Source organism: Pseudomonas sp. IT-P218 (genome assembly GCF_949767605.1).
GTDB classification, from domain to species: Bacteria; Pseudomonadota; Gammaproteobacteria; order Pseudomonadales; family Pseudomonadaceae; genus Aquipseudomonas; species Aquipseudomonas putida_AE.
Window position 1 is genome coordinate 1 of sequence record NZ_CATKQQ010000066.1, and the last position, 360,954, is coordinate 360,954.

General features: G+C 60.7%; 327 protein-coding genes, 1 other RNA gene, 7 pseudogenes and 1 riboswitch. Of the genes and pseudogenes, 150 read left to right on the plus strand and 185 right to left on the minus strand.

The genetic code is table 11. The annotated features are described in order from the left end of the window. Positions 1-205: pseudogene (locus ACM6I6_RS24490) on the plus strand (pyrroloquinoline quinone biosynthesis protein PqqE); the annotation flags it as partial. Then, on the plus strand, positions 171-1,997 hold the full coding sequence (locus ACM6I6_RS24495) for a S9 family peptidase (protein ID WP_414920832.1): 1,827 nt from the start codon (positions 171-173) through the stop codon (positions 1,995-1,997). The pseudogene ACM6I6_RS24490 and the gene ACM6I6_RS24495, both read left to right, overlap by 35 nt. A 5-nt stretch (positions 1,998-2,002) precedes the next feature. Here ACM6I6_RS24495 and ACM6I6_RS24500 read toward each other — a convergent pair whose 3' ends face one another. Continuing rightward, positions 2,003-2,161: a YqaE/Pmp3 family membrane protein gene (locus tag ACM6I6_RS24500; RefSeq protein WP_003228885.1), complete on the minus strand. Its 159-nt coding sequence runs from the start codon at positions 2,159-2,161 to the stop codon at positions 2,003-2,005. A gap of 211 nt (positions 2,162-2,372) precedes the next feature. Beyond that, positions 2,373-3,656: an aspartate aminotransferase family protein gene (locus ACM6I6_RS24505; protein WP_323606561.1), complete on the minus strand. Its 1,284-nt coding sequence runs from the start codon at positions 3,654-3,656 to the stop codon at positions 2,373-2,375. A 169-nt stretch (positions 3,657-3,825) separates the two neighbouring features. Between ACM6I6_RS24505 and ACM6I6_RS24510 the strand changes: the two genes are divergently transcribed. After that, positions 3,826-4,755, plus strand: a complete 930-nt coding sequence (locus ACM6I6_RS24510) for a LysR family transcriptional regulator (protein ID WP_274075526.1) — start codon at positions 3,826-3,828, stop codon at positions 4,753-4,755. 227 nt (positions 4,756-4,982) lie between these two features. Here ACM6I6_RS24510 and ACM6I6_RS24515 read toward each other — a convergent pair whose 3' ends face one another. The 10 genes from ACM6I6_RS24515 to bioB form a co-directional block, all read right to left on the minus strand. Beyond that, a complete protein-coding gene (locus ACM6I6_RS24515; protein ID WP_414920833.1) occupies positions 4,983-6,761 on the minus strand; it encodes an acyl-CoA dehydrogenase C-terminal domain-containing protein in 1,779 nt (592 codons plus the stop codon). Between the two features lie 191 nt (positions 6,762-6,952). After that, a complete protein-coding gene (locus ACM6I6_RS24520) occupies positions 6,953-8,749 on the minus strand; it encodes an acyl-CoA dehydrogenase C-terminal domain-containing protein (RefSeq protein WP_414920834.1) in 1,797 nt (598 codons plus the stop codon). 87 nt (positions 8,750-8,836) lie between these two features. Continuing rightward, a complete protein-coding gene (locus ACM6I6_RS24525) occupies positions 8,837-10,129 on the minus strand; it encodes a GGDEF domain-containing protein (RefSeq protein ID WP_408599159.1) in 1,293 nt (430 codons plus the stop codon). A 173-nt stretch (positions 10,130-10,302) separates the two neighbouring features. Beyond that, positions 10,303-12,108 carry a phenylacyl-CoA dehydrogenase gene (locus tag ACM6I6_RS24530; RefSeq protein WP_323606565.1) on the minus strand — a complete coding sequence of 602 codons (1,806 nt, stop codon included), beginning with the start codon at positions 12,106-12,108 and terminating at the stop codon, positions 10,303-10,305. A gap of 253 nt (positions 12,109-12,361) precedes the next feature. Further along, the gene (locus ACM6I6_RS24535) at positions 12,362-12,658 is read right to left on the minus strand and encodes a pyrroloquinoline quinone biosynthesis protein PqqE (protein WP_414920835.1); all 297 of its coding nucleotides are present in this window, start codon (positions 12,656-12,658) and stop codon (positions 12,362-12,364) included. A 105-nt stretch (positions 12,659-12,763) separates the two neighbouring features. After that, complete coding sequence (gene bioD, locus ACM6I6_RS24540; RefSeq protein ID WP_323626429.1) at positions 12,764-13,444, minus strand: dethiobiotin synthase; 681 nt, start codon at positions 13,442-13,444, stop codon at positions 12,764-12,766. Then, positions 13,441-14,253, minus strand: coding sequence for a malonyl-ACP O-methyltransferase BioC (bioC, locus tag ACM6I6_RS24545; protein ID WP_274075533.1), 813 nt, complete (start codon positions 14,251-14,253; stop codon positions 13,441-13,443). Before bioC ends, bioD begins: the two co-directional genes overlap by 4 nt. Beyond that, entirely contained in the window at positions 14,246-14,977 is a 732-nt protein-coding gene (locus tag ACM6I6_RS24550; RefSeq protein WP_414920836.1) for an alpha/beta fold hydrolase, read from the minus strand. The genes bioC and ACM6I6_RS24550 overlap by 8 nt, the downstream gene beginning before the upstream one ends. Then, positions 14,970-16,148 carry an 8-amino-7-oxononanoate synthase gene (bioF, locus tag ACM6I6_RS24555; protein ID WP_274075535.1) on the minus strand — a complete coding sequence of 393 codons (1,179 nt, stop codon included), beginning with the start codon at positions 16,146-16,148 and terminating at the stop codon, positions 14,970-14,972. The genes ACM6I6_RS24550 and bioF overlap by 8 nt, the downstream gene beginning before the upstream one ends. A gap of 167 nt (positions 16,149-16,315) precedes the next feature. Then, on the minus strand, positions 16,316-17,371 hold the full coding sequence (bioB, locus tag ACM6I6_RS24560; RefSeq protein ID WP_414920837.1) for a biotin synthase BioB: 1,056 nt from the start codon (positions 17,369-17,371) through the stop codon (positions 16,316-16,318). A 94-nt stretch (positions 17,372-17,465) separates the two neighbouring features. Between bioB and ACM6I6_RS24565 the strand changes: the two genes are divergently transcribed. The 5 genes from ACM6I6_RS24565 (at position 17,466) to rarD (ending at position 23,247) form a co-directional block, all read left to right on the plus strand. Continuing rightward, a complete protein-coding gene (locus tag ACM6I6_RS24565; RefSeq protein ID WP_323626432.1) occupies positions 17,466-18,206 on the plus strand; it encodes a ComF family protein in 741 nt (246 codons plus the stop codon). Between the two features lie 63 nt (positions 18,207-18,269). Beyond that, positions 18,270-19,034: a TOBE domain-containing protein gene (locus ACM6I6_RS24570; protein WP_274075537.1), complete on the plus strand. Its 765-nt coding sequence runs from the start codon at positions 18,270-18,272 to the stop codon at positions 19,032-19,034. Positions 19,035-19,101: 67 nt separating this feature from the next. Continuing rightward, complete coding sequence (locus ACM6I6_RS24575) at positions 19,102-21,003, plus strand: PhoX family protein (protein WP_414920838.1); 1,902 nt, start codon at positions 19,102-19,104, stop codon at positions 21,001-21,003. 175 nt (positions 21,004-21,178) lie between these two features. Next, positions 21,179-22,153, plus strand: a complete 975-nt coding sequence (locus ACM6I6_RS24580; RefSeq protein WP_323626436.1) for a serine/threonine protein kinase — start codon at positions 21,179-21,181, stop codon at positions 22,151-22,153. Positions 22,154-22,359: 206 nt separating this feature from the next. Next, on the plus strand, positions 22,360-23,247 hold the full coding sequence (gene rarD, locus ACM6I6_RS24585) for an EamA family transporter RarD (RefSeq protein ID WP_323606569.1): 888 nt from the start codon (positions 22,360-22,362) through the stop codon (positions 23,245-23,247). Between the two features lie 215 nt (positions 23,248-23,462). Here the strand turns inward: rarD and ACM6I6_RS24590 are convergent, their stop codons facing one another. Beyond that, the gene (locus ACM6I6_RS24590; RefSeq protein WP_274075541.1) at positions 23,463-23,981 is read right to left on the minus strand and encodes a glycine cleavage system protein R; all 519 of its coding nucleotides are present in this window, start codon (positions 23,979-23,981) and stop codon (positions 23,463-23,465) included. Positions 23,982-24,481: 500 nt separating this feature from the next. Between ACM6I6_RS24590 and ACM6I6_RS24595 the strand changes: the two genes are divergently transcribed. Further along, the gene (locus tag ACM6I6_RS24595; protein WP_414920839.1) at positions 24,482-26,659 is read left to right on the plus strand and encodes a malate synthase G; all 2,178 of its coding nucleotides are present in this window, start codon (positions 24,482-24,484) and stop codon (positions 26,657-26,659) included. Between the two features lie 62 nt (positions 26,660-26,721). Here ACM6I6_RS24595 and ACM6I6_RS24600 read toward each other — a convergent pair whose 3' ends face one another. Further along, positions 26,722-27,630 carry an EamA family transporter gene (locus ACM6I6_RS24600; protein ID WP_274075543.1) on the minus strand — a complete coding sequence of 303 codons (909 nt, stop codon included), beginning with the start codon at positions 27,628-27,630 and terminating at the stop codon, positions 26,722-26,724. 373 nt (positions 27,631-28,003) lie between these two features. Beyond that, positions 28,004-28,447 carry a response regulator gene (locus ACM6I6_RS24605; protein ID WP_274075544.1) on the minus strand — a complete coding sequence of 148 codons (444 nt, stop codon included), beginning with the start codon at positions 28,445-28,447 and terminating at the stop codon, positions 28,004-28,006. 254 nt (positions 28,448-28,701) lie between these two features. On the opposite strand from ACM6I6_RS24605, the gene ACM6I6_RS24610 reads away from it, so the two are divergent. The 10 genes and pseudogenes from ACM6I6_RS24610 to ACM6I6_RS24655 all read left to right on the plus strand — a co-directional run. Next, the gene (locus tag ACM6I6_RS24610; protein WP_414920840.1) at positions 28,702-30,642 is read left to right on the plus strand and encodes a putative nucleotidyltransferase substrate binding domain-containing protein; all 1,941 of its coding nucleotides are present in this window, start codon (positions 28,702-28,704) and stop codon (positions 30,640-30,642) included. Beyond that, positions 30,639-31,346, plus strand: coding sequence for a PolC-type DNA polymerase III (locus ACM6I6_RS24615; protein WP_414920841.1), 708 nt, complete (start codon positions 30,639-30,641; stop codon positions 31,344-31,346). The genes ACM6I6_RS24610 and ACM6I6_RS24615 overlap by 4 nt, the downstream gene beginning before the upstream one ends. A 227-nt stretch (positions 31,347-31,573) precedes the next feature. Then, positions 31,574-32,092 carry an RNA polymerase sigma factor gene (locus ACM6I6_RS24620; protein WP_032831242.1) on the plus strand — a complete coding sequence of 173 codons (519 nt, stop codon included), beginning with the start codon at positions 31,574-31,576 and terminating at the stop codon, positions 32,090-32,092. After that, positions 32,089-33,051: a FecR domain-containing protein gene (locus tag ACM6I6_RS24625; protein ID WP_274075547.1), complete on the plus strand. Its 963-nt coding sequence runs from the start codon at positions 32,089-32,091 to the stop codon at positions 33,049-33,051. Before ACM6I6_RS24620 ends, ACM6I6_RS24625 begins: the two co-directional genes overlap by 4 nt. Positions 33,052-33,172: 121 nt before the next feature. Next, entirely contained in the window at positions 33,173-35,608 is a 2,436-nt protein-coding gene (locus ACM6I6_RS24630) for a TonB-dependent siderophore receptor (RefSeq protein WP_414920842.1), read from the plus strand. A 72-nt stretch (positions 35,609-35,680) separates the two neighbouring features. After that, entirely contained in the window at positions 35,681-36,811 is a 1,131-nt protein-coding gene (locus ACM6I6_RS24635; RefSeq protein WP_414920843.1) for a PepSY-associated TM helix domain-containing protein, read from the plus strand. Continuing rightward, positions 36,808-36,987 (plus strand): hypothetical protein, encoded by a 180-nt coding sequence (locus ACM6I6_RS24640; protein ID WP_274075550.1) that lies wholly within the window; start codon positions 36,808-36,810, stop codon positions 36,985-36,987. The genes ACM6I6_RS24635 and ACM6I6_RS24640 overlap by 4 nt, the downstream gene beginning before the upstream one ends. Before the next feature lie 276 nt (positions 36,988-37,263). Then, positions 37,264-38,565, plus strand: a complete 1,302-nt coding sequence (locus ACM6I6_RS24645) for an MFS transporter (RefSeq protein WP_323626440.1) — start codon at positions 37,264-37,266, stop codon at positions 38,563-38,565. 168 nt (positions 38,566-38,733) lie between these two features. Further along, on the plus strand, positions 38,734-39,363 hold the full coding sequence (locus ACM6I6_RS24650; RefSeq protein WP_414920844.1) for a glutathione S-transferase: 630 nt from the start codon (positions 38,734-38,736) through the stop codon (positions 39,361-39,363). 147 nt (positions 39,364-39,510) lie between these two features. After that, a pseudogene (locus tag ACM6I6_RS24655) lies at positions 39,511-39,835 on the plus strand (RHS repeat-associated core domain-containing protein); the annotation flags it as partial. Between the two features lie 638 nt (positions 39,836-40,473). Here ACM6I6_RS24655 and creD read toward each other — a convergent pair. The 4 genes from creD to ACM6I6_RS24675 form a co-directional block, all read right to left on the minus strand. Then, complete coding sequence (gene creD / locus ACM6I6_RS24660; RefSeq protein ID WP_414920845.1) at positions 40,474-41,844, minus strand: cell envelope integrity protein CreD; 1,371 nt, start codon at positions 41,842-41,844, stop codon at positions 40,474-40,476. Between the two features lie 72 nt (positions 41,845-41,916). Next, entirely contained in the window at positions 41,917-43,359 is a 1,443-nt protein-coding gene (gene creC / locus ACM6I6_RS24665; RefSeq protein WP_406591161.1) for a two-component system sensor histidine kinase CreC, read from the minus strand. Next, complete coding sequence (gene creB / locus ACM6I6_RS24670; RefSeq protein WP_323626444.1) at positions 43,359-44,039, minus strand: two-component system response regulator CreB; 681 nt, start codon at positions 44,037-44,039, stop codon at positions 43,359-43,361. Before creB ends, creC begins: the two co-directional genes overlap by 1 nt. 59 nt (positions 44,040-44,098) lie before the next feature. Continuing rightward, the gene (locus ACM6I6_RS24675; RefSeq protein WP_414920846.1) at positions 44,099-44,605 is read right to left on the minus strand and encodes an ATP-dependent zinc protease; all 507 of its coding nucleotides are present in this window, start codon (positions 44,603-44,605) and stop codon (positions 44,099-44,101) included. Positions 44,606-44,770: 165 nt separating this feature from the next. On the opposite strand from ACM6I6_RS24675, the gene ACM6I6_RS24680 reads away from it, so the two are divergent. Then, positions 44,771-45,658, plus strand: coding sequence for an acyltransferase (locus ACM6I6_RS24680; RefSeq protein ID WP_414920847.1), 888 nt, complete (start codon positions 44,771-44,773; stop codon positions 45,656-45,658). On the opposite strand, the gene ACM6I6_RS24685 is transcribed toward ACM6I6_RS24680, so the two are convergent. Further along, positions 45,659-46,231 carry a DUF2780 domain-containing protein gene (locus tag ACM6I6_RS24685; protein WP_414920848.1) on the minus strand — a complete coding sequence of 191 codons (573 nt, stop codon included), beginning with the start codon at positions 46,229-46,231 and terminating at the stop codon, positions 45,659-45,661. It abuts the gene before it with no gap. A gap of 252 nt (positions 46,232-46,483) precedes the next feature. On the opposite strand from ACM6I6_RS24685, the pseudogene ACM6I6_RS24690 reads away from it, so the two are divergent. Continuing rightward, positions 46,484-46,843, plus strand: a pseudogene (locus ACM6I6_RS24690) (RHS repeat-associated core domain-containing protein); the annotation flags it as partial. Positions 46,844-47,354: 511 nt separating this feature from the next. On the opposite strand, the gene fdhA reads toward ACM6I6_RS24690, so the two are convergent. From fdhA to ACM6I6_RS24730, 8 genes are all read right to left on the minus strand, one after another. Continuing rightward, complete coding sequence (gene fdhA, locus ACM6I6_RS24695; protein ID WP_046818240.1) at positions 47,355-48,554, minus strand: formaldehyde dehydrogenase, glutathione-independent; 1,200 nt, start codon at positions 48,552-48,554, stop codon at positions 47,355-47,357. A 145-nt stretch (positions 48,555-48,699) separates the two neighbouring features. After that, positions 48,700-49,557 (minus strand): formyltetrahydrofolate deformylase, encoded by an 858-nt coding sequence (gene purU, locus ACM6I6_RS24700; RefSeq protein ID WP_046818241.1) that lies wholly within the window; start codon positions 49,555-49,557, stop codon positions 48,700-48,702. Positions 49,558-49,704: 147 nt separating this feature from the next. Further along, the gene (locus ACM6I6_RS24705) at positions 49,705-50,337 is read right to left on the minus strand and encodes a sarcosine oxidase subunit gamma (protein ID WP_323606583.1); all 633 of its coding nucleotides are present in this window, start codon (positions 50,335-50,337) and stop codon (positions 49,705-49,707) included. A gap of 136 nt (positions 50,338-50,473) precedes the next feature. Further along, positions 50,474-53,491: a sarcosine oxidase subunit alpha gene (locus tag ACM6I6_RS24710; protein ID WP_274075561.1), complete on the minus strand. Its 3,018-nt coding sequence runs from the start codon at positions 53,489-53,491 to the stop codon at positions 50,474-50,476. Next, positions 53,488-53,817: a sarcosine oxidase subunit delta gene (locus ACM6I6_RS24715; RefSeq protein WP_274075562.1), complete on the minus strand. Its 330-nt coding sequence runs from the start codon at positions 53,815-53,817 to the stop codon at positions 53,488-53,490. Before ACM6I6_RS24715 ends, ACM6I6_RS24710 begins: the two co-directional genes overlap by 4 nt. Before the next feature lie 14 nt (positions 53,818-53,831). Next, positions 53,832-55,082, minus strand: coding sequence for a sarcosine oxidase subunit beta (locus ACM6I6_RS24720; protein ID WP_008057117.1), 1,251 nt, complete (start codon positions 55,080-55,082; stop codon positions 53,832-53,834). A 23-nt stretch (positions 55,083-55,105) separates the two neighbouring features. After that, on the minus strand, positions 55,106-56,359 hold the full coding sequence (gene glyA, locus ACM6I6_RS24725) for a serine hydroxymethyltransferase (protein WP_274075563.1): 1,254 nt from the start codon (positions 56,357-56,359) through the stop codon (positions 55,106-55,108). A gap of 285 nt (positions 56,360-56,644) precedes the next feature. Next, positions 56,645-57,373, minus strand: coding sequence for a TraX family protein (locus ACM6I6_RS24730; protein ID WP_274075694.1), 729 nt, complete (start codon positions 57,371-57,373; stop codon positions 56,645-56,647). A 131-nt stretch (positions 57,374-57,504) separates the two neighbouring features. On the opposite strand from ACM6I6_RS24730, the gene ACM6I6_RS24735 reads away from it, so the two are divergent. Then, entirely contained in the window at positions 57,505-58,545 is a 1,041-nt protein-coding gene (locus ACM6I6_RS24735; protein WP_274075564.1) for a low specificity L-threonine aldolase, read from the plus strand. Between the two features lie 199 nt (positions 58,546-58,744). Further along, the gene (locus ACM6I6_RS24740) at positions 58,745-59,569 is read left to right on the plus strand and encodes an SDR family oxidoreductase (protein ID WP_414920849.1); all 825 of its coding nucleotides are present in this window, start codon (positions 58,745-58,747) and stop codon (positions 59,567-59,569) included. 118 nt (positions 59,570-59,687) lie between these two features. Here the strand turns inward: ACM6I6_RS24740 and gbcB are convergent, their stop codons facing one another. After that, the gene (gene gbcB / locus ACM6I6_RS24745) at positions 59,688-60,788 is read right to left on the minus strand and encodes a glycine-betaine demethylase subunit GbcB (RefSeq protein ID WP_046818719.1); all 1,101 of its coding nucleotides are present in this window, start codon (positions 60,786-60,788) and stop codon (positions 59,688-59,690) included. 283 nt (positions 60,789-61,071) lie between these two features. Here gbcB and gbcA point away from each other — a divergent pair, with 283 nt between their 5' ends. Next, positions 61,072-62,367 (plus strand): glycine-betaine demethylase subunit GbcA, encoded by a 1,296-nt coding sequence (gene gbcA / locus ACM6I6_RS24750; RefSeq protein WP_274075566.1) that lies wholly within the window; start codon positions 61,072-61,074, stop codon positions 62,365-62,367. A 1,033-nt stretch (positions 62,368-63,400) separates the two neighbouring features. On the opposite strand, the gene ACM6I6_RS24755 is transcribed toward gbcA, so the two are convergent. From ACM6I6_RS24755 to ACM6I6_RS24785, 7 genes are all read right to left on the minus strand, one after another. Next, positions 63,401-63,967: a GNAT family N-acetyltransferase gene (locus ACM6I6_RS24755; RefSeq protein ID WP_323606585.1), complete on the minus strand. Its 567-nt coding sequence runs from the start codon at positions 63,965-63,967 to the stop codon at positions 63,401-63,403. 112 nt (positions 63,968-64,079) lie between these two features. Beyond that, positions 64,080-64,850: an electron transfer flavoprotein subunit beta gene (locus tag ACM6I6_RS24760; protein WP_274075568.1), complete on the minus strand. Its 771-nt coding sequence runs from the start codon at positions 64,848-64,850 to the stop codon at positions 64,080-64,082. A gap of 15 nt (positions 64,851-64,865) precedes the next feature. Continuing rightward, a complete protein-coding gene (locus ACM6I6_RS24765; protein WP_414920850.1) occupies positions 64,866-66,086 on the minus strand; it encodes an electron transfer flavoprotein subunit alpha/FixB family protein in 1,221 nt (406 codons plus the stop codon). Then, positions 66,086-68,035 carry a dimethylglycine demethylation protein DgcB gene (gene dgcB / locus ACM6I6_RS24770; protein ID WP_414920851.1) on the minus strand — a complete coding sequence of 650 codons (1,950 nt, stop codon included), beginning with the start codon at positions 68,033-68,035 and terminating at the stop codon, positions 66,086-66,088. The genes ACM6I6_RS24765 and dgcB overlap by 1 nt, the downstream gene beginning before the upstream one ends. Before the next feature lie 137 nt (positions 68,036-68,172). Then, positions 68,173-70,233, minus strand: a complete 2,061-nt coding sequence (gene dgcA / locus ACM6I6_RS24775; protein ID WP_274075571.1) for a dimethylglycine demethylation protein DgcA — start codon at positions 70,231-70,233, stop codon at positions 68,173-68,175. A gap of 15 nt (positions 70,234-70,248) precedes the next feature. Next, a complete protein-coding gene (locus tag ACM6I6_RS24780) occupies positions 70,249-70,779 on the minus strand; it encodes a 4-vinyl reductase (RefSeq protein ID WP_046818255.1) in 531 nt (176 codons plus the stop codon). A gap of 78 nt (positions 70,780-70,857) precedes the next feature. Continuing rightward, positions 70,858-71,835, minus strand: coding sequence for a dipeptidase (locus ACM6I6_RS24785; RefSeq protein ID WP_008033250.1), 978 nt, complete (start codon positions 71,833-71,835; stop codon positions 70,858-70,860). Between the two features lie 236 nt (positions 71,836-72,071). On the opposite strand from ACM6I6_RS24785, the gene ACM6I6_RS24790 reads away from it, so the two are divergent. The 3 genes and pseudogenes from ACM6I6_RS24790 (at position 72,072) to ACM6I6_RS24800 (ending at position 73,162) form a co-directional block, all read left to right on the plus strand. Next, the gene (locus ACM6I6_RS24790) at positions 72,072-72,473 is read left to right on the plus strand and encodes a lysozyme inhibitor LprI family protein (protein ID WP_274075572.1); all 402 of its coding nucleotides are present in this window, start codon (positions 72,072-72,074) and stop codon (positions 72,471-72,473) included. A gap of 17 nt (positions 72,474-72,490) precedes the next feature. Further along, a pseudogene (locus tag ACM6I6_RS24795) lies at positions 72,491-72,712 on the plus strand (helix-turn-helix domain-containing protein); the annotation flags it as partial. 33 nt (positions 72,713-72,745) lie between these two features. Beyond that, complete coding sequence (locus ACM6I6_RS24800) at positions 72,746-73,162, plus strand: DUF3010 family protein (protein WP_274075573.1); 417 nt, start codon at positions 72,746-72,748, stop codon at positions 73,160-73,162. A 119-nt stretch (positions 73,163-73,281) separates the two neighbouring features. On the opposite strand, the gene ACM6I6_RS24805 is transcribed toward ACM6I6_RS24800, so the two are convergent. Further along, positions 73,282-74,241 (minus strand): GlxA family transcriptional regulator, encoded by a 960-nt coding sequence (locus tag ACM6I6_RS24805; protein ID WP_274075574.1) that lies wholly within the window; start codon positions 74,239-74,241, stop codon positions 73,282-73,284. Positions 74,242-74,450: 209 nt separating this feature from the next. On the opposite strand from ACM6I6_RS24805, the gene choX reads away from it, so the two are divergent. From choX to ACM6I6_RS24835, 6 genes are all read left to right on the plus strand, one after another. Further along, positions 74,451-75,395: a choline ABC transporter substrate-binding protein gene (gene choX / locus ACM6I6_RS24810; RefSeq protein ID WP_274075575.1), complete on the plus strand. Its 945-nt coding sequence runs from the start codon at positions 74,451-74,453 to the stop codon at positions 75,393-75,395. 76 nt (positions 75,396-75,471) lie between these two features. Then, on the plus strand, positions 75,472-76,359 hold the full coding sequence (locus ACM6I6_RS24815) for a 3-keto-5-aminohexanoate cleavage protein (RefSeq protein ID WP_274075576.1): 888 nt from the start codon (positions 75,472-75,474) through the stop codon (positions 76,357-76,359). A 142-nt stretch (positions 76,360-76,501) separates the two neighbouring features. Beyond that, on the plus strand, positions 76,502-77,467 hold the full coding sequence (locus tag ACM6I6_RS24820; RefSeq protein ID WP_406591154.1) for an L-carnitine dehydrogenase: 966 nt from the start codon (positions 76,502-76,504) through the stop codon (positions 77,465-77,467). Between the two features lie 124 nt (positions 77,468-77,591). Then, positions 77,592-78,068, plus strand: coding sequence for a thioesterase family protein (locus ACM6I6_RS24825; RefSeq protein ID WP_406591153.1), 477 nt, complete (start codon positions 77,592-77,594; stop codon positions 78,066-78,068). A gap of 12 nt (positions 78,069-78,080) precedes the next feature. Then, entirely contained in the window at positions 78,081-79,244 is a 1,164-nt protein-coding gene (locus ACM6I6_RS24830; protein WP_274075579.1) for a gamma-butyrobetaine dioxygenase, read from the plus strand. A 333-nt stretch (positions 79,245-79,577) separates the two neighbouring features. Beyond that, on the plus strand, positions 79,578-79,844 hold the full coding sequence (locus tag ACM6I6_RS24835; protein WP_406591152.1) for a hypothetical protein: 267 nt from the start codon (positions 79,578-79,580) through the stop codon (positions 79,842-79,844). A 103-nt stretch (positions 79,845-79,947) separates the two neighbouring features. Here the strand turns inward: ACM6I6_RS24835 and ACM6I6_RS24840 are convergent, their stop codons facing one another. Continuing rightward, complete coding sequence (locus ACM6I6_RS24840; protein WP_007975492.1) at positions 79,948-81,051, minus strand: GlxA family transcriptional regulator; 1,104 nt, start codon at positions 81,049-81,051, stop codon at positions 79,948-79,950. Positions 81,052-81,573: 522 nt separating this feature from the next. After that, complete coding sequence (locus tag ACM6I6_RS24845; protein WP_060542351.1) at positions 81,574-82,950, minus strand: L-serine ammonia-lyase; 1,377 nt, start codon at positions 82,948-82,950, stop codon at positions 81,574-81,576. A gap of 438 nt (positions 82,951-83,388) precedes the next feature. On the opposite strand from ACM6I6_RS24845, the gene ACM6I6_RS24850 reads away from it, so the two are divergent. The 3 genes from ACM6I6_RS24850 to choV all read left to right on the plus strand — a co-directional run bounded on the left by ACM6I6_RS24850 (position 83,389) and on the right by choV (position 86,423). Next, the gene (locus ACM6I6_RS24850; RefSeq protein ID WP_274075581.1) at positions 83,389-84,336 is read left to right on the plus strand and encodes a choline ABC transporter substrate-binding protein; all 948 of its coding nucleotides are present in this window, start codon (positions 83,389-83,391) and stop codon (positions 84,334-84,336) included. 66 nt (positions 84,337-84,402) lie between these two features. Continuing rightward, positions 84,403-85,248, plus strand: a complete 846-nt coding sequence (choW, locus tag ACM6I6_RS24855) for a choline ABC transporter permease subunit (RefSeq protein ID WP_274075582.1) — start codon at positions 84,403-84,405, stop codon at positions 85,246-85,248. Further along, positions 85,245-86,423 (plus strand): choline ABC transporter ATP-binding protein, encoded by a 1,179-nt coding sequence (gene choV, locus ACM6I6_RS24860; protein WP_274075583.1) that lies wholly within the window; start codon positions 85,245-85,247, stop codon positions 86,421-86,423. Before choW ends, choV begins: the two co-directional genes overlap by 4 nt. A 198-nt stretch (positions 86,424-86,621) precedes the next feature. Here choV and ACM6I6_RS24865 read toward each other — a convergent pair whose 3' ends face one another. Continuing rightward, positions 86,622-88,562: a BCCT family transporter gene (locus ACM6I6_RS24865; RefSeq protein ID WP_414920904.1), complete on the minus strand. Its 1,941-nt coding sequence runs from the start codon at positions 88,560-88,562 to the stop codon at positions 86,622-86,624. A gap of 380 nt (positions 88,563-88,942) precedes the next feature. Between ACM6I6_RS24865 and betI the strand changes: the two genes are divergently transcribed. From betI to yccS, 9 genes are all read left to right on the plus strand, one after another. After that, complete coding sequence (betI, locus tag ACM6I6_RS24870) at positions 88,943-89,536, plus strand: transcriptional regulator BetI (protein ID WP_274075584.1); 594 nt, start codon at positions 88,943-88,945, stop codon at positions 89,534-89,536. Between the two features lie 62 nt (positions 89,537-89,598). Then, positions 89,599-91,071 (plus strand): betaine-aldehyde dehydrogenase, encoded by a 1,473-nt coding sequence (gene betB, locus ACM6I6_RS24875; protein WP_274075585.1) that lies wholly within the window; start codon positions 89,599-89,601, stop codon positions 91,069-91,071. 151 nt (positions 91,072-91,222) lie between these two features. Then, complete coding sequence (betA, locus tag ACM6I6_RS24880; RefSeq protein WP_274075586.1) at positions 91,223-92,923, plus strand: choline dehydrogenase; 1,701 nt, start codon at positions 91,223-91,225, stop codon at positions 92,921-92,923. A 275-nt stretch (positions 92,924-93,198) separates the two neighbouring features. Next, complete coding sequence (locus ACM6I6_RS24885; RefSeq protein ID WP_406591151.1) at positions 93,199-94,641, plus strand: TldD/PmbA family protein; 1,443 nt, start codon at positions 93,199-93,201, stop codon at positions 94,639-94,641. Beyond that, positions 94,641-95,978: a TldD/PmbA family protein gene (locus tag ACM6I6_RS24890; RefSeq protein ID WP_414920852.1), complete on the plus strand. Its 1,338-nt coding sequence runs from the start codon at positions 94,641-94,643 to the stop codon at positions 95,976-95,978. The genes ACM6I6_RS24885 and ACM6I6_RS24890 overlap by 1 nt, the downstream gene beginning before the upstream one ends. 135 nt (positions 95,979-96,113) lie before the next feature. Then, positions 96,114-97,541, plus strand: coding sequence for a multidrug transporter subunit MdtD (gene mdtD, locus ACM6I6_RS24895; RefSeq protein ID WP_274075591.1), 1,428 nt, complete (start codon positions 96,114-96,116; stop codon positions 97,539-97,541). 105 nt (positions 97,542-97,646) lie between these two features. Beyond that, complete coding sequence (gene dbpA / locus ACM6I6_RS24900) at positions 97,647-98,984, plus strand: ATP-dependent RNA helicase DbpA (RefSeq protein WP_406591176.1); 1,338 nt, start codon at positions 97,647-97,649, stop codon at positions 98,982-98,984. Positions 98,985-99,138: 154 nt separating this feature from the next. Continuing rightward, on the plus strand, positions 99,139-100,317 hold the full coding sequence (locus ACM6I6_RS24905; RefSeq protein ID WP_414920853.1) for an NAD(P)/FAD-dependent oxidoreductase: 1,179 nt from the start codon (positions 99,139-99,141) through the stop codon (positions 100,315-100,317). 243 nt (positions 100,318-100,560) lie between these two features. Continuing rightward, positions 100,561-102,744, plus strand: coding sequence for a YccS family putative transporter (gene yccS / locus ACM6I6_RS24910; RefSeq protein WP_414920854.1), 2,184 nt, complete (start codon positions 100,561-100,563; stop codon positions 102,742-102,744). Positions 102,745-102,759: 15 nt separating this feature from the next. Here the strand turns inward: yccS and ACM6I6_RS24915 are convergent, their stop codons facing one another. Next, positions 102,760-103,497: a substrate-binding periplasmic protein gene (locus ACM6I6_RS24915; protein ID WP_414920855.1), complete on the minus strand. Its 738-nt coding sequence runs from the start codon at positions 103,495-103,497 to the stop codon at positions 102,760-102,762. A 255-nt stretch (positions 103,498-103,752) separates the two neighbouring features. On the opposite strand from ACM6I6_RS24915, the gene ACM6I6_RS24920 reads away from it, so the two are divergent. Next, positions 103,753-104,205, plus strand: coding sequence for a GNAT family N-acetyltransferase (locus ACM6I6_RS24920; RefSeq protein WP_274075596.1), 453 nt, complete (start codon positions 103,753-103,755; stop codon positions 104,203-104,205). Positions 104,206-104,301: 96 nt separating this feature from the next. Here the strand turns inward: ACM6I6_RS24920 and ACM6I6_RS24925 are convergent, their stop codons facing one another. From ACM6I6_RS24925 to ACM6I6_RS24935, 3 genes are read right to left on the minus strand one after another with little or no spacing between them, the layout of a single operon-like run. Continuing rightward, on the minus strand, positions 104,302-104,598 hold the full coding sequence (locus tag ACM6I6_RS24925) for a winged helix-turn-helix domain-containing protein (protein ID WP_274075597.1): 297 nt from the start codon (positions 104,596-104,598) through the stop codon (positions 104,302-104,304). A 28-nt stretch (positions 104,599-104,626) separates the two neighbouring features. After that, positions 104,627-105,118 carry a M48 family metallopeptidase gene (locus ACM6I6_RS24930; protein ID WP_274075598.1) on the minus strand — a complete coding sequence of 164 codons (492 nt, stop codon included), beginning with the start codon at positions 105,116-105,118 and terminating at the stop codon, positions 104,627-104,629. Positions 105,119-105,163: 45 nt separating this feature from the next. Next, positions 105,164-107,287, minus strand: a complete 2,124-nt coding sequence (locus tag ACM6I6_RS24935) for a putative bifunctional diguanylate cyclase/phosphodiesterase (protein WP_274075599.1) — start codon at positions 107,285-107,287, stop codon at positions 105,164-105,166. Positions 107,288-107,608: 321 nt separating this feature from the next. On the opposite strand from ACM6I6_RS24935, the gene ACM6I6_RS24940 reads away from it, so the two are divergent. Together ACM6I6_RS24940 and ACM6I6_RS24945 are read left to right on the plus strand one after the other, a co-directional pair. Then, positions 107,609-108,277, plus strand: coding sequence for a polysaccharide lyase family 7 protein (locus ACM6I6_RS24940; RefSeq protein WP_274075600.1), 669 nt, complete (start codon positions 107,609-107,611; stop codon positions 108,275-108,277). Between the two features lie 214 nt (positions 108,278-108,491). Then, the gene (locus ACM6I6_RS24945) at positions 108,492-108,875 is read left to right on the plus strand and encodes a hypothetical protein (protein WP_274075601.1); all 384 of its coding nucleotides are present in this window, start codon (positions 108,492-108,494) and stop codon (positions 108,873-108,875) included. Positions 108,876-108,917: 42 nt separating this feature from the next. On the opposite strand, the gene fba is transcribed toward ACM6I6_RS24945, so the two are convergent. The 6 genes from fba to tkt form a co-directional block, all read right to left on the minus strand. Then, positions 108,918-109,982, minus strand: a complete 1,065-nt coding sequence (fba, locus tag ACM6I6_RS24950) for a class II fructose-bisphosphate aldolase (RefSeq protein WP_019694035.1) — start codon at positions 109,980-109,982, stop codon at positions 108,918-108,920. Between the two features lie 133 nt (positions 109,983-110,115). Next, the gene (locus ACM6I6_RS24955; protein ID WP_274075602.1) at positions 110,116-110,448 is read right to left on the minus strand and encodes an MliC family protein; all 333 of its coding nucleotides are present in this window, start codon (positions 110,446-110,448) and stop codon (positions 110,116-110,118) included. A gap of 56 nt (positions 110,449-110,504) precedes the next feature. Next, positions 110,505-110,726: a hypothetical protein gene (locus tag ACM6I6_RS24960; RefSeq protein WP_274075603.1), complete on the minus strand. Its 222-nt coding sequence runs from the start codon at positions 110,724-110,726 to the stop codon at positions 110,505-110,507. A 35-nt stretch (positions 110,727-110,761) separates the two neighbouring features. Continuing rightward, entirely contained in the window at positions 110,762-111,925 is a 1,164-nt protein-coding gene (locus ACM6I6_RS24965) for a phosphoglycerate kinase (protein WP_274075604.1), read from the minus strand. A gap of 26 nt (positions 111,926-111,951) precedes the next feature. Beyond that, on the minus strand, positions 111,952-113,007 hold the full coding sequence (gene epd, locus ACM6I6_RS24970) for an erythrose-4-phosphate dehydrogenase (protein WP_274075605.1): 1,056 nt from the start codon (positions 113,005-113,007) through the stop codon (positions 111,952-111,954). Between the two features lie 192 nt (positions 113,008-113,199). Further along, positions 113,200-115,197 (minus strand): transketolase, encoded by a 1,998-nt coding sequence (tkt, locus tag ACM6I6_RS24975; protein WP_274075606.1) that lies wholly within the window; start codon positions 115,195-115,197, stop codon positions 113,200-113,202. A gap of 258 nt (positions 115,198-115,455) precedes the next feature. Here tkt and ACM6I6_RS24980 point away from each other — a divergent pair, with 258 nt between their 5' ends. The 4 genes from ACM6I6_RS24980 to ACM6I6_RS24995 all read left to right on the plus strand — a co-directional run bounded on the left by ACM6I6_RS24980 (position 115,456) and on the right by ACM6I6_RS24995 (position 119,967). Then, the gene (locus ACM6I6_RS24980) at positions 115,456-116,451 is read left to right on the plus strand and encodes an ArsR/SmtB family transcription factor (protein WP_406591145.1); all 996 of its coding nucleotides are present in this window, start codon (positions 115,456-115,458) and stop codon (positions 116,449-116,451) included. A gap of 18 nt (positions 116,452-116,469) precedes the next feature. Continuing rightward, a complete protein-coding gene (metK, locus tag ACM6I6_RS24985) occupies positions 116,470-117,660 on the plus strand; it encodes a methionine adenosyltransferase (protein ID WP_274075608.1) in 1,191 nt (396 codons plus the stop codon). 134 nt (positions 117,661-117,794) lie between these two features. Beyond that, positions 117,795-119,468 (plus strand): NAD-dependent DNA ligase LigB, encoded by a 1,674-nt coding sequence (gene ligB, locus ACM6I6_RS24990; protein WP_414920856.1) that lies wholly within the window; start codon positions 117,795-117,797, stop codon positions 119,466-119,468. Between the two features lie 103 nt (positions 119,469-119,571). Then, complete coding sequence (locus tag ACM6I6_RS24995; protein ID WP_274075610.1) at positions 119,572-119,967, plus strand: DUF1090 domain-containing protein; 396 nt, start codon at positions 119,572-119,574, stop codon at positions 119,965-119,967. 49 nt (positions 119,968-120,016) lie between these two features. On the opposite strand, the gene ACM6I6_RS25000 is transcribed toward ACM6I6_RS24995, so the two are convergent. After that, positions 120,017-120,466, minus strand: coding sequence for a c-type cytochrome (locus tag ACM6I6_RS25000; RefSeq protein WP_274075611.1), 450 nt, complete (start codon positions 120,464-120,466; stop codon positions 120,017-120,019). Positions 120,467-120,594: 128 nt separating this feature from the next. On the opposite strand from ACM6I6_RS25000, the gene ACM6I6_RS25005 reads away from it, so the two are divergent. Continuing rightward, a complete protein-coding gene (locus tag ACM6I6_RS25005; protein ID WP_274075612.1) occupies positions 120,595-121,779 on the plus strand; it encodes a murein transglycosylase A in 1,185 nt (394 codons plus the stop codon). A gap of 141 nt (positions 121,780-121,920) precedes the next feature. On the opposite strand, the gene ACM6I6_RS25010 is transcribed toward ACM6I6_RS25005, so the two are convergent. Further along, positions 121,921-122,304: an MAPEG family protein gene (locus ACM6I6_RS25010; RefSeq protein WP_274075613.1), complete on the minus strand. Its 384-nt coding sequence runs from the start codon at positions 122,302-122,304 to the stop codon at positions 121,921-121,923. A gap of 31 nt (positions 122,305-122,335) precedes the next feature. Beyond that, positions 122,336-123,169, minus strand: a complete 834-nt coding sequence (locus ACM6I6_RS25015) for an EamA family transporter (RefSeq protein WP_274075614.1) — start codon at positions 123,167-123,169, stop codon at positions 122,336-122,338. A gap of 268 nt (positions 123,170-123,437) precedes the next feature. Here ACM6I6_RS25015 and ACM6I6_RS25020 point away from each other — a divergent pair, with 268 nt between their 5' ends. Next, positions 123,438-124,607 (plus strand): MFS transporter, encoded by a 1,170-nt coding sequence (locus tag ACM6I6_RS25020; RefSeq protein WP_414920857.1) that lies wholly within the window; start codon positions 123,438-123,440, stop codon positions 124,605-124,607. On the opposite strand, the gene ACM6I6_RS25025 is transcribed toward ACM6I6_RS25020, so the two are convergent. Together ACM6I6_RS25025 and ACM6I6_RS25030 are read right to left on the minus strand one after the other, a co-directional pair. Continuing rightward, positions 124,608-125,495, minus strand: coding sequence for a formate/nitrite transporter family protein (locus tag ACM6I6_RS25025; protein ID WP_274075616.1), 888 nt, complete (start codon positions 125,493-125,495; stop codon positions 124,608-124,610). It abuts the gene before it with no gap. Between the two features lie 71 nt (positions 125,496-125,566). Then, the gene (locus ACM6I6_RS25030) at positions 125,567-125,971 is read right to left on the minus strand and encodes an acyl-CoA thioesterase (protein WP_008057039.1); all 405 of its coding nucleotides are present in this window, start codon (positions 125,969-125,971) and stop codon (positions 125,567-125,569) included. 198 nt (positions 125,972-126,169) lie between these two features. Next, a riboswitch (S-adenosyl-L-homocysteine riboswitch) is annotated at positions 126,170-126,272 on the plus strand. A 23-nt stretch (positions 126,273-126,295) separates the two neighbouring features. Between ACM6I6_RS25030 and ahcY the strand changes: the two genes are divergently transcribed. The 4 genes from ahcY (at position 126,296) to ACM6I6_RS25050 (ending at position 131,819) form a co-directional block, all read left to right on the plus strand. Continuing rightward, positions 126,296-127,705, plus strand: coding sequence for an adenosylhomocysteinase (gene ahcY, locus ACM6I6_RS25035; protein ID WP_414920858.1), 1,410 nt, complete (start codon positions 126,296-126,298; stop codon positions 127,703-127,705). 162 nt (positions 127,706-127,867) lie between these two features. Beyond that, the gene (metF, locus tag ACM6I6_RS25040) at positions 127,868-128,713 is read left to right on the plus strand and encodes a methylenetetrahydrofolate reductase [NAD(P)H] (RefSeq protein WP_274075618.1); all 846 of its coding nucleotides are present in this window, start codon (positions 127,868-127,870) and stop codon (positions 128,711-128,713) included. Between the two features lie 190 nt (positions 128,714-128,903). Beyond that, positions 128,904-129,719 carry a substrate-binding periplasmic protein gene (locus ACM6I6_RS25045; protein WP_323626468.1) on the plus strand — a complete coding sequence of 272 codons (816 nt, stop codon included), beginning with the start codon at positions 128,904-128,906 and terminating at the stop codon, positions 129,717-129,719. Positions 129,720-129,944: 225 nt separating this feature from the next. Continuing rightward, positions 129,945-131,819 (plus strand): DEAD/DEAH box helicase, encoded by a 1,875-nt coding sequence (locus ACM6I6_RS25050; protein ID WP_274075620.1) that lies wholly within the window; start codon positions 129,945-129,947, stop codon positions 131,817-131,819. Between the two features lie 227 nt (positions 131,820-132,046). Here the strand turns inward: ACM6I6_RS25050 and ACM6I6_RS25055 are convergent, their stop codons facing one another. The 3 genes from ACM6I6_RS25055 to ACM6I6_RS25065 form a co-directional block, all read right to left on the minus strand. Beyond that, a complete protein-coding gene (locus ACM6I6_RS25055) occupies positions 132,047-132,634 on the minus strand; it encodes a YceI family protein (protein ID WP_154947410.1) in 588 nt (195 codons plus the stop codon). Between the two features lie 32 nt (positions 132,635-132,666). Beyond that, complete coding sequence (locus ACM6I6_RS25060; RefSeq protein WP_274075621.1) at positions 132,667-133,218, minus strand: cytochrome b; 552 nt, start codon at positions 133,216-133,218, stop codon at positions 132,667-132,669. A gap of 638 nt (positions 133,219-133,856) precedes the next feature. After that, positions 133,857-135,590 carry a flavin monoamine oxidase family protein gene (locus ACM6I6_RS25065; RefSeq protein WP_274075622.1) on the minus strand — a complete coding sequence of 578 codons (1,734 nt, stop codon included), beginning with the start codon at positions 135,588-135,590 and terminating at the stop codon, positions 133,857-133,859. Between the two features lie 221 nt (positions 135,591-135,811). On the opposite strand from ACM6I6_RS25065, the gene ACM6I6_RS25070 reads away from it, so the two are divergent. Together ACM6I6_RS25070 and ACM6I6_RS25075 are read left to right on the plus strand one after the other, a co-directional pair. Continuing rightward, entirely contained in the window at positions 135,812-137,218 is a 1,407-nt protein-coding gene (locus tag ACM6I6_RS25070) for an adenosylmethionine--8-amino-7-oxononanoate transaminase (protein ID WP_408599209.1), read from the plus strand. 179 nt (positions 137,219-137,397) lie between these two features. Next, complete coding sequence (locus tag ACM6I6_RS25075; protein WP_274075624.1) at positions 137,398-138,117, plus strand: 16S rRNA (uracil(1498)-N(3))-methyltransferase; 720 nt, start codon at positions 137,398-137,400, stop codon at positions 138,115-138,117. 112 nt (positions 138,118-138,229) lie between these two features. On the opposite strand, the gene trhA is transcribed toward ACM6I6_RS25075, so the two are convergent. Continuing rightward, entirely contained in the window at positions 138,230-138,847 is a 618-nt protein-coding gene (gene trhA, locus ACM6I6_RS25080; RefSeq protein WP_414920859.1) for a PAQR family membrane homeostasis protein TrhA, read from the minus strand. Between the two features lie 92 nt (positions 138,848-138,939). Here trhA and ACM6I6_RS25085 point away from each other — a divergent pair, with 92 nt between their 5' ends. Further along, a complete protein-coding gene (locus ACM6I6_RS25085) occupies positions 138,940-139,854 on the plus strand; it encodes a LysR substrate-binding domain-containing protein (protein ID WP_274075626.1) in 915 nt (304 codons plus the stop codon). A gap of 119 nt (positions 139,855-139,973) precedes the next feature. Here the strand turns inward: ACM6I6_RS25085 and madM are convergent, their stop codons facing one another. The 17 genes from madM to pilG all read right to left on the minus strand — a co-directional run bounded on the left by madM (position 139,974) and on the right by pilG (position 158,996). Next, a complete protein-coding gene (madM, locus tag ACM6I6_RS25090) occupies positions 139,974-140,738 on the minus strand; it encodes a malonate transporter subunit MadM (RefSeq protein ID WP_020797401.1) in 765 nt (254 codons plus the stop codon). A gap of 1 nt (position 140,739) precedes the next feature. Then, positions 140,740-141,156, minus strand: a complete 417-nt coding sequence (gene madL, locus ACM6I6_RS25095) for a malonate transporter subunit MadL (RefSeq protein ID WP_008063455.1) — start codon at positions 141,154-141,156, stop codon at positions 140,740-140,742. Between the two features lie 61 nt (positions 141,157-141,217). After that, the gene (gene mdcH / locus ACM6I6_RS25100; protein ID WP_414920860.1) at positions 141,218-142,129 is read right to left on the minus strand and encodes a malonate decarboxylase subunit epsilon; all 912 of its coding nucleotides are present in this window, start codon (positions 142,127-142,129) and stop codon (positions 141,218-141,220) included. Further along, a complete protein-coding gene (locus ACM6I6_RS25105; protein ID WP_323606604.1) occupies positions 142,126-142,746 on the minus strand; it encodes a malonate decarboxylase holo-ACP synthase in 621 nt (206 codons plus the stop codon). Before ACM6I6_RS25105 ends, mdcH begins: the two co-directional genes overlap by 4 nt. Next, positions 142,740-143,543, minus strand: a complete 804-nt coding sequence (mdcE, locus tag ACM6I6_RS25110) for a biotin-independent malonate decarboxylase subunit gamma (protein ID WP_323606605.1) — start codon at positions 143,541-143,543, stop codon at positions 142,740-142,742. The genes ACM6I6_RS25105 and mdcE overlap by 7 nt, the downstream gene beginning before the upstream one ends. Continuing rightward, entirely contained in the window at positions 143,540-144,391 is an 852-nt protein-coding gene (locus ACM6I6_RS25115; RefSeq protein ID WP_323606606.1) for a biotin-independent malonate decarboxylase subunit beta, read from the minus strand. Before ACM6I6_RS25115 ends, mdcE begins: the two co-directional genes overlap by 4 nt. Further along, entirely contained in the window at positions 144,384-144,683 is a 300-nt protein-coding gene (locus ACM6I6_RS25120) for a malonate decarboxylase subunit delta (RefSeq protein ID WP_323606607.1), read from the minus strand. Before ACM6I6_RS25120 ends, ACM6I6_RS25115 begins: the two co-directional genes overlap by 8 nt. Before the next feature lie 14 nt (positions 144,684-144,697). Further along, positions 144,698-145,573 carry a triphosphoribosyl-dephospho-CoA synthase gene (locus tag ACM6I6_RS25125; protein ID WP_323606608.1) on the minus strand — a complete coding sequence of 292 codons (876 nt, stop codon included), beginning with the start codon at positions 145,571-145,573 and terminating at the stop codon, positions 144,698-144,700. Next, on the minus strand, positions 145,573-147,243 hold the full coding sequence (gene mdcA, locus ACM6I6_RS25130; RefSeq protein ID WP_414920861.1) for a malonate decarboxylase subunit alpha: 1,671 nt from the start codon (positions 147,241-147,243) through the stop codon (positions 145,573-145,575). Before mdcA ends, ACM6I6_RS25125 begins: the two co-directional genes overlap by 1 nt. Before the next feature lie 274 nt (positions 147,244-147,517). After that, on the minus strand, positions 147,518-147,721 hold the full coding sequence (locus tag ACM6I6_RS25135) for a hypothetical protein (protein WP_414920906.1): 204 nt from the start codon (positions 147,719-147,721) through the stop codon (positions 147,518-147,520). Beyond that, on the minus strand, positions 147,684-148,313 hold the full coding sequence (locus ACM6I6_RS25140) for a transcriptional regulator (protein ID WP_323606611.1): 630 nt from the start codon (positions 148,311-148,313) through the stop codon (positions 147,684-147,686). The genes ACM6I6_RS25135 and ACM6I6_RS25140 overlap by 38 nt, the downstream gene beginning before the upstream one ends. A 582-nt stretch (positions 148,314-148,895) precedes the next feature. After that, entirely contained in the window at positions 148,896-149,363 is a 468-nt protein-coding gene (locus tag ACM6I6_RS25145) for a chemotaxis protein CheW (protein ID WP_414920862.1), read from the minus strand. Next, the gene (locus tag ACM6I6_RS25150; protein ID WP_414920863.1) at positions 149,356-155,361 is read right to left on the minus strand and encodes an Hpt domain-containing protein; all 6,006 of its coding nucleotides are present in this window, start codon (positions 155,359-155,361) and stop codon (positions 149,356-149,358) included. Before ACM6I6_RS25150 ends, ACM6I6_RS25145 begins: the two co-directional genes overlap by 8 nt. Before the next feature lie 49 nt (positions 155,362-155,410). Beyond that, a complete protein-coding gene (locus ACM6I6_RS25155) occupies positions 155,411-157,471 on the minus strand; it encodes a methyl-accepting chemotaxis protein (protein WP_406591758.1) in 2,061 nt (686 codons plus the stop codon). Positions 157,472-157,625: 154 nt separating this feature from the next. Further along, the gene (locus ACM6I6_RS25160; protein WP_274075639.1) at positions 157,626-158,159 is read right to left on the minus strand and encodes a chemotaxis protein CheW; all 534 of its coding nucleotides are present in this window, start codon (positions 158,157-158,159) and stop codon (positions 157,626-157,628) included. 9 nt (positions 158,160-158,168) lie between these two features. Continuing rightward, positions 158,169-158,534 (minus strand): twitching motility response regulator PilH, encoded by a 366-nt coding sequence (gene pilH, locus ACM6I6_RS25165; RefSeq protein WP_085716385.1) that lies wholly within the window; start codon positions 158,532-158,534, stop codon positions 158,169-158,171. Between the two features lie 57 nt (positions 158,535-158,591). After that, a complete protein-coding gene (gene pilG / locus ACM6I6_RS25170) occupies positions 158,592-158,996 on the minus strand; it encodes a twitching motility response regulator PilG (protein WP_046818327.1) in 405 nt (134 codons plus the stop codon). A 347-nt stretch (positions 158,997-159,343) separates the two neighbouring features. Between pilG and gshB the strand changes: the two genes are divergently transcribed. The 7 genes from gshB (at position 159,344) to ACM6I6_RS25205 (ending at position 165,296) form a co-directional block, all read left to right on the plus strand. Further along, the gene (gene gshB, locus ACM6I6_RS25175; protein WP_323606614.1) at positions 159,344-160,297 is read left to right on the plus strand and encodes a glutathione synthase; all 954 of its coding nucleotides are present in this window, start codon (positions 159,344-159,346) and stop codon (positions 160,295-160,297) included. A gap of 64 nt (positions 160,298-160,361) precedes the next feature. Further along, the gene (locus ACM6I6_RS25180) at positions 160,362-161,261 is read left to right on the plus strand and encodes an energy transducer TonB (protein WP_274075641.1); all 900 of its coding nucleotides are present in this window, start codon (positions 160,362-160,364) and stop codon (positions 161,259-161,261) included. Positions 161,262-161,396: 135 nt separating this feature from the next. Next, positions 161,397-161,969, plus strand: a complete 573-nt coding sequence (locus ACM6I6_RS25185) for a YqgE/AlgH family protein (RefSeq protein WP_274075642.1) — start codon at positions 161,397-161,399, stop codon at positions 161,967-161,969. Further along, positions 161,969-162,406: a Holliday junction resolvase RuvX gene (gene ruvX, locus ACM6I6_RS25190; protein ID WP_323606615.1), complete on the plus strand. Its 438-nt coding sequence runs from the start codon at positions 161,969-161,971 to the stop codon at positions 162,404-162,406. The genes ACM6I6_RS25185 and ruvX overlap by 1 nt, the downstream gene beginning before the upstream one ends. Positions 162,407-162,492: 86 nt before the next feature. Next, positions 162,493-162,996 carry a bifunctional pyr operon transcriptional regulator/uracil phosphoribosyltransferase PyrR gene (gene pyrR, locus ACM6I6_RS25195; protein ID WP_274075643.1) on the plus strand — a complete coding sequence of 168 codons (504 nt, stop codon included), beginning with the start codon at positions 162,493-162,495 and terminating at the stop codon, positions 162,994-162,996. A gap of 27 nt (positions 162,997-163,023) precedes the next feature. Further along, positions 163,024-164,028, plus strand: a complete 1,005-nt coding sequence (locus ACM6I6_RS25200) for an aspartate carbamoyltransferase catalytic subunit (RefSeq protein ID WP_046818333.1) — start codon at positions 163,024-163,026, stop codon at positions 164,026-164,028. After that, complete coding sequence (locus ACM6I6_RS25205) at positions 164,025-165,296, plus strand: dihydroorotase (protein ID WP_414920864.1); 1,272 nt, start codon at positions 164,025-164,027, stop codon at positions 165,294-165,296. The genes ACM6I6_RS25200 and ACM6I6_RS25205 overlap by 4 nt, the downstream gene beginning before the upstream one ends. Positions 165,297-165,388: 92 nt before the next feature. Here the strand turns inward: ACM6I6_RS25205 and ACM6I6_RS25210 are convergent, their stop codons facing one another. Further along, positions 165,389-165,820 (minus strand): NINE protein, encoded by a 432-nt coding sequence (locus tag ACM6I6_RS25210; RefSeq protein WP_274075645.1) that lies wholly within the window; start codon positions 165,818-165,820, stop codon positions 165,389-165,391. Between the two features lie 249 nt (positions 165,821-166,069). On the opposite strand from ACM6I6_RS25210, the gene ACM6I6_RS25215 reads away from it, so the two are divergent. Then, complete coding sequence (locus tag ACM6I6_RS25215; RefSeq protein ID WP_274075646.1) at positions 166,070-166,687, plus strand: C40 family peptidase; 618 nt, start codon at positions 166,070-166,072, stop codon at positions 166,685-166,687. A gap of 105 nt (positions 166,688-166,792) precedes the next feature. On the opposite strand, the gene ACM6I6_RS25220 is transcribed toward ACM6I6_RS25215, so the two are convergent. Beyond that, positions 166,793-167,827, minus strand: a complete 1,035-nt coding sequence (locus ACM6I6_RS25220) for a type IV pilus twitching motility protein PilT (RefSeq protein ID WP_414920865.1) — start codon at positions 167,825-167,827, stop codon at positions 166,793-166,795. A 56-nt stretch (positions 167,828-167,883) separates the two neighbouring features. On the opposite strand from ACM6I6_RS25220, the gene ACM6I6_RS25225 reads away from it, so the two are divergent. The 9 genes from ACM6I6_RS25225 to ACM6I6_RS25265 all read left to right on the plus strand — a co-directional run bounded on the left by ACM6I6_RS25225 (position 167,884) and on the right by ACM6I6_RS25265 (position 174,576). After that, positions 167,884-168,570 (plus strand): YggS family pyridoxal phosphate-dependent enzyme, encoded by a 687-nt coding sequence (locus ACM6I6_RS25225; RefSeq protein ID WP_274075649.1) that lies wholly within the window; start codon positions 167,884-167,886, stop codon positions 168,568-168,570. A gap of 22 nt (positions 168,571-168,592) precedes the next feature. Continuing rightward, a complete protein-coding gene (gene proC / locus ACM6I6_RS25230) occupies positions 168,593-169,411 on the plus strand; it encodes a pyrroline-5-carboxylate reductase (protein ID WP_323606619.1) in 819 nt (272 codons plus the stop codon). 24 nt (positions 169,412-169,435) lie between these two features. Next, positions 169,436-170,023: a YggT family protein gene (locus ACM6I6_RS25235; RefSeq protein WP_274075651.1), complete on the plus strand. Its 588-nt coding sequence runs from the start codon at positions 169,436-169,438 to the stop codon at positions 170,021-170,023. A 183-nt stretch (positions 170,024-170,206) separates the two neighbouring features. Beyond that, positions 170,207-171,346: a homoserine O-succinyltransferase MetX gene (gene metX, locus ACM6I6_RS25240; RefSeq protein WP_323606620.1), complete on the plus strand. Its 1,140-nt coding sequence runs from the start codon at positions 170,207-170,209 to the stop codon at positions 171,344-171,346. 7 nt (positions 171,347-171,353) lie between these two features. After that, on the plus strand, positions 171,354-171,974 hold the full coding sequence (gene metW / locus ACM6I6_RS25245) for a methionine biosynthesis protein MetW (protein ID WP_274075653.1): 621 nt from the start codon (positions 171,354-171,356) through the stop codon (positions 171,972-171,974). A 26-nt stretch (positions 171,975-172,000) separates the two neighbouring features. Then, entirely contained in the window at positions 172,001-172,435 is a 435-nt protein-coding gene (locus ACM6I6_RS25250) for a DUF4426 domain-containing protein (protein ID WP_274075654.1), read from the plus strand. Further along, positions 172,432-173,028 carry an RdgB/HAM1 family non-canonical purine NTP pyrophosphatase gene (gene rdgB, locus ACM6I6_RS25255; protein ID WP_414920866.1) on the plus strand — a complete coding sequence of 199 codons (597 nt, stop codon included), beginning with the start codon at positions 172,432-172,434 and terminating at the stop codon, positions 173,026-173,028. The genes ACM6I6_RS25250 and rdgB overlap by 4 nt, the downstream gene beginning before the upstream one ends. Continuing rightward, positions 173,025-174,230 carry a radical SAM family heme chaperone HemW gene (gene hemW, locus ACM6I6_RS25260; protein WP_274075656.1) on the plus strand — a complete coding sequence of 402 codons (1,206 nt, stop codon included), beginning with the start codon at positions 173,025-173,027 and terminating at the stop codon, positions 174,228-174,230. Before rdgB ends, hemW begins: the two co-directional genes overlap by 4 nt. A 22-nt stretch (positions 174,231-174,252) precedes the next feature. Then, complete coding sequence (locus tag ACM6I6_RS25265) at positions 174,253-174,576, plus strand: DUF3392 domain-containing protein (RefSeq protein ID WP_008063519.1); 324 nt, start codon at positions 174,253-174,255, stop codon at positions 174,574-174,576. Here ACM6I6_RS25265 and ACM6I6_RS25270 read toward each other — a convergent pair. Beyond that, positions 174,573-175,025, minus strand: coding sequence for an Lrp/AsnC family transcriptional regulator (locus ACM6I6_RS25270; protein ID WP_323606622.1), 453 nt, complete (start codon positions 175,023-175,025; stop codon positions 174,573-174,575). The two genes, ACM6I6_RS25265 and ACM6I6_RS25270, sit on opposite strands and share 4 nt — an antisense overlap. 269 nt (positions 175,026-175,294) lie before the next feature. On the opposite strand from ACM6I6_RS25270, the gene ACM6I6_RS25275 reads away from it, so the two are divergent. Continuing rightward, positions 175,295-175,678, plus strand: a complete 384-nt coding sequence (locus tag ACM6I6_RS25275; protein WP_323606623.1) for a hypothetical protein — start codon at positions 175,295-175,297, stop codon at positions 175,676-175,678. Positions 175,679-175,700: 22 nt separating this feature from the next. Further along, positions 175,701-176,300, plus strand: a complete 600-nt coding sequence (locus tag ACM6I6_RS25280) for a LysE family translocator (protein ID WP_323606624.1) — start codon at positions 175,701-175,703, stop codon at positions 176,298-176,300. Between the two features lie 40 nt (positions 176,301-176,340). Here ACM6I6_RS25280 and trmB read toward each other — a convergent pair whose 3' ends face one another. The 4 genes from trmB to ACM6I6_RS25300 form a co-directional block, all read right to left on the minus strand. Further along, positions 176,341-177,066, minus strand: a complete 726-nt coding sequence (trmB, locus tag ACM6I6_RS25285) for a tRNA (guanosine(46)-N7)-methyltransferase TrmB (protein WP_274075660.1) — start codon at positions 177,064-177,066, stop codon at positions 176,341-176,343. Between the two features lie 9 nt (positions 177,067-177,075). Further along, positions 177,076-177,870: a thiazole synthase gene (locus ACM6I6_RS25290; RefSeq protein WP_323606625.1), complete on the minus strand. Its 795-nt coding sequence runs from the start codon at positions 177,868-177,870 to the stop codon at positions 177,076-177,078. 60 nt (positions 177,871-177,930) lie between these two features. Beyond that, on the minus strand, positions 177,931-178,131 hold the full coding sequence (gene thiS, locus ACM6I6_RS25295) for a sulfur carrier protein ThiS (RefSeq protein WP_046818722.1): 201 nt from the start codon (positions 178,129-178,131) through the stop codon (positions 177,931-177,933). Positions 178,132-178,202: 71 nt separating this feature from the next. After that, positions 178,203-178,583, minus strand: coding sequence for a DUF423 domain-containing protein (locus ACM6I6_RS25300; protein ID WP_274075662.1), 381 nt, complete (start codon positions 178,581-178,583; stop codon positions 178,203-178,205). A gap of 74 nt (positions 178,584-178,657) precedes the next feature. Between ACM6I6_RS25300 and mtgA the strand changes: the two genes are divergently transcribed. Then, a complete protein-coding gene (mtgA, locus tag ACM6I6_RS25305; RefSeq protein WP_274075663.1) occupies positions 178,658-179,380 on the plus strand; it encodes a monofunctional biosynthetic peptidoglycan transglycosylase in 723 nt (240 codons plus the stop codon). A 192-nt stretch (positions 179,381-179,572) separates the two neighbouring features. Here the strand turns inward: mtgA and rpoH are convergent, their stop codons facing one another. From rpoH to ftsY, 4 genes are all read right to left on the minus strand, one after another. Continuing rightward, the gene (rpoH, locus tag ACM6I6_RS25310) at positions 179,573-180,427 is read right to left on the minus strand and encodes an RNA polymerase sigma factor RpoH (protein WP_008065085.1); all 855 of its coding nucleotides are present in this window, start codon (positions 180,425-180,427) and stop codon (positions 179,573-179,575) included. A 113-nt stretch (positions 180,428-180,540) separates the two neighbouring features. Then, positions 180,541-181,563 carry a permease-like cell division protein FtsX gene (gene ftsX / locus ACM6I6_RS25315; RefSeq protein ID WP_274075664.1) on the minus strand — a complete coding sequence of 341 codons (1,023 nt, stop codon included), beginning with the start codon at positions 181,561-181,563 and terminating at the stop codon, positions 180,541-180,543. Next, positions 181,560-182,231, minus strand: a complete 672-nt coding sequence (gene ftsE, locus ACM6I6_RS25320; RefSeq protein ID WP_008065082.1) for a cell division ATP-binding protein FtsE — start codon at positions 182,229-182,231, stop codon at positions 181,560-181,562. Before ftsE ends, ftsX begins: the two co-directional genes overlap by 4 nt. Further along, complete coding sequence (ftsY, locus tag ACM6I6_RS25325; protein WP_414920867.1) at positions 182,228-183,772, minus strand: signal recognition particle-docking protein FtsY; 1,545 nt, start codon at positions 183,770-183,772, stop codon at positions 182,228-182,230. Before ftsY ends, ftsE begins: the two co-directional genes overlap by 4 nt. Positions 183,773-184,116: 344 nt before the next feature. On the opposite strand from ftsY, the gene ACM6I6_RS25330 reads away from it, so the two are divergent. The 5 genes from ACM6I6_RS25330 (at position 184,117) to ACM6I6_RS25350 (ending at position 189,462) form a co-directional block, all read left to right on the plus strand. Continuing rightward, positions 184,117-185,472 carry a M16 family metallopeptidase gene (locus ACM6I6_RS25330; protein ID WP_274075666.1) on the plus strand — a complete coding sequence of 452 codons (1,356 nt, stop codon included), beginning with the start codon at positions 184,117-184,119 and terminating at the stop codon, positions 185,470-185,472. After that, a complete protein-coding gene (locus ACM6I6_RS25335) occupies positions 185,465-186,955 on the plus strand; it encodes a M16 family metallopeptidase (RefSeq protein WP_274075667.1) in 1,491 nt (496 codons plus the stop codon). Before ACM6I6_RS25330 ends, ACM6I6_RS25335 begins: the two co-directional genes overlap by 8 nt. Next, positions 186,955-187,569, plus strand: a complete 615-nt coding sequence (gene rsmD / locus ACM6I6_RS25340) for a 16S rRNA (guanine(966)-N(2))-methyltransferase RsmD (protein WP_274075668.1) — start codon at positions 186,955-186,957, stop codon at positions 187,567-187,569. The genes ACM6I6_RS25335 and rsmD overlap by 1 nt, the downstream gene beginning before the upstream one ends. Positions 187,570-187,632: 63 nt before the next feature. Then, entirely contained in the window at positions 187,633-188,631 is a 999-nt protein-coding gene (locus tag ACM6I6_RS25345; protein WP_323606630.1) for a hydrolase, read from the plus strand. A 3-nt stretch (positions 188,632-188,634) separates the two neighbouring features. After that, positions 188,635-189,462, plus strand: coding sequence for an AraC family ligand binding domain-containing protein (locus ACM6I6_RS25350; protein ID WP_414920868.1), 828 nt, complete (start codon positions 188,635-188,637; stop codon positions 189,460-189,462). 79 nt (positions 189,463-189,541) lie between these two features. Here ACM6I6_RS25350 and ACM6I6_RS25355 read toward each other — a convergent pair whose 3' ends face one another. After that, complete coding sequence (locus ACM6I6_RS25355; protein ID WP_323606632.1) at positions 189,542-190,396, minus strand: sulfurtransferase; 855 nt, start codon at positions 190,394-190,396, stop codon at positions 189,542-189,544. A 47-nt stretch (positions 190,397-190,443) separates the two neighbouring features. Next, positions 190,444-191,112 (minus strand): TetR/AcrR family transcriptional regulator, encoded by a 669-nt coding sequence (locus ACM6I6_RS25360; protein WP_274075672.1) that lies wholly within the window; start codon positions 191,110-191,112, stop codon positions 190,444-190,446. 147 nt (positions 191,113-191,259) lie between these two features. Between ACM6I6_RS25360 and ACM6I6_RS25365 the strand changes: the two genes are divergently transcribed. From ACM6I6_RS25365 to ACM6I6_RS25385, 5 genes are all read left to right on the plus strand, one after another. Beyond that, positions 191,260-192,690, plus strand: a complete 1,431-nt coding sequence (locus ACM6I6_RS25365) for a coniferyl aldehyde dehydrogenase (protein ID WP_323606633.1) — start codon at positions 191,260-191,262, stop codon at positions 192,688-192,690. A 28-nt stretch (positions 192,691-192,718) separates the two neighbouring features. After that, entirely contained in the window at positions 192,719-193,264 is a 546-nt protein-coding gene (locus ACM6I6_RS25370; protein ID WP_274075674.1) for a twin-arginine translocation pathway signal protein, read from the plus strand. An 88-nt stretch (positions 193,265-193,352) separates the two neighbouring features. Then, positions 193,353-194,948 (plus strand): GMC family oxidoreductase N-terminal domain-containing protein, encoded by a 1,596-nt coding sequence (locus tag ACM6I6_RS25375; protein ID WP_414920869.1) that lies wholly within the window; start codon positions 193,353-193,355, stop codon positions 194,946-194,948. A gap of 115 nt (positions 194,949-195,063) precedes the next feature. Continuing rightward, on the plus strand, positions 195,064-195,543 hold the full coding sequence (gene coaD / locus ACM6I6_RS25380; protein WP_274075676.1) for a pantetheine-phosphate adenylyltransferase: 480 nt from the start codon (positions 195,064-195,066) through the stop codon (positions 195,541-195,543). Positions 195,544-195,727: 184 nt separating this feature from the next. Continuing rightward, positions 195,728-195,979: a YfhL family 4Fe-4S dicluster ferredoxin gene (locus ACM6I6_RS25385; RefSeq protein ID WP_003195146.1), complete on the plus strand. Its 252-nt coding sequence runs from the start codon at positions 195,728-195,730 to the stop codon at positions 195,977-195,979. Positions 195,980-196,057: 78 nt separating this feature from the next. Here ACM6I6_RS25385 and mutM read toward each other — a convergent pair whose 3' ends face one another. Next, positions 196,058-196,870 carry a bifunctional DNA-formamidopyrimidine glycosylase/DNA-(apurinic or apyrimidinic site) lyase gene (gene mutM / locus ACM6I6_RS25390; RefSeq protein ID WP_274075677.1) on the minus strand — a complete coding sequence of 271 codons (813 nt, stop codon included), beginning with the start codon at positions 196,868-196,870 and terminating at the stop codon, positions 196,058-196,060. A 42-nt stretch (positions 196,871-196,912) separates the two neighbouring features. Then, a complete protein-coding gene (locus ACM6I6_RS25395) occupies positions 196,913-197,728 on the minus strand; it encodes an HDOD domain-containing protein (RefSeq protein WP_274075697.1) in 816 nt (271 codons plus the stop codon). 207 nt (positions 197,729-197,935) lie between these two features. Between ACM6I6_RS25395 and ACM6I6_RS25400 the strand changes: the two genes are divergently transcribed. The 4 genes from ACM6I6_RS25400 to ilvD all read left to right on the plus strand — a co-directional run bounded on the left by ACM6I6_RS25400 (position 197,936) and on the right by ilvD (position 203,263). Then, positions 197,936-198,475, plus strand: coding sequence for a type 1 glutamine amidotransferase domain-containing protein (locus tag ACM6I6_RS25400; RefSeq protein ID WP_274075678.1), 540 nt, complete (start codon positions 197,936-197,938; stop codon positions 198,473-198,475). 162 nt (positions 198,476-198,637) lie between these two features. Beyond that, positions 198,638-199,834, plus strand: a complete 1,197-nt coding sequence (locus ACM6I6_RS25405; RefSeq protein WP_046818366.1) for a class I SAM-dependent rRNA methyltransferase — start codon at positions 198,638-198,640, stop codon at positions 199,832-199,834. Between the two features lie 137 nt (positions 199,835-199,971). Further along, positions 199,972-201,180, plus strand: coding sequence for an MFS transporter (locus ACM6I6_RS25410; protein ID WP_414920870.1), 1,209 nt, complete (start codon positions 199,972-199,974; stop codon positions 201,178-201,180). 241 nt (positions 201,181-201,421) lie between these two features. Then, on the plus strand, positions 201,422-203,263 hold the full coding sequence (ilvD, locus tag ACM6I6_RS25415) for a dihydroxy-acid dehydratase (protein WP_046818369.1): 1,842 nt from the start codon (positions 201,422-201,424) through the stop codon (positions 203,261-203,263). 57 nt (positions 203,264-203,320) lie between these two features. Here ilvD and ACM6I6_RS25420 read toward each other — a convergent pair whose 3' ends face one another. Together ACM6I6_RS25420 and ACM6I6_RS25425 are read right to left on the minus strand one after the other, a co-directional pair. Further along, positions 203,321-203,608 (minus strand): DUF6124 family protein, encoded by a 288-nt coding sequence (locus ACM6I6_RS25420; RefSeq protein WP_323606636.1) that lies wholly within the window; start codon positions 203,606-203,608, stop codon positions 203,321-203,323. 535 nt (positions 203,609-204,143) lie between these two features. Further along, complete coding sequence (locus tag ACM6I6_RS25425) at positions 204,144-205,199, minus strand: haloacid dehalogenase-like hydrolase (protein WP_414920871.1); 1,056 nt, start codon at positions 205,197-205,199, stop codon at positions 204,144-204,146. A 241-nt stretch (positions 205,200-205,440) separates the two neighbouring features. On the opposite strand from ACM6I6_RS25425, the gene ACM6I6_RS25430 reads away from it, so the two are divergent. After that, complete coding sequence (locus ACM6I6_RS25430; RefSeq protein WP_274075682.1) at positions 205,441-206,832, plus strand: L-cystine transporter; 1,392 nt, start codon at positions 205,441-205,443, stop codon at positions 206,830-206,832. 122 nt (positions 206,833-206,954) lie between these two features. Here ACM6I6_RS25430 and ACM6I6_RS25435 read toward each other — a convergent pair whose 3' ends face one another. After that, positions 206,955-207,467 carry a dihydrofolate reductase gene (locus ACM6I6_RS25435; RefSeq protein ID WP_323606638.1) on the minus strand — a complete coding sequence of 171 codons (513 nt, stop codon included), beginning with the start codon at positions 207,465-207,467 and terminating at the stop codon, positions 206,955-206,957. A gap of 98 nt (positions 207,468-207,565) precedes the next feature. On the opposite strand from ACM6I6_RS25435, the gene ACM6I6_RS25440 reads away from it, so the two are divergent. After that, positions 207,566-208,936, plus strand: a complete 1,371-nt coding sequence (locus tag ACM6I6_RS25440) for a DUF2868 domain-containing protein (protein ID WP_414920872.1) — start codon at positions 207,566-207,568, stop codon at positions 208,934-208,936. Next, complete coding sequence (locus ACM6I6_RS25445; protein ID WP_323606640.1) at positions 208,929-210,305, plus strand: GTPase/DUF3482 domain-containing protein; 1,377 nt, start codon at positions 208,929-208,931, stop codon at positions 210,303-210,305. The genes ACM6I6_RS25440 and ACM6I6_RS25445 overlap by 8 nt, the downstream gene beginning before the upstream one ends. A 115-nt stretch (positions 210,306-210,420) precedes the next feature. Here ACM6I6_RS25445 and ACM6I6_RS25450 read toward each other — a convergent pair whose 3' ends face one another. The 7 genes from ACM6I6_RS25450 to ACM6I6_RS25480 form a co-directional block, all read right to left on the minus strand. After that, a complete protein-coding gene (locus tag ACM6I6_RS25450) occupies positions 210,421-210,978 on the minus strand; it encodes a phosphonate degradation HD-domain oxygenase (RefSeq protein WP_274075686.1) in 558 nt (185 codons plus the stop codon). Continuing rightward, positions 210,978-212,111, minus strand: coding sequence for a TIGR03364 family FAD-dependent oxidoreductase (locus ACM6I6_RS25455; protein ID WP_414920873.1), 1,134 nt, complete (start codon positions 212,109-212,111; stop codon positions 210,978-210,980). Before ACM6I6_RS25455 ends, ACM6I6_RS25450 begins: the two co-directional genes overlap by 1 nt. Before the next feature lie 117 nt (positions 212,112-212,228). After that, positions 212,229-213,254 carry a putative 2-aminoethylphosphonate ABC transporter substrate-binding protein gene (locus tag ACM6I6_RS25460; protein ID WP_274075688.1) on the minus strand — a complete coding sequence of 342 codons (1,026 nt, stop codon included), beginning with the start codon at positions 213,252-213,254 and terminating at the stop codon, positions 212,229-212,231. Between the two features lie 33 nt (positions 213,255-213,287). After that, entirely contained in the window at positions 213,288-215,012 is a 1,725-nt protein-coding gene (locus ACM6I6_RS25465) for a putative 2-aminoethylphosphonate ABC transporter permease subunit (protein WP_323606642.1), read from the minus strand. After that, entirely contained in the window at positions 215,012-216,088 is a 1,077-nt protein-coding gene (locus tag ACM6I6_RS25470) for a putative 2-aminoethylphosphonate ABC transporter ATP-binding protein (protein ID WP_323606643.1), read from the minus strand. Before ACM6I6_RS25470 ends, ACM6I6_RS25465 begins: the two co-directional genes overlap by 1 nt. A gap of 212 nt (positions 216,089-216,300) precedes the next feature. After that, a complete protein-coding gene (locus tag ACM6I6_RS25475; RefSeq protein WP_274075691.1) occupies positions 216,301-217,164 on the minus strand; it encodes a LysR family transcriptional regulator in 864 nt (287 codons plus the stop codon). 16 nt (positions 217,165-217,180) lie between these two features. Beyond that, positions 217,181-219,433, minus strand: coding sequence for a heavy metal translocating P-type ATPase (locus tag ACM6I6_RS25480; protein WP_414920874.1), 2,253 nt, complete (start codon positions 219,431-219,433; stop codon positions 217,181-217,183). Between the two features lie 85 nt (positions 219,434-219,518). Between ACM6I6_RS25480 and cadR the strand changes: the two genes are divergently transcribed. Continuing rightward, complete coding sequence (gene cadR / locus ACM6I6_RS25485; RefSeq protein WP_414920875.1) at positions 219,519-219,968, plus strand: Cd(II)/Pb(II)-responsive transcriptional regulator; 450 nt, start codon at positions 219,519-219,521, stop codon at positions 219,966-219,968. A gap of 89 nt (positions 219,969-220,057) precedes the next feature. Here cadR and ACM6I6_RS25490 read toward each other — a convergent pair whose 3' ends face one another. The 3 genes from ACM6I6_RS25490 to ACM6I6_RS25500 form a co-directional block, all read right to left on the minus strand. Beyond that, entirely contained in the window at positions 220,058-221,029 is a 972-nt protein-coding gene (locus ACM6I6_RS25490; protein WP_414920876.1) for a thymidylate synthase, read from the minus strand. Positions 221,030-221,078: 49 nt separating this feature from the next. Further along, positions 221,079-221,885, minus strand: a complete 807-nt coding sequence (gene lgt, locus ACM6I6_RS25495; RefSeq protein WP_274073600.1) for a prolipoprotein diacylglyceryl transferase — start codon at positions 221,883-221,885, stop codon at positions 221,079-221,081. A 90-nt stretch (positions 221,886-221,975) separates the two neighbouring features. Beyond that, positions 221,976-222,758 carry a sulfite exporter TauE/SafE family protein gene (locus ACM6I6_RS25500; RefSeq protein WP_414920877.1) on the minus strand — a complete coding sequence of 261 codons (783 nt, stop codon included), beginning with the start codon at positions 222,756-222,758 and terminating at the stop codon, positions 221,976-221,978. 132 nt (positions 222,759-222,890) lie between these two features. Here ACM6I6_RS25500 and ACM6I6_RS25505 point away from each other — a divergent pair, with 132 nt between their 5' ends. Beyond that, on the plus strand, positions 222,891-223,637 hold the full coding sequence (locus tag ACM6I6_RS25505; RefSeq protein ID WP_274073602.1) for an NRDE family protein: 747 nt from the start codon (positions 222,891-222,893) through the stop codon (positions 223,635-223,637). 112 nt (positions 223,638-223,749) lie between these two features. On the opposite strand, the gene ptsP is transcribed toward ACM6I6_RS25505, so the two are convergent. After that, positions 223,750-226,029, minus strand: a complete 2,280-nt coding sequence (gene ptsP, locus ACM6I6_RS25510) for a phosphoenolpyruvate--protein phosphotransferase (RefSeq protein WP_274073603.1) — start codon at positions 226,027-226,029, stop codon at positions 223,750-223,752. A gap of 22 nt (positions 226,030-226,051) precedes the next feature. Continuing rightward, positions 226,052-226,531 carry an RNA pyrophosphohydrolase gene (locus ACM6I6_RS25515; RefSeq protein ID WP_007897732.1) on the minus strand — a complete coding sequence of 160 codons (480 nt, stop codon included), beginning with the start codon at positions 226,529-226,531 and terminating at the stop codon, positions 226,052-226,054. Positions 226,532-226,674: 143 nt separating this feature from the next. On the opposite strand from ACM6I6_RS25515, the gene ACM6I6_RS25520 reads away from it, so the two are divergent. Beyond that, entirely contained in the window at positions 226,675-227,331 is a 657-nt protein-coding gene (locus ACM6I6_RS25520; protein WP_406592326.1) for an HAD family hydrolase, read from the plus strand. Positions 227,332-227,439: 108 nt separating this feature from the next. On the opposite strand, the gene ACM6I6_RS25525 is transcribed toward ACM6I6_RS25520, so the two are convergent. Further along, a complete protein-coding gene (locus tag ACM6I6_RS25525; protein ID WP_414920878.1) occupies positions 227,440-227,865 on the minus strand; it encodes a DUF2269 family protein in 426 nt (141 codons plus the stop codon). A 39-nt stretch (positions 227,866-227,904) separates the two neighbouring features. Beyond that, the gene (ilvA, locus tag ACM6I6_RS25530; RefSeq protein WP_274073606.1) at positions 227,905-229,419 is read right to left on the minus strand and encodes a threonine ammonia-lyase, biosynthetic; all 1,515 of its coding nucleotides are present in this window, start codon (positions 229,417-229,419) and stop codon (positions 227,905-227,907) included. 285 nt (positions 229,420-229,704) lie between these two features. On the opposite strand from ilvA, the gene rpiA reads away from it, so the two are divergent. Beyond that, a complete protein-coding gene (rpiA, locus tag ACM6I6_RS25535) occupies positions 229,705-230,379 on the plus strand; it encodes a ribose-5-phosphate isomerase RpiA (protein WP_046818391.1) in 675 nt (224 codons plus the stop codon). A gap of 123 nt (positions 230,380-230,502) precedes the next feature. On the opposite strand, the gene ACM6I6_RS25540 is transcribed toward rpiA, so the two are convergent. From ACM6I6_RS25540 to ACM6I6_RS25555, 4 genes are all read right to left on the minus strand, one after another. Further along, positions 230,503-231,420 (minus strand): SdiA-regulated domain-containing protein, encoded by a 918-nt coding sequence (locus tag ACM6I6_RS25540; protein ID WP_274073607.1) that lies wholly within the window; start codon positions 231,418-231,420, stop codon positions 230,503-230,505. Between the two features lie 119 nt (positions 231,421-231,539). Beyond that, the gene (locus ACM6I6_RS25545; RefSeq protein WP_274073608.1) at positions 231,540-232,466 is read right to left on the minus strand and encodes an SdiA-regulated domain-containing protein; all 927 of its coding nucleotides are present in this window, start codon (positions 232,464-232,466) and stop codon (positions 231,540-231,542) included. Positions 232,467-232,626: 160 nt separating this feature from the next. Continuing rightward, positions 232,627-233,292 (minus strand): fumarylacetoacetate hydrolase family protein, encoded by a 666-nt coding sequence (locus ACM6I6_RS25550; protein WP_160386172.1) that lies wholly within the window; start codon positions 233,290-233,292, stop codon positions 232,627-232,629. Between the two features lie 36 nt (positions 233,293-233,328). Beyond that, positions 233,329-234,723: an FAD-binding oxidoreductase gene (locus ACM6I6_RS25555; protein ID WP_060543975.1), complete on the minus strand. Its 1,395-nt coding sequence runs from the start codon at positions 234,721-234,723 to the stop codon at positions 233,329-233,331. A gap of 204 nt (positions 234,724-234,927) precedes the next feature. On the opposite strand from ACM6I6_RS25555, the gene serA reads away from it, so the two are divergent. Continuing rightward, complete coding sequence (serA, locus tag ACM6I6_RS25560) at positions 234,928-236,157, plus strand: phosphoglycerate dehydrogenase (protein ID WP_020797315.1); 1,230 nt, start codon at positions 234,928-234,930, stop codon at positions 236,155-236,157. A gap of 117 nt (positions 236,158-236,274) precedes the next feature. Here the strand turns inward: serA and ACM6I6_RS25565 are convergent, their stop codons facing one another. Then, positions 236,275-236,700, minus strand: coding sequence for a DUF4399 domain-containing protein (locus tag ACM6I6_RS25565; RefSeq protein ID WP_274073610.1), 426 nt, complete (start codon positions 236,698-236,700; stop codon positions 236,275-236,277). 135 nt (positions 236,701-236,835) lie between these two features. Here ACM6I6_RS25565 and ACM6I6_RS25570 point away from each other — a divergent pair, with 135 nt between their 5' ends. After that, positions 236,836-237,420, plus strand: a complete 585-nt coding sequence (locus tag ACM6I6_RS25570; protein WP_274073611.1) for a transporter substrate-binding domain-containing protein — start codon at positions 236,836-236,838, stop codon at positions 237,418-237,420. Between the two features lie 124 nt (positions 237,421-237,544). Here the strand turns inward: ACM6I6_RS25570 and ACM6I6_RS25575 are convergent, their stop codons facing one another. Further along, positions 237,545-238,030, minus strand: a complete 486-nt coding sequence (locus ACM6I6_RS25575) for a DUF523 domain-containing protein (protein ID WP_414920879.1) — start codon at positions 238,028-238,030, stop codon at positions 237,545-237,547. Between the two features lie 2 nt (positions 238,031-238,032). Next, positions 238,033-238,665 carry a 2OG-Fe(II) oxygenase gene (locus tag ACM6I6_RS25580; RefSeq protein ID WP_274073613.1) on the minus strand — a complete coding sequence of 211 codons (633 nt, stop codon included), beginning with the start codon at positions 238,663-238,665 and terminating at the stop codon, positions 238,033-238,035. 108 nt (positions 238,666-238,773) lie between these two features. Here ACM6I6_RS25580 and ACM6I6_RS25585 point away from each other — a divergent pair, with 108 nt between their 5' ends. Beyond that, a complete protein-coding gene (locus ACM6I6_RS25585) occupies positions 238,774-239,526 on the plus strand; it encodes a DUF2059 domain-containing protein (RefSeq protein ID WP_414920880.1) in 753 nt (250 codons plus the stop codon). Positions 239,527-239,636: 110 nt separating this feature from the next. Here ACM6I6_RS25585 and ACM6I6_RS25590 read toward each other — a convergent pair whose 3' ends face one another. Further along, positions 239,637-240,584, minus strand: coding sequence for an alpha/beta hydrolase (locus tag ACM6I6_RS25590; protein WP_414920881.1), 948 nt, complete (start codon positions 240,582-240,584; stop codon positions 239,637-239,639). A gap of 95 nt (positions 240,585-240,679) precedes the next feature. Here ACM6I6_RS25590 and ACM6I6_RS25595 point away from each other — a divergent pair, with 95 nt between their 5' ends. Together ACM6I6_RS25595 and ACM6I6_RS25600 are read left to right on the plus strand one after the other, a co-directional pair. Continuing rightward, positions 240,680-241,261, plus strand: coding sequence for a DUF6436 domain-containing protein (locus ACM6I6_RS25595; protein ID WP_323606653.1), 582 nt, complete (start codon positions 240,680-240,682; stop codon positions 241,259-241,261). Positions 241,262-241,372: 111 nt separating this feature from the next. After that, entirely contained in the window at positions 241,373-243,784 is a 2,412-nt protein-coding gene (locus tag ACM6I6_RS25600) for a penicillin acylase family protein (RefSeq protein WP_414920882.1), read from the plus strand. 119 nt (positions 243,785-243,903) lie between these two features. On the opposite strand, the gene ACM6I6_RS25605 is transcribed toward ACM6I6_RS25600, so the two are convergent. Continuing rightward, a complete protein-coding gene (locus ACM6I6_RS25605) occupies positions 243,904-244,869 on the minus strand; it encodes a GlxA family transcriptional regulator (protein WP_414920883.1) in 966 nt (321 codons plus the stop codon). A 196-nt stretch (positions 244,870-245,065) separates the two neighbouring features. Between ACM6I6_RS25605 and ACM6I6_RS25610 the strand changes: the two genes are divergently transcribed. Next, a complete protein-coding gene (locus ACM6I6_RS25610) occupies positions 245,066-245,707 on the plus strand; it encodes an HD domain-containing protein (protein WP_323607226.1) in 642 nt (213 codons plus the stop codon). Between the two features lie 136 nt (positions 245,708-245,843). On the opposite strand, the gene ACM6I6_RS25615 is transcribed toward ACM6I6_RS25610, so the two are convergent. From ACM6I6_RS25615 to ACM6I6_RS25650, 8 genes and pseudogenes are all read right to left on the minus strand, one after another. Further along, positions 245,844-246,731: an ABC transporter permease subunit gene (locus ACM6I6_RS25615; RefSeq protein WP_323607225.1), complete on the minus strand. Its 888-nt coding sequence runs from the start codon at positions 246,729-246,731 to the stop codon at positions 245,844-245,846. Continuing rightward, positions 246,728-247,609, minus strand: coding sequence for an ABC transporter permease subunit (locus tag ACM6I6_RS25620; protein ID WP_274073867.1), 882 nt, complete (start codon positions 247,607-247,609; stop codon positions 246,728-246,730). Before ACM6I6_RS25620 ends, ACM6I6_RS25615 begins: the two co-directional genes overlap by 4 nt. Before the next feature lie 35 nt (positions 247,610-247,644). After that, positions 247,645-248,787: an ABC transporter ATP-binding protein gene (locus tag ACM6I6_RS25625; RefSeq protein ID WP_274073621.1), complete on the minus strand. Its 1,143-nt coding sequence runs from the start codon at positions 248,785-248,787 to the stop codon at positions 247,645-247,647. A gap of 73 nt (positions 248,788-248,860) precedes the next feature. Then, positions 248,861-249,958: a polyamine ABC transporter substrate-binding protein gene (locus tag ACM6I6_RS25630; RefSeq protein ID WP_274073622.1), complete on the minus strand. Its 1,098-nt coding sequence runs from the start codon at positions 249,956-249,958 to the stop codon at positions 248,861-248,863. Between the two features lie 246 nt (positions 249,959-250,204). Beyond that, positions 250,205-251,317, minus strand: coding sequence for a polyamine ABC transporter substrate-binding protein (locus ACM6I6_RS25635; protein WP_274073623.1), 1,113 nt, complete (start codon positions 251,315-251,317; stop codon positions 250,205-250,207). Positions 251,318-251,486: 169 nt separating this feature from the next. Next, on the minus strand, positions 251,487-252,851 hold the full coding sequence (locus tag ACM6I6_RS25640; RefSeq protein ID WP_274073624.1) for an aspartate aminotransferase family protein: 1,365 nt from the start codon (positions 252,849-252,851) through the stop codon (positions 251,487-251,489). A 59-nt stretch (positions 252,852-252,910) separates the two neighbouring features. Next, complete coding sequence (locus tag ACM6I6_RS25645; RefSeq protein WP_274073625.1) at positions 252,911-254,269, minus strand: glutamine synthetase family protein; 1,359 nt, start codon at positions 254,267-254,269, stop codon at positions 252,911-252,913. Positions 254,270-254,394: 125 nt separating this feature from the next. Then, positions 254,395-254,667 (minus strand): annotated as a pseudogene (locus ACM6I6_RS25650) (gamma-glutamyl-gamma-aminobutyrate hydrolase family protein); the annotation flags it as partial. 278 nt (positions 254,668-254,945) lie between these two features. Between ACM6I6_RS25650 and ACM6I6_RS25655 the strand changes: the two are divergent. Together ACM6I6_RS25655 and ACM6I6_RS25660 are read left to right on the plus strand one after the other, a co-directional pair. Continuing rightward, positions 254,946-256,322: a glutamine synthetase family protein gene (locus ACM6I6_RS25655; RefSeq protein WP_274073626.1), complete on the plus strand. Its 1,377-nt coding sequence runs from the start codon at positions 254,946-254,948 to the stop codon at positions 256,320-256,322. A 229-nt stretch (positions 256,323-256,551) separates the two neighbouring features. Continuing rightward, positions 256,552-257,187: a TetR/AcrR family transcriptional regulator gene (locus ACM6I6_RS25660; RefSeq protein ID WP_414920884.1), complete on the plus strand. Its 636-nt coding sequence runs from the start codon at positions 256,552-256,554 to the stop codon at positions 257,185-257,187. Between the two features lie 94 nt (positions 257,188-257,281). Here the strand turns inward: ACM6I6_RS25660 and ACM6I6_RS25665 are convergent, their stop codons facing one another. The 9 genes from ACM6I6_RS25665 to ACM6I6_RS25705 all read right to left on the minus strand — a co-directional run bounded on the left by ACM6I6_RS25665 (position 257,282) and on the right by ACM6I6_RS25705 (position 266,337). Then, positions 257,282-257,497, minus strand: a complete 216-nt coding sequence (locus tag ACM6I6_RS25665; protein ID WP_007967989.1) for a TOBE domain-containing protein — start codon at positions 257,495-257,497, stop codon at positions 257,282-257,284. A 33-nt stretch (positions 257,498-257,530) separates the two neighbouring features. Further along, positions 257,531-258,337: an aliphatic sulfonates ABC transporter ATP-binding protein gene (gene ssuB, locus ACM6I6_RS25670; RefSeq protein WP_406592315.1), complete on the minus strand. Its 807-nt coding sequence runs from the start codon at positions 258,335-258,337 to the stop codon at positions 257,531-257,533. Next, on the minus strand, positions 258,334-259,116 hold the full coding sequence (ssuC, locus tag ACM6I6_RS25675) for an aliphatic sulfonate ABC transporter permease SsuC (protein ID WP_274073629.1): 783 nt from the start codon (positions 259,114-259,116) through the stop codon (positions 258,334-258,336). The genes ssuB and ssuC overlap by 4 nt, the downstream gene beginning before the upstream one ends. An 8-nt stretch (positions 259,117-259,124) precedes the next feature. Further along, entirely contained in the window at positions 259,125-260,273 is a 1,149-nt protein-coding gene (gene ssuD, locus ACM6I6_RS25680; protein WP_166618582.1) for an FMNH2-dependent alkanesulfonate monooxygenase, read from the minus strand. A 54-nt stretch (positions 260,274-260,327) separates the two neighbouring features. Further along, on the minus strand, positions 260,328-261,308 hold the full coding sequence (locus ACM6I6_RS25685) for a sulfonate ABC transporter substrate-binding protein (RefSeq protein ID WP_414920885.1): 981 nt from the start codon (positions 261,306-261,308) through the stop codon (positions 260,328-260,330). An 89-nt stretch (positions 261,309-261,397) separates the two neighbouring features. After that, positions 261,398-261,991, minus strand: a complete 594-nt coding sequence (ssuE, locus tag ACM6I6_RS25690; protein WP_323607221.1) for an NADPH-dependent FMN reductase — start codon at positions 261,989-261,991, stop codon at positions 261,398-261,400. 331 nt (positions 261,992-262,322) lie between these two features. Further along, entirely contained in the window at positions 262,323-262,961 is a 639-nt protein-coding gene (locus ACM6I6_RS25695) for a peroxiredoxin (protein ID WP_274073633.1), read from the minus strand. Between the two features lie 295 nt (positions 262,962-263,256). Beyond that, on the minus strand, positions 263,257-264,597 hold the full coding sequence (locus tag ACM6I6_RS25700) for an OprD family porin (protein WP_414920886.1): 1,341 nt from the start codon (positions 264,595-264,597) through the stop codon (positions 263,257-263,259). A gap of 402 nt (positions 264,598-264,999) precedes the next feature. Then, positions 265,000-266,337, minus strand: a complete 1,338-nt coding sequence (locus ACM6I6_RS25705; RefSeq protein ID WP_274073635.1) for an OprD family outer membrane porin — start codon at positions 266,335-266,337, stop codon at positions 265,000-265,002. Between the two features lie 363 nt (positions 266,338-266,700). On the opposite strand from ACM6I6_RS25705, the gene tauA reads away from it, so the two are divergent. After that, positions 266,701-267,690: a taurine ABC transporter substrate-binding protein gene (tauA, locus tag ACM6I6_RS25710; RefSeq protein WP_414920887.1), complete on the plus strand. Its 990-nt coding sequence runs from the start codon at positions 266,701-266,703 to the stop codon at positions 267,688-267,690. 113 nt (positions 267,691-267,803) lie between these two features. Here tauA and argA read toward each other — a convergent pair whose 3' ends face one another. Together argA and argE are read right to left on the minus strand one after the other, a co-directional pair. After that, positions 267,804-269,102 carry an amino-acid N-acetyltransferase gene (argA, locus tag ACM6I6_RS25715; protein ID WP_008064942.1) on the minus strand — a complete coding sequence of 433 codons (1,299 nt, stop codon included), beginning with the start codon at positions 269,100-269,102 and terminating at the stop codon, positions 267,804-267,806. A gap of 246 nt (positions 269,103-269,348) precedes the next feature. Next, positions 269,349-270,518, minus strand: a complete 1,170-nt coding sequence (gene argE, locus ACM6I6_RS25720) for an acetylornithine deacetylase (RefSeq protein ID WP_274073637.1) — start codon at positions 270,516-270,518, stop codon at positions 269,349-269,351. 156 nt (positions 270,519-270,674) lie between these two features. On the opposite strand from argE, the gene ACM6I6_RS25725 reads away from it, so the two are divergent. Next, entirely contained in the window at positions 270,675-272,042 is a 1,368-nt protein-coding gene (locus tag ACM6I6_RS25725; protein WP_274073638.1) for an inorganic triphosphatase, read from the plus strand. An 87-nt stretch (positions 272,043-272,129) separates the two neighbouring features. Here the strand turns inward: ACM6I6_RS25725 and ACM6I6_RS25730 are convergent, their stop codons facing one another. Then, positions 272,130-272,594, minus strand: a complete 465-nt coding sequence (locus ACM6I6_RS25730; RefSeq protein WP_274073639.1) for an Lrp/AsnC family transcriptional regulator — start codon at positions 272,592-272,594, stop codon at positions 272,130-272,132. Between the two features lie 125 nt (positions 272,595-272,719). Here ACM6I6_RS25730 and ACM6I6_RS25735 point away from each other — a divergent pair, with 125 nt between their 5' ends. From ACM6I6_RS25735 to ACM6I6_RS25745, 3 genes are all read left to right on the plus strand, one after another. Then, a complete protein-coding gene (locus ACM6I6_RS25735) occupies positions 272,720-273,058 on the plus strand; it encodes a hypothetical protein (protein WP_274073640.1) in 339 nt (112 codons plus the stop codon). An 89-nt stretch (positions 273,059-273,147) separates the two neighbouring features. Continuing rightward, positions 273,148-274,932 (plus strand): GspE/PulE family protein, encoded by a 1,785-nt coding sequence (locus tag ACM6I6_RS25740; RefSeq protein ID WP_414920888.1) that lies wholly within the window; start codon positions 273,148-273,150, stop codon positions 274,930-274,932. 67 nt (positions 274,933-274,999) lie between these two features. Further along, the gene (locus ACM6I6_RS25745; protein WP_169857239.1) at positions 275,000-275,320 is read left to right on the plus strand and encodes a DUF2388 domain-containing protein; all 321 of its coding nucleotides are present in this window, start codon (positions 275,000-275,002) and stop codon (positions 275,318-275,320) included. A gap of 164 nt (positions 275,321-275,484) precedes the next feature. On the opposite strand, the gene gcvP is transcribed toward ACM6I6_RS25745, so the two are convergent. The 10 genes from gcvP to ACM6I6_RS25795 form a co-directional block, all read right to left on the minus strand. Beyond that, entirely contained in the window at positions 275,485-278,358 is a 2,874-nt protein-coding gene (gcvP, locus tag ACM6I6_RS25750; protein ID WP_406592771.1) for an aminomethyl-transferring glycine dehydrogenase, read from the minus strand. A 201-nt stretch (positions 278,359-278,559) separates the two neighbouring features. Next, on the minus strand, positions 278,560-278,943 hold the full coding sequence (gene gcvH, locus ACM6I6_RS25755; RefSeq protein ID WP_274073643.1) for a glycine cleavage system protein GcvH: 384 nt from the start codon (positions 278,941-278,943) through the stop codon (positions 278,560-278,562). A 50-nt stretch (positions 278,944-278,993) separates the two neighbouring features. Further along, a complete protein-coding gene (gene gcvT, locus ACM6I6_RS25760) occupies positions 278,994-280,076 on the minus strand; it encodes a glycine cleavage system aminomethyltransferase GcvT (protein ID WP_323625691.1) in 1,083 nt (360 codons plus the stop codon). Between the two features lie 155 nt (positions 280,077-280,231). Continuing rightward, positions 280,232-281,848 carry an ABC transporter permease gene (locus ACM6I6_RS25765; RefSeq protein WP_406592769.1) on the minus strand — a complete coding sequence of 539 codons (1,617 nt, stop codon included), beginning with the start codon at positions 281,846-281,848 and terminating at the stop codon, positions 280,232-280,234. Between the two features lie 127 nt (positions 281,849-281,975). After that, complete coding sequence (locus ACM6I6_RS25770; RefSeq protein ID WP_274073646.1) at positions 281,976-282,980, minus strand: extracellular solute-binding protein; 1,005 nt, start codon at positions 282,978-282,980, stop codon at positions 281,976-281,978. 228 nt (positions 282,981-283,208) lie between these two features. Further along, the gene (locus tag ACM6I6_RS25775) at positions 283,209-284,426 is read right to left on the minus strand and encodes a 2-octaprenyl-3-methyl-6-methoxy-1,4-benzoquinol hydroxylase (RefSeq protein ID WP_414920905.1); all 1,218 of its coding nucleotides are present in this window, start codon (positions 284,424-284,426) and stop codon (positions 283,209-283,211) included. 9 nt (positions 284,427-284,435) lie between these two features. Next, positions 284,436-284,921 carry a DUF4442 domain-containing protein gene (locus ACM6I6_RS25780; protein ID WP_274073647.1) on the minus strand — a complete coding sequence of 162 codons (486 nt, stop codon included), beginning with the start codon at positions 284,919-284,921 and terminating at the stop codon, positions 284,436-284,438. Beyond that, positions 284,914-286,101, minus strand: a complete 1,188-nt coding sequence (gene ubiH, locus ACM6I6_RS25785; protein ID WP_414920889.1) for a 2-octaprenyl-6-methoxyphenyl hydroxylase — start codon at positions 286,099-286,101, stop codon at positions 284,914-284,916. The genes ACM6I6_RS25780 and ubiH overlap by 8 nt, the downstream gene beginning before the upstream one ends. Next, positions 286,098-287,432: a Xaa-Pro aminopeptidase gene (pepP, locus tag ACM6I6_RS25790; protein ID WP_274073649.1), complete on the minus strand. Its 1,335-nt coding sequence runs from the start codon at positions 287,430-287,432 to the stop codon at positions 286,098-286,100. Before pepP ends, ubiH begins: the two co-directional genes overlap by 4 nt. Before the next feature lie 28 nt (positions 287,433-287,460). Continuing rightward, positions 287,461-288,018 carry a YecA family protein gene (locus ACM6I6_RS25795; protein ID WP_274073650.1) on the minus strand — a complete coding sequence of 186 codons (558 nt, stop codon included), beginning with the start codon at positions 288,016-288,018 and terminating at the stop codon, positions 287,461-287,463. Between the two features lie 194 nt (positions 288,019-288,212). Between ACM6I6_RS25795 and ACM6I6_RS25800 the strand changes: the two genes are divergently transcribed. The 4 genes from ACM6I6_RS25800 to ACM6I6_RS25815 all read left to right on the plus strand — a co-directional run bounded on the left by ACM6I6_RS25800 (position 288,213) and on the right by ACM6I6_RS25815 (position 289,638). After that, complete coding sequence (locus ACM6I6_RS25800; protein ID WP_007982902.1) at positions 288,213-288,422, plus strand: TIGR02449 family protein; 210 nt, start codon at positions 288,213-288,215, stop codon at positions 288,420-288,422. After that, positions 288,419-288,736 (plus strand): cell division protein ZapA, encoded by a 318-nt coding sequence (locus ACM6I6_RS25805; RefSeq protein ID WP_008055229.1) that lies wholly within the window; start codon positions 288,419-288,421, stop codon positions 288,734-288,736. Before ACM6I6_RS25800 ends, ACM6I6_RS25805 begins: the two co-directional genes overlap by 4 nt. Before the next feature lie 30 nt (positions 288,737-288,766). Beyond that, positions 288,767-288,945: non-coding RNA, 6S RNA (gene ssrS / locus ACM6I6_RS25810), on the plus strand. 87 nt (positions 288,946-289,032) lie between these two features. Further along, positions 289,033-289,638, plus strand: a complete 606-nt coding sequence (locus ACM6I6_RS25815; RefSeq protein ID WP_274073651.1) for a 5-formyltetrahydrofolate cyclo-ligase — start codon at positions 289,033-289,035, stop codon at positions 289,636-289,638. 35 nt (positions 289,639-289,673) lie between these two features. On the opposite strand, the gene ACM6I6_RS25820 is transcribed toward ACM6I6_RS25815, so the two are convergent. Further along, positions 289,674-289,829: a hypothetical protein gene (locus tag ACM6I6_RS25820; protein ID WP_274073652.1), complete on the minus strand. Its 156-nt coding sequence runs from the start codon at positions 289,827-289,829 to the stop codon at positions 289,674-289,676. Positions 289,830-290,025: 196 nt separating this feature from the next. Between ACM6I6_RS25820 and ACM6I6_RS25825 the strand changes: the two genes are divergently transcribed. Then, the gene (locus ACM6I6_RS25825) at positions 290,026-290,478 is read left to right on the plus strand and encodes an EVE domain-containing protein (RefSeq protein ID WP_414920890.1); all 453 of its coding nucleotides are present in this window, start codon (positions 290,026-290,028) and stop codon (positions 290,476-290,478) included. A 140-nt stretch (positions 290,479-290,618) separates the two neighbouring features. On the opposite strand, the gene ACM6I6_RS25830 is transcribed toward ACM6I6_RS25825, so the two are convergent. Further along, positions 290,619-291,023, minus strand: coding sequence for a flagellar basal body-associated protein FliL (locus ACM6I6_RS25830; protein ID WP_274073654.1), 405 nt, complete (start codon positions 291,021-291,023; stop codon positions 290,619-290,621). Between the two features lie 150 nt (positions 291,024-291,173). On the opposite strand from ACM6I6_RS25830, the gene ACM6I6_RS25835 reads away from it, so the two are divergent. After that, positions 291,174-292,151, plus strand: a complete 978-nt coding sequence (locus ACM6I6_RS25835) for an NADPH:quinone oxidoreductase family protein (protein ID WP_274073655.1) — start codon at positions 291,174-291,176, stop codon at positions 292,149-292,151. 65 nt (positions 292,152-292,216) lie between these two features. Here ACM6I6_RS25835 and ACM6I6_RS25840 read toward each other — a convergent pair whose 3' ends face one another. After that, entirely contained in the window at positions 292,217-292,831 is a 615-nt protein-coding gene (locus ACM6I6_RS25840; protein ID WP_323607214.1) for an energy transducer TonB, read from the minus strand. Positions 292,832-293,159: 328 nt separating this feature from the next. On the opposite strand from ACM6I6_RS25840, the gene glpT reads away from it, so the two are divergent. Beyond that, positions 293,160-294,509: a glycerol-3-phosphate transporter gene (gene glpT, locus ACM6I6_RS25845; protein ID WP_274073660.1), complete on the plus strand. Its 1,350-nt coding sequence runs from the start codon at positions 293,160-293,162 to the stop codon at positions 294,507-294,509. Here the strand turns inward: glpT and ACM6I6_RS25850 are convergent. The 6 genes from ACM6I6_RS25850 to ACM6I6_RS25875 form a co-directional block, all read right to left on the minus strand. After that, positions 294,485-295,153, minus strand: a complete 669-nt coding sequence (locus ACM6I6_RS25850) for a gamma-glutamylcyclotransferase (protein ID WP_274073661.1) — start codon at positions 295,151-295,153, stop codon at positions 294,485-294,487. The two genes, glpT and ACM6I6_RS25850, sit on opposite strands and share 25 nt — an antisense overlap. Before the next feature lie 312 nt (positions 295,154-295,465). Further along, the gene (locus ACM6I6_RS25855) at positions 295,466-296,434 is read right to left on the minus strand and encodes a CDP-6-deoxy-delta-3,4-glucoseen reductase (protein ID WP_323607211.1); all 969 of its coding nucleotides are present in this window, start codon (positions 296,432-296,434) and stop codon (positions 295,466-295,468) included. Continuing rightward, positions 296,434-297,900, minus strand: coding sequence for a 4-hydroxy-3-polyprenylbenzoate decarboxylase (gene ubiD / locus ACM6I6_RS25860; RefSeq protein ID WP_274073663.1), 1,467 nt, complete (start codon positions 297,898-297,900; stop codon positions 296,434-296,436). The genes ACM6I6_RS25855 and ubiD overlap by 1 nt, the downstream gene beginning before the upstream one ends. Before the next feature lie 139 nt (positions 297,901-298,039). Then, positions 298,040-299,299 carry a transcription termination factor Rho gene (gene rho, locus ACM6I6_RS25865; RefSeq protein WP_003206716.1) on the minus strand — a complete coding sequence of 420 codons (1,260 nt, stop codon included), beginning with the start codon at positions 299,297-299,299 and terminating at the stop codon, positions 298,040-298,042. 248 nt (positions 299,300-299,547) lie between these two features. Then, positions 299,548-299,877: a thioredoxin TrxA gene (gene trxA / locus ACM6I6_RS25870; protein ID WP_003206727.1), complete on the minus strand. Its 330-nt coding sequence runs from the start codon at positions 299,875-299,877 to the stop codon at positions 299,548-299,550. A 121-nt stretch (positions 299,878-299,998) separates the two neighbouring features. Beyond that, positions 299,999-300,706 (minus strand): FadR/GntR family transcriptional regulator, encoded by a 708-nt coding sequence (locus ACM6I6_RS25875; protein WP_414920891.1) that lies wholly within the window; start codon positions 300,704-300,706, stop codon positions 299,999-300,001. Between the two features lie 256 nt (positions 300,707-300,962). Here ACM6I6_RS25875 and ACM6I6_RS25880 point away from each other — a divergent pair, with 256 nt between their 5' ends. The 5 genes from ACM6I6_RS25880 to ppx all read left to right on the plus strand — a co-directional run bounded on the left by ACM6I6_RS25880 (position 300,963) and on the right by ppx (position 305,521). After that, on the plus strand, positions 300,963-301,748 hold the full coding sequence (locus tag ACM6I6_RS25880; RefSeq protein ID WP_323607207.1) for a transporter substrate-binding domain-containing protein: 786 nt from the start codon (positions 300,963-300,965) through the stop codon (positions 301,746-301,748). Between the two features lie 22 nt (positions 301,749-301,770). Beyond that, the gene (locus ACM6I6_RS25885) at positions 301,771-302,439 is read left to right on the plus strand and encodes an amino acid ABC transporter permease (RefSeq protein ID WP_274073666.1); all 669 of its coding nucleotides are present in this window, start codon (positions 301,771-301,773) and stop codon (positions 302,437-302,439) included. Continuing rightward, positions 302,436-303,086, plus strand: a complete 651-nt coding sequence (locus ACM6I6_RS25890; protein WP_406592766.1) for an amino acid ABC transporter permease — start codon at positions 302,436-302,438, stop codon at positions 303,084-303,086. The genes ACM6I6_RS25885 and ACM6I6_RS25890 overlap by 4 nt, the downstream gene beginning before the upstream one ends. Beyond that, on the plus strand, positions 303,073-303,810 hold the full coding sequence (locus ACM6I6_RS25895; RefSeq protein WP_274073668.1) for an amino acid ABC transporter ATP-binding protein: 738 nt from the start codon (positions 303,073-303,075) through the stop codon (positions 303,808-303,810). The genes ACM6I6_RS25890 and ACM6I6_RS25895 overlap by 14 nt, the downstream gene beginning before the upstream one ends. 208 nt (positions 303,811-304,018) lie before the next feature. Then, positions 304,019-305,521, plus strand: coding sequence for an exopolyphosphatase (gene ppx / locus ACM6I6_RS25900; RefSeq protein ID WP_274073869.1), 1,503 nt, complete (start codon positions 304,019-304,021; stop codon positions 305,519-305,521). Positions 305,522-305,677: 156 nt separating this feature from the next. Here ppx and ppk1 read toward each other — a convergent pair whose 3' ends face one another. Then, positions 305,678-307,900 carry a polyphosphate kinase 1 gene (ppk1, locus tag ACM6I6_RS25905; protein ID WP_323625697.1) on the minus strand — a complete coding sequence of 741 codons (2,223 nt, stop codon included), beginning with the start codon at positions 307,898-307,900 and terminating at the stop codon, positions 305,678-305,680. Between the two features lie 18 nt (positions 307,901-307,918). Beyond that, positions 307,919-308,932, minus strand: a complete 1,014-nt coding sequence (gene hemB / locus ACM6I6_RS25910) for a porphobilinogen synthase (RefSeq protein ID WP_274073670.1) — start codon at positions 308,930-308,932, stop codon at positions 307,919-307,921. Positions 308,933-309,137: 205 nt separating this feature from the next. Between hemB and ACM6I6_RS25915 the strand changes: the two genes are divergently transcribed. Continuing rightward, on the plus strand, positions 309,138-309,770 hold the full coding sequence (locus ACM6I6_RS25915; RefSeq protein ID WP_414920892.1) for a DedA family protein: 633 nt from the start codon (positions 309,138-309,140) through the stop codon (positions 309,768-309,770). Here the strand turns inward: ACM6I6_RS25915 and ACM6I6_RS25920 are convergent. After that, the gene (locus tag ACM6I6_RS25920) at positions 309,751-310,986 is read right to left on the minus strand and encodes a sterol desaturase family protein (RefSeq protein WP_323607202.1); all 1,236 of its coding nucleotides are present in this window, start codon (positions 310,984-310,986) and stop codon (positions 309,751-309,753) included. The two genes, ACM6I6_RS25915 and ACM6I6_RS25920, sit on opposite strands and share 20 nt — an antisense overlap. Positions 310,987-311,101: 115 nt before the next feature. Between ACM6I6_RS25920 and elbB the strand changes: the two genes are divergently transcribed. Continuing rightward, complete coding sequence (gene elbB, locus ACM6I6_RS25925; protein WP_046818466.1) at positions 311,102-311,770, plus strand: isoprenoid biosynthesis glyoxalase ElbB; 669 nt, start codon at positions 311,102-311,104, stop codon at positions 311,768-311,770. A 116-nt stretch (positions 311,771-311,886) separates the two neighbouring features. On the opposite strand, the gene ACM6I6_RS25930 is transcribed toward elbB, so the two are convergent. The 5 genes from ACM6I6_RS25930 to ACM6I6_RS25950 form a co-directional block, all read right to left on the minus strand. After that, positions 311,887-312,342 carry a YaiI/YqxD family protein gene (locus ACM6I6_RS25930; RefSeq protein WP_323625701.1) on the minus strand — a complete coding sequence of 152 codons (456 nt, stop codon included), beginning with the start codon at positions 312,340-312,342 and terminating at the stop codon, positions 311,887-311,889. A 108-nt stretch (positions 312,343-312,450) separates the two neighbouring features. Next, positions 312,451-314,349, minus strand: a complete 1,899-nt coding sequence (locus ACM6I6_RS25935; protein ID WP_414920893.1) for an FTR1 family protein — start codon at positions 314,347-314,349, stop codon at positions 312,451-312,453. Positions 314,350-314,487: 138 nt separating this feature from the next. Continuing rightward, positions 314,488-315,120, minus strand: a complete 633-nt coding sequence (locus ACM6I6_RS25940; protein WP_323607199.1) for a LysE family transporter — start codon at positions 315,118-315,120, stop codon at positions 314,488-314,490. 173 nt (positions 315,121-315,293) lie between these two features. Next, positions 315,294-315,875 carry a mechanosensitive ion channel family protein gene (locus ACM6I6_RS25945; protein ID WP_274073676.1) on the minus strand — a complete coding sequence of 194 codons (582 nt, stop codon included), beginning with the start codon at positions 315,873-315,875 and terminating at the stop codon, positions 315,294-315,296. After that, positions 315,875-317,785, minus strand: coding sequence for an ATP-binding cassette domain-containing protein (locus ACM6I6_RS25950; RefSeq protein ID WP_274073677.1), 1,911 nt, complete (start codon positions 317,783-317,785; stop codon positions 315,875-315,877). Before ACM6I6_RS25950 ends, ACM6I6_RS25945 begins: the two co-directional genes overlap by 1 nt. A gap of 50 nt (positions 317,786-317,835) precedes the next feature. Here ACM6I6_RS25950 and ACM6I6_RS25955 point away from each other — a divergent pair, with 50 nt between their 5' ends. Next, positions 317,836-318,300 (plus strand): TIGR02444 family protein, encoded by a 465-nt coding sequence (locus ACM6I6_RS25955; protein WP_414920894.1) that lies wholly within the window; start codon positions 317,836-317,838, stop codon positions 318,298-318,300. On the opposite strand, the gene ACM6I6_RS25960 is transcribed toward ACM6I6_RS25955, so the two are convergent. Beyond that, positions 318,297-319,454, minus strand: coding sequence for an AlgP family protein (locus tag ACM6I6_RS25960; RefSeq protein ID WP_414920895.1), 1,158 nt, complete (start codon positions 319,452-319,454; stop codon positions 318,297-318,299). The two genes, ACM6I6_RS25955 and ACM6I6_RS25960, sit on opposite strands and share 4 nt — an antisense overlap. A gap of 192 nt (positions 319,455-319,646) precedes the next feature. Here ACM6I6_RS25960 and ACM6I6_RS25965 point away from each other — a divergent pair, with 192 nt between their 5' ends. Next, the gene (locus tag ACM6I6_RS25965; RefSeq protein ID WP_274073680.1) at positions 319,647-320,312 is read left to right on the plus strand and encodes an FKBP-type peptidyl-prolyl cis-trans isomerase; all 666 of its coding nucleotides are present in this window, start codon (positions 319,647-319,649) and stop codon (positions 320,310-320,312) included. 61 nt (positions 320,313-320,373) lie between these two features. Here ACM6I6_RS25965 and rsd read toward each other — a convergent pair whose 3' ends face one another. The 7 genes from rsd to ACM6I6_RS26000 form a co-directional block, all read right to left on the minus strand. Next, entirely contained in the window at positions 320,374-320,832 is a 459-nt protein-coding gene (gene rsd, locus ACM6I6_RS25970) for a sigma D regulator (protein WP_274073681.1), read from the minus strand. 177 nt (positions 320,833-321,009) lie between these two features. After that, positions 321,010-321,561, minus strand: a complete 552-nt coding sequence (locus tag ACM6I6_RS25975) for a disulfide bond formation protein B (RefSeq protein ID WP_414920896.1) — start codon at positions 321,559-321,561, stop codon at positions 321,010-321,012. Positions 321,562-321,791: 230 nt separating this feature from the next. Next, positions 321,792-323,030, minus strand: coding sequence for a heme biosynthesis protein HemY (locus ACM6I6_RS25980; RefSeq protein ID WP_274073683.1), 1,239 nt, complete (start codon positions 323,028-323,030; stop codon positions 321,792-321,794). Then, positions 323,027-324,187 carry a uroporphyrinogen-III C-methyltransferase gene (locus ACM6I6_RS25985; RefSeq protein WP_274073684.1) on the minus strand — a complete coding sequence of 387 codons (1,161 nt, stop codon included), beginning with the start codon at positions 324,185-324,187 and terminating at the stop codon, positions 323,027-323,029. The genes ACM6I6_RS25980 and ACM6I6_RS25985 overlap by 4 nt, the downstream gene beginning before the upstream one ends. 17 nt (positions 324,188-324,204) lie before the next feature. Next, on the minus strand, positions 324,205-324,972 hold the full coding sequence (locus ACM6I6_RS25990; RefSeq protein WP_414920897.1) for a uroporphyrinogen-III synthase: 768 nt from the start codon (positions 324,970-324,972) through the stop codon (positions 324,205-324,207). Next, entirely contained in the window at positions 324,969-325,910 is a 942-nt protein-coding gene (gene hemC, locus ACM6I6_RS25995) for a hydroxymethylbilane synthase (RefSeq protein ID WP_274073686.1), read from the minus strand. Before hemC ends, ACM6I6_RS25990 begins: the two co-directional genes overlap by 4 nt. A 138-nt stretch (positions 325,911-326,048) precedes the next feature. Beyond that, on the minus strand, positions 326,049-326,795 hold the full coding sequence (locus ACM6I6_RS26000; RefSeq protein WP_414920898.1) for a LytR/AlgR family response regulator transcription factor: 747 nt from the start codon (positions 326,793-326,795) through the stop codon (positions 326,049-326,051). A gap of 529 nt (positions 326,796-327,324) precedes the next feature. Between ACM6I6_RS26000 and argH the strand changes: the two genes are divergently transcribed. Beyond that, positions 327,325-328,719 carry an argininosuccinate lyase gene (gene argH, locus ACM6I6_RS26005; protein WP_274073687.1) on the plus strand — a complete coding sequence of 465 codons (1,395 nt, stop codon included), beginning with the start codon at positions 327,325-327,327 and terminating at the stop codon, positions 328,717-328,719. 118 nt (positions 328,720-328,837) lie between these two features. Here the strand turns inward: argH and ACM6I6_RS26010 are convergent, their stop codons facing one another. Beyond that, complete coding sequence (locus ACM6I6_RS26010; RefSeq protein WP_323607188.1) at positions 328,838-329,497, minus strand: glutathione S-transferase; 660 nt, start codon at positions 329,495-329,497, stop codon at positions 328,838-328,840. 124 nt (positions 329,498-329,621) lie between these two features. Here ACM6I6_RS26010 and ACM6I6_RS26015 point away from each other — a divergent pair, with 124 nt between their 5' ends. The 3 genes from ACM6I6_RS26015 (at position 329,622) to ACM6I6_RS26025 (ending at position 333,277) form a co-directional block, all read left to right on the plus strand. Further along, complete coding sequence (locus ACM6I6_RS26015) at positions 329,622-329,906, plus strand: hypothetical protein (RefSeq protein ID WP_414920899.1); 285 nt, start codon at positions 329,622-329,624, stop codon at positions 329,904-329,906. 84 nt (positions 329,907-329,990) lie between these two features. Next, positions 329,991-330,236 (plus strand): TIGR02647 family protein, encoded by a 246-nt coding sequence (locus ACM6I6_RS26020; RefSeq protein WP_274073690.1) that lies wholly within the window; start codon positions 329,991-329,993, stop codon positions 330,234-330,236. 194 nt (positions 330,237-330,430) lie between these two features. Beyond that, positions 330,431-333,277, plus strand: coding sequence for a class I adenylate cyclase (locus tag ACM6I6_RS26025; RefSeq protein ID WP_414920900.1), 2,847 nt, complete (start codon positions 330,431-330,433; stop codon positions 333,275-333,277). 7 nt (positions 333,278-333,284) lie between these two features. On the opposite strand, the gene rnk is transcribed toward ACM6I6_RS26025, so the two are convergent. The 3 genes from rnk to cyaY all read right to left on the minus strand — a co-directional run bounded on the left by rnk (position 333,285) and on the right by cyaY (position 334,413). Further along, positions 333,285-333,695 carry a nucleoside diphosphate kinase regulator gene (gene rnk / locus ACM6I6_RS26030; RefSeq protein ID WP_274073692.1) on the minus strand — a complete coding sequence of 137 codons (411 nt, stop codon included), beginning with the start codon at positions 333,693-333,695 and terminating at the stop codon, positions 333,285-333,287. A gap of 153 nt (positions 333,696-333,848) precedes the next feature. Further along, entirely contained in the window at positions 333,849-334,076 is a 228-nt protein-coding gene (locus ACM6I6_RS26035; protein WP_274073693.1) for a DUF1289 domain-containing protein, read from the minus strand. Between the two features lie 4 nt (positions 334,077-334,080). Then, positions 334,081-334,413 (minus strand): iron donor protein CyaY, encoded by a 333-nt coding sequence (cyaY, locus tag ACM6I6_RS26040; protein ID WP_274073694.1) that lies wholly within the window; start codon positions 334,411-334,413, stop codon positions 334,081-334,083. Positions 334,414-334,731: 318 nt separating this feature from the next. On the opposite strand from cyaY, the gene lptM reads away from it, so the two are divergent. From lptM to ACM6I6_RS26070, 6 genes are read left to right on the plus strand one after another with little or no spacing between them, the layout of a single operon-like run. After that, positions 334,732-334,905, plus strand: coding sequence for an LPS translocon maturation chaperone LptM (gene lptM / locus ACM6I6_RS26045; protein WP_137807209.1), 174 nt, complete (start codon positions 334,732-334,734; stop codon positions 334,903-334,905). Positions 334,906-334,917: 12 nt separating this feature from the next. Continuing rightward, on the plus strand, positions 334,918-336,165 hold the full coding sequence (gene lysA, locus ACM6I6_RS26050; protein ID WP_274073695.1) for a diaminopimelate decarboxylase: 1,248 nt from the start codon (positions 334,918-334,920) through the stop codon (positions 336,163-336,165). Positions 336,166-336,169: 4 nt separating this feature from the next. Then, the gene (dapF, locus tag ACM6I6_RS26055) at positions 336,170-337,000 is read left to right on the plus strand and encodes a diaminopimelate epimerase (protein WP_274073696.1); all 831 of its coding nucleotides are present in this window, start codon (positions 336,170-336,172) and stop codon (positions 336,998-337,000) included. A gap of 13 nt (positions 337,001-337,013) precedes the next feature. Beyond that, positions 337,014-337,739, plus strand: a complete 726-nt coding sequence (locus ACM6I6_RS26060; protein ID WP_406591634.1) for a DUF484 family protein — start codon at positions 337,014-337,016, stop codon at positions 337,737-337,739. A 1-nt stretch (position 337,740) separates the two neighbouring features. Further along, entirely contained in the window at positions 337,741-338,637 is an 897-nt protein-coding gene (gene xerC / locus ACM6I6_RS26065; protein ID WP_274073698.1) for a tyrosine recombinase XerC, read from the plus strand. Next, positions 338,637-339,344 (plus strand): HAD family hydrolase, encoded by a 708-nt coding sequence (locus ACM6I6_RS26070; protein ID WP_414920901.1) that lies wholly within the window; start codon positions 338,637-338,639, stop codon positions 339,342-339,344. Before xerC ends, ACM6I6_RS26070 begins: the two co-directional genes overlap by 1 nt. Before the next feature lie 171 nt (positions 339,345-339,515). Here the strand turns inward: ACM6I6_RS26070 and sutA are convergent, their stop codons facing one another. The 4 genes from sutA to glnK form a co-directional block, all read right to left on the minus strand. Next, a complete protein-coding gene (sutA, locus tag ACM6I6_RS26075) occupies positions 339,516-339,839 on the minus strand; it encodes a transcriptional regulator SutA (protein WP_007980816.1) in 324 nt (107 codons plus the stop codon). Between the two features lie 101 nt (positions 339,840-339,940). Continuing rightward, positions 339,941-340,366, minus strand: a complete 426-nt coding sequence (locus ACM6I6_RS26080; RefSeq protein WP_007989493.1) for a secondary thiamine-phosphate synthase enzyme YjbQ — start codon at positions 340,364-340,366, stop codon at positions 339,941-339,943. Positions 340,367-340,582: 216 nt separating this feature from the next. Beyond that, positions 340,583-341,920: an ammonium transporter gene (locus tag ACM6I6_RS26085; RefSeq protein ID WP_046818496.1), complete on the minus strand. Its 1,338-nt coding sequence runs from the start codon at positions 341,918-341,920 to the stop codon at positions 340,583-340,585. Positions 341,921-341,955: 35 nt separating this feature from the next. Then, on the minus strand, positions 341,956-342,294 hold the full coding sequence (gene glnK / locus ACM6I6_RS26090; RefSeq protein WP_002555808.1) for a P-II family nitrogen regulator: 339 nt from the start codon (positions 342,292-342,294) through the stop codon (positions 341,956-341,958). A gap of 421 nt (positions 342,295-342,715) precedes the next feature. Here glnK and ACM6I6_RS26095 point away from each other — a divergent pair, with 421 nt between their 5' ends. Both ACM6I6_RS26095 and ACM6I6_RS26100 read left to right on the plus strand, forming a co-directional pair. After that, positions 342,716-342,976, plus strand: coding sequence for an accessory factor UbiK family protein (locus ACM6I6_RS26095; RefSeq protein ID WP_274073700.1), 261 nt, complete (start codon positions 342,716-342,718; stop codon positions 342,974-342,976). A gap of 444 nt (positions 342,977-343,420) precedes the next feature. Beyond that, positions 343,421-344,914 (plus strand): YifB family Mg chelatase-like AAA ATPase, encoded by a 1,494-nt coding sequence (locus tag ACM6I6_RS26100; RefSeq protein WP_414920902.1) that lies wholly within the window; start codon positions 343,421-343,423, stop codon positions 344,912-344,914. Between the two features lie 4 nt (positions 344,915-344,918). On the opposite strand, the gene ACM6I6_RS26105 is transcribed toward ACM6I6_RS26100, so the two are convergent. Continuing rightward, positions 344,919-345,839, minus strand: coding sequence for a LysR substrate-binding domain-containing protein (locus ACM6I6_RS26105; RefSeq protein ID WP_274073702.1), 921 nt, complete (start codon positions 345,837-345,839; stop codon positions 344,919-344,921). A 157-nt stretch (positions 345,840-345,996) separates the two neighbouring features. Here ACM6I6_RS26105 and ACM6I6_RS26110 point away from each other — a divergent pair, with 157 nt between their 5' ends. Beyond that, the gene (locus ACM6I6_RS26110; protein WP_323625775.1) at positions 345,997-347,391 is read left to right on the plus strand and encodes a NorM family multidrug efflux MATE transporter; all 1,395 of its coding nucleotides are present in this window, start codon (positions 345,997-345,999) and stop codon (positions 347,389-347,391) included. Positions 347,392-347,502: 111 nt separating this feature from the next. Here ACM6I6_RS26110 and ACM6I6_RS26115 read toward each other — a convergent pair whose 3' ends face one another. After that, on the minus strand, positions 347,503-349,176 hold the full coding sequence (locus ACM6I6_RS26115; RefSeq protein WP_274073704.1) for a putative bifunctional diguanylate cyclase/phosphodiesterase: 1,674 nt from the start codon (positions 349,174-349,176) through the stop codon (positions 347,503-347,505). 264 nt (positions 349,177-349,440) lie between these two features. On the opposite strand from ACM6I6_RS26115, the gene rep reads away from it, so the two are divergent. Together rep and ACM6I6_RS26125 are read left to right on the plus strand one after the other, a co-directional pair. Further along, complete coding sequence (rep, locus tag ACM6I6_RS26120) at positions 349,441-351,450, plus strand: DNA helicase Rep (protein WP_046818511.1); 2,010 nt, start codon at positions 349,441-349,443, stop codon at positions 351,448-351,450. 57 nt (positions 351,451-351,507) lie between these two features. Then, complete coding sequence (locus ACM6I6_RS26125) at positions 351,508-352,080, plus strand: xanthine phosphoribosyltransferase (protein ID WP_007934646.1); 573 nt, start codon at positions 351,508-351,510, stop codon at positions 352,078-352,080. Between the two features lie 69 nt (positions 352,081-352,149). Here the strand turns inward: ACM6I6_RS26125 and ACM6I6_RS26130 are convergent, their stop codons facing one another. After that, entirely contained in the window at positions 352,150-354,072 is a 1,923-nt protein-coding gene (locus tag ACM6I6_RS26130) for an acetyl-CoA hydrolase/transferase C-terminal domain-containing protein (RefSeq protein WP_323607404.1), read from the minus strand. Between the two features lie 734 nt (positions 354,073-354,806). Between ACM6I6_RS26130 and lanM the strand changes: the two genes are divergently transcribed. The 4 genes from lanM (at position 354,807) to ACM6I6_RS26150 (ending at position 360,228) form a co-directional block, all read left to right on the plus strand. After that, complete coding sequence (gene lanM, locus ACM6I6_RS26135; protein WP_414920903.1) at positions 354,807-357,743, plus strand: type 2 lanthipeptide synthetase LanM; 2,937 nt, start codon at positions 354,807-354,809, stop codon at positions 357,741-357,743. Between the two features lie 212 nt (positions 357,744-357,955). Beyond that, complete coding sequence (locus tag ACM6I6_RS26140) at positions 357,956-358,606, plus strand: hypothetical protein (protein WP_323609474.1); 651 nt, start codon at positions 357,956-357,958, stop codon at positions 358,604-358,606. Positions 358,607-358,627: 21 nt separating this feature from the next. Then, on the plus strand, positions 358,628-359,494 hold the full coding sequence (locus ACM6I6_RS26145; protein ID WP_323609473.1) for a hypothetical protein: 867 nt from the start codon (positions 358,628-358,630) through the stop codon (positions 359,492-359,494). Next, a complete protein-coding gene (locus ACM6I6_RS26150; protein WP_323609472.1) occupies positions 359,494-360,228 on the plus strand; it encodes an AAA family ATPase in 735 nt (244 codons plus the stop codon). The genes ACM6I6_RS26145 and ACM6I6_RS26150 overlap by 1 nt, the downstream gene beginning before the upstream one ends. A gap of 82 nt (positions 360,229-360,310) precedes the next feature. Here the strand turns inward: ACM6I6_RS26150 and ACM6I6_RS26155 are convergent. Continuing rightward, positions 360,311-360,678: pseudogene (locus tag ACM6I6_RS26155) on the minus strand (cytochrome c5 family protein). 59 nt (positions 360,679-360,737) lie between these two features. Further along, positions 360,738-360,954: pseudogene (locus ACM6I6_RS26160) on the minus strand (acetyl-CoA hydrolase); the annotation flags it as partial.

A 360,954-nucleotide genomic window follows, 5' to 3' on the forward strand; every position in this document is an offset into this window, starting at 1 on the left:
GGAGAAGGAAAAGGACTTCGGCGGCTGTCGCTGCCAGGCGTTCATGCTCACGGGTGACGCGAGCAACGCCGACCCGGTGTGCAGCAAGTCGCCTCAACACGGCGTGATCCTCAAGGCCCGCGAAGAGGCGGAGCACGCGACCCAGACCATTGAACAACTGGCCTTTCGCAATGAACGAAACTCACGCCTCATCGCAAAAAGCTGAACCCTTCAGCGCCGCCAACGCCGTCGCGGCCGGTATCGACTTTGCCGAACTGCAGGTCGGCGCCCAGGGTTTGTTCTGGAACGAGTACCGCCCGGAGGATGCCGCGTGCCGGATCTGGCACTGGCGCGATGGCGTGGCCCACTGCCTGACGCCACCGCCGTTCAGCGTGCGCAGTCGGGTGTACGAATATGGCGGGGGCGCGTTTTGCCTGACCGGTGACGGCGTGGTGTTCGTCAATGAGGCCGATCAGCAACTGTATCGCCAATCGTTGCAAGGTGAGACGCCCCAGTTGCTGACGTCCGGCTTGTGTCGATACGGCGATCTGCAGTTCGCTAATGGCCAAGTGCTGGCAGTCGAGGAAAACCGCAATGAACACCGCCTGGTGGCGATCGACCTGGCGGATGGCACGCGGCATTTGCTGGCCGAAGGCGCGGACTTTTACGCCGCACCGACCTTGAGTCCCGAGGGGCAACGACTGGCCTGGATCGAGTGGAGTCGCCCGGACCAGCCGTGGACCGCGACCCGCTTGATGGTCGCCCATCGCCAGGCTGATGGCAGCTACGCCAGCCCCTGCTGCGTGGCTGGCGACCAATCCCAGGAGTCGCTGCAACAACCGCGCTTCGACAGTAACGGCCACTTGTACTGCCTGACCGATCGCGCTGGATACTGGCAGCCTTGGGTGGAGTCGGCCGATGGCCTGAAGCCGTTGCCCTGCGCCGCCGCCGACCACGGCCCGGCGCCCTGGCAACTGGGCGGCTGCACCTGGCTGCCACTGGGCAAAGGCAGCTACCTGGCCAGCTGGACAGAAGGCGGTTTCGGCCGACTGGGGCTTTGCGCTACCGGGTGCGACGACTTTACCGGCGACTACAGCCGCTTCCGCCATCTTGCCCTGGATGAGCGGTTCATCTACTGCATCGCGGCGTCCCCCGTCAGTTCCGCGGCGGTGATCGCCATCGATCGCCAAACCCGCCAGGTGAAGGTCCTCGCAGGCGGCATCGCACCGCTGCCCGCCGAGCAAATCAGTCGCCCACAAACCCTGCGCTACCCAAGCGGCTCGAGTGAAGCCCACGGCTTTTTCTACCCGGCCATGACCAGCGACGCCAAGCCGCCACTGGTGGTGTTCATCCATGGCGGCCCGACTTCGGCGTGTTATCCGATGCTCGATCCGCGCATCCAGTACTGGGCACAGCGCGGTTTCGCCGTGGCCGATCTCAACTATCGCGGCAGCAGCGGTTACGGCCGTGCCTATCGCCAGGCCTTGCATTTACGCTGGGGTGAAGTGGATGTCGAAGACGCTTGCGCGGTGGTCAGCCATCTCGCTGATCGTGGCATGATCGACGGCGACAAAGCCTTCATTCGCGGCGGTAGCGCCGGAGGCTACACCGCGCTTTGCGCGCTGGCGTTCCACCAGGTGTTTCGTGCCGGCGCCAGTCTTTATGGGGTCAGCGACCCTGTGGCGCTGGGCCGGGCCACGCACAAGTTCGAAGGCGATTACCTGGACTGGCTGATCGGTGATCCGCAACAGGATGCCGAACGCTACGCCGCCCGCACGCCGTTACTGCATGCCAGCAACATTCACGTGCCGGTGATCTTCTTTCAAGGCGAGCTGGATGCCGTGGTGGTGCCGCAGCAGACCCGCGACATGGTCGAGGCCTTGCAGCACAACGGCATTCTGGTCGAAGCCCATTACTACGCGGATGAGCGCCACGGCTTTCGCAAAGCCGCCAACCAGGCCCACGCGCTGGAGCAGGAATGGTTGTTCTATCGACGGGTTATTGCGTCAGCAAATTGAATGGCTCAGCGCTTGGCGATGATGTACACCGCATGCACGATCCCGGGAATGTAGCCGCACAGCGTCAGCAGAATGTTCAGCCAGAACGCTCCGCCGAAGCCCACTTGCAGAAACACGCCCAGGGGTGGCAACAGAATGGCGATGATGATGCGGATAAAGTCCATGCGAGCAGCTCCTGATTGAAGGGGGCTCACGCGAGCCCATAACCAATCGACCTGTACCGTTGGTCAGGGTTCAGCCCGATTTGCCCGGCCAGTGTATCCAGGCCATGTTTCTGAACGACGCAGCTGCCACAAAAAAACGCCCCACGCCAAAAGAATCAGGCGTGGGGCGTGCGTTATACCGCGAGACGGTTCGGGAATTCGTGGGGCCTGACTAGACGGCGATCCCTTTGCGACATTGCAACTGCGCGGTGCGCACGCGGGAGAAAGCGCGGGCCAGGCGCAGCAGCATTTCATCGATGTTGGCTTTGCTCACCGTCAGCGCCGGGGTGAAACGCAGGCAGTCGGCTTGCGGCGCATCGAGCAACAGCCCTTCGTACAGCGCGGCCTTGACCACGGCGTCGGCCGAGTCGTCGGACAGGGTCAGCCCCCAGAGCAGCCCTTGTCCGCGCAGTTCGCCATGTCCGTAGCGATGGGACAATCGCTGCAGGCCTTCGCGCAGGTGCTGGGCCATTTCCCCGACATGCTCGAGAAAACCCTTGTCCTGCACACTGTCGAGCACCGCCAGGCCGGCCGCGGTCAGCAGCGCATTGCCATGATGGGTGCCACTCATTTCGCCCGCCTCGATGCAGCAGGCCTTGCCCCGCGCCAACAGCGCCGCCACCGGCACACCACCGCCAAGCCCTTTGCCGAGCACGACGATATCTGCGCGCACGCCGTAGGACTGTTCAGCCAGCAGGCTGCCACAGCGACCGACACCGGTTTGCACTTCGTCGAAGATCAGCAGGATGCCCAGCTCGCGACACAGGCGCTCGACCCCTTTGAGGTAATGCGCAGTGGCCGCAATCACCCCGGCTTCGCTCTGGATCGGCTCGAGCATGATCGCCACGGTCCGTTCATCCACCGCCGCGTGAAGCGCCGCGAGATCATTGAAGGGAACGCGGCTGAAGCCCGGAAGCTGCGGCTCGAAACGGTTGATCAGGGTCGAGCTGTCCGACGCCGAAATCGTCCCCAGGCTACGACCATGGCAAGCCTGGTTGGCCACGATGATCCGCGAAGCGCCGCCGCGGTGCCGCTGCCCCCATTTGCGCGCCAGCTTGATCGCCGCTTCGCACGCCTCGCTGCCGCTGTTGAGCAGGTACGCCTGATCGCTTCCAGTGCTGTCACACAGGCGCTGGGCGAGATTGAGCATGCCGCGGTTATGCAGACCGAAACCGGGATTGATCAGCGCTTGCGCCTGCGCGGTAATGGCACTGACCAGTGCCTTGGGGCTGTGGCCGAGGCTGTTGGCGCCGCCGCCCTGGGAGAAATCCAGGTACGCACGGTCCTCGCTGTCCCACAACCAGGAACCCTGGCCACGGACAAAAACCTGTTTGGGCCGATCGACACTGGGCATCAGGTACTCGCTGCAAAGATTGTCGTCCCTGGACGGGGCGCAATGGTCCGCCAGCAAATCATCGAGACTGGGCGATTGCCGACGCAGGCTGAACAGATTCATGGGATCAACCCTCGCAGAAGGTTTTTTGCGTTACCTATGCAAATGCCATCGAAGCAAAGGATATTCATCGCGTTCCGGGGCCCTGTAAGCCTTGTGAATGCAGTTAGACTAGGCCCAGGCAAGGCGTTGAGCCATTTCGATTTAGCAGCATTTTTGATAAGCATTACTTATGGATTTCAAGCAACTGCGTTATTTCGTCGCTGTGTATGAAGAGGGCCATGTGGGCCGGGCTGCCGAGCGCCTGTCGATTTCACAGCCGGCGCTGTCCCAGCAGATCCGCCACCTCGAACAATCCCTGGATGTGAGCCTGTTCGAACGCAGCAGCAAACGCCTGTTGCCGACCTTGGCGGCCCATACGCTGTACAACCATGCCCTGCCCTTGCTCGATGGCTTGCAACGGGCACGGGAAGCACTGGGCAACTTCAAGGGGCATGCGCTGCGCACCCTGGCCATTGGTGTACTGCAAACCGTCCACACCAGCCTGGTGCCACAAATGCTCGAGCGGGTGCGCAAGGCTCAGCCCCATCTGGTGGTGCAGATCTATGAACTGACCGGGCTGGAAATCGAGCGACGACTGCTCAATGGCTCCCTGGACATCGGCATCGGCTACTTGCCGCCTCGCCAGCCGGGATTGCACGGGGTGATGTTGTACGAAGATGAACTGACGCTGGTCATCCCGGCCGACCATCCTTTGCGCGAATTCAAGAAAGTCTCCATGAGCCAGGCCGCCGAATTGCCGATGCTGCTGCTGGGCGAAGAATTTCAGATACGGCAGATCTGGCAGGCGCAACTGGCCAGCCTGGGACGACGCCCGCAGGTACAGGCCGAGCTGAACAACATGGCCGGCATTCTCGACAGCCTGCCGCACACACGGTTGGCGACGGTGCTGCCCGGACGCTCGCAGAAAACCCACGGCAACCGGCAATTGTTGTGGAAACCCCTGAGCGAGCCGCGGGTGCCGCTGAAAGTCGGGTTGGTCTGTCGCGATGTGCAACGGCAACAGGCCTCGCTGGCCTTGCTGCGCACGTTACTGGAGGAGGTGATCAATCGGCCGGATGAGCGTTTGAACAGCCCGTCGATACTGGATGACCTGGGCTAAACACTTTTCTCAAGGCCAAAGAAAACCCCGCCGAAGCGGGGCTTTGCAGACTGTTTCCCTGACATCCTTTTCACTCCGCCGTCCTGGCAGAATCCTACGTGTCCGTGTTGTTACTTTGCGCTTCCTGCGCTACGTCCATGAGAAGTAGATTAGCTGTGGATCCAATTTCCGACTATGGGAGAACAGCAGCACGTCATGTAAGAGAATGCTTACATTAGGTTACATCATCAGAATTGCCCGGCATCCAGCAGGAACAACGATTCGCTACCGGCCTTCACCGACGCGCTCAACGAGTGAATACGCGGCAGCAAGCGGGCGAAATAGAAGCGTGCGGTGCCCAGTTTGCTCGCGTAGAAATCGTCCTGGGTTTCTTTGCCCAGGGCGGCCTTGGCCATCAACGCCCACATGTAGGCGTAAGCGACGTAACCAAAGGTTTGCAGATACTCGACCGACGCCGCGCCGATTTCATTCGGGTTGTTTTTCGCCCGGTCCAGCAGCCATGAGGTCAATTCGTCGAGGGTGGTCACCGCATCGTTCAGTGGCTTGGTGAACTCCGCCAGGTCCGCACTGGCGGTGGCGGTGAAGTGACGAATCTCGTCGGCGAACAGGTTGTAGAACGCACCGCCCGTGCCGACGATCTTGCGCCCGACCAGGTCCAGCGCCTGGATGCCGTTGGTGCCTTCGTAGATCTGGGTGATGCGCACGTCGCGCACCAGTTGCTCCTGGCCCCACTCGCGGATGTAACCGTGGCCGCCGAACACCTGCTGGCCGTGAACCGTGGTCTCCAGACCGAGATCGGTGAGGAACGCCTTGGCCACCGGGGTCAGCAAGGCCACCAGGTCTTCCGCGCGTTTGCGGGTGGTGGCGTCTTCGCTGAACTTGGCGGTGTCCAGTTGCATGGCCACGTAAGTCGAGAAGGCGCGGCCGCCTTCGTTCGCGGCTTTCATGGTCAGCAACATGCGACGCACGTCCGGGTGGACGATGATCGGGTCGGCCACTTTGTCCTTGTTCTGCGCGCCGGTTGGCGAACGGCTCTGCAGACGATCACGGGCATACTCGACGGCGTTCTGGTACGAGCGCTCGCCAGTGGCCAGGCCCTGGATGCCGACGCCCAGACGCTCGTAGTTCATCATGGTGAACATCGCCGCCAGGCCCTTGTTCGGCTCGCCGACCAGATAGCCCACGGCTTCGTCAAAGTTCATCACGCAGGTCGCGGAGGCCTGGATGCCCATCTTGTGTTCGATCGAGCCGCAGTTGGCCGGATTGCGCGCGCCCAGGCTGCCGTCGGCATTGACCATGAACTTGGGCACCAGGAACAGCGAAATGCCTTTTGGCCCGGCCGGTGCGTCCGGCAGTTTGGCCAGCACCAGGTGGATGATGTTTTCGGTCAGGTCGTGTTCGCCGCCGGTGATGAAGATCTTGGTGCCGCTGACCTTGTAGGAACCGTCGGCCTGAGGCTCGGCCTTGGTGCGGATGATCCCAAGATCAGTGCCGGCGTGCGGCTCGGTCAGACACATGGAACCGGCCCAGACGCCGGCGTACATGTTCGGCAGGTAGGCGGCCTTCAGCTCTTCACTGGCGTGGGCGTTGATCGACAGGCATGCACCCGCAGTCAGCATCGGGTACAGACCGAACGACAGGCTGGCCGAGTTGACCATTTCTTCGACCTGGGCCGAAACGGCCTTGGGCATGCCCATGCCGCCGTAGGTCGGATCGCCACCGACACCGACCCACCCGCCTTCAGCGTAGGTCTGGTAAGCCTGTGGGAAACCCGCCGGCGTAGTGACAGCACCGTCGACCCAGTGGCAACCTTCTTCATCAGCGGCACGGCTCAGGGGTGCGATGCTTTTGCTGGTGACCTTGCCGGCTTCTTCGAGAATAGCTTCGACCGTTTCAGCATCAATGGTCTCGGCCAATGCTGGCAGCTCGGCCCAGAGTTTGGCGACCTCGAATACTTCATTGAGGACGAAGCGCATATCGCGCAGGGGCGCTTTGTAGTCAGCCATGGCAAACCTCGCAAGATCTAAACAGGTGAATCGTAGGAGTTGTTTTTTTCGTTGGTTCCGAGTGTAACCCAACAACTTTTGCGACACATAGGGTCGATCTATGACCGTTTTGTAATGTTTAGTCACCGACTATTGAGTCATAAAAAAGCCCGCAATTCAGCGGGCCTTCCTTTGTGATTCATTTTAAAAGATTAAAGCGCGAATATTTCCGCTGGCAGCTTCATCAGGCAATCACTGCCTGCCTCGATGGCTGCCCGATGAGCGGCAGTACGCGGCAGCAATCGCTTGAAGTAAAACTCGTTGGTGGCGAGCTTGCCCTGACAGTAATCGGCATCACCGCTGCCCGAATCCAGCTGCGCCTGAGCCACCAGCGCCATGCGCAGCCACAAGTAGCCGAGGATGATGTATCCGCTGTACATCAGGTAATCCACCGACGCGGCGCCGACTTCATCCGGGTTTTTCATCGCGGCCATGCCGACCTGGGTGGTCAGTTCGCCCCACTGCTGATTGAGCGCGTTGAGTTGCGCCACATAACCGGCCAACTGCTGATGCCCGGCGTTCGCCGCACAGAACTTGTGGACGATCTTGGTGAAGCCGCGCAGCAGCTTGCCCTGGCTGCCGAGGACTTTACGCCCGAGCAGGTCCAGCGCCTGGATGCCGTTGGTGCCTTCATAGATCGGCGCGATGCGGCAGTCACGAACCAGCTGTTCCATGCCCCATTCACGAATGAAACCGTGGCCACCGAACACCTGCATGCCATGGTTGGTCACCTCCAGCCCGGTCTCGGTCATGAAGGCTTTGCAGATCGGTGTCAGGAAGGCCAACAGGTCTTCGGCGTCCTGGCGCGCCGTTGCATCCGCGCTCAGGTGCGCCACGTCGAGCAATTGCGCAGTGAAGTAAGTCAGTGCCCGGTTGCCTTCGTTGAAGGCTTTCATGGTCAGCAACATCCGGCGCACGTCCGGATGCACGATGATCGGGTCAGCGGCTTTTTCCGGAGCCTTGGGGCCCGTCAGCGCGCGCATCTGCAAACGGTCGTTGGCGTATTTGATCGCGCCCTGGAAACTCGCTTCGCCCAGACACAAACCCTGCATGCCAGTGCCCAGCCGCGCGTGGTTCATCATGGTGAACATGCAGTTGAGGCCCTTGTTCGCTTCCCCGATCAAAAAGCCCTTGGCCCCGTCGAAGTTCAGCACGCAGGTGGCCGAGGCCTTGATCCCCATCTTGTGCTCGATGGAGCCGCAGGAAACGCCATTGCGTTCGCCCGCTTCACCCTCGGCATCGGGCAGGAACTTGGGCACGATGAACAGCGAGATGCCTTTGGTCCCGGCCGGCGCATCCGGCAGTTTCGCCAGGACCAGGTGAATGATGTTGGCGCTCATGTCGTGCTCGCCGGCGGAGATGAAGATCTTGCTGCCGGAGATCGCGTAGCTGCCGTCGGCTTGAGGCACGGCGCGGGTCTTGATGATGCCCAGGTCAGTGCCGCAATGGGCCTCGGTCAGGCACATGGTGCCGGTCCATTGGCCGGCGGTGAGTTTACTCAGGTAGGTGTGTTTCTGTTCGTCAGTGCCATGGGCGTGGATCGCCGACATGGCGCCGTGGGTCAGGCCGGGGTACATGCCCCAGGACGTGTTGCTGGAACCGACCATTTCGCTGATGACCAGCCCCAGTGAACTGGGCAGCCCCTGGCCGCCATACGCCGGATCAGCCGCCAGGCCATGCCAGCCACCCTCGACGTATTGGGCGAAAGCCTGCTTGAAACCTGCGGGCGTGGTGACCACGCCGTTGTCGAAATGGCAGCCCTCTTCGTCGCCGCTACGGTTGAGCGGCGCCAGCACGTTCTCACAGAACCGTGCGCCCTCTTCGAGGATCGCACTGATCATGTCCGGGCTGGCATCGGTGGCGCCGAGGGCGGCGTAGTTGCTGTGAAAATCGAAGACGTGGTCGATCAGAAAGCGCATATCGCGCAGGGGAGCCTTGTAGTCGGGCATGGTCATTTCTCCGGCAGCAGATGACTGCAACCTACTGCCGCCGACCCACCCTTCACAATCACAGTCCAGACGCTGAATGCGCCGTCATCACTCAACCGTAGCGGCGTCCATGCGCACGGCGCCACGGCGGCTCTGCCCGAATGCCATCACGCAGTTACGCCCGGCGCCCTTGGCGCTGTAGAGCGCCTCGTCCGCGGACTTGAGCACTTTCTCGGGGGTGCGTTGCTCCACGCGTTCGGCAACGCCGATACTCACCGTCACAGACACGCTCGAGGCACTGGCGCCCGCGCGACGCTGCCGGCCCTGATTGTCATCCTGTGGACGGCTGTCCTGATTGCGCAGATGAATGTTGTAGGTGGCGATGGACTCGCGAATGACCTCCAGGTGCGGCATGCACTCTTCGAGGGTCTTGCCTGCAAACACCAAGGCGAATTCTTCACCGCCATAGCGATAGGCCTTACCACCCCCGCCGATTTTCGACAACTTGCTGGCGACCAGTCTCAACACCTGGTCCCCCACGTCGTGCCCGTGGGTGTCGTTGAATTTCTTGAAGTGGTCGACGTCACTCATGGCCAGCACATAGTTGCGCCCCAGGCGCTGCATGCGCTCATTCAACGCCCGGCGCCCCGGCAGCCCGGTGAGTTCGTCACGGAAGGCCATCTGATAGGCCTCATGGGCCACGGCGGCGGCGATCATCAGCATCACCTGGCTGCACATGATGTTCAGCGTAAAGGGCAGGATGAAGGTTTTCGGCAACATCCAGAATAGCCCGAGCAACCCCACCAGCTGGGCGGCATGCAGGGGCCTTGGGTGACGCCAGTACTGCCAGGCCAGCAGCAGGAACACGGCGATGAACACAGGATAGGACAGCTGGATCAGGCTCATCCAGGCGCCGTGCAAGACAGGCCAGCGAATCTCCGCCAGCCACACCAGCAGCGTCTGCGGATAACTTTGCTCAAGGGCCAGGGCCACGCTACCCACGGCCAGCAACACGGCGAAACGGGCGACCATGTCCTGGAACAGATGAGTACGCTCCTGCCACGCGGCGAACACGCCGAACAGCAACGGCAACAGCAGGCAACACAAATGAAACACCACCGCGGCGTCCTCACGCACCTTGCCGTGGTCGCGGTAGTAATCGGTCTGGGTGTCGAGCAGGAAGTAGGCGATGTACACCGTGACCATCAGGAACAGTTCACGCTGGCGTCGATAGACTGCGCAGTAGGCACCGCCAAGCAACAGCACCAGGGTGGGAAGCACCTGGAACAGCGACGTGAAGAAGACGTTCAGGTCCTTGATATAGGCAGCCGCGAGCCCCGCCAGCAACAGCAGCAATGAAGGCAAAAAGTGACTTACACGCATAGGGGAAGAACGCGGCAAAGGTATGGCTCCGACCCGTCATATCAGTGATGGCAATGTGCCCATAACTGTAACGGCAGGAACCCGGACTTGCTTAGCCCATTACCGAGGTATTTTCATGACAGTGCCTGCGCAGGCACAAAAAAGCCGCTGCTCCGGAAGGAACAGCGGCTTTTCAAGAAGCGCGTTAGGACTTAGTAGCCCAGCGCGAAATCTTCTTCTTTCATGTCCATCAGGTTGTTGGCGCCCGACAGCATGGTTGCAACGTGAGAGCGGGTACGTGGCAGGATGCGCTGGAAGTAGAAGCGCGCGGTCTGCAGCTTGGCGGTGTAGAACGCCTCTTCGGATGTGCCGGCAGCCAGTTTCTCGGCAGCCAGGCGCGCCATGTCAGCCCAGAAGTAGGCCAGGCAGGCGTAACCGGAGTACATCAGGTAGTCCACGGAGGCCGCGCCGACTTCTTCGCGATCTTTCATGGCGGCCATGCCGACCTTCATGGTCAGCTCGCCCCATTCCTTGTTCAGTGCAGCCAGCGGTGCAACGAACTCTTTGACAGCGTCGTTGCCTTCGTTGGTCTGGCAGAACTTGTGGACGATCTTGGTGAAGCCTTTGAGGGCTTCGCCTTGGGTCATCAGCACTTTACGGCCCAGCAGGTCGAGTGCCTGGATACCGGTGGTGCCTTCGTACAGCATCGAAATACGGCTGTCGCGAACGTTCTGTTCCATGCCCCACTCGGCGATGAAGCCGTGGCCGCCGTAGATCTGCACGCCGTGGTTGGCGGATTCGAAACCGACTTCGGTCATGAAGGCCTTGGCAATTGGCGTCATGAACGCCAGCAGTGCGTCGGCTTTTTTCTTCTCTTCCTCGTCCACGCCGTACTTGACGATGTCGACTTGCTTGGCGGTGAAGTAGACCATCGCGCGGTTGCCTTCGGCGAACGCTTTCATGGTCAGCAGCATGCGACGCACATCCGGGTGCACGATGATCGGGTCAGCGGCTTTGTCCGGCGCTTTCGGGCCAGTCAGCGAACGCATTTGCAGGCGATCACGAGCGTATTTCAGGCCGCCCTGGAAGCCGATTTCGGCATGGGCCAGGCCTTGCAGCGCAGTACCCAGGCGTGCGGTGTTCATGAAGGTGAACATGCAGTTCAGGCCTTTGTTCGCCGGGCCGATCAGGTAACCGGTGGCCGCGTCGAAGTTCATCACGCAGGTGGCGTTGCCGTGGATGCCCATCTTGTGTTCCAGGGAACCACAGGACACGGCGTTACGCGCGCCAACCGAACCATCGGCGTTCGGCATGAACTTCGGCACGATGAACAGCGAGATGCCTTTGGTGCCAGCCGGTGCATCCGGCAGGCGGGCCAGCACGATGTGGACGATGTTGTCGGCCATGTCGTGTTCACCGGCCGAGATGAAGATCTTGGTACCGGAGACTTTGTAGGAACCGTCGGCCTGAGGCTCGGCCTTGGTGCGCAGCATGCCCAGGTCGGTGCCGCAGTGCGGTTCGGTCAGGCACATGGTGCCGGTCCATTCGCCGGACACCAGTTTGGTCAGGTAAGCCTCTTGTTGCTCAGGCGTGCCGTGCTCGGAAATGGTGTTCATCGCGCCATGGGAGAGGCCCGGGTACATGCCCCACGACCAGTTGGCTTCGCCGACCATTTCGCTGACCGCCAGACCCAGGGACTCCGGCAGGCCCTGGCCGCCGTGCTCCACGTCGTGGGCCAGGCTTGGCCAGCCGCCTTCGACGAATTGCTTGTAGGCCTCTTTGAAGCCAGTCGGGGTCTTAACACCGGACTCGCTCCAGGTGCAGCCTTCGATGTCGCCCACACGGTTCAGCGGAGCCAGCACCTGCTCACAAAACTTGGCGCCTTCTTCAAGAATGGCGCTAACCATGTCTGGAGTTGCGTCTGCACAAGCCGGAAGGCTCTGATAGTGCGCCTCGTAGCCGAGCAGTTCGTCACGAACGAAGCGAATATCACGCAAGGGGGCCTTGTAGTCAGGCATAGCGATAAACCTCTGCTGATGTAACCGGGAATGAGCGACCGTTGTCGAAACGATCAAACAGTTGTTTGAAACATACGTTTACGCCCAAATCTTGTCAAGCACCGATCTTTTGCCATTCGTCATCCGACGACCAATTAGCGCGCACGCGGGCCTGACGCTGTTGGCCTGAGCAACGCGCAGCGTGAGAAAGATAGTGGATAGCAGGACTCACGCTGAAAGCGTACCCGTCAGACGGTGCGCTTTCAGCGTGAGTTCAGGCGTAGGTGTCGATCAGGGTGCCAAGCATTTCGTCGGAAGCCTTGGCGACTTTGGCGCCCAGCTCCACCTGAAACCTGCCTTCGGCCATGGCGATAATGCTGCTCACGAGGTCAGACTGCTGACTGCGGTCGACTGAACGCAGGCGCTCGGCCTGAGCTTCGGAAGATTGGCTGGTCACCGAACGCTCGATCGTTGTATTGGCGATTTGTCCGGCGGCTTGATCGACACGGTTCTGCCCCGCCTGGACAGTGCTCAGGCCAGCATAAAAAGCGGTATTACCCGAAATTTCCATGGAAGAACTCGTCCTTGCAAAGAGTCGTCAATACCATTGAAGCAGACATACCGGGAAATGGCCCGTCAAAAACACTAATAGCACAGTGCCTCCATCGCCAATACCTTAGTCCAGCAGGTCCAGTTGCAGGTGCTCCGCCACCGCTTCGGCCGTGACCATCTTGAGTTTCGGCACCCGTCCCAGGCACGGCGCCGGGAGGCGTTCGGCGAGGGTTGCGAGGTTTTCTTCCAGGCGTGCGGTCTTCGGATCAATGATGTTCGCCACCCATCCCGCCAGCTGCAGGCCATCCCGGGCAATCGCCTCGGCCGTCAGCAACGCGTGGTTGATGCAGCCCAGGCGTATACCGACCACGAGGATAACCGGCAGGTTGAGCGCCATTGCCAGGTCCGACAGGTTGTCCTGGTCCGCCAATGGCACGCGCCAGCCGCCAGCGCCCTCGATCAGGGTGAAATCGGCCTGCATGTCGAGAATCTCGCGCATCGGCGTCAACAGCGATTGCACGGTCAACGCGATGCCGGCCTCGCGCGCGGCCAGGTGCGGCGCAATCGCCGGCTCCAGCGCCAGCGGATTGACCTGGGCGTAGGTCAGGGGCAGCGAACATTCCGCCAGCAGCGCCAGCGCGTCGGCATTGCGCAGGCCCTTGGGCGTCACCGAACAACCAGAGGCCACCGGCTTGCCCGCGGCCGTGCTTAACCCGGCTGATCGCGCGGCATACAGCAGGCCGGCGGCAATCGTGGTCTTGCCGACATCAGTGTCGGTACCGGTGACGAAATACGCGGAGCTCATAAGGGTTTCTCCAAAACGGCATACACCACTTGATAAGTCGCCGGCAGGCCCTGGGCCTGACGAAACTGCTCATAAGCCTCGACCAGGCCGAGAATCCGCGCCCGACCGGTCAAGCCCCCCGGTCGCCCGGGGTTCAGGTTGTGCGCCCCCAAGGCCTTGAGCTCATGGGTCAGGCTGCGCACGTCCGGGTAATGCAGCACATGCGCCTGGTTTTCCAGGCTGATCGCCCGCAAACCGCTGGCCGCGCACAGCTGCTGATAAACGCCAAACTCGCGGAAGCGGTTGACGTGCACCATGCCATCCACCTGACGCCAACTGTCACGCAGTTCGAACAACGTGCCCACACATAGACTAGCAAATGCGAAAACGCCCCCGGGTTTCAGTACTCGATGGGCCTCGCTGAGTACCGAAGTGAAGTCCGCGCACCACTGCACCGCCAGGCTGGAGAAAATCAGGTCGCACGTTGCATCGCGCAACGGCATGCGCTCGGCGTCGCCGGCGATGAAGTGCGTGGCGCCGCCCAAGGGCCGGGCGTGGTTGAGCATGCCTTCGGCGATGTCCAGCGCCACACCTTGGCTGACGGGAAACCGCTCACCCAGCGCACGACTGAAATGGCCGGTGCCGCACCCAAGGTCGAGCCAGCGCTGCGGCACGAACGCCTGGGGCAAACGGTTGAGCAACTGGCTGCCGACATCACGTTGCAACTCAGCCACGCTGTCGTAGCTCGACGCCGCACGGGAAAACGACGCGGCTACCTGGCGCTTGTCGGGCAAAGCGCCGGGCAATTGGGGAAAAGATAAATCAGTCATCGCCGCACTCATGCAAAAAGGCCTGGATTGCCCCCGCCACACCGTGGGGATTTTCCAGGAGGAACGCGTGGCCGGCCTGTTCGATCAGACCGATTTCAACATCCGGCAGCAGCGCCAGTAACGCCTCGGCGGCTTCGGCCGGCACCAGCCCGTCGAGGCCGGCATACAGATGCAATTGCGGACCGCGGAACGTCTGCAGGGCCTGGCGGGTATCCAGTTGCGCAAGCAACTCCAGGCCACTCATCAGCACCGCCGGCGAGGAGTGTGGCGCGCCCCCGAGCAACAACCTCGACAAGCCGCGCGGGTCTTCGGCACCTTGGGCACAGAGCAGTGAAAAGCGCTTCAACGTCGTGCGCGGATCGGTAGCGCAACCCGCCAGGAAGGCATCGAAGGTTTCCCCGGGCATTGCGGTTGGCCATTGTTCATGGCTGACAAAACAAGGGTTGCTCGCCAGGGTCAGCAGGCCACAGCAACGGTCGCCACGACGCGCCGCCAACTCGGACGCAAGCATGCCACCCAGCGACCATCCACCTAGCCAGGCGTCCTGTGGCACGCTGGCGTCGAGTTCATCGAGCCAATGTTCGAGATGGCTCGAGTCGAGCTCGGGCAGCGGCTCGATTTCCACGCGCAGATGTTCGTCCAGCCCCTGCAAGGCAGCGGCCAATGGCTCCAGCGGCGAAATCCCGAGACCCCAGCCGGGCAGCAGAATCAGTCGATCACGCATGGCCAGGCTCCGGTCCCAGTCGTTCATGACAATCGGCCAGTCCCTCTAACAATAGCTGCACTTGCGCCTCGCTATGGGAAGCGGTCAGGGTCACGCGCAGTCGGGCGCTGCCAGCCGGCACGGTTGGCGGGCGGATGGCGCTTACCATCAATCCGCGTTCGCGCAGCATCTGCGACAAACGCACCGCGCGCCCGGCGTCACCGATCATGATCGGCTGGATCGGCGTGAAGCTGTCCATCAGCTCCAGGCCGATCTGCTCGGCGCCTTGGCGGAACTGGCGAATCAGCGCCTGCAAATGCTCGCGACGCCAATGCTCGCTGCGCAGCAGTTCCAGGCTTTTGAGGGTCGCGCAGGCCAGGGCCGGGGGTTGGCTGGTGGTGTAGATGTAGGGGCGGGCGAACTGGATCAGGCTCTCGATCAACTCTTCGCTGCCGGCGACAAAAGCACCCGCCGTTCCGAACGCCTTGCCGAGCGTGCCGACCAATACCGGCACGTCTTCCTGGCTCAGGCCGAAATGCTCGACGCTGCCGCCACCCTGGGCCCCCAGGGGACCGAAACCGTGCGCGTCATCGACCATCAGCCATGCACCCTTGGCCCTGGTTTCCCGGGCCAGCGCTGGCAGATCGGCAATGTCGCCGTCCATGCTGAACACCCCGTCGGTGACGACCAGCGTATTGCCGGTGGCTTTTTCCAGGCGCTTGGCCAGGCTCGTGGAGTCGTTGTGCAGATAGCGATTGAAACGTGCGCCAGACAACAGCCCCGCATCCAGCAACGAAGCGTGATTGAGCCGGTCTTCGAGCACCGTATCGCCCTGCCCCACCAGCGCCGTGACCGCACCGAGGTTGGCCATGTAGCCGGTGGTGAACAGCAGGGCACGCGGGCGACCGGTGAGGTCGGCCAAGGCTTCTTCCAGGGCGTGATGCGGGGTGCTGTGGCCGATGACCAGATGCGAAGCCCCGCCACCCACGCCCCACTTCGCAGCCCCGGCGCGCCAGGCTTCGATCACTTGCGGGTGATTGGCCAGGCCCAGGTAATCGTTGTTACAGAACGCCAGCAATGGCTGGCCGTCGACCACTACTTGCGGGCCCTGCGGGCTTTGCAGCAATGGACGTTGGCGGTAGAGGTTTTCAGCACGACGGGCAGCCAGGCGTGCGGCGAGATCGAAAGACATGCAGGCCTCGGTGTCAGATCGCAGAGTGCAAAAGTTGCACGATCCCCTTTGGGAGCCAGCCTGCTGGCGATGACGGACGGTCACTCAACATTGACGTCGATTGACCTGACACCATCGCCAGCAGGCTGGCTCCCACAGGTTTTGCATTTCTTCAGAAGGATCGGAGGTCAAACAGCCGCGTTATAGAACTGCTCGCTGCTCTTCTGCTCCACCAGCGCCTGTTCGATGGCGGCCTGAGGCACTTCGTCGGCGTGTTCTTCGCGGGCTTCCGGCAGGATCCCCAAACGCCCGAACAGTTGCATGTCCTTGTCGGCCTGTGGGTTGGCAGTGGTCAGCAGTTTTTCGCCGTAGAAAATCGAGTTGGCGCCGGCAAAGAACGCCAGGGCCTGCATCTGCTCGTTCATGGCTTCGCGGCCAGCGGACAGGCGCACGTGGGATTTTGGCATCAGGATCCGCGCGACCGCGAGCATGCGGATGAAGTCGAACGGATCGACGTCGTCGGCATTTTCCAGCGGCGTACCGGCGACTTTCACCAGCATGTTGATCGGCACAGACTCCGGATGCTCCGGCAGGTTGGCCAGCTGGATCAGCAGGTTGGCGCGGTCATCGAGGGACTCGCCCATGCCGAGGATGCCGCCGGAGCAGATCTTCATCCCCGACTCACGTACGTAGGCCAGGGTTTGCAGGCGCTCGCTGTAGGTGCGGGTGGTGATGATGCTGCCGTAGAACTCAGGCGAGGTGTCGAGGTTGTGGTTGTAGTAATCGAGGCCGGCCTTGGCCAGCGCTTCGGTCTGGTCCTGATCGAGGCGACCGAGGGTCATGCAGGTTTCCAGGCCAAGGGCTTTGACGCCTTCGACCATTTTCAGCACGTAAGGCATGTCTTTGGCCGATGGATGTTTCCACGCCGCGCCCATGCAGAAACGGGTCGAACCGATGGCCTTGGCACGCGCAGCCTCTTCGAGGACCTTCTGCACTTCCATCAGCTTTTCTTTTTCCAGGCCGGTGTTGTAGTGACCGGACTGCGGACAATATTTGCAATCTTCCGGGCAGGCACCGGTCTTGATCGACAGCAGGGTCGATACCTGGACGCGGTTGGCGTCGAAATGCGCGCGGTGCACCGTCTGCGCCTGGAACAACAGGTCATTGAATGGCTGAACGAAGAGTGCTTTGACTTCGGCCAAAGACCAGTCATGACGCAAAGTTGCAGAGGTGCTGGCGCTCATGGGCGTTTCCTTTGTTTTATGCTTTGGCAGGCGACCGGGAAAGGGAATTTCCACCGGCGCATCACAGGTGTTTCGGCATATTTAAGGAAGAGCCATGCGCTGTCAACCACGATACGACAAGCAGGTTTACATCTGGTTAAAAAACAAACAGCACTGTTTGCTGTGTGATGAAGCGGCTGATGGCTCCACGCCCATTTGCATGGCTTGCGAAACCGAACTGCCCTGGCTCGGCGAGCACTGCCAGACCTGCGCCCTGCCCTTGCCCGCTGCCGGCCTGACGTGCGGCCAGTGCCTCAAGCAGCCTCCGGCGTTTGAACGAGTGGTTGCGCCCTGGACTTACAACTTCCCGATCGACAGCCTGATCACCCGCTTCAAGCACAGTGCGCAATGGCCGTTGGGCCACCTGCTCGGCGAACTTCTCGCTCAATCCCTGCAACATCGCTTCGACGATGACTTGCCGCGACCCGATGCGCTGGTCCCCGTGCCGATGGCTGCCCGGCGCCTGCGCCAACGAGGCTTCAATCAGGCTGCAATGCTGGCGCGTTGGCTCAGCGAACGCCTCGATGTGCCTTCCGATGAACGGTTGCTATCGAGAACCCAAGACACCAACGCCCAACAAGACCTCAACGCCGCGGCCCGCAAAAAGAACCTGCAACACGCCTTCGCCCTGGCACCCGACGTATCGGTGAAGAGTCGCCATCTGGCGCTGGTGGACGACGTACTGACCACGGGTGCCACCGCGCAAGCACTGGCTTGCCTGCTGATGGACGCAGGCGCCACACGGGTCGACGTCTATTGCCTGGCACGTACACCCAAACCTGGCGAGTCGCCGTGACTTGACTCCCGGGCCCCGAGCCGCCAACGTCCTCTCTATCGTCATTGCCCAAAGCGTCTTGCCATGTCCTTGCCTACGCTGTTGTCCCAGCACATTGTGCGCCGCCCGCAACGCATTGCCCTGCTGCAACACATCGCCGAGCAGGGCTCGATCACCCGCGCGGCGAAAAGCGCGGGCCTGAGCTACAAGGCCGCCTGGGATGCCATCGATGAACTCAACAACCTTGCGCAAAAACCGTTGGTGGAGCGCAGTGTCGGCGGCAAAGGCGGTGGCGGCGCGAAACTGTCCACCGAGGGCGAGCGTGTGCTACGCCTCTATCAAAAGCTGCAGGTGCTGCAAGCCCAGGTCCTGGAGGCCGCTGAAGACGCCAGCGACCTCGATCTGCTCGGTCGCCTGATGCTCAGGACCAGCGCACGCAACCAGTTGCACGGCAAGGTGGTGGCCATTGAAACCCAGGGCCACAACGACCGGGTCCGCCTTGAACTGGCCGAAGGCTTGAGCATCGCTGCGCAGATCACCCACGACAGCACCGTGCGCCTGGACCTGCAAACCGGCACCGAAGTGGTCGCCCTGATCAAGGCCGGTTGGCTCGATGTGCTGGGCAGCGGCGACGAGGCAACACCCGGACACAATTGCCTCGAAGGCGTCATCGAGGAAATCCTCGACGCCGAAGACGGCCCCTGCGAAGTGCGTATCGGCCTGCCCAACGGCCAGACGCTCTGCGCCCTGGCCGAGCCCTGGCATTTGCAATCGCGCAAGCTGACCAGCGGCAAACCGGTGCGCGCGCAGTTCTCCCCGTCCAACGTATTGCTCGGCACGCCGCTTTAAATACACCTGCAACAAAAGCGTCATCGTCCGCCATTAAGGTGACTGCAAAAATCGCAGGGAGCCTGATGTGAGCCTATTAGAAGACAACCAACCCACCGACCTCGAACAGATGGTCGGCCTCAGCCGCCGTGGCTTTATCAGCGCAGGCGCCTTGTGCGGTGCCGCCATGTTCCTCGGCGGCAACCTGCTGAGCCGCAGCGCACTGGCCGCCAGTGTCAGCGCCGGCACCAGCCGGTTGCTGGGTTTCGAGAGCATCCCCGCCGCGACCAGCGACGCGATCAGCCTGCCACCCGGCTACAAGTCTTCGGTACTGATCAGCTGGGGTCAGCCCCTGCAGAACAACGGCCCGGCCTTCGACGCGAGTGGCAACGGCAGCGCCGAGCATCAGGAAGTCCAGTTCGGCGACAACAACGACGGCATGAGCCTGTTCGCCTTCCCCGATGACAACAACCGGGCGCTGATGGCGATCAACAACGAATACACCAACTACCGCTACCTCTACCCCCACGCGGGCATGCCGCAATCAGCGCAGGAAGTGCACAAGGCCCTGGCCTGCGAAGGCGTGTCGGTGATCGAAGTGCAGCGCAAGGAGGGTCATTGGCAGTTCGTCCAGGGCTCGCCCTACAACCGCCGCATCCACGGCAATTCGCCGATCAACCTGAGCGGCCCGGCTGCCGGTCACGCACTGCTGAAAACCAATGCCGATGCGCAAGGCAAGACCGTCCTCGGCACGTTCCAGAACTGCGCCAACGGCAAGACGCCTTGGGGCACCTACCTGACCTGTGAAGAGAACTTCACCGATTGCTTTGGCAGTACCAATGCCGAGCAGAAATTCGACGCCGCGCAGAAACGCTACGGCGTGGTGGCGACCAGCAAAGACATCAACTGGCATCAACACGATTCGCGCTTCGACCTGGCGAACAATCCCAACGAACTCAACCGCCACGGCTGGGTGGTCGAGATCGACCCGTTCGACCCGAAATCGACCCCGGTCAAGCGCACCGCACTGGGCCGTTTCAAACACGAAAACGCCGCCCTGGCTGAAACCAAAGACGGCCACGCCGTGGTGTACATGGGCGACGACGAGCGCGGCGAGTTCATCTACAAGTTCGTCAGCCGCGACAAGATCAACCACAAGAACCCCAAGGCCAACCGCGACCTGCTGGACCACGGCACCCTGTACGTGGCCCGTTTCGATGCAGGCGACGGCAATGCCGATCACCCCAAAGGCCAGGGTGAATGGATCGAACTGACCCACGGCAAAAACGGCATCGACGCCAGCAGCGGTTTTGCCGACCAAGGCGAGGTGTTGATTCATGCCCGTCTGGCGGCCAGCGTGGTGAAAGCCACGCGCATGGACCGTCCGGAATGGATCGTCGTCAGCCCCACGGACGGTCAGGTTTACTGCACCCTGACCAACAACGCCAAACGCGGCGAAGAGGGGCAACCGGTGGGCGGGCCGAACCCGCGCGAAAAGAATGTCTACGGGCAGATCCTGCGCTGGCGCACCGACCGCGATGACCACGCCTCGAACACCTTTGCCTGGGATCTGTTCGTGGTCGCCGGCAACCCGCAAGTGCATGCCGGCACGCCGAAGGGCGGTTCGTCGAACATCACCCCGCAGAACATGTTCAACAGCCCGGATGGGTTGGCGTTCGATAAGGCCGGTCGGCTGTGGATACAAACCGATGGCGATTCGAGCAATGCCGGTGATTTCGCCGGCATGGGCAACAACCAGATGCTCTGCGCCGACCCTGCGACCGGGGAAATTCGTCGGTTCATGGTCGGGCCGATTGGCTGCGAAGTGACGGGCATCAGTTTTTCGCCGGACCAGAAGACGTTGTTTGTCGGGATCCAGCATCCGGGGGAGAACGGTGGTTCGACCTTCCCTGAGCACCTGCCGAACGGCAAGCCGCGGTCTTCGGTGATGGTGATTACCCGGGAAGATGGCGGGGTCGTCGGCGCCTGACAGGGCCTCTTCGCTGGCAAGCCAGCTACAAAGTCATGCGCGATTTCAAAAATGGCGCATGACCTGTAGGAGCTGGCTTGCCAGCGAAGGCGTCAGCACAGTCACAACCTATCCATGTCTGTCTGCGCTACCATGCCTGGCCGGACGCAGCAGCCTGCTGCGCGCAGGAGTCAGCATGGCCCACCCGTTTGAAACGCTCACCCCAGACCTCGTGCTCGATGCCGTCGAAAGCATCGGTTTTCTCAGCGATGCCCGCATTCTGGCGCTCAACAGCTACGAAAACCGTGTCTACCAGGTCGGCATCGAAGACGCCGAGCCGCTGATCGCCAAGTTCTACCGCCCACAGCGCTGGACCAACGAAGCGATCCTTGAAGAACACCAGTTCACCTTCGAACTCGCCGGGGTCGAGGTGCCGGTCGTCGCGCCGATGATCCACAACGGTGAAACCCTGCACGAACACAATGGCTTCCGTTTCACCCTGTTCCCCCGCCGCGGCGGCCGCGCGCCGGAACCCGGCAACCTCGATCAGCTGTATCGCCTGGGACAACTGCTCGGCCGCCTGCATGCGGTGGGCTCGACCAAGCCGTTCGAGCACCGTGAGGCGCTGGCGGTGAAAAACTTCGGCCATGACTCGCTGACGACCTTGCTCGAAGGCAATTTCATCCCCCGCAGCCTGCTGCCGGCCTACGAGTCCGTGGCCCGCGATCTGCTCAAGCGTGTGGAAGATGCCTACAGTAATACGCCGCACCAGAACATCCGCATGCACGGCGACTGCCACCCCGGCAACATGATGTGCCGCGACGAGATGTTCCACATCGTCGACCTGGACGACTGCCGCATGGGACCGGCGGTGCAGGACATCTGGATGATGCTGGCCGGCGATCGTCAGGACTGCCTGGGTCAGTTGTCAGAACTGATGGACGGCTACAACGAATTCCACGACTTCAATCCCCGGGAACTGGCGCTGATCGAACCTCTGCGCGCATTGCGCCTCATGCACTACAGCGCCTGGCTCGCACGGCGTTGGGACGACCCGGCGTTTCCGCGCAGTTTTCCGTGGTTTGGCACGGAGCGGTATTGGGGAGATCAGGTGTTGGCGTTGCGCGAGCAGCTGGCGGCGCTCAATGAAGAGCCACTGAAACTCTTCTGAGAAACACAAATTCACTGTGGGAGCGGGCTTGCTCGCGAATGCGGTGTGTCAGTCGACATCAAGTTTGCTGACACTGTGCATTCGCGAGCAAGCCCGCTCCCACATTTGTTCTGTGTTCACAATTGCCCAACCTATTCAGGCAGGACATTCGTAGACAAATCTCCTTACAATCCCCTCTTTGTTAGCTGCCTAAGCAAGGATTCTGCATGCAAGCCGCCAACCCGCGTCGCGGGTACATCCTGGGCCTGAGTGCCTACATCATCTGGGGACTTTTCCCGCTCTATTTCAAAGCCATCGCCAGCGTGCCCGCCGTGGAAATCATCATCCATCGCGTGCTCTGGTCGGCGCTGTTCGGTGCCTTGCTGCTGATGGTCTGGAAACACCCGGGCTGGTGGCGCGAGCTGCGGGAGAATCCGCGCCGGCTGGCGATCCTGGCCCTGAGCGGCACGCTGATCGCCGCCAACTGGCTCACCTATGTGTGGTCGGTGAACAACGGGCGCATGCTGGAGGCCAGCCTCGGCTACTACATCAATCCCTTGGTGAACGTGCTGTTGGGGATGCTGATCCTCGGCGAACGGCTGCGCCGCATGCAATGGATTGCTGTGGGGCTGGCGGCGGTTGGCGTGGCGCAACAGGTCTGGCAAGTCGGCAGCCTGCCCTGGGTGTCGCTGGTACTGGCATTGACCTTCGGTTTCTACGGGCTGATTCGCAAGCAGGCGCCGGTCAAGGCGCTCCCGGGGTTGGTGGTCGAAACCTGGATGCTGGTGCCGATCGCGCTGGCCTGGTTGCTGCTCAATCCAACCGCCAGCAGCGCCCAGGCTGAATTCTGGACCACCTCCGAAGCCTGGTGGCTGGTGGCTGCCGGCCCGGTGACGCTGGTGCCGTTGGTCTGTTTCAACGCCGCCGCGCGGCATCTGCCCTACACGACACTTGGATTCCTCCAATACCTGGCGCCGACCCTGGTGCTGCTGCAAGCCGTCCTGCTGTTTGGCGAGCACTTGTCGTCCAGTACGCTGGTGGCGTTCATCTTCATCTGGGCCGGCCTGGCGGTTTACAGCATCGATGCCTGGTTCAGCCTGCGTCGGCGCAGCTGATCAAAAAACGCACAAACCTCTGCAGGCCACGTTCTCCGTGGCCTGCACCGATCCTTCCCAAGGTTATCCACAGCGTGATCCCCGCCGTTTGTGCGCAAGTCACTGAAACTGCTGGTTTTTTGATCAATCTTTGATAAGCCACGTCCGGCGTGGCCTGGCGGGCTGTCTCTACAGGTTATCCACAGGCAGGTGCACGTTTAATCTGGATAACCCGATCAAGGTTCACTGCGCAGGACCAATTCCACCATCAGATCGTCCGCCAGGGTTTCCAGGCGCGATTGCAGTACGTCCAGGGACAGCGTCAACGGCACCGCCAGTATCGCTTCGGCGTGGAATAGCGGCTCGCTGCTCATGGGCGCCGGACGTACTTCGGTCACCAGTCGTTCCAGGTTGACCCCCTGTTCACTGAGCAAGCGCGTGATGTCGCGCACGATCCCCGGCCGGTCATTGCCCACCAGTTCCATGGCGATCGGTTTCCAGGTGCACGACTGTTCGATGCCGCTTTCGGCGATCAATACGCGAATGCCGTGGGCCGACAGCCCTTGCAAGGCATCGACCAGTGAATCGTAGGCTTCCGCAGGCACCCCGACCCGAAGAATCCCGGCGAATTGCCCAGCCATGCGTGACATGCGGCTTTCCAGCCAGTTGCCGCCCTGCTCGGCGATGCATTGGGCAATGCGCTCGACCTGCCCAGGCTTGTCCGGTGCAAAAACAGTGAGTACGAGGTGGTCCATGGCGCAGCCCTCTTTTGTTATTGAAAGAGAAGTATAGGCAAGGGTGGTTGATGTGCTGAATCGACTGACGCCATCGCCTGCAGGAGCTGGCTTGCCAGCGAAGCGATGCACCACCGATCTGAGCGAACAATAAATCGTGTACAACTTTTTATATTTAACTGGAACAATCTCATGGTTTTTTGAGAACATCCCGATCCGCGACGTGACTGCAATGCGTCATGGGGTCGCAGAACGACGTAATTAGTCTAATTTTCACAACCGCAACTCATCATGTAGTATGCCGCTGCGCGCACTACATAACGTTGGATCGATGTCCGCCACAGGCGCAGTCGCATCCCTGAAAGCCCTGTCAGCAAGGCCCTAAAGCCGTTGATTGGTCCCCACCCAGCCGTCAGAAATGGCATGTACTGGTCGCAGGGTTTGTGGTTTAAATGGCCAGAGGCTTCATTGTTAAATTGAAGAGCTGAAAAGCGAAATAGCTGAGCAGAGTGAGGCAAGCAATGACTGAACACGTTCAAGTCGGTGGCCTGCAGGTCGCCAAAGTCCTGTTCGACTTCGTGAACAACGAAGCCATTCCCGGTACCGGCCTCACCGCCGATAAGTTCTGGGCCGGTGCCGACAAGGTCATTCATGACCTGGCGCCGAAGAACAAAGCCCTACTCGCCAAACGCGATGATTTCCAGGCTCGTATCGATTCCTGGCACCAGGAACGCGCCGGCCAGGCGCACGATGCCGTGGCTTATAAAGCCTTCCTGCAAGACATCGGTTATCTGCTGCCAGAAGCGGCCGATTTCCAGGTAACGACGCAAAACGTCGATGAAGAAATCGCCCGCATGGCCGGTCCACAACTCGTGGTGCCGGTGATGAATGCCCGCTTCGCGCTCAACGCCTCGAACGCCCGCTGGGGTTCGCTGTATGACGCGCTCTACGGCACCGACGCCATCAGCGAAGGTGACGGCGCGGAGAAAGGCAAAGGCTACAACAAGGTTCGCGGCGACAAGGTCATCGCCTTCGCCCGCGCCTTCCTCGACGAAGCGGCGCCCTTGGCAGCCGGCTCCCACGTCGATTCCACGCACTACAACATCGTTGACGGCAAACTGGTGGTCGCCCTCAAAGGCGGCAGCAACAGCGGCCTGCGCAACGATGCCCAGCTGATCGGTTTCCAGGGCGATGCCTCGGCACCCACCGCGATCCTGCTGAAAAACAACGGCCTGCACTTCGAAATCCAGGTTGATGCCAGTACCCCGGTCGGCCAGACCGACGCAGCGGGTGTCAAAGACATCCTGATGGAAGCCGCGCTGACCACCATCATGGACTGCGAAGACTCGGTCGCCGCCGTCGACGCCGATGACAAGGTGGTGATCTACCGCAACTGGCTCGGCCTGATGAAGGGCGACCTGTCGGAAGAAGTCGCCAAGGGCGGCAAGACGTTTACCCGCACCATGAACGCCGACCGCGCCTACACCGGTGTCGACGGTAACGCGGTGAACCTGCACGGTCGTTCGTTGTTGTTCGTGCGCAACGTCGGTCACCTGATGACCATCGACGCGATCCTCGATAAAGACGGCAACGAAGTGCCTGAGGGCATCCTCGATGGCCTGGTGACTTGCCTGGCGGCGATGCACAACCTCAACGGAAACACTTCGCGCAAAAACACCCGCACCGGCTCCATCTACATTGTGAAGCCGAAGATGCACGGTCCTGAAGAAGCGGCGTTCACCAACGAGCTGTTCGGGCGCATCGAAGACGTGCTGGGCTTGGCGCGCAACACCCTGAAAGTCGGCATCATGGATGAGGAACGCCGTACCACGGTCAACCTCAAGGCCTGCATCAAGGCCGCCAGCGAGCGCGTGGTGTTCATCAATACCGGTTTCCTTGACCGCACGGGCGATGAAATCCACACCTCCATGGAAGCCGGCCCGATGGTGCGCAAGGCTGACATGAAGGCGGAAAAATGGATCGGCGCCTACGAGAACTCCAACGTCGATATCGGCTTGAGCACCGGCCTGCAAGGTCGCGCGCAGATCGGTAAAGGCATGTGGGCCATGCCGGACCTGATGGCAGCGATGCTGGAACAGAAAATCGCTCACCCATTGGCCGGTGCCAACACCGCGTGGGTACCTTCGCCGACCGCCGCTGCGTTGCACGCGCTGCACTACCACAAGGTCGACGTGTTCGCCCGTCAGGCCGAACTGGCCAAGCGTGCCCATGCGTCGGTGGACGACATCCTGACCATCCCGCTGGCCGTGAACCCGCAGTGGACCGCCGAACAGATCCAGAACGAACTGGACAACAATAGCCAGGGCATCCTGGGTTATGTGGTGCGCTGGATCGACCAGGGTGTTGGTTGCTCGAAGGTGCCGGACATCAATGACGTCGGCCTGATGGAAGACCGTGCCACGCTGCGTATTTCCAGCCAGCACATCGCCAACTGGCTGCGCCATGGCATCGTCACCGAAGAGCAAGTGATGGAAAGCCTCAAGCGCATGGCGCCGGTGGTGGATCGTCAGAACGCCGGTGATGCGCTGTACCGTCCGCTGGCACCGAACTTCGACAGCAACATCGCCTTCCAGGCGGCGGTCGAACTGGTGGTGGAAGGTACCAAGCAGCCGAACGGCTATACCGAGCCGGTTCTGCACCGTCGTCGTCGCGAGTTCAAGGCCAGGAACGCGCTGTAAAATATAGTTGCTCGACAACAATCCCCCGGCCTTACGACCGGGGGATTATTGTTTTTGCCCCGTTATTTCCTGAGCCGTAAGGCGCTTTCAGCGATGTAGTTCGCAATTCTTGGTGCAAACATGAATATGGCAATACCCAGGACCGTAAGCACGAGGGCAAATAGTTTCACGCCTTCAATGGGTTCATCGAGCACATACCATGAAGTCAGGATACCGGATACCGGAACGATGACAGACAACGGGGCAACCTGGCTCGCCGGATACTTCCTGATCAAGCGGTTCCACGCCCAATAACCGAAAATGGTCGCCACGTACGCCTGGAACAGGATGGACAACAACACCGACGTATTCAAGTCCGTCAACAACGCCTCAAAGGGCTCAGCCCCCTTCACCCAATAAGTCATCAGGTACAGCGGCGCAATTGCATACAGACTCGACCAGACGACGAAGGAAAAGATGTCGACGACCTTGCTTTTCTTGATCAGTACATTGCAAAGACTCCAGCAAAAGGCTGCCAGTAGTATCAGGAACAGACCTTGGCTCTGGTCATGCGATTCGGTCATATGAATGATGAACATCAGCCCGACCAATGCCAGGAGAATACCTGCTACCTGAATGGCCGACATTTTTTCGCCGAATAACATCACTCCCCATATGACCGTAAAAAAGGCACTGAATTGCAGGAGCAAAGAAGTCACACCAGCACTGACCCCGAGAAACATTCCGTAGTTCATCAACCAACACATTCCGACCCCGAACAACAAACCGTATAGCGCGAGGGTTGAAGCACTGATGTTTTTCGGCTTAGGAACGAAAAACACCAACGGAAATGCACAAAAAGTGAAACGCAAGGCAGTCAGCATAAACGGGTCTATTCCATCGAGGCTGATATCAATGACCGAATAGTTGCTACCCCACATGACTGTTACTACGAGAATCAAAAGCAAGTCGCGCCAATCCATTTTTATCATGTTGTTCCCTTATAACCATTCACACGCACACACCTGAAAACTCTAACTTCCAGGTCAAAAATGGAATCACTCAGCAAAATGAGAACACGCTTGTTCAATAGCGCCACTCAATGAGTCGCTTCCGGGCTAAGAAATCGGCATGTAATGATTAGTTATTATTTTTCTGAGTTGATTGAAAAACGGATACAACAAAAGTCATCCGAACTTCAATCTTTGGGAAGATATCTGAAAACTTGAGCAACAACCGCCAGCTATTTATGAGCAGACTTGTCTCAACTCAAGGAGAAAAATTTAATTACACACAGGAGAACGCAAACTCCACTAAACACGGTTGAAAGGAGATACGAGGCAACTATCACTTACAAATGTTTGGTTACTGAATTCCTAGTTCTTGCTTGACCAGCGCTAACAATTTTTCGGCATCGATCGGCTTGAGCAGGAAGTCCACTACGCTCAGGTGCATCGCGGCAATCGCGTCTTTTACGTCGGCGTCGCCGGAGACGATGATGATCGGCATCGCCGCCCGCACAGACTCCCGCACCTGGCGAATCAGGTCCAGGCCATCGATATGGCCCATGCGCAGGTCGGTGATCACCAGGCCAATCGAGGGTTTCTCTTCCAACATCTTGAGTGCGGTTTCGCCACTGGCTGCCGTCATGCAACGAATGCCGTCCAATGCCAGGATCTCCGACAACAACTCTCGGGCGTCCTTGTCGTCGTCGACGATCAGCACCCGTTGCGGCGGCAGGTCGGGTTCCAGCATGACGTCACTGAGCGCCTGGCGCTCGGCGTCACTCAAAATATCGTGGTCGGACATGGCATTCTCTACATGTTCAATTCAATTCCCTAGCACAGTGGTGAGACATCGCTGAGCACACCATCAATGTGCACTCCGTCGGAAAATTTTCCAATAGGGCAAAGGTGAGGTTTTTCTCACGTTTGGGTAGGTTCTTTCCGAATCTGCATCACGTTTGCGGCCTACCTAGACTTACGTCCAATGGGCACCCCGACCGTAGGGGTCGACCATGGGTGAGTCATCCGACAACAACAATTCAAAAAAAGACTGCGGTAATGGTTATGAGTAAAGCGGACGCCTTCACACAGGCAGGGAAAACCGCGGTGTTGCAGAACATCCAGGGCACTTTGCAATTCCTTCAGCGCTTCCCGCCCTTCAACCAGATGGAACACGCGCACCTGGCGTACCTGGTCGAGCAATGTCAGCTGCGTTTTTATGCCCCCGGCGAGAGCATCATCAAGCCCGCGGACGGCCCGGTTGAGCACTTTTACATCGTCAAGCAGGGTCGGGTCGTCGGCGAACGGCCGCACACGGCCAAGGGCGGCACCGAAACCACTTTCGAAATCACCACCGGCGAGTGTTTCCCCCTCGCTGCGTTGCTGGGGGAGCGTGCGACCCGTACCGAACATCTCGCCGCCGAAGACACCTTTTGCCTGCAGCTGAACAAACTTGCATTCATCAAGTTGTTCGCCATTTCCGGCACCTTCCGCGATTTTGCCCTGCGTGGTGTGAGCAGCCTGCTGGACCAGGTCAATCAGCAGGTCCAGCAAAAAGCCGTGGAAACCCTGGGCACCCAATATTCTCTCAACACCCGCCTGGGTGAATTGGCCATGCGCCATCCAGTGATGTGCAGCCCAATCACACCCCTGCGTGAGGCCGTGACCCAGATGCACGAGCAGCAGGTCGGCAGCATTGTGATCGTCAATGAACATAAGGCGCCGCTGGGGATTTTCACCCTGCGTGATCTGCGTCATGTGGTGGCCAACGGCACCGGCGACTTCAGCGAGGCGATCGAGCGGCATATGACCCGGTCGCCGTTTTTTCTGTCTCCGGACCACAGCGCCTTCGATGCCGCGATTGCAATGACCGAGCGGCATATCGCCCACGTCTGCCTGGTCAAGGATCAGCGCCTGTGCGGCGTGGTCTCCGAACGCGATCTGTTTTCCCTGCAACGGGTCGACCTGGTTCACCTGGCGCGCACCATTCGCAGCGCCCAGCGTGTGGAAAACCTGGTGCTGCTGCGGGGCGAGATCGGTCAACTGGTGGAGCGCATGCTGGCCCACGGCGCGTCTTCGACCCAGATCACCCACATCATTACTCTGCTCAACGACCACACCGTATGCCGGGTGATCGAGCTGACCCTGGCCGAGAAAGGCGACCCGGGTATCCCGTTCAGCTGGCTGTGTTTCGGCAGCGAAGGTCGCCGCGAACAGACGCTGCACACCGACCAGGACAACGGCATTCTGTTCGAAGCACAGGACGCCGCCCACGCCGCCGAGATTCGCGGAAAACTGCTGCCCATCGCCCATCAGATCAACCAGAGCCTGGCGCTCTGCGGTTTCACCCTGTGCAAAGGCAACATCATGGCCGGCAATCCCGAGCTGTGCCTGTCCCGGGCCGAATGGGCGCGACGCTTTGCGGCGTTTATCCGAGAGGCCACGCCAGAGAACCTGTTGGGTTCAAGTATTTACTTCGATTTGCGCGTGGTCTGGGGCAGCGAGCAAGGCTGCGAACAGTTGCGTCGGGGGATTCTCGACCAGGTGGCCGACAACCGCCTGTTCCAGCGCATGATGGCGGAAAACGCACTGCGCAATCGTCCTCCCGTAGGACGTTTCCGTGAGTTCGTGCTGGCGCGCAAAAATGGTGAGAAGGCCACTCTGGACCTGAAGATCCAGGGCCTGACTCCCTTCGTCGACGGCGCGCGGTTACTTGCCCTGGCCCACGGCATCGAAGCGAACAACACATTAGAGCGCTTCCGCCAGCTGGTGGCCAAGGAGGTCATCGAGCCACTGGACGGCGCGGCGTACGAAGAGGCTTATCACTTCATCCAGCAAACCCGCATGCAACAACATCAGCTGCAGACCCGGGAAAATTTGCCCTACTCCAACCGGGTCGATCCCGACAGCCTCAATCATCTGGATCGACGCATCCTGCGTGAATCCTTGCGCCAGGCTCAACGCCTGCAAAGCAGCCTGAACCTGCGGTACCAACTATGAGCCTGTTTTCATGGCTGCGCCCCGCAGGCCCAAGCTTGTCCGTAGAGCTGCAGCAGCGCCTTCAATGCCTGCCAACGGTGGGCGGATTGAGTGAATGCAGCCTGCGCGAGCAGCGCTGGGTCGTGCTCGACCTGGAAACCACCGGGCTGAACATGAACAAGGACCGAGTACTGTCCATCGGCGCCGTGGTCATCGAGGATGGCGCAATCGACTTCAGTCGCCAGTTCGAGCGCACGTTGCAATGCGACGAACTCAAACTCGGCCCCAGTGTGCTGATTCACGGCCTGGGACCCAGCGCCATTGCCGCCGGCAGCGATCCGGCCGAAGCGTTACTGGAGTTCATGGAGTTTGTCGGCGACAGCCCGGTGCTGGCCTTTCATGCGCCGTTCGACCAGCACATGCTGGGACGCGCATTGAAAGATCACCTGGGCTACAAGTTGCAGCATGCTTTCCTGGATGTGGCGGATATCGCCCCTTTGCTGTGTCCCCAGGCCAACATCCGCGAAGCCGGTCTGGACGAGTGGATCGACTGGTTCAAGCTGGAAGTCTTCGAGCGTCACAACGCCAGCGCCGACGCCCTGGCGACCGCCGAAATGGCGCTGATCCTGTTCAGCCGCGCGCGTCAGCAGCATATCCATAGCCCGTTGAACTTGCAGCAGCGGTTGAATCAGTGGAAGCGGCGGCAGCAAACCCATTCTTTTTGACACCCCCCCCCTGTAGGAGCGAGCTTGCTCGCGAAAAAACATCAGGCGCATCGGTCCTACCGGCAAAACGCGTCATCGTTGACGTTTTTCGCGAGCAAGCTCGCTCCTACAAGGTCTTACGACAAACCCTACCCCTACCCGACCGGTGTCAATTGCTTACCTTCCTCGCCTCTGACAGAATCGCGAACAATTCTCGTTAGTTAACACTTCCCAATCGGTGATGCTGCGTGTCGTCAGTCCCAAGCCCGCAAAGTGAGCTCGTTGGTGCGCTATATCGCGACCACCGCGGTTGGCTATTGGCCTGGCTACGGCGCAATGTCGCCTGCCCGCAACGGGCCGAGGACCTGAGCCAGGACACCTTCGTGCGCCTGCTCGGACGTGAGGAACTCAAAGAGCCGCGCGAGCCGCGGGCGTTCCTGGTGGCGATTGCCAAGGGCCTGCTGTTCGACTACTTCCGCCGCGCCGCGCTGGAACAGGCTTACCTCACCGAGCTGATGCTGATTCCAGAAGCCGAACAACCGTCGGTGGAAGAACAGCAAATGATCCTCGAAGACCTGAAAAACATCGATCGTCTGCTGGGCAAGCTGTCGAGCAAGGCCCGTGCGGCGTTTCTCTACAATCGTCTCGATGGCCTGGGCCACGCGGAAATTGCCGAGCGCCTCGGGGTGTCGGTGCCGCGGGTGCGCCAATACCTGGCCCAGGGCATCCGTCAGTGCTACATCGCCTTGTACGGTGAGCCAACATGAGCCCGGTCAACTCCAAGCCGGTGTCGGCGCAGGTGCTCGATGCCGCTATCGCCTGGCAACTGTCCCTGGACTCCGGCAACCCGGTGGAACGCGAAGAGTTCGCCAAATGGCACGCCGCCCACGAAGAACACGCCCGCGCCTGGCGTCAACTGGGCATGCTCGACCAGCGTTTCAGCGTCGCCAGCGGCCCGGCCCGCACCGCCCTGCTGCAATCGCGCGAAGGCATTCGCCGGCGGGTGCGCAAGCTTGGCAGCGGCCTGGCCAGCGTCGTTGCAGTGCTGGGGTTGGCGCTGTTTGCCGGTGAGCGTTACCTGCCAATCGACTATTGGCTGGCCGACCAGCGCACCGCCACCGGGGAGCAACGCACCATTCGCCTGGATGATGGCACCCTGATCAACCTCAACACCCACAGTGCGGTGGACGTGCGTTTCGATGAGAAGCAGCGACTGGTCGTCCTGCAGGAAGGCGAAATCCTGATCGAAACCGCTCACGGCGATGCCCGGCCGTTTATCGTTGAAACCCGCGAAGGCAGCATGCGCGCCCTGGGAACGCGGTTCCTGGTCAAGCGTGAAGAGCAAGGCACGCGTCTGAGCGTGCTGCAATCGGCGGTGGCCGCCCATCCGCAATCCAGTCCCGAAGAGCAGATTCTGCGCGAAGGCCAGCAAATGCTGATTCGCAACGACGGCCTGGGCCCGATTGCCGCGCTCAACCTCGGCGCCGATGCCTGGACCCGCGGCATGCTGGTGGTGGACAACGCGCGGCTGGAGGATCTGGTGCGTGAAATCGGTCGCTATCGCCCGGGTCACCTGGGTGTGGCGCCGGAAGTGGCTGATCTGCGGATCACCGGTAGCTTCCCACTCAAGGATACCAACCTGGCCCTGAACGCGTTGTTGCCGACCCTGCCGGTGCAGATCGAACAGCACACGCCATGGTGGGTGACGGTGGCGGCCAAGCCCTGACAGGTGGTGCAGGACGCCGTGCAAATGATGAATCGAAATTATTTTCATCCAGCCCTATCACTTTTTGATTTTCGTCCGGCACCTAGGCAATTGAGAAGTATTCACTTTCAGGAGCCGCTGTATGTCCCGTTCGCTAGACACCTTGTTGCGCCCCGGTTTGCTGGCGCTTGCCATTGCCCTTTGCACCCCTTTGGCCAGCAGCCAACTGATCGCCGCTGAACAGGCGTCCAGCGTTCGCGCCTACAACCTGCCGGCCGCGCCATTGGCCAGCACCCTGAACCAGATCGCCAGCCAGGCGGGTCTGGCGCTGTCGTTGAACCCGTCGCTGGCCGCCGGCAAGACGTCGGCCCCGGTCCAGGGCCAGTTCGACGCTGCCGGCGCCCTGCGCGAAGCCCTGCGCGGCACCGGTCTGCAACTGGAACAAAGCGGCGGCACCTACACCCTGGTGGCGGTGCCCGAGGGCGTGATGGCGCTGCCGGCGACCAGCGTCATCGGCGTGGAAGCAGATACTGAAAACGCCTGGGGCCCGGTGCAAGGGTATCTGGCCAAGCGCACGGCCGCCGGGACCAAGACGGATACGGCACTGGCCGAAGTACCGCGCTCGATCTCTGTCGCCACCCGCGAGCAGATGCAGGACCGTGCCGTACAGAACCTGGATGACGCCGTACGTTACATGCCCGGGGTCATTGCCAGCAGCTACGGCAGCGATAGCCGTGCCGAGTGGCTGAAGGTTCGTGGATTTGAGCCCACCCAGTTCCTCGATGGCTTGCCGCTGCCAAAGGGCACTTACACCATGCCGAAGATGGAGACCTGGGACCTTGAGCGCGTAGCCCTGCTGCGTGGCCCTGCGTCCTCGCTTTACGGCCAGACACCACCTGGCGGCATGCTCGACATGGTCAGTCGTCGTCCCGATGCATTGGCCAGCAACGAAGTGCAATTGCAGGTCGGCAGCTACGAGCGCAAGCAGATCAGCTTCGACAGCACCGGTCCGGTCGATGACGAAGGGCGCTTTTTGTACCGCGTCAGCGGCGTCGTGCGCGATAGCAACACCACCATCGAGCACATTGACGACAAGCGTTACAACATCGCTCCCAGCCTGACCTGGAACATTGATCCCGACACCACGCTGACTTTCCTCAGCCAGTACAACTGTGACGATACCGGCACCACCAGCCAGTTCCTGCCGCTACAAGGCACCAAACTGTCCACGCCCGCCGGAGAAGTGAAATTCCACAAGAATCTCGGTGATCCAGAATGGGAGTTCTACGACAAGACCTATTACGCGCTGGGTTATGCCTTTGAACACCGGATGAACGACGTCTGGCAGTTCCGCCAGAACCTTCGCTACACCAAGAGCGATCTGTCCTTCCAGAGCATCACCTCGGGTGGCTTCTACGGTTCGGTCGCTGACGACGGCACCCTGTCCCGGGGTGCCAACGTGGTTGACGAAGACCTTAGCCAGTTCGCTGTGGACAACAATTTCCAGGCCGATTTCGACACCGCTGCCATCAAGCACACCCTGTTGCTGGGGCTGGATCACCAACGCGTCAACACCAACTACAAATGGCTGTTCGGCAGCGCGCCCACCAGCAATATCACCAACCCGATTTACGGCCAGGACTTCAGTAACGTCCAATACACCGCGTTCAATGATTACAACCAGAAGACCCATGACACAGGCCTTTACGTCCAGGACCAGTTGGCCCTCGACAACTGGCGCCTGACCCTGGGCGGTCGTCAGGACTGGCTGCATACCGATTCGACGTTCTACAACATGAACAACGCCAAGGACAGCCGCGACGACACCCAATTCAGCGGCAACGCGGCCATCAGCTATGTGTTCGACTCCGGCTTTACGCCTTACGTCTCCTACGCCGAATCCTTCCAGGCGGAAGCGGGTGGCGCCAACGGCGAGGCATTCCGCCCGGGAACCGGCAAGCAATATGAAGTGGGCCTCAAGTACCAGCCTCCGGGTACCGACATGCTGTTCACAGCAGCGGCCTATGACCTGACCCGCAAGGACATCGTACTCAGCGACACCCTGGGCGTATCTCGCCCGCTGGGTGAAGCGAAAGTACGGGGCTTCGAGCTGGAAGCGACGGGTAACGTCAACGAAAACCTGAACCTGACCGCTTCGTACACCTACGCCAACAGCAAGATGACCAAAGTCACCGATCCGCTGGACAAAAACCGCCCGCTGCCACTAACCCCGGAAAACCAGGCCGCTGCATGGGCTGACTACACCTGGCATACCGGAGTCCTGGATGGCTTCGGCATCGGCTTCGGCGTGCGCTATGTCGGCGAAACCGACAACATCGCCATCGGCAGCATGGCCTTCGTACGCGATCCGTCGGATGGCCACAGCGATTCCTATACCGTCTATGACGCGGGTGTTCATTACGACCTTGGCCGCCTGGACAACGTCCTCAAGGGTGTCAGTGTCAGCGTCAATGCCAACAACGTATTCGACAAGGAATACATATCGACCTGTGACGGCTTCTACTGCTACTACGGCGACCGTCGCAACGTCATGGCCAGCCTTGACTACAAGTGGTAACGGCTTGACCCGACAGGCCCAACGACCCGGCCGTCCTTCGTGGGCGGCTTAGGTTTTTCTGAAGGCTATGAAATGAAAAGTAAAACAATTCGCCGCTGGTCCTTCGTCCACACCTGGACCAGCCTGATCTGCACCGTGTTTCTGCTGATGCTGGCACTGACCGGCCTGCCGTTGATCTTCCACCACGAGATCGACCATCTGCTGGGCGATGCCGCCGAGTTGAAGCAGATGCCGGCGGACACCCCGCAGCTGAATTTGCAGCAGTTGGTGCAGGCGGCTGAAAAACATCGTCCCGGCGAAGTCATGCAGTACTTCGGTTTCGACGAGGACGAACCCAATGGCGCGATCGCGATCATGGCGGCCACCGCCGGCACCGAGCCGAACTCGTCCCACACCTTCATGCTCGACGCCCGCACCGGCGAAGCGCTGGAGATGCCGTCGGCCAATGGCGGCTTCATGATGGTCATGCTGCGCCTGCACGTGGACATGTTCGCCGGGCTGCCGGGCAAGTTGCTGCTGGCGTTCATGGGGTTGCTGTTCGTCGTCGCGATCGTGTCCGGCACCGTGTTGTACCTGCCGTTCATGCGCCGCTTGAAATTCGCCACCGTGCGCCAGGACAAATCCACCCGCCTGCGCTGGCTTGACCTGCACAACCTGATCGGCGTAGTGACTTTGACCTGGGCGCTGGTGGTGGGTGTAACCGGTGTGATCAGTGCCTGCGCCGACCTGCTCATCGCCGCGTGGCGCAACGACAGCCTGAGCGCGATGGTCGCGCCGTATCGCGATGCGCCGCCATTGACGCAACTGGCGCCGGCCACGCGTTTGCTCGACATCGCCAAGGAAGTCGCACCCGGCATGCAGCCGGATTTCATTGCCTTCCCCGGCACGCGGTTCTCCAGCGAGCACCATTACGCGGTGTTCATGAAAGGCAGCACGCACCTGACCTCGCACTTGCTGACGCCGGTACTGATCGACGCCAGCACCCTGCAAGTCACCGCCGTGGCCGAACGGCCCTGGTACATGGACGCCATGGGCATGTCACAGCCGTTGCACTTCGGTGACTACGGCGGCATGCCGATGCAGATTCTCTGGGCGACCCTGGATGTGCTGACGATCATTGTGCTCGGCAGCGGCGTCTACCTGTGGGTGGTGCGGCGCAAGGCTGCGAAACCCGTGCTGGAAAAAGCGGAGAGCATGGCATGAGGCCCCGGCAGTCGAATTTCTGGAAGGTGTTCGCCACCCCCACCGTCATCGCCTTGTTCAGCGCGGCGGGGTTGTTCGCCGCGCTGCTGGGCGATGGGATCTGGGATGCCTTGAGCTGGCTTGGCCTGGGTATTCCAGCCGCCCTCGCCCTGCGCGGCCTCCTCCAACGCCGATAATGCGCCCCCCTCTGTAGGAGCGAGCTTGCTCGCGATAAACCTGAGAACGCCTCGGGGAGCCAGACTTCCAGCGTCATATTGAAGGTCATCGCGAGCAAGCTCGTTCCTACAAGTCATACGACGACAATGCCCCCCCGCCCGTCGCCTCTCCCCGCTAAATCCCTGACATATTTGTTGACACATTCACCCTTGCGCTTCTATAAAGGCGCATGTTGTACGACAACCTACAACAAATGCGACACCCACAATAAATCCAAGAAAAATGACGGTGATGTGATGAAAGTCAAAGGCATCCGCTGGTGGATGGTCGGTCTGGTAACTGCCGGTCTGATCGTCAACTACCTCGCTCGCAATACCCTGTCAGTGGCCGCCCCGACCCTGATGAGCGAAATGAACATTACCACCGAGCAGTACTCACACATCGTGGTCGCCTGGCAGGTCTGCTATGCGCTGATGCAACCGGTAGCCGGCTACATCATCGATGCCATCGGCACCAAAATGGGCTTCGCGATTTTTGCCTTCGCCTGGTCGATTGCCTGCGCGCTGGCAGCACTGGCGAGTGGCTGGCAGGGCCTGGCATTCGTTCGTGGCCTGCTCGGGCTGACGGAAGCGGCAGGCTTGCCGGCGGCCGTGAAAGCCACCACCGAATGGTTTCCGGCCAAGGAGCGTTCGGTAGCCATTGGCTGGTTCAACATCGGTTCATCGATCGGCGCACTGCTGGCGCCGCCCTTGGTGGTCTGGGCGATCCTGCACAGTGGCTGGGAACTGGCGTTCCTGATCGTCGGGGGCCTGGGCGTACTCTGGAGCTTGCTGTGGGTGCTCCTCTACAAACATCCCCGGGACCAGAAACGCCTGGGCGATGAAGAGCGCGCCTACATCCTCAGCGGCCAGGAAGACCACTTCAAGGAACCGGCGACGAAAAAGGGCAGCTGGAAGAAAATCATCGGCAGCCGAAACTTCTACGCCATCGCCAGCGCGCGGATCCTTTCCGAGCCGGCCTGGCAGACTTTCAATGCCTGGATTCCGCTGTACCTGATGACCGAACGGCACATGAACATCAAAGAGATCGCGATGTTCGCCTGGCTGCCGTTCCTCGCCGCTGACCTGGGCTGCGTGCTCGGTGGCTACCTGAGCCCGTTCTTCCACAAGCACTGCAAAGTGTCGCTGTTCACCTCGCGCAAAATGGTCCTGCTGTTCGGTGCCTCGTGCATGATCGGCCCGGCATGCATCGGCCTGGTCGCCAGCCCGTACACGGCGATTGCGCTGCTGTGCATCGGCGGTTTCGCCCACCAGACCTTGTCAGGTGCGTTGTACGCGATCACCTCTGACTCGTTCGGCAAAAACGAAGTGGCCACGGCCACAGGCATGGGCGGCATGTTCGGCTACCTCGGCGCGGCCGCTTTCACTCTGGTGTTCGGCGTGATGGTGACCAAGATCGGCTACAGCCCGCTGTTCGTGACCCTGGCGATTTTCGACATCGTCGCGGCGTTCATCGTCTGGACCGTTGCCCGGGAACTCAAGCCTCAGCAGGCAGCTCCGGGCCCTGAAGCCGGGCAGACGCTGCAACCAGCCAGCTAAAACGCAAAACCTGTGGGAGCGGGCTTGCTCGCGAATGCGATATGTCATCTGATTAATTGTTGACTGACACGACGCCTTCGCGAGCAAGCCCGCTCCCACATGGCTCATCTTGAACCCACGCATCAACGCGCTATGCTGCCCGACACCTCCTCTGACCGAGACGTCGCCATGTCCACCCCGAGCATGACCCTCTACTACAACCCCCTCTCCCCCTTCGTGCGCAAAGTCATGGTGCTCCTGCACGAAACCGGTCAACAGGACCGCGTTGCCCTGCAGAACTGCGTACTCACGCCGGTCGACCCGGACCAGACCCTGATCGACGACAACCCCCTGAGCAAGATCCCCGCCCTGCGCCTGGCCGACGGCAGCGTCATCCACGACAGCCGGGTGATCCTCGATTACCTGGACCACCAGCACGTCGGCAACCCGCTGATCCCCCGCGAAGGCTCGGCCCGCTGGCGGCGCCTGACCCTCGCCTCCATGGCCGACGGGATCATGGACGCCGCGGTACTCGTACGCTACGAAGTCGCCCTGCGCGCCCCGGAAAAACACTGGGACCAATGGCTCGACGGCCAGCGCGACAAAATTCGCCGTACTTTAGCTTTGCTGGAGAAGGATGCGATTGCCGAACTGACCAGCCATTTCGACGTAGCGGCGATCAGCGTGGCGTGTGCGTTGGGTTATGTGGATCTGCGCCATCCCGACCTGGAGTGGCGTGAAGCGAATCCGCAGTTGGCGGCGTGGTATTCCGAGGTGAGTCAGCGGCCTTCGATGCTGGCGACGATGCCCAAGGTTTAGCACTTCGCTGGTTGAAGTGACGTTTGATGCTGCGCAACGACCCTATCAGTTCTGCTAGTAGGCAAAAAATGAAAAAAATCCGATGCTTAAGGTCCGACTTTATGAACCGTACCTGGAGCTCGGTCAATGCCTATACATTCCAGTAAAACAGTCCTGCTCGCGACCGATCAACAGCGCTCGGTCCTAAATGCCCTCGACGCGAATAGGCCTCACCCCATCGCCTACTCACCCTACGGCCATCGGCCGGCAAAAAACGGCTTGCTCAGTTTGCTCGGGTTCAACGGCGAACGTCCTGACCCGCTGACCGGGCACTATCATTTGGGCAATGGGTATCGGCTGTTCAATACGGTGTTGATGCGGTTTAACAAACCGGACAGTTCGAGTCCATTTGAAGAAGGAGGAGTGAATGCCTACTCGTATTGCGAGGGTAACCCGATAGGCCGGTGCGACCCGACTGGACATTCATTTTTGTCGATGATCAGGAAAATGGTCACGTTTGTGACACCTGCCCATCCGGCTGCAACGCTCAAGCTCATGGCATCAACCGCTGCGGCGGTAGTAGGCGCCGCCGGGTTTATGGTAGAGGCTGACGATGAAACGGCAAACACCGCACTTCTAATTGGGTCAGGTCTTCTTTTAGGCGCTGGATTAGGAGGGATGTACCGATTCCGTCCATCCAGGACTCCTCGACTGGCATCGACACCTAATACCGTTACCAGGGGAGATTTTGAAATGGGTCCTCTGAGAAGCTCTCCTGCCGATCCCCCCACGATCCAGCAGTTCATTCCTCGCGCTAGAATCCCTGGAATTGGCAGCCCCACCAACGCCGCCAACCTGAATATAAGAACCACCTGAACAAGTAAAAAGGGAAAAAAGGGCACAGATTTATTTAAAAAGGAGTGTGCCCTCCAACCGAGACGTCGCCCTGTCCGACGGGATCATGGACGCAGCGGCGTTGATCCGTTACAAAGTCTGGTTTTTCGCCGACCGGACCGGGCTTTCCACGAGCAAGTCGAACGCACCACACCGGATCAACCGGAAACAACCCGAAAATCAGCGTCGCCAGCACCTCCCCTTCCCGCTGATCTTCCCGCAACCCCAGCGACCGACTCATTCCATCGCTCCAATATCGAACGCTAACGGCTTGGCCGCTTTCTGTCCGACCCCATACCAATCCAGTTTGCGGGTCAGCACCATGAACACCCCGAGCAAGCCGAACAGCAACAACGACCCCATCAACAGCGCGTAATCCTCGGCACTCAACAAGCCATAAAGCAGGCCGTACAAAGCCGCCAGCCCCACCGAAAAACTCAAGCCGTGACGCACGCTGCGCAGCACGTGGCAGACATAAAAACCAATCAACAATACACATCCGCTGGCCGACAATAGATACGCCAAGGCAAAGCCAATGTGTTCGGACAGCGACAACAAAAGCAGATAAAAGAACGCTAGCGCCACGCCCACCAAAGCGTATTGCACCGGGTGCACCGCCAGGCTTTTAAGCACTTCAAAAAGGAAGAAACCGGCGAACGTCAGGACGATGAACAACAGTGCGTATTTGATCGCGCGGTCGCTTTTCAGGTATTGGTCCACCGGGTCGACGAAGCTCGCGCCAAAGCTGCGACCGGACAACGCCTCGCAAGCACCACGGGGCACGCAGCTGTTGAGGATCTCTTGCAGATTGGTGGAAAAAAACGAAGTCTGCCAATTGGCGGTGAAGCCTTGATCGGTGATTTCGCGCTGGGCTGGCAGGTAGTTGCCGATGAAACTGGGATGCGGCCAGTTGGCGCTCAGCGAGACCTTGCTGGTCTTGCCCACCGGCAGGACCTGAAACTGGCCGGTGCCTTGCAGCTTCAGGTCGAAACCGAAGGCCAGCTCTGTGTTTTGCCTCGCGTCCAACGCCGGCAACATCACATGGACGCCCTCCCCCAGCCAGCCGACCTGACTACCCGGAACGAAGTCCAGACGCTGGCCGTTGAGCTCGAGTTTCAAGGCATTCTCGATGCCGCGAATGTCGCTGATGCCGACCGCCAGGAATGGCCGATCGAACTGGTAATCAGCGAAATCTTCCTGGATACCCAGCTGCGCCGGCAGTGAAAAATGGCCGCTGATGCGGTTGTCGGCATGGAACAGCCGCGCCTGGTAAATGCCTCGGGAACGCAGTTCGGTCTGGACCTGGCCGTCGAGTTCGAAGCGCTCCGGGAGGAAGTACAAACGACCGCGCTCTTCATCAATGTCCTGATAGCGATCGTTGGTTTTTTCGTGGGTCTTCCAGGTGCGCACGACTTTGCGATAGGGCACCACCAACAACGGCCCGCTCAATTGCTGGCTGTAACTGGCGCTGCGGGCGATGTCTTCAAGCACGCCGTCGCGCAGTTGCTGGCGGTCCTGGATGACGCCGTTGATCATCAGCAACGGGATCAGCAATAACACAATCAGCAGGGCAATCGCCCCGAGTTTCAAGGTCAGGCTTCGGTTCATGGGACTCTCCCTGTTTTGATAAGGCAGAGTCTGGACGGGCTGTGTGGGGGCTTTATGGGGGGAATGTGGAGATTATGTGGAGACTGCGACTTGGTCTAAAGGCAGGAGCAAACTGACTTCAACGCCACCCTCAACGTTGCCGATGCTCATCACCCCACCATGCAACTTCACCACTTCTTCCACGAAATTCAGCCCAAGCCCGGTGCTTTTTCGCCCGGTATCCGGTCGTGGCAGCGAGTAGAAACGCTCGTTCAGGCGCGGCAATGCATAGTCCGGAATCGCTTCGCCCTGGTTGAAGAGCTTGAATTCGATCTGCTCGCCCATTCGCTCGGCGGTGAATCGCATCACGCCCTGAGCAGGGGTGAAATCCAGCGCATTTTCCAGCAGGTTGCCCAGCGCCTGCCGCAACAAAAACGGCTCCCCCCTTAGCATCAGGTCCGCCGCAATCATCTGTGACACGCGCAACTGCCTGCCTTCGATCCGCGCAGACTGGGCATCAATCAGTTCGACCACCAACGCCGCCAGTGGCACCTCGACACGCGCCTCAAGCCCCTGACGCTGTTCAACTTGCGCCAGGTTCAACAGCCGCTCGATCAACTGTTGCATGCGCGTACTTTCACTGTCGATGTTGCCGACAAAACGCTGCCGTTGAGCCAATGGCATCTCGCCCTGCAGCAGTTCAGCCGCGCCGCGAATCGCCGCCAGCGGGCTCTTCAATTCGTGGGTCAATGTGTGCACGTAACGCTCGACGTAGGCCCGGCCCTCGAGCTGCGTGCGCATCTGTTCTACGGCCGTCGCCAATTGCTCCAGCTCGCCACCGCGATAGTGCGGCACCTCGATCCGCCGGCCTTCGCTCACTGCTTGCGCATAAGCGGTCAAGCGCCGCAGCGACCGACTCAACCACCAGGACAACAGCGCACCGAACAGCAGGCCGAGGCCGATCAGGCCTGCGCCATAACCCAGCAATCGTCGCTCGGTGCGATCCACATAAGGCTGCAACGAGCTGTTGGGCTTTGCCACAGTGACCACGCCGATGATCCGGCCGTTATCGCGAATCGGCGCGCCGACGTGCATCACCGACGAGCTCGCATCATTGGGGTCACTGCGGGTCGAGCGGGCGCCATATTCGCCGCGCAGGGTCAGGTAAACGTCGTTCCAGCGCGAGTAATCCTGACCGACCGCTGTGCCGCTGGAATCCAGTACCACGATGCCGTTGGCGTCAGTGACGTAGATGCGGTGGTTGACCTGGTTTTTTGGCAAACCCCAGATGTTCGCCGCCGGTTGCCGCTCGCCGTAGGCCTTGAGCAGTTCCGGCCAGCGGCTCTGGTTGAGGGTGCCGGCCTTGAAGTCATCGCGCAGGATTTCCGCCATCAGGTTGGCGGTGTCGACCAGGGTTTCTTCCGTGGACTGGCGCACCCCGGGACGAATTTCTTCCATCACGGTGTTGAGCACGAAGTAGCCGGTCAAGCCGACGAACAGCACATAGACCAGGAAAATCCGTAACCCCAATGGCATCAGCTGTGTCCCGGGCTGTAGCTGTATCCGAGGCCGCGATGGGTCTGAATCGGCTCTGCATCGGCCTTAATCGATCGCAACTTGGCGCGCACGCTCTTGATGTGGCTGTCGATGCTGCGCTCGTAGCCGGCATCGGCGGCCACGCCCAAGGCATCGAGCAATAGCTCGCGGCTGAACACGCGCTCGGGTTGCTCCAGCAAGCATTGCAGCAAACGGAATTCGTGTCGGGTCAGGCTCAGTGGCTGACCGCGATAACTGATCTGTATACGCTCGTAATCGATGCGGAACAGTGTTGGCGCGATTTCAGTCAGGTTTTTGGGTGCCATGCGCTTGAGAATCGCCCGGACCCGCGCCGCCACTTCACGGGGGCTGAACGGCTTGACCACGTAATCGTCGGCACCAATCTCCAGGCCTACGACACGGTCGATTTCGCTGTCGCGGGCGCTGAGAAACATCACCGGTACTTCGCTGAAACGTCGCAACGCCTTGCAGGTTTCGAAGCCGCTGATGTCCGGCAGACCGATGTCGAGGATGATCAGGTCCGCCGGGGTCTGCCGCTGATGCTCAAGCGCCGCCGCGCCAAGTGTCAGCCACGTGGTGGTGAACCCCTCGCCCTGCAAGGCGAAAATCAGGGTGTCGGCAATCGCCGCTTCGTCTTCGACAATCAGGATATGGGGCATGGCGTCCGAGCCTGGCGGTTGAGTGGTCGAACGGTGCCCCAAGCCTTACACCCCGTCAATCAGCAATCGGGCTTGTCCGCCGTAAACCGTCGAGCCGGATTCACCGCCGCGCCAAACTCGCGCAAGGCCTTGGCGCCGATCAACAAGGGATAATTGAAGCTGCTGCGGTCAGTCAGGTTGACCTCGACCGTGCGTTTTACATTGCCCAGGCACAACTCGAGATCGACCACCGGCCGCTTGGTGGGCGCGATCACTTCGCTGTCATCCTCGTCCTCTTCGGAGCGGGTCTTGATCTTGCTGATCCTCGCGACCTTGTGTTCGTAGACCTTGTTGCTCGCACCCTTGGTCGCCAGGCGGAATCGCACCCAGTCTTCACCATCACGAGTGAAGGTCTCGATGTCCTTGGCCGAAAGCGATGCGGTCAGTGCGCCGGTGTCCATTTTAGCCTTGAGCACTTCACCACCGATTTCCGGCAGCGAGATGTATTCGTAGCGCCCGTACAGAGTCGGCTCGGCGGCCATGACCGGCAGTGCGAGGAGTGAAAGCAATGCAAGAAGGGATTTCACGTACTGGGAGTCCTTGAGGAGTTGGCAGCGCAATTTTAGACCGTTGTTGAGCTGATCGTTCCCACAAGGGTAACGGTCCGGAGGTGAAACATTCGTCAGCGCCGATTTGGCCTGTCGTCCGAAGCTGCTTATCATGGCGCGCCCTAACGCTTCCAAGAGTCATTTATGCGCCGCCTGCTCACCGGCTGTTTCGTCACATTGCTGCTGTTGCTCAACACGCTGGTCCTGATCGGACCTTTGATGGTGTTCGCCTTGCTCAAACTGGTCCTGCCCGGGCGTTTTCGCGATTACGCGTCCTCGGTGGTGATGTGGATTGCCGAGACCTGGTCGGAAATCGACAAGCTGATCTTTCGCCTGTGCATCCCCACTCAATGGGATATTCGCGGCGGTGACGATCTGCGTCGCGACACTTCCTATCTGGTGATCAGCAATCACCAGTCCTGGGTCGATATCCCGGCGCTGATCCAGACGCTGAATCGACGCACGCCGTTCTTCAAGTTCTTCCTCAAGAAAGAACTGATCTGGGTGCCGTTCCTGGGCCTGGCCTGGTGGGCGCTGGATTACCCGTTCATGAAGCGCTACAGCAAGGCGTTCCTGGCGAAGAACCCGGAGTTGGCCGGCAAGGATCTGGAGATCACCCGACAAGCCTGCGAGCTGTTCAAGCGGCAACCGGTGACCGTGGTCAATTATCTGGAAGGCACCCGTTTTACCGCCGCCAAAAGCGCCCATCAGCAGTCGCCCTTCACCCACCTGCTCAAGCCCAAGGCCGGTGGCGTGGCGTTTGTACTGGCGGCGATGGGCGAACAGCTGGATGCGATTCTCGACGTGACCGTGGTGTATCCGCAGCCGGCGATTCCGGGGTTCTGGGACTTGATCAGCGGCAACGTGCCGAGGGTGATCATCGACATCAAGACCCGCGAGCTCGACCCGGCGTTGTGGCAGGGCGATTACGAAAACGATCCGCTGTTTCGTGAGAAGGTCCAGAACTGGGTCAACCAGCTCTGGATCGAGAAGGACCGGCGTATCGACGTTTTGCGCGCCAATAGTCGCTGATCAGCTGCCAATTCCGGTGCCGGTGCCAGTGCCGGCACCCCAAATGCCACCCAGGCTTTGCAGCAGCGAACCGCCGACACCCTGCTGACCGAAGTATTGCAGGATCACCGGGGCAAACACTCCGATCATTCCGGTGTCCATGCCCAGGGCGCTGAAGGCGTTGTTCAGGTCGTTGGTGTCCTTGACGTTGCCCAGGGCGTTATCCAGCCCTGCGGATTTACCGGTCGCCCCCAACAAGCCGGCGAGCGCGCCCAGTTCGCCGCCGCCCGACAGTGTGTCGATTCCAGGTACGCTTTTGGCCAGCTCCGAATAGTCGGTCGAACTCAATTGATTCTTCGCCAGCCCGAGCATCGCCCCGGCACCGCCGACGGCTTGTTGTGGCGTCACATTCAATTGGCTGAGCGCACCCAGCAGGTCCGCAGTCTCCGAAGTCGGCGCGGCATCCGTGGCCGCGTTGCCACCCTTCATCCCCGCAATGGCATTGGCCGCATCGCCCAGGCTGAACTGTGCGAAGACCGGGCTGGCCACGAAGGTCATCAGGGAAGCCAGTACCAAACCGCGTGTAATCTTCATCCAGACATCCTCTTGTGCCATGAAAACGCCCGGCTCACGGGCGCAAAGCTGCCGATTTGACCGGCTATGAGCGGGCATGTTCCTCAGGCACGCGTCCATTTTCAACCCGCTCGTCGCAATACGGGACTGAGGGTTAAGAACCTATCAGATCTGCCAGTAGGCAAAGGCTGCAATAGGAACGATGCTGAAAGAACTGATTTCTTAGTCATGCCTGGAGCCCAGTCGATGCCTACGCAGTTACACAACGTAATCCTAGTGGCAACTGATCTACAGCGCTCGGTGTTGAACATCGTCAACGAACATCTTCCTCATCCCATCGCCTACACATCCTATGGCCACCGTCCACGGGAAAACGGCTTGCTCACTCTGCTGGGATATAACGGCGAACTGTCGGACCCGCTAACCGGGCATTATTTGTTGGGTAATGGCTATCGGGCATTTAACCCGGTGTTGATGCGGTTCAACAGTCCAGACAGTTGGAGTCCGTTTGGGAAAGGTGGATTGAATGGGTACGCGTATTGCTCGGGGGATCCGGTGAATCGTGTAGATCCGACTGGCCATGTAAACTTCTTTAAGGGTATTCAAAACCTGCTAGGGTTGCGCACGCCAAGCAGGGCTCGAGCCGGTCAGACTAACGTAGCTGCTTCACAGGGTTCAATAGTCACGCTGGCTTCATCAGCCGTTCCCACAACGCCTGTCCTGCCAAACTATACGCAAAGGCAAGGGTCGCTAGCTGGCTTCGAACGCCCGCCACCCTATTCCCCAAGGCGCAATGTAACTTCGTTACCTCACTCCCAAAGTGAACCCAGCTTGGGCCCACCACCGCTGTATCCCAGTGACCAGCCCTCAGAAATCAGTGCGCATCATCGAGCTCGCGCGCAACATAAAATTAATAAAGCCTCAGCCCATCTGCAACGAATAGAGGAGAACACTCAAAACGTTAATTTAATTCCACCTGCCATCCTAGATACTATTAACACACTGACTGATGAAATTAATGCCCACCGTAGCACACTCGGAAAACTACCGCTTTATCAGGAAAACCGAAATATAAGAGACGCACAATAAATTGATTACAAACTAAACAGGGCGACATTAAGTCGCCCCTTTTTATCTGAAAAACTTACGCCGCACTAAACAACTTATGCGGATCAATCACAAACTTCTTCGGCACGCCCGCATCGAACTCGCCGTAACCTTCCGGCGCCTGATCCAGGCTGATGACCTGCACGCCGACCACTTCAGCGATGTTGATGCGGTCCCACATGATTGCCTGCATCAGCTGGCGGTTGTACTTCATGACCGGGGTCTGGCCGGTGTGGAAGCTGTGGGACTTGGCCCAGCCGAGACCGAAGCGGATGCTCAGGCTGCCCATTTTTGCGGCGGCATCCACAGCACCTGGATCTTCGGTGACGTAGAGGCCAGGGATGCCGATCTTGCCGGCCACGCGTACCACGCCCATCAGGGAGTTGAGCACGGTGGCCGGGGCTTCGTGTTTGACGCCGTCATGGCCGTGACCGCGGGCTTCGAAGCCTACGGCGTCGATGGCGCAGTCCACTTCCGGTTCGCCCAGCAGCGCAGCGATCTGTTCGTGCAGCGGGGTGTCGGAAGACAGGTCGGCGATTTCGAAACCCTGGGCCTTGGCGTGGGCCAGGCGGATGGTATTGACGTCACCGACGATGACCACCGCCGCGCCCAGCAGGCGAGCGGAAGCGGCGGCGGCTAGACCCACTGGGCCGGCACCGGCGATGTAGACGGTGCTGCCTGGGCCAACGCCGGCGGTCACGGCACCGTGATAGCCGGTCGGCAGGATGTCGGAGAGGCAGGTCAGGTCACGGATTTTCTCCATGGCCCGGTCGCGATCCGGCAGTTTCAGCAGGTTGAAGTCGGCGTACGGCACCATGGCGTATTCGGCCTGGCCACCGGTCCAGTCGCCCATGTCGACGTAACCGTAGGCACCGCCCGGACGGGCCGGGTTGACGCTCAGGCACACGCCGGTGTGCATTTCCTTGCAGGAACGGCAGCGCCCGCAAGCCACGTTGAACGGTACGGACACCAGGTCGCCGATCTGCAGGTTCTCGACGTCGCTGCCCTTCTCGATCACTTCACCGGTGATCTCATGGCCCAGCACCAGGCCGGTTTGAGCCGTGGTACGGCCGCGCACCATGTGCTGGTCGGAACCACAGATATTGGTGGAAACCACACGCAGGATGACGGCGTGGTTGATCTTCCTGCCGCGCGGGTCCTGCATTTTCGGATAGTCGATTTTCTGTACTTCGACCTTGCCAGCGCCGAGATACACCACACCACGATTGCCAGACATGCTTTCACCTCGCTGTTGTTTTTATGTAGCGGTCGCGTCGCCTGGGATCGGCGGCGCGTTGATTGCTCGGGTTATTGCCTGTGTGTCTTGCGTTGTTTGTTGCGGCCCCTTCGCTGGCAAGCCAGCTCCTACAGGGGGAGGCGATCTAGAGAACGACTGTTCTGTTCGCGTTCAAAAACACTCTTCTCTCAATGTGATACCCGACGGCCCGGGCCAGGGTCAGCCCTTCGATATCCCGCCCCTTGGCGATCAGGTCTTCCGGGTAATGGCTGTGATCCACCACCTCCACGCCTTGGGCAATGATCGGCCCTTCGTCGAGGTCGTTGTTGATGTAGTGCGCCGTGGCGCCGACCAGTTTCACGCCCTTGTTGTAGGCCTGGTGATAGGGCTTGGCACCCTTGAACCCGGGCAGCAGGGAGTGGTGGATATTGATCGCCTTGCCATCGAGCTTGCGGCACAGCTCCGGCGACAACACCTGCATGTAGCGGGCAAGGATCACCAGTTCGGCACCGCACTCTTCGATCACCTGCAACACCTGACGCTCCTGAGACGGCTTGTCATTCGGGTCCAGGGGGAAATGGTAGTACGGAATCTGGTGCCAGTCGGCCAGCGGCTTGAGATCGGGATGGTTGGAGACCACGGCGGCCACGTCCATCGATAGCTGGCCGATGCGCTGGCGGTAGAGCAAGTCGTTGAGACAGTGATCGGCCTTGGAGACCATGATCACCACTTTCGGCCGGTAATGCGGCGGGGTCAGTTCGAAGATCATGCCGAAGGATTCACCACGTTCGGCCAAGCCTGCGCGGAAGGACTGCTCGTCGAAGCCATCGGGCTGACGGAATTCCACGCGAATGAAGAAGCGGCCCGAGAGCCGGTCGTCGAAGGAATGGTGCTCGGTGACGTAGCAGCCCTGCTCGAACAGAAAGCGCGTCACCGCGTCCACGGTGCCGAGCACGCTGGGGCAGTCGGCGGTCAGAATCCATGTGTCTGGGGCGCGGCTCATAGTGCGGTGACTCCTGAGAAATCGGTAAACCTGCCTGTAGGAGCGAGCTTGCTCGCGATGGACGTCAACGATAACGCGTGCATCCTGATGCAATGCGTCGCCCTCTGGTCCTTCGCGAGCAAGCTCGCTCCTACAGGTGATCGATGGTCAAGCCTGAACGCTAAGGCCATATTCGGCAGAAGCATCCTGCAACCACAACCACCAGTAATCCGAGAAGCTGCGGCGGATCAGCAGTTCCCAGGTGTCTTCGGCGGTGTGACGGATCACCAGTTGCGACTTGGCGAACACCGTGCCGACCGCCTTGCCCACCGGAAAGTTGTTGGGGTGCACGTCGTAGCTGGTGGACTTCATCAGCACCTGGCGCACGTTCGGGCCGCTCAGTTCGAGGATCTGCTGGCCACCGCTGACGTTGACGATCTGGATATGCAGGTCGCCCAGCGCTTCACGCAGCTTTTGCTCGGCGGCGAATTCTTCGCCGGTCGGCACGATCAGCAGCCATTCATCCGGCCCCATCCATTGCAGGCTGGTTTCACCTTTGACGGTGACGGTCAGCGCACCTGGCAGTTCGATCCCGAGCGCCTTCTGCACGCCGGCGGCGAACGCGGCATCGTGGCCGTCGCCACGGATGGTCAGGTGGCCGAGGAGCTTTTTCTCGCGCACGGTCACGCCGGCGCTCTTGCGACCCTTGCCCACCAGGCTTGGCAGGTCGGCGTGATGCAGCGACGACTCGGCCTTGGCCCCGGTGGTTGGGCGTTGTTGGTAAACATTGGCTGCGGTCATAAAGCACCTTTCCTGAATTCTGTTGGTTCTTGTGGTGGCTGCACTGCCGTCATCGCCAGCAGGGCTAGCTCCCACATTCAACTGTGGGAGCTAGCCCTGCTGGCGATTGGCAGCCCGCCCACAGATCTCGAGGTCGTTAAACGTTCTGGCGTTCGCCCTTAGGATCGAAGAACACCGAAGAAACGATTTCCGCCTCGATCACGCTGCCGTCCGCCAGTGGCGCGAACACACGCTCACCCATGCGGTTCAGGCCGCCCTTGACCACGCCCATGGCAAACGAATAGCCCAGGGAGTTGTGCGCGTAGCTGGAGGTCACGTGGCCGACCATGGTCATCGGGATCGCCTGCTTGGTGTTGAACACCAATTGCGCGCCTTCCGGCAGCCATTTGTTCGGATCGATCGGCTTCAGGCCCACCAGCTGCTTGCGCTGGTCACGCACGCAGTCTTCGCGATTCATCCCACGCTGGCCGATCCACGAGAACGGTTTGGTGCGACCGACGCACCAGCCCATGTTCAAGTCGTCCGGGGTCATCGAGCCGTCGGTGTCCTGGCCGACGATGATGAAACCCTTCTCGGCCCGCAGTACGTGCATGGTTTCGGTGCCATACGGCGTCAGGTTGTACTTCTTGCCGGCGTCGACGATTTTTTCCAGCACGCCCATGGCGTAGTCGGCTTGCACGTTGACTTCGTACGACAGCTCACCGGTAAACGAAATCCGGAACACCCGCGCCGGCACACCGCCCACCAGGCCCTCTTTCCAGGTCATGAACGGGAAGGCTTCGTTGCTCAGGTCGATGTCGGTGACTTCAGCGAGCAGCTTGCGGCTGTTCGGCCCGGACAGGGTCATGGTCGCCCAGTGATCGGTCACGGAAGTGAAGTACACCTTCAGGTCCGGCCATTCGGTCTGGTGGTAGATTTCCAGCCATTGCAGCACGCGTGCAGCGCCGCCGGTGGTGGTGGTCATCACGAAGTGGTTGTCGGCGAGGCACGCGGTCACGCCGTCGTCGAACACCATGCCGTCTTCTTTGCACATCAGGCCGTAACGCGCCTTGCCCACGTCAAGCTTGGTCCAGGCGTTGGTGTAGATGCGGTTGAGGAACTCGCGTGAATCCGGGCCCTGGATGTCGATCTTGCCCAGGGTCGAGGCGTCCAGCAGGCCGACGCTGTCGCGCACGGCTTTGCATTCGCGCTTCACGGCAGCATGCATGTCTTCACCGGATTTCGGGAAGTACCACGGACGTTTCCACTGACCGACGTCTTCGAACTCGGCGCCGTTTTTCAGGTGCCAGTGATGCAGTGCGGTGAAACGCACCGGCTCGAAAATGTGCCCACAGTGACGACCGGCCACGGCACCGAAAGTCACCGGCGTGTAGTTCGGACGGAACATGGTGGTGCCCATCTGCGGGATGGTCACGTTCAGCGAACGGGCGGCGATGGCCAGGCCGTTGACGTTGCCGAGCTTGCCCTGGTCGGTGCCAAAGCCCAGCGCGGTGTAGCGCTTGACGTGCTCGACCGACTCAAAGCCTTCGCGAGTCGCCAATTCGATACCGGCCGCGGTGACGTCGTTTTGCAGATCGACGAATTGCTTCGGCGCACGAGCAGTGACTTTCTCGTAAGGCACTTGAAACAATGCCAGCGTCGGTTCTTCCTGGCGGACCAGGGCTTTTGGCAACTTGGCTTCGACCGGACCGAAGCCGGCTTCGCTGGCGGCGCGCACGCCCCCTTCAAAACCGTCAGCCAGGGAATCGCCGAGGCCGTAGACACCGTTGATGCCACCGACGCATACGCGTTTCTGCGGCGCCTCACCCGGTACAAAACCGAGGATGTCTTCGCGCCAGATCGGCTTGCCACCCAGGTGCGAAGCCAGGTGGACCACCGGGCTGTAGCCGCCGGAACTGGCGACCAGGTCGCATTCGAGCCATTCGCCCGGGCTGGTGACCTTGTGTCCTTTGACATCGATCGCCGCCACGCGCGCAGCGGTCACGCGCTTGCTGCCACGGGCTTCGATCACAGCGCTACCGGTGAGGATGCGGATGCCTTTGGCGCGCGCCTCTTCCACCAGCGCACCACGCGGGTTGCTGCGGGCGTCGGCGACGGCCACCACTTGCAGACCGGCATCGAGCCAATCCAGCGCAACGCGGTAGGCATGATCGTTGTTGGTCGACAGCACCAGCTTCTTGCCCGGTGCCACGCCGTAGCGGCGAACGTAAGTCGAGACAGCGCCAGCGAGCATGTTGCCCGGCACGTCGTTGTTGCCGTAGACCAGTGGACGCTCGTGAGTGCCGGTCGCCAGCACCACACGCTTGGCACGAACCCGGTGGATGCGCTGACGCACCTGGCCAATCGGTGCGCGGTCGCCGAGGTGGTCGGTGAGGCGCTCGTGGATGGTCAGGAAGTTATGGTCGTGGTAGCCGTTGACCGTGGCGCGCGGCAACAGCAGCACGTCCGGGGTGTCCTTCAATTCGGCGATGACGCTGGCGACCCACTCGGTCGCAGGCTTGCCGTCGAGGCTTTCGCGGGAGTCGAGCAGGCTGCCGCCGAACTCTTCCTGCTCGTCAGCCAGGATCACACGGGCACCGCTGCGCGCAGCCGCCAGTGCAGCGGCCAGGCCTGCAGGGCCGGCGCCGACGATCAGCACGTCGCAGTGCTGGTTCATGTAGTCGTAGGTGTCCGGATCGTTCTCGGTCGGCGAGCGGCCAAGACCGGCGGCCTTGCGAATGTACTTCTCGTAGGTCATCCAGAACGATTGCGGGTACATGAAGGTTTTGTAGTAGAAGCCCGGTGGCATCAGCTTGCCGCCGACCTTGCCGAGAATCCCCATCATGTCGTTGTTGACGTTCGGCCAGCCGTTGGTGCTGGTGGCGACCAGGCCCTGGTACAGCGCTTGTTGCGTGGCGCGTACGTTCGGGATTTGCGTGGCTTCGGTGGCGCCGATCTGCAGCACCGCGTTCGGCTCCTCGGCACCGGCGGCATAGATGCCGCGCGGGCGGGAATACTTGAAGCTGCGACCGATGATGTCGACGCCGTTGGCCAGCAATGCAGCGGCCAGCGAGTCGCCCTCGAAGCCTTTGTAGCTCTGGCCGTTGAAGGTGAAGGTCAGGACTTTGTTGCGGTCGATCCGTCCGCCGTTGGACAGGCGATTGGTCTGGCTCATACCTTCTCTCCCAGAGCCGTGGTGGCCGCTTTCGGGCTATCGGTCTTGTCGGTGAATTGTGGCTTGGCGCCGATCTTGTAGGTTTCGAGAATCTCGTAGGTCACGGTGTCACGGGTGGCGTTGAAGTACTGACGGCAACCGGCGACGTGGTCCCACAGTTCGTGATGCAGGCCGCGAGGGTTGTCGCGGAAGAACATGTAGTCGCCCCACTCCTCGTCGGTGCAGCTGTTCGGGTCCAGTGGACGCGGAATGTGCGCCTGGCCGGATGCGTGGAATTCCTCTTCGGAGCGCAGCTCGCCGCAGTGAGGACAGAAGATATGCAACATGGGGATTTCTCCTGTTAGTGGGCAACCGCAGCAGCGCCGTGTTCGTCGATCAACGCACCGTTGTGGAAACGGTCGATGGAGAAAGGTGCGGCCAATGGGTGCATTTCACCCTTGGCCAGGCTGGCGGCAAATACGTTGCCCGAGCCAGGTGTGGCCTTGAAGCCGCCGGTGCCCCAACCGCAGTTGAAGAACATGTTCGGTACCGGGGTTTTCGAAATGATCGGGCAAGCATCCGGGGTGGTGTCGACGATGCCGCCCCACTGACGGTTCATGCGCACGCGGGACAACACCGGGAACATCTCGACAATGGCCTGCACGGTGTGCTCGATCACCGGGTACGAACCACGCTGGCCGTAGCCGTTGTAGCCGTCGATACCGGCGCCGATCACCAGGTCGCCCTTGTCGGACTGGCTGATGTAACCGTGCACGGCGTTGGACATGATCACGCTGTCGATGATCGGCTTTATCGGCTCGGACACCAGCGCTTGCAGCGGGTGGGATTCGATCGGCAGGCGGAAACCGGCGAGCTTGGCCATGTGCCCGGAGTTACCGGCGGTCACTACACCGACGCGCTTGGCGCCGATGAAGCCCTTGTTGGTTTCAACGCCGATGCACACGCCGTTTTCCTTGCGGAAGCCGATCACTTCGGTCTGCTGGATCAGGTCCACGCCCAGGGCGTCGGCGGCACGGGCAAAGCCCCAGGCCACGGCATCGTGGCGGGCCACGCCGCCGCGACGCTGGACGGTGGCGCCCATCACCGGGTAACGGGTGTTCTTCGAGCAGTCGAGGTACGGGATCTCATCGGCCACTTGCTTGGCATCGAGCAGTTCGCCGTCGACGCCGTTGAGGCGGTTGGCGCTGACCCGACGCTCGGAATCACGAATGTCTTGCAGGGTGTGGCACAGGTTGTAGACGCCACGCTGGGAGAACATCACGTTGTAGTTCAGGTCCTGGGACAGGCCTTCCCACAGCTTCATCGCGTGTTCGTACAGGTGCGCCGACTCGTCCCACAGGTAGTTGGAGCGCACGATGGTGGTGTTGCGCGCGGTGTTACCGCCGCCCAGCCAGCCTTTCTCGACCACGGCCACGTTGGTGATGCCGTGTTCCTTGGCCAGGTAGTAGGCGGTCGCCAGGCCATGCCCGCCACCACCGACGATGACCACGTCGTAGACCTTTTTCGGGGTCGGCGTGCGCCACATGCGCTGCCAGTTTTCGTGGTGGCTGAGGGAGTGTTTGAAGAGGCCGAAGCCTGAGTAGCGTTGCATAGTCATTTACTCCAAAACCGCGCTCAGCGATAAACCGGGAAGTCCGCGCACAGTGCCGATACTTGCTGGGCGACATTGGCCTCGACATCGGCATCGCCGAGGTTGTCGAGGATGTCGCAGATCCAGCCGGCCAGTTCGACGCACTGGCTGACCTTGAAGCCGCGAGTGGTCACCGCCGGGGTGCCGATGCGCAGGCCGGAGGTCACGAACGGCGACTGTGGATCGTTCGGGACAGCGTTCTTGTTCACGGTGATGTGGGCGCGACCGAGTGCTGCATCCGCCTCTTTGCCGGTGAGGCCCTGACGGATCAGGCTGACCAGGAACAGGTGGTTATCAGTGCCGCCGGACACTACATCGTAGCCGCGTTTGATAAAGACGCCCGCCATGGCCTGGGCGTTGTCGATCACTTGCTGCTGGTAAGCCTTGAAGCCTGGCTCCAGCGCTTCCTTGAAGCACACCGCCTTACCGGCGATCACGTGCATCAGCGGGCCGCCCTGGGCACCGGGGAACACTGCAGCGTTGAGCTTTTTCTCGATTTCTTCGTTGGACTTGCACAGGATCAGGCCGCCACGTGGACCGCGCAGGGTCTTGTGGGTGGTGGTGGTGACCACGTCGGCGTACGGCAGCGGGTTCGGGTACAGGCCGGCGGCGACCAGACCTGCTACGTGGGCCATGTCGACGAACAGCAGTGCACCGACCTTGTCGGCGATCTGGCGGAAGCGCGGGAAGTCGAGGGTCTTGGAGTAGGCCGAGAAACCCGCAACGATCATCTTCGGCTGGCACTCGACGGCCAGGCGCTCGACTTCGTCGTAATCGATCAGGCCGGTCTTGGTGTCGATGCCGTACTGCACGGCGTTGTACAGCTTGCCCGAGGACGACACCTTGGCGCCGTGGGTCAGGTGACCGCCATGGGCCAGGCTCATGCCCAGGATGGTGTCGCCGGCTTGCAGCAGGGCCAGGTACACGGCGCTGTTGGCCGAGGAACCGGAGTGCGGTTGCACGTTCGCGTAGTCGGCGCCGAACAGCTGCTTGGCGCGTTCGATGGCCAAGGCTTCAACCTTGTCCACGTGCTCGCAGCCACCGTAGTAGCGCTTGCCCGGATAACCTTCGGCGTACTTGTTGGTCAGGCCGCTGCCTTGCGCTTGCATGACGCGTTTGCTGGTGTAGTTCTCCGACGCGATCAGCTCGATGTGATCTTCCTGACGTTGCTCCTCGGCATTCATCGCCGCCAGCAGTGCATCGTCGTAACCCTGGATCTGGTCTTGCTTGCTGAACATCGCGTCTCTCCCAGCGGCGGCGGTGCGCCATTCGTCTCGGTGAGGCACTGGCTTTTCGGCAGTGCCCTTTGATGTCGATGGTATGACCGGCGCAGACAGGTCAAATGCCTACGGACGCCACGCAAAGGTGCGTTTACGACATGGCGGGAAATGCTCTGACAGACACACCCTCCTAATCTGCGCAAATCCCCTGTGGGAGCCAGCCTGCTGGCGATTACGGCGGCACAGGCGACACTGATGGTGGCTGAACCTCCGCAATCGCCAGCAGGCTGGCTCCCACAGGGGTTATGTGAAAACTTGGCGGACTGCGAGCAACAGCAGGAAATGCAGCGGATACAGCGCATAGGCCCAGCGGCGCATGGGTGGTGCTTTTACGTCATGGAAGTGTCGCAACAGGAACAGCCCCAGCCATGGCGCAATCAGACAAGTGACGATGGCGGGAATGGCCGCGCTGTTGCCCAGTCGTGCGGCGTAATACAGCACCTGCCATTGATTGGCCGCCAGACAGACCAGCCCCGGCAGCAGCGCGAAATACCAGGGACGACCGATCACCAGCAGCAGCGCCAATGGCAACAGGACTCCAAAGAAACCGAACATCACTTTTTGCGTGAACAGCGCCGCCAGCAGCAAGGCGACGGCTGCCAGTAACCGCGATTGCAGCGTCGGCTGCTGCCAGCCACGCGCCACCAACAGACCAAGGACCAGGGTGGGCATTACGTTCAGCGTGTCGTGCCCAGGAATGAACATTCGGTAGGGAATTTCGCTCACGGCGCTAAACAGCAACAACCAGCCCAGATAGCGCCATTGCCCACCCCTCTCCACAGCAGGCTTTCGCGCAAGATTGGCAGCCATTGCCAGACAGAACCACGGAAACGCCAACCGCCCGGGCACATACAGCAGATCGACGGAATAACCGACATATCGCAGGTGATCGAGCACCATGCTCAAAAGCGCCAGCCACTTGAGCAGATCCAGTGCACCGTCGCGCTGCTTTAAGTGTGTAGTCACGTGCATAATTGCCCGGCATCCTTGTAATTTTCTGACAGCGACATCCCGTGTGCTCTCCTGACGATCTTGGGTACAGTGCGCACCATCATTGACCACGAGACGCTTCACCATAGGCGCCTCGACCACGGAAGCAGGCCATGACCGATAAGAGCCAACAATTCGCCAGCGACAACTATTCCGGCATCTGCCCTGAAGCCTGGGCTGCCATGGAACAGGCCAACCATGGCCACCAGCGCGCTTACGGCGACGACGAGTGGACCGCCCGCGCGTCCGACGATTTCCGCAAACTGTTCGAAACCGACTGCGAAGTGTTCTTCGCCTTCAACGGCACCGCCGCCAACTCGTTGGCCCTGTCGTCGCTGTGCCAGAGTTACCACAGCGTGATCTGCTCGGAAACCGCCCACGTCGAAACCGACGAATGCGGCGCACCGGAATTCTTCTCCAACGGCTCCAAGCTGCTGATCGCCCGCACCGAAAACGGCAAGCTGACCCCGGAATCGATCCGCGAAGTGGCGCTCAAGCGCCAGGACATCCACTACCCCAAGCCCCGCGTCGTGACCCTGACCCAGGCCACTGAAGTCGGCAGCGTCTACACCCCGGACGAAATCCGCGCCATCAGCGCCACCTGCAAGGAACTGGGCCTGAACCTGCACATGGACGGCGCGCGCTTCTCCAACGCCTGCGCGTTCCTCGGCTGCACGCCAGCGGACCTGACCTGGAAAGCCGGGGTTGACGTGCTGTGCTTCGGCGGCACTAAAAACGGCATGGCCGTGGGCGAGGCGATCCTGTTCTTCAACCACGCACTGGCTGAAGATTTCGACTATCGCTGCAAACAGGCCGGGCAGCTGGCGTCGAAAATGCGCTTCCTCTCCGCCCCATGGGTCGGGATCCTGGAAAACGGCGCCTGGCTCAAATACGCCCGCCACGCCAACCACTGCGCACAACTGCTGGCCGAACTGGTCAGCGACATTCCTGGCGTGGAACTGATGTTCCCGGTGCAGGCCAACGGTGTGTTCCTGCAACTGTCGGAGCCGGCCATCGCCGCACTGACCGCCAAGGGCTGGCGTTTCTACACCTTCATCGGCAACGGCGGCGCTCGCTTCATGTGCTCGTGGGATACCGAGGAAGAGCGGGTGCGGGAATTGGCCCGCGACATCCGCGAAGTCATGTCCCACTAACACCACAAATCCTGTGGGAGCGAGCCTGCTCGCGATAGCGGCGGATCAGCCAACATTGATGTTGGAGCAAAATCCGCCATCGCGAGCAGGCTCACTCCTACAAAGGCATCCGAATCCCCTGACATTCTGCACCTGAAGACTTCGTCTACATTGTCTGTCGAGCCGATCCGCTCACATAACAATAATCAGGAGCGTACGCATGTCACTGCAAGGCAAAACCCTTTTCATCACCGGCGCCAGCCGTGGCATCGGCCGCGAGATTGCGCTTCGCGCCGCGCGTGACGGAGCAAACATCGTGATCGCCGCCAAAAGTGCCGAGCCGCATCCCAAACTGCCAGGTACGATTTTCAGTGTGGCCCGGGAAGTTGAGGCCGCGGGCGGCAAGGCGCTAGCCCTGCAAGTGGATGTGCGCGATGAAGTCGCCGTGCGCGAGGCGCTGGCCCAGGCCAACGAACATTTCGGCGCCATCGATGCGCTGGTCAACAACGCAGGCGCAATCAAGTTGACCGGAGTCCAGCACATCGAACTCAAGCGCTTCGACCTGATGCACCAGATCAACACGCGCGCCGTGTTGCTGTGCAGCCAGGCTGCCCTGCCCTACCTGAAGAAATCCGCAGGGCACATCCTCAACCTGTCCCCGCCGCTGAATCTGGACACCAAGTGGTTCGCCCAATACAGCCCCTACACCGTGACCAAGTACGGCATGAGCATGCTGACGCTGGGCATGAGCGAGGAATTCCAGAATTACGGGATCAGTGTCAATTCGTTATGGCCGCAAACCATGATTGCCACGGCGGCAATCGAGTTTCAGCTGGGGTCGAGGGAGTCGTTCAAACATGCGCGCCTGCCTGCGATCATGGCCGATGCCGCCCATATCATTTTGAGCAGTGCGAATCGCAGCCTGACCGGACGCTTGTTGATCGATGAGGAAGTATTGCGGGAAAACGGTGTGACGGAGTTCGAGCACTATCGGTTTGCACCGGATAGCAGCGACAAACTCATGACTGACCTGTTTATCGACTGAGATATCCTCAACCCCTGTAGGAGCTGTCGAGTGAAACGAGGCTGCGATCTTTTGACTTTAAAGATCAAGATCAAAAGATCGCAGCCTTCGGCAGCTCCTACAGTGGCTTCGGCGTTAGTTAGAACTCGATGCGCACGTCGCCCTTCGGCACGCTGCAGCACGACAAAATGTACCCTTCGGCTTCGTCTTCCTCGGTGATCCCGCCGTTGTGTTCCATCTCCACTTCCCCACCCAGCTTCAAGACCTTGCAGGTGCCGCAGATGCCCATGCCGCAGGCTTTCGGGATCAGCAAACCCGCCTTCGCCGCCGCTGCGTGAACGGTTTCGCCCGGCGCAATGCGAATGCTTTTCCCCGACGCGACAAACTCCACCTGATGCAGATCCGCCACGTCGAGTTCCGGTGCATCGGCCGCCTGTTCAGCGTGTTCCACGGCGTCGGCACGCGCCTCTGGCGGGGTCGCGCCGAAAGACTCCTCATGGTAACGCGACATGTCGAAGCCAGCGCCTTCCAGCAAGCGCTTGACCGCATTCATATAGGGTGTCGGGCCGCAGCAGAACACTTCGCGCTCAAGGAAGTCCGGCGCCATCAATTCAAGCATTCGCTGGTTGAGGTAACCGCGATAACCGGCCCAGGGCTCACCCATGCCGTGCTTCTCGCAGATCAGGTGCAGGCTGAAGTTATCGATCCGCGACGCCATGTGTTCCAGCTCGCGGTGGTAGATGATGTCCTTGGGCGAACGGGCGCTGTGGATAAACACCATGTCGACATTGCCGTTGGTGTCGTAGAACCAGCGCGCCATGGACATGACCGGCGTGATACCCACACCGCCGCTGAGGTAAAGCACCTTTGGCGCGGTGAAGTCCATGGCATTGAACAGCCCGACCGGCCCGTGCACCGCCAGTTCCTGGCCTTCGTGCAGGGTGTCGTGCAGCCAGTTGGACACCTTGCCGCCCGGCACGCGCTTGATGGTCACCGAAAAGCTGTACGGCACCGATGGCGAGCTGGAAATGGTGTACGAACGCATGATCGGCTGGCCTTCGATTTCCAGCTCCAGGGTGACAAACTGCCCCGGCTTGAAAAAGAACAGGATCGGCTGGTCGGCCATGAAGCAGAAGGTGCGCACATCCCAGGTTTCCTGGATGACTTTGACGCAACGGACGATGTGCCGACCATTGGCCCAGGTCTGGGTGGTTACCGGGTTCAGGAAGCTGTTGGACATGCTGATCTCCACGGCCGACTGTCGGCCTTCATGTTGGCGATTCTGCGTATAGCGCGAACCACCCATTTACCTATCTGCGACATTCACATGCTTATCGCGACCAGCCCCCAACGACCGGGGCTTGCGCGTCGGGAACAGATTGCACCATGTCGCCCATGGATAAGGTTCTGGCCAGCGCCGGCCCCACACTCGCCACACACCAAGACACATTCTTTACACCTTGCGTAGCAACCCTGATTAGCCACTTTCGCCGGCCACACAGAATGGCCTTGAGGATTAAACGATGGACGTCACTACTACCCTTAGCCTGGGCGATCCGCTGGAACCCGCACGCAAGGCCACCGCGCAGATGCTGCAAGAGCGCGAGCGCACGTTCTCGCTGCCGCAGCCGTTCTACTCTGACGAGCGCCTGTTTGATATCGACATGCAGGAAATCTTTCAGAAAGAGTGGTTGATCGCCGGCATGACCTGCGAAATCCCCACCAAGGGCAACTACCTGACGCTGCAAGTGGGCAAGAATCCGATCATCGTGATTCGTGGCGCAGAAGGTGTAGTGCACGCGTTTCATAACGTCTGCCGCCACCGCGGCTCGCGCCTGTGCACCAGCGAAAAAGGCAAGGTCGCCAAATTGGTCTGCCACTACCACCAGTGGACCTACGAACTCGACGGTCGCCTGCTGTTCGCCGGAACCGAAATGGGCGCCGATTTCGACATGAAGCAATACGGCCTGAAACCGGTGAACGTGAAGACCGCCGGTGGCTACATCTTCATCAGCCTGGCAGAGAACCCGCCGGCCATCGATGACTTCCTGTCGACACTCAACCATTACATGGAACCGTACGACATGGAAAACACCAAGGTGGCGATCACCACCACCTTGATGGAAAAGGCCAACTGGAAGCTGGTGCTGGAAAACAACCGCGAGTGCTACCACTGCAACGCGTCGCACCCGGAACTGCTGAAAACCCTGCTGGAATGGGACGACGTCACCGACCCGCGCGCCGACCAGGCCTTCAAGGACCACGTGGCCGCCTCCGCCGCTGCCTGGGAAGCCGAGAAGATCCCTTACGCCCACGCCAGCTTCGGCCTGCGTAACCGCATCGTGCGCATGCCGCTGCTCAAGGGCACCGTGTCGATGACCCTGGACGGCAAACAGGGTTGCGCCAAGCTCATGGGCCGCATCAAGAACCCGGACCTGGGCTCGATGCGCATCCTGCACCTGCCGCATTCGTGGAACCACTGCATGGGCGACCACATCATCGTGTTCACCGTGTGGCCGATCAGCGCCCAGGAAACCATGGTCACCACCAAGTGGATCGTGCACAAGGATGCCGTTGAAGGCGTGGACTACGACGTGGAGCGCATGCGCCAGGTCTGGGACGCCACCAACGACCAGGATCGTCGCCTGGCCGAAGAAAACCAGCGCGGGATCAACTCCACCGCTTATCAGCCAGGGCCTTACTCCAAGACCTATGAGTTTGGTGTGGTGAATTTTGTGGATTGGTACAGCGAGCGCCTGCTAAACAACCTCGGGGCTGAGCCTGCGCCTTACCTCAAAGGCGTCCCTGTTCAAGGCTAATGTAGGAGCGAGCTTGCTCGCGAAAAATTCAAGGACACCACTGGGTATCTGGTTTTACGCGTCATCGTTCACGACCATCGCGAGCAAGCTCGCTCCTACAAGGGGCTTGCTCACAACAGGTTCTCTCCCCGCTAAATATTCGGCATCATTTAGTACTGTACGAAATATGATCTATTCCGTTCAGCGCTATGCTCTACGTGCCTCACAGCCTTCCGCAAACAAGTTATCCACACCTCCACCCACAGCAAATGGGGACAACTGGGGAAATGCGCAAAACTTTTTCCACAAAACCCAAAGAAAAATCGTGACTTATCCGAAACCAAGGTTCTCCGAAAGCATTGATCATTTTTTGATCTAACGCCCGAAAGCCTTGCCACACCTACCCTGCAGAGGATCGCAAACACCTTATCCACAGAAGCGCCAACAGAGATTGGGGGCAACTTCGAGGCCGCTGTGGAAAACCGCTGAAAGCCGCGATATTTCTAGGTGTGCGGGCGGTTTGTAGATTGAAATAGGCAATTTGATCATTTTTCAACCATAACCCTGAAAACCATGAATCTAAAGGCCTGCAGCGTTGAGCGAACATCTTATCCACAGAAGCGCCAACAGAGATTGGGGGCAACTCAGCTGACTTGTGCACACTCCCTCTCGAAAAAAAGTCATGAAAAACCGCAGCTTAAGGTGGTTGTTTTTTGATCTGGTAGCTGCAAGCCGCGGTTTGTGTGGGTTTCAGCGAGGGGCGAACACGTTATCCACAGAAGCGCTAACAGGGATTGTGGGTAAAGAGGTCAACAGCTTCTGAAATGATCAACCCGTACAAGAACTAGCAAAGACCGCTTAAAAGACTTCATAGCCAACCCACTAATAAAAACCAGGTTTTATGATCAAGCGCTGAAGCACAGAAAATTTCGTGACCGGTTGCTGCACCCTCAACAGTGCACAATGGAAATGTAGCAGGAGGGTGAGGTCGCGAGAGGTAGCCGGTTATCCACCAGGCTGTGGATAACCGCTAGAGAAAGGATAATTCGAAGCCCTAGGGCCGATACATCAGATAGGCTTCACCCGTGACCCGAATCATCGGATGCGGCGTGATCTGGCAGGAATCGACGATGCGGAAGCCGTGGCGCTCATAGAAACGCCGGGCGCCGGTGTTCGCGGCGTAATCGATCAGGCTCAGGCCATTGAGTCCGAGCCGGTTGGCGCGGTCGTAGGCGTATGCAAGGAACTGCTTGCCCAGCCCCTGGTTGCGCCAGCCTTCATGCAGCGCCAGGCTGGAAATATAAAGGGTGTCGGGGATTTCCATGGTGGCGTACGGCGCCAGCACCGGGTCGGTCACCGGCGCTGCGAACGGGTCGTGACGCATTACATAGCTGTGCAACATGCCGATGACTTGCCCATTCGCTTGGGCAATAAGGCAGTTCTGCCAGGAGAAATCCACATCGTCGCGGGCATATCGCAGGGCCCCGACGTCCAGCAGATCCTGGCCGGGCTCGGCTAACTGGCTCCAGATGTAATCCGCGGCCCCTTCCGAGGAAATCTGGAACAAACGCGCAATCTCTCGCGCATCCGCGCGCACTGCCGAACGAAATTCAACCGACATGTATTGGAACTCCACCAATCATCGAGCGCCCGTTTTAACGTGGGCGCTTATGGCGCGGCAACGCGCCGGAGGGACAGTTATTTTTCCGGGTGTTGCAGCTTGAAGTTCAATGTCACCGCACCACACCCTCTTCAATCAGCAGTTTGAGAATCGCTTCAGCCCCCGCCTGTGCCGTAACGCCCTTGAGCACCTGCCCCCCGCCACCGCTGGCCTTGGCCGTGGCAGCTTTCATGCGATCGGCGCCGCTCTTGGCCTTGATCACCTTCAAGCGTTTCGGCCGTGGCTTGGCCGGTTGCAGGGTGGCGACGGTCAACAGTTCGTCGTCGACGACCTCCACGTCATCAGCCTGCAACACCCCACGCCGGGCCGGGCCGTAAGCGCTCTGACGTGGCTTGGGTGCGGCGTTATCCACAGTCGCCAGGAACGGCAAGCGCACTTTCAAGCGACGGCGCTGGCCGCGCGGCAACGCCTGCAGTACCAGCGCAGAACCGCCATCGATCGACTCGACCTGCGCCAGCCCCACCACCAGCGGCCAGCCAAGGCCTTCGGCCAGCAGGAACGGCAACATGCCCGAGCCCTCGCCGGTTTCCGCCTGGCTGCCGGTCAATACGACCTGAGCGCCAGCGTCGCGCAAATAGGCGGTCAACGCCGGCAGCGCATCGGCGCCTTGCGGTTGTTCCAGCACATGCAATTGCTCAAGTCCCATGCCCAGGTAAGCGCGCAAGGCCGGCTCGGCGACATCGCCGGCGTGTAGCACCTGCAAGTTATCCCCAGCCAGTTGCAAACCCAGTTCCACCGCCCGCGCATCCTGATCCGCACGGCGTGGTCGACCGGAGGTCGGGTGGGCGCCGATGGACACCAGGCTGATGATTTTCGTGCTCATAACCCTTTCCTTCCCTTAAGCCGCATCGCGCCTGGCCTCGTTGCGGTAGGCCTCTACCGCCGCGATCAAGGCTTGAAGAATCTCGGCGCTCTCGCCGATCACCGACAGGTCGGCCCGTTTGATCATGTCGCAGCCCGGGTCGAGGTTGATCGCCACCACCTTGTCGCAGGCACCGATGCCTTGCAGGTGCTGGATCGCCCCGGAGATCCCCACCGCCACGTAGACCCGTGCGGTGACCCAGGTACCAGACGCGCCGACCTGACGGTCGCGGGCCATGAAACCATCGTCCACCGCCACCCGGGACGCGCCTTCGGTGGCGCCCAGGGCTTCGGCGGTCCTGTGGAAAAGTCCCCAATCCTTGACCCCGTTGCCGCCGGAGAAGATGAATTCCGCCTCGGCCATTGGAATCGCTGCCGGGTCCACCGCCACCGCCCCCAGATCCTCGATGCGCGAGAGACTGCGGGCGACGGTTGTGGATAACTCCACCGGCAAGGCTTCGTGACGGGTTTCGCTGACCGGTTCGGCGCATTCCACAGCGGCCAGGATCAACCGCGCAAGCGGCCGCGCCAGGTCTTGCAAACCGGCACCGGCGCGGCCGATGCATTCCTGATCCTTGACCTGCCAGACCCGCGTGGCCGGGCGTTCGCCAAGGGCGGCAGCAAAGCGTCGACCCAGTTCACCGCCACCAGTACGACTGTCCGGCAGCAACCAATGACGTGGGCTGAACTGGTTATCCACAGCCCGCAGGCCCTGGACCCGTTGTTCCGGTGCATAACCGCTGAACTGCTCGCCTTCAAGCACCAGCAGGCGATCGACGCCAGCCGTGGCGAAGGCGTTCTCCTTGTGCTCGCCGAAGACCACGGCCAGTACCGCGCCGTCCTTGCCGGCCAATTGATGAGCCAGGCCGAACAAGTCGCGGTCGTGGCTGCTCAAGCGGCCGCCGACCATGTCCGGCACCACGCTGATGTAGAACGCCGGTGCAGGCACCTGATGCAGCGGCAATTGCACTTCAACGGCGGCCGTACGCTTGGTCGCCCCGCCCTGCTGGGCGCCGCTGCGGTCGATGCGCTTGATGCCGTTGGGGCCGATGAAGCCGATGCCATGGGGGTTCTTGCGGATGACGCCGTTCGGCCCCATCCAGCTGTGTTGCGCCGGTTGCATGGCCGCGTGCAGCGGGTGCAGGCGGTTGCGGGCGATCCATTCGGCACGGGGGTCGCGGCGGATAATGTCGCTCATCAATGCACCTCCGCAGGTTCACGTTGGGCCGGTGTGGCCGGCTTGCTCGGTGCCTGGTCTTCCAGCAACGCGTCGGCCACCAGTTCGGCAATGTCCTTGATCAAAGGTCGCGGCTCGACCACGCCTTCAAGCATCGCGGTGCACTGCGGGCAGCCCACGGCCACCAGTTCGGCGCCCGTCTCGCGGATGTCGTCCATGCGCATGTCGGGGATACGCTGCTTGCCCGGAATGTCGGTGATCGGCGCGCCGCCGCCACCGCCGCAGCAGCGCGAGCGGAAGCCGGAGCGTTGCATCTCTTTCACTTCGATGCCGAGGGCACGCAGGACCTGGCGCGGCGCCTCGTATTCGCCATTGTAGCGGCCGAGGTAGCACGGGTCGTGATAGGTCACGCTGTCGCCTTTGTGCTGGCCGAGATTCAGCGCGCCGGCGCCGATGATTTCCGCCATGTAGGTGCTGTGGTGCTGCACCAGGTAGTTGCCATCGAAGGCGCCGTATTCGTTTTTCAACACGTGGAAGCTGTGTGGATCGCAGGTGACGATGCGGTTGAAGCTGTATTTGGCCAGGGTCTGGATGTTGCGTTTGGCCAGCAACTGGAAGGTTGCCTCGTCGCCCAGGCGTCGGGCCACGTCACCGCTGTCACGCTCTTCGAGGCCGAGCACGGCGAAGTCGATTTTCGCCGCTTTCAACACTTTAACGAAGGCGCGCAGGGTGCGCTGGTTGCGCATGTCGAAGGCGCCGTCGCCGACCCAGAACAGTACGTCGGTGGATTTCTTTTCGCTGAGCAGATTGAGGTTCAAGTCCGCCGCCCAGTTCATCCGTCCGCCCGGGGCGAAGCCGCCCGGGTTGTCGGTGGCGATCAGGTTTTCCAGGACTTCGGCGCCCTTGTTCGGGGTCGCGCCTTTTTCCAGGGTCAGATGGCGACGCATGTCGACGATGGCATCGACGTGCTCGATCATCATCGGGCATTCCTCGACGCAGGCACGGCAGGTGGTGCACGACCACAGGGTTTCGGCGTCCACTAGGCCGTTGACGATCGGCTGATGCGGATTACCCGCATGCTCGCCAATTGGTTTGCCTGGATACGGGCTGCCGGCGAATTTCGCATCGGTGCCACCCGCCAGACCGACGACCATGTCCTGAATCAGTTTTTTCGGGTTCAACGGCTGTCCGGCGGCAAACGCCGGGCACGCCGCTTCGCACTTGCCGCACTGCACGCAGGCGTCGAAGCCGAGCAGTTGGTTCCAGGTGAAATCCTTGGGTTTTTCCACGCCCAGCGGAGCGTTCGGATCGTTCAAGTCCAGAGGCTTGAGACCCGTAGAACGACCTCCACCAAAACGCTCGGCGCGACGGTGCCAGGCCAGGTGCAGGGCACCGGCAAAGGCGTGCTTCATCGGCCCGCCCCAAGTCATGCCGAAGAACAACTCGGACACGCCCCACAGCACACCGATGCCGAGGATCACCGCCAACATCCAGCCACCGAAGTTTTCCGGGAGGATACCGGCCACCGGCAGGGTCACCAGGAAGAACGACGCCGAGAACGCCAGCAGGCTTTTCGGCAGGCGCATCCACGGGCCTTTCGACAGGCGCGCAGGGGGGTTGCGTCGACGCAGGTAAACGAAGATCGCGCCGACGAACATAACCGCCGACATTAGCAGCAGCGCATAGCCGAGGAAGCGGTTATGCAGGCCGAATCCGTGAACCAGTATCGCCAGCACGACGGAAGCCACCGCGCCGCCAGCCGTGGCAACGTGGGTGTTGGCGATGTATTTGTCCCGCGCCACCACGTGGTGCAGATCGACCATATAGCGCTTGGGCATGGCGAACAGGCCGCCGATCAGGTCGACCTTCGAGGCTCGGCCCCGGCGCCACATGGCCACCCGCCGCAACGCGCCCAGAACCGCGAGGCCCAGGGCGGCGAACAACAGGATTGGAAGAAGGGTGTTCAACATGGTGGAGCTCCCACAAACCACGGAGTCATGCATCGGTCTTGTAGGAGCCGGCTTGCTGGCGATTCAGACGACGCGGTGAGTCAGGCAGACCGCGTTATCGTTCATCGCCAGCAAGCCGGCTCCTACAGGTGGTTGGCTTAGAAATCCTTGCACAGCCGCAGTGCGTCGTAGATCGCCGCGTGCACGTTGCGCTGGGCCACGCAGTCACCGATACGGAACAGCAGGTAACCGTCACCGCTCTGTGCAAGGCTTGGTTGCGGCTTGATCGCGAACAGGGCTTCGACGTCGATCTGGCCCTTGTTGCGCGAGCCTTCCTTCATCGCGTAGTAGATTTCCTCGTCCGGACGCACGCCGTTCTCGATCACCACCTGGTCCACCACCCGCTCCTCTTTGGCGCCGGTGTATTCGTTTTCCAGTACTGCGATCAACTTGTCGCCTTCGCGGTAGACCTTCTCCAGCATCATGTCGCCGGTCATGATCACTTCTTTCGGATACATGCTGCGGTAGTAGGTCGGGAACGACGTACCGCCGATGGCCACGCCCGGCTTGATGTCGTCGGTGACGATCTCGACCTGGCTGCCCTTGTCGGCGAGGAAGTCGGCGGTGGACATGCCGGTGAACTCGCAGATGGTGTCGTAGACCAGCACGTTCTTGGCCGGTGCAACCTTGCCGTCGAGGATGTCCCAGCTGCTGACCACAAGGCCTTCGGCCGCGCCCCAGTGCTCGTTCTGCTCGATGAACGGATGTCCGCCGACAGCCAGCACCACCACGTCCGGACGCAGGTCCATGATGGTCGGCGCATCCGCCGCGGTGCCCAGGCGCAGGTCGACTTTCAACCGTGCCAGCTCCAACTGGTACCAGCGGGTGATACCGGCGATCTGGTCCCGTTGCGGCGCTTTCGAGGCCGTGGTGATCTGCCCGCCAATAAACTCTTTCTTCTCGAACAGCGTGACGTCGTGACCACGTTCGGCGGCCACGCGGGCGGCCTCCATCCCGGCAGGACCGGCGCCGACCACCACCACCTTGCGTTTCACCCCGGTGGTTTTCTCGATGATGTGCGGCAGGCCCATATATTCACGGGAGGTCGCCGCGTTCTGGATGCACAGCACATCCAGGCCCTGGTACTGACGGTCGATGCAGTAGTTGGCGCCGACGCACTGCTTGATCTGGTCGATCTGGCCCATCTTGATCTTGGCGATCAGGTGCGGGTCGGCAATGTGCGCGCGGGTCATGCCGACCATGTCGACGTAACCGCCCTCCAGAATCCGCGTGGCCTGGTTCGGGTCCTTGATGTTCTGCGCGTGCAGCACCGGAACCTTGACCACTTCCTTGATGCCGGCGGCCAGGTGCAGGAACGGCTCCGGTGGATAACTCATGTTCGGAATCACGTTGGCCAGGGTGTTGTGGGTGTCGCAACCCGAGCCCACGACGCCGAGGAAATCGAGCATGCCGGTGTCGTCGTAATACTTGGCGATCTGCTTCATGTCCTCATGGGACAAACCATCCGGGTGGAACTCGTCACCGCAGATGCGCATGCCCACGCAGAAATCGTCACCGACCTCGGCGCGCACGGCTTTCAACACTTCCAGGCCGAACTTCATGCGGCCTTCGAAGGTGCCGCCCCATTCGTCGGTACGCTTGTTGACCCGCGGGCTCCAGAACTGGTCGATCATGTGCTGGTGCACCGCCGAGAGTTCGACACCGTCCAGGCCTCCGGCCTTGGCGCGGCGCGCGGCTTGCGCGTAGTTGCCGATCACCCGCCAGATTTCTTCTGGCTCGATGGTCTTGCAGGTGGCACGGTGCACCGGCTCGCGTACACCGGACGGAGACATCAGGGTCGGCCAGTTGAAGCCGTCCCAGCGCGAGCGCCGGCCCATGTGAGTAATCTGGATCATGATCTTGGCGCCGTGCTTGTGCATGGCGTCGGCAAGATTCTGGAAGTGCGGAATGATGCGGTCAGTGGACAGGTTGACCGAGCTCCACCACTCCTGCGGGCTGTCGATGGCCACGACGGACGAACCGCCGCAGATCGCCAGGCCGATCCCGCCCTTGGCCTTCTCTTCGTAATACTTGACGTACCGGTCGGTGGTCATGCCGCCGTCGGTGGCATAGACCTCGGCGTGCGCAGTGCTGAGCACGCGGTTGCGGATGGTCAGTTTGCCGATCTGGATCGGCTGGAACATTGCTTCGAAAGCCATGGCGGGTTCCTCGACTTACAACGGCTTGACGATGAACAAGCCGTCTTCGTGGCCCTCTTCGGAGCCACCGTAGACTTGCTCGGCCACGGTGCGAATCTTGCTGCCGCGGGCGGCGAGGATCTGGTCCATCGCGCCGGCAAACCAACCGGTGAACATGTAGTCGACCTTGCGCCCGACCTTGCCGTACACGTAGACGAAGGCGGAGTGTTCGAGCTTGACGCTGGCAGTGCCTTTATCGAGGTCGATGTCCTGGATCTTGAACAGGCCCCAGCCGCGTTGCGACAGGCGCTTCATGTAGTGCTCGAACACCGCGACGCCTTCCAGGCCGTGGCATTCGGCTTCTTTTTCACACCAGTGCCAGGCGGACTTGTAGCCGGCCTTGTAGAGGATTTCGGCATAGGCGTCGGCGCCCAGCACTTCCTCGATGCCCATATGGTTATTGACGAAGAAATGACGCGGCACATACAGCATCGGCAGGGCGTCGGAGGTCCAGACACCGGTTTCGCTGTCGACTTCGATAGGCAATTGCGGGGCGATCTTGGCCATGGAAACTTAACTCCAGAAAAATTTTGGTGTTGCCTGCGGCGCGGATGGCCGCAGGTAAGGATTCAGAAGTGCGGCGGCTTATTCGCCCCAGACGTCTTTGAGCACGTTGACCCAGTTCTCGCCCATGATCTTGCGCACCACGCGCTCGCTATGGCCGCGCTTGAGCAGGGTTTCGGTGAGGTTCGGGAACTCGCCGACGGTGCGGATGCCCAGCGGGTTGATGATCTTGCCGAAGCTGGTCAGGCGGCGGGCGTAGCCCTTGTCGTGGGTCAGGTATTCGAAGAAGTCCTGGCCATGACCCTGGGTGAAGTCGGTGCCGATGCCGATGGCGTCTTCGCCGACGATGTTCATGGTGTATTCGATGGCTTCGGCGTAGTCGTCGATGGTCGAATCGATGCCTTTGGCCAGGAATGGCGCGAACATGGTCACACCGACAAAACCGCCGTGATCGGCGATGAACTTCAGCTCTTCATCGGACTTGTTGCGCGGGTGGATTTTCAGGCCCGACGGCAGGCAGTGGGAGTAGCAGACCGGCTTCTTCGATTCGAGGATGACTTCTTCGGACGTCTTGGAGCCGACGTGGGACAGGTCGCACATCACGCCAACGCGGTTCATCTCGGCGACGATTTCGCGACCGAAGCCCGACAGGCCGCCGTCACGCTCGTAGCAACCGGTGCCCACCAGGTTCTGGGTGTTGTAGCACATCTGCACGATACCCACGCCGAGCTGCTTGAACACCTCGACATAGCCGATCTGGTCTTCAAAGGCGTGGGCATTCTGGAAGCCGAAGAGGATGCCGGTCTTGCCCTGCTCCTTGGCCTTGCGGATGTCGGCGGTGGTGCGCACCGGAATCACCAGGTCGCTGTTCTCGCGGATCAGTTTCTGGCTGGCGGCGATGTTGTTGACGGTGGCCTGGAAGCCCTCCCACACCGACACGGTGCAGTTGGCTGCGGTCAGACCGCCCTTGCGCATGTCTTCGAACAGCTCACGGTTCCACTTGGCAATAATCAGCCCGTCGATAACGATGCTGTCGGCGTGCAATTCGGCTGGGCTCATCAGGCTGTCCCCTTGTTGTCGATTCATGCGCCGAATCGTCTGCCGGCGCTTTGGGGCCAGCATATGCCTGAGGGACGGGGCAGCCGGGTGCAAAAACGACAGGGGAATTGCCGAAAGCGTCAATCCGCGACAAAGGGTCGTCGCAAGGCACAATTGCCGACCTGTTCAAGGCGGTCCGCTTGGGCCAGAATTCGCCGCATCACTTGATGCTTCACTGGATGGGAGCGGCAACTCACATGAAATTCTTCTTCCTGGCATTGGCACTGATGGCGACCGGCGTACACGCAGCCGAGGAGTCCGAGGACACCCCCTGCGACAAAGTCGAAAACGACATCCAGACCCTGGAATGCTCGGCCTTCAACAAAACCACCGCCGAAGACTTGCTGGGCGAGAACTACAAGAGTCTGGCCGAGCGCATGCAGTCGCTCTACGGCAAGAACCCGTCGCAATTGGCCGACATCACCGCGAAGATCAAAGCCGCGCAACAGCAATGGCTGAAAACCCGCGACGCCGACTGCGCCATCGAAGCCTTCCCGGCCGCCGCTGGCAGCAAGGCCTTCACTATTGCGCAAAATGATTGCGTGGCGCGGATGAGCGATGAGCGGTCGGAGTTTCTGGAGTCGATTGGGCAGGAGTGAACGCAAGGATGGAAAACATGATGATCCCTCACGAAGTCGTTAGCCGCATTGTCGACGGTGCGTTGCCTGTACGCGCCTGGCGCGAACACTTGAACCTTACACAGGACGAAGTGGCCAAACGCATGGGCATCTCCCAACCGGCCTTCGCCCAGCAGGAAACCGTTGCGAAGCCGCGCAAGGCCACCCGCGAAAAGATTGCCGCGGCGTTTGGCATCACCGCCAATCAACTTGAGCTGTAAGCTTCACGCCTTCAGCCAGAAAAGGGATTCAACATGAAAGTCTGCGGCATCGAAATCAAAGGCAGCGAAGCGATCATTGCCGTGGCCACCCTCGAAGGCTCGGCCCTGGGACACCTGGCGCTCGCCACCAAGAAAATCGCCCTCGAGGATGACGACGAAGCCGCCAACGTCAAAGTGTTCGCGGCTCAGGTGGCGTCGTTCGTGCGGGAGAATTCGATTGATCGCATTGCGATCAAGAAGCGCAGCAAGAAAGGCGAGTTTGCCGGTGGGCCGACGACGTTCAAGATCGAAGGGGTTTTCCAGTTGCTGGAGAATTGCGAAGTGACGTTGTTGTCACCACAGACCATCAATGCCCAGGCCAAGAAGCACGGGTTTGAGCCTCCGGCGACGTTGAACAAGTATCAGCATGAGGCTTACAAGGCGGCGTGTTCGGCGTTGATGAAAAAATAAGATCAACCACAGATCAATCTGTGGGAGCTAGCCTGCTGGCGATAGCGGTGTATCAGTCAATCTAGATGTTGACTGACACACCGTTATCGCCAGCAGGCTAGCCCCCACAAGGCGTAATTTCAGATCACTTTTTGTATATCGCTGATCCGCCGCCGGTCTTCCCGCGGACACCGCTCAAACTTCGCCCGATAACTGCGGGTGAAATACGACGGCGATTCAAACCCGCAGGCAATGCTCACTTCCAGCACGCTCATATCGGTCTGCCGCAACAATTGCCGCGCCTTCTCCAGGCGCAAACGCAGATAGAAATTGCTCGGCGTGTCGTTCAAATGCAGGCGAAACAGCCGCTCCAGCTGACGCCGCGTCACCTTGATCGATTCCGCCAATTCCAGCGTACTCAACGGCGGTTCGCTGTGCTGCTCCATCTCACCGATCACCTGCACCAGTTTCTTGTTACTGATGCCATAACGCGTGGCGACTTCCATGCGCTGGTGGTCTTTGCGCGGGCGGATGCGGCCGAGCACGAATTGTTCGCTGACCTGGATCGCCAGTTCCGGGCCGTGGGCCTGGGCGATCAGATCCAGCATTAAATCGATGGACGCGGTACCGCCGGCGGAGGTGATGCGCCGACGGTCGATCTCGAACAGTTCCTGGGTGACGCTGAGCTGCGGATAGGACTCCTTGAAGGCGTCGATGGCTTCCCAGTGCAGGGTCAGGCGGTGGCCGTCGAGCAGGCCGGCTTCGGCGAGGATAAAGCTGCCGGTGTCGATGGCGCCGAGAGTGACGCCTTCAAGGTCCAGCCGGCGCAGCCAGTGCTCCAGCGCTGGAGTGGCGAACTTCAGCGGTTCAAAGCCGGCGACCACCAACAAGGTCGAGCCCTTCTTCAACGGCTCCAGCGCCGCGTCGGCGTTGACCGACATGCCGTTGCTGGCCAGCACTGCCCCGCCATCGGCGCTCAGTACATGCCAGCGATACAACTCGCCACGAAAACGATTGGCGACCCGCAACGGCTCGATGGCCGAGATAAATCCAATGGCCGAGAAACCCGGCATCAACAAGAAGTAGAAATCCTGGGACATGGTGCGCACTCGATGGCCGGTAACGAGAGGGCGGGTAGCGTGAGGACGTTGATACGCCACTTGCAACAGCCATTCAAGAGCACAGGTCGCTGCAGTGCAAGAGCTGGTCGCCGCAGTGCGCTTTCATGGCCGCTTAGCTGCGTAACTTGTCATCACCGGCGCATCAGACGCCGGAACTCACAATAATGAAACTGCCGAGGAACCTGAGAATGAAACGACTGATCAGCAGCTGTGTTCTTGCACTCAGTGGTACCGCTTTGCTGAGCGCCAGCGTCATGGCCGCGGAACCCGCCTCTTGCCAGAATGTGCGCATGGGCGTGGTGAACTGGACCGACGTGATCGCCACCAGTGCGATGACCCAGGTATTGCTCGACGGCCTCGGCTACAACACCAAACAAACCAGCGCCTCCCAGCAAATCATCTTCGCCGGGATCCGCGATCAGCGCCTGGACCTGTTCCTGGGTTACTGGAACCCGCTGATGACCCAGACCATCACCCCGTTCGTCGACGCCAATCAGGTCAAGGTGCTTGAAGCACCCAGCCTGAAAGATGCCCGCGCCACCCTCGCCGTTCCGACTTATCTTGCAGACAAGGGCCTGAAAACCTTCGCCGACATCGCCAGGTTCGAAAAAGAACTGGGCGGCAAGATCTACGGCATCGAGCCCGGCTCGGGCGCCAACACCCAGATCAAGGCGATGATCGCCAAGAACCAGTTCGGCCTCGGCAAGTTCCAACTGGTCGAATCCAGCGAAGCCGGCATGCTCGCGGCGGTGGATCGCGCGGTGCGCCGCAAGGAAGCCGTGGTGTTCTTCGGCTGGGCGCCGCACCCGATGAACGTCAACGTGCAGATGACCTACCTCACCGGCAGCGACGACGCCCTCGGCCCTAACGAAGGCATGGCCACGGTCTGGACCGTCACCGCGCCGAAATATGCCGAACAGTGCCCCAACATCGGACGCCTGCTGAGCAACCTGACGTTCACCGCCGAAGACGAGAGCCGGATGATGCAGCCACTACTGGATCACAAGGACGCCTTCGAATCGGCCAAACAGTGGCTGAACGATCACCCGCAAGACAAACAGCGCTGGCTCGAAGGCGTGACCACCTTCGATGGCAAACCGGCGGCTGAGAACCTCAAGCTGACCAGCAAATAACCCCCTGACTTGAACCACCGATTCGCAGCCCGAACGGGCTGCGAACGGAACCACTACGCCTGTAAGGAACCGAAAAATGAACCACGACGTCATCATCACCTGCGCACTCACCGGTGCTGGCGACACGACCGCCAGGAGCCCACACGTGCCGGTCACCCCGAAACAGATCGCCGCTGCCGCCGTGGAAGCCGCCAAGGCCGGCGCCACCGTGGTTCACTGCCATGTCCGCGATCCTGAAACCGGCAAGTTCAGCCGCGACGTGGCGCTGTACCGCGAAGTGATGGAGCGCATCCGCGAGGCCGATGTCGACATCATCGTCAACCTCACCGCCGGTATGGGTGGTGACCTGGAAATCGGCGCTGGCGAGAAGCCGATGGAGTTCGGCCCGAACACCGACCTGGTCGGCCCGCTGACCCGCCTGGCCCATGTCGAAGAACTGCTGCCGGAAATCTGCACCCTCGATTGCGGCACGCTGAACTTTGGCGATGGCGACACCATCTACGTCTCCACCCCGGCGCAGCTGCGTGCTGGCGCCAAACGCATCCAGGAGCTGGGCGTGAAGGCCGAGCTGGAGATTTTCGACACCGGTCACCTGTGGTTCGCCAAACAGATGATCAAGGAAGGCCTGCTCGACAACCCGCTGTTCCAACTGTGCCTGGGCATCCCGTGGGGCGCACCGGCCGACACCACCACCATGAAAGCCATGGTCGACAACCTGCCTGCAGACGCCGTCTGGGCCGGTTTCGGCATCGGCCGCATGCAAATGCCGATGGCCGCGCAAGCCGTGCTGTTGGGCGGCAACGTGCGCGTCGGGCTGGAAGACAACCTGTGGCTGGACAAGGGCGTGCTGGCGACCAACGGCCAGTTGGTCGAGCGTGCGACGGAAATTCTCAGCCGCCTCGGCGCTCGTGTGCTGACCCCTGCGGAAGGCCGCAAGAAAATGGGCCTGACCCAGCGCGGCTGATTGCACTTACACCCTACCCCTGCAGGAGCCGGCTTGCCGGCGAAGAGGCCGATAAATCCGCCGCATCTTCTGCGGTGCTGAAATCGCCTTCGCCGGCAAGCCGGCTCCTACAGGGGTTCACCGAACTCTTCAGGAAGTTGCCATGACCTTCATTACCGAAATCAAAATCTTCGCAGCGCTGGGCAGCGGTGTCATCGGCAGCGGCTGGGTGTCCCGTGCCCTCGCCCATGGCCTGGACGTGGTGGCTTGGGACCCGGCGCCCGGTGCCGAGGCCGCCCTGCGCAAACGCGTTGCCAATGCCTGGGGCGCCCTGGAAAAACAGGGCCTGGCACCTGGCGCCTCGCAGGATCGCCTGCGCTTTGTCGCGACCATCGAAGAATGCGTGCGCGACGCCGATTTCATCCAGGAAAGCGCCCCTGAACGCCTTGAACTGAAACTGGAACTGCACAGCAAGATCAGCGCCGCGGCCAAGCCCGATGCCTTGATCGGTTCCAGCACTTCCGGCCTGCTGCCGAGCGAGTTTTACGAGAGTTCGACTCACCCGGAACGCTGCGTGGTCGGGCACCCGTTCAACCCGGTTTATCTACTGCCTTTGGTGGAGGTGGTCGGCGGCAAGAACACTGCCCCCGAAGCCGTGCAAGCGGCGATGAAAGTCTACGAATCCCTCGGCATGCGCCCGCTGCATGTGCGCAAGGAAGTGCCGGGATTCATCGCCGACCGCCTGCTCGAAGCGCTGTGGCGCGAGGCGTTGCACCTGGTCAACGACGGTGTGGCGACCACCGGCGAAATTGACGATGCGATCCGTTTTGGCGCCGGTTTGCGCTGGTCGTTCATGGGCACGTTCCTGACCTACACTCTGGCCGGCGGCGACGCCGGCATGCGCCACTTCATGGCCCAGTTCGGCCCGGCCTTGCAGTTGCCGTGGACTTACCTGCCGGCGCCGGAGCTGACCGACAAGTTGATCGACGATGTGGTGGACGGCACCAGCGATCAGTTGGGCAAACACAGCATTTCGGCGCTGGAGCGCTATCGTGATGACTGCCTGCTGGCCGTGCTGGAGGCGGTGAAGACCACCAAAGAGAAGCATGGGATGGCATTCAGCGAGTAATCGACTATCAGGACTGGCCCCATCGCCAGCAGGCTGGCTCCCACAGGAGAATGCATTCCAATGTGGGAGCCAGCCTGCTGGCGATGACGGCATTCCAATCACAATCTGTTCTGGATCAGCCATCATGCCCGCCCTCACCACCTACCAAACCAGAATCATCCCCGACTGGGTCGACTACAACGGCCACCTGCGCGACGCGTTCTACCTGCTGATCTTCAGCTACGCCACCGACGCCCTGATGGATCGCCTCGGCATGGACAGCAACAACCGCGAAGCCAGCGGCAATTCGCTGTTCACCCTCGAACTGCACCTCAATTACCTGCACGAAGTAAAACTCGACGCCGAGGTCGAGGTGCATACACAAATCATTGCCCACGACAGCAAACGCCTGCACCTCTATCACAGCCTGCATCGGGTCGGTGACGACCAGGAGCTCGCGGGTAATGAACAAATGCTGCTGCACGTCGACCTCGCCGGGCCGCGCTCTACACCATTCAGCGAAGATACCCTGGGCAAACTGCAAGCCATCGTCGCCGAACAGACCGACCTGTCCGCCCCCGCCTACGTCGGCCGAGTGATCGCATTACCGCCAAAAAAATAACCAGGAGATCCCATGAACACCGCCGCCGCTTTTGCCGACTTCCGTACTTATCCATTGATCAGCGCGCTGACCGGCGTGCAGGCCATGGCCGATCGTGTCCTGGTGAAGTGGGCCGACAACCGCGTCAGCCCCTTTCACCACCCCTGGTTGCGGGACAATTGCCCGTGCCCGTCATGCGTCTACACGGTGACCCGCGAACAGGTGCTGGAAATCGTCGATGTACCAGAAAACCTGATGCCCGCCCAAACCAGCATCGACGCTGAAGGTTGCCTGAGCGTGCAATGGCAGGATGGCCACCTCAGCCGCTTCGACCCCGGCTGGTTGCGGGCCCACGCCTATGACGACGAATCCCGCGCTGAGCGCCTGGCCGGCAAGCCCAAGGCCAGGCTTTGGCACAGTGATCTGCAATTGCCGGTGTTCGACTATCAAGCGCTGATGAAGGACAACGACGCCCTGCTGCAATGGCTGCTGGCCGTGCGCGACACCGGCCTGACCCAGGTCCGTGGCGTCCCCACCGAGCCCGGCTCGCTGAAGCTGATCGCCCAGCGCATTTCCTTCATCCGCGAGAGCAATTTCGGCGTGCTGTTCAACGTGCAATCCAAGGCCGATGCCGACAGCAACGCCTACACCGCTTTCAACTTGCCGTTGCACAGCGATCTGCCGACCCGGGAGTTACAACCGGGGCTGCAATTCCTGCATTGCCTGGTCAACGATGCCGAGGGTGGCGAGAGTATTTTCGTCGACGGTTTTGCCATCGCCGACGCCTTGCGCCGCGAAGACCCGGAGGCATTCACCAGCCTTTGCAAGATCCCCGTGGAGTTTCGCAACAAGGACCGCCACAGCGACTACCGTTGCCTCGCGCCGATCATCGCCCTGGATGCTTTGGGGCAGGTGTCGGAGATTCGCATGGCGAACTTTCTGCGGGGGCCGTTCGATGCGTCGGTGGAGCAGATGCCCAGGCTGTATCACGCCTATCGCCGCTTCATTGCGATGACGCGCGAGCCCCGATTCAGGCTGATGCAAAGGCTCAATCCGGGCGAGCTCTGGTGCTTCGACAACCGTCGCACTTTGCATGCGCGCAATGCGTTTGATCCCGCCACCGGGGCGCGGCATTTCCAGGGGTGTTATGTGGATCGAGATGAGTTGTTGTCGCGCATTCTTGTGTTGCAACGCTAGACCGCGTCATCGTTTTTCGCGAGCAAGCCCGCTCCCACAGGGGATCTGTGCACGACATTGATCCAATGTGGGAGATTCACAGGCAAAAAAAAGCCCCGATCAAGCCGTGACAGGATCGAGGCAGAGGGTACTGTTGAGGAGCTGCCGTGGGAAGGTGACCAAACCCTCGTGAAGCGAGCTGGGTCCAGTGTGCCGACTCTCAGCGCAGGGAAATAGCCCGAAAACGACCTGTTCATAGTCAATGCTGCCATAACGACAAATCGCCCTTGCCGCCACTGCGTGCCACTACCAGAATCGAGCCACGACACCGTCCCCAGAAGAAGGATTAGCGTCATGATGTACGCCGATTTGATAGACCAGGAAGACCTGTTGGGCCAGCTCAAGGCATTGGGCTTTCATGTACCGACCGGCGCCACCGCCGAGCAGGCTTGCGAGTGTGCCGTGCGGGGTTTGAACAACGAACGGGCCACCGAGCTGCGCACAATGGTCAAGCAGATGTACACCAGCAGCGCGACGATCCTGCCGGCGGTGCGCCAGGCCATTGACAGGCAATTGCTGCCGGCATTGGCGGAGTACCAGCAGAGCCATACCGCCCGTTAAGACACCTTCGCGAGCAAGCCCGTTCCCACATTCAACCGAGTTCCATCATGGGAATGCGGTTGAATGTGGGAGCGGGCTTGCTCGCGAATGAAGGCGCCCCGGTCTAGAGCCTTACACTGGCAAACGTCGACTCATTACGCGCCTGACTCAGCGCCGACAACGGCCCCGACAACGGCGACAGCACCAACGCCTGTGGCAGCGGCATCATCGCCACCTGTTGCGTGGTGTTGGAACCCACACGCTCGTCACGCGGCGGAATGCCGAAGTATTCGCGGTAGCACTTGGAGAAGTGCGGCGTGGACACGAAGCCACAGACCGACGCCACTTCGATGATCGACATCGGCGTTTGCTTGAGCAGTTGCCGCGCGCGGATCAGGCGCAGTTTCAGGTAGTAACGCGACGGCGAGCAATGCAGGTACTTCTGGAACAGCCGCTCGAGCTGACGACGGGACACGGCGACGTACACCGCCAGTTCGTCGAGGTCGATCGGCTCTTCGAGGTTGGCTTCCATCAGCGCGACGATTTCCTGCAACTTCGGCTGGTTGGTGCCGAGCATGTGCTTGAGCGGCACGCGCTGGTGGTCCTGTTCGTTGCGGATGCGCTCGTAGACGAACATCTCCGAGATCGCGGCCGACAGCTCGCGACCGTGATCGCGGCTGATCAGGTGCAGCATCATGTCCAGCGGCGCGGTGCCACCGGAGCTGGTGAAGCGGTTACGGTCGAGGGTGAACAGGCGGGTACTCATGGCCACCCGCGGAAACGCTTCCTGCATCGCCGCCAGGCATTCCCAGTGCACACTGCAATCGAAACCGTCCAGCAGGCCGGCGCAGGCCAGGGCCCAGCTACCGGTGCAGACTGCACCCAGGCGACGGGACTGACGGGCCTGGCTCTGCAGCCAGGACACGTGTTCGCGGGTAACAGTGCGTTGAATGCCGATACCACCGCAGACGATCACGGTGTCCATGGGAGGCGCTTTGTGCATGGAAGCGTCAGGGGTGATTTGCAAACCGTCACTGGCCCATACTTGACCGCCATCGACGGTGAGGGTGGTCCAGCGATACAGCTCACGGCCGGACAACTGGTTGGCCATGCGCAGCGGTTCGACTGCGGAGGCCAGGGAAATCAGCGTGAAATTGTCCAGCAGCAGAAAGCCGATGGATTGAGGCGCACGGTTCTGGGGTTGGGCCCCGGAGTTGAACGTCGTCATCGCGGTATCTCCTCACACAAAGCGGGTGATGGCCTCAGGCGGAGGCTCTTGTTATTGCCATCGTTCTCGCGTGGGAGACGGGCTTTGTAATGACAGAGCAATTGCCATGCCTAAATTTGAATGCGCGTTCAATAACTCCTGAAAACGACGTCGGAATGTGTCTATATATGACGCGGCGGGAGTAGGGGTTATAAGTGCCATCAATGGCGGCAAGCACTCTGCCCCGTTGCGTGTGAGCAAATCGGTAGCACTTGTGGGAACAGGGCTGCGGCGAGCCCTGCAAGAGTGTCACCGCAGGCACGGGTGACGGGTGGTCAGGGACAGGAGTGGTCCTGATTTTGAAGTCAGGTACTTATCTGTAAGCGACGCGCCAAAAGGTGGCGTGTTTTAAATCGGGTGTTCACTTAACGCGCAGTTTTGACTGGTCTGGCCCTATCGCCAGCAGGCTGGCTCCCACAGGTTTTGTGGCCGATCCAAATCTACTGTGGGAGCCAGCCTGCTGGCGATAGGATCGACACGGTCTCAGCACTCCACCGCGCTTACCGCCAACCCACCCCGCGACGTCTCCTTATATTTGTCATGCATATCGGCACCGGTATCGCGCATCGTGCGGATCACCCGATCCAGCGAGATAAAGTGCTGACCATCGCCGCGCAAAGCCATCTGCGCAGCGTTGATCGCTTTCACCGCAGCAATCGCATTGCGCTCGATACACGGCACCTGCACCAGGCCGCCCACCGGATCGCACGTGAGTCCCAAGTTGTGCTCCAGGCCGATTTCCGCCGCGTTACACAGTTGTTCCGGTGTGGCCCCGAGGATTTCCGCCAAACCCGCCGCCGCCATGGCGCAGGCCGAACCGACTTCGCCCTGGCATCCGACTTCGGCCCCGGAGATCGAGGCGTTCTTCTTGCACAGGATCCCCACCGAAGCCGCGCCGAGCAGGTAGTCGACGACATTGGCGTCGGTCACGTCCTCGCTGAATTTCATGAAGTAGTGCAACACCGCCGGAATGATCCCCGCCGCGCCATTGGTCGGCGCCGTGACCATGCGCCCGCCGGCGGCGTTCTCTTCGTTGACCGCCAGGGCAAACAGGTTGACCCACTCCATCGCGCTCAGCGTCGAGCCGATCACATTGGGCTTGTTCAGCTCCTGCAAGCTGCGGTGCAACTTGGCCGCGCGACGGCGCACGTTGAGGCCACCGGGCAGGATGCCCTCGTGCTTGAGGCCGTGCTCGACGCAATCCTGCATGGCGCGCCACAGGTGCATCAGGCCACTGCGGATTTCCTCTTCGCTGCGCCAGACCTTCTCGTTGGCCATCATCAGTTCGGCCACCCGCAGGTTGTGCGTTTTACACAGCTCCAGCAGCTCGGCCGCGCTGGAAAAATCGTACGGCAGCTCGGTGCGATCCATGTCGACCACCCCGCTGCTGGCTTGCGCCTCATCGACGACAAAACCGCCGCCGACCGAATAGTAGGTGTCGCGATGCAACTCGCCGTCATCTCCTTCGACAATCAGGGTCATGGCATTGGGGTGAAACGGCAGGTTTTCATCGATCAGGCGCATGTCCCTGGACCAGATGAACGGGACCGGCAAACGGCCGTCGAGCAACAACGTATCCGTTTCGCGCAGGATGTCGATGCGCAGGCCGATTTGCGACGGATCGATCGCATCCGGCCACTCGCCCATCAGCCCCATGATCACCGCGTTGTCGCTGCCGTGACCGATGCCGGTGGCCGACAGCGACCCGAAGAGCTGAACTTCGACTCGCCGAACCTGCTCGAGCAGCCCCCGCTCACGCAAACCCTGCACGAACAACGCCGCCGCCCGCATAGGCCCCACGGTGTGTGAACTGGACGGGCCGATGCCGATTTTGAACAGGTCGAAAACACTGATAGCCATTGCTGCCGGACTCCTGGATGTGCCAACGCCCAGGCGCAAAAGCGCCCGGTGACGGAGCTGCTACGCTCAAGCTGCAATCCGTCGGGATGGCCGCATCATCAGGCTTTTATCCTGTCGTTCGACGTCTCACACCGACGCACTCATGTCCACGAACGCCGCGTGTCTTTCACGTCGTGTTTGCGCCGTTTTTTTGCGGTTCAGACGGACAAAAGAGGCTGAAAAAAGCTGTAAACGACGTCACCGACACTGGATGCGACCATCCCTGTACTGGTTACGACGCACCCTGTAGGCGTCAGATTTTCACTGGTACATGATCGTATCGACTCGATTGCAAGGCGCCGTGGTAGAGCTGTCTCCAAAACGCCATCCAACCGCAACCTATAAGTGCGGTGGTTCCAGTCGGAAACACTGCCAAAAAAAACACCAAGGAGTCCATCCATGAAAGGTTCCCCGTCGTTGTTGTTGGCCGCCCTGCTTAGTCTGCCGGTTCTGGCGCAAGCCGCCGAACCGGCCCAATGCAACACCGTAAACTTCTCCGACGTCGGCTGGACCGACATCACCGCGACAACCGCGACCACCAGCGTCGTGCTCAACGCCCTCGGCTACAAGACCAAGACCACCATGATTTCCGTGCCCGTGACCTACAAGTCCCTGGCCGACGGCAAGAACATGGACGTGTTCCTGGGCAACTGGATGCCGACCATGGAAAACGACATCAAGCCCTACCGCGATGCCGGCACCGTGGACACCGTGCGCACCAACCTCAAGGGTGCCAAATACACCCTCGCCGTTCCCCAGGCGCTGTACGACAAGGGGCTGCATGATTTCGCCGACATCGCCAAGTTCAAGAAGGAACTGGACGGCAAGATCTACGGCATCGAGCCGGGCAACGACGGCAACCGCCTGATCCAGAGTATGATCGACAAGAACGCCTTCGGCCTCAAGGACGCCGGTTTCAAGGTCGTCGAGTCCAGCGAGGCCGGCATGCTGTCGCAGGTCGACCGCGCGCAGAAACGCGACACCGCCGTGGTGTTCCTGGGCTGGGCCCCGCACCCGATGAACAAGCGCTTCAAGATTCAATACCTGACCGGCGGCGACGACTTCTTCGGCCCCGATTTTGGCGCCGCCACCGTGGCGACCAACACCCGCAAGGGCTACGCCTCGGAATGCAGCAACGTCGGTCAGTTGCTGAAGAACCTGGAGTTCACCGTCGACATGGAAAGTGAACTGATGGGCAACATCCTGGACGACAAAATGAAGCCTGACGCGGCCGCCAAGGCCTGGCTGAAAAAGAATCCCCAGGTGCTCGATACCTGGCTCGCTGGCGTGACCACCATTGACGGTAAACCTGGCCTGGAAGCCGTGAAAGCCAAGCTCGCACAGTAATCGCTTATGCCGGGCGGGTTCGCCCGCCCGGGCTGTTTATCTCCTTGCATGCGGACGTTCACTACCATGCTGATTGATCAGAAAATACCTCTAGGCCAGTACATCGCAGGCTTCGTTGAATGGTTGACGCAACACGGCGCCAACACCTTCGACGCAATTGCCGTGTCACTGGAAACGATGATCCACGGCGTGACGTTTGCGCTGACCTGGTTCAACCCGCTGGTCTTGATCGGCCTAATCGCAATACTTGCCCACTTCATCCAGCGCAAATGGGGCCTCACCGCCTTCGTCATTGCCTCCTTCCTGCTGATCCTCAACCTGGGGTACTGGCAGGAAACCATGGAAACCCTCGCCCAGGTGTTGTTCGCCACCCTGGTCTGCGTATTGATCGGCGTGCCGTTGGGCATCGTCGCCGCGCACAAACCGATGTTCTACACCATGATGCGTCCGGTGCTCGATCTGATGCAGACCGTGCCGACCTTCGTCTACCTCATTCCTACCCTGACTCTCTTCGGTCTGGGTGTGGTCCCGGGCCTGATCTCCACGGTGGTGTTCGCGATTGCCGCGCCCATCCGCCTGACCTACCTGGGCATCCGCGATGTCCCGCAAGAACTGATGGACGCCGGCAAGGCCTTCGGCTGCTCGCGCCGTCAACTGCTCTCACGTATCGAACTGCCCCACGCCATGCCAAGCATCGCGGCCGGCATCACCCAGTGCATCATGCTGTCGCTGTCGATGGTGGTGATCGCGGCACTGGTGGGCGCCGACGGCCTGGGCAAACCCGTGGTCAACGCACTGAATACCGCTGATATCGCCCTGGGCTTCGAAGCAGGCCTGGCGATCGTACTGCTGGCGATCATGCTCGACCGTATCTGCAAACAACCCGACGCTAAAGTAGGGGGTGACGCATGAGCATAATTCGCTTCGAAGACGTCGACGTAATCTTCACCAAGGATCCGCGCGAGGCCCTGAAGCTTCTCGATCAAGGTTTGACCCGCAGCGAGATCCTGAAAAAGACCGGGCAGATCGTTGGCGTGGAAAAGGCCAGCCTGGACATCGAAAAAGGTGAAATCTGCGTGCTGATGGGCCTGTCCGGCTCCGGCAAATCCAGCCTGTTGCGTTGCATCAACGGCCTCAACACCGTCAGCCGTGGCAAGCTGTACGTCGAGCACGAAGGCAAGCAGATCAACATTGCTGCCTGTACCCCGGCCGAACTGAAAATGATGCGCACCAAGCGCATCGCCATGGTGTTCCAGAAGTTCGCCCTGATGCCTTGGCTGACGGTGCGCGAGAACATCAGCTTCGGCCTGGAAATGCAGGGCCGTCCGGAGAAGGAACGCAAGAAACTGGTCGATGAAAAACTCGAACTGGTAGGCCTGACCCAATGGCGCAACAAGAAACCCGATGAACTGTCCGGCGGCATGCAGCAACGTGTGGGCCTGGCCCGCGCGCTGGCGATGGACGCCGACATCCTGCTGATGGACGAACCGTTCTCCGCGCTCGACCCGCTGATCCGCCAGGGCCTGCAGGACGAACTGCTGGAACTGCAACGCAAGCTGAGCAAGACCATCGTCTTCGTGAGCCACGACCTCGATGAAGCCCTGAAGCTCGGCAGCCGTATCGCGATCATGAAGGACGGCCGGATCATCCAGTACAGCAAGCCTGAAGAAATCGTCCTCAACCCTGCGGACGACTATGTGCGCACCTTCGTCGCCCACACCAACCCGCTGAACGTGCTGTGCGGTCGCAGCCTGATGCGCACCCTGGACAACTGCAAGCGCATCAACGGTTCGGTGTGCCTCGATCCGGGTGGCGATTCGTGGCTCGACCTGGCCGAAGGCAACACCATCAAGGGCGCACGCCAGAACGGCTCGAGCCTGGATCTGCAGAACTGGGTACCGGGCCAGGCGGTTGAAGGCCTGGGTCGCCGGCCGACGCTGGTGGATTCGAACATAGGCATGCGCGATGCGCTGCAGATCCGCTACCAGACCGGCAACAAGCTGGTGCTGCACGACAACAACCATGTGGTGGGGATTCTCGGCGACAGCGAGCTGTACCACGCGCTGCTCGGCAAGAACCTGGGGTAAGGCAACAGACACAAAAACGCCGCGAGAGGATCGCGGCGTTTTTGTTTATGCGGATATCGGGCGATGCAGCGTTAAGGCCGATGGCCCCATCGCCAGCAGGCTGGCTCCCACAGGGGAATGCATTTCAATGTGGGAGCCAGCCTGCTGGCGATGGGGTCGACGCGGTGTTTCAGAGTGAAACACCGCGCCCCTCACAACTTAGCTATAGACGCGGCCAAGGAGCTGCCGATGGCTTTCAAACTGATCGAGCACATCACGGGTGATCTGATCCTGAGTGAAGCCCATCAGGTCGTAGTCCTGGCTGCCGTTGTGCAGGTACACCTCGGCGCGGTAGTAACGCTGACGCGCCTCATCGGATTGAGCCGACTCGGTGGGCGTAGCCAGGTAACCATCCAGGCTGACTTCGTAGACAAACGGGTTGCCCTCTTCCATCTCCACCCGCACACCCATGCAGCGCTTGGACTTGCCCAGCAGCGTCTGCACTTCCAGGCCCTGGGCACGCATTTGCGTGGTCGCATCCTGCAAGGCAGGGCTTACTTGCTTGTCCATGAAGCGCTGCACCACCGACTGGCTCGGCTGCAGGTCCAGCTGGGTCAAGCGCTCGCTGAAACCACGACGACCACGGGCCGCCAGTTCCGCTTGCTCCTGTTCGATCTGCACGTCCTGGCGCATGGCCTTGTGCAAGCCGAACATGAAGCACACCAACACCACCGAGAACGGCAGGCCGGCCAGCACCACCATGGTTTGCATGGCTTCGAAGTTACCGGCGAACAGCAGGCCGATGGTCACCAGGGTGATCACCACAGACCAGAAGATCCGCAGCCAGTGCGGCGCATCTTCATCGACGTTGCCGCCTTTGCACGACAGGTTGGCCATCATCACCGCGCCGGAATCCGCCGGTGTCAGGAACAACACGAAACCCACGAAGATCGACACGCCGATCACCACTTTCGACGCCGGGTAATGCTCAAGCAACTGGTAGATCGCCATGGACGGCTGCTCCAGCGCCGTCTTCCCGAGCTCCACCGCCCCGTGGTTCATCACCAGGTCCAGGGCCGAGTTACCGAAGATCGACAGCCACGCCAGGGTGAAACCCAGCGGAATCAGCAATACGCCAGCCACCAGTTCACGCACCGTGCGACCACGGGAAATACGCGCGATGAACATGCCCACGAACGGCGCCCAGGAAATCCACCAGGCCCAGTAGAACAGGGTCCACAGGCCCAACCAGCGGTCGGACTTCTCGCTGTCGCCTTCGTACACATACAGGTCGAAAGTCTTCAGCACCACGCCGTTGAGGTAGTCACCGACGTTTTGCACGAAGCCGTTGAGCAGGTGCAGGGTCGGACCGAACAGCAGGACAAAAATCAGCAGGCCGCTGAACAGCACGATGTTGAGGTTGGACAGGCGACGAATGCCGTTTTCCACCCCGGACACGGCAGCGATGGTCGCCACGGTGCTCATCACGATGATCACGATCAGCAGGTTGGTGTTGCTGTGTTCCATGCCGAACAGGTTTTCCAGGCCCGACGACACCTGCAGCGAACCGATCCCCAGGTTGGTCACCAGACCCAACAGGGTCACGAACATGCCGAAGCCGTCCACCGCATGCCCGGCCGCGCCCTTGACCCAACGCTCGCCCACCAGCGGATACAGCGCCGAACGCAACGCCAGCGGCTGGTTATGCCGGTAGGCGAAATACGCCACCGCCAGGCCGACCAGGGCGTAGATCGCCCAGCCATGCAGGCCCCAGTGCAGGAACGTCAGCTGAACCGCCTGACGGGCGGCCAAGTTGCTGCCGGCCACGCCTTCCGGCGGGTTGAAGTAGTGGTCCAGTGGCTCGGAAGCACCGAAGTACAGCAGCGAGATGCCGATCCCCGACGAGAACAGCATCCCCGCCCAGGCGCCGTAGCTGAAGTCCGGGGTGTCGTCCTTGCTGCCCAGTTTCAATTTGCCGTAGGACGAGAACGCCAGGCCGACCACGAAGATCAGGTAGGCGGCAATCACCACCATGTAGTACCAGCCGAAGCTACGGGACAACCAGGCTTGCGCCATACCGAGCAGTCTGCCGGCCTCTTGCGGGGCGATGATCAGAATGGCGGTCAACAACAGAATCAACGCGGTAGAGGTGTAGAACACCCAACCGTTGACCGTCACCTTCTCGGGTGGGGTCTTTATTAGCGAGGCAGAACTCATGGCACAGATGCTCCGGGCAGTGCGATAGAAGAACGCAAGGCAAACGGGTTACCCGACCAATCGGTTAGTGGGCAGCCGACCAGCGGGTGATATAAAGACAACCCCAAAGGGCCCGAAGCCCCTTGAGCGCCGTGGCGCGTAGGTTTCGAGCATTTACGGAAGTCGTTTTTTTCGCCGCTACGCGTCGGAAAACTCTGTAGGCAGCGACGATTTGTCGCAGATCTTATTCTTTGTTGATTGAACGTTCAATCAAAACAAAATAGACTGGCCCTCAATCCGATAGACGTCCTGCGTCTGCCGGAAGGCCTAAGGAGATGTGCAAGATGCCCAAGGTCGGTATGCAACCCATCCGTCGCCAGCAGTTGATCGAAGCCACATTGCTGGCGGTCGACCAGGTCGGAATGGGGGACGCCAGCATTGCGCTGATCGCCCGTTTGGCCGGTGTCTCGAATGGCATCATCAGTCACTACTTTCAGGACAAGAATGGCCTGATCGCCGCCACCATGGGGTACTTGATGACTGTGCTGAGCGAGAACGTCACCGCGCGCCGACTGGCGCTGACAGATGACAGCCCGCGGGCGCATCTGCAGGTGATCATCGAAGGCAACTTCGATGCCAGCCAGGTCAATGGCCCGGCAATGAAAACCTGGCTGGCCTTTTGGGCCACCAGCATGCACCAGCCGTCTTTGCACAGGTTGCAGCGGATCAACGATCACCGTCTGTATTCCAACCTGTGCTGCCAGTTCCGCCGCGTGTTGCCGCTCGATGAAGCGCGCACCGCCGCCCGGGGCCTGGCAGCGTTGATTGACGGCTTGTGGTTGCGCGGCGCGCTGTCGGGAGATGCTTTCGACACCGGGCAGGCACAACAGATCGCTTACGAATACATGGATATCCAACTGGCCAAGCGGGTGAGTTAGAGCACACACAGAACGCTCGACACCCGCACCGTGCCAACAACCAATGCACTTGCGAGGACTTTATGGCCCGTTTCGAACTGCAAAAACTCTACATCGACGGCGGCTACAGCGACGCTGGCAGCGACGCCACTTTCGAAGCCATCAACCCGGCTAACGGTGAAGTCCTCGCAAAAGTACAACGCGCTACGAAGGAAGACGTCGAGCGCGCTGTGGTCAGCGCCGAAAAGGGCCAGAAAATCTGGGCCGCGATGACCGCCATGGAGCGTTCGCGCATCCTGCGTCGCGCCGTGGACATCCTGCGCGAGCGCAACGATGAACTGGCCGCCCTGGAAACCCTGGACACCGGCAAGTCGTACTCCGAAACCCGCTACGTCGACATCGTTACCGGCGCCGACGTGCTGGAGTACTACGCAGGCCTGGTTCCGGCCATCGAAGGCGAGCAGATTCCGCTGCGCACCACCTCGTTCGTCTACACCCGTCGCGAGCCGCTGGGCGTCGTGGCCGGTATCGGCGCGTGGAACTACCCGATCCAGATCGCCCTGTGGAAATCCGCTCCGGCCCTGGCGGCCGGTAACGCGATGATCTTCAAGCCAAGCGAAGTCACCTCGCTGACCACCCTGAAACTGGCCGAGATCTACACCGAAGCCGGCCTGCCAGCAGGCGTGTTCAACGTCCTGACCGGCAGCGGCCGCGAAGTCGGCACCTGGCTGACCGAGCATCCGCGCATCGAGAAAGTCTCGTTCACCGGCGGCACCGACACCGGCAAGAAAGTCATGGCCAGCGCTTCGAGCTCTTCGCTGAAAGACGTGACCATGGAACTGGGTGGCAAATCGCCGCTGATCATCTGCGACGACGCCGACCTCGACCGCGCCGCCGACACCGCAATGATGGCCAACTTCTACAGCTCCGGTCAGGTCTGCACCAACGGCACCCGCGTGTTCGTGCCGGCGCACCTGAAAGCCGCTTTCGAAGCCAAGATCGTTGAGCGCGTTGCGCGCATCCGCGTCGGCAACCCGGAAGACGAAAACACCAACTTCGGCCCGCTGGTCAGCTTCGCCCACATGGAAAGCGTGCTGGGCTACATCGCCAAGGGCAAGGAAGAAGGTGCACGCCTGCTGTGCGGCGGCGAGCGTCTGACCGAAGGCGAATTCGCCAAGGGCGCGTTCGTTGCGCCGACCGTGTTCACCGACTGCAGCGATGACATGACCATCGTGCGTGAAGAAATCTTTGGCCCGGTGATGGCGATCCTCTCCTACGAGACCGAAGAAGAAGTGATCCGCCGTGCCAACGACACCGACTTCGGCCTGGCCGCCGGTATCGTCACCAAGGACCTGAACCGCGCCCACCGCGTGATTCATCAACTGGAAGCCGGTATCTGCTGGATCAACGCCTGGGGCGAGTCCGACGCGAAGATGCCGGTTGGCGGCTACAAGCAGTCGGGTGTTGGCCGTGAGAACGGCATCAGCTCGCTGAACAACTTCACCCGCATCAAATCGGTACAGGTCGAGCTGGGCGATTACGTCTCGGTGTTCTAACCCGGGTTGTGTATTGCCCTTGAGGCCGCTTTCGCTGGCAAGCCAGCTCCTACAGGGACAGCGCAATACCTGTGGGAGCCAGCCTGCTGGCGATCGAGTGCGCAGCACTCGCCGAGGCCCGACCTGACCACTATCAAAGAGGGTGCATTCAATGTCCCAAGAATTCGACTACATCATCATCGGTGCCGGCTCGGCCGGTAACACCCTGGCGACCCGTCTGACCGAAGACGCCGGCGTCACCGTCCTGCTGCTCGAAGCCGGTGGCCCGGACTACCGTTTCGACTTCCGCACGCAGATGCCGGCCGCCCTGGCGTTCCCGCTGCAAGGCCGTCGCTACAACTGGGCCTACGAAACCGATCCAGAGCCACACATGGACAATCGCCGGATGGAATGCGGTCGCGGCAAGGGCCTGGGCGGTTCCTCGCTGATCAACGGCATGTGTTACATCCGCGGCAATGCCATGGACTACGACGGCTGGGCGAAACTGCCAGGCCTGGAAGACTGGTCGTACCTGGACTGCCTGCCGTATTTCCGTAAAGCGGAAACCCGCGACATCGGCCCGAACGACTACCACGGTGGCGACGGTCCGGTCAGCGTGACCACACCGAAAGCCGGCAACAACCCGCTGTTCCACGCCATGGTTGATGCAGGCGTGCAGGCCGGTTACCCGCGCACCGAAGACTTGAACGGCTACCAGCAGGAAGGCTTCGGCCCGATGGACCGCACCGTGACCCCCAAAGGTCGTCGTGCTTCCACCGCCCGCGGTTACCTGGACGTGGCCAAGAAGCGTTCGACCCTGACCATCGTCACCCACGCCCTGACCGACAAGATCCTGTTCGACGGCAAGCGTGCGGTCGGCGTGCGTTACCTGGTCGGCGACGCCGAAGAGCGCGTTGAAGCCAAGGCGCGCAAGGAAGTGCTGTTGTGCTCCGGCGCCATCGCTTCGCCGCAGATCCTGCAACGCTCCGGCGTCGGCCCGGCCGAACTGCTGAACAAGCTCGACATTCCGGTGGTCCACGACCTGCCGGGCGTGGGTGAAAACCTGCAGGACCACCTTGAGCTGTACCTGCAATACGCTTGCACCCAACCGGTCTCGCTGTACCCGTCGCTGCTCTGGTACAACCAGCCGGCCATCGGTGCCGAGTGGCTGTTCAACGGCACCGGCATCGGCGCCAGCAACCAGTTCGAAGCCGGCGGTTTCATCCGTACCCGTCCGGAATTCGAATGGCCGAACATCCAATACCACTTCCTGCCGGTGGCGATTAACTACAACGGCAGCAACGGTGTGAAAGAACACGGCTTCCAGGCGCACATGGGCTCCATGCGTTCGCCAAGCCGCGGGCGCATCCAGGCCAAGTCCAAGGACCCGCGCCAGCACCCGAGCATCCTGTTCAACTACATGGCCACCGAGCAGGACTGGCAGGAATTTCGCGATGGCATCCGCCTGACCCGTGAAATCATGCAGCAACCTGCGCTGGACGCCTTCCGTGGTCGCGAAATCAGCCCGGGCATCGAAGTGCAAACCGATGAGCAGCTGGACAAGTTCATCCGCGAACACGCCGAAACCGCGTTCCACCCGTCCTGCTCGTGCAAGATGGGCACAGATGAAATGGCCGTGGTCGATGGCGAAGGTCGCGTGCATGGCATGCAAGGCCTGCGCGTGGTCGATGCGTCGATCATGCCGATCATCACCACCGGCAACCTGAACGCGCCGACGATCATGATGGCCGAGAAAATCGCCGACAAGATCCGTGGCCGCCAGCCATTGCCGCGCAGCAAGGCCAACTACTATGTAGCGGGCGATGCGCCGGTGAAGGGCAAACCTATGCGTGAAGTGGGCCAGACTGCGTAACACTGTTACACCGCGGTGCTGCCTTCGCGAGCAAGCCCGCTCCCACATTTGTTCTTTGGCGTTCACATAATTTGTGTCGACCATAGATCCAATGTGGGAGCGGGCTTGCTCGCGAAGGCGTCCTTACAAACGATAAACAAACTACTGACTCACCCAGCGTAAATACCTCCCGGACCTTGATCCCACCCCCATGCAGGCCTACTCTAGTGCCGCGCAATCGCTTCATCCCCTCGCCGCACCGCTGCACCGCCACTCCATACCAAGGAGGTTCCCGAATGTTCGATTTCCACCCCCAGCTCAAGCAGCGCTTTGCTGCCTTGCGCACGGGCGCCGAATTCTTTTCCCTGCGTTATGTGCGCGAGTCCGGCCAGTACCTGTCGGTGCGCAAGAACGTCGCCGAACCGCCGAGCCTGAGCCGCGACGAGGGGGCGATGCTGACCGTGCGGGTCAACGGCGTCGAAGCCTATGCCGCCACCAACGATCTGTCGCAGCAAGGCCTGCAAGCCGCCCTTGAGCGCGCCGAACAGCAGGCGCGCCGGCTCAAGCCTCACGCCTTGCTGGATCTGCGCGACCAGGCGGTATCCAGCGACCGTGCCGATTATTTCTCGCCGAACCTCGACCAGCCGTTCCCCTCCCTGAGCGACTGCTACCAGCTGCTGGGGGCCGAATCCGCCGCCGTGCCCAAGGACGAACGTCTGGTGAGCTGGCAGGTCAGCATCGGCATCACCCACGTCGAGCAGATCTACCTCAACAGCGCCGGCGCCGAACTGCGTCAGGCCCAGCGCTTCGTCTACCCAGGCCTCGATGTCACCGCCTACGACGGCAACGACAGCCAGACCCGCACACTCGGCCGGGAGAACTTCGGTCAGCAGGGTGGCTTCGATGTCATCAGCCGCTGCGGACTGATCGGCGCAGGGGTGAAAATTGCCGATCAGGCGCTGCAATTGCTGCTGGCACCGAACACGCCGCAAGGTCCGCGCGACCTGCTGCTGATGCCCGACCAGATGATGCTGCAGATCCACGAATCCATCGGCCACCCGCTGGAACTGGACCGCATCCTCGGGGATGAGCGTAATTATGCCGGCACCAGCTTCGTCAAGGCCGGCGACTTCGGCCATCTGCAGTACGGCTCGACATTGTTGAACGTGACGTTCGATCCCGATATCCCGGAACAGCTCGCCAGCTACGGCCATGACGACGACGGCACGGCCGCCAGCAAACAGTTCCTGATTCGCCAAGGCCTGCTGCTGCGCCCCTTGGGCGGTGCACTCTCGCAGTTCCGCGCCGGCCTCGACGGGGTCGCCAACAGCCGCGCCTGCGGCTGGAACCGCCCACCGATCGACCGCATGGCCAACCTCAACATCGAGCCTGGCGACCAGCCGCTCGAGCAACTGATCGGCAACATCGAACACGGCATCCTGATGAGCACCAACCGCTCATGGTCCATCGACGATGCGCGCAACAAGTTCCAGTTCGGTTGCGAATGGGGCCAGTTGATCGAAAACGGCGAACTCAAGGGCGTGGTGAAGAACCCGAACTACCGGGCCATTTCCGCGCAGTTCTGGAAGAGCCTCAGCGCGGTCGGCGATGCCAGCACCTTCAAGGTCCTGGGCACACCGAACTGTGGCAAGGGCGAACCGAATCAAGTGATCCGCGTGGGCCATGCCTCGCCAGCCTGCGTGTTCAGCAACGTTGATGTATTTGGGGGAGACAGCTGATGACTACGTCGAAAGCCCAGGCCGAGTCGTTCAAGGCATTGGTCGCCGAATTACGCGAAGCGCTGCACGAACCGGAACAGTTCACCCTCAGCTACGCCGCCGAATCCTCGGCCTTCGTGCGCTTCAACCACGCCAAGGTGCGGCAGGCCGGGCAGGTGCAACAGGCGAGCATCGGTTTGAAACTGATCAACGATGGCCGCCACGCCGACCTGCAGATCACCCTGGCGGGCGATCCTGCAGTCGACCGTCAGCGCCTGGCCGAAGGCCTGCAACAACTGCGCGAAACCTTGCCGCTGCTGCCCCAGGACCCTTACCTGCTGCTCAACTACAACGGCTGGCAAAGCAAAAACGTGCAGGAGCATCCGCTGCCGGACACCGAGCAAGTGGTCGCAGAAATCACCCAGGCCGCCGAAGGCCTGGACCTGGTCGGATTCTATGCCGCCGGGCCGATCAGCCGTGGTTTCGCCAGCTCCGCCGGGGCGTTCGGCTGGCACCAGGCCAACAGTTTCAACTTCGACTTCAGCCTGTTCCATGAGAACGGCCAGGCGGTGAAGGCCAGCTATGCCGGACACGACTGGAACAGCGCAGGCTTTGCCAAACGCTTCCAGCAGGCACGTGAACAGCTTGAATACCTGGGGCGACCGCTGCGCACCCTGGCGCCGGGTCAGTACCGCGCCTACCTGGCGCCCGCCGCGTTGGAAGAGATCATGGGCATGCTGTGCTGGGGTGGCTTTTCGGCACAGTCGATCGCCAGCAAAAGCAGCCCGCTGCAGAAGCTCTACGGGGGCGACCAGGCGTTCAGCCCGCTGGTTTCGCTGGATGAAAAGGTCAGCGGCTCGCTGAGCCCGGCGTTCTCCGACGAAGGTTATCCGCGCAGCGATCTGGGCTTGATTGTCGAAGGCCGGGCCGGTGCGCAACTGGTGGGTTCACGCAGCGCCGCCGAATACGGCTTGACCGCCAACGGCGCCAGCGGCGGGGAATCGCCGACGGCCCTGAACATGCAGGCCGGGGATTTGCCCGAGGCACAGATCCTCAAGCAACTCGGTACCGGCCTGTACATCAGCAACCTGTGGTACCTGAACTTCTCGGATCAACCGGCAGCACGCCTGACCGGCATGACACGCTTCGCGACCTTCTGGGTCGAGAACGGCGAGATCCAGGCACCGGTCAGCACCATGCGTTTCGACGACAGCGCCTACAGCCTGCTGGGTTCACAGCTGGAAGCGCTGACCGCTGAGCGCAAATTGCTGTTGTCGGCGAGCACCTACAGCCAGCGGGCGACGGCATCGGCGTTGTTGCCGGGGGCGATCGTGCGGCGGCTGACGTTGACCCTGTAAACACAATCCCCCTGTGGGAGCGGGCTTGCTCGCGAAAGCGGTGGGTCATTCAGCATTGATGTTGAATGTGATGGCCCTTTCGCGAGCAAGCCCGCTCCCACAGGGTTCGGTTCCCTGACCACCACAAGAGGTCCCATGCCCAACCGCCCGCCTCTCGATCCGGTCACCGCCCGCTGGGTGCCTTGGGTCGTCGCCATTGCCTTCTTCATGCAGTCCCTCGACGGGACGATCCTCAACACCGCCCTGCCGGCCATGGCCAGCGACCTGGCGGAAGACCCGCTGCGCATGCAGGGCGTGATCATTGCCTACATGCTCACGGTCGCCTTGCTGATTCCCGCCTCTGGCTGGATCGCCGACCGTTTCGGCACGAAAAAAATCTTCTTCAGCGCGATCCTGCTGTTCAGTTTCGGCTCGCTGCTCTGCGCCTTGTCCAGCAGCTTGAGCATGCTGATCGGCGCCCGGGTGATCCAGGGCCTGGGTGGCGCGTTGATGCTGCCGGTCGGGCGACTGGTGGTGCTGCGCGCTTACCCGCGCTCGGAACTGGTGCGGATCATGGGCTTCATCACCATTCCCGGCCTGCTCGGGCCGTTGATCGGCCCGACCATGGGCGGCTGGATGGTGGAGTACCTGACCTGGCACTGGATCTTTCTGATCAACCTGCCGGTGGGACTGGTGGGCTGCTACGCCGTGTGGAAATTCATCCCCGACCTGCGTGGCTCCGAACGGACCCGCTTCGATAGCCTGGGGTTCCTGCTGTTCGGCGCGGCGATGATCCTGATCACCGTCGCCATGGAAGGCTTGGGCGAACTGCACCTGCCACACCTGCGGGTGATGCTGCTGCTGTTCGGCGGCATGGCCTGCCTGGCCGCCTACTGGCTGCGCGCCGGGCACATCGACAATCCGCTGTTCGCGCCATCGCTGTTCAAGACCCGGACCTTTGCCGTCGGCATTCTCGGCAACCTCTTCGCCCGGCTCGGCAGCGGCGCGCTGCCGTTCCTCGTACCGCTGTTGCTGCAAGTGGCGCTGGGCTATTCGCCGTCCCAGGCGGGGATGAGCATGCTGCCGCTGGCGGCTGCGGCGATGATCGCCAAGTGGGTGGCGCGACCACTGATCGAACGCCTGGGCTACCGTATCGTACTGACCGGTAACACCCTGGCGCTGGGGATCATGCTGGCCAGCATGGGCCTGGTCAGCGAGCAGACGCCCTACTGGCTGCTGCTGTGCCTGCTGGCAGTGCTGGGGGCGATCAACTCCTTGCAGTTCACGGCGATGAACACCGTGACCCTGATCGACCTTGATGACGCCAGTGCCAGCAGCGGCAACAGTCTGCTGTCGGTGGTCGCGCAATTGTCCCTGAGCCTGGGCGTGGCCTGCGCCGGCGCATTGCTCGGCGGGTTCACCGCTGGGATCGGCAAGGACGGGGTGGACACGGTTTTGGGGGCATTCCAACTTACGTTCGTGACCGTGGGGATCATGGCGATGCTGGCCGCAACGATCTTCTCGCAACTGTCAAAGAATGACGGACGGCGAGTCAAACGTCCGGAAGAACACATAGAGCCTTAGGGCGAATGGCCATCGGACTGGTACACTGCGCGACATTTTGTTTTGCAGGCCAGTCCCGTGACCACCATCGCCACCGAATTTAATACTTTGCCGCTGTCCGCCGCCATGCTGGCTAACCTCGACTCCCTCGGTTATGCCCAGATGACGCCGATCCAGGCGCAAAGCTTGCCGGTGATCCTCAAGGGGATGGACCTGATCGCCCAGGCCAAGACCGGCAGCGGCAAGACCGCCGCCTTCGGTATCGGCCTGCTGAACCCGATCAATCCGCGCTACTTCGGTTGCCAGGCGCTGATCCTGTGCCCGACCCGCGAGCTGGCTGACCAGGTCGCCAAGGAAATCCGTCGCCTGGCCCGTGCCGAAGACAACATCAAGGTCCTGACCCTGTGTGGCGGCGTGTCCCTCGGCCCGCAGATCGCTTCGCTGGAACACGGCGCGCACATCATCGTCGGCACCCCGGGGCGCATCCAGCAGCACCTGCGCAAGGGCTCGCTGGTCCTGCACGGCCTCAACACCCTGATCCTCGACGAAGCCGACCGCATGCTCGACATGGGTTTCTACGACTCCATCGAAGAAATCATCATGCAGGCCCCGGAGCGTCGCCAGACCCTGCTGTTCTCCGCCACCTACCCGGTAGGCATCAAGCAGCTGGCCTCGAAGTTCATGCGCAACCCGCAGCAAGTGAAGGCCGAGGCGTTCCACGACGACACGCAGATCGAGCAGCGCTTCTACGAAATCTCCCCTGACGATCGCATGAGCGCCGTGACCAAGGTGCTGGGCCACTTCCGCCCGGCGTCCTGCGTGGCGTTCTGCTTCACCAAGCAGCAAGTCCAGGAAACCGTTGATCACCTGACGGCCAAAGGCATCTCCGCCGTCGGCCTGCACGGCGACCTGGAACAGCGTGATCGCGACCAGGTACTGGCGATGTTCGCCAACCGCAGCACCTCCGTGCTGGTGGCCACCGACGTCGCGGCCCGCGGCCTGGACATCGATTCCCTGGATATGGTGATCAACGTCGAACTGGCCCGTGATTCGGAAATCCACATCCACCGCGTCGGCCGTACTGGCCGCGCCGGTGAGAAAGGCCTCGCGATCAGCCTGGTGGCGCCGTCCGAAGCGCAGCGCGCTCAAGCCATCGAACAATTGCAGAAGACACCATTGACCTGGGATCAGGTGGACAACCTCACCTCCAAGGGTGGTGGTCCGCTGCTGCCTCAGATGAGCACCCTGTGCATCGGCGCAGGCCGCAAGGACAAGGTGCGTCCAGGCGACATCCTTGGCGCACTGACCGGTGAAGCGGGCATCCCGGGCGCCCAGGTCGGCAAGATCGCCATCTTCGACTTCCAGGCCTTCGTGGCCGTGGAACGCGGGATCGCCAAGCAGGCCCTGCAACGCCTCAACGACGGCAAGATCAAGGGCCGTTCGTTGCGCGTGCGCATCCTGTAAGCGATCTTCGACCCAACGAAGATCCCCCTGTGGGAGCGGGCTTGCTCGCGAAAGCGGTTTATCAGTCGACATTGATGTTGAATGTGATGGCCCTTTCGCGAGCAAGCCCGCTCCCACAGTTTGTTTTGTGGTGATATACCGAGAGGACACCGTTTTGCGCTCTACCGAAGTCGTGATCATTGGCGCTGGCGCCGCAGGGTTGATGTGTGCACTGACCGCCGCCGGGCGCGGGCGCCAGGTGCTGTTGCTCGACCACGCCAACAAGGCCGGCAAGAAAATCCTGATGTCCGGCGGTGGCCGCTGCAATTTCACCAACATGTACACGGAACCGAGCAATTTCCTCTCGCAGAACGCCCACTTCTGCAAATCTGCCCTGGCCCGCTACACCCAGTGGGATTTCATCGGCATGGTGGCCAAGCACGGCGTGCCGTACCACGAGAAAAAGCTCGGCCAGCTGTTCTGCGATAACAAATCCAGCAACATTCTCGAAATGCTGCTCAACGAGTGCGATCAGGTCGGCGTCAGCCTGCACCTGGACACCTCGATCCAGACCATCGAGAAACTCGAGAAGGGCTATTTGCTGGACACCACCCTGGGCCAGGTGACGTGCGAATCGCTGGTGATCGCCACCGGCGGCCTGTCGATCCCGACCCTGGGCGCCACCGGTTTCGGCTACCAGGTGGCCAAGCAGTTCGGTCACGACCTGCTACCGACCCGCGCGGGGCTGGTGCCGTTCACCATCACCGATCAACTCAAGGAACTGTGCACCGAGTTGTCCGGTACCTCGGTGGATTGCCTGGTCAGCTGCAATGACCAGAGCTTTCGCGAGAACATCCTGTTCACCCACCGTGGCCTCAGCGGACCGGCGATCTTGCAGATTTCTTCGTTCTGGGAATCCGGCGACACGGTCGAAATCAACCTGATGCCCGACCACGACGTACCGTCCTGGCTGCAACAGCAACAGGCCGAACGCCCGAACAGCGAACTGAAAACCCTGCTCGGTGAAATTTTCACCAAGAAGATGGCCAATCTGCTGGCGGACAACTGGTTTGTCTCCAAACCGATGAAGCAGTACACCCACGGGGAAATTGCCGCCATCGCCGAGAAACTGGCGAGCTGGAAAGTGGTACCGGCCGGCACCGAAGGCTACCGAACCGCCGAAGTGACCCTGGGTGGCGTCGATACCAACGAGGTGTCGTCCAAGACCATGGAATCGCTGAAAAGCCCCGGCCTGTATTTCATCGGTGAAGTGCTGGACGTCACCGGCCATTTGGGCGGCTTCAACTTCCAGTGGGCCTGGGCCTCCGGCTACGCCGCCGCACAATACGTCTGACACCCTGCTCCCTGTAGGAGCTGGCTTGCCAGCGAAGGCGACCTGACAGTCAACAAAGATGTTGGATGTACCGGCCTCATCGCTGGCAAGCCAGCTCCAACAGGTTCTTTGTCTGCCTGAAGAAATGAGGCGGGCGTGTGACATCAAGGAACAGAAATTGCTGTCAGATGTGATCGCCGCCATTGCGTCGGCGTCATTACTGGCTCAATTTAGCGTCATTGCCTCGGAAGGCCTTCGCATTTCATGTCATCGACCTCGTTCCGTCAGTCTCTGCGCCGGCTTTGGGCGCTGGATAAATTCAGCTACAGCGTGCGGGTGTTCATCGCCCTGACCGGTACCATGGCTCTATGCTGGTATCAGGATGAAATGGGGCTGTTGATCCCGTTGTTCCTGGGGATTATCGCCAGCGCCCTGGCCGAGACCGATGACAGTTGGCAGGGCCGCCTCAACGCGCTGGCGGTGACGCTGTTGTGTTTCGCCGTCGCCGCGCTGTCGGTCGAACTGCTGTTCCCCTACCCCATACTCTTCATCATCGCCTTCGCCCTCGCCGCCTTCTGCCTGACCATGCTCGGCGCCCTTGGCGAACGCTATGGGGCGATTGCCTCGGCGACGCTGATCCTGTCGGTCTACACCATGATCGGCGTCGACCAGCGCGGTGGCGCGGTCACCGATTTCTGGCATGAGCCGGTGCTGCTGGTGGCCGGTGCCGCCTGGTACGGCCTGCTGTCCGTGTTGTGGCAGGCGCTGTTTTCCAACCAGCCGGTGCAGCAAAGCCTGGCGCGGCTGTTCCGTGAGCTGGGTTTTTACCTGAAGCTGAAGTCTTCGCTGTTCGAGCCGATCCGCCAGATGGACGTGGAAGCCCGGCGCCTGGAACTGGCCCAGCAGAACGGCCGGGTGGTTGCCGCGCTGAACGTCGCCAAGGAAATCATCCTGCACCGGGTCGGCAACGGTCGCCCAGGCTCTAAGGTCAGCCGCTACCTGAAGCTGTACTTCCTCGCCCAGGACATCCACGAGCGTGCCAGCTCCTCGCACTACCCTTACAACGCCCTGGCGGACGCGTTCTTCCACAGCGACGTGCTGTTCCGCTGCCAGCGCCTGCTGCGCCAGCAAGGCAAGGCGTGCCGGGCGCTGGCCGAGTCGATCCAGATGCGCCAGCCGTTCACCTATGACGCGAGTTTCGCCGAAGCCCTCGGCGACCTGCACGCCTCCCTCGAACACCTGCGCATCCAGAGCAATCCCGCCTGGCGCGGGCTGTTGCGCTCACTGCGGGCACTGGCGGCCAACCTGGGAACCCTCGACCGCCTGCTCAGCGATGCCAGCAACCCCGACACCCTGGCCGACGCCACCGACAGCAGCCTGCTCGACCGCTCGCCACGCAACTTCAAGGATGTCTGGGTTCGCTTGCGCACGCAGCTGACGCCCACCTCCTTGTTGTTCCGCCATGCCCTGCGCCTGCCCCTGGCCTTGAGCATCGGCTACGCCATGGTGCATTTGATCCACCCGTCCCAGGGTTACTGGATCATCCTCACGACGCTGTTTGTCTGCCAGCCGAACTACGGTGCAACAAGGCGCAAGCTCGGCCAGCGGATCATCGGCACCGCCATCGGCCTGACCTTGGCCTGGGCGCTGTTCGACCTGTTCCCGAACCCGCTGGTCCAGTCCTGTTTCGCGATTGCCGCCGGGGTGGTGTTCTTTATCAACCGCACCACCCGCTACACCCTGGCGACGGCGGCGATCACCCTGATGGTGCTGTTCTGCTTCAACCAGGTGGGCGACGGTTACGGGCTGTTCCTGCCGCGGCTGTTCGATACCCTGCTCGGCAGCCTGATCGCCGGCCTGGCGGTGTTCCTGTTCCTGCCGGACTGGCAGGGTCGGCGCCTGAACAAAGTGCTGGCCAACACCCTGACCTGCAACAGCATCTACCTGCGCCAGATCATGCAGCAATACGCCGCCGGCAAAAGCGACGACCTGGCGTATCGCCTGGCGCGGCGCAACGCCCACAACGCCGATGCGGCGTTGTCGACCACCCTGGCCAACATGCTGATGGAGCCGGGACATTTCCGTAAGGAAGCGGATGTCGGCTTCCGCTTCCTGGTGCTGTCGCACACCCTGCTCAGTTATTTGTCCGGGCTGGGTGCGCATCGGGAAACCCAACTACCACAGGATGTGCGCGAACAACTGATCGAAGGCGCGGGCGTGAAACTGGCGGCCAGCATCGACGAAATCGCCCAAGGCCTGGCGAGCAAATCCGCGATTGCCATCCAGAGCGATGAGGAGGAAGCGCTGGCCAACGCGCTCGAGCAGATGCCCGATGAAATCGATGAGGGTCAGCGCCTGGTGCAGACGCAACTGGGTTTGATCTGCCGGCAGCTGGGGCCGCTGCGCACACTGGCGGCGCATCTGATCAAGGACACCAGTGAGGATTGAGCCATCAGCCTCGGCTTACATGCCGTGGCGTTTCATCAGCCGTGCATAAGTGCCGTCGGCCTTCATGGCCACGATGGCGCGATCAAAACCGGCGACGATCTGCTCATGCTGAGGATTTTTCAGGCTGACCAGAATGTGCAGGCCATTCTCGCTCAGCGGTTTGGGCAAGAACTCCACGGCATTGCGGACCTTGAGCGACTCACGGGCCAGGTAGTAACGAGCGACGTATTCGTCTTCCAGGGTCAGCTTGACCCTGTCGGCCGCGACCATGCGCACCGCCATGGCGAAGTTGTGCACCGGAATCTTCTGCAATGACACATCCTGATCGAAAGTCGGCGAATAGGCGTAGCCACGCACCACGGCAATCGGATAGGTGTACAGCTGCGGCAAAGTGCTGAATTCGATGGGAGCCTCTTTACGCTTGAGAAAGCGCACGCGATTGATCAGGTACTCGCCCGAAAACTGTCCGAGCTGTGTGCGCTCCTCGTTGAACCAGGCATTGACCAGAACGTCATAGCGACCCTCGCCCAACCCAAGCAACGTCCGTGCCCACGGCACCTGCTCGAAATCACTGGCATAGCCGGCCCGCGCCAGGGCGGTACTGACAATGTCCGTGGCCAACCCGCCGTTGAACAGCGTGGCGTCGGTAAAGGGTGGCCAGGCATCCGCCACCAACCGCAATTTTTCTGCGGCCACACTTTCAGTCAGCAACAGCAATCCAAGCAAAGCAAAGGCTCGATGCAATCGCGGCATGCCAGAAAATCCTTAGCGGGCGGGCTGCCCGACGTGTTTTCAGCCAAAACGCCAAGACCCGTACCGGCACCCCCAGGCACTCAAATTTCAGCGCATTGCAGCACTGCACAGCGCTTGATTGAAGATTACACAAAGAAGACAGCGTCGCGCCAAATGAATGATGGCATTTTGGTCTTTGTCACAGATTCCTGCGCCATAAAGACATCCTTCGTCGAGGCGCTTAGTATCAACAGGACGTTTTCAGGGAATCGACACATGACAATCAACTGGGTCTGTAAACACCACAGCGATCTGGGCAAGGAGCAGCTGTATGCCATTTTGCAGCTGCGCGCCGAAGTGTTCGTCATCGAACAGAAATGCATCTACCAGGACATCGATGGCCAGGATCTGGAGGGCGACACCTGCCATTTGATGGCCTGGGACGGAGATCGGCTGGTGGCGTATCTGCGCCTGCTCGATCCCGAGCTACAGGGCGGTGACGTGGTGATCGGGCGGGTGATCATTGCGCCACAGGCGCGAGGTACCGGGCTGGGCCACGAGATGATGGCCCAGGCGATGAAGCAGATTGAAAAGCGCTGGCCAGACATGCCGGTCTACCTCTCGGCCCAGGCGCATCTGCAGGGGTATTACGGGCGGTACGGGTTTGTGGTGGCGGGTGAGGAATACGTTGAGGATGGTATTCCACACATTGGCATGCGGCGTTCGTAAGGGCCCCTTCGCGAGCAAGCCCGCTCCCACGTTGGAATGCGTTCCCCCTGTGGGAGCGGGCTTGCTCGCGAAGGCGTCAGATCAATCACCGAAAAATCAGGGATACTCCAGCACCGCCTTGATCTGCCGAAGATTACGCTCGATCCACCCGCGATCGATCGCCCCCCACCCGCGAATGCGATAGCGCCCGGCATGGTTGCGCGCGCCTTCTTCCTGCTCGAACTCGCAAACAATATCCAGGTCCGCCAGGGCGGCGATGGTGTCCTGGGCCGTGCGCCGGGGCATGCCGGTGGCTTCGGTCAATGCCGGAACGCTGCTGGCCAGGCCGCTGTCGATCAGGTACGCCACGTACAAGCGGCGGTAGAAGCTGCTCTTGGTCTTGCTTACGTCCATCCATGCGCTCCTTGTTCATTGGCTCTTTTCATTGCAGGTCGCGCCAGGTCAGGTACACCCGCACATCGAACTCCACCTGGTGATACCCCGGCAACATGTGCTCGCACAGCTTGTAGAAGGCCTTGTTGTGATCGGACTCCTTGAAGTGCGCCAACTCATGCACCACGATCATTTTCAGAAACTCCGAAGGCGCCTCCTTGAACAATGAGGCAATGCGGATTTCTTTCTTGGCCTTGAGCTTGCCGCCTTGCACCCGCGAGATGGTGGTGTGCAGGCCAAGTGCGCGGTGGGTCAGGTCCAGGCGATTGTCGAACAGCACCTTGTCGATGGACGGGGCGTTACGCAGGTATTCCTGCTTGAGGTCCAGCGCATAGGTGTACAGCGCCTTGTCGCTCTGGACCCCATGCTTTTGCGGGTAACGCTGGTTCAGGTAATCGCCCAGCCGACCGTCGGCGATCAACTGACGCACCTGGTCCTGCAAGGTAGCCGGGTAGGCCTGGAGGTATTTCAACGCGGTCATCGCAGCGGCAACACAAATCACGAAAAGGTCGCCAGTGTAGCGAATTCAGCCAGTCAGCGCGCCCCAGTCGAAGGGCTGCACAAAGCTCTCGGTGTCTTCGGCCATCATCGGTCGGGCCACCAGGAAGCCTTGCACATACTCACAGCCATTGGCTTGCAGCCACTGGTATTGCGCCATGGTTTCGACCCCTTCGGCAATCACCAGCATCCCGTACTCCTTGCACAGGTCGACCACATTGCGTACCAGCGCCGCGTCCCTTGAGGACTGCGGAAGCCGGCTGATCAGATGGCGGTCGAGTTTGAGCGTATCCAGTTGCAGATCGCGCAGGTGCGACAGTGAACACGGGCCGGAACCGAAATCGTCAAGCGCCACCCGCACCCCCAGATTGCGCAGCAAGCGCAGCTGTTTACGGGTTTCCTCCGGATTATGCATCAAGGCCTCTTCCGTCACCTCGACTTCCATGTGACGTGGCTGCAAACCATGTCGCTCCAGTACCAGGCGCAACTCGGTCACCAGATGGGGCATGGCAAACTGGGTGCTGCTCAAGCTGACGCCCACCACCAGGTCCTCGGCAAACAAAGTCTCCCAGGCTTTGCGTTGCCCGGCACTGCGCTGGTAGATCCAGCTGCCCAGGCGACTGATCAAGCGCGCCTCTTCCAGCAGCGGCAAAAACAAGCCTGGCGGAACATCGCCGACACTCGGGTGCTGCCAGCGCAACAACGCCTCGAACCCGCGAATCCGTCCATCGGCAACCGCCACCTGCGGCTGATACACGAGATTGAAATCACGGTTCTCGATGGCCGTTCGCACGCTTTCTTCGAGCATCAGCCGCGAACGTGCCCGGCCGTTCATTTCGTGATCGTAAAACCGATACTGTTGCCGGCCAGCGCGCTTGGCTTCGTACATGGCGATGTCGGACGCGCGCAGCAAGCCGTCGAGATTGGCGCCGCAGTCGGGGAACGTAGCAATGCCGATGCTGGCACCGAGGACGATATCCAGACCATCGATTTGCTGGCAGACCGACACCCGTTCGATGAGCTTTTCCGCAATCTTGGCTGCCTGCTCGGGAAACTCCAGGTCCAGCAACGCGGTGAATTCATCACCGCCCATGCGTGCCAGGATATCGAACGGACGCAGGCAGGCCTTCAACTGTTCGGACACCCAACGCAACACCCGATCGCCAGCATCGTGGCCGAGAGAATCGTTGACCCGCTTGAAGCCATCGAGGTCCAGGTACAACAGGACCCAGGCGCTGTCGGCACGTTCGCCGCGCAACAGCAGGTTTTCCACGGTCTGGTAAAAGCCGCGACGGTTGAGCAGCCCGGTCAGCGGGTCGGTGACCGCCTGGAACTCGAGTTGCTGATGCAGGTGGCGCACCACCGACATGTCCAGCACTGTCACCACCATTGCATGTTGTTCCGTGGGCAGCGGCGCGCAAGAAAGTGCCACCGGCACCTGTTGCCCGGGGGCAGTACGCAGCAGGGCGTCGTGCAGGCGCAAGGTCTCGCCGCGCTTGTACCCGGCCAGCAGGTCAGAATCGGCCCAGACCGGTATGTGCGGTTTTTGCAGGAAATCCAGGAACTCCTTGCCCTGCAGCTCCTGCACCGTGGCGTTGAGCAGTCGTGACATCGCCGGGTTGGAAAATTGGATCAGGCCGTCCTCGCCGACCACCAGGATGCCCTCGGCGGCGTTGTCCAGCACCGAGGCGTTGAACGCGCGAGCGACCTCCAGGTCATGGCTCAGGCGCTGCAATGCCCGGCGATTGCGTTGATGCTCGAGCAGCGCCTGGACCTTGGGCTTGAGAATCTGCGGATCAAAGGGTTTGAACAGGTAATCCACCGCGCCACTGGCGTAACCCTTGATCACGGCATCCTGGGACTGTTCGTTGGCGGTGAGGAAAATGATCGGTGTCAGGCGGGTCCTTTGGCTGCCGCGCATCAGGCGCGCCACTTCAAAACCGTCCATGCCCGGCATCTGCACATCCAGCAACACCAGGTCGACATCGTATTCAAGCAACAGCCCGAGCGCCTCGAAACCGGATGCAGCGGTGATCACCTGCCAATCCTGGCGCTGCAGCAAGGCGCGCATGCTCACCAGATTTTCAGGGTAATCATCGACGATCAACAGGGTTGAATTGCCTTCAGCTGGCATTGGGTGCGCGCATTCCATGCTGCTTCTCTAGGGCTGGATGTCAGGCCGACTTCTCGTGAAAACCGGACAGAAACTGTGCCTTCACTCTAGACCGGGATCTGCGAAAGCAGAAGGTGTCAGTGCGCCATCATTCGACCGAAGCGTCATTTGCCGACTAACGGTCGGCCACGCAGCCCGCTAAAACCGGGCAGGATGGCACTTCGACAGGATGTTGGCGCCAATTAACTGCCCGGCGGGCGTTAACAAAATAGTCCTCTACGCTTATAAAGACCGCCCCCAAAGGCACGTGCCAGAGCGTTTGGCACGTGCGTGCAGCATTAATTCGCGGAAGCTTTGATTATGATTGACCTCGCAACCTGGAACCTCAGTGTTCCCGTCGGCAGCCCGCCCTACACGGTTGAAACCTCAAAACTGGTGGACGGCTTCAAGGATCAATACTTCCACTCTGACACCGGCGTTCTGTTTTTCTGGTCACCGGTGACCGGCTCGCGCACTGAAAACGCGATCTATCCCCGCACCGAGCTGCGTGAAACCTACAGCAACGGCACGCTGAAAAACTGGTTCTACCCGGACGCCGACAACTTGCTTCACGCCACCCTGGCGGTGAACCAGGTCCCGAGCTCGGGCAAGATCGTGATCGGGCAGATCCACGCCTATAACAGCCAGAAGCCGATGGTCAAACTCGAATACCAATACAAGACCAAGACCGAGACCGGCAACCTCGTGATCAAGGTGCGCATGCACCCCGACGACGCCGAAAGCCGGGTCATCACCCTCGCCACCGGGATCAAGCTCAATAATGAGTTCAATTACCTCATCCACCTGAGCCCCGGCGGCGCACTGGGCGTCAGTGCGGCGGGCTACCAGTGGGACACCAATATCAGCGCCACCTGGCGCGACAAACCGCTGTACTTCAAGGCCGGGGTGTATGTGCAGGACAACACCGGGTACACCAGTGAGGGCGGGAAAGTGACATTCAGCAAGCTGGATATTGATCACGATAAATAAGCGCTTTTCGAGTTCACAAAAAACCCGTCCCTCACGACGGGTTTTTTCATGCAATTCAACACTGAAAGCTTATTACCTGATATTCGCACCAACATAACAACATCGAATAAATAACTGTCATTTATAACAGGTGAATATTCGCGATCTCGAAATTATTCTTTTTCAGCGCCCCCAATAGTTCTCCTGGTCTCCAGATCGAATCAAGGAAGGTTCCATGAGTGCTCAGCAAAAGATCAACATGCAGGGATACATCACTGCCGCTTATAGCGCCACTGATGAAGCAGGAACGCCTTACGAATTGAACATCACTTCCAGCACTGACAGAAGCGGCGCCATGACAGGTACATTGCGCGTTGGCATGATTGAGTACGTGTTGGTCGGGGACTATCGGTTCAGAAATTCGACTGGCGCGCAAACTGATATTTACTTTGCCGGGTCAAACGAACGTGACCACTACGCGCGATCCGGATATTTCATTCTCGAAGCCAGCGATCGGCGTTATGAATCACTCAAGGGAAAACGCGTATGTTGCGATCCTCATACTCAGACACTGCGCATACTTGATATAGAATTTGTCAGAATTACCGCTCTTCCATAAAAAACCCGCCGATCGGCGGGTTTTTTATCAAACACCTGAGGCTTAGTTGACCTTGGCGTTCAACTCACCTTTCAGATAACGCTGGAACATCGCTTCCAGGGAGATCGGCTTGATCTTCGAAGCGTTGCCCGCGGTACCGAAGGCTTCGTAACGGGCGATGCACACGTCGCGCATGGCAGTCACGGTGGCGCCGAAGAATTTACGTGGGTCGAACTCGCTCGGGTTGGTGGCCATCAGGCGACGCATGGCGCCAGTGGATGCCAGGCGCAGGTCGGTGTCGATGTTGACCTTGCGCACGCCGTGCTTGATGCCTTCGACGATTTCTTCAACCGGAACGCCGTAGGTTTCTTTAATGTCGCCGCCGTACTGGTTGATGATCGCCAGCCACTCTTGCGGAACCGAAGAAGAACCGTGCATCACCAGGTGGGTGTTCGGGATGCGCTTGTGGATCTCTTTGATACGGTCGATCGCCAATACGTCGCCGGTAGGCGGTTTGGTGAACTTGTAGGCGCCGTGGCTGGTACCGATGGCGATGGCCAGGGCATCCACCTGGGTGCGCTTGACGAAGTCAGCGGCTTCTTCCGGGTCGGTCAGCATTTGGCTGTGATCCAGAACGCCCTCGGCGCCGATGCCGTCTTCTTCACCGGCCATGCCGGTTTCCAGCGAACCCAGGCAGCCCAGCTCGCCTTCTACCGATACGCCGCAGGCGTGAGCCATGGCCACGGTTTGTTGGGTAACACGGACGTTGTAGTCGTAGTCGGTCGGGGTCTTGCCGTCTTCGCCCAGGGAACCGTCCATCATCACCGAGCTGAAGCCCAGTTGAATGGAGCGCTGGCAGACGTCAGGGCTGGTGCCGTGGTCCTGGTGCATGCACACCGGGATGTGCGGGAATTCTTCGATGGCTGCCAGGATCAGGTGACGCAGGAACGGTGCGCCAGCGTATTTGCGAGCACCGGCCGAAGCCTGGACGATCACCGGGGAGTCTGTCTTGTCAGCGGCTTCCATGATGGCGCGCATCTGCTCAAGGTTGTTGACGTTGAAGGCTGGAACGCCGTAGCCGAACTCGGCTGCGTGGTCCAACATCTGGCGCATGCTGATAAGTGCCATTGTGTGTGTCTCTCCCGGTTTGGGTCGTTAATCGTGCCAGCCTGCCGTAGCGGCGGCGGCTATTCAAGTTATTGCAGATCGGGGGTTGGTCCGGGCTGCGAATACGGTCAATGCTTTTGCGGTCTGGCCGTTGTTATTGGGCTTTACAGCCTCGGCCAATCAAATCATTGGTGGCGACCCAGTAGACCAGGCCTTCCTCACCTTTTATGTGAAACGCCAGCATGTTGTCGCTGTACAGCGAACCCGACGCGCCCGGCTCCTGCTTCAGGCGATGGACCTGATCGGCCCCGCCCAGGCGCACGTCGACTTCGTTGTGGCTGTCGTCGGTGTAGCGCCAAACCACTTTGGCCTGGCTGTCGCAGGTCCAGGTGGTCCAGTCATCCGCCGCGGTGGTCGACTGGAACGGGTTCCAGTTAGCGCACCCGCCCAGCAATGCCAGCGCCGTAATGGCGATAAAACCTTTCATCCGTGTCCCTCGACTGACGGCAGACACCGCCAGCCCTGAGTAAAGAGTCAGACCCGTCAAGGACAACCATGTTCCTTGGCGGGAGTCTGTGTCTCGTATTTGTCCAGGCCTTCAGGCCCGGAACGCTTGTTGAGCACCGGGTTGGTCTCCGCCTGCCAGTCGGCCTGGTTGCAACCGTTCCGGGGCGCGGACGGCGCGGGTTCCGGCGTGGCTTTGGGATTACTCCCACAAGCCGCCAGCGATCCCGCGACGATCAACAGCGCTAAGGTCTTGACCATTTGAACACTCCCTTTCCTGGTCAAACGGGCGACCCTCAGGCCTTGGCCCGGCTTTCCAGGACTTCAACGGCTGGCAACACCTTGCCTTCGACGAACTCCAGGAACGCGCCGCCGCCGGTAGAAATGTAGGAGATTTGCTCGGCGACGCCATATTTATCGATGGCCGCCAGGGTGTCGCCACCGCCAGCAATGGAAAATGCCGCGCTGTCTGCGATGGCCTGGGCCAACACTTTGGTACCGTTACCGAACTGGTCGAATTCAAACACGCCGACCGGGCCGTTCCACAGGATGGTCTTGGACGATTTCAGCAGTTCGGCGAAATTGGCCGCCGTCTGCGGACCAATGTCCAGGATCATGTCGTCGGCGGCCACATCGGCGATCAGCTTCACAGTGGCCGTCGCGCTTTCAGCGAATTCCTTGGCGACCACCACGTCTACCGGCAGCGGCACGCTGACTTTGGCGGCGATGGCGCGAGCGGTGTCCAGCAGGTCCGGCTCGTACAGCGATTTGCCGACCGGGTGACCGGCAGCCGCCAGGAAGGTGTTGGCGATACCGCCGCCGACGATCAGTTGGTCGCAGATCTGGCTCAGGCTGTTGAGCACGTCTAGCTTGGTCGAGACCTTGGAACCTGCCACGATGGCGGCCATTGGCTGAGCCGGGGCGCCGAGCGCCTTGCCCAGTGCGTCCAGTTCGGCCGCCAGCAAAGGACCGGCAGCGGCAATCTTGGCGAACTTGGCCACGCCGTGGGTCGAACCCTCGGCACGGTGCGCGGTGCCAAAGGCGTCCATCACGAACACGTCGCACAGGGCCGCATACTGCTGGGCCAGCTCATCGGCGTTCTTCTTTTCGCCCTTGTTGAAGCGCACGTTTTCAAACAGCACGATGTCGCCGGCTTTCACGTCGACGCCGCCCAGGTAGTCAGCCACCAGCGGCACTTCGCGACCCAAGGCCTTGCTCAGGTAGTCGGCCACTGGCTTGAGGCTGTTCTCGGCCGAGAATTCACCTTCGGTCGGACGGCCAAGGTGCGAGCAGACCATCACGGCCGCGCCTTTTTCCAGGGCCAGCTTGATGGTCGGCAGCGAAGCCAGGATTCGCGCATCGCTGGTGACGGCACCGTCCTTGACTGGGACGTTGAGGTCTTCGCGAATCAGTACGCGCTTACCTTGCAGATCGAGGTCGGACATCTTCAACACGGTCATGGGTCGCATTTCCTGAGTAGCTGTTCTTAGAGAGCAGGTTTTTTTGAGGCTGTGTGCAGATAGTGTTCCGCAACGTCCAGCATTCGGTTGGCAAAACCCCATTCGTTGTCGAACCAGGCCAGGATGTTCACCAGCCTTGGGCCGGAAACTCGAGTCTGACTGGCATCGACGATCGCCGAATGTGGGTCGTGGTTGAAATCACAACTTGCGTGGGGCAACTCGGTGTAGGCCAGCAGACCTTTGAGCGGGCCGCTGGTGGCAGCCTCGCGCAGGATCCGGTTGACCTCGGCGGCGTCGGTGTCGCTCACGGTCTGCATCGTGATGTCGAGGCAAGACACGTTAACCGTCGGCACACGTACGGCTTTGGCCTGAATTCGCCCGGCAAGTTCCGGCAGCAGACGTTCGATGCCGCGCGCCAGACCAGTGGACACCGGAATCACCGACTGAAACGCCGAACGGGTGCGGCGCAAGTCTTCGTGATGGTAGGCGTCGATCACCGGCTGGTCGTTCATGGCCGAGTGGATCGTGGTGATCGACACGTACTCTAGACCAATGGCCTGGTCCAGCAGGCGCAACAGCGGCACACCACAGTTGGTGGTGCAGGAGGCGTTGGACACCAGCAGCTCGTCGCCGGTCAGGCAATCCTGGTTCACACCGTAGACGATGGTGGCGTCGACATCCGCCTCGCTGGCCATCGGCTGGGAAAACAGCACGCGCGGCGCGCCGGCGTCGAGGAAGCGCTGGCCGTCTTCGCGAGTGTGGTAGGCGCCGGAGCATTCCAGCACCAGATCGACGCCCAACGACGCCCAATCGATGCCTTCGGGAGTGGCACTGCGCAGGACCTTCACGCAGTCGCCATTAATATGCAGACAATCGCCGTCGACCTTCACTTCTCCGGGAAAACGCCCGTGGGTGGAGTCGAAGCGTGTCAGGTATTCAATACTGGCCATGTCGGCCAGGTCGTTGATCGCGACAATTTCAAACCCGGCCTTTTCGCCTCGCTCGAACAACGCACGCAAGACGCAACGACCAATCCGGCCGTAGCCGTTGAGTGCAACTTTGTAGGGACGCGGTTGAGGCATTGGGGTTCTCGATAGACGCAGTCAGACGAAATTCTTATGTGCAACTCGCCCCTTGCAGGAGCGAGCTTGCTCGCGATGGACTTAAGGACAACGCATTTATCCAGATAGCCAGCGTTATCGTTAACGACCATCGCGAGCAAGCTCGCTCCTACAGGGGGGGACGGCGGCGGTCTTGAAACCGCCGCGTTTTGCTTAGTCTTCCAGCAGCTCTTCAGCCTGACCCAGGATGTTTTCCAGGGTGAAGCCGAACTCTTCGAACAAGGCAGGCGCAGGCGCCGACTCGCCGTAGGTGGTCATGCCGATCACGCGACCTTCCAGGCCGACGTACTTGTACCAGTAGTCGGCGATGGACGCCTCGATGGCGATACGGGCGCTGACCTGCAACGGCAGGACCGATTGCTTGTAGCCGGCGTCCTGGGCATCGAACACGCTGGTGCACGGCATGGAAACCACACGCACCTTGCGGCCCTGTTCGGTCAGTTTGTCGAAGGCCTGAACGGCCAGACCCACTTCGGAACCGGTAGCGATCAGGATCAGCTCAGGCTCGCCTGCGCAGTCCTTGAGCACATAGCCACCGCGGCTGATGTCGGCAATCTGGCCGGCATCACGGGTTTGGTGCTGCAGGTTCTGACGCGAAAAGATCAGGGCCGAAGGACCATCTTTACGCTCCAGCGCATACTTCCAGCACACCGCCGATTCAACGGCATCGGCCGGACGCCAGGTGTCGAGGTTCGGCGTGCAGCGCAGGCTGGCCAGTTGCTCGATTGGCTGGTGAGTCGGGCCGTCTTCGCCAAGACCGATGGAGTCGTGGGTGTAGACGTGGATCACGCGCTGCTTCATCAGGGCCGACATGCGTACCGCGTTGCGCGCGTATTCCATGAACATCAGGAAGGTCGCGCCGTAAGGCACCAGGCCGCCGTGCAGGGCCACGCCGTTCATGATTGCGGTCATGCCGAACTCGCGCACGCCGTAGTACATGTAGTTGCCGCTGGCGTCATCGGCGGTGACACCTTTGCAACCTTTCCACAGGGTCAGGTTGGAACCGGCCAGGTCAGCCGAACCGCCGAGGAACTCTGGCAGCAGCGGACCGAACGCGTTCAGGGCGTTCTGGCTGGCTTTACGGCTGGCGATGGTTTCGCCCTTGGCGGCCACTTCGGCGATGTAGGCAGCGGCTTTTTCCGAGAAGTCAGCCGGCAGCTCGCCGCTCAGACGACGGATCAGCTCGTTGGCTTCGGTCGGGAACGCGGCGGAGTAGGCCGCGAAACGCTGGTCCCACTCGGCTTCGACCGCGCGGCCAGCTTCCTTGGCATCCCACTCGGCATAGATGTCGGCCGGGATTTCGAACGGGCCGTGGTTCCACTTCAGCGCTGCACGGGTCAGGGCGATTTCCGCGTCACCCAGCGGGGCGCCGTGGCAGTCTTCCTTGCCTTGCTTGTTCGGCGAACCGAAGCCGATGGTGGTCTTGCAGCAGATCAGGGTCGGCTGCGAGCTCTTGCGCGCGGTCTCGATCGCCGTCTTGATCTCTTCCGGGTCATGACCGTCGACGTTGCGGATCACTTGCCAGTTGTAGGATTCGAAGCGCTTTGGCGTGTCATCGGTGAACCAGCCTTCGACTTCGCCGTCGATGGAGATGCCGTTGTCATCGTAGAAGGCGATCAGTTTGCCCAGGCCCAGGGTACCGGCCAGGGAGCTGACTTCGTGGGAGATGCCTTCCATCATGCAGCCATCACCCAGGAACACGTAGGTGTGGTGGTCGACGATGTTGTGGCCAGGACGGTTGAACTGCGCCGCCATGACTTTTTCAGCCAGGGCAAAGCCCACGGCATTGGCCAGGCCCTGACCCAGTGGACCGGTGGTGGTCTCGACGCCTGGGGTGTAGCCCAACTCCGGGTGGCCCGGGGTGCGGCTGTGCAGCTGGCGGAACTGTTTCAGGTCATCGATCGACAGGTCGTAGCCGGTCAGGTGCAGCAGCGAGTAGATCAGCATCGAGCCGTGACCGTTGGACAGCACGAAGCGGTCACGGTCGGCGAACGATGGATTGCTCGGGTTGTGCTTGAGGTAGTCGCGCCAAAGCACCTCGGCGATATCCGCCATACCCATGGGGGCACCGGGATGGCCGCTGTTGGCTTTTTGCACGGCATCCATGCTGAGGGCACGAATGGCGTTGGCACGCTCACGACGGCTAGGCATCGCTGATCTCCTGGGGTTTGATATAAACGAATCGGAAAAAGGCGAGCATTTTCCCTCACCGGGACACCTTGGGGCAATGACAGAAAGTCATCTGAAGGCGTTTTTCCCATGCTTGTTGACGGATTAGGCGGGTGAAACCTTTCCGCTGTTGCCTTGTAGAGTTAACCAGTTCGTGAGAAGTGCCATCTATCGATCAATATCAAAACTTTTTGATATTGATCTTGCGGTGCTTCCGGTGCGTGACTAGACTGCCGGCCTATGAATTTACGCGCGCCCTCCATTCACCAGGACGATTGTGATGAGCTGGCGGCCTTGTGCAAGGCCGGCGGTGATCCCCTGCGCCTGAATGTCTTGCGCGCGCTGACCAACGATTCGTTCGGCGTACTGGAACTGGCGCAGATCTTCGGCATCGGCCAATCGGGCATGAGTCATCACCTCAAGGTGCTGGCCCAGGCTGACCTGGTCGCCACCCGCCGTGAAGGCAATGCGATTTTCTACCGTCGCGCCCTGCCCCATACCGAGTTGCCGGGGGGCAAACTGCACGCGGCCCTGCTCGAAGAAGTGGACAACCTGACCTTGCCTGCCGACGTGCAGATGCGCATCACTCAAGTGCACAAGCAACGCGAGGCGGCCAGCCAGGACTTTTTCTCACGGGTCGCCGAGAAATTTCGCGCCCAGCAAGACCTGATCGCCGGCCTGGCGCAGTACCGCGAAAGCGTGGTGGCCCTGCTCGACAAACTGAGCTTTGGCAGCGCGGCCACGGCGATCGAAGTCGGCCCCGGCGACGGCGCCTTCCTGCCGGAACTGGCACGTCGTTTCACCCAGGTCACGGCACTGGACAATAGCCAGGCCATGCTCGAACTGGCGCGCCAGGTGTGCGAACGCGATTCGCTGACTAACGTTAGCCTGCAACTGGCCGATGCCTTGAACGGCGTCAGCCTCAAGGCCGATTGCGTGGTACTGAACATGGTGCTGCATCACTTTGCCGCGCCGGCCGATGCGCTCAAGCACATGGCCAATTTGCTGCAACCAGGCGGCAGCCTGCTGGTGACAGATTTATGCAGCCACAACCAGAGTTGGGCCAAGGAGGCCTGCGGTGATCTCTGGCTGGGGTTTGAACAGGACGATCTGGCCCGTTGGGCCACCGCTGCGGGACTCGTCCCCGGAGAAAGCCTCTATGTAGGCTTACGTAATGGTTTCCAGATCCAGGTCCGCCATTTTCAGCGGTCGGCTGGCGACACTCACCATCGGTAATTTCAGGAAAACATCGAGATGAGCGAATACTCCCTTTTCACCTCCGAGTCCGTGTCTGAAGGGCATCCGGACAAAATCGCCGACCAGATTTCTGATGCGGTGCTGGACGCCATCATCGCTGAAGACAAGTTCGCCCGCGTGGCGTGCGAGACTCTGGTGAAAACCGGCGTGGCGATCATCGCCGGCGAAGTCACCACCTCGGCCTGGGTTGACCTGGAGCAGATCGTTCGTGACGTCATCACCGACATCGGCTACACCAGCTCCGACGTCGGCTTCGACGGCGCGACCTGCGGCGTGATGAACATCATCGGCAAGCAGTCCCCTGACATCAACCAGGGTGTCGACCGCGCCAAGCCCGAAGATCAGGGCGCTGGCGACCAGGGCCTGATGTTCGGCTACGCCAGCAACGAAACCGACGTGCTGATGCCAGCCCCGATCACGTTCTCGCACCAGCTTGTACAAAGGCAAGCCGAAGCCCGCAAGTCCGGCCTGCTGCCGTGGCTGCGTCCGGACGCCAAGTCCCAGGTCACCTGCCGTTACGAAGGCGGCAAGGTCGTGGGTATCGACGCCGTTGTGCTGTCGACCCAGCACAATCCGGACGTGTCGTACAAAGACCTGCGCGAAGGCGTGATGGAGCTGATCGTCAAGCACGTCCTGCCGGCCGAACTGCTGAGCAAAGACACGCAGTTCCACATCAACCCGACCGGCCAGTTCATCATCGGTGGCCCGGTGGGCGATTGCGGCCTGACCGGCCGCAAGATCATCGTCGACAGCTACGGCGGCATGGCCCGCCACGGCGGTGGCGCGTTCTCCGGCAAGGATCCATCCAAGGTTGACCGCTCGGCCGCCTATGCCGGTCGTTACGTGGCCAAGAACATCGTCGCTGCCGGCCTGGCCGAGCGTTGCGAAATCCAGGTGTCCTACGCCATCGGTGTCGCCCAGCCGACCTCGATCTCGCTGAACACCTTCGGCACCGGCAAGATCAGCGATGACAAGATCGTCAAACTGGTCCGCGAAGTGTTCGACCTGCGTCCTTACGCAATCACCACCATGCTCGACCTGCTGCACCCGATGTACCAGGAAACCGCAGCGTACGGCCACTTCGGTCGCACCCCGGCAACCAAGACGGTTGGCGAAGACACCTTCACCACCTTCACCTGGGAAAAAACCGACCGCGCCGAGCACCTGCGCACCGCAGCCGGCCTGTAAGTCTTCCGGGTGGTACCCGAAACCCCGCACGGTTCGCCGTGCGGGGTTTTTTCATGCCTGGAAACAATCCCGCATTACCACCCGCCCACTGCTGACTAACCTTGAGGCACCTCCATCGAGCAAGGACGCTCACGATGCCGCCCCGCCTGCTGACCGCTTTACTCCTGACTTTCGTTTGCCTGGACACTACTGCTGACGAATGCCCCGCCTGGCCCCCCGCACGTGCCGCGCAGGAAATCGCCGTACTGCAAAAACAGATCGAGCGCTGGGATGACAGCTATCACCGTGAAGGTCGCTCGCTGATTGCCGACGAACTCTACGATCAGTCCCTGGCACGCCTGGCCGAGTGGCGCCAATGCTTCAGCCTCGGTGTGGCCACCGATCCATTGCGCACCGCGACCGGACCGCTGGTCCACCCGGTGCCTCATACCGGCCTGGAAAAACTGCCGGACGGTCGCGCCGTCGAACACTGGCTGCGTGATCGCGCGGATGTCTGGGCGCAGCCCAAGGTCGACGGCGTGGCGGTGACGCTGGTGTACCGTCAAGGCCTGCTGGCGCAGGCGATCAGTCGCGGCGACGGTGTACAGGGCCAGGACTGGACCGCCTCGGCACGCCAGATCGCCGACATTCCGCAACGCCTGTCAGAGCCACGGGACCTGGTGGTGCAAGGTGAGCTCTACTGGCGCCTGACGGACCACGTGCAAGCCACCGACGGCAGCCTGAACGCCCGCGGCACAGTAGCCGGCTTGATGGCGCGCAAGACGTTGAGCGTCGGGCAGGCCGAGGGGATCGGCCTGTTTGCCTGGGAATGGCCCCACGGCCCGACGAACTTGCCGGCCCGTATCGCGGAGCTGGAAAAACTGGGTTTCGCCGGTACCGCGCAGTACACCCAGGCCATCACTTCAATGGACGATGTCGAACGCTGGCGTGATCACTGGTATCGCTCGCCCCTGCCGTTCGCCAGCGACGGGATTGTCCTGCGCCAAGCGCAGCGCCCGCCTGCCGAGCGCTGGCAGGCAAAGGCGCCGTACTGGATCGTTGCCTGGAAGTATCCCTTCGCCCAGACACTGGCCGAGGTGCGCAAGGTTCACTTCCAGATTGGCCGCACGGGGCGGATCACCCCCGTGCTGGAGTTGACCCCGGTAACCCTCGATGACCAGCAGATCAAGCGCGTCAGCGTCAGCTCCCTGCAACGTTGGCAAACCCTGGATATTCGACCGGGCGACCAGATTGCCATCAGCCTCGCCGGCCTGACCATTCCCAGGCTCGATGGCGTGGTGCTGCGCAGTACCGAACGCGTGGAAATGAACGTGCCGCTGGCAGCCGACTTCCATCCCTTGAGCTGTTGGCAGCCAACCCCGGGATGCGAAAGCCAGTTCCTCGCGCGCCTGACCTGGCTCAGCGGCAAGCACGGACTGGCCCTGCCCCATGTCGGCCCCGGCACTTGGGAAAAACTTCTTGAAACAGGTCGCCTGAACAGCCTGTTGGATTGGTTGACCCTCGATGCTCAAGAGCTTGCTAACATTGACGGTTTCGGCGAGCGCAGCGCTGCCCGGTTGGCCACCAGTTTCGAGAGTGCCCGGCAACGCCCGTTCGCCCGCTGGCTCAAGGCCCTGGGCATGCCTCCGACCGGCCGGGCGTACCTCGGCGATTCATGGCATGAGCTGGCGCAACGAGACATCGAGCAATGGCAGGCCCAGCCCGACATCGGACCAGGACGCGCGACACAGTTGAGCGCATTTTTCCGCGATCCGCAGGTCCTGGCCCTGAGTGAAACGCTGCGCCGGGCCGGCATGGACGGTTTTTAGTCTTGACCCGGTGACGTCCGTGCGCCCGGGAACCCAATAGTCCCGATGGGCTCAAACATGCCATCGCTGCATCGACACGAATGCCTTTTCACCTGGAGCTTTTATGAAATTTCTTCCACCGCTGGTCCTTTTGACCCTTTGCAGCGTAATGGCCACGCCCCTGATGGCTGTCGAAGACGCCCCGGGCCTGACCGGTTGCGCGGCCAAGAAACAAGGCATCATCAATCAGATCGAATTGGCCAAATCCCGCGGCAATACCGACCAGCAGGCCGGTCTGGAGAAGGCTTTGAGCGAAATCAGCGCCAATTGCACCGATGCCTCGCTGAAGAAAGAACGGGAAAACAAGGTGCTGGACGCCAAGCACGAAGTCAGCAAGCGCCAGGCCGACCTCGACAAAGCCATGAAACAAGGCGACGCCGAGAAGATCAACAAGCGCAAGGACAAACTCGCCGAGTCCCGCAAGGAATTGCAGGAAGCGGTGGACGAACTGGACAGGTAGGAGCTGGCTTGCCAGCGATCCTCTTGGCGGCCTCAAGCCCTCCTAAAGGTCAATGATCCCGAAACTCCTTATGGCACGCACTGCAGGCATCTTCGACCTTCTGTACCGCCGGCCCCAGGTTACTGGCCTTGTAGGGTTGAACCTGACTGGCGATCACCAGTTCGCCGGTGGCAGTTTCCAGGCTGCGAGCCATCTGCTCAAAGCGTGCCTGCTTCTCCCAGACATCACTCTTGGCGCTGGTGTGATCTTCTTCACGCACCTGCGGAAAATGTTTCCACGGCTCATGGGACAGCGCATCGAGTTTCACCGCGCCCTCAGCGAATCTGGGGCCATCGAATGCAATACGGCCACGCAGCATCCCGCCCAGGTCTTCACCGGTCTTGAGCATCTGTTTGAAAATGGCCTTGCGCTGGCCGAGGGGCGAATTGGGGTCGACGCCGCCACAAGCGGACAGCGTGAGGCAGGCCAGCAATACAACAGAAAGTCTTTTAAGAGTCATGGTGGCTTCAGGTCGCGGAAAACGTCGGCCAGTATCCTCGCGTCACCGGTAAACACCAATACCCCTATTATCAATACGGGTTGCATGAGCGCACTCGACACTCAGGCAACCGGCAAAGGAATTATCCAATGAACAGCCGTTTCAAGGCCTGGTGTCACCCCCTGGCCTGGACGCTTCCGATCGTAGCCGTGCTCGCAGGCTGCACCGGCGGTGAAGACAAACAACCGAAGACCCACGCCCTGGCCACCTACTCGAGTGCCACCTGGGAAGCATTGCCGGCAGTCTCCGACAGCGACCTCGTCGCCGGTTTCGGTTCCTGGCGCAGCGCCTGCACCCGACTCAAGGCCGACCCGGTCTGGGGCGGCACCTGCGCAGCGGCGGCCAACGTGCCGCAGAGCGCCAATGACATTCGCGGCTTCCTCAAGCAGAACCTGGATGTCTACGGCCTGCGCGCCGCCAACGACAACCCCAACGGCCTGATCACTGGCTACTACGAACCGGTCTACCCGGGCAGCCTTACCCAGACCACAACGGCGAACATCCCGGTGTACGGCGTGCCCGAAGACATGATCATCGTCTCGCTGGACAGCATCTACCCGGAACTCAAAGGCAAACGCCTGCGCGGTCGACTTGAGGGCCGCGTGCTCAAGCCGTACGACGATGCCGCAACCATCGAGAGCAAAGGAGTCAAGGCGCCAGTGGTGGCCTGGTTGACCGACCCGATGAACCTGCAATTCCTGCAGATCCAGGGTTCAGGCCGTATCCAGCTCGACAGCGGCCGGCAACTGCGCATCGCCTACGCCGACCAGAATGGCCACCCGTACCGGCCCATCGGGCGCTGGCTGGTGGAGCAAGGCGAGCTGAAAAAAGAAGACGTGACCATGGGCGCCATCAGCAACTGGGCCAAGGCCAATCCTTCGCGCATTCCGGAACTGCTCGGCAGCAACCCGAGCTATGTGTTTTTCACTCGTAACCCGGATAGCAACGAAGGGCCGCGCGGTTCGCTGAACGTGCCATTGACGGCCGGTTACAGCGCAGCGGTGGATCGCAAGGTGATTCCGCTGGGCAGCCTGTTGTGGTTGTCCACCACCAAACCGGACGGCACTGCCCTGGTACGCCCGGTGGCGGCCCAGGACACCGGCGGCGCGATTGCCGGCGAGGTTCGTGCGGATCTGTTCTGGGGCACCGGCGAGGCGGCCGGGCAACTGGCGGGAGACATGAAGCAGCAAGGACAGATCTGGATGCTTTGGCCCAAAGGCGCGGCGCTGCCACAAGTGCCGCAGGTGGCGGATGCGGCTAAACCAAATCCCTGAGATTTGCGCTGTCTGGTCAATCGCCTTCGCGAGCAAGCCCGCTCCGACATCGGATCTTCAGTGGACACAGACTTTGTGTTGAAGGTGATCCAGTGTGGGAGCGGGCTTGCTCGCGAAGAGGCCCTTTATGGCGGTGAAAATTCAGACGGACACAACAAAGAACGCAGCAATCAACCCCATCCCCACAAACCACGCCAACGACCGCAAAATCGCCAAGTCGGCCAGATAGAAAATGATGTACAGCAGCCGACTGGTGATGAACAACACCGACAGCACATTGATCGTCACCAGCTCCGCATTGCCCACCAGATGCGCCACGATCACTGCCGCCGCGAACGCCGGGGTCACTTCGAAGCTGTTCAGTTGCGCCGCATGCGCGCGCCTGGCCAAACCATTGAGCGACTCGAGAAAGTCACGGGGATCATGGTTGTCACTCAGACGAAACCCGCCACTGGCCTTGGCGATGCCTGTACAGACATAAGGCAGAAAAATCGCGATCAAAATGCACCACAGAGCAACCGTCATAAAGCAGTCCCTTCTTCACGTTTCAGAACAGTCAGAATTTCATCACCAGCATGCCGACCAATACCAGCCCACAGGCTAAGAGCCTTGGGCCGCCGAAAGGTTCTTTCAGGTAACGCATGCCGAACAGCACCACCAGAATCACGCTGATCTCGCGCAAGGCAGCCGCTTCGGCAATCGAGCCCAGCTGCATGGCCCACAGCACCAGAGCGTAGCTGAACAACACGCAGAATCCGACCGCCAGACCCAGGCGCCACTGCTCGCGCCAAAACAACTTGAACGCTGGCCGTTTGCGTACCCAGGCCAGCAATGGAAACGGCCAGGCACTGAGCAATGTCACCCAGACCAGGTAATCCAGAGGATGCGACCAGCGCCGCAGCGCCTGGCCGTCGATGAAGGTGTAGCAACCGATGCACAAGCCGATCAGCGCCACCACCGGCAGCATCGACCACGGCAAGCGTGCACCGCCTCCCCCCTGCCAGAGCAGGCAAAGCATGCCGAGCGGGATCAGCAGGATTCCGAAAATCTGCTGGTTAGTCAGCACCTCCCCGGCAAAAATCAGCGTCAGCGCCAACACCACCAGCGGCGATAAACCGCGCATCAACGGATAGACCAACCCGAGGTCGCCGACCCGATAGGCCTGGATCAGCAAATAGCGGTAGAGCAGCTCGAACGCAGCCGAGGCAAGAATCCATGGCCAGATTTCCAGCGGCGGCAGCTGCACGAACGGCAGCATCAGCGCGACGAATAGCAACGCCACGCTGTCCATGCAGGCCACCACCAGCAAACGCTCGGCACTGAATTTGATCAGGGTATTCCACGCCGCATGCAGCAGCGCCGCCACCAACACCAACGCCGTCGCAAGCACGGCCTACTCCTTTTCTTGTGGATCGCCCCCTTGTAGGAGCCGGCTTGCTGGCGATGGCGATTTCAGGGACGCCATCGCCAGCAAGCCGGCTCCTACAAGAACTGATTCGCCATATGTCAGCAGCTGTTTATACTGCAACCGACCACGCCGCACTCAGTTGCGCACACCTAATTCCAATAAAAATGCCTCCGACCGCTCTCATCGAGACCGGTCCTTGGCATGCGTATGCCTGATCAAAGCGTCAAGACTACCGACAGAGACCTTGCGCATGCCACTCGCCTTGCTTGCCCTTGCTGTTGCCGCGTTCGGCATCGGCACCACTGAATTCGTCATCATGGGCTTGTTGCCCGATGTTGCCCGCGACCTCGCGGTGAGCATTCCCGACGCCGGACTGCTGATCACCGGCTACGCCCTGGGCGTGGTGTTCGGCGCACCGATCCTCGCGGTCGGCACCGCCAACATGCCGCGCAAGGCGACACTGCTGGGCATGACGCTGATGTTCATCCTCGGCAACATGCTCTGCGCCCTGGCCCCCAATTACGCCACGCTGATGGCCGCGCGGGTGATCACGGCCCTGTGTCATGGCGCGTTCTTCGGTATCGGCTCGGTGGTCGCCGCTGGCCTGGTGGCGCCGAACAAACGGGCCCAGGCCATTGCCATGATGTTCACCGGCCTGACCCTGGCCAACGTGCTTGGGGTGCCACTGGGCACCGCGCTTGGGCAGTACGCCGGCTGGCGTTCGACGTTCTGGGCGGTGTCGGTGATCGGTGTGATCGCGGCCATTGCGCAATGGGTCTGGCTGCCAAAGCACATCGCGATGGACAAAGCCAACCTGGCCAGCGAGTTCAAAGTGCTGGGCAAGGCCAACGTGCTGCTGGCTCTGGGCATGAGCGTGCTGGCCTCGACCAGTTTGTTCAGCGTATTCACCTACATCGCGCCGATCCTGCAGGACATCACCGGCGTCAGCCCCCATGGCGTGACCATCATGCTGTTGCTGTTCGGCGTGGGTCTGACGGCGGGCAGCATGCTCGGCGGACGATTGGCCGACAGCCGCCTGCTGCCTTCACTGGTCGGCATGGCGCTGGCCGTGGTGGTGGTATTGGCCGCGCTCAGCCAGACCAGCCACTCGCTGATTCCGGCCGCGATCACCCTGGTGCTGTGGGGCATTTTTGCCTTCGCCCTGTGCCCGATCCTGCAACTGCTGATCATCGACCAGGCCCATGAAGCGCCCAATCTGGGCTCAACGCTCAACCAGAGCGCATTCAACCTCGGCAACGCGGCAGGTGCCTGGATAGGCGGGCTGGTGGTCGCCAGCGGTGCCGACCTCGCGGACCTGCCGTGGACCGGTGCAGCGGTCAGTGGCCTGACCGTGCTGGCCGCGCTGTATTTCATCTACCTGCAACGGCGCGCTGGCGCTGCGGTGAATGTGCCGGGCTGATCATTTCCTGATCTCCTGCGGATCGGGTTTTCCAGCCTGATCCGCTGGTTCTTTTGGCGGCCCACTCTCGCTGCGAATCTGCGCATGGCTGATCAAGGCGAAGATGAAGCTGCCTCCCACGATGTTGCCCACCAGCGTCGGCCCGGCGAACACCAGCCAGAAATCCTTCCACGGCAGCTCGCCGGCAAACACCAGATAACCGACTTCCAGCGAACCGACCACGATGTGGGTGAAATCCCCCAGCGCCATGAGGTAGGTGATGAGGATGATGATCCACATCTTGGCGCTCTCCATGGACGGAATCATCCAGACCATGGTGGCGATCATCCAGCCCGAGATGATGCCCTTGGCGAACATCTGGTCGACGTCGTTTTCCATGACCTTGCGGCCGATGTCGAGGAAGGCCACGTCGGTCTTGCTGTCGAAAATCGGCAGCTCCAGCATGACGTAAGCTACCAGCAAGGTGCCGCAGAGGTTGCCCACCAGCACCACCGACCACAGCCGCAACAATCGGCCGAAGTTGCCGAGCGTGGGTTTGCTCATGATCGGCAGCACGGCGGTCAGGGTGTTTTCGGTGAACAGTTGCTGGCGGGCGAGGATCACCGCGAGGAAACCGGCGCAGTAGCCGAAACTGGCGATGACCTTGAATCCTTCGCCGTCCGGTAGCCGGGAATTGAGCAAGCCCATGCCCATCAGCGACAGGCCCATGGTCAGGCCTGCGGCCAGCGCCGACCACCACAGGGCGGCAACGCTGCGTTCCAGCTCCTGATTGCCCTGGGTGCGGATGATTTCGTGCAGAACCGCCGCGCGTGGCGGCTGGTTTTTTTCGACTTCGTGCTGTTCTTTTGCCGAGAGGTCGGGGGTCTTGCCGTCTTTTCGAGTGTCCATGGAACTCCTGAACCGCTGGCTGCGATGTAGTTACGACCCGCGCGGTTCAGATTCCGTTCGTCATCCTCAAATTATTCGACGGCGCCTTCATCCTTGAACTGGTCTTTGACGTATTTGATCTCGGTGCGGCCGTGTGGCGCCGGCAACCCGTCTTCGCCCAGGTTGACGAAAACGATCTTCTCCACCGTCAGGATGCTTTTGCGGGTGATCTTGTTGCGCACTTCGCACTTGAGGGTGATCGAGGTGCGACCGAACTCGGTAGCGGTGATACCCAGCTCGATGATGTCGCCCTGGCGCGAGGCGCTGACGAAGTTGATTTCGGAAATGTACTTGGTGACCACGCGCTGGTTGCCCAGCTGGACGATCGCGTAGATCGCCGCTTCTTCGTCGAGCCAACGCAGCAGGCTGCCGCCGAACAGCGTGCCGTTGGGGTTGAGGTCTTCGGGTTTAACCCATTTGCGGGTGTGGAAATTCATGTTCACTCCTGAGCGTCTTGCCGAATGATGGGCACTATCTTGGCAGACCCCGGGCCAGAGCTCTATTGAGCATCGACTATTGTCTCGATTACCGTTCGGACATTGACCAACAGAAACCCTTTGGAAGATCAGCATAGCCCGCTATAATCGCCCCCGTTTCAAAACGGTAATCTTCACTTGCTACCGTTTTCCCGCCACCTGTCCGAGGGGCGCTGCAGCAGGTTCAACCTGTCAGGCTCGGATGGGGCGTTGCTTGGCTGTCATCAGCCAGACACTAAACGCACAACGGCGCCCATTCGCATACATTACGAATGGAGGCTCTTCATGAGCGCTGTTATCACGCCTGCAGATTTTAACGATTACAAAGTCGCCGACATGTCCCTGGCTGCCTGGGGCCGTCGCGAAACCATCATCGCCGAATCGGAAATGCCGGCCTTGATGGGTCTGCGTCGCAAGTACTCCGAAGAGCAACCGCTCAAGGGCGCGAAGATCCTCGGCTGCATCCACATGACCATTCAGACCGCCGTGCTGATCGAAACCCTGGTTGCCCTGGGTGCCGAAGTACGCTGGTCGTCCTGCAACATTTTCTCGACTCAGGACCAGGCTGCTGCGTCCATCGCCGCTGCCGGCATCCCGGTTTTCGCCTGGAAAGGTGAAAGCGAGCAAGAGTACGAGTGGTGCCTGGAGCAGACCATCCTCAAGGATGGCAAGCCATGGGACGCCAACATGATCCTCGACGACGGCGGCGACCTGACCGAGCTGCTGCACAAGAAGTACCCACAGGTACTGGACCGCGTTCACGGCGTGACCGAAGAAACCACCACCGGCGTGCACCGCCTGCTGGACATGCTGGCCAAGGGCGAGCTGAAGATCCCGGCCATCAACGTCAACGACTCGGTGACCAAGAGCAAGAACGACAACAAGTACGGCTGCCGTCACAGCCTGAACGATGCCATCAAGCGTGGTACCGACCACCTGCTGTCCGGCAAGCAAGCGCTGGTCATCGGCTACGGTGACGTGGGCAAGGGCTCGGCCCAGTCCCTGCGTCAGGAAGGCATGATCGTTAAAGTCTCCGAAGTCGACCCGATCTGCGCCATGCAAGCCTGCATGGACGGTTTCGAACTGGTTTCGCCGTTCATCGACGGTATCAACACTGGCACCGAAGACAGCATCGACAAAGCGCTGCTGGGCAAGATCGACCTGATCGTGACCACCACCGGTAACGTCAATGTTTGCGACGCGAACATGCTCAAAGCCCTGAAGAAGCGTGCTGTTGTCTGCAACATCGGCCACTTCGACAACGAAATCGACACCGCTTTCATGCGCAAGAACTGGGCATGGGAAGAGGTGAAGCCGCAGGTTCACAAGATCCACCGTACCGGCGCTGGCGATTTCGACCCGCAGAACGACGACTACCTGATCCTGCTGGCTGAAGGCCGCCTGGTTAACCTGGGCAACGCCACTGGCCACCCAAGCCGCATCATGGACGGTTCGTTCGCCAACCAGGTACTGGCGCAGATCTTCCTGTTCGGCCAGAAGTACGCCGACCTGTCGCCAGCCCAGAAAGCCGAGCGCCTGACCGTTGAAGTACTGCCGAAGAAACTCGACGAAGAAGTGGCCCTGGAAATGGTCCGCGGTTTCGGCGGCGTCGTGACTCAACTGACCAAGACCCAGGCCGACTACATCGGCGTGACCGTCGAAGGTCCGTTCAAGCCGCACGCTTACCGCTACTGATCGGATCTGCAGCCTGCTCTCCCTTGTGGGAGCGGGCTTGCTCGCGAAGGCGGTTCATCATTCGACATAAATGTTGTCTGACCCACCGCTTTCGCGAGCAAGCCCGCTCCCACATGGGGATGTGCACGTCTTCCAGGCTTACGTGTTTCCAAGGATATGACCATGTCCCAAGATCGTCGCTACAGCTTCGAGTTCTTCCCTACCAAGACCGACGCTGGGCATGAAAAGCTGCTCGCCACTGCCCGCCAGCTGGCCACGTACAACCCCGATTTCTTCTCCTGCACCTACGGCGCCGGCGGTTCGACCCGTGATCGTACGCTCAACACCGTGTTGCAGCTCGAAAGCGAAGTCAAAGTCCCGGCCGCACCGCACCTGTCCTGCGTCGGCGACAGCAAGGCCGACCTGCGCGGCCTGCTGAGCCAGTACAAGGCCGCCGGCATCCAGCGCATCGTCGCGTTGCGCGGTGACCTGCCTTCGGGCATGGGCATGGCCAGCGGCGAAATGCGCCACGCCAACGACCTGGTTGAATTCATTCGTGAAGAAACCGGCGATCATTTCCACATCGAAGTCGCCGCCTACCCGGAAATGCATCCGCAGGCACGCAACTTCGAAGACGATATCGACAACTTCGTGCGCAAGGCCAACGCTGGCGCCGACAGTGCGATCACCCAGTATTTCTTCAACGCCGACAGCTACTTCTACTTTGTCGAGCGTGTGCGGGCCAAGGGTGTGAACATTCCGATCGTGCCGGGGATCATGCCGATCACCAACTACAGCAAGCTGGCCCGCTTCTCCGATGCCTGCGGTGCGGAAATCCCGCGCTGGATCCGCAAGCAACTGGAAGCCTACGGCGACGATACCCAGAGCATTCAGCGTTTCGGCGAGCAAGTCATCACCGAAATGTGCGAACGCCTGCTCCAGGGCGGCGCGCCAGGGCTGCACTTCTACACGCTGAACCAGGCTGAAGCGAGCCTTGCGGTGTGGAACAACCTGAAGTTGCCGCGTTAAGCATCAAGGCAAAATCAAAAGATCGCAGCCTTCGGCAGCGCCTACAGGGGAAATGTGTAATCCCTGTAGGCGCTGCCGAAGGCTGCGATCTTTTGCTTTCACGCACTTTTATTGTGCGGCAATCCACGGAGTTAGAGCATCTGCTGCCAGTTTCTGGCTCTTTCGCGTTTCTCGTCGTAATCTCAAGCCCATGCCTTTGATCACGCAGTTAATCGCCCTGCTCGTTATCACTTGCCTTAGCTTTGCCGCTAGGGGCGAGAAATTGCGCATTGTCACCGAACCCTGGGCACCTTACGTGTACGAGGAAAACGGCAAGGCCCTGGGGCTGGACTACGAAACCACCGCCATCGTCTTCAAGCGCCTGGGCATCGAAGTGGAATGGCAATTCCTGCCCTGGAAACGCTGCCTGTCGATGCTCGAAACCGGCCAGGCGGACGGTGCACTGGACATTTTCCACAGCGAAGAGCGCGATGCGACCCTGCTCTACCCCAGCGAACCGCTCTCGGAAGTCCAGTTCGTGATGTTCTACGCCAATGCCCGGCCCCACCCGTTTCGCACCCTGGACGAACTGCGCGGCCTGACCATCGGCATCTCTCCCGGCTACCTGTACAGCCAGGACTTTCGGGACTCGACGCTGTTCACCCGGGAACCGGCCCCCAGCCATGAAGCGAACTTCGGCAAGCTGGTGCGCGGGCGGATCGACCTGCTGATCACCGACCGCCGGGTCGGCCAGCACCTGCTCGACGAACTGAACATCCGTAGCAAGATCACCGAAAACCCCACGATCATCAGTCAGCAGAGCCAGTTTCTGGCAGTGCGCCGCAATGCCGGCATGGACCTGCTGGTGCAGCGCTTCGGCGCCGAACTCAAACGCTTCAAGCGCGAACCGGCTTACGCCGAACTCAGCGCGCGCTATGGCGCCGCCCCGGCCATTATCGTCAACCCCGCACGAACCACGGCCAACACGGAAAAAACCGTTGAGCAGCAGGAAAGCGGCGCGCAGTGATTGCTCTGTTATACTCCGGCCTTCCCGCCAGGCTCACGCCCGGACGCTCGGAACCGTTCAAGGCATCTCGACCCCGCTACAGCGCAGCTTTTCAGCCCGCGCGAGCGCTCCAGACGAGCCTTCGTGACCGAAGCAGGACCGGACGGGATTGCGTTCCCCATAAACGCCATTCGCGCCAGGCAAGACTCCCATTGGGCCAAGCCCTAACTTAGAACAGGATTACTCATGTCCTTTGCTTCCCTCGGTCTCTCCGAGGCTTTAGTCCGCGCCATCGAGGCAGCGGGCTATACCGAGCCTACTCCGGTGCAACAGCGGGCCATTCCCGCCGTGTTGCAAGGTCGCGACCTGATGGTCGCGGCACAGACAGGTACTGGTAAAACCGGCGGTTTCGCCCTTCCGATCCTGGAGCGGTTGTTCCCCAACGGTCACCCGGACAAATCCCAGCGTCACGGCCCGCGCCAACCGCGCGTACTGGTCCTGACCCCTACTCGCGAACTCGCCGCGCAAGTGCACGAAAGCTTCAAGGTCTATGCCCGTGACCTGAAGTTCGTCAGCGCCTGCATCTTCGGTGGCGTCGGCATGAACCCGCAGGTCCAGGCCATGTCCCGTGGCGTCGACGTGCTGGTGGCCTGCCCTGGCCGCCTGCTCGACCTCGCCGGCCAAGGCAGCGTCGACCTGTCCCACGTGGAAATCCTCGTGCTGGACGAAGCTGACCGCATGCTCGACATGGGTTTTGTCCATGACGTGAAGAAAGTCCTGGCCCGTCTGCCAGCCAAACGCCAGAACCTGCTGTTCTCGGCGACCTTCTCCAAGGACATCACCGACCTCGCCGGCAAGTTGCTGCACAACCCGGAACGCATCGAAGTCACGCCGCCGAACACCACGGTCGAGCGCATCGAACAGCGCGTATTCCGCCTGCCGGCCAACCACAAGCGTTCGCTGCTGGCGCACCTGATCACCGCCGGTGCCTGGGAACAGGTCCTGGTGTTCACCCGCACCAAGCACGGCGCCAACCGCCTGGCCGAGTACCTGGACAAACACGGCCTGAGCGCCGTCGCGATCCACGGCAACAAGAGCCAGAACGCGCGCACCAAAGCCCTGGCCGACTTCAAGGCCGGTACCGTGCGCATCCTGGTTGCCACCGATATCGCGGCTCGCGGCCTGGACATCGACCAGTTGCCACACGTGGTCAACTTCGAACTGCCTAACGTCGATGAAGACTACGTGCACCGCATCGGCCGTACCGGCCGTGCCGGTCGTTCGGGCGAGGCGATCTCGCTGGTGGCCCCGGACGAAGAAAAACTGCTGAAAAGCATCGAGCGCATGACCAAGCAGAAAATCGCCGACGGCGACCTGATGGGCTTCGATATCAGCGCTGTGGAAGCCGAGAAGCCTGAAGCACGCGAGCGTCCGGACGTGCGCAACCCGCGCAATCCACGTGGCCCTCGCGGTGATGGTCCGAATGGCGGCGGCGGTGGTGGCGGTCGCAAGGACAAAGGCAAGGACAAGGGCAAGGAAAAGCCGGCGGCCGAGCGCGGTGAGCGTCCGGCCCGTCAGCAAAAGCCGCGCGAAGGCACCCCGGCCCGCGAACAGCGCCAGCCAAGCCAGGCGCCGCGTGCCGCGGCTGATCGTGCTCCGGACGAGTTCCTGGACGACGATATCGATAACTTCGGTAACCGCGTCGACTACGTGCCGCAGCAGAAACCTGCCCAGGGCCGCGGCCGTCGTCCAGGTGCACCGGCACAAGGCACCGCCGCCGGTTCGGGCGCTCCTCGTGGCGGCAAGCCACAAGGTGGCCGCCAGAACGGTCCGCGCAACAGTGATGGCGCCAGCACCGGCACCCCGCCAGCCAAGCGCAGCGGTCCACGCAGCGGCGCACCACGTGATGGCCAGGCCCGTCGCGAAGACTCGCGCAACCGCCGCCCGGCCCGGGACGATCAACCGCGTTCGGAACCGGCCGTGCAGAACCCGCGCGGCCCTGCGCCGAAGATCATGCACAAGGAGTCGAAGGCCGATCGCTTCCCGACACCTGAGCAGCTGGATCAACTGCCAAGCCGTCCTCGCGGTGAAAAACCGGCATTGCTGACCCGCAATCGCTGATTTATCGCTGCAATAAAAAATGCCCCGCGCTGAAAAGCCCGGGGCATTTTTTATGCCTGAACACAAAACCTGTAGGAGCCGGCTTGCCGGCGAAGGCGTCCGAAAGACCGACGCAACGTTCAAAGACGCCTTCGCTGGCAAGCCAGCTCCTACAGGGGGATTGCGTAGGGCAATAAAAAACGCCCGTGCTCAAGAGAGCAGCGGGCGTTTTTTGTCAGGCGCGAAAATTATTTCGCTTTGACACCTTCAAAGGTCACGTACATTTCAACTGCATCGGACGATGGGCCCAGGTCTTTCTGCTTGCCGAAATCGGAACGCTTGAGGCTGAAAGTACCCTCGAAGCCTGCACGGTAGCCGCCCCATGGATCCTTGCCTTCACCCAGGAAAGTGGCCTTGACCACGATTGGCTTGGTCACACCGAGGATAGTCAGGTCGCCAGCCACGTCAGCAGTGTCCTTGCCAGCGGCATTCTTGCCGGTAGGTTTGACGCTGGTGGAAACGAACGTGGCTTTGCTGCCGTTCAGGAAGTCTTTGCTGGAGATGTGCTTGTCACGTTCTGCGTTGTTGGTGAACACGCTGGCGGTGTTCACGTTGAATTCGATCTTGCTGTCTTCAGGCTTGGCAGCGTCAAAGCTGAACTTGCCGTCGATGTCCTTGAAGGTACCGGTGATGAAGCTGTAGCCCAGGTGGCTGATCTTGAAGTCAACGAAGGCGTGCTGGCCTTCCTTGTCGACCACGTAGTCAGCGGCCATTGCGTTACCGGCGGACAACAGGGCGGAACCGATTGCCAGAGCGGCCAGAGTCTTTTTCAACATACTTTGTTTTCCTTTGGAGTCGAGGTTGAACTTCAGGCTTTGCGACCCAGCATGCGCTTGAGGGTCACATCACGGTCGATAAAGTGGTGCTTCAATGCTGCCAACGCATGGAGGCCGGAAAAAATTACCAGCACCCACGCCAGGTACAGGTGAATCACACCGGCGGTATCTGCCTGGTCCGGTAGCCCGGACACCAGCGCAGGCACTTCAAACAAACCAAACACCGGGATACCGACACCTTCTGCGGTGGAAATCAGGTAACCGGCAATCATCACTGCGAACAGACTGAGATACAAAAAGCCATGGCCGAACCTGGCGCCCAGGCGCGTCATGCGGCTGTAGCTGGACAAGGTCGGTGGTGGCGGACTGACGAAGCGCCACAACACCCGCAGCACCATCACGCCCAGCAACACCAGGCCGATGCTTTTGTGCAGGTCCGGCGCGTCTTTGCGCCAGGTGCTGTAGTAGTCGAGCCCGACCATCCACAGCCCCAACGCGAACAATCCTACGACCGCCAGCGCCACACCCCAGTGCATGAAAATGCTGACCCAGCCGTAGCGGGAAGTAGAGTTTCGTAGCTGCATTTGCCTAGATCCCTGTAAGTGCTGGCCCAAGACTATCGATTTATCTATCGAATTAAAGCGGAAAATTTCGCTTTGAAATATCGAAAAATGCGATCAAGAGTCTGTAACACACGGGTTAAGGAAAGATTAAAGTCGAGATTGTGAAAAAAAGTGAATACAAACCTGAGAACACCTGTATCAAAAGGTTTATTCGATTTCGGCTCCCGGTTTTTTCAGGCGAAAAAAAACGCAGCCCTGAGCCGCGTTTGTTTTTACACCTGAACGTTACGAAACCTTGGTCTCAGAAGTCTGCGCCCTGCCTAATTGTGGTACACGGGAGGCGGCTGTAAACAGTCAGGATCGTACGGATTCATATCGCATTTATAGGCCAGTTCATGGCCGAATCTCCGGCTGTACTCCTCAGTAAACAGCTCGGCATTTGCACATCCGAAAAGGGCTATCAATAGGATGATTACTATCACTTCTTTCATGTGCTCTCCCGTTTTTGAAGAGCATAGAACTCAAGGTCAAGCGCTACCCATCATTCCCTTCTGATTCGCTTGTGGGAAGTCTCTGATGTATCGCTGAGGCGTGTAGGACTGACCGGAAGGCAAAAAAAAGCGCGACCCTCGGGCCGCGCTTTTTTTTACGCCTGAACGTTACTGCGCCTTGGTGACCGTGGTCGCCGCTGGCTTCTTCGCTTGCTCAGTCTTTTTCACGGGTGCCTTGGCCGAGGTTTTTTTCGTTTCGGTTTTCTTCGCCGGCGCTTTGGCCGGGGCCTTCTTCGCAGGCTCCGCTTTCACCGGTGCCGCAGGCTTCGGCGCTTCGACCGGAGCAGGAGCAGGGGTCGGTGCCGGCGCTGGTGCAGGCGCCGGTGCGACAGGTTCTGGTGCCTTGACCGGTTCCGGCTTCTTCGCGTCATCCGAGCCGCCGAACAGGTTGGTGAAGAAGTTGCCCTTCTTCGCCGCCACCGCGCCGGCTGCAGCTGCAGCGGCTACTGGAGCGGCCTTCGGTTCAAACGATTTGCCCGCCGCCAGGTCTTCAACCTGACTGGCCGCCCGCTGACCGGTGCGCAATGCGCCTTCCAGGGTGCCCGGGTACAAGGTGTCGGTGTGCTCGCCGGCAAAGGCTACGCGCTGGATCGGGCGCTCCCACAGGCGCCAGAACTTGCTGATCTGGCCTGGGCCGAAGGCCAGGTAAGCGCCGCCCATCGAAGGGTCGGTGCTGTAGCGGCGGATTTCATAACCGGTGAACGAACCGCGCGCCTGTGGATAAAACGCGTGCAGGCGGATCAGCACCTGATCGACCATCTGCTTGTCGCCGAACGCCTGCATGACCCGTGCGTTATCGCCGGACAGGTTGATCACCACGTTGGCGCCGCCCTTCAAGGCCGGTTCGATCCACAACATGCCGAGGCCGGTGTTGCTATAGATCTCACCGGACATGCGCGCCTTGGGTTCCCACACCGGCGTCTTGAACTTCAGCATGATCTGGTCGCGCCAGCCGTAGTTGGTGCCCTTGATCGCCGCCAGGTGCTGGGCGTCCAGCGCCGGGGTCATCTGGATCTTGTTCAGCGCGCGCAGAGGCACGGCCAGTACGACGTAGTCAGCCTGATAGCCGACGCTGCCGACCTTGACGGTGACGCCGTCCTTGTCCTGGATGATGGCCGAGACCGGGGAGCTGGTCTTGATGGTTTTCAGCTGCTTGACGAAGGCCTGGGCCAGCACCGGGCTGCCGCCGACCAGGCGCGAAGCGCGCAGGTCACGGTCGGAAACGCCACGGTAAACGCTGCTCTGCTGGGCGAAGTACAGCAGCGAGATACGCGAAGGCTCGTCATAACGGGTACGAATCTGCTGGTTTACCAACTGACGGGCAGTGGCCGGCAGGGTCAGGCGATCGAGCCAGTTGGACACGTTGATCTGGTCCAGGGCGTGCAGCGTGTTGTTCGCCGACGGGTTTTGCGGGTCTTCGATCGAGCGCGCCAGGTCGTCCACGGTCTTTTCGTAGCGCTTGAGCGCTTCAGCCGTGGTTGGATCCTTGGTGGCCAGGTCGGCGGCGGTGTAATACACGCCGTCGATCAGGTAGCTCGGGGTGCGCACGAATTCAGGGGCTGGCGTGGTACTCAGCTTGAATTCCGAGACATACTTGTTCAGGACCGGCTGGGTCTTGTTGTTGCCGATCCACTCGCTGGTGGCCATGCCGGAGCGACCGCCCAGGCTCGGCTTGGCTTCCAGCAGCGTGACCTGCCAGCCCTTGTTCTGCAGCTCATAAGCAGCCGTGAGGCCCGAGACCCCACCGCCGATCACGATCGCGGTCTTATCCTTTGCCAGCGCAGACACGCTGAACAGCCCCAACATCACCAGCGCACAGGCGCGCAGCCAACCGACAGACATTCTGCGAACTCCGGAAATTCAGGAAAAAATAGCGGTTTTGCGAGCCAGGCGGCTCTAGAACCGCGAAGGATACGTCAGCCGTCAGACGCCCGCCAGCAACGTCTACCGCCCTATACAAAGTAGCTCAATCGACACAATGGGTTGTTCCCGAGGCACGCATTGCATAGGCTTGCGCGATTGTATGTCCGCGCATGTCACGGAACGCCTCGAGGAGACTGAACATGGGCCTGAATAATCAGTGGATGCAACGCGATCTCGCGGTGTTGTGGCATCCCTGCACCCAGATGAAAGATCACGAACAACTTCCGCTGATCCCGATCAAGCGCGGTGAAGGCGTGTGGCTGGAAGATTTCGAAGGCAAACGCTACCTCGATGCGGTCAGCTCCTGGTGGGTGAACGTGTTCGGTCATGCCAATCCGCGCATCAACCAGCGCATCAAGGATCAGGTCGATCAACTTGAGCACGTGATCCTCGCCGGCTTCAGCCATCAGCCGGTGATCGAGCTGTCCGAGCGCCTGGTGAAGATGACCCCCGAAGGCCTGACCCGGTGTTTCTACGCCGATAACGGTTCGTCGTGCATCGAAGTCGCGCTGAAAATGAGCTTTCACTACTGGCTCAACCGCGGCCAACCGAACAAGAAGCGCTTCGTCACCCTGACCAACAGCTACCACGGCGAAACCATGGCGGCGATGTCGGTGGGCGACGTGCCGCTGTTTACCGAGACCTACAAGGCGCTGCTGCTCGACACCATCAAGGTGCCAAGCCCCGATTGCTACCTGCGCCCGGAAGGCATGAGCTGGGAAGAACACTCGCGCAACATGTTCGCCGCCATGGAACAGACCCTGGCCGAAAACCATGACACGGTCGCGGCCGTGATCGTCGAGCCGCTGATCCAGGGCGCCGGCGGCATGCGCATGTACCACCCGGTGTACCTCAAGCTGCTGCGCGAAGCCTGCGATCGTTATGGCGTGCACCTGATCCACGACGAAATCGCCGTCGGCTTCGGCCGCACCGGGACGATGTTCGCCTGTGAGCAGGCCGGCATCCGTCCAGACTTCCTCTGCCTGTCCAAGGCCCTGACCGGCGGCTACCTGCCGCTGGCGGCGTGCCTGACCACCGACGACGTCTACAGCGCCTTCTACGACGACTACCCCACCCTGCGCGCCTTCCTCCATTCCCACAGTTACACCGGCAACCCGCTGGCGTGCGCGGCAGCCCTGGCGACGCTGGATATCTTCGAAGAAGACAACGTCATCGCGAACAACAAGGCTTTGGCCCAGCGCATGGCCTCGTCCACCGCGCACCTGGCCGATCACCCGAACGTCAGCGAAGTGCGCCAGACCGGCATGGTGCTGGCCATCGAGATGGTCAAGGACAAGGCGAGCAAAGAGGCTTATCCGTGGCAGGAACGCCGCGGCCTGAAGGTGTTCCAGCATGCGCTGGAGCGCGGTGCGCTGCTGCGGCCGTTGGGCAGCGTGGTGTATTTCCTGCCGCCTTACGTAATCACCCCGGAGCAGATCGACTTCCTTGCCGAAGTGGCCAGTGAAGGGATCGACATCGCCACCCGCGAGAGCGTCAGCGTGGCGGTGCCGAAGGATTTCCATCCGGGGTTCCGTGATCCGGGTTGATTGATTTCACCGGATCTTCTGTGGTGTCTGGTCTGCCGCTTTCGCTGGCAAGCCAGCTCCTACAGGTCGGATGTCGCCCCACTTTTTTGCCGCAACCACATATTCTGTAGGAGCTGGCTTGCCAGCGATAAGGTCGGCCCGACCTTCAGACGCTACACACCCTTTTTCAGAGATCCCGCATGAGACTGTCCCGCTTCTTCATCGACGCCCCCCTGAGCACCGGCGAGCACGAGTTGCCCGAGGCCCAGGCCCATTACATCGGTCGCGTGCTGCGCATGGCCGAGGGCGATGCGTTGCAACTGTTCGACGGTTCCGGCCATGAATTTCGCGGCACACTCGTGGAGGTCGGGAAAAAACGCGTGGTCGTCCAGATCAACGAGCAGTTCGCCGGGCAGGTGGAATCGCCCTTGCAGATCCACCTCGGCCAAGGCTTGTCCCGTGGCGAGCGCATGGACTGGGCAATCCAGAAAGCCACCGAACTGGGCGTGACTGAAATCACCCCGATCTTCAGTGAACGCTGCGAAGTACGCCTCAAGGACGAACGCGCCGACAAACGCCTGCTGCACTGGCGCCAGGTGGCGATCAGCGCTTGCGAGCAATGCGGCCGCTCACGGGTACCGGTGATTCATCCGCCGGTGCTGTTGGGTGACTGGATCAAGCAGACTGAGGCCGAGTTGAAATTGGTGCTGCATCCGGTGGCCGAGCCGTTGGTGAGCCACGCCAAGCCCGGGACGCTGGCGTTCTTGATTGGGCCGGAGGGTGGTTTGTCCGATGCCGAGGTCGATCAGGCCAAGGCCAGCGGCTTCCATGCCGCCCGCCTCGGCCCGCGAGTGTTGCGCACCGAAACCGCGCCGGTTGTGGCACTGGCAGTGGCCCAGCAGCTCTGGGGTGACTTCTAGGACGCTATCGCCAGCAGGCTGGCTCCCACATTGAATTTTGGGTGTTCACCGTTTCGAGTTCACTGGAAATCTCCTGTGGGAGCCAGCCTGCTGGCGATGGCCGCGACGCGGTCTAAAGGACGTAAAAGAAAATCGCCACAAAGTGCAGCAGGCTCCCGGCGATGACAAACAGGTGCCAGATCCCGTGGGCGTGGCGCAGTCGACTGTCCAAGGCAAAAAAGATGATGCCTACGGTGTAAAACATCCCTCCCGACGCCAGCCACGCAAACCCGGTAGTACCGAGTGCCGCCAGCAACGGCTTGACCGCCACCAGTACGATCCAGCCCATCACCGCATAGATCACGATCGACAGGACCCGCGCTTCCGACCTCGGCTTGATTTCCTGCAGGATGCCGATCAGCGCCAGCCCCCAGACAATCCCGAACAAGGTCCAGCCCCAGGGCCCGCGCAGGGTCACCAGGCAGAACGGCGTGTAGCTGCCGGCGATCAACAGGTAGATCGAGAAGTGATCGACCTTCTGCATGATCGCTTTCTTGCGTCCGCGCACGCTGTGGTACACGGTCGATGCGCTGTACAGCACCAGCAAGGTGAAGGCGTAGATCGCCATGCTGACGATCTTCCACGGACTGCCGTCGAGGCTGGCGACCACGATCAGCCACACACCACCGACAAACGCCGCCACTGCCCCGACCAGATGCGTCCAGGCGTTCAATCTTTCCCCGTGATACATCGTTTACCCCACCTCGAAAATCGATAAAGCGCGATTGCGCGATTCAACCCGCATGCGTGCACAATCGGGTTATTCCAAAAAGAGTCCACCCCATGCTGATCGATGAAGAGTTGACCCTGAAAAAACTCGAGGTGTTCCTGGCCTTCATGCGCACAGGCAACCTGGCCCGCGCCGCTGCCGAATTGCAGACCAGTAACGTTAGCGTACATCGGGCCATCCACTCCCTTGAAAGCGCCCTGCGCTGCCCCTTGTTCAAGCACGAGGGGCGTAACCTGACGCCGTTGGAAAGCGCCTACGTGCTCGAAGAACGGGCGCAGAAGCTGATTCAGGATGTGGTGGAAACCGTGCGCCTGACCCGCGAAGCCGCCGGCTTTTCCGCGGAACGTTTCAAGCTGGGCTCGCTGTACTCACTGACGGTGAAGACCGTGCCGCAGCTGATCATGGGCCTGAAGATCCGCCGCAGCGAACTCAACATCGACCTGATCCTGGGCTCCAACTTCGACCTGTTGTACAAGCTCAAGAACATGGAAGTCGACGCGATCCTGGTGTCCCTGGACGAGAGCATCAACGACCCGGATTGCGAGCAGATCCCGCTGTTTTCCGACGACATCTTCCTCGCCACGCCCGCCGACTCCAGGTTCGCCCAGCGCAGCGAAGTCGACCTGGCCGAGGTCCGCGACGAAACCTTCATCACCCTGACCCAGGGCTTCGCCACGCATCAGGACGGGAAGCGGGTATTCGAGCAGGCAGGGTTCGAGCCGAAAGTGGCGATGCAGGTCAACGACATCTTCACCCTGCTGAGCATGGTCAGCTCGGGCGTCGGGTATGCGTTGCTGCCGGGGCGGATTGCGGCGGTGTATGAGAACCGGGTGAAGCTGATTGCGCTGCAGGAGAAGTATCGGTTGCAACAGCACATTGGCGTGGTGTTCCTGAAGGCCAAGGAGCGCGATCCGAATTTGCTGGCGTTGCTGGCGGAGTGTCGGATGTATGCCAATCGCCAGGCTTGAAACCGCGTCGCCCCCATCGCCAGCAGGCTGGCTCCCACAGTGGGTGTGCAAACCCTATTCCCCCTGTGGGAGCCAGCCTGCTGGCGATGGCGTCAGCCCAGACAACTCAAAATCTGAAATCAGCCAACAATCCCCCGAACAATGAAGTACAGCAACGAAGGCCCCAACAAGCACCCAAGCCCGGTGTGGAATGTCGCCGTCAACGCACCATAAGGCACCAACCGCCGATCCGTCGCCGCCAGCCCCGCCGTCACACCGCTCACCGTGCCAGCCAGCCCACCAAATACCATCGCCGAACGCGGGTTATCCAGGCCCATCCAGCGCGCCGCCATCGGCGTGCCGACCATCACCAGGATCGCCTTGATCAACCCGGTGGCAATCGACAGCGCCATCACATCCGAGGTCGCGCCAATCGCCGCACCGGTCACCGGCCCGACGATGTAGGTCACCGCCCCCGCGCCAATCGTGGTCATGCTCACCGCATCACGATAACCGAACACCCAGGCCATGCACGCGCCGACAATGAACGGCAGCACCGTGCCCAGCAGCAGCGCGATCACGCCGATCAAGCCGGCCTTTTTCGCTTCGGTGGCCTGCACTTCGAACGCCGTGGCGACAATCGCGAAGTCCCGCAGCATGGCGCCGCCCATCAGGCCGATGCCGGAGAACAGCGTCAGGTCCGCCAGGCCTTTTTGTCCGCCGGTCATGGTACCGCCGACCCAGGCCAGGACCAGGCCGATGACGATCGCAATCGCCGAGCCATGGATGCGCCCGAAGGTCAGGCGTTTGGAGAGGATGACTGACACCCACATGATCACGCCGACGAAGGCGAATGCCGTGACCAGTCCGTTGTGTTCCAGGCCTTTCTCGATGAGATCCCACATATCAGCGACCTCCTACTGGCGTGCCGACGGGGGAAATTTCCGCCGGTTCATCGGGCAAGGGTTCGCCTTTGTGAGTCCGGCTGATCAGGGCAATGGTGCAGCCGCACACCACCACCGAGCCGATCGCCGCCAGCACCGCCACCGGCCCGCCGTGCAAGGCCGTGACTACGTTCTGTTGCGCGGCCATCGCCACCACCACCGGAATGTACATGGCACCCCAGAAGCCAACGCCCATTTCGCAATCCTTGGTCATGCCGCCGCGTTTTTGCATCCACAACCGCGCGCAGATCAACAGGATCATCGCGATCCCGACCCCGCCGACGTTGGATTTGACCCCCAGCAGGACGCCGAGCATGTCACCCATGATCACCCCTGCCAGCGTACAGATCGCCAGCAGCGCCACACCGTAAATAATCATTGTTGTCGTCCTCAAAGTGCATCGTCGAATGTTGTTCTTGTTGTTCGAAGCCTCAGGGTGTCTAGGGGTGGCGCAGTCCCTCCTCACGCAACAGCGCCTGCAGGGTATCGAGCCGGGCACCGTCGAACGCGATCACGGTGCCCTGTTCGAATACCCGGCGCGCCAGCCCGGTCAACACCGCACCGGGCGGCAGTTCGATCTGCAGACGTACGCCGCGCTCGTAAGCGCTTTGCACCGTGCCGCGCCAATCCACCACGCGGCACATGTTGAAGGCCAGGTCGTCGCGCAAGGCGTCGACCTTGATCACCGGGCGCGCGCGACTGCCGCTCAGGTAACCGATCTTCGGCGTTTGCAGCTTCACATTGGCGAAGGCTGCGGCGAGGGTTTGCGCCGGCGCATCCAGCAGCGGGCAGTGCGACGGCACACTCACCGCCAGACGCTTGGCCAGCCCTGCCCCACGCGCTTTTGCCAGCTCGGCCAGCGCTTTCATCGCCGCGTCACTGCCGGCAATCACCACCTGGTTGTCGGCGTTGATATTGGCCAGGTACACAGGCGTATCGACGCTGTGAACCTGGGCCAGCAAGCCCTCCACCACCGCCAGGTCCAGGCCGATGATCGCGGTCATTCCGTAGCCCTGTGGATACGCCTGCTGCATCAACTCACCGCGCAGGCTGACCAGATGCAGCGCATCGCTGAACGCCAGGGCACCGGCGACCACCGCGGCCGGGTAGGCACCGATGGAAAGCCCGGCGACGTAATCGGTCGGCAATGACAACTGCCGTGCAGCCGCCACACCGGCGATCAACAGGCAGAGCTGCACCGCCCTTGTCGATTGCAGCGCTTGGGCAGAGTCCAGCAGCCGTACGTCTTCGCCCAACACATCGCTGGCTTCGCTCAGGGTTTCCCGAGGCAAACCCTTGAGCATGCCCGGCCGCTGCGCCCCCTGACCCGGGAACACCAGCAAGCTGCTCACGCTGCCTGCTCCTGCGGGTTCCATGGGTCGATCACCAAGCGGGCTCCCGTTGCATTCTTGAGCAGAACCCGAGTGGAAGAACCCGCCCATTCACGCAAGGCGACCGCACCAAACGAGGTCTGCAACTGCATGTCCACCACACACGGAGTCGCATCGAGCAATGCCACCAGCTCCCGAGCCTGATCACGCGCCAGAGGGTGTGGCGTGCGCAGAATAAGATCCAGATCGCTGGCCTCATGGAGGGCCGCAAAGCCGCTGGCCAACTCGAACCCGGCACTGCCGCTGACGCCCCAGACCCAACCACAGGCATCGAGTACGGGGCGCAATTGAGCCAAGGCCTCAAGCGCCGGCAGGTCACGGTGGCTATCGACATGACACAGCTCTTCCGGGCTGACACGACGGCTGATCGCCGACATCGCCATCGACGTCCCATAACGCTGCTCACGCAAACGACCCCGCACGCCAACCGCAATCCGATCCGCCGTCGACAGCGCACGGCGCACCACCACGGGCTGACCGGCGCAGATGGACTCAACCACCCAGGCAGGCGCATCCACCGGCAGCGGCTGCGGGGTCATGCCCCACAGCAGGTCGTGGGCCAGGAACCCGCTCACCACTGCTCCCTCAGCAATTGGCGGACCTTGCTCGAGGCCGCACGATGGGCCGCGCCGAGGCGACCGCTGAGATCCGTGCCATTGCGCGCAACATCATCAATCGCCTGGGCCAGGCACTCGCTCACCCGCGCCAGATCCGCCGCGGTGGGCTGTTCGATCTGCTGCACCGCCAGGGTTTCCCAGAGCAGGCCGAGGCTGGCATAGCTGTCGATGTCGTAGGCCATCGGCGGCACGCTGGCGGCCAGGGTTTCCAGCTCTTCGACACTGCGCAAGGTCACCCGCGCCGCCGAGGCCTTGCCCATGGCGTGCACCATCACGCCCGGATCGCGCAGGGCAATCAGCCGGTTGGCCTGATAGCCATGGGCGAGAAAGGCACCAGACATGGCCTTGCCCACCAGCAGACCGATGACGGCATGCCCGGCCAAACGGGCGCGGGCATAACTGTCCGCCGCACCGGCCAAGGCCTGATGAATGCCGAGTGCCTCTTCACGGCGACCATAGGCCTGGCTCGGCACGTCGACGATGGCGATCAAGGCGCGCTTTTGCGGTTTGTCCTGATCGGCGGCGATGACTTCGTCCACCGCCTTGGCCAGGCCCCAGCCTTCGAGCAGACCGACTTCACCGTTGCGGGCGCGAACGAATCGGTTGTCCGGATCGGCCACCACGGCGATAAACCGCACGGGTTGATCACCTAGAAGTCCATCCGCCACTTTCAGCGAGGCCGGCAAACCAACCACTGGCCGGGCATCGGCAGCCAAGGCGTTGAACCAGTTCAAGCCTCTGAGGGAATAGACACTCATGGGCGCTCTCCTTGATACAGGTCGCGAACCGTGGCCGGCTCGATTTGCGGTTCGGCATCCAGACGCGCCAGCCGTTGCAGAAACAGCTCGGCCTGGGTGCTGCGTTGTTGAGCGGGCAAACCCTGCTTTAGCAGTTCGCCGACCTGCTGGCGAATCTGCGCCACGTCGTCATCGGCGTAGCGATCCACCAGCCCCGTGGCAAAACGTTGCTCGCCGCCGGTGAGGCTCCAGATGAAGGGGCGATCCCGCGAGTCGTATTCCTCGAGCCCCGCCTCCTGTTCGATCACCTGTGGGCCGTTCAGCCCGAGTCGCGCTTCCTGGGTCACCAGCAGATAGCTGCACAGCCCGGCGGCAATCGACATGCCGCCGAAGCAACCCACGCTGCCGGCTACTACACCAACCACTGGCTGGTACTGGCGCAAATCGACAATCGCCGCATGAATATCGGCAATCGCAGCCAATCCGAGGTTGGCTTCCTGTAAACGCACGCCACCGGTTTCCAGCAGCAACACGGCGCGGGTCGGGATGCCCTTGCGGTTATCCTCGGCGGCCAGCTCCAGAGCGCCGGCGATTTTTGCCCCGCCGACTTCGCCGAGGCTGCCGCCCTGGAAGGCCCCTTCGATGGCCGCGATCACCACCGGCAAACCTTCCAGAGTACCTTTGGCGATGACCACGCCGTCATCGGCCTGTGGCACCACGCCCTGGCGCGACAGCCATGGCGACATGACCCGCTGGAACGGGTCGAGCAATTCGCGAAAGGTGCCGGCATCGAGCAAGGCTTTGGCCCGTTGCCGCGCGCCCAGCTCAACAAAACTGTGCTTGTGCAGAAGTGCTGTGCTGTCAGTCATGGCCGATCTCCTCGAAGCCCTGCTCCAGGCGCAGGCGGACCACGCCTGGGGTGGCACCGAAATCGTGGATATCGATGTCCATCGCAGGCATGGTCTGACCGTCGAACATCCGTGCGAACAGGTGCTGCCAGCGTTGTTCGCTGCCATTGACCGAGGTCTGCACGGTGATGGTCAGCTTGCCGGCCTGACCCGGTTCGATCAGCACTTCCAGATCGCCCGAGCCGACACACCCCACCAGGGTGCGACCGCGTGGCGGCTGCCCGGCGGGAAATTCAAAGGATAAGGTTTCCATCAAAAAGCTTCCCTTTATGAATGGCAGTGGATGATGCCGTCGCCGGACTCGATACGATCGATGAACAGGCAGGCTGCGAGCAGGTCGGCAGCACCACCGGGCGAGGCATTCAATGCGATTAATTGTTGGTCCAGCTCATGCAGCCGACGACGCCCGGCGAGGCTGGCACTGCCACCCGCATCGAGCACGGCCTGGGCGCCCAGCTGCATGGCGTGCAGGCCCTCTTCCCCGGCGCGGTACAGCACGCAGGTGTCAGCCAGGTTGGTCATGATTGCCAGCAGCGCATCGAGCCGGGCGTTCTGTTCGCCATGGCCGGCCGCGCGGCTGCACTTGAGTTGCGGCAGTGCGCGTTGAGTTATCGCCGGGAAACCGAGCTGCGCTTCTTCACGGGCACCACGCGCTCCGTAACGTTGAGCGACTTGGGCACCGTGGCTAAGCGGACGCGGTGCGTAACGATCATCGAGCAGGGCCAGGCGTGCGGCTCGCAAGGCGACAGAGCCGGCGGCAGTGGATAGCGGCTCAAGCGCAACCGCGGCAACCAGCAGGCCCAATGCCCAGATCGCCCCACGATGGGTATTCACGCCGTGGGTGGTGGCGAGCATCGCCTGTTCGCCTTCCCGCCCGATCAGGCCAATGGCTTCGCGCAGCGGCAAGCCGACCTCGCCAATTTCAATAGCGGCTTCAGCCATTTCCTTGAACGCCGGCCACAAGGCCAGCGCCGAGGCGTGCATCAGCCCCAGGTGCAGATCGGTATGGGCACCGTTGCCGCGACGGTCGACCAGCGCTGGTTTGGGCGACAGGTCCGCCTCGTCGATCAGCGCGTCCACCGCAAGGTCCGCCAGGCGCTCGGCCAGACTCAGGGTTTTCGCTTGCAGGTTGAGTGCGTGCATTACCAGCTCCTGAACTTGGCGGGCGGGTTGTAGAGGCCACCGGACCACTCCACCAGGTCCGCCACGCTTTTCGCGGCAAGCAACTCGCGGGTGGCGTCGGTGCGGCGGATGCCGAGGTCTTCGGGCAAGGCGATCAAGCCTTCGCGGCGCATGCGCACGGTATCTTTTGGGTTGTGGCGCAGGCCGATGGCGGTCACCCCGGCAACCGCAGCGATCATGGCCCGGCGCTCTTCCAGCGAACGGGCCTTGTACAGGTAGGCGATGCCTTCCTCGGTCAGCAGGTGGGTGACGTCGTCGCCGTAGATCATGATCGGCGCCAGCGGCATGCCGCTTTTCTTCGCCACCTCCACCGCGTCAAGGGTTTCGACGAAGGTCGGTTTGCCGCCCTCCTGGAAGGTCTCGACCATTTGCACCACCAGTTTCTTGCCGCGTTCGAGCATCGGCTCGGCCGCGTCGGCGTGGCGCATGTCGAGCCAGGCTGGCGTGCCGTGGCGGCGACCGCGCGGGTCGTGGCCCATGTTCGGCGCGCCACCAAAACCGGCCAGGCGACCGCGGGTCACGGTTGAAGAATGGCCATCGCCGTCGACTTGCAGGGTCGCACCGATGAACAGGTCCACCGCGTATTGCCCGGCCAGTTGGCTGAACATCCGGTTGGAGCGCAGGGAGCCGTCGCGCCCGGTGAAGAACACGTCCGGCCGGGCGGCGATGTAGTTTTCCATGCCCAGTTCGGTGCCGAAGCAATGCACGCTTTCGACCCAGCCGCTTTCAATTGCCGGGATCAAAGTCGGGTGCGGATTAAGCGTCCAGTTGCGACAGATCTTGCCTTTCAGGCCCAGGGATTCACCGTAGGTGGGCAGGATCAGTTCGATGGCGGCGGTGTTGAAGCCGATGCCGTGGTTGAGCGACTGCACGTTGTGTTTTTCGTAGATCCCGCGAATCGCCATCATAGCCATCAGCACGTGCACCGGCTTGATGTGCCGGGGATCGCGGGTGAACAGCGGTTCGATGTAGAACGGCTTGTCGGCCACCACCACGAAATCGACCCAGGAAGCGGGAATGTCGACCCGCGGCAGGTCGCTGACATCGTCCACCAACTGGTTGACCTGGACGATGACGATGCCATCGCTGAAGGCGGCCGGCTCGATCAGCGCCGGGGTGTCTTCGGTGCTGGGCCCGGTATAGATGTTGCCGGCGCGGTCGGCCATGAAACCGGCGCTGAGCACTACGTTGGGAATCAGGTCGACCACCAGCCGCGCATAGAGCTCGATGTAAGTGTGGATCGCGCCGATTTCCAGCAGGCCGTCTTCCAGCAACTGGCTGATGCGCAGGCTCTGAGTGCCGGCGAAGGAGAAATCGAGCTTGCGGGCGATGCCGCGTTCGAACAGGTCCAGGTGCTCGGAGCGACCGACGCTGGGCATGATCATGTGCAGGTCATGCAGCTTCGCGGGGTCGGCCTTGGCCAGGGAACGGGAAAGAAAATCCGCCTGCTTCTGGTTGTTGCCCTCCAGCACCACACGATCACCGGGCACTATCAACGCCTCCAGCGCCGCCACGATCTTGTCGGTGGGCAACACCACACCGTCAGCCAGGTCTCGCACCTGCGCAAGACGCCGCTGCTTCTCGCTGCGCCGCCGCGTCCATCGCGAGTCGGGGGAAATTGTTGTTGTCATGACCACTCCACGGGTTCGCTGTCGTGGGGGTCACAGTAGGAGCGTTGGGTGGGGGCATCAATCAAGCAGAGTGGTGGATTGTTACGCTCAGGTTAATGAACCGGAAAAGTTGCGTTGTCAGGGCTGACGCCTTCGCGGGCAAGTCGAATCGTCGCACCGCCGCTCCTACAGTGTCCGTGTATTGCCCATCATCTGCGGCAACCACAATACCTGTGGGAGCGGGCTTGCCCGCGAAGGGGCCAGGAAAGTTTCCAAAGCGTTGAGCCATGGGTCATCACGGTTCGCCCATCTGCTCCTGCACCCGAATCAAAAGCTGCGCAGTACTTTCCAGCAACTGCGCCAGCAAAGAAGTAGTTTGTGCATCTTTCAGTCGAGCGATTGCCGAACGCATCAAGCCTTCGCATTCCTTGCGTTCCGGCGGCTCGACCTTCAACCCACCGCTACGTACCAGATTCTCCAGATTCTCGCTGCTGCCCATCCTTGGACTCCACAGGGTTCTCACCCATCAGATTGATCTTGTCCTGCTGCGCTACCCGCACGACGAAGCTGTTTTCAGCCTTTATTTTTGCGGCCCAGTCTTCGGGGGTGTAGAGCGTCGGATTGAGGGTGCGGCCCAGTTGCTCTTCCAGAGGCAAGAGCCGTTCCATCACTTCACTGTAGTGCAGCCCCTCCCCGATCAGCATCAGATCAATGTCACTGGATGCGTTGGCCTGATCCTTGGCGATCGACCCGTAGATAAACGCCCAGACGAGTTGATCAGCGAAGGGCTGTAGTGCGTCGCGCAGGGGCTGTGCGATACCGAAGGTTTTGCGCGTGATGCCCAGAAGTTCGGCATAGATCGGGCATTCGGGATTGGCTTGATAGTGAGTCTGGTTGCCCTGGCGGGACATCGTCAGTATGCCCGCCCGTTGCAGGCGATCCAGTTCGCGCATGAGGCTGCCTTTGCCCACTTGAGCCCAGCGCGCGATCTCGTTGGCGTAGAAGCTTCGGTCGGGTTTGCCGAACAGCAGGCCCAGCACTTTTTGCTGGGTGGTCGTGAACAAGGCTTCGCAGAGGGAAAGGTTTTGCACAGTGACAACCAATAAGCCCCAAAAAGGGAACGATAGGTCCCTTTTGGGGAATCTTCAACTTGTGAACGTCTTCGCCAGCCGATCGGGTTTTGTGTTTAAACGTTTGTCCGCGGATGGGGTGGAAGGCTACAACGCCAGACATCGCTGCCTACAGCAATGCCGGAACCCGCTGACTGGTGCGCTTTTGCGTTGATCTTTATTGTTTGGCTGTCGCTGCCAATTCAGCGACCGGGTTTGGAACCCCGAGGTGTAGACGACGCAAAAGCGCCTTTCATAACGTATGCTTGCGCACCTTGAATGTGTGCACTCCGTTATGGCGGCTGTGCGCGGGAGACCTTCGGGTCTGCCGGGTTTTGTCCGTTTACCCCGGGTTCCAACCTGCGTACAGCTGCCACCCTTCGATTGGAACCCAAGGGAGCAGCTAAAACTCGTAAGACGGAGATTCACTATGTTCAAAGTTACTCCCAATCCCCCAGACACAGATCCCCAAGCGAGGCCGCCTTCGCGAGCAAGCCCGCTCCCACATTGGTTTGCGGCGAACACAAAACCCTGTGGGAGCGGGCTTGCTCGCGAAGGGGCCCTTCAGACGAGCCTGGCACTCACCAACAACTCTTCCAGCGCCAGCAGATCCGGCACCTTGGCCACTTGATCCGCCACCTGTACCGCCGCTTGCTCCAGCGAACACAGCGGCACATCCACGTAGCTCAACTGGCTGTCGAGCTTGTACGAGCGCGGAATTCCCTGCACCAGCAGCGCGATGAATTTCAGTTCGGGACGACCGCCGAGCGCATTGAGAATGACGATTCGCGCGCGTTCGCCGATGACGATTTTCTGCCCGCATGCGGACTCGAAACTGAGCAACGGAATCTGCCGGTCGCGCCAGGCTACCCGGCCCAGGTACCAGGGCGGTGAGTCCAGGTTGAAGGCCGCGGGCTGGTAGTCGATCAGCTCCGCCACCGCGACGTTGGGCAGGATCAGGTTGCGGTCGGCCAGGGGCAGCAGCAGGCCGGTGAGCTGGCTTTCGCGCGAGTCGTGGCGACGCTCATGCATGGGTCTTGCTCCACAGGGCGATGCTTTCGAGCAGTACCGATTCCTGGTACGGCTTGCCAAGGTAGTCGTTGACGCCGATGGCCATGGCCCGGTCGCGGTGTTTCTGGCCGGTGCGGGAGGTGATCATGATGATCGGCAGGTGCCGCAGGCGCTCATCGTTGCGCACTTGGGTCGCAACTTCGAAGCCATCCATGCGTGGCATTTCGATGTCCAGCAGCATCAGGTCCGGGCTGTGCTCTTCGAGCAGCAGCATGGCGTCGACCCCGTCCTTGGCGGTCAGCACGTTCATGCCGTGGCGTTCGAGCAAGCGGCTGGTGACCTTGCGCACGGTGACCGAGTCATCGACCACCATCACCAGCAACGGCCGCTGCGGCTCGACCTCGACTTCGTGGCTCGCCGGACGCTGCGGCGCACGCGCTTGCATGGCGCGAACCGGCGCCAGCAGGTCCAGGATCAGCACCACCCGGCCGTCCCCCAGAATCGTCGCTCCGGATACCCCTTGCACCGCCGAAAACTGCGGGCCGAGGCTTTTCACCACGATCTCGCGCGTGCCCGCCATGGCATCCACCTGCACCGCAATGTGCCGCTCGTTGCACTGCACCAGCAACACCGGCAGCGGCAGGCTCTGGCCCGACAGCCGTGGACGCGGGCTGGTTTTTAGCAACTCGCCCAGGTAACACAGTTCATAGCGCTGCCCGGCGTATTCATAGGTCGGCGGATCAAGACGAAAATGCCCTTCGAGTTCATTGGGCAACACGCGCACGATGCCGTCGATGGTGTTCAGCGGAATCGCGTATTGATCCTCCGCGCATTGCACCATCAAGGCCCGGTTGACCGACACGGTGAACGGCAGGCGAATGCGAAAATGCACGCCCTGCCCCGGCACCGAGTCGATGCTCATGGTGCCGCCCAGTTGCCGCACTTCTTCGTGCACCACGTCCATGCCGACCCCTCGCCCGGAGATCTGGGTGATTTTCTCGGCCGTGGAAAACCCCGGCTGGAGGATGAATTGCAGCACGTCGTGGTCGCTGATGACGCTGTCCGGGGCGAGCAGGCCGCGCTTGATCGCCTTGCGCCGTACCGCCTCCAGGGGCACGCCGGCGCCGTCGTCGCGAATATCGAAAATGATGTCGCCACCCTCGCGCAACAGATCCAAAGTGATCCGCCCTTGCGCCGGTTTGCCCGCCGCAACCCGCACGTCGGCGGGCTCCAGGCCATGGTCGACGGCGTTACGCAGCATATGCTCCAGCGGCGCCGCCATGCGTTCGAGCACATTGCGATCCATTTCGCCTTCGGCGTTGCCGACGATGAACTCGACGTCCTTGCCCAGCTCACCGGCCACCTGGCGGACAATGCGCTTGAGGCGCGGCAGCATGCGCTCGAACGGCACCATGCGCGTGCGCATCAGGCCTTCCTGCAATTCGGTGTTGATGCGACCCTGCTGTTGCAACAGGTTTTCCGCGTCCTGGTTGCGCCGGTCGAGGGTTTCCTTGAGGTCGAGCAGGTCGGAGGCGGATTCGAACAGGGCGCGCGACAGTTGCTGCAATTGCGAATGACGGTCCATTTCCAGCGGATCGAACTCTTCGTAACCCAGGCGCTCGGCCTCGACCTGCTGACGGCTGAGGATCCGGCCCTGGGTTTCGGTATCGAGCCGGCGCAACTGGTCGCGCATGCGCTCGATGGTGGTTTCCATCTCGTTGAGCGCCACCTGCGCGTCGTTTACCTGTTGTTCGATGCGACCACGAAAGATCGAGGTTTCAGCGGCCAGGTTGACCAGGTCATCGAGCAGCTCCGCCGAGACCTTGACCATGTCCGCCCCGGCATCGGGTTGCAGCTGTGGTGGCTCGGCTTTCGCCGCCACGGTGAGCGGCGCCGGGGTTTCAGCCAGTACCGGGTGACTGAAGTTCTGGATCGCGTCGATCAGCCGGTCGGCCGGCGGCAATGGCTCGCCGGCGCGCGCCGCGTCGAGCATCTGGGCCAGGCGGTCATGGCTGCGCTGCAGCAGCTCGAACAACGCCGGCGTGGGTTGCAGCACGCCGGTGGACAGACCTTCGTAGAGATACTCCAGCTCATGGGCCAAGTCGCCGATCGGGGCGATTTCCACCATGCGCGCACCGCCCTTGAGGGTGTGCAGGTCGCGCAGCAGGGTTTCCATTTCCTGGCGGTTCGACGGCTCCGCCTGCCAGCGCAGCAATGCCGCGCCGGAGCTTTCGATGATGTCGAAGCCTTCTTCAAGGAAGATGTCCAGCAACTCGCCGTCATGGTGGGTCGAGTCGTTGCCGGTCGCCGCTTCGAGCACCTCGGCGTTGCTCGCGTGACCTTGCCTGAAGGCGCGAATCGCTTCGATCAGGTCCTCGGGATCGCCCAGGACTTGATGGTCTTGCAGTTGCTCAAGCAACTGGGCCAGGCGGTCATGGCTCTGTTGCAGCAGCTGCGCCAGCGCTTCGCTATGGCTGTAACGGCGATCCACCAGTCCCTCATAGAGGCTTTCCAGTTCATGGGCCAGGTCGCCGACCGGCTCGACCTCGGCCATACGCGCGCCACCCTTGAGGGTGTGCAGATCGCGCTGCAACGACGACAGGGGCGCGGCGTTATGCGGGTCATTGAGCCAGCGCTGCAGGGAATGGTTGGCGCTTTCGAGGATATCCTCGGCTTCCTCGAGGAAGATCGAGACGATGTCGTTGTCCAGTTCGGCGGCGCGCCCCCCTGTAGGAGCTGGCTTGCCAGCGATGGACGTCAACAATGACGCGTTGTCATTGGATGACCGCGGCGCCTGTGAGTCCATCGCGAGCACGCTCGTTCCCACAGGGGGGGGTAGCGTGCGCTCAAGTTCAGCGGTGGCGTCGCCCAGCTCGCGGATGCTCAAGGTGCGACTGCCGTCACTGCGAATCAGGCCCATGGCGGATGGATCGAGGCTCTGGTCGAGCAAGCCGTGCAAGGCCCGAACCCGCTCCGGACGCGGGCTGACTTCCTGGCCGGCCGCCAACTCATCGAGCATGTTGATCAGCGCTTCGTGGGCACCCTGTGCCTCATGGAAAAACGCTTCGCTGACTGCCAGGCTGCTCTCTTCCACCGCGCCGTAGAGATCGAGCAAGGCTTCGCAGAGTTCATCCACCGGGTGCAGGTCGGCCAGGTGCGCACCTTCGCCGAGGGTGGTCAATTCGTCCAGCAGTGCACTGAGTTCCTGGCGCTCGCCCGGGTGCTGCTGCCAACGCCGCAACAGGCTTTCGGCGTCCAGCAGGATGTCCATGCCCTGGGCCAGGAAGTTGTTGATCAGCTGCGGGTCGCGCTTTATCCGCAGGCCACTGCTGGGCGTGTTCGAGAGGGTTTGCAGGCGCTCGGCGAGCAGCGCCCTGGCACGCTCGATCAAGGCCCGCGCACCGGGAATTTCTGCCACCGGATCGCTCTTGAGCTGGCGCAAGCCAAGCCGGAACAAACCTTCGGCCTCCAGCAGCACTTCGACTTCGTCCAGATCGAGCGCGATCAGGTGAGCCTTGTACTCCCGGGCCAGTTGGTCCAGCGGCGTCGCCAGCTCGGCAATCGGCAGGACCCCGGCCACCGACGCACTGCCCTTGAGCGTGTGCAAGGCGCGCTGCAGTTCATCGCTGGCCTGCAGCGGGAGGTGTTCGGCGGCCTGGTCGAGAAAGCGGTTGAGGCTACCCAGATGGGTCTCGGCTTCCTTGCGGAAGATTTCCAGCAACAGCGGGTCGAGGGCCGCGACGTCCTGGGTGTCCTCGTCCACTGCCGTGGCTGCGCCCTTGGCCAGGGCATGGGCACGGGCCGCCAGCTGGTCGACATCGTCACGCTGGCGCTGGGCATCGGCGGCATATTCGGCCATCAGTTGCGGGAGCAGATCGAGCACTTCGCCGAGCAACTGCTGCACGCTGGCGCCAGGCGTCACGCTCTGTTCGAGGATGCGGTTGAGCAGGTTTTCCATGGCCCAGGCCAGTTCGCCCAGTACCAGGGCGCGCACCATCCGGCCGCTGCCCTTGAGGGTATGGAAAGCGCGGCGCAGTTCACTCAGGGCCGAGCGGTTGGCGGGATTGCCCGACCAGCGTGGCAAATACTCACGAAGGATCTCCAGTACTTCCTCGGTTTCTTCGATGAACACTTCGCGCAATTCCTCGTCCACCGGCGCTTCGCCTGACGGCGGCGGCAGCAGGCTGCCCGGCGTGTCGAGGGCGGGCGGGTTCAGGGCCGAGACCGGGTTGGCCAGCACATCGGCCAGGCTCTGGGCGATGGCCGGGGCATCCCGTTCCTGCTGTTGCTGTGCTTCGCCGGAGCTCAAGACATCCGCCAGCACCGGCACCTGTTGTTCGCTGGGGAAAACCCCGAGTGCAGCCAGGCTTCGCTGCGCCACGTCGAGCAATTGTTCACCGGGCGCCAGGGGGTCGTCGCTGAGGCGCTCAAGGTAATACTCGATGCTGGTGATAGCGTCGGCCAGGCTGTCCAGCGCCTGCCAGCCGGGCTGGCCCGGTTCGAGCAGCAGGTGCTCGCGGATAAAATGATTGCAGGTTTCGATCAGGCTCGCCGCCCGGCTCAACGGAATCATCGCCAGGGCACCGCGCACTTGGGTGAGCAAGGCCGGCAGTGCCTGCAGGTGCTGTCGGTCCCAATCGGCATCGATGTAGTCGACGATCATGTCCTTGGCCTGCTGCAGGCAGATGCGCGCTTCCTTGATGACGATCTGGTGGATCTGCGTCAGGTCGGTGGTGGGCAGGCGGCTGTCTTCCTGGCTTTCCGGCTCCACGGTGCCGACCATGCCGGCCAGGGTCGCTTCGACGTAAAGCAAGGCCCCGGCCACGTCCATGAGGATCGCGTCATCGGGTGCGCGCTGTCCCTGGGTCAGGCTCAGCACCACGGCCAGTTGATCGATGATGACCTTGCGTGGCTGGCCAAAACCCAGCACCGCCAGGGTGTCGGCGATCTGCCGCAGGGGCGCCAGCAGGCTGTCGAGGTCCGAGGCGTGTTGGCGGTCGCTGCGCACGAACAGGTCGAGGTGCTCCTTGACCCGCACCAGCTCTTCGCACAAGGCCGCCAATACCGAGCGCATGGCGTCACGGTCGGGCCCGGCCAGCCGTGCGCGTTCTTCGTCGACCATCGCGCTGTCAGGCAATGCATCATCCAGTGCGTAGCGATCTTTCATGGTCAGCATCTGCCCGGTGGGATGTTCGGCCTTGGCAATATAGAACAGCAAACTCTTGAGCAACTCGGTTGGCGGCGGCTGATTGATGCCCTGCATGCCCTGTTCGAGCAGACGCTTGAGCTCCTTGTCAGCCTCCTTGAACAGGCTGCGCAAGGCCGGGCTGTTGCCGATGGCACCGGCGCGCATGCCTTCGACCAGCGCCGAAGCGACCTGCCACAGCGGGCTCAGGGGCGCTGAACCGCACACGTTTTCCAGACGGCTGAAGACCTTGGCCAGGTACTCAAGGTGAGTGTCGTCGTCCTGTTCACGCAGCAAACCGACCAGGGCCATCTGCAACATCTGCCGCAACTTGCGCAGCACATTCGGCAATTCCGCCGGCTCCAGCCGCGCCAGGGACGCTTCGTCCAGGGGCGCCAGGCCGAGCAACTGCGGGCTGAACAGGCTGGTTTCCGACAACAGGCTTTCGCCCCGGGCGCTGCGCAGGTCGTTGATCAGCGGCAAGACCACCAAGGGCAAATCGCGGCGGGCGCCTTGCACGCGATCGAGGTAGATCGGCAATTGCCCCAGCGCTTGCAGCATGAGGTGCAACGCTTCGTCGCGATGATGAACGCGATTGTGTTGCAAGGCGGTGACCAGTTGCTCCATTTCTTCGGCAAGCAAGGCCGCGCCGTAGAACTCGACCATCTGCAGGCTGCCGTGAACCTGATGGATGCACGCCAGGCATTCGCTCAGGGCGTGCGTCGCCTGCGGGTCATCAAGCTGGGTTTCGATCGCGTGATGAGCCTGCTTCAGCGTTTCGGCAATTTCGCCTTTGACCCATTCGAGGGCCACATAGTCGTGCCGATCACCCATAACCACTCCAATCCCCACTTCAATCAAGATAGCCATGCCCGGGGGCGGTTCAAGCTTTGTCCGTTACCTGCGCCTTGGTGGCCGGCAAGGTGAACCCGGACACCGACCGCCGCAACTGGCTGGCCATTTTTGCCAGGTTGCCAATGCTCTCGGCGGTGGCGGTAGAGCCGGACGAGGTCTGCGTGGTGATCTGCTGGATCACGTTCATGGTCAGGGAAATCTGACCGGCCGACGACGTCTGTTGTTGCGCGGCGTTGGAAATGCTCTGGATCAGCGCCGCCAGGGTCTTGGACACCCCTTCGATTTCTTCCAGGGCCACACCGGCATCCTGCGCCAGACGCGCGCCGCGCACCACTTCGGTGGTGGTCTGCTCCATGGAGATGACCGCTTCGTTGGTGTCGGCCTGGATCGCCCGCACCAGGGTCTCGATCTGCCGTGTTGCGGCGGACGAACGTTCCGCCAGGCGCTGCACCTCGTCGGCGACCACCGCAAAACCACGTCCGGCATCACCGGCCATGGACGCCTGGATTGCCGCGTTGAGGGCCAGGATGTTGGTCTGGTCGGCAATGTCGTCGATCAGGCTGACAATATCGCCAATTTCCTGGGAAGACTCGCCAAGGCGTTTGATTCGTTTGGCGGTGTCCTGGATCTGTTCGCGGATGTTGTCCATGCCGTGGATGGTGTTGTGCACCACCTCGTTGCCCTTGTTGGCGATTTCCACCGAACGCTCGGCCACCGCCGAGGACTCGGCGGCGTTGGCCGACACCTGGTCGATGGACTCGGCCATGTCGTTGATCGCGGTGGAGGCTTCGGAAATCTGTTGGGCCTGGTGTTCCGAGGCCTGTGCCAGGTGCATCGCGGTGGCCTGGGTTTCCTGCACGGCGGCGGCGACCTGCCCGGCTGTGAGGTTGATCGTGGCCACCAGATCGCGCAATTGATCCACGGAGTAGTTGATCGAGTCGGCAATGGTCCCGGTGAAGTCCTCGGTCACCGTGGCGGTCACGGTCAGGTCGCCATCGGCCAAGTCTTCGATTTCGTCGAGCAGACGCAGGATCGCGTTCTGGTTGCGTTCGTTCTTCTCGGCGGTTTCGCGCAGCTGGCGATTGGTTTCACGCACCATCACCAGGCCGATGAGGATGATCGACATCAACGCCGCCAGGCCCAGGACATAACCGCCGATGGTGTCGGTGTCACGTCCCCCGGCGAGGTTTTCGAAACCGCTGGCCAGGTGGGACGCTTCGTCGAGCAGGGTTTGCGAGAGACTGAAGATATTGGTCGCCGATTCACGGACCTTGAACAGCTCCGGTGAGGTTTCGAGGATTTCGTCCACGGAGCCCGATACGAATTCGAACAGCTCGGAAATCTCTATCAGCCGCGCACGCGCGTCTCGGTCCTCGACCTGGCTGACCCGCAGCGCTGCGTTGCCCTGGAGCATGCCGTTGAGCACCTGGCCGAAACGCGCCGCGTCACGGCCGAACGCATCGGCGGCCTGCTGTGAGTTTTCGTCGCCAGACAAGACGGTATTGACCGCGCCTAAAATACGTTCGGCCAACAGGGATTGACGCTGGGCCATCGCCACCTGGGCCGCCGGGGCGCCCCGTTGCAGCAGGGTTTCGACGACTTTTTCGTATTCGACCTGCAACTGCGGCACGGTTTCGGCGAGGGTCGCGGCGACCTGATGCAGCGACAACACCGTCTGCTCGCTGGACAGGATGGCGTCGGTGTTTTTCAGCAGGCGTTCCCAGTCCAGTTGCACGGCGCGCATTTCCGGGCGCACGCTGGCCGGTGCCGGTGGCAGGCCGGTAGCGGGGTCGCCTTTCTTCAGATAACTCCAGCGCCGGGCAAAATCGTTGCGCGCATCGCTGAGCAACTTGAACGCCGCGGCCTTGCCGGCAGCGGCTTCGGTGGCATTCTTGGCAATCCGTTGGGACAGCACGCGCAGCTCACCGGCGTGGCCGATGTACTGTTTGTCGTAAGTAGCCTGGGTGTTGAGGTACGCGAAGTTGGCGAACAACAACATGATGAAGATGATCAGGGCGATGAACAGCGCGATGATCTGCGATCGACTGCGCGACCCTTCCATTGGCTTGCCTGCTTTTGCTTTTGTCATCGGTCTTCGCCTGTTAACCCACTTCTGGGCCTACCAGAATCCCCTATGGGAGCGGGCTTGCTCGCGAAAGCGGTGTGTCATCCAAGATTAAATTCGACTGGCATGACGCCTTCGCGAGCAAGCCCGCTCCCACATTAGATCGGTGTCGTTCCTGTTAAACGGCTACGTTCATGAATCCCTGCGACCGCGCCAGCGCAAACAGGCTGAACACTTGCCAGGTCTGTTCACGCTGAAACCGGCCCGTGATGAACGGTGAAATCGGGCTGTTCAACGTGTCTGCCGGCTCCAGGCTGCCCCGGGCAAAGTGCTGCAAGCCAAAGACCTCATCGACCAACAACCCGGCAAACACCTCGTCATGTTCCACCACCAACACGCGCCGCTGCTTGCGCGCCGCCGAAACCTCGTGGCCGAAGAAGCCTGCCAGGTCCATGATCGGCAACAGGCGCCCGCGCAGATTGGCCACGCCCTTCACCCACGGCTTGACCCCCGGCACCAGGGTAAACCGCGGCTCGTGCAACACTTCACCGACTTCGCCCATGGGCGCGACGTACCAGCGTTCGCCCAGGCGAAAACCGATGCCGCTCCAGCTGTCCTGCCGGGTCGGCTGGGACGGCAGGTCCGCCGCCAGCAAGCGACAGCGCCGGTCGATCTGCAGCAGCAGCTCGAAGGCGGTCAATGATTCGTTCATGGCGCAGGATCAACCGGCCAGCACGTTGTTGAGGGTCTTGATCAGGGTGTCTTCGTCGACCGGCTTGGTCAGGTAGTCCCTGGCGCCCTGGCGCGTGCCCCAGACCTTGTCGGTTTCCTGATCCTTGGTGGTGATGATGATCACCGGGATGTGCCCGGTGTCCGGGTCTTTGGTCAACTGGCGGGTCGCCTGGAAACCGTTGAGGCCGGGCATGACGATGTCCATCAGCACCGCGTCGGGTTTTTCCTGGCGGGCCAGGGCCACGCCGTCTGCGCCGTTTTCGGCTTTCAATACTTCATGACCGTGCTTTTCCAGCATGCCGGTCAGTTTGTACATTTCAGTCGGCGAATCATCGACGATCAGGATACGTGCCATGGTCTTCCCCATTCTTGTCGGCGCAGGGCCCAATGGCCGAGCGTCTCTGTAGGTGTCTTACTGCGGCAAAACAGCGGCAAAGCCCGGGACATGGGCCTGGATCGCGTTCAGCAGTTCTTCCTTGCTGAAAGGTTTGGTCAGGAACTGGTCGGAGCCGACGATGCGCCCCTTGGCCTTGTCGAACAGCCCGTCCTTGGACGACAGCATAATCACTGGCGTGGACTTGAAGGCACTGTTGTTCTTGATTAAAGCGCAGGTCTGATAGCCATCCAGGCGCGGCATCATGATGTCGACGAAGATGATCCCGGGGTGGTGATCGGCGATCTTGGCCAGGGCATCGAACCCGTCGATGGCCGTGATGACCTCACAACCCACGTTCTTGAGCAGTGTTTCGGCGGTGCGGCGAATCGTCTTCGAATCGTCGATCACCATGACCTTCAAGGCGCTGGGTTGCTGTTCCATAGTGGCTCCACCGTCGCCTTTACGAATCTATTTGTCCCTATGCGGGCCGTCGAGCCCTCGAAACCCTTGATGTTCAAGGCCCGGCACGACATGGCAGCCTTTTTAGCACAGTCTCCAAATCCAATCTATCGGCCGGCCCTGGCAGTGGTTTTTCCTTGACCGGGAACACACTCAGCGCCACTCTGACGCCACTTTTATACGCTGATCCTCTGTAGGAGCGAGCTCGCTCGCGATGGTCGTCAACGATAATGCGTGCTGTCAGGATGAGCGCGTTGCCCTTGAGTTTTTCGCGAGCACGCTCGCTCCTACAGAGATCGACATCAGCCCCACATCTTGAGGAAACACCCATGAGCGTTCGTGTCGGGATTGTCATGGATCCTATCGCCAGCATCTCCTATAAAAAGGATAGCTCGCTGGCCATGCTGCTGGCCGCACAGAAGCGCGGCTGGGAACTGTTCTACATGGAGCAGCGCGACCTGTACCAGGCCGAAGGTCAGGCGCGGGCGCGGATGCGTCCGCTGAAAGTGTTCGCCAACCCGGAAAAATGGTTCGAGCTGGAAGCCGAGCAGGACGCCCTGCTGAGCGACCTGGACGTGATCCTGATGCGCAAGGATCCGCCCTTCGACATGGAATTCGTCTATTCCACCTATCTGCTGGAACAGGCCGAAAGCGCTGGCGTGCTGGTGGTCAACAAGCCGCAGAGCCTGCGCGACTGTAACGAAAAGCTGTTCGCCACGCTGTTCCCGCAGTGCACGCCGCCGACCATCGTCAGTCGTCGCCCGGACGTACTGCGCGAATTCGCCGACCATCATGGCGATGTGATCCTCAAGCCGCTGGACGGCATGGGCGGTTCCTCGATCTTCCGTCATACCGCCGGCCACCCGAACCTCTCGGTGATCCTCGAAACCCTGACCCTGCACGGCCAGCAGCAAATCATGATCCAGGGCTACCTGCCGGCCATCGTCGATGGCGACAAACGCATCCTGATGATCGACGGCGAACCGGTGGACTACTGCCTGGCGCGCATCCCCGCTGCCGGCGAAACCCGTGGCAACCTCGCTGCCGGTGGCCGCGGCGAAGCCCGTCCATTGACCGAGAAGGATCGCTGGATCGCGGCGCAAGTCGGCCCGACCCTGCGCGAGAAAGGCCTGTTGTTCGTTGGCCTCGATGTGATTGGCGAGCACCTGACCGAAATCAACGTCACCAGCCCGACGTGCATCCGCGAAATCGACAATGCCTTCGGCACCGATATTGGCGGCATGCTGATGGATGCCATCGATCAGAAGCTCAAGGCCCGTTGAAAAGCCAAACCAACATTGCGTTATCATGCGCGGCCTGTGAAAACGCGATGTTGGTTTCCTTGTCATGACCCTCCCGTCCGATCTGCCTCCCGAACTCGCCCGTTACGGCGTGCGCCCGGCCGATCGCCTCGGTTTTACCCTGTTCCTGGCGGCGCTGATCCACCTGGCATTGCTACTGGGTGTCGGCTTCACCATGGTCGAGCCCAAGCAGATCAGCAAAACCCTGGAAATCACCCTCGCCACCTTCAAGAGCGAAAAGAAGCCGGACAAGGCCGATTTCCTCGCCCAGGAAAACCAGCAAGGCAGCGGCACCCTGGACAAGAAGGCGATCCCCAAGACCACCGAGATCGCGCCGTTCCAGGACAACAAGGTACAGAAAGTCACACCGCCACCCGCCGCCAAGCCTGAAGTCCAGGAAGCCGCGCCCAAGGCTGCCGTGACCACCGTCGCGCCGAAGCCGAAAAAAGCTGCCGCGAAAACCGAAGAACCCAAACCCGTCACCAAACCTGCGGTGGCCGCGCCGACGTTCGACAGTGAACAGCTGTCCAGCGACATCGCCAGCCTCGAAGCCGAGCTGGCCCAGGAACAGCAGTTGTACGCCAAGCGCCCGCGCATCCACCGCCTGAGCGCCGCGTCGACCATGCGCGACAAGGGCGCCTGGTATAAGGACGAATGGCGCAAGAAGGTCGAGCGCATCGGCAACCTCAATTATCCCGACGAAGCCCGGCGCAAGCAGATCTACGGCAATTTGCGCCTGATGGTCTCGATCAACCGCGATGGCTCGTTGTATGAGGTGCTGGTGCTGGAGTCGTCCGGGCAACCGCTGCTGGATCAGGCGGCCCAGCGCATCGTGCGGCTGGCGGCGCCGTTTGCGCCGTTTACCGGGGACCTGTCGGATATCGACCGCCTGGAAATCATCCGCACCTGGAAATTCGCCCGCGGCGATCGCCTTTCCAGTAATTGATCGAAGATCAAAAGATCGCAGCCTGCGGCAGCTCCTACATTTGGAATGCATTTCCCTGTAGGAGCTGCCGCAGGCTGCGATCTTTTGACGTGCTTCGGCTTGTCAGTTCGCCCCTCCAACGCCACACTAGCGCTCATGAAAAACGTCAGCCCCAGCTACCTCAAGCATCACTTCCTGATCGCCATGCCGCACATGGTCGACCCGAACTTTGCGCACACCTTGACCTACATCGTCGAGCACACGGCCAATGGTGCCATGGGGCTGGTGGTCAACCGTCCGCAGGACCTGAACCTGGCCGATATCCTCGAGCAATTGCGCCCGGACATCGAACCGCCAGCGCTCTGCCAGCACGTGCCGATCTTCATCGGCGGGCCGGTGCAGACCGACCGCGGTTTTGTCCTGCACCCCACGGGCCAGGGTTTTCAAGCGACCGTTGATCTGGAAGGCGAACTGTCGCTGTCGACCTCCCAGGACGTTCTGTTCGCCATCGCCGATGGCGTTGGCCCGGCGAAAAGCGTGATCACCCTGGGTTATGCCGGCTGGGAAGCCGGGCAACTGGAGGCCGAACTGGCGCAGAACGCCTGGCTGACCTGCCCGTACGATGCCGACATCCTGTTCAACACCAGCAGCGAACAGCGCCTGGAAGCGGCGGCCAAACACCTGGGCGTCAACCTCAGCCTGCTGACCAGCCAGGCGGGGCACGCCTGATGGCCCTGCGGTTGATTCTGGGGTTCGACTACGGCACCAAACAGATCGGCGTTGCGGTTGGCCAGGTGATTACCGGCCAGGCCCGCGAGCTGTGCACCTTGAAGGCGCAAAACGGCATTCCCGACTGGGATCAGGTCGAAGCGCTGATCAAGGAGTGGAAACCCGACGCCGTGGTGGTCGGCCTGCCGCTGAACATGGACGGCACGCCCAGCGACATGTGCGCCCGCGCGGAAAAATTCGCCCGGCGCCTGAACGGTCGCTTCAACCTGCCCTTCTACACCCACGATGAACGCCTGACCACCTTCGAGGCCAAGGGCGAACGCCTGGCCCGGGGCGGACAGAAAGGCAGTTACCGTGACAACCCGGTCGACGCCATCGCCGCCGCCCTACTGCTGCAAGGCTGGCTCGACGAGAATGGCGCATTGTTCCAATCCTAATCCTGAAGAGCCGTCACCCGTCTCTTTTAGCTACACCCCGAGCCACCTCCAGCAACGACCCGGCTCGGGCCCAAGAAGGAGCAACCATGAGCCTGCCCAATCCCGCCGAACTGATCAGCCAGATGGCGACTGATCTCAAGGCACACCTGGAACACCGTGGCATCAGCGAACCGCGCTACATCGGCATTCGTACCGGTGGCGTGTGGGTTGCCCAGGCCCTGCTCAAGGAGCTGGGCAGCGCTGAACCTCTTGGCACACTCGACGTTTCCTTCTACCGCGACGACTTCAGCCAGAACGGCCTGCACCCGCAAGTGCGCCCGTCGGCCCTGCCGTTCGAGATCGAAGGCCAGCACCTGGTGCTGATCGACGACGTGCTGATGAGCGGCCGGACCATCCGCGCCGCCCTGAACGAACTGTTCGACTACGGTCGCCCGGCCAGCGTGACGCTGGTGTGCCTGCTGGACCTGGATGCCGGTGAACTGCCGATCCGCCCGAACGTACTGGGCGCGACCCTGTCCCTGGCAGCCCACGAGCGGGTAAAACTTTCGGGCCCGGAGCTCGAGCTCGAACTGCAAGACCTCGCCCTTTAATTCGCCCTATTGAGAGTCCCCCTCGCGATGACGCCTTTAGATACCAAGCGCCCGCTGCAGCTCAATGATCAGGGCCAGCTGCGCCACTTCCTCTCGCTCGACGGCTTGCGCCGCGAGCTGCTGACGGAAATCCTCGACACCGCCGACTCGTTCCTGGAAGTCGGCGCCCGGGCGGTGAAGAAAGTCCCGTTGCTGCGCGGCAAGACCGTGTGCAACGTATTCTTCGAGAACTCCACCCGCACCCGCACCACTTTCGAACTGGCGGCCCAGCGCCTGTCGGCGGACGTGATCACCCTGAACGTGTCGACATCGTCGGCGAGCAAGGGGGAAACCCTGCTCGACACCTTGCGCAACCTGGAAGCCATGGCCGCCGACATGTTCGTCGTGCGCCACGGTGATTCCGGCGCCGCCCACTTCATCGCCGAGCATGTTTGCCCGCAAGTGGCGATCATCAATGGCGGCGACGGCCGTCACGCGCACCCGACCCAGGGCATGCTCGACATGCTCACCATCCGCCGGCACAAGGGCGGTTTCGAAAACCTGTCGGTGGCCATCGTTGGCGACATCCTGCACTCGCGGGTCGCGCGCTCGAACATGCTGGCCCTGAAAACCCTGGGCTGCCCGGACATCCGCGTGATCGCGCCGAAGACCCTGCTGCCGATCGGCATCGAGCAATACGGCGTGAAGGTCTACACCGACATGACCGAAGGCCTGAAAGACGTCGACGTGGTGATCATGCTGCGCCTGCAGCGTGAACGCATGACCGGCGGCCTGCTGCCGAGCGAAGGCGAGTTCTACCGCCTGTTCGGCCTGACCACCGCGCGCCTGGCCGGCGCCAAGCCCGATGCCATCGTCATGCACCCGGGGCCGATCAACCGTGGCGTGGAAATCGAGTCGGCGGTGGCCGACGGCCCGCACTCGGTGATCCTCAACCAGGTGACCTACGGCATCGCGATTCGTATGGCGGTGCTGTCCATGGCCATGAGCGGACAGACTGCGCAGCGCCAATTCGAGCAGGAGAACGCCCAGTGAAGCTCAGCATTCTTGGCGCACGCGTTATCGATCCGGCCAGCGGCCTGGATCAAGTGACTGATATCCACATTGAAGCCTGCAAGATCGTCGGCCTCGGCGCCGCTCCAGCGGGTTTCGTTGCAGTAGACACCATCGACGCCAAGGGCCTGGTGGCGGCCCCTGGCCTGGTCGACCTCAACGTCGCCCTGCGCGAGCCGGGTTACAGCCGTAAAGGCTCGATCACCAGCGAAACCCGTGCGGCGGCTGCCGGCGGCGTCACCAGCCTGTGCTGCCCGCCGAAAACCAAACCGGTGCTGGACACCTCGGCCGTCGCCGAACTGATCCTCGACCGCGCCCGCGAGGCCGGCAACACCAAAGTCTTCCCGATCGGCGCCCTGAGCAAAGGCCTGGGCGGCGAACAGCTGGCCGAACTGGTTGCCTTGCGCGATGCCGGCTGCGTGGCCTTCGGCAACGGCCTGGAGAGCTTCCGCAACACCCGCACCCTGTGCCGGGCGCTGGATTACGCGGCCACCTTCGACCTCACGGTGATCTTCAACTCCCAGGACCACGACCTGGCGGAAGGCGGCCTGGCCCACGAAGGCCCGACCGCGAGCTTCCTCGGCCTCCCGGGCATTCCGGAAACCGCCGAAACCGTGGCCCTGGCCAGGGATCTGCTGTTGGTTGAACAGACGGGCGTGCGCGCGCACTTCAGCCAGCTCACCAGCGCCCGTGGTGTCGCCCTGATCGCCCAGGCCCAACAGCGCGGCCTGAAGGTCACGGCGGATGTCGCCCTGTACCAGTTGATCCTGACCGACGAAGCGCTGATCGATTTCAGCAGCCTCTATCACGTACAGCCACCTCTGCGCACCCGCGCCGACCGCGATGGCCTGCGTGCCGCCGTGAAATCAGGCGTGGTCTCGGCCATTTCCAGCCATCACCAACCTCACGAACGAGACGCCAAGCTGGCGCCGTTCGGGGCCACCGAGCCAGGCATCAGCAGCGTTGAACTGCTGCTGCCGCTGGCAATGACTCTGGTGGAAGACGGCTTGCTGGACCTGCCGACGCTGCTGGCGCGCCTCAGCACCGGCCCTGCCGAGGCCCTGCGCCTGCCGGCGGGCAAGCTGGCGGTGGGTGGCGCGGCGGATATCGTGCTGTTCGACCCCGCGGCCTCGACCGTGGCCGGTGAGACCTGGCTGTCCAAGGGCGAGAATTGCCCGTTCATTGGGCACAGTTTGCCGGGCGTGGTGCGTTATACCCTGGTGGATGGGCGGATCAGCCACCAGGCCTAAGACCGCGGCGCCTCAATCGCCAGCAGGGCTAGCTCCCACAGGATATGTGAACGACACAAATCCCCTGTGGGAGCCAGCCTGCTGGCGATGACTTACTTGAAGGCACCTCTGTTTTGCGCGTTACGTACCGACACTTGGTCATTCAGTGTCCAGAAGTCATACAGCACCCCCAGAAAGAACAACCCACCCGTCACCAGGTACAGCAATCCGCTGATCCACTTCCCCTGATACATCCGGTGCACACCAAACACCCCGAGAAACGTCAGCAGGATCCACGCCACGTTGTATTCGATCGGCCCGGCGGTAAACCGCAGGTCCGCTTCACGGTCCATGGCCGGAATCAGGAACAGGTCGATCAACCAGCCGATCCCCAGCAAACCGAAGGTGAAAAACCAGATCGTCCCGGTTACCGGCTTGCCGTAATAAAAGCGATGAGCCCCGGTAAAGCCAAAAATCCACAGCAGGTAACCGATCACTTTACTGTGGGTATCCTGGTGCGGGACGGGCGCTTGATAGGTGTTCATGGATGACCTCGATTCACACGATAGATAAATATTCTTTAAATCTTTGTGACTTTTTTACGAGCAGCCGACGTATGGCACATGTTAGCGTCTCTCTCGCCAAACCCTTATAGCACTTGGCTTCTGTCCGACAATTGCGTCCATTCGCCGCTTATTTGGTTCCGTTGACCCCAAGGTTAATCGACCAACGGCCCCGGAAGGCACAAAAAAGCTGTTATAAAGTTGCGCGCCAACACATACGAGCCCTGCCTAATGCGTCCATTTTTCAAGACATGGCTAACCATTTGCCTATTATTGCCACTGGCCGCCCACGCCACCAATCGTGAGCAACGTCTTCCGAACGTTAATGGTTACACCCAGAAATCCCATGCCGCTGCTCCTTCGAGCAAAAGCAAGAAATCGGTCAAATCAGCTCCGCAGCTGGTCAGCAAAAGCAGCCTGGTGCCGCCAATGGGGACCAAGGAAAGCAGCAACGTGCTGAGCCGCGCCGTCAACGTCCTCGGTACACCGTACCGCTGGGGTGGCAGCAGCCCGAGCAAAGGCTTCGACTGCAGCGGCCTGGTCAAATATGCGTTCAACGACGCCACGTTTGACCTGCCACGGACCTCCAATGCCATGGCCAGCGGTCACGGCGAGAAAGTCGATCGCAACGATTTGAAACCGGGCGACCTGATTTTCTTCAACATCAAGAGCCGTCGAGTCAATCACGTTGCCATCTACCTGGGCAACGACCGCTTCATCCACGCACCACGCCGTGGCAAGTCGGTGAGCATCGACACTTTGAAGAAACCGTATTGGGAAAAGCACTACGTAGTGGCCAAGCGGGTTCTGCCGAAAGAACAGAATGCGATGCGGGTTGTGCAGCGCTGATTTGAAACAAGATCAAAAGATCGCAGCCTGCGGCAGCTCCTACACAGGGATTCGCGTTTCCCTGTAGGAGCTGCCGCAGGCTGCGATCTTTTGCTTTTCCCCCCATCAAAAATTATCCGGCGACCGCGCCTTCTCCCGCGCCTGATCGCGACTGACCAAACCCCTGGTTACCAGATCCTTCAAACTCATATCCAGCGTCTGCATCCCCAGCGACCCGCCCGACTGAATCGACGAATACATCTGCGCCACCTTGTCTTCACGGATCAGGTTACGAATCGCCGACGTTCCCAGCATGATCTCGTGAGCCGCCACCCGACCACCCCCGATCTTCTTGACCAGGGTCTGGGACACCACCGCCAGCAACGATTCGGACAGCATTGAACGCACCATCGCCTTCTCGTCCCCCGGAAACACGTCGATGACCCGGTCGATGGTTTTCGCCGCCGAGGTCGTGTGCAGCGTGCCGAACACCAGGTGACCCGTCTCGGCAGCGGTCAACGCCAGGCGGATAGTCTCCAGGTCCCGCAGCTCCCCCACCAGGATCACGTCCGGGTCTTCGCGAAGGGCCGAACGCAAGGCTGTGGCGAAACTGTGGGTATCGCGGTGGACTTCGCGATGATTGATCAGGCATTTGCGCGATTCGTGGACGAACTCGATAGGGTCTTCAATCGTCAGGATGTGGTGATGGCGATGGCTGTTCAGGTAATCGATCATCGCTGCCAGAGTGGTGGACTTGCCGGACCCCGTCGGGCCTGTCACCAGCACCAGCCCGCGGGGTGCATCGGTCATCTTGTGAAACACTTCGCCCATGCCCAGCTCTTCCATGCTCCGGACCCTGGACGGGATCGTACGAAACACCGCACCAGCGCCTCGGCTCTGATTGAAGGCATTGACCCGGAAGCGCGCGATGCCGGGCACCTCAAAGGAAAAGTCGGTTTCCAGATGCTGTTCGAACGCCACCCGCTGGGTATCGTTCATGATGTCGTAGATCAGCGCCTGCACCTCCTTGTGCTCCAGGGCCGGCAAGTTGATGCGCCGCACGTCGCCATCGACGCGGATCATCGGCGGCAGGCCGGCCGACAAATGCAGGTCGGACGCGCCTTGTTTGGCGCTGAACGCCAGCAACTCAGTGATATCCATAGCGCCCCTCAATTCCAGTAGAATGCCGCCAACCTCAGACCGCTGGCGCCTCTTGAATGTCCACGATAGCAGACAACATTGAACAGGTTGGTTCACGCATTCGTGCCGCCGCCCTCGCTGCCCACCGCGATGAAAACAGCGTGCAGTTGCTGGCCGTGAGCAAGACCAAACCCGCCCAGGCGCTGCGTGAAGCCCATGCCGCGGGCCTGCGCGACTTTGGGGAAAACTACCTGCAGGAAGCCCTGGGCAAGCAGCTTGAATTGACCGACCTGCCCTTGATCTGGCACTTCATCGGCCCCATTCAATCGAACAAGACTCGTGCAATCGCCGAGCACTTCGCCTGGGTGCATTCCGTGGATCGCCTGAAAATTGCACAACGCTTGTCCGAACAACGTCCCGCCGATCTGCCCCCCTTGAACATCTGCATCCAGGTCAACGTCAGTGGTGAAGCCAGCAAATCCGGCTGCACCCCGGCGGACCTGCCGGCCCTGGCCAACGCCATCAGCGCCTTGCCGCGCCTGAAGTTGCGCGGGCTGATGGCGATTCCCGAGCCGACCGAAGATCGCGCCGCCCAGGATGCCGCTTTCGCTTCCGTGCAAAACCTGCAGGCCAGCCTGAATTTGCCACTCGACACACTTTCCATGGGCATGAGCCACGACCTCGAGTCGGCCATTGCCCAGGGCGCTACCTGGGTCCGTATCGGTACGGCCCTGTTTGGCGCCAGAGATTACGGTCAACCTTGACCCCATTTTATAAGGACCTGACATGAGCAAGACACGTATTGCCTTTATCGGTGCCGGCAACATGGCCGCCAGCCTGATCGGCGGCCTGCGGGCCAAAGGTCTGGAAGCGGCGCAGATCCGCGCCAGCGATCCGGGCGAAGAAACCCGTGCCCGCGTGAGCGCCGAACACGGCATCGAAGTGTTCGCCGACAACGCCGACGCCATCCAGGGCGCGGACGTGATCGTGCTCGCGGTGAAGCCCCAGGCGATGAAGGCTGTCTGCGAAGCCATTCGCCCAAGCCTGAAACCCGAGCAACTGGTAGTGTCGATCGCCGCCGGCATCACCTGCGCCAGCATGAACAACTGGCTCGGCGCCCAGCCGATCGTGCGCTGCATGCCCAACACCCCGGCGCTGTTGCGTCAGGGCGTGAGCGGTCTGTTCGCCACCGCCCAGGTGAGCGCCGAGCAGCGCCAGCAAGCCCAGGAACTGCTGTCGGCCGTTGGCGTTGCCCTGTGGCTGGACGAGGAACAGCAGCTGGATGCGGTCACTGCCGTGTCGGGCTCGGGCCCTGCGTACTTCTTCCTGCTGATCGAAGCCATGACCGCCGCTGGCGTCAAACTCGGCCTGCCGGCAGACATCGCCGCTCAACTGACGCTGCAGACCGCCCTGGGCGCCGCCCACATGGCAGTGTCCAGCGACGTCGACGCCGCCGAGCTGCGTCGCCGCGTGACTTCGCCTGCGGGCACCACGGAAGCCGCGATCAAATCGTTCCAGGCCAACGGCTTCGAAGCACTGGTGGAAAAAGCCCTGGGCGCCGCCGCGCACCGCTCGGCCGAGATGGCTGAGCAACTCGGTCGCTAATCAGCACTTAATAAGGAATCAACAATGCTCGGACTCAATGACGCTGCCATTTTTGTGATCCAGACCTTGGGCAGCCTGTATCTCTTGATCGTGTTGCTGCGTTTCATCCTGCAACTGGTGCGGGCGAACTTCTACAACCCGCTCTGCCAATTCGCCGTAAAAGCTACTCAACCGCTGCTCAAGCCACTGCGCCGGGTGATCCCGAGCATGTTCGGCCTGGACATGTCCTCGCTGGTGCTGGCCCTGATCGTGCAAATGGCGCTGTTCGCGGTCATCCTGCTGCTCAGTGGCTACTCGGTCGACGTGCTGTTCCTGGCACCCTGGGCGCTGATCGGCATCTTCGCGCTGTTCTTGAAGATCCTGTTCTGGGCGATGATCATCAGCGTGATCCTGTCCTGGGTCGCTCCGGGCAGCCACAACCCGGGCGCCGAACTGGTCCAGCAGATCACCGAGCCGGTACTGGCTCCGTTCCGCCGGATCATCCCGAACCTGGGCGGTCTCGACATCTCGCCGATCTTCGCCTTCATCGCCCTGCAATTGCTGCAGAGCTGGCTGATTCCGCGCCTGGCGTACTACGCGCTGATGCCGAAGGAATTGTTTGGCCTGATCTAATACCGCGTTATCGTTCTTCGCGAGCAAGCCCGCTCCCACATTGGAATGCGTTCCCCTGTGGGAGCGGGCTTGCTCGCGAATGGCGCACCTCGGTCCAATTGAAATAAATCAGGCCCGGCCTTTGCTTGCCGCTAACCCCACCGGTCTTTAGACTTACGCCTCATTTCAACGAGAGCAGGGTCGATGCCAGCTGCCTTTCCCCCCGATTCTGTTGGTCTGGTGACGCCGCAAGTGGCGCACTTCAGCGAAGCCCTGGCCTTGGCCTGCGGCCGCTCGCTCCCGGCCTACGACCTGGTTTACGAGACCTACGGCACCCTGAACGCCACGGCGAGCAACGCCGTGCTGATCTGCCACGCCTTGTCCGGCCACCACCATGCGGCGGGCTATCACAGCCCCGACGACCGTAAACCCGGTTGGTGGGACAGCTGCATCGGACCCGGCAAGCCCATCGACACCAGCAAGTTCTTCGTGGTCAGCCTGAACAACCTTGGCGGCTGCAATGGCTCTACCGGCCCGAGCAGCATCAACCCGGAGACCGGCAAGCCGTTCGGCGCGGACTTCCCGGTATTGACCGTGGAAGACTGGGTGCACAGCCAGGCGCGCCTGGCCGATCGCCTCGGCATCGCGCAGTTTGCGGCGGTGATCGGCGGCAGCCTCGGCGGCATGCAGGCGATGCAATGGAGCATCACTTACCCCGAGCGCATCCGCCATTGCGTGGCCATCGCTTCGGCACCCAAGCTGTCGGCGCAGAACATCGCCTTCAACGAAGTGGCGCGCCAGGCGATCCTCACCGACCCGGAATTCCACGGCGGTTCTTTCCAGGAACACAGCGTGATCCCCAAGCGCGGGCTGATGCTGGCGCGCATGGTCGGGCACATCACCTACCTGTCCGACGACTCCATGGGCGAGAAATTCGGTCGCGGCCTGAAAAGCGAGAAGCTCAACTACGACTTCCACAGCGTCGAGTTCCAGGTCGAAAGCTACCTGCGTTACCAGGGTGAGGAGTTCTCCGGGCGTTTCGATGCCAACACTTACCTGCTGATGACCAAGGCCCTGGACTACTTCGACCCGGCGGCCAACTTCGACGATGACCTGGCGAAAACCTTCGCCGGCGCCACTGCCAAGTTCTGCGTGATGTCGTTCACCACCGACTGGCGCTTCTCCCCTGCCCGCTCGCGGGAACTGGTGGACGCGCTGATGGCCGCGCGCAAAGACGTCTGCTACCTGGAAATCGACGCGCCGCAGGGCCACGACGCCTTCCTGATTCCGATCCCGCGCTACCTGCAGGCGTTCGGCAATTACATGAACCGCATTACGTTGTGAGATAGCCATGAGAGCTGATCTGGAAATCATCCAGGAATGGATCCCCGCCGGAAGCCGCGTGCTCGACCTCGGTTGCGGCGATGGCGAGCTGCTGACCTGGCTGCGCGACAACAAGCAGGTCACCGGCTACGGCCTGGAAAACGACGCGGACAACATCGCCGAGTGCGTGGCCAAGGGCATCAACGTCATCGAGCAGGACCTGGACAAGGGCCTGGGCAACTTTGCCAGCAACAGCTTCGACATCGTGGTCATGACCCAGGCGCTGCAAGCAGTGCACTACCCGGACAAGATCCTCGAGGAAATGCTGCGGGTCGGCCGCCAGTGCATCATCACCTTCCCCAATTTCGGTCACTGGCGCTGCCGCTGGTACCTGGCGAGCAAGGGCCGAATGCCGGTTTCCGAGTTCCTGCCCTACACCTGGTACAACACGCCGAATATTCACTTCTGCACCTTCGCGGATTTTGAAGCCTTGTGTCGCGAACGTGAGGCCAAGGTCATTGATCGGCTGGCCGTGGATCAACAGCATCGGCACGGGTGGGCCAGTAAGCTATGGCCTAATCTGTTAGGTGAGATCGGTATTTACCGCGTCAGCAGTCCGGGGCTTGCAGACCACAAGGTCGCGGTCTGAATCACCACATTTCGAGGAGAACGAACATGGGTCGTCTAGCGCTGCTTCTACTCACCGCCTGCCTGAGCGTCACGGCCATGGCCGCCGATGCGATCAAAGGTGATCGTCAGGAAAAATTCGGCGACGTGACGGTGCACTACAACACCTTCAACTCCACGTTCCTGACGCCGGACATCGCCAAGGCCGCAGAGCTCACCCGCAGCAAGAACCAGGGCGTGATCAACGTTTCGGTGCTCAAGGACGGCAAACCGCAGATGGCCCAGGTCAGCGGTACGGTCAAAGACCTGACCAGCCAGAGTGTGAACCTGAACTTCCGCCAGATCACCGAACAAGGCGCGATCTACTACATCGCCCAGTTCCCGGTGGAGCAGCAGGAAACCCGCACCTTCGACATCAAGGTGCAGACCGGTGACAAAATCAACACCATCAACTTCAACCAAGAGCTCTTCCCCGGCGAATGATCAACTTCACGCAACTCGTACTGGCCAGCCACAACGCCGGCAAACTCAAGGAACTCCAGGCCATGCTCGGCGAGTCGGTGCAACTGCGCTCGATCGGCGAGTTCAGCAGCGTGGAGCCTGAAGAAACCGGCCTGTCGTTCGTCGAGAACGCCATCCTCAAGGCCCGCAATGCCGCGCGCATTTCCGGCCTGCCGGCCCTGGCCGACGATTCCGGGCTGGCGGTGGATTTCCTCGGCGGTGCGCCGGGCATCTACTCGGCGCGTTATGCCGATGGCAAGGGCGATGCGGCGAACAACGCCAAGCTGCTCGACGTGTTGAAGGATATGCCTGAAGCCGAACGCGGCGCGCAGTTCGTCTGCGTGCTGGCGCTGGTTAGACACGCCGACGATCCGCTGCCGATTCTCTGCGAAGGCCTGTGGCACGGGCGTATCCTGACCCAGGCCAGCGGCGAACACGGTTTTGGTTACGACCCGCTGTTCTGGGTGCCGGAGCGTGATTGCTCCAGCGCCGAGTTGAGCCCGGCCGACAAGAACCAGATCAGCCACCGCGCCCGTGCAATGGATCTGCTGCGCCAGCGTCTGGGCTTGAAATGACCCGTGAATCCTCCGCGTCGCCGCTGATCTTCGGCGGCGCCGCACAATCGCCTCGGGCCGCCCTGCCGGTGCTGCCGCCCCTGGCGCTGTACATCCACATCCCGTGGTGCGTACGCAAATGCCCCTATTGCGACTTCAACTCCCACACCGCCAGCCCCGTGCTGCCGGAAGAAGAGTATGTCGACGCATTGCTGGCCGACCTCGACCAGGACCTGCACGCTGTCTATGGCCGCGAGCTGAGTTCGATCTTCTTCGGCGGCGGCACGCCAAGCCTGTTCAGTGCCCAGGCCTTGGGGCGCCTGCTCAAAGGCGTAGAACAGCGCATCCCGTTTGCCCACGACATCGAAATCACCCTGGAAGCCAACCCCGGTACGTTCGAGCAAGAGAAGTTCGTTGCCTACCGCGCGCTGGGCATCAATCGCCTGTCGATCGGCATCCAGAGCTTTCAACAAGAAAAGCTCGAGGCCCTGGGTCGCATCCACAACGGTGACGAAGCGGTGCGCGCCGCCGGCATGGCCCGTCAGGCCGGGTTCGATAACTTCAACCTGGACTTGATGCACGGCTTGCCCGATCAATCCCTGGATGACGCCCTGAGCGACCTGCGCCAGGCCATCGCCCTGAAGCCGACGCACCTGTCCTGGTATCAGCTGACCCTGGAACCCAACACCGTGTTCTGGAACCAGCCACCGACGCTGCCGGAAGACGACACCCTGTGGGATATCCAGGAAGCCGGGCAGGCGCTGCTGGCCGAACACGGTTACGCGCAATACGAAGTCTCCGCCTACGCCCAGCCCGGGCGCCCGGCGCGGCACAATCTCAATTACTGGAGTTTTGGCGACTTCATCGGCATCGGTGCCGGCGCCCACGGCAAGCTGAGCCATCCGGACGGCCGTATCGTGCGCACCTGGAAGACCCGCTTGCCGAAGGATTACCTGAATCCGGCGAAAAGCTTCCAGGCCGGCGAGAAAGCGCTGACCAATGACGAGATGCCGTTCGAGTTCCTGATGAACGCCCTGCGCCTGACGGCCGGGGTCGAGGCGCGGCTGTACCCGGAACGCACCGGAATGTCCCTGGAAAGCCTCGCCAAAAGCCGTCGCGAAGCCGAACAAAGCGGCCTGTTGCAGGTCGAACCGTCACGTCTGGCGGCTACCGAGCGCGGACAACTCTTCCTCAACGACTTGCTGCAGAAATTTCTGAGCTGATTTCAGCCTAAAGGGAAAACGAATGGATTTGGTACTCGACCTGCTCGCCACCGCGTCTCGCTGGAGCCGCAGCAACCTCTCGGAAATCGCCCTCGCCCTGGTAGGTTGCCTGCTGGTGTTGTTCGGTGCGGATTTCAAAGGCTGGGTCGAGCAACGCCTGGGCAGCATCGCCGGCGCCTTGCGCGTACCGCTGATGTCCCTGCTGTGCATGATTGGCAGCGGTGCGGCGCTGATCTATGCCACGCCGTGGATCGTCAAGGGTTTGAGCCAGTTCAACAACTACAGCCTGGCGCCGGTATTGTTGGTGGTACTGGTGCTGATTGGCGTAGTCGCCGACCGCCGCTAAAGCGGCGGCAACTTGCGCTCCATTGCTTTGATCAACGACGTATGAGTTGCTGCCATTGGCGCAAAACGGCATAGCAGTTCGTCTAGATGGTCGACTGAGCGCAGATACATCACGCAGACAAAGTCGTCATCCCCCGTCACCTTGTAAAAGGTGACGCACTCCTCCGCCTCCCTGAGTAGCTGCTCCACCGTTTGCATCTGACCGGGATTGGAGCGCATCCGAACAATCATCTGCAGCCGATATCCGACCACCTCAGGATCGACATCGACGCAGTAACCCTTGATTGCAGTCCTCTCCAAGTGCCGAAGTCGCTCCCCGCAACTGGGCGCAGACAGGCCAACCTGCCGGCTCAATGCTTTCACCGACAACCTGGCATTACTATTCAGTGCAGTGATGATCGACTTGTCGAGCGGGTCAAGTACCGCCTCTTTTTTAATAAGTTTTTTCATTCTGATGGCCTTCTGAAAACAGGTCTATGAAGGAGAACTCGTTGATCTTGTCGCATGCCAATGGAATTCATAGCACGTCGTCGGCTGTACTCATACACTCAAAAAACCGCCAAACAGCGTTATAGAAAAATACTACATAAAAATCGGAATGAGATGACGAGGTATCAAAATGAAACTTGAGCCCGACGAAAATCTGTTTGCCTGCTATCTTTCAAACCTGTTCCCAGAACAGCGTATATTTACATTAATACATAGAGCAACGATTGGGTATGGAACTAAAAAAGCGAGGTTTGAATGTTCTATTCCACGAGCGCAATTTTACAGCCACCCACCAGATTGTTATTAAATCGACTTATCTGGATAGCGCCGCCCAGGAAGTCAGATTATTAGAGTCTGCCAATATCATATGCAATAAAACACCACTTGGCTGGGGATCATCAAAAGACAGCCCTGCAGATCAAAGCGCGATAAGACTGGGTACTACCGAAATCACAAGACGAGGAATGAAGGAGCACCACATGGCGTGGATAGCTGAAAGAATAGCCGAAGCACTGCACCATTCACGCAGTCCCGAGTTGATTGCCCAAGATGTAATCGAGTTCATGAAAGATTTTAGAACGCTGTACTTCTGCCACGACACCGCTACTCACTGAAGCCCTCTTTCAGGTTTTCCCTATGAGCTTTATTACATCTTCGGAGTTTTCTTTTCTAATAACAGCCTCAGCGCTACTTGCAAGTCCAGGGCCCGCAACAATGGCTCTGGCGGCGAGTGGGGCGGCATACGGGCTCAAGCGATCACTCCTGTTCTTCGCCGGAATCATGGCAGGGCTCGCGATTTCAGTTAGCCTGGTAGCGTCAGGCGTCTTCCTTGTTATTCAACAGGTTCCAATACTTGCTACGGGAGTGGGACTTGTCTCGGCAGCCTACATCCTGTTCCTCGCCTGGTCGATTGCTAGAACTCCGCCTATCAGTAGTGTAACAACGGTGGCAGCACCACGATGGAATGCCGGATTTATTATTGGCGTAACCAATATCAAAGCCTACGCAGTATTTGCAGCGCTGCTGGGAGGATTTCCGCTGGGATTACCACATCCATGGGATTTGGTATTCAAGATTGCTGGTAGCCTGGGGATCTGCGTTACTTTTGATTTTATCTGGCTTTGTTCCGGCAATCATTTGAGACGCTTTTTTATCCGACCACGCTGGAATCGAGCACTCAACATAAGCTTTGCCATGCTGATGATATCCAGCGTTGCCTGGTCGCTATTGCTCTGAGATTCAACATGGGCAGGAGCGGGCGAGCCGCTCCTGAACATTAGGACTGTTTTTCGAACTTCAGGTCCCAAACGCCATGCCCAAGACGTTCGCCACGGCGTTCGAACTTGGTGATCGGCCGCTCGGCCGGGCGTGGTACACATTTTCCGTCTTCGGCCAGGTTGCGGTAACCCGGGGCCACGTTCATCACTTCCAGCATGTACTCGGCATACGGTTCCCAGTCGGTGGCCATGTGCAGGATACCGCCGACCTTCAGCTTGCTGCGCACCAGCTCGGCGAATGACGCCTGGACGATACGACGCTTGTGGTGACGGCTCTTGTGCCATGGGTCCGGGAAAAACAGCATCAGGCGGTCGAGGCTGTTATCGGCCACGCAGCGGTTGAGCACTTCAATGGCATCGCAATCGTAGACCCGCAGGTTGGTCAAACCCTGAGTCAGCACGCCATTGAGCAGCGCGCCGACACCCGGACGGTGAACCTCGACGCCGATGAAATCCTGATCCGGCGAAGCCGCGGCCATTTCCAGCAGCGAATGGCCCATGCCGAAGCCGATTTCCAGCGAGCGCGGTGCCGAGCGACCGAACACCTGGTCGAAGTCCACCGGCGCTTCGGCCAGGGGCAGCACGAACAGTGGCGCGCCCTGCTCCAGGCCGCGTTGCTGGCCTTCGGTCATGCGCCCGGCGCGCATCACGAAACTCTTGATGCGGCGGTGTTGGCGCTCGTCGCCTTCTTCCGTCTGGATTGGCGTGTCGTTCGATTCAGTCATCAATGGCTCTTACTTGATCAGACCATCCAGCGGCGAAGAGGCGCTGGCATAGAGTTTTTTCGGCATGCGGCCGGCGAGGTAGGCCAGGCGGCCTGCGACGATCGCGTGTTGCATGGCTTCGGCCATCATGATCGGCTGCTGGGCGTGGGCGATGGCCGAGTTCATCAGCACCGCATCACAGCCCAGTTCCATGGCGATGGTGGCGTCGGATGCGGTGCCGACACCGGCATCCACCAGCACCGGGATGTTCGCTTCTTCGAGGATGATCTGCAGGTTGTACGGGTTGCAGATCCCCAGGCCCGAACCGATAAGACCGGCCAGCGGCATCACTGCGATGCAGCCGATTTCCGCCAGTTGACGGGCAATGATCGGGTCATCGCTGGTGTAGACCATCACGTCGAAGCCTTCCTTTACCAGCAATTCAGCGGCCTTGAGGGTTTCGATCACGTTGGGGAACAGGGTTTTCTGGTCGGCCAGCACTTCCAGCTTCACCAGGTTGTGGCCATCGAGCAGCTCACGGGCCAGGCGGCAGGTGCGCACGGCCTCGATCGCGTCGTAGCAGCCGGCGGTGTTCGGCAGGAAGGTGTAGCGATCCGGCGAGAGGAAATCCAGCAGGTTCGGTTCGCCCGCGTTCTGGCCGAGGTTGGTACGGCGCACGGCGAAAGTGACGATCTCGGCACCCGAGGCCTCGATGGCCAGGCGGGTTTCTTCCATGTCACGGTACTTGCCGGTACCGACCAGCAAACGCGACTGGTAAGTACGACCGGCCAGGACGAAAGGCTTGTCGTTACGAACGATGCTCATGGGGAATCCTCTGTAGGGGTGAGGGTCTTGCAGAATTCTGTGGCCAATCGGCCGAGACTACTAGCCGCCGCCGATGGCGTGCACCACTTCGACGTTGTCGCCGTCGTTCAACGTGGTGCCTGCGTGCTGACTGCGCGGGACGATATCCAGATTGAGTTCGACCGCCACACGGCGTCCGGTCAAGTCCAGACGAGTCAGCAGGGCCGCAACGGTTTCACCGTCGGGCAGTTCAAAGGATTCGCCGTTCAACTGAATGCGCATGCGCAATGCCGCCATCATTTTTTGGGGCTGGCATTCTAGCCCGATCGTGACCTAAAGGTCAGCAACAAGCGTCAAGCGGTCAGCGGCAAGCGCCAGGCGGCAAGGCCCAGGCAGAGCCAGCCCGCCAGGAACGCCAGGCCGCCGAAGGGGGTGACGATGCCGAGCTTGCTGACACCCGTCAGCGTCAGCACGTACAGGCTGCCGGAGAAAAGCAGGATGCCGATGACAAAGGAAGCACCGGCCCAGGTGACCAGGCGACCGGGCATCTGCGTCGCCAGTAATGCCACGCCCAGCAATGCCAGGGTGTGCACCAGCTGATAGGTGACGCCGGTATGGAAAATCGCCAGGTATTCGGCACTCAGGCGGTTTTTCAGGCCGTGGGCGGCGAACGCGCCGAGACCGACTCCGGTGAAGCCGAAAAAAGCGGCCAGCATCAAAAAGCCACGCAGCATGAAGAACTCCAGTCAGTCTCGATCAACAGGGTCTGTATAATGGCCCGCTCAACGGGTTCGGCCAAGCCATCTCTATGCTGCGTATCTATTTCCGTCGTTTCATCAAGGCCGTGCTCTGGTTCATGGGCGTCAGCGTCGTGCTGGTGTTGATTTTTCGCGTGGTGCCACCGCCCGGGACCACGCTGATGGTCGAGCGCAAGATCGAATCCTGGATCGATGGCGAGCCCATCGACCTGCAACGCACCTGGAAACCCTGGGATGAAATCTCCGACGACCTGAAAGTCGCGGTGATTGCCGGTGAGGACCAGAAATTTCCCGAGCATTGGGGCTTTGACTTCGGCGCAATCCAGAAAGCACTGGCCCACAACGAGCTCGGCGGCACGATTCGTGGTGCCAGCACCCTGAGCCAGCAGGTGTCGAAGAACCTGTTCCTGTGGTCCGGCCGCAGCTGGCTGCGCAAAGGCCTGGAAGCCTGGTTTACCGGGTTGATCGAGGTGTTCTGGCCCAAACAGCGGATTCTTGAGGTGTACCTCAACAGCGTCGAGTGGGATGACGGTGTGTTTGGGGCAGAGGCGGCGGCCAGGCATCACTTCGGTGTCGGCGCCAAATCGTTGTCCCGGCAGCAGGCCAGCTTGCTGGCAGCGGTACTGCCCAACCCGCGGGTGTGGAGCGCCAGCCATCCGACCAATTACGTGGCGCGGCGCGCTGGCTGGATACGCCGGCAGATGAGCCAGCTCGGCGGGGACAGCTATCTGGTTGGCCTTAACGATTCGCGCAGGGCGCCTTGGTCCCAGTAACACTGCAAATCCCCTGTGGGAGCGGGCTTGCTCGCGAAAGCGGTGTATCAGACAGCATCTATGTCGACTGATACACCGCCTTCGCGAGCAAGCCCGCTCCCACATTGGTTTTGTGTCGTGAAGGAAATTTCGGGCACAAAAAAAACACCCCGATCAATGATCGGGGCGTTTTTTTTGTTGCCTTCGTGCAGGTTACGCGGCGATCGACAACTTGAGCTTATTCATCGCGCTCTTCTCGAGCTGACGAATACGCTCGGCCGATACGTTGTACTTTTGCGCCAGGTCGTGCAGCGTGGACTTTTCTTCTGCCAGCCAGCGCTGGTAGAGGATGTCGCGGCTGCGGTCGTCCAGCACTTCCAGCGCTTCGTGCAGGTTGTGGTTGGAGTTGTCGCTCCAGTCGGCATCTTCCAGTTGACGGGCCGGGTCGTACCGGTGGTCTTCCAGATAGTTGGCCGGCGACTGGAAAGCGCTGTCGTCGTCGGCTTCGGCCGCCGGGTCGAAGGCCATGTCGTGACCGGTCAGGCGACTTTCCATCTCGCGCACTTCCCGCGGCTCGACGCCGAGGCTTTCCGCCACACGGTGGACTTCCTCGTTGTTCAGCCAGGCCAGGCGTTTTTTCTGGCTGCGCAGGTTGAAGAACAGCTTGCGCTGGGCCTTGGTGGTCGCGACTTTCACGATGCGCCAGTTACGCAGGATGAATTCGTGGATTTCCGCCTTGATCCAGTGCACGGCAAAGGACACCAGGCGCACGCCCATTTCCGGGTTGAAGCGCTTCACGGCCTTCATCAGGCCGACGTTACCTTCCTGGATCAGGTCAGCCTGGGCCAGGCCGTAGCCGGAATAGCTACGGGCGATATGTACGACAAAACGCAGGTGGGCGAGCACCATCTGCCGAGCCGCCTCAAGATCCTGCTCATAATAGAGACTCTCGGCCAGTTCACGCTCCTGCTCCGGCGTCAGCAATGGAATGCTGTTGACGGTGTGCACATAGGCCTCCAGGTTCGCACCCGGGACCAGAGCATATGCAGGCTGCAAAGAATTGGTCATACGAAAAAACCTCCCACTTACATACTCGTGCCAATGGCACTGCGAAAATTGACCGGAAACCGAAAGACAAGTTCCCCTAAAAACTGCAAGGTCAATCACGCGCAAAAAAGATTCTACTTCGGCGCCAGCTCCCTGAGATGACGTGCGACTGCAATCCATGCACCGATATAACCCAACAGCACCGCGCCAAGCAAGAGAGACAGACCGTCGGCAACCGGTACGCCGGCCAGTGCGAAATCACTGCCATATAAACCGGCCAGCCCGACCACTGCATCGTTCAGCCAGTTCAGGCCGAACGCCAATACGCCCCAGGAAAGAATCCCCGCACCGAAACCGTAGAGCGCGCCCATATAAAGAAAGGGCCTGCGCACATAGCTGTCTGTGCCGCCTACGAGTTTAATCACTTCTATCTCTGTGCGGCGGTTTTCAATATGAAGACGAATGGTATTGCCTATCACCAAAAGTAATGCAGAAACCAGGAGCACGGTCAGACCGAAGACAAATCGGTCGCCCAGCTTGAGGATGGCTGCCAGACGCTCGACCCAGACTAGATCAAGCTGTGCCTGTTGTACCCTGGGCAGTTCGGAAAGTTTTTGTCTTAATGCTTCAAGGGTCGGCTTGTCGACCTCGGTCGGCGTCACCAGAACCACGCCAGGCAGCGGGTTTTCCGGGAGTTCCTTGAGCGCTTCACCCAGGCCGGACTGCTGCTGGAACTCTTCCAGCGCCTGATCGCGGCCGACGTATTCGGCATCTGCCACGCCTGGGATGCCTTTGATCTGTTCGCGCAGCGCCTCGCCGTCAGTCGGGCTGGCGTCGAGTTGCAGGTACAGGGAAATCTGCGCCGCGCGCTGCCATGAACCGCCCAGTCGCTCGACGTTACTTAGCAAAAGTGACAGCCCCATGGGCAAACTCAAGGCCACCGCCATTACCATGCAGGTGAAAAAGCTGCCGATGGGCTGCTTGCCCAGGCGGCGCAAGCTGTCCAGCAGGCTGGCACGATGGCTCTCGATCCAGGCGCGCAACAGCGTGGCGAAGTCCGGGCCGTCATCGTCGTCGTGTTTTTTCTTCTTCGGTTGCGGGTCGGCAGCCTTGGGGGCCACGCGCTCGGAAACCTTTGGACTGCGAGTCGCACTCATTCGCCGGCCTCCCCATCGCCGATCAATCGGCCGCGTTGCAACGTCAGCATGCGGTGGCGCATGCGCGCGATCAGCGCCAGGTCGTGGCTGGCGATCAGCACGCTGGTGCCCAGGCGATTGATGTCTTCGAACACACCCATGATTTCCGCCGCCAGGCGCGGGTCGAGGTTACCGGTCGGTTCGTCCGCCAGCAGCAGGGCCGGGCGGTGCACGATGGCGCGGGCAATGCCGACGCGCTGTTGCTGACCGGTGGACAGGTCGCCGGGATACAGGTCGGTCTTGTCCGACAGCGCCACGCGCTCCAGGGCCGAGTCCACGCGCTTGGCGATCTCAGCCTTGGACAAACCGAGGATCTGCAACGGCAGCGCGACGTTGTTGAACACCGTGCGATCGAACAGCAACTGGTGGTTCTGGAATACCACGCCGATCTGCCGACGCAGGAAGGGAATCTGTGCGTTGCTGATGGTGCTCAGGTCTTGCCCGGCCAGCAGCAGCTTGCCACTGGTCGGGCGCTCCATGGCCAGCAGCAGTCGCAGCAAAGTGCTCTTGCCGGCGCCGGAATGGCCTGTAACAAACAAAAACTCGCCGCGACGGACCCGAAAGCTCAGCTCATGCAAGCCGACGTGACCGTTCGGGTAGCGTTTACCGACCTGTTCGAAACGAATCATGAACGCTCCCGCTCGGCAAACAGTGCCTGGACAAAGGGTTCAGCTTCAAAAGTGCGCAGATCGTCGATGCCTTCACCAACGCCGATGTAGCGGATCGGCAGGCCAAACTGCTTGGCCAGGGCGAATATCACCCCGCCCTTGGCGGTGCCGTCGAGCTTGGTCAGCGCCAGGCCGGTCAGTTCGACGGTCTGGTTGAATTGCTTGGCCTGGTTGATGGCGTTCTGGCCGGTGCCGGCATCGAGTACCAGCAACACCTCGTGGGGTGCGTCGGCATCGAGCTTGCCGATCACCCGGCGAACCTTCTTCAGTTCTTCCATCAGGTTGTCTTTGGTGTGCAGGCGACCGGCGGTATCGGCGATCAGCACATCGATGCCACGGGCCTTGGCGGCCTGCACGGCGTCGAAGATCACCGAAGCCGAGTCGGCGCCGGTGTGCTGGGCGATGACCGGAATCTTGTTGCGTTCGCCCCAGACCTGCAGTTGCTCGACGGCGGCGGCGCGGAAGGTGTCGCCGGCGGCGAGCATGACTTTCTTGCCTTCCAGCTGCAGTTTTTTCGCCAGCTTGCCGATCGTGGTGGTTTTACCGGCGCCGTTGACGCCCACCACCAGGATCACGAACGGCTTGTTCTGCGAGGTGATTTTCAGCGGTTGCTCGACGGGCTTGAGCATGGCTGCCAGCTCGCCCTGCAAGGATTTGTACAACGCGTCGGCATCGGCCAGCTCCTTGCGTGCGACCTTCTGGGTCAGGCGCTGGATAATCACTGAAGTGGCTTCGACGCCAACGTCAGCGGTCAGCAGGCGGGTTTCAAGGTCATCGAGCAACTCGTCATCGATGGCTTTCCTGCCCAGGAACAGGCTGGCCATGCCTTCGCCGATGCTGGCGCTGGTCTTGGACAGGCCTTGCTTGAGGCGGGCGAAGAAACCGGCTTTGGTTTCCTCGGAGCGTACTGGCTCGGCTGGAACTTCGACTGGCGCTTCGACGGGGGCGGAGGCGACAGGCGTAATAACAGGTGCAGGTGCAGGTGCAGGTGCAGGTGCAGGTGCAGGTGCAGGTGCAGGTGCAGGCTCTGGCGCCTGGACAATCGGTACAACCGGCGGAACAAATACAGGGGCCGCAGGCGTTGGCGCAGCCTCGACCGCGGGCGCAACGACCGGCTCGATCACTGGCGCCCGAACCGGCTCCGGCGTCCACGCAGCGGGTGCCGGAATCGGCGGCGTCACATGCGGCGCCTGCTCGTCTTCGACCAGCGCCACCGGCTCTTCCGCCACCGGCAAGGTCAGCCAAGGCTCGGCGACCGGGGTCAGCGGCAGTTCGGCGACGATTTCAGGTGCAGGCTCGACAACCGGTTGCAGCACCGGCTCGGCGATCGGCAACACCACCGGCGCAGGTTCGGCGTCTATCAACGGCGCAGGCGTTGGCTCAGGAAGTGGCTGTGGCTGTTCGACGACGGGTTCCTGCGGCTTTTTGCGCAGCCATCCGAACAGGCTTTTCTTTTCACCAGCCGCAGCTGGGGTCTTCTTGTCGTCGTTGGAACCAAACATGGAGGACGGCTATCTCACGGTAGCGACGCGCCAACGGGCGCCCCGGCAAATAAAAATTCGATGCAGAACAGACTGCGATTGACCCAGCTTGTTCACGCGCAACATTTTGTCGAGGTGCTGATCGGCGCCTCAAGGAATCGGCTTCTCATAGGACTAAAGCAGCAATATCGGCGAAAACGCGGAATTCAGTTGATAAATATCCACCTTCCGTCGCAAACCCATTCAACCTGATCAAGCATAAAGGCCTGATAGGCGTGGCCGCCGCTAAAACGGATCAGTATCCTAGCACCCTCTCGCCCGCTGACGCTAAGACCAAGCGGGCAGCCCCAAAGGTTTAAAAACGAATGAATGCTCTAGCCCGCCGCGCCGCAGGCCTGCTGCTCAGCACAGTTTGCCTGCCCCTTTCGGCCCTGGCGGCCGACCCGCAACCGACCCACGAATTCACCCTCGACAACGGCTTGAAGGTCGTCGTGCGCGAAGACCATCGCGCACCGGTGGTGGTTTCCCAGGTCTGGTACAAGGTTGGCTCCAGCTACGAGACGCCAGGTCAGACCGGCCTGTCCCATGCCCTGGAACACATGATGTTCAAGGGCAGCGAGAAAGTCGGCCCCGGCGAAGCGTCGCTGATCCTGCGCGACCTCGGTGCCGAAGAGAACGCCTTCACCAGCGACGACTTCACTGCGTACTACCAGGTCCTGGCCCGCGACCGCCTGGGCGTGGCCTTCGAACTGGAAGCCGACCGCATGGCCAGCCTGCGCCTGCCGCCCGACGAGTTCGCCCGGGAAATCGAAGTCATTAAAGAAGAACGGCGCCTGCGCACCGACGACAAACCCATGTCCAAGGCCTACGAGCGCTTCAAGGCCATGGCCTACCCGGCCAGCGGCTATCACACGCCGACCATTGGCTGGATGGCGGACCTGGACCGGATGAAAGTCGAAGAGCTGCGCCACTGGTACCAATCCTGGTACGTGCCGAACAACGCCACGCTGGTGGTGGTCGGCGACGTGACGCCGGACGAGGTCAAGACCCTGGCCCAGCGCTACTTCGGCCCGATCGCCAAACGCGAGGTGCCGGCGGCGAAGATTCCGCTGGAGCTGGCCGAGCCCGGCGAACGCCAGATCACCCTGCACGTCAAGACCCAATTACCCAGCCTGATGCTGGCCTTCAACGTACCGAGCATCGCGACCGCCGAAGACAAACGCCTGGTCAACGCCTTGCGCCTGATCTCGGCGCTGCTCGATGGCGGCTACAGCGGACGCATCCCGACTCAACTGGAGCGCGGTGAAGAACTGCTGTCCGGCGGTTCGTCGAGCTACGACGCCTATACCCGTGGCGACAGCCTGTTCACCCTGTCGGCCACCCCCAACAGCCAGAAGAAAAAGACCATCGCCCAGGCCGAAGCCGGTTTGTGGAAGCTGCTTGAGCAACTGAAGACCACCGCGCCGACCAGCGAAGAACTGGAACGCGTACGGGCCCAGGTCATCGCCGGGCTGGTCTACGAGCGTGATTCCATCACCAGCCAGGCCACGGCCATCGGCCAGCTGGAAACCGTCGGCCTGTCGTGGAAACTGATGGACAGCGAGCTCGCCGACCTGGAAAGCGTGACTCCGCAAGATATCCAGAACGCCGCCAAGCTGTATTTCACCCGCGAACGTCTCAGCGTCGCCCATGTACTGCCAGAGGAGACGACTCATGAGTGAGCGTAAAAAACCGCGCCTGGCCCTGTTCGGCCTGATCGCCGTCGCCCTGATCGGGTCGGCCGCATTCTATTTTTCCAAGACCGACCAGACCAACGCCAGCGAGGCGCTGGACAAGGCCAAGGCCAGCCAGAAGCTGCAATCGCTGACCGAGCTCAACGGCAAGGCGCCGAGCCACCGCAAGCTCGACGTGCAAACCTGGAACACCGCCGAAGGCGCCAAGGTGCTGTTCGTTGAAGCCCGCGAACTGCCGATGTTCGACATGCGCCTGATCTTTGCCGCCGGCAGCAGCCAGGACGGCGACGCACCAGGCCTGGCGCTGCTGACCAATGCCATGCTCAACGAAGGCGTGGCCGGCAAGGATGTCAGCGTCATCGCCCAGGGTTTTGAAGGGCTGGGGGCCGATTTCGGCAACGGCGCCTACAAGGACATGGCGGTTGCCTCCCTGCGCAGCCTCAGTGCTGCAGACAAGCGTGAACCGGCGCTGAAGCTGTTCGCCGAAGTCGTCGGCAAACCGACCTTCCCCGCCGACTCGTTTACCCGCATCAAGAACCAGATGCTCGCGGGCTTCGAATACCAGAAACAGAACCCCGGCAAACTCGCCAGCCTTGAACTGATGAACCGCTTGTACGGCGATCATCCCTACGCGCACGCCAGCGATGGTACGGCGCAAACCGTTCCGGCCGTCACCCTCGCGCAATTGCGCGCGTTCCACCAGAAAGCCTATGCAGCGGGCAACGTGGTGATCGCGCTGGTCGGCGACCTGTCCCGCGCCGAAGCCGAAGCCATTGCCGCGCAGGTCAGCGCCGCCCTGCCCAAAGGTCCGGCCCTGCCGAAGATCGAGCAACCCGCCGAACCCAAGGCCAGCATCGGCCACATCGAGTTCCCGTCCAAGCAGACCAACCTGATGCTCGCGCAACTGGGCATCGACCGTGACGATCCGGATTTCGCGGCCCTGTCCATGGGCAACCAGATCCTCGGCGGTGGCGGTTTCGGTACCCGATTGATGAGCGAAGTACGCGAAAAACGTGGCCTGGCGTATGGTGTGTACTCGGGTTTCAGCCCGATGCAGGCACGCGGTCCGTTCATGATCAACCTGCAGACTCGCGCCGAAATGAGCGAAGGCACCCTGAAACTGGTGCAGGATGTGCTCGCCGACTACCTCAAGACCGGCCCGACCGAAAAAGAACTCGACGACGCCAAGCGCGAACTGGCCGGCAGCTTCCCGCTGTCCACCGCCAGCAACGCCGATATCGTCGGCCAGCTGGGCGCGATCGGCTTCTACAACTTGCCGCTCAGTCACCTGGAAGACTTCATGCAGCAGTCGCAGAACCTGACCGTCGAGCAGGTCAAGGCGGCCATGAACAAACACCTGAGCACGGATAAACTGGTCATCGTCAGCGCTGGCCCGACCGTGCCGCAAAAGCCGTTACCGGCCCCAACTGATAAACCCGCCGAGCAGCCGCTCGGGGTTCCGGAGCATTAATGGCCACTTCTCGTCCGAAAAAACCGGTCCACAACGTCCACAACGGCGTGAACCAGCTGCGCATCATCGGCGGCGAATGGCGCAGCCGCAAACTGAGCTTCCCTGACGCGCCGGGCCTGCGCCCGACGCCGGACCGGGTGCGTGAAACCCTGTTCAACTGGCTCGCACCCTACGTCCCGGGCGCCAAGGTGCTCGATCCGTTCACCGGCAGCGGCGCGCTGTTTCTCGAAGCCCTGTCCCGCGGCGCCGCCATGGGCCAGGCGCTGGATGCCAGCAGCCTTGCGGTGTCCAGCCTCAAGGAGCATCTGGGTACGCTGCGCTGCACCACCGGCCAGGTCCAGACCGCCGACGCCCTGCGCTATCTGGAAACCCAGCCAGCGGTCGCCTACGACCTGGTCTTCCTCGACCCGCCGTTCAACCAGAACCTGCTGCCCGCCGTCTGCGCGCTGCTCGAAGAGCGCCAGTGGCTGGCCGAAGATGCCTGGGTGTACACCGAAAGCGAAAGCGCGCCGTCGACCCTCGGCCTGCCAGGCAACTGGCGCCTGCACCGGGAGCAAAAATCCGGGCGGGTCTATTATTCGTTATGGCAACGTATGGCAGAGATCGCCGGTTAATCGACCGGCCTGAACAAGGCGCGCGCCTCAATGCAGGCGTGCGCCACTGCATCGAGACGAATCGTGTCCCATCCGCCAGATCGCTTCACCCCGGCCTTCGGCCTCGGCAATCCGCACTTGCAGACCTTGTGGGGTCCGCTGTGGCGCAAAACCACCCACCTCGAACGTGAACGTGAGCGCCTGTGGCTCGAAGATGGCGACTTCCTCGACCTCGACTGGCATGGCCCGCACAGTGCCGATGCGCCTTTGGTGCTGGTGTTGCACGGGCTGACCGGTTCGTCGAATTCGCCTTACGTCGCCGGGATACAAAAAGCCCTGGGTGACCAAGGCTGGGCCAGTGTCGCGCTGAACTGGCGCGGCTGCTCCGGCGAACCCAACCTGCTGCCGCGCAGCTACCATTCCGGCGCCAGTGAAGACCTGGCCGAAACCATCCGGCACCTGCGGGCCAAGCGTCCGCTCGCGCCGCTGTATGCCGTCGGGTATTCCCTGGGTGGCAATGTGCTGCTCAAGCACCTGGGCGAAACCGGCAGTGCCAGCGGCGTACGCGGTGCGGTGGCGGTGTCGGTGCCGTTTCGCCTGGACCAGTGCGCCGACCGCATCGGCCAGGGTTTCTCCAAGGTCTATCAGGCGCACTTCATGCGCGAGATGCTGGCCTACATCAAGAACAAGCAACGCCAGTTCCAGCACGACGGGCGCGAGGACGGCCTCGCGGCCCTCGCTGCGCTGGGCTCCCTGGAAAACATGCGCACGTTCTGGGATTTTGATGGCCGGGTGACCGCACCGCTCAACGGTTTTACTGACGCCGAGGATTATTATCGCCGCGCCTCGAGCCGCTACTTCCTCGGCGAGATCTGTACGCCAACCCTGATCATTCAGGCCGCCGATGACCCCTTCGTATTCCCCCATAGCCTGCCGCAAGCCGACGAGTTGTCGGCCTGCACGCAATTCGAATTGCAGGCCCGGGGCGGGCACGTCGGGTTCGTCGATGGCTCGTTCCGTCAACCGGGGTATTACCTGGAACGGCGTATCCCCCAATGGCTGGCCAGCATGGGTCGCGAGTAGGCCATGGGCATTGCGCAGGGCGAGTCCATCCACTTCTGGCAAACGGCGCCGTTGGCCGGGATCGAGCTGTTGTCGGCCCGCTACATCGAGCAGCGCTTCGCCCCCCATGTACATGACGGCTATGTGATCGGCATGATCATGGCCGGCGCCCAGCGTTACCGTTATCGCGGCGCCGAACACCTGGCGGGCAGCGGCACCCTGGTGCTGATCAACCCCGATGAACTGCACACAGGCCACAAGGGCACGGAAGACGGCTGGTTATACCGGGCGTTTTACCCGGACAGCGGGCAGATGCTGTCGCTGCTGGCCGAACTCGAATTGCCCACCCACCAGCTGCCGGCGTTCGGCGCCACCTTGTACCGCGATCCGGATCTGGTGAACGGCTTCTGCCAATTGCATCGCTTGCTGGAAAGCCCGGCCACCGCACTGCAACAACAGACGGCTTGGCGAGAACTGGTGCTGTCACTGCTGCAGCGTCACGCAGCGGTTCCTGATGCTGGCAAACCGGGCAAGGAACACCGGGCGGTGACATTGGCCAAGGACCTGCTGCACGCGCAATTGGCGGCGCCGCCCTCGCTTGAAGAACTGGCAGCGGCGGTGAACCTGTCGCCCTTCCACTTCGCCCGGGTGTTCCGCCGCGCCACCGGCATGCCGCCGCACACCTGGTTGATGCAACAGCGCATCGCTAGGGCGCGGGGGTTATTGCAGGGTGGTTGCTTGCCTCTGGAAGTGGCGACGCAACTGGGGTTCGCCGACCAGAGTCATCTGAGTCGGCAGTTCAAGCAGGTGTATGGGGTGGGGCCTGGGGCGTATCGCAACGCGCGCCTTTAAAAGATCGCAGCCTGCGGCAGCTCCTACAGGTCGACGCAAACCCATGTAGGAGCTGCCGCAGGCTGCGATCTTTTGATCTTCATTCGCCAGTGGCGATCCCGCGAGCAGGATCATTGATCCACTCGCTCCACGACCCGGCATACAGCGCCGCCAACGGATAACCCGCCAGGCACAACGCGAACAGGTTATGGCACGCCGTCACGCCGGACCCGCAGTACGCCACCAGATCGGCCGGCGAGCGATCACCCAGCTTCGCGGCAAAACGCTGCTTGAGCTGCTCGGCTGGCAGGAACCGCCCGTCGCTGCCCAGGTTGTCGGTGAAGGCCGCACATTGCGCACCGGGGATGTGCCCGGCAATCGGATCGATCGGTTCGACTTCGCCCTTGAAGCGCGGCAAGGCGCGGGCATCGAGCAGGGTCAGTTCGGGTCGGGCCAGACGCTTGTGCAACTGCTCGGCGCTGAGGACCAACGCGTTGTCCGGTTTCCCGGTAAAGGTGCCACGGCTGTTCGACGCAGGATCGAGGCTCAGGGGCAGCCCCGCCGCGTGCCAGGCCTTGAGGCCGCCATCGAGGATGAACACCCCGTCACGCTTGCCCAGCCAGGCCAGCAGCCACCAGGCCCGCGCCGCGAAAGCACCCGGGCCATCGTCGTACAAGACCACTTCGCTGTCGGCGTTGATGCCCCAGGCTTGCAGGCGCTCGATCAGGTCCGCCGGCTCGGGCAATGGATGACGCCCGGTCACACCCTTGACCACTTTTCCACTCAGATCACGTTCAAGATCGGCAAAAGCCGACCCGCCGATGTGCCCTTGCGCATAGCTGCGCTGGCCATAATCCAGGTCTTCGAGGGCAAAACGACAATCCAGAATCACCAACCCCGGCTGGTCCTTTTTCAGGTCCAGTGCTTGCGGGCTGATCAGTTGCGCAATGGGCATAACGGGCTCCTGTGATGGGCGATTTCGATCGTGCGGCAGGCTTTATTTCATACTTCTTCCAGCGCCTGGGCCAGCGGCACGTAAAACTCTTCAAACAGCGCAGCGACCGCATCACGCGCCTGGTCCGTGACGAACCCGGCCTCCAGCACCAGCACCTGGTAGACGCCGCGCTTGATGGCCTGCTCGCTGAGGTGGCTGGAGTTTTCCCGCGTGGTGCACAAAAAACGTACCCAGGAGGTGAGGATGATCCAGGCATTGATCGTCAGGGACTCGATCTGTACCCGATCCATCTTGAGGATGCCGGCGGCGACAAAACCTTCGTAGATGGCAGCGCCCTGAATCACGCAGCGCTGGGAAAAACGCCGGTAGCGGGCGGCCAGTTCCGGGTCACTGTCGAGCAGGTGCTCCAGGTCCCTGTGCAGGAACCGGTAGCGCCACATGGCCGACAACAGCTCCTTGAGGTAGAAACGCTTGTCTTCCACCGTGGCAGCGCGCCCATGTGGCGGACGCAGGAAACTGTCCACCAGGCTCTCATACTCACTGAACAGCACGGCGATGATCGCCTGCTTGTTAGGGAAGTGGTAGTACAGGTTGCCCGGAGAAATCTCCATATGGGCGGCGATGTGGTTGGTGCTGATGCTGCGCTCGCCCTGCTGGTTGAACAGCTCCAGGCTGTTCTGCACGATGCGCTCGCTGGTTTTGATCCGTGGGGCCATGGCTTGAGCTTAAATTCAGAGTGCGTTGAGGGGCATCTTACGGCCTATCCGCCAGCGGATAAAACAAAGCGATGCCGAGGAGAGCATTTGACTTTTTAGAGTATAGACTCTAAAAATGCCCTCATTACAATAAATCCGGAGCCGACCATGACTGCTGACATTTCCTACCTGCAAAATCTCCAGCAGCCTCTGGACGAGCTCCAGGCCCTGTTCGACGCACAGCGCGCGGCCTATGCCGGCAACCCGATGCCACCCGCGGCCCAGCGCCAGCAATGGCTCAAGGCACTACGGGATTTGCTGAACACCGAACGTCAGGCCCTGATCGATGCGATCAGCCAGGATTTCAGCCACCGCAGCGCCGATGAAACCCTGCTCGCCGAACTGATGCCCAGCCTGCACGGCATCCATTACGCCAGCCGCCACCTCAAGGGCTGGATGCGCGAGTCGCGGCGCAAGGTCGGTGTCGCCTTTCAGCCGGCCTCGGCGAAGGTGGTCTACCAGCCACTGGGTGTGGTCGGGGTGATCGTGCCGTGGAACTATCCGCTGTACCTGGCCATCGGGCCCTTGGTCGGTGCGTTGTCGGCGGGTAACCGGGTGATGCTCAAGCTCAGCGAATCGACCCCGGCCACCGGCTTGCTGCTCAAGGCATTGTTCGCGCGGATCTTCCCCGAAGACCTGGTGTGCGTGGTGCTGGGCGAAGCCGATATCGGCGTGGCGTTTTCGCGCCTGCCTTTCGATCACCTGCTGTTCACAGGCGCCACCAGCATCGGCAAGCACGTGATGCGCGCGGCGGCGGAAAACCTGACGCCGGTCACGCTGGAACTGGGCGGCAAGTCCCCGGCCATCGTTTCCAAGGACGTACCGCTCAAGGATGCCGCCGAACGCATCGCGTTCGGCAAGACCCTCAATGCCGGCCAGACCTGCGTGGCCCCGGATTACGTGCTGGTGCCGGAAGATCGCGTCGACGCTTTCGTGGAGGCCTACCGGCAGGCGGTCCGCGGCTTTTATCCGACCCTCGCCGACAACCCGGACTACACCGCGATCATCAATGACCGACAACTGGCGCGACTCAACGGCTACGTCAGCGACGCCACCGACAAAGGTGCGCAGCTGATCCCGTTGTTCGATCAAGGCCAGGGCCGGCGCATGGGGCATAGCCTGCTGCTCAACGTCAGCGACGACATGACGGTGATGCAGGACGAGATCTTCGGCCCGCTGTTGCCGATCGTGCCGTACAAGCATCTGGACCAGGCGTTTGCCTACATCAACCAGCGCCCTCGCCCACTGGCGCTGTACTACTTCGGCTACGACAAGCGCGAACAGAACCGCGTGCTCAACGAGACCCACTCCGGCGGTGTATGCCTCAACGACACCCTGCTGCACGTGGCCCAGGATGACATGCCGTTCGGCGGCATTGGCGCTTCAGGCATGGGCCACTACCACGGCCACGAAGGTTTCCTGACCTTCAGCAAGGCCAAGGGCGTACTGATCAAGCAACGCTTCAACGCGGCGAAGCTGATCTACCCGCCCTACGGCAAATCCATTCAGAAACTGATCCAGAAGCTGTTTATCCGCTAACGATGGTCACCCTCGGGTAATAACAAGAATGCACCCAAGCCTGTCCGATACCCCCGCGCTGTCACGGCGCGGCCTGCTCAAATTCAGCCTCGGCGCCAGCGCCTTTCTTGCCACTGCCGGGTTGGGGGCCAGTCTGAGTGGCTGCTCATCGAGTTCGCCTGCCAGTGGTTTCGCGGCACTGCGCAGTGGCGACCTGGCGTTTCTGCGCGCCCTTGTCCCGGTGCTGCTTGAAGGCGCCGTGGCTGCCCAGCAGATGCCCGGCGCCGTCGAGGGCACCCTGAAAAGCCTCGATTACAACCTCGATCACCTGTCGCCGGAAATGCTCAAGCTCACCCGACAATTGTTCGACGTGCTGGGCATGGCCGTCACCCGCGGACCGCTGACCGGGATCTGGGGCAGTTGGGAAAACGCCGCTGCCGAGGATATACGGCACTTCCTCGATCGCTGGGAAAACAGCTCGTTGAGCCTGCTGCGCATGGGCCACAGTTCATTGGTGCAACTGGTGATGATGGCCTGGTATGGGCGCAAGGAATCGTGGGCACATTGCGGGTATCCGGGGCCACCGACGGTTTGAACCGGGTCGCCCCCTTCGCGAGCAAGCCCGCGATGGCGTCAGCCGCCTCACCACCGCATCCAAACCATAACAATTAGAGAACTTTAAGATGCCCGTACCCGACCCGTTCCGCGAAGGCATGGCCCGTGGCTGGAAAACCCACAACGGCGCCCAATTGACCCAGGACCTGACCCTCGAAGCGGATGTAGCGATCATCGGCAGCGGTGCCGGCGGCGGGACCACGGCCGAAATCCTCAGCACCGCCGGTTACAAGGTGCTGCTGATCGAGGAAGGCCCGCTCAAGACCAGCAGCGACTTCAAACTGCTCGAAGACCAGGCCTACGCCAGCCTCTATCAGGAAGGCATCGGCCGCATGAGCAAGGATGGCGCGATCACCATCCTCCAGGGCCGGGCGGTGGGCGGCACTACGCTGATCAACTGGACTTCGAGCTTTCGAACACCAGAACCCACGCTCGAACACTGGGCTAAAGAACACAATGTGAAGGGGCACTCCCCCGCTGAAATGGCGCCCTGGTTCGAAAAAATGGAACAGCGCCTGGGCGTCGCTCCATGGATGGTGCCGCCCAATGCCAACAACGACGTGATCCGCAAGGGCTGCGAGAAGCTCGGATATAGCTGGCATGTCATCCCACGCAATGTGCGCGGCTGCTGGAACCTCGGCTATTGCGGTATGGGCTGCCCGACCAACGCCAAGCAATCGATGATGGTCACGACCATTCCGGCCACCCTGGAAAACGGCGGCGAGCTGCTCTACCTGGCCCGCGCCGAAAAGCTCCTGATCAGCGGTGACAAGGTCACCGGCCTGCAATGCGTGGCAATGGACGAGCGTTGCGTCGAGCCCACCGGTCGCAAGATCATGGTCAAGGCGCGGCATTACGTGCTGGCGGGCGGCGGGATCAACAGCCCGGCATTGCTGCTGCGCTCCGGGGCACCCGACCCGCACCATCGCGTGGGCAAGCGCACCTTCCTGCACCCGGTGAACATGTCCGCCGCGTTGTTCGACGAAGTGGTCAACCCCTTCTATGGCGCGCCGCAGTCGATCTACTCCGACCATTTCCAATGGCAGGACGGCACCACCGGCAAAATGGCCTACAAACTGGAGGTTCCACCGCTGCACCCGGCATTGGCGACCACGCTGCTGGGCGGTTTCGGCCAGGAAAACGCGCAACACATGGCCAATCTGCCGCATACCCACGCCATGCTCGCGCTGCTGCGCGACGGTTTTCACCCCGACAGCCAGGGCGGCACTGTGCAGTTGCGCGGCGACGACACCCCCGTGCTCGATTATCAGGTGTCTGCCTATGCCTGGGACGGATTGCGCCGGGCCTTCCACAGCATGGCCGAAATCCAGTTTGCTGGCGGTGCCAGGGCCGTGATGCCGATGCACGCCGACGCGCGTTATGTGAACACCCTCGCCGAAGCCCGCACCCTGATCGACAGCCTGAGCCTGGAGTTGTATCGCACGCGGCTGGGCAGTGCGCATGTGATGGGCGGCTGCGCGATGGGCGAAGAGCCGAAAAATGCCGTCACCGACAGCCTCGGCCGGCATCATCAACTGGCCAATCTGTCGATTCATGACGGCTCGCTCTTCCCCACCAGTATTGGCGCAAACCCGCAGTTGTCGGTCTATGGGCTGACGGCGCAGCTGGCGACTTCCCTGGCCGAGCGTTTAAAAAACCCATGAAAAATACGATTATTCTGATCGTCTATAGTGCGTTCTTACCCAAAAGGCGACTTGGCCGACCGGTTAGGCTGCGATACCATCCGAGTCCCCAACGCACTCCCGCCAGGACGACGCGATGAACCGAGTGTTGTACCCAGGTACCTTCGACCCTATTACCAAGGGCCATGGCGATCTGGTCGAACGCGCCTCGCGCCTGTTCGATCACGTGATCATTGCTGTCGCCGCCAGCCCGAAGAAAAACCCGTTGTTCCCCATGGAACAGCGTGTGGAACTGGCTCGCGAGGTCACCAAACATCTGCCGAACGTAGAAGTCGTCGGCTTCTCGACGCTGCTGGCGCACTTTGCCAAAGAGCAGAATGCCAACGTGTTCCTGCGTGGTTTGCGCGCCGTGTCGGACTTCGAATACGAGTTCCAGTTGGCCAACATGAACCGCCAGCTGGCCCCGGATGTGGAAAGCCTGTTTCTTACCCCGTCCGAGCGTTATTCGTTCATTTCTTCGACCTTGGTCCGTGAAATTGCAGCCCTGGGCGGCGATATCACCAAGTTCGTGCACCCGGTGGTGGCGGACGCCCTGACCCAACGCTTCAAGAAGTAATACCCGGACTGTAGGAGCCGGCTTGCTGGCGATCAATGCAACGCGGTGTACCCTGACACACCGCCATCGCCAGCAAGCCGGCTCCTGCAGAACGTCGCGCCCGCGTGCATAGCGGTCACCAATGCGGCACAATTACGCGCATTGATTTATTGCGCCCGGGCCTGCCGCCCCGGCTGGAGTTAGCATGTCCCTGATCATCACCGACGATTGCATCAACTGCGACGTCTGCGAACCCGAGTGCCCCAACGCCGCCATTTCCCAGGGCGAAGAAATCTACGTGATCGACCCGAACCTGTGCACCCAGTGCGTCGGCCACTACGACGAACCGCAGTGCCAGCAGGTCTGCCCGGTGGATTGCATTCCGCTGGACGAAGCCCATCCGGAGACTGAAGAGCAGTTGATGGAGAAGTACCGCAAGATTACCGGCAAGGCTTGAAAGATCGCAGCCTGCGGCAGCTCCTACAGAGATCGCATTCCCCTGTAGGAGCTGCCGAAGGCTGCGATCTTTTGCTTTTCAGGTCTGACAGCGCGGGCAAAACACGCTGGCGCGCTGCCCGAGTTTCACCTCACGCAACTGCGTACCACAGACCTTGCAGTGCTCGGCACCACGGCCGTACACGAACAGCTCCTGCTGGAAGTAGCCCGGCTGCCCGTCTCCGCCGATAAAGTCGCGCAGCGTGGTGCCGCCACGCTCGATGGCGGCTGCCAGAATGCGCTTGATCTCGATCGCCAGCTTCAGGTATCGCGCCCGGGAAATGCTCCCGGCTTCGCGACGCGGGTCGATACCGGCGGCGAACAACGCTTCGGTCGCATAGATATTGCCGACGCCGACCACCACCGCGTTGTCCATGATGAACGGCTTGACCGCCATCGAGCGCCCGCGGGACAGCTGGAACAGCCGCTCGCCGTCGAACAGGTCGGTCAGCGGCTCCGGCCCCAGGCGAATCAGCAGCTCATGATTGAGCGGATCGAGGCTCCACAGCATTGCACCGAACCGCCGCGGGTCGGTGTAGCGCAAGGCCAGGCCCGATTCCAGCTCGATATCCACATGCTCATGCTTGGCGGCCGGCAGGCCGGCTTCCACCAGGCGCAAATTCCCCGACATGCCCAAATGGCTGATCAAGGTGCCGACCTCGGCATTGATCAACAGGTACTTGGCGCGCCGCTCCACCAACACGATGCGCTGGCCCGACAGACGCACATCGAGGTCTTCGGGAATCGGCCAGCGCAGGCGCCGATCACGCACGATCACCCGGCTGACGCGCTGGCCTTCCAGGTGCGGCGCAATCCCGCGGCGGGTGGTTTCGACTTCTGGCAGTTCAGGCATGGGGCTCTCGAATCAGGCGCTCGGTGAGAAGAGATTCGCCACTCAGCGGTGAGCGCCGAGGTCGCGAATCGTCTGCTTGAGGGTTTCGAAATCGTAATCCGAGAGGCCGACGTAATCGAGCACCAAATGACCGATGCTGTTCCACTCGTGGTCTTCGGGCTGGTTGCCCAGCACCCGGTAAGACGCACAAATATGCTCGGCCATTTTCAGGATCGCCAACAGGTTTTTCAGGGCACTGTTTCGCGATGACTCATCGCTGAATATCGCCAGGGCATTGTGATGATTGGCGATCGCGGCAGACACGTGATCCGGCAGGCGCCAGGACTTGGCCGTGTAGTACCCGACCACGGCGTGGTTGGTGTTGAACGCCTGGTTCTCGGTGTCCACCACCCGGCAATCGGGACCGGCGTTGGCATAGGCCTGTTCCAGCACGCTCATGTAGTTGGGGAACCGCTGCAGCATCAGCGGCACGCCGCAGTCGTGGAACAACCCCAGGGCATAGGCTTCATCGCCGGCCTGGGCGCCAATGCGCTTGGCCAGGGTCAGGCAGGTCATCGCCACGTCCTGGGCGGTGTCCCAGAACCGGTTCAGGGTGACGATGGTGTCGTCGTTCATCTCGCCCTTGATCGACTGCGCGTTGATCAGGTTGATGATCGAACGGCTGCCCAGCAGATTCACCGCGCGCTGGATCGAAGCGATCTTGTTGCTCAGGCCGTAATACGGCGAGTTGACGATTTTCAGCAGGGAGCCAGAGAGCCCCGGGTCCTGGGAAATCAGCTTCGCGATCACTTCCAGATCCGGGTCGGGCATGTACTGCTCCATCTGCAGATCCACCATGATCTGCGGTTGGGCCGGCACACTGATGCCTTGCAGGGATTGCTGGATTTGTTCGGGCGTCAGCTCTTGGGACATAAGTACACACTCTGGGACAGGCGCAGATTCTAACCTTTATGACATTGGATCCGACATACCAGCGAGCACATCGCCGGAACTTTCATTCCAGACCTGGCTTCGGACTTTGTAACGCTCACGGGCGAATCATTCTCTCAAGTCAGGAGCTTTTTCATGTCCAATTCCCTGAATGGCAAACGCGTCGCGATACTGGTGACCAATGGGTTCGAGCAGGTCGAACTGACCGGGCCGAAAGAAGCGCTGGAGCAGGCCGGCGCCCAGGTCGACATACTTTCCGCGAAGGAAGGCCAGGTCAAAGGCTGGAACCACGATAAACCGGCGGACGACTTCAAGGTCGACCGGACATTCCGCTCGGCCAGCATCGAAGAATACGACGCCGTGGTCCTGCCGGGCGGCGTGCAGAATTCCGACACCATCCGCATCGACCAAGATGCCCAGCACCTGGTCAAGATGGGCACCTCTGCCGGCAAGCCGATCGCGGTCATCTGCCATGGCGGCTGGCTGCTGGTTTCAGCCGGGCTGGTCAATGGCAAGACCATGACCAGCTACAAGACGCTCAAGGACGACCTGGTGAATGCCGGTGCCCACTGGGTCGACAAGGAAGTGGTCACCGACGGGACACTGATCAGCAGCCGCCAGCCGGATGACATTCCGGCGTTCAATCGTGAGTTGATTCAGTTGTTGTCGGCGTAGTACCCAAAACCGCTATCGCGAGCAAGCTCGCTCCCACAGGGCAACGTATTCCCCTGTGGGAGCGGGCTTGCTCGCGAAGAGGCCATCAGCGTTTCATCGCCCATAGAACCCGCCACAAGCTTCAACACGCTATACTCCCGCTCTTTTTTCCGGAGCGACGTCATGTCCCTGCCTAGCCTGCGCCTCAAAGCCAACGCCGACCGCCGTCTGCGCAACGGTCATTTGTGGGTCTACAGCAACGAAATCGATGTAGCCGCGACCCCTTTGCACGGTTTCAAGGCCGGCGACCAGGCGATCCTCGAAGCCGCCGGCGGCAAGCCGCTGGGCATCGTCGCCATGAGCCCGAACAACCTGATCTGCGCGCGCCTGCTGTCGCGCGATATCAAGCTGCCGCTCGACAAATCGCTGCTGGTGCATCGCCTCAACGTGGCCCTGTCCCTGCGCGAGCGGCTGTTCGACAAGCCGTTCTATCGCCTGGTCTACGGCGACTCCGACCTGCTGCCAGGCCTGGTGGTCGACCGTTTCGGCGACATCCTGGTGGTGCAGATCGCCTCGGCGACCATGGAAGCCCACAAAGACGACGTGATCGCGGCACTGACCCAGGTGCTCAAGCCAAGCGGCATCCTGTTCAAGAACGACTCCGCCGCCCGTGACGCCGAAGGCCTCACCCGCTACGTCGAAACCGTCTTCGGCCTGGTGCCGGAGTGGGTCGCGCTGGAAGAGAACGGCGTGAAATTCGAAGCGCCGGTCATCCAGGGCCAGAAAACCGGCTGGTTCTACGACCACCGCATGAACCGCGCACGCCTGGCACCCTACGCCAAGGGCAAGCGCGTACTCGACCTGTACAGCTACATCGGCGGCTGGGGCGTGCAAGCGGCCGCGTTCGGCGCCAGTGAAGTGTTCTGCGTCGATGCCTCGGCCTTCGCCCTCGACGGCGTCGAGCGCAACGCCGCACTGAACGGTTTCGCCGAAAAAATGACCTGCATCGAAGGCGACGTTTTCGAAGCCCTGAAAGAACTCAAAGCCAGCGAAGAGCGCTTCGACGTGATCGTGGCCGACCCGCCCGCGTTCATCAAACGCAAGAAAGACATGAAAAACGGCGAAGGCGCCTACCGCCGCCTGAACGAGCAAGCCATGCGCCTGCTCACCAAGGACGGCATCCTGTTCAGTGCATCGTGCTCGATGCACCTGCCCGAAGACGACCTGCAGAACATCCTGCTGACCAGCGCCCGCCACCTGGATCGCAATATCCAGATGCTCGAACGCGGCGGCCAGGGCCCGGATCATCCGGTGCACCCGGCGATTGCCGAGACGCGTTACATCAAGAGCATCACCTGCCGGTTGCTGCCAAACAGCTAAAACCGCAATCCACTGTAGGAGCGTCGACCGGCTGCTCCTACAGTAGATTCAGACTTGTCCTACGCTCCCCCGCATTGACTTCAGCCCCCATCAAATCAATCCTCGCCTCCCCCCTCGCGGATCGAGAGCGAAGTTTGATGAATCGCCCCATTCACGCCAAAGAAAAATCGTCGTTCATCCTGTTGTTGATGGCTATGACGCTCCTCGCCGTATTCCCTCTCGACGTGGTTCTACCCTCGTTTCCCGCGCTTTCCGAGCACTTTCGGACCTCCCCTACCGATATCGCCTTGTCGGTCAGCCTCTTTGCCATCGGCCTGGCGTTTTCGCTTTTGTTGATCGGGCCGCTGTCGGATATGTTCGGGCGCAAGAAGCTGTTGCTCGGAGGAATAGCCTTGGCGGCAGTGGGTGCGACGGGCTGTCTGTTCGCCAGTGATTTCACCTGGTTCCTGGTATTTCGCGTGGTGCAGGCGGTGGGCTGCGGGTCGTTTGCCTTGTCTCAGGCGCTGGTTCAGGACTTGTTCGCCGGCCGGGAGCTGGAACGCCTGCGGATCTGGATGACCACCGCCGGCGGGATTTTCATCTCCAGTTCGCCGCTGATGGGCACCTGGCTGCAGTTGCATCTGGGTTGGCAGGGCAGTTTTTATGTCTTCATCAGCCTGGCGATCATTGTCTGGTTGAGATCCTGGTTTCTGCTTAGGGAAAGCCGCAGTAGTGAACGCGCACCACGGCGATTTTTCGGCGCCTATTGGCTGCTCCTTTCGGACATCCGCTTTACCGGTTACTGGCTGATTTCCGCCCTCGCCTTCGCCTGCCATTTCTCCTTTCTCATCATCTCACCGATCATTTTCATGGAGCACCTGGACCTTTCCGCCTACCAGTTCGCCTGGGCGCTGCTGTTATATGGTGCGGCCTATGTGATCGGCGGGGTTGTTGCCAGCATCCTGCATCGCCATCTGGAAGGCGGCACGCAAATCATCATCGGCCTGGGTCTGATCGCCCTGTCGGGGCTGGTGATGCTGTGGCTGGCCTGGCAGTTCGGCCTGTCGGCGGCCACTGTGCTGATCCCCATGCTGATCTGTACCGCGGGCACCACCGTTTCCCGGCCCATCGCCAACTCCAGGGCGATGAGTCTCTACCCGCAACACGCCGGCACCTCGACCTCGGCCGGCAGCCTGATGATTTTCATGTGTGGCGGCTTGGTCAGTGCGGTGATCAATCTGGCCAGCGAACACCTGACCACCGCGCTGGGCTTGTGCTTTTTGATCCTGAGCGCGGTGGGGCTGGGATTGAACGCTTTGATCAGTCGGCGTGCGTTGAGCAGTAGCAAAATAACCACGACGGTGTAGGCCGCACGTCTCGTGATGGCTGTCTGCACGCTCGCAGCCATTCCCTCCTGCCGCCAGCCGTGTAGAATCGCGAACATTCATCGCCAGTCATCCCCGGCGGGTTTATGAGCTCAAGCTGAAGCGCGCGGCGATCCCGCAAAGTTATCGGCAACTTCCGGACACGCGGCCATTTCTGAGTGTTCCAGACGTCAATAGAAGCTCACTTCCCTTTTGATACCTGATTAGCCGCCCGGAGTGCTTCATGCCTGATTACCGCTCGAAAACATCCACCCATGGCCGCAACATGGCCGGCGCCCGCGCACTGTGGCGCGCAACGGGGATGAAAGATGACGACTTCAAAAAGCCGATCATCGCCATTGCCAACTCCTTCACCCAGTTCGTACCGGGCCACGTGCACCTGAAAGACCTGGGCCAACTGGTCGCCCGCGAAATCGAACGCGCTGGCGGTGTGGCAAAAGAATTCAACACCATCGCCGTCGATGACGGCATCGCCATGGGCCACGACGGCATGCTGTACTCGCTGCCGAGCCGCGAGATCATCGCCGACTCCGTCGAATACATGGTCAACGCCCACTGCGCCGACGCCATCGTTTGCATCTCCAACTGCGACAAGATCACCCCTGGCATGCTGATGGCGTCCCTGCGCCTGAACATCCCAGTGATCTTCGTGTCCGGCGGTCCGATGGAAGCCGGCAAGACCAAACTCGCCAGCCACGGTCTCGACCTGGTCGACGCCATGGTGATCGCCGCCGACTCCAGCGCTTCTGACGAGAAAGTCGCTGAATACGAGCGTAGCGCCTGCCCAACCTGTGGTTCGTGCTCCGGCATGTTCACCGCCAACTCGATGAACTGCCTGGTCGAGGCCTTGGGCCTGGCATTGCCGGGCAACGGTTCGACCCTGGCCACTCACAGCGACCGCGAGCAGCTGTTCCTGCAGGCCGGGCGCACCATCGTCGAGCTGTGCAAGCGTTACTACGGCGAGAACGACGAGTCGGTGTTGCCGCGCAACATCGCCAACTTCCAGGCGTTCGAGAACGCCATGACCCTGGACATCGCCATGGGCGGTTCCACCAACACCATCCTGCACCTGCTGGCCGCTGCCCAGGAAGCCGAGATCGATTTCGACCTGCGCGACATCGACCGCCTGTCCCGTCACGTGCCGCAACTGTGCAAGGTCGCGCCGAACATCCAGAAGTACCACATGGAAGACGTGCACCGCGCCGGCGGGATCTTCAGCATCCTCGGTTCGCTGGCCCGTGGCGGCTTGCTGCACACCCAGCTGCCGACCGTGCACAGCCGCAGCATGGAAGAAGCCATCGCCAAGTGGGACATCACCCAGACCACCGACGAAGCCGTGCACCACTTCTTCAAGGCAGGTCCCGCAGGCATCCCGACGCAAACCGCGTTCAGCCAGTCGACCCGTTGGGACACCCTGGACGACGACCGTGAAAACGGTTGCATCCGCAGCGTCGAACACGCCTACTCGCAAGAAGGCGGCCTGGCCGTGCTCTACGGCAACATCGCCCTGGACGGCTGCGTGGTGAAAACCGCCGGCGTCGACGAGTCGATCCACGTGTTCGAAGGCAACGCGAAGATCTTCGAAAGCCAGGACAGCGCCGTACGCGGCATCCTCGCCGACGAAGTGAAGGAAGGCGACATCGTCATCATCCGCTACGAAGGCCCGAAAGGCGGCCCGGGCATGCAGGAAATGCTCTACCCGACTTCCTACCTGAAATCCAAAGGCCTGGGCAAAGCCTGCGCCCTGCTCACCGACGGCCGTTTCTCCGGCGGCACCTCGGGCCTGTCCATCGGCCACGCTTCGCCTGAAGCGGCTGCCGGTGGCGCGATTGGCCTGGTGCAGGACGGCGACAAGGTACTGATCGACATCCCGAACCGCTCGATCAACCTGTTGGTCAGCGACGAAGAACTGGCCGCACGCCGGGTCGAGCAGGACAAGAAAGGCTGGAAACCGGTGGAAGTGCGTCCACGTAAAGTGACTACTGCACTGAAGGCTTACGCCCTGCTCGCGACCAGTGCCGACAAGGGTGCTGTGCGTAACAAGGCGATGCTTGACGGGCTGTAAGGCTTAAGCGTCGAACAAAAAATGCCCCGCCAAGTGCGGGGTATTTTTTTGCCTGCGTTAATCCTGCGGGTCGAGGTTATCCAGCGCCTGGTTAACCGCCAGCTCGCCCAGCATGATGACCTGGGCAATCCCCAGCATCGTGCTGCGTTGAGAGCCTTCCAGCAGTGCGGCGAAATCGCTGGCCATGACATTGGCCGAGGCGAGGGATTCGCAGGCGTGGGCCAGGAGGGTTTCGGTGTCGAGGCCGGGGGCGATGATGAAGGTTCGGCTGGGTTTTCGTGGGGTGGCGTTGATTTGGGTGGACAGGTTGTCGGTGTCCGGTGGATCAGGGGTAATTTTCAGCATTGATGATTCTCCTGGAGGTAAGGAGCCATCACCTTCGCTACCAAACGAAAGGTGGCAGCCATACGCAGGTTGGTAGACCGGTCCAGGGAGCCGGCGCGCTCGAAAGCGCCCCACGCATGACCACCATAGAAGCAGAGACGAAAAAACCTGCCAAAGGTGTAGTCATGCGCCTGGAAATCCGGGCTACCAAACCCGATCGCTGATGGGCAGCGACGCGCAGAAGATAGAACCCGCCAAACAGGCGCACAAGTCGGCGGATTCTGAAGTAGTCGTAGTCCGTTACGCAAGAACGCGCAGGCTGCGACAGTAGGAAGAAGTTGAGCAAGCAGAGGCTTTCATTGCACCGGCTGGCCTCATCGCGAGCAGGCTCGCTCCCACAATGGGTCTTCAGCGGACATGCCATGTGTGACCAATAGGGATCAACTGTAGCGAGCTTGCTCGCGATGAACGCAAGGACACCGCGTAAAACCAGGAAGTACGCGTTATCGTTAACGACCATCGCGAGCAAGCTCGCTCCTACAGTGAATCAAAACCCTTACTGGATTTCTTGCGGTGTAACGATCACCCAATTCTTGTCTGCGGTCACCGGCAAGCCTTCCTTGGCCTGGGCCGCGGCGTGCTTGGCCATCATGCCCTGGATCTGGGTCATGTATTTGTCCTTGCGGTTGACCCACAGGTGTATGCCGCCCTTGGCCACGTCGACGCTGTGGAACAGCATGTAGCCATCGCTGGTGGGGGTATCGCCGCCGACCAGGACCGGTTTTTTCCATTCGTCGATGTAGGTAAGGATGGCAGCCTGCTTGCCGGCCATCCAGGTCGCCGGGGTCCACAGGTACGGGGTCAGTTCCAGGCCCAGGTTGGCCTTCTCGTCATATTTGCCGGCGGTGATCTGCTTGCGCGCGGTGGTCAGCTCACCGGTCTTGGGGTCCTTGAGCAGCAGCGACACGCCGATCACGTTCTGCGGTTTGACGTTGTAGCCATACTTCGGATCGGCCGCGACCATGCGCACCAGCTCTTCGGAGGCGGCGGTCATGACATAGACCTCGATGCCGTTCTCCATCAGTTTGTTGTAGAGCTCTTGCTGGCCGGTGAAGATTTTCGGCGGATTGACGTCGAGTTTCTTGACCACATCACCTTCGTAATAAGTGGCCGGCACCGGTTTGCCGGACGCCATCATCTCGTCGACATAGCCCTTGAGTTCTTGCAGCGTAAAGCCGGAGAACACTTGCGCGACCCATGGATAACACACCATGTCGTCGACTTCGCAGAGGCGGTAGTAATAGCTGAACAGGCTTTCCTTGTGGTCGGCGGTGTCCTTGAACGGCATCAGTTTCAGGGAGGGGTCGAGCTTGTCGCGGGTGATCAGGCCCTTGTTTTCCATGAACGGCAACAAAGACTCTTCAAGGTCGTAGCGGTAACTGGTGTTGTCCATGTCGAACACCGCGTAGTTACCCTTGTTGGCATTGGCCGCGATCATCGCGTCCAGCGCCTTGGCCTGATCGGCTGGCCAGTGCTTCAGATCCGTGGCGAGTACCTGGCCGGCAAGGCCCAGGCAAAGTGCGGCAACCAGATATTTCGGTGCGAACTTCATCTGCGTTTCTCCCTGAGTGAAAGAGATCGACGCTAACAAATAAGTGTGACAGTCCTCGTCTGTCAGCGACCGCCAACGTACGTATCGCGTCAGCTGCATCCCCGAGAGCGACACCGGCTTATTCCAAAAACGACAGTCACCAGACGTTTTTGATATTAATTCATTGTAAATCAAGCTGTTAGGCTTGCCGGTTCGCAGCTGCCCCGGAAGGTAGCTGGCACAAGTCACTTTCGGAGTCCTCATGAATCTGCCGCTGATTCTCAATCTGCTGGTGTTCCTCGCCCTGCTCCTGGGCCTGGCACAAACCCGCCACACTACCTGGAGCCTGGCGAAAAAAGTCCTGCTCGCCCTGGTGCTGGGCGTGGCGTTCGGTGTGGCGTTGCACACTGTCTACGGTGCCGGTAACCCGGTGTTGAAAGCCTCGATCGGCTGGTTCGATCTGGTGGGCAACGGTTATGTGCAGCTACTGCAAATGATCGTGATCCCGCTGGTATTCGCCTCGATCCTCAGCGCTGTGGCTCGCCTGCACAACGCCTCGTCGCTAGGCAAGATCAGCTTCCTGACCATTGGCACGCTGCTGTTCACCACCGCCATCGCGGCCTTGATCGGCATCGGCCTGACCAACCTGTTCGGCCTGACCGCCGAAGGCCTGGTGGCCGGCACCCAGGAAATGGCGCGCCTGCAAACCATCCAGACCGACTACGCCGGCAAGGTCGCGGACCTCAATGTGCCGCAATTGCTGCTGTCGTTCATTCCGCAAAACCCGTTCGCCGACCTGGCGCGGGCCAAGCCGACGTCGATCATCAGCGTGGTGATCTTTGCGGCGTTCCTCGGGGTCGCGGCTTTGCAGCTGCTCAAGGATGACGTGGAAAAAGGTCAGAAAGTGATCAACGCCATCGACACCCTGCAAGCCTGGGTGATGCGCCTGGTTCGCCTGGTGATGAAGCTGACCCCGTACGGCGTGCTGGCGCTGATGACCAAGGTGGTCGCTGGCTCCAACCTGCAGGACATCATCAAGCTCGGCAGTTTCGTGGTGGTGTCCTACATCGGCCTGGGCCTGATGTTTGTGGTGCATGGCGTGCTGGTGTCGGCGGCGGGGATCAACCCGCTGCGGTTCTTCCGCAAGATCTGGCCGGTGCTGACCTTTGCGTTTACCAGCCGTTCGAGCGCCGCGACCATCCCGCTGAGCATCGAAGCGCAGACCAGCCGCCTGGGCATCCCGCAATCCATCGCAAGCTTCGCCGCTTCGTTCGGCGCGACCATTGGCCAGAACGGCTGCGCCGGCCTGTATCCGGCGATGTTGGCGGTGATGGTGGCGCCGACGGTGGGCATCAACCCATTGGACCCGCTGTGGATCGCGACGCTGGTGGCGATTGTCACGCTGAGTTCGGCGGGTGTGGCTGGCGTTGGCGGGGGCGCGACCTTTGCCGCGTTGATCGTGTTGCCGGCGATGGGTTTGCCGGTGTCACTGGTGGCGTTGCTGATTTCGGTCGAGCCGTTGATTGATATGGGGCGTACGGCGTTGAACGTCAGTGGTTCGATGACGGCCGGGGCGATTACCAGCCAGGTGATGCAGCAGACGGATAAAGAGCTGCTGGATGCGGATGAGCATTCGGCGTTGGCGCACGCTTGAATTCTTGAGCGTCTGAGCGGGCCTCATCGCCAGCAGGCTGGCTCCCACAGGGGTTTTGGGTGATGACACAATCTGTGTTTCTCCTCAAACCCACTGTGGGAGCCAGCCTGCTGGCGATGCTTTTAGACTTTCTCCCAAACCTCAAATGTGTACGCCGGTTTGTCACCTTCGGGCGGATTCAATTTATCCCACACCAGCTTCCATTGTTTCGAATCGAACTCTGGGAACCACGCATCACCTTCTGGACTCAACGCGACACTGGTCAGATACAGCCGATCAGCGTGTGACAACCCTTGCGCATACAATTGAGCGCCACCAATCAACATAACTTCGTCGACACATTGCTCACGAGCCCACTCTTCAGCTCGAACTACCGCAGCTTCCAGCGACGGATAAACCTCTGCACCTTCCAACTGCAGTTCCGCTTGACGGCTGACCACGATGTTCAAGCGGCCGGGTAGCGGACGGCCGAGGGAATCCCAAGTTTTGCGACCCATGATGATCGGCTTGCCAAGCGTTGTTTCTTTGAAGTACTTGAAATCCCCCGGCAGGTGCCAGGGCATGCTGTTATTCACGCCAATCACTCGATTTTCACCGAGAGCTGCGATCAGACTTAGAGTAAGAGTTTTTTTCATGCTGACGAGGATACCAGAGGCTCAACATCTCGCAACGGCCCCCCCGACCAGCGCCACAGCGGTTATGCTCACAGTTCAATTAAGCGACGGGATGCTGCGTGACTGAACTGAATACTCTCTGGCTGACAGAAACCATCCGCCTGCGCGAAGAACACGCCGGTCCCCTGGAAGATCTGGAAGCCAACCGATTGGCCCGCAGCGCCGGCGGCGATCTGCCGACGCGCATTCAACGCCGCGCCCTGTGGCTGGCCGAGCGCGATGGCCTGAGCGATGCACTCAAACACTGGCAACAAGGCGCGCGACTGGCGCTGATCGTTATGGCGGTGCTGGCCGTGGTCAGCGGCGCCGGCCTGGCCTTTGCCGCCATGGGCGACGGCCTGCACCCGGTGAATGTGTTCTGGGCGCTGGGCAGCCTGCTCGGGCTCAACCTGATCCTGCTGCTGAGTTGGGCCCTGGACCTGGTGTTTGCCGGCGAACACGGCGCCAGCCTTGGGCGCCTGTGGTTGTGGCTCAGCGAAAAACTCGCCCGGGACGCCAAGGCCGCACAACTGGCACCGGCCCTGCTGCTGTTGCTGCAACGCCGGAAACTCAATCGCTGGGCCATCGGCGTATTGGTCAATGGCCTGTGGTTATTGGCGATGCTCAGTGCCCTGGTGATTCTGTTGACGTTGATGGCCACCCGACGCTACGGCTTCGTCTGGGAAACCACGATCCTCAGTGCTGACACCTTCATTGCCGTGACCCAGGCCCTCGGCGCGCTACCGGCCTTGCTCGGCTTCAGCGTGCCCACCGAGGCGATGATCCGCGCCAGTGGCGACGCCGCACTGAACATCGAAAGTGCCCGCCAGGCCTGGGCGGCTTGGCTGGTAGGCGTGTTGCTGGTCTACGGCGTGGCGCCGCGCCTGGTGTTGGCGCTGTTTTGTCTGTGGCGCTGGAAGTCCGGCCGCACAAGCTTGCAGCTCGACCTGAACCTGCCAGGTTATGCCCAACTGCGCGAACGGCTGATGCCCACCAGCGAACGCCTGGGGGTCAGCGATGCCGCGCCAGCACAACTTCATCGAGTGCAAAGCGGCGTCAGCGAACAGCACAGCGATGGCGCACTCTTGGTCGCCATCGAGCTGGACGACGACCGTCCGTGGCCGCCCCAACTGGCGAAGAACGTCAGCAACGCCGGGATCCTCGACAGCCGCGAATCGCGCAACAAACTCCTCGAGCAACTGAGCCGTTTTCCTCCTGCGCGCCTGGCGATCGCGTGCGATCCACGGCGCTCGCCGGACCGCGGCAGCCTGGCGCTGATCGCCGAACTGGCCCGCAGCGCCAGCGCCACCCGCGTGTGGTTGTTGCAGGCGCCGCCCGGGGAAGCGCTGGACGCCGAACGCCTGGGCGACTGGCATGTGGCGCTGCAACAGCTGGAATTGCCGTTCGCCGATTGCGCTCCGATGAACTGGCTGGAGACGGGTCATGACTGACACCAGCAAGCAGCCCCTGAAACTCGCCGTGGTCGGCCACACCAACGTCGGCAAAACCTCGTTGTTGCGCACCCTGACCCGCGATGTCGGTTTCGGCGAAGTGTCCCACCGCCCCAGCACCACGCGGCATGTCGAAGGCGCGCGGTTGTCGGTGGACGGCGAGCCCTTGCTGGATCTCTACGACACCCCGGGACTGGAAGACGCCATCGCCCTGCTCGACTACCTCGAACGCCTGGAGCGTCCCGGCGAGCGACTGGATGGCCCGGCGCGGCTGGCGCGTTTTCTTGAGGGCAGCGAAGCCCGGCAGCGTTTCGAACAGGAGGCCAAGGTGCTGCGCCAGTTGCTGGCGTCGGACGCCGGGCTCTATGTGATCGACGCCCGGGAACCGGTCCTGGCCAAGTATCGCGATGAGCTGGAAGTGCTGGCCAGCTGCGGCAAACCCCTGCTGCCGGTGCTGAATTTTGTCAGCAGCGCCAACCACCGCGAGCCGGCGTGGCGTGAAGCCCTGGCGCGCCTTGGTTTGCATGCGCTGGTTCGCTTCGACAGCGTCGCACCGCCGGAGGATGGCGAACGCCGGCTCTATGAAAGCCTGGCGCTGCTGCTGGAAACCGCACGGCCACAACTGGAACGCCTGATCGCCGACCAGCAGGCACAACGCCTGGCCCGTGAGCGCAGCGCCGTGCGCCTGATTGCCGAATTGCTGATCGATTGCGCCGCGTGCCGGCGCAGCGTTGTCAGCGATGTGCAGCAGGAACAGCAGGCGATCGATGAGCTGCGCAAAGCCGTACGCCAACGCGAGCAGCGTTGTGTCGAAGCGCTGCTCAAGCTCTACGCGTTTCGCCCGCAGGACGCCGCGGCCAGTGATCTGCCGCTGCTCGACGGGCGTTGGGGCGATGACTTGTTCAACCCCGAAACCCTCAAGCAACTGGGCGTGCGGGTGGGCGGTGGTATCGCGGCCGGTGCCGCCGCGGGGGCCGGCGTCGACTTGCTGGTCGGCGGCCTGACGCTCGGTGCTGCCGCCCTGGCCGGGGCGATTGCCGGCGGCGCCCTGCAAACCGCGCGCAGTTATGGCAGCCGCTTGCTGGGCAAGATCAAGGGCCAGCGCGAACTGACGGTGGATGACAGCGTGTTGCGGTTGTTGGCGTTGCGTCAGCGGCAACTGCTGCAAGCGCTGAACGCCCGTGGGCATGCGGCGATGGACAGCATTCAGGTGGCCACGCCGCAGGACAAGAGTTGGCGGGAAGGTAAATTGCCCGAGGCCCTGAACAGGGCGCGGGCGCATCCGCAGTGGTCTTCGCTTAATGCGCATCCGAAGTTGAATCAGGCGGAGCGGCAGGAGCAGGTTGAGGTACTTGCGCAGCAGCTCTAGTGGCCTGACCGGCCTCTTCGCGAGCAAGCCCGCTCCCACATTGAATTTGCGGCGATCACAAATCCAATGTGGGAGCGGGCTTGCTCGCGAATGCAGCAACTCGGTATCACAGGCTTTACGCCGCCAGCAGGCGCGATGCTTTGCCCTTCAACACCGCCAGATCAATCACCGGCACATGCATCTCCTTGGCCAGCTCATCCCACTGACGCATGCGCAAACTGACCGCGCACAACGGGTCCTGCTCGAATGCATCGGCCTCGGCCTCGGACATCACGCCGCCCTGATATTCCAAGGTGCGACGGCTGGCTTCGCTCAGACGCTCGTAATACCCCGGCTCTCTGAGCGTCAGATAGCGCTTGGCTTGAACGTGATATTCCACCAACCGCGCCATCCGCTCGCTGAAACCTGCACGGCGCAAATAATCAGCGCCCAACCGCTCATGACTCACTATGCCGAAGCCGCCCATGTTCTCGGCACTGTCGGTACAGATATGCCCGATGTCGTGAAAAAACGCTGCCAACACCACTTCGTCATCGAAGCCTTCGGCCATCGCCAGTTGCGCGGCCTGGGACATGTGCTCGATCTGCGACACCGGCTCGCCGATGTAGTCGCTGCCACCGAAGCGCTCGTACAAAGCGAACACTTCGGCGATTACCTGCTCGTTGCGTTGCATCAGATTTCTCCCAACAGGGTGGCGACGTTACGTTCGGCCATGGCCGGCCCGACACTCATGCCGACGCCGGTGTGCATCAATGCCACAGCCAGGCCTTTTGCCGGACGCAGGAACGAAAACGGTCCCGGCCCCTGTGAACCATAGACACCCTGCCAGCGTTCGACCACTTGCACTTTGCAGCCCAGCGTTTGCTCGGCCAACTCGATCATCCAGTCGTCGACCTGCTCGGCATTGAAGGGCGACGGATCACTGCCGTAATGGTGGGAGTCGCCAATGATCAACTCGCCATAGGGCGTCGGGCTGATCAGCAGGTGAATGCCGTGTTCATCCAGGTGCGGCACGTGCCGGAGAATCTCGGCCTGCACCGCCGCGGCTTCGGGCAAATCGGCGAAGGCACCGTAATGCACGCAGCTCAAACCGGTGAGCACTGCGTGTTGCAGGTTAAGGTTGATCTGCGGCCGGGCGCGGAGCATCTGCAGGCGGCAGATTTGCGGGTCGAGCTGGGCGATCTGCTCGGCCAGCAACGTCTGATAGTCGTGACCGGAACAGAGGATAATCTGCTCGCCACTGAAACTGCCGGCGGTGCTGTGCAGGCGGCCCGGTTCGATGTCGCGCACCAGGGTGGAGAAGTGAAACTCGACGCCCAGGTCGCGACGCAAAAAGTCGATCAGCGCCGGAATCGCTTCACGCGAATACAGTTGCTGGTCGTCCATGCCGTGCAACGCCGCGCGGTGATGGCGGAACTGGCCGTTGTACAGATCACCCAGTTGGGCGTCACGCAGCAGCTCGACGCGGTAGCCGTGTTCCACGGCGCGACCGGCGCAAAAGGCTTCCAGCAACTGTTCTTCGGCTTCGGTGCGGGCGAACAGGTATGAGCCGTTGCGCTTGAGTTGCAGGCCGGCGAGCTGCGCCCAGTCGCCCCAGATGTCGCGACTGGCCCGGGCCAGCTCCAGCATCGGGCCCGGGGGTTGGCCGGTGACCAATGCCTGGCCGAAGTTGCGCACCGATGCGCCTAGAGGCGTTGCGCTGCGTTCGAAAACCCTGACCTTGAGACCGCGCTTGGCGGCGGCATAGGCATGGGACAGGCCCAGGATGCCGGCGCCGATGATCAGCATGTCGTTGTGTTGTGTCATCTAGAGGTGTCCTGAATTCAAAGCCGCCTTCGCTGGCAAGCCAGCTCCTACAGGGGTATGCGTTTACCTGTAGGAGCTGGCTTGCCAGCGAAGAGGCCCTGTCAGCCGATGAAGATCTTACTTGGCCGCCACTTTCTCGGACTTGCCGTCATAACGCTTGCGCCATTCGGTCAGGATCTCGTCGCGGTTTTTCGAAGCCCAGGCGAAGTCGTTCTTGATCAAACGCTGCTCGTAGTCCGCTGGCAGTTCGGTCTGCGGCTTGGCAATGCCTGGCTGCGCAAGAACCGCGAAGTTCTCCTTGTACAGATCCATCGCTTCGGCGCTGGCGGAGAAATCAGCCAGTTTCTTCGCCGCTTCTTCATGTGGAGTGCCCTTGATCACGGCCGTCGCTTCGATCTCCCAGCCCAGGCCTTCCTTCGGCAGGATGATGTCCAGCGGTGCGCCTTGGCGTTTCAGCTGAACAGCCGGGTATTCAAAGGAAATGCCGATCGGGAATTCCCCTGCCGCCGCCAGTTTGCAAGGCTTGGAACCAGAGTGAACGTACTGGCCGATGTTCTGGTGCAGGCCGTCCATGTACGCCCAGCCCTGCTTCTCGCCGAAAGTCTGCAGCCAGGCGCTGACGTCGAGGAAACCGGTGCCGGACGATGCCGGGTTAGGCATGACGATCTTGCCTTTGTATTCAGGCTTGGTCAGGTCCTGCCAGCTCACGGGCTTGGTCAGGCCCTGTTTCTCGGCTTCGACGGTGTTGAAGCAAATGGTCGCGGCCCAGACGTCCATACCGACCCATGCAGGTGGGTTGGCGGCGTCGCGATAGTTGGCGCCGATCTTGCCCAGGTCTTTTGGCGCGTAGCTTTGCAGCATGCCTTGCTGGTCGAGGATCGCCAGGCTCGAAGCGGCCAGGCCCCACACGGCGTCAGCCTGCGGACGGGCTTTTTCGGCCAGCAGTTTGGCGGTGATGATGCCGGTGGAATCGCGCACCCATTTGATCTCGACGTCCGGGTTGGCCTTTTCGAAAGCTTCTTTGTAGGTCTTCAGTTGCTCGGCTTCGAGGGCGGTGTACACCGTCAACTCGGTTTTCGCCGCAAAGGCGTTCAGGCTGAAAGCGGTGAGGACAGCAGCGGCCAGGGCCATAGGCTTGAACATGATCTTTTCCTGTATGTGAGTTGAGGGTATGAATCAGTGACCGGGCGCGGTCTGCCGCCAGGCTTGCGAGCGGCGCAGCAAACCGCGCGAAGCCCAGGCCAGCAGCAGGGACACGCCCGCCGAGGTGAACAGAATCAGGGTCGACATCGCCGCCGCACCGCCGACGTTGCCGGCGTCGTCCATGTTCAGCACCGCGACCGCCGCGAGGATGGTGTCGGGGCTGTAGAGGAAGATCGCCGCCGAGACGGTGGTCATGGCCGAGACGAACAGGTAGCGCACGATGTCCAGCAGCGCCGGCAGGCAGATAGGCACGGTGACCCGCAGGTAGTGCCGATACAGCGGCGCCTTGAGCGACAGCGCGGCGGCTTCGAACTCGGCATCGAGTTGGCGCAGCGCGGTGGTGGCGGTCATTTGCGCAGTGGTCAAATAGTGAGCAATGGTGCAGACCACTAACAGCGTCATGGTCCCGTAGAGCACGTGCAGCGGGTTGCCGGTGAGGTTGAAGAAGAAGACGTAACCCAGGCCCAGCACCAGCCCCGGCACCGCCATCGGTACGAAACTGAGCATTCGCAGGGTCAGGTTAAGCCCGCGCTGGCCCCTGGTTTTTTCCATCAGGTAGGCACCGGTGAAAATCAGCACACTGCCGATCAGCGCCGTGCACAACGCCATCTTCACGCTGTTGCCATAGGCCAGCCAGCCACCGCCGGCGGTTTCGTTGAACTGGTAGTGGTTGAGCGACAGCGACAGGTTGTACGGCCAGAACTTCACCAGGGACGAGAACACCGCCATGCCGAACACCAGCAGCAAGGCGCTGCAGATCAGCAGGACCACGACCAGGTAGCAGCCGTCGCGCAGTTTCGAGGGCGCAGGCTTGAACACCTGGGCACGACCGCTCATGGAATCGCCATGACGGCGACGCAACCAGGCATCGACCCCGAAGCTGAACAGCGCCGGCAGCAACAGCACCATGCCGATCAATGCGCCGCGACCGAACTGTTGCTGGCCGACCACCGCCTTGTAGGCTTCCAGCGCCAGCACCTGATAGTCGCCACCGACCACCACGGGTACGCCGAAGTCAGTGATGGTCAGGGTGAACACCAGGCAGAACGCGGCGAATACCGCCTGGCGGGTCGCTGGCCAGGTGATGCTGCGGAAGGCTTTTGCCGGGCTGGCACCCATGCTGGAAGCGGCATCGAACAGGCGCGCATCCGCCAGGGACAGGGCCGACAGCAGGATCATCAAGGCATGCGGAAAGGTGTAGATGACTTCACCGAGCACAATGCCCCAGAAACCGTAGATGTTGTCCGAGAGCAGGCTACGCAGCATGCCCTGGTTGCCGAACAGGTAAACCAGCGCAATGCCGGGCAGCATCGACGGCGCCATCAACGGCAGCAGCGAAATGCCACGCCAGATGCCTTTGCCGGGAATCAGGGTGCGTTGCAGTGCGTAGGCAAACAGGTAGGCCAGCGGTACGACAATGGCCGCCACGCTGAGGGACACCTTCAGGCTGTTGCCGAGCAACCAGTGGAAGTTCTCGCTGGTCACCAGCTCTTTGGCAGCGACCCAACCACCCCCCTGCCCGGCCTCGGCGCTGAAGCCACGCCAGAAGATCGCCAGCAACGGCATCAATACGGCGACGCCCAACAACGCCAGCAGAAGGACTTTGCCGCCGACCACGAACAGCCGGTCGCCGATCTCGGCACGGGAAGTCTGCCGCACCTGATTTTGCGGCAGCGGCAGCGCGATATTCGCGCTCATCAGGCAAACACCTGCAGGCTGCGTGGCGGCAAGGCGACCATGATCTGCTGGGCGCCCAGGCGCGGCATGGCTTCCGGTGCCAGCTCCGCCAACAGCGCATGACCCGGCAATTGATCGAGTTCGAAACTCATGCGGCAACGGTTACCGAGGAAGGTGATTTCCCGAACCTTGGCCGGGAACAGGTTTTCCTCGTGCACCAGCGGGTTGACGTTGATCGCTTCCGGACGGCAGAACAGACGGCCCGACGCGGTCTTGGCGCCGCCATCGGCGAGGCGCATGCTCATCCCGCCGACCTGGGCGTGGTTGTCGCTGCTGCGCTGGAACGGCAACCAGTTGCCCTGGCCGACGAACTCCGCCACGAACGGCGTGGCCGGACGGTTGTAGATTTCCTGCGGCGTGGCGTACTGCTCGACCTTGCCGTTGTTCATCACGGCAATGCGGTCGGCCATCAGCATGGCCTCGTCCTGATTGTGGGTGACCATCAGGGTGGTGATGCCGAGGCTGCGTTGCAGCTGGCGCAGCTCGGTGCACAGGTGCTCACGCACGCGGGCATCGAGGGCCGACATCGGTTCGTCCAGCAGCAACAAAGAAGGTGCCGGGGCCAAGGCGCGAGCCAGCGCCACGCGCTGCTGCTGGCCGCCGGACAATTGGCCGGGGTACTTTTTCTCGCTGCCGCCAAGGCCCACCAGTTCCAGCATCTGGCCAACGCGCTGGCGCACCTGGTCGCGACCACTGCCGGCCAGGCCGTAGGCAATATTGGCTTCGACGGTGAGATTGGGAAACAGCGCGTAGGACTGAAACAGAATGCCGTAGTCTCGCGCCTGGGGCGCCAGGTGGGAAACGTCGCGATCGCCCAGGTACAGCTCGCCGCTGTCCTGCTTCTCCAGACCGGCGATGCAGCGCAGCAAGGTGGTTTTGCCACAGCCCGAAGGCCCCAACAGGCACACCAGCTCACCGGCCGCCACGTCGAGGGAAACATTGTCCAGCGCGGTAAAGGCGCCAAAGCGCTTCTGTACACCGCGCACCTTCATGGGGGCGCCGGGGTTGGTCAGGGCGGTGGCGATCGAGTTGTTCATGGACGGACCTCATCTGGCAGATGGGGCCATCCTAGGGTTGTAATGCGTCCGTCATGTGGCAGTAAGGCAAAAACTGCCGATAGTGGTATTCGAGGATTTTGGTTCGGTGTCTGTGCTGACCCCTTCGCTGGCAAGCCAGCTCCTACAGTTTATCGCATTCCCCTGTAGGAGCTGGCTTGCCAGCGAAGAGGACCGAACAATCACCGCAGAGCTCAGGCCGGAGACATTTCCTGCGCCAACCCCAGGAACGCCGCTGGCAACCGGGCGTTTTTTCTCTCTTTGAGGCAGTACAGATATTCAGGAATCTGCGGCGCATCCTCGATCGTCAGCACCCGCAACTGTGGATCGTGCGGCACTTCCTGGCGGGCGATGATGCTGATGCCGATGTTGCGCAACACCGCCTCGCGGATCGACTCGCGGCTGCCGATTTCCAGCAGCGGCCCGAAACACACACCGGCGCTCGCGAGCAATTCTTCGGTCAGACGACGGGTGGTCGAACCCGGTTCGCGCATCAACAAGGTATGCCCCGCCAAGGCACCCAGCGACACGTGATCGTGAACCGCCAGCGGATGATTGCGATGCACCGCCAGCACCAACGGATCACTGCCGAGCACCCGCCGAATCAGCCGCGCATCCTCCAGCAACTGCGAGGACGCCGCGACATCGACCCGATAGTCCTCGAGCGCCTCCAGCACTTGCTGGGAATTGCCGATCTCCACCGACACCTCCACCTGCGGCAGGCGCTCGCGGAAGGTCTTCACAAGGTCAAGGATGTAATACGGCGCCGTAGCGGCAATGCGCAACGTGCCTTGGACCTGCCCGCTGTTGCGCAGGAAAAACTCGATGTCGGCTTCCTGCTGCAGCAGCGCCTTGACCATCGGCAACAGCCGCGCACCCTCATCGCTGACGCTGAGACGGCGGCCGCCTCGGTAGAACAATTCAACCGAGTACTGGCTTTCCAGGTTGCGAATCTGGGTGGTCACCGTGGGTTGGCTCAAGCCGAGCTTTTTCGCTGCCAGGGTGATGCTGCCCAAGCGGGCAACCATGTAAAACGCCTTCAGCTCGGCACTCAGCACAACCGTCCCTCATCGTCTATTTGCGCAACAGGCGCAGTCCATTGAACACCACCAACAGGCTCACGCCCATGTCGGCAAACACCGCCATCCACATGGTAGCGAGCCCGGCGAAGGTTACCCCAAGAAAGATCGCCTTGATCACCAATGCCAGGGCGATGTTCTGCTTGAGGATGCTCGAGGTCTGGCGCGACAGGCGAATGAACGCCGGGATTTTGCGCAGATCGTCGTCCATCAGGGCGACATCCGCGGTTTCAATGGCCGTGTCGGTACCCGCGGCCGCCATGGCGAAACCAATTTCGGAACGGGCCAATGCCGGCGCGTCATTGATGCCGTCACCCACCATGCCGACGTTATGCCCCTTGGCGTACAGCGCTTCGATCGCCTGCAACTTGTCGCTGGGCAGCAGATCGCCCTTGGCCTCGTCGATGCCGACCTGGGCGGCAATCGCCTGGGCGGTGTGCACGTTGTCGCCCGTGAGCATCAGGGTCTTGATGCCCAGGTCATGCAGCTGCTGGATCGCTTCGCGGCTGGATTCCTTCACCGTGTCGGCCACGGCGAACAGCGCCAAAGGACCGGATTGATCTAGCAGCAGTACTACGGATTTACCCTGCTTTTCCAGCGCGAACAGCTTCTCCTCCAGCTCGGGCGAGCACAGGTTCAGCTCTTCCACCAGCCGATGGTTGCCCAGGTGATAGGTCTGACCATTGATATCACCGCGCACCCCGCGCCCGGCCAGTGCCTCGAAATTATCCACAACCAACGGCGCGAGTTGTTTATCCACAGCCGCATTGGCGATGGCCAGCGACACCGGGTGATCCGAACGACCGGCCAGCGCGGCGGCAAGCGCCGGAGCAGATTCGTCGGCAGTCGGGTCAAGCGACAGATAATCGGTCTGCACCGGCTTGCCATGGGTGATGGTTCCGGTTTTATCCAGCGCCAGGTAGTCGAGCTTGTAGCCGCCTTCAAGATAAACGCCGCCCTTCACCAGAATGCCCTTGCGCGCGGCGGCGGCGAGCCCGCTGACAATGGTCACCGGGGTGGAAATCACCAGTGCGCAGGGGCACGCAACCACCAGCAACACCAGAGCGCGATAGATCCAGTCGAACCACAATGCGTCCATGAACAGTGGCGGAATCACTGCCACTGCGAGGGCGAAGATGAACACGGCCGGCGTGTAGATTTTCGAAAACTGGTCAACGAATCGCTGGGTGGGTGCCCGCGCGCCTTGAGCCTGTTCGACGGCGTGGATGATCCGCGCCAGCGTCGAATGGTTCGCTTCAGCAGTCACGGCATATTCAAGGGAACCGGCCTGATTGATGGTGCCAGCGAACACCTTGTCGCCAACTGATTTCTCCACCGGCAGGCTTTCACCGGTGATCGGCGCCTGGTCGATGGTCGAACTGCCGGACACAACTTCACCGTCCAGACCGATGCGCTCGCCAGGTCGCACCCTCACCCGCGCACCGAGCTGGATGGTTTTGACATCTTGCGTGGTCCAGCTGCCATCGGCCTGCAGCACCGTGGCCTGCTCCGGCGTCATCTGCATCAAGCCGCTGATGGCGTTGCGCGCCCGGTCCAGGGATTTGGCCTCGATCAACTCGGCCACGGTGAACAGGAACATCACCATCGCCGCTTCCGGCCATTGGCCGATGAGGATCGCGCCGGTCACGGCGATACTCATCAGTGCGTTGATGTTCAGGTTGAGGTTCTTAAGCGCGATCCAGCCTTTTTTATAGGTACCGAGGCCGCCGCTGAGGATCGAGACCAGCGCAATGATCGCTACCACCCAGTTAGGCGCAGCGTTGGTGAAATGGATCAATTCCGCGGCCAGTGCGCCAATACCTGACAGCGCCAAAGGCCACCAGGGTTTCTTCTCTGGAGCCGGCGCGGGTGCTTCAACGCCCTTCTCTATCGGCTCGGCCTGCATGCCGAGGGACTTGATGGCGTCGATGATCGGCGCGGTGCTCGGCAGGTCATGGGTGACGCCCAACACACGGTTGATCAGGTTGAATTCCAGCTGCTGCACACCCGCCAGCTTGCCGAGTTTGTTCTGGATCAGTGTTTGCTCGGTCGGACAATCCATGGCCTCAATGCGGAAACTGCTCAGCCGCGCGCCAGCGGTCGGCGTTTCGCTCAACTTGATCAGCGATGGCGCCGCTGCTTTCGACGAACAGCAGGAATCACCATGGGCATGTTTCTGCACAGGCTGCAGTTTGTGGCTGTGATCGTGCTCAGCCTCGGGTTTGTGGGTATGAAGGGAATCGCTCATCAGGTCGCGTCCTTGAAGGTGCCTGTTGCCAAGTAAAGACCCTGTAGCCACTATAGGGTCAAGCACCCATTTGGAGATTGCCGTCATGAAGATTGGAGAACTCTCCAAACTCACCGACTGCGCCGTAGAAACCATCCGCTACTACGAACGCGAGAACCTGCTGCCGGAGCCGGCCCGCAGTGACGGCAACTACCGCGTCTATACCCAGGCCCACGCCGAACGCCTGACCTTCATCCGCAACTGCCGCACCCTCGACATGACCCTCGAGGAAATCCGCAGCCTGCTGGCCTTTCGCGACAGTCCGCAGGATCAGTGTGAAAGCGTGAATGCGCTGATCGACGAGCACATCCACCACGTCAAGGCGCGGATCGATGGGTTGATGGCGTTGCAGACACAGTTGCTCGACCTGCGCCAACGCTGTGGCGAAGGGCCGGATGTCGATCAGTGCGGGATTTTGCAGCGGTTGGAGGTGAGTGGCGGGGTTGTGGCGACGGAGGTGGAGCATTCCCATGTCGGGAGAAGTCATGGGCATTGAGGACGCCATCGCTGGCAAGCCAGCTCCTACAGGTTCGGTGTGATCCTGTAGGAGCTGGCTTGCCAGCGATCACCGCGAAGCGGTGCCAGTCAGACGGCCATCGGCGCGGTCATGGGTGCGTGGTGCTGGTAGCCCTCAAGCGAAAAATCACTCGGCTCCACCAACTCCAGCCACTCCGGCTGATAAACACCGGTCTTGGCAAAGTCCGGCACACGGTCGCTGATCACCAGCTTCGGCATCGGGAACGGCTCGCGCTTGAGCTGTTCGTTGAGCATGTCCAGGTGATTTTCGTAGACGTGGGCATCACCGATGAAATAGGTGAACCAGCGCGGCGTGTAGCCGGTCAGGCGCCCGATCAGGCTCAGCAGCGCGGCGCCTTCAGTGAGGTTGAACGGCGTGCCCAGGCCCAGGTCGTTCGAACGGATGTAGAGGGTCAGGGAAATCTCCCTGGTCTCTACATTCGGGTGGAACTGGTACAGCAGATGGCACGGCGGCAAGGCCATTTCATCGAGCTGGGCGACGTTCCAGCCGTGGAACAGGATGCGGCGGCTGCCCGGGTCCTTGATGATGGTGTCGACGCACTGGCGAACCTGGTCGATGGCCTTGTACAGCACCACGTAGGCCTGGCCATCTTCTTCGCCTTCGGCGATCTGGCGGTAGCCTTGCTTCAGGGTCTGCTCGATGGCGGCCGGGTTGCTCACCGGGATCTGTTTGTATGCCGGCCATTTGCGCCATTGCACGCCGTAGATTTCACCGAGGTCGTCTTCACCCTGGCGGAACGGGTTGGCCAGCCACTGGGCGTTTTCGTTGGCGTTCTGGTCCCAGACCTTGCAGCCCAACGCACGGAATTCGGCGGCATTGTTCACGCCACGCAGGAACCCGCACATTTCGCCGATGGCCGATTTAAAGGCCATCTTGCGCGTGGTGATCGCCGGGAAACCTTCCTTCAGGTCGTAGCGCAGCATCGCGCCCGGAAAGCTGATGGTGTTCACGCCCGTGCGGTTGGCCTGTTTGGTGCCGTTCTTGATGACGTGGGCGACCAGTTCGAGATATTGCTTCATGAGTTACCTGTGTCCTTGAACCCGCAGCCATCGCTACGGGGTTCGAATTTTATACGGCTGCCGCTGGAGTTGCCGGGGCGCGGTGATACGCCAGCCAGATCAGGAACAGCCCGCCGACGATCATCGGTACGCACAGCACCTGGCCCATGGTCAGCCAGTTCCAGGCCAGATAGCCCAGTTGCGCATCCGGGACGCGGACGAATTCGACGATGAAACGGAAGATGCCATAGAACAGCGCGAACATCCCCGACACCGCCATGGTCGGCCGCGGCTTGCGCGAGTACAGCCAGAGGATCAGGAACAGCGCCACGCCTTCGAGCGCGAACTGATACAGCTGCGAGGGGTGACGCGCCAGTTGCGCCGGGTCGGTCGGGAAGACCATCGCCCACGGCACGTCGGTTGCCTTGCCCCATAACTCGGCGTTGATGAAGTTGCCGATACGTCCGGCGCCCAGGCCGATCGGCACCATCGGCGCGACGAAATCCATCAGCTGGAAAAACGACTTGTTGTTCTTTTTACCGAACCACAAGGCCGCCAGCATCACGCCGATGAAGCCGCCGTGGAACGACATGCCGCCCTTCCACACTTCAAAGATCAGCAGCGGGTTGGCGATATAGGCGCTCAGGTCGTAGAACAGCACGTAGCCCAACCTGCCGCCGACGATCACCCCCATCGACATCCAGAACACCATGTCGGAGAGCTTCTCCTTGGTCCAGGTCGGGTCGAAGCGGTTCAACCGGCGCGACGCCAGCAGCCAGGCGCCGCCGATGCCGATCAGGTACATCAACCCGTACCAGTGGATTTTCAGCGGACCGATGGCCAGGGCCACCGGGTCGATCTGCGGGTAAGGCAGCATTGCGACTCCTCATGAGTTCAAATCAATTCCCGGGCGACGCTGCCACCTCAGGATTAAGCCAGGATTGTGCTGCCCGTCAGAGCAGATGCTTCAGACTAGAAAGCTCAGACCGACGCAGAACAGCAAAGCGGCAAACAGTCTTTTCAGCAACCTGGGCGACAGATTGTGCGCCAGTCGCGCGCCGAAGCGGGCGAAGACCATGCTGGTCAGGGCAATGCCCAACAACGCCGGCAAATAAATGAAACCGAGACTATGGGCTGGCAGCAATGGATCGTGCCAGCCCAGAATCATGAAAAATAATGCACTGGACAATGCAATCGGCAGGCCGCAGGCCGATGACGTCGCCACCGCTTGCTGCATCGGCACGCTGCGCCAGGTCAGGAACGGCACGGTCAGCGAACCGCCGCCAATGCCGAAAATCGCCGAAGCCCAGCCAATCACGCTGCCGGCAACAGTCAGACCGACTTTCCCCGGCACCGTTCGGCTGGCCTTGGGCCTGAGGTCCAACGCCAGCTGCGCGGCGATGACCAGGGCGAACATGCCGATGATCTTTTGCAGGTTGGGCCCGGAGATCGCTTCGGCGGTCAGTGCGCCAAAACCCGCACCGACCAAGATACCCAGGGTCATCCACGCAAAAACTGGCCAGCGCACCGCCCCGCGGCGGTGATGCTCACGAATGGCGTTGACCGAGGTAAAGATGATCGTCGCCAGCGAGGTGCCCACGGCCAGGTGCGTGAGGATCGACGGATCAAATCCCTGCGCTTTGAAACTGAACACCAGCACCGGGACGATGATGATTCCACCCCCCACGCCGAACAGCCCGGCCAGCACTCCGGCACAGGCGCCAAGCGCCAGATAGAGCAGAAATTCCATGCTGTTTCCCCACCCAACCCCAAAACCGGAGCGGCATGGTAACGGATGCATGGCCTCGGGCTCCACTGGATGGCGATGGATACCCGCACCATGACTGCGTAGAGTGGGCAAAAAACACACAGGGATCACCTTATGTGCCTGATTGTTTTCGCCTGGCGACCGGGCCACGCCCAACCGCTGATCGTGGCGGCCAACCGCGACGAATTCTATGCCCGCCCCAGCCTGCCGCTGGCGCAATGGCCCGAAGCTCCGCAGGTGCACGCCGGGCGCGACCTGGAGGCGGGTGGCACCTGGCTGGGTGTCGGCGCCAATGGGCGTTTTGCTGCGCTGACCAACATCCGCGACCCGCATCGACCGCCGGGGCGCCGGTCTCGCGGTGAACTGGTGGCAGGATTCCTCACCAAAGACCTGCCAATTGACGACTATTTAGACGACGTTGTCGCCCGTTCGCCGGAATATGGCGGGTTTAACCTGCTGATCGGCAACGCCAACGAGCTGTGGCACTTCAATGCCCGGGAATCGGAAGCAGTGATGCTGCCACCGGGGGTCTACGGCCTGTCGAACGCCGGGCTGGATACGCCGTGGCCGAAACTGCTCAAGGCCAGGGCGGCGTTGAGCGAGGTGCTGGATGATCCGCAACCCCAGGCGTTGTTGGCCTTGCTGAACGACCCGCAGACCGCACCCTTTGCCGAGTTGCCGGATACCGGGGTGGGGCTGGCGACAGAGACGTTGCTGTCGAGTGTGTTCATTGCCAGCCAGAGTTATGGCACTCGGGCGAGTACGGCGTTGATTGTGCAGGCGGATGGGTCGCGGCGTTTGGTTGAACGGAGTTTCGGGCCGTATGGGGGGCATCTTGGGGAAGTGGAAATCAGGATTTAGTTGCGTTGTCCGTGCCGGCCCCTTCGCGAGCAAGCCCGCTCCCACATTAGATCTCTGAACGATGCAAATCCCCTGTAGGAGCTGGCTTGCCAGCGATGAGGCCCTCAGCGTTTCAGAGAACCTTGATCGCCGCCGGATTGATCATCCGCGCCAGCCCAAGGTTCTTCAGCGCCAATTGCAGCGAGCTGTGGATAACCTGCGGGTTGTCGATGGTCATCAGCTCGGCGAGCAATTCCTTGGCCTTGCTCAGGTTGATCTGACGCAGCATCCACTTCACCTTCGGCAGGTTGGTGGCGTTCATCGACAGGCTGTCGAAGCCCATCGCCATCAACAGCACCGCCGCAGCCGGATCACCGGCCATCTCGCCGCAGATGCTCACCGGTTTGCCTTCGGCATGGGCGTCGCGCACCACGTTCTGCAGGGCCTGGAGCACCGCCGGGTGCAGGTAATCGTAGAGGTCGGCCACCCGTGGGTTGTTGCGGTCCACGGCCAGCAGGTACTGGGTCAGGTCGTTGGAGCCGACCGACAGGAAGTCCACCTGACGTGCCAGTTCCTTGGTCTGATAAACCGCCGCCGGAATCTCGATCATCACACCGACAGGCGGCATGGGCACGTCGCAACCTTCGTCGCGGACTTCGCCCCAGGCCCGGTGAATCAGGTGCAAGGCCTCTTCCAGCTCGTGAGTGCCGGAGATCATCGGCAGCAGGATCCGCAGGTTGTTCAAGCCTTCGCTGGCCTTGAGCATGGCGCGGGTCTGCACCAGGAAGATTTCCGGGTGGTCGAGGGTGACACGAATGCCGCGCCAGCCGAGGAAAGGGTTGTCTTCCTTGATCGGGAAGTACGACAGCGACTTGTCGCCGCCGATGTCCAGGCTGCGCATGGTCACCGGTTGCGGGTGGAAGGCGGCGAGTTGCTCGCGATAGATCGCCAGCTGTTCCTTTTCGCTGGGGAACCGCTGGTTGATCATGAACGGCACTTCGGTGCGATACAGACCCACGCCTTCGGCGCCGCGTTTCTGTGCCCGCGCCACATCCGCCAACAGGCCGGTGTTGACCCACAGCGGCATGCGGTGACCATCGACCGTGACACACGGCAGGTCACGCAGCGCATCGAGGCCCAGGGCCAGTTGTTTCTCTTCCTCGACCATCTCGGCGAACTGCTTGCGCAGCACGTCGCTGGGGTTGGTGTAGACCTCGCCGCGATGACCGTCGACGATCATGCCGATGCCATCGACCTTGGAATACGGCAGGTCGACCAGGCCCATCACCGTCGGAATGCCCATGGCCCGGGCAAGAATCGCCACGTGGGAGTTGCCCGAACCGAGTACCGACACCAGGCCCACCAGCTTGTTTTCCGGCACCTCGCCGAGCATGGCCGGCGTCAGTTCCTCGCTGACCAGGATGGTGTTGTCGGGGTAGACCAGGGTTTGCTGGCGCTCTTCCTGCAAGTAGGCGAGCAGGCGACGGCCGAGGTCCTTGACGTCCGAGGCGCGCTCACGCAGGTAGGCGTCGTCCATCAGTTCAAAACGGTTGACGTGATCGGTGACCACCTGGCGTAACGCGCCCTGGGCCCACTGGCCGGTCTTGATCACGGTGGTCACTTCGTTGCCCAGCGCCGCGTCGTCGAGCATCATCAGGTAGACGTCGAACAGGGCCCGTTCTTCCGGGCGCAACTGGGTGGCGAGCTTGGCCGACAAGGTGCGCATGTCGGCCCGAACGCCTTCGATGGCGGTCTTGAACAACCCGAGTTCAGCTTCGATGTCGGTAATGGTCTTGTCGGGCACCACGTCCAGGTCGGCCGGTGGCAACATGACCACCGCCGTGCCCACCGCCGCGCCAGGCGAGCCCGGCACACCGACGAACTTGGCTTCCTGGATACCCTTGCCCTGCCGGCCCAGGCCACGGATCGAACCGGTGGCCTCGGCATGGGCGATAACCCCGGCGAGCTGCGCGCTCATGGTCACGAGGAAGGCTTCTTCACCTTCATCGAACTGGCGGCGTTCTTTTTGCTGGATGACCAACACGCCGACGACGCGGCGGTGGTGAATGATCGGCGCCCCGAGGAACGACGCGTAGCGCTCTTCACCGGTTTCGGCGAAGTAGCGGTAACGCGGGTGATCCGCGGCGTTTTCGAGGTTCAGGGGTTCTTCACGCGTGCCGACCAGGCCGACCAGACCTTCATTGGGCGCCATGCTGACCTTGCCGATCGAGCGCTTGTTCAAGCCCTCGGTGGCCATCAGCACGAAGCGGTTGGTCTCCGGGTCAAGCAGATAGACCGAGCAGACCTGGCTGCCCATGGCCTCTTTGACGCGCAACACAATAATCCCCAACGCCGCCTTGAGATCCTTGGCGGAGTTAACTTCCTGGACGATCTTGCGCAGCGTATTGAGCATGGCTCGGGGTCGAACTCCGTCGTCAGTCGCGCGCTAAAAGGCGCGGGGCAAGCTCTTTGAGGGCGCGTCGATACACCTCGCGCTTGAATGTCACCACCTGGCCCAACGGATACCAATAGCTGACCCAGCGCCAGCCATCGAATTCCGGTTTACCGGTCAAATCCATCCGCACCCGCTGCTCGTTGGAGATCAGGCGCAGGAGAAACCATTTCTGTTTCTGGCCGATGCACAGCGGCTGGCTGTGCGTCCTGACCAGACGTTGCGGCAAACGATAGCGCAACCAGCCCCGGGTGCAGGCGAGTATTTCAACATCTTCGCGCTCCAGGCCAACTTCTTCGTTCAGCTCGCGGTACAAGGCGTCTTCCGGCGTCTCCTGGGGGTTGATCCCACCTTGAGGAAACTGCCAGGCATCTTGATTGATACGGCGAGCCCACAGCACCTGGCCGGCATCATTCGTGAGAATGATCCCGACATTAGGACGGAAACCATCGGGGTCGATCACGGCAACAACCTCGCAAACGCATGTCGTCGCATTGTTCCACAAAGGTTGTGAAGGCAGCAACGCGCCGGTCTACGTTATGTGCACTCTTGTGAAAAGTCCGTATTCTGGACGCCTTTCTACAGACTTTTCAGCGAGTAACTGCAATGCGGCTGGCTTTATTCGACTTGGACAACACGCTTCTGGGCGGCGACAGCGACCATGCCTGGGGCGATTACCTGTGTGAGCGCGGCTTCCTCGACGCCGTCGCCTACAAAACACGCAACGACGAGTTTTACCAGGACTACCTGGCCGGCAAGCTGGATAACGCCGCCTACCTGAACTTCTGCCTGGAAGTGCTCGGCCGTACCGAAATGGCCACCCTGGATCTGTGGCACAGCGACTACATGCGCGACTGCATCGAACCGATCATGCTGCCCAAGGCGATCGAGTTGCTGGCCAAACATCGCGATGCCGGCGACAAACTGGTGATCATCACCGCCACCAACCGCTTCGTGACCGGCCCCATTGCCACACGCCTGGGCGTCGAGACCCTGATCGCCACCGAATGCGAGATGCAGGACGGCCGTTATACCGGGCGCAGTACCGATGTACCGTGCTTTCGTGAAGGCAAGGTGACAAGGCTGAATCGTTGGCTGGAAGAGACCGGGTACAACCTCGAGGACAGCTACTTTTATAGCGACTCGATGAATGATCTGGCGTTGCTGGAGCAGGTGGCGAATCCGGTGGCGGTTGATCCGGATCCGAATTTGCGGGCTGAGGCTGAGAAGCGTGGGTGGCCGGTGATTAGCTTGCGCGATTAATTGAGCTCCACCCTGTAGGAGCGAGCTTGCTCGCGAAAAACTTAAGGTCGCTGCGGAGAGTCAGGCACCCCGCGTTTTCGTTAACGACCATCGCGAGCAAGCTCGCTCCTACACAGGCTTGGCCCCCATCAACCCGGCAATCGCCACAAAACAGACAAAACTGAACAACGCCAAGGCAAAGGTAAATCTGCCCACCCCACCCGGCGTCTTGCGCAGTTTGTTCAGGCGCACCAACAACCAGAACCACGCCAACGCCGCCACGGTGTAAAGCACACTGGAAGCCAGCAACCAAGTCTGCCCCAACGGCCAACCCACCAGGTGCACCATCCCCCAGCCGGTAAACGGCATGCTCAACAGCGCCAGCCCCATCAACAACCAGATGAACACTCGCGGCCGTTGCAGGGTGCGGCTGCCTGCCGTCGCGTCGCCGCTACGCCGCGCGCGCCAAACCCAGATGCCCAAGCCCAGCGCACCCAGCAGCAGCACCACCGTCGCCACCATGTGCGCCGCTTTCAGGGCGGTTAGCGTTTCCATCGTCGTTATTCCTTATGACCTGCCCATCAGCGTAGCCGCTCAGCCAAGAAACAGCTGATACGCCGGGTTGTCGCTTTCATCCCAGTACGGGTAGCCAATTTCTTCCAGTGCCGCAGGTACCAGGTGACGTTCATCGTGAGGTACTTGCAGGCCCGCGACCACACGGCCATCGGCCGCACCATGGTTACGATAATGGAACATCGAGATGTTCCAGCGCCCGCCGAGCTTGTTGAGGAAGTTGAACAGCGCACCCGGACGCTCCGGGAATTCGAAGCGCAGGATCACTTCATCGACCACGTGAGCGGCACGACCGCCAACCATGTGACGGATATGCAGCTTGGCCAGTTCGTTGTCGGTCAGGTCGACGACCGGGAAGCCCTGCTCGCCCAGGCTGGCGATCAACGCGCGGCGCGGGTCGGTGTCCGGATGGGTCTGCACGCCAACGAAGATGTGCGCTTCGCTGCCGGTGTTGTAGCGGTAGTTGAATTCGGTGATCTGGCGCTTGCCGATGGCTTCGCAGAACGCCTTGAAGCTCCCCGGCTTCTCAGGGATGGTCACGGCGATGATGGCTTCGCGGCCCTCGCCCAGTTCGGCGCGCTCGGCGACATGGCGCAGGCGGTCGAAGTTGACGTTGGCCCCGGAGTCGATGGCTACGAAGGTCTGGCCGCTGACGCCGCGGGACTCGACGTACTTCTTGATCCCGGCCACGCCCAGGGCGCCGGCCGGTTCGGTGATCGAACGGGTATCGTCGTAGATGTCCTTGATCGCCGCACAGATTTCGTCGGTGCTGACGGTGATGACTTCGTCGACGTAGTCTTTGCAGATCTCAAAGGTGTACTGGCCGATCTGGGCCACCGCTACGCCGTCGGCGAAGATGCCCACGGTCGGCAACACCACGCGCTCGCCGGCCGCCATGGCGGCTTGCAGGCAATTGGAGTCATCCGGCTCGACGCCGATGATTTTGATGTCCGGCCGCAGGTACTTCACGTAGGCCGCGATACCGGCGATCAGGCCGCCGCCGCCCACCGGCACGAAGATCGCATCCAGGGGCGCCGGGTGCTGGCGCAAAATCTCCATGGCCACCGTGCCCTGCCCGGCAATGGTGTGGGGATCGTCGTAGGGGTGAATGTAGACGTAGCCTTTTTCGTCGACCAGTTTCAGCGAGTAGGCCAGGGCCTCCGGAAACGAATCGCCGTGCAGCACCACTTTGCCACCGCGCGAACGCACGCCTTCGACCTTGATCTCGGGCGTGGTCTTGGGCATGACGATGGTGGCTTTCACGCCCAGGACCTTGGCGGCCAGGGCCAGGCCTTGCGCATGATTGCCCGCGGAAGCGGTGACCACGCCGCGGGCACGCTCTTCGTCGCTCAGTTGAGTCAGCTTGTTGTAGGCGCCGCGAATCTTGAACGAGAACACCGGCTGCAAGTCTTCACGCTTGAGCAAAATCTCGTTGCCCAGCCGCTCGGAGAGCTGACGGGCAGTCTGCAATGGGGTTTCTACGGCAACGTCATAAACGCGCGAGGTGAGGATCTTTTTGACGTACTGTTCAAGCATCGGAAAGCATCACTGAGCGGGTTGGGCAGGATCAAGGAGTCTAACCCGGCTTTTGGCCGCACGACCACCTGTTGTAGGAGCGAGCTTGCTCCGGGCGGCGTTCCGACGAAAACGCAATGACGCCGCTGGACACCTGTTTTTACGCGTTTTCGTTCACGACCATCGCGAGCAAGCTAGCGCCTACAGTAACCCGGGAGACCGACCCGCCAATCGGGCAATGACCTTCCCGGCCCCGAAGCCTATAATGCCGGCCTTTCGTTCCCTCTTCGGCACTTCGGAGCCCGCATGACCCAGGATCAACTCAAACAGGCCGTAGCCCAGGCCGCCGTCGACTTCATCCTCCCGAAACTCGATGACAAGAGCATCGTCGGGGTCGGCACCGGCTCCACCGCCAACTGCTTCATCGACGCCCTGGCCCAGCACAAAGGTGCATTCGACGGCGCGGTCGCCAGCTCCGAAGCCACCGCGGCACGCCTCAAGGGCCACGGCATTCCGGTGTACGAGCTCAATACGGTCAGCGACCTGGAGTTCTACGTCGACGGCGCCGACGAGAGCGACGAGCACCTGAACCTGATCAAGGGCGGCGGCGCGGCCCTGACCCGCGAGAAAATCGTCGCGGCCGTGGCCAAGACCTTCATCTGCATCGCCGACGCCAGCAAGCTGGTGCCGGTCCTGGGCGCGTTCCCGCTGCCTGTAGAAGTGATCCCGATGGCCCGCAGCCATGTGGCCCGCCAGCTGGTGAAACTCGGCGGCGACCCGGTCTACCGTGAAGGCGTGCTGACCGACAACGGCAACATCATTCTCGACGTGTTCAACCTGGAGATCACCAACCCGGTCGAGCTGGAATCGCAGATCAATGCGATCGTCGGCGTGGTCACCAACGGCTTGTTCGCGGCACGTCCGGCGGATCTGCTGTTGCTGGGCACGAGCGAAGGCGTAAAAACCCTGCGCGCCCAATAAGAACACGCACAACCCCTGTAGGAGCTGGCTTGCCAGCGATGGCGGCGTTACATCCAACGAAGATGTTGAATGTCATGGCCTCTTCGCTGGCAAGCCAGCTCCTACAGGGTGCGTGTTTCAGCTTCAGGGTTGTGCAGGCTTCTTGAACACGTAAAACAAGTTCGGCTCACTCACCAGGTACATCGTACCGTCGTCATCCATGGCGATCCCTTCCGCTTGCGGCACGGTCTTTTGCAGACCCTGACGCCCCTTGTTCAGCGACATGGTGCTCAGCGGCCGACCGTCCACATCCAGCTCCAGAATCAGTCGCGACTCGTCGGACAACGCCAGCAAGTGCCCGCTGCGCTCGTCGTATTGCAGGCTCGACAGATCTCGCACAAACATCCCGGCGTCGCGCTTGGGATTGTTGACCACATGCACTGCGTAGGATTTTTCCGGATTGAAATGCGGAAATCCGTGCACTTCGTAGATCAGCATCGGGTCGCGCTCCTTGGCCACGAACAGCCGTTTGCCCACCGAATCATAAGCCAGCCCCTCGAAACCCTTGTTGCCGCTCATGTGCACACCGAGGGTCATCTGCTCCGCGTCCGCGGCGTCGAGGAAGGTGGTGTCATGCTCAAGATGAATCTTGATCAACCGTTGCTGGCGCTCGTCCGTGATCACGTAGGTGTCGGCGCTGATGAATTCAACGGCCTCAGGATCACCAAAGCCGACCATCGCGATGCGGCGCAGAATCTTGCCGTCGAGGGACAGCTCGATCAATTCGGAGTTTTGGTTGGTGACGGTGAACAGGCTTTTGCGCACCGGATCGAAGGTCAACGCTGACACATCGTCGTCCAGCCCTTCAATGACCTGCCCCTCCAACACCACCCGATACTGGTCCAGGCCAATGGACTGGCTGTTCGTCGGCTGCCAGAGCGTGTGCAGGTTGAACCAGCCGCGCTCGAACAGGCGCAGGTACTGGCCGACCGCGATCAATACGCTCAGGGCAATCACCGACAGGAGCAAAAGCAGGGGTTTGGGGCGGGCTAATCGACGCATTCAGGTGGGCTCGGGATTCAGAACAGGCGGATGAAATATCACGCCTGGCTGAACTGAAGCTTAATGGCCATTGGCCTGATCCTACAACCAGCGGCAAAAATACCTACAGGTAAAGGCGATTACTTCTGTTTTTCCAAGCGATAAAACAGGTTTGGCTCACTCACGATGTAAATCGTGCCGGCCTCGTCCATGGTCACGCCTTCGGCCCGCGGAATGGTCTTCTTCAGGCCGTTGAAGCCAGCCAGCAAGGTCATGAAGCTGACCTGCTCGCCTTTCTCGTCCAGCTCCAGCAACAGGTGCGAGTCAGCAGACAACACCAGGGTGTGGCCGGTCCGTGGATCGATGGCCAGGGCAGACAGGTTGCGGATGTCCAGCTCATCGCTGGCAAGCTTTTGCTTGTCACCGGTGAGTGTCTTGCCGTCGCCTTTCCAGGTGAACAGCGCGGGCGGACGTTCTTCACCCAACAGCAATTGCTGATTGCGCGCATCCCAGGTGACAGCCTCGAAGGCCTTGTTCTGGTCTTTCGAAGGGCCGAGGTCGTACTTCGGATAATCAGCGATGTTCAGCTCGCGAGTGTCGGCGTCGACCTTGACGAGGATCACCTGGTGGTCACGTTCATCGACAATGGCCAGCATCCCGTTGCCCAGGGCCGTCACCCCTTCAGGATTGCTCCAGCCTACCAATGGCATTTTGCGCAGCACATCGCCTTGCAGCGACAACTCGACCAGGAACGGATTTTTACCCATCACCGAAAACAGGGTTTTGGTCTGGGCATCGTAGGTGACGTCCGACGCTTCGTCCTTTTCCATGCCCGGCAGTGGCTTGGCGTCGATCACCGCATGGTAGTCCGGCAGCCAGACACTGTCCTGGCGCTCGGCCGGGCTTTCAAAACGCTCCTGCAGCCAGAGCACGCCACGGTCATCCCAATGCATGGCAAACGCCAGGCCATAGGCGGCGGCGACCAACAGCAACAGCCAGGAATACCAACGCAGGGCAAAGCGCGAGCGACGGGCAGGTTTGAGCGACGAGAGCGGTTGAGTGGCCATCAGGGCATGCGTTCCAGAAATTCAGGCTTGGGGTAATAGCACAACCGCACCCCCCTGTAGGAGCTGGCTTGCCAGCGATAGCGCTATAACAGCCAACATAGATGTTGAATGTAAGGGCCCCTTCGCTGGCAAGCCAGCTCCTACAAGGGTTTTGCGTTGCTTAGCGAACGCTGCTGGTGAAGCTGCTGGCGCCCGGCAGTTCCAGGACGATCTCGTCACCGACATTCAGCGGGCCAACACCCACTGGCGTACCGGTGAGGATCACGTCACCGGCCTGCAGCGAGAAGCAGCCGGCCATGTGCTGGATCATCGGCACGATCGGGTTGAGCATCGCGCTGCTGTTGCCGTCCTGGCGCACTTCGCCATTGATGGTCAGGCGAATGCCAATGTCGGTCAGGTCGGCGAAGGTGCCGCCGGAGACGAACGGCGCAATCACCGCCGCACCGTCGAAGGACTTGGCGATTTCCCAGGGCAGGCCCTTGGATTTCAGCTCGGCCTGCTTGTCGCGCAGGGTCAGGTCCAGGGCCGGGGCGAAGCCGGAAATGGCGTCGAGCACTTCTTCAACGCTGGGTTTGGTCGACAAGGGCTTGCCGATCAGCACCGCGATTTCCGCTTCGTAGTGCACCGAGCCACGCTCGGTCGGAATGCTGAAACCGCCTTCCAGCGGCACCACACAACTGCCGGGCTTGATGAACAGCAGCGGCTCGGTCGGTACCGGATTGTCCAGTTCCTTGGCGTGTTCGGCGTAGTTACGGCCAATGCACACCACTTTCCCCAGCGGGAAGTGAATACGCGTTCCGTCGACATACTGGTGCTGATAGCTCATTACCGACTCCTGCTTCGTTGCACTTAAGTTCGAAAATCAAACAGCAAAAATCTTGCCCGGGTTCATGATGCCGTTCGGGTCGAACACCGCCTTGACGGCTTTCATGTACTCGATTTCGACTGGCGAACGGCTGTAGGTCAAGTAATCGCGCTTGGTCATACCCACGCCGTGTTCGGCGGAAATCGAACCGTTATACTTCTCGACGGTTTCGAACACCCACTTGTTGACGGTGGCGCACTTGGCGAAGAACTCGTCCTTGCTCAGGTTATCCGGCTTGAGGATGTTCAGGTGCAGGTTGCCATCGCCGATGTGGCCGAACCAGACGATTTCGAAGTCCGGGTAGTGTTCGCCGACGATCGCGTCGATTTCCTTGAGGAACGCCGGGACTTTCGAAACAGTGACCGAAATGTCGTTCTTGTACGGCGTCCAGTGGGAAATGGTTTCGGAAATGTATTCGCGCAGTTTCCACAGATTCTGCAGCTGGGTTTCGCTCTGGCTCATCACGCCGTCCAGCACCCAGCCCTGCTCGACGCAGTGCTCGAATGTTTCCAGGGCGTGGTTGGCCACTTCCTCGGTGGTCGCTTCGAATTCCAGCAGCGCATAGAACGGGCAGTCGGTTTCGAACGGCGCCGGCACGTCACCACGGCCCATGACCTTGGCCAGGGCCTTGTCGGAGAAGAATTCGAAAGCGGTCAGGTCCAGCTTGCTCTGGAACGCGTGCAGCACCGGCATGATCGAATCGAAATCGGCAGTACCCAAGACCATGGCAGTCAGGTTTTTCGGCGCGCGATCCAGGCGCATGGTCGCTTCGACCACGAAACCGAGGGTGCCTTCTGCACCGATGAACAGCTGGCGCATGTCGTAGCCGGTGGCGTTCTTGATCAGGTCGCGGTTCAACTCCAGCACGTCGCCCTTGCCGGTGACGACTTTCATGCCCGCCACCCAGTTACGGGTCATGCCGTAGCGAATTACCTTGATCCCGCCGGCATTGGTGCCAATATTGCCGCCAATCTGGCTGGAACCTGCCGAGGCGAAGTCCACCGGGTAGTACAGGCCTTTTTCTTCGGCCACGTTCTGCAGATGCTCGGTAACCACGCCAGGCTGGCACACGGCGGTGCGGTCGGTCAGGTTCACGTCGAGGATCTGGTTCATGTAGTCGAACGACACGACGACTTCGCCATTGGCTGCGACGGCAGCGGCAGACAAGCCGGTACGACCACCGGACGGCACCAGCGCCACCTTGTGTTTATTGGCCCACAGGACAATGGCCTGGACCTGCTCGGTGGTCTTGGGGAACACGATGGCGGTCGGGGCAGGAGCGAAATGCTTGGTCCAATCCTTACCGTAAGCATTCAGGGAGTCGGCGTCGGTCAACACCTTGCCAGGCTCAACCAGGGTCTTCAGCTCATCAATCAGGGCAGGATTGGTCATCGACAGAACTCTCGAACAATTCATGGTCATCCTGAGAACGCTTCACGTCGCAGGAATGAGTGTTTAGCGGGGTGCATATGCTAGCATACCGACCCCGCAGCATAGTGCCCAACGGCTGTTCTGCGGCGACGGCATTCTTGTCGTCCGGGTCAGCGTCTGTTGACCATTTCCTGCCATTTTTCTCCGGGATACAGGTTTACGCAGATGAGCAAGACTTCTCTCGATAAGAGCAAGATCAAGTTCCTTCTTCTCGAAGGCGTCCACCAATCGGCTGTCGACGTCCTCAAGGCGGCGGGCTACACCAGCATCGAGTACCTCACAGGTTCTCTGCCGGAAGCCCAGCTCAAGGAAAAGATCGCTGATGCTCACTTCATCGGCATTCGCTCGCGCACTCAACTGACCGAAGAGATCTTCGATCACGCGAAGAAGCTGGTGGCGGTAGGGTGTTTCTGCATCGGCACCAACCAGGTCGACCTGAGCGCTGCCCGCGAACGCGGTATCGCCGTGTTCAACGCGCCGTACTCCAACACCCGTTCCGTTGCCGAACTGGTGCTGGCCGAAGCGATCCTGTTGCTGCGCGGTATCCCTGAGAAGAACGCTTCCTGCCACCGTGGCGGCTGGATCAAGAGCGCGGCCAACTCCTTCGAGATCCGCGGCAAGAAGCTGGGCATCGTCGGCTACGGCTCGATCGGTACCCAACTGTCGGTCCTGGCCGAAGGCCTGGGCATGCAGGTGTACTTCTACGACACCGTGACCAAGCTGCCACTGGGTAACGCCACCCAGGTCGGCAACCTGCACGAACTGCTGGGCATGTCCGACATCGTGACCCTGCACGTACCGGAAACCGCTGCGACCCAGTGGATGATCGGCGAGAAGGAAATCCGCGCCATCAAGAAGGGCGGCATCCTGATCAACGCCGCACGCGGCACCGTGGTCGAACTGGACGCCCTGGCGGACGCGATCAAGGACAAGCACCTGATCGGCGCGGCCATCGACGTGTTCCCGGTGGAGCCACGCTCCAACGACGAAGAGTTCGAAAGCCCGCTGCGTGGCCTGGACAACGTGATCCTGACCCCGCACATCGGTGGTTCCACCGCCGAGGCGCAGGCCAACATCGGTCTGGAAGTGGCTGAGAAGCTGGTCAAGTACAGCGACAACGGTACTTCGGTATCGTCGGTGAACTTCCCGGAAGTGGCCCTGCCGGCTCACCCTGGCAAGCACCGCCTGCTGCACATCCACGAGAACATCCCGGGTGTGATGAGCGAGATCAACAAGGTCTTCGCCGAAAACGGCATCAACATCTCCGGTCAGTTCCTGCAGACCAACGAGAAAGTCGGCTACGTGGTCATCGACGTAGACGCCGAGTACTCGGACCTGGCGCAACAGAAGCTGCAACACGTCAACGGCACCATCCGTAGTCGGGTGTTGTTCTAAGAGCAGCTACAAGCGGCAAGCTTCAAGCGGCAAGTGGCGTTCGTCTCTGCTTTTACTTGAAGCTTAAAGCTTGCCGCTATAAAAAAAGGGAGCCCCAGCGAAGCGGGCTCCCTTTTTTTATTTCACATTGACGGTAATCTTCTCCGATACGATCGGCGGATCGAACGGCATGTGGCCGCTGTCGCCCAGCTCCAGCTGCAAGGTATGCTTGCCTGGCGTCAGCTTTACTTCAGCCTGGGTCTGCGCCTTGCCGAAGTGCAGGTGGTTGGCATCGTTGGGGATCGGCTGGCCGGCGGCCGGCAGTTCATCGACATCGATCAGCAGGTGGTGGTGACCGGTGTTCTTGGTGACATCACCCGCTGGCGCCAGCGCAATGTCCTTGACGGCGAACTTGACCACGACAGTCTGCGGGACCGTTGCACCGTCTGCCGGAGAAACGATGGACACTTCAGCGCCCTTGGGCGCTGGCGTTGCGGCACTGGCCAACACTGAAACGCCCATCAACAGGCCAGCGAAAGCAGCACGTGACATAAAGGTTTTCATTCTCTTCTCCAGTTTTTCCGTAAAATTTCCGTGACCATCACAACTTCATGGTCAATCGTTGTCGAAGGCACTCGACAACCATAGCAAAGCGAGCCTGATCCAGAGCGTCGCGATAATGATTTCAAAGGAGTGACCATGCGTTTTCTGCCTGGCCTGATCTGCCTGCTACCCCTTTTGAGCCCGTTGGCTCATGCCGAGCTGATTGATGACGTGAACGACCGCGGTGAATTGCGCATTGCCCTTGAGGCTAATACACCGCCCTTCAATTTCAAGAAAGACGGCAGCCTGACGGGCTTCGAAGTCGAATTGGGTCAAATGCTGGCCAGCGAACTGGATGTGCGCGCCGACTTTGTCGTCACTGACGCCAGTGACCTGCTGACCGGCGTGGAAAGCGGCAAGTACGACGTCGCCATCAATCACATTGCAGAGACCTCGGCGCTCAAGGATCGTTTCGATTTCAGCGAACCTTACATCAAGACCAATGCGCAATTGATCGCGCAGAAGGACGAGCCGCAATCGATCCTGCTGGTGCAGTCGCTGACGGAAGAAAAGCCCAAAGCCAACCCGGCCGTGAGCCTGGCGATTCCGTTCCAGAAGGGTAACCCGGCGTTTCACGCCAGCCTGGAAAGCGCGTTGCAGCGGATCAAGGCCGATGGCCGCCTGCAAGCGCTGGAGGAGAAATGGTTTGGGGCGGAATCGGGGGCGGCACCCAAGCCCTGAATTCGCCGAATAACCCTGTGGGAGCGGGCTTGCTCGCGAAAGCGGTGTGTCAGGCGATATGATTGTCGGCTGACACTACGCCTTCGCGAGCAAGCCCGCTCCCACATTGGTCCTGTGTTGGTAGTTAGTCGAGTGCTGCCAAGGATTCAGCTGCTTCGGCCAACTCCAGCTCGCTGAAAACCTGGACGCCATGGCGCCTGAGCAGCGCCGCCGTGACACCTTCGCCAGTGACTTTCACCCCACTGAACGTCCCGTCATAGGTGAGCAGGTTGCCGCACGAGGGGCTGTTGGCCTTGAGCACGGCAATACGGATGCCATGCCGTTGCACCAACTCCAGCGCCTGATAAGCCCCCGACAGAAACTGCGCGCTGACGTCCTCGCCCTCGGCGGTGATCACCGACGCCTGGCCATCCAACACTTCACCGCCCTGCCCGCCCGGAATCTCCGCCGCCGCACGGGGCGTTGGCAGGCCACCGGCGACTTCCGGACACAACGGCACGACCCGACCTTCGTCGAGCCACGCCTGAAGCTGATCGAACGGCCCGCTGGCCCCGCCGTCGTAACGTACGCGGTGACCCAGCAGGCAGCGGCTTACCAGTATTTTCTGCATGATCAGAACGGCTCGTTGCCTCGACGCCGGAACCAGCCGGTCAACGACAGGCGCTCGCGGTTCGCAGGCAGGACTTCATGGGGGACCTCCCCCGACAGGAACACCACCAGGCATCCACCGACGGGTACCACATCGTATTGCTCAGCATCGTTCAGGTACATACGCAGCTGCCCCCCATGCTCCGGAAGCCAGGCGTCATTGAGGTAGACCACCGCCGACACCATGCGTCGGTCGTCGTCACGAAAACGGTCGACGTGCTTGAGGTAGAACGCACCGGGTGGATACATCGCAAAATGGCTCTCGAAATCCTCCAGGCCCAGGAACAGGCCACGGTTCAGCGCCTCGCGCAGGCTGTCCATCAAGCCCAGATAGCTGTCGCAGACCTCGGCCTGGCCTGGCTCGATCCACTGGATATGATCACCGCGAATCCCCTCGCGGATCTCCGACGACGGGCCTCGCCCCACGGCGGCCGGGGCCAGCTCACCCTCGGCGGCACGTTTACGGCACTCGGCCGCCAGCGCTCGGGTCAGATCCTGAGACAGGAAAATATTCTGCTGCGACCAACCGCTGGCGGCCAGGTCGTCGACGATTCGTAACAGCAGCGGGTGATCAGAAGGTATTTGCATGGCGCGCATAGTATTCCTGCGCCTGGAAATCCGACAGAGCCACGCAGCGGGTTGATACGAATTCTCGACAAGACTCTATGCCACACGGAGAATAGTCGCCTGCTGACAGGAGTCCCTATGCGCCGTTTGCTTTTCTCCCTGCTGATGCTCTGTGTGATGCCCGCCTGGGCAGACGGCCACGACCAACTGTACAAGGTCGCCGGCTGGCCAGAACAACGCGCGCATTTCAACGACGCCCTCTCGGCCGCCCAACAGCGCTACCAGAGCAGCCTGCCACCTGCGGTGTTCCAGGCGTTGGTCGCCAACAGCAATCAACGTTTCGACCCCAAGGCCGTGGACCAGCGTGCCGAAGCGCAATTGCGCAAGAACCTCGCCGATCCGAAACCGGCCCTGGCGTTCTTTCAATCGCCCCTTGGCAAGAAGATCGTCGCCGCCGAATTGCTCGCCACCCGCCGCGATCAACTGGCGAAAAACGCCAAGGGCTTGCCCAAGATGCAGGCCAGCGATAGCCGCCTGTTGATCATCGGACACCTGGCCCAGGCCCTGCCTGCACGCGAGGCCGGTGCGGAAGTCAGCCTGGCGATTGCCGGTGTCGCGGCCGACAGCCTCAGTTCGATGATTCCGGGGCTGCTCGGTGCAGGACAGGCCCAAGGCATGTTGAACGGGCAGCGTCAGCGCTTGATGGAGCAGATCGGCAGCGACCTGAACAATACGCTGCTGTACGTCTATCGCGACCTGTCCGATGAGGAGCTGGAAGAGTTCGCCACCTTTGCCGAGTCGGCGGAAGGCAAGGCGTATTACCAGGCGGCGCTGGCGGCGATTCGGGCGGGGTTGGCGGTGGGGCAAAGCAGTTCCAATCTCAGCCAGTGATTGTTGGCGATAGTTAGATCGCTATCGCCAGCAGGCTAGCTCCCACAGGGGCCGGTGCATGCAGATCCATTGTGGGAGCCAGCCTGCTGGCGATGAGGCCCTGACAATCGCTACAGATTGCGCCCCTTGATCCGCTTGCTCAAAAAACCGAAATACTCCCCACGCAACACCAGCGTTTCATTTGCCAGATGATGCCGCGCCTCTGGCAGCAGCAATACCTGCGGCCGGTCGAACTTGCCCCGCAGCACTTCAAGGTTGTGCTGCCAATCCACGGTCATGTCCGCCTGCCCCTGCACAATCAGCGGCCGGCGCGCGCTGGGCGGTGCCGCTTCGACGCGCTTGATCCAGCGCGCCAACGCTCCCACCCACGCCGTCGGCAGGCGTAGCGGCTGCAACGGGTCGGCTTGCAGGAACGGCAGGAAGGCCGGGTCGCCGGAATTCTCGCTGAAGCGCCGGGCAATGGCTTTGACGAAAGGCCTGAGCAGGTAATAACTCACTTGCGACCAGCCCCACGCCCGTGGCCGCACCAGCGGCGCCAACAGGATCACCTGGCCCTGGGCCGGGCTGCTCGCCCCGGCATTGAGCACATGATCGACCACGATCGCGCCCCCCGTGCTTTGCCCGCACAGGTGCCACGGTTGCGGCAGGCCGATGGACAACGCCTCGGCGAACAATCCTTGCAGGGTGTCCTGATACTCGGCGAAATCCTTGATGCTCGCCCGCTCGCCACTGGACAGCCCATGGCCCGGCAAATCGCAGGCAATCACGGCGAAGCCCTGCTCCAGCGCCCACTCGATCACATGCCGGTAGAGACCGGTGTGGTCGTAGAAACCGTGAAAGACAAACAGCGTCGCCTTCACCTGCTCTGGCCACCAGACCTGGCTGACCACCTCATAACCATCGACCTTGAAACACCCCAGGCCGCTGCGGACATTGCGCGACGAAAAATCCAGCCCATAAAACCGTTGATAAGCCTGCGCCTCCGCAGACAAGGGCAGCCCCTGCGCCAACGGCCGCAGGCTGGCGCGCAGATGATCGGGGTCGAAGGTCACTGACATGGGCATTCCAGAGCGCGAAACGGACTTTATGGACCTGCGATATTCATCTGTCGCGGCAAGCATGGCAAGCTAGTCGACCTTCAAGGAGTGAACCCATGCGCTCGCCCTATCGCGCCGCCCTGCTCGCCAGCCTGCTTGCCCTCGTGTGCGCCGCAGTGCTGTGGGCCGCCTACGACTGGTTTCAGGGGCGCTACCTGCGGGCATTCAGCGAGCATACGGCGATGTTCTCCGGTGATCCGTTGCGCCTGCCCGACAACCTCGCCGGCCCCGGTGCCATCCGACTCGTGCACTTCTGGGACCCAGCCTGCCCATGCAACGTCGGCAACCAGCAACACCTCAGCGAACTGGTTGAACTCTATGAGCCCCAGGGCGTGGAGTTTTATGCCGTGCAAAAACCAGGCAGCCACGGCCAGTTGCCAGGCACCTTGAACACCTTGAAACCCATCAGCGTCCTGCCCGGCTCCGAACAGATCCCCGCCAGCCCCGCCGTGGCGATATGGGATCGCGCCGGCAAACTGGCGTACTTCGGGCCCTACAGCGAAGGCCTGACCTGCAACTCCAGCAACAGTTTTATCGAACCGATCCTGCAAGCGCTGAACCAGGGCCGCGAAGTGAATGCCACCCACACACTGGCCGTGGGGTGTTACTGCCCCTGGCCTGTCACCCCTACGCAGTAACGCAGACAGCCGACGAGAATCCCTCCTACGGGCGATGGGCCAAAACAGGCCTGTCGTGTTAAACAGTCTCGCCAGGGAATGCTGTCACCGATAACAATACAAGGAGTCACCATGAAACGTAGCCTGACCGCGCTCGGTTTGCTGATCGTCGCGCTCGCCGCTGGCGGCGGCTGGTATGTCTACAGCAAGCAGCCGTCACGCCAGGGCATGGTGGAACTGCAGCACCTGCAAGGTTCGGTCACCGTGCGTTATGACGAGCGCGGCATCCCGCACATCCGTGCCGACAACGAAACCGACCTGTACCGCGCCCTCGGCTACGTCCACGCCCAGGATCGGCTGTTCCAGATGGAGGTCCTGCGACGCCTGGCCCGTGGCGAACTGGCCGAGGTACTCGGGCCGAAACTGCTCGACACCGACAAGCTCATGCGCAGCCTGCGCATTCGCGAACGCGCCGAAACCTACCTGGCGAACATGGATAAGCAATCGCCCGCCTTTCTTGCCCTGCAGGCCTACTTGGACGGCATCAACCAGTACCAGGACGGCCACGCCAAACCGATAGAGTTCGATGTGCTGGGCATCGCCAAGCGCCCGTTCACCGCGCAGGACACCATCAGCATCGCCGGTTACATGGCCTACAGTTTTGCCGCGGCGTTTCGCACCGAACCGCTGCTGACCTACGTGCGCGATCAATTGGGTGGCGACTACCTGAGCGTCTTCGATCTCGACTGGCAGCCCAAGGGCGTGCTGGCAAACCAACACAACAAAGCCCCCTCACCTCTGGCCAGCGCCGACTGGAAAGACCTCAACGCCCTTGCCCGCCTGAGCGAACAGGCCCTGGCCGACAATGGCCTGCCACAATTCGAAGGCAGCAATGCCTGGGTGGTTTCCGGCAACCACACCAAAAGTGGCAAGCCGCTGCTGGCCGGTGACCCGCACATCCGCTTTTCCGCGCCGTCGGTGTGGTACGAAGCGCAGCTCTCGGCGCCGGGCTTCGAGCTCTATGGCCATTACCAGGCCTTGATGCCATTCGCGTCCCTGGGCATGAACCGCGACTTCGGCTGGAGCATCACCATGTTCCAGAACGATGACCTCGACCTGATCGCCGAAAAGGTCAATCCGGACAATCCCAACCAGGTCTGGTACCGCGGCAAGTGGGTGGACATGGTCAGCAGCGAGCAGCAGATCGCGGTCAAGGGCCAGGCACCTGTGACCCTGACGCTGCGCCAGTCACCCCACGGTCCGATCGTCAACGATGCGCTGGGCAAGGCCGGCGGCAAGACGCCGATCGCCATGTGGTGGGGGTTTCTCGAAAGCCAGAACCCGATCATCGAAGGCTTCTACCAGCTCAACCGCGCCGACACCCTGGCCAAGGCCCGTAGCGCGTCTGCGAAGGTCCAGGCGCCCGGCCTGAACATCGTCTGGGCCAACGCCAAGGGCGACATCGGCTGGTGGGCCGCGGCGCAACTGCCCAAGCGACCTGCCGGAGTGAAGCCGTGGTTCATCCTCGATGGCAGCACCTCGGATGCCGAAAAGGACGGCTTCTACCCGTTCAGCGCCAACCCGCAGGAAGAGAACCCGGCCCGGGGCTATATCGTCTCGGCCAATTTCCAGCCGCTGTCGTCGACGGGGATGGAGATCCCCGGTTACTACAACCTCGCCGATCGCGGCCAGCAACTCAATCGCCAGCTCAGCGACAAGACCATCAAGTGGGACCTGGAAAACAGTCAGGCGCTGCAACTGGGCACCACCACCGCCTACGGCCCGCGCCTGTTGGCGCCCCTGCTGCCGACGCTGCGCGAAGTGGTCAGCGATCCTGCAGAGCTCAAGCTGGTGGAACAGCTGTCCCAGTGGCAGGGTGACTACCCGCTGGACTCCACCAGTGCCACGCTGTTCAACCAGTTGCTGTTCAACCTTACTGACGCGGCGATGCGCGATGAATTGGGCAATGATTTCTTCGAAACGCTGCTCTCAACCCGGGTGATCGATGCCGCGCTGCCGCGCCTGGCGGCCACGGCAGACTCACCCTGGTGGGACAACCGCAATACCCCCGCCAAGGAAACCCGCGCCGATACCGTCAAGGTTGCCTGGCAGGCCAGCATCGCCCACCTCAAGGCCACGCTGGGTGGCGATTTCTCGCAATGGCAATGGGGCAAGGCGCACACACTCACCCATGGTCATCCGCTGGGGCAGCAAAAGCCGCTGGACCGGCTGTTCAATGTCGGCCCGTTCGCGGCTCCCGGCACCCATGAAGTGCCGAACAATCTCTCGGCCAAGATCGGCCCGGCGCCGTGGCCGGTGACCTACGGCCCATCGACCCGACGCCTGATCGACTTCGCCGACCCGGCCCACAGCCTGACGGTCAACCCGGTCGGCCAGAGCGGCGTGCTGTTCGACAGGCACTTTGACGATCAGGCCGAGGCGTATATCGAGGGGATGTATTTCCAGGCGCATCTCAATGATGAAGAGGTGACGGCGAATACGCGCAGTACCTTGAAGCTGTTGCCGGCGCGTAGCGCTCAGTAGATTTGTATTGGCTGGACTGGCCTCTTCGCGAGCAAGCCCGCTCCCACAGTTGAATTGCATTCCAATGTGGGAGCGGGCTTGCTCGCGAAGGCGTCCTCAAGAACACACAAATTCATACCTCAAACCACCGCCGCAAAATTCTGCCTGAACTGCTGCGGTGTCACCCCCAGCCTGCGGTTGAACACGCTGCGCATGTGCTGGGCATCGCGGAATCCGCATTGATAGGCCACGGTCTTGAGCGGTGCGTGGGTGCTTTCCAGCAGCACCCGCGCAGCATCCACCCGCGCCCGCTCGACAAACTCGGCCGGGGTGATCTTCGCTTCTTTGGCAAACACCCGGGAAAAGTTGCGGGCACTCATGTTGGCGGCATTGGCCAGGTCGGCGATGGTCAGGTCGCCCGTCAGGTTCGCCAACACGTAATGCTGAACCATCGCCACGGCGGAGGTCGGCTCAGCATGAGGCGTAAGGAACGGGCTGAACTGTGATTGCCCACCCGAGCGCTGAGTGAACACCACCAATCGTTTTGCCACGCTCAAGGCCACGTCCGGCCCGTGATCGCGCCCCAGCAGATACAGCGACAGATCGATCCCGGCCGTCACCCCGGCCGAGGTGAACAGCTCGCCGTCCTGGACGTAAAGCCGATCGGCTTCGACCTGAGTCGTCGGACACAACTCAGCCAACGCAGCGGCATCGCCCCAATGGGTGGTCACCGTCCGCCCTTCCAGCAATCCCGCCCGGGCAAGCATGAACGCACCGTTGCAGATCGAGCCAAAACGCTGCGCCCGCGCGCAGGCATCGCGAAGCCAGGCATCGAACGCAGTGCCGAAGGTCATGAAGGGCAATTGCGGTCCACCGGCCACCAGCAGCAGGTCATAGGACGCCAGCGCTTCGCTGAAATGCCGGTGGGCGTTCAGCGCCAAACCGTTGGAACACGCCATCACCCCGCGTTCCACGCCAATGACCTCGAGCCGGTAGTGATCCTCGGGGGCGAGGAACCGGTTGGCTTCGGAAAACACATCCATGGGGCCGGTGACGTCCAGGGATTGGACGCCGGCGAAGACCACGATGGCGACGGTTTTCTGCATGGTTCAAATACACCTTCAAATTTGAAAGAGATCACACCCACCCTAGCCAAACCACACCACACCAAACAAGCGAGCTTGGCGCGATATGCACGCTCATTGGCAAGGATCGCAGCCATGGATCGATTGTCCCGTTTTCAGTCCGCGAACAGACTTTAACCCTCAGCGCCGCTTCGGCGTCTACCTTGAGGAAAAGCCCATGAGCACCACCATCGCCGGCATCAAGATCCCCGACAGCGCCTTGGCCAAAGCCACCACCGAATACATCCGCGACATCGAGTCCGACCTGCTCTACCACCACTCGCGCCGGGTGTTCCTGTTCGGTGCGCTGAGCGGCGAGCGCAAGCAACTGGCCTACAACCCGGAGCTTTTGTACGTGGGCGCGATGTTCCATGACCTGGGCCTGGTGGAAGGTTATCGCAGCGACAACGAGCGCTTCGAAGTCGACGGCGCCAATGCGGCGGCCGCGTTTCTCAAGCCCTACGGGTTCAGCGATGACGACATCGAGCAGGTCTGGCTGTCGATCGCCCTGCACACCACGCCGGGTGTGCCGCAACACCTGCGGCCAAACGTGGCGCTGGTAACCGCTGGTGTTGAAATGGACGTGCTGGGCATGGACTACGCGGCGTTTTCCACCGTGCAGCGTGAAGCGGTGGTGCATGCGCATCCACGGGGTGAGGGGTTCAAGGAGTGCATCATCTGCGCCTTTGCCGACGGCTTGCGCCATCGTCCGCAGACCACGTTTGGCAATGTGAAGACCGATGTATTGATGGATCAGGAGCCGGGGTTCAAGCCGATGAACTTTGTCGAGGTCATCCGCAAATCCCCTTGGAATGCATAGCCCCCCTGTAGGAGCCGGCTTGCTGGCGATGGAGTGTCAGTCGAAATCAATGTGACTGATACACCATCGCCAGCAAGCCGGCTCCTACAGAGAGGTACGGGTTGGCCGCAAGATTGTGGTCAACCCGACATCAGGCTCAAGCCGCTTCCGGCTGCGCGCGACGCACGTCCGGTTGCTTCCACGAATCGGCGGCGCTTTCTTCGATGGCTTGCTGGATCGCACGCTTGCGCGCTTCTTCGGCGCGACGGCTGAAGAACCAGACCAGGAAGGTCATCAGCGACACCGCCAGCAGAATCAGGCTGGCCACGGCGTTGATTTCAGGTTTCACACCCAGGCGTACCGCCGAGAACACTTCCATCGGCAAGGTGGTGGAACCCGGGCCCGACACGAAGCTCGCCAGCACCAGGTCATCCAGCGACAGGGCAAACGACATCATGCCGCCGGCGCCCAGGGATGGCGCGATCATCGGGATGGTGATCAGGAAGAACACCTTCCACGGCCGTGCTCCCAGGTCCATCGCTGCTTCTTCGATGGACAGGTCCAGCTCACGCAAGCGCGCCGACACCACCACCGCCACATACGCCGCACAGAACGTGGTGTGGGCGATCCAGATGGTGACGATGCCACGTTCCTGTGGCCAGCCAATCATCTGCGCCATGGCCACGAACAGCAGCAACAGCGACAGACCGGTGATCACTTCGGGCATCACCAGCGGCGCGGTGACCAGGCCACCGAACAGGGTGCGACCCTTGAAGTGGGTGATCCGGGTCAGCACGAAGGCCGCCAGCGTACCCAGCGCCACCGCCGCAATCGCCGTGTAGCAGGCGATTTCCAGCGAGCGCAGCACCGAGCCCATCAGTTGGGTGTTGTCCATCAGGCCGACGTACCACTTGATCGACCAGCCGCCCCACACCGTCACCAGTTTCGAGGCGTTGAACGAGTAGATCACCAAGATCAGCATCGGCGCGTAGATGAACAGCAATCCCGCTACCAGCATGAAACTCGAGAAACGGAAGCGCTTCATTCCTTGCCCTCCATCTCTTTGGCTTGGCTACGGTTGAACAGGATGATCGGCACGATCAGGATCGCCAGCATCACCACCGCCAGGGCGGACGCCACCGGCCAGTCACGGTTGTTGAAGAACTCTTGCCAGAGCACTTTACCGATCATCAGGGTCTCCGGACCGCCGAGCAGTTCCGGGATCACGAACTCACCCACGACCGGGATGAACACCAGCATGCAGCCGGCGATGATGCCGTTCTTGGACAGCGGAATGGTGATCTTCCAGAAGCTGTTGAAGGTGCTCGAACCGAGGTCGGACGCGGCTTCCAGCAGGCTGTTGTCGTGCTTCACCAGGTTGGCGTACAGCGGCAGGATCATGAACGGCAGATAGGAATAAACCACACCGATGTACACGGCGAGGTTGGTGTTGAGGATCTGCAGCGGCTCGTCGATCCAGCCCATGGTCATCAGGAAACCGTTGAGCAGGCCGTTGTTGCTGAGGATGCCCATCCACGCATACACGCGGATCAGGATCGCGGTCCAGGTCGGCATCATGATCAGCAGCACCAGCACTGTTTGCAGCTCTTTGCGGGCACTGGCGATGGCGTAGGCCATCGGGTAGCCGATCAGCAGGCAGAGGATGGTGCTGATCAGCGCCATCTTCAACGAGCCGAGGTAGGCGGCGATGTACAACTCGTCGTCGCCGAGCATCGCGTAGTTGCCCAGGTTCAGCAGCACCTGCAGTTTCTGTTCGGCGTAGCTGTAGATCTCGGTGTACGGCGGAATGGCCACATCGGCTTCGGCGAAGCTGATCTTCAGGACGATGAAGAACGGCAACATGAAGAACAGGAACAGCCAGATGAAGGGAACCCCGATGACCAGCTGGCGGCCACCGGGAATTATTCGATTGAGGCGGCGTTTGAATTTGCGCATGTTCATGAGCGAAGTACCACGCCGCTATCGTCTTCCCAGTACACGTAGACCTGATCACCCCAGGTCGGCCGCTGGCCACGGCGCTCGGCGTTGGCGACGAACGACTGGACGATCTTGCCGCTCGGCAGCTCGACGTAGAACACCGAGTGGCCGCCCAGGTAGGCGATGTCGTGGACCTTGCCGCTGGACCAGTTGTATTCGCAGGTCGGCATGGTCGGGGTGACGAGCAGTTTTTCCGGACGGATCGCGTAGGTCACGGCCTTGTCCTGCACCGAGGTGCTGATGCCGTGGCCGACGTAGATCTTCCGGTCGAGGTCCTTGCAGGTGATGATCGCGTGGCCTTCGGCATCGTCGATCACTTCACCGTCGAAGATGTTGACGTTGCCGATGAATTCGCAGACCAGGCGGCTGGTCGGGGTTTCGTAGATGTCGATCGGGCTGCCGATCTGGGCGATCCAGCCCAGGTGCATGATCGCGATGCGCTCGGCCATGGTCATGGCCTCTTCCTGGTCGTGGGTCACCATGACGCAGGTTACGCCGACGCGCTCGATGATCTCCACCAGCTCCAGCTGCATTTGCGAACGCAGTTTTTTATCCAGCGCGCCCATCGGTTCGTCGAGCAACAGCAGCTTCGGCCGCTTGGCCAGGGAACGGGCCAGGGCCACACGCTGGCGCTGGCCACCGGACAACTGATGCGGCTTGCGCTTGGCGTACTGGCTCATCTGCACCAGCTTGAGCATGTCGGCCACGCGGGCATCGATTTCCGCAGACGGCAGCTTGTCCTGCTTGAGGCCGAAGGCGATGTTCTGCGCCACGGTCATGTGCGGGAACAGGGCGTAGGACTGGAACATCATGTTGATCGGCCGCTCGTACGGCGGCATGTCCGTGATGTCTACGCCATCGAGGAAAATGCGCCCCTCAGTCGGTCGTTCGAAGCCGGCGAGCATGCGCAGCAAAGTGGATTTGCCCGATCCCGAACCGCCGAGCAAGGCGAAGATCTCGCCTTTCTTGATTTCCAGGGACACATCGTCCACGGCAATCGTCTCGTCGAACTTCTTCGTGACCCGGTCGATTTTGACCAGCACCTGTTTAGGTGACTGGTCGCCCTCGAGGGCTTTCTTATAGGCGCCGGAGGCAACAGCCATTTACGAAACTCCCAGAAAAAAAGAGTGCAGTTCGCTCAAGGTGAGCCAACCTTGGATAGTTTGAGCCTTGAAGCTATTTGCCCGACTTGACCTTGGTCCAGCTGCGGGTCATCAAACGTTGAATGTTTGGCGGCAGTTCGATGGACACGTAGGTCTTGTCGAGGACCGATTGCGGTGGATAAACCGATTCGTCGGTGCGAATCGACTGTTCCATCAGTTTGTCCGACGCCGGGTTAGGGTTGGCGTAGCCGACATAGTCACTGACTTGAGCGATCACCTCAGGTTTCAACAGATAGTTGATGAACGCGTGGGCTTCCTTGACGTTGGCGGCGTCCTTGGGAATCGCCAGCATGTCGAACCACAGCGCGCCGCCTTCCTTGGGAATCGAATAGACGATGTCCACGCCTTTCTTGGCTTCGGCCGCGCGGTTGCGGGCCTGGAACATGTCGCCGGAGAAACCGATCGCCACGCAGATATCGCCGTTGGCCAGGTCCGCGATGTATTTGGAGGAGTGGAAGTAGGTCACGTAAGGCCGCACCGCCAGCAACTTGGCTTCAGCCTTTTTGTAGTCTTCGGGGTTGGTGCTGTTGGGATCCAGGCCCAGGTAGTTGAGGACCGTGGGCATCATTTCGTCGGCAGAATCGAGGAACGCCACGCCGCAGCTTTGCAGCTTCTTGATGTTCTCCGGCTCGAAAACCGCGGCCCAGGAGTCGATCTTGTCGACGCCCAGCGCAGCCTTGATCTTTTCGGGGTTGTAACCGATGCCATTGGTGCCCCACAGGTACGGCACGGCGTACAGGTTACCCGGATCGTTTTGCTCCAGGCGCTTGAGCAGCACCGGGTCGAGGTTCGAATAATCCGGCAACTGCGACTTGTCGAGCTTCTGGAATGCCCCGGCCTTGATCTGCTTGCCGAGGAAGTGGTTGGACGGCACTACCACGTCGTAACCGGTGCGCCCGGCCAGCAACTTGCCTTCCAGGGTTTCGTTGGAATCGAATACGTCATACACCGGTTTGATTCCGGTGGCTTTCTGGAAGTCGGCCAGGGTGGTCTCGCCGATGTAATCCGACCAGTTATAAATATGCACGGTACCGGCAGCCTGGACACTGGCAGCGAGTGTCAGTCCGGCGCCGATCAACATGGCATTGCGCAACAAAGAAAAAATAGGCAAGTGGAGGTCCTCTAAAATGAGTTGGGCTCAAGTTGCCCCGTGTTACATGACAGCCATGGCTGCCTGGCAACTAAACCGGCGCGCAACTTACCCTCGAAAAACCGTTCCAGCAAACTTTATGAAGACCCTTGTAGGAGCGAGCTTGCTCGCGATGGTCGTCAACGATAACGCTGGGTGCCTGACACCCCGCGGCGTTGCGATTTTTTTCGCGAGCAAGCTCGCTCCTACAGAGGTTTTACTTACTCCTTATTTACCGGATTTGATCTTGGTCCAGCTGCGGGTCATGATCCGCTGGGTCGCGGCCGGCAGGTCGGCAATCGCGTACAGCTTGGCCAATACATCCGCCGGCGGGTAAATGCCCGGGTCGTCAGTGATTTCTTTATCAACCAATGCCGTAGCGGCCGCGTTACCGTTCGGGAAGCGTACGGCGTTGGTGATTTCAGCCATGATTTCCGGCTTCTGCAGGAAGGTCATGAACTTGTAGGCGCCTTCGACGTTTTCGGCATCTTTAGGGATGGCGACCATGTCGTAGAAGCTGCCTGCACCTTCTTTCGGAATGTTGTAGCTGACTTTCACCTTGTCGCCGGCTTCAGCCGCGCGGGACTTGGCCTGGTAGATGTCACCCGAGTAACCCACGGCCACGCAGATGTTGCCGTTGGCCAGGTCGGAGATGTACTTGGACGAGTGGAAGTAGCCTACCGAAGGACGGATTTTCAGGAACAGCGCTTCGGCTTCGGCCAGTTGTTTCTTGTCCTGGCTGTCGGTTGGATAGCCCAGGTAGTGCAACGCCACCGGAATCATCTCGGTTGGCGAGTCGAGGAAACTGATACCGCACGACTTCAACTTGGCGGCGTTTTCAGGTTTGAACAGCAGATCCCAGGAATTGGTCGGTGCGTCGGCACCCAGCGCAGCCTTGACCTTCTCGGCGTTGAAGCCGATACCGATCGAACCCCACATGTACGGGAACGCGTGTTCGTTACCCGGGTCGCTGACCGACACGGCCTTGAGCAGGTCAGTGTTCAGGTTCTTCCAGTTAGGCAGCTTGGACTTGTCCAGCTTCTGGTAAACGCCGGCCTTGATCTGCTTGGCCAGGAAGTTGTTCGACGGTACGACGATGTCGTAACCGGACTTGCCTGCCAGCAACTTGGCTTCGAGTGTTTCGTTACTGTCGAACACGTCATAGACGACTTTGATACCCGACTCGTCTTCGAACTTTTTAATGGTGTCCGGGGCGATGTAATCGGACCAGTTATACACGTGCAGAACTTTGTCATCCGCCTGAACCGCGCCCGCCATCAAGCCCATCAGGGACATGGCGAGGAGGGTCTTGCCAGCAAGCTTTTTTCCTAATGCCTTCATGCGTAATGCTCCAAATTTTTCTTTTTTGAACCACTTTGTTCAGCGGCCGAACCCGGACAACTGGAACCGCGGCTAGTCTGGCAAGATCCGAGGCGGTCTTTCAAGGAAAGGCCAGCCTTTCTCACGGCCCCGGGCGAAAGTTTCATGCCTTGCGCCCAGAGCCTAGCACTTAGGCCTGCAACGCACTCAGGGTCAGGTCCAGGCACTTGCGCGCCTTGGTCACCAACTCATCGATTTCCGCAGGCGTAATCACCAGCGGTGGCGCGATGATCATGGTGTCGCCCACGGCACGCATGATCAGCCCGTTATCGAAGCAGAACTGCCGGCAGATCATGCCGACGCCCTTGCCTTCATAGCGCTTGCGAGTGGCCTTGTCCTGAACCAGTTCGATCGCCCCCAGCAGACCGACCCCACGAACTTCCCCTACCAGAGGATGATCGTTGAGTTCACGCAAACGTTTCTGCAAATACGGTGCCGTTTCAGCGTGGACGCGCTCGATAATTTTTTCATCGCGCATGATGCGGATGTTTTCCAGCGCCACTGCCGCGGCCACCGGGTGCCCGGAATAGGTGAAGCCGTGGTTGAAGTCGCCACCTTCGTTGAGCACGTCCACCACTTCGTCGCGCACGATCAGGCCACCCATGGGGATGTAGCCGGAGGTCAGGCCCTTGGCGATGGTCATCATGTCTGGCTTGAGGTCGTAGAAATCGCTGCCGAACCACTCGCCGGTACGGCCGAAACCGCAGATCACTTCGTCCGCCACGAACAGGATGTCGTACTTGGCGAGGATTTCCTTGATGCGCGGCCAGTAGCTGTCTGGCGGAATGATCACACCGCCAGCGCCCTGGATCGGCTCGGCAATAAAGGCGCCGACATTGTCCACGCCGACTTCGAGGATTTTCTCTTCCAGCTGGTTGGCCGCCCAGATCCCGAACTCTTCAGGGGTCATGTCGCCGCCTTCGGCGAACCAGTACGGCTGGGCGATGTGGACGATGCCCGGAATCGGCAAGTCGCCCTGTTCGTGCATGTAGGTCATGCCACCCAGGCTCGCGCCGGCCACGGTGGAACCGTGATAACCGTTCTTGCGGCTGATGATGACTTTCTTCTTCGGCTGGCCCTTGATCGCCCAGTAGTGACGAACCATGCGCAGCATGGTGTCGTTGCCTTCAGAGCCGGAACCGGTGAAGAACACGTGGTTCATGCCTTCTGGCGCGACATCGGCGATGGCCTTGGCCAGCTCCAGTACCGGCGGGTGGGCGGTCTGGAAGAACAGGTTGTAGTACGGCAGTTCGCGCATCTGCTTGCTGGCGGCATCGGCCAGTTCATCGCGACCGTAACCGATGGCCACGCACCACAGGCCGGCCATGCCGTCGAGGATCTTGTTGCCTTCGCTGTCCCACAGGTAGACGCCCTTGGCATTGGTGATGATCCGCGGGCCTTTCTCCTTCAGCTGCTTGAAGTCGCTGAACGGAGCCAGGTGGTGATCATTGCTCAGGGTTTGCCATTCACGGGTTTGCGGATTGTTGCTGGTCATACCAATCTCCTAAAAAATCCAGGTGAGAGCGCCACCCGACAACGGCGGCGCCCGGCGCATCAGACGGCAAAAAGCAGGAATTCCCGTTCCCACGAACTGATGACGCGCTTGAAGTTTTCATGCTCGGCCCGCTTGACCGCGACGTAGCCAGTGATGAAATTCTTGCCCAGGTAACGCTCGATGGTTGCGCTGTTTTCCATGCGCTCGAGCGCGTCTTCGATGGTCAGTGGCAGGCGCAGGTTGCGGCGCTCATAACCACGGCCCACCACCGGCGCGCTCGGGTTCAGGCCCTCGACCATGCCGATGTAGCCGCACAGCAAGCTCGCGGCAATGGCCAGGTACGGGTTGGCATCGGCGCCCGGCAGGCGGTTTTCCACGCGACGGTTCTGTGGCCCGGCATCCGGCACCCGCAGGCCCACGGTGCGGTTCTCTTCGCCCCACTCCACGTTCACCGGCGCCGAGGTGTCCGGCAGGAAGCGGCGGAACGAGTTGACGTTGGGGGCGAACAGCGGCAACAGCTCGGGAATCAGCTTCTGCAAACCACCGATGTGGTTGAGGAACAGCTGGCTCATGGTCCCGTCTTCATTGGAGAAGATGTTCTTGCCGGTCTCCATGTCGATGATGCTCTGGTGCAGGTGCATGGCGCTGCCAGGCTCGCCGGTCATCGGCTTGGCCATGAAGGTCGCGGCCACGTTGTGCTTGAGCGCGGCTTCGCGCATGGTGCGCTTGAACACCAGGATCTGGTCGGCCAGGGACAGGGCGTCGCCGTGACGGAAGTTGATCTCCATCTGCGCCGTGCCGTCCTCGTGGATCAGCGTGTCGAGGTCCAGTTCCTGCAGTTCGCACCAGTCATAGACGTCCTCGAACAGCGGATCGAACTCGTTCGCCGCCTCGATGGAGAACGACTGGCGACCGATTTCCGGGCGACCGGAACGGCCGACCGGTGGCTGCAACGGATAATCCGGGTCGTCACTGCGCTTGGTCAGGTAGAACTCCATCTCCGGCGCCACGATTGGCTGCCAGCCCCGGTCGGCATAGAGCTTGAGGACCTTCTTGAGCACGTTGCGCGGCGACAGCTCGATCGGGTTGCCCTGCTTGTCGTAGGTGTCGTGGATCACCTGGGCGGTCGGTTCGATGGCCCATGGCACCAGGAACACCGCGTTCTGGTCGGGACGGCAAATCATGTCGATGTCGGCCGGGTCGAGCAGCTCGTAATAGATGTCATCTTCGACATAGTCGCCGGTCACGGTCTGCAGCAGAACGCTCTCGGGCAGGCGCATGCCCTTTTCGGCGATGAATTTGTTGGTCGGCGAGATCTTGCCCCGGGTGATCCCGGTCAAGTCGGCGATCATGCATTCGACTTCTGTGATCTTGTGGTCTTTCAACCAATCGGTGAGCTGGTCGAGGTTGTTACTCATAAATGCCTCTAGGCTTTGAGTTTCCTGACTCTTGGGAGTCAGGCAGTAGTTGACGCATCGGCGTCGCGTTGAAATGCAAGTTTGCGCCAGGCTATCGTGCTTGTGTGTACTTCTGCGCATGACAGGCGTGCAGAATCGCGAGCGGTGCCCTGCACGAAGGCCGAGCCGCTATTGTGAATCGGTTCTATATTGAATGGAGTAACCGTAATGGGTGTGCCGTCGAGACCGTCCAGAATATCGGACGGGGTCGGTCGATCCGCCAGGGACGGGAAGATCACCGACAGGTCCGGAGCCGCTGCGGCCACGGCGCTGACGCAGGTGTCGCCACTGCTGTGATAAGCATACAGACCGATCTGCGAAGAGCAGGCGGTGACGCCGATTATCGGCAGGCGAGACATGAAGCACCCCGGTATTATTGCTGTTATGGGTTTGATTCGAGCTTAGCCTTGTTCATTTTTTTACACAACACCCCCGTAAAAAATACAACACGGCCCGCTCAAGCTTGCGGTGGTTAAACGGCCAAGGGCTATAAAAACGCCCCAAAGCGCCCCAAAAAAGCCACACGAGCGCTTTTTTAGGGCAAAAAAGGCCTCGCTTGACTTCGGCAAGCCGTTCGGGTTGACTGGAATCCGAAAAGATCAATGATTGATATTTTTAACAACAAAGGTGTTGCATCATGTCGGTACCCCCGCGTGCCGTTCAGCTTAACGAAGCGAACGCGTTCCTTAAGGAACATCCTGAGGTTCTGTACGTTGACCTTCTGATTGCGGATATGAATGGTGTGGTGCGCGGCAAGCGCATCGAACGCACCAGCCTCCACAAGGTTTACGAGAAAGGCATCAACCTGCCGGCCTCTCTATTTGCTCTGGATATCAACGGCTCCACGGTGGAAAGCACCGGCCTGGGCCTGGACATCGGCGACGCCGATCGAATCTGCTATCCAATCCCCGATACCCTGTGCAACGAGCCATGGCAGAAGCGCCCCACCGCGCAACTGTTGATGACCATGCACGAACTCGAAGGTGATCCTTTCTTCGCCGACCCGCGGGAAGTCCTGCGACAAGTCGTGACCAAGTTCGATGAAATGGGCCTGACCATCTGCGCCGCGTTCGAACTGGAGTTCTACCTGATCGACCAGGAGAACGTGAACGGTCGTCCGCAACCGCCGCGCTCGCCGATCTCCGGCAAACGCCCGCACTCGACACAGGTCTACCTGATCGACGACCTCGACGAATACGTCGACTGCCTCCAGGACATCCTGGAAGGTGCGAAAGAGCAAGGCATCCCGGCCGACGCCATCGTCAAGGAAAGTGCCCCGGCGCAGTTCGAAGTGAACCTGCACCACGTGGCCGACCCGATCAAGGCTTGCGACTACGCCGTACTGCTCAAGCGCCTGATCAAGAACATCGCCTACGACCATGAAATGGACACCACCTTCATGGCCAAGCCTTACCCGGGCCAGGCGGGCAACGGTCTGCACGTGCACATTTCGATTCTCGACAAGGACGGCAAGAATATTTTTGCCAGTGAGGATCCCGAGCAGAACGCCGCGCTGCGTCACGCGATCGGCGGTGTGCTCGAGACCCTACCGGCGCAGATGGCTTTCCTCTGCCCGAACGTCAACTCCTACCGTCGATTCGGCGCGCAGTTCTATGTGCCGAACTCCCCGTGCTGGGGCCTGGACAACCGCACCGTAGCGATTCGCGTACCCACCGGCTCCGCCGATGCCGTGCGTATCGAACACCGTGTGGCCGGCGCCGACGCCAACCCGTACCTGCTGATGGCTTCGGTCCTGGCAGGCGTGCACCACGGCCTGGTCAACAAGATCGAGCCGAACGCACCGGTGGAAGGCAACAGCTACGAGCAGAACGAGCAGAGCCTGCCGAACAACCTGCGCGATGCGTTGCGCGAGCTGGACGACAGCGAGGTCATGGCCAAGTACATCGATCCGAAATACATCGATATCTTCGTGGCCTGCAAGGAGAGTGAGCTGGAGGAGTTTGAACACTCCATCTCCGACCTTGAGTACAACTGGTACCTGCATACCGTTTAAGCGGTTGCAGTAATAAACAAACGCCGCCGGCTGTCATAAGCCGGCGGCGTTTCTTTATGGCCGCCTGCGGCGGATCGCCAGCAGGCTGGCTCCCACAGTTGATCTCCAGTGAACATAAAGTCTGTGTACACCGCAAATCCCTGTGGGAGCCAGCCTGCTGGCGATGGCGTCCTGGCAGACAACACACAACCTGACTCGTACAATGCCCCCTGCCCCGCAGGAGACTCCAATGACGCGCACCGCCACCTCTCGCAAACCCCGCGCCCGCAGCCAGGCCCGGATCGATTCGATACTCGACGCCGCCCGCACGCTGCTGGCCGCCGAGGGCGTGGCCAGCCTGTCGATCTACAGTGTCGCCGAACGCGCGCAGATCCCACCCTCCTCCGTCTACCACTTCTTCGCCAGCGTCCCGTCCCTGCTCGAAGCGCTGACCGCCGACGTCCACGCGGCCTTCCGCGGCTGCCTGCAAGAGCCCATCGACCATGGCGCCTTGAGCGGCTGGCGTGACCTGTCGCGACTGGTGGAGCAACGCATGCTCGAGATCTACAGCGAAGACGCCGCCGCCCGCCAACTCATCCTCGCCCAACACGGCCTGACCGAAGTCACCCAGGCCGACCGCCAGCACGACATCGAACTGGGCGACCTGATGCACAAGCTGTTCGACCACCACTTCGAGCTGCCGAAGCTGCCGAACGATGTCGATGTGTTTGCGCTGGCCATGGAGCTCGGTGACCGGGTGTATGCGCGCTCGGTGCAGCAGCATGGGCAGATCACGCCGCGCATGGCCGAGGAAGGGATGCGGGTGTTTGATGCGTACCTGGGGCTGTATTTGCCGCCTTACCTGCCAAAGCGCGTTGCGCTTTAAAAGATCGCAGCCTGCGGCAGCTCCTACAGAGGAATCCGTTCCCCTGTAGGAGCTGCCGCAGGCTGCGATCTTTTGACTTTAAAAACACCGGCGATCACAACTTGGCGATCGACACCTCGGTGGATTTCACGAACGCGATCACTTCGCTGCCCACCGCCAGCTCCAGCTCTTTCACCGAACGGGTGGTGATCACCGACGTGACGATCCCGGAAGCGGTCTGCACGTCGATTTCCGACAGCACATCGCCCAGAACGATTTCCTTGATCGAGCCTTTGAACTGGTTGCGTACGTTGATGGCCTTGATAGTCATGATATTGATTCCTGTCGTTGATTGAGGCTTGAGTTATTGAGCCCAACGCAACTGCGTAGGCAAGGGTGAAACAGGTTCCGGTTCCGGCGGTTGGCCGGGCAGTGACAGCACGCGGTTGAGCACTTGGGTTTCCAGCGCCGCCAGCCGATGGGAGCCGCGAACCCGAGGGCGCGGCAGTTCCACGTGCAGGTCCAGGCCGACTTCGCCGTCTTCGATCAGGATCACCCGATCGGCAATTGCCACCGCTTCACTGACGTCGTGGGTCACCAGCAACACGGTGAAGCCGTGCTGTTGCCAGAGCCGCTCGATCAGCTGCTGCATCTCGATTCGCGTAAGCGCATCCAGGGCGCCCAAAGGTTCGTCGAGCAGCAGCAAGCGCGGTTGGTGGATCAATGCGCGAGCCAACGCCACCCGTTGCTTCTGCCCACCGGACAGGGCCGCCGGCCACTCGTTGGCGCGATCCGCCAGGCCGACCGCTTCCAGCGCTTCCAGCGCCTTTGGCCGCCAGTTGCCCGTGAGTCCCAGGCCGACGTTGTCGATGATCTTTTTCCACGGCAACAGACGCGCTTCCTGGAACATCAAGCGAGTGTCTTCCCGCGCCTCACTCAGCGGCGCGGAGCCGGCCAGCAATTCACCACCGGTGGGCTGGTCGAGGCCTGCGAGCAAACGCAGCAAGGTGCTTTTGCCACAGCCACTGCGACCGACCACCGCGACGAACTGACCCGCCGGAATGTGCAGGTCGATCTCACGCAGCACCTGCCGCGAGCCGAAGGTTTTTTGCAGCTTGCGCACCGCCAGCGGAATTCCGCGCAGCAGGCGTGGAGGTTGTTGAGCCGTCATGCGGCACCTCCCTTGACGACCTGATAAGCCGGATGCCAGCGCAGCCACACACGTTCAAGTCCACGGGCGGCGAGGTCGGCCAGTTTGCCGAGCACCGCGTAGAGCAGAATCGCCAGCACCACCACGTCGGTCTGCAGGAACTCCCGGGCGTTCATCGCCAGGTAGCCGATGCCGGAACTGGCGGAAATGGTTTCCGCGACGATCAGCGTCAGCCACATGAAACCCAGGGCAAAACGCACACCGACCAGGATCGAGGGCAGCGCCCCCGGCAGGATCACCTGGCGGAACAGGCTGAAGCCGGACAGACCATAGCTGCGCGACATTTCCACCAACGCCGGATCGACGTTGCGGATGCCGTGATAAGTGTTGAGGTAGATCGGGAACAAGGTGCCCAGCGCTACCAGGAAAATCTTCGCCGACTCGTCGATGCCGAACCACAGGATCACCAGTGGAATCAACGCCAGGTGCGGCACGTTGCGGATCATCTGCACCGAGCTGTCGAGCAGGCGTTCGCCCCACTTCGACAGGCCGGTGATAAAACCCAGGGTCAGCCCGATGCCGCCGCCGATGGCGAAACCCAGCGCCGCGCGCCAGCCGCTGATTGCCAGGTGCGTCCAGATTTCGCCGCTGCGCACCAGGTTCACACCGGCTTCGATCACGGCAATGGGCGCCGGCAGAATCCGCGTCGACAACCAGCCCGCCGACACCGACAACTGCCACACCGCCAAGAGCAAGACTGGCAACGCCCAGGGCGCAAGGCTGTGAATGATCTTCTTCATGGCGCGCCTCAGCTCTGGGACGCGGCTTTAGGGAGAATGTCGTTGGCGACCATCTCGCCAAACGGGCTGACGTAGCCGGCGCTTTTCGGTAGCTCCGGACGTTCGATATCCAGGTGTGGGAACAGCAGCTCGGCGACGCGATACGACTCTTCCAGGTGTGGATATCCGGAGAAGATAAAAGTGTCGATACCCAGGTCCGCGTATTCCTTCACACGGGCGGCCACGGTTGGGCCATCGCCCACCAGCGCCGTGCCGGCACCGCCGCGTACCAGACCGACACCGGCCCACAGGTTGGGGCTGACTTCCAGGTTGTCGCGGTTGCCGCCGTGCAGTGCGGCCATGCGCTGCTGGCCAACGGAATCGAAGCGCGCCAGCGAAGCCTGGGCACGAGCGATGGTGTCGTCGTCCAGGTGCGAGATCAATCGATCAGCCGCTTGCCAGGCCTCGGCGTTGGTTTCACGCACGATCACATGCAGGCGAATACCGAAGCGCACGGTGCGCCCGAGCTTGGCGGCCTTGGCGCGCACCTGGGCGATTTTCTCGGCAACGGCCGCCGGTGGCTCACCCCAGGTCAGGACCATTTCGACCTGCTCGGCTGCGAGGTCTTGCGCCGCTTCCGACGAACCGCCGAAGTACAGTGGCGGACGCGGTTGCTGGATCGGTGGATAGAGCAACTTGGCGCCCTTCACGCTGATGTGCTGACCGTCGTAGTCGACGGTTTCGCCTTCCAGCACCCGACGCCAGATGCGGGTGAATTCCACCGAGGCCTGGTAGCGCTCTTCGTGGCTGAGGAACAGACCGTCGCCGGCCAACTCTTCCGGGTCGCCCCCGGTGACCAGGTTGAACAGCGCACGACCGCCGGACAGACGATCCAGGGTCGCGGCCTGCCGCGCTGCCACCGTCGGGGAAATGATCCCGGGGCGCAGGGCGACGAGGAATTTCAAACGCTGGGTCACCGGGATCAGCGACGCCGCCACCAGCCACGAGTCTTCGCAGGAACGCCCGGTGGGAATCAGCACCCCGCCGAAGCCCAGTCGATCCGCCGCTTGCGCGACCTGTTGCAGGTAACCGTGATCGACGGCGCGAGCGCCTTCGGCGGTGCCAAGGTAATGGCCGTCGCCGTGGGTAGGCAGGAACCAGAAGATATTGAGGCTCATGGAGTGGTCTCCTTGGGGGTTCGAATTTACTGGGCTTTGGTTACAGAGCTTTGGTTACTGAGCTTTGGTTACTGAGCTTTGGGCAACGGCCGCCGGTGGCGTCCAGATCACGTCTTTGATACTCAGCGGCTTGGGAATCAGCTTGAGCTGGTAGAAGCTGTCGGCGATTTTCTGCTGGGCGGCGACCACTTCCGGGGTCAGGAACAACGCGCCGTAGCCCTGGCGTTTCACCGAAGTCAGGGTGATGTCCGCCGGCAGGCCGAGCAGTGGCGAAACCTGTTTGGTCACGTCTTCAGGGTTGGCTTTGGACCATTCGCCGACTGCCCGCACTTCTTCCACGAGGGTCTTGATCACCTCAGGATTTTTCTGCGCATAGGGCTTGGTGGCGAGGTAGAACTGGTGGTTGTCGACGATGCCCTGGCCATCGCGCAGGGTGTGCGCTTGCAGCTGCTGTTCGGCGGCGGCCTGGTAAGGGTCCCAGATGACCCAGGCATCGACGCTGCCACGCTCGAACGCGGCGCGGGCATCGGCCGGCGGCAGGAAGACGGTCTGGATATCGGTGTATTTGAGCCCGGCGTCTTCCAAGGCGCGCACCAGCAGGTAGTGCACGTTGGAGCCTTTGTTCAGCACGATTTTCTTGCCCTTGAGGTCCTTCACCGATTTGATCGGCGAGTCCTTCGGCACCAGGATCGCTTCACTGTGCGGCGCTGGCGGTTCGTAGGCGACGTAGAGCAGATCCGCGCCCGCTGCCTGGGCGAACACGGGCGGGGTTTCGCCGGTGACGCCGAAGTCGATGGAGCCGACGTTCAGGCCTTCGAGCAGTTGCGGGCCGCCGGGGAATTCAGTCCATTGCACGTCGACGCCTTGGGCGGCGAGGCGTTTCTCCAGGGTGCCTTTGGCTTTGAGCAGCACCAGGGTGCCGTATTTCTGATAACCGATACGGAGTGTCTCGGCTTGAGCTTGAGTAATGGCGCCGAAGGTGACAGCCGCAGCAAACAGAGCGACCAGACCGCGACGCAAAATGACAGGGCGCATGGCGCTCTCCTTTTTGCAGTGGGGTTTTGGCTGCACCTGCTTGCCCGTTGGCGGGCGAGTAAGGCCAGTACTTCAAATTTCGATGAGGCTTAAATGCTCCAGCGAGCACTCAACAAACGATCATTCAACAGGTTCGGATCAAGCGGCCTGGGCCGTCGTGCCATGGCGCTGAAAAACAACTCCAGCGACTCGTCCAGTCGTTGCTCCAGCTCCGGCGCCAACTGCGCCAGGGCGCTGCCTTCGCCGTAGGCGATCTGGCTGTCGACGGCGAAAATCCCTTGCAGCAGCTCCTGGGCTTTCAATGCCGACAGCACCGGCTTGAGGGCATAATCCACCGCCAGCATGTGGGCAATGCTGCCCCCCGTGGCCATCGGCAGCACCACCTTGTGGCTCAGGGCGCGTTCGGGCAGCAGGTCCAAAACGGTTTTCAGGGCTCCGGAAAACGAAGCCTTGTACACCGGCGTGGCGATCAGCAGGCCATCGGCGTTTTCAATCTGTTGCAGCAGATCGACGACCTTCGGGCTGTCGAAGCGTGCGTGCAGCAAGTCTTCGGCCGGGAAGTCCCGTACCTGATAACTCACCACTTCCACGCCCCGCTCTTGTAACCAACGTCGGGAGCGATCCAGCAGCACCCCGGATCGGGAGCGCTGGCTGGGACTGCCACCCAGTGAGACGACCAGCATTGAGAGACTTCCTTAAACGGTGTTGGCGATTCGCGGCTTGCGATCTCGCTTTGATGGAGTGACCTTAACAGGTGATTTATATATCTATAAATCATATTTATTCATTTGGTTATTCGTTTAAGAGATATGCGAGTCAGTTTCTTCCAGGCAAAAAAACAGGCCGTTAAAACGACCTGAAATCCCCTGCTTTATGGATGCATTTCACTCTTGACACTGCGTTGCCTGACCGCCGTCTTCGCGAGCAAGCCCGCTCCCACAGGGAGTACGCGGTCACTGTGGGAGCGGGCTTGCTCGCGAAGGCGGCATCTGCCACAGCACAAAGCTCAATGACTCATTTGTTTGGCTGCGGCGTCAGGCGCAGGTACGGTTTCACCGCGCGATAGCCCTTGGGAAAACGCTGGCGGATTTCGTCTTCATCCTTGAGCGACGGCACGATCACCACCTCGTCACCGTCCTGCCAGTTGGCCGGGGTGGCCACCTTGTAGTTGTCGGTGAGTTGCAGCGAGTCGATCACCCGCAGGATTTCATGGAAGTTGCGCCCGGTGCTCGCCGGGTAGGTGATGGTCAGCCGGACCTTTTTGTTCGGGTCGATCACGAACAGCGAACGCACCGTCAGGGTGTCGTTGGCGTTCGGATGGATCAGGTCGTACAGGTCCGAGACCTTGCGGTCGGCGTCGTCGAGAATCGGGAAATTGACCAGGGTGCCCTGGGTTTCGTTGATGTCTTCGATCCACTTGTGGTGCGATTCCACCGGGTCGACGGACAGGGCGATGGCCTTGACCCCACGCTTGGCGAACTCATCTTTCAGCTTGGCGGTAAAGCCCAGCTCGGTGGTGCAAACCGGCGTGAAGTCGGCCGGATGGGAAAACAGCACACCCCAGCTATCGCCCAACCACTGGTGGAACTGGATAGCACCAGCGCTGGAATTCTGTTCGAAATCGGGGGCGATATCGCCGAGTCTGAGGCCCATGGTGCTGCTCCTTGTGAGTGCTTGATGAGCTCAACTGTGCCTGTATTTCTTATCTATTAAAAAGAATAAATATCGATTTATTTAGCACAAAAACGAATATTAAACTTCTCTTCACTGGACGCGCGAAGCCATCGCGCCGAACATCGGCCCCAAGGTTCGAGAAGGCCTTGAGTTGCTGCAAAAGAGGGGACTTTCCTGGCGGGTTTACGGGGGTGAGCCCGCCTCGAAAACGCAAAAGCCCCGCCCGGCGTGATGCCGGGTGGGGCTTTTTTTACCTTTGGTTACCCAAGCGCTGTTAAAGCAGCGGGATCGAGTAGCTGACGATCAGGCGGTTCTCGTCCTGGGAGCGAGTATTCGGCAGATCGGTGCGCCAGGTGGCGTTTTTCCACATCACGCCGAGGTTTTTCAACGCACCGGACTGGACCACGTAACCCACGGTCAGGTCGCGTTCCCATTCGGAAGCGCCGCTGGCCGCTTCACGACCGGCAGCGTTGACGGTATCGATGTCATCGCCATGCAGGTACACCACACCCGCCGTCAGGCCAGGCACGCCGAGCTTGGCGAAGTCATAGGAGTAGCGTGCCTGCCAGGTGCGCTCGCCGGCACGGGCGAACTTCTGGATTTGCGAATCGGTGATGATGTAGGCCGACGATCCGTCGCCCTGGTTCAGCCAAGGGAAGTCGCTGCTGCCGTTGCTGACCTGGTAACCGCCACCGAAGGTGTGACCGGCAACGGTGTACAGGAACAGGCCGCTGTACAGGTTGTTGTCGACCTTGCCTTTACCGCTCGGCGCGTTGTAATTGCCGGTGGTGTAGTACAGCGGATCGTGGCCGTTGGCACCGTCATCGGTGCTGTTGAAGTAGCGCAGGTCCGACTTCAATACACCTGGGCCGATTGACCAGTTGTGCACCAGGCCCAGGAAGTGTTGCTTGTAGAACTCTTCGAGGTTGCCGTAGTAGTACTGGGCCGTCAGGTCTTTGGTGAGCTTGTAGTCACCACCGGCGTAGATGAACTTGTTGCTGTCACGACCTGTTGTGGCACGGCTGTTGGCGCCCGAGATCGACAGCTGTTCGTTGTTGCTCGAGTTACGGCCTTTGACCTGCTCGATCTGGCCACCGATCAGGGTCAGGTCCTTGATGTCGCCCGAGGTGAGTTGGCCACCCTGCCAGGTTTGTGGCAGCAGACGGCCGTCGTTGGTCACGATCACTGGCAGTTTTGGCTGCAGGGTGCCCAGTTTCAGCTCGGTCTGGGAGATCTTGGCTTTGGCAGTCAGGCCCAGGCTGGAGAAGTTATCAACGGCTTCGCCGTTGGACTTGCTCGGGAAAACAGTACCGCCGTAGGAGTTGTTGGAAGCACCGTTGGTGCCGCCACCCGAATCCAGCTTCACGCCCAACAGGCCGATCGCATCAATACCGAAGCCAACCGGGCCTTGGGTGTAACCGGAGGTGAAACGCAGATCGAAGCCCTGGCCCCATTCTTCGTTTTTGTTCGGACCGGTACCGTCACGGTAGTCGGTGTTGATGTAGAAGTTGCGTAGCCCCAACGTTGCCTTGCTGTCTTCGATGAAACCGGCGGCGCTTGCCTGCTGCGCCAAAACCCCTACGGCCACAGCCAGGGCCAAGGTGGACTTGTTCATTGTTTCGCTCCTATCGTTTTCTAATTCCTGGTCCTGGGTCGAATGCCCTGGATCCGCAAGCGCCATTGGCGCCAGACCGTCTGGATCGGTCGTTTTTTTGGCCGCGCAGAATACTCCTTCATAATCCTAAAAAGAATTGCAAAATTAATTTTAATCGCATTTAGGAATATGACCCGACAGCGCTGACCCGAGGTTGTCGGCGATAAAACCGATTCCGGTGTTGTTGGGTGTTCGGGGATGTGAAGCTCGATCCGAGGCTTACGGTGCGTGTCGGATGGCCTTACTTTAAGCGGATTAGTAAAAAGCTAAAAAGAATAAAAAATCATCACATGCATTGTTTATGGAATATAAAAATGCACGCGAAAAAAAGCCTCGTCCGGTGACGAGGCTTTTGGCTACGGCTTACTTGAAGGCGTAGGTGTAGTTGAAGATCAGACGGGTCTGGTCTTCATCAAGGGTACTGGTGTTACCACGGTACATACCGTGACGCAGCGTCGTGCCGAACCCTTTAAGCGGACCGGTTTGAATCACGTAATCCACACGCAGGTCGGTCTCGCGCTCGTTCAGGTCATCACCCACGCCATTGGTGGCCTTGATGTCCCGGCCATACAGGTAGGCAGCCGACGCTTTCAAACCTGGCACGCCCAGCGAAGCGAAGTCATAGGAGTATTGACCGTAGGTGGTGTTTTCACCGGCACGGATAAAGCTGGCCACAGTGGCATCGGTGAAGGAGTAGAAACTGGCGCCGCCAGCACCTTCGTTGCGACCGTTGCCATCGACAACGTTGCCCTGGTTGAGGAAGACGAAGCCGCCGTCATCGCTGACACGCTGATGTCCGAGCAGGAATGCACTGCCGCCCAGGGTATAGGTGAACGTGGCGCTCCAGGTCTTGTTATCGACCTCGCCCGGGGTCTTGGCGTAGCCGTTGTTGTTGTTGAACTGGTAGCCGGCCTGGCCGTTCTTGCCGTCGGAGCTACTGTCGAAATAGCGAATGTCGGTCTTGAACGACTGGTTGGCTGCGATCGGATAAACGTGCACCAGGCCGAGGAAGTTCTGCTTGTAGTAGTCTTCCAGGTTCGCGTAGTAGTACTGCAGCAACAGGTCCTTGGTGACCTTCCAGTCAGCACCGGCGTAGCGGAACTGGTTGCTGTCCTGAGTACCGCCAGCCACGGCAAGGCCAGTGCTGTTGGAAGAGGCGCGACCTGTCGCGTGCTCCAACTGACCCACGTTAAAGGTTACGTTGTCGATTTCCTTGGAGGTGATGGTGCCACCTTCAAAGGTCTGTGGCAGCACGCGGCTGTCGTTCGCGATCAGGATCGGCATGTTCGGTTGCAGGGCGCCACCGAGGTGGGCCTCGGTCTTCGAGACACGTGCCTTGACGTTGCCCGCCAGACGGCTCCACGAGCTCTCTGCAGAACCATCGGAATCGCTTGGGGTAAAGGAGTTGTTGTCCGGGTGATGGCCCTTGCCACCGTCCAGGTGGATACCGACCAGCGCCTGGGCGTCGATACCGAAACCGACAGTACCCGGGGTATAGCCGGACTGGAAGTCGAACTTGAGACCTTCAGCGGCCTCTCGCTGCCGGTTGGCAGGCGTGCTCGCGCCTTCACGCTTATCGGCGTCGAAATAATAGGTACGCGAACTGACGGAAGCCTTGCTGTCTTCGATGAAACCGGCGGCGCCTGCCTGCTGCGCCAAAACCCCTACCGTCACGGCCAGGGCCAAGGTGGACTTGTTCATTGTTAAACTCCTCTCGTCTCTAATTCTTGTATTCCTGGCCGGGGGTCAATTGCCCCTGATCCTAAGATTCGCGATTAGCGCCGCAGCGTGACTCACAAGTCAATCGTAACTATGTGTGTCTACGACCATAGTCTAATCACCGGTTTTTTGGTCCATGCCAGGTCATGAGTTCGTCATAAACCTGAAAAGAACGGATAAATTCTTTTCTCATACCTTTTAGGAATTTAGCTCACCGTCTTGCCTACCTCAGGATAGAGCGGCTGACTCATAAGCTAATTCCTAAATGGTATTTATTAGTCGTTTTTTAGATCGATTAGGTTTAGTAGCAATTCCGCCACAAAACCTATCGAAAAGGCCGACGCCATGACGACCAAGCGCGCACTATCCCGACCATTTGTTACAGTTTGTGTATCGTTGATTTTTTCTTTTTCCGCCCATGCGGCGAACCTCACGGTTGGCTACCAGACCGGTATCGACCCCAGCAAAGTCCCGCAGGCCGATGGCCTTTACGAAAAAACCATTGGCGAGAAAATCGACTGGCGACGTTTCAACAGTGGCCCGGAAGTGGTCACCGCCATCGCCTCCGGTGATGTGCAGATCGGCAACCTCGGCTCCAGCCCACTGGCCGCCGCGGCGTCGCGCAATCTGCCGATCGTCGCCTTCCTCGTTTCCGCACAGATCAACGCCGCCGAGGCCTTGGTGGTGCGCAACGGCAGTGGCATCGATAAACCGCAAGATCTGATCGGCAAGACCATCGCCACCCCGTTCGTTTCCACGTCCCACTACAGCCTGTTGGGCGCGTTGAAGCACTGGGGCCTGGATGCGTCGAAAGTCAAAGTGGTGAACCTGCAACCGGCGGAAATTGCCGCCGCGTGGAAGCGCGGAGACATCGACGGCGCGTTCGTCTGGTCGCCCGCCCTGGGGGAAATTCGCAAGACTGGCAAGACCTTGACCGATGCCGCGCAGGTCGGCCAATGGGGTGCACCGACCTTCGAAGTGTGGGTCGCGCGCAAGGATTACGCCGAGAAACACCCGGAGGTCATCGCCCGCTTCGCCAAGGTCACCCTGGACTCATTTGCCGACTATGCGGCGCATAAGGACAGCTGGACCGCCGATTCGGTGCCGGTGCAGAAAATCGCCAAACTGACCGGTGCCAACGCCGCCGACGTGCCGGAACTGCTGGCTGGGTCCGCGTTCCCGGATGCCAAGGCACAACAGACCGGCGCCCTGCTGGCCGGTGGTACGGCGCAGGCGATTGGCGAGACGGCGAAGTTCTTGAAGGAACAGGGGAAAGTCGAGACAGTACTGCCGGACTATTCGCCGTATGTCAGCGCGAAATTTGTAGCAGAGTGAAGCCGATCTGTAGGAGCCGGCTTGCTGGCGATGGCGGCGTGTCAATCGACATGGATGATGCCTGACACTCCGCTATCGCCAGCAAGCCGGCTCCTACAGAGACCGTATCGTGGTTACAGGGCTTTTTCGAAGATCTTCGAATTGCGCTGATAGTTGTACAGCGACGCCCGCGCCGATGGCAGGCGATCGACGCTGCTCGGCACGAAGCCGCGCTCGCGAAACCAGTGCGCCGTGCGCGTGGTGAGCACGAACAAGGTCTTCAACCCCTGGGCCCGTGCACGGGTTTCAATGCGCTCGAGCAGTTCATCACCGCGACCGCCATGGCGGTACTCCGGGTTCACCGCCAGGCACGCCAGCTCCCCGGCATCGGAGTCGGCGATCTGGTACAGCGCCGCACAGGCGATAATCATGCCCTCACGCTCCACCACGCTGAACTGCTCGATCTCCCGCTCGAGCACTTCGCGCGAGCGGCGTACCAGAATGCCCTGCTCTTCCAGCGGGCTGATCAGGTCCAGCAAGCCGCCGACGTCTTCGATGGCCGCTTCGCGCACCACCTCGAATTGCTCCTGGGCCACCAGCGTGCCGCCACCGTCCCGGGTGAACAGCTCGGTCAGCAGCGCACCGTCTTCGGCGTAGCTGACGATATGGCTGCGGGCCACGCCGCCACGGCAGGCTTCAGCGGCGGCATCGAGCAGCTCGGCCTGGTAGTTGCTGCCCAGGCGCTGCAGATGCGCCGGCACCTGTTGCGGACGCAGCTCGCGGACCAGCCGGCCGTGTTCATCGATCAGGCCAAGGTCGGCGCCAAACAGCAGCAGCTTGTCCGCGCCCAGGTCAATGGCCGCGCGCGTAGCGACGTCTTCACAGGCGAGGTTGAAAATTTCACCGGTCGGCGAGTAGCCCAGCGGCGACAGGAGCACGATGGAGCGTTCGTCCAGCAGGCGATTGATGCCCTTGCGATCAACCCGACGCACCTCACCGGTGTGGTGATAGTCGACACCTTCCAGCACGCCGATCGGCCGTGCAGTCACCAGGTTGCCGCTGGCCACCCGCAGGCGCGAGCCCTGCATCGGCGACGACGCCATGTCCATGGACAGGCGCGCTTCGATGGCGATGCGCAGTTGACCGACCGCATCGATCACGCACTCCAGGGTCGCGGCATCGGTGATGCGCATGCCGTGGTGGTAATGCGGGGTCAGGCCGCGAGCCTCGAGGCGTGCTTCGATTTGCGGGCGCGAACCGTGCACCAGCACCAGGCGCACGCCGAGGCTGTGCAACAGCACCAGGTCGTGGACGATGTTGCCGAAGTTCGGATGTTCAACGCCGTCGCCGGGCAGCATGACGACAAAGGTGCAATCGCGGTGGGCGTTGATGTAGGGCGAAGCATGACGAAGCCAATTGACGTATTCGGGCATGAACCTGGGCCTGTAATAAATAGCAGCCGAAAAAAGGGCGAAACAGTAAAACGCACAGCGGGCTGATGGTTATCGTCGGAACAGGCTTGGCGACACGCGCGCTCTCCTCATGAATACGGGTTTTGAACCTGACAAATTAATCGAGAACCCCTGTAGGAGCTGCCGAAGGCTGCGATCTTTTGATCTTTGTTTTACAAGCAAGATCAAAAGATCGCAGCCTTCGGCAGCTCCTACAAGGGCTTGCGTTCAACCGACAGACGCCAGTTCTTTGGCCGGCGTCAGGCAGTAATGTTCAATCAACTGACGTAATAGATGCACCGTAGGCTGCAAACGTGACATTTCGAGGAATTCCCCCGGTTGGTGGGCGCAGGCGATATCGCCCGGGCCGAGCACCAGTGTTTCGCAGCCAAGGCGCTGAAGATAAGGCGCTTCGGTGCCGAATGCCACTGCTTCGGCGGCATGGCCGGTGAGCTTTTCGGCAATGCGCACCAGCTCCGCATCCTCAGCCTGTTCGAAAGGCGGCACGGCGGGGAACAGCGGTGCGTAATCGATCTTGACCTGATGGCGTTCGGCAATCGGCTTGAGCTTCTGCAGAATCTCGGCACGCAGGACTTTGGGATCCATCCCCGGCAACGGCCGCAGATCGAATTCCAGCGAACACTGGCCGCAGATACGGTTGGGGTTGTCGCCACCATGGATGCAGCCGAAGTTCATCGTCGGCATCGGCACGCTGAACTGCGGATTACGGAATTCGCGCTGCCACAGCAGGCGCAGGCCGCGCAGTTCGCCGATGGCATCGTGCATGGCCTCGAGCGCGCTGTGACCCAGGCGCGGGTCCGAGGAGTGGCCGCTTTGCCCAAGGATATCGATGCGCTCCATCATGATGCCTTTGTGCATGCGGATCGGCTTGAGCCCGGTCGGCTCGCCGATCACCGCCGCACGCCCCAGCGGGCGCCCCGCCTCGGCCAGCGCCCGGGCGCCGGACATCGAGCTTTCTTCATCGCAGGTGGCCAGGATCAGCAGCGGCTGCTTGAACGGTTGGTCGAGCAGCGGCTTGACGGCTTCGATGGCCAGGGCGAAAAAGCCCTTCATGTCGCAACTGCCCAGGCCGACCCAGCGCCCGTCGACCTCGGTCAGCTTCAGCGGATCGGTCTGCCACAGCGCGCCATCGAACGGCACCGTATCGCTGTGACCGGCGAGCACCAGCCCGCCGGGCCCGCTGCCAAAACTGGCGAGCAGGTTGAATTTGCCGGGGCTGACCTGCTGGATGTCGCAGGCAAAGCCCAGGTCGCCGAGCCAGGCGGCCAGCAGGTCGATCACCGGACGATTGGATTGATCGAGGCTTGCCTGGGTGCAGCTGACGGATGGTGCAGCGATCAGCGCAGCGAACTGATCTTTCATGGACGGCAAAGGCATCGCTGACTCCAACTCCCGGATTGAAGTCCATCATAGAGCCATCCGGTGACAGGAATAAACCGTCGCGCGGCGTAGGCAGGTCGAGTCCTGTACACTGCACGGCCTTGGCAGCCACCTTTTCCCCCGGCTGCGCTCCCGATCCTGGATTTTCCGGCCATGCAGAAAGAAACCGAAATCAAACTCCGCGTCAGCCGCGAAACCCTCGCCGCCCTGCGCGAGCACCCCTTACTGAAAAAACGCAACAAAAGTGGCTGGGAACGCCGTGAGTTGATGAATCAATACTTCGACACCCCGGAGCGGGACCTGGCCCGGGCCAAAGTCGCCCTGCGCCTGCGCAAGGATGGCGAAGAAGTGATCCAGACCCTCAAGACCCGCGGCCAGAGCGTCGCCGGCCTGTCCGTACGTAACGAGTACGACTGGAACCTGCCGAAAGCCAAGCTCGATCTGAAAAAACTCGACGGTGAATGCTGGCCCGAAGAGCTGGCTGAACTGGACAAGAAAACCCTGAAAGCCATCTTCACCACCGATTTCGTCCGCGAGCGCGCGGAAATCGCCTGGGGCCGTGGCAAGACCAAGGTGGTCATCGAAGCGGCGCTGGACCTGGGCCATGTGGTGGTCGGCAAGCAGAAAGAAGAAATCTGCGAACTGGAACTGGAATTGCGCGAAGGCGAGCCTGCCGCTCTCCTGGAACTGGCCGCCGAACTGGCCGAGAAACTGGCCCTGATGCCATGCGACATCAGCAAGGCCGAACGCGGCTATCGCCTGTACGACGCCCACAGCTACTCGCTGAGCCTGCCGGCACCGCAGATCAGCGCCGAAACGCCACTGGACGACGCCTTCGCCGCGCTCAGCTGGCACTTGCTGGGCAGCAGCCAGCGCCTGGCCGAGCAGTATCGCTTCAATGGTCACTGGCGCCTGTTGCAGGACTGGGTCGAGAGCCTGGCTGAAATGCGCGCGCTGATCAGCAGCCTCGGCCAAGCCGCGCCACGTCAGTCGACCCACGATCTGCGAGTTGCGCTCGACGCCTTGCTGGAAGACTGGCGCCCGCTGGTCCAGGCCGGCCTGGACGACGAAGACGTGCGCAAGGCCGCGCCGGAGCAGTTCCTCGAAGAACTCGAAGACCCTCGCTGGGGCCTGTTCTCCCTGAACACCTCGCGCTGGTTGCTGGCCCGCACCTGGACCGCCGACCGCAACACCCGCGGCAATCGCCAGGGCGCCGCGCAATTGGGCAGCTGGCTGCCACGCCTGCTGGGCGAAGAAGCCACTTCGCTGCAATTGCAGCGTTACCAGCAGCAGCCGGAAGACCTGGCCGAGCAACTGCCGCGCATCGAACGCATCCAGGTGTGGCTGCATCACGCACGCAACGTGCTGGAGATCCCGGAAATGGATCGCCTGTATGGCGAGCTGAACAAACTGGCGCAATTGGCCAACGAGCCGATCACCGATGAAGTCCTGGATGCGCGCAAGCAGCAGGCGATCGCGGTGTATCAGAATCGTGCCTGGAAGATGCTTCTGCGTCTGTAATACCGCTATCGCCAGCAGGCTGGCTCCCACTGGGGATTTGTGGCGTACACAAAACCAATGTGGGAGCCAGCCTGCTGGCGATGGATTTCAGACCGGCAAACTGGTGGTCGACTTGATCTCCGACAACGCCACGACCGAGTTCACCTCCTGTATCCCCGGCACCAGCGATAGCTTCTCAAAGAAGAACCGCTCATACGCCTCGATGTCCGCCGCAACGATGCGCAGCATGAAATCCACCGCCCCCATCAGCACGTAACACTCCAGCACCTCCGGAAACCCTCGAATCGCCTCGGTGAATTCGGTGAAGTTCGAGCGGCCATGGGCGTTGAGCTTTACCTGGGCAAAGATCTGCGTGTTCAGGCCGATTTTCTTGCGGTCGAGCAAGGTGACCTGGCCACGAATGATCCCCTCCTCCTTCATCCGCTGAATCCTTCGCCAGCAAGGCGACTGCGAAAGCCCCACCTGCTCGGCGATCTGCGCGCTCGAGAGCGAAGCATCCTCTTGCAGCAAGGCGAGAATCCTGCGGTCGTAGTTGTCCAGCTCGCTGTGCATAAAAAAACCTTCAACCGATAATTGTGTGAATTGCACTATTCAACAAAGCCGCAATATGCCTAATCATAGATAAGAAATACCCGGCGGCGAATGTAAAAATTTCTCCAACAACTTGGAGACCGAGCATGCCGTACCTGGAAGCCGTAAATACCTCGCCGACCCGCTTTGATGCCTGGAGTGCCAGCAACGCCCATTGCCGCGTTCACTACCAATTGCTGGCCGAAGCCGAGCCAGATCTGCTGTGCCGTGCGCTCAATCTGTTCGCCTTGCAGTTCCTGACACCAGAACAGGTGCAGGTGCAGCGCCAGGAGGACTTGCTGGCGATCGATATCGTCATCGACGGATTGAGCTGGCATCGCGCCCAGGTGATCGCGGAAAAACTTCGAAACCTGATCAGCGTTTGCTCGGTCGAGCTGCAAAGCGTTGATTCGGCGTGGGTTGAAGCGGCCCAGGCAGCCGGCTGAAAAAAACCGATACGGCTTCGTCGGGTAGTGGCCCAACGGCCTGCAGGGTCACGACTATCCTTTGCGCACTGTCGTTCAAAGGAGCCCGCATGTCCGTACAAATCGCCTTTCAGGACCGCTGGCTGGATCTCAATGATGTGCTGCGTGAACTGGTCGCCCAGGGCTTCGTCAGCCAGGACTCGGCCGAACAGGCGCTCAATGCCCGACGCCGTCACGCCGCCCATGGCCAGATGCACCCACTGGAGTTCATCGCCAGCCAACACCTGGACGACCTCAGCCGTCCCGGCAAGCACCTGGACCTTGAAAGCCTGACCCTTTGGTTGTCCCAGCAGGCCGGCCAGCCCTACCTGCGGATCGACCCGCTGAAAATCAACGTCGCGGCCGTGACGCCGCTGATGTCCTACGCCTTCGCCCAGCGCCACAAGATCCTCGCGGTGTCGGTCGATCGCGACGCAGTGACGATCGCCAGCGCCCAGCCCTACGTCACCGCCTGGGAAACCGACCTGACCCACGTGCTGAAGCTACCGATCAAGCGCGTGGTGGCCAACCCGGTGGACATCCAGCGTTTCAGCGTGGAGTTTTTCCGCCTGGCCAAATCGGTCACCGGCGCGAATAGCGGCGATCAGCAGGTCAACACCCTGGGCAACTTCGAACAGTTGCTCAACCTCGGCGCCAGCGATCAGGAGCCCGATGCCAACGACGCGCACATCGTCAATATCGTCGACTGGCTGTTCCAGTACGCCTTCCAGCAACGCGCCAGCGATATCCACATCGAGCCCCGGCGCGAACAGGGCACGGTGCGCTTTCGTATCGACGGCGTACTGCACAACGTCTACCAATTCCCTCCTCAGGTGACCATGGCCATCGTCAGTCGCCTGAAGAGCCTCGGGCGAATGAACGTCGCAGAGAAACGCAAACCCCAGGACGGCCGGGTGAAAACCAAGACCCCGGAGGGCGGCGAAGTCGAGTTGCGACTCTCGACCCTGCCCACGGCCTTTGGCGAAAAAATGGTCATGCGCATCTTCGACCCGGAGGTGCTGCTCAAGGACTTCGATCAGCTGGGCTTTTCCGCCGACGACCTGCGACGCTGGCAGGACATGACCGGCCAGCCCAATGGCATCATCCTGGTCACCGGCCCCACCGGGTCGGGCAAGACCACCACGCTCTACACCACGTTGAAAAAGCTGGCGACGCCGGAGGTCAACCTCTGCACCATCGAAGACCCGATCGAAATGGTCGAGCCGGCGTTCAACCAGATGCAGGTCCAGCACAACATCGACCTGACCTTCGCCGCCGGCGTCCGGGCGCTGATGCGGCAAGACCCGGACATCATCATGATCGGCGAGATCCGCGACCTGGAAACCGCCGAGATGGCCATCCAGGCTGCGCTGACCGGACACCTGGTGCTGTCGACGCTGCACACCAACGATGCGCCCAGCGCCATCAGCCGCCTGCTGGAACTCGGCGTGCCGCATTACCTGATCAAGGCCACCGTGCTCGGCGTCATGGCCCAGCGCCTGGTGCGCACCTTGTGCCCACACTGCAAGGCCCCGCAAGCCTTGGCTGAAGAGGATTGGCAAACCCTGACCCGCCCCTGGCAAGCCCCGCTGCCTGGCAACGCCCAGCGCGCCATTGGCTGCCTGGAATGCCGCGATACCGGCTATCACGGTCGCGCCGGGGTGTACGAAATCATGCAACTGAGCGACGGCCTCAAGGCGCTGATCAATCCCGACACCGACTTGCTGGCGGTGCGGCGCCAGGCGTTCAAGGAAGGCATGCGCAGCCTGCGACTGTCGGGTGCACAGAAAGTGGCGGCCGGTTTGACGACCATCGAGGAGGTGTTGCGGGTGACGCCGCAGAGCGAGCAGAAGTAGCCCGGCCGGGAGGGAACTCGATTGAGGGACGACAATCCAACACCGCAGTTAATCAGTGGAGTCACCCATCATGCGTCTCAAACTTGCTGTCGCTACCATCGCCCTGTTGTCCCTGCCTGTCGGTTCGGCGATGGCCGATAGCTTTTGGCGTAACGTCATTTCCTCCGGTGCAACCACCGGTTCGACCTACCTGACGTTCAAGGATCACAAGCTGATCGTCGCTGCCCAGGACGATGCCGGCAGCTTTGTCGCCAGTGACGGCGGCATCCGCGGCCCGTACCTGGAAGCGGCGATGCAGAAGGTTCGCGCCGACAACCCGGGGCTGCAGGCTACGGACATGGAACTGGCGAATGCGATTTTGGCGAAGAATGCCGTGGCTTCGGAATAAGCTTAGCCTGAACAAAAATGCCGCTCCCATGAGCGGCATTTTTTATGGCCAACACAAAACCCTCTGTAGGAGCTGGCTTGCCAGCGATGGTGGGTCAGACAAATTGATGTCGACTGACACTCCATCGCTGGCAAGCCAGCTCCTACAGGAGGGGTGTGTGTTTTTCAGCGGTACTCGTCCAGCGGCACACACGCACAAAACAGATTCCGGTCGCCGTAGACATTGTCCACCCGGTTCACCACCGGCCAGTACTTGTGCGCCTTGGTATGAGCATCCGGCGTGACCGCTTGCTCAATGCTGTAAGGCCGCTCCCATACCCCAGTGATGTCCGCCAGCGTATGGGGCGCGCGTTTCAACGGGTTGTCCTCGGCCGGCCAGTTGCCGTTCTGCACCTCGGTGATCTCCGCGCGGATACTCAGCATCGCCCCGATGAAGCGATCCAGCTCCGCCTTCGACTCACTTTCAGTAGGCTCGACCATCAAGGTCCCCGGCACCGGGAACGACATGGTCGGCGCATGGAAGCCATAGTCCATCAGGCGCTTCGCCACGTCTTCTTCGCTGATACCGGTCAGCGCCTTCAGAGGTCGCAGGTCGAGAATGCATTCGTGGGCCACCCGCTCGTTGCGCCCGGTGTAGAGGACTGGAAACGCACCGGACAGGTGCCGCGCCAGGTAATTGGCCGCCAGGATCGCCACTTCGCTGGCGTCGGCCAATTGCGGCCCCATCATGGCGATGTACATCCAGCTGATCGGCAGAATGCTCGCGCTGCCCCAAGGCGCGGCACTGACGGCGCCGTTCTGCGGCAGCGGCCCTTCGATCGGCACCACCGGGTGGTTGGCCACAAAGGGTGCCAGGTGCGCGCGCACGCCAATCGGCCCCATGCCCGGTCCACCGCCGCCATGGGGGATGCAGAAGGTCTTGTGCAGGTTCATGTGTGACACGTCGGCGCCGATGTCCGCCGGGCGCGCGAGGCCAACCTGGGCATTGAGGTTGGCGCCGTCCATGTACACCTGCCCGCCGTGGCTGTGGATAACTTCACAGATTTCGCTGATGCCTTCCTCGTACACGCCATGGGTCGACGGATAAGTCGCCATCAGGCAGGCGAGCTTATCCCCGGCCTGGGCGGCTTTGTCTTTCAGGTCATCGAGATCGACGTTGCCCGCTTCATCGCACTCGACAATCACCACGCGCATCCCGGCCATTTGCGCCGAGGCCGGGTTGGTGCCATGGGCCGATGAAGGAATCAGGCAGATATCCCGCCCGCCCTCCTGGCGGCTCTCGTGGTACTTGCGGATCGCCAGCAACCCGGCGTACTCGCCTTGGGCCCCGGAGTTGGGCTGCATGCAGATCGCATCGAAACCGGTGATCGCGCAGAGCCAACGCTCCAGTTCTTCGATCATCAATGAGTAACCGACCGCCTGCTCCTTGGGCGCGAACGGATGCAGGTTGGCGAACTGCGGCCAGGTAATCGGGATCATCTCGCTGGTGGCATTGAGCTTCATGGTGCAAGAACCCAGCGGGATCATCGATTGATTGAGCGCCAGGTCCTTGTTTTCCAGTTGCTTGAGGTAGCGCAGCATCTCGGTTTCGCTGTGATGGGCGTTGAACACCGGGTGGCGCAGGTAGGGCGAGGTTCGCCTGAGCGCGTCGGGAATGCCGCCATCCAGGGTTTCAGCGTCCAGTTCGTCGACGTTGAGCCCATGATCGGCCCCCAGGAACACATCGAACAGTTTCGCCACCGTGCTTTCGTCAGAGGTTTCGTCGAGGCTCAAAGCCAACTGCCCACGCCCAAGAATGCGCAGGTTGATCTGCGCGGCCTGGGCGCTTTCGAGGATCGCGGTCTGGGTGCCACCGACTTCCAGGGTCAAGGTGTCGAAGAAGTGTTGGTTGAGGCGGGTGATGCCCTTGCGCTCAAGGCCGGCGGCAAGGATGCAGGTCAGCCGGTGCACGCGCTGGGCAATCCGTTTGAGCCCCTCCGGGCCGTGATAAACCGCATAGAAACTGGCGATATTGGCCAGCAGCACCTGCGCGGTGCAGATGTTCGAGTTGGCCTTTTCACGACGAATATGCTGCTCGCGGGTTTGCAGCGCCATGCGCAGGGCAACGTTGCTGCGGGCATCTTTTGAGACGCCGATGATGCGTCCGGGAATCGCTCGTTTGTACTCGTCACGGCTGGCAAAAAACGCCGCATGCGGGCCGCCGTATCCCATGGGCACGCCGAAACGCTGGGATGAGCCGAACACCACGTCGGCCCCCAGCTCCCCCGGCGGGGTCAGCAACAGCAGGCTCAACAGATCGGTGGCGACACAGGCCAGCGCCTGCTGGGCATGCAGATGATCGATCAACGGACGCAGGTCACAGATCTCGCCGCGGGTGTCGGGATATTGCAGCAGCGCACCGAACACCTGGTGCTGTTTCAAGTTATCCACAGCGTCGACGATCAGCTCGAAGCCGAAGCCTTCGGCGCGGGTTTGCACCACGGAGATGGTCTGCGGATGGCAATGTTCGTCGACAAAGAACAGATTGCTTTTCGACTTGGCGACCCGCTTGGCCAGCGCCATGGCTTCCGCCGCCGCAGTGGCTTCATCCAGCAGCGAGGCGTTGGCCAGTTCCAGGCCCGTGAGGTCGATGGTCAATTGCTGGAAATTCAGCAGCGCTTCGAGCCGGCCCTGGGCGATTTCCGGTTGATAGGGTGTGTACGCGGTGTACCAGCCGGGATTTTCCAGGACGTTGCGCAGGATGACGGCCGGCGTCAACGTGCCGTGATAGCCCATGCCGATCAGGCTGGTCCAGACCTCGTTCTGCTCGGCGTAACCGCGCAGCTTGGCCAGCGCGGCTTCTTCGTCGAGGGCCGGCGGCAAATCGAGTGGCCGGTTCAGGCGGATTCCCGGCGGCACCGTCTGCTCGATCAACTCGACCCGGCTGCCGAGGCCCAGGCTGTCGAGCATTGCCTGTTGCTCGGCGGCATCAGGCCCGAGGTGGCGGCGAAGGAAGGCATTGGGGTCGCGTAACTGGCTCAGGGACGGCAACTGGGACATGACGGGCTCTCTCTTGACTGGCGCTCAGCGTCGATGCAACACGGTCAAACCAGCATAGCAGTCCCCTGAAAATCAAAAGATCGCAGCCTTCGGCAGCTCCTACAGGGGACCGCATTTCAATGTAGGAGCTGCCGAAGGCTGCGATCTTTTAGGGTACAAAAAAGCCCCGACAGGTCGGGGCTTTGGGGTAACGCTGAAGGCTTATTCGCCGATGGCGGCCTTGTAAGCCGCTGCATCGAGCAGCTTTTCCAGGTCAGCCGCGTTGCTTGGCTTGATCTTGAAGATCCACGCACCGTACGGGTCGGAGTTGAGCAACTCAGGTTCAGCGCTCAGTGCTTCGTTGACCGCGATCACTTCACCGGCAATCGGGGAGTAGATGTCGGAAGCGGCTTTTACCGATTCAACGACACCGGCCTGGTCTTCAGCGGCAAACACATTGCCCACTTCGGTCAGCTCAACGAACACCACATCACCCAGCGCTTCCTGCGCGTGATCGCTGATGCCCACGGTGACGGTGCCATCGGCTTCCAGGCGAGCCCATTCGTGACTCTCGGCAAAACGCAGGTCGGCAGGGATATCGCTCATGTTCTGTGTCCTCAGGAAAATGATCGGCGGTCAAGGTCCGCCGGAAAAGGTTAGATCAAGGTTTTGCCATGGCGGACGAAGGTCGGCTTGACCACTCGGACCGGGTACCACTTGCCACGGATTTCCACTTCTGCGCGGTCGGCTGTGGCCATTGGCACGCGCGCCAGTGCAATCGACTTGCTAAGCGTAGGAGAGAAACTACCACTGGTGATCTCCCCTTCGCCAACATCGGCGATGCGGACCACTTGATGAGCGCGCAAAACCCCGCGCTCCTCGAGGACCAGACCGACCAGCTTGTGTTGTATGCCGCCGCTGCGCTCGGCTTCCAGCGCCGTGCGGCCGATGAACTGGCGAGCGGCCGGCTCCCAGGCGATGCTCCAGGCCATGTTGGAGGCCAGCGGGGAAACGTCCTGGTGAATGTCCTGGCCGTACAGGTTCATGCCCGCCTCGACCCGCAGGGTGTCACGCGCGCCCAAGCCAATGGGGGAAATGCCCGCACCCACCAGATCGTTGAAGAATCCCGGTGCCTGGTCGGCCGGCAGAATGATTTCCAGGCCGTCTTCACCGGTATAGCCGGTGCGTGCGATGAACCAGTCACCGTCGGGCTTGCCCTCGAAAGGCTTGAGCTGCTGGATCAATGTGCCGCGTGCCTGGTTCACCAACTCGGCAATCTTGTTCCGGGCATGAGGCCCCTGGATGGCCAGCATGGCCATTTCGGAACGCTCGTTAAGCTGCACATCGAAACCGTCGAGATGCGCCTGCATCCACGCCAGGTCCTGATCGCGGGTGGAGGCGTTGACCACCAGGCGGTAACCGCTTTCGAGGCGATAGACGATCATGTCGTCGACGATACCGCCGCGCTCATTGAGCATGGCGCTGTACAACGCGGAACCGGGTTTGTGCAGGCGTTCGACGTCGTTGGTCAGCAAATGCTGAAGCCATGCCTTGGCCTGGGGGCCGTCGACATCGATCACGGTCATGTGGGATACATCAAAAACACCGCAATCGCGGCGCACCTGATGGTGCTCCTCGACCTGGGATCCATAATGCAGAGGCATATCCCAACCGCCAAAATCGACCATCTTCGCGCCCAGGGCGAGATGAAGGTCATACAGAGGCGTACGCTGTCCCATGGGTTTCTCCTTCCGGGCGTGGCGAAGGTGCGGGCGAGTGATGCAGCTTGCGGGCGCCTTGAAATAAGAGGCTTCCAGCCGTTTTCACTACCTTGTCTGTCAGACGGACCGCACCGAATGCCGCGCATTGTAGCCGCATGGTGTAGGACTGGCACCTAGCTGTTTCGATGCGCCGAACGACGTATCAATCCGATGACCGGTAGCAGTCCGACCAAAACCAGGGTCAAGGCCGGCAAAGAGGCCCTCGCCCACTCGCCTTCACTGGTCATTTCGAAGATCCTCACCGCCAGCGTATCCCAGCCAAACGGCCGCATCAGCAGGGTCGCGGGCATTTCCTTGAGCACATCGACGAACACCAGCAACGCCGCGCTCAACGAACCGGGGAGCAGCAACGGCAGATACACTTTGAAAAACAGTCGCGGACCACTGACGCCCAGGCTACGTGCCGCTTCGGGCAAAGATGGCCGTATTCGCGCCAGACTGCTTTCCAGCGGCCCGTAAGCCACGGCGATGAAGCGCACCAGATAGGCGAGCAGCAACGCCAGCAGGCTGCCCAGCAGCAACGGCTTGCCAGCCCCACCGAGCCAGCCGGAGAGTGGGATCACCAGTTCACGATCCAGGTAACTGAACGCCAGCATGATCGACACCGCCAACACCGAACCGGGCAAGGCGTAGCCAAGGTTGGCCAGGCTGACCCCTGCGCGGATGCCTTGGGTGGGCGCCAGCCGCCGAGCAAACGCCAAGACCAGGGCGACACTGACGGTGATCAACGCCGCCATCGTCCCCAGGTACAAGGTGTGGAGTATCAGCGCGGTGTAGCGCTCATCCAGGTCCAGGCGCCCGCGCTGCCAGAACCAGACCAGCAGCTGCAGCATCGGAATGACGAAGGCGCAGGCGAACACCAGCGCGCACCAGGCTGTCGCCAACAGCGCCTTGAGCCCGCGCAGGTGGTACAACGCCTTGACCCGTGGCCGTTCGTTGCTCGCCCGGTTGGCACCGCGGGCGCGCCGCTCGCCGTACAGTACGAGCATCACCACCAGCAGCAACAGGCTGGCCAGTTGCGCGGCGCTGGAGAGGCTGAAAAACCCGTACCAGGTCTTGTAGATGGCGGTGGTGAAGGTGTCGAAGTTAAAGACCGACACGGCGCCGAAATCCGCCAGGGTTTCCATCAGCGCCAAGGCGACGCCAGCGCCGATGGCGGGACGCGCCATGGGCATAGCAACGCGCCAGAACGCCTGCCATGGGGATTGACCGAGCACCCGCGCCGCTTCCATCAGGCCCTTGCCCTGAGCGAGAAACGCGGTGCGGGCCAGCAGGTAAACGTAGGGATAGAAGACCAGCACCAATACCAGGATCACCCCGCCCGTGGAGCGCACGCGCGGCAATCGCAGGCCAGTGCCGAACCACTCCCGCAGCAGGGTCTGCACGGGGCCGGCAAAATCCAGCAGCCCGACAAAGACGAACGCCAGCACGTAGGCCGGAATCGCAAAGGGCAGCATCAGTGCCCAGTCCAGCCAGCGCCGGCCGGGGAATTCGCAGAGGCTGGTGAGCCAGGCCAGGCTCACCCCCAGCACCGTCACGCCAACGCCGACACCGAGTACCAGGGTCAGGGTGTTGCCCAGCAGCCGCGGCATCTGGGTTTCCCAGAGGTGAGACCAGATCTGTTGGTCGATGGTTTGCCAGGACAACAGCAGGACGCTGAGGGGCAGCAGGACCAGCGCAGCGATGGCGAAGACCAGGGGATACCAGCGGCGTTGGGCGGGGTGGGCCAAGGGATGGTTCTCGCAAAATCCTGAATTGTAGGGAAAACGCAAAAAGATCGCAGCCTCCGGCAGCTCCTACAGGGGGCCTGTGTAGGAGCTGCCGAAGGCTGCGATCTTTTGCTTTAAAACCGTGGCGTCAGTTCCAGCCAGCCCGGTCCATCATGCGAATCGCTTCGGCCTGGCGCTTGCCCGCGACTTCCACCGGCAGGGTATCGGCGACGAACTTGCCCCAGGCGGCGACTTCGGCGGAGGGCTGCACGGTCGGGTTGGCCGGGAATTCCTGGTTCACGTCGGCGAAGATCTTCTGCGCCTCAGGCGTGGTCATCCACTCCACCAACGCCTTGGCCGCTTCCGGGTGCGGCGCGTTTTTGATCAGGCCGATGCCCGACAGGTTGACGTGCACGCCGCGATCCGCCTGGTTCGGCCAGAACAGTTTTACCGGCAGGTCCGGCTTCTGCTTGTGCAGGCGGCCGTAGTAGTAGGTGTTGACGATGCCGACGTCGCACTGGCCGGCATTGATGGCCTCGAGCACCGCCACGTCGTCGGAGAACACGTCAGTGGACAGGTTGTTGACCCAGCCCTTGAGGATCTTCTCGGTTTTCTCGGCGCCGTGCACTTCGATCATGGTGGCGGTCAGGGACTGGTTGTAGACCTTCTTCGCCGTGCGCAGGCACAGGCGACCTTCCCAGTTCTTGTCGGCCAGCGCTTCGTAGGTGGTCAGTTCGCCCGGTTTCACCCGGTCGGTGGAATAGGCGATGGTCCGCGCGCGCAGGCTCAGGCCGGTCCAGGCATGGGAGGCCGCGCGGTATTGCAGCGGAATGTTGGCATCGATGGTTTTCGAGGTGAACGGCTGGAGGATGCCCATCTGCTCGGCTTGCCAGAGGTTGCCGGCATCGACGGTCAGCAGCAGGTCGGCGGGCGTGTTCTCGCCCTCGGCCTTGATCCGCTGCATCAGCGGCGCTTCCTTGTCGGTGATGAACTTCACCTTGACCCCGGTTTTCGCGGTGTAGGCATCGAAGACAGGCTTGATCAGTTCGTCGATGCGCGAGGAGTAGACCACTACCTCGTCAGCGGCCTGGGCGGCGGTGCTGCCGATCAGAGTCAGGGCCAGTGCGGTCAGTAGACGCTTCGGTGCCAACATGGGAGCGGTCTCTCGATTGAAAAAGTGAGGGCAAATGATAAGGACTCACATTTGCCTTCTCAATCGAACAGTTTGCGGAGGAGTTACCAGATGTTGCACAGGTCCGCGAATTTGCTGTGATCCCTGTAGGAGCTGCCGCAGGCTGCGATCTTTTGATTTTGCTTTTAAAAAGAGCAAGATCAAAAAATCGCAGCCTGCGGCAGCTCCTACAGGGGTATAGGGGAGGTGTCAGGCCTTGGCGAGGGCCGGCAGGTCGCCGATCAATCCCAACGCCTCACGCACGAACAGCGCCTTGGCCTCGGGCATCCGGTCGACCATCTTCAACCCGGTATTACGCAACCAGCGCACCGGCAATGGATCGGCCTGGAACAGCCGCTCGAAGCCTTCCATCGCCGCCATCAGCGCCAGGTTATGCGGCATGCGCCGACGCTCATATCGACTCAACACCTTCACATCCGCCAGGCGCTCGCCACGCGTGTTGGCCTGCAACAGGACTTCAGCCAGCACCGCCGCATCGAGGAAACCGAGGTTCACGCCCTGCCCGGCCAATGGATGAATGGTGTGCGCCGCGTCGCCGATCAGGGCCAGGCCCTCGGCCACGTAACGCTTGGCATGGCGCTGACGCAGGGGCACGCACAGACGCGGGTCGGCGCTGAGCACGCTGCCTAGCCGGCCTTCGAAGGCCCGTTCCAGCGCGCGACAGAAACCCTCGTCATCCAGCGCCATCAAGTGCTCGGCTTCGCTCGGAGTGGTCGACCAGACGATCGAACACCAATCCTGCTGACCGTCGCGCTCCAGCGGCAGGAACGCCAGCGGACCGTTGTCGGTAAACCGCTGCCAGGCGGTCGCCTGATGAGGCTTGGAACTGCGCACGCTGGTGACGATGGCGTGGTGCAGGTAATCCCACTCCCGCGTGGCGACACCGGTCAGGCGCCGCACCGCCGAGTTGGCGCCATCCGCCGCGATCACCAGCGGCGCGCGCAAGGTACGGCCATCGGCCAGGGTCAGCAGCCAGTCGTCGCCGGAGCGGCGCATCTGCTCCAGGCGTGCATTGGCCAGCATGCCCAGGTCACAGTCGTGCAATCGGTCGAGCAAAGCGTCCTGAACCACACGGTTCTCGACGATATGGCCCAGTACCTCCGCGTGCACACTGGTCGCGGAAAAATGGATTTGCCCTGTGCCGCTGCCATCCCAGACCTGCATCTCGCTGTAAGGGCTGCTGCGCCGGCTGGCGATGCCGTCCCAGACACCCAGGCGTTCGAGAATTCGCTGACTGGCAATGGACAACGCACTCACCCGCGGCTCGAACGGCGCCTGCGGGTCATAGGGTTTGACGCTCATCGGGCTGCCATCGAGCAGCAGGACTTCCAGCCCGCTGTCCTGCAACGCCAGCGCCAGGGCGCTGCCGACCATTCCGGCCCCGACAATCAGCAGATCTGCGCGCATTTCCATGCTTTAAGCCTGTCTCGCTTGCGGCTTGAGCCGCACGTAAAGGGTTTTTCCGACACGCGCCACCAGGTTACCCGCGCCGTCATGAATATCGACCTGCAATTGCGGCAGGTACTTCCTGCCATCCGCCGTCTGCCGCCGGATTTCGTCGAGCAAGGTGTCGTCGATGTTGAAACGGGCAAACACCGGGCCTTTGCCCGGCGCGATGAAATCGATGTCGGCGGCCTTGTCCCAGACGATGTAATCGCGACCCAGGTTCTCCATCAACATCAACATGAAGAACGGGTCGACCATCGAATACAGGCTGCCGCCGAACTGCGTGCCGACGTAATTGCGGTTGTACCAGCTCAGGCCCATGGACACCTGGACGTCACGAAAGTCATCGCTGATGTGTCGTACCCGAACCCCGGCCCCAAGGTACGGCGGGTAGAGGTTCATGAACCGGCACATGAGGCGGGCCTTGCCAAACCGGCGGGTCAGCCACTTAAACATCAGGACGGGTACCCAGGCCCATGGCTTGCCGGGCGAACCAGCGCTTGGCCGGCGGCAGCAGGTCCAGGCCGAGCAGGCCCAGGTTGCGACCCAGTGATACCAGGGGCTGGGTGCTGCCGAACAGGCGCGTGACCTGGTCGGAGAATCCGACGGTGAGGTTCTGGTCCAGTCGCTGGCGCTCGCGGTAATCCTGCAAGGTGGCGAAATTGCCCGGCAGTTGTTCGCTGGCGAGCAGTGCATCGGCCAGCGCCTGGGCATCGCGCAGGGACAGGTTGAAGCCCTGGCCGGCAATCGGGTGCAGGCTGTGGGCCGCATTGCCGAGCACCACCAGGTGCGAGCGCACCTGCTCTTCGGCCTCCACCAGCGCCAGCGGATACAAGTGCCGCACACCGACTTGCTTCAACGTGCCGAGGCGATAACCGAATACCCCCTGCAGCTCGCTCAGGAAACTGCGCTCATCGAGGGCGGCCAGGCGTTGCGCATCCATGCCCTGACGCGTCCAGACCAGCGCACAGCGGTTGTCCGGCAACGGCAGCAACGCCATCGGGCCATCGTCGGTGAAGCGCTCGAACGCCATGCCGTCATGGGCTTCGTTCGGGGTGATGTTGGCGATCAGCGCGCTCTGGTTGTACGGGCGCTTCCTGATGCCGATGCCCAGTTGCTCACGCAGGCCGGAACGGCCGCCATCGGCGAGCACCGCGAGATCACAATCGAACGAGGTTTCATCACTCAGGGTCAGGCGGTAGCCGTCGGTGAGCGGCTCCATGCGCGTGACTTCCGCCGGGCAACGCCAGCTGATCACGTCCTTGTCCAGGCCTTGCCACAGACAATGGCCGAGCCAGGCGTTTTCCACCACGTAACCCAGCGCCGGAACGCCCTCTTCCATCGCCGACAGTCGCGCCGTGGAAAAACGCCCGCGGTCAGAGACGTGGATCTGCTTGATCGGCTCGGCGCGGCGGGAGATTTCCTGCCAGGCGCCCAAGCGCTGGTAAATCTGCCGCGCACCGAAGGACAACGCCGTGGAGCGTGCGTCGTAACTGGGTTGATAGGCGTCACCGGGGGCAAACGGTTCGATCAGCACGATCTTCCAGCCACGCGCCTTTGCCCCGGCCTGCAAGGCCAACGCCAGACTGGCACCGACCAGGCCGCCACCGATAATCGCCAGGTTGAATCGACTCATGCCGCTTGTGTCCGTGCTTGCGCCATCAGGGCCTCGATTTCGGCGACCGTTTTCGGCACGCCTTTAGTCAGGATTTCACAGCCGGTTTTGGTGACCACCACGTCGTCCTCGATGCGCACGCCAATGCCGCGCCATTTCTTCGCTACGTTCTGGTTGTCTGCAGCGATATAAATCCCCGGCTCCACGGTCAGCGCCATGCCGACTTCCAGCACGCGCCATTCACCGCCGACCTTGTACTCGCCGACGTCGTGCACATCCATGCCCAGCCAATGGCCGGCGCGGTGCATGTAAAACGCCTTGTAGGCCTCGCTGGCAATCAGTTCGTCGACATCGCCTTGCAGCAAGCCCAACTCGACCAGACCCGCAGTGATCACGCGGACCGTGGCTTCGTGCGCCTGATTCCAGTGCTTGTTCGGGGCAATCTCGGCAAACGCGGCCTCCTGGGCAGCCAGCACCAACTCGTAGATCGCCTTCTGTTCCGCGGAATACTTGCCGTTGACCGGCCAGGTGCGAGTGATGTCGCTGGCGTAGCAGTCAATCTCGCACCCGGCGTCGATCAGCACCAGATCGCCGTCCTTGAGCAGCGCGTCATTCTGCTGGTAGTGCAGGATGCAGCTATTGCGCCCTGCGGCGACGATCGACCCGTAGGCGGGCATCTTGGCCCCGCCCTTGCGAAATTCGTAATCGAGCTCGGCCTCCAGGCTGAACTCATGCAGCCCGACACGGCTGGCCTGCATCGCGCGCACGTGCGCCTGGGCGGAAATCCGTGCGGCTTCGCGCATCACTTTCACTTCTGCCGCCGATTTATACAGGCGCATGTCGTGCAGCAGATGATCCAGGGCAACGTATTCGTTCGGCGGCTGGGCGCCGAGGCTGGCCTTGGAGCGGATCACGTTGATCCAGTCCATCAGGTGCCGGTCGAACTCCGGGTTGCTGCCCATGGCCGAATACACCCGGTCACGGCCTTCGATCAGGCCTGGCAGGATGTCGTCGATATCGGTGATCGGGAAGGCGTCGTCGGCACCGAAGTCGCGAATCGCGCCCTCTTGCCCGGCACGCAGGCCGTCCCACAACTCGCGCTCGGCGTTGCGTTCACGGCAGAACAGGATGTATTCGCCATGCACACGCCCCGGCATCAGGACCAGTACGGCCTGGGGCTCGGGAAAACCGCTGAGGTACTGGAAGTCGCTGTCCTGACGGTAGACGTGCTCTACGTCGCGGTTGCGAATGGCCACCGCGGCGGCAGGCAGGATGGCGATGCTGTTGGGTTCCATCTGCGCCATCAGGGCCTTGCGGCGACGGCTGTATTCCGCTTTCGGGATATGAATCATGGGCAGATGGCTTTCCCTGGCTTTTTGATCAGTGCAGCGACGGCTTGGCGGCAGCCGCCACGTCTTTTTTGGTTTCGGAGAACAGCAGCAACGGCGCGATGCGCACGTACTCCATGACTTCCATATAGTCGCTTTCGCCGTCGTCCGACTCTTCCAGTGCTTCTTGCACCTGGGAAATGGCTGCAAGGTCCTGCAACACTTCGGTGGCCTCCAGGCTCAGGCTGCTGCTGTCGCGGCAGTTCAGGCCGAAACCGCTGAGGAAGCCCTGGCACCATTGGCCCAGTGCCGCGGCACGCTCGGCGAGCGGGGCGTCATCGGTCGGCAGCAACAGGACCACGGTCACGTCGTCGCCGGTGAGCTCGCCCTTGACCATTTCCTGCAGGCCGATCAAGGCGCTGCGAACGTTGTCCTGAGGCTCGTTTTCGAGCAATTCGGCGGCGTCGATCAGCCAGCCTTCGGCCTCGAAACCGGCGCCGGCGCAGCTGCGGCCGAGCAACAGGCCGTGCAGTTCGGCAGGCGAGACGTTATGACCGCTGGAAGTCAGCAGGTTGGCGAAGGCTTGGTACGGGGAATTCTGAATGGTCATGGGCAGCTAGGCGCCAGACGGCGCTATGTCTAGAATGAAGGCCTTGTATCCTACATCGACTACCCCTGTAGGAGCGAGCTTGCTCGCGATGGTCGTCAACGATAACGTTGGTTACCTGACACCCCGCGGCGATCTCTGGTTCATCGCGAGCAAGTTCGCTCCTACAGTCCATCACCCATCAGACAGTGAAGACAATGGAAGACACCGACCTGCAAGCGCTGATGGCCAGACTCGAACTGCTGATTACCCGAGTCGAGCAACTTAAGAGCCAAAACGGACTCTTACTAGCTCAGGAAAAGACCTGGCGCGAGGAACGCGCGCACCTCATTGAAAAAAACGAAATCGCCCGGCGTAAGGTCGAATCGATGATTTCGCGCCTCAAGGCCCTGGAGCAAGACTCATGAGTTCAAGCAATAGCGTCACTGTGCAGATCCTCGACAAAGAATATTCGATCATCTGCCCCCAGGAAGAACGCAGCAACCTGGTGAGCGCCGCCCGCTACCTGGACGGCAAGATGCGCGAAATCCGCAGCAGCGGCAAAGTCATCGGCGCCGATCGCATCGCCGTGATGGCCGCGTTGAACATCACCCACGACCTGCTGCACAAGGAAGAGCGACCGGACATCCAGGCCAGCGGTTCGACTCGCGAACAGGTGCGCGACCTGCTCGATCGAGTCGATCTGGTGCTCGCCACTGATCCGGATGTCACCAAAGGCTGATTCGTGTCACCGCTTGCGGTATACTCTGATCACTCCCTGGGGTGCTTGCCAGTTGGCGATGTCCCTGAGCCGATTTGCTATACCCTGGAGGTTGCACGTTGGGCTGGTGTGCATGTCCGCTAGACGGAAAGCCTGAAAGCCTACTGCATCTTCCACCTTGAACTTTCGGGTTCAAGGGCTAAGTCGACAGCGGTACATCCGGGGAGCCTGATTCCAGTCCGATGCCGGTTTAAATACCGGCATCGGCGTTTCTACAGATACGATATCTGTAATTGCATTACCGAAGCCCCGAATCCATGACCGAACCTGCGCTGCTCCCTCGCCCGCAACTTCGACGCATGTTGCGCAAGGCCCGCCGCGCACTGACGCCCTGTCAGCAACGCCAGGCGGCCCGCGGGCTGTACAAGCAATTGGCCCAGCAACCGCTGTTTCGCCGCGCCAGGCACATCTCCCTTTATCTGCCCACTGACGGTGAAATCGATCCGCGCCTGCTGCTGCGTGCGGCTCAACGTCGGGGCAAGGCCACCTATCTACCGGTGCTCAGCGCCTGGCCGCGCACCAAGATGGTGTTCCAGCGGATTCGCCCCGGCGAAAAACTCAGGCTCAATCGCTTCCGTATCCTGGAACCCAGGCACAACCTCGCCCGGCAACGTAAAGTCTGGGCGCTGGATCTGGTGCTGCTGCCATTGGTGGGGTTTGACGATGTCGGCGGGCGCCTGGGCATGGGCGGCGGCTTCTATGATCGCAGCCTGGCCTACCTGGCGCGCCGTAATGACTGGCGCAAGCCGACGTTGCTGGGACTGGCCCACGAATGTCAGAAGGTCGAGCGACTGGCTCAGGCGAGCTGGGATGTGCCGTTGCAGGGAACGGTGACGGACAAGGCCTGGTATTACGCAGGCTAGACGCTACCGGATTCAGCGGCGTCGAAAAGCGCGGATCAGCGTTTGAAGGCTGTCGACTGTTGCTGCAATGACGAGATTTCGACCGGTGCATCGTTCTTGTTGACCCACAGGCTTTGGGCATAGCCAGTGGTCACGACGCCGAGGCCGAACAAAATAACCAAAATCCATAGTAAATCCGGTTTGCGTTTCATCGATTGCCCCCCAAAGGCATATCAACACGATGACAGCAGCGGTTTCCGTTTGTTGGCCGTGCAGCAGCGTCAAGCTTGAAAGGCCGGCATTTTGCGACAACGTGAACCGGCACGCAAATGCTGGCGTCAACCGACTGTCGGTTTGTCATAAAATTGCCCGACAACCTCTCCACCCACTTCGCAAGGAGCCAGAACCATGGCCTTTTGGCTGATGAAGTCCGAGCCCGACGAGCTCTCGATCAAAGATTTGGAAAAGCTCGGCAAAGCGCGCTGGGACGGGGTTCGCAACTATCAGGCGCGTAACTTTTTGCGGGCCATGGCGGTGGGGGACGCGTTCTTTTTCTATCACTCGAGCTGCCCGGAGCCGGGGATTGCTGGCATCGGCAAGATTGTCGAAGCCGCGTATCCCGACCCGACGGCGCTCGAGCCTGAGAGCCACTACTACGATCCAAAGGCAACGGCAGAAAAAAACGCCTGGAGCGCGATTGATGTCGCGCATGTCGAGACGTTTTCCCGGGTGTTGAAACTCGATTATCTGAAGCAGCAGACGGCGCTGGCCGAGATGCCGCTGGTGCAGAAGGGCTCGCGGCTGTCGGTGATGCCGGTGACAGAGGAGCAGTGGGCGGCGGTGATTGCGCTCAAGCCGTAATATTTGCAGCGACTCTGCGAATGCCTTCGCTGGCAAGCCAGCTCCTACAGGGTTCTGTGGTGAATGCAGGATTGTGATTCACCACAAACCTTGTAGGAGCTGGCTTGCCAGCGAAGAGGCCGGTAAAGGCGCTGCAAAACTTATTGGATGATCAGGTTGTTGAACAACAAATCCTCAACCACCGGCTTGCCCGTTTCATCATTCATGATCTGCTGGGTTTGCTTCAAGGCTTCCTGACGCAGCTTTTCCTTGGCCTCGACATTGTTCATCGTCTCGCTGGACTGCTGGGCAAACAACGCCACCAGTTGATTGCGAATCAGCGGCTCGTTGGCCTTCACCGCCTTGGTGGCCTCGTCCCCCGTCACACGCAAGGCTACATCGGCCTTGTAGACCTTGAGCTTGGGCGTGCCATCCAACCCGTAGTTGCCCACGAACGGCGGGCTCAAGGTGACGTAATTGACCTTCGGCGCCACCTCTTCCTTTTCCTCGGCCACCGCTGCCACAGGTAGGGACAGGGCCAGCAACAACATGATCCACGCTTTCACAATTCGCTCCTTATCCGGTTTGCGCCCCAGCATAACCACCCGCCACGCCAACACAAGCTTATGGCTGACTATCAGGCCCGGGCATGCTCGTTGACCCGTCGACTTACACACCTACACTTATCGGCCATCACTCCAAAAGGAATAGCCCTGATGAAAGCCGTGCTGTGCAAAGCCTTCGGTCCTGCCGAATCGCTGGTGCTGGAAGACGTCGCCAGTCCTGTCGCGAAGAAGAACGAAATCCTGCTGGAGGTACACGCCGCCGGGGTGAACTTCCCCGACACGCTGATCATCGAGGGCAAGTACCAGTTCAAGCCGCCCTTCCCTTTTTCCCCGGGCGGTGAAGCCGCAGGCATCGTCAGCGAAGTGGGCGAAAAGGTCAGCCACCTGAAAGTCGGCGACCGGGTCATGGCCCTGACCGGCTGGGGCAGTTTTGCCGAACAGGTCGCAGTGCCCGGCTACAACGTATTGCCGATCCCGCCCTCCATGGACTTCAACACCGCCGCCGCCTTCAGCATGACCTACGGCACCTCGATGCACGCCCTCAAGCAACGCGGCAACCTGCAACCCGGCGAAACCCTGCTGGTACTGGGCGCCTCCGGCGGTGTCGGCCTGGCGGCAGTGGAAATCGGCAAGGCCATGGGCGCCCGGGTGATCGCCGCGGCCAGCAGCGCGGAAAAACTCGCCGTGGCCAAGGCTGCGGGCGCCGATGAACTGATCAACTACAGCGAAACCAGCCTCAAGGACGAAATCAAGCGCCTGACCGACGGCCAGGGCGCCGACGTGATCTACGACCCGGTGGGTGGCGACCTGTTCGACCAGGCCATCCGCGCCATCGCCTGGAACGGCCGCCTGCTGGTGGTCGGTTTCGCAAGCGGGCGCATTCCCGAACTGCCGGTGAACCTGGCACTGCTCAAGGGTGCAGCGGTATTGGGCGTATTCTGGGGCTCGTTTGCCCAGCGCCAGCCCCAGGACAACGCCGCGAACTTCCAGCAATTGTTTGGCTGGTTTGCAGAGGGCAAGTTGAAGCCGCTGGTGTCGCAGGTGTATCCGTTGAGCAATGCGGCGCAGGCCATCAATGATCTTGGCCAGCGCAAGGCGGTCGGGAAGGTGGTGGTGCAGGTTCGCTGAATCAGCGCATGATAAAAAAGGCCAGAACAACTGACATGGTTCTTCTGGTCCTTTCGTTTATATGCCTAAAGCAATTTGCGAATGTCCTCCGGCAAAAACCTCGCGTACCTGGAAACAGGTCTGTTCATGCATTGCCTGACAATCACCGGCACCTTCCTGTTCAGCTGGGCTATCAGCGCAAGACGTCGCTCATTGCTCAGCGTTGTCGTAGAAAACGCGTTCGACAGGTAAGCACGGGTATAGTGAAACGCGGCGACATCCCCCCAGGCATGATCCGGGGTACGAACAGTTCTTTCGTTGAGATCCCGACATTTCAATTCCTTAAGCCATTTGTTGAGGTCAATTGGCAGCGCTGAATCGTATCTGAAGATCATCGGTGCTATCACTTCCTGCTCCGCTGGTTTGTCACCCTCGACCGTCCACGGCTTGAATCGCCATTGCTCAATCGCCACTCTGGTCGCCTCAGCGAGATCGGGATGGTCGCTTTGCAAAATGCTCACCTTGCTGACCGATCCATCGGCATTGACCATAAATCTGACCCGAACATCACCAATGATCCCGGCCCGTTGAAGTGCCGGCGGGTAAATCGGCTTCGGGTTATTGTCCGGTATCAGGAAAACCTCCCCGGCCAGGATTTCGCCAGACATCACCAGCATGAGCATCAACACAAACCACCGCATAAACCTTCCCCCTCACACCTGAAATGCCATGTCTGGCAGTAGGACCAAGGGTAGAGATGCAGGGTTTTAAGCTGAAGGTCATGGTGTCTGGTAGTAACGCAGGACATTTCCCAAAAACCTGCCCTATTCCTGGCAAATCAGGCTTATCGAAACGCCAAGAGTAATTATTCCTACACCGCCCTTCATTTACACCTGAGCGACATGTTCATAAAGGAACGCTCGAATTCCAACATTTACGCTGTTTTGCCGATGCGAACCGATGCTATTTTCGGTAACGAAACTGTAACATTCGCATCCGCAGTCAAAACAAGAAATTTGGAGCTCTTGAATGTTTGCTTTCTTTCGTCCTGCCACGCATCAGGCTCCCCTGCCTGAAGAAAAAATAGACAGCACCTACCGACGCCTGCGCTGGCAGATCTTCGCCGGTATCTTTATCGGTTACGCCGGTTACTACCTGCTGCGTAAAAACTTCTCCCTGGCCATGCCTTATCTGATCGAAGAGGGCTACACCCGTGGAGAACTGGGGGTGGCGTTGTCGGCGATTGCCATCGCCTACGGCTTGTCCAAGTTCCTGATGGGTATCGTTTCCGACCGTTCCAACCCGCGTTACTTCCTGCCGTTCGGCCTGGTGGTCTCGGCGGCGGTGATGTTCACGTTCGGTTTTGCCCATTGGGCGACGTCCAGTGTGACCATCATGTTCGTCCTGCTGTTCATCAATGGCTGGGCGCAGGGTATGGGCTGGCCGCCGAGCGGGCGGACCATGGTGCACTGGTGGTCGCAGAAGGAACGCGGTGGCGTGGTGTCCCTGTGGAACGTGGCGCACAACGTCGGTGGCGGTCTGATCGGCCCGCTGTTCCTGATCGGCATGGGCCTGTTCAACGACTGGCACGCGGCGTTTTATGTGCCGGCGGCGGTGGCCATGGCCGTGGCGGTGTTTGCCTTCATTACCATGCGCGACACCCCGCAATCGGTCGGCCTGCCACCGATCGAGAAGTACAAGAACGATTACCCGGAAGGCTACGACGCCAGCCACGAAGAAGAATTCAGCGCCAAGGAAATCTTCGTCAAATACGTGCTGCGCAACAAAATGCTCTGGTACATCGCCCTGGCCAACGTCTTCGTCTACCTGCTGCGCTACGGCGTGCTGGACTGGGCGCCGACCTATCTCAAGGAAGCCAAGGGTTTCACCGTGGACAAGACGTCCTGGGCATACTTCTTCTACGAGTGGGCCGGTATTCCTGGCACGCTGCTGTGCGGCTGGATGTCGGACAAGATCTTCCGTGGCAACCGTGGCCTGACCGGCATGGTGTTCATGGCATTGGTGACCGTGGCGACGCTGGTGTACTGGCTCAACCCGGCGGGTAACCCGACGGTTGACATGATTGCGCTGGTGTCCATCGGCTTCCTGATCTACGGGCCGGTGATGTTGATCGGTTTGCAGGCGCTGGAACTGGCACCGAAGAAAGCCGCCGGCACAGCCGCGGGCTTCACCGGTCTGTTCGGGTACCTGGGGGGATCGGTCGCGGCCAGTGCAGCGATGGGCTACACCGTGGACCATTTCGGCTGGGACGGCGGTTTCGTCCTGCTGATCGGTGCCTGCCTGCTGGCGATGGCCTTCCTTGCGCCGACGTTGTGGCACAAGCAGGTCGCCAGTCAGAGCCGCGAAGCACTCGCTTGATCGTCCTTTGACTTGCAGCGCTTGAGCCGCGCCTCCAGATTCCGGTCTGGCATGGCGTGGCTACGCAGGGCGTGGGCGGTCTGCTCGACATAATCGCGAGTGGTGCCGTAACGCCCGCAAGCGTTTTCGAACACGTGGCTCAGCACGTGATCCGGCAGGTTGCCAGCGTAGCTGGGCAGATGCCGCTCCAGAACGAATCCCAACGCCTGAACCTGGTTGCCGTCTTCTAGTCGGCAGTTGAGCCAGTGCGGGCGATAGGACGGGAATGGCATTTCTCTTTTCCACAGCGCATACAGCGAAGCGTCCAGTTGCTCTTCCGGCAAGCGGTAGGCGAACCCGCTGCAGGAGCCGCCGCGATCCAGGCCAAACACCAGGCCGGGCATTTCCGGCGTGCCGCGATGTTCGTGGGACCACAGGTACAAACCACGATGGTAGCCATGCACGCGACCGCGAACCCGCTCCACCGCCGTGCACTCCGGTCGCCAGATCAGTGAGCCGTAGGCGAACAGCCACACCGGGCCGCCCTTGTGGCGAGCCATGGTCGACTGCATCGAGCTGAGCAATTGTTCGTGCGTGAGCTGCGGCCCCAGATCGAGCCGCGGAGGGTAAGCCAGGTTCAAGATCGAAGATTCAATGGCGCTCATGGCGAATAGCGTTCAGCTCCCCGCGAGTTAAGAGTTACTTAATAGAACGCACCGCTGTAACAATAAGGCACATATGTTTTTCAAAGCAATTCAAGTGCCATGGCACTGTTGTTAATTAATTACCTGAACACAATATAACCTACCGGCATTTATACGATTTTATAAATACCGATAAGCTATATATGGGGTTATAACCTGTAGGAGCGAGCTTGCTCGCGATGGACTCAAGAGCGCCGCGGGCATCCTGACTGCCCGCGTAATCGTTAACGACCATCGCGAGCAAGCTCGCTCCTACAGTGTGGTGGGACAGAATCAGGATCGTGGCGCGTACGCAAATACGTCGGCGCGCATCTGGTGAGCGTCCATTCCTGCCTCGACCAGCGCGTCCAGGGTGCCGTAGACCATGGCAGGCGAGCCACTGGCATAGACATGCAGGGCCTTGAGGTCGGGGAAGTCTTCGCAGACCGCTTCATGCAACATGCCGCAGCGCCCCTGCCAGCCGCATTGGTCGCTGACGACTTTATGCAGGAACAGGTTGGGCAGTTTCAGCCACTCATCCCAATGTTCGATTTCATAAAAGTCCTCAGGACGACGCACTCCCCAGTACAAGTGCACCGGGTGCTTGAAGCCTTCGGCGCGGCAATGTTCGATCAAGCCATGAACCTGGCCCATCCCGGTGCCCGCCGCAATCAGCACCAGCGGACCGTCCGGCAACTCGGCCAGGTGCGCATCACCGAACGGCATGTCGATACGCACCATCGTGTTGCGTTGCAGTTGCTCGATCAGGCTGAGCGCACTGGGTTCGCGCGCCAGCACGTGGATTTCCAGGTCTCGCCCGCCGGAGGGTGCCGAGGCCAGGGAGAAGGACGACTTGTCGCCGTTGTCACGATGGATCATCAGGTATTGGCCCGCGTGATAACGCGGTGGCTTGCCGGCAGGAGCCCGCAGCCGCACCCGCCAGGTATCGCCACCAACCTCGGTGCAACTGGTGACCTGACACGACAGACTGCGCACCGGCAATTCTCCCAGCGCGAGCACGCCATCCCACAGCACGATGCAGTCTTCCAGCGGCTCTGCAATGCAAGTGTAGAACTCGCCATGGTCGCGCACGAGACCTGCCTGCTCGACGCGGCCTTCCACCAGCAGCGCGGCGCACACGTGGCAGTTACCGTTGCGACAGCTTTGCGGGCATTCATAGCCCAGGCGGCGTGCGCCATCGAGAATCCGCTCGCCGGGCAAGATATCCAGTACTGCGCCGGAGGGCTGCAAGGTTACACGCATCAATCTATTCCTAACTGATTCCAGATGGCATCGATCCGTTGGGTCACGGCGTCGTCCTTGACGATTACACGGCCCCACTCACGCGTGGTTTCACCCGGCCATTTATGCGTGGCATCGAGCCCCATCTTCGAACCCAGGCCGGAAACCGGCGAGGCGAAGTCCAGGTAGTCGATCGGTGTGTTCTCGATCATCACCGTGTCGCGCTTGGGGTCCATGCGCGTGGTGATGGCCCAGATCACGTCGTTCCAGTCCCGCGCGTTGATATCGTCGTCAGTGACGATAACGAACTTGGTGTACATGAACTGTCGCAAAAACGACCAGACACCGAGCATTACCCGCTTGGCATGCCCCGGGTACGACTTCTTCATGGTCACGACGGCCATGCGGTACGAACAGCCCTCGGGTGGCAGGTAGAAGTCGGTGATCTCCGGGAACTGCTTCTGCAGGATCGGCACGAAAACTTCGTTCAGCGCCACACCCAGGATCGCCGGCTCATCCGGTGGACGACCAGTGTAGGTGCTGTGGTAAATCGGCTTGATCCGGTGAGTAATGCGCTCGACGGTAAACACCGGGAAGCTGTCGACTTCGTTGTAGTAGCCGGTGTGGTCGCCGTACGGCCCTTCATCGGCCATCTCGCCCGGGTGAATCACCCCTTCAAGGATGATTTCGGCGGTGGCCGGCACTTGCAGGTCGTTGCCGCGGCACTTGACCAGTTCGGTCCGGTTGCCGCGCAGCAGGCCGGCAAAGGCGTATTCGGAAAGACTGTCTGGCACCGGGGTCACGGCACCGAGGATGGTCGCCGGGTCAGCCCCCAGCGCCACGGCCACCGGGAACGGCTGGCCAGGGTGCTTCTCGCACCATTCACGATAATCCAGCGCGCCGCCACGGTGGCTGAGCCAGCGCATGATGACCTTGTTGCGGCCAATCACTTGCTGACGGTAGATACCGAGGTTCTGCCGGTCCTTGTTCGGCCCCTTGGTGACCGTCAGGCCCCAGGTGATCAGCGGGGCAACGTCGCCTGGCCAGCAGGTCTGCACGGGCAAGGTCGACAGGTCGACGTCGTCGCCTTCGACCACCACTTCCTGGCAGATCGCGTCTTTGACGACCTTGGGCGCCATGGAGATGATCTTGCGGAAGATCGGCAGCTTGGACCAGGCGTCTTTCAGCCCCTTCGGCGGCTCGGGTTCCTTGAGGAACGCCAGCAACTTGCCGATTTCACGCAGCTCGCTGACCGCTTCGGCGCCCATGCCCAACGCTACGCGCTCGGGGGTACCGAACAGGTTGCCGAGCACGGGAATGTCAAAACCGGTAGGTTTTTCGAATAGCAGGGCCGGGCCCTTGGCGCGCAAGGTGCGATCGCACACCTCGGTCATTTCGAGCACTGGGGACACCGGAACCTGGATGCGCTTGAGTTCGCCGCGCTGTTCCAGGCCGCTGATAAAGTCGCGCAAGTCGCGATACTGCATGCGTGAGCCTCGTATTGGCCGTGGCGTTCGGGGTGGGCAGTTTAGCGCCGAACCCCTCTATTCAGAACCACGAACTGGCGGTTCATCAAAAATCAGATAGCAAAAAGCCGGGTTTCCCCGGCTTCTTGGCCCGTTCGACTTACTTGCGTTTCATCGACAGGAAGAACTCATCGTTGGTCTTGGTCGTTTTCAGCTTGTCGACCAGGAACTCGATGGCAGCGACTTCATCCATCGGATGCAGCAGCTTGCGCAGGATCCACATGCGCTGCAACTCGTCGTCGGCCGTCAGCAACTCTTCGCGGCGAGTACCGGAACGGTTGATGTTGATGGCCGGGAATACGCGCTTTTCAGCGATGCGACGGTCCAGAGGCAGTTCCATGTTGCCGGTGCCTTTGAATTCCTCGTAGATCACTTCGTCCATCTTCGAGCCGGTTTCAACCAGCGCGGTGGCGATGATGGTCAGCGAGCCGCCTTCTTCGATGTTCCGCGCGGCGCCGAAGAAACGTTTCGGTTTCTCCAGGGCGTGGGCATCGACACCACCGGTCAGTACCTTGCCGGAGCTCGGGATCACGGTGTTGTAGGCACGGGCCAGACGGGTGATGGAGTCGAGCAGGATCACCACGTCCTTCTTGTGTTCGACCAGGCGCTTGGCCTTCTCGATCACCATTTCGGCAACCTGCACGTGGCGGGTTGGCGGCTCGTCGAACGTCGAGGCAACCACTTCGCCGCGCACGGTGCGCTGCATTTCGGTTACTTCTTCCGGACGTTCGTCGATCAGCAGCACGATCAGATGAACTTCAGGATTGTTACGGGCGATGTTCGCGGCGATGTTCTGCAGCATGATCGTCTTACCGGCTTTCGGCGGTGCAACGATCAGACCGCGCTGGCCTTTACCGATCGGGGCGCACAGGTCGATGACTCGACCGGTCAAGTCTTCGGTGGAACCGTTACCGGCTTCCATCTTCATGCGCACGGTCGGGAACAGCGGGGTCAGGTTCTCGAAGAGAATCTTGTTTTTCGCGTTTTCCGGACGGTCGAAGTTGATCGTGTCGACCTTGAGCAGCGCGAAATAACGCTCGCCTTCCTTCGGAGGGCGGATCTTGCCAACGATGGTGTCACCGGTGCGCAAGTTGAAGCGACGGATCTGGCTCGGCGAGACGTAGATATCGTCAGGGCCGGCAAGATAGGAGGCGTCTGCAGAGCGGAGGAAGCCGAAGCCGTCCTGGAGAATCTCCAGCACGCCATCACCGGAGATTTCCTCGCCGCTTTTCGCGTGCTTTTTCAGCAGGGAGAAAATCACGTCCTGCTTGCGCGAACGGGCCATATTTTCTATGCCCATCTGTTCGGCCAATTCGAGCAGTTCGGTAATCGGCTTTTGCTTGAGTTCAGTCAGATTCATATAGGAATGACGTAATCATTTATGGAGGGGGGAAATTAAGCTTTTGGCTTAATGAGGCCGCGCCGCGGAGAAGGCGACAGGATCGCGTACTTATTCGAAAAGGAGAGCGTCGGCGACGGCTAGCAGGGGGCACTGGAGAAACCAGCGCGGGGCCGAATGTAACACCTGAGTTTCGGAGCGTCTAGCCCTTCACAACGAAAAAAGCCCCGCTATTTGCGGGGCCTTTTTCTGACAGGCTGCTACGACGCTTAAATGTTGGCGTCGAGGAAAGCTGCCAGCTGCGACTTCGACAGTGCGCCGACCTTGGTCGCTTCAACGTTGCCGTTCTTGAACAGCATCAGCGTCGGGATACCACGCACGCCGTGCTTGGCGGGGGTTTCCTGGTTTTCGTCAATGTTCAGTTTGGCAACGGTCAGCTTGCCTTTGTAGGTCTCGGCAATTTCGTCCAGGACAGGAGCGATCATTTTGCAAGGGCCGCACCATTCAGCCCAGTAGTCGACCAGTACAGCGCCTTCAGCCTTGAGTACGTCGGCCTCGAAGCTAGCGTCGCTAACGTGTTTGATAAGATCGCTGCTCATGGAATTCTCCAGGGTTGTAAGCAAAAAAACGTGGCCCATCATAGCCGCCCTTCCCCCGTTCAGGAAGGTGCAGATGATTGAGTCTCGCTATGGTGTTACATGAGTTTGGGTATAGCTCAGGTCACGCGGTGGCGGGAGCGACGAAGACGATTCCGGTACGCAGGGCCGCGTTGCGCACATGTTCGTGCATGGCCTTTTGCGCGGCCCCCGAGGCCCGGCGCGCCAGTGCGCGAAGGATTTTGCGGTGTTCCTGCCAGGTTTCCATGGCCCGTTCGGCCCGGATGAACGGTAGCTTCTGGCTCTCCAGGAAGATGTCGGCGCTGGCCGTCAGGATGCTCAGCATCGCCTGATTGCCGCTGGCCAACAGGATTCGACGGTGGAATTCGAAGTCCAGCCGCGCCGCCGCTTCAAAGTCGCCGGACTTCAGATCGTTGCGCATGGCAGCGACGTTGTCTTCCAGCGCATCGAGTTCATCGGTACTCAAGGTAACGGCCGCCAGCCCCGCCGCGAATCCCTCCAGCGCATACCGCAACTGGAAGATATCCAAGGGCGAAGCCTGTGCCGCGAACGGCCAACCGGGCGCGGCCTCGCCTCGCGGCAACTCCACCGGCGACTGCACGAACACCCCTTTACCCGGCTGGATACTGATCACACCCAGGGCACTGAGCGATGACAGTGCCTCGCGCAGCGACGCCCGGCTGACCCCCAATTGCACGGCCAGGTCCCGCTGCGAGGGCAAGACATCCCCCGGCACGAACCCCTGTTCGGTGATCAGTTTGCGGATGGCTTGCAGCGCCACTTCAGGTACGGCGCGGGAGATCGAATTCATGGTTTTCCACTAGAACCAGGCCAATGTGCGATCAGTTGTAAAGCTATTCGCCGCGCCCGGCAAGTCGTGCCCCATGGGGGTTCGGCAACGTTAACGGCTGCGCCATCGGGGTGCGAAACGCCACCGGACTGTTCAGACCAGTAAGACCGTGCAACGCCAACAAAACCGAGGCCTGGCGCCCGGAAAACGCCATGTTGGCATGGCCCGTGCTCTGTCGATCCGCAGAAATCACTTCTCGAAGATCCGGAGACTTGCCATGACCCAGCGTTACAGCGCCCTCCTCGCTGCCTTGTTCGCCAGCCTCGTGCTGAGCCAGGCACCCGCCCATGCCGACGCCCTGGAAGATGTGGTCCAGCGCGGCGTCCTCAAGGTCGCCGTGCCCCAGGATTTCCCGCCCTTTGGCTCGGTCGGCCCGGACATGAAACCGCGCGGCCTCGACATCGACACCGCCAAACTGCTGGCCGAACAGCTCAAGGTCAAACTCGAACTGACCCCGGTCAACAGCACCAACCGCATCCCGTTCCTGACCACCGGCAAGGTCGACCTGGTGATCTCCAGCCTGGGTAAAAACCCGGAGCGGGAAAAAGTCATCGATTTCTCCCGCGCCTACGCCCCCTTTTACCTCGCCGTGTTCGGGCCGCCAGACGCCGACATCAAAAGCCTGGACGACCTCAAGGGCAAGACCATCAGCGTCACCCGTGGCGCCATCGAAGACATCGAGCTGACCAAGGTCGCCCCCGAAGGCGTGACCATCAAGCGCTTCGAAGACAACAACTCGACCATCGCTGCCTATCTGGCGGGGCAAGTGGACCTGATCGCCAGCGGCAACGTGGTGATGGTCGCCATCAGCGAGAAGAGCCCGAAACGCGTGCCGGCGCTGAAAGTGAAGCTCAAGGACTCGCCGGTCTACGTCGGCGTGAACAAGAACGAGCCGGCGTTGCTGGACAAGGTCAACCAGATCCTCGTCACCGCCAAGAGCGACGGCGCGCTGGAGAAGAACGCCCTGACCTGGCTGAAAGAACCGCTGCCGGCCGACCTCTGATCCGGCGCGCAGGAGACACTTCATGGCTTATCAGTTCGATTTCTTGCCGGTGGTGCACAACACCGATTTGCTGCTGCGCGGTGCGCTGTTCACCCTTGAGCTGACGGCCATCGGCGCGGTGCTGGGGGTGGGCCTGGGCATCGTCGGGGCGCTGGTGCGGGCGTGGAATATCCGCCCCTTCGCCGGGATTTTCGCGGTCTACGTCGAGTTGATCCGCAATACACCGTTCCTGGTGCAATTGTTTTTCATCTTCTTCGGCCTGCCGTCGCTGGGTGTGCAGATTTCCGAATGGCAGGCCGCCGTGCTGGCGATGGTGATCAACCTGGGAGCCTACTCGACCGAGATCATCCGTGCCGGCATCCAGGCGATCCCGCGCGGCCAACTGGAGGCTGCGGCGGCACTGGCCATGACGCGCTTCGAGGCGTTCCGCCACGTGGTGCTGCTGCCGGCACTGGGCAAGGTCTGGCCGGCCCTGAGCAGCCAGATCATCATCGTCATGCTCGGCTCGGCGGTCTGCTCGCAGATCGCCACCGAAGAGCTGAGCTTCGCCGCCAACTTCATCCAGTCGCGCAACTTCCGCGCCTTTGAAACCTATGCCCTGACCACGCTGCTCTATCTGTGCATGGCCTTGTTGATCCGCCAGCTGCTGAACTGGATCGGCCAGCGATTCATCGCGAGGAGCACTCGATGAGCGATTTCACCTTCTGGGACATCGTGCGCAACCTGCTCATGGGCCTGCAATGGACGCTGGCGCTGTCGCTGGTGGCGTTCCTTGGCGGCGGGCTGATCGGCTTGCTGGTCATGGTGATGCGCATCTCGAACAAGCCCCTGCCGCGCAGAGTTGCTCGCACCTACATCGAACTGTTCCAGGGCACGCCGCTGTTGATGCAGCTGTTCCTGGTGTTCTTCGGCGTCGCGCTGGCCGGGGTAGAGATATCGCCCTGGGCCGCGGCAGCCATCGCCTTGACGTTGTTCACCAGCGCCTACCTGGCGGAGATCTGGCGGGGTTGCGTCGAGTCGATCCCCAACGGCCAGTGGGAAGCCTCGTCGAGCCTGGCGCTGAACCCGCTGGAGCAACTGCGCTACGTGATCCTGCCGCAAGCGTTGCGCATTGCCGTGGCGCCGACCGTGGGTTTCTCGGTGCAAGTGGTCAAGGGCACCGCCGTGACCTCGATCATCGGCTTCACCGAACTGACCAAGACCGGCGGCATGTTGGCCAATGCCACCTTCGAGCCCTTCATGGTCTACGGCCTGGTCGCCCTCGGCTACTTCCTGCTCTGCTACCCCTTGTCCCTCAGTGCGCGCTACCTGGAAAGGAGACTGCATGCCTCTGCTTAGAATTTCCGCCCTGCATAAATACTACGGCGACCACCATGTGCTCAAAGGCATCGACCTGAGTGTCGAACAAGGCCAGGTGGTGGCAATCATCGGCCGCAGCGGGTCGGGCAAGTCGACCCTGCTGCGCACCCTCAACGGCCTGGAATCGATCAACGATGGCGTCATCGAAGTCGACGGCGAATACCTCGACGCCGCCCGCGCCGACCTGCGCAGCCTGAGGCAGAAGGTCGGGATGGTGTTCCAGCAGTTCAACCTGTTCCCGCACCTGACGGTTGGCGAAAACGTGATGCTGGCGCCACAGGTGGTGCAGAAAGTACCGAAAGCCAAGGCGGCCGAACTGGCCCGGGAGATGCTGGAACGCGTAGGCCTGGGGGAGAAATTCGATGCCTTCCCGGATCGGCTGTCCGGCGGGCAGCAACAGCGCGTGGCGATTGCCCGTGCGCTGGCGATGTCGCCCAAGGTGTTGCTGTGCGACGAAATCACCTCGGCGCTGGACCCGGAGCTGGTCAACGAAGTGCTGAGCGTGGTTCGGCAGCTGGCCAGGGAAGGCATGACCTTGATCATGGTGACCCATGAGATGCGTTTTGCCCGGGAGGTTGGGGACAAGTTGGTGTTCATGCATCAGGGGCTGGTGCATGAGGTGGGTGATCCGAAAGAGTTGTTTGCCAATCCGCAGACTGTGGAGCTGGCGAATTTCATTGGCACGGTGGAAGCGGCAGTCTGATGGAAATTTAGTGCCTGTGAGGCCGCATTCGCGAGCAAGCCCGCTCCCACAGGGTTCTCTGCCGGAGCACAATGGTGTGTTCGACGCAAAAAACCTGTAGGAGCGGGCTTGCCCGCGAAGAGGCCATTTGCATCGCCGCAACGCCTACGCGTTGGCGCCAGCCTTTGATCGTGGCACGATGTCGAGGTTATCGACCGAGACCCTGACCATGCCGCAATCCCAAGCCAAGAATCTGTCCCTGATCGCCGCTATCGACCTGGGCTCCAACAGCTTTCACATGGTCGTGGCCAAGGCCCAGAACGGTGAAATCCGTATTCTCGAACGTCTCGGGGAGAAGGTTCAGCTGGCCGCCGGTATCGATGAAGAGCGCAAGCTCAGCGAAGAATCCATGCAGCGCGGGCTCGATTGCCTCAAGCGCTTCGCCCAACTGATCAACGGTATGCCCACCGGCGCCGTGCGGATCGTCGGCACCAACGCCCTGCGTGAAGCCCGCAACCGCAACGAATTCATCCACCGCGCCGAAGAAATCCTCGGTCACCCGGTGGAAGTCATCTCCGGCCGTGAAGAAGCGCGCCTGATTTATCTGGGCGTGTCCCACACCCTCGCCGACACCCCGGGCAAACGCCTGGTGGCCGACATCGGCGGCGGCAGTACCGAATTCATCATCGGGCAGAGATTCGAGCCATTGTTGCGCGAAAGCCTGCAGATGGGTTGCGTCAGCTACACCCAGCGCTATTTCAAGGACGGCAAGATCACCCCCGCCCGTTACGCCCAGGCGTACACCGCGGCGCGGCTGGAGATCATGAGCATCGAGCACGCCCTGCACCGCCTGACCTGGGATGAAGCCATCGGCTCCTCGGGCACCATCCGCGCCATCGGCCTGGCGCTGAAGGCCGGTGGCCACGGCAGCGGCGAGGTCAACGCCCAGGGCCTGGCCTGGCTCAAGCGCAAGCTGATCAAGCTGGGCGACGTCGACAAGATCGACTTCGAAGGCATCAAGCCGGACCGCCGGGCGATTTTCCCGGCAGGCCTGGCCATTCTCGAAGCCATCTTCGATTCCCTGGAATTGCAGCGCATGGACCACTGTGAAGGCGCACTACGAGAAGGCGTGCTCTATGACCTGCTGGGTCGCCATCATCACGAAGACGTGCGTGAGCGCACCCTGACCTCGCTGATGGAGCGTTACCACGTCGACCTGGAACAGGCGGTGCGGGTCGAACGCAAGGCCCTGCATGCCTTCGACCAGGTGGCCAGGGACTGGGACCTGGAAGACGGCGTCTGGCGCGAACTGCTCGGCTGGGCGGCCAAGGTGCATGAAGTGGGCCTGGACATCGCTCACTACCAGTATCACAAGCACGGCGCCTACCTGATCGAACACTCGGACCTCGCTGGCTTCTCCCGCGAAGACCAACTGATGCTCGCGCTGCTGGTACGCGGTCACCGCCGCAACATCCCCAAGGACAAGTTTGCCGAGTTTGGCAACGACGGCACCAAGCTGATTCGCCTGTGCGTGCTGCTGCGCTTCGCGATCCTGTTCCATCACATCCGCGGCACTCAGCAGATGCCCCAGGTGGAATTGAATGCCAATGGCAACAGCCTGGAAGTGGTGTTCCCGGAAAACTGGCTGGATGAGAACCAACTGACCCAGGCGGATTTCGAAATTGAAGCGCAGTGGCTGACGCGGGTGGATATCGTCCTTACCGCGCGCTGAAACCCCTGTAGGAGCGAGCTTGCTCGCGATGGACGTGAACGATAATGCGTGCGGCCTGAATAAACGCGCTGCCCTCAGGTTTTTCGCGAGCAAACTCGCTCCTACAGGGACGGCGGTCATAACAAAAATGGCGATCCCTTGGGATCGCCATTTTTTTTAGCGTACCGCCAGAATCGGGCTACCCAACCGCTCCAGCAACGTAGCCTGGGCACTGCGCGGGTTCTGGTTGCCGGTCGGCGTATTGCGGATGTAACGGCCGTCCGACTGCAGGCTCCAGCTGTGGGTGTTATCGGTCAGATACAACTCCAGCTCTTTCTTGACCCGCATGATCAGCTTCTTGCCTTCCACCGGGAAGCAAGTCTCGACGCGCTTGTCGAGGTTGCGCTCCATCCAGTCGGCACTGGACAGGAACATCTGTTCATCGCCGCCATTGAGGAAGTAGAAGACCCGGGTGTGCTCCAGGAAGCGCCCGATGATCGAACGCACGTGGATGTTGTGCGAGACCCCGGCGATGCCCGGCCGCAGGCAGCACATGCCACGCACCACCAGATCGATGCGCACGCCCGACTGGCTGGCCTTGTACAACGCGCGAATGATCTTCGGATCGGTCAGCGAGTTGAACTTGGCGATGATGTGCGCCGGCTTGCCCTCGAGGGCGAACTGGGTTTCCCGGGCAATCATGTCGAGCATGCCCTTTTTCAGGGTGAACGGCGCGTGCAGCAGCTTCTTCATGCGCAACGTCTTGCCCATGCCGATCAACTGGCTGAACAGTTTGCCGACGTCTTCGCACAGGGCGTCGTCGGAGGTCAGCAGGCTGTAGTCGGTGTACAGGCGGGCGTTGCCGGCGTGGTAGTTACCCGTGCCCAAGTGCGCGTAACGCACGATCTCGCCCGCTTCGCGGCGCAGGATCAGCATCATCTTGGCGTGGGTCTTGAAGCCGACCACACCGTAGATCACCACCGCACCGGCCGCTTGCAGACGGCTGGCCAGTTGCAGGTTGGATTCCTCGTCGAAGCGCGCGCGCAATTCGATCACCGCGGTGACCTCCTTGCCGTTACGCGCCGCGTCCACCAACGCATCGACGATTTCCGAGTTGGCGCCGGAGCGGTACAGGGTCTGGCGCACCGCCAGCACGTGCGGGTCCTTGGCGGCCTGGCGCAGCAGGTCGACCACCGGGGTGAACGACTCGAACGGGTGCAGCAGCAGGATGTCCTGCTTGCTGATCACGCTGAAAATGTTCTCGCTGTTTTGCAGCAGTTTCGGGATCTGCGGGGTGAACGGCAGGTACTGCAGCTCGCGCTGGCTGTCCAGGCCGGTGATGCTGAACAGACGCGTCAGGTTCACCGGACCGTTGACCTGATACAGCTCGGTCTCGCTCAGGTTGAACTGCTTGAGCAGGTAGTCGGACAGGTGTTTCGGGCAGGTATCGGCCACCTCCAGTCGCACCGCGTCGCCATAACGACGGGAGAACAACTCGCCGCGCAGGGCCCGCGCAAGGTCTTCGACGTCTTCGGAGTCCAGCGCCAGGTCGGCGTTTCGGGTCAGGCGGAACTGGTAGCAGCCCTTGACCTTCATGCCCTGGAACAGGTCATCGGCGTGGGCGTGGATCATCGACGACAGGAACACATAGTTGTCGCCGGCGCCGCCGACTTCTTCCGGCACCTTGATGATGCGTGGCAGCAGGCGCGGGGCCGGGATGATCGCGAGGCCAGAGTCGCGACCGAAGGCGTCGATGCCTTCGAGCTCGACGATGAAGTTCAGGCTCTTGTTCACCAGCAACGGGAACGGGTGCGTCGGGTCGAGGCCGATCGGGGTGATGATCGGGGCGATTTCGTCGCGGAAATAACGGCGCACCCAGGTCTTGAGCTTGGTCGTCCAGTTGCGGCGACGGATGAAGCGGACCTGATGCTTTTCCAGTTCCGGCAGCAGAATGTCGTTGAGGATCGCGTACTGGCGGTCAACGTGACCGTGCACCAGTTCACTGATGCGGGCCAGGGCCTGGTGCGGTTGCAGGCCGTCGGCGCCGGCCTGCTCACGGGCGAAGGTGATCTGCTTCTTCAGGCCGGCGACGCGAATCTCGAAGAACTCGTCCAGGTTGCTGGAGAAGATCAGCAGGAACTTCAGCCGCTCCAGCAACGGGTAGGACTCGTCCAGTGCCTGTTCCAGCACGCGGATGTTGAACTGCAGTTGCGACAGCTCACGGTGGATGTACAGGCTGCTGTCATCCAGGCCGGGAATGGCAATCGCTGGCGCTGCCACTGCGGGCTCGACGACCGCCGCGGGCGGAGCGGGCTCCAGCTCCGGCGGGGTTTCGTCGACCTGCTCCACCACTGGTTGAGCGTCTTTTACGGCAACTTCAGTGAGTACTTCGGTATTCATCGAATGTTCCTGGGAGGGCTATTTTTGCTCTCGTAACAATTGAGCGGCACGAACGGCAAAATACGTGAGGATGCCATCAGCGCCTGCGCGTTTAAAAGCGGTCAGGGATTCGAGGATAACCCCTTCGCTCAACCAGCCATTCTGGATCGCCGCCATGTGCATGGCGTATTCGCCGCTGACTTGATACACAAAGGTCGGCACTTTGAATTCTTCTTTGACCCGGCAGAGGATGTCCAGATACGGCATGCCTGGCTTGACCATGACCATGTCTGCGCCTTCTGACAAGTCAGCCGCCACTTCGTGCAGGGCTTCGTTGCTGTTGGCCGGGTCCATCTGATAGGAGGCCTTGTTGGCCTTGCCCAGGTTCAGTGCCGAGCCGACCGCATCGCGGAACGGGCCATAATAGGCACTGGCGTACTTCGCCGAGTAGGCCATGATCCGCACGTTGACGTGACCGGCCACTTCGAGGGCCTCGCGGATCGCCTGGATGCGACCGTCCATCATGTCCGATGGCGCCACCACCTGGGCACCGGCTTCGGCATGGGACAGGGCCTGGCGGACCAGTGCGTCGACGGTGATGTCGTTCTGCACGTAGCCTTCTTCGTCGAGAATACCGTCCTGACCGTGGGTGGTGAACGGGTCCAGGGCGACGTCGGTGATCACGCCCAGATCAGGGAACTGCGCACGCAGGGCGCGGGTGGCGCGTTGGGCGATGCCTTCCGGGTTCCAGGCTTCGGCGGCGTCCAGCGACTTGAGCTCTGCCGGGGTCACCGGGAACAGCGCCAATGCGGGAATGCCCAGCTCGACCCACTTGGCCGCCTCTTCCAGCAACAGATCGATGGTCAGGCGTTCGACGCCCGGCATCGAAGCCACCGCTTCACGACGGTTCTCACCGTCCAGCACAAATACCGGCAGGATCAGGTCGTCGACGGACAGCACGTTTTCACGGACCAGACGACGCGAAAAATCGTCACGACGGTTGCGGCGCAGGCGGGTGGCGGGAAACAAACGGTTGGCGGGGGTAAAGCTCACGGCAGACTCCTGAGCCCGCAGGCGTGCGAGCGTGACAGTTATAAGCGGCCATTATGACGAACGTATTACAGTTGTGTGCGCCCTATGTCATGTAGCCGTATTCCATTGTCCTTGTAGGAAATGTTCACGTCGAGACACATTTGGACACTTTCCTGAATGTGTACGAAGGGTTAGGCTGCGCGTTCATTTCGCCAGCACCCAGACAATGCTCCAACAATTTCTGCATGACTTCGGCTACTTTGCCCTGTTTCTCGGCACGTTCTTCGAAGGCGAAACCATCCTGGTGCTCGCGGGCTTCCTCGCGTTCCGTGGTTACATGGACATCAACCTGGTGGTGGTCGTGGCGTTCTGCGGCAGCTATGCCGGCGACCAGCTGTGGTACTTCCTGGGACGCAAGCACGGGCGCAAGCTGCTGGCACGCAAACCGCGCTGGCAGATGATGGGTGACCGGGCGCTGGAACATATTCGCAAACACCCGGACATCTGGGTCCTGAGCTTCCGCTTCGTCTACGGCTTGCGCACCGTGATGCCGGTGGCCATCGGCCTGTCGGGCTATCCACCGGGTCGCTATCTGCTGCTCAACGGCATTGGCGCGGCGATCTGGGCCACCGCGCTGGCGGCGGCGGCCTATCACTTTGGCGCTGTACTGGAAGGGATGCTCGGCAGTATCAAGAAATACGAGCTGTGGGTGCTCGGCGCCCTGCTCATCCTGGGCCTGGGCCTGTGGCTGCGCCGGCGCTTAAAGAATGCGCGCCTGGCCCGGCAGATCTATGCCGACGAGCAAGCCCTGAAGGCCGAAAAGCACACTACCGGCGGCCCTAAGACGCCAGTCGAGTAAAGCGGTTTCTGCAGCAATAAAGCCCGATACCGCTGATCAGGCTGTAACTGAGCAGGCCGACCCAGCCCACCGCGCTGGCCGGCCACAGCCCCGCCAGCGGCGCCAGCCACACCAGCGGCACATTCGATGCCAGCCGCAGCAATTCCAGCTTCAGCGCCCACGGGCGATTCTCCAGGGCCACGCCCAACACGAACAGGCCCAGCGCCACCGCCCCCCAGCCCAACACCAACGCGGCCGTCGACAGACTGGGTTCCAGGTTCATCAAATAGCTGCCCAGGGCGATGTAGACGCAGAACTGCAACAGCACATAGAGCTGCTGGCGCCCATCCAGCGGCACCTCGAATTTGCGGAACTGGCTCAGGTCCGGCTTGTTCATCGGGTACCTGGCTGCCACGTCCGCCGGCCGCCAGCCGGTGCGCATGAACCAGATCCGCAGCTTGTCCCAGGTGCTTTCGGCACGCCGCGCATCCGCCCACAACTGCGCGTAGAACTGCACGTTGGCCCACACCGGATTCCAGCTCGCCAGGGGCGTGGTCACGCCGAAAATCACCGGCTCGTTGTCGTCTTCTTCCTGGAACGAGCCGAATAGACGGTCCCAAATAATGAACACGCCGCCGTAGTTGCGATCCATGTAGAGAGCGTTCTGTGCATGGTGGGCCCGATGATTGGATGGCGTGACGAAAAACCACTCGAACCATCCCAGCTTGGGAATGTGCCGGGTGTGCACCCAGAACTGGTACAGCAGGTTCAGCGCGGCGACGCTGACGAACACCAGCAAGGGCACGCCGGCGACGGCCATGGGCAGGTAGAAGATCCAGCTCAGCAGAAACCCGGTGCTGGTCTGGCGCAGGGCGGTGGAGAGGTTGTAGTCCTCGCTCTGGTGATGCACCGAATGCGCAGCCCAGAGGATGTTGCGCTCGTGGCCCATGCGGTGCAGCCAGTAATAGCAGAAGTCATAAAAGACAAAGGCAAAAATCCATACCCAGACACTGTCGGCCGAGAGCTCGAACAGCGCCAGGTGCTTGAGGGCAAACGCGTAGGTCAGCAGCCCTACGCCTTTGGTCAGCAGGCCGGTGGTGGTCGAGAGCACGCCGGTGCTGATGCTGTTGATCGCGTCCGCCAGCCGATAGTTGCTGACCCCGCGCCAACGGTCGGCCAGCAGCTCGACGGCGATCAGCACGAAGAAAAACGGCACCGCATACAGAATGAAGTCCATGACGCGCCCTGTACGGAATCTTGAGGACAGATCCTATGTGTAACCTCGAATTATCCCTATGGCAACGAGTGACAAATTAGTGGACATTTAACGCCATGAATCTGGAGAAAAGCCCATGAGCAAAAAAGTTGCAGTGATCCTTTCCGGCTGTGGCGTGTACGACGGCGCCGAAATCTACGAAAGCGTGGTGACCCTGCTGCGCCTGGACCAGCGTGGCGCGCAGGTGCAGTGTTTTGCGCCGAACATCGCGCAGCTGCATGTGATCAATCACCTGACCGGCGAAGAAATGCCCGAGTCGCGCAATGTGCTGGTGGAATCGGCGCGCATTGCCCGGGGCGAGATCAAGGACATCCGTGAAGCGGACGCCGAAGACTTTGATGCGCTGATCATTCCCGGCGGTTTCGGCTCCGCCAAGAACCTCTCCAATTTCGCCATCGAAGGAACCGGCTGCACTGTTCAACCGGACGTGCTGGCCTTGACCGAAGCCTTTGCCGAGGCCGGCAAGCCGGTCGGCCTGATCTGCATCTCGCCTGCCCTGGCGGCGAAAATCTATGGGCCGGGCGTGACCTGCACCATCGGCAACGACGCCGAAACGGCAGCGGCCCTGAACAAGATGGGCGCCACCCACAAGGACTGTGCCGTGAGCGATATCGTCGAAGACAAGGCGCGCAAGCTGGTGACGACGCCGGCGTACATGCTGGCGCAATCGATCAGTGAAGCGGCTTCGGGCATCAATAAACTGGTCGACCGCGTACTCGAACTGACCCACGAAAACGACGCCTGACACCGCCCCCTGTAGGAGCTGGCTTGCCAGCGAAGGCGTCATAGCATTCGACGCAGATGTTGAATGTTCGATCGCTTTCGCTGGCAAGCCAGCTCCTACAGGGGACCGCGTGAACCTTAAGACTGGCGCGACAGCCGCGTCAGGATCCGGTCCAGCGCATTGGCAAACGCCTGCTTCTCCCGCTCGCCAAACGGCGCTGGTCCGCCGCTCATCTGCCCCTGCTCACGCAAGTCGGTGAACAGATTACGTACAGCCAAGCGATCGCCCATGTTCTGCGCGTCGAATTCCTTGCCCCGCGGGTCCAGCGCAGCGACGCCCTTCTTTACGAGCCGGTCGGCCAGCGGCACGTCACTGCATATCACCAGCTCACCGGGGACCGCGTGCTCCACCAGGTAATCATCCGCCGCATCCGGTCCGCTGGGCACCACGATCAGCTTGACCAGGGCCAGGCCCGGCTTGATCTGCGGCTGCCCTGCCACAAGCACCACTTCGAACTGGCGCTTGAGGGCGAACTTGACCACCAGGTCCTTTGCCGCCCGGGGGCAGGCGTCCGCATCGATCCATACGCGCATGTTTTTTTCCTCTTGAAAGCAAAAGATCGCAGCCTTCGGCAGCTCCTACAGGGATTAACGTACACCTTTAGGAGCTGCCGCAGGCTGCGATCTTTTAAGGATCCTCGGTTAAGAAACTGTCACCCGCCGCTTCTCGGCCATGCGACTACGGCTGTACAGCACGATGATCGCAAGCAAAGCCACAGCCTGAGCGCTCAACGAATACGCATCCGCATGAATCCCCAGCCAATCGAACTCAAAGAACGGCACCGGTCGCGTGCCGAAGATCCCGGCTTCCTGCAGCGCCTTCACGCCATGCCCGGCGAACACCACCGACAAAGCACAGAGCAGACCGGCGTTGATGCTGAAAAACAGCGTCAGTGGCAGTTTCGCCGAGCCGCGCAGGATCACCCAGGCCAGGCCAACCAACAGCACCAGCGCCGTCGCACCACCGGCCAGCACCGCATCATGGCCAGCCGGACCTGCCTGCAGCCACAGGGTCTCGTAGAACAGGATCACTTCGAACAGCTCGCGATACACCGAGAAGAACGCCAGGATCGCAAAACCGAAACGCCCGCCTCCGCCCACCAGGCTGCTCTTGATGTAATCCTGCCAGGCTGCGGCATGACGACGGTCGTGCATCCACACACCGAGCCCCAACACCATGACGCTGGCAAACAGCGCCGTCGCACCTTCCAGCAGTTCGCGCTGCGAGCCGCTGACATCGATCACGTAAGCCGCCAGCGCCCAGGTACCCAGGCCGGCCAACAGCGCCAGGCCCCAACCGACGTTGACACTGCGTACCGCCGACTGTTGGCCGGTGTTACGCAGGAAAGCGAGGATCGCCGCCAGCACCAGGATGGCTTCCAGGCCTTCGCGCAGCAGGATTAGCAAGCCGGAGATATAGCTCAACGACCAGCTCAAGCCATCGCTGCCCAACAATTCGGCGGACGCCTTCAACTTGGCCTTGGCCGCTTCCAGGCGCTGTTCCACCTGCTCCACCGGCAGGCCGTCCTGCAACGACTGACGGTAAGCCATCAACGACTTTTCCGTGTCTTTGCGCACGTTGGCATCGACGTTGTCCAGGGAGCTTTCGACCAGCTCGAAGCCTTCCAGATACGCCGCTACCGACAGGTCATAGGCTTGGTCGTGATCGCCGGCACGGTAGGCCGCCACGCTCTTGTCCAGGGTGACGGCGGTGTAGTCGAGCAACTGCGCCGGGCCACGCTTGGCCTGTGGTGGCTGCGCCCGTTGCGCGCGGAACGTCGCGGCAGCCTGCGGACCGTCGGCGGCCTGCACTTCGGCCGGGGTCTGGCGGGCCAGCTCGGCAATGTCATAGATCTTGTCGCCGCTGGCGGTTACCGGATCGGCGCTGAAGCTGGCGATGTAAGTGGCCAGGTCCCAACGTTGGCGATCATCCAGCTGATCGCCGAATGCCGGCATGTCGGTGCCTTCGACCCCCAGGCCCACTGTGTTGTAGATCGCGTAGAGGCTCAGGTGATCGAGGCGCGCGTTATCACGCAAGTTGGCCGGCGGCGGGGTCAGGCCGACACCCGCCGGTCCATCGCCAGCGCCCGTGTCGCCGTGACACACCGAGCAATGCTGGGCGTACAGTGGCGCGCCGCGAGTCGGGTCCGGGGTAATGATCGGCGCTTGGCTGACTTCATAGGCCACGGCCAGCTTCGCCCCGAGTTGGCGAGCCTGGCGGGCGACGTCGGCGCCATCCTGGCGGGCGCTTATCGCCGCGCGCAGCTTGGTGATGCCCTGTTCCAGCCCGGCCTTTTCCGGTTTGGCCGGCATCGCGGCAATCAAGCCTTGCACCGCCTGGACGAACTCCAGTTGCTCGCGGTATTCGGATTCGCTGGCGACCTTGCCGGCCTGCACCGCTTGCGGATAGTCCGCGCCGATGTAGTCGAGCAGGTGCAGCGCTTGCGGTGAGCCCTCTACCGTGTCGGCCAGCAGATTAAAACTGCACAGGGCCAACACCGGCGCTATCAGCCAGGCCAGGAAACGGGACGGGGCAATCATGAACGAATCTCAATTGGAAATACGAAGTAACATATTGTTCACTCCCAATCAGTTTCACTCAAGCTTTGTTGTGGGGCGCGTTACTGGACTTAAACGAAAAAGGCGACCTGATAGGTCGCCTTTCCTGTGCCGGAGGGCTTAAACCGCGGCTTTACGCAGAGTCGCCATGAACGCCGCCGCGCCAATGAACAGCCCGGCGAAGGTACGGTTCATGCGCTTTTGCTGTTTGGGTGTGCGCAACATACGCAGCACTTTGGAAGCCAGCCCGGTGTACCCTGCCATGACGATCAGGTCCACACAGATCATGGTGGCACCGATGATCACGTACTGGATCAGCAGCGGCGCTTGCGGATCAATGAACTGCGGCAACACCGCCAGCATGAACACCAACGCCTTGGGGTTGCTGATGTTCACCAGAAAACCGCGGAACACCAGGGCCATCGGCTTGCCAATCGGCCGGATCGCCGCGTCATCGCTCATGTCGCTGGGCAGCGCGCGCCATTGTTTGATCGCGAGATAAACCAGGTACGCCACGCCGAACCATTTGATCGCAAAGAACGCAGTGGCCGACGCCGTGAGAATCGCGCCCACACCAGCACCGACAATCGCGATCTGCACCGCCAGCCCCAATTGCAGGCCCAGGGCGTTCCAGTAACCGCGCCAGAAACCGTACTGCAGACCGCTGGACATGGACGCAATGGCGCCGGCACCGGGGGACAGGCTGATCACCCAGCAGGCGGCAAAAAACGCCAGCCATGTTTGAAGCTCCATTGCACACCTCGACTCGGATTTGTGACAGATGAATAAGCTAATGCGGCTTCGGGTGGATGACCATCGATTTTTTGTAGTACATGGCAATGGCCGACCAGCGTTTTATGCCTTTAGGGCCCCTTCGCGAGCAAGCTCGCTCCTACAGTTGACCGCGTGCATCTGTGGGAGCGAGCTTATTTTTCAAACCCGCTGGAAGGGAATACATCCGTGCCACGCCAGCGTCGAACCGAACGCTGGAAGAACAGGCTGTTGGGCACTTGCACCATGGCGCTGCCAGTACCCAGCTCTTCAGCCTCGATCAACGTGGTGTACAGCAGATTGATCGCTATCACCCGCCCTTTGACGCCAGGCTTGTCGGTGGTGTCCACCAACTCGACCACATCACCGAGGCGGAACGGGCCAACCGTGAAAATCAGGATCGCGCACAACAGATTGGAGAGCACGCTCCACATGGCGAAAAACGCGACGGCGGCCACCGCGACGAAACCCGACAGCGCCGTCCAGAGCACCGTGGCCGAGACCCCGAGGCGCTCCAGCACGAAGATCAGCGCACTGCCCATGATCAGCCAACGCAGACCGCCGCGCAGCGGCATCAGCAATTGCGGCGGAAACGGGTAGCGTTCCCCGAGACGGGTCAGGCACTTGGCAACGAAACGCTGGGCGATGTAACCCGCCAGCAGGATCAGCAGGATTTGCACACCGAGCCAGATCGGTTCGATCCACATCGCCGGCAGCGGTAGCTTGAACGCCTCCATCAGGACAGCGCCTCCAGCTCCGCCTGCATGCTTTCCAGCAGTTCCAAGGCTTCCATCCAGGCTTCTTCCAGCTCTGCTTCACGCACCTTCAGCTTGGCCTGCTCGGCCAGCAGGTCGCGCAGTTCATTCTTGCGCAAGGGTTCGTAGATGTCGCTGTCGCCCAGGCTGGCATCGATCTTCGCCAGTTTCTCGTGCAGCTTGCCCAACTCGGCTTCGAGCTTGTCGGCCTCGCGCTTGTGCGGCGCCAGTTGCTGACGCAACGCCGCGGCGGCCTGACGCTGGGCCTTCTTGTCGGTCTTGTCCGGATTGACCGGGGTGTTGCTGACCGGCGCATTGCGCTGACGGTACTCCACCAGCCAACGGGTGTAGTCCTCCAGGTCGCCGTCGAACTCTTCGACCTTGCCGTCCGCCACCAGATAAAAATTGTCGGTGGTGCTCTTGAGCAAATGGCGATCGTGGGACACCACCAGTACCGCACCACTGAATTCCTGCAGGGCCATGGTCAGCGCCAGGCGCATTTCCAGGTCCAGGTGGTTGGTCGGTTCGTCGAGCAGCAACAGGTTCGGCCGATCCCAGGCGATCAAGGCCAACGCCAGGCGCGCCTTTTCACCACCGGAGAAATTCAGCACCGGCTCGTCGATCCGTGCACCTCGGAAGTCAAAACCGCCGAGGAAATCGCGCAGGGTCTGTTCGCGTTCGGTCGGCGCCAGGCGCTGCAAGTGCAGCAACGGGCTGGCCTTGGAGTCCAGGGAATCGAGCTGATGCTGGGCGAAGTAACCGACCACGGTGTTTTCGCCACGGGTCAGGCGGCCGGACAGCGGCGACAGCTCACCGGCCAGGTTCTTGATCAGGGTCGATTTACCGGCGCCGTTCGGGCCGAGCAGACCGATCCGCGCACCGGGGGTCAGTTGCAGCTTGACCTTCTCCAGCACGGCTTTGTCGCCGTAACCCAGGCGGGCATCGGACAGGTCGATCAGCGGGCTGGAAATCTTCTGCGATTCACGGAAGACGAAGTCGAACGGCGAGTCGACGTGGGCCGCAGTCAGCTCTTCCATCCGCTCCAGCGCCTTGATCCGGCTCTGGGCCTGGCGGGCCTTGGTGGCCTGGGCCTTGAAGCGGGCGATGTAGCTTTCCATGTGCGCACGTTGCGCCTGCTGCTTCTCGTAGGCCTGCTGTTGCTGGGCCAGGCGTTCGGCACGGGCACGTTCGAAAGCGCTGTAGCCACCGCGGTACAGGGTGATCTTGCGCTGATCGACGTGAGCCACGTGATCGACCACGGCATCGAGGAAGTCCCGGTCGTGGGAAATCAGCATCAAGGTGCCCGGATAGCTCTTTAGCCACTCTTCGAGCCAGATGATGGCGTCGAGGTCCAGGTGGTTGGTCGGTTCGTCGAGCAACAGCAGGTCCGAAGGACACATCAAGGCCTGCGCCAGGTTCAGGCGCATCCGCCAGCCACCGGAGAAATCGCCGACCTGGCGATCCATCTGCTCATTGGTGAAGCCCAGGCCTGCCAGCAGCTTGCGAGCGCGGGCATCGGCGGTGTAACCGTCGGCACTGTCCAGCTCGGAGTGGTAGCGGGCCTGTGCGGCACCGTCATGGGCCGCTTCGGCTGCCGCCAGGTCCCGTTGCACCTGGCGCAGGCGCAAGTCGCCATCGAGCACGTAGTCGACCGCCAGGCGCTCGAGCGTGTCGACCTCCTGGCGCATGTGGGCGATACGCCAGTCGGCCGGCAGGAAGCAATCACCCGAGTCCGGGTGCAGTTCACCCCGAAGCAAGGCGAACAGGCTCGATTTGCCGGCGCCGTTGGCACCGATGAGGCCGGCTTTCTGGCCGGCGTGCAGGGTCAGCTCGGCGTCTTCTAGCAGACGTTGCGGGCCACGCTGTAAAGTCAGGTTCTGAAGTCGAATCATAATGGCGGCGGAGTCTACCAGCTTCGCTCGCAACTGGCGCGAGTAGCACTATGTCCTCTGACCTGTGGAGCTTTTCCCTGACCCTTTATGCCCGCCCTGGTGGCGAACAGGCGTGCCTGCAATTGCAGTCGGCCGGCGTCAGTGTGTGTCTGCTGCTGTGCGGGGCATGGCTGGGACAGCGGGGTATCGCCTGCAATGAACAACGCCTGCAGCAACTTCGCGGTGTGGCGCAAGCCTGGGACGCTGATGTCGTGCAGCCGTTGCGGGCACTGCGCATGCAATGGAAAGTTGCCGCCACGCAGGATGCCGAACTGCACTCGCTACGCGAACAGGTCAAGACACTTGAGTTGGAGGCCGAGCGAATTCTGTTGTTGCGCCTGGAGCGATCGGCCGAAGGCTGGCCGCAAGCTGCCGCGACCGACCTGGCGGTCTGGCTGGAAGGTGTGACGGCAGAGGCCGCCCACCTCGACCGCGACGCGCTGCATCAGCTGCGCGTCGCGGTAACCGGCACTTAAGAAGCGCTGGTTGGGGTGGAGCTGTTGCTCGACGGTGCTACTGGCGTTGGCGCAGTGGAGGCAGTCGAGGCCGTTGCTGTCGGCGCAGGAGCAGCCGAAGCGGTTGGTGCTGGCGCTGGGGTCGCTGGCTTGGCAGCAGGCGCCGGAGTCGGCTTGGCGACAGGGGCCGGCTTGGTAGCAGCGGCCGGTTTTTTCACAGCAGGTTTTGCAGCTGGTTTGGCTGCTGGTTTGGCTGCTGGTTTTGCCGCGGCAGGCTTGGCTGCCGGTTTCGCTGCGGCAGGTTTTGCGGCAGCGGTTTTAGCAGCCGGTTTGGCGGCAGGTTTGGCGGCTGCTTTTGCCGCTGGTTTGGCTGCTGGTTTTGCAGCTGACTTGGCAGCGGCTTTAGCAGCGACAGGTTTTGCGGCCGGCTTGGCAGCAGGTTTTGCAGCGGCAGTTCTGGCAGCTGGTTTGGCGGCTGCGGTTTTCGCCGCGGCAGGTTTCGCAGCAGCAGTTTTGGCGGCCGGTTTGGCAGCTGGTTTCGCAGCAGCGGTTTTCGCCGCGGTTGTCCGGGCAGCAGGTTTGGCAGCTGCAGTTCTAGCCGCCGGTTTTGCAGCGCTGGCCGCGACAGGTTTTTTCGCCGCAGTTGTTGCAGCAGGTTTGGCTGCGGCTTTCACCGGTGCCTTGGCGGCAGGTTTGGCGGCAGGCTTGGCCGGTGCTTTTGCGGCAACCGGTTTGGCAGCGGCTTTCTTCGCAGGGGCCGCAGCAGGCTTGGCCGAACGCAGGGACAACGCCTTGCCGACAGCCTCTTGTACGCGACCAACACCCTGGGCCAGTTTCAGGCTTTCCTGGGCATCGCGCTTGAGTTGCAGAATGTAGCCGCGAGTTTCCGATTGACGATCCTTGAGTGCATCAAGCAGGTCCTCGAGCTGTTTCACCGCGTCCTTCGCTTTGGTCTGCGCCTTGGCCTTTCCAGCCGCCGCTGCGTCCTGCAATTTGGTACGGGATTTGTGCAATTTCTCTTGCGCTTTTCCGCGCTGCTTTTCCAGTTTGGCGAGCAGTTTTTCAGCATCGGCCAAAGCTTCGGAACAAGCGTTTTCGAGATGCTCGAGCAAGCTGCCCGAGAGTTGTTGGAGCAGGTGCAACGGAGTACTTACAGGCTTCTTGGTGGCCGACATGGTTTACCTCCTGGCTGGCGTGAGTGCGGCTCATACTAGACCTCTGCTGCTACCGCCGCTAGGGCATCTTGACAGTATCCAAAGCGCTGCGTTGCAACGAATTGAAAATGTTCTGTGCCGACGCAGAAGCAGTTCACCGTTAAACGCATTCACGCTGGCATAATCGCCCGCAACTCAGGCCGGAGAGTGCCCATGTCGCGCTACCTTTTTTTATCGCTGTGCGTGATAGTTTCCGTGGCCAACGCCGCTGAAAAAAACCAGGAAAAAGAGGCTCACGATCTCGCTTACAGCCTGGGCGCAAGTCTCGGCGAACGCTTGCGCCAGGAGGTGCCCGAATTGCAGATCCAGGCACTGGTCGACGGATTGCAGCAGGCCTATCAAGGCAAGCCACTGGCGTTGAAGGACGAGCAGATCGAACGGATTCTGGCCGAGCACCAAGCCCTGGCTGCGACGCAATCGCCTACGCCGGAAAGTGAATTGGCTTTGGAAAAAGAGCAGCGTTTTCTCAGCGAAGAAAGAGCCAGGCCCGGGGTTCGTCAACTGGCCGATGGCATCCTGCTGACAGAGCTGGCACCCGGGACAGGTGACAAGGCCGGGCCGAATGGCAAGGTGCAGGTTTTGTATGTCGGTCGCCTGCCTGACGGCACAGTGTTCGACCAGAACAGCCAGCCGCAATGGTTCAGTCTCGACAGTGTGATCAGCGGCTGGCGCAGCGCCCTGCAAGACATGCCGGTCGGTGCGAAATGGCGCCTGGTGATTCCATCGGCGCAAGCCTATGGCGCCGACGGTGCCGGTGACTTGATCGCGCCGTACACGCCCCTGGTATTCGAAGTCGAGTTACGCGGCGCAGCCGGCTGAAAAGCAGAAACGAAAACGGTGCGCATCGCGCACCGTTTCACTGACATTGCAGGAGCTCGGTTCAGGCCTGAACCGGAGCCTCTTCCTTGTGAGCGGTATGCAGCACTTCGATCAGGCAGTCTTCCAGCTCAAAACGCTCATGCAACAGCCCACCCAGTTCCTTGAACTTCTCCGCGACGCATTTGCCGGCATCACACAAATCATTGAAAGCGAGCAGTTTCTCGGTGATGACGTCGATGCGCGGGTAGATCGTCTCGGCGAGTTCCAGGCCACGCTTGTCATTGAAGGCCTTGGCCTCCCCCGTCAGCTGTTCGTAGATCTCGAAGTGGCCGGCGGATACGTAGTCGACCAGCACCCCACAGAATTCCTGCAAAGGTTTTCGGTTTTCGCCTAACGCCTCAGGCTTCTCGCCGAGCGTGTCATAGGCCCGAACCAGTTCGTGACGTTCCTGCAACCAACGATCGATCAGCAGATGTACTCCACCCCAACGTTCCTGAGCATTCTGACAACTTTCGAGCATGGCGGTCTCTCTTCCCTTGTGGGTCATGCTGCTCTACACCTGTCGCACACTTGAGAATCAAGATTCGACCAGGCAGAGCGTCATCGAGCAACATAAATCCAATGACACGTGCGGGCCAGATTATGCCCGCACGACGGTGGCTTCAAGGTACGCAGACGATAAAGTTCATACAAGTGTTTAATCGCCGGCAAGTACCCGCTGCGCCGACTCGCCGCCGAGCGGTCGTCGGCTGACGCTCAAGACCAGGCGTATCAGCTGATAAATACCCAGGATCATCACCGCAACGAAGAACAGCAGGCTCCATTCCGGGATACTCAAATCGAACAGCGTCCAGGCGATCCGCGGGCAGTCGACGGCACCCTGGAACAGCCTATGCACGGCATTCAGCCACGGTGCGCTGGTGAATACTTCGACCAGGTCAGGTGAGCAGGCGGAAAGTTGATGCACCGGATCGGTTTGCAGCAACACTTGGCGCCAGGCCGTGAAGGTCCCCAACAGGCTGCAGGACAGCCCGAGCAGCCAGTACACGAAGGATCCCAGGCGACCGGGACCGTGCACCGCAGCCATCAGGCAAAAACCGCTCAACAGCGCCAGGCAAGCCCGCTGCACCAGACACAGACCACAGGGGCTGAGGCCTACCGCATATTCCAGGTAATAGGAAACGCCCAGGGCCAGGGCGCCTGCGATAAACACAGTAAAAAACAGGGAGCGTGGGCAGGCCAACGACATGGCGTTTCCGTAACGATCAAGAGTCCGGCCGCTACGGTAGTGGAAAGCGCGCAACCCTTACAAGGCGGGCAGATGCAGACATTTCAGCAATTGCGTAGGGAAATCCCGACAGACATCAGAGGATCAGATGAAGTGGTCTGTAGGACTTTGCTGAATGCGGACTGCGAAGGGAGAATTCCGACAGGATCCGCGGTTCGGATCGCCCACTCGAGCGATCCTTCACGCAGCGATCAACCGTGCGCCAACACCGGCAGCGGTGCCGCCAACAAGCGCTCATCAAGCAAGCCCAGGCCTTCCTGGAACAGCTGGTTGCTGCGCTCGGTATCGCCCATCTGCGCCAGCAGGCGTGCCAGTTCGGCACAGGCTTCCGGGTTGCGCTGGACTCGCAGACTGCTTTCCAGATAGTCCCGGGCCTTGCCCCACAGACTGCTTTGCAGGCACAGGCGACCCAGTGTCAGCAACAGGCCTGGATCGGTCGGATGATCTTTCAGCCAGCCCTCGGCGAGGTGCAGCTGGCGAGCCGGGTCACTGCCGCGCACCAAGCCATAGAGGCGCGCCAGATGGCTGTCGTAGTTGCGTTTCAATGCCGTGCGCAAGACCTCTTCGGCCTCGACCTGGGCCCCCAGTTGCCGCAGCTGCTCGGCATAGGCGAGGACCAATTGCGGCTCCTGGCGCTGAGCAGAGGTCAGCTGCTGCCAGGCGCGATCAAGCGCTTGCAGACCGAGAGCCCCTTCCTCTTCCCGATGCGCTGCCAAGGACAGGTTCTCACCCCAGGCCCGACGCTCCAGTTCCGCCAGTTCAGGTGCGGGCAGGACTTTGTCCTTGCGCAGCTCAGGCAGCAGGCGAATCACCGCCGACCAGTCGCCTCGCTGCTGATGCAGGCGCTGCAACTGACGCAGGACCTGTGCGTTATGCGGATGGCGCTCGTGCATCGCCTCCAGGGTCGCCAGGGCGCCTTCGGTATCACCGCGATCGGTCTGCAATTGCGCGTGATTCAAGGCAATCGCCAACTCGGCCTGGGGCTGTCGCTCCAGCGCACGCTCCAGCAGGTTGTCACTTTCTTCGTAACGACCCTGCTCGTTCGCGGCGCGGGCAGCCCCAAGGTAGTAAAGCAGCGGCTGGCGCTCGGCCTCTGCGGCCCGATGCAAATGACGCTGCGCGCTGGCCCAGCGACCTTCGGCCAGGTCCAGTTGTCCGTGCTCGATCGCCACCTGGACCCGGCGACTGCGATTGCGCCGTGACCACGGATTGACCACGCCACCGGAGGTCGTCACCAGCTCGACCAAGGCCTTGATGCCCCAGACGACCAGCCAGAGAACGGCAACCACGGCCAGGGTCGCCCACAGGCTCGATTCGTAGCGAAAGCTCTTGTAGGCGATCAGGACGTAACCGGAATGCTCGGCGATGGCCAGGCCCAGGGCGGCCGCCGCCGCAATGGCCAGGAACACGATCACATAGAGGCGTTTCATGGGGTGGCCTCCTGCGCGGTATTGGCCGCAGGTTTGGCCATCGGCTTGATCGAGTCTTCGGCGTTGACGTTACGCCGTTCCAGGTAACCCTGGACCGCACTCAGGGTCCCGGTCAGGTCCGGGGTGACCACGGAGACCGGTTGCTTGCTCAGTTCGGCCACCTGCTCGAGCATCACTTTGCTCTGGGGATTGTCCGGGTTGAAGTTGCCCTTGAGCACATCCCGTGCCTCTGCCAGTGCCTGGGCATACACCGCAGCCTGACCGTTGAGCGCGGCCCATTGCGCCTGCTCCAGCGCCAGGCTCAGGGCAAGACGGACCTGGCTCAGGCTCTGCCCGGCCAGCAATGGGCGGACATTCTTGTCGGCGTTGAAATCGATACGGATGTAGCGCGAGATCTGATCCCACCATTGCGCCCAGCGACTGGCGCCGTCGCCATCGGCGGTCAGCCCCAGCAGGGATTCGCCACGGTCCTTGTACTCGGGCGCAAGCTCGGTGAGGCTGATCACCTGGTCGCGCAATGCCCCCAGGCGCAGGAACAAACCGGTGCGATCCGGCTGCTCGGTGCTGCGCAAGGCCACCAGGGTCTTGGCCACTTGCTCGCGGGCGGCGAATGAGCCGGGGTCGTTCTGTTCACGGAGAATTTCATCGGCACCCTGCACCAGGGCCTGGGCGCTGCTGATGTCCTGCAACGCCGAAAGGCGCAGGCTGGCCAGGCGCAGCAAGTGTTCGGCCTCGGCCAGACGCCAGTCCTTGCGGCTGGCGCCGAGGACGGTTTCCAGGCGTTGATTCAAGCGTTGCTGGTCGCCCTGCAACTGAGTCACCAGGCGGCTGCGTTCTTCCAGCACATCGGCATTGGGCAGTTGTTCCAGGCGCGCACTCAGGCGCTGCTCGTTCAGCTTCAGGCTCTGCGCCTGATCGTTCAAAGCCTGCACCTGACTCAGTTGCTGCTGGGTATTGGCTTGCAAGTGCCGCACTTGCCAGACTCCCCAGCCACCCACTGCGACACCGACGGCGCCTACCAGCAGCGCGACGATTGCCAGCCCGTTTCCTCGGCGCTGTTGCTCGACAGGGGGTGGTTGCAGTTCATCAAGAGGTGCATCAGCCGGTGCATCGAGCACTGGCCGCGAGTCATCTTTAGGCAAGGCTGTTTCGCTCACGTATCCATCCTTTGCATTTAGAGAACGGGCACGGGATGCTCCCGTAACGCCGTCAGCAAAGCCGCGGCACTGGCGCCACGACAATCCACAACTGTCAGGGCCCCGGCGGCACGTGCCAGCTCGGCGACCCTGGGGCTTGGTACAAACAACGGCAACCGCGCCAACTGCGGCCAGGCATCGCCAGCCAATTGATGCAGGTGCTCAAAACCCTGTCCACTGCTGACCACCAGCGCATTCAGGCGTTCCGCCTCGATCCGCTGCCCGAGGGCTGCGGCCGGGTATTGCGGCAGCTCGCGGCGGTACAACTCCAGATACTCGACACTAGCACCTCGCTCGCGCAAACGCTCAGCCAGCAGTTCGCGTCCACCCTCCCCGCGCAGGATCAGCACCCGCGGATCAGGCCGGGCGACAGCCTCGCGCAGCGCTGCAAGTTCAAGCAAGGCCTCGCTGTCATCGCCTTGCGCCGGGAAGCTCACGTCCAACCCGCGAGCCTCGAGGATCTGCGCCGTCGCAGCGCCGACACTGAACCACTTCGCGCACGGTGCTTGCGGGCCAAACCGGTCGAGCAGTTCGACACCGATGCGCGCCGCCGGCTTGCTGACCACGATCACGGCGCAGTAGCGATCCAGTTCGCGGAACGCTTTACCCATTGTCCCAGAGACCGGGATCGGCACTATGTCCAAAAGCGGCAGGCTGCTGCTGAAAATCCCCTGTTCGGCCAACAGGCTGCCTAGCGCCGCCGACTCATCCGCCGGACGCGTCAGCAGCAGGCGCCAGCCTGTCACTCGTGACCTGCCTCGCCATACACCGCCTTGAGGATATCCGCAGCGCCCTGGCTCAACAGGTCTTCGGCCACCCGCACACCCAACGCTTCGGCATCGCCACGCGGCGCACGCGCCTGGGCACTGAGCAGCAGACTGCCAGCGGGATCTCCCACCAGCCCACGCAGCCAGACCTCCTCGCCCTCGAGCACGGCGTAACAGGCGATCGGCACCTGGCAGCCGCCATTGAGGTGTTTGTTGAGGGCGCGTTCGGCGCTCACGCGGATCGCGGTGTCCTGGTGATGCAGCGGCGCCAGCAGGGCGTGAATTTCGCTGTCCGCGGTGCGGCACTCGATGCCCACCGCGCCCTGGCCACCGGCCGGCAGACTGTCGTCGACGCTGATGGCCGAGGTGATGCGATCTTCAAAGCCCAACCGGATCAAGCCTGCGGACGCCAGGATGATGGCGTCGTATTCGCCAGCGTCGAGCTTGGCCAGGCGGGTGTTGACGTTGCCGCGCAGGAAACGGATTTCCAGGTCTGGACGTCGGCTCAGCAGCTGGGCCTGGCGGCGCAGGCTGGAGGTACCGACGATGCTGCCCGCAGGCAACGCCTCGAGGCTGGCGTAGGTGTTGGACACGAATGCATCGCGGGGGTCTTCGCGCTCGCAGATACAGAACAGACCGAGGCCTTCAGGGAAGTCCATCGGCACGTCTTTCATCGAGTGCACGGCGATGTCGGCTTCGTTTTCCAGCAGCGCGGTTTCCAGTTCCTTGACGAACAGGCCCTTGCCGCCGATTTTCGACAGCGGCGAGTCGAGCAGCTTGTCGCCGCGACTGACCATGGGTACGAGGGTCACGAGCAGACCCGGATGGGCCTGCTCCAGACGGGCTTTGACGTATTCGGCCTGCCACAGGGCAAGAGCGCTTTTGCGGGTGGCGATGCGGATCTGGCGAGAGGACATGGATCAATCCGTACTGAATAGATACGACGGATAATAACAGCTCAGCCAAATCCACTTTGACTTGTATCAGAAACTACTCGGCCTCCCTGGCCCCGGATATCCGGCAATCGGGTGTGCAGTCCGCCTGCGATCAGCGAATCAAAGCTGTTGCATCATTTTCCGCACGCCAGCCACGTGGCGTCGGCTGACGATCAAGGCATCGCCATTGAGGCCCTTGAGGAACAGCTGGAAATGCCCCAGCGGTGTTCGTTGCAAGCGCTCGATGCGCTCGCGAGCGACCAGTGCGTTGCGGTGGATGCGCACGAAACGGTCACCGAATTCATCTTCAAGGGCTTTGAGGGGCTCATCGAGCAGCACCTCGCCGCTTTCGTGGCGCAAGGTCACGTACTTGTGGTCGGCGATAAAATAGACCACCTGATCCAGCGGGATCAGCTCAATGCCCTTTCGGGTACGGGCACTGATGTGGCTGCGCGGGCCACTACCACTCTCGGCAGCGGGTCGAGTCAGGGCGGCGAGCTGGCCACGGTTGGGCCGTTCGGCTTTTTTCAACGTGTCATGTAACTGTTCAGTTCTCACAGGTTTCACCAGATAGCCTACGGCGCTGGCCTGTAAGGCTTCCACGGCAAATTCATCGGGGCCTGTGCAAAACACCACGGCAGGCGGGGTTTCGCGTTCGCACAATCGCGCGGCCACTTGCAGGCCATCGAGGCCTGGCATGCGGATATCGAGCAGTACGATATCCGGTTTGTGGCTGTCGATCAGTGCCAACGCTTCTTCGCCGTTCGTGGCGCTGGGCTCCAGGACACTGTATCCCTCGAGTTCACCAACCATTCGGCTCAGGCGCTCGCGGGCTAGGGGGTCGTCATCAACGATCAGGACATTCATATTGCGCTGGATTCCTGCGTGAGTCTCGCACAAGGATAGCGTAGACAGGTGAAGTGACGTCCGTCACCGCGATCCACGCTAAGACTAGCGCGAGCGTGAAAAAGTGCCGCTGGTCGGGCAGCTAATTTTTCATCTGCCGGGCGATTAGCGGCCCAGGCCCGCTTTGGCGACACATCGCCACAGGGTTTGCTGATACGCAATATGAACACCCCTCTTCTTATAGTCCTCTTGCGCACCGAGAAGTGCGCTCATCCTCCTGTCCAACTGTAGACGGTTGCCGGAACGATATTGCTCAATTGAAAAATATCGTTGTACTAATAGTGAAAACTGTAGGAGCGAGCCTGCTCGCGATGAACCTGAGAGCGACGGTTTATTCAGAAAGCACGCGTTATCGTTAACGTCCATCGCGAGCAGGCTCGCTCCCACACGAGAAAACCAATCGACCAGTGTCAACGACAGGATTGGCAACCCTGTTATTATCCGCGGCAGCTTTCAACGCCATTTTTCTTCAGCCGATACGAGCGAATTCATGAGCACTGACAAGACCAATCAGTCCTGGGGCGGCCGCTTCAGTGAACCCGTCGACGCCTTCGTCGCCCGCTTCACCGCCTCCGTCACCTTCGACCAGCGCCTGTATCGCCACGACATCATGGGCTCGATCGCCCACGCTACCATGCTGGCCAAGGTCGGCGTGCTGACCGATGCCGAGCGCGACAGCATCATTGATGGCCTGAAGACCATCCAGGGTGAAATCGAGGCTGGCCAGTTCGATTGGCGCGTCGACCTCGAAGACGTGCACATGAACATCGAGGCGCGCCTGACCGACCGCATCGGCGTGACCGGTAAAAAGCTGCACACTGGCCGTAGCCGCAACGACCAGGTCGCCACCGACATTCGCCTGTGGCTGCGTGACGAAATCGACCTGATCCTCGGCGAAATCACCCGCCTGCAAAAAGGCTTGCTGGAGCAGGCTGAGCGCGAAGCGGGCGCCATCATGCCCGGCTTCACCCACCTGCAAACTGCGCAGCCGGTGACCTTCGGGCACCACATGCTGGCCTGGTTCGAAATGCTCAGCCGCGACTACGAGCGCCTGGTCGACTGCCGCAAGCGCACCAACCGCATGCCACTGGGCAGCGCCGCGCTGGCCGGCACCACCTACCCGATCGACCGCGAATACACCGCCCAGTTGCTGGGCTTCGATGCGGTGGGTGGCAACTCGCTGGACAACGTGTCCGATCGCGACTTCGCCATCGAGTTCTGCTCGGCCGCCAGCATCGCGATGATGCACTTGTCGCGCTTCTCCGAAGAGCTGGTGCTGTGGACCAGCGCGCAGTTCCAGTTCATCGATCTGCCGGACCGTTTCTGCACCGGCAGCTCGATCATGCCGCAAAAGAAAAACCCGGACGTGCCGGAGCTGGTGCGTGGCAAGAGCGGCCGTGTGTTCGGCGCGCTGATGGGCCTGCTGACCTTGATGAAAGGCCAGCCCCTGGCCTACAACAAGGACAATCAGGAAGACAAGGAACCGCTGTTCGACGCCGCCGATACCCTGCGCGATTCGCTGCGCGCCTTCGCCGACATGATCCCGGCGATCAAGCCCAAGCACGCGATGATGCGCGAAGCGGCCCTGCGCGGCTTCTCCACCGCCACCGACCTGGCCGACTACCTGGTACGTCGCGGCCTGCCCTTCCGCGACTGCCATGAAATCGTCGGCCATGCCGTGAAATACGGCGTGGAAAGCGGCAAGGACCTGGCGGAAATGAGCCTGGAAGAACTGCGCAAGTTCAGCGACCAGATCGATCAGGACGTGTTTGCCGTGCTGACCCTGGAAGGTTCGGTCAATGCCCGCAACCACATCGGCGGCACTGCGCCGGCGCAGGTCAAGGCAGCTGTGGTTCGTGGCCAGGCTTTGATCGCCAGCCGCTAAACCGCCAAAAGCATCGCCAGCAGGCTGGCTCCCACATTTAACCGAGTTCTTTCAGAAAGAATGTGATCGAATGTGGGAGCCAGCCTGCTGGCGATGCGATCTTAAGAGCGCTGAAAACCTACCTTTTGGACGCGACCATCGCCATGAACGCTGGCATCGCCGCTTCCTTGTCCGCCGCAATCCGCTGCACGTTCGGATTGTCTCCCAAGCGTTCCAGCAGCGCCTTGGCAGCCGGCAGCTCAGCCAGCAGATCAATGCCAAACAGCTTCTTGGCAACCCCACAAGCCAACGGCACGCTGTACAGGAAATACAGATCCGCCACGCTCAGTGTTTCACCGGCCACGTAGGGACTGAATTTCCCGTGCCGGCCTAGCGCCGCAATACCCTGCAACAGTTCAGTCTTGGTTTTTTCCCTGATTGCATCCGGCACGCTCGCGCCGAAAAAAGCCTCGGGGTAGCAGGCCCTTCCCGGCAGCTCGATATACAACTCGATCTCCTTGGCCAGCGCCAGCACCTGCGCCCGCTCGAACGGATCGCTCGGCAGCAGGGGCGTGCCTTTCTGGCTCTGTTCGATGTACTCGAGAATCACGCTGGTTTCATTGATGAAACCTTGCTCCGTGCGCAGCACCGGGACTTTGCCGCGCGGGCTGATGGCCAGCGCTTCCGGGCTGGTGCCCGCGTAAAACGGCACTTCTTCGAATGGCAGTCCTTTCTCCAGCAGCGCCAGCTTGACCATGTTGTAGTAGTTGCTGACGGAAAAACCATAAAGCTTGAGCATCACAGAGCCTCCAGGCCGTGCGGGGTGGGCAGTGCCTGTTTATAGAACGCCCGAGGCTTTCTTGCCAGCAGCATCACGCTGCTGAATGCGGGTAAACTGGCGACCTTTCCCTGAGGAGCCTGCCATGAGCGAGCCAATCGATATCGATAACGACGAAGAAGAATTTGCCGAAACCACGCTGATCGAAGCCATCGAGAACCAGATCGAAAGCGATAACCCGCCAGCGGCCAAGGCAACGTTCAACAAGCTGACCCTGGTGGGTTACGAGCGTGACGAAATCCTCAACCTGATGGCCCACGTGCTGGCGGTGGAAATCGACGCAATCCTCGAAGAAGACCGCGCGTTCAATACCGAATGGTACGAAGACGCGCTGCGGGCGCTGCCAGAGTTGCCGCCGGAAAAGAAATAACGCGTCGCCGTGACTGGACATACCGCACGAGTGGGATCACCTTAGGGGCGCTGTCGCCAAATTCCTAGAAAGTCTGGAGTCCTTATGTCGCTTACCCCTGAGTTGGTTGCCGAACTGGAAGTCCTCGCACTCTTCAACCTGGACAGTTCCCAGGAAGGTTTGAAAATTCATCAGACCGCTGCCCCGAAACACGTTGCCGCCGCCAAACGCCTGTTTGAGAAAGAACTGATCGACCAGCCCGATGGCGGTTATCTGACCAGCCTGGGCCGTGACGCCGCGCAAAATGTGCAAACCGTACTGACTATTCTGAGCGTTCAGGAAACAGCCTGAAATCCATCGCATGCCCACGGAAACCCCTGCCACGGGATTTCCGCGGGCGCATTCAGCTGCCTGGCGTCGCCCTGCGATAGAAATCTGACGCCAGAAATACAAAATCAGCTTAAAAGTCCCGGGGCCGAGGCGCTAAACTGCCCCTCATCCCGAGAGCCTCCACGTCCGAGCCCTGCGAGCCGGTTTGAGCTGACATGACCCGCACCCATGAAATCCGCCCCGATCTGGACGAGGGAATCGACCGCAAGGTTCTCAGTCAGCTGCGCGCACGCTTCCTCAAGCTCAACGAGGGGCGCATGGCGCGTGCCATGGAAGGGTTGTCGACGCGCCAGCAAGGGGTGTTGAACCTCCTTCCGCTGTTCTTCCACGTCAATCATCCGCTACTACCGGGTTACGTCTCGGGCAGCACGCCCGCCGGCCTGTCGAATTTCGAGCCGGATGCCAGCGTCCTCGCCGAAGCCCAGCGCCTGACCCGTTCCTTTTCCTATAAGCCGCGCCACGGCAGCAATCCACCCCGACCGATTCATGGCCTGTTCCTGATGGGCAGCCTCGGTACCCTGGCCCAGGCTGAGCAGAGCGATATGGACGTGTGGGTCTGCCACAGTCCGGATCTGAGCGAAAACGAACTCACCGAGTTGCGCAGGAAATGCCAACTGCTGGAAACCTGGGCTGCCAGCCAGGGCGCCGAGGCGCACTTCTTCCTGATCGACCCCGTCCGTTTCGTACGCGGTGAGCGCGACAGCCAGCTGAGCTCCGAAGACTGCGGTACCACCCAGCATTACCTGCTGCTGGACGAGTTTTATCGCACCGCGATCTGGCTGGCCGGGCGCACGCCCATTTGGTGGCTGGTGCCGGTGTACGAGGAAGCCAACTATGACCGGTACACCCATGCGCTGACGTCCAAGCGCTTCATCCGCGCAGACGAAACCCTGGACCTGGGCCATCTGGCCTACATCCCGCCCGGGGAATTCATCGGGGCCGGGCTCTGGCAGTTGTTCAAGGGCATCGAGTCGCCGTACAAATCGGTGCTCAAACTCCTGCTGACCGAGGTGTACGCCAGCGAACACCCCAGGGTCCAATGCCTGAGCCTGCGCTTCAAGCAGGCGGTGTTCGCCAACCGGCTCGACCTCGACGAGCTGGACCCCTATGTCGTGGTCTATCGGCGCATCGCCGAATACCTCATCGCCCGCAATGAACCGGAACGCCTGGAGCTGGTGCGCCGGGCGCTGTATCTGAAGGTCAATCGCAAGCTCACCGGCAACGGCGGGCGCACCCAGGGCTGGCAACGCTCGCTGCTGGAGCGCCTGGCCCACGAATGGCAATGGGACCATCGCCAGTTGGCCCTGCTCGACAGCCGCAGCCAGTGGAAAGTCCGGCAGGTCAGCTCGGAGCGCCGGGCGCTGGTCAACGAACTGAATTTCAGCTATCGCTTCCTGACCCGGTTCGCCCGCCAGGAACACACCATCAGCCTGATCAACAAGCGCGACCTCAGCGTGCTGGGCCGACGCCTGTACGCGGCGTTCGAGCGCAAGGCGGACAAGGTCGAGTTCATCAACCCGGGCATCGCCCCGGACCTGGCCGAAGACACCCTGACGCTGGTGTACGCGCCCAGCAGGAAAGAACCGAAACAAAGCCAGTGGGGCTTATACAACGGTAGCCTGACCGTGCTCGAGTGGGAACATTTCGCCCCAATCAAGCGCAGCCGCCATCTGCTCGAGCTGCTCGCCTGGTGCCACCGCAACGGTGTGATCGACAGCAGCACCCGCCTGGCCTTGCACCCGGGCAGCAGCGACCTGAGCGAATTCGAGCTGTTCAATTTGCTGGGCAGCCTGCAACAGAGCATTCCCCTGCCTCTGCCGACTGTCGCCGAAGAACCCCTGCTGCGCGCCAGCGTGCCCAGCGAGGTGCTGATCCTGGTCAACGTCGGCATCGATCCGCTCAAGCACCATCGCGAACTGAACATCCTGATGACCACCGAGCGCACCGACTCCTTGAGCTACGCAGGTGTCAGGGAAAACCTGGTGCTGACCCTGGACCAGCTCACGCTCAACAGCTGGAACGAAGTGCTGGTCAGCCGTTATGACGGCCCCCATGCCCTGCTCGATTGCCTGCGCGACTATCTCAACAGCCTGCCCGGCGGGCCGCAGCAGCCCAGGGTGAGGGTCCGTTGTTTCTGCCACAACCGCGCGCAATTCATCGCCCAGCGCATCGAAGACATCCTCGACATCGCGCAGAACCTGCTGCTGAGCAAACTCAATCACCGCTACCTGATCCAGGTCCAGCAGCATTACCACGTGCTGGAGTTGATACCCGGCCAGGTCAAGCACGTCGCGCTGGCCACCCTGCCGGCCCTGCTCGATTACCTCGGTGAAGAACGGGCGAGTTACAGCCCGCTGCACCTGGACCCGATGGCATTGGACGACCACGACCTGGCGCTACTCCTGCCCATGGGGCGGCCGGACTGCATCCAGGTGTTCTACCGGGTCAACGAAGCGCAGGCCGATCTGTACGTGCTCGATGAATTCAACGCCTTGTGGCAGCAGCGCCTGCCGTGGCATGACGAACAAAGCCTGCTGGTGCCCCTGCAGCGTTTCCTGCAATCGATCCAGTACCGGCGCGACGCTGCGCTGCCGATGGACGGGGCACAGCCTGCGAACCTGGACACCCTGTATTACCAACTGCTGCCTTCAGGTGCAGGCAAGGCGCGGCGGATCGAAGCCCGATCGGCACCGCAAACCCCGGCCGACAAACCCTTCTATGACGTACAGGCGATCGTCGGCAAAGCCGCACCGGGCAAGGTGCAGGTCACGTTGTATTGCAATCAGCGGGAGTTTTCCGAGCTGGAACATGGCGACCAGCTGTTCAGCGTGGTCGCTCGGGAAATCTTTGAACAACGCCGCGAGACCGAACGCTACCGCTGTTACATCACCGATCTGGACCTTTCGGGCGTGCTCGGTGATGGTCAGGGGTCAAGCCATCTGTATCTGCGCTACAAGGCCGACCTGGAGCGCGCATTGAACGAGGCGCTCGGGCAGGTCTGAGCGGAGGTCACTCGGGGAAGGCGCCGCCGTTGGCTGGCTGCGATTCGACTTCAAGCAGGGTCAGTTTCAAGGTCTTGCCACCCGGCGCCGGCCAGTCGATGTGTTGGCCGACCTTGAGCCCCAGCAGCGCACTGCCGACCGGTGCCAGAATGGAAATCTTGCCCTCGTCGGCGTTGGCATCCTTGGGGTACACCAGCGTCAGGTGATAGTCCTTGCCACTGCCTTCTTCGCGGCAGTGCACACGGGAATTCATGGTCACGACATCGGCGGGCACTTCATCGTGGCCGACCAGTGTATCGGCGCGATCCAGTTCGGTTTGCAGCGCGATAACGCCCGGCAGCGTTTCGTCCAGGCTGTCGATCAGGCGCTCCAGACGTTGTACGTCCAGACGGGTAAGGGTGATGGAAGGTGCGGTCATGATCAGGGCAGACTCCTTTCTTCTGCACGAAAAAAGCAAAACCCCGCCAGAAAAAGGCGGGGTTTTCACAAGCCTCGATGGGTTGAGGCGTACCCGGACACTATCACAGCTCAAAAAATATACAAGCCGCCACCGGCGTACGGCGATGTGCCCCTACCGGGGACCGGCGCCGGTCTTGCGCTGGGAGGCTTGGGTGCAGATGACCCGCCGACGTTCGTCATCCGCCGAGCGCCATTCGCGGATGTCTTCGACATGGCGGAAACACCCGAGACAGACCTTCTGCTCATCCAGCCGACACACGCCGCTGCACGGCGAAGGGACGGCCGGGCTGACGTTGCTGTACAGCGGCTTGGGTGGCCGCACGGGGGCTGGCTGGGTCACGGCGTTACAGGCCTTCGAAATCGAGTTCGATGCCGGCCTGCTGCTCGACGATGCGCTCGAGCATTTCACCCAGCTGCTCTTCGCTCTTGTCGCACATCCAGCGTTCGCTTTCTTCGTCGTAGTCGAAGTGAAAGCCCCCGGACACGGCTGCCAGCCACAGCTGACGCAGCGGTTCCTGGCGACTGAAGATCAGCTGGCTACCGTTTTCAAACTTGACGGTCAGCACACCGGCCGAGCTCTCCAGATCGATATCCAGGTCACTCTCGTCAAAAATATCCTCCAGCGTCTGCTGGGTGGCATCGACCAGATCATGGAAACGGGCTTCGGACAAACTCATTACGGCAACCTCAAAAAGTGTCTGATCAGGCTCAAGCGCCGCAAGATACGGACGAGCCCCGCTGATTGCAAAGGATAACGATCATGGGCCCATATAGGTACATCAAACGCTGTACCTGTGGGAGCGGGCTTGCTCGCGAAGAGGCCGGCACATTCAACATCTTCGTTGCCTGAACCACCGCTTTCGCGAGCAAGCCCGCTCCCACAGGGTTCGATGTGTATGCGGCAAGGCCCGCCGGACGGGAGCCCCGTCGCATAGGCAAGCTGCCGGGTGGCCGGTATACTCTGGCGCAATTAATGCATTTTCAAGGATTTCGCCATGAAGCGCCTGATCTCTTCCCTTGCTGCGCTCCTCGCGGTTGCCTGCCTGGTGTCGGCCTGCGGTCAAAAAGGCCCGCTGTACCTGCCCGATGAGGACCAGGACCCGGCAGAGCAGGCTCAGTCCTCGCAAAAGCAGCCGTCCAAATCGCACAAGCACGACGTCTACCAATAATAAGGGAACATCATGGACGCTTTTAACTACCGTGACGGTGAACTGTTCGCGGAAGGTGTTGCCCTGTCTGCTATCGCCGATCGCTTTGGTACACCGACCTACGTTTACTCGCGCGCGCACATCGAAGCCCAATACCTGGCGTATGCCGATGCCCTGGCCGGCATGCCTCACCTGGTCTGCTTCGCGGTCAAGGCCAACTCCAACCTGGGTGTACTGAATGTCCTGGCGCGCCTTGGCGCCGGTTTCGACATCGTCTCCCGTGGCGAACTGGAACGCGTACTGGCCGCCGGTGGCAGCGCCGACAAGATCGTGTTCTCCGGCGTCGGCAAGACCCGTGACGACATGCGTCGTGCCCTGGAAGTCGGCGTGCACTGCTTCAACGTCGAATCCACCGACGAGCTTGAACGCCTGCAAGTGGTGGCCGCCGAGCTGGGTGTTCGTGCGCCGATCTCGCTGCGCGTGAACCCGGACGTCGATGCCGGTACTCACCCGTACATCTCCACCGGTCTCAAAGAGAACAAGTTCGGCATCGCCATCGCCGACGCCGAAGACGTGTATGTGCGTGCCGCGCAGCTGCCGAACCTGGAAGTGGTCGGCGTCGATTGCCATATCGGCTCGCAACTGACCACCCTGCCGCCGTTCATCGATGCCCTCGATCGCCTGCTGGGCCTGGTCGACCGCCTCGGCGATTGCGGCATCTACCTGCGCCACATCGACCTCGGTGGTGGCCTGGGCGTACGTTATCGCGATGAAGAACCGCCATTGGCTGGCGACTACATCAAGGCCGTGCGCGAGCGTCTCGACGGTCGCGACCTGGCCCTGGTGTTCGAGCCGGGCCGCTTCATCGTCGCCAATGCCGGCGTGCTGCTGACCCAGGTCGAGTACCTCAAGCACACCGAGCACAAGGATTTCGCCATCGTCGACGCGGCCATGAACGACCTGATCCGCCCGGCGCTGTACCAGGCCTGGATGGACGTCACCGCCGTGCGCCCGCGCAACAGCGCAGCGCGCGCCTACGACATCGTCGGCCCGATCTGCGAGACCGGCGACTTCCTGGCCAAGGATCGTGAGCTGGCCCTGGAAGAAGGTGATCTGCTGGCTGTGCATTCGGCCGGAGCCTATGGGTTTGTCATGAGCTCCAACTACAACACCCGCGGCCGCGCCGCCGAAGTGTTGGTGGACGGTGACCAGGCATTTGAAGTGCGTCGCCGTGAGACGGTAGCCGAGTTGTTCGCTGGCGAAAGCCTGCTGCCGGAGTAAAACCATGCTGCTGCGTTTTACCAAGATGCACGGCCTGGGCAATGACTTCATGGTCCTCGACCTGGTCAGCCAGCACGCGCATATTCTGCCCAAGCATGCCAAGCAATGGGGCGATCGACACACCGGCATCGGTTTCGACCAGTTGCTGATCGTCGAAGCCCCGAGCAACCCGGACGTGGACTTCCGCTATCGGATCTTCAACTCCGACGGCTCCGAAGTGGAACAGTGCGGCAACGGTGCACGCTGTTTCGCCCGCTTTGTGCTCGACAAGCGCCTGACCGCGAAACGGCAGATCCGTGTCGAAACCAAGAGCGGTATCATCGAGCTCGATGTTCGCAGCGACGGCCAGATCAGTGTCAACATGGGCGCTCCACGCCTGGTGCCGACCGACATTCCGTTCCAGGCGCCAGAGCAGGCCCTGAACTATCAGGTCGACGTCGATGGCACGCCGGTCGAGCTGGCCGCCGTGTCCATGGGCAACCCCCATGCCGTGGTGCGGGTCAGCGATATCAACAACGCACCGGTGCATGAACTGGGGCCGAAGATCGAACATCACCCGCGCTTCCCGGCACGGGTCAATGTCGGTTTTCTCCAGGTCATCGACCGGAGCCGCGCGCAGTTGCGCGTCTGGGAACGCGGGGCCGGGGAAACCCAGGCCTGCGGGACCGGCGCCTGTGCCGCCGCCGTCGCCGCGATCAGCCAGGGGTGGATGGATTCGCCACTGCTGATCGACCTGCCTGGCGGGCGCCTGTCCATTGAATGGGCAGGCCCTGGCCAACCGGTCATGATGACCGGCCCGGCAGTGCGCGTTTATGAAGGACAAGTGCGTCTTTGAGTGAGCCACAACCATGACCGATAAGCCCCAGGTGCCCGCCCTACAGCCCGACGAATCAGCGTCCGAAAACCTGGAGGCGGCGGCGATTGCCGCGTACCTGGAGGCTCATCCGGACTTCTTCGTCGAGCACGAAGACCTGCTTGCGTCCTTGCGCATTCCCCACCGGCGCGGCGATACCGTGTCGCTGGTGGAGCGGCAGATGACCATCCTGCGCGACCGCAACATCGAATTGCGCCATCGCCTGTCGCACTTGATGGACGTGGCGCGCGACAATGACCGCCTGTTCGACAAGACCCGCCGACTGATCCTCGCCCTGCTCGATGCCACCAGCCTGGAAGACGTGGTGATCTGCGTCGAAGACAGCCTGCGCCAGGACTTCCAGGTCCCCTTCGTCAGCCTCATCCTGCTCGGCGACAACGCCATGCCGGTGGGTCGCTGGGTGACCCACGCCGACGCCCAGGTGGCCATCGGCGGCTTGTTGCTGGAGGACAAAAGCGTCAGCGGCAGCCTGCGCGAGCACGAGCTGGACTTCCTGTTCGGCGAAGAACAGCGCAAGCAGATCGGCTCCACCGCCGTCGTCGCCATCAGCCATCAAGGCATTCACGGCATCCTGGCCATCGCCAGCCGCGACCCGCAGCACTACAAGAGCTCGGTGGGCACGCTGTTCCTGAGCTACATCGCCGAAGTCATGGGCCGCGTGCTGCCACGGTTCAACAGCTCCCTGCGCTCGGTACGCTAATATGGAACGGCAACTGGACGCTTACTGCGAACACCTGCGCAGTGAGCGGCAGGTGTCGCCGCATACACTCTCGGCCTACCGCCGCGACCTCGACAAAGTGCTCGGCTGGTGCGCCAAACAGAACATCGACAGCTGGGCCGCGCTTGACATCCAGCGCCTGCGCAGCCTGGTCGCGCGCCTGCACTCACAAGGTCAGTCGTCCCGCAGCCTAGCGCGACTGCTGTCGGCGGTACGTGGGCTCTATCACTACCTGAACCGCGAAGGCCTCTGCGACCACGATCCGGCCAATGGCCTGGCACCGCCCAAAGGCGAGCGCCGCCTGCCGAAGACCCTCGACACCGACCGTGCCCTGCAACTGCTGGAAGGTGGCGTGGAAGACGACTTTCTGGCGCGTCGGGACCAGGCGATTCTCGAACTGTTCTACTCCTCCGGGTTGCGCCTGTCGGAGCTGACCGGGCTCAATCTCGATCAGCTGGACCTGGCGGACGGCATGGTCCAGGTGCATGGCAAGGGCAGCAAGACCCGCCTGCTGCCAGTCGGCAAAAAAGCCCGCGAGGCGCTGGAAGAGTGGCTGCCACTGCGGGCCATGGCCAATCCGGCGGACGATGCGGTGTTTGTCAGCCAGCAAGGCCGCCGCCTGGGACCGCGGGCGATCCAGCTGCGGGTCAAGGCTGCGGGCGAACGCGAACTGGGACAAAACCTGCACCCGCACATGTTGCGACATTCTTTCGCCAGCCATCTGCTGGAGTCCTCCCAGGACCTGCGGGCGGTGCAGGAACTGCTCGGCCACTCGGACATCAAGACCACGCAGATCTACACCCATCTGGATTTCCAACACCTGGCAACCGTCTACGACAGCGCCCACCCACGGGCCAAACGCATGAAAGGCGACGATTAATGACCCTCCAACTGATCACCTTCGACCTCGATGACACCCTGTGGGACACCGCCCCGGTGATCGTCAGCGCCGAAGCCGTATTGCGTGAATGGCTGACTGAACATGCACCCAACCTGGGCGCGGTGCCGGTGGAGCATTTGTGGGCCATTCGCGAGCGCATCCTGAGCATTGAACCGGCGCTCAAACACCGCATCAGTGCCTTGCGTCGTCGCGTGTTGTTTCAAGCGCTGGAAGAAGCCGGTTATGCCCACGTCGAAGCGTCGGACCTGGCCGACCAGAGTTTCGAAGTGTTTTTGCATGCCCGGCATCAGCTGGAGATCTTCCCGGAGGTGCAACCGACCCTCCAGGCACTGGCCAATCATTACACCCTCGGCGTGGTCACCAACGGCAACGCCGATGTGCGGCGGTTGGGGCTGGCGGACTACTTCAAGTTTGCGTTGTGCGCCGAAGACATCGGCATCGCCAAACCCGATGCGCGACTGTTCCATGAGGCATTGCAGCGCGGTGGTGCAACCGCTGAGACGGCGGTGCATATCGGCGATCATCCAGGCGATGACATTGCCGGCGCCCAGCAGGCAGGGCTGCGGGCGATCTGGTTCAACCCGGCGGGCAAAGTCTGGGAAGCAGAGCGCCTGCCGGATGCCGAGATTCGCAGCCTGACCGAATTGCCGGGGTTGCTGGCGCAGTGGAATTCAGTTTCGGCCTGACGCCGAACCTGTAGGAGCTGGCTTGCCAGCGAAGGCGGCCTCAAGGATTACACAAGATTCAAGGGCCCCTTCGCCGGCAAGCCGGCTCCTACAGGATCTGTGAACGATTTTGAGCCACCCATGAAAAAGCCCGCAGCGACGGCGGGCTTTTTCAGCAAGCGCGTAGCAGCCTCAGATAGGCCGGCTACCGTACTTGTTGTCCGGCTTCTTGGGCGGATCGGCGACCACATTGGCCTCCACTTCCTGCACCTTGCCGCCACGAGCCAGGAACTCTTCCATGGCCTTGGCCAGGGCGTCACGTTCCTTGTTCTTGGCCTCGACACTCGGCAGCTCATCGACCGATACCGCTGCCTTGGCTTTGCCTTTGGCGGTCGGAACGGGGGCATCACCGCCGTCGTCTTCAGCGACGTCTTCCGCCGCTGCTTCCAGACCTTCTTCGGTTTCGTCGTCGTCGCCTACTTCGAGGTCGTCGTTTTCCAGATCATCGTCGCTCATGTTCTACCTCATGACTTGCGAAAAGCAGATTAGTTATAGCCCAGCTTTGCCCTCTGTCGAAGGCTGCCGGAAAAAAATCAACAGCCGCTGCTGACCAGCGGTTATGCCCCTTCACCATGCACGGTGGCGAGGACTTTACGAGCACCGCCATGATCACGGTGCTCGCCCAGATAAACGCCTTGCCAGGTGCCTAACGCCAGTCGGCCCGCCGAAATCGGCAAACTGAGCTGACAGCCAAGCACGCTGGCCTTGAAGTGCGCCGGGAGGTCGTCCAGGCCTTCGTCGTTATGCTCATAGCCGTCTGTTCCTTGTGGGATCAGACGATTGAAAAATCGTTCGAAGTCGCGACGTACCGCCGGATCGGCGTTTTCGTTGATGGTCAACGACGCCGAGGTATGCTGCAGCCACAAATGCAACAGACCGACCCGACACGCCTTGAGTTCAGGCAAGCCGGCGAGTAACTCGTCCGTTACCAGATGAAAGCCCCGAGGCCTCGCCCGCAGGGTAATCAGAGTCTGTTGCCACATACAGTTCTCCGCACGTTCGGGGCGCATTCTAGCGCGCTCTGGGAAAAAACAAAGGCCCTAATATTCCTTCATTTCTGTAAGCCTTCGACCGTACAAATACACCCGGCGCAAACATCGTAAAACCTGTAGGAAAAAACCTTTCAGCTCTCCCTTCAATGACAAATCCCGGACAAAAAAAATGCCCGGCGAGCCGGGCAAGTTTTTTCATGCGCGTGCTTACAAGTTGTAGCCGCGTTCGTTGTGAAGCGCCAGATCGATACCGACCGCCTCTTCTTCTTCGGTGATCCGCAGGCCCATGACGGCGTCCAGGACCTTGAGGATGATGAAGGTGACGATTGCGGTGTAGATCACGGTGAAGCCCACGCCTTTGCACTGAATCCACACTTGCGCGGCGATGTCGGTCACGGTGCCGAAGCCACCCAGGGACGGTGCAGCGAAGACACCGGTGAGGATCGCGCCGAGAATACCGCCGATACCGTGTACGCCGAAGGCATCCAGGGAGTCGTCATAGCCGAGTTTGCGTTTGAGCGTAGTCGCGCAGAAGAAGCACACCACGCCTGCAGCCAGACCGATCACCAGAGCGCCCATCGGGCCTACGGTGCCAGCGGCCGGGGTAATGGCTACCAGGCCGGCAACCACACCCGAGGCGATGCCCAGTGCGCTTGGTTTGCCGTGGGTGACCCACTCGGCGAACATCCAGCCCAGTGCCGCAGCGGCGGTCGCGATCTGGGTGACCAGCATCGCCATGCCGGCCGTGCCGTTGGCCGCCGCAGCGGAACCGGCGTTGAAACCGAACCAGCCAACCCACAGCATGGCCGCGCCCATCAACGTGTAACCAAGGTTGTGCGGCGCCATCGGGGTGGTCGGGAAGCCTTTACGCTTGCCCAGCACCAGGCAGGCAATCAGACCGGCCACACCGGCGTTGATGTGCACCACGGTGCCGCCGGCGAAGTCCAGTACGCCCCAGTCCCACATCAGGCCGCCGTTGCCGGACCAGACCATGTGCGCGATCGGTGCATACACCAGGGTGAACCAGATGCCCATGAAGATCAGCATCGCGGAGAACTTCATGCGCTCGGCGAAGGCACCGACGATCAGCGCCGGGGTGATGATCGCGAACGTCATCTGGAAGGTGATGAACACCGCTTCAGGGAACAACGCAGCCGGGCCGGTCAGGCTGGATGGCGTGACACCGGCGAGGAAGGCCTTGCCCATGCCACCGAAGAACGAGTTGAAGTTGACGACGCCCTGTTCCATACCGGTGGTGTCGAACGCGATGCTGTAGCCATAGATGACCCACAGGACGCTGATCAGGCCGGTAATGGCGAAGCACTGCATCATCACGGAAAGAATGTTTTTGGAGCGAACCATGCCGCCGTAGAACAGCGCGAGGCCGGGAATGGTCATGAACAGCACGAGGGCTGTCGAGGTCAACATCCAGGCGGTATCGCCGGAGTTGAGGACTGGGGCCGCCACTTCGTCTGCCGCCAAAGCAAGGCTGGGCATTACGATGGACAACAGGGCTCCTAGCCCTGCGAATTTACGCAGAGTCATTTTGTTTTCTCCTGGGGCGTTGGGTTTGTGGCGGCTTAGATTGCGTCGGTATCGGTTTCGCCGGTACGGATGCGAATCGCCTGTTCCAGATTGACCACGAAGATCTTGCCGTCACCGATCTTGCCGGTGTTGGCCGCCTTGGTTATCGCCTCGATAACCCGGTCGAGATCCTTGTCGTCAATGGCGACATCAATCTTCACCTTTGGCAGGAAATCGACCACGTATTCCGCGCCGCGATACAGCTCGGTGTGACCCTTCTGCCGACCGAAGCCTTTGACTTCAGTAACGGTAATGCCCTGCACGCCGATCTCGGATAACGACTCGCGCACGTCGTCCAACTTGAACGGCTTGATGATGGCAGTGACTAGCTTCATGAAAACTCTCTCCCGAATTTGGTGGACTTGCCCCAGGAAAACAAACCCGTCTCAAGTCTAAGCGCAGTGCCTGGCTTTGTAACGCATCGTCGGCCTTACCTGCCCGTCCGACGCCAGTTAACCGCTCCTTGCGAAACACTCCCCGCGTTTCGCCTGGCGCACTGCATTCGTCACAGCGACTGCATCAGTGCATGGGTCATCAGCATCTAAGCAGAAAGCTTGCCATCTCCACAAAACACATTGATTTCAAGCCTTTGCCAACAGATCGCGACCACTTCACGACAACACCCAACGGGTTACGCACAACAACGGTGCGATGCCGTCCGTCCGCATGCGCGAAAAGCGTGCATCCCTTGCCTGCGGAATTGACTATAGACACTGCGTGATACACTGCCCGCCATTGCTACCAGGACATTCCCCCATGCTCGCGCCCAAAGACTTCCTCGACGCCCTGACAGGCACCGCCTCCCGCCTCTTCAGCGGCGACACGCCACTGCCGAAAAGCGAAATCGAAAGCCAGTTCAAGGCTCTGTTGCAGAGCGGGTTCAGCAAGCTGGATCTGGTGAGTCGTGAAGAGTTCGATAGCCAGATGGTGGTGTTGGCGCGCACGCGGGCGCGGCTGGAGGCGCTAGAGGCGAAGGTTGCGGAAATGGAAGCGAAGCTCACTCCACCAACCGAGTAAACACCGCGATCCCTGTAGGAGCTGCCGAAGGCTGCGATCTTTTGATCTTCCGCCCTTCCACCATCTCGGCAACGTCCTACAAAACATCACACGGCCGTCCGATTGCGTCGCCCATAAGCCAGTCTCTAAGCTCATCCCCTGCTGAATGTTCAGCACTGGGTTTGGCGACCCGGATGCTTAAGGCGTGCGACGACGATCCGAAGGCGGGACTGCCTCCCACGGTAAAGACCTTGAACCTGCGGGCCTGCTTGCTGGCAAAAGAGCCTGACCCTGTCGACAGACGAACTGCCTGCATGGCGGTTTTTTTTGTGAGTCAGCACGCTCCAGGATGACTCGCAACATCCAGCGAAAATTCAAGTTCTCTACCCCAACGCGAAACCCTCATCTTCTGTCTACCCTTGAAAAACCCGCAGGAAGCGGCCTCCGTCATTTCAAGGAACGACCATGTCCCTCTCCATCGTCCACAGCCGCGCCCAAATTGGCGTGGATGCGCCCGCTGTCACCGTTGAAGTCCATCTGGCCAATGGTTTGCCATCGCTGACCATGGTCGGCCTGCCCGAGGCGGCGGTGAAGGAAAGCAAGGACCGGGTGCGCAGTGCGATCATCAATTCGGGGCTGCAGTTTCCGCCTCGGCGCATCACCCTGAACCTGGCGCCGGCGGATTTGCCCAAGGACGGTGGGCGTTTCGATCTGGCGATTGCCCTGGGGATTCTCTCGGCCAGTGTGCAGGTGCCGACGCTGACGCTCGATGATGTGGAGTGCCTGGGGGAGCTGGCGCTGTCGGGCGCGGTCCGGGCCGTGCGCGGGGTGTTGCCGGCGGCATTGGCGGCGCGCAAGGCCGGGCGTTCGTTGGTGGTGCCGCGGGCCAATGCCGAGGAAGCGTGCCTGGCGTCGGGCTTGAAAGTGATTGCGGTGGATCATTTGCTGGAGGCTGTCGCGCATTTCAATGGGCATACGCCGATTGAGCCTTATGTTTCCAATGGCTTGCTCTACGCCAGCAAACCCTATCCCGATCTGAATGAGGTGCAGGGGCAGCTTGCGGCCAAACGGGCGCTGTTGCTTGCCGCGGCGGGCGCGCACAACCTGTTGCTCAGCGGGCCACCGGGGACAGGCAAGACGCTCTTGGCCAGTCGCCTGCCCGGACTCCTGCCGCCGCTGTCCGAAAGCGAGGCGCTGGAGGTGGCGGCCATTCAATCGGTCACCAGTTGCGTACCGCTGAGCCATTGGCCTCACCGGCCATTTCGCCAGCCCCACCACTCTGCCTCAGGCCCTGCACTGGTGGGCGGCGGTTCGAAACCGCAGCCAGGCGAAATCACCCTCGCCCACCACGGTGTCTTGTTCCTTGACGAGCTTCCGGAGTTTGAACGCAGGGTCCTGGAAGTCCTGAGGGAACCGCTGGAGTCCGGCTACATCGTGGTCTCCCGGGCGAAGGATCGCGTGCGGTTTCCGGCGCGGTTCCAGTTAGTGGCGGCGATGAATCCGTGTCCCTGTGGATATCTTGGCGAACCCACGGGCCGCTGCTCCTGCACCCCGGACATGGTGCAACGCTACCGCAACAAGCTGTCGGGCCCGTTGCTGGATCGGATCGACCTGCACCTGACCGTGGCACGGGAGGCCACGGCGCTCAATCCTCCCGTGAAACCTGGAGAGGACAGCACCAGCGCTGCATTGATAGTGGCCGAGGCACGCGAGCGCCAACAGACGCGTCAGGGCTGTGCCAATGCCTTTCTCGATCTGCCAGGGCTGCGCAAGCACTGCAAGTTATCCACAGTCGATGAAAACTGGCTGGAAACCGCGTGTGAACGGCTGAACCTTTCCCTGCGTTCAGCGCACCGGTTGCTCAAGGTTGCGCGGACATTGGCGGATCTTGAGCAGGTCGACAACATCAGCCGCGATCATCTGGCCGAGGCGTTGCAGTATCGGCCAGCAACGCAGTAACGACTCAGCTCAGGTGCACGACATCCGGCAGCTCCATGGCCCTGACCTCCCCTTGCAGGAAGTCACTGAGCCGACGCATGCGCTCGCCACCCGGACGGGTTTTCGGCCACACAAGGTAATACTTCTCGCCGCTGGCGACTGCAGTTGGCCAAGGCAGGCTCAAGCGACCTTGCGCGACATCCTCCGCCACCATCAGCAGATCGCCCATCGACACGCCGTACCCCCGGGCGGCCGCGATCATGCCCAGTTCAAGGGTGTCGAAGACCTGCCCGCCCTTGAGCGACACCTGCTCGGCCAGGCCCATGCGCTCCAGCCAATTGCGCCAGTCCCGTCGATCCGGTGTCGGGTGCAGCAGCTCGGTATTGATCAGACGCTCAACATCCCAAGGTTGATCATTAAGCAGGTTGGGCGCCCCCACCGGGATCAGTTCCTCGGGAAAGAGATAGCTCGCCTCCCAGTCCGCCGGGAAATGCCCGTTGCTCAACAACACCGCACAGTCGAACGGCTCATCATTGAAGTCCACCGAATCGATATCCATCCAGGCGCTGGTCAATTGCACCTCGTTCCCCGGCTGCAGATGGCGGAACCGACTGAGCCGCGCCAACAACCAGCGCATGGTCAGTGTCGACGGGGCTTTCATGCGCAGGATGTCGTCTTCGGCGCGCAAGGTGTTGCAGGCCCTCTCAAGGGCCGTAAACCCTTCGCGAATGCCCGGCAGCAGCAAGCGCGCCGATTCGGTCAGCTGCAGGTTGCGGCCACTGCGATGAAACAAGCGGCAGGCAAAATGCTCTTCGAGCGTACGAATATGCCGACTGACTGCACTTTGGGTAATCGACAGCTCTTCTGCGGCCCGGGTAAATGACGTGTGTCGTGCCGCCGCTTCGAATGCGCGCAGGGCATAAAGAGGAGGAAGACGACGCGACATCAGGAAAGCTCCTACAGCGGTTTTGGATACCCTAGCAGAAACTATTCAGCATGAGTTTGAATCATGTTACCCATCCTTTTTATCCCTTTGTGCAAACGCCGCAGAGCGCCGAGAATCGACGCTTTCCTGTTCTCTTTGATAACCGAGCGTGATGACCATGCAGCATCCAGCGCGTATTGAACTCTGGGCCATCCTGCGGCTGGCGGGGCCGTTGATTGCCTCGCAGTTGGCGCACATGCTGATGGTCCTCACCGACACCCTGATGATGGCGCGCCTGAGCCCCGAGGCTCTGGCCGGTGGTGGACTCGGCGCGGCGACCTATTCGTTCGTGTCGATTTTCTGCATCGGCGTGATCGCGGCGGTTGGCACCCTGGTGGCGATCCGTCAGGGAGCGGGCGATATCCTCGGCGCAGCCCGGCTGACCCAGGCCGGCTTGTGGCTGGCATGGTTGATGGCGCTGGGCGCCGGCCTTCTGCTGTGGAACCTGAAACCGGTACTGCTGCTGTTCGGCCAGACCGAAAGCAACGTCCAGGCGGCCGGACAATTCCTGATCTTCCTGCCCTTTGCCCTGCCCGGCTACCTGAGCTTCATGGCCTTGCGCGGTTTCACCAGCGCCATCGGCCGGGCAACACCGGTGATGGTCATCAGCCTGGGCGGCACCGTGGCCAACTTCCTGCTGAACTACGCACTGATCACCGGCATGTTCGGCCTGCCGAAACTGGGGCTGATGGGCATTGGCCTGGTCACGGCGATTGTCGCCAACCTGATGGCCCTGGCTCTGGCGTGGCACATTCGCCGGCACCCGGCCTATGATGCCTATCCACTGCGTCAGGGCTTGTCGCGGCTCAACCGCCAGTACCTGAAGGAACTGTGGCGCCTGGGCCTGCCGATTGGTGGCACCTACGCCGTGGAGGTCGGGCTTTTTGCCTTCGCCGCCTTGTGCATGGGCACCATGGGCAGCACGCAACTGGGCGCGCACCAGATCGCCCTGCAGATCGTGTCGGTGGCATTCATGGTGCCTGCGGGGATTTCCTACGCGATCACCATGCGCATCGGTCAGCATTACGGCGCCGGGCAGTTACTGGACGCGCGGCTGGCCGGAAGGGTCGGTCTGGCTTTCGGCGCGGCGGCGATGCTGTGTTTTGCGATGGTCTTCTGGCTGTTGCCGAATCAGTTGGTCGGGCTGTTTCTCGATCACAACGACCCGGCGTTTCGCGACGTCATCGACCTGGCCGTGAGCCTGCTGGCTGTGGCGGCGTGGTTCGAGCTGTTCGACGGCACGCAAACCATCGCCATGGGCTGCATTCGCGGGCTCAAGGATGCCAAGACCACCTTCCTCGTGGGCCTGGGCTGTTATTGGCTGATTGGCGCCCCGGCAGCCTGGTGGATGGCGTTCCATTTGCAATGGGGGCCAACGGGCGTGTGGTGGGGCCTGGCGCTGGGATTGGCCTGCGCAGCGGTGAGCCTGACGCTGGCGTTTGAGTCGAAGATGAAGCGGATGATTCGGCGGGAGCCGTCGCAAGAGCGCTTCGACGCCATCCAGGCCGAATGAGATCCCTGTAGGAGCTGGCTTGCCAGCGAAGGCGGTGGGTCAGTCGACAAATGTGTTGAATGACAAACCGTCTTCGCTGGCAAGCCAGCTCCTACAGTTTTGCGTGGGTGTTTAAACCACGACTTCCAGCGGCGCCTGCTGGCTGCTGTCAAACGTCAGGTATTGCACCAGCTCCGCCAACGGCAACGGCTTGCTGATCAGATACCCCTGCACCTGATCGCAATCGAACCCGCGCAACAGTTCCAGTTGCTCCGGTGTCTCCACGCCTTCGGCGACGACTTCCAGTTTGAGGTTGTGCGCCAGGTTGATCATCGCGTGCACCAGCTGGCGGTTTTCTTCGCGCTGTTCCATGCCGCCGACAAAGCTCTTGTCGATCTTCAGCAGCGTGATCGGCAGGCTGTTGAGGTGCACGAACGAGGAAAAGCCGGTGCCGAAGTCATCGAGGGAGAAGCGCACGCCCAGGCGGCCAAGGGCGTCCATGGTTTGCTTGACCAGGTCGCTGCGGCGCATGACCGCGGTTTCGGTCAGCTCGAACTCCAGCCACTGCGCCTCGACTCCGCGCTCGGCAATCAGCCGGCTCAGGGTCGAGAGCAACTGACTGTCCTGGAACTGCCGGAACGACAGGTTGATCGCCATGTGCAACGGCGGCAAACCCAGCTCAAGCAGCGCCTGCATATCGCGCAACGCCCGGGAAATGACCCAGTAACCCAGCGGCACAATCAACCCGCTCTGCTCGGCCAGCGGCACGAATTCGCTCGGTGGCAACAAGCCGCGCTCAGCATGACGCCAGCGCACCAGAGCTTCGAGGCCGACGATCTGCCCGTCTTCAAGGTTCATTCGGGGCTGGTAATGCAGTTCCAGCTCATCACGGCGCAAGGCCCGGCGTAGCTCGGTTTCGAGGTCGGCGATGCTGCGGGCGTTGCGGTTGATGCGCTCGTTGAAAATATGAAACGTACAGCCTTGGGTGCTCTTGGCCTGCTGCATGGCGATATGCGCGTGCCACATCAGGGGGTCGGCGCCAGCCTGTGCCCGTGCATGGGCAATGCCCAGGCTGGAGCCGATCAGCAGGCTTTCGCCGTCGATCCAATAAGGCTCGGCCAACGCTTCGGTGATGCGCTCGGCCATCCATTCGGCGCGCTGAGGAGCGCGTCGGGTGTCGATCAGCAAGGCGAACTCATCGCTGCCCAGTCGCGCCAGTTGATCACCGGCTTCAAGCTGGCCTTTGAGCCGCGCGACCACCTGCAGGATCAGGCGATCACCGGCCTGATGGCCGAGGGCATCGTTGGCGTAACGGAAGTTGTCGAGGTCCAGGTGACCGAGGGCCAGGCCGCGACCATCGTTTTCCGCCAGGCGCGCCGTCAGCAAGGTCTGGAAACCCTGGCGGTTGGCGATGCCAGTCAGCGGATCCTGCTCGGCCAGGCGCTGCAGGGTGGTTTCCAGTACGCCGCGCTCACGCACATGGCGCAGGCAACGGCGCAGCATGCCCGGGTCGAGATGGTCGCGTACCAGCCAGTCACTTACACCGTCGGGCGGGGTCAGGGGCTCATGCTCGAGCAGCAATACCGTCGGCAAGCAGCAACGACCGGCCGCCGGCTGGAGGGCCGGGATCGTCAACAACACCGCGCTGCGGTTGTCATCGAACAGACTGCTGACCGATTCCCAGCTCGGCGCACTGATGAGCACGGCCGAGCTCCCCATCGGAGCCAGACACTCGCGCAACAACGCTGCCCACGCTGGCTCTTCGGCCAGTAGCAGCAAACGCAAGGGTTCGACAGGCGTAGACAAGCTAGCTCCCTAGACTCTGCATGGATGTAGGCGACCGCATTATGCCGCGCCAATCCCTAATGACCAATGGACATGGCCTTCAAACGAGGCCTTTGTATCAGGAAATTACCAACATTAGACGCGAATTCGTTGCGCATCCTGCGTGAAAGTAACAAAACCGGCAAATACAGATCGCGTTGTACGTCACAAGTCGGACAGAGCAGCACAATTCGCTGAGCCTGTTAAAATGCCGGCCCATTTCGTGACTGACTCCTGAATTTACCTATGTCCCGACTCAATCCCCGGCAGCAAGAAGCCGTGAGCTATGTCGGCGGCCCTCTTTTGGTGCTCGCCGGTGCAGGCTCCGGCAAGACCAGCGTCATCACCCGAAAGATTGCCCACCTGATCCAGAACTGCGGCATCCGCGCCCAGTACATCGTCGCCATGACCTTTACCAACAAGGCCGCGCGCGAGATGAAGGAGCGGGTCGGCACCCTGCTGCGCGCCGGTGAGGGTCGCGGCCTGACGGTCTGCACCTTCCACAACCTGGGCCTGAACATCATCCGCAAGGAACACGTGCGGCTGGGCTACAAACCCGGTTTCTCGATTTTCGACGAGACCGACGTCAAGGCCCTGATGACCGACATCATGCAAAAGGAATACTCGGGCGACGACGGCGTCGACGAGATCAAGAACATGATCGGCGCCTGGAAAAACGACCTGATCCTGCCGGCCCAGGCCCTGGAAAACGCGCGCAACCCCAAGGAACAGACCGCCGCCATCGTCTACACCCACTACCAGCGCACGCTCAAGGCGTTCAACGCGGTGGACTTCGACGACCTGATCCTGCTGCCGGTGAAGCTGTTCGAAGAGCACGCCGACATCCTGGAGAAGTGGCAAAACAAGGTGCGCTACCTGCTGGTGGACGAATACCAGGACACCAACGCCAGCCAATACCTGCTGGTGAAGATGCTGATCGGCAAGCGTAACCAGTTCACCGTGGTCGGCGACGATGACCAGTCTATCTACGCCTGGCGCGGCGCCCGCCCGGAAAACCTGATGCTGCTCAAGGACGACTACCCGTCCCTGAAAGTGGTGATGCTGGAGCAGAACTACCGCTCCACCAGCCGCATCCTGCGTTGCGCCAACGTGCTGATCTCGAACAACCCCCACGAATTCGAAAAGCAGCTGTGGAGTGAGATGGGCCACGGCGACGAGATCCGCGTGATCCGCTGCCGCAACGAAGACGCCGAAGCCGAGCGCGTGGCCGTGGAAATCCTCAGCCTGCACTTGCGCACCGACCGGCCGTACAGCGATTTCGCGATCCTGTACCGGGGTAACTACCAGGCCAAGTTGATCGAACTGAAGTTGCAGCACCACCAGGTGCCGTATCGCCTGTCCGGCGGCAACAGCTTCTTCGGCCGCCAGGAAGTGAAAGACCTGATGGCCTATTTCCGCCTGATTGTGAACCCGGACGACGACAACGCCTTCCTGCGCGTGATCAACGTCCCACGCCGGGAGATCGGTTCGACTACGTTGGAGAAGCTGGGCAACTACGCCACCGAGCGAAAAATCTCGATGTATGCCGCCACCGACGAAATCGGCCTGGGCGAGCATCTGGACAGCCGCTTCACCGATCGCCTGTCGCGGTTCAAGCGCTTCATGGACAAGGTGCGCGAGCAATGCGCTGGCGAAGACCCGATCTCGGCTCTGCGCAGCATGGTCATGGACATCGACTACGAGAACTGGCTGCGCACCAACAGCTCCAGCGACAAGGCCGCCGATTACCGCATGGGCAACGTGTGGTTCCTGATCGAGGCGCTGAAGAACACCCTGGAGAAAGACGAAGACGGCGAGATGACCGTCGAAGACGCCATCGGCAAACTGGTGTTGCGCGATATGCTCGAGCGCCAGCAGGAAGAAGAAGATGGCGCCGAAGGCGTGCAGATGATGACCCTGCATGCCTCCAAGGGCCTGGAATTCCCCTACGTGTTCATCATGGGCATGGAAGAGGAAATCCTCCCGCACCGCTCCAGCATCGAAGCCGACACCATCGAAGAGGAGCGGCGCCTGGCCTACGTGGGCATCACCCGCGCGCGCCAGACCCTGGCCTTCACCTTCGCCGCCAAGCGCAAGCAATACGGCGAGATCATCGATTGCGCACCGAGCCGCTTCCTCGACGAACTGCCGCCGGACGACCTTGCCTGGGAAGGCAACGACGACACCCCGACCGAAGTCAAGGCCGTTCGCGGCAATAGCGCATTGGCGGATATACGCGCGATGTTAAAGCGCTAGAATTGACCACTTTTATTTAGACCTTCGGCGCAAAAGACGCCAAACGAGGACAGCTTCATGGAAGCACTGCACAAGAAAATTCGCGAAGAAGGCATCGTGCTTTCCGATCAGGTCCTGAAAGTCGACGCCTTTCTGAACCACCAGATCGACCCGGCCCTGATGAAGCTGATCGGCGATGAATTCGCCACGCTGTTCAAGGATTCGGGCATCACCAAGATTGTCACCATCGAAGCCTCGGGCATCGCCCCGGCGATCATGACCGGTCTGAACCTCGGTGTGCCGGTGATTTTCGCTCGCAAGCACCAGTCCCTGACCCTGACTGAAAACCTGCTGTCGGCGACCGTTTACTCGTTCACCAAGCAGACCGAAAGCACCGTGGCGATCTCTCCACGCCATCTGACCAGCAGCGACCGCGTGCTGATCATCGATGACTTCCTGGCCAACGGTAAGGCATCACAGGCGCTGATCTCGATCATCAAGCAGGCTGGCGCGACCGTGGCTGGCTTGGGGATCGTGATCGAGAAGTCGTTCCAGGGCGGCCGTGCGGAGCTGGATGCGCAGGGGTATCGCGTTGAGTCCCTGGCCCGTGTTCAGTCGCTGAAGGATGGCGTTGTAACCTTCATCGAATAAGCCAGCAGCACCGCATTTCCCCTGTGGGAGCCAGCCTGCTGGCTCCCACAGTTGGTTTTGCGTTGGGCGTTATTGCGCGGTGGCCTTTAGGCCGGTGAGCAGCAACCGCTGATACAAATCCTCTTTCAGCCCTTCCGGCTTCGTCAGCTGCATACGCTCCAGGTGTTCTGGGAACGATGCAGGCTCCGGCGCATCCAGCGCAGCTTTACCCAGCTCCAACACTTCACTCAGCTTGAATTTGCTCTTGAGCCAGTTCAACGCCCGCAACAGATCCCGTTCGACCTCGGTGAAATCACAGCCCAGCGGATACTCCGGAAACAGACGTGCATGCCTTGCCTGAATCGCCTGTAAACGCTCAGGTCGGTTATCGGTGAAGCGCGGATCGAGGCGAAAATCCTTGGGTAACTTACCCACCTTCTGTGCCTGCTCGATAAGCCCCGCCTGAAAGCGCGAATCACTGATATTCAGCAATGCCTCGATCACCGCCGCATCGGTTTTCCCGCGAAGGTCGGCAATGCCGTATTCGGTGACCACGATGTCCCGCAGGTGTCGCGGGATCGTGCAGTGACCGTATTCCCAGACAATGTTGGAACTGACGTCACCGCCCGACTCACGCCAGCTGCGCAGCAGCAACACCGACCGCGCCCCTTCCAGCGCATGGCCCTGGGCCACGAAGTTGTACTGCCCGCCCACACCGCTGAGCACCCGCCCGTCTTCCAGCTGATCCGCTACGCCAGCGCCCAGCAGGGTCATGGTAAATGCCGTGTTGATGAACCGCGCATCGAGCCGCTGCAAGCGTTTGAGCTCTTCCTGCCCGTATAGCTCGTTGATGTAGCTGATACGGGTCATGTTGAATTCGAGCCGCTTGCTCTGCGGCAACTCGCGCAGGCGTTGATAGAAACTGCGCGGCCCGAGGAAAAACCCGCCATGCACCGAAATGCCGTCGGTTTGCGCCGCTTCGTCGAGGGTGCCGGCATTGGCCTGCTGCTGGGTCGACACATCCGGGTACACCTTGCGCCGCACGATCCCGGCGTCGGCCAGCACCAGCAAGCCGTTGACGAACATTTCACTGCACCCGTACAGGCCCTTGGCGAACGGATCGATGCCGCCTTCGCGCTCGATCAATTGCGCCCATGGGCTGAGATCGATGTCGGTCAGCAAAGCCTTGTAAGCGTCGCTGTCGGCCTGTCGCGCCAGCAACGCAGCGGTCAACGCATCACCCATGGAACCGATGCCGATCTGCAGGGTGCCGCCATCGCGTACCAAGGTACTGGCGTGCAACCCGATGAAATGATCCTGGAAACCCACTGGCATGTTCGGCGTGGAGAACAGCGTGGTGCTGTCCTTCTCGTCGATCAGCAAGTCGAAGGTATCGATACCGACTTCGGCATCACCGGGCATGTAGGGCAAATCGTCATGCACCTGGCCGACCATCAGGATCGTCTCCCCGGCTTCCCGGCGCCTGGCGATCATCGGCAGCAGGTCGAGGGTGATGTCCGGGTTGCAGCTCAGGCTCAAGCGATCGGGATGCTCAGCATGGCTGGCCACCAATTGCGCAACCAGGTTCAAGCCGGCGGCGTTGATGTCCCGGGCGGCGTGGCTGTAGTTGCTGCTGACGTAATCCTGCTGGGCCGACGCGCTGTGGAGCAGGCTGCCCGGCTGCATGAAGAACTGCTGGATGTGAATGTTGGCCGGCAGGTTGTCGCGCTGCAGGCCGGCGAGAAAATCCAGCTCTGGATAATCGCCAAAGACCCGTTCGACAAAGGGTTCGAGAAAACGCTTTTGCAATCCGTCGCCCAGCGCTGGACGGCCAAGGCACAGGGCGGTGTAGATCGTCAGTTGCCGCTGCGGCAATTGCGCCACACGTTGATACAGCGCGTTGACGAAAGGGTTGGGTTTGCCCAGGCCCAGGGGCAGGCCCATGTGGATATGCGCCGGCAACCGCGCCAACACCTCATCGACCGCTTGCTCGATAGAACACAGCTGTACCATCCGATCCTCCATTCCTTTCCATGACGTGCGTTGGACCGAGCTTGCCGGGCCCTAGTTTCGAAGGAAGGGCTAATGGCTGAGCTTCTCCATGAACAATTGACTGCCGAAATAAATTATTAATAACGCCAATAAAAAACAAGCTCTAAAAAATAATAATAACAACAAGTTACCTAGTAAGTAAGAAACATCCCACAAGAACCTACTGTCTTTCCCACAAATAAGAAGCCTTTTCACACAATTTTTTAGGACCGCTTCTGATTGTACTTACCACATCCAAAACTACTATCTATCCCATGCCATTCAAAACAAAAACCGAACGAAAAGGAGATGCTATGGTTGAAAAATAAAAATGTGCATCAAACAGTTATATTCACAAACAGCTACATATACGAGTATGGAACGCTCGGTAGAATAAGGTAGTACGGGTACATTCAGTCTCCCTATACATCTACGGCGTACTAAAACTAAAAACAAAGGATCAAACAATGCAAATTGATATCAGTTCAATTCAGAGCGCTAGGAAAAACTTTTTGAGCTCAAGCTCTCCAATCTCCACAATCGCTCTCCAAGCATTTAGCAATCTATCTGCCGCGTCCAGCGGAACGCGACCATGCACAAGTTGTTGCACGCAGTGCTGGAACCAATGCTGCTATGCAACTTACTCTTGACGTTAACTTATAGCGCAAGGCGCCTCCTACCTGGAGCGCCTTCATAAATATATAGAGGCCTTACGGATGACAACCTCAAACATCTTCTCTAAGCTTCCGAACCACCATGAAAAAACACTGCAAACTGACTGCCCAGTCTGGCCGTATCTTTTATACTACATTGACAATATAGAAAAACACCTACACCCCAACGCAAAAATAACAAAAAACGAACAGCGCGTAATAATAAATGGTTTTTTAAGCAACCTGTCATCTAGAATAATGACCGCCTCTAAAAATGTACTATTCACCGAAAAAAAGTTTTTTGAAGAAACCACGCTGGGAACCGAAATCGGTACTGATAGTTACTTCAAGATCGTAGGCGAAAACAAAGATTATTTAAGTGACATACTAAAAGCATACCCAGAACTGGATCGTGTACTAACAAAAATAGCTGATAACTTTATTGAGCAAACCACCACGTTCATACTCCATTTCTCAGAGGATAGAGCAGAGCTGGCCATTTTTTCAAACACCATAAATAAAGATTCTCTAGTCACATGTGAAGTCTCCAATGGAGAGACCCACAATGGGTCAAAAGCTGTTTGCATCTTAACCTTTTCAAATGACAAAAAAGTTGTATACAAGCCTAGAAATTTATTGCTAGAAACCGCCGCGTCAGACTTATTACTATCTCTCAGCAGAAAAGCAGGGAAAGATTACCTTGCTTGGAAGATTCCTTCTTACTTGGTTAAGGCAGAGCATGGATGGTCAGAACATACACCACAAAAGCCGGCCGAATCAGAGGAAGAGGTTATTACATACTTTAAGAGAGCGGGGTTTTTATTAGGATACTGCACAATATTCACAGCTTCGGATATTACATCTGACAATCTAATTGCTAACGGCTCGAGCCCCATCCCAATTGATCTTGAGACTATTTTTTACAACACATTAAATATAGAATCAATTCCAAGAGAAGTAAGATGGAATGTCACACAAACTAGTATTCTTCCAAATTGGACCTGGAAGGGTACGGATGGGGTCGGCGTCGATTTAAGTGCACTAGGAGGCCTTTCAGAGCAATATGTTAGTCTAAATCTATACCAGCACCTAGAGGATGAAAGTGGAAACAGTCATTTTGGTATGGACGGAGTAAAAATACTTCCGAATGATAATGTGTTAACTTTCAATGACAGCCCCGTACTGCCATGGCGCTATGAAAAAGAAATAATCGAAGGGTTGGGCACTTTACTATCTATTGCCACTCTCGAAAAAAACCTGCTTATTGAAAAAATTAGCTCTTTACGCTTTATAAGAAACAGATATGTACCCAGACCTACTGCAACATACCATTATGCTATCCAATGTTCGATGCATGCGACGCTGATGAGCTGTACTGAACGCAGGAAATCTTTTTTAGAAAAAATATTAAACAACGACACTGCGCCCGCCATTGGATTTTTGGACGCCGAAGTGTCTGCTTGCCTGGATTTGGACATCCCATATGCACAGGGCAAAACCGGAACGCTTTCATTCAATGAATATAGATATGGTGGGGAGGGATACCTTAACGAAGAAGACTATATCGACGGAATCACTCACAGCACAAACTATATAGAAACCTTGAATAACAACAGAATTGCCTTTGAAAAAAATCTGACAAGCAATACTCTTTTAGCAATGAAAAACATGTACGATCATGGCAACAAACTTACAGATCACACATTCCGACAAAACGATGATTTAGAAAACTCAAAATGTTTAAGCACCAACTCCATTCTTAACATCATTCGAACCTCACAGAATGAGAACTCAATTCTACTCAATAGCATGTTGAATGTGGAGCTTTCTGCGAACGGTCTGTGGCTAGGTTTTCACTCTTCTCCAGGTGGGTACATGGAGTATTCTGAGTTAGGAGATGATTTTTATTACGGTTTATCTGGAATGCTCTATGGGTGCGTAGTGGCAGCGAGTAACCAGACCCCTATTGAGCAAGACCTGCTACATAGCTTACTAAATCAAAGTTATTTTCGGGTACACAAAAAACTTACAAATCCAGGCATGCACTTAGGTGGATTTCACTTTGGCTTATCGTCTGCAATTTTGCCGCTATATACAAGCCTCTCGTATTACAAAGACATACGAAGCGAAGAACTACTTTCGCAATATAAATCCTATGTAAATAACGCCTTACAAGACACTTGGTGGCAAAAATATTTTTGGGGAAGCGACCTTCTTTCGGGAATGTTCGGGACGCTTTCAGTATTAACAAAGCTATTTGATTTAACTCGAGATGAAAATTTCAGCGCGCTTGCGCAGTCCTTATTCAACAAAATAAAAACAGAACTCTCACCAGTTAAAAACAAATTACTAATAAAATTTGACAACTCAATTACAACTAGAAGTGACGCACTACTGAGTGGAATTTCCCACGGCATCATGGGCTGTGCCTATGCATTATTTTATTTCAACCAAGTCATAGCTAAAAGTGAATGCGTTGATTTAATATTCTTAGATTTTCTAACCTGGGAATTAGATGAGTATGATGAGTCAATAGAAAACTGGAAGGACTATAGAAGGAGGTCAGAGTCTTCTCGCGGTGAGTTTGCATGGAGCCACGGATTACCGGGAAATTACTTAGCTCTTGATTATTTTGCAAAAAACAATGTTGCACCTGCTCTTGATTTTTTAGACAAGCACCCTGCCGAGCACGCGTTTTCATATGAAAGTCTTCTCAAAAGAAAGAGACCAATCAATGATTCCCTATGTCATGGTGCATACGGTCTTCTCAACATAATAAAAAAGGTGTCGCCAAACTCTTTGCTCGACCCAAGAGTTTTCTTATGGTCTAACATTATAAATCTTGTTGAGCAGGACAGCAGAGAACTTAGAATAAAAACTGCTGACCCTTTGGGTCTTTGGGTTGGAAAAACTGGATCGCTTCTCGGATCGATGGGTCTACTGAATAAGAACTACGACTTCCCCTTTTTACCTCACCAAATGGGGTTTATAGGGATATGATACATAATATCACTCTTTCATGCTTAGGAGTAGCTGTTGCATTATTCAGCGCTATCTCCCCCGCCTTGATCGGAAACTCCATTGACCTTTATCTATCCGGAGATGACTCGTATATAACGATGATAGGCATGGCGTGTTTGCTTATCTTAACTACCCCCCCACTAAGGCTACTCGCAAATATCTATCTACAAAAAATCTCGTCAAAAACAAGAATGAATGTCAAAGAAAGTGTTTTAAAGTCGTTATTCACATATAATTTCTCCAGCAAAAGAAAATGCGGAGAAATTATAGATCTAGTCGATGGGGATGTGGAAAGCGCTCTGTATTTATATCATGCCGTATTTTTAGACATTGCAATAAACGCCACCCTTATAATTCTGGCCCTTTCAATTATCGCCTATTACTATCCAGTCATGATTATTGCCCCACTAGCAGGCATGCTTTTATCAGTTACAATTTATATATTCACAAAAGAAAAATGCGACAACTTATACATGAACTATGTAAATGAAAACACTATGACGATAGGAAAAATTTGCGACCTACTTATGCTAGAAAAAGTAGATCGTTCCTATCCATTGGATGAAGAAGTAAAAAGAATCAATAAACTTTCACTTTCGACTAGCTTTAAGGCATCTATGCTTGAAGCACTATCCGGATCATCATATTTTGTGGGGATTATTACGATGTTGCTTGTCGGTTTCTATGCTGTAGATAATAGTCTAATGAATGTTGGAGCAATTTTTGCCTCAGCAATGTACATTGAACGTGTACTTGGCCCAACAACCGCGCTAACTTCCATTTACTTCTCAAGTAGAGAAGCCTTCTATCGCAGATCAAGAATTCGAAACCAAATCACGTAAGGCTAACCAATGTACCTGTCCATGCGTAAAAACGCAGCACTGACATCACTAGCGATAGGCTTTTTAGCAATAGCATCCTATTGCCAATTACAAATACCCGCTCTCATCGCAGATGGCCTTTCCAATATAATGAACGGCAATTATAATTCTGCACATATATTCACTTTCGGCATTGTTTTTTTCTGTAAAAATGTCGCTTTGGGTCTCGGCAGCAGCTTAGCTTCTTACATAGAATCCGACACTCGTTTTTTCTTGATTAATTCGATATTAAGTAACCCAACTCTTAACAATGTTGCTACAGGTTTAACTTTAGTAAAGGAGGACGCAGAAAGGGTAGCGTCGGCCGTATCCGAACTCATCCAGCTCACAGGATCGTGCATATTAACGATTTTAACAGCATATATTCTGATAGCTGAAAATTTTTACTTCTGCGTACCCATCATTGTAATTACAATATTTACGACCAGATATGTGCGTACAGCAACCAAAACTGTCCAAGAAGCTTACAAAACAGAGATAAAGAAAGAAGAGCTGTATAAAGCATCCATCCTTCAGCTATTCAACCTGAATACGTCTAGGCATCAATCCAAACATAGCAGTCTAACCAAAATCCATCGTCACTTAGAAGAGGCAACTTATGCTCGCTATCTTTATAACAAGACAACTTTGGTTCTTAGCTTCTGGCCAGAACTAGCAATTGCCATTAGCGCTGTATTTATTATAATGTTAAGTGCACGCTTTTCGACGGAGCTCTTTGGCGTCAAACTAATAGCTTATCTAGGCTATATAGGTATATTTTCGATGGCCAGTGCTAACTCTGTGAGAATGGCGTTATCGTTGATTGGCATAAATGTCTCCGTGAAAAGAATCTTTGAAGGGCGTATATAATGAACACCCTATTTCTTCAAGTCATCCGCTTGAAAACTAATAGCTCTCCACCTAACTTCATAAAATCATTATTCCCTCTTGATCTAAAAAACAATATCACAATAATAATTGGGGAAAATGGTTGTGGGAAATCCACATTATTAGAAGCTATTGCAGTTAAACTTGGTTGCAATCCTGAAGGTGGAGGCAAAAATTTTAATTTCCAGACGGAGAACACTCACTCAACATTGCATACTTGTTTACAACTATCAAAAGGCTATAGCAAAGAAAAAGACATTTTCTTCTATAGAGCCGAAACCTTTTATAACTTCAACACGGCGATCCGGGACCTGGACAAAGAAACCAGTTTCGATCCGGAAATAAAGACGTACTACGGAGGGAGAGATCTTCACTCCATGTCTCATGGCGAAGCAATGGAGGCCTTGTTTATAAATAGATTTAAAGCAAAAGGACTTTACATCCTTGACGAGCCTGAAGCGTCCTTGTCGCCGCTAAGACAGTTGATTTTTATCAAGAGATTACTTGAACTAGCACAGAAAGGTGCTCAATTTATTGTTGCTACTCACTCACCTATTATCATGTCGATTCCAGGTTGCGAGCTATTACAAATATCAAATGGCCGATTTGAACCAATTTCACCCATCGACACTGATGCCTACGCCATATACAAAGCCGTGATCAACTCATCAGGTGAATACATCAAAACGCTTTGTGATGAGCAGGACTTTAACTGAGCAAATCCCGCTGATTCGCGGCCTTGCTGAGGATGTAGCTCTATTTCAGACCAGACATATTCTGAAGCGCACCCTGAGTTCTTCAATTGGAGCAGTCGAAGGTGCCTTTTAGCGCCATCGAGTAGATACCGGTATTGCCTTGGCCAGGATGCCATCGAGGCCACCCGAGTGATCTATACGGTCTTTTCAGACCGCGGCGTCGCCGATTTTGGGTGCGGCAGCTAGGCCGGTACCGGGCAAGCGTTGCAATGCTTTGCAATAACTTCGTCGGGCGTTAGCACCGCCAGCTGCAGCAGCCACTTCCATGCCCTTGGACTCTTTACACTGGACACAGACCCGGCCGACAGGCTCAAGGCGCTTGGCAATTTCGTTGTTGGTCGCTGCTTGAGCGCTGACAGGTCAGAGGGTAAGAGGGCCAATACGGTTGCCTGGTACGGCCAGCATTTTCATAGCCAGGTTCACGCGCTCACTCTCAATGGTGGCTAGCACGCCTACGGCCAAGGTTCGCAGGCGTGGCTGTAGTTGCTGCTGACGTAATCCTGCTGGGCCGACGCGCTGTGGAGCAGGCTGCCCGGCTGCATGAAGAACTGCTGGATGTGAATGTTTGCCGGCAAGTTATCGCGCTGCAGGCCGGCGAGGAAATCCAGTTCCGGATAATCGCCAAAGACCCGTTCGACAAAGGGTTCGAGAAAACGCTTTTGCAATCCGTCACCCAGCGCTGGACGA

Bases quoted from the DNA above. Each gene is read 5' to 3' on its own strand.
- ACM6I6_RS24495 (WP_414920832.1), top strand. From the start codon at position 171: ATGAACGAAACTCACGCCTCATCGCAAAAAGCTGAACCCTTCAGCGCC.
- ACM6I6_RS24500 (WP_003228885.1), bottom strand. From the start codon at position 2,161: ATGGACTTTATCCGCATCATCATCGCCATTCTGTTGCCACCCCTGGGC.
- ACM6I6_RS24505 (WP_323606561.1), bottom strand. From the start codon at position 3,656: ATGAATCTGTTCAGCCTGCGTCGGCAATCGCCCAGTCTCGATGATTTG.
- ACM6I6_RS24510 (WP_274075526.1), top strand. From the start codon at position 3,826: ATGGATTTCAAGCAACTGCGTTATTTCGTCGCTGTGTATGAAGAGGGC.
- ACM6I6_RS24515 (WP_414920833.1), bottom strand. From the start codon at position 6,761: ATGGCTGACTACAAAGCGCCCCTGCGCGATATGCGCTTCGTCCTCAAT.
- ACM6I6_RS24520 (WP_414920834.1), bottom strand. From the start codon at position 8,749: ATGCCCGACTACAAGGCTCCCCTGCGCGATATGCGCTTTCTGATCGAC.
- ACM6I6_RS24530 (WP_323606565.1), bottom strand. From the start codon at position 12,108: ATGCCTGACTACAAGGCCCCCTTGCGTGATATTCGCTTCGTTCGTGAC.
- ACM6I6_RS24535 (WP_414920835.1), bottom strand. From the start codon at position 12,658: ATGGAAATTTCGGGTAATACCGCTTTTTATGCTGGCCTGAGCACTGTC.
- bioD (WP_323626429.1), bottom strand. From the start codon at position 13,444: ATGAGCTCCGCGTATTTCGTCACCGGTACCGACACTGATGTCGGCAAG.
- bioC (WP_274075533.1), bottom strand. From the start codon at position 14,253: ATGACTGATTTATCTTTTCCCCAATTGCCCGGCGCTTTGCCCGACAAG.
- ACM6I6_RS24550 (WP_414920836.1), bottom strand. From the start codon at position 14,977: ATGCGTGATCGACTGATTCTGCTGCCCGGCTGGGGTCTCGGGATTTCG.
- bioF (WP_274075535.1), bottom strand. From the start codon at position 16,148: ATGTCTTTCGATCTCGCCGCACGCCTGGCTGCCCGTCGTGCTGAAAAC.
- bioB (WP_414920837.1), bottom strand. From the start codon at position 17,371: ATGAGCGCCAGCACCTCTGCAACTTTGCGTCATGACTGGTCTTTGGCC.
- ACM6I6_RS24565 (WP_323626432.1), top strand. From the start codon at position 17,466: ATGCGCTGTCAACCACGATACGACAAGCAGGTTTACATCTGGTTAAAA.
- ACM6I6_RS24570 (WP_274075537.1), top strand. From the start codon at position 18,270: ATGTCCTTGCCTACGCTGTTGTCCCAGCACATTGTGCGCCGCCCGCAA.
- ACM6I6_RS24580 (WP_323626436.1), top strand. From the start codon at position 21,179: ATGGCCCACCCGTTTGAAACGCTCACCCCAGACCTCGTGCTCGATGCC.
- rarD (WP_323606569.1), top strand. From the start codon at position 22,360: ATGCAAGCCGCCAACCCGCGTCGCGGGTACATCCTGGGCCTGAGTGCC.
- ACM6I6_RS24590 (WP_274075541.1), bottom strand. From the start codon at position 23,981: ATGGACCACCTCGTACTCACTGTTTTTGCACCGGACAAGCCTGGGCAG.
- ACM6I6_RS24595 (WP_414920839.1), top strand. From the start codon at position 24,482: ATGACTGAACACGTTCAAGTCGGTGGCCTGCAGGTCGCCAAAGTCCTG.
- ACM6I6_RS24600 (WP_274075543.1), bottom strand. From the start codon at position 27,630: ATGATAAAAATGGATTGGCGCGACTTGCTTTTGATTCTCGTAGTAACA.
- ACM6I6_RS24605 (WP_274075544.1), bottom strand. From the start codon at position 28,447: ATGTCCGACCACGATATTTTGAGTGACGCCGAGCGCCAGGCGCTCAGT.
- ACM6I6_RS24610 (WP_414920840.1), top strand. From the start codon at position 28,702: ATGGTTATGAGTAAAGCGGACGCCTTCACACAGGCAGGGAAAACCGCG.
- ACM6I6_RS24615 (WP_414920841.1), top strand. From the start codon at position 30,639: ATGAGCCTGTTTTCATGGCTGCGCCCCGCAGGCCCAAGCTTGTCCGTA.
- ACM6I6_RS24625 (WP_274075547.1), top strand. From the start codon at position 32,089: ATGAGCCCGGTCAACTCCAAGCCGGTGTCGGCGCAGGTGCTCGATGCC.
- ACM6I6_RS24630 (WP_414920842.1), top strand. From the start codon at position 33,173: ATGTCCCGTTCGCTAGACACCTTGTTGCGCCCCGGTTTGCTGGCGCTT.
- ACM6I6_RS24635 (WP_414920843.1), top strand. From the start codon at position 35,681: ATGAAAAGTAAAACAATTCGCCGCTGGTCCTTCGTCCACACCTGGACC.
- ACM6I6_RS24640 (WP_274075550.1), top strand. From the start codon at position 36,808: ATGAGGCCCCGGCAGTCGAATTTCTGGAAGGTGTTCGCCACCCCCACC.
- ACM6I6_RS24645 (WP_323626440.1), top strand. From the start codon at position 37,264: ATGAAAGTCAAAGGCATCCGCTGGTGGATGGTCGGTCTGGTAACTGCC.
- ACM6I6_RS24650 (WP_414920844.1), top strand. From the start codon at position 38,734: ATGTCCACCCCGAGCATGACCCTCTACTACAACCCCCTCTCCCCCTTC.
- creD (WP_414920845.1), bottom strand. From the start codon at position 41,844: ATGAACCGAAGCCTGACCTTGAAACTCGGGGCGATTGCCCTGCTGATT.
- creC (WP_406591161.1), bottom strand. From the start codon at position 43,359: ATGCCATTGGGGTTACGGATTTTCCTGGTCTATGTGCTGTTCGTCGGC.
- creB (WP_323626444.1), bottom strand. From the start codon at position 44,039: ATGCCCCATATCCTGATTGTCGAAGACGAAGCGGCGATTGCCGACACC.
- ACM6I6_RS24680 (WP_414920847.1), top strand. From the start codon at position 44,771: ATGCGCCGCCTGCTCACCGGCTGTTTCGTCACATTGCTGCTGTTGCTC.
- ACM6I6_RS24685 (WP_414920848.1), bottom strand. From the start codon at position 46,231: ATGAAGATTACACGCGGTTTGGTACTGGCTTCCCTGATGACCTTCGTG.
- fdhA (WP_046818240.1), bottom strand. From the start codon at position 48,554: ATGTCTGGCAATCGTGGTGTGGTGTATCTCGGCGCTGGCAAGGTCGAA.
- purU (WP_046818241.1), bottom strand. From the start codon at position 49,557: ATGAGCCGCGCCCCAGACACATGGATTCTGACCGCCGACTGCCCCAGC.
- ACM6I6_RS24705 (WP_323606583.1), bottom strand. From the start codon at position 50,337: ATGACCGCAGCCAATGTTTACCAACAACGCCCAACCACCGGGGCCAAG.
- ACM6I6_RS24710 (WP_274075561.1), bottom strand. From the start codon at position 53,491: ATGAGCCAGACCAATCGCCTGTCCAACGGCGGACGGATCGACCGCAAC.
- ACM6I6_RS24715 (WP_274075562.1), bottom strand. From the start codon at position 53,817: ATGTTGCATATCTTCTGTCCTCACTGCGGCGAGCTGCGCTCCGAAGAG.
- ACM6I6_RS24720 (WP_008057117.1), bottom strand. From the start codon at position 55,082: ATGCAACGCTACTCAGGCTTCGGCCTCTTCAAACACTCCCTCAGCCAC.
- glyA (WP_274075563.1), bottom strand. From the start codon at position 56,359: ATGTTCAGCAAGCAAGACCAGATCCAGGGTTACGACGATGCACTGCTG.
- ACM6I6_RS24730 (WP_274075694.1), bottom strand. From the start codon at position 57,373: ATGCACGTGACTACACACTTAAAGCAGCGCGACGGTGCACTGGATCTG.
- ACM6I6_RS24735 (WP_274075564.1), top strand. From the start codon at position 57,505: ATGACCGATAAGAGCCAACAATTCGCCAGCGACAACTATTCCGGCATC.
- ACM6I6_RS24740 (WP_414920849.1), top strand. From the start codon at position 58,745: ATGTCACTGCAAGGCAAAACCCTTTTCATCACCGGCGCCAGCCGTGGC.
- gbcB (WP_046818719.1), bottom strand. From the start codon at position 60,788: ATGTCCAACAGCTTCCTGAACCCGGTAACCACCCAGACCTGGGCCAAT.
- gbcA (WP_274075566.1), top strand. From the start codon at position 61,072: ATGGACGTCACTACTACCCTTAGCCTGGGCGATCCGCTGGAACCCGCA.
- ACM6I6_RS24755 (WP_323606585.1), bottom strand. From the start codon at position 63,967: ATGTCGGTTGAATTTCGTTCGGCAGTGCGCGCGGATGCGCGAGAGATT.
- ACM6I6_RS24760 (WP_274075568.1), bottom strand. From the start codon at position 64,850: ATGAGCACGAAAATCATCAGCCTGGTGTCCATCGGCGCCCACCCGACC.
- ACM6I6_RS24765 (WP_414920850.1), bottom strand. From the start codon at position 66,086: ATGAGCGACATTATCCGCCGCGACCCCCGTGCCGAATGGATCGCCCGC.
- dgcB (WP_414920851.1), bottom strand. From the start codon at position 68,035: ATGTTGAACACCCTTCTTCCAATCCTGTTGTTCGCCGCCCTGGGCCTC.
- dgcA (WP_274075571.1), bottom strand. From the start codon at position 70,233: ATGGCTTTCGAAGCAATGTTCCAGCCGATCCAGATCGGCAAACTGACC.
- ACM6I6_RS24780 (WP_046818255.1), bottom strand. From the start codon at position 70,779: ATGGCCAAGATCGCCCCGCAATTGCCTATCGAAGTCGACAGCGAAACC.
- ACM6I6_RS24785 (WP_008033250.1), bottom strand. From the start codon at position 71,835: ATGAGCCCAGCCGAATTGCACGCCGACAGCATCGTTATCGACGGGCTG.
- ACM6I6_RS24790 (WP_274075572.1), top strand. From the start codon at position 72,072: ATGAAATTCTTCTTCCTGGCATTGGCACTGATGGCGACCGGCGTACAC.
- ACM6I6_RS24800 (WP_274075573.1), top strand. From the start codon at position 72,746: ATGAAAGTCTGCGGCATCGAAATCAAAGGCAGCGAAGCGATCATTGCC.
- ACM6I6_RS24805 (WP_274075574.1), bottom strand. From the start codon at position 74,241: ATGTCCCAGGATTTCTACTTCTTGTTGATGCCGGGTTTCTCGGCCATT.
- choX (WP_274075575.1), top strand. From the start codon at position 74,451: ATGAAACGACTGATCAGCAGCTGTGTTCTTGCACTCAGTGGTACCGCT.
- ACM6I6_RS24815 (WP_274075576.1), top strand. From the start codon at position 75,472: ATGAACCACGACGTCATCATCACCTGCGCACTCACCGGTGCTGGCGAC.
- ACM6I6_RS24820 (WP_406591154.1), top strand. From the start codon at position 76,502: ATGACCTTCATTACCGAAATCAAAATCTTCGCAGCGCTGGGCAGCGGT.
- ACM6I6_RS24825 (WP_406591153.1), top strand. From the start codon at position 77,592: ATGCCCGCCCTCACCACCTACCAAACCAGAATCATCCCCGACTGGGTC.
- ACM6I6_RS24830 (WP_274075579.1), top strand. From the start codon at position 78,081: ATGAACACCGCCGCCGCTTTTGCCGACTTCCGTACTTATCCATTGATC.
- ACM6I6_RS24835 (WP_406591152.1), top strand. From the start codon at position 79,578: ATGATGTACGCCGATTTGATAGACCAGGAAGACCTGTTGGGCCAGCTC.
- ACM6I6_RS24840 (WP_007975492.1), bottom strand. From the start codon at position 81,051: ATGACGACGTTCAACTCCGGGGCCCAACCCCAGAACCGTGCGCCTCAA.
- ACM6I6_RS24845 (WP_060542351.1), bottom strand. From the start codon at position 82,950: ATGGCTATCAGTGTTTTCGACCTGTTCAAAATCGGCATCGGCCCGTCC.
- ACM6I6_RS24850 (WP_274075581.1), top strand. From the start codon at position 83,389: ATGAAAGGTTCCCCGTCGTTGTTGTTGGCCGCCCTGCTTAGTCTGCCG.
- choW (WP_274075582.1), top strand. From the start codon at position 84,403: ATGCTGATTGATCAGAAAATACCTCTAGGCCAGTACATCGCAGGCTTC.
- choV (WP_274075583.1), top strand. From the start codon at position 85,245: ATGAGCATAATTCGCTTCGAAGACGTCGACGTAATCTTCACCAAGGAT.
- betI (WP_274075584.1), top strand. From the start codon at position 88,943: ATGCCCAAGGTCGGTATGCAACCCATCCGTCGCCAGCAGTTGATCGAA.
- betB (WP_274075585.1), top strand. From the start codon at position 89,599: ATGGCCCGTTTCGAACTGCAAAAACTCTACATCGACGGCGGCTACAGC.
- betA (WP_274075586.1), top strand. From the start codon at position 91,223: ATGTCCCAAGAATTCGACTACATCATCATCGGTGCCGGCTCGGCCGGT.
- ACM6I6_RS24885 (WP_406591151.1), top strand. From the start codon at position 93,199: ATGTTCGATTTCCACCCCCAGCTCAAGCAGCGCTTTGCTGCCTTGCGC.
- ACM6I6_RS24890 (WP_414920852.1), top strand. From the start codon at position 94,641: ATGACTACGTCGAAAGCCCAGGCCGAGTCGTTCAAGGCATTGGTCGCC.
- mdtD (WP_274075591.1), top strand. From the start codon at position 96,114: ATGCCCAACCGCCCGCCTCTCGATCCGGTCACCGCCCGCTGGGTGCCT.
- dbpA (WP_406591176.1), top strand. From the start codon at position 97,647: ATGCTGGCTAACCTCGACTCCCTCGGTTATGCCCAGATGACGCCGATC.
- yccS (WP_414920854.1), top strand. From the start codon at position 100,561: ATGTCATCGACCTCGTTCCGTCAGTCTCTGCGCCGGCTTTGGGCGCTG.
- ACM6I6_RS24915 (WP_414920855.1), bottom strand. From the start codon at position 103,497: ATGCCGCGATTGCATCGAGCCTTTGCTTTGCTTGGATTGCTGTTGCTG.
- ACM6I6_RS24920 (WP_274075596.1), top strand. From the start codon at position 103,753: ATGACAATCAACTGGGTCTGTAAACACCACAGCGATCTGGGCAAGGAG.
- ACM6I6_RS24925 (WP_274075597.1), bottom strand. From the start codon at position 104,598: ATGGACGTAAGCAAGACCAAGAGCAGCTTCTACCGCCGCTTGTACGTG.
- ACM6I6_RS24930 (WP_274075598.1), bottom strand. From the start codon at position 105,118: ATGACCGCGTTGAAATACCTCCAGGCCTACCCGGCTACCTTGCAGGAC.
- ACM6I6_RS24935 (WP_274075599.1), bottom strand. From the start codon at position 107,287: ATGGAATGCGCGCACCCAATGCCAGCTGAAGGCAATTCAACCCTGTTG.
- ACM6I6_RS24940 (WP_274075600.1), top strand. From the start codon at position 107,609: ATGATTGACCTCGCAACCTGGAACCTCAGTGTTCCCGTCGGCAGCCCG.
- ACM6I6_RS24945 (WP_274075601.1), top strand. From the start codon at position 108,492: ATGAGTGCTCAGCAAAAGATCAACATGCAGGGATACATCACTGCCGCT.
- fba (WP_019694035.1), bottom strand. From the start codon at position 109,982: ATGGCACTTATCAGCATGCGCCAGATGTTGGACCACGCAGCCGAGTTC.
- ACM6I6_RS24955 (WP_274075602.1), bottom strand. From the start codon at position 110,448: ATGAAAGGTTTTATCGCCATTACGGCGCTGGCATTGCTGGGCGGGTGC.
- ACM6I6_RS24960 (WP_274075603.1), bottom strand. From the start codon at position 110,726: ATGGTCAAGACCTTAGCGCTGTTGATCGTCGCGGGATCGCTGGCGGCT.
- ACM6I6_RS24965 (WP_274075604.1), bottom strand. From the start codon at position 111,925: ATGACCGTGTTGAAGATGTCCGACCTCGATCTGCAAGGTAAGCGCGTA.
- epd (WP_274075605.1), bottom strand. From the start codon at position 113,007: ATGCCTCAACCGCGTCCCTACAAAGTTGCACTCAACGGCTACGGCCGG.
- tkt (WP_274075606.1), bottom strand. From the start codon at position 115,197: ATGCCTAGCCGTCGTGAGCGTGCCAACGCCATTCGTGCCCTCAGCATG.
- ACM6I6_RS24980 (WP_406591145.1), top strand. From the start codon at position 115,456: ATGAATTTACGCGCGCCCTCCATTCACCAGGACGATTGTGATGAGCTG.
- metK (WP_274075608.1), top strand. From the start codon at position 116,470: ATGAGCGAATACTCCCTTTTCACCTCCGAGTCCGTGTCTGAAGGGCAT.
- ligB (WP_414920856.1), top strand. From the start codon at position 117,795: ATGCCGCCCCGCCTGCTGACCGCTTTACTCCTGACTTTCGTTTGCCTG.
- ACM6I6_RS24995 (WP_274075610.1), top strand. From the start codon at position 119,572: ATGAAATTTCTTCCACCGCTGGTCCTTTTGACCCTTTGCAGCGTAATG.
- ACM6I6_RS25000 (WP_274075611.1), bottom strand. From the start codon at position 120,466: ATGACTCTTAAAAGACTTTCTGTTGTATTGCTGGCCTGCCTCACGCTG.
- ACM6I6_RS25005 (WP_274075612.1), top strand. From the start codon at position 120,595: ATGAACAGCCGTTTCAAGGCCTGGTGTCACCCCCTGGCCTGGACGCTT.
- ACM6I6_RS25010 (WP_274075613.1), bottom strand. From the start codon at position 122,304: ATGACGGTTGCTCTGTGGTGCATTTTGATCGCGATTTTTCTGCCTTAT.
- ACM6I6_RS25020 (WP_414920857.1), top strand. From the start codon at position 123,438: ATGCCACTCGCCTTGCTTGCCCTTGCTGTTGCCGCGTTCGGCATCGGC.
- ACM6I6_RS25025 (WP_274075616.1), bottom strand. From the start codon at position 125,495: ATGGACACTCGAAAAGACGGCAAGACCCCCGACCTCTCGGCAAAAGAA.
- ACM6I6_RS25030 (WP_008057039.1), bottom strand. From the start codon at position 125,971: ATGAATTTCCACACCCGCAAATGGGTTAAACCCGAAGACCTCAACCCC.
- ahcY (WP_414920858.1), top strand. From the start codon at position 126,296: ATGAGCGCTGTTATCACGCCTGCAGATTTTAACGATTACAAAGTCGCC.
- metF (WP_274075618.1), top strand. From the start codon at position 127,868: ATGTCCCAAGATCGTCGCTACAGCTTCGAGTTCTTCCCTACCAAGACC.
- ACM6I6_RS25045 (WP_323626468.1), top strand. From the start codon at position 128,904: ATGCCTTTGATCACGCAGTTAATCGCCCTGCTCGTTATCACTTGCCTT.
- ACM6I6_RS25050 (WP_274075620.1), top strand. From the start codon at position 129,945: ATGTCCTTTGCTTCCCTCGGTCTCTCCGAGGCTTTAGTCCGCGCCATC.
- ACM6I6_RS25055 (WP_154947410.1), bottom strand. From the start codon at position 132,634: ATGTTGAAAAAGACTCTGGCCGCTCTGGCAATCGGTTCCGCCCTGTTG.
- ACM6I6_RS25060 (WP_274075621.1), bottom strand. From the start codon at position 133,218: ATGCAGCTACGAAACTCTACTTCCCGCTACGGCTGGGTCAGCATTTTC.
- ACM6I6_RS25065 (WP_274075622.1), bottom strand. From the start codon at position 135,590: ATGTCTGTCGGTTGGCTGCGCGCCTGTGCGCTGGTGATGTTGGGGCTG.
- ACM6I6_RS25070 (WP_408599209.1), top strand. From the start codon at position 135,812: ATGGGCCTGAATAATCAGTGGATGCAACGCGATCTCGCGGTGTTGTGG.
- ACM6I6_RS25075 (WP_274075624.1), top strand. From the start codon at position 137,398: ATGAGACTGTCCCGCTTCTTCATCGACGCCCCCCTGAGCACCGGCGAG.
- trhA (WP_414920859.1), bottom strand. From the start codon at position 138,847: ATGTATCACGGGGAAAGATTGAACGCCTGGACGCATCTGGTCGGGGCA.
- ACM6I6_RS25085 (WP_274075626.1), top strand. From the start codon at position 138,940: ATGCTGATCGATGAAGAGTTGACCCTGAAAAAACTCGAGGTGTTCCTG.
- madM (WP_020797401.1), bottom strand. From the start codon at position 140,738: ATGTGGGATCTCATCGAGAAAGGCCTGGAACACAACGGACTGGTCACG.
- madL (WP_008063455.1), bottom strand. From the start codon at position 141,156: ATGATTATTTACGGTGTGGCGCTGCTGGCGATCTGTACGCTGGCAGGG.
- mdcE (WP_323606605.1), bottom strand. From the start codon at position 143,543: ATGAGTGTCTATTCCCTCAGAGGCTTGAACTGGTTCAACGCCTTGGCT.
- ACM6I6_RS25115 (WP_323606606.1), bottom strand. From the start codon at position 144,391: ATGACTGACAGCACAGCACTTCTGCACAAGCACAGTTTTGTTGAGCTG.
- ACM6I6_RS25120 (WP_323606607.1), bottom strand. From the start codon at position 144,683: ATGGAAACCTTATCCTTTGAATTTCCCGCCGGGCAGCCGCCACGCGGT.
- ACM6I6_RS25125 (WP_323606608.1), bottom strand. From the start codon at position 145,573: ATGCACGCACTCAACCTGCAAGCGAAAACCCTGAGTCTGGCCGAGCGC.
- mdcA (WP_414920861.1), bottom strand. From the start codon at position 147,243: ATGACAACAACAATTTCCCCCGACTCGCGATGGACGCGGCGGCGCAGC.
- ACM6I6_RS25135 (WP_414920906.1), bottom strand. From the start codon at position 147,721: ATGGGCAGCAGCGAGAATCTGGAGAATCTGGTACGTAGCGGTGGGTTG.
- ACM6I6_RS25145 (WP_414920862.1), bottom strand. From the start codon at position 149,363: ATGCATGAGCGTCGCCACGACTCGCGCGAAAGCCAGCTCACCGGCCTG.
- ACM6I6_RS25150 (WP_414920863.1), bottom strand. From the start codon at position 155,361: ATGGGTGATCGGCACGACTATGTGGCCCTCGAATGGGTCAAAGGCGAA.
- ACM6I6_RS25155 (WP_406591758.1), bottom strand. From the start codon at position 157,471: ATGACAAAAGCAAAAGCAGGCAAGCCAATGGAAGGGTCGCGCAGTCGA.
- ACM6I6_RS25160 (WP_274075639.1), bottom strand. From the start codon at position 158,159: ATGAACGAATCATTGACCGCCTTCGAGCTGCTGCTGCAGATCGACCGG.
- pilH (WP_085716385.1), bottom strand. From the start codon at position 158,534: ATGGCACGTATCCTGATCGTCGATGATTCGCCGACTGAAATGTACAAA.
- pilG (WP_046818327.1), bottom strand. From the start codon at position 158,996: ATGGAACAGCAACCCAGCGCCTTGAAGGTCATGGTGATCGACGATTCG.
- gshB (WP_323606614.1), top strand. From the start codon at position 159,344: ATGAGCGTTCGTGTCGGGATTGTCATGGATCCTATCGCCAGCATCTCC.
- ACM6I6_RS25180 (WP_274075641.1), top strand. From the start codon at position 160,362: ATGACCCTCCCGTCCGATCTGCCTCCCGAACTCGCCCGTTACGGCGTG.
- ACM6I6_RS25185 (WP_274075642.1), top strand. From the start codon at position 161,397: ATGAAAAACGTCAGCCCCAGCTACCTCAAGCATCACTTCCTGATCGCC.
- ruvX (WP_323606615.1), top strand. From the start codon at position 161,969: ATGGCCCTGCGGTTGATTCTGGGGTTCGACTACGGCACCAAACAGATC.
- pyrR (WP_274075643.1), top strand. From the start codon at position 162,493: ATGAGCCTGCCCAATCCCGCCGAACTGATCAGCCAGATGGCGACTGAT.
- ACM6I6_RS25200 (WP_046818333.1), top strand. From the start codon at position 163,024: ATGACGCCTTTAGATACCAAGCGCCCGCTGCAGCTCAATGATCAGGGC.
- ACM6I6_RS25210 (WP_274075645.1), bottom strand. From the start codon at position 165,820: ATGAACACCTATCAAGCGCCCGTCCCGCACCAGGATACCCACAGTAAA.
- ACM6I6_RS25215 (WP_274075646.1), top strand. From the start codon at position 166,070: ATGCGTCCATTTTTCAAGACATGGCTAACCATTTGCCTATTATTGCCA.
- ACM6I6_RS25220 (WP_414920865.1), bottom strand. From the start codon at position 167,827: ATGGATATCACTGAGTTGCTGGCGTTCAGCGCCAAACAAGGCGCGTCC.
- ACM6I6_RS25225 (WP_274075649.1), top strand. From the start codon at position 167,884: ATGTCCACGATAGCAGACAACATTGAACAGGTTGGTTCACGCATTCGT.
- proC (WP_323606619.1), top strand. From the start codon at position 168,593: ATGAGCAAGACACGTATTGCCTTTATCGGTGCCGGCAACATGGCCGCC.
- ACM6I6_RS25235 (WP_274075651.1), top strand. From the start codon at position 169,436: ATGCTCGGACTCAATGACGCTGCCATTTTTGTGATCCAGACCTTGGGC.
- metX (WP_323606620.1), top strand. From the start codon at position 170,207: ATGCCAGCTGCCTTTCCCCCCGATTCTGTTGGTCTGGTGACGCCGCAA.
- metW (WP_274075653.1), top strand. From the start codon at position 171,354: ATGAGAGCTGATCTGGAAATCATCCAGGAATGGATCCCCGCCGGAAGC.
- ACM6I6_RS25250 (WP_274075654.1), top strand. From the start codon at position 172,001: ATGGGTCGTCTAGCGCTGCTTCTACTCACCGCCTGCCTGAGCGTCACG.
- rdgB (WP_414920866.1), top strand. From the start codon at position 172,432: ATGATCAACTTCACGCAACTCGTACTGGCCAGCCACAACGCCGGCAAA.
- hemW (WP_274075656.1), top strand. From the start codon at position 173,025: ATGACCCGTGAATCCTCCGCGTCGCCGCTGATCTTCGGCGGCGCCGCA.
- ACM6I6_RS25265 (WP_008063519.1), top strand. From the start codon at position 174,253: ATGGATTTGGTACTCGACCTGCTCGCCACCGCGTCTCGCTGGAGCCGC.
- ACM6I6_RS25270 (WP_323606622.1), bottom strand. From the start codon at position 175,025: ATGAAAAAACTTATTAAAAAAGAGGCGGTACTTGACCCGCTCGACAAG.
- ACM6I6_RS25275 (WP_323606623.1), top strand. From the start codon at position 175,295: ATGGAACTAAAAAAGCGAGGTTTGAATGTTCTATTCCACGAGCGCAAT.
- ACM6I6_RS25280 (WP_323606624.1), top strand. From the start codon at position 175,701: ATGAGCTTTATTACATCTTCGGAGTTTTCTTTTCTAATAACAGCCTCA.
- trmB (WP_274075660.1), bottom strand. From the start codon at position 177,066: ATGACTGAATCGAACGACACGCCAATCCAGACGGAAGAAGGCGACGAG.
- ACM6I6_RS25290 (WP_323606625.1), bottom strand. From the start codon at position 177,870: ATGAGCATCGTTCGTAACGACAAGCCTTTCGTCCTGGCCGGTCGTACT.
- thiS (WP_046818722.1), bottom strand. From the start codon at position 178,131: ATGCGCATTCAGTTGAACGGCGAATCCTTTGAACTGCCCGACGGTGAA.
- ACM6I6_RS25300 (WP_274075662.1), bottom strand. From the start codon at position 178,583: ATGCTGCGTGGCTTTTTGATGCTGGCCGCTTTTTTCGGCTTCACCGGA.
- mtgA (WP_274075663.1), top strand. From the start codon at position 178,658: ATGCTGCGTATCTATTTCCGTCGTTTCATCAAGGCCGTGCTCTGGTTC.
- rpoH (WP_008065085.1), bottom strand. From the start codon at position 180,427: ATGACCAATTCTTTGCAGCCTGCATATGCTCTGGTCCCGGGTGCGAAC.
- ftsX (WP_274075664.1), bottom strand. From the start codon at position 181,563: ATGAGTGCGACTCGCAGTCCAAAGGTTTCCGAGCGCGTGGCCCCCAAG.
- ftsE (WP_008065082.1), bottom strand. From the start codon at position 182,231: ATGATTCGTTTCGAACAGGTCGGTAAACGCTACCCGAACGGTCACGTC.
- ftsY (WP_414920867.1), bottom strand. From the start codon at position 183,772: ATGTTTGGTTCCAACGACGACAAGAAGACCCCAGCTGCGGCTGGTGAA.
- ACM6I6_RS25330 (WP_274075666.1), top strand. From the start codon at position 184,117: ATGAATGCTCTAGCCCGCCGCGCCGCAGGCCTGCTGCTCAGCACAGTT.
- ACM6I6_RS25335 (WP_274075667.1), top strand. From the start codon at position 185,465: ATGAGTGAGCGTAAAAAACCGCGCCTGGCCCTGTTCGGCCTGATCGCC.
- rsmD (WP_274075668.1), top strand. From the start codon at position 186,955: ATGGCCACTTCTCGTCCGAAAAAACCGGTCCACAACGTCCACAACGGC.
- ACM6I6_RS25350 (WP_414920868.1), top strand. From the start codon at position 188,635: ATGGGCATTGCGCAGGGCGAGTCCATCCACTTCTGGCAAACGGCGCCG.
- ACM6I6_RS25355 (WP_323606632.1), bottom strand. From the start codon at position 190,396: ATGCCCATTGCGCAACTGATCAGCCCGCAAGCACTGGACCTGAAAAAG.
- ACM6I6_RS25360 (WP_274075672.1), bottom strand. From the start codon at position 191,112: ATGGCCCCACGGATCAAAACCAGCGAGCGCATCGTGCAGAACAGCCTG.
- ACM6I6_RS25365 (WP_323606633.1), top strand. From the start codon at position 191,260: ATGACTGCTGACATTTCCTACCTGCAAAATCTCCAGCAGCCTCTGGAC.
- ACM6I6_RS25370 (WP_274075674.1), top strand. From the start codon at position 192,719: ATGCACCCAAGCCTGTCCGATACCCCCGCGCTGTCACGGCGCGGCCTG.
- ACM6I6_RS25375 (WP_414920869.1), top strand. From the start codon at position 193,353: ATGCCCGTACCCGACCCGTTCCGCGAAGGCATGGCCCGTGGCTGGAAA.
- coaD (WP_274075676.1), top strand. From the start codon at position 195,064: ATGAACCGAGTGTTGTACCCAGGTACCTTCGACCCTATTACCAAGGGC.
- ACM6I6_RS25385 (WP_003195146.1), top strand. From the start codon at position 195,728: ATGTCCCTGATCATCACCGACGATTGCATCAACTGCGACGTCTGCGAA.
- mutM (WP_274075677.1), bottom strand. From the start codon at position 196,870: ATGCCTGAACTGCCAGAAGTCGAAACCACCCGCCGCGGGATTGCGCCG.
- ACM6I6_RS25400 (WP_274075678.1), top strand. From the start codon at position 197,936: ATGTCCAATTCCCTGAATGGCAAACGCGTCGCGATACTGGTGACCAAT.
- ACM6I6_RS25405 (WP_046818366.1), top strand. From the start codon at position 198,638: ATGTCCCTGCCTAGCCTGCGCCTCAAAGCCAACGCCGACCGCCGTCTG.
- ACM6I6_RS25410 (WP_414920870.1), top strand. From the start codon at position 199,972: ATGAATCGCCCCATTCACGCCAAAGAAAAATCGTCGTTCATCCTGTTG.
- ilvD (WP_046818369.1), top strand. From the start codon at position 201,422: ATGCCTGATTACCGCTCGAAAACATCCACCCATGGCCGCAACATGGCC.
- ACM6I6_RS25420 (WP_323606636.1), bottom strand. From the start codon at position 203,608: ATGCTGAAAATTACCCCTGATCCACCGGACACCGACAACCTGTCCACC.
- ACM6I6_RS25425 (WP_414920871.1), bottom strand. From the start codon at position 205,199: ATGAAGTTCGCACCGAAATATCTGGTTGCCGCACTTTGCCTGGGCCTT.
- ACM6I6_RS25430 (WP_274075682.1), top strand. From the start codon at position 205,441: ATGAATCTGCCGCTGATTCTCAATCTGCTGGTGTTCCTCGCCCTGCTC.
- ACM6I6_RS25435 (WP_323606638.1), bottom strand. From the start codon at position 207,467: ATGAAAAAAACTCTTACTCTAAGTCTGATCGCAGCTCTCGGTGAAAAT.
- ACM6I6_RS25445 (WP_323606640.1), top strand. From the start codon at position 208,929: ATGACTGACACCAGCAAGCAGCCCCTGAAACTCGCCGTGGTCGGCCAC.
- ACM6I6_RS25450 (WP_274075686.1), bottom strand. From the start codon at position 210,978: ATGCAACGCAACGAGCAGGTAATCGCCGAAGTGTTCGCTTTGTACGAG.
- ACM6I6_RS25455 (WP_414920873.1), bottom strand. From the start codon at position 212,111: ATGACACAACACAACGACATGCTGATCATCGGCGCCGGCATCCTGGGC.
- ACM6I6_RS25460 (WP_274075688.1), bottom strand. From the start codon at position 213,254: ATGTTCAAGCCTATGGCCCTGGCCGCTGCTGTCCTCACCGCTTTCAGC.
- ACM6I6_RS25465 (WP_323606642.1), bottom strand. From the start codon at position 215,012: ATGAGCGCGAATATCGCGCTGCCGCTGCCGCAAAATCAGGTGCGGCAG.
- ACM6I6_RS25470 (WP_323606643.1), bottom strand. From the start codon at position 216,088: ATGAACAACTCGATCGCCACCGCCCTGACCAACCCCGGCGCCCCCATG.
- ACM6I6_RS25480 (WP_414920874.1), bottom strand. From the start codon at position 219,433: ATGAGCGATTCCCTTCATACCCACAAACCCGAGGCTGAGCACGATCAC.
- cadR (WP_414920875.1), top strand. From the start codon at position 219,519: ATGAAGATTGGAGAACTCTCCAAACTCACCGACTGCGCCGTAGAAACC.
- ACM6I6_RS25490 (WP_414920876.1), bottom strand. From the start codon at position 221,029: ATGAAGCAATATCTCGAACTGGTCGCCCACGTCATCAAGAACGGCACC.
- lgt (WP_274073600.1), bottom strand. From the start codon at position 221,885: ATGCTGCCTTACCCGCAGATCGACCCGGTGGCCCTGGCCATCGGTCCG.
- ACM6I6_RS25500 (WP_414920877.1), bottom strand. From the start codon at position 222,758: ATGGAATTTCTGCTCTATCTGGCGCTTGGCGCCTGTGCCGGAGTGCTG.
- ACM6I6_RS25505 (WP_274073602.1), top strand. From the start codon at position 222,891: ATGTGCCTGATTGTTTTCGCCTGGCGACCGGGCCACGCCCAACCGCTG.
- ptsP (WP_274073603.1), bottom strand. From the start codon at position 226,029: ATGCTCAATACGCTGCGCAAGATCGTCCAGGAAGTTAACTCCGCCAAG.
- ACM6I6_RS25520 (WP_406592326.1), top strand. From the start codon at position 226,675: ATGCGGCTGGCTTTATTCGACTTGGACAACACGCTTCTGGGCGGCGAC.
- ACM6I6_RS25525 (WP_414920878.1), bottom strand. From the start codon at position 227,865: ATGGAAACGCTAACCGCCCTGAAAGCGGCGCACATGGTGGCGACGGTG.
- ilvA (WP_274073606.1), bottom strand. From the start codon at position 229,419: ATGCTTGAACAGTACGTCAAAAAGATCCTCACCTCGCGCGTTTATGAC.
- rpiA (WP_046818391.1), top strand. From the start codon at position 229,705: ATGACCCAGGATCAACTCAAACAGGCCGTAGCCCAGGCCGCCGTCGAC.
- ACM6I6_RS25540 (WP_274073607.1), bottom strand. From the start codon at position 231,420: ATGCGTCGATTAGCCCGCCCCAAACCCCTGCTTTTGCTCCTGTCGGTG.
- ACM6I6_RS25545 (WP_274073608.1), bottom strand. From the start codon at position 232,466: ATGGCCACTCAACCGCTCTCGTCGCTCAAACCTGCCCGTCGCTCGCGC.
- ACM6I6_RS25550 (WP_160386172.1), bottom strand. From the start codon at position 233,292: ATGAGCTATCAGCACCAGTATGTCGACGGAACGCGTATTCACTTCCCG.
- ACM6I6_RS25555 (WP_060543975.1), bottom strand. From the start codon at position 234,723: ATGACCAATCCTGCCCTGATTGATGAGCTGAAGACCCTGGTTGAGCCT.
- serA (WP_020797315.1), top strand. From the start codon at position 234,928: ATGAGCAAGACTTCTCTCGATAAGAGCAAGATCAAGTTCCTTCTTCTC.
- ACM6I6_RS25565 (WP_274073610.1), bottom strand. From the start codon at position 236,700: ATGAAAACCTTTATGTCACGTGCTGCTTTCGCTGGCCTGTTGATGGGC.
- ACM6I6_RS25570 (WP_274073611.1), top strand. From the start codon at position 236,836: ATGCGTTTTCTGCCTGGCCTGATCTGCCTGCTACCCCTTTTGAGCCCG.
- ACM6I6_RS25575 (WP_414920879.1), bottom strand. From the start codon at position 238,030: ATGCAGAAAATACTGGTAAGCCGCTGCCTGCTGGGTCACCGCGTACGT.
- ACM6I6_RS25580 (WP_274073613.1), bottom strand. From the start codon at position 238,665: ATGCGCGCCATGCAAATACCTTCTGATCACCCGCTGCTGTTACGAATC.
- ACM6I6_RS25585 (WP_414920880.1), top strand. From the start codon at position 238,774: ATGCGCCGTTTGCTTTTCTCCCTGCTGATGCTCTGTGTGATGCCCGCC.
- ACM6I6_RS25590 (WP_414920881.1), bottom strand. From the start codon at position 240,584: ATGTCAGTGACCTTCGACCCCGATCATCTGCGCGCCAGCCTGCGGCCG.
- ACM6I6_RS25595 (WP_323606653.1), top strand. From the start codon at position 240,680: ATGCGCTCGCCCTATCGCGCCGCCCTGCTCGCCAGCCTGCTTGCCCTC.
- ACM6I6_RS25600 (WP_414920882.1), top strand. From the start codon at position 241,373: ATGAAACGTAGCCTGACCGCGCTCGGTTTGCTGATCGTCGCGCTCGCC.
- ACM6I6_RS25605 (WP_414920883.1), bottom strand. From the start codon at position 244,869: ATGCAGAAAACCGTCGCCATCGTGGTCTTCGCCGGCGTCCAATCCCTG.
- ACM6I6_RS25610 (WP_323607226.1), top strand. From the start codon at position 245,066: ATGAGCACCACCATCGCCGGCATCAAGATCCCCGACAGCGCCTTGGCC.
- ACM6I6_RS25615 (WP_323607225.1), bottom strand. From the start codon at position 246,731: ATGAAGCGCTTCCGTTTCTCGAGTTTCATGCTGGTAGCGGGATTGCTG.
- ACM6I6_RS25625 (WP_274073621.1), bottom strand. From the start codon at position 248,787: ATGGCTGTTGCCTCCGGCGCCTATAAGAAAGCCCTCGAGGGCGACCAG.
- ACM6I6_RS25635 (WP_274073623.1), bottom strand. From the start codon at position 251,317: ATGAAGGCATTAGGAAAAAAGCTTGCTGGCAAGACCCTCCTCGCCATG.
- ACM6I6_RS25640 (WP_274073624.1), bottom strand. From the start codon at position 252,851: ATGACCAGCAACAATCCGCAAACCCGTGAATGGCAAACCCTGAGCAAT.
- ACM6I6_RS25645 (WP_274073625.1), bottom strand. From the start codon at position 254,269: ATGAGTAACAACCTCGACCAGCTCACCGATTGGTTGAAAGACCACAAG.
- ACM6I6_RS25655 (WP_274073626.1), top strand. From the start codon at position 254,946: ATGTCGGTACCCCCGCGTGCCGTTCAGCTTAACGAAGCGAACGCGTTC.
- ACM6I6_RS25660 (WP_414920884.1), top strand. From the start codon at position 256,552: ATGACGCGCACCGCCACCTCTCGCAAACCCCGCGCCCGCAGCCAGGCC.
- ACM6I6_RS25665 (WP_007967989.1), bottom strand. From the start codon at position 257,497: ATGACTATCAAGGCCATCAACGTACGCAACCAGTTCAAAGGCTCGATC.
- ssuB (WP_406592315.1), bottom strand. From the start codon at position 258,337: ATGACGGCTCAACAACCTCCACGCCTGCTGCGCGGAATTCCGCTGGCG.
- ssuC (WP_274073629.1), bottom strand. From the start codon at position 259,116: ATGAAGAAGATCATTCACAGCCTTGCGCCCTGGGCGTTGCCAGTCTTG.
- ssuD (WP_166618582.1), bottom strand. From the start codon at position 260,273: ATGAGCCTCAATATCTTCTGGTTCCTGCCTACCCACGGCGACGGCCAT.
- ACM6I6_RS25685 (WP_414920885.1), bottom strand. From the start codon at position 261,308: ATGCGCCCTGTCATTTTGCGTCGCGGTCTGGTCGCTCTGTTTGCTGCG.
- ssuE (WP_323607221.1), bottom strand. From the start codon at position 261,991: ATGCTGGTCGTCTCACTGGGTGGCAGTCCCAGCCAGCGCTCCCGATCC.
- ACM6I6_RS25695 (WP_274073633.1), bottom strand. From the start codon at position 262,961: ATGGGCCTCAGACTCGGCGATATCGCCCCCGATTTCGAACAGAATTCC.
- ACM6I6_RS25700 (WP_414920886.1), bottom strand. From the start codon at position 264,597: ATGAACAAGTCCACCTTGGCCCTGGCTGTGGCCGTAGGGGTTTTGGCG.
- ACM6I6_RS25705 (WP_274073635.1), bottom strand. From the start codon at position 266,337: ATGAACAAGTCCACCTTGGCCCTGGCCGTGACGGTAGGGGTTTTGGCG.
- tauA (WP_414920887.1), top strand. From the start codon at position 266,701: ATGACGACCAAGCGCGCACTATCCCGACCATTTGTTACAGTTTGTGTA.
- argA (WP_008064942.1), bottom strand. From the start codon at position 269,102: ATGCCCGAATACGTCAATTGGCTTCGTCATGCTTCGCCCTACATCAAC.
- argE (WP_274073637.1), bottom strand. From the start codon at position 270,518: ATGCCTTTGCCGTCCATGAAAGATCAGTTCGCTGCGCTGATCGCTGCA.
- ACM6I6_RS25725 (WP_274073638.1), top strand. From the start codon at position 270,675: ATGCAGAAAGAAACCGAAATCAAACTCCGCGTCAGCCGCGAAACCCTC.
- ACM6I6_RS25730 (WP_274073639.1), bottom strand. From the start codon at position 272,594: ATGCACAGCGAGCTGGACAACTACGACCGCAGGATTCTCGCCTTGCTG.
- ACM6I6_RS25735 (WP_274073640.1), top strand. From the start codon at position 272,720: ATGCCGTACCTGGAAGCCGTAAATACCTCGCCGACCCGCTTTGATGCC.
- ACM6I6_RS25740 (WP_414920888.1), top strand. From the start codon at position 273,148: ATGTCCGTACAAATCGCCTTTCAGGACCGCTGGCTGGATCTCAATGAT.
- gcvP (WP_406592771.1), bottom strand. From the start codon at position 278,358: ATGTCCCAGTTGCCGTCCCTGAGCCAGTTACGCGACCCCAATGCCTTC.
- gcvH (WP_274073643.1), bottom strand. From the start codon at position 278,943: ATGAGCGATATCCCTGCCGACCTGCGTTTTGCCGAGAGTCACGAATGG.
- gcvT (WP_323625691.1), bottom strand. From the start codon at position 280,076: ATGGGACAGCGTACGCCTCTGTATGACCTTCATCTCGCCCTGGGCGCG.
- ACM6I6_RS25770 (WP_274073646.1), bottom strand. From the start codon at position 282,980: ATGTTGGCACCGAAGCGTCTACTGACCGCACTGGCCCTGACTCTGATC.
- ACM6I6_RS25775 (WP_414920905.1), bottom strand. From the start codon at position 284,426: ATGCGCGCAGATCTGCTGATTGTCGGGGCCGGAATGGTCGGCAGCGCC.
- ACM6I6_RS25780 (WP_274073647.1), bottom strand. From the start codon at position 284,921: ATGTTTAAGTGGCTGACCCGCCGGTTTGGCAAGGCCCGCCTCATGTGC.
- ubiH (WP_414920889.1), bottom strand. From the start codon at position 286,101: ATGAGTCGATTCAACCTGGCGATTATCGGTGGCGGCCTGGTCGGTGCC.
- pepP (WP_274073649.1), bottom strand. From the start codon at position 287,432: ATGATTCATATCCCGAAAGCGGAATACAGCCGTCGCCGCAAGGCCCTG.
- ACM6I6_RS25795 (WP_274073650.1), bottom strand. From the start codon at position 288,018: ATGACCATTCAGAATTCCCCGTACCAAGCCTTCGCCAACCTGCTGACT.
- ACM6I6_RS25800 (WP_007982902.1), top strand. From the start codon at position 288,213: ATGGAAGACACCGACCTGCAAGCGCTGATGGCCAGACTCGAACTGCTG.
- ACM6I6_RS25805 (WP_008055229.1), top strand. From the start codon at position 288,419: ATGAGTTCAAGCAATAGCGTCACTGTGCAGATCCTCGACAAAGAATAT.
- ACM6I6_RS25815 (WP_274073651.1), top strand. From the start codon at position 289,033: ATGACCGAACCTGCGCTGCTCCCTCGCCCGCAACTTCGACGCATGTTG.
- ACM6I6_RS25820 (WP_274073652.1), bottom strand. From the start codon at position 289,829: ATGAAACGCAAACCGGATTTACTATGGATTTTGGTTATTTTGTTCGGC.
- ACM6I6_RS25825 (WP_414920890.1), top strand. From the start codon at position 290,026: ATGGCCTTTTGGCTGATGAAGTCCGAGCCCGACGAGCTCTCGATCAAA.
- ACM6I6_RS25835 (WP_274073655.1), top strand. From the start codon at position 291,174: ATGAAAGCCGTGCTGTGCAAAGCCTTCGGTCCTGCCGAATCGCTGGTG.
- ACM6I6_RS25840 (WP_323607214.1), bottom strand. From the start codon at position 292,831: ATGCGGTGGTTTGTGTTGATGCTCATGCTGGTGATGTCTGGCGAAATC.
- glpT (WP_274073660.1), top strand. From the start codon at position 293,160: ATGTTTGCTTTCTTTCGTCCTGCCACGCATCAGGCTCCCCTGCCTGAA.
- ACM6I6_RS25850 (WP_274073661.1), bottom strand. From the start codon at position 295,153: ATGAGCGCCATTGAATCTTCGATCTTGAACCTGGCTTACCCTCCGCGG.
- ACM6I6_RS25855 (WP_323607211.1), bottom strand. From the start codon at position 296,434: ATGCGTGTAACCTTGCAGCCCTCCGGCGCAGTACTGGATATCTTGCCC.
- ubiD (WP_274073663.1), bottom strand. From the start codon at position 297,900: ATGCAGTATCGCGACTTGCGCGACTTTATCAGCGGCCTGGAACAGCGC.
- rho (WP_003206716.1), bottom strand. From the start codon at position 299,299: ATGAATCTGACTGAACTCAAGCAAAAGCCGATTACCGAACTGCTCGAA.
- trxA (WP_003206727.1), bottom strand. From the start codon at position 299,877: ATGAGCAGCGATCTTATCAAACACGTTAGCGACGCTAGCTTCGAGGCC.
- ACM6I6_RS25875 (WP_414920891.1), bottom strand. From the start codon at position 300,706: ATGAATTCGATCTCCCGCGCCGTACCTGAAGTGGCGCTGCAAGCCATC.
- ACM6I6_RS25880 (WP_323607207.1), top strand. From the start codon at position 300,963: ATGACCCAGCGTTACAGCGCCCTCCTCGCTGCCTTGTTCGCCAGCCTC.
- ACM6I6_RS25885 (WP_274073666.1), top strand. From the start codon at position 301,771: ATGGCTTATCAGTTCGATTTCTTGCCGGTGGTGCACAACACCGATTTG.
- ACM6I6_RS25890 (WP_406592766.1), top strand. From the start codon at position 302,436: ATGAGCGATTTCACCTTCTGGGACATCGTGCGCAACCTGCTCATGGGC.
- ACM6I6_RS25895 (WP_274073668.1), top strand. From the start codon at position 303,073: ATGCCTCTGCTTAGAATTTCCGCCCTGCATAAATACTACGGCGACCAC.
- ppx (WP_274073869.1), top strand. From the start codon at position 304,019: ATGCCGCAATCCCAAGCCAAGAATCTGTCCCTGATCGCCGCTATCGAC.
- ppk1 (WP_323625697.1), bottom strand. From the start codon at position 307,900: ATGAATACCGAAGTACTCACTGAAGTTGCCGTAAAAGACGCTCAACCA.
- ACM6I6_RS25915 (WP_414920892.1), top strand. From the start codon at position 309,138: ATGCTCCAACAATTTCTGCATGACTTCGGCTACTTTGCCCTGTTTCTC.
- ACM6I6_RS25920 (WP_323607202.1), bottom strand. From the start codon at position 310,986: ATGGACTTCATTCTGTATGCGGTGCCGTTTTTCTTCGTGCTGATCGCC.
- elbB (WP_046818466.1), top strand. From the start codon at position 311,102: ATGAGCAAAAAAGTTGCAGTGATCCTTTCCGGCTGTGGCGTGTACGAC.
- ACM6I6_RS25930 (WP_323625701.1), bottom strand. From the start codon at position 312,342: ATGCGCGTATGGATCGATGCGGACGCCTGCCCCCGGGCGGCAAAGGAC.
- ACM6I6_RS25935 (WP_414920893.1), bottom strand. From the start codon at position 314,349: ATGATTGCCCCGTCCCGTTTCCTGGCCTGGCTGATAGCGCCGGTGTTG.
- ACM6I6_RS25940 (WP_323607199.1), bottom strand. From the start codon at position 315,120: ATGGAGCTTCAAACATGGCTGGCGTTTTTTGCCGCCTGCTGGGTGATC.
- ACM6I6_RS25945 (WP_274073676.1), bottom strand. From the start codon at position 315,875: ATGGAGGCGTTCAAGCTACCGCTGCCGGCGATGTGGATCGAACCGATC.
- ACM6I6_RS25950 (WP_274073677.1), bottom strand. From the start codon at position 317,785: ATGATTCGACTTCAGAACCTGACTTTACAGCGTGGCCCGCAACGTCTG.
- ACM6I6_RS25955 (WP_414920894.1), top strand. From the start codon at position 317,836: ATGTCCTCTGACCTGTGGAGCTTTTCCCTGACCCTTTATGCCCGCCCT.
- ACM6I6_RS25960 (WP_414920895.1), bottom strand. From the start codon at position 319,454: ATGTCGGCCACCAAGAAGCCTGTAAGTACTCCGTTGCACCTGCTCCAA.
- ACM6I6_RS25965 (WP_274073680.1), top strand. From the start codon at position 319,647: ATGTCGCGCTACCTTTTTTTATCGCTGTGCGTGATAGTTTCCGTGGCC.
- rsd (WP_274073681.1), bottom strand. From the start codon at position 320,832: ATGCTCGAAAGTTGTCAGAATGCTCAGGAACGTTGGGGTGGAGTACAT.
- ACM6I6_RS25975 (WP_414920896.1), bottom strand. From the start codon at position 321,561: ATGTCGTTGGCCTGCCCACGCTCCCTGTTTTTTACTGTGTTTATCGCA.
- ACM6I6_RS25980 (WP_274073683.1), bottom strand. From the start codon at position 323,030: ATGAAACGCCTCTATGTGATCGTGTTCCTGGCCATTGCGGCGGCGGCC.
- hemC (WP_274073686.1), bottom strand. From the start codon at position 325,910: ATGTCCTCTCGCCAGATCCGCATCGCCACCCGCAAAAGCGCTCTTGCC.
- ACM6I6_RS26000 (WP_414920898.1), bottom strand. From the start codon at position 326,795: ATGAATGTCCTGATCGTTGATGACGACCCCCTAGCCCGCGAGCGCCTG.
- argH (WP_274073687.1), top strand. From the start codon at position 327,325: ATGAGCACTGACAAGACCAATCAGTCCTGGGGCGGCCGCTTCAGTGAA.
- ACM6I6_RS26010 (WP_323607188.1), bottom strand. From the start codon at position 329,497: ATGCTCAAGCTTTATGGTTTTTCCGTCAGCAACTACTACAACATGGTC.
- ACM6I6_RS26015 (WP_414920899.1), top strand. From the start codon at position 329,622: ATGAGCGAGCCAATCGATATCGATAACGACGAAGAAGAATTTGCCGAA.
- ACM6I6_RS26020 (WP_274073690.1), top strand. From the start codon at position 329,991: ATGTCGCTTACCCCTGAGTTGGTTGCCGAACTGGAAGTCCTCGCACTC.
- ACM6I6_RS26025 (WP_414920900.1), top strand. From the start codon at position 330,431: ATGACCCGCACCCATGAAATCCGCCCCGATCTGGACGAGGGAATCGAC.
- rnk (WP_274073692.1), bottom strand. From the start codon at position 333,695: ATGACCGCACCTTCCATCACCCTTACCCGTCTGGACGTACAACGTCTG.
- cyaY (WP_274073694.1), bottom strand. From the start codon at position 334,413: ATGAGTTTGTCCGAAGCCCGTTTCCATGATCTGGTCGATGCCACCCAG.
- lptM (WP_137807209.1), top strand. From the start codon at position 334,732: ATGAAGCGCCTGATCTCTTCCCTTGCTGCGCTCCTCGCGGTTGCCTGC.
- lysA (WP_274073695.1), top strand. From the start codon at position 334,918: ATGGACGCTTTTAACTACCGTGACGGTGAACTGTTCGCGGAAGGTGTT.
- dapF (WP_274073696.1), top strand. From the start codon at position 336,170: ATGCTGCTGCGTTTTACCAAGATGCACGGCCTGGGCAATGACTTCATG.
- ACM6I6_RS26060 (WP_406591634.1), top strand. From the start codon at position 337,014: ATGACCGATAAGCCCCAGGTGCCCGCCCTACAGCCCGACGAATCAGCG.
- xerC (WP_274073698.1), top strand. From the start codon at position 337,741: ATGGAACGGCAACTGGACGCTTACTGCGAACACCTGCGCAGTGAGCGG.
- ACM6I6_RS26070 (WP_414920901.1), top strand. From the start codon at position 338,637: ATGACCCTCCAACTGATCACCTTCGACCTCGATGACACCCTGTGGGAC.
- sutA (WP_007980816.1), bottom strand. From the start codon at position 339,839: ATGAGCGACGATGATCTGGAAAACGACGACCTCGAAGTAGGCGACGAC.
- ACM6I6_RS26080 (WP_007989493.1), bottom strand. From the start codon at position 340,366: ATGTGGCAACAGACTCTGATTACCCTGCGGGCGAGGCCTCGGGGCTTT.
- ACM6I6_RS26085 (WP_046818496.1), bottom strand. From the start codon at position 341,920: ATGACTCTGCGTAAATTCGCAGGGCTAGGAGCCCTGTTGTCCATCGTA.
- glnK (WP_002555808.1), bottom strand. From the start codon at position 342,294: ATGAAGCTAGTCACTGCCATCATCAAGCCGTTCAAGTTGGACGACGTG.
- ACM6I6_RS26095 (WP_274073700.1), top strand. From the start codon at position 342,716: ATGCTCGCGCCCAAAGACTTCCTCGACGCCCTGACAGGCACCGCCTCC.
- ACM6I6_RS26100 (WP_414920902.1), top strand. From the start codon at position 343,421: ATGTCCCTCTCCATCGTCCACAGCCGCGCCCAAATTGGCGTGGATGCG.
- ACM6I6_RS26105 (WP_274073702.1), bottom strand. From the start codon at position 345,839: ATGTCGCGTCGTCTTCCTCCTCTTTATGCCCTGCGCGCATTCGAAGCG.
- ACM6I6_RS26110 (WP_323625775.1), top strand. From the start codon at position 345,997: ATGCAGCATCCAGCGCGTATTGAACTCTGGGCCATCCTGCGGCTGGCG.
- rep (WP_046818511.1), top strand. From the start codon at position 349,441: ATGTCCCGACTCAATCCCCGGCAGCAAGAAGCCGTGAGCTATGTCGGC.
- ACM6I6_RS26125 (WP_007934646.1), top strand. From the start codon at position 351,508: ATGGAAGCACTGCACAAGAAAATTCGCGAAGAAGGCATCGTGCTTTCC.
- ACM6I6_RS26130 (WP_323607404.1), bottom strand. From the start codon at position 354,072: ATGGTACAGCTGTGTTCTATCGAGCAAGCGGTCGATGAGGTGTTGGCG.
- lanM (WP_414920903.1), top strand. From the start codon at position 354,807: ATGACAACCTCAAACATCTTCTCTAAGCTTCCGAACCACCATGAAAAA.
- ACM6I6_RS26140 (WP_323609474.1), top strand. From the start codon at position 357,956: ATGAATGTCAAAGAAAGTGTTTTAAAGTCGTTATTCACATATAATTTC.
- ACM6I6_RS26145 (WP_323609473.1), top strand. From the start codon at position 358,628: ATGCGTAAAAACGCAGCACTGACATCACTAGCGATAGGCTTTTTAGCA.
- ACM6I6_RS26150 (WP_323609472.1), top strand. From the start codon at position 359,494: ATGAACACCCTATTTCTTCAAGTCATCCGCTTGAAAACTAATAGCTCT.